Genomic DNA, 421,894 nt, shown 5'->3' with positions numbered 1-421,894 from the left:
TCGTCAGCAAAGAAAGCAAGCTTTCTTCCTGTTACCGCTCGACTTGCATGTGTTAGGCCTGCCGCCAGCGTTCAATCTGAGCCATGATCAAACTCTTCAATTAAAGTTTTGTTGAAGCCTAAGCTTCGGCTCAATGAATTCTGATTCATTTAAACGACTCGGAAGAATCATCTAAATGTTTGTACATATTGCTATGAACATTCATCGTTGCATTGAGATATAAATCGTTTTCGATTAACTCAACACCTGTGAATGTCCACACAGATTTCTTGTTTCATCTTGTTAAAGAACGTTCGCCTCATACTGGAGTCCAGCGGGCTAGGGCTGCGTATTCTACGCTTCTCCCTGTCGGCGTCAAGCGCTTTTTTCAAAAGTTTTTTCAGTGGTTAATTACTGTGCTTTCGCAGTGTAACTAACGGCTTAAAAACCCGAAGGCGCTTACCACCCTGACTCAACCTACATGCTTACTTACTTTGCTAAGCAGCGCCGTTTGCCGTGTCAGTGGGAGCGCATTATAGGGAGCATAAACTTTTACGCAAGGGCTTTTTTGTCGAAAAGATTTGAGCGGTTAAAATTCAACCAAAACCCAAGAGGTTTCGCGAAACCTCATACACAAAGCCAACCCGCAAGCAACAAGTGACCAACAAAAAGCCTGTTGTCATACCTTGTCACTTCAGAAGCGGAAAATAAGTTTGGCACATAATAGTTCACTCTGCCAAAAATCTTAATCCAAATATTGGGGGATTTTAATTAGGGTCTGCATTCATTGCGGTTCGGTCTTGTCTGAAGCCTTAACTTGCGGCTCTTTGCTCACCAATTCAGGGGCATTCTCAAATTCAGAGTCATTCTCATCCCCCACGACATGGCTAACTTTGAGTTTTTTCACCTTACGTATTGTATAGACGGGGCCAGAAAGCGCATAAAGACTAAAGGCGATAAAGAGAATGGTTGCAGGCTGCACTGACACCAAGACAAACAGGCCGACAAGCGCGAGTATAACGACAAAGTTCACCCGGCTACGCCAGTCATAGTCTTTAAATGAATAGTAGCGAAAATTACTCACCATCAATAAGCCGGCGCACATGGTCATCACAACCACAAGAAAACTCACTTTGTTGCCACTAATTTCATAATAGGTTCCCGTCCATATCGCCCCTGCGATAATTGCCGCAGCTGCCGGACTGGCTAAGCCCTGAAAGTAACGTTTATCGGCAACGCCTACCTGAGTATTAAAACGGGCGAGTCGCAATGCCGCGCCTGCGCAATAGATAAAAGCTGCCAACCAACCTATTTTACCGAGATCGGCCAAGGCCCAGTTGTAGGCAATTAATGCCGGCGCGACACCAAAGGAGACCATATCAGCCATGCTGTCGTATTCGGCACCAAATGCACTCTGGGTATTGGTCATCCTAGCCACACGACCATCAATGCCATCGAAAAGCATGGCAACAAAGATAGCAATCGCCGCCGATTCAAACTGGCCATTCATTGACGCTATCACTGCGTAAAACCCGGAAAACAATCCAGCCGTAGTAAACAGATTAGGTAAAAGGTAGATACCGCGGTTCTTAACCGTCTCTTTGTTTAAATTTTGCATATACTAAGGAGCGAGGTTATCTTAATAAAATTAAAAGATAACACAGATTTAAGCTCACTTTTTATACGGACCTCTAATTGTTGGCAGATAAAAGCAGCCAAGCTCGATGCCAACACTGATATGGATACTATGATGACCGGAAAATTTTATGTCAGCGCACTATTAGGCCTTCTACTTTGTGCCCCTGCATTTGCAACCACTATCTATAAGTGGGTCGATGAGAATGGTGTCACTCACTATAGCCAGGAAAAACCACCTGAAATTACGACAGAAAAGCTCTATAGCGAAGATATCGAACAACAAAAGGTAGGCTTTACTGCCCCTAAGGTTACAGAGAGACAGGAAGAACAAAAGAGTGAAGCCGCATTAGCCGCCGAAGCGATAACCGAAAAAGACAAAGCCCAGGCTAAGGCAATCTGTGAAAATGCCCAGCACCAATTGAAGGTGCTGGAGACTCATACGCGTCTGACACGTAAGAATGAGAAAGATGGTGAAATGGTGCGTATGACAGAAGAAGATAGACAATCAGAGATAGCTGCGCAGAAACAGCGCATTAAGCTTTTCTGCAACAAATAGCCAATCGATGCTATCAGCGACAGTCGGCCCAGGGCCGATTGTCGCCTTAACTTCAAAGGCATTAGCCAGTCACGAATTACCTTTTACCTTATACATAGAGCGACTGACCCCGTCTTGACATGCCTGGGTACCAGCATCCCAACCTTTATCAAATTCAGACAAGCCATCCAATACCTTATCTTTCATCTCATCAAGGGTGTCGGCTCCAGGGTTTCTCTTAAGATAGCCTGCGCTACGGCACCCCGTGTTATAGCCATAATGATAGAGGCTGTCATATTCCACGTTGCCCACCTCAATGTAGGATGGGTCGCTCCTCTGCTCTGGTGCTGAGCTGCACGCCGCCGTCAAAACGGCCATTGATGCCACTATTGCTAACCTTGTTTTCATCCATTACTCCTTCACGGCATAAAAACTCAAATGAGAAGATATCTACCCCTTGCAAATTAGTGCAAATAATGAACAAATGCAAAAGCTGGCTCAGATATAAAAAAGCCCAAACCTAAGTTTGGGCTTTTTTTCGAGACTCATTGCTTACTGATGGAAGGATAACTCACCACCAGCGGCGTCCACCTTAATAGGTGTGCCCGGGAGCAACTGACCACTGAGCAGTTTTTGCGCCAACGGATTTTCGACCTCTTGCTGCAGGGCACGTTTTAGCGGACGCGCACCATAAACAGGGTCAAATCCGGCCTGGGCGATTAAGGCTAAAGCAGCTTCACTCACCTCGAGCTCAAAATCTTTCTCTGCCAGTCTAGCTTTCAGGCTATCTATCTGTATCTGAGCGATATGAGCAATATGTTCTGACTCCAATGGATGGAACACAACACTCTCGTCGATACGGTTTAAGAACTCAGGCCTGAAGCTATGGGTGACCACATTCATCACCTCGGCTTTCATCTCGGCGTAAGTCGCGATACCAAAACGCTCTTGGATCACATCCGAACCTAAGTTAGAGGTCATAATCACTACGGTATTGCGAAAATCGACCGTACGTCCTTGACCATCGGTTAAACGACCATCATCCAGCACCTGCAGCAGAATGTTGAACACATCGGGATGTGCCTTTTCCACCTCATCGAGCAGGATCACCGAGTAAGGCTTACGTCTTACCGCTTCGGTCAGATAACCACCCTCTTCATAGCCAACATAGCCTGGAGGCGCACCGACCAGACGTGACACCGAATGCTTCTCCATAAATTCGGACATGTCGATACGTACCATGGCCGCTTCGGTATCAAACAGAAACTTCGCCAGCGATTTACATAGCTCAGTCTTACCCACCCCCGTAGGGCCGAGGAAGAGAAACGAACCAATTGGACGATTAGGGTCGGCAAGACCCGCTCGGCTACGTCGAATCGCATTAGCCACCGCATCTACAGCCTCATTTTGCCCTATCACCCGTGTATGCAACGCCTCTTCCATGTGTAAGAGCTTCTCTCTTTCCCCTTCGAGCATCTTAGACACAGGAATACCTGTGGCCTTAGATAACACCTCGGCGATCTCCACATCTGAGACCTTGTTACGCAGCAGCGTCATATCCTGCATCTCGGCCTGAGCGGCCAAGTCCAATTGCTTCTCAAGCTCTGGAATACGGCCATATTGCAGCTCAGACATGCGGGTCAGATCCCCTGCGCGCCTCGCCACCTCAAGATCCATACGCGCCTGCTCTAGATCTGCCTTAATATGCTGAGTGCCCGCCAATGCAGCCTTCTCAGTATGCCAAACTTCATTAAGTTCGGCGGCCTTGGCCTCGACCTCAGCCAGCTCGCTACGCAGAGTACTCAAACGGCGTTGACTGGCCTCGTCGCTCTCTTTGATCAGGGCTTGCTCCTCCAGCTTTAGTTGAATGGTGCGGCGCTCTAGTCTGTCCAGCGGCTCTGGCTTAGAATCTATCTGCATACGTATACTGGAGGCCGCCTCATCGATTAGATCAATAGCCTTATCGGGCAACTTCCGGTCTGAGACATAGCGATGAGACATACTGGCCGCCGCCACAATCGCGGGATCAGTGATCTCCACATGATGGTGCAGCTCGTAGCGCTCTTTCAGGCCGCGTAAGATGGCGATGGTGTCTTCGACACTCGGCTCATCCACCAGCACCTTCTGAAAACGTCGCTCGAGCGCGGCGTCTTTCTCAATATATTGGCGATACTCATCGAGTGTAGTCGCGCCAACACAGTGCAGATCGCCTCTGGCCAATGCAGGCTTAAGCATATTGCCCGCGTCCATGGCACCGTCACTCTTACCTGCGCCCACCATAGTATGCAACTCGTCGATAAAGAGGATCACCTGCCCTTCTTCCTGCGCTAATTCGTTGAGCACCGCCTTGAGGCGCTCCTCAAACTCACCGCGATACTTGGCACCTGCCACCAATGCACCTAAGTCAAGCGACAGTACCCGCTTGTTCTTAATACCCTCGGGCACCTCGCCATTGATGATACGCTGTGCCAAGCCTTCCACGATGGCTGTCTTACCAACACCGGGCTCACCTATAAGCACAGGGTTATTCTTGCTGCGGCGTTGCAGCACCTGAATGGTTCGGCGGATCTCATCGTCACGGCCAATCACAGGATCTAATTTGCCCTGCTCGGCGCGCTCGGTCAGATCTATGGTAAATTTTTTCAGCGCCTGACGCTGATCTTCGGCGTTAGGATCGTCAATGTTTTTACCCAAACGCACCTCTTCAATGGTCTTCTCAAGCAACTCCTTGGTGGCGCCAGATTTCTTCAAACACTGGGCCAGCGCGTCGCCGCCCTCTAGGGTCGCCAACACAAACAGCTCGCTGGAGATATATTTGTCTTTGCGCTTTTGCGCCAATTTGTCACACAGATTCAGCAGGCGAATGAGCGCCTGAGACAGCTGAACATCACCACCGGTTCCCTCAACCTGTGGCAGGCGTTCAAGCTCCTGACTCAGCGCCGAGCGCAAAGTGCTTACCGAGATCCCCGCCTGGGTCAGAAGTGGATGAATAGAGCCCCCATCCTGATTGAGCAGGGCCATCATCAAATGAATCGGCTCAATAAACTGATGGTCACGCCCCAACGCTAATGACTGAGCATCGGAGATTGCTATCTGGAATTTGTTCGTCATACGATCGAGTCGCATACAGCCTCCTAAAAAATTAACGAATGAAGGAAACCTTCAGTGCTTTGTTAACAGTATAGATGGGGGCTTTTTAGGAGGATTCAAGCAATAAGGGCAAAGTTGGTGAAAAAATACGCTACTTTTCCAACCAAATAAACGAGGCCATACGACCGGTTTTCCCGTCGCGGCGATAGGAGAAATAATCGGCGCTCAAACTATAGGTACAATGGGGTAATTGATAAACAGCAGCAACGCCGAGTCGCTCGGCGCGATAACGGGCGATCCCTTGCAGATCCGCTAAATACTTATCCTTATTTGCCTTAAAAAAGGCTGCCGTATCGACATGCTGGACCATAAACTGCGCCCTAACCTCACCACCCACTTCAAATGCATCCGGACCAATACAGGGCCCAAGATAAACTAGTAACTCATCGGCCGGTGCGTCAAACTGAGCGATAGCCGATTCGACTATCCCCTGACACAGGCCACGCCAACCCGCATGCACCGCCGCAACCTGAGTTGCACCTCGATCGCAAATCAACACAGGTAGGCAATCTGCCGTCATCACCACACAGACATGTTCGCCGCTGCGGCACAAGCTGCCATCGGCAACCCTATTGGCATCGACGTCGAGATCGATAACCTCTGTGCCATGTACCTGCTCAAGCCAGGCAGGAGCAGAGGACAAGCCAAGAGAGTGCGCGATACGCAGCCGGTTAAGCCGCACGCACTCAGGATCGTCGCCAACATGATCACCAAGATTCAGGCTATCGAAGGGGGGAAGACTCACTCCACCCGAGCGCTGGCTAAAGGCCAGTTTTACGCCGGGGGGAATGAACCAATCGTCAGGTATCATTAATACTCTGCCGGATGAGCCTTGCTGTCATCACGCAGGGCACGAGTTAGCGCCACCATATCCTCAGGGATAGGCGCCTGCCAGCTCATGATTTCACAGGTGAAGGGGTGAGCCAGTTCTAGGCGCACCGCATGCAATGCCTGACGTTTGAAGTTATTCAGAACTTCCGTCAACTCTGGCGTCGCCTTCTTAGGCGGACGCGGACGGCCACCATAGACAGGATCGCCCACCAAGATATGACCAATATGTGCCATATGCACCCTGATCTGGTGAGTACGGCCGGTTTCCAGACGCAGACGCAGTCGGGTATGGGCACGAAACTTTTCCGCCACGCGATAGTGAGTCACCGAAGGACGACCACTATGATGCACCGCCATATGCGTACGTTTAGTGGGGTGACGCGCGATAGGCTCATCCACTACACCGCCGGCAGTCATGGTGCCCGAAACGATGGCCTCATACTCACGGGTGATCTCTCTAGCCTGCAGTGCGGCAACCAGATGGGTTTGCGCTTCGACGGTCTTGGCTACCACCATTAGTCCTGTGGTGTCTTTATCGAGACGGTGCACAATACCCGCCCTTGGCACGAGGTCAATTTCGGGGCAATGATGCAATAGAGCATTCATCAAGGTACCGTCACTATTACCCGCACCAGGGTGCACCACCAAGCCAGCTTGCTTGTTGATCACCAAAATATGGTCATCTTCGTAGACAATATCTAAATCGATTGCCTGCGCCTCAGCCTTGGTTTCCTCCTGCAGGGTGGCTTCAATCTCAATTTCCTGCCCTTCAAGAACCTTTTCTCTAGGCTTAGTTTGCACCATACCATCGACGTAGACGGCACCAGCCTGTATCCACTCTTTAATACGTGTACGGGAATAATCAGGGAACAACTCCGCCAGGGTTTGGTCTAATCTTTGCCCGGTTTGTGTTGCTGTGATCTCGCTTTTTAGATTAATCTCTTGTGTCATAGGAACCGTACCCGCGTTTTGGGGTCCAAAATAAAGTGCTATCTGTTACAATCGGATTGTTTCTATTTTATCGTGAAATGGAAAAATTCTTAACTACAACTTAAAAAGAATCGAATTCAAGTATGCATAATTTTGCTAAAGGCGCCGCTGTCGCCTTGTTGTCACTGGCCTTAACGGCTTGCAGTAGTAAACCAGAAGATGATATTGAGCTCAGTAAATCTTCCCCTGAAGTCCTCTATTCTCAAGCAAGAACCTCTATGGAGTTGGGCAACTATAGTAAAGCGATTCGCTCTCTTGAGGCCTTAGATTCTCGCTACCCCTTCGGTCCACATAAGACACAGGTACAGTTAGACCTGATCTATGCATACTACAAACTGGACGATTCTGCTTCTGGTATTGCCAATATCGACCGCTTTATCCGTCTCAACCCCACTCATAAAGATATAGACTATGTCTATTACATGCGTGGACTGGTAAACATGCAGGCCGATAATTACATGTTCCACGACATGCTCAATATCGACCGAACCGATAGAGACCCTAAAGCGGCGCAAGAAGCCTTTAAAGACTTTGACCGTTTAATAAAGTCGTATCCTAACAGCAAATACGCTGCCGATGCGCAAAAACGTATGCAATTCTTAAAAAATCGTCTTGCTAAATATGCGATCACCGTGGCCGAGTACTATATCAAGATGAATGCTTGGAGCGCCGCGGCAGTGCGTGCCCAGACGGTATTGGAAACCTATCCAGGTACCCCATCCACCGAACGCGCCTTGGAGATCATGGCGACCGCCTATGAAGAACTTGGTCAGCAAAAACTTAAAGATCATGTGCTTATGGTGATGAAAACCAACTATCCCAATAACGATATGCTCAAGTAATCACATGCTATATTAAAGCCTCGCTCTGCGAGGCTTTTTTAATTCTAGGTGAATATAGAGTAGACAACCCAGGCCAAAATATCTCCCTCGAACGCAATTGACTTCAAACGGGTTCAAACTTGAGTTTCTCCCTGCCCACTTTTCGCACCAGCCGCATTTGATCTAAAAATCGACGTTTCGGGCAAAAGTTATCCAAACAGGTCAGTTCTACGAAGTTTTTGCAAAAATTAGTTGACTCAAATGCGCAAAAGCCTTTTAATGCACCCCGTCGCCCGAATAGCTCAGTCGGTAGAGCAGAGGATTGAAAATCCTCGTGTCCCTGGTTCGATTCCGGGTTCGGGCACCATATTCAGCGGGTGCCTAGCGCACCACACAAAAAAGCCTCGCAATGCGAGGCTTTTTTGTTTCTATTCATCTTACCCATTTCAATCTTTTGCTATACCTATAGATACGTCATAAGTTTTAGCTTTCTGCTATTTACCTCTTCATTTGGGTATCTATATGAACAATATTCAAATCAAGCACAAGATGGCTTTCGGTATCTTACTGCCCCTCTCGCTCCTCATCTGTATTTGTATCTTAGCAATCAACATGATGAATAATATTGAGAAAGGTGTCGTCACCATCTATAACGACAGAGTCGTCCCACTAGAAGATCTCAAGGTGATCGCCGACGACTACGCGGTATTTGTGATCGACGCAATCAACAAGGCCAATGCCGGCGAATTCAGCGCCGAACAGGCCAATCAAGCCCTGCAGGAAGCAAGCAACAACATTGACAGCAAATGGCGCCAATACGTTGCCACCGAACTCACCAGGGATGAGAAACGTCTGGTCGATGAGGCCGAACGTCTGTTTGTTCCGGCTAATCAGCGTATCACCCATCTGGAACAGCTGCTAAGTGGTAAGTCAGGTAATATTGCCGGACAGTTGCGGGAGGAGATTATCCCACTCTACCGGGTGATCGATCCCATCAGCGGCACCATCGCCGAGCTCATCAGCCTGCAGCTCAAGGTCGCCGGCGAGGAGAAAGACAGGGTTGCCCAGATCTACGAGTCCTCTATCTCCCTCTTCATGCTCATCACCCTAGTGGCCGCCATTGCCAGTATAGTGCTCGGCATCTGGATTAACCGCAGCGTAATGAAACCCATCAACCACATACGCACTCAGCTACATACCATACAGCAAGACTCGGACCTCACTGTCACCTTCGAGCAACTGAATAAGGACGAGCTGGGGCTTATATCCACAGGGCTTAATGATGTCTTTCGCCACCTGCGAGGCATCCTCAAAGGGGTAGCCGAGGCAGCCAACAGCGTCAGTGACTCGGCCTTAGACCTCAACGAATTCACTCAAATCTCCAATGCCCGCATTCAACAGCAGCAGGCGGAGACAGAGCAGACCGCCACGGCCATGAATGAAATGACGGCAACGGTCAACGAGGTAGCGCAAAGCACCACGGCCGCCGCCGACTCTGCCAGAAATGCCGACCGATTTGCCGCCAACGGCAATGATATCGTCCAACTGTCGATTAGCAGCATGCAGGCGTTGTCGATGCAGATCCAGAGTACCTCAGAGGTGATCACCCACCTGTCCCACGAGAGCCAACATATCGGCAACGTACTAAGCGTCATCAAGGGGATTGCCGAGCAGACCAATCTGCTGGCCCTCAACGCCGCCATCGAGGCTGCTAGGGCTGGTGAGCAGGGGCGCGGATTTGCTGTGGTCGCCGACGAGGTTCGTTCCCTCGCCCAGCGCACCCAGGAGGCGACCCAAGAGATCGAGACCATGATAGAGACGCTTCAGAACGGGGTGAACGAGGCTGTCACCGCCATGGATGTGGGCATTAAACAAGTGGATGATGCTAATCAACAGACCAATAAGGCGGGGGAAGCGTTGCAGGAGATAGTCGCCTCGGTCGACAACATCACAGAGATGAACACCCATATCGCCACGGCGGCAGAGGAGCAGAGCAGTGTCGCCGAGAGTATTAACCGCAGCATCATCGCCATCAGCGATATTGCCAGCCAATCCACCGAATCTGCCTTGGAGCTGGGTCACTCCATCGCCCAGCTCACCTCCCTGGCCGATTCGATGCGGCAACAGGTCACCACCTTCAGGCTCTGACTCAGCCAACCACAGAGAGCGGGCTTACCCGTCGGTGTAGTATTTTTAGTTGATTACGGCCACTCTCTTTGGCCTGATAAAGTTGTTCATCGGCCAGTTTTATCATCTGCTGCCAATCATCATCGGCAAAAGAGGGGTGATAACCGTCGTAAAGTACAGCGCCCATGCTTACTGTGACCTTCTCAAAGGGAGATGCCTGATGATAGATATTCAGCTCTCTGATCTTTTGCAGCATACGCCCCGCCAACAGCTCCATCTGGGCAATATTATCGCTATGGATCACCACGCAAAACTCCTCGCCGCCATAGCGGGTCACCAGCTCACCACGACGACGACACTCAAGCATCAAGGCCTGAGCAACCTTGATCAATGCCTGATCACCACTCTGATGACCCACTGAGTCGTTGTAGGCCTTAAAGTAATCGATATCCAGCATGATAAAGCCGATAGCGCCCTTTCCATCGCGCCACTGTTGATGAGCGCGCTCGGCAAAGACTTCCAAGCTTCGACGATTGGCGATACCTGTCAGAGGGTCGTTAAAAGAGAGGGACTCGAGATAATTTTGATGCCGCTGTAGCTTCTCCACCACCAAGTTAAACGATTCGGTCAACTTAGCCACCTCGGTAATCGACCAGGAGGTTGGCATGGTCAGCAGTACACCGCGGTGAGCCATCTTATCCAGCACGGCATTGGCAACCCTTAGCGGCCGAACCACCAGCGCGGAAAACGGAATGATAGCCACATAGGACATCACCAAGACGCTTAAGAACATCAAGATTGATTCAATGGTAAATATCGATGGAATGAGGTTTTTATCATGGTGCACTGTGATCTTAAGTGACGGTACCTTAAGCACATCGTGAACATACCAGGAGTGGTGCTCGCGAATATCACTGACACCAGGAGGCTCTCTAAACCCTAAGGTGGTTATATCAGCCAACTTAGCATCCTTTGCCAACACCTCTAGATCAAACTTGATTAAGCTAAACTGCTCTATCTCAGTGTGGATCTCCCGGCTAACGTTCCGCACCGTTAACAGGCTCCCAGCGACTCTCCCCTCACCATCGCTCGGTAGCACTGTCACATTGCTAAAATAAACCACCCTGTCACCCATGCGCAGCAGACCGCTACGTGAAGATGGTTTATTTGCATTCATCTGCTCAGGAGAAGGTAAGATCTGCCCGATAAATTCTGCCTCAGCCAATGGCAGTTGCTGGGCCAAGAAGGCCTCTTGACTGGTATATTGCCACACCACCTGATTTTGGCGATTAAACACGTAGAAGCCATCAATATTGGCAGCCTCGAAAGCATTGTCATCAAGATTTTTAAGGGCAAACTCAGGCGATACATTATCGACAAAAGTTACCATATCATCCCATATGGCATAGTCGTAACAGAGGGTGTCTAAATTTTTTTGTGCATAGGCGATCCCTTTTTGCACCGCCTCTAAATTCATGTCTTGGCGTGACTTTACTTGCTCTTGAATTCTGGGCAGATAAATAAGGTAATAGATGCCACTTGCGGTCAAAAATGACAGCAGCAACAGCCCTAACGCTAAAACATTTAAAAAGTGACTTAATCGCATCGACCACTCATATTCACCCTGCTCTCTCAACTAGCTTAGTCGACCGGGTCCAATAATTTGAGTATAAACCCCGCATTTCACGAATAAATTTCATAAAAAAAGGGGCCTAAGCCCCCTTTCTCCGTTAACCGCTTATATCTTAAACAGGCTCACCGCTTGATAGAGTACTTCGGTTCGCGCTTTTACCTCATCGGAAGACTTAGCATTGTCATCTGCGGCTTGGGCCGACTCGGCAGCGATATCGCGAATAACCACTACATTCTTGTTCACCTCCGAAGCCACCATGCTCTGCTCCTCAATCGCCGCAGCAATTTGAGTACTCATATCCATGATGTTAGTCACATCAGTATTGATCTGCTCAAGCAAGGCACCGGCACTTGCTGCTTGGTCGGCACTCTCTACGCCCTGCTTTTGTGTGGCTTCCATTAACTGCACAATAGAGCGAGTACGGCTCTGAAGTGTCTGGATAATACCGGCAATCTCTTCGGTTGACTCTTGGGTTCGCATCGCCAGGCTCCTCACTTCATCGGCCACCACGGCAAAACCGCGCCCCTGTTCACCTGCCCGAGCAGCCTCAATCGCCGCGTTCAATGCCAATAAATTGGTCTGTTCGGCAATGCCGCGAATCACATCCAGCACACTGCCTATAGTCTCGCTGTCTTTCTCTAACTCAGAAACCACCTGAGCCGAGTCCGTCAACTGTGCGGCTAATGCCTGGATCTTCTCTATCGTCTGCTCAACCCCCATCTGACCTTGCTGGGCATTATCATGGGTATTCCCAGCACGTTCGGCTGCCAGCTCAGTGTTGCTGGCGATCTCGTCTATGGTGGCACCCATTTCGGTTATCGCAGTCGCGACCATGTCGGTTTCATTGAGCTGACGCCCCACTCCTTCAGAGGCTCGCAGCGAATTTTGAGAAAGTTCCTGGCAAGAATGATTCACCACCTCAACCGAGGTTAATACCTCTTTAATTAAGGATTGAAATGACTCGACCATGCTGTTGAAATGGCGCGCGATTTGACCGATCTCATCATCCACCTTGGTGTCGCACCTCAGGGTCAAATCTTTGGTCTCTTCGATACGAGAGATAGCGTCGCTGATTCGCTGAACCGGATCCATGATGCTGCGAATAATCGCCAGGGTAAAACCAACCAAGACTAAGGTGATCAGCACAAAGATGATGATGCTGATGGTCACTGTAGCACTTTCGGCACGACTAATGGCTTCCATAGACTGCGCATTAAGCTGCACCAGGGACTTTTCGGCCGAAGCAATACTGTCTCGCAGACTCGCCATTTTACCGCTTTCCTTATCCAGCCCAAACTCCTGCTCCTTAGCCACCAACGCCTTAAAGTTCTGTTCATAATCATTAATCAGGGTATTAAGCTCGCTCTTCACGGCGCCACTGAGCATGGTACTCGCCACCTGTTGACGCAGCAGCGTCAGGTTGCCATTGAACCTATCGACATAGCTTAAGGTACGCCTGAGCATAAAGTCTTTCTCGTTGCGTCTTAGCTGCAACATGGTCACCATTAACTCTGGCTCATTTCTCTCTTTGACCAAAGTCTCGACATTGTGCACTGCACTGCGCAGCGCCCCATAAAGTCCATCTTTGGGATGCAGACCTATCTGCTTTTGCAGATTAGCAGTCTCGGTAAAGATAGATTCATAACGCACTAAATTCTGTTTAAAAGTGTGTAAATCCCCCTGTTCAATATCGTTGCGGGCGAAAATATCGCCAAGGGTCGCTATTTTCTCCTCTAATTCTTTTGCTTTCCGCTGATGTTTATCCACATAACTAAGTTCTAATCGAGCAAAAAAATCTTTTTCATCTTTACGTAAACTCAAAACATCCTTTTCAAGTTCAATTACTTGTTGTGCAGCATGGGACAAATCATCCAGCTTCGCCGCCGAAAAGCGCTGCAAACCAAACATCGCTATCACAGAGCAGATAGACACTGCCGCGCTAACGAGTAACTTGTGACGAATGAGCATATGGGAAGATCCTTTAATTTGAAGTGATTGCTTTACTTGTCTTCAACGACAATTAAGACCTTGGAAGACTATTTACTCTTCCAATATTGAGTATAGTAACTATCGACTTACATACACGACTCTTTAATTAATTTAATATCAATTAGCAACTTAGCACGCTAGGCGGCTTAAAAAAACGCCGAACCCATTCAAAGTCAACCCTGTAGGCTTTCAACCGCCAGACTTTTTGCATACAATATCCACAAAAAAGGAGGTAGTATGCAAGTTATCGATGCCGATTCGGTACATCAGGCGCTAGACTTTCCCAGTCTGATAGAAGCACTCAAACAAACATTCGCTAAGCCCGCCAGGATGCCACAGCGGCAGGTTTTTCCCTTGGATGAAAACAGTAGCCACAGCGATGCTTTTGCCGTACTGCCGGCCTGGAATCAAAAAACCATCGCCGTCAAAGCCTTTACCTACTTTCCTGAAAACCCCAAGAAATCAGCCGATCTCGAGAGTCTCTACTCCAAAATCTTAATCTTTAACCGTGAAACCGGAGTGCCCCAGGCCCTAGTGGATGGCACCAGCGTCACCTATTGGCGCACCGCTGCGGTGTCAGCGCTTGCCAGCCAATACCTGTCACGGCAAGACACCAAGCATTTACTCCTGTTTGGCACAGGTCGTCTGGCCACCTTTATGGCGCTTGCCCACGCCAGCGTCAGGCCAATTGAAAAAATTACCGTATGGGGACGTGATAGTGCCAAAGTCGACCGAACCATAACCGCCATTAAGGCCAGGGCTGAGCATATTAATGTCACCGCCTGCAGCGATCTTAGAAGCGCGGTTAGCACAGCCGATCTCATCAGCTGCGCCACTGGGGCACCAGCTCCGCTGTTCGATTCCAGCTGGGTCAAACCGGGCACCCACGTGGATCTGGTGGGCAACCACAATCAGGATAGGCGTGAATGTGACAGCAAGCTTGTGGTGAATTCTGATGTCTATGTGGATGCCAAGGTGAATGTATTTGCCGAAGCCGGCGAGCTGTTGATTCCGGTTGAAGAAGGCGTCTTTGAATTATCACAGGTTAAGGGCGAATTGGCCGACCTTTGCAGCGGCACGCTTGCCCCACGCCAGGATGAACAATCTATAACCCTATTTAAGTCCGTTGGCACAGCACTGGCCGACCTGGTTGGCGCTCAACTGGTATTTGAGAAACAATCCTGATCCCTAGGGCAGCTCTGCTGCCCTGCTTCTTCTCCTTCAACGGGTCATGAGTTGGCATTCGATGCTCGCTGATATACCTTAAACCAAACTTTTTTCATTTCGCTTTAAACCTTTTCAACTCCTGCCTATGTCTAATAGGTATTGTTTATTCACAGGGAAGACAGAATTGAGCGTACTTACGAGTCCCGATGATGCTCATCAGCTCCTCGACGCCGTATTGGTCGAACGTGCCAAACAGGGAGACAAGACGGCATTTCGGCAACTTTACGATCAGCACCACAGACGCGTCTACGCTCTCTGTTTTCGCCTGGCGGGCCAAGCGGAATTAGCCGAGGAAGCCACTCAAGAAACCTTTGTTCGCTTGTGGCAGAAGCTACCGCTTTTCGATGGTAAGAGTCAGTTTACGACCTGGCTGCACAGCCTAACGGTCAATCAGGCTTTAAGCTGCATCAAGAAACATAAGAGTTTCTGGGCCAGGCTGCTGCCCGCCGAGCAGGCACCCGATCTTAGCAGCGCACCACTTGAATACGATGGACTGGATAAGCTGATATTACGTCTGCCGGAACGTGCCCGTATCGTCTTTGTGCTCTATGCCTTAGAGGGCTATCAGCACGATGAGATAGCCAAACGGCTAAGCATCGCTCAGGGGACCAGCAAGGCGCAGTACCACAGGGCAAAACAACTTTTGCAGGAGATGATCTAATGGCCGACAAAGGAGACACATTAAGGCGCCTTATTCATGACGCGCCAACAGATATGACGCCTGAGCGCGATCTTTGGCCAAGCATAGCTAAAGGTCTCGATGCACCAACTGCCAGCTCGCCGAGCTATTGGCGACCGGTGGCCATCGCCAGCACTTTGCTGCTGGCCCTATTGGTCGGCAAGATAAGTTTTTCGCCAGAGGCGCCAGAGGGACAAAACGATGCCCTACTGCATACCCTGGCCGCCATAGAGGCACAGCACCAGACAAATATCGCCGCCCTCACCCTAACCAAGCAGGTCGACTGGAAAACCAGTCCCTATAGCCAACCGGTTGAGCAGGGAATAGAACAACTCAGGACGGCGGCCAAAGAGATCTATGAAGCGCTAAAGCTTAATCCCACAGACAAGCAGCTATGGCAGCTGTGGCTATGGACACAGCAAAGAGAGATAGAGTTAATCAAACAGGGGCAAAAACTCCCTGTCAATCGCGACACCACAGGAGAGATTATATGAAGATGCAAACTAAAACTGCCTATCTGGCTATGCCCCTATTACTACTGAGCCAATCCTTGTTAGCGGCTCAAAGCGTGGATAAGCGCATCGAGGTCGAGGGCGATCTGCGTCTGAACCTTGAGGTTCAGCGCGGCGACGTCGAGGTCCTCTCCTGGGATCAGAACGCCATATCCATCACAGGCACCTTAGATGAACTGAGCGAAGGCCTTGTTGTAGAGCAAAAAGCCGGCACTATCTCCATCGAAGATAAACTGCCTCGCCATTACTCGGGCAGCAATAAGGAGGGCTCACGCCTTACCATCAAGGTGCCAGCAAAGCTCAAGCTAAACAGCGAAGGGGTATCGGCCAACTACAGGGTCAGTCAGCTATCGGGCGATATCAATGTGCAGACCGTCAGCGGCGACATTAAGGTCGAAAGCCTTAAGGAGCAAGTGTTCATCAATACCGTCTCGGGCGATATCAGCAGCCAAGGGCTGCAGGGCAAGCTTAAACTGGAGACGGTATCGGGCAACATCAAAGACAAACAGAGCCTGGGCAAGGTTAGCTACACCCTGGTTAGCGGTGAACTTAACGCCGACAGCAGTGCCGACCAGGTCTCTATCGAGCTGGTCTCGGGTGATGCCAAGATGACCTTAGATAAAGTGGATCGCCTCAAGGCTCAAAGCGTCAGCGGGGATCTGAACCTCTCGGTATCCGCCCTAGCCACCAAGGCCAGCTTGGATAGTGTCAGTGGCGACATCAGCTTTAGCCTACCGGCAACCCTGGATGCCACCTTCGCCATCGACGGCGGGCCAAGCGGCGACATCGACAATCGCCTGACACAGGATAAGCCGAAAAGACCTAAGTATGGTCCCGGTAGCTCACTGCAGTTCCAGATGGGTAACGGTAGTGCCGATATTATCGTCAGTACCATAAGCGGTGAAATCAACCTCAAAGCACGTTAAGCTTTGAAATTGAAAAAGGGCTTTTAAAGCCCTTTTATCTTTTTAATCCATCATTCCAATCTAAAACCCCAATCTAAAACCCCACGGCCTCGACGGCTGAATCTCCTAAGAGCAGCTCGATAAACTGCGAAGCTGTCTGACTCAGTCGACGATTTCTCATCGAGACGACACTATAGCTAGCGTTAATACTGGGAATACCAACCACATCCAGCGCAATCAATTCACCGGACAGCAGCTCCTCCCGCACTGAAATATCGGGCGTGATCACCACCATATCGCACTCTTTTATGGCCGACTTGATGGGTTGAAATTGTGCGTATTTTACGAGTCCCGCAAAATCATGGCGCTCCTCATCAAAAAGATCCTCAAAGCGTTGCTTGAGCAGTTGTGGCATAGCACTGGGCATCCCGAGAGGATAATCTCGCAAACTGGGTAAATAGATCCTGCTTAATCGCGTTAACGGGTGATTGGGGCGGCAACAGAAAATCGCCTGAGATTGCGGCAAGCATTGAGTCACCAGATTATCATGCTGATCAAGCAAGGTGGCATTGGTCTCGGCGATAAACATATCCAAGTGCCCCTTGAGCAACTGTTGGTAGAGGCGGTTCCAGCTCTCCACTTTCAGCTCCAAAGAGATCTCTGGATTATCGCGAATAAAGCGACCTACTATAGGCCCAATAATACTGTTGGATGGAATGGGGCTAGCACCGATAACCAGTTTAGCTTTTTCTATTCCCTGCTTAGCCTTGATCTCTGACTCCAAGTATTCCATTTGACTGACAATCAACTCCCCCTGTGCCAGGACTAAACGGCCATACTCTGTCAGGGCGAATTGTTTTTCGTCACGCGCTAAAAGACTGGCTCCCAAGCGCTCTTCCATCTTCTGAATACTGCGAGATAACGATGGCTGTGCGAGGTGTAACTCTTCGGCAGCCTTACTAAAGCTCTTTAACCTCGCTAATACAATAAAATGCCTTAAATGTCGTAGTTCCATCAACTAAACCCTGTTTTTGTTTTTATTTTGGTTTTGAGTAAGCCCGGCACCTAACATGCTCGAACAACATTTCTATCACTTTGCATGACGAAGTTACATAGGCGCCAATACTCACAAACAGGGTCACACACCTATGCCGATTAACAGCCAATTGGTGTCGGCTCAAACATCGTAAAATCAACCACTATAAAATCAGAGAGTTAAAAAAGTTACCAACAGTGCTCACCATACAGATACATCCCAAACCATCCAAATAACACAAATTTAACAATTTGTATCAGTTTGCTACCAAATGCTACATCCACTGTGACGTTTGCCCCCATCACGACAACCACGACAGCAGGCCAAAGAAGCGCATTCGACCAGTAAAAATCAAAAATCTGGAATCAATAACCACTTAACGGACAATTAACAGGCATCCAAACCAACGGACAGATGGTTATCCTCTTGATTTGATGATCCAGCCCTACCCATTCATACACTTTGTGCATACCCCTATAGCTTTTACGCATTAGCTTGTCACTGCAATACCCAATAAAAACGATAGTTGTACGAGTACCTTACTTTTGCACCCAAGCCCAAGCTTTGAAAAAGAAGAAAAAGGGAACGATCAATGAAATTGAAGAAAATAACGCTCATGACAGTGGCAGCAATCTATGCTGGCGCTGTCGGAGCCAGTGCTATACAAAGCGCACAAACGACGCCAGCTGGCGCTCAAATTAAACCCATTAAAGTCACCGACGAGGTAATACGATCTAATGAAGATCGTTTTCGCGATCGCGCTTTTCCTGATGCATCTGCAGAGACTCAACCGACTGTAGGCCGAAATGTACACCGCGCCTTTAGTGATGAAAACCGCAAAGTGCCATTCCAATTTGAAGCCGATATTCAAGGTGAGCAAACCTACATTATCGAATTGTCAGACAAGCCGGTATCGCTATACCAGGGCGGTAAGGCAGGTCTTCAAGCTACTTCTGCAAGAAGCAATACGATCCCTGCAAGTTTAAGCCCAGATTTACATAACAAAATTGACCTAAACAGCTCAGCTGTAAAAGCTTATCGCTCTCATCTTAAAAGCCAACAAGATGCGATGATTTCACAAATATCGAGCACAGTCGGGGCAAACGAAACCCTGGCGCAATATCAGTTGGCCTTCAACGGTATGTCTATGCGCATGACGCAAGATCAGGCTGCCAAGGTGGCTAATCTACCTAATGTGGTCAGCGTGACCCGTGAAAGGATCTACGAGCTACACACTGATGTGGGTCCACAGCATATAGGTGCCGACAAATTCTGGACCGGTGAAGTGACTGGAACAGCCTATACAGGTAAAGGCATTGTAATAGGTGTTCTCGATACCGGTATCAACACCGACCACGTGTCGTTTTCAGCCCAAGGCGATGATGGTTATGTCCATACCTTGCCCGCGCGTTACGAGCACTATTTAGGCGACTGTGAAATAGAAGAGTTCGCCAATATGTGTAACGACAAACTTATTGGTGTTCGTTCATACCCTATCATTACCGACTCTTACACAGAAGCCAGCTTCCAGCCCGAAAAAAAATGGTGGGAGATCACTGGGCCTGTGCGTCCGCAAAATGGTGAGGACTATAATGGTCACGGCTCACACACCGCTTCGACAGCTGCCGGTAACGTACTGTTAAATAAGCCATATATGGTAACGGATGTTGGCGTCACCAGTGATGGTAAAGCGACCAACCTTGAACTTCCTCGCATGTCGGGGGTTGCGCCCAATGCCAACATCATCATGTATCAAGTTTGTCACCCAGGTGACGGCACCTTAAACGAGTTTCGCGGCTGCCCTGGCTCTGCGCTGCTCGCAGGTCTTGAAGATGCGATTGCAGATGGCGTGGATGTAATTAACTATTCAATTGGTCAAGCCTTTGGTAATTTCCCTTGGGAAGACCCAATGGAAATGGCGTTCTTGGCAGCTCGTGAAGCCGGTATCTCGGTTGCCGCATCTGCAGGTAACTCTTTCGACCCAACGGTTGCTAGCCAAAGACATGGCGCCATTGACCACCTTTCTCCTTGGGTGACCTCAGTTGCCGCCACCACTCACAGCCGTGAGTTTGGCGTTGAAGGCAAGATGCTCACCGGCGTAACCGGTGGCGATCAACCCCTTGCTGATATTGAAGGCGGCGGGATAACCGACAGCTATACAGGTCCGGTTGTAGACGCCAAGGCCTATGGTTGGCAATACGAAAAATGTAACGACCCCTTCCCAGCAGGCTTCTTTGACGTTGCACCAGATGGAACACCATTTGATGTGGCGCCTATCGTCGTCTGTAAGCGCGGTGATATAGCCCGAGTTGATAAAGCCGTAAACGTTGCCGCAGGTGGTGCTGGCGCAATCATCTTACGTAATGCCAGCAGCTCAGAAACTATCGCTAACGATCCTTTCGTAATCCCTGGCATTCATGTGCCTTATAGCGCCTATTATGGCGATGCATCTAACAACTGGTATGGCCTATCTAAATGGCTGGCTAACGGCAGCGATCACAGACTGACTATTACCGCCTCTACCGTAGTAACTAAGACTCGAGATGCCAATTATGTGGCCGACTTCTCCTCTCGTGGTCATAACTTTGCTAACCCAGAAGTAATGTCACCTAACCTGGCCGCACCAGGTGTTGACGTGTATGCCGCTTGGGCAGATGACATGCCAATGACAGCGGTAGGTACGCCAGGTGACTATAATGCGATCAGCGGCACCTCAATGGCTGCCCCACATGTTGCAGGTGCGATGGCGCTATTGAAACAAGCGCAACCAAGTTGGACCCCTGCGCAAATTCAATCGGCACTAATGACCACCGCAAGCTTAGAGGGGGTGACTCGCAGTATCGAAAGCTACCGTCCCGATGGCGTTGAAGCCGCTAGCTTCAACGATGCGGGTAGCGGTGTCATCAATGTGGCTAAGGCATACAAGGCCGGCCTCATCATGGATGAAACTGCCGATAACTACCGCGCCGCCAACCCTAAAAATGGTGGTACTGTCAGCAGCTTGAACTTGCCTTACTTCTTCAATGAAAGCTGTAACGGCACCTGTACCATGATGCGTACCTTTACCGCCACTCAAGACGGTACTTGGACGGTCGATGCCAAGGCATTAACCATGGAAGGGGCTGACATGTTGTCATTGGAGGTGTCTCCTGCAAGCTTCACCTTGGCCGCAGGCGAGTCGCAATCCATCATACTAACGGCAAAAGTGCTAGAAGTTCAGGCACCAGGTGCTGACTCATCTTCTCTGCGTTTACTCGGAGATGTGACTCTAACGCCAAGTGCCAGCGACATGCCAATGCAGCACCTGCCTGTAAGCATACGCTACAGCGGCACCAGCATGCCTGAGAATGTGATGGGCAAGATCCATCGCAAACAAGGTCATCTGCTGACACCTGAAATTCACACCGAAGAAATTCAGCAGTTTAACTATGAAAGCAATGGATTAGTGAAAGCTGAGCGCATTGATGCGCAGATGAAGCGCAGCGACGCCAGAGGTTATGCTAACCGTGCAGAGCGAGAAGCCGATGGCCAGGTAGTACGTTTCTTCGACGTACCCGAAGGTACTAAGCGTATCGTTTGGGAAGTCATTCATGCCGATTTAAATGCCTACGCGTCTATCTACTTAGGTAAAGACGTTAATGAAGATGCTGACATTCAGTGGTTAGATGAGGCGATCTGTTATTCAACGCTAGATAGCAATGATTTCTGCGCTATCAACAACCCTACGCCTGGAAAATACTGGGCCTACGCGGTTAACTACAAGTATGAATATGAAGACCCCGACAATCTTGCAGATAACTTCACCCTAGCGTTAGCCATTATTGGTGACCAAGACGAGGGTAATCTCGTCGCCTCAGGCCCAGAGATGACCAATGGTATGGATCCATACCGTGTGCAGCTCAACTATGATTTACCCGACGCAGAAGAAGGTGATATCTACTACGGCTATATGGGTATTGGTAGCGACAGCTATAACAATGCCAACCTAGGTTATATTCCGGTGCAGCTGATTCACAGCGGCAGCGACACCCAGGTAACCGCCGGCCAAAGCGCTGCCAAAGCAGGCGATATTGTCGAGTTCGAAGTATCACTTGCCCCTAACCTACTCGGTGGCGAGCGTGAATTCAGCTTGAGCACCGAACTAGACCCAGGCTTACAGCTTATCGAGGACTCAATTAGCGTTGCCGGCTACCCAGAGTATGCCGAGGCGATGACAGTTGACGGCAACACCATTAGCTTTAATGCTGTGCAACCCTCTTCGGTCGCGACTAAGCGTCACTATGTATTTACCACAAGTGTCGAAGATGCTACCTGCCGAGTCCCTAGCGAGCTGCAGTTCGATGATGAGCTTTATGTCGATCTCAGTTATAACCTACCGAGCTCAGCAATGGGTATTACAGGCTATTCTAACCGCTACTTGACGTTAAACATGTCATCTAATGGCTTACCTCATGTGCCGCTATACGGTGCAGAAAAAGATATGCTTCATGATATCTTGGGGATCTCACCATTTGGTTATGTGAAGTTCGATGAGCTGCCTGATTTCTATAACTATCATCGTGAATTCAACGATAGCTTCCAGGACTTCCCTGATACGATAGTTGCGCCGCTCTGGCGTGGTGACGTGATGATGTCAGACCCTCGCTTTGATATGGATCGTGGTGAACCAATAAACAACGTCTACGGCGCTGTCATGGGTGACTACTATGTCTTCCAATGGAAAGGCGGTAGCGAAGTACGCAACATGTTCACCGGTAACAATAACCCTGATCCTGATGCCTTCTTCGATATTGAGACCATTATCTCAACCAAGATCGATTTTGCTCCGGGTCAGCATGAGATGATGTTCGGCTATAAGTCCATGGAAACCTTTAATGCTCATTTCGGCTCTATCGGTCTGCATGGTTACTATGGTGAACGTATGACTTTTGCCCCTGTCGGTGGCTGGTTAAACGATGGGTTTGCATTCAATAATGTGGATGAGAAAGTGGCTGAAGGCATGCTGGTGTGTGCTAACTATCAGGGTCCTGAAAGCTCAGGTCTGACCGTCACCTTCTCTGCTCGTGTATCGGCGAACGCCGTTGGCCTTGATAATGCGGTTACCGTATCAAGCCAATACAGTGATTCAGAAATGATTACTGTATCGGAAGTGATCAGTGCACCAAGCAACCTGAAGCTTGTTGCTATTGGTGACCAAAGCATCGAGGAAAACAGCACGCTTACGCTAACTGTGGCCTACACAGATCTGAAAAACACTGTAAATGGTATTCAGGTCAGTGGTGACAATATCAGTGCGACCACCGAAGGTGACACTGTTGTTATCACACCAACTAAAGACTGGTATGGTGAAACCATGGTTACCGTTACTGTGCATGACATGGCCTATCCGTCTGATGCCGACTCAACCAGCTTTATGCTGACAGTGAACTCAGATGGTGTGGAACCCGCACCTGCGCCAGAAGTTCCAGAAGAGTCAAATGATAGTGACTCGGGTGGTAGCCTTGGCTTCCTGGCACTGGGTCTACTTGGCCTGTTGGCTGGACGCCGTAAACTGCACTAAACCGCAGTTGGCAAAAGAAAACCTGTCGTTAATTTCGACATAATCTAAGGGCCCTCATAGAGGGCCCTTTTTTATGCGCTCAAATCAGCTCGCGCAGTGCCTTATTCCATACCGTGGCAATCGGTACACTCTTTAATGGTCAACTCAGGCATATGAATCTCTGCATCCGGCGCATGGTTATCACCTAAGGCATGACAATCATTACAGGTCGCGAGTGTTGCCTCTGACTCGGTATGCATAGTGATATCGATTGACTCGTGGCAATCACTACAATCGACAGCAGCGGCAGCACCGGCAAAAAGCAGGCCGGCGGCTAAGGTAGCTAATTTTTTCATCTTGGGCTCCTGGTATCAGCAAGTTTAATAGCTAAATCTAACGTTTTCACCGCGCAAACAGGCGAGCAAGACAAGGCCTTACTCACCAAATACAGGGTGTTACTCACGCCAGCTTTACCAGCCAAGATTAAGCGAAACTTAAAAAACGATACCGAACAAAGGAAGTGCAAACAGGATCATGTTTTGTATTAACACTTTGTGAGCAATAGCAAAATTTCATCAAAGCCTAAAACCAAAAAAGCTGCCCTAGGGCAGCTTTTTATACAGACACTTAATGGTGCGTTTAGAAAGAGGTACGCTTATAACGGCGATATTCCGCCGTCCAGAAGTTATCTTCTATCGTCTGTACCAAGAGCTCATCACTACAAGGCAGCGCATGACCCTGTTCTATCGCCACTTTGCCTACCGCAAAGGCAATATGCTTACTGACCGCATGAATATCTTCCAGTGCTGGTAGCAAGGAGCCCTCACCCTCTTTGGCCAAAGGAGAACACTCTGCCAGCGCGCGGCTCGATGCCATTAACATCTCATTGCTGACACGCTTGGCGCCAGACGCCAGCACGCCCAGGCCGATACCTGGGAAAATATAGCTGTTATTACACTGGGCGATCTCATAGGTCTGCTCCTCGATCACCACAGGCTCAAACGGACTACCGGTTGCCACCAGCGCCTGGCCCTTAGTCCAGTGCAGGATATCTTTTGGCGTAGCCTCGACCCGACTGGTTGGGTTAGACAGTGGGAAGATGATAGGACGCTTACAGTGCGCGTGCATCGCCTTGATGATCTCTTCACTGAACAGACCCGGGGCTCCAGATACACCAATCAATACGGTTGGTTTACCGTTATTCATCACATCCAGCAGAGAGATGTTCTCGCTCTCGGTATTCCAGCCCTCAACCTTGGCCACCTTTTGCGCCAGGTTCTGCTGAAATGGCAGCAGGTTAGGCATATTGTCTTGCAATAATCCCCAACGATCGACCATAAAGACCTGCTGGCGAGCCTGCTCGTCGCTTATCCCCTCAGAGACCATCTGGGCGATGATCGCCTCGGCGATACCACAACCTGCGCTACCGGCACCGAGAAAAGCGATTCGCTGCTTACTGAGTTTAGTCTTCGCCGCCTTACAGGCCGCTAACAAGGAGCCCACTGTCACTGCAGCAGTACCCTGAATATCGTCGTTAAAACAACAATATCTGTCTTTGTAACGCTCCAGCAGCGGCATGGCGTTTTTCTGGGCAAAATCTTCAAACTGGATCAAAGCATCCGGCCAGCGTCTATTGACCGCCTCCATAAAGGCCTCAACAAACTCGGCGTACTCTTCACCGCCAATACGCTGATTACGCCAACCCATATACATAGGGTCTTCCAGCAGATGCGGGTTATCTGTGCCTACATCTAAGGTAATGGGCAGCGTATAAGCCGGACTGATACCACCGCAGCTGGTGTAGAGCGACAGCTTACCGATAGGGATACCCATGCCGCCGATCCCCTGATCCCCAAGACCTAGGATACGTTCGCCATCTGTGACCACGATGATCTTCACCTTCTGACGGGTCGAGTTATTCAAGATATCGTCGATACGATCTTTATTGGGATAAGAAATAAACAGGCCACGGTTACGACGATAGTTTTTTGAAAAACGCTCACAAGCCAGACCAACCGTCGGGGTATAGATGATCGGCATCATCTCGGTAATGTGGTTTTGCACCAAACGATAATAGAGGGTCTCGTTGGTGTCCTGAATGTTTCTCAGATAGATATGCCTGTCGAGATCATTGCTGAAGTTTTTGTACTGATCATAGGCACGCGAAGCCTGCTCTTCGATAGTCTCAATCACATGGGGCAGCAAGCCTTCGAGGTTAAAGAAGATACGCTCCTCTTCGGTAAAAGCACTCCCCTTGTTGATTAAGGGTGCTTCAAGAATGGCTGGGCCGGCAAAAGGAAGATATAGCGGGCGTTTATTATCGTCCATTGGTAACCTTTTCTCTATCTGTGGGTATGGTGGAATGGCTGTGCTATCAATTTTGGCAAGATTACCACAAAGTGTGATCTTTGTTGCCTTTCCGTCGATCATTTTTTTGATTATTTTCACACCCCTATTGTTTTAAACACCCATCGCTTTGACCAAACTGCAGGCATAAAAAAACGCGGCCTGAGCCGCGCCTTTAGCAAATGATAGGATTTACTTACCGCGATATTTGATCGACAAGCCAGTTAAGAAATTACGCAGCACCTGATCACCGCACTCCTTGAAATGCTTATGGCCGGGCTTTCTAAACAGGGCGCCCAGCTCAGACTTGCTCATATTGAAATCGGCCAGGGCCAAGGTCTCGATAACGTCCTCTTCACGCATCTCCAGTGCGATCCTTAACTTCTTAAAGATCAGGTTGTTGTTTAACTGAGAGACTGGAGATGGGATCTCGGCGCCTTCACGCAGGCCACGTTTCTCGATAATCAAACCATCCAGAAACAAACAAAGCGTCTTGTCATTGCAAGGCTTGTAACCCTCTTCGGCCTCTTTCTTCAACATGTTGAGCAAGACCTCTTGGTCCATCTCATGTTTGACCTTGGCGAAGATCTTGATCATCTTGGCATTTTTGTAATCAAATACAAAGCGTAAACGGCGTAAAATATCGTTATTAATCATGGCTTAAGTTCTTAAATAATCGGCTCGCGCGGGTGCGCCTGCCTCTGGGACGACATTATAGCCGACTTTGCCCCTGCGAAGCCGCTTTATTTTCACTGCCCTGCAACAAGGCATCTTGTAGCGCCAGGCGCAGTTTGTCATGCAGACCAAACACCTTATCCATGTCATCCAGAGGCCAGGAGGCGTTTTCCAGCACCACTAGGTAAGTGTCGTACTCGGGATAGCTTAGACTCAGAGACTGATAACCCGGCAGATAGCCTGAGTGACTGTACTCTTTGATGCCCTGGAGATTCACCTGCACCCCATAGCCGTAATAGAGTGACGACCAGCGATGGGGACGTAACACCCTCGGCGTTATCATCGCCTGATATTGAGCATCAGGTAGCAAGTTACCGCCATGCAAGGCCCGTAAATAATTTAACAGACCCGAGGCAGTGCCTGTCATGCCACCACCGGGTAGCAGGTTCATCTGTACCTCATACTCTATAGGTTCACCAGAGCCGATCTCTATACCCTGAATCAGCCCTTGCTGCGCTCCTAACTGGGCCCTGATGCCACTAACGCCATGAGAGGCTAAGAAGCGGTTTACTAAAGAGGCAAAAGACTGCTGATACTGTGCCTCAAGCAACTGAGCCAGCACCTGATAGCCTAAATTGGAGTATTGAAAGTCACTGCCCGGCGCGAAGCGATTGGCCTTACCCTGCGGCGCTATCCCCGAGCTGTGGCTGAGCAGCTGATCTATAGTTATTCGCTCGTCGTAGCTCGCCAAACCGGCCGCTTTCAGATAGGGATTAACCTTATCATCCAAAGTAAATTGTCCATCGGCAACCGCCTGCATCACCAGGGCGGCAGTGATCATCTTGCTCTGAGAGGCCAACATAAAGCGGCTATCGAGTGTGGGAGGGGTTCCCTCTTGATAGGTATCGCCCTTGAGGTAGACGATATTACCGCCCTGCATCAGGGCGACTAAGCCGTAAAAGGGTCGCTCATTATCGGCGATGATCGCATCCAAACTACGACCCAGTGCCACATTGCCTGTCTGGCTTAGGTCGGCTTTTACCTCACTCGGCGCCGCCAGAACTAACGGGCTAGTGCCCAATAGGCTGGCCAGCAGGCATAGGCTAGCCAATCTGATACGCTTTCTCATCTTGTTTTCATCCATGTGGTTTCGGCGGCCTTATCAGCCTCCATGACTCAGCCGAGCCATTTCCAATATATAAATAAAGCCGCAAACCCTAACAGATAAGCCATACCTATCCAAGAAAGCAGTCGCATGGCCAGCCCATAGCGAGCACTCGGCGCCAAATTGTCACTGGTCATCAAACAGTAATTGAGCCAGGCAAAGATGATGGTGGTCATAAAGGCCAGGGTCATCACAAACTGCAGCAGCGGCAATAGCGCTCCCTTGAAGAACAAGATGATCCCAAGTCCCAAGGCGCTCACCAACAGCATGATAATATTTAGGCCGCGTTCGCTAGCCTCTTCGCCTCTCAACAATTGAACACTCAAGGCCAAAGTCCGGCTATAACCATCGACCACAGTCACTGTGGTGCTGAAGATACAGAGGAGTGCTACCAGGGCGATCAGGTAACGACTTCCCTCACCCAGCACCTGACTGTAGAGCTGGATCAACTGCTCGGCAAACTTGGCACCAGAGGGCGAAAAGTGCACCCCAGAGCCGTGCATCACCATGGCGCCGAGCGAGAGAAACACCAGGGCCAAGACTGCCGTGGTGATAAAGCCTAAATTAAAATCGAACAGCGCCTGCTTGGGCGTCACCTGCTGCTGTTTCTGCTTCTCCAGCAGCCACAGAGAGTTCCAGCAACTGACCTCTATCGGCGCAGGCATCCAGCCCATCATGGCCACCAAGAACCCCACATGAGCCCACTGCCAAGGTGAAGGCGACACGAAACCCGGCGTCAAAATAGACTCGGCATTAAAGGCCAACGCCGCTGCGCTCAGGGTGGTGACCGTCAAACAGAGCATGATCACCTTAGTCACCTTGTCGAGCACCCGGTAGTGGCCAAGTACCAGCAATAGTAGGCTGGCCAGCAAGACGATCAGCGCAAGGAGATCGATAGGCAAGGGAATAAACTGAGTCAGCAGCGCCGCCGTTAACATGGCGACCCCGGCCGTACTGGCGACCGCCGCCAGGGCGTTGAGTATTGAGAAGAGGATCAGATACCCGCGCCCCTGCCGCTGATAACCGTGCAGCAGGCTCTCACCCGTGGCTGCCGTGTAACGTGCTCCGGCGGCAAAGAAGGGATATTTGAGCAGGTTAACCAGTAAGATCACCCAGGCGAGCTGCCAGCCAAACTCGGCACCGGCGCGGGTCGAGGCCACTAAATGGGAGGCGCCGATGGCCGCGGCCGCCATCAAGAGGCCTGGCCCGGTGGCTCTAAAAAGGCGCGTAGACTGCTGCCAAAGTGTCAAATTCGGGGCGGTTACAGATAATGGCTCCACTGGGTTTATTCTCCAGTGCTCAGGCTGCTTTGCTGAGCCTTATCTGCCTCAGATGGCGGTGTTAACCTGGCTTCGATGCGCACTAGCGTCTCACTAATACTCTGCAAGCAGGCTAAGGTCTGAGTCGCCAAGTCGGCTTTCGCCTCGGGCCTTATCTGGCTTTCACTCAAGGCACTTTTTTGCGCCATCACGGCCGCGCGAAACTCGGCAACCTCTTCCACACCTGTCAGGCTAATCAAGGCACCAGCACCAGACTGGCCTGCAGTTTCAATGGTCAGTTTATGAATGCCGAACAGGCGCATCAAAGGCCCCTGAATCATCGCCATATCGGTGATCTTATCCAGCGGCACGGTATTTTCGGTGCGGGTAAGTATCCCCTTGCGCACAATTAACTTCTTGGTCGTCAGCTCGGCACTCATATTGGCGATATAACGATTGGTCACTAATAGTCCCAGAGGAATCCAGAGCAGAAGCAGAGGAATACCGACAACAGTCACCCCTAAAAGCACAGCCCCCGAGGTCAACCAATAGAGCCCGAGCTTAGGGCTAAACCTGGCTTCGAGCAGTGTATTCTCTTCCATCATCACTCCTATCTCCTGACACACCTTAGGTTGAAATAACCTATGACAATGCCAAGAGAGAAGGCATTAATCAATCAAAATCATGCGTTTATTTATTTACATTTGTTAGCAGTTCGCCCTATTGACTTTGTTACATTAGCGATTAGTTTAGTAACGTTACCGTAACAAAAGGTGACGAATGGTGGCGGTAGTGAAGAGGTAGTCACTGAATATAAATATAAAGATAAATTAGGGATAATCATGAAAAGACCTCAATACTGGCCCAGCGCTTGCGCTATCGCCATTACCCTTGCGCTAACCCCTCACGTATATGCCAACGATGATGTTGAACGTATCGAAGTCACAGGCTCTCGTATTAAACGTACTGACATTGAAGGCCCATCGCCTATCCAGTCGATCAACAAAGACGATATTGCCAACATGGGTTTCGATAACCTACAACAGTTACTGGAACGTATGCCGGCCAACGGTGCAGGGGCCTTCTCTACCCGTGGAAACAGTCAAGACTCAACCGCCAATGGCGCCGCCTCTATCAGTCTGCGTGGCATGGGCCCAGATGCGACCTTGGTACTAATCAATGGTCGCCGCGTAGCCATCAGCTCATTTGCCGAAGGGATCACCAACTCCTTCGTCGACATTAACAATATTCCTATCTCTGCCATCGAACGCATCGATATCCTAAAAGATGGCGCCTCAGCGATTTATGGCTCTGATGCCATCGCCGGTGTGGTAAACATCGTTTTGCGTAAAAACTTCGAAGGGCTAGAAATTAACTTAGGCTATGGTGATGCCTCTGACTCTGGTTATGATGAACAAAGCGCTAGCATGCTGTGGGGCATGCAATCGGATAAGGGCAGCGCCTCTATCATTCTCGACTACTTTAAAAACAACACCCTAGCCGCCAGTGAGATGGGTCGCTTCGGTACAGCGAATCAAAGTCCATACGGCGGTGAAGATTTCCGTTCATCACGCGGTTTCCCGGGCTACTTCTATGTCGATGGCGTCAAGACGATAGATCCAGATTGCCCGCCTGACTCAGCCACTGCCAGCGGCAGCTGCCTGTTCGACTATGGCCCTTATAACCTCACCATTCCTGCCGCAGAACGTGTAGGCGCCATCGCCCAGTTCGACTATAACCTGACTGATGAGCTAACGGCATTCCTCGAAGTCGCGGCGCAGCACAACACCTCTGAAGCTGGCGGCGCACCGACGCCTCTGGATGAAGATGCCATGCTGACCGTACCCGGTACCCACCCCAACAATCCTTGGGGTACGGATATCGAGATCGGCCGTTACCGTACCGTCGATGCCGGCGCACGTCGCTGGGACATCGAATCTGACACCCTGCGTATGGTCGCTGGATTGCGTGGTTCAATGGATGAGTGGGACTGGGAAGTCTCATTCCAAAAAGGTCGCAGCGAATCGACCCAAAAAGGTGACAGAAGCCAGGGCTGGGTAAGAACCGACTTCTTGCAAGCTGAGATCGATGCCGGAAATTACAACCCCTTCGGTGGCACCATGAACCCTCAAGAGGTGATCGACCGTATCACCACCAGCCTGGTTCGCCAGGGGGTGTCACACCTGACCGCCTATGATGCTAGCATCACTGGACCTGCCTTTACCCTGGCCGATCGCGAAGTGATGATGGCTGCGGGTATTGAGTACCGTGAAGAGGATGTGAGTGATGTTCCAGATGATCAGTTCCAGCGCGGGCTTATCTTCGGTACCGAAGCCGTGTCAGCTCAAGCGGATCGCGATCAATACGCCGCCTATGTGGAATTTTCTATTCCAGTCACAGACAACTTTGAGCTACAACTGGCTGGCCGCTATGACCACTATAGCGATTTTGGTTCAACCACAAACCCTAAGGTCGCCTTCCAGTGGGGGATCACAGATGAGCTAACGGCACGCGCATCATGGGCAACGGGCTTTCGCGCACCATCGCTGGCACAAATCGGTCTTGGCCCATCGAGAGAAAGTAGTTTCTTTATCGATACCTACCGCTGCGATGCTGACAATGTCGACTGTACCGCTCTGGATTACAACACCGAGTTTGCCGGTAACTCAGACCTGGATGCCGAAGAATCAGAAACCTGGAATGCGGGCCTGATTTGGGCACCAACCCAAAAATTTGATGTTGGCTTCGATGTCTTTAGCATCACTCAGGACAATAAGATCGATAAGCAGCCGCTAGGTGAGATCTACCTGGCTAACTGTAACGATCAAAATAGCACTGTGTGTGAGCGTCTGGCGCCGCAGCCAGGACAATCTTTAGGCCCTATCAGCCTGATCCACTCGAGCTTTATTAACCTCAGCTCACAAGAGGTGCAAGGGGTGGATGTATCCAGCCATTATGGTTTAGAGTTTGATAGTTACGGCGAACTTAAATTTGGACTGGAATACAGCTACCTACACAATTTTGAGAAAGACAAGCTAGATTACACTGGTGAATATCGCTACCCACAACATCGTTGGTTGCTCACCACAAACTGGACCATGGATGACTTTGCCGCCAACATCAACTTCAGCTACATAGGTGAGTTTGAAGATACGCCAGACATCAACTTCGACGGCGTCCTCGATTTTGAAGAGAATGAGTCACGAATGGTTGATGCACAGCTACTGGTGGATATATCAGCCTCCTACCGCTTTAACGACATCATCAAATGGAGTGTTGGCATCAACAACGTGTTAGATGAAGAGCCACCATTTGCTATCGGTGATGGTGACACTGACCTCTACGGCTACGTGATTGCTACCCACAATCCTATGGGTCGCTATTTCTACACTAAGGTGAGTATGAGGTTCTAACCTACACTTTCACAAAAATGGCATCCACTTGGATGCCATTTTTTATTACACTCAACACTTCTCCAACACTGAGCGAGGAAAAGGATGATCACTCTATATGGAACCCCAAGAAGCCGCGCGTTGCGTGTCTCTTGGTTGCTGGAAGAGCTGGATGTCGATTGGCAATTTCATTTCATCAACTTTGCCAAGGGCGACAACCGCAGCGAGGCCTTTTTGGCCATGAACCCCAGTGGCAAAATCCCCGTCATTCAAGATGACGATTTGGTGCTGACCGAATCGGCGGCAATCTGCCAATACCTGGCTGAAAAATATGGGCAAGGTCAATTTCTGCCCATCCCTGGCACGCCAGAGGCCGGTCATTATCATCAATGGATGAGCTTTATCATCAGTGAGCTAGAGCAGCCGCTTTGGACCATGGGCAAACATAAATTTGCCCTGCCGGAGGCCCAGCGTCACCCAGAGATCTTACCGGTCGCGGTGTGGGAGTTCGACAAGGCCGCCGCCATTGCTGAACAACTCTTGCCCGATAGTGAGTTTCTGCTCGGCGATAAACCGACCGTGGCAGATATCATGTTAACCCATACCCTGATGTGGGCCACTGTGTTTGAGCAGCAGATCCCGCCCAAACTGGCCGCCTTTAGGGACAGAATGAAGAGCCGCCCGGCGCTAGCCCGCGCGCTAGAGAAAACCGAAGCCATAGCCGCAAAGGCCGTGGATTAGGGATATCACGACAGCATAGTGATCTGAGCATCACTATGCTGCTACAGCGTGAGTTTTTAGGCTGACTGACAACCCGGCACCTCGGAGAGATCCAGCTCGATATCACCTCCCCCTGAGCCGATAGTCAAGGTATGATCATCCAGACTCATCTTATAGTCGCCCACCCAATCCAAGGTTTTAATCGGCTTCAGCTGATAGCGCCACACAGGTAAATCACACTGCAACCACACCCTATGGTAAGCCTTGCCCATGGCCCCAGGATCTATGGTCTGCACCCAGATGGCGTAATCTTCAAAACGCTTAAACTGACTCTGTTCTTTCACTGGTGCATTAAACACTAGGCTCATAAACAAACCCAAGGCTAAGAAAATAAGCTGCGCGGCGCCCAACAAATAACTTAGCCCCATAACGAAAGTTACTGGCCAGTTGCCCTTGATAACTTGAGCAATTTGACGACGAAAGCGACCGAGTAGTGATAATCCAACAAGCACGGCAATTAACTTTATCAGCAGGGCCACAGGTTGCACCTCGAGCATAAAGCTTGGATTAACCCACAAGGCCCCAAACAGACCGGGTAACAAGCTCTCGACCAACGGCAGATAGATAAGCGCGGCGATAATAACTAGGCGTGAGGTTAGCTGGCGAGACGCCTCGACTTGGTACATATCCTTGTCCAAATAAAGTTAACTTTTAGGTAATATTTGCACAAGATAGCATTGGGCCCGTTGAAGCAACACGGTTTAAAGATGAAAGATAATTAAAAAAGCCCCAATATAACGATCGGGGCTTCTGTTGTTAAGTCATGCGGTGACTCATAGCTGAGTAGCGGCCCACTTGGCACGGCTCTCGCGGCTCTCTTTCAGGCCTTCCTTTTCACGGTAAGCCTTGTAAGCCTCAACATCCAGCGGCACTAGAGTCACATCCACTTCAAGCACCAGCTTACACTCTTTCTTGATACGCCAGGCGGCGGTGTTATAAAGCTCAGTCAGTGGTAATGAGCTTAAAAACTCAGGGTTATATTGGGTATAAACAGCCTGCGTTGGGTACACCACGAAACTCAGGCGACGCTTAGGCTCTTTACTAAACAGCTCTTCGATACCATCACAGGTGTTAAGCACCTGCATCTCAATGGTCTCATCAAGCTCCAGTAGCCTCTTAGCCGCCAGACCAGAGACTTCAGCCTCGCCCGCTTCCCAGGCCAAGACATCGGCTTCACTACACTTGCTCAGCTCGCCCACCTGGGCCGCGCTTAGACCTAATGAGTGACGCAAATATTTAATTTCTATCGCATTTAATTCAGCACTTTTTGCCATCATGATTTCCAAATGTAATTAATCGTTAACTCGCGCTAAGAGGGGATCCACACCTCTTCCACCCACTGCCAAAATGACTCCCAGCTATCCTCGTCCAGTTCGCCGTCTTGCCACAACATCACCTGACCTTCCTGATCGATACAGTAAAAGTCATCACCCTGCTGACAAATGGCAATATATTCCCTCGGCAAGCCGATAGACCAGGCATAAGAGGTCACCTCGGGAAGATAAGTATGGGAATAGGGATCACTCACAGTCACCGGCTCTAAAGTGCCGTGAATCACGTCACTGGCATATAACAGATATTCCTTTAACTCTGAAGGCAAAGGGATCAGTATCTGCTCTTCGACTTCCACCAGTTGATCGAAGCTGGGCAGTTCCAGTGGCACGGGAACCGTTTGGTTCAGTTCCCTTAGTTGCTCGATAAGATCGTGCATTATCGTCTGCTCTTAATGGGCTAATGGCCGCAAGTATAATCCCTTTAACCGCAGATTGTTAATGCAATTTCACTACACAGGCCAGCAGACTATGCCGCAGCGTTTAGCAGCTCGGCACTATCTAAGCGCTTATAGTAAAGCCAGGCTTTGTGATACTGCTTATGAGACTCTTGACGCAGCGCGGTGATCTGCGCCTGTTCCAGCTCACTCAGTTCACGAGACTGACTTTTAGCGCGCGCTTCGATGGCCTGTATCTGTTCATAGACCTTATGTTCATCACCGCTTTTAATCTCGGCGATCCCTTTAAGGTGCAGCTGCACCTCGGCAATCATGCCGGTCTCGGGCAGTTGCACCAAGAGGTTGAGGTCACGATAACCTGAGGCTTTAGGCGCGGCAAAACGGTTTTTCACCTGCAACACCTTAACCTGACTATTTAATGCCTCATAGGCTGTCATCAAGCCCTGAATATCATCTGCTACCAGACTGGCTCTGGCGAGATCGGTAATGCGGCTGGCATCTCCGTCAAACTTGGCCGCTATCTTAGCCTTGGCACGCTCATAGCTTTTCACTTCGGGGAGCATCAGTTGGTAACGCTGCGCAAAATTAAGCCCTTCGAGCAGCGCAGCCAGTTCCTGTTGCGCCTCGCCCGCTAAGGCATAAAGGCTATCTAAATCTTGGCTGGCCTGATGAATGCTGACAGCAGAGCTGCTGGCAATGGCATGCAGACCATGCTGGTCTTTGCTAAATGTTTGTTTCTGCGCATAGCTGCCTCGATCATCCTTAGTATCGTTTAGGGCATCGTAATTAACCGCTAAGGCACTGCGCGTGGAGACTAATAACAGGAAAATAAAAAAAGGTCGAAACAACTTATTCATAACCGTCCTCGGTAATAGCGTTAACCTCGAACCTTTAATCTAGCCAGCACTCACTTAATCCAAGCTGAATGGGTGATGAACAATTGTTTATCAAAAATGTCATAAAAAAGAGCGCCTAGGCGCTCTTTTTAACTATTGAAATAACAGGTTACCAGATCTTCACACGCTTGCTGGGCTCAATATACATAGCGTCACCTTCTTTAACGTCGAAGGTGCTGTAGAACTCAGGCATATTAGACAGGGCGCCCACGGCACGGAACTTAGCCGGTGAATGTGGATCGGTCGCCACACGGTTACGCATCGCTTCCTCTTTCATCTTGGCACGCCAGATCTGGCTAAAGCCGATGAAGAAGCGCTCATCGCCAGTCAGGCCATCGATAACCGGTGCTTCTTTGCCATTGAGTGACATTTTGTAGGCTTTGTATGCGATAGTCACGCCAGAAAGATCGCCAATGTTCTCGCCTAAGGTGAGCTCACCATTAACATTCAGGTCATCAAACACCGCATAGTTGTTGTACTGCTCAACCAGTGCCTTACCACGACTAGCAAACTCTTGCAGATCTTGCTCAGTCCACCAGTCGCGCATATTGCCTTCGCCGTCGAACTTAGCCCCTTGGTCGTCGAAACCATGACCCATCTCGTGACCAATCACGGCGCCAATACCGCCATAGTTCACCGCATCGTCTGCTTCCATGTTAAAGAAAGGCGGTTGCAAGATAGCAGCAGGGAACACGATCTCGTTCATGGTCGGGTTGTAGTAGGCATTAACCGTCTGTGGCGTCATGTGCCACTCCCACTTACGGATAGGTGAACCTAGTTTCTCAAGCTCCTTCTCGTGGCTTAGTTGGCTTGCGCGCATACTGTTACCCACCAGATCGTCAGCCTTAATGGTTAGCTTGTCATAGTTTTCCCAACGATCAGGGTAACCGATCTTGGGATCAAACTTAGCCAGCTTATCTTTGGCCGCAACCTTAGTATCTGGGCTCATCCACTCTAAACCATCGATGCTTTCACCATAGGCGCGGCGCAGGTTTTCAACCAACTCCTGCATACGATGCTTAGCTTCTGGCTTGAAGTGACGCTTCACATAAACCTTACCAACCACTTCACCCAGCAGGCTGTTAACCGTGCTCACACCGCGCTTCCAACGAGGCTGTTGCTCTGCCTGACCGTTAAGCGTTTTAGAGAAGAACTCAAAGTTTTCACGATCCAGATCTGAGCTCAAGTTACCGGCAAAGTGAGTTAGCGTCTGCCAAGTCATGTAGGTCTTCCACACAGACAGGTCGTTCGCCTTCAGTACTTCGTTGAAACCTTCGATATAGCTTGGCTGATTAATAATGATATCGGCCTGCTTGTCACCGCCCAGGGTCTTAAGATAACCGTTCCAGTTGATATCCGGTGCCAGCTTAGGCAGATCAGCCACTTGATACAGGTTGTAAGTCTTAGTGCTGTCACGCGACTCGACTACGTCCCAGTGACGGCTGGCGATAGCGGTTTCCAGTGCCAGGATCTGCTCGGCACTCTCTTTGGCGTTTGCTAAACCGGCTAAGGTAAACATCTTCTCGATATGCGCCACGAACGCCTTACGAATATTGACGAAACGCTCTGCTTCATTGAAGTAGTAATCTTTCTCCGGCAGGCTCAAACCATATTGCCAGATATGGGTTGCATAGCGGCTCGAATCTTTCGCATCTATGTTGATATAAAACGCCAGCGGAGTACCGCCACCAATCATCTGGCTATGGGCAAAATATTCCACCAGCTGATCTTTGTTCTCAAGCGCGGCGATCTTGTCTAGCTCGCTCTGGATTGGCTTGATGCCTAGCTTATCTAACTGCTCGGTATCCATGAAAGAGCGATAAAGATCGGCCACTTTCTGCTCGTCGGTACCAGGCTTTAGATTAGGTGTCGCCGCCACCTCTTCGATAATGGCTTTAACATCGTCACGAGACTTTTCACGCAGATCGTAGAAAGCACCTGTGCTGGTACGGTCCCCTGGGATCTCGGTATTCTTGATCCAAGTGCCGTTTACATAAGAATAAAAATCATCTTGTGGACGAACAGACTTATCGAAGTTGGCAAAATCGATCCCCGAGGTCAGTGCCTGTTCAACGGCAACGGCGGCTTCTGTCTTGGCCGTTTCTGGCGCCTTAACTTCAGCCTGGTCGCTGTTGCAAGCGCTAAGACCAAGTATTAAAGAGGCACACACCCCTCCAACGAAAACTTTTTTCATGTGAATTCCTTTTATGCTTAATTGTTTTTTGTTAGCAATGCGACTGTCATGGCGAAGCCAAAAAGATGCAAAATCTGCTTCAAGCTACACATGTTAATGGGATTGAGTCGATGTAAACAAGTTTATCTGTTTACCAAAGGCAAATTTCCGGTCACTCATGTGTAAGTAAAGATTTCCTTACCTGTAACATGAGACCCACTATAGGGCGCGGATCACCCGCGCAGGATTGCCACCGACAACTGTCTTAGGGGCCACGTCTTTGGTCACCACGGCACCCGCGGCCACCACGGCTTCATCGCCTATGGTCACGCCAGGCAAAATGATCGCCCCGCCGCCAATCCATACCCGCTCGCCGATCAGAATCGGCTTTGCCGTCTCCCAGCCCTCACAGCGCCGATCGGCCTGCAGTGGATGACTCGCGGTGTAACACTGCACATTAGGGCCTATCATGGTTTGCCGCCCTATGGTGATAGCGGCGTTGTCTTGCAGGGTGACATTGACATTAATAAACACCTGCGGCGCAATATGCAGGTTTTCACCATAACTGATATAGAGGGGGAGCATGATCGCCGCCTCTGGATCGACATGGCACAGCAGGTCGCGATCCAACGCGGCCCGGCGATTCATCTTTGCATTGGCCTGCTGGCGCTGTTGCCAAAGGCGCTGAAGATCGCCATCAAGGCAGTTGTACTCCAGTGAGCTAATCATCTTGTCAAATTCGGTTAACGGCTCCATCTGGCATTTGGCTCCTTGGCTGTCACTTGAGTTAAATGAAGGTTTTGCCATGCTAACACTTTTCCTTTACTGCCTGTGGCCTCATAATGTCGCCCCAAAGCAGAAACCTTAGAGTAATACAGTGCGTCTCGACAAATTTATCAGTGAATCCACCCCGCTCACCCGCTCCCTCGCCAAGAAGGCGCTACATCGCGGTGAGGTTAGCGTGGATGGCAAGATCATCAAAGATGGCAGCTTTAAGGTCAAGGAAACCGATAGCGTCTGTCTGGACGGCGAGCCTATCAGCCCAATCGGCCCGCGATTTATCATGCTGCACAAACCGCTTGATACCCTCTGCTCGACCATCGATGAGGTTTACCCCTCTGTGCTTAACCTCGTTGATCTGCCCCAAAAGGATGATCTGCATATCGCCGGACGCTTGGATGCCGATACCACAGGCCTAGTGTTGATCACCAGCGACGGCCAGTGGTCACACAGAGTCACCTCTCCAAAACGGGAATGTGGCAAAACCTATCTGGTGCAGCTTGCCGACCCACTAAAAGAGGAGTGGGTAGAGGAGTTTGCCAAAGGGATTGCGCTGCGTAGCGAAGATGGCCTCACTAAACCGGCACAGCTAACGCTGTTGGATAGCCATCAGGCCAGACTCACCATCACCGAAGGCAAGTACCATCAAGTCAAGCGCATGTTTGCTGCCGTGGGGAACAAGGTCGTTGGGTTACACCGCGAATCTATCGGCGAGATCCTATTGGATGACACCTTGGCACCGGGAGAGTGGCGTTATCTTACGCCAGCAGAAATCGCTTCGGTCAAATAACGCCAGCCCCGTCAGTCAAGTTTATTGACCGACAATCACAGCCTTAATGCTATTGAGTAAGGCCCTGTCTGTGCGGGCCTTCTTTAGCTTTTTCACACTCTCTTTGAGCGAGGCATCTGAAAGGCGGGTAAAGATGTCATTATATTCTTTCTCCTCTATCGCCTCATCACTGTCAGCCAGCTCGGCAATATCCTGAGCCACACGGCTCAACTGTAACCAGGCATTAGCGATATAGAAACCGTGAAACTCGGCCTGAGACAACAATCCCTTAGCGCTAGCTGGTAAAGCATCCCAGGCTTGCCCAAATTTTCCCTCTTCGTCGCTGAGCAGCTCATTAAACAGGTTAGCATAGGCCTCCATCAGGTTTGATGGGATCTTGTCCATAGGGATCACTGTATTGCACACATTCAGCGCGGCCTGCTCGGCAATGGCTTGGTACTCTTGACTCGGTTTACTCATAAAAAATGTCTCAATTAGATAGGGCCAACTGCGTAGTCCCTTCGCTCATCACCAGTGCTTAGGCACCGTCTGAAGCGCGGAAAAATAAAAGAAGACGTTATACCTTAGTCAGACCTAAAAGCAAAACGCTCACTTTGTTATATAAAAGTTAAAAATAAACGCATAAAAAATATACTTTTTACTGTCAATAAATTGCCAGCCGTATAATATAGTTACAAAAAAGGCATCTGTGCTAAGGTTAAATGGTCACATAGCAAGGTTGACAAGCTAAAGAAATGACAAGAAAAACAAAAACAAAATCCTGGTTAACCCTCTTGCTACTTTGGTTAGGTCTTTCACTCTACGGCTACAGTACTATTAGCCTGGCAGAGGAAGATATAGCCGAAGAGGTGGACGCTGTTTTCGCCAAATTTGAACAGGGCGATTTTGCAGATCAGCAGAAGATCAATGATGCGCTCGCCTTTCTCTCCGCCAACATCACCCCCGAAGACACCCAGCACTATCTAAAACTACAAACCGTGCTGTGCTGGAATAGTTTCGACGTCTCTAAGCCGGAAGGGATAAAGAAAGCCATTGCCTTTACCGATCTTAAATTACTGTCGGAAGGTATATCTGCCTCGACAGAAGCCGCAACAGATTTAAGGCTATGCCGTGCCTTTATGCATCAGCTACTTGGTGAAGTAGAAGAGGCCATGGATGGGTACAACAAGGTTGTCGCCGAGGCTTACCTGATAGAATCTCCCAAATTGATCGCCGACTCACGCTCTCTTCGCGGCTCGATCTACTCCTTTCAGGGCAATTTTGCCCAGGCTTTGGAAGATCTCATCACGGCCCAAAACCTGTATGAATCGCTCAACCTACAACACTGGGCTATCTACAATCTCACTGAACTGGCCACCAGCTACCGCCGCTTCGGCGACCCACAAACCGCCATCAAATACTATAACAAGCTAGAAAAACAGTACGAAAAGACAGGTGATAAAGACGGTGCTTACTCCATCAAGACTGAGATAGCTTATGCCCTGGAGGAGCTGGGTGAATATGAGGCCGCACTTTCCAACCATAAAGCAGCCTACCAACATTGGCGAGATACCTTAGGTGAAGAGATCAGCGCCCATACTGCCGTCAATGTCGCCGGCATGCTAATTCAGCTCCACCGTCAAGCGGAAGCCAAGCCCTATCTTGAATTGGCACAAAGGTTCATCACGCCTGAGATTGGTGCCAGCTACAGCTTTATGCGCCTCTATCAAGCGCAATCGGCCTTAAACGAAGGCCGTTATCAGGAGGCGCTAGACTATATCGATATGGCCAAGGAAAGCTTTCAGCAGATCAAAAATGCTCGCGGTCTGGAACAACTGCATATGGTGCACAGCCAGATCTTCGTCGCCGAGCAGAATTGGAAACAAGCCTATGAGGCACTGCTAAGTTATATTCAGACCCACAAGTCACTGGATGCCACCCTGCAGACTAATCGCACCACAGAGATGCGTACCCGCTTTAATACCGAGCAGATAGAACGTGAAAACCAACAGCTGATTGAACTGCAAAAGGTCAAAGAAAACGAGCTAATTATTCTCAAACAGAACAAATACTTGCAGCTGACTGTGATAGTGCTTGGCTGCATCATAATGATCATTCTTTCCATTGTCGCCTACAAGCAATCACAAAAGTCTAAGCTATTGTCGATTCTGGCCCTGACCGATCATCTGACCCAGCTCCCCAACCGACGATACACCTATTCCAAGGGGGAGAATTACTTCAAATCTAAAGATGAGGCCCATCAGCCGCTATCAATTATCCTGTTTGACGCCGACCACTTTAAGAAGGTCAATGATAAATATGGTCACGATATAGGTGACAAGGTACTGATCGCTCTGGCTAATATTAGTAACGGCTTGATGCGTAAGCAGGATCTGGTTGGCCGCGTCGGTGGCGAGGAGTTTTTGGTGCTCTTACCCGGCACGACAGCCGAGCAGGCCCTTAATATTGCTCAGCGCCTGGTGACCACGGTAGAGAGCAGCAACTTCGACGATATCTATATCAACTTCAAACTCACTATCAGTGCCGGTATTGCCAGTACAGATGGTGACAAGAGTTTTGAGCATCTACTCAAACGCGCCGATGATGCTCTCTACAAAGCCAAATCATCGGGTCGTAACTGCGCGATCTTAGACCAAGCCTAGCCCTTAATCCTGACGTGAGATAAGCTCGATCTGCTGGGGGGCTGTGAAGCTGGGAAACCATTCCTGATAGAGACGCGCTAACTCACCCGATGCTTGCAGGCTAGACAAGGCGTCCAGCCAACGGTTCACCACCTCTGGCGAAGTGCCTTTAGAAAAAGCCAAATACAGATCGATCTGCGCCAGTTCAAATACCGGATACACCTCTTCTATCCCCATATTCACTTCCGCCAACAAGCGAGTGACCGCTAAGTCAGCCTGACACCAGAAACGTATTCTATCGTACTTAAGTTGACGCGCCGATTGTTGTGGAAAGCTGGCCACAGTCAGATGGTTGACCCCTTGCTCACTCAGCATAGACTCACCTAATGAGCCCCTATACACGCCAATACTCCCAAGCGCATCGAGCTCAGCCACTGAACCTGGGCTGAGTTCATCTGCCGTTTTCGCGTAGATAGAGATACGAGTGGTGGCGATAGGGCCGACAAAATCAAACAGCCTGTTGCGTTGCTGATTTTGAGAGGTCGCAAATAACAAGATATTGGGCTCACTATCTGCAATGGCATAGGCCCTCGCCCAGGGCAAGACTTCGATATTGGCCGTCTCCCCAAGCTTCTCGGCAAGCCGCTGCACCAGAGTGACGCCGTAGCCTTTGGGAACGCCATCCTCCTGATAGCTCATCGGCGCCCACTCCTCGGTCAGCATGCGCAGCGACGCCGCCGTACAGGGCAGCGACAAAATCAACAACGAAAAAAACCACAAGCTATGCTTAATCAAACGATTCCCCGAGAAAATGAACGGCCCTAGAAAGATGCTAGCCCATGATGAGGTAAGCCACAGACCTTAGGTTCAACATAAATAGCCAAAGGTTAAAAAGCAATAGCGCGGCAAGAGAGCGGAGGTCTAGACGCTGTGGGATTTGTTCACTTGGCCAAAACTGTTATCATGGCGCCACCGCTCACCCTTAGTTACCACTAATGTCTCACCCCAGTTCGTTATCGCCCCAGGCATTGCAGCAACTCGCCCTTAAGATAAAACAGTGGGGTAAAGCGCTAGGTTTCGCCCAGATAGGCATCTGCGATACCGATCTCAGCGCAGAAGAAGCTAAGCTGCAGGCCTGGCTCGACAAGGGCTACCATGGTGAGATGAACTATATGGCCAGTCACGGCATGATGCGCGCCCGGCCCGCTGAGCTGCACCCTGGCACCACACGAGTGATCTCGGCTCGCATGGACTACCTGCCGCCAGAAGCGGGGTTTGCCACTCACCTGAAAGATCCTAATCTGGCCTACATCTCTCGCTATGCCGGTGGCCGTGATTACCACAAGATGATCCGCAACCGGCTAAAAAAGCTGGGCCAACAGATAGAGGCCGAGCTGACCAGCTTAGGTCTTGAGCGCCCCAACTATCGCCCTTTTGTCGATTCGGCCCCCATTTTGGAGCGACCTCTGGCCGACAAAGCCGGACTTGGCTGGACAGGTAAACATAGCCTGCTGCTTAATCATGAGGCAGGTAGCTGGTTTTTCCTGGGTGAGCTGCTAATCGATCTCCCCCTTCCGGTAGACATCCCAGTAAAAGCAAACTGCAACACCTGCGTGGCCTGCATCAAGTCTTGTCCAACTAACGCTATCGTCGAACCCTATGTGGTCGATGGCAGGCGCTGCATCTCCTACCTCACCATAGAACTTCAAGGAGCGATCCCTGAAAAGTTCAGGCCGCTGATGGGCAATCGTATCTACGGCTGTGACGACTGCCAGCTGGTCTGCCCGGTCAACAGTGAGGCGCCGCTTACCAATGAAAGCGACTTCCACACCCGGGATCCACTCAAATACCCAGAGCTATTAACCCTCTTCGCCTGGAGTGAGGCGGAATTTCTCAAGTTTACCGAGGGCAGCGCCATCCGCCGTATCGGCCACAAGCGCTGGCTGCGAAACATCGCCGTCGCCCTGGGTAATGCACCGACATCAAAGGAGATAGTCGCGGCGCTCGAGACACGCAGAGACAGTGAAGAGGTCGATGAGATGGTGCGCGAACATATCGACTGGGCACTGGCTCGCCAGGCAAACGGTGGCGACCAGCCCAATCGTAAGACCCAGCGAGTGATCCGCGCGGTAGAAAAGGGACTGGCCCGAGATGCCTAGTCCCCAACAGAGATTAGTCTAAGGTAAACCCCACCTTCACCGTCACCTGCCAATGGGCGATCAATCCAGCCTCAAGATGGCCGCGAGTCTCGACCACCTGAAACCAGCGCAGGTGGTGCAATGACTGGCTAGCGGTTTCGATGGCATTTTTAATCGCCTCATCCGAGCTTATGGGTGAGGAACCGACGAGTTCGATGATCTTATAGGTATGACTCATGGTGGATCTCCTGTAGCAAATCGGTATCCCCTTGAGTATAGGAAAGCTTTTCATCTCCTGTGGCGCCATGCGCAAAATCACTACAGCATTAGGTAGGCTTTAAGCGCTCAAGCAACCGATCGGCTACCCGAAAGGCATTGGCATAAATAGTAAACGTCGGTGTAACACTGCCACCATTGGGCATAAAAGCGCCATCGGTTACATACAGGTTGTCACAATCATGCACCCGGCAGTCTCTGTTGAGCACAGAGGTGCGTGGATCGTCACCGAAACGGCATCCGCCCGCCACTAAGTTTGAGGTCGGATCGCTAAACACATTCCCCCAGGCTTCATCGGCCCCCATCGCCTTCATCACCTCTACCCCCCTATCGACTAAATACTGCGCCACCTTAAGATCATGGGGATGAAAACCAGCGCGCACCTTGGCCACAGGCTGCCCCCACTTGTCTTGCTCTTCATCGTCCAGAGTGACGTAACAATCATCATTGGTCAGCCAATCACAGAAAACCTCAAATTTAAAATCCCGCGACTGGGTAAAATGCGCCTTGATCTTCTGCTTAAGCGGCGTGCCCCACAAGAGGTTGCCCTCCTGCCACTTGAGTCCATTAGCCTCACCGGTCGGCGAAGGAGGATCGAACACAAAATCTAAGGTACCGCCCTTCACCGGCTTATCAAACGCCGCTTTGTCATCAATCACATACCAATCCTGCAGGGCGCGGTTAAAGAAGGGGCCGCGCAGCTTAAACCCGGCCGCCGTCTCCGCTGCTAGCTTATCGAGCTTAAACACCCCGTGACCCGTACCACCTGCGCAGCAGTGCAAGTTTTTGCCCACCTGACCAAAACGATTGCCTATCCCCTTAGGGTGTTTCTCGCCAGGGCTGGCCAGCAGCAAACGGACGCTCTCGATGGCATAGCAGGCCACCACGAATATCTTGGCCTGGATACGCTGGCTCTTGCCACTGGTATCAAAATAGTCGACCGAGCTGACCTGTCCCTTGGCATCGCTATTAAGGCGATACACCTTGGCACGGGTGATGATACGACAATGGCCGCTGGCCACCGCGTCATTCAGCAGGGCTGCACGCGAACTCCCCTTAGCCCCCGAGTGACAGCCATAACTGCCACAATAACCTGAGTATTCGCAGCTCATGCGTTGCTTAAAGGGCTTTGACAGAATGGCCCTCGCCATAGGCAAGGGAGTCAGTTTGAGCTGCTGACAGGCATTATCGAAATGGGCAGCGATGGGGTGCTCTAAGGTCGGAGGAAAAGGAAACTCAGGCGTCGATCTCGGCTCTAGCTGTGGATGTTTTACTACCTTGCCGCTGACGCCAACAATCTGCTCCACCTTGGCGTAATAAGGCTCAAGCTCCTCATAACTGATGGGCCAGTCGACCGTGTTGGCACCAGAGATGGCTGGGAAGCTAGAAGCAAGACGAAAATCCGTTGGTTTGAGACGATGAAAATAGCCGCTCATAAAGTTAGAGGCGCCGCCTACAATATTACCGCCCCAAAACTGCGCCGTGGTCTCGCGGCGCCAGCCACCCTCGCCGTCGGGAAGCTCCAGCACATGACGCTCCTCATCGAACTGAGAACGAAACACCCGGTGACGTGGCAACTGCTCATCTTTGACAAAATCCTGCTCGGTATACCAATCGCCCTTCTCCAGCACGACCACATTAATCCCCGCCTTGGCTAGCTCATAAGCGATGGGCCCAGCGCCGGCGCCGCTGCCAACAATACATACCTCAAAGGGCTCTTGCTCTTGTGTTTCACCCGCGCGCGCTAAGCCCATAGCCAATCATCCTGTTCTGCAAGGTTAAAAATCGAGATAGGTCTTACCCGGTACCGGACGTGGAAAACCAGGTTGATGCTCAAGCCAGCACCAACCAATCTGATCGGGATTGCCGCCATAAACCGGGTCTAGGGTCAGTGCCTCAATCAGGTAGTAGAGCAGCAAGGAGAACCAGTTTTCACCGGCGCGGCTCTTGGCGATACGTGCTAGCATCGCCTCCTGCTCATCCCAGGTCAGCACCAAAAAACTGCGTTTCAGCTCAGTGTCGGCCAGGTCCTCTAACCAGGCAGCCCCCTGTAAAACAAACTGCCTATCGTCATCGGCGCGATTATCCGGATCTTCCATGGCCCACAAAAGATAGCTATAGGCATTGAGATCCTTGGCCGATGGACCATCACCATCATCGGGAAACAGATGCAATTGCACGCTCTCTATGATGGCGCGGTTGATCACGTCAAAATCTTGCGGCCGAGTGGCGAGTGAAAAGCTCTCATCATCCGCCCAGCTAAACTGGGGTTTCGCCGTTAACAAGAACGCCAGTGCGCCGCTACGGGCAAGAAACGCCCGCCGATCCAACCCGCTCTCATAGGCATACTCTGTTGCCATCTTCTTCCCTCGCCCTGTCACCTTGTTCTCCTTTAGCCTGCGCCCGGCTCTCGCTGCATCGCCAGTTATAAGACCTAAGTTGAAGCCAAATGGATTCAATTGAGTGTGAATTTTTCGGCGCGCCGGGTCAACACCCAGAGCGATCCCACAAAAACCGTCGCGGCGGCAATGAGTCACAAAAGCACCTAGACTAGAAGATAAACTTGCTCAACTGCGCTTTAAGGATCTCCCATGACAAAACCTGTCATCGCCGATAACAAACCTAAGAAAGTCGAGTTAACCAAAGGAAAGGAATACTATTTTTGCGTCTGTGGCCGCTCAAACAGTCAGCCCTTTTGCGATGGTTCCCATAAGGGTACGGGCCTGACCCCCAAAGCCTTTACCCCCGAAGACACTGGCGAAGCCTACCTGTGCGCCTGTAAACACACAGGCAACGCCCCATACTGCGATGGCACCCATAAGCAGTTTGATTCAGAGCAGGTGGGCAAAGAGGGTCCAGGCCGAGAGGCCATCGCCAAAGATGATGCTGATAAACCGCCCAAGGCCGCAGCGACAAAAGAGGAGCCCAGCGTCGAACTCATCCATCAACTGGCCAGGGAGGGACTGAAAAGTCTCGGGCACCACGGCCCTATGGTCGCTATGGGGGTGCCCAGATGTCAGCTCCCCAGCTGGGATGAGATTCAGATCATGACGGCCCAGATGGCCAGCAAACCACTGTTTGAAGAAGAAGCGGTAGACACCGAGCTGATTATTGGGCCCGAGGCCCGAAAACCCCTGCGACTCAAGATCCCCCTATTGGTGTCAGACATGAGCTTCGGCGCACTTTCGCAGGAGGCAAAAGTTGCCCTGGCCAAGGGCGCCGAGCTGGCGGGCACAGGGATCTGCTCTGGTGAAGGTGGCATGCTGCCCGAGGAGCAGGCGGCCAATTCGCGCTACTTCTATGAGCTGGCCAGCGCCCAATTTGGCTATCAGGAAGCCTTGATGAGTAAGATACAGGCGTTTCACTTCAAGGGAGGACAAGGAGCCAAGACAGGCACAGGCGGTCACCTACCGGGCAGCAAGAATCAAGGCAAGATCGCCGAAATCCGCGGTATTCCCGCGGGTCAGGACGCCATCTCTCCCCCCAGGTTCAAAGACCTCAACTCTGTGGCCGATTTTAAACGCTTCGCCGACAGGGTGCGGGAACTCAGCGGCGGCGTGCCTATCGGCTTTAAGCTGAGCGCCAATCATATCGAACGGGATATTCAGTTTGCCCTGGATGCCAGCGCCGACTACATCATACTCGATGGCCGAGGCGGTGGTACGGGCGCAGCGCCGCAGATTTTTCGCGATCACATCAGTGTACCCACCATCCCTGCATTGGCGCGGGCCCGGCGTTATCTCGACCAGCAGGGTGCCAGTGGCCGGGTGACGCTCATCATCACAGGCGGGCTCAGATTGCCCATGGACTTTGTTAAGGCGATGGCACTAGGTGCCGACGGCGTCGCCCTGGCCAATAGTGCCATGCAGGCGATCGGCTGCGTGGCTGCCCGAATCTGTAATACCAATAACTGTCCCGCCGGTATCGCCACCCAAAACGCCGATCTGCGTCAGCGGCTCAATATCGACAAATCGGCCCAGCAACTGGCTAACTTTATGGCTGCCTCTACCGAGCTGATGCAGGTGATGGCCAGAGCTTGTGGACACCATAAGCTAAACCAGTTCAACTTAGATGATCTGGCCACCTGGCACAGCGAGATGGCCAGGCTCTCCGGCATTCCCTACGCAGGCGTGACACAGATTTAAAGCCATAGGCAACACCTTCATAGCCCGCCTCCTCTACGAAGAGGCGGGCCAAGCCTCTTAAGCTCAAGACAAATCCATAACTAGTAAAGACTTGTTTAACAAGATAAAAAAGTGCACACTTGCCGCCGAAGCTCTTAGGGCAACCCATAGCCAAGTTCAACGCTCGTCTCATGTCAGCCATAGACAATGTGAAGGATCACAATGCAAACCGTTATTTTATTTATATTCTTAGCCCTGCTGTTCATTACCTTAGTTTCGCTCTACATCACCTGGCGTAATAAACAACCAATCGAAGTCACCGGCGGCCCCGAACAAGTGATTTTTCTCGCAAACCAGCTGCTGCACAGTGGTCGAGAAGCACAGGCTATCGATTACCTGGAACGAGCAGCGGCCATGGGTATGGCCCATGCGGCTCAGTTCCTCGGTGAACTCTACAACCTCGAAGATACCCATCTGTTTAACCAGGCCAAGGCCAACGACTGGTTTCAAAAAGCTGCCGAACTCGATGAGCAATTTGCTCAGCTTCAGCGCCAGATGCTGAAATTTAATGTTCACCCCACCCTGGAAGGCAACAGCTCACAGCTGGAAACCATGTTGAAACCCGGTGCCGACCAGGGCAATAGCCAGCATCAGGCAGAACTTGGTAAGCTCTATCAGGAGAGCCCGCTACTCGACCCTGAGGGTATTCAGGCACTGCATTACCTGACCCAGGCCGCTGAGGCGGGAGAGGTTCAAGCAAAGTACGATCTCGCCAACCTCTGGCTCTCACCGCGCCATGGCGAGCCTGATCCCGCCAAGGCCCGAGCACTGCTACAAGAGATTCTTGATAGCGATACCAACGCCAAGAGTCTGCTGGCGAGAATGTTACTTAGTGGTGAAGGCGGCCCTGCCGAGCCCCGTGAGGCCGAGCGTTTGATGCGCGAACTGGCCCAGGATAATGACTTTGCCCTCATCGAGCTGGCCCGCCTCTATCAGCAAGGCAAAGAGCTGCCCCAGGATATCTCCAAGGCGGAGGAGTGTCTGCGACAAGCCATCGCCATGGATAATGACAGCGCTACCTACCACCTGGGCGAGCTGCTACTCAATCATAAACTTGACCGCGACAGCCACATTGAGGCGATCGCCCTGCTGACGCCTCTGGCCGAGCAGTGGTGGACAGACGCCCTCTTCCTCCTGGGCAAGGCCCATGAAGAAGGACTGGGCACCCGCCGCCATCTAGCAACGGCCCTATCTTACTATCGCTTAGCGGCCATCGACCCAGCCCCCTACCACTTGACGCGGGTTGAGGATTTAAGTACCAAGATGGGTGAATATGAGAAGGAGCAGGCGGACAGCCTGTATCAGCAATTTCTGACCCAGCACCCGATAAGCCAATCTCAGCAGGCCAGCATAGACCTTACCCATGGGCAACGTCTGCTCCATGAAGATGATAGAGGGCGATGCCACCCGAGAGAAGCGATCCCTTATCTGGAGCGCGCTGCACTCACAGGTGAAAACCTGGCGCTGGAACCTCTACATCAGGCCTGCACTGAGCTGGGACAAAGGGTCGATGCCGCCATCTGGGCGCAGATAGCCTTAGAAGATAAGTTCTATTTTCTGCCCACCGGTGAGATGGAGATTAGCTTAGCCAGCCTCAAGCAAGGCTTTAGCGAGGCCGAGCAGGCACTGTTTGAGCAGCGACTCGATGAGCGACAAGCCGAGATCGTCGCGAACCTGAGTGCTGCTAGCAATAACACACCATAACCAAGACTCAAAAGACAAAGGGCGGCCAGAGATCTGGCCACCCACTTAATCTAAAGGCAAAGAGTCGCCAGAGTCATTAGCCCAGGCGTCTTCTCAGCTCCTTAGTGGCCTTCACCATGTTTTGCAGTGCGGGCTCCACCTCATCCCAGGTGCGCGTCTTAAGTCCACAGTCGGGATTCACCCAAAGCTGTCCCACGGGGATCTTAGTCGCCGCCTTCTCGATTAAGCCCACCATCTCCTCGACGCTAGGTATATTCGGGCTGTGGATGTCATATACGCCGGGCCCTATCTCATTGGGATACTCGAAGTCTTCGAAGGCATTGAGCAGTTCCATGTGAGAGCGCGAGGTTTCTATAGTGATCACATCGGCGTCCATGGCGGCGATGGCATCTATGGTGGCGTTGAACTCGCTATAGCACATATGGGTGTGGATCTGAGTCTCATCCTCCACGCCTGCCGCGCTGAGCTTAAAGGCGGCCACAGCCCAATCGAGATAGTGCTGCCACTCACTGGCCTTTAGTGGCAGGCCTTCACGAAAGGCAGGTTCATCTATCTGTATGATTCCTATACCTGCAGCCTGCAGATCGGTCACCTCATCACGAATTGCTAAGGCAAGCTGATTGGCGATCTCCTCGCGACCAATATCTTCCCGGGCAAAGGACCAGTGCAGTATGGTCACAGGGCCGGTCAACATGCCTTTCACCGGTCTGTCGGTCAGACTCTGGGCAAAGCTTGCCCACTGGAGCGTCATCGGCTGACGACGGGATACATCACCATAGATAAGCGGCGGCTTAACGCAGCGCGAGCCATAGCTCTGCACCCAGGCAAACTGGGTAAAGCCCACACCTTCGAGCTGCTCACCGAAATACTCCACCATGTCGTTACGCTCGGCCTCACCATGGACCAAGACATCGATCCCCAACTTGAGCTGACGGGCGATACTGTCACGAGTCACCGCCTCAAGCTGCGCAACATAGGCCTGTTCGGTCAACTCCCCCTTGCGCCAGCGGCTGCGCAGGCCGCGAATAGCTGGCGTCTGCGGGAAGGAGCCAATTGTGGTGGTGGGCAGCAGCGGCAGACGAAAGCGGGCCTGTTGCTTGAGACGTCGCTCGCCAAAATCGCTATGGCGCTCAAAATCCGCTGAGGTTAACGCCTTGAGTCTTGCCTGCACCTCAGTATTCGCCGCCTGTTCACGGGCCTGACGCCTCGCCTGACAACGCCCAGTTATCGCCTGCGCCTCATCGCTCTGTGGCGAGACCAGCAAGGTACCTAGCTGCGCCAATTCATCAAGCTTCTGCTTGGCAAAACTGAGTTGATTGGCAAGCTCGGGAGCCAACTCAGTTTCGCTCGTCAGATCCACAGGCACATGCAAAAGCGAACAGGAGGGCGCCAGCCAAACTCGCTCACCAAGATCCGCCACCACGCCACGCAGGCGCTCTGCCAAGATATCGAGATCCGCCGCCCACACGTTACGGCCATTGATCACCCCAAGGCTGAGTACCTGATCAGGCCTAAGCGTTGCCGCAAAGGGGGTAAGCTGCTCAGGAGCGCTCACCAGATCCAGATGAAGTCCATCAACCTTGAGATCGCGAATCACCTCATGATGATGGGCCACTGAGCCGTAGTAGCTCGCAAGCAGCAGCTTAACGCCCTGACCACTGAGCTCTTTGTAAGTCGGCTCGAACGCCGCCTGCCACTCACCGTCAAGCTCCAGCGCCAAGATAGGCTCGTCGAGCTGTACCCAGCTCACCCCTTGGTCTGCGAAGCGCGTTAAGATGGCTTGATACACCTTAATCAGCTCAGGCAACAGGCTCAGCTTATCGAAAAGCTCACCTTCACACTTGGCAAGATAAAGATAACTGACAGGCCCCAGCAACACAGGCTTTGGCTGATGACCCAGCGCTTTAGCCTCGTCCACCTCGTCGAACAGCTGCTCATAGGCGATCTCGAAGCTTTGGCCTGGCGTGAGCTCGGGCACTATGTAGTGATAGTTAGTGTTGAAATACTTTTTCATCTGGGCGGCGCGGCTTGCCTCTCCCGTTGGAGCACGGCCACGGGCCACGCGAAACAGGGTGTCGAGATCCACCTGCTCGCCACTGCGATGGCGGGTCGGGATAGCGTTAATGGTGGCGCTCAGGGTGAGTACCTGATCGTAGAAGGCAAAATCCCCAACAGGCACCTGGCTTACCCCAGACTCTTGCTGCCACTGCCAGTGGGTTTGGCGCAGCTCGCGGGCGACCGATTGCAGCTGAGCCTGATCTATCTCTTGGCGCCAATACTTTTCCAGGGCAAATTTAAGTTCCCGTTGACGGCCGATACGGGGAAAGCCTAATGAAGCAATATCTAGAGTTTGCATATTGTATACCTTTTACATTAAGATGAGCGAAATTCATGGTTAGCGCCCTTCGCTGTCATCGCAATCCAGGTGTGATAACTGAAATTGCACAACAAACATAAATAGGCGTCTGGACGTCTAGAAGTTTATTGTGCTAGTCTGTTGTCTCGCAATCGAATTGATTTCACGAGCAACATGAGCCAAATTCATGTGAGGTAAAAAATGATAGAGCTTAGGCATTTACGTACATTGGTCGCCCTGAAAGAGAGCGGCAGTCTCGCGGGCGCAGCCAAGAAGCGCTTTGTCACCCAGTCAGCCTTATCCCACCAGATCAAGGAATTGGAGACCCGCATCAACTCGGCAATATTCGTGCGTAAGAGCAAACCCCTCTCTTTTACTCAGGAGGGAGCTCGCCTACTCAATCTGGCCGAAGAGATCTTACCTAAGGTGATAGAAACTGAGATCGATCTGAAAAACGGTCTGGGTGGCGAGGTGAAAGATCTCTTTGTGGGCATAGAGTGTCACAGCTGCTTTCGCTGGCTGATGCCGGTGATCGAGCAGTTTAATGCCAGCTTTCCCCACACTAACCTTGAGTTGTCGAGCCGTCATCTATTCGATTCGCTGACCGCGCTCAAGCAGGGGCAACTGGATGTTGTGCTCACTTCAGATCCTATCCCTGATCATGATATCGCCTACCAGCACCTGTTCGATTTCGAGGTCAAACTCCTGGTCGCCAAAGACCATCCGCTGGCCGATGCGCCCTATGTCACGCCAGCACAGCTTAGCGAGCAGACACTGCTCACCTACCCAGTTCCATTAGACAGACTGGATATCTATCGCCACTTCATGGAGCCAGCAGGCGTACCGGTCGCCAAGCAGATCCGCTGCGATCTTACCGCCATGTTGCTGCAACGCATCGCCTGTAAGGATGGCGTCGCAGCCCTGCCGAGTTGGTCCATCAATGAGGCACATGGTCTGTCGCTCAAAGCAGTAAAACTGGGCCCTGAAGGGCTAAAACGCCCTCTGTTCGGCGCCTATCGCAGTAATGGCAGCAGCGCGCGCCTCGCCCAGCAGTGGCTGAATTTGGTGACCTCTGAGGGGCTGGAACGTCAGGGGCACTGAGCCGAGTATACAAGCAGTGAGCTAGAGGTAGACTGGTGTTATCGCTCGAGAAACACTAAAGGATTAGTATGAAACTTGTGGAACTTTTTTGTTCAAGCCTGTCTCTGGTTTGGTATCGTCTTATCCCCTTGCTTATTAGGCCTGCTTAGCGGCGGCCTATTTAGCATGCAACAGTCGCCGTCTAGCCTAACCGCGCCACTTTTAGGCTTAGCCATGGGCGCGCTTTTGGGCATCATCTGGGCCGAATATATTCGCAAAGTCCATGGTCTCAGCCAATTCTTTGGCCGTCTGGTGGCGACACCCGATATTGACGGCCGCTCAACCGACAAGCTGTAACCGGTAAGCAAGAAAGCCCGAACTCAAGCTTTCAAACTCTAGACACAAAAAAACCTGCACTTGGCAGGTTTTCTTTTAGCTGGGCAAAACGCCTATAGCGGGTTGAGCAGCTGATTACGCATAGAGAGCACCCGGCGTAGCACCAGACCTGGCGAATTAGGATTGCGGGTCTGACGCAGGTTATGGGCAATCATAAACTCTTCCCTTAACTCCTCGTCAAGGCCAAGAGACTCAAACGCCTCCAGAGTTAATGTCTGCTTCTGGTTATCAATCAATGATTTAATGATAGAGAGCGGGAATGACTGCTCCGACTCGGCGTTCAGATAGGCAAAGGCAGTCAGGGCGATTATCTCGCCAAACACGCTAAAGAGCGCCAGGGTCTGCACCTCATCCGGACTGATGTCGACTCCTTCCATATGATGCAGGCTATCGACGGCATCGGTAGCAATACTCTCAGTCAGCGCCCAGTAACCATAGACTAACTTCTTATAGGGCTGCGGCAACTCGTCCAAACGCTCCTTCAGATAGAAGGTAAAGGCGTAACGATAGATATTGACCTGACCTAAACGCACCAAGGCATCTTTTAACGAACGGTTTTTCGATGAGACGATACCACCAGCGTTAGCCGCCGAATTGCTGCGCCACAGCAGATGTGCCGCTAAGGCGGGGTCAGAGGAGACAATGTCAATCACATTTCGGATATCGCCATCGGCAATAATGGCTTTTTTCAACGGGATAAGAATGCCCCGTCGTCCGATGACCTGTTCTTCATTGGCAATAATTGCGCGTACTTGAGTGAATACCTGATGCTCAAGATCTGTCATGAGAAGTTATTAACCTGATTTATTATTGGCACGGCGCCATTTGTTATCCGAGAATTTACCCATAAAAAGCCCATCTGGGTCAAGTCGATTTGGGGTAAAAACGGACATTAACCTAAATAAATTTATCTTGCCACTCGCGCTTGCCCGTTGGGCCAGGCTAAACGACAAATTTCTGCCACTTAACAAGCAAGTGACACCCTGTATCTCTGGGCTGTTCGCACCGTTTTCGGTTATAGGGCACCGGCCTGTTGCAGACGCTGATATAGGTGCTCGGCGAGTCGGCGATAGCCTTCGTCGTTAAGGTGAATAGCATCAGATTTTACTTCTGGTAATTTTAGCAGCTCTGTCAAAAAATCCTCAATAAATAGCAGCTGATATTGCTCAGCCAACACTTTATAGAGGGGCGCCGTTTCCAGCCATAGGCTCTTCTTAGGTACACCAACTAGCACTACAGGGATATTGCGCTGACGCGCTAGGCTCAACATGGCGTCGAGATTGGCGGCCACCTGCTGCTCGCTGACGTTACGTAAAAAATCGTTGCCCCCTTCTAGGAGTATGACAAGATCCGGGGTTGTCTCATCCAGCACACGGGCAAAACGTAACCGACCTTGGGCTGTGGTCTCCCCCGAAATCCCGGCATTGATCACCTCGCGACCAGTCAGCTTACTGAACTGACTGGGATAATCCAGCTCGCGACTGGCACCAACCCCTTGGGTCAAACTATCGCCAAAAGCGAGTATCTTGGCATCGAGTGGCAGTGGCGATAATGACGGTCCACGCTCAGGCCACAGCCAGACAACCAACAACAGAACCACGGGCAACAACAACCATTTCAACTTCAATCTTTTAGCTCCCTTATTACTCATATGCCATCCATGATGAACAGCTGGTAATAAAAAAGCCAGTCAGATCTGACTGGCTCTCCTAAACAAGGCAGGCTTAGAAACGATAGCTGGCGCTCAGACGCAGCGAGCGGCCAGTGCCAGGGTAATAACCACTACCCCAAGTGCTGAAATAGCCGGAGCTGACATACTCCTCATCCAACAGGTTATCCACTCTCAGGCTAGCCAGCCAAGCATCGCGGGAATAATTCACCGAGATGTTCGCCAAGGTATAGGCATCGAGCTTATCCCCTTGATTGGCATTGTCACCCTCCATATAGCGCTCGCCCGTGTAGACCGCCTCGACGAATAGCTGTAGATGCGCATAAACATCAAAACTGACATAACCACGGCCGCTGTTTTTGGCCACCCAAGAGAGCGCCTTGCCCTCATTGGCGCCTTCGGTAAATTCGGCGTCTATGTAGTTATACTCAAGCCCAAGCTGCACCGCTTTGCTCACCTGCCAGTCCCAATCGACACTTGCCCCATAACGGCGCGAAGCATCGGCATTAACATTGGCACCCGGGAAGCTGCCACCAATCGGTGTCTCGGCGCTCGGGTCGAAGACGATCTCATCTTCCAGATCCAGGCGGTAAGCACTCAGACGCAGCGTGTTATGTTCGAGCAGCAGATCCCAGCCCGCTTCATAGGAACGACCCGTCTGTGGCTTGAGTCCCTGAATGCTGGCCGGGGTATAGGCCTGCTCATCCACCTTGGCAAAGCGGAAGTTATCATCGGCGCGCAGATACAAGCGCTGCTGCTGGTTAGGACGATAGTTGATGCCAAGCTCGAAGGCATGGGCATCCTGATCGAGATCGATCCCATTTGGATAGGCTTTGCCGTCAACCAGCTCATCGGTCACCTCGGCATAACGTCCACCCACCACATAGCTGAAGGTATCAGTTAGCGGCACTGTCGCCTGCAAGTAGGCGCTCGCCAGCTTCTGCACATTACTGCGGCCATTACTAAATACCGACTCTCCTCGGCTCAGATCTAAACCGGTCACCAGCTTGAGCTCGCCATTATCCGTCTTGATATTGGCCACAGCCTTAGGTTTAAACTCCAGCAAGGAGCGGGTATCGCGGCGGTTAGTCGCCCAGGTGCTGAGCCCGGTTATCAGGGTGTCACTATAGTTAAGATCCGCGCCCAGTGACCAAGCCTCGTTAAGCTGGCGCTGATAACCGCTGCGGGCCGCCGTAGTCATCTCATGCAGATAGGCATCGACAAACAGATCGCCCGCCTGCCTAGGGTCTTCTTTAATCTGCGCTTCGGTAAGCGCCGGAGCTAACTCGCGATGGTTGTCATAGTAGCTCGCCTCGGCGAAGAACTGCTGCGCCGCATCGTCATATTGCAAGCGTCCCAGCACAGAGCTGGTCTCGCTGGCATTGTGCTTGCGATAGTTATCACTCTTAAGGTAATTGGCCGCGCCATAGAGACGCCAGTTGTCGTTGATGGCTACCGAGCCATCGGCCTTAGCTTCGTAAGTATCGAAGCTACCGCCCGAGACCTGCACGCTACCACCGTTATCTTTAGGCGCCTTAGTGACAATATTTATCACCCCGCCAACCGCCTGATCGCCATAGAGCACACCGGCACTGCCTGAGAGGATCTCGACTCGCTCTACCTGATTGAGACCAATTGCATTGATGCTGGGGGCAGCGATATCGATATTATTGAGACGGCGGCCATCGATAAGAATCAAGGTGTTGTTGGCAGCCTGACCGGCACCGAAACCGCGCATGGCAAAGACCGCGCCCGAATTTGAGTCTGAAACTTGAATACCGCTCTGTCCGCGCAGCAAGTCGGTGAGATTGGTGGCGCCGCTGAGCTCAATGGCGGCAGCATCAATCACATTGACGTTGGCCGCAATATTAATAGGGGTGTTTTCACTGCGGCCGATAACTGTGATGGTCTCATCCACAGGCCCAGGGGTGCCTGAGTTTGCCGCCATGGCAGGCATACTGCCAGCCAAACATGCGCCAAGTAGTAACGCGATTTTACTAGGTTGTGTACCCATTTCCTTTAACTCCTAAAAGGGAAACAGGGCAAGGTGTCACGACTGGGCGCAGTCCATAAAACCGCCAGGGTCGCATTTTGAGATCTGCCCACCGAAATCTCAAAATCACCTTAAGGGCCGGTCTCCGGACTGAGGCTAAGTCTAAACAAGCTGTTTAAACGACGAGCAAGGATTGTTAACGCACTAGCGCATCCAGCTCTCACCTTTCACCGTTGCGGGGGCAGTGCCAGATTTTCACTGGCTTCCCGATTATCCCTTGCGCCATTTTGGCCAGGGCACCACATAAGGTTGACTAAATTTGGTTGCTCTGTGTCGACCTAAACGCGCAAGCTGACCGACTCACGACAACGCAGGTATGTCGCCAACAAGATAGATGACAAAGCGCGGGCATTATAGACGTCTACACGTATAAATGTCTAATATCACTGCATCTGACTCTCTAACCCGGATTTGACCACCTTACCCCCTTTCATCACAAAGCCCACATCCAGCAGGGCTGAGATATCTTCGAGGGGATTTCCCTGGGTCGCAATAATGTCAGCCTGCTTGCCTACCGCCAGGGTACCCAAGCTATCTGACATATTGATAAGCGCGGCGCCGTTTATGGTGGCCGAGATCAACACATCCTGATTACTCATGCCCGCCTGACTCATCAGCACCGCTTCGCGGGCATTAATACCGTGAGCCGACACACCGCTGTCTGTACCATAGGCAATCTTAACGCCCGCCTCATAGGCGCGGGTAAAGTTGGCTGTCATATCGGCGCCCACCCGGGTCGCTTTTTGCTTTATCGCTGACGACATAAAGTTGGACTCTTCGGCCATATGCACCACGGTATCGCCAGCCAACAAGGTAGGAACTAAGAAGGCACCATTTTTCTTCAGTAGCTTAATGCTTTCCTTATCGGCATAGCTACCATGTTCTATGCTATCGACCCCGGCGCGCAAAGCGGCATTGATCCCTTCAGTTGCATGGGCATGGCTAGCCACCTTGCGTCCTAGGGCATGGGCTGTCTCGACAATCTCTTTAATCTCATCGTCATTCATCTGCTGCCCTGTGCCTGTGTTGGTGTCAGACAAGACGCCGCCGGTGGAGGTGATTTTAATAACATCGGCGCCAAACTTGATGGCACGTCGAGTAGCACGGCGGCAATCATAAGGACCATCACAAATCGTCTTAGTGGTAAACTTATCCAAGAGATCCGGGCTCATACCATCCACATCACCATGTCCGCCTGTCACCGACACTCCACCCGAGGCGATAATACGCGGCCCATCGAGCCAGCCCTTATCGATCGCATCACGCAGGGCATAGATCTGCTCAGGCTTAGCACCAAGATCCCGCACCGTCGTAAAGCCCGCCATCAGCGTCTTCTTAGCAAAATAGGCACTCTGCATCGCCACATCGGCATCAGACATACGCAGTCGCTGACTGTCATTATTGGGCCCAAGTTCGCCTTGTAGATGCACATGCATATCCATCAGGCCAGGCATTACAAAAGCCTGCTTCAAATCGACATAGTGTGCGCCTGGGGCAATAGTCTCGACACTCTGATACCCGGCGGCCACTTGGCTTATCTTGCCGTCGGTGATCACTAAGGTTTGCTCAGAAGCAGGCTTGGCAGCGGGGTCGGCCAGTAAAATACCAGCATGGATCACTGTGACCTCCGCTGCGCTAAGGGAGTGAGATAGAAAGATCGCCGTCATGGCGGCAAGGGGAAGCAGCTTATTATTTTTCATTATGACCCGTTTATCATCTCTGGACTAAAATATGCTCACCGGCGGTTAACAGACACAGCGAATCACTGGCTAACCGCTCAGGCGAACGCTTAAATCTCAATAACATGACAACAAATTGTTGTAAAAACAACCAGAAAAGAAACCCTGGTAAACCAGGGTTATCGGGAATTCGCAAATCTAGAGACCTGCGGCAGCGTTAACGCAGACTCGCCATATTGGCAACGCGCTCTATTGGCGGCGCGATTATCGGCAAGGTAGAGAGAGATAATAATGCTTCTCCCCGCGCCGATTGATGCAGCAGAAACAGATCTTCCTCACCGGCGATAACTGTGTAGTGGCCAATCTCACCTATAGGCTTGTTCACCCCATCCTCACCGCGATGCGTCAGAGGCATTTTGTCACAGGTCAGCATGGCACTATAGCTTGCCTTGCCGCTAATATCGCTTGCCCCGAGCTTCTGATATTGCATCTCTCCCTCACAGATATGGCGATATTGCTCGGCAAAAGTATCAAGAAAATCTTCGGGACCGATACGGCCAGCCATCCCTTTAAATCCTTGCACACAATAGAGGGAAGACCAATGGGCTAATAGCTCTTCTGCTGGCACAAACTCGGCAGAAAACATATCCCCCTGCTGCTCACTGTAGGCCAGGCGCCAGCTTGATGGGAAATGCAGCCCGAGCTGCTGTTTGAAAATCGTTAATTGACTGGCTTGTGGAGCCGATGGACCACCATTGTTAGCCCCAACACTTAATGGCATAACAAGCAGTGCCAAACCTAACCGCCGCGCCAACATCTTAGATAAACCGGGTCGTAAAAAATCCATTTTTATATACCTCATCCTCAACCATGCGACACACGCTCACGTAAACGAATTGCTCGCTAATCAATGCCTGAATGCAGTTAAAATCACTAAAACAGAGTGATATCCAGCAGATATTACTACAAAGCGACGACAAAAAGCTGCGCCATTTACAAAAAATAGCGTTCAAAAAATGACTTGACGCATTAGATTACAAATGTAATCTAAATTAAAAATTACAACTGTAATCAAACTAACAGACAAATAGAACAGACATGATGAAAGAGATCAGCAACGCCGAACTATCGGTACTCAACATCTTATGGCGCAACTCCCCCTTAGGCGCCAGTGAAGTCGTCGAAGCGCTGGCCAGCAGCCAGGGCATGCACGAAAAAACCGTCAAAACCTTGCTCAACCGTCTGGTAAAAAAACAGGCCATAGGCTTTGAAAAACAGGGGCGCGCCTATCGTTATTACCCGTTAATCGATCAGAGCGAGTACCAACTCAAAGAGAGCCAATCTTTTGTCGAGCGAGTGTTCGCCGGTAAAGTCGCTCCTCTGGTGGCAGGCTTTGCCAAGCAGAAGCAACTCAGTCCAGAAGACATTGCCGAGCTGAAGGCCCTCATCGAGCACTGGGAAGAGGATCAATCGTCATGATGACCTTACTGCTTAACATCATGCTGCCACTGACGCTGTTATGCACTGCCCTAATACTGCTGCACAAACCGCTACTGGCACGACTTGGCGCCCATAACACCTATGCCTTGTGGAGCAGCGTCCCACTGCTGCTGATTGGCACTGTTTACGGACAGCTATCCCCTGGCAATATCAACAATGCCTCACTGCAACAACTTCAGCATTACCGCGTGCTAGCCAGCGAGCTGTTAGCTCAGAGCCAATTCAGCTGGCTCAAGCTGACATTAACCAGCACCTGGCTTGTGGGCAGCCTGATGCTGCTGGGCGCACTCATCTATTACGCCTACCGGCTCAGACAACTGATACAAGAGAGTCAGCCGATTCATCTAAACACTAACGCCGAGTCAAATCACCCCATACAAATTAGGCGTCACAACGGCATAGACTCACCCATGCTAGCCGGACTCTATAAATCGGTGATCTTAGTACCAGGCAGTTTTGAACATCTACCAATAAGCCAGCAGGCGGCGGTGATCAGCCATGAGCTGAATCATCAAAAGCGTCTGGATATTCTGGCCAACCTGTTTGGTTACCTGCTGGTGTCACTGTTTTGGTTTAACCCCGTCTTTTGGCTGGCCTATCGCCGCTTTCGTGACGATCAGGAGCTTTCCTGCGATGCCGAAGTCACTCAGAAGATGAATAAACAACAAAGAATTGCCTATAGCCAAACGCTACTGGCGTACTCCCAGCAGGCCCAATTGGGCATGCTACACACTCACTATGGAAACAAGACCATCCTCAAGGAGCGGATCATGCAAATGAAGAGAACACACACCAAGCGTCCAATTGCCATTCTAGGCCTGGCGCTGACACTGGGATTATCGGGAGCCTTAATCAACCAAAGCGCTAATGCGGGTGACAAACACCATGATGAAACCAAGGCGCCGAGCCCGGTCATGCGGATCGAGCCAAGCTATCCCGTCGAGGCAGCTGAGAACCATATCGAGGGGTATGTCCAACTACAGTTTGATATCGACAAGCAAGGCAATGTCAGTAATGTCTCAGTGATCAAGTCGTCTCCGGCAGGTATGTTTGACAGCGAAGCCGTTAAAGCCCTGACTCAATGGCGATACCAATCTTCAGCTAACGGCGTTAAGCAGGCCAAGGTACAACTGGACTTCATGATGTCGGCACCAAAAACTGAAATAGAAAGAGTTCGGGTGACCGCCAGCTAAGGCCGGCAGTCAAAACCTATATGTGAAAAGGGGCCGCGTTGCTCTTTTTCTGTTGCTGACATTAAACAATACTTCTCACCTAATGTGACACCCTCTCCTCCTCGCTATTTGCCACGGGTTTACCTTGGATTGATCCCCTTCTGCGGATCGGGTAAAACAATGGCTTATATAAAAACAAAACGAATTCCCTCAACCCAAAAGGTCATCGATGAGTTCACCTAAGGCCACGCCTCGCACCCTAAAAGTTCCCCTGGTCAATGTGTATGCCAAAGGCGGTTACAGTGCCCAACTGCGCATCGGCGCAGAGAAACATCCGCTGAACCTGATCTTAGATACCGGCAGCAGCACCTTAGTGGTATCCGGCAGCGATTATGCCGAAGAGCGTGACAACGCCTTAGTCCCCACCAGCTTGGCACAAGAGGTGCTTTACGGCATAGGCGGTTGGGACGGCCCTGTAGTCTATACCCGGGTGGGTATTCGCGAAGATGAGATAGATTTCGATATTCATGACGAGCATGTCCCCCAGGCCCATCAGCCCATAGTGCTGGAGCGATGCGCCGTCGCCGTAGTCTCCTCTTTAACTCAGGAAACTAGCTTCGCCGACGCCGATGGCATTCTGGGGCTGGCTTATGACAGCCTCAACAAGGTCTATGATTTAAAAGATTATTTCAATCACTATGGCATAGCGCCCGCGCTCACTTTTCCCTGGCCCTTTGATGAAGAGATCCATCTCTCCAGCCAGCATTATCGCCCGATCCTCAATCAAGCCAGCAGCGACTTCTCAATAGATCAAGCAGCGGACATCATTTGGCATCAGGCAACAGACCAGAGTTTCAACAGCGAAGATTTGCGCCAGTTTAAGCGCTTCTTGCGCACCCAGCCCACAGATAGTCTGCCGCCCTACTTCAACAATTTAACCACCCACGGCCTGACACCGAATAAGTTTGCCTTCTTTGCCCGCCGCTCCAGCATACATGTAAGGAGCCAAGAAGTGGTGGCCCCCAACAGCGCTAATGACTTCGCCTTCTTAGGCCAGGATCCTCTCAACCAAGGCTGGTTGATCTTAGGGGGCGGAGAGGAACATACCGAGCTCTATCAAGGCGAGTTTAAAACCATAGCTGTGATTGAAAACAAGTATTACAACGTCAATCTGCTGGGGCTGAGTGTCGGCGACAATGAGATGATCCCCAGCCTGCTAACTCAGGCGCAACAGCAAGCCCAGGCCGCAAACGAACAGCCCCAAGAGGCTCCGCCAAGTAGCGCCCTATGTCACAATGGCCAACATCTGCATACGCACGGGGTACATATCTGTGACACCCTGCGCGGTCAAAGCAACGCCATTATCGACACAGGCGCCTCCGCCATCGTGCTCACCCGTCATCTATTTGATGCCATGAAACAGGCGCTAGACGCGATCAACCCGCTATTTACTGAGCAGATTGCCCCCTTTAGCGAGATCGCCTTTCAGCAAACCGGCATCGACATGGAGACCCTGCAACTGGAGCTATGGCCGGACCTCACCTTCTACTTTATTGGCCCACGGAGCGAATTGCACGCGGCGCCCACTTGTAGTGACCCCAGCTGCCCACCGGGTTGTGAGCCAGTATCCATCCGCGTCACGCCCCAGCACTACTGGCAAATCAATACGCCAACCAAGGGAAAGGCCTGCTTTAAGCTGCTCTCACAGCTGCCCAACTGGCCAAATCAATCTATCTTGGGCCTACCACTGATGAGTGGCTACTATGTGATATTTGACCGTTCGGTGGATGACAAGGGAGTGATTCGCTTCGCCGAGCAAAGCCCACTGGCCATATCGGAGGCGCAACTTGCCAAGTAACTCGCAACTCCCATCACGGCTAACCCAACATCTGCCCAACCACAGTTTTTGTAGTGAGCGCCTGACCATGCGCCCTATATCGGCAACGGACAGGGAGCTATATCACCGCCTTTATTGTAATGGGCGGGTGATGCGTCATATAGCCCCACCGCTCACCCAACACCGAGCCGACAAGGCGTTTCAAATCGCGTTATCGCAGATGACGCAAGCTCTATCAGACACTGTGCCTACTACTCAATATATGAACTGGACCATAATGGAACAGAAAAGGCAGCGCGCCATAGGTATACAAGGGCTGACTTGGCAGGGAAACGATCGCAGCAGGGCTGAGATCGGCATCATGTTGTTGCCCGAGGCTAACGGCAAGCTCTATCCGGAGGAAGCCATGGGAGCCTTGATGGAATATGCTTACCTTAAGCTAAAGGTTGAGCGTATACAGGCTAATTTTGCTGCCAAAAATCTAGCGACTGAACGCTTCGTCAAAAAGCTCGGATTTGTATTTGAAACGGCTCCCTTTTCACTTCCTAAAGAAAATGAGAATTACCCACAAAAGATGAAATCCTGTTTCGCCGAAAGAGTCCATTACATAAGTATGAAATAGGTCTCCAATTCAAGGTAATTAGCAGTTTTAAAATACTAAGATTACTGTTAACTTTAACCCTCAATTAACAAGCGTAACATCAGGACTCTATTTCATGGCGGGAAGCCTAGCCTGCGTAGGCATAGGGATGACCTTAGGTGCCCACATCTGCCCCCTGGCACGCAGCTATATTGAACAAGCCGACGTGGTTTTTTCGGGTGTCTCCAACGGTATCGTGGAACTCTGGTTACAGGAGATGCACTCTGACGTGCGCTCGCTGCAGATCTTCTACGACGAGGGAAAGTCGCGCCATATCACCTATCGAGAGATGGTCGACGCCATAATGTCTGAAGTCAGGCAAGGCAAGAAAGTTGTCGGCGCCTTCTATGGTCATCCCGGAGTTTTCGCCCAGGCGCCCCACCGCTCTATTGAGGCGGCGCGCGCCGAAGGCTTTGAGGCGGTTATGGTGCCAGGTATCTCGGCCGAAGATTGCCTCATCGCCGATCTTGGCGTAGATCCCGGCCAATTTGGTTGCCAGCAGTTTGAAGCCAGCCAGTTTATGTTTTATCAGCGCCGCTTCGACCCCTCCAGTTACTTGGTCCTCTGGCAGATAGGCCTGGCCGGTGACAAGAGCATGACCAAATTCGCCACCAGCAAGGCCCATCGGCAGGTACTGATAGAGCTGCTGGCAGAGACTTATCCCCTAGATCACCAGGTGATCCTCTACGAGGCCGCCGTACTCCCTATTGATAAGGTACGTAAGCAATCTTTGACGCTAGGTAAACTGGCCGATGCCGAGATCTTCATGCACACCACCTTGGTGATCCCGCCGAGCGAGAAAATGCGACCGAATCCAATCATCTTGGAGAAGCTGGCTAAACTAGAGGCGGCCCTCCATGTTGATGACAGCCTAGTACCTGAAAACAACCACTAACAATAAGGACGAACAATGCCGAACATCATTCAACTACTGGAACGTATGGGTCAAGACGCCACGCTACAAAACGAAGCTAATTTCCAGCAGGCAATTACAGAATCAACGCTCAGCACTACGCTAAAAGCATCACTATTAAATCGAGACGATATTAGCCTTAAGAGAGAGCTAGATGTTTGTCCTGATATTGTGTGTATTATGCTGCCTGCTGAAGACGAGCCTGAACAGGAAGAAGAGCGTGAAGAAGAACAGGACATCACTGATCAACGGCTTTCAGCATAAGACGATATATGGTTACTTCGCTGCGTTTAAAAAATCTGGCTCGCTTGATTTGTGCGAGCCTTATTTTCATCATAGGTAACAGCTTCGCTTTAAATAATCTAGAGGCGGATAGATTACTGTCAAAGGCTGAGCAAATAAAAAGCTCATCCCCATATGAATTCAATGACTTAATAGAAAAAATAAAAACTTCACGTCAGAGCCTTTCCGAATCTCAACAATACCATCTTGCTTATTTAATTGGCTATCAATATTCCTTTAAAGGTGACTTTACCAACGCGATATCGACCTACAATAAAATTCTCGAGATGAAAGGCCAGAATGAAATAAAATATAAAACTATCATCTCATTAGTGAATATTTACGCCATATCGAAAAATTGGAATGAGGGAATTAGGCAACTATCCAATCTAACTCACCTTGCACCATCCATACGAGATGATGAACTAAGGCAATTAGGTATCGCCTCTGCAGCACTGATTTACAATCAATTGAGTCAGTATGAGCTGGGTCTTAGTTTTACTAATCAATTGTTTACAAGAAAGACAACGCAAAGAAATTACTGTGTTGCCCACAGTTTAAAACTAGAGTCACTATTTAGATTACATAGACTTCAGCCTAACTCCCCTGAAATTATTGAAGGGATAAATGCATGCCAGGAAGCCAACGAACCCATAATGGAAAGCGCGATAGATAGCTATCTAGCAACGCTTTATATACAAGAGGGCAGGCCAGATAAGGCCATCGAGATATTAAATAGTAACTTAGAAACTCTAGAAATATCGCAATACGCCCCCTATATCGCCATTTATCATTCACTCCTCGCCCAAGCCCATTTTGATAGACACGAATTAAGCCGTGCGAAAAACCATGCCTTACAGTCACTCGAGTACGCCAAAGGCATAGCTAACTCAGAGTCTGGAGTAAATGCATATAAAATTTTGTATCAAATCAACAAATCACAAAATGATAGTGTTGGCGCTCTTTATTACCATGAGTTATACGCCCAGGCCGACAAGGCATATCTGGACGATATCAAGACCAAGCATCTAGCCTTCCAGCTCGCCGAGCATCAAGCGGCGGAGCAGAAGAGTCGTATCGCCCTGCTCGACAGACAAAACAATCTGCTCCTGACAGAGCAGCAACTGGCAAAGACCCAGGCGGAAAATACCCGCCTATTTATTTCGCTGCTGATCGCCATCATCACACTACTGGGATTTTGGGCCTATAAGTCATGGACCATTCAGAAGCGCCTCAAGCAGCTGGCTGAATTTGATGCCCTGACTCATGTATTTAATCGCGGCCATTTCACTCAGGTAGCACAAAGCGCCTTGGCCTACTGTGAAAGCAGTGATGTGGATTTAAGTTACATCCTGTTCGATCTGGATAACTTCAAGCAGATCAATGATAAATATGGTCATGCCGTGGGTGACTGGGTACTGAAAAAGGTCGCCAAGGCTTGTCAGGCCCAAGGACGAAAAAACGATATCTTCGCCCGTATCGGCGGCGAGGAATTTTGTATCGCGTTGCCGGGATGCGATCTGCAAACCGCCATCAAACTAGCGGAGTGCTGCCGTAAGGCGATTGCCAACATAGATTGCAGCGAAACGGGTCATGATTTTGAGGTCACCGCCAGCTTTGGGATCACAGACACTCAGATGTCAGGATTTAAACTGGAGCGGCTGATCAACGACGCCGACAGCGCCATGTATCAGTCGAAGGAAACCGGACGGGATCGCATCTGTGTCTTCGACCCTGAAGCCGAACGCGCCATCCCCAAGGCCTCACATACTGTGCTTTCTCTCTAAGTCATAATAAGAGTCCACTAAACTGCGTCGGCTCAACCTGAGCCGACTGGCAGCAATCCCTTAAATCACACTAACATGGCCAAAAACTGTGCTTAACCGCAACAGATTGACAATCAAGCCTTTTACCTCGCTATCCCCCCTTCTATAATCTGATAACCAATCTATGATGCCCAGCCATCACAGGTATGTGTCACATAAGGGAACTATTGTCGTGCTAAAGCAACTTTTCTCCATGAGCAGTTCGACTCAGATGCTCGTCGCCATGTTTATCGGTTTTGCGGTGGGGCTGTTTTTTGGTGAGTCCGTCGGCTGGATGAGTAACATAGGGACCAGTGTGATCCTGCTGATGCAGATGACGGTACTGCCCTACATTCTGGTCTCTCTGGTAGGCGGCATAGGTAAACTCAAGCGTGCCACCGCCAGCCTGATCTTTAGCCGCGCAGGCGTGATCATGCTACTGCTCTGGGCAGTTGGCCTAGTGTTAGTGGCGCTGATGCCATTGTCCTTTCCCTTTGTCGAAACCGCCTCCTTTTTCAGTACCAGCTCCATAGAGCCAGCCGCGGCCATCGACTACTTTAAGCTCTATATCCCCTCCAATCCGTTCCAATCTATGGCCGAAGGCTATGTACCCGCCATGGTGATCTTCGCCATCGCCATGGGGCTGGCCCTGATTGGCATGGAGGGCGACAACAAGCTGCTGATCATCAACTTTATGCACACCTGCAGTGAGATCTTCTCCAAGATCACCCAGGCGCTGGTCAAAGTCTTACCCATAGGGATCTTCGCCATGTCGGCCTCTGCAGCGGGCACCATGGGAGTGGATGAGTTTGCCAGCATGCAGGTTTATCTCATCAGCTATTTTGTCCTCTGTCTGCTGCTCACCTTCTGGGTGCTCCCCTGGATCGTCGCCTCACTCACTCCGGTGACCTTCGCTCAGGCGCTGCGGATCAGTAAATCCAGCCTGGTCACCGCCTTTGCCACCGGCAACATTTTTATCGTGATCCCTGTGATTGTCGAAGAGTGTAAGCAGATCATGCGCGAGCATCAGAGCCTGAGTGATGATGCCGAAACCTTAGTTGAAATTTTGGTGCCTATCGCCTTCACCTTCCCCAACATAGGCAAGCTAACGGTTATCCTCTTCGTGCTGTTTGCTGGCTGGTTTAACGGTACGCCAGTAGAACTGAGTGCGCTCCCGTCGCTCTCCATCAGCGGTCTGTTGTCGCTATTTGGCAGCGTCTATGTGGCGATCCCCTTTATGCTGGATCTCGTGCACCTGCCTCAGGATCTGTTTCAGCTGTTTGTGATGTCGGGCTTTATCACAGGTAAGTTCAACTCCATCGCCGCCGTCATGAACCTATTTGCCCTGACGCTACTCACGGTGGCACTGTTTGAGAAACGCCTGAGACTCAGGCCGCACCATCTGCTGAAGATGGGCATAGGCATAGGCGCCAGTGTGGCGGTCACCTTACTGGTTTGCCGTATCGGCATGGGGCTATTTATCCATAGCCCTGAGGTGACCAGCGGTGTGATCGCCAATATGCAGGTCGCCGACAAGGTACCCACTAAGGTGAACAAGCAATTCCCGATTCTCGGCCAGACACCGAGTCGCCCCGTCGCCGACGTTAATGCCATCCGCAGCAGGGGCGTGCTGAGAGTCGGCTATATCCCCAGCAATGTCCCCTTTAGCTACTACAACAATGCCGGGCAACTGGTGGGCTTTGACAGCGCCATGGCGAATCGTCTGGCAGACGATCTCGGTGTGCAGGTGGAGTTTATCCCCTTTGAGAAGGAGAAGCTGGCCGCGTCATTAGATGCAGGTTTCTTCGATATCGCCATGTCGGGCTTGGCGATGGATATCGAGCAGATGGACAAGCTGAGCTATGTGGAGCCTGTGCTGCTGCTCAACCTGGCTATTGCCACCAAAGACCATAAGGTCAATGGATTTAAGAGCAACCAGTCAATCAAGGCGATGCAGGATGTGACCATCGCCTATGTGGAGCACAGCGATATCATAGAAGATGCCAAGGCGTTTTACCCCAACCTCAACTTCGTCAAGATAAAGGGCTATAAAAACTTCTTCCGTCAGAAGGGCGATAAATATGACGCCGTGGTGATCAGCGCCGAGGCAGGCTCCGCCTGGACCCTGTTCTTCCCCGGTTATGGCATCGCGCCGCTGGAATATAAGGTCAAATATCCTGTCGCTTACGCCGTGGCCCAGGATAACCAGTCGCTGCTTAACTATGTCAACAACTGGCAGAAACTGCGTAAGGTCGATGGTCACCAGCAGAAGCTCTACAACTACTGGATGCTGGGTCAGGGTGCCAGCGAAACCAAACCCAGATGGTCCATCATTCGCGATGTACTCCATTGGGTGGAGTAAGTTCGGTTTAGGCTTCGCGTCCCAGGGCATCACCCAGGGGGCCAAAATAAGCCAGCAGCTGCTGATAGATGCTTTGCCTGTGCGCCAAGCTAGGATAACCACCCGCCTTCGCCAGTGGCGAATCCAGAGTCTCGTTGACTAAGTAGGGATTTTGGATCTCCGGGTGGGATTCGATACAGGCCTCAAATGCCCTGGCCATAAGCTCTGTAGGTTTGGAGAAATATTGCCTGCCCTGCTGCCTATCCAGCGCCACGGCGCGGCTCACATAGTCATGACTGTCCTGCCCGTCTATGCTCAGCAAGGTGGTGGCAAACACCTGCATCAGACGATCGTTGAGTGGATGCACAATAGGTGTGTGATCGGCGAGCCAACAGTGGCTGGCAAAGGCAATGCCCGTCGACGGGATATCAAATGTCTTGGCGGCAATATAGTGATCGAAGGCATGCCAGAACTCGTGCGCCAGGGCCCCCGCCCCTGCATTTTTGGCCAATGCCAACTCCCGCTGCGCAGGCATGTAGTGCGCCTGTACGCCCATCTGCCCACCGGTACCAAAAGCCAAATTCAGCGTCTGTCTCAGCCCCATGGCCTTAGGCGGCAGCTTTAGCATAAAGGCAAGGTCGGCAAAGGCGTCGAAGATAAGATTGGCCGCCTTATGCTTTTCCTCCTCCTCGACCCAGCTGCCAAGACGAATATGATTTAGGCCAAAGACCTCTTTGATATCATGAAAGCTTACCTGCTCGCCGCAGCGATAGTCTGGCCCCTGACGCTGATAATGATGTCGTTTTAGCACTGATCTGCCTTTGCTCGATAACTTGGGCCATCATAACCTATTTTGTCTTAAGCAGCAGCGCCAGCTATTAGCAGGTTAACCTAAGCGCTGCGGCGGTTTCATTCCCTGTGGATTAATATCTAGCATAAAAAAAACCGCCCGAGGGCGGCTTTTAGCTAAGCATTCAGCGTAACGTTAGGCTATCTTCAACGCCGCTCTGTCATCGACCAACTGCATGTCAAAGTCAAACTCATCGACGCGAATGGCCCGCTCACGCTTGAGGTTATAGTCAAGCAGCTGCTTGTGCTCACCTTCTGTGATGATCTTAGCCGCACGAGCCCTGTCCAGGGTCTCGGAAAATCTGACACCCGATTTAAAGTAACCCTGCTTCAGACCCTTCTTCACCTTGGCCAGCAGCGGCAGACAGGCAATCTTAGCCAGGTAGGCCTGCTGATTGATATCATTACCATCGCCCGGCACAGGTTTCACCAGATGAGTCAGCTGACGCTTGATATGAGTGTTGAGCTGCGCCTGATGCGCCAGTTCACGCACTAAATCGTCGTTGATTTTCTTCATCTTAGGCGAATAGGTAACAGTGATCAGTTTCATCAACTGACGCGTCGGTGCTGAAGGGAAGTTATCCAGGAAGCTCAGCAGTGCTTTTTCGGCATTCACCAAAGCCCAACGTGTAGCATATTCAAAGTAAGGCTTGGCCTGGGCACGATGTTCGCTACTCACCTTCTGCTCGTAGTAGCGAATCGATGCCATAGCCGCGTAAAGGTAGCTCATGACATCCCCAAGACGCGCTGACAACATCTCGGCCTGCTTGAGCTTACCGCCAAGCACCAACAAGGAGAAATCCGCATAGACCGCCAGCTTAGCCGCCAGCTTGTGTACCGCCTTCTCATATTCCACCACTTCGCTAAGCTCAGACTTGGCAGCGGCAGTGAAAGGCAGCAGGCCTAAGCGGAAGGCGCGCAGGCTGTTGCCCACACTGTAACCCACTGTCTGTCTAAAGATGCGATTAAAGGTCTTGTCGGCATCTTTATCATCGCTGTGAATCGCCTCAACCATGCTCTGCAGATGTGGATGACAACGCATGACCCCTTGACCAAAGATCATCAGGTTGCGGGTCAGAATGTTGGCTCCTTCCACCGTGATGGCAATTGGCTGGGCCATATAACCAGAAGCCAAGGTATTTTGCGGACCACGCTGAATCGCCTTACCAGCCTGGATATCCATGGCGGAGTTCAGCACATCACGGCCGATCTCTGTCATATGGTATTTGGCAATCGCTGTTACGACTGAGGGCTTAAGTCCTAATCCCAAACCTTCTGTGGTCAGCACGCGCATCGCTTCTTGCAGGTAAGTTTTACCGGCGATATCCGCCAGCTTCTCCTGAATCCCCTCAAACTTACCAATCGCTAAACCAAACTGCTCACGTACTGCGGCGTATTCAGCCGACGACTTAAAAGACGCCTGGCTCACCGAGACCCCTAGGGCGGGTAACGAGATACCGCGACCGGCCCCTAGGCAGGCCACCAGCATCTGCCAGCCACGACCGATATTCTGCTGACCACCGATAATAAATTCCATCGGAATAAACACATTCTCGCCACGAGTAGTACCGTTGTAGAAACGACAGCCCATAGGATCATGGCGATTACCCAGCTCAACACCAGGATGCGACTTAGGGATCAGGGCGCAGGTTATACCAAGCTGCTCTTTGCCGCCCAGCAGACCTTGAGGATCTTCTACCTTAAAGGCCAAACCCAGCACGGTCGCGATAGGGGCTAAGGTGATATAACGTTTATCCCAGGTAACCGACAGACCAAGCACCTGCTCGCCTTGATATTCACCCATGGTGACAGTACCGACATCGGGAATGCCGCCGGCATCCGAGCCCGCCTCTGGGCTGGTTAGGGCAAAGCAAGGGATCTCCTGGCCGTTCGCCAGGCGAGGCAGCCAAAAATCTTGCTGCGCCTGCGTACCGTAATGCATCAGCAGCTCGCCAGGGCCTAAGGAGTTAGGCACCATGACAGTAACAGCCACAGCCGAACTCTTAGCGGCAATGGTGGCAACAATCGTTGAGTTGGCATAAGGGCTAAATTCCAAACCGCCGAAGGCTTTAGGAATGATCAGCGAGAAAAACTTATGCTCTTTTAGGAAATTCAGAATATTTTCTGGCAGATGCAGGCTGTTTTGAATGGCAAAATCATCCACCATCTCAATTAAGGTCTGTACTGGACCATCGAGAAAGGCCTGCTCTTCATCGGACAGGCTAGCTCCTGGGATCTGACGCAGGGCATCAAAATCAGGTAGTCCCTGATAAATAGATCCCTCTAACCAGACATCACCGGCATCGAGCGCCTCTTGTTCAGTGGTAGATATACTCGGCAGTACTTTTTTAAATGTTGTTCTAATACTCATCTCTCAGACTCATCCGACCAGGAAACCTAGTGTGCATTACGTCACAAAAAAGAAATTAGATCAAACATTCTAACTGTAAAAAAATGCTTTATTTTACAGTTACAAACACAACTAAAAATTAATATCTGGCTTTTCAAAAGGTTACAAGTGTACGCTCAAATAAAAAATTTAAACACCTGTTTCATATATTTGTTTGAATCAGACCTTTCTTGACCTAGATCAGAGACTTTTTTTGACAATAAGAGAGCAAAATCACTCTATTTCAAAAATGAAAAAATGAGCATATATATTTACTAAATTAGCACTACTTATTATGTGGATATAAGCTTAAATTATCATCACAAACAACCCTGCAATATGGGACAAATACCAAGCTTATGCCACCTGTAGCGGCACAATAAGCCAGCGCATTCGCCCACATGCAGCCTTCAAATAAGAGAGTGCTTCATGAAGATAGCCCTATTTATTCCGTGTCTGGTGAACCAGATGATGCCCCATGTTGGCATCGCCACCGTCGAACTCCTCGAAAAACTCGGCCATCAGGTCATACTGCCCAAGGGCCAGACCTGTTGTGGTCAGCCCATGACTAACTCGGGCTGTTTTGATGAAGCCAAGAAGACCACCCTAAAACTGCTAAACGCTTTCAAAGGCGTTGAGTGCGACGCTATCGTCTGCCCGGCAGCTTCTTGCCTGGTTGCTGCCAAAGAAAACTTCCATGAGTTCGACAACAGCCCAGAAGCCCAGGCGGTGATCGACAAACTCTATGAACTTACCGAGTTTCTGCACGACGTTGCCCCAGTTCCCGCTTTCAACAAGCCATTCAAGTTTAAGGTCAGCCTACAACTTAGCTGCCACGGCATCCGTATGTTGGATCTGGCGACGCCAAGCGAGCAGATGGGCCCACGTACCAATAAGGTCGAGGCCGTTCTGAGTCGTATTCCTGGCATCGAGATCGTCTACCCGGATCGCCGCGATGAGTGCTGTGGTTTCGGTGGTACCTTCGCCGTTGATGAAGGCGCCGTTTCGGCCAAGATGGGTAAAGACAAGGCACAAGCCCATGCTGCTACCGGTGCAACCTACGCCGTTGGCTTCGATCCCTCATGCTTGCTGCATCTGGACGGCATGATCCGCCGCCAGCTACTACCGATCTCGACCCGTCATATCGCCGAAGTCATCAACGCAGCCCTATAAGGAGCAGACCATGTCTAGTCAAACCACAGCCATCAACTCAGGTGTGCACGCTAAAAAGGCCGACATTTTTTGCAAAGATGAAGCTCGCGTCGATTGGCACTCTAAGGCGCTTTGGACCCTGCGTGAAAAACGCGACCGCGCCGCCGGTAGCCTACCAGAATGGGAACAGCTACGTGAGATCGGCTCAGAGATGAAGCTACACACTCTGACTCATCTGGGCGAATATCTGGAAACCTTCGAGAAAAACTGTCAAGCCAACGGTATCGTAGTGCACTGGGCCAAAGATGGCGCCGAGCACAACCAGATAGTACACAGCATCCTGGCCAAACATCAGGTGAAGAAGCTGGTGAAATCCAAGTCAATGCTGACCGAAGAGTGTCACCTTAACCCATACCTTGAAAGCAAAGGTATTGAGGTGATCGACACCGACTTGGGCGAGCGCATCATCCAGCTGGCCAAGCAGCCACCATCACATATCGTGGTACCGGCTATCCACCTAAAAAAAGAGGAAGTGGGCGACCTCTTCCATGACAAATTAGGTACTAAAGCAGGCGCTTCTGATCCACTCTATCTGACCCGAGCCGCCCGTGCTCACCTGCGCGAACAGTTCCTGACGGCCGATGCCGCCATGACAGGGGTGAACATGGCGATCGCCGACAAAGGCGCCGTGGTGGTCTGCACCAACGAAGGTAATGCTGACATGGGCGCCAACCTGCCCAAGTTACAACTGCACTCTATGGGCATAGATAAGATAGTGCCGGATCTCGACAGCGCCGCCGTGCTGCTGCGTACCCTGGCGCGTAACGCCACAGGACAGCCTGTCACGACCTACAGCAGCTTTTACCGCGGTCCACAGACTGGCGGCGAAATGCATGTGATCATCGTCGACAACGGCCGTACCGACATGTTGCAAGACAAGATTCTAGCCGAGTCGCTCAAGTGTATCCGCTGCGGTGGCTGCCTGAACACTTGTCCTGTTTATCGTCGCTCAGGTGGTTTCAGCTACAACTACACCATTCCAGGCCCTATCGGTATCGCCGTGGGTGCCCAGGCCGATGATACTCACTCAATCCCTTGGGCTTGTACCCTGTGCGGCAGCTGTACCTATGTCTGCCCAACTAAGGTGCCATTGGATAAGATCATCCACCATCACCGCCGCCTCAAGGCCAAGGCGGGCAAACTGCCTTACGGCAAGCGCAACTATATGCCACTTGTGGGCAACTTTATGGCCAGCGAAACCATGTTGAACTGCTCTATGAGCGTCGCTCGTACTGCGCTGCGTATTCTACCTGGCTCACTGCTGAAGCCATTCACGGGTGCCTGGGGTAAATACAGAGAACTGCCCGTAGCGCCTAAGTCCAGCTTCGAAGCTTGGTTTAACAAAAACAGAGGTCAATAAAATGTCGAGCAAGCAATCTATTCTCAATGCATTAAAAAGCGTCGCGGTTGAACCTCAGGCTATGCCGTCAATCAATGTCAGTCCACGTCTGGATGATGTAATTGGTCAGTTTGAAACCAACCTGGGCACAGTGGCGGGGACTCTGCACAAAGAAGGTGGCCTAGCCGCCTTGCAAGCCAAGGTCGATGAACTGGTCAAAGAAGGTAAGCAGGTGATCTCACAAGTTGAAGGCGTCACGGGTAACCGCAACGCGCCTGAGACGGCTCATGAGCTAAGAGATATCGACTTTGCGGTGATCCCTGGTGACTTAGCCGTTGCCGAAAACGGTGCCATCTGGGTCAACAACCAGCACTTAGGTCATAGGGTTACCCCTTTCATCTGTGAAAACCTATTTTTGGTGGTGAGCGCAGACAAGGTAGTTGCCAACATGCACCAGGCTATCAAGCAGATTGGTCTGGAAAGCGGTGAGTTCGGTGTCTTTATCGCCGGCCCCTCTAAGACGGCCGATATCGAGCAGGCTCTGGTGGTCGGTGCCCATGGCGCCTGTAGCTTGAATGTGTATCTGATCTAACAGTAACCACAACACCCTATTTCGCAGCCTCAAACTGCTCAGCCACCGCTTTTACAGGGTGGCTTTTTTTTGACTAAAAAAATGGAAAACCGCTAAATGAGACAGGTTACAGCGCTATTTTGCGCTGAGTTAATGACAGCTTAACCTTAAGAAAGTGGTCAGAGACCTTGATGATCCCCCAGTAAAAAGGCGATACAGTTCCTTGCGCCTTGCTCCTTAGTGGAACAGGCAACTGGCTCTGTCTTGCATAAATTCGATGAACAGCTTGACCTTGAGGGGTTGGTGGGTACGCTGATGATATAAGAGCGAGATGCGGCGCTGCTCGCCATGCCAATCGGGCAACACCCGGCGTAGTTCCCCTGTCGCCAGCTCTGACTTAACAAATAGCTCGGGGCCATAGAGAATACCGCCATCATCGACTGCCGCTCGCACGGCTCCATTTAAATCGCCAAGGGTCAACTTGGCCGGGCCTTCGTAGTAAAAATCTTCACCACTAACATGCTTCATCGACCAGTTAAACAGCGGCCATACCTTGATCAGCGAATGTTCTATCAAGTGATCCGGATGATGGGGGCTACCCGCGCAAGCAAGATACCCCGGCGAGGCAAACAGTCCATAGTCGAGGACACCCAGTGACTTAGATACCCAAGAAGAATCTGGCTGCGCACCGCCCACAATTGCCACATCGACCCCCTCATCAATCAGATCTATGCTGGAGTTATTTTGGGTAATATGCAGTTGAATATCCGGGTAGGCCTTAGAGAAGTCGTTGATCACCCCGATAAAAATCATTGAGATAATCGACACGGGCGCGGCAATACGCAGCGTCCCCTCGGGTTTTTCGATACGAGTATCACTGCAGCTATCAAACTGAGCGACCACATCTTGATAACGACTAAATAGCTCTGCGCCCTCTTCGGTCAATCTCAGCTTGCGGGTGCTTCGCATGATCAGCTGAGTATCAAGCAAGCTTTCCAGCTTAGTCAGCTTACGGCTCACTGTCGCCACCGGCATACCCAGCTCTTTAGCCACCTGGGAAAAACCACCCGCATTGACCAGGTGCACAAAAAGATGGATGAGCTCAAGTTCTGTGCCTAGACTACGCGCCATCAAAAGCCTCGAAAAAACCGATTACAAATAGATAGGAATTATAACAAAACCAACTGTGTCAGGTAGCTATCTTACCTCATTAAGCTTGCGCTCAATCAATAAATTCCTCACCAGCACCGATAAATGCTAGCCATTAGGCCCCGCCACCCCCGAGGCTTTAATTTATCTCCTATCCCTAACTTGTGCACTGAGCTTCATTGCCCCCATCAACAACCCTATAGCAATCACTAATTTAGCACCAAGCAAGGTACGGTTTTTTAGGACAAAAACTAGACAAACGATAATTTGCACAGCAATATAAATGTGACGCACATCACATTTATATAAGGAAGATAATAATGAAAAAGATGGCCCCTACCCTGCTCCTGTTGCTCTCATCGACACTTTCAGGCGCAACTTACGCTAACTTAAATGCCATTGAATGTAATGATTGCTCAGCAGCCGCTGCGCAGCAGCAAGCCACTAAGGAACTTGCCAAGCAAGAGAGTCAATCAGTCTATGTTGTTGACTTTGTTAACAATAAAATCAACAAGTTTCAACAAGATGGTGAGCTGGTGTCAACTGCCGCCATGACCCTATCTGAAAATCTGCAAATCAATAATCATTACGCGCATCGAAAAGTAAACCTGCGCTCCGTTGACTAAATCACCACCGCCTGAATATCTGTTCACTGAGCAGACTTAGGGCCTTCACCCCGAAGGCCCTTGGCCAACGACTGCAACCTGGCTTACCAGCTAAAATATGCTGCAACTTAATCCCCCTTGGGCGCACACGACCTAACACAGTATAATAACCAGCATGAGATCCAACCTACTGGCCAAGAGGCAACATTAGATGGCAAGAACCGCAGCGGCGCTTCATATACTCGTTAAACATAAAGAACTCGCCGAAGAGATCATCGACAAGCTGAATAAAGGCGCTAAGTTCGACCAACTCGCCAAAAAACACTCCACTTGTCCCTCGGGTAAGAAAGGCGGCAGCCTGGGGGAATTTAAGAAAGGTCAGATGGTGCCCGCCTTCGATAAGGTTTGCTTCACCGGCGAATTGATCACACCTCATCTGGTGAAGACCAAATTCGGCTGGCATGTGGTGAAAGTCTTGTATCGGACGTGATGCTAAGATCTGGCCTAAGTGTTCAAAGGGGGTGATTGTTAACCCTCTCCGCCAACCGGTTTAAACCTTGCTTCTTCGGTGTAAAACAAACGTCCTAATAGACTTATATACCGATTTGAAATTCTTACCTTCGATGTGACCTATCGCCTGCCCGGCGAGGGATGTGCAGATACGCCTATGACACGCTGTGAAGCCATCCTTGGCCGCTCTACGATTTCATCTGACCTCCTCGGAAGAAGGAAATGCCGATAAATGTCGGGAGCATTTACGACCCTATGTCACGTCTACGGCAGCGCCCCCGACAAGTATGTCGCCATCGTCAAAGAAGGGCTGCTAGGGGAAAAAAGAGCCGAGCTTTGCATCGAAGAATACTCAGCCATCTCACGCAGCTGGCTCAGGCTATTAGAGCCTTACATCAAACCATATACGGCAGATGAGCTTAGACAATAAAAACATCGCGCTTGCCCTTAACGCCTATATTTCGGGTGTACACCTCGACTGGAGAGAGGCAATATAGGTGCTCCACTCATCATGTTTCATCTCACCTTTAAATGTCCTTACTAAGGCCACCAACTAGCACCTATAGTTGAACCTTTAACTGAGACCTTAAAGAATGTAACTGTCACTAAGAATCTAAATTCGTTAGAGTAAACTAAGCTTGGATGGTCCAGGTTAACAATTGCTATGCCTGCTTGAGCCCCCAACCTGACAAGCCAAATAGCCCAGCCTATGTAGTTAAGGATATTGAATGACCGATAAATTTCAGCAGCTTGCAGACAGACTCGACAACGCCATCAGCCAAGGCGATCAGAGTGTCATTCAAGCAATATTGCTCCAGGCGAGCAGCGCTGAAACCGCGCGTCTGCTTGAGTCGCTGCCACCTAGAGAACGTCTGAGAGTCTGGCCTCAGGTCACTCCTAAACGCTGCGCCAAGGTACTGTTGGCGCTCCCCCAGCCACTGCGCCGCGCGCTGATCGAGCAAACCGATGAAGCTAAGCTGATTATCGGCCTCAGCCAGATGGAGATGGATGAACTGGCGGATATCGATGCCGATCTCCCCATCCCTGTGGTGTCGGCCATGGTGCAGGCGATGGACGCCCAACGCAGGCAGCGATACGAGCGGGTCAGAGACTATCCAGACCAAAGCGCTGGCGGCTTGATGGATGTTGACATCAGCGCTCTGCGTGCCGACGTATCGATAAAAGCCGCGCTGCGTTTTCTGCGCCGTCTTCGCCAACGCGAGGGCACATTGCCAGAGCACCTGGACAGCTTGATGGTAGTCGACCGAGACAATACACTACTGGGCATAGTACCGTTAAGCCTTTTGGTCTCCACCGAGATGGACACCAGCGTGCGGGAGATCATGTCAACTCAGGTCACTAGCTTTACCCCCGAAATGCCCGCCACCAGCGTCGCCCAAACCTTTAAAGACAAAGATCTGCTATCCGCGCCCGTAGTGGACCATGAACACAGATTAATAGGCCGCATCACGGTGGATGATGTGATCGACGTGATTCAGGATGAAGCCGACAAGGCGCTCTACTCTCAGGCAGGTCTGAACAATCATCCCGACATGTTTGCTCCCATAGTCCAAAGTGCCACCCGACGTGCACTTTGGTTGGGTATCAACCTACTGACGGCCTTTCTCGCGGCCTGGGTCATAGGTCTATTCGAGGCCGCCATCGAAAAAATTGTGGCCTTGGCGGTGCTCATGCCAGTGGTCGCCAGCATGGGCGGGGTCGCTGGCAGCCAAACCCTCACCCTGGTCACACGCGGACTGGCATTGAATCAGATTAATCGTAATAACATTATTAAGTTGATTGGTCATGAGTTCAGTATTGGCGCACTCAACGCCATCTTGTGGGCATCACTGGTCGCCGTTATCGCGCTTAAATGGTTTGGTGATTGGCAACTTGGGCTGGTGTTTGGACTCGCCATGATCATTGTCCTGATCACTGGCGTATTAGCGGGGGCCAGCATACCACCGCTACTTAAGCGCATAGGAATAGACCCTGCATTGGCGGGCGGTGTAGTGCTTACCACGGTCACAGATGTGGTGGGTTTCTTCTCCTTCTTAGGATTGGCAACCCTGCTGATTCTTTAAGCTCTACTCCTCAAGGGCCTGCTTTTCAGAGGTACTTGGCGGCGTGCTAGTGATCTTAAGCTCGCCGTCCAGATGCAGATCCCGCTGAGGAAAGGCGATCACTATACCCGCCTCAGTAAATAGCTTGTAGATACGAAAACGGATATCGCTGCGAATACGGCGAATATCCGCTTCTGTATTGGCGCACACCCAGAAGATGCCATCGAAGATCAGCGCGTTGTCACCAAAATCTTCAAAGATGGAAATGGGCGCGGGCGTATCTAAGATCTCATCATGATCATCCAGGGTCTGCTTGATGATCTGGGCAACGCGCTCCACATCCGAACCATAGGCAACTCCAACCCTGACGGTGGAACGGGCAGTATTGTCGATCAGGGTCCAGTTGGTGACGGTATTTTCCAGCAGGTGGCTGTTGGGTACCAACATATGCACACCATCATTACGGCGGATCAGGGTTGAGCGGGTATTGATACTCTCCACTACCCCTTTGGTGTCGCCAATCTCCAGAAAATCACCAATACGGATCGGCCGCTCCCACATCAAGATCCAGCCGCTGATGAAATTGTTGATAATGTTTTGTGCCCCAAAACCGACACCAATAGCCACTGCCCCCGACACAAAGGCAAAGGCTTTGATAGGAATATTAAGGATCTCAAGGCTGGTAACCAAGATGATGGCAATTGCGATTACCAGGTAGATACGGGAAAACAGATGCACGGCATCAGGGGCGACCTTACGCGCTAACAGGGTACGGCGGATAAGTTTGCCGATTCGGGTGACGATAAACCAGGCCAGCAAAAGAAGCAGCGGCACTTGCAACACCTGAGACACAGTGATCGACGAATCACCATAGGTGAAAAGAACGAAAGATAAGATCTCCTTAATATCCTGCCAGCTCATGCCATTCCCCTAATACTTGCCGTTCATTGAGTATAACAGCCGGAACGAAAAGCGTGATTTAGGCCTCAAAGTCAAACACTTCCCTAACACTGCAATAATTAGCATGTGCAGCGCAGCGACCACTTCAACATGCGTCTAGCGGTTTACTTAAATCCGCCACCTCCCTTACTACCCCTACTGAGCACCTGCGACCTGACTTAGGCATACCAACAACTGGCGAAAGCACAACAATAAGACACGCCAACAGATAGTTACAGGTATAACCAAAAACGGTTTTAACCTACTTCCTAATATGGGCGTATTTATGGCTGTCATTAGCGCCAAAACTGAGTGCACTCATGCAAAAGCTTCACATCAACTGGTGATTTATCATACAAAAAACTCGTTATAAACCTTAATTAAATTAGGCTTATTACCTTTTTTTAATTTTATTTTCTGCATACATCAAGTTACACCAAGCCCAGTAACAGCAATGGATACAAGCCTGCAAACTACAGGCAACACAGTCGCTGAAGCCTGATTTGGGCTGGAAAAATGGATCAAATCGATGCTAATATAGTTCGAGCACTAACTATCAGCTTTCTAATTAATTTTTTATAACTGCTCAGGAGGGCACAATGTCGTCAGACAATGCAACGGAAGAAAATCTCATCTCACTAATGTGGCGCAAGCTAAAGAGCAAGGCCACTTATGCGATGCAGTTAACCTGTCTCTTCGCCATCTTAAGTACCTATCTTTTTGTCATGTTGAAACCCGGCGGGATTCATAATAACAAAGCGTTAGGAGGCCACTAAACACATGCATTACCTAACCTACATCTCACTCGCTATCTACTTTATGGCGATGTTGGCCATTGGTCTGTTTGCCTATCGCCGCTCAACCAGCGATGTTTCTGGCTACATTTTAGGTGGCAGACAAGTAAGCCCTCAGGTCACGGCACTTTCCGCTGGTGCCTCCGACATGAGCGGCTGGATGCTTATGGGGTTACCCGGAGCAATGTTTTTAGTGGGATTTGAGACCATCTATATCGCGCTAGGCCTCTTGTTGGGTGCCTTGGTTAACTATCTGGTCGTGGCGCCAAAGCTTAGGGTCTATACCGAGGTGGCTAACAACGCCCTGACGATCCCTGAATTTTTTGCCAAGCGTTTTCACGATTCCAGCAGCAATGTCCGCATCATATCGGCGGCGATCATAGTGATCTTCTTTACCCTCTACACCTCGGCAGGTCTAGTGGCCGGTGGTAAGTTGTTTGAGTCAGCTTTTGAGGTTAATTACGAGCTGGGACTGGCGATCACCTTAGGTGTCGTGGTGTCTTACACCCTGTTGGGCGGTTTTTTGGCCGTAAGCCTGACCGACTTTGTGCAGGGTTGCATCATGTTTGTCGCGCTGATCTTGGTACCCGTGGTGGCCTATCAGGAGTTTACAAGTGCCGACAAGATGATGAACTTTGCCTATGAGTCTATCCCCCATTTTGGTGAGGCGATGCAAAATGTCACCCTATTGGGACTCATCTCGGCGCTCAGTTGGGGCTTGGGCTACTTTGGTCAGCCCCACATCATAGTGCGCTTCATGGCGATCCGCAGCGTGTCTGATATCAAGACCGCTAAGAATATCGGCATGAGCTGGATGACGGTCACCATCATAGGTGCCTTGGGTACAGGTCTTGTAGGTATAGCCTATGCAAACAAGTTTAATATGAAACTAACCGATCCTGAGACCATCTTTATCGTCTTCTCAGAGCTACTATTTCATCCTTTGATCAGTGGCTTCCTGTTAGCGGCGATTCTGGCAGCCATCATGAGTACTATCTCATCTCAGCTGTTGGTGTCATCTAGTTCACTGACCGAAGATATCTACCGCGTAGTCTCGAAAAAAGAGGCCAGCGAAGAGGAGATGGTGAAACTTGGACGCTTCGGTGTTGCCGGGGTAGCCATTGTCGCGAGTCTACTGGCACTGGATCGCTCTAACAGCATCTTATCTTTGGTAAGTAATGCCTGGGCAGGCTTTGGTGCCGCCTTCGGTCCGCTGGTGCTATTTAGTCTGTACAAGAAGAACCTGACCCACAAGGCAGCCGTTGCCGGTATTGTCTCGGGTGCAGCCACGGTACTGTTTTGGATTTACGCGCCAGTGCTACCTGAGGGTAAGGCGTTAAGTTCAGTCCTCTATGAGATGATCCCTGGCTTTATGACCAGCAGCCTGGTGATCTGGGTGGTGAGCGCCTTAGACGGCGACCCTTGCCAAGACACCATAGAAACCTTCGACGAAGCCGGACGACAACTAGCAGAACAAAGATAAAGCGAGGCAAACATGGCAAACATACACTGGAAACGCATCGTCGTTAAGGTGGGAAGTGCCTTGATTGCTCCCCACAAACAAGGATGCAGTAGTCATTACCTACTGGGTATCGCCCAATTTATTGCGAACTGTCGTGCCCAGGGAGTCCAGGTTGTCCTGGTCTCCTCAGGCTCTGTCGCTGCAGGTTGGCACAGGCTGGGCAATGTCGACCAGCCTAGCGTATCGCAAAAGAAAGCGATGGCGGCTGCCGGTCAGGCAGACATGATGGCCACTTGGGATAAGTTGTTTGACTTTCCCTCGGCCCAGCTACTGGTTACCCACGGGGATCTCAGGGACCGCGAGCGCTATATCAGCATTAAAAACACCCTATTCAGCCTGCTGGATCACGGCCTATTGCCCATAGTCAATGAAAACGACGCCGTGACCACAGACACCTTACGGGTGGGCGATAACGACAACCTATCGGCTATGGTTGCAGCAGCGTCCGATGCCGATGCCTTAATCATCTGTTCGGACGTTAAGGGGCTCTATACCAAGAACCCTCAGCTGCACGACGATGCCAAGCTGATCAAGCAGGTAACAGAGATCAACGCTGATATCTACGCCATGGCAGGCGGCGCCACCAGTCAGGTCGGTACCGGCGGCATGCGCACTAAGATTGAAGCGGCCGAAAAGGCGATCGCCCACGGCATTGAGACGGTGATCGTCAATGGCTTCGACCCAGATGCCTTTAACCAACTATTAAAAGGGCAAAACCCGGGCACGCTGTTCACCCCGTTTGAACAGCCAATGCAAGAGCATGTGCACTGGATGACCCATACCTCACAGGCCCAGGGGGAACTGATTGTCGAAAATAACTTCGATGGGCCCTTGGACGAACATGAAACACAACTGACCAGTGACGATGTAGTGGCCGTAAAAGGCAACTTTTCCGTCGGCGATACAGTATTAGTGCGCAAAGGCGATGGCACTAAACTGGCCAAGGCACAAGCCAACTACAGCAGTTGTTTACTGAATTTCATCGCAAAACAGGAGGACAGGGAGTTTGCCCACGATGTGGAACAGCAAACCGGCCCGATCCTCAGCGATAAGAACATCGCCATATTGGAGTAAATATGAGCATTATTAAAACGTTATCACAAGATGCCGCGAAGGCGGCACAAGCACTGGCCCTAGTCGACGCCCAGACCAAAAACACCATACTGCTGGATATGGCGCGATCCCTACGCGACAACAGTTTTGAGATCCGTAGTGCCAACCTTATCGATCTTGCCAATGCCGAAAAAGCTGGGCTTAGCGCAGCCATGATGGACAGGCTAACGCTTAATGTCGAGCGTATCGAGGCAATGGCCCAGGGGATTGAGAACATCGCTTCACTGCCCGATCCGATCGGCGAGCAGCGTCCGCTGAGTACCCGTCCTAACGGACTGAACATCAGCAAGATGCGTGTTCCTCTCGGGGTGGTCTGCATGATTTACGAGGCGCGACCTAACGTTACCGCCGATGCCGGAGCACTTTGTTTTAAATCCGGTAATGCCGTGGTGCTAAGAGGCGGTAAAGAGGCGCTGAACACCAGCAAGGTGATCGCTGCCATCTTACAAAAAGTCCTTAAGCAATATGGCCTGCCAGCGGCGCTAATCGCCGTGGTTCCCGATCCAGATAGAGATCTGATGATGGAGCTGATGCAGCAGCGCGATTTTATCGATGTCATTATCCCCCGAGGTGGAGAAGGCCTAATTAACTTTGTGACTGAGAACAGTAAAATCCCAGTTATTCAGCACTTTAAAGGTGTTTGCCACCTGTATGTCGACAAAGATGCCGATCTGGATAAGGCCCTAGCCCTGTTGCTTAACGGCAAGACCCAGCGCACCGGTGTGTGTAACGCCCTCGAAGGCTTGTTAGTCCACAGAGATGTTGCTCCTCAGTTTCTTGCCATGGCCTCGACGGCACTGGCTAAGCATAAGGTGAAGATCAACTGCTGTCATGAGACTCAGCAGTACTTCAGCGATGCCCAAGTGTTGCAAGAGGATGAGTTTGGTCAGGAGTATCTGGATCTAGAACTTGCCGTACGCCAGGTGAGCGATTTCGACCACGCCGTCGATCATATTCGCCGTTTCGGCAGTAACCATACCGAGGTGATCTGCACCGAAAATGAGCTGACGGCCAAACGCTTTCAGCGCACGGTTGATGCCTCTGTGGTCATGGTCAATGCCTCGTCACGCTTCTCAGATGGTGGCGAGTTAGGCTTAGGCGCCGAAATTGGCATTGCCACCACTAAGCTACACGCCTATGGCCCTATGGGACTGGAGTCGCTGACCACAGAAAAATATCTGGTCGAAGGCGACGGACAGATCCGCGCCTAAGATAAACCCAACGAGCAAACTCACCAAGAGGAGGCCTTCTATCTCTTATCAAGACACAGGCTTAAATCCCCAGTTGCGCATCGCCTTCATCGGCGGTGGCAACATGGCCCAAGCCATTATTCGCGGCCTGATCAAACATGGCCATCGTAGCGAGCAGATCCTCGTCTGTGCGCCGAGCCAGAAAACCCGCAGCGCCTTGGTAAAACGCTTTAACGTCAAGGTGCACTCAGATAACAGTGCTGCAGTGGCCTTTGCCGACATCATTATCTTGGCGGTAAAACCCTTTATCGTGCCCTTAGTGTGTGATGAACTGCGCCCGGCTCTGGCGCCGCTGTGTCAGCAAAAACTGCTCATCTCTATCGCGGCAGGGCTGACCCATGCCAGCATCACTGACAAGCTGCCTCAGGGCTCCAAGCTAGTCTGTGCCATGCCTAATCTACCGACGGCGATAGGTAAAGGGTTAACCGGCCTCTTTGTTCCTAACCAGGAAGATAGGATGGCGTTTAGCGACGCCGATAAACTGATGAACGCCGTTGGCGACACAGTTTGGCTCGATGATGAAAGCCAGATGTCCAGCATAGTGGCGACGGCCGGTAGTTCACCCGCCTACTTCTTCCTGTTTTTAGAAGCGATGGAAAAGGCCGCGATTGCACAGGGCTTACCGCCAAAAACCGCCAGCAAGGCGGTATTGCAGAGCGCTATGGGCGCCGTTTCTATGGCGATCGCCAGTCAGGAAAATCTGTCAACTCTGCGCCATCAGGTGACTTCACCTAAAGGGACCACTGAGCAGGCCGTACTGGCCTTTCAGCACGGCGAGCTAGATGAGTTAGTCGCCAGGGCAATGGATAGTGCAGCACGTAGGGCAAGGGAATTGTCGCTCGGCTAAAGGGCCCCTCCCCGATAAAGATCCCCACAGAAACAAAAGGCGCGCCCAATCAAGAGCGCGCCTTTTTGTTTATCTCGCCAGAGATATCCCTAGCTATTTCGCCATGCAGTTGGCGTAGTAGGTCACAGTCGCCGGCCAGTCACTGAATACGCCGATCACCCCAACCTCTTTTGCGAGCACATCCAACAACTCGAAAGCCTTGCCTTCATCCTTGATCGCCTCGGTGATGCTCTGATAGTACCAGCCACCCCTTGGGTCAGCAGACCAGAGCGCTCCAAGGTCCAGGTGATGATCTTTAGCCTGGCGGCGTTGGCGGCCTTGGCATATTCAGAAGGCACTATCTTGCCCTCATCGTCCAGCGTAACCAATACCCACAGTGGCGGTGCGATGATCTGCACGCCATCAGCCGCCAGGCTGTCCATGCTCGGCGACCAGGTGGCGCTGTCTTGCGGATCGAAATCGCTCAAATCGTATCTGTCATCGAGATAAACCGCCTGCTGACCAAACTCAGGCGCATTGGCAATCCAATACTTTACATCCGCCAGATTGAAAGACTGGGGATAGACGCTTGATGGCGAAACCCCAGCCGCCTGATATTCATCCAGCATCATCTGAGCATAATCTTCTTGTGTCATACCATCGAACGGCATAGCCACACTCGGCGCCTTGAGTTCGGGAGTCATCTTGACCCCGGCAGCCTTAAACATGGCGATACTCTCGGCATGGGTCATCAGGGTGCCGTCTCCGGCGTAGAGATCCGTGCGCCAGTTGGCGGTGCCCGCCATATAGGCTTCTACCGTGGTGGCATTGGGGTTAGCGCCATCCATCTTGCCTTTGAGGCGCCTGAAATCCGCCAGGGTAATATCGCTGGTACAACAGGTTGCGCTGGCACTCACGCCATTAACAGGATCTGCCGGGGTGAAGGGGACGCTGCACTTAGCCGCGATATCGTCGATGGCCAAGATATTAGTAGTGGTCGCCAGATCGCACTGAGAGTGGCGACACACCAACGCCTTGTCGGCAGTAAAGGTCACGTCACACTCCACTACTCCAGCGCCTGAATCGATGGCGGCCTGATAAGACTCTTTAGTATGCTCTGGAAACTGCATGGCGGCACCGCGATGCCCAATAGAAAAGTCGCTGCGATAGAAAGGCCCCTGACGACATTGTTCCAGCTGGTTCTTGAGTTCCCCATCGACCATCTGATCCACCAGAAACAGAGGTCTGAGTCCCACCTGAGCTGACACCTGTTTGTCGATCCCCATTACGGCGGCGAGCGGATTGCTCTCGACCTGATTGTCATCATCACTACTGTTACATGCTGTCAGGCTAAAGCTGCCCAATAGTATGCCCGCTAAGGCCATAAGATTAGCTGTTTGATTTGGCACTCGATTATCCCCTCAATTAATAATATTTGCGCAGGGATACTAGTCAGTACAGATGACAGTTAGACCAAATTAATATGACAATTTGCCGCAGGCCGACTTAGAGCAGTTTGGACTGTAAGCAGACCAGTAGCACCTCAGGTGCATCCAAACTCATATCATGGCCACAATCGGGCAACACCAATGCTTGGGTGCGATAAAAACTTGCCAGCGAGCGGGCGCAACTTGGGTCGGCGAGCTTATCCTCGGCGCCGCACAGCACCACCACCGGAATACTCTCAAACTTTGGCGCCTTGAAACGCGCGCAGGCAATAAGCTGGCGAATACCATTTCCCAGGCTGGTATGCCGCTCATTGCGCCAGCGGCTCCAGTTAGCGATCAATACCAAATTGTCGCCATGATAGCGGCTGGTGTATTGCAGCACACAGGTCTCCACCAGGCTGAGGCGGCGGCTCAACTGTGTCAGCTTGAGTCGTATGGCCCCCAGCAACGCCCCAAGCAGCGGCAACAAACGAAAGCGCCGATACCAAGGCGAGAGGTTAGCCGCGCTGCTATTGAGCAGCACCACCTGACGAATACTGTCCGGGTAACGCCTGGCCAGCGCGAGCGCCGTCATGCCGCCCATAGAAAGACCAATCAGCACCACAGACTTGCCCTTAAAGGGACTGATGTGAGGCGTGACCTGAGACCACACCCTGTCACAATAGCCGTCGATAGTCATTGGGCTAATCTCGTCGGCAAGACGGCCGTTCCCCGGGAGATCGACACAAACCACCTGCTCGCCAGCAGCCATTAATCGCTCGGCGAACCCTTGCCAGTGACGCTCGTCACGCATCAAGCCTCTAAGCAATACTAAGGTTCTCATCTTACTCCTCGATTAAACCAAAGCCTTAACCCTTCGTCGGTCAGTCGAATCAGCTCAGGCGGGGTGATCTGCTCAAGTACCTCGCCATAAGCGGCATTGAGCAGAAACTGCATTAACACCAGATGACGGCGCAAGATCCTGTGCTGCCTGTGGGATGCCTGAGGGTTAAAATAGCCGGCGAAATTCAGAAGCTGGCGAGGATTTTTTCGCACCCAGGCCCACGACCCCATCTCTAAGGTTAGCGGCACAAAAGGCACCTTGCAGTCAGAACTCACCACTAGATGATCCCAAATATCCCCATGGGTAGTATAAAAATGACTCTGGGGCGCCAATTGATAGTGCCCGTGATAGGGATAGCTGGTCTCGAACAACTTATGCAATTGATACACGTAACCGATACCGCCAAAGGGATCGCTGGTGTGGGCATGAGGGAACCAGAGATGATCCTTAAGGCCAAAACCCGAGTGCGCGTCTAAGGCCAGCAAACTGCTACTGCGACTATGCAGTGCCTTGACATAATCCACCAGCGCCCGAGTCTCACCTTCCATCCCCTCGCCACGATACCAAGGTAAATGTCTTGACATACGCTGGCCGCCCACCAAAAAGGTGACGCGCTGCTTCGCCTCAATAGGGGCGTTACGCATCAAATCCACGTTTTGACCATTACCGCGACTGCCACGTAAAAATCCCGCAGGGTTCACTATGGGGACAAAGGCCAAACGCACCTTGTTGAGCAGCGCCTGCAAATGGGTGTCCCATGGCAGACGATTGAGTAAACTGCCCAGAAAGGCCAGCACCACCTGGGCACCGATGCGCTCGACGCCATGTACACCGCCCACAAACAGCACACAAGGCGCGTGACTCTCTTGTGAACCCAGCTCGATTGCGGTCACCGACAGCGGTTCACCGCGATAATAGAAATCCAGTAAGGAGCGATGACGAAAATGCGCCTGATGTTGGGCGATTAACCGCTTAAGGGTATCGATTTCAAAAGCATGCTCGAAGGAAAACCGGCTCATATCCCCAGGTTAACACTGCTGTTCCGTGAGCCTAACTTACCCCGCCAATGCGACAGAGAGATGACACTCAATAGGTCTGAAAATCAATCTAAAAGTAGGTTCTATCCGAATAGTCATAAAGCCATTCGGGGCGATAAACCACCATCAAGGTCACCGCCATACCATTGAGCAAGGCTTCTGGAAAAGCCAATAAAGGGATCAGCAAAATATAGTTATCGACAAGGTAAGCCCAGTCATAGTCTGTACTGAGATAGAGCCAGGTCGACCAACAGAGAATATGAAAGATGATACATAAGAAGGCGTTAAGAAAGGCGCCGCAAAAGATATAGACAAACAGGTGGTGCGGCAGATACTTAAATACCTGGCTGTAGACCACATAACAGAGAAACAGGGGAAGAGCTATCGCCACCAGGCTATAGATGGCAAAGTCCAGCGGCAGTTTGAGCATAAAGGTGGCAAAAAAGGCCACGGGTAACAGCAGTGCTAAGGTGGCCAAACGCCAGCCAAACATCAGCATTAGGGTCACCAGACCAAGAAAATGTGCGTGAATTCCCGGCGTGATGCTGGCATCAATCAGCCACAGGGCGTTGATGAAGAAGATGGCCAACAGCAGTCGCGTTTGCAGAGCCTTGTCTTTAAGCAGGCTCTTCACATCTTCACTGGGCCAAATAGCCCACAACCAAAGCGCCAGCAATGCCATGGCAAGCACCTGAGCAACATCAAGCTGCCACTCAATCTCACTCCACCTCTGTAGTAAGAATGCTGTCATAGTTTCTTCATCCCCACCCCAAGACACTAGCTGCCAACGTTAATCCTCACTCCATCTCTGTAGTAAGAATGCTGTCATTCCTTTTCATCCCCCATAAAGCTAAAACTCCAACTGCCAGCGTTAATCCTCACTCCACCTCTGCAGTAAGAATGCTGTCATTGCTTTTCATCCGCTCTAAAACTAAAACGCCGACAGCCAGAAAATCAACGTCTTCTCCTGTGCGCTAACCCTAACATAGACTCAAACAAGGCGTCACACTCCCTAATTGCGGCGAAATTAAGCTTACCTAACTAAAAAGGTACTGGAAATCACCAGATAAGCCACTGTTAATCGCGGCAAATTTGGGTAATAATTCTCATACGCAAAGAAGAAAGGGACATCATGCTCAAGTATTGGTACAAAGACTTTGCCCAATATCCACCGGGACACAGAGACTATTGGCGAACTCGTTTAATAGGTCATACTCTGCTACTTAGCAGCTCCTTCTTCCTGGTGCTGACCCTGCTCAATATCTTCTATTTCGAAAGCTATGAGTACGCCGCCTTAGACGCCAGCGGCTTGCTGATCTCCCTATCGATCCTGCTGTTTTTCAACAGAACCGCCAACGTTAACCTCGCCTCCTGGGCGGTGACCCTGATGGTCACGGGATTAATCCTGCTATTTGTCGCCTCGGTGGGTGGCTATGCCCATTCTCTCTATTGGGCCACCCTGATCCCGCCGTTCGCTTTCTTCCTCCTTGGCCGTCAAAGAGGCAGCCTGATTTGCCTTATCGCCTTCGGTGTGTGCGCCTACATAGTCTATGGCCAGATCCAGGAGGCTAAGCCCGTCACCTTCGGCATGGGCGCGCTATTCAATGTTATCGAGGTATCGATTGCCCATATTATGTTGTTTCGTTTCTACGAGGGCACCCGCTCCTCGGCCTATCGTCAACTGGCCGAGCGCAACGCCAAGATCCAGAAGCTGGCTGAAACCGACAAGCTGACCGGTCTCTACAACAGGGAGAAGCTCGACTTAACGCTAGAGCAAGGCGTACAGCAAAGCCATCATCAACAAATGCCCCTTAGCCTACTGATTCTCGATGTAGATTATTTCAAGCAGATTAATGATGCCTACGGCCACCTGGCTGGAGATCAGGTACTGTGCCAGCTGGCCGACAGCCTAAAGAGCCTGATCCGTCAAGGTGACTTTCTTGCCCGCTGGGGTGGAGAGGAGTTTGTGATCATACTGCCAGACACCACACAGCCTCAGGCAATGAAACTGGCTGAACAATTACGCCAAGATGTGGCAAGCCAAAAGTTTGCCGCCCAATCACTAACCATCAGCATCGGCGTGTCTGCATTAAGGAGTGATGACACCACCAAGTCGCTGATCAACCGCGCCGACAATGCCCTCTATCAGGCCAAACACTGCGGCCGAAACCGAGTCGTGGCCGAAACCCAAAGCCCAACTCAGCCAGCTGAGCACAGAGCCGTCAACGATTAATACCAAGACCTATTGCTACCAAGCCATGGCACGATCAAAACATGGCACGACTAAACCACGGCACAACCAAGCCATGGCCAAGCTAAAGCAGACTAAAATTAAGTAGTAGCCCTAAGTTAGTTAGAGTTAGCCCTTCAGACAGAGGGGCTAACTATCCTAGTTAGCCGTTATCAAGTTGCTCGGTAAAAGTCAGGCCAAGAGACAATAGGTTATAATTTTAATGACACGAGATCTGATATACTGGATCACTCCTTTCAAGCTAGCATCTCCCAGGCTAAATCATACAGCCAAGGCTCCTTTAGAGGATTGAACTTAGCGCCAAATGCAACTCCAAATAAGGAATAACACAATGCTAGTCACCTTTAAAACCAAGCACTACGCCGATATCACACTGTTTGGCGATGTAGCACAAACCTTCTTAACAATACTCGGCCACAGTACATCTGTGCCGGGCGCGATACGTGCCGAAGATGTGCCAGCCGCCCTCACCCGGCTGCAACAGGCGGTAGCCAATGCGCCAACAGAGCCCCCACAGGCAGAAGACGATGAAGACCAAGGCCCCTTTGTCAGTCTCAGGCAGCGCGCATTGCCCCTTATCGAGCTATTCGAATCGGCAGCCAGCAACAACCAGAATGTGATGTGGGAATAATCCCAAAAAATGCCTTTAAGCAGTCCTTTATGACTTATCGAGTCAGCCGCTCGATGATCTGTCTGTGCTGGGGATAGGCATTTAGCAGAGTTTGCCTCTCGAACAACTCAAAGTCCTCGAAGGTAAACCCAGGTGATACCATACAACCTACCAAGGAAAACCCCGGGTTATTCATGGCCGAGCCGAAGATACAACCCTTAGGCACCAGAAATTGCGGCCGCTGCCCGGCGGCGATATCTAGCCCCAGCTGAGCCGTGGTTAAGTTGCCCTCCTCATCGATCATATAAATGGTCAAGGGCTCACCACCATGGAAATACCACATCTCATCGGCGGTCAAACGGTGAAAATGAGACACTTCGCCAGTACGCAGTAGAAAATAGATACTGGTCCACAGCTGACGTTTGTCGTCAAACTGCTCCAGCGCCCGGTAGGAAGAGCGGTAATACCCGCCTTCGACATGCTGCTCTAACTCAAGCTCTTTAATGAAGTAATCCGCGCCCTGCATAGCGACTCCTTATTCTCGATATCCTGATGCTCTAGGCTTAGCGCACCCTAACAGGGCGGGCATTGCTCTTAGACTAACTTATCTTGTCATCTAAGGCTGTGACCAACGCCAAGACCAACACCAAGACATCTCTGCGTAGACACTCAGCCTCAAACTGGGCGGTAACTTCCAATTTCGGCCAACCTGACATTAAGCTGTGTATTCTTTTATTACAATTGTCTGGCTGATAACCGTTTTAACTTTGTTGTTCACCTTGGTAAGCTTCTACCGCCGTACCTTTAAAACCAAAAAAATAACTCAGTAAGGAAGAGAGCACCAATGAAAAAATCCCTAATCGCTATAGCCTTAACCACCGCTGTTCTCGGTGGCTGCAGCAACCAAGATACCCGTTCTAACAATGCTGCTTCATCAGAAGTGGTCGCCCCATCTCAGGCCAAAGCCGAATTAGGCAGTTTTGGTGTCGATCTCACAGCCCGTAACCTTGATGTCAAACCGGGCGACGATTTCTTCATGTATGCCAGCGGTACTTGGTATGACAACTTCGTCATGCCGGCTGACAAAACCCGTTACGGCGCCTTTAATGCCTTGGCTGAGCGCAGTGAAGTTCAGGTAAAAGAGATTATTGATGATATCGCCAGCCGTCAGGAGCTTAATGCAGAAGAGCAACTAATCGCTAACTTCTACAAGGCTTACATGGATATCGATACCATTAACAAACTGGGTATCAGCCCGGTTCAGCCAACCTTAGATCAAATTGCCGCTATCAAATCGACCGATGATCTTACTAAAGTCTTTGGTAATGCCTGGTTAGAGGGAATTAGCGCGCCTATTGGTGGTGGTATGTGGTTTAACCGCCTCAACCCTGATCAATATGAGATGTCTATCGGTGCCGGTGGCTTGGGTCTCCCGGATCGCTCTTACTATTTGGAAGACAGTGAACGTTTCGTCAAGATTCGCGAAGCTTACTTAGCCCATATCACCAAAATGCTTGAATTTGCTGGTGTTAAAGATGCGGCTCCTCGTGCAGAGGCCATCTTAGCGTTAGAAACCAAAATCGCTGAAGGCCATTGGCCACGTGAGAAGCGCCGTAACCGCGACCTCACCTTAAACCAGATCAAGCGTGATCAACTCAGCACTGAGTATCCAGGTTTTAACTGGGATATCTATTTCGCCGAGACAGGTTATAAAGTCCCTCAGCTCAACATCTCTCAGCCAGAACCGATTAAGGCGATGATCGAACTGATCAATAATGAAGCGTTAACGGTTTGGCAGGATTACCTGACATTCCACGCCGTCAGTGATAACGCCGAACTCTTGTCAGATGAGATCTACACCACCTACTTCGACTTCTACGGCAAGACACTAAACGGACAGCAAGAGCCTCGTCCACGCTGGAAGCGCGCAGTAGAGCAGATGTCAGGTACCCAGTCATTAGGCTTTGCCATAGGTAAAGTTTACGTCAAACGTTACTTTCCTGAATCATCGAAGCAGCAGATGGCTGAGCTGGTGGAAAACCTGCGCACCGCCATGGGGCAGCGTATCGACGGTTTAGATTGGATGGGTGAAGAAACCAAAGTCAATGCTCACGCAAAACTGGCCTCTTTCAATCCTAAAATTGGTTATCCTGATGTTTGGCAAGAGTTTGATGGCCTGACCATCAGCAACAACGACTTAGTGGGTAACATTAAGAATCTAAGAACCTTCTTCCGTGAAGACAGTGTCGCCAAAGAGCTGCAAAAAACTGACCGTAACCGTTGGGGCATGACACCACAGCGTGTAAATGCTTACTACAATAGCTCGTTTAACGAAATTGTGTTCCCTGCGGCCATTCTGCAACCACCATTTTTCGATCCTAATGCCGATCCAGCCGTTAACTATGGCGGTATCGGCGCTGTGATAGGCCATGAAATGGGACACGGTTTCGATGACCAGGGTTCTAAGTCTGACGCTAACGGTATCCAACGTAACTGGTGGACAGATGCCGATCGCGCAGCATTTGAAACCAAAGCCGATCAACTTGCCGCCCAGTACAGCAAGTATGAACCAATCGAAGGCAACTTCGTTAATGGCCGTAACAGCTTAGGGGAAAACATAGGTGACGTGGGTGGTCTGGCAATGGCCTATCACGCTTACAAACTGAGCCTTAATGGTAAAGAAGCTCCCGTTATCGACGGTCTTACCGGCGATCAACGTTTCTTCTTAGCGTGGGCTCAGGTATGGAAAGAGAAGCGCACCGAACAGAGCATGCTTAACCAGCTTCGCGGCGGCACCCATGCGCCTGGACGTTACCGCGCTCTTGCACCGCGTAACCACGATGCCTGGTATAAGGCATTCGATGTTAAGCCAGGAGATGCCCTGTACCTGCCTGAAGATCAACGCGTGAAGATCTGGTAAACCAATAAAAATGCCTGTGATTTTGTTTAAGTAGCTAAATCGATACTAATAACTTAAATACTGGGCATGATGGTTTACCTCTGAGAGGCCCCTAAGACTCATATAGGGGCCATTTAATTAAGCCCGCGGTGTCATGCCGCGGGCTTAATTTTTTATACCAACATCTTAGTGACGTGAGACGCCTTTACGCACCATCTCTTTACCCTGCTCAAACACTTCATCTGTGATCCAGCGGGCATGCAAGAGTTTGTGGTTCTTATCGAATACCGCCACAAAATGACGGCCATCGGCATTATTGGTCGCCATGCCGACACCTTCTACGCCTTCCAGTCCCAGACCACCATTCTCCACCGCCAACAGAAAGCTGGCTAAATCGTCCAGGTTATCGATTACAGTCTTATAATCACTCATGACTTTGCTTCTCATCTTATCCGCCTACAAACAGGCTCTACTTAATGCCGCGTACTCTACCCCGACTCAGCCTGGATGTGAACCCAGGAGCCGCGAATGTCCCAGGGTTTATCCCTACGCAGCCGAGCCGAAAAAGCCTCTTACGCGCCCCCAGTTAGAGTAAAAGCAGACTCTGTCTGGGGCTGTATGAGTAAAAAATTCAAGGAAAAAATATGTTAGAGATATTTTTTAGCCACTGTTAGCCTAGGTAAGAAGAATGTCGATTCGAATCGATGAGCAGCGGCGAACTGTTCATCCCTATAGCGAAAACCGACCATTGTTCCCGGCTATCATTCTCGGCTAACATTCCCGACTATCATATACTGACTATCATAGTGGCACGCGAGTACTGCGCCCACATTAACAATAAGCTTAGCTCGCATATTCGCAGCAAAGCTGTTATCAATTCAATGGCTTTGAGTCTTGATAGTGTCCATCGTATTTCGGAAGAGAAATCACCTGATATGAATAAATTGTATTATGTTTACGATCCTATGTGCTCCTGGTGCTGGGGATTCAAACCAACCTGGGAGAAAATCGAGCAAGCGCTATCAGGTGACATCGAAATAGTGTATCTGCTTGGCGGACTTGCGCCAGATAGCGACCAGCCAATGCCCATTGCGATGCAAAAGCAAATTGCCGCTTATTGGCACAAAATAGAAACCCTGCTGGGCACTGAATTTAATCACGAATTTTGGACGCTCAACACACCAAGACGCGCAACCTATCCGGCCTGCCGAGCCATACTCGCCGCTCGGGCCCAACAGGCTGAAAGCTTGATGTTAAATGCCATACAAAAGGCCTATTACCTGCAGGCACGTAATCCTAGTGACAACCCTGTATTAATCGATTTAGCCGACACTCTTGGATTAGAGAAGACTAAATTCAGCGTAGACTTGCAGCATGACACGACACAAGAAGCCCTATTAGCTGAAATCCAATTTGCACGCTCAATCGGTGGCAATAGTTTTCCTTCCCTGTTTGTGCAAACCGCTACTGGCATCACGCCAATCCCCATTGACTACCAAAATGCCGGCACCTGTATTGAGCAGATAAAACAGGCCAATACAAATTAGAAAAGAACCGAGTATTTGCAAAGCCTCAATGACTGTCTATCAAAGCTCATTCAATGATGCTCTAAAAACAACATGCGAAATAATCAGAATATACGGGGAAGCCATGGGCATTAACGATTCGCTTTATCAGTCACACTCACTAATCACATCAATTCGATTATAATTTTTTATTTAATCACCCCGCTTTACTACAAACCATCTATAAATCTTGGCCGTCAAATAAATATCATTTCAACTAACCTAATCACTTGCTTTAAATCAATCACGCTAATTTTACCCTCCGAATTTCTCCTTTTTCAGATATAACAAATGTATCAAAGCTGATACAGATACAAAGTGTCACGAAAAATAGAACATCATTGTTTTGTCATACTGCTCCCCGCAATACCCCCGACACACAAGGGTTTGCAGCAAGTCATCAAATAAAACAACATCTCCCTCATCATTTTGAAAAGAAACACTCACACCAATAACCCGCCAGACCAAATAAATTGATTCAACCAAAGCTGCAACATTTTACAGTACCAATATTAAGTGAGATAAAAAAAACCGACATTAAACACTAAGAAGTCCTTAAAAATAGACATCACACATTAGCCTTGTATAAAAAAACAAGCATTATTGGTGACAGTTGAATCTTTACAAGGATGTTAATAGTTTGTATCTGACTGCGAGTTTAACACGCACATAAAGCACACATTGCAATCAATACTTTCTATAGGGATTAATTAAATTGAACATGGAAAAACAATTTAAACTTAAAAAAGCCTCATTGGCGGTTTTAGGGGCAATATCCATTGGATCAGCAGGATATGCCCTCGCCGATATTGGTATGGAAAAAACAAGCAAAGGCGGCTTCTATACTCCCACCTTCACGTCAGAGGAAGTCATAGAGTTTAACCAACAACGAAAGGCCCATGAAAATGGCGAAGTCTTTGCTGGCAAACCAGGACAAGTCAATCGACACAGTCAAACCAATAAAAATGTATTTACCTTTGATGACTCCATTAAAGGTGAGCATGTGTTCATTGTGCAATTACATGATGATCCTGTGGCAACATACAAAGGTGATATCAAAGGTTATGCCGCTACCGCGGTAACAGCATCAGCCTCAATCCAGGCTCGCTCAAGCATTGACATCAATAGTCGATCGGTAAAAAGCTACCAAAGCTTACTAAAACAAAAACAACAAAGTGTATTATCAAAAGCTCAAGGTAAAGGCGCTAACCTAAATCTACTCAGCCAATACACCCTGGCCAACAATGCGATGGCTGTTCGGATGACGCAACGTGATGCGGCCTTGCTTGCACAAACGGCAGGGGTGAAGAAGATCACCCCAAGCCGCATATTTGATTTAAAAACCGATCGCGGGCCTGAATTCATCGGTGCTAAAGAACTCTGGCAAGGCAATACCGATGCGGGTCTTAGTGTTAAGGGTGAAGGCATGGTGGTCGGTATTATCGATACCGGTATCAATACAGACCATCCTGCTTTTGCATCAGATGATGATTTTGCCGCGAATAACCCACTAGGCGCAGGTAATTTCCTAGGTGATTGTGTGCAAGACAGCACACTGTGTAACGATAAACTGATTGGGGTTTACTCATACAATACGATCACCAAGGTCTACGACGCCCCTGAGTTTCAAGAATACTCATGGCAAACTAAGCAAATTCGCCCAGAAAATGGGGAAGACTATAATGGCCATGGCTCGCATACCGCAAGCACAGCAGCGGGTAACAGCTTAACCAATATTCCACTGCAAGCCAGTAACGGCGAAGCCGTGAGTGACGGTGTCGATCTGCCTTTCACTTTTGAATCAACCTCAGGCGTTGCTCCCCGCGCTCACATCGTTTCATACCAGGTGTGTTATCCAGGTAGTGGTGGAGATGCTTATGCAGGCTGTCCTGAAGAAGCTATTTTAGCGGCTTTTGAAGATGCGATTAAAGACGGTGTTGATGTCATCAACTTCTCCATTGGTGGCGGTGAAAGCTTTCCTTGGGAAGATCCGATGGAGCTCGCCTTCTTAGCGGCTCGTGAGGCTGGGATCTCTGTAGCAGCTGCCGCAGGTAACTCTGGTCCAAGTTTCTACTCTGCCGACCACACCTCTCCTTGGGTCACCACAGTAGGTGCTTCAACCCATGATAGAACGCTAAACGCAGGCAACACGACAATTACGGGCTTTGAAGGTGATGCACCAAGCTATCGCATTCCATCGAGTGACATTTCAGGTAAAGGGTTTACCAGTGAACTCTCAGGTACTTTTGTGCTAGCTGAAAACTATCCGGATCCCGATCTGAATGATGGATACACAGCAGCTAGCTGTAACGTACCTTTCCCTGCGGGAACTTTCACCAGCGATCAAATTGTTGTGTGTGAGCGAGGCGATATTGCGCGTGTGGACAAAGCCGTCAATGTTCAAGCCGGCGGTGCGGGCGGTATCGTGTTACAGAACATGAGCTACGGCGACAGATTGGTAGCCGATAAGTTTGTGATTCCCGGTATCAATGTCGCTGCGAGTGACCGTTACAAAATCAAAAACTGGATTAAATACAGTAGTGAAGGAACGGCAAAAGCAACGATCACGACCCACAGTAATGATTACGATCTAACGCCTGAAAACGGTAACCTGCTGGCACTCTTCAGCTCTATGGGACCGAGTCGTTACATTGACAATCTTGTGCCTGACTTAACGGCGCCAGGCGTTAATATCTATGCCGCAAACGCGGATGATCAGCCATTTACTAACGCTCCTCGTTCTAGCGATTGGACCATGATGAGCGGTACCTCTATGGCATCACCACATGTTGCTGGTGCCATGACGCTATTGACACAGCTACATCCTGATTGGACCCCCGCTGAAATTCAATCTGCACTGATGTTGACTGCCAACGAAGTCAAATATCAGCCATACAGCGGTGCTGAGCCAGCATCTTTGCCATATCACTTTATGGCTGGTGCGGGCGCCATCGATGTCGCTAAAGCGGCAGAAACTGGCTTAATCATGGATGAAACCATAGATAACTATTTAGATGCCAATCCAAACAATGGCGGTATCGCGAATTGGTTAAACCTACCTTCGATGGTTGATAGTCAGTGTGAAAGTGAGTGCACCTGGATGCGCACTGTCACAGCAACCAAAGATGGTTCTTGGGTCGTATCAACCACAACAAAAGGTGATGGTGCTTCACTCACTGTCTCTCCGAGTGAGTTTACCTTGAAAAAAGGCGAGTCTCGTTCAATTTTAGTGACGATGAAGGTCCCAGGTCGTGTCTCTAATGCGATAGAGCCGAATGAACCAGAAAGCCCATGGGAAATGTCGAATGACTATATGCCATACAATGGCACAGTGATTTTAACTGAGGCGAGCAATAACTCACCTGAGCTACACATGCCTGTCGTTAGCTTCTCAAAGCCGACTGAACTCCCCCATGAGAAGAAGCTTACCATCAACCGTAATACGGGTTCAGAGACCTTCACGGTCAACACTGATAATTACAGCCAGTTTACTCCTAGAATGTATGGCTTAGTTCAGCCAACGACCTCGACCGTAGAGCTAGATGAAGTAAGACCTTTCTTCGATCAAGATTATATTGATAGAGGTTGGAGCATCCAGCAGATCACGGTTCCGGAAGGCACTAAGCGCTTAATCGTGGAAGTTCTCTCATCTGAAGAAATCAATCCAGAAGATGAGCTTAACCCACGTTATATCCATTCGCATCCAATGCTAACCTTAGGTCTTGATGCTAATAACAATGGCACTTTCATTCCGTCACAAGAAGAGCAAGATGAAAATCAGCAAGCGCTTCAAATGGAATACTTTAGTGAACTTGTGTGTCAGTCCTCTTCAGAGTCAATACACAACTACTGCAACATTATTGATCCAACGCCAGGCACCTATTGGCTAGCCGTCACCAATATTGGCGGTAACAATAAACGCCATGAAGTGACGACCGGTTATGCCATGCTTGCCGAGCAAAGCGATAACAATAACCTTACGCTAACGGGTCCTGCAGATCATGATGGTATTGGTAACTATGAAATTAGCCTAAATTGGGATATTCCTGATGCAATGGAAGGCGACGTCTACTATGGCGGTTTCGACATGGGCAATATGCCTGGCGAAGAAGGCACTCTTGGGTTTACCTCGGTTAAATTAACCCGTGGTAGCGACCTGGTTAGCTTTGATGTCAGTCAAACTAAAGCCCGTGTAATGGATGTTATCGACATCACTGTCGATGTGCTGCCAAATATGGAGTCAAATGATCGCACTTATGATTTCAATTTGAGTGTTCCTGAAGGCATGCGTCTGGTACCTAGTACCTTAATATCCAGTAACCAGGAAGTGATGGATGCCATTACCATCGATGAGCAAGGCCTAAGCTTAAAAGGAACTCAGGCCTCTACACGTAATATTCAAAGAGAATATGTCGTCACCAATAGCCTGAGCGATCAGCAGTGTAAAACACCACTGATCGATGAATACTCAACGGGTGGTTATATCGATCTGCGTGAGTTTGGTTTACAACCCGTGCATGATTGGTATGTGGGAAGCAATCGAGACTATTACGATATACCAATGTGGTGGTTATTCTGGGGCATGGAGAGTGAACAGCTAAAACTCTATAACCAAGATAACGCTGGGTTCTTAAGAATGCACCCTGTGGGCGCTATGCAGTTTAATACCGCCTATTGGGCAATGCGTATGCACCGAGGTCCTGGATTCTTATACGAGTCTATAGCACCTTTCTGGCGTGGCGATTTCGAAATGAATCACCGCAGAAACCCTGAAGATCCTTGGGGTCTAACCATCGCAGCTCAATACAACAGCGAGCGTCCAGATATTGGCGATATGCTATTCCTTGAGTTCGATAACGTCACAGACAAGACCACGGGCGATCAATATGACTATCAAGTCATCATGAGTCCAAGCATCAATTTCAATCCACAGCGATATGAAATCATGTTTGCCTACGACAACTTAGGTGCAAACTTGGCAAAAGGTGCTGTATTCATTGAAGGCTTTGACAGTACATTCTCGAAAAATGCTGGCCCTAAAGATGGCTATCTATACAGCATGATTGGTTTCGATGACTTAGATGAAAAACTGTCTGATGACCTAGTGATCTGTTTTGATTACATGGGACCTGAAGCCAGTGCCATTCAATTGAGTATGAAAGCCGTTGTTCAACCACAAGCTGTTGGTCAAACACTGGATGTTTCAATGGATTACACCATTGAAGGCGACTCAATGAAAACCACTGTGGGCGCCATCGAAGTACCAAGCAACATCAAGCTTGCCGAGATGCCTGATTTAACGGTTGAAGAAGACGGTATTATCGAAGGTATTGAAGTGGTATACGTCGACGCCAATAAAGTGAACAACACTATTATCGTCAGTGGCGACAATGTTGAAGCGACAGTGGAAGGTAACAGCTTCTCACTACAGCCTAAGCAAAACTTTAGTGGCGAAACCCTTGTCACAGTCACAGTTCAAGATAACGAATATGTGAGTGACAGTGTTTCAACCAGTTTCACTTTAACCGTGATGGGAACCAACGATACACCTGAAGCGAAAGTCACAACAGATTCGGTGCAGGCAAAAGAGGGTGATGTCATTACCTTAGATGCGTCACTTAGCACTGACTATGATGGCGATCAGCTCACTTATCGCTGGGAAGGTCCGGGTGAAATTAGCAATGCTGATCAAGCAATCGCTAGCGTAACTGGACTAAGTGTGGGTGAGCATAACTTTAACGTCACGGTAAGTGACGGTGAGTTAGAGTCTGTCGCCAGCATTACCGTTAGGGTTGATGCAGGTGATAGCAGCACATCGAGCTCTGGTGGTAGCCTAGGTTGGTTCACCTTGATGCTATTGGGTTTAGCAGGTCTAGGCCGTCGTCAAAAGTAATATTAAGTCTCTTTAGCAAGTTCAAGAGCACTTAGTATCAAACAAAATCGGAAACCCATTGGTTTCCGATTTTTTTATCTCTCTTTACTCACACAAGCCCATCAAACAGAAATTATAGTCCTGCTTTCGCCTTACGCGCCTGATGCAGCTTCTTGTAACTCTCGATAAGGCGCAGATGCGGCTCAATACCTTCGAGCGCCATACTGGTCTCGGTAAGCCCTGAGAAGCGCACTTCGCCGTTGACCGAACCCACTACCTGAGCCATCACCTCTTCACCAAACATACGGGTAAAGTTATGGATAAAGTGCTCAAGCTCCAGCTCTTCATCTAAGGTGACCTCGAGTACCGCGGCCATCGCCTGATAGAAGAGACCGCGCTCAACCGTGTTATCGTTAAACTGCAGGAAGTCTTCCACCAGCTCCAGGGCTTCCTCATGGGCGCCCAAGGCCAGATAGATAAGGATCTTCAGCTCGATAATGGTTAGCTGTCCCCAAACGGTGTTTTCATCGAAGACTATGCCTATCATGGTGCGGATATCGGTATAGTTATCCAGCTGGCTCTCTTCCAGGCGGTTAACCAGATCAGCCAGTTCATCATCGCTCAGCCTATGCAGGTTGAGGATATCTTCGCGGTAATCCAGCGCCTTATTGGTGTTGTCCCAAATGAGGTCATCGACCGGATAAACCTCTGAGTAGTCAGGCACCAGGATGCGACAAGCAGACGCGCCAAGCTCTTCAAACTCGGCCACATAGACCTCTTTGCCCAGGCTCTCTAAGATACCGAACAGCCCCTTGGCTTCCTCTTCGTTAGTGCCCGAGAAGTCCCACTCGCAGAACTCAAAGTCAGACTTGCTGCTGAAGAAGCGCCAGGAGATCACCCCGGTGGAGTCGATAAAGTGCTCGACAAAGTTTTCAGGTTCGCTCACCGCCATGCTATTAAAGGTCGGCTTAGGCACATCGTTGAGTCCCTCGAAGCTACGGCCTTGCAATAGCTCTGTCAGGCTGCGTTCCAGCGCCACTTCGAAAGTAGGGTGTGCGCCAAAAGAGGCGAATACGCCGCCGGTTTTAGGGTTCATCAGCGTCACACACATCACGGGGAACTGACCGCCAAGAGAAGCGTCTTTAACCACCACGGGGAAGCCTTGCTCCTCCAGTCCCTTGATACCGGCTAGTATGCTGGGATACTTCTCCAGCACAGCCATAGGTACGTCGGGCAGCACTATCTCCTCTTCGATGATCTGGCGCTTCACGGCGCGCTCGAAGATCTCAGACAGACACTGCACCTCGGCCTCTTGCAGGTTGTTACCCGCACTCATACCGTTACTGAGGAATAGGTTCTCAATCAGATTCGACGGGAAATAAACCGTCTCACCATCTGAGCGGCGCTTGTAAGGAATACTGCAGATACCGCGCTCGATATTGCCTGAGTTGGTATCGATAAGATGCGAGCCACATAGCTCACCATCTGGGTTATAGATGGCCAGACTGTAGTCATCCAGCATGCCTTCAGGCAGTGAATCATCGTCAGTCAGGGCGAACCACTTCTCGTTGGGATAATGGACAAACTCGCTGTTAGCCACATCCAGGCCGAAGAACTGGTCGTTATAGAAGAAGTTACAGTTCAGACGCTCGATAAACTCGCCCAGCGCCGAACACAGGGCGCTCTCTTTAGTTGCCCCCTTACCATTGGTGAAACACATGGGCGAAGCTGCATCACGAATATGCAGCGACCAGACGTTAGGCACTATGTTACGCCAAGAGGAGATCTCTATCTTCATCCCCAGATCGGCTAACAGGCCGGTCATATTGGCTATGGTCTGTTCCAGTGGCAGGTCTTTACCTAAGATATAGGTACTAGTGTCGCCATCGGGCTGGCCCATCAACATGGCATTGGCATCGGCGTCTAAGTTTTCGACCGCCTCTATCTTAAACTCTGGGCCAGTCTGCACCACCTTCTTCACCGTACAACGATCGATAGAGCGCAAGATCCCTTCGCGATCTTTGTCCGAGATATCGTCGGGCAGCTCTACCTGGATCTGGAAGATCTGGTTATAGCGATCCTCTGGGTCGACGATATTATTTTGAGACAGACGAATATTATCCGTGGGAATGTCACGGGCCTTACAGTAAACCTTGACGAAATAGGCCGCGCACAGGGCTGAAGATGCCAGGAAGTAATCGAAGGGACTCGGTGCGCTGCCATCACCCTTGTAACGAATGGGCTGATCGGCCGTGACGGTAAAATCGTCGAACTTAGCTTCGAGTCTGAGGTTATCGAGAAAATTAACTTTGATTTCCATTAGGTACTTCCACTGCGCCACCACGTCTTAACGCAGCAGGCTTTATTTCAACAAGAGACAATTGAGGTGAATTATCGGTGTTTTTGACCCATTAGTCTTGGGTTAATTACCTAAATAGGCCAATTAGCCGAATTAATGCCAAGGACGACGCGGCATAGTCCGCACCTTTGACCTTCTGTTAGCGCTAGAGCTGACCTTTTTGCCCCATCTTATGTTCATACATCAGCTTGTCTGCTCGCTCAATAATGCTGTCGACATCATCTGTCTCATGCAGCAATTGCGTGCAGCCAAAGCTCAAGTTCCACTCCCTGCCCGCCTGACTCTGTCCCTCAACACTGTAGGCCGCCTGGATCCGCTGCATGATCTCATTCGCTGCCGGGCCATCGCAGTCGATAAACACAATCAAAAACTCATCGCCGCCGATACGCGCGGCAAAGTCGCTCTCGCGGATCGACATGTTAATCACCTTAGCCACCCCCTTGAGCAGCATATCTCCCGCCTCATGCCCATAAAGATCATTGGTCTTCTTAAGGTCGTTGACGTCGATAAAGCTCACCGCCAAGGATGACTTTCGCCGGCGGGTGTTACTGATACTCTTACTTAAATACTCTAAAATGGCGCTACGGTTATACAGGCCAGTTAGAGCATCATGGCGCGCATCGAAGGTGAGCTGAGCAAATAAACGCTGCTGCTCCACCTGAGAACCGGCCAGCTTATAAGCCAGGAAAATAAACATGGGCGACACGAGTAGGAAGGCAAACAGCGCACTGTTGTTGAGGTTTTTCTGTGCGTCTTGAATCTTGCTATCGGGCACAAACATCAGCAAGTAAATACTTTCCTTATTCACCAGATTAAACATCTCATTGGGCGACAATTCAAAACGACTAAAATAATACTCGCCCTCCTCAGTCGTCACCTTGCCCAATTCTGCATTTTGCATCTGACGCCATACTTTGGGGTGTTCATCGCCAAAACGTAACTGCTCCATCTCGGGGTACATAAAACGCCACTCCTTGTTGGCCTGGTCGCCCTTCAGATAGAAACCCTCCCCATTAAGCAGATAGACGCTATCTCCCTTATGTATGTTCAGAGCTTCGAGAATTTGCAGGAGATCTTTGCCGTTGTAATTGATCACCCCTGCGCCCAAAAAGTTGCCCTCTTTGGAGTGCACGGGTGTAGCAAAGCGTATGGTGGGTTTTATCGGTTGCTCGATCTCTCCATGCTCAACATTAAGATCGAAGGGCGAGGTATAAATCCTCTGGGGATTCAGTTCGAGTACCTTCTTAAAATAATATCGATTCGCCTTATTTTGCAGCGCCGCCTCAGGGGTTAGCTGTAAACCGCCATTCCTGCGTTGCTCGATACGAATCACCTCGTCACCTATGCTATTTAGCAAACGAAGCTGGTCATAATGCTTATAAAGGTTGCCGATCTGAAACATCAAGGAGGTCAAATAAGCTTTGGCATTGGAGTCTTCCTGCTCCAGGGTAGAAATCGCTAGATCGCTGTGGGCAAAATAAGCCAGATCTGTACCGACAATGGTGAGTTCAGCGGTCAGGCTAGCCCGCATATTGCCAAGCTCGGCATACTGACGCTTGCCTCGCTCACGGGCGATATTACTGCTAGACATCAGATAAACGATAGCCAGCACTGCAACGAGAAACAGCAGGAGCAGCAGGGAATAGAGCAAGCTCTTTTTATATTTGGTGTAGGTCAGATTCATGCTCTGGGGATCATATTTATCCATAACAGCAACAGGTTTTTTACTCATCCAGATTTAACTCGGCATCCGCAGTAACGGAACCATTTTTCGGCTTTATCATACATGCTAATGGTCAAAGCTTTAGCCTGAAACCAGCAACTGACTCTTAGCCTCAAGTTTAGCTAAGGATAGATGCAAACCAATGAATTACCTTAGATGACTTCAGTTTCAGATCACAGTTTTATTTGGGCCTGTGCAGCATTGCATGGTTAATTTAACCTAATAAAAGCTCAGAAGCAGAACACTCTCGCTATTAAGCCTTTATTGCTGCTTCTCGGATTCACGTTTAACCAGCAAAAAGGTGAGATACATCTTGGTGGGTAAAGATAACACCATACCAAAGGCGACACAGACGGCACTGATAATAATGCCAGTCACCCCCATAGCTTCCATGGTGTCACTGAAGTTGTGCAGGTAGATCCCTAATGCGATTAGGCATAAGCCTAAAACAATAGAGGTTTTTAACAGCAAAATAAGCTTATCTTCTATCGTTGGAGTCTGTGCTTGCTTTTGCGTCATAATCCCTCTCATCGAGATAATTGAACCCACCTAAAATATAGCCAACAGTTCAGCCACTAGTGACCAAGCTCCCCACTCACATCATACAAAAGTATAACAGGCTGGCGTAGAGGTGTAGACACGGCTAGGATTAATAAAAAGCTCGTGACTTATGAGTTCACAGTATTAGGGTTAAACGTATCAACAGGCGATAGTTTGAACAAAAAAATACTCTTACTCATCACATTTTTGCTTATGCCCGCACTAGCTATCGGGCAACAAACAGACACACCCTGCCCAGAGACGATAAAAGTCGGCTTCAACGAATGGGCTCCCTACTCTTGGACCGACACCTCGGGTAAAGCCGTTGGTCTCGATGTCGATATGCTCACATTGGTCGCCAATCACTTAGGCTGCCAACTCACCTTTATCAAGATGCCAGCCAAACGGGCACACCAGATGCTGCAAGCAGGTACCTTAGACCTGATGATGGGGGCAAGTTTTACAGAAGACAGAACAGCTTATGCTTACTTTTCTGATAGTTATCGAACAGAAGAGGTCAGGCTATTCGTTAAAGCGGATAGAGCAGCACAGATTAACGTCGACAAATGGCAAGACATTTTTACTCAGCGATTAAAGTTGCTGGTGCCCACCTATGGTTGGTATGGCCTCGACTATTTGCGCTCTAAAGAGGAGCTTTCACGCCAAGGGCTATTGGTACTCAGCCCCAACAGCCACCAGTCGATTCAAATGCTGAGCTATGAACGCGGTGACATTCTTATCGGCGATGCCATCGCCCTGCCCTATATGGCCCAGCACGCTGAAGGAGTGGTACTTTCACCCCTCAACCTATTGGTCGACAGTAATCAAATTCATTTCATGTTTAGCAAAAAGGTCAATAACCGAACGCTGTTAAATGCGATTAATCAGAGCATCTCAGATCTATCACATCAGGGAGAATTAGCCAGGATCATCATGAAATGGCAGCAGGTGTCCCTAGCCCAGACCCATGAAATGCCCCCCAAGCCAAAAGGCGAACTACATCTCAGCAAACAACCTGATGGTGCGCTTAACTCAAGTGGCTCAAGCGACAGCAATTACAGTCGCTAGCAGGGCGTGACCTGAAGCGGGATCTCTGGCGAGTGCAGCAAAGCCTCGAGCATATCGCCACTTGTATCAAACCAATACCCCAGCGCCTGAGGCTCAACAAGTAACGGCATACGATGATGATATTGGGCGCAGCTGGCAATCGGCTTAGTGGTCAGGGTTACCAGTGCATGGCTACCATCAAACTGAGGATAGAGAATACCCGCCATCAATAGCGGCTGTTCATCACGACCTTTAAAAAGGTATTTCTGTTTGGTTCCGCCCGCCTGCTGCTACTCATACCAACCGCTACAGGGCACCAACACCCTATGGCTGGCAAACGCTTGGGCAAAGGTGCGCTTCTGCCTTACCGTCTCAGCCTGAGCGTTGATCAAGAGGCGTTTGGCCCAATCAGGTTTGATCCCCCAACTGGCATCAACCTGCTGTAACCCTTGATCTTGATATGCAATCGTCGCCACCTTCTGGCTTGGCCTTAGGTCACTGTTGCTCTCGCAATGGAACTTGATCCCCAGCTGACCCGACACCCAGTCACACAAGGGATCACTAATCACATTGAGTCGACCACACATTCATCTTGCCTCCTAACCATGGGTACTCGTCAATCTAACATATTCAGCTGCCGCGCAAACGCTAAAGCAAGCAGAGAGCGAGATAGCGATAAGTAAGATATACACCAGTGCCAGGCTAACCGTTTCACTCTACCCAATACGGACTGCCCCATCATCAGGGGAACAATCATTACAGATAGGTTAACTGTGATTAATCACACACTTACGCCAAACGTCAGGTTTATTTTAGTTACAGCTGCAGGTATAGTTTTAACAAATGTAACCCTAGCTCATGGCGCCGCCGAGTCCATCACTCAGTCCTACTCGCGCCGTAGCACCTCAGCTGGACACGGAAAAGATAATGATAAAACTGATCATTCTTGGCTGTTTTGTGGCATGGATGTTTATTCGCAAACTCAGCAAATCTAAACCTGACTCAATTTGGCGACTCAAGCTTAGACGATTAGCCCGCTACCTGATGCTCGGCGCCGTCGCCTGGTTTGTGGTGGTCGCCTTCGGCTCGGCGAAATATCAAATATACACAGACAAGATATTTACCTATAAAAACAAGGTGCAAACCGTCTTCGCCTGGGAAGAGAATCGCCTGCTGCCCATCAAGGTATTGGCCAAGCCTGTGCTACTGTCACTGGACTATCAAACCAGTTTTCCCATGAGCAAGACCACCGAGCGTTCCCTCACCCAGCAATATCCCTACGAGCCGCGTTTTCAGGGGTTCAGCCAGTTCTTAGGCACCTTACTGCTGCTTGTCTGGCTGACCGCCTACCTCTCTCGCCACCGCCATACCGATAAGCGCTGGCAGGAGGCTGTCAGCACTGACACTAAGGCGGGTTATCGCGACTTCTTAACCTGGGCGCGCAGCAACCCACTCAGGCGAGCCCACTGCACCAACTTTATCAAGAAGGCGGATATCGCCATGCAATCTATCGATCAGCGCGGACGCCTGAAGCTAGAGATGTACCGCAAGGGGTGGGCCGAGCGAGGGCTCAACGCCGAGTTCCTCGACATGCTGCATAAGGTGATTCAATCGGGTCACTCCCAGATCAGCATCAAGGCCGCACATATGCCCTGCCGTAAGTCTGCCGCCGAGATTGACGATATTAATATGCTCGTCTCCGGCTGGAGTGGCTTAGATCCTCAGCTCTTCATGCAGCGCTATTATGCTAATCGCAAGGCACGCGCCGAGCAGAAGGCAGAGCCCGATGCCTTTGAAGCTCAACTGCTCAAGACCCCAGAGCATCTGCGCTTCACCTACCCTGAGCCCCACGTCGCCAGCAGGCTGCTGGAGAAACAGCTCGCCAGCGTGCTCAACCAGGGCAAGAAGCGTTTCCTTGGCGATGAACTGGTACAGTTTACGCCCCACAGTGACATAGGCCTTAAACAACCCAATGCCCGCCTAGAGTTCAGTTACATGCAGTCGCTCAACGCCCAGCAGGGTAAGCGTGCATCCGGCGTCTGGACCGGAGAGCTCAAACACAAGACGATCACCATGGGCGATACCCAATATCCCGGTGGTAACATGCTCTGGCTGGTATTTGGACTGGTGTTCGAATGGCGACTCGTAATAGACGAGCAAGAGGTCGCCAAGGGAGAATATAAATGTTTCCCAGACTCCAACGTCTGTAACATTAGCCGCCCCACCCAACAAAAGATGCCGGAAAAGACGGAGATCGAGAAGCATATCTTCGATGTGGTCGCCCTCTCTAACATCAGTTCCCTGTTCGCCCAGATGATGGGAATGAGCGAGGCGCAGATTAACGGTCATATGATCGAACTGAACAACCAGACTGCGTTTGAGGTAAAACGCCAAACAGAGGCGTCGAACCAGCTAGCCGAGAAGCTTGAAGACGCCCTAAGAGGTGAGGCGCTGGACGAGCTGATTAAGAGCAGTGGCGAAGAACTTTACCGACAAAACAAGCAGATGGTCGATGCGGTCATTCGCGACTATATCGTCAACCACGGCGATACCGATACCGTATTGATGATTATCGATCTCTTGGGTGACGCAGCCCCAGAGCTGGCCGCAGGACTGCTACAGATCATCGGAGGTTCAGATGAATAAATGGATGTTACCTTGCTGTGCGGCATTGCTACTGCTCCTCGCTCCCAAGGTTGCCCACGCCGATCTAAAACAGAAGCTCAAAGACAAGATAGAAGACGGCATTTTCGAGGCCTTCGCCGGTGAACTGGCCCAGCTGCCAGGATTGTCACACCTGATCGCTCAGGTGGAGAGTAACCAATATCAACTGGTGAGCGCCGACAAGAATGCCGGCCTGCTGGATCTGGGCCGCAACTCAGATCTCGACAAGGCGACGCTGTCAAAAAGTGCCAATGGCGCAGGTATTGAGATCAGCCGCCAAGCTTATCTAGCACCCGGCACCTATTGGCTCAAGGCCAGTCCCAAGGACAAGAAGAAACAGGCCATCTCACGCAAGGTATACGTGCAGGCCAAGCGCCGCAACTTAGTCACCCTCACCTTCTGGGAGAAGGGACGCAAGACCTTCCCGCTGGAGGTTGTCACCCAGCCGGCAACCGCCAAAGTCAGGGTGATGAACATAGGGCCTAAATATGAATTTGGCATGCCCCTCTCACCCGGTAACTACGAGCTTGAGATCAGTGACAAAGGCTATAAGACCCGCAGCCTTAGGGTGAGGCTAGATCACAACCAGAACCAATTTGGGATCATCCTACAGCCAATCAATGGCAAGTCGGTCACAGCCGATACCGACAACGCCGCTACAAGCAAGCCGAGCGTGAAGCCGAGTGCAAAAGCCGCTGAGCCAGAACAAGACGCCACAAGCCAACAGGCCGTTAAATCTACTGGCGAACAAGGCACTGAATCTGGCAAGGCTAAGAAGGAACCTTCAACCACAGTAGAGGTGATCGTCTGGGTGCTGATGATCGGCGGCTTTATCTTTTTCTGCTGGCTCACCTACAAACTGTTTACCTTTATCTTCACCTTGATGGGCAGCGCCTGGCGCAGACTGAGCGCCTAGCGCCTTTTACTCTGACCAATAACCACAAGGGGGATAGCCAAATAGACTATCCCCCTTGTTTTTAAATTAAAAACTTGGTTTAACTGTCGGCATCGAACCTAGCCTGCCGCGCCTGAATGAGAGTACATTGAGTCTGCTCCACCAGCTCTCCCAGGGTGATACCCGGAGTCTCGCGGATCAGACGTACTAGCTTCACTTCCAACGGCTCCAACTTATCGGCGTGTAGTGCCAATCCAGCCTCAAGCTTAGTAATAAGATAACGCGCCGCCTCACCCTGGTGCTGCTTAAGGGCCAGAGTGAAAGATTGCACATCCACGGCCCCTCCCGTTAGCTGCCAGTTGCGGGAGCGCCTCACCCGCTTGAGGCTACATGCAAAATCGCCAGCCAGGGTTTGTGCCTGAGTCACCGCTTCTCGGCCAATCCGATGGATCAGCGAGGGTAATGCAATGGCGATCGCTTCATTCATTGCGGCGGTATCCTTAGGTAATGAGGCCGGACTGGTAAATAGGTAGGCCATTTTTCCAGCCCACAGATAAAAACTCAACCTTAAAGCTCAGTAGCTCTATACATCTTGAGCCCACAACCACTATTGCCTACAATAGCGCACGAATTATTCACTAAAGATAACTACTATGACTGACACTAAATCACTACCGGCACTGCCTGATCGTCTATCCGTCAATCCTCGCAGCCCTCACCACGTGGCCGAGATCTTCGAAAATGACATCGGCATTCTCGTAAACGGCAAAGAGCGTTTTAACGTTGAAGAATATTGCATCAGTGAAGGTTGGGTAAAAATCCCGAGTCCTAAGGCGCTAGACCGTCATGGTCAGCCGCTGCTGATGACAGTCAAAGGCACAGTCGAAGCCTTCTACAAGTAAATTGTCGAAGGCTCTACAGTGTTGCAAAAAGGAAGCTCAGGCTTCCTTTTTTATCCTTACAGCCCCTAAAAAAGCCCCCAGGTTTCTTTACCGCTTATTAAGATTGTTGGCGCACGCCAAATAACTAATTTATATCAGTATCTTAGATTATTCTTCTATACTATATAGCTCACCTATTCGCCATAATTGCTAGTCAACTCTCATTTGTAACCAACAAGCTGCACCCACATCACGCTTCTGTGATCGTCAGATTGCCTTTAGGTTAATTTTGCCGCCTAATATTCATTAGATTTTTCTTATGTCTAGGCAAATTAGTCTTAGGCTGGTGTCTATGAACATAACAATAAAAGCTAAACTAATCATATTAGTAGGTGCTTTACTTGTCGCGGTTTCGGGCCTGTTTATCATCAATACCTTTATCATCGCGCAAGAGGTGCTCAAGCAAGAAGAGCTCAACGTCAGCCATGAAGTTGAAGCCCTCGTCAAACAGAACCTCATAGGCCAAGTCGACACCCTCAGCCGATCCGTCAACGACTTTTATCAGCAGTCCCGAGAAGAAAACATCAAGCAAGCGCTGGGTGAAGAGATAAAGATATTTCGCGATGCCATCAATCGCATGTATGAGAATAATCTCACCGACGATGCCGCCATGCTGATATACACCTTTCTCAATGAATATCGCTGGGGCAATGGTCGCTACCTGTTTGCCTACGACGCCGATACCCTGGCAAATGAAGCTTCAGGCATGGGCGGTGTGTCTATGGGTAGCAGCCGAGATGCCCTGGATGAAAAGGGTAACTACTACGCACGTGACATAGTCGCGGCGGCAAAGGCCAACCCTATAGGCTTTACCAGCTACTTCTTCTCCAATCCTTCAACGGGTGAAGTGGAAGAGAAGCTGTCAGCTTCTTTCTACTTTGAGCCGCTTAATCTGGTGATCGCCACCGGCGAATACATCAGTACCTTGAGGCAAGATAAACTCAACAGCGCACTGCAAACCGTATTGGCGGCCAAGTTCGGTGAAGACGGCCACTTCTGGGTACAAGACCACAACGGCAAAATTTTGGCCCACTCCCAGCAAGCCCTGATAGGTCAAATCACACCAAACGCCACCAAGGCAAAGCAGGCTTTAGGCCATCAAGCCGACGCCTTCGTCACCCTCCCCGTATTAGACCCAGTCACTCAAACTCAGCAAGCTCAGATAGCCTACGTCAGACAGATCCTGCCAGAATGGGGCTGGGTAATAGGCACTGGCACCTATGAATCCAACATCAGCGCCATCGAGCAGGGACTCACCGACAGTACCAAGGCGATATTTAACAACAAGATCTACCGCAGCATCGCCATTGCCAGCGTGCTCATTATCGTCGCCCTGGCCTTCTGCGTATTTCTGCTCAATAAGATCATTGCCGATATGGTGATGCTGAAAAACCGTATCGATACCCTGTCAACAGGCGATGCCGATCTCACCTCTCGCCTCGCTATCACCAGCAAGGATGAGCTGGCGGCAATAGGCCATTCAATCAATAACTTTATCGGCTATCTACAAGCCATGATGCTGGAGATCTCAAGCGCCTCACAAAAGATCACCCAAGAGATCAGCCAGCTCGACAGCCACTCGGAAAACAATCGCCAGGCGCTGACCAATCATAGAAGCGAAACCGAACTGGTGGTCACTGCCATCAGTCAGATGAACGCCTCGGCAAATGCGGTGGCTCAGAGTGCCGTTAACATGGCGACCAGCACCCAGCAGGCCAATGAAGAAGCCAAGACCTCAAGGATCACAGTGACCGATGCCGCTGGCAGTGTGCAAGCCCTGGTAGAGGAGATGAACTCAGCCACCCAGAGTATTCATACCATGAGCGACAATACCAACCAGATCATCTCTGTGTTGGGCGTGATTAAGGAGATCGCCGACCAAACCAATCTGCTCGCGCTAAACGCCGCCATCGAAGCGGCACGGGCTGGCGAACAGGGACGGGGCTTTGCCGTGGTGGCTGACGAGGTGCGTTCGCTCGCCTCGCGCACTCAATCCTGCACCACACAGATAGAGCAGATACTCTCAACCTTAAGGCATGATGCCGACACCGCCGAGCAGGTGATGCTCGAAACCAAAAACAGCTGCCATAAGGTCACGCAAAATACCGCCCGGGTCACCTCAAACCTAGGCGCCGTCACCCGCTCTATCGCCGAAATAAACGACTTGGGTAGCCAGATAGCTAGCGCCTCTGAAGAGCAAAGTGTGGTAACCGCCGAAATAAGCCAAAACATGCATACCATAGAGGCGATGGCACAGGCTCTACTGCAAAATGGCCAATATACCCTCGAAAGCACTCAAAGCCTATCGAGCGCCAATCAACAACTCAGCGCCATGGTAAGCAAATTTAAGTTAGCCTAGCCCATTATTAGCCTAGTCAGTTAAGCGCCTTGTAAAAGGCGCCCTGCCTCACTGTCGCCACCAGGCGACTTGAAACCTTACTCGGTAAAATCATTGATGTGACGCATATCTTTACACCTAATGCTCTGCTAAATTAAGTTATCAAAGTGTAAAAAAACCTCTTTAACTCCTAGTTTCATTCATTTGAGGGGCTAACGTGACTCGGTTACTCATAGCATTCATCTCATTGACCTTATTGGTCATCTCACCTGTTAGCGCCAAAGACCTTAAATTTGCTGTGGTGCCCAAGTTTTATGGTGCTTTCTTCGATCAGAGTGGTCTGGGCTGTCAAGATGCCGCCAGCCAACTGACAGGCGTCGAGTGCATCTATCTGGGGCCTGAGATCTCCAGCGTGCGCCTGCAAGATAAAGTGATAGAAGATCTGATCGAACAAGGAATTGACGGTATCGCCGTTGCCATCACCCAGTCTAAATTTCTCGCCGAAAACAGCCTCAGAAAAGCCAAGGCCGCAGGCATTCCGGTGATCACCTACGACTCAGATTTCGACGGCCCAACCTTAGCCGAACACCAAGACTTGCGCCGCGCCTATATAGGGACAGATAACTTTGCCTTTGGCGTCGCACTGGGCGAGCAACTTAAAAAACTCAGACCCAATGGCGGTTCTCTAATTATCCAAACCGGCCGCCCTGACTCGCCGAATCTGAATCTCAGGATCATGGGCGTTCGCAGCGCACTATCAGGCAAGACCTATTTAAATCCACCTGGCGAGCGGCTGCATAACGACAACGGTTGGACCGAGATTAGAGAGCCCTTTTCCAACTTCGATCAGCTTAGTCAGGCGGTTAAACAGATGGAGTCTGTCATGAAAGGCAAACCCATCAAGGCCGACTCCTTTATCGCCGTGGGTGGCTGGCCACAAAATGATGAAGCCCTCTATCGAAAGATGATAACGCCCTATAAGGAGAAACTAGATAATAAAGAAGTCGTCGTGATTATCTCTGATGCGGCCCCGCCACAGATTTCGATGTTACAAGACCATCTAGCTCATACCAATATTGGCCAAAGCCCCTATGAGATGGGCAGGCAGGCCATCTTTACTCTGCATAAAATCGTCAGTGACCAAGCCTTTGAGCAGGTTGTCTACACCCCCATCAAGCTTTGCACGCCACAAAACGCCGAGACCTGCACCAAAGCCAGTAGCGAATGAGGCCGCAGCAATAAGCCGCCACTAACATCAATCAAGGGGAAGGTCATAAAGAGTCGTTACCTACTCCCCTGATTAGATGCTGACCGTCCACTGCCCCGCAAACTTGAACGATGAATAAGATCATCGAAAATACTCATTCCACCAGACTTTGCTTTGTGTTGCGCGCCGCTTGATTTATCATTGTTCACCACAGAAAATGGTTTCTGGTTAAGCCAATATATTCAGCCATATAGAATAGGGACGCTAAGTAGATGATGAGCAAATGGGCGATACGTTTTTTGCAAATGGCCGAACTGGTAGCCTCATGGAGTAAAGATCCCTCCACCCAAGTAGGCGCCGTGATCACTGAAAACAACCGCATTGTCTCACTGGGATTCAACGGCTACCCACACGGGATCTCAGACAGTGCCGAGACGGACAACCGCGAGATGAAACTGCTCAAGACCCTGCACGCCGAAGAGAACGCCATTCTCTACGCCAAGCGGGATCTCAGCAGCTGCGAGATCTGGGTAACCCACTTTCCTTGCCCCAACTGCGCCGCCAAGATCATTCAAACAGGGCTAAAGGTAGTACATAGCCCACAACCCAGCGATGACTTCCTCTCCCGCTGGGGCGATAAGATAAAGGTCAGCGAAGATATGTTCGAGCAGGCAGGCGTCGAAGTCGATTGGATGCAGGTGGGATAAGCTAGCCAAAGCAGCTTTGGGGCAGAGCTTGAGATTAATAAGCTAACTCTGCCCTTTCTCACTCTTTAACCTCTCCCAAAGTATTCCCTGAATACCTACCAGAATCCGCCACCGTTTCTCTCACTTTCAAAATGCTTCTGGCGCAGATACCCAACCGAAACCTCGTGCCACTTAATTCCTATCGAGCTTAGGCCGTCACAGATCTCCTCAATGCGCGTATCCAGATAGATATCCATGGTCAACTCATCCAGGTACTTAGGATTGCCAAGGTCTACCTCTTGCAGCGGGTGCACCACCATAAAAAACTCTGTGCCCGGATACCTCAGGTGGCCAAAGTAGTTATGGATAATGGTCTCGACTTTCTTCATGTCATCGACCTGCATGGCAAAATAGACATCGAGTTCTTGAGCGCGGCCAGTCGTATCCAAGTCACGAGCACGGCGAATAGGGTCTATGCTGAGTCCAATCTTAATCTGATTGAGGTTTTCAGGCTCACGCATCACATAGATAAACCCAGGCCCATGGGGATCATTAGTATTGGAAAATCGCATACCACCTCTACTTCCGGATTAATCAATATTATTCTTCACGAGTCTATCTCAGAGTCGCCAGCGATGAAGATAGCGCCCTCACAGAACGCGAGCCCAACTAATTCCTGTTACTCAATAATTGCGTTGCTGGATGATAAGATGATGAAGTTTGGGGCTTTCGCCGTGGAGTTGACTGCAGTCAAACTCCTTATTTCGAATAATGTGAAAATCTCGAACTGAGACAGTATTATCAAGCCTGAGCAGCAATTAGACTGATGAGGCCATGCTGCTGCCCAATTGCATTAGCAACCGCTACGAAGCGGCTTTTTATCTCTTGTTCTATGCCTGTACCACGCTCAAGCAAGTCATCAACGGCGATGAAGGCGATAGTCATCAGGCGACAGCTCTCATAGTGATAGGCGTAGCCCGGTTCGACTATCCAGTTATCTAAGGTTAACTGCTCAGCCTTGTCATCCAGGGTTCTGACCAGGGTAAAGTCGAAGGTTAAAACATGGTCCTCCTTACCATACCAGTCCGCCTTTAGCGCCTGAAAGTTGATCCACATCTCAAGCTTAGCCAGTAAGGGCTTAAGTGAACTCGAAAATCTGTCATCGGCCGTGATAGTTATGGGGAATCCTTGCTGCATGGCTCTCTTTACCTCTTGCGTAAGCTTTTCGCTTACTTACCAGTCTGCTTACTTTACCCGCCTGCTTACCCTAAACCTTGGTTGCGGGGATAAACTCATTTATCGATAAGCTTTGATTGTGCTGGTGAACCCGTGCTGATGCAATGGCCAAGCGCTAAACGGTTTTAATACATACACGAGCACCTACACGAGTACATACACCATTACATACACGAGTACATACATCAAAACATTCGCCAGAACAGACACTAGAACCTCAGCTCAAACGAACATTTGCTGGGTACCTGATAGCAAAGCACGCATCTGGCTCACCAAATCTAAGGCTCGTAGTTTCTGTAAATTTCTGGTTTAATCAATGGCCAAATAATTAAAATAACATCGACCCAATTGTCGTAGGAGCCCGCGCTGTTAAGCCCCCATTTTGCGCCGACTAAGCGTAGACACTCATCATCAATGCTATTGATCTGCTTGCTATTAGTGATCTTCTGTCAGTCTCTAGCAACCGGGGCCGCATTAAGCGTGCGCTACGCCAACGAACGCCATGCTTTCGGCGCCACAATCAGTCACTCACACTCCTTTGCCAACCGCCACCATCAAGCTCATCATCAGGCTCATCATCTAAGCCATGATCACACCGATCATCCTGGCGATGACCTTAGAGATGTTGAACAGTTATCCCCCTTTAACGCCGTTGAAAGCATCGCATCGTTGGTCGAGCAAACTGCCGCTCATATTAATAGCTCTGATATCGAAAAACCTGCCACGAAATATGAAGAGCATCAGCACGACCATCACAGCTACATGGCCTCTCATCCACCAACGGAATACAGGGTTGTCAGTGTGCAGCGCCAAGCGCAAACACTCACACCGCTGATACAAATCTGCCTGACGCGCTGTGATGCGCCGCCAATTCGCCCTCCGCTCTTGGCTGGGTAAAAACACAACAAAACAACTGTATTTTTATCCTAATCGAATTGGGAGTGTAATCATGAATCGTTCAATTGCTGGCGGGTTGACCCTGCTGGTAACCTTCTGTTGCTTGTTTATATCCACCTCGCTGTTTGCCCATGGCGTGGATGACGGAACACAAGCATTCTTGTCGACGAATCAAGGCGTATCGATACTGCCTTTTATCTATATCGGCGCAAAACACATGGTCACAGGCTATGACCACCTGCTGTTTCTCGTGGGGGTGATATTCTTCCTATTTAAGGGCAAGGATATCCTGATCTACGTAAGCCTGTTTACCCTAGGGCACAGTATTACCTTGCTGTATGGGGTACTCAACGACATACAGGTCAATGCCTACCTTATCGATGCGATTATCGGCTTTTCCATTGTTTATAAAGGCTTTGATAACCTTGGCGGCTTTCGTCGGCTATTTGGTAAGCAACCCAATACCAAGATTGCCGTCGCGATTTTTGGCTTGTTCCATGGCTTTGGCCTGGCGACCAAGATTCAAGAGTTTCAGCTACCACAGGAAGGATTGGTCAGTAATATTTTGGCCTTTAACCTGGGCGTAGAGATAGGCCAGTTCTTGGCCCTTGGCGTGGTGTTAATCCTGTTTAGCTTTTGGCGTCGCTACCGCAGCTACCTCACATTTTCAGTAGCGGCCAATACCCTGTTAATGAGCAGCGGTTTGATGTTAGTCGGATATCAATTAACCGGTTATTTCCAATCATAAATTGGGACAAGGAATTAAATATGAAGCAGTCAAATCATCAAGCACATGAACATATCCCAGTGCACAGCAACAAAACTCTTATCAAAGCCAGCCTGACGGCAACCCTTATCGCCGCCGTTATACTGGTGCTGTTTATCTTACCCGCGGAATATGATGTCGACCCAACAGGCTTTGGCCAGGCGGCAGGATTAACTGAGCTGGCTAAATCGAACCAGGCGCAAGCGGTACAAACAAGCGTCGCAGAACCCAGCCAGATGCAAAATGAAATGCCAACTCCGATGAAAGAGGCCGAATTGGGTTTCATGGCGTCTGAGGCGGTAAATAAGTCAATCGTCGAACAGATAAAGGCGGCGCGCCAAACCCCAGGGGTGAGAAGCGATACGATAGATATCCTTATCCCAGCGGGCAAAGGCTTGGAATACAAGCTACTCATGGATGCCAATATGCACTTGGAATATGAATGGCACACCGATGGTCAACCTCTCTACTTCGATTTTCATGGCGAACCCAAAGGCGATACCACGGGCTATTACGAAAGCTTTTCAATCACCACAGCCAATGAAATGAAAGGCTCGCTCACCACGCCATTCGCCGGATCTCACGGCTGGTATTGGAAGAACAAGAGCGATATGCCTGTCACCGTCACCCTGACAACCAAAGGCGATTATCACATTAAGGGCTAACTTTTCAGGCCCCCTCCTTTATCTAGGAGTGGGGCCTCTTTTCCTTAATACCGCCATGGCATAAGGTTGCAATCTCCCATCACCCTTGTTGAAATTTAATGGTTAAGTGACTCTTGCAACGCCACTAAACCATGGGAATGGATAGGGTTTGCAAGGTATTCTGAGCTACTACAAACAGTGCTTTGCGCACGACAGCGCCGAAATCAACCTCTACAAGCTACTGCATCGCGCTGGCGTCAGCCTGATGCCGCTAAGCTATGGCCTGTGGAGCCAGCAGCAAGCCCTGTGTATCGACCACATCTGTAAGCAGTTCGGTATAGTGCCAACCCAAGAGGTCGCTTGAAGAAAATTCAATTTCCCTCAATTATCTACCAGCGCAAAATGTATACTTTATGATAAATGGAAGATAATTATGCTTAAAGGAAAGAGGCTATTCACTATCATACTAATGCTGCTATGCAGTTCAGCATATGCCTACCCACCCTGTTTTGACGCACCTTGTGTGAGTTACGACAAAGCAACTATTTCGTATCAAATTGACAGTGCACTCCAAGGCGAGCAACAACTCAAAATCACCAGTGAAATAGAAGTAAGCTTTAAAATTGCTCGTTACCGAGGCGATATAACAAACCAGATCATTGCAGCTAAACCATTAGATACAACAATCACTTTAGAATGTGATGATGATAGCGATTGTGAAACAATGGACGGGCTTAATCGTCATGCAGGCGAACAACTTGTCGCATACAATGACTATTTATCTGAAAAGCCTTATTTAGATCTTATAGCGGCAAAACATTTCATCTATCAAGCAGGTAAAGAAGCGCTATTTACGACAACGAACTCACTTAGCACTAGTAAAAAAGAGATGATTAGTACTTTAGCGAAAAGCTTCATTCAAAATTTAATTTTACAAGGAGAGCACCCCATCGTTTACGTCAAGCTTATTGGCAAACATGGGTTAACCCTTCATCTTAAACTAGAACTTAAAAACGACTACTGGCAAATAAAAGATACTGTTGAAGAGGGTCTTAAGGATGAAAATAACCAGTTGACGGTTAACTTTAATCAGAATGAATACGAAGCTTACCACCAAAACAGACCTTGGGCTGAGCACTTTCTATTTGATCGAATACGCATGAAGCAATGCGGAACAAGGACAATTACATCAACGGTAGTGGCGCCTGATGGCTCAACCTCTAGAGTAGAAAGAAACGTCACAGTTTGTTGGTATGAGTACCGTTAACAGCCCCAACGCAGATCCCCAAATTAATCATTTCGATTATAAGTAGCATTAAAAAGCGAACCCAAAGGTTCGCTTTTTTCATATCTAGGCTTCATATGAAGCTAGTCACGCGATAATTGCGTCGCTGACGAAGTACTCTTTGCACAATCAGCTCTGCGGCTGCAAATTGAAAGCTCTAGCGCGCAGTCTACTTGAGTAAATGAGCACTGGAGCCGAGATTTAACAACGCAATAGAGAGTCTAAACAGCCAACAAAAAAGCGAACCACAAGGGTTCGCTTTGTTATATCTAAGCTTCAGATGAAGCTAGCTATTACATAATTGCGTCGCTGACGAAGCACTCTTTGCACAATCAGCTCCGCGGCGGCAAATCGAAGGCTTTCGCGCGCAGTTGACTTGTGTCAATGAGCACGAAAGCTGAGATTCAACGCCGCAGTAGCGAGTCCAAGTAGCTAACAAAAAAGCGAACCACAAAGGGTTCGCTTTTTATTATGGTCGGTGCCGTATAAATCCCAAATGACGTTACTGCCGAAGATAAGACAAGGAAACCTGCTGTTTTCGCCGCGCAGTTGACTCTAGTCAATGAGCAGTGAAAACAACAGGATGACGCCGTATTATCGAGGCCAAGTAGTCATTTACTTGTAATCGTCAATCGGTGCACACGAGCACATTAGATTACGGTCGCCGTACACGTCATCGATACGATTCACTGTCGGCCAGAACTTGTTTGCCTTCACTGCAGCCGTTGGGAACACGGCGATTTCACGACTGTATGGACGTGAGTCGAACTCAGGATCCATGATATCGGCCATGGTGTGCGGCGCGTTGTGCAGCGGGTTATTGTCCGCTGGCCACTCACCTGCTTCAACCTTGGCGATCTCGCCGCGAATCGCTACCATGGCTTCGATGAAGCGATCCAGTTCAGCCTTAGACTCAGACTCTGTCGGCTCGATCATCAGGGTACCGGCAACTGGGAAGCTCATGGTCGGTGCGTGGAAACCGTAGTCGTTCAAACGCTTAGCAATGTCCATTTCGGTAACGCCAGAGGCTTCTTTCAATGGACGCAGGTCGATAATACATTCGTGCGCTACGCGGTCATTACGGCCTGTGTACAGCACAGGGTAATGAGCAGACAGCTTCTTCATCACATAGTTAGCGTTAAGCAGTGCCATCTGAGTAGACTGTCTCAGGCCCTGGTACCCCAGTAGCTTGATGTACATCCAGGTGATAGGCAGGATGCTGGCGCTACCATATGGCGCTGCCGATACCGCACCGTTGTTGTCTGACTCACGACCATGCTTAACCACAGCGTGACCTGCAACGAATGGCGCAAGGTGTGCTTTCACGCCGATTGGGCCCATACCTGGTCCGCCGCCACCGTGTGGAATTGCGAAGGTCTTATGCAGGTTAAGGTGCGACACGTCTGCGCCGATTGAACCTGGTGTGGTAAGGCCTACCTGAGCGTTCATGTTGGCACCGTCCAGATATACCTGACCGCCATGCTGATGAATCACTTCACAGATCTCGCTGATGGTCTCTTCGTACACACCGTGAGTCGATGGGTAGGTGACCATGATGCAAGACAGGTTTTCGGCCACTTCGGCAGCCTTAGCCTTAAGATCTTCCATATCCACGTTACCCTGTTTGTCACAGGCGGTAACCACAATCTTCATGCCAGCAAGCTGGGCCGAAGCCGGGTTAGTACCGTGGGCAGACTGAGGGATAAGACAGACGTTTCTGTGGCCTTCACCGCGAGACTCGTGGTACTTCTTGATAGCCAGCAAGCCAGCGTATTCGCCCGATGCACCCGAGTTAGGCTGCATACACATAGCGTCGTAGCCAGTGATGTCAACCAACCAGTTTGACAGTTCTTCGATAAGCTCTGCGTAACCTTGGGCCTGATCTTGCGGGCAGAAAGGATGCATGTTGCCAAATTCTGGCCAGCTCACAGGCATCATCTCGGTTGCCGCGTTCAGCTTCATGGTGCAAGAACCCAGTGAGATCATCGAGTGGTTCAGTGCTAAATCTTTGTTTTCCAGACGCTTGATGTAACGCATCATCTCTGTTTCGCTGTGGTAGCGATTGAACGTTGGATGCTCAAGGATAGCGTCTTTACGAACTAGCTCGGCTGGAATTGAGTTGCTGCCATTAGCGATGATGTCGGCGTCAATTGCCGCCACATCCAGACCATGGCCTTCACCCAGAACGATATCAAACAGCTGCGCCACATCTTCACGAGTGGTGGTCTCAGCCATGGCAACACCTAAGATGCCATCACTGTCGATACGCAGGTTAACTTCACCCGCGATGGCGCGAGCCTGCACGGCGGCGCTATCTGCAACCTTGAAGGAAACGGTATCGAACCAAGTATTGTTTACCAGCTCAACGCCTTTAGCCTTCAAGCCAGCGGCAAAGATATCGGCCAGACGGTGGATACGGTCGGCGATAATCTTCAGGCCTTGTGGGCCATGGAATACGGCGTAGAAAGAGGCCATGTTGGCCAGCAGTACCTGTGCAGTACAGATGTTTGAGTTAGCTTTCTCGCGGCGGATATGCTGCTCACGAGTCTGCATCGCCATACGCAGGGCGCGGTTACCACGAGTATCTTGTGACACACCGATAATACGGCCTGGTAGTGAACGCTTGTGCTGATCACGGGTCACGAAGAAGGCAGCGTGTGGACCACCAAAGCCCATTGGCACGCCGAAACGCTGGGCGCTACCGAATACGACATCGGCGCCCATTGAACCCGGTGACTTAAGTGATACCAGTGACATGATGTCAGCGGCCACAGTCACGATAGCTTTCTTCTCTTGCAGCGCGGCAAACAGCTCGGTGAAGTCGGTGATTTGACCATAGTGGTTGGTGTATTGGAACAAGGCACCAAACAGCTCATAGTTAACCGCTTCGCTGGCTGGGCCAACTACGATTTCGAAACCAAAACACTCGGCGCGGGTCTTTACCACGTCGATAGTCTGTGGGAACACATCGTCGGCGATGAAGAAGATGTTAGCTTTCTTCGCCTTAGAGACACGCTTAGCCAACGCCATGGCTTCGGCAGCCGCAGTGGCTTCATCTAGCAAAGAGGCAGAGGCCAGATCAAGACCGGTAAGATCCATCGACAGCTGTTGGAAGTTCAGGATGGCTTCCAAACGGCCCTGGGCGATCTCAGGCTGGTATGGAGTATACGCTGTGTACCAACCTGGATTTTCGAATACGTTACGCTGAATCACGCTTGGCACGATAGTGCCGTAGTAACCCATGCCGATATAGCTCTTGAACACCTTGTTCTTATCCGCGTACTTACGAATTGCACCAAGGCCTTCGGCTTCGCCACAGGCGCTGCCAACGGCAAGGTCGCGTCCAAGACGAATCGACTCAGGGACTATCTGCTGCGTTAAATCTTCTAAAGATTCTGCACCAACGAAGTTCAGCATCTCTTGCTGTTCTGCGTTGTCCGAGCCGATATGACGACGGATAAATAGTTCGTGCTGCTCTAACTGAGTGAGGGTTTCAGTGGTCATGATTAACCTAGTTCCATTTTTGCCAGTATCCTAGCTGTAGGGGGCTGGTGTTACCGGTCTCGTTGTTTGATGTGGTTCTACTTTTCGTCATACGCCACTAGCATAATGCCCGGGCTTATAACGAACGAAGCCCCATCTCTTTGCGATATGGGGCTTCGTAGGCATCGACAATTACTCTTCGTCGATAACCGCTTGATAGCCTTCGGCATCAAGCAAATTGTCTAGTTCGCTCAGGTCGCTTGGCGTGATGCGGAAGAACCAGCCATCACCGTAAGCGTCGCTGTTAACCAGCTCAGGAGAATCTTCTAGGGCTTCGTTAACCGCAATAACTTCACCTGAAAGTGGCGCGTAGATGTCTGAAGCGGCTTTTACCGACTCGGCTACCGCACAGTCATCACCAGCGCTAACAGTGTCGCCAACTTCTGGTAGCTCAACGAATACCATGTCGCCTAGAAGTTCTTGGGCGTGCTCACTGATACCAACAGTGTATGAACCGTCTTCTTCTTTGCGGATCCATTCGTGTGAAGAAGCGTATTTCAATTCAGTCGGAATATTGCTCATTATTTTTGTTCCTTGTTCCGTAGTGCTAAATTTTTAAAAACTAAGACTGTATAACCACTCAAGCGCCTGTCATTCGACTGGGTCAGCCGATATTTTAGCAGCTTTGGCCTAAGTTGCTTAGGTTGCATAATGCACAGCAACTCAGGCCCGCCATTGCCCTTTCGACAGCCCGGCGGCTAAACAGAGATAACCCTTATCAAACAGTTAGAAGGCCTGCTTACCGTTACGCACGAAGCTAGGTGCGATCACTTTAACAGGGACGCGCTTCTTGCGCATCTCTACTTCTGCGACATCGCCAACAGAATTAGGCACACGCGCCATGGCGATTGAGTAACCTAGTGTTGGTGAGAAGGTGCCACTGGTGATAGTGCCTTGCTGTTCAACGCCGTTTGCGTCGGTGAAAAATACTGACATGCCGGTGCGCAGTACGCCCTTAGCTTCCATCACCAGACCAACTAGCTTCTCTGTGCCTGCCGCTTTAATAGCGGTCAGCGCTTCACGGCCGATAAAGTCACGGTCTTCAGGTTCCCAGGCTATGGTCCACCCCATGTTGGCCGCCAGCGGGTTAACGCTCTCGTCCATGTCCTGGCCATAAAGGTTCATACCAGCTTCTAAACGTAGGGTGTCACGGGCGCCCAGACCACATGGCTTAACGCCAGCGTCTAACAGAGCTTGCCACAGGGCTTCGGCTTCGGCTTCAGGTACGATGATTTCGTAACCGGCTTCGCCTGTGTAACCTGTGGTCGCAATAAAGAGAGAGCCAGACTGCACACCGAAGAAAGGCTTCATGCCTTCTACTGCGGCGTTTTGCTCGTCGGTAAATACCGCTGCGGCTTTCGCCTTAGCGTTAGGACCTTGAACGGCGATCATAGACAGTTCAGGACGCTCAGTGACGGTTACGTCATAGCCTTTAACTTGCTCGTTGATCCAGGCGAGGTCTTTTTCGCGAGTCGCCGAGTTCACTACGATACGGTAATGGGTGTCGCTGAGATAATAGGTGATCAGGTCGTCAATAACGCCTGCATTATGGTCTAACATGCCACCGTAGAGTGCCTTACCTGGCACCTTAAGTTTGGCGACGTCATTAGCCAGCAGTTTACGAAGAAAAGCACAGGCCTCAGCACCCGTAACATCAACTACTGTCATGTGAGACACGTCAAACATACCTGCGTCTTGACGCACTACATGGTGTTCTTCGATTTGAGAGCCGTAGTTTAGCGGCATGTCCCAACCGTGGAAGTCGACCATTTTGGCGTTAGCTTCTAGGTGCTTGTTAAAGAGTACAGTTTTATTAGCCATTATTATCTCTTCTTTTTTTGCCCTTTTCGGGTCTTACCTGGCGGTGCCTCAGTGCTAGGGCGTGATTGATGAAATGGGGCTAAGGCCGAAAGGGTCGGTCAAGCACTCTCTTGTCATCAATAGGCTTAAGCGATGCAGACGGTCATCGTAAACCGCCTCGAACTGACACACCTGAACCTAGGGTACATAGGGCCAGGATGTGATTGCAAAGATGAGTTTTTGCATCAATTGCGTCGAATAAGATGCATCAACAAATTTTGTTTTAAGATACGTGTTTGGTATCAAAATGCGGCGAAATTATACCTTGCGTCACAGTTTTGTATACAAGAGAATTTTCTAATCCGAACCATTTTTCCATTACTTTTTCTCATGTTTAAAATGTAGTTTTGTTACATGAAAATCCGTATATCAAATCAAATGATGTCAACCACTTGTATTTAAAAACAAAATGATAAGGCGCCGCATTCTAGCACGACCTACTTACACAACTCAGGCAAGCGGGTTTTGTTACCCATAGCCTGTTGCATAAACAGTGTTTTCACAGGAGAAAGGTTATCAACCAGGTTAAGGCCCAGATCGCGCAGGGCCTTCTTAACCGGATTGCTGCCTTCGAACAAGCGTTTAAAGCCTTCCATCGCCGCGATCATCTCCAGCGCATCGGCCTTACGCCAACGCTCAAGGGCACGTAAATTGGCATAATCGCCAATATCTTTGCCCTTGGCCTTTAGCTCACTCAGCGTCTCGATAATAGCCGCGGCGTCTAGAAAACCTAAGTTGACGCCCTGACCTGCCAGCGGGTGTATGGTGTGAGCCGCATCCCCGGCAAGCACCAGGCGATGACGGGCAAAGTGACGGGCATAACGCATCCGTAGCGGGAAGGCCTGCGGCTCACTCTCAAGCTTGCACATGCCCAGCTTACCGTCGAAGGCGGCCGTTAAACTGCGCTCAAACTGCACCTTGTCACCTTCCAAGAGGCTTTGCGCCTTGGCCGGCGGCACCGACCAGACGATAGAGCAGAGATCTTTTTCAAATAGTGGCAGAAACGCCAATGGGCCTTCGCTTAAGAACACCTGTCTGGCGGTGGCGTTGTGGGGCAGCTCGGTGCGAATCGAGGCAACAATGGCGTTATGGCCATAGTCCCAAAAAGTCATGGGGATCTTACATTGCTCGCGCACCCAGGAGTTGGCACCATCAGCGCCAATCACCAGCGCCGCCGACAGGTTGTCGCCATTATCCAGGGTCAACCAGGCCTCACGCTCACCAAAGGCGATCTTTTCCAAACGATGATTTTCCAGGTGAGTGATTTCAGTTAGCTCACTGGCTCGGGTCGCCAGCGCATGGCTGATGTTGTCGTTCTCTATGATGCTGCCCAGAGTCTGCTCGCTAATCGAATGGGCATCGAAGCCTATCTTGCCCAAGCTATCCTTATCCCACACCGCCATCTTCTGATAGGGGCCGATGCGGGACTCGTCGATATAAGCCCAGGCTCCCAGATGGGTAAGCAATCGTTGACTGGCCTTGTTGATGGCGCTGACACGCAGCCTGGCCTCGCCCGATACGGCATGGGTTTCACTGGCGTCGATCACCACGACCCGCAAGCCTTCTTGCCCAAGGCCGATGGCAGTTGCCAAGCCCACCATGCCTCCGCCGACAATAGCCACGTCATAGGTTTGTGTACTGAACATATAAAGATCCTTTATCGAAACTGGCTGGCAGATTGGGGCGATTTCCACCCCATGGCTTTACGAGCAATAGGCGTCTTAAGCGGCGGGCACCAGGAGAGTAGCCGCAGCCCTAGGTTACGTCCGGCTACCAGAGGCCAATACTGATTAGAGAAACCGCGCACTAAGAATTCGACATTAGCTATGGTGGCGTCGCGATCTTGCTGACGGCGACTCAGATATTCATGGGTTAGCTTGGCACCGCCAATATCCTCGCCCTGTTCGAGCGCCTCGCCGATCACCTCGAGCAAGCAGACCAGATCCCTTAGCCCCAGGTTAAAGCCCTGACCTGCGATGGGATGCAGTGTCTGCGCTGCGTTGCCGATAAATACGGTGCGCTGATAAATGGGGCGCGCCATGTAAGACAGCTTGAGTGGATAGGCATAGCGCTCGCCCACGTCGATAAATCGACCGGCTCGATAACCAAAGGCATCTTGCAGCGCATCTAAAAACGCGCTCTTTTCCGCTCCTAGCATTAGCTCGGCATGTTCGGGCGCCAAGGCCCACACCAAGGAGACACGGGACTGACCATCGACATTAGCCATAGGCAAGATAGCCAACGGACCACTGTCGGTAAAGCGCTCATAGGCCCATTCTTGATGTGGCTTATCGGTGAGCACATTGGCCACCACCGCGACCTGCTCGAAATCCACCTGTTCAAGCGGCTGCTTAAAATCTTGTCTGATCTTAGAATTCAAACCATCGGCGGCCACGACCAGCTTGGCGCTGATGGCAGTGCCATCGTCTAGTGTCAATTGCTGAGCATCTACTCCGGCGACGATACTGGCCACCTTAGCAGGACAGAACAGGCTGACATCCTGTTGCTCCAGCAGGCTAAACAGTTTGGCACCGACCCGCTCAAGCTCCACCACCTGGCCCAGATACGGCAGATGAAAATCACTGGCGTTAAGTGTGGTCATGCCAAAATGGCCACGATCTGAAACATGAATATTTTCTATCGCCGTGCCCAGGTGGGACAATTTAGGCCAGATACCTAGACGTTCGAGTTCGAATATGGAGCCCTGAGCGATAGCGATGGAGCGGGCATCGAAGCCGGGATGGCCATCACCTGGGCGATTGGCTTCAATAAGCGCAATACGCAGCGGTCGCTGCTGAACCTGTGCCAGGTTAGCCAGCCCAAGTGCCAAGGTGGCACCGGCCATGGCACCGCCAACGATGGCAATATCAAATGCGTTATTAGGGGTAGACGAAGTGGTCATTCACTTTCTCTTTCTGTGGCAAGCAGTTAACCCTGCTCGCCCCGATAAATGCAGACAATATTAATGAATCATGGGGTCTTGATCTTTGATCTCGCTCGGTTCTGGACCGAATTCGGCATAACAGAGCAGCGCCGCCATGCGGGCAAACTCCATCAGCTCAATATAAGCCGCTTCAGACTCTTCATCTTCGGCCACATCAAATTCAACCTGAGCGATCTCTGCCAAATCTTTAATCACCTCTTTCACATCACTCGAGGCGCGATTCAGTTTAGGCTGTGCCATGGCAATCCCCGTAAGAAAGCTCTGCACCCATAAAGAGAGCGCCTCGACACGCTTGCTTAAAGCTTCTTCCTCTTCAGGCGCCATAGGAGTAAAACCAAATTCCGCGTCTGTGATGCGCGCGATAGTATCTTGGTAGAGTTCCTCAAGCAGCTGCACCAAAGAAGGTGGCGGCAACTGACCGTCGTTGATCAGCTCCAGCAGCGGCTTGATCCACTCGCTCTTGGCCTGTCCCACACCACCACAGATAAGCCCAACAAGGGAACCATGAACTTCTACGGGATGTTGTGCGATCTCGGCTGCTGTAAGCTCGGCGAAAAGAATTTCGATACGTAAAGAGGGAGGGGTTGCCATAAGAGGTTCCAATCGTAAAATCACTTCTGACATGCTAGCAGATCTGGCCTGCACGACCAAGCCAAAAGCGGTAGGCTGAGCATAAGGTATTTTGACGCCATCGAGCCCTTTAAACTCCGCCAGCGTTCACTTAGCGCAGAATTCGAACACCTTTCACCACGGTGACCTAAACTATTGGTTATCTAAACAACATTTAATCTAACAAAGCGTTATTAAGCCCCCAGTGTTATTGCACTTTCCAGGGCAGCCCGATATAGTCCGCTCAACAACAGGATAAAAGGATCTACATCGCAAATGAGTAGCCATGCTATAGAAATTAGCTTATTGGGCCGTACCTACTCCATCGCTTGTCCGATTGGACAGGAAGATGCTTTGCGTCATGTGGCCAACAAGCTGGAAAAGCAGCTAAGTTCCCTGCGTGTTCGTACCAAAAACTTAAGTAGAGAAGAAATTGCCATTATGGCGGCACTTAATATTGGCTACGAGTTATTGGAAGAACAGAAGAAGAATCAAGATTATATTAAGCAGATGGATGAAAAAATCGGTCTGCTGCAGTCGACCTTAGAGAGTGCGCTAGTTGAGCGCGCAACGAAAGACGATTAAACTGTAATTACGCGTGAGGCGAGACGATTCATTACTTGAATCTCCGCTAGGCTAACAGGCCAAGCCTGAGTCGATACGCAACAATTTTGCTCCCTGTGGTGTGCGTGAGTCGGTTATGTCCCTGTGCCGATATTTACAAACTCAGGGTGAATGTTTTGATGACATTGCGCAAGCTCGGCGCGAACCGAGAAGCCTTAGGATTTAATCATTTACCCGCCTTGAACCTACGGTTCAAGGGCTACACCGGTAACGGCATCTTGGGGAGCAATTCAAATTAAAGAGGCTGGAAGGCATAGGTCTGAAAAGATAACCTTCCGGCCTTTTTTATATCCCAGGCAAGCATCCCGCCTCGACCCCCTTATGGGTTCAAGGGCCACACAGATAACGGCATCTTGGGGAGCAATTCAAATTAGAGAGGCTGGAAGGCATTGATCTGAAAAGGTCACTTTTCGGCCTTTTTTATATCCCAAGCAAGTTAGCCTTGGCCGCCATCAAATTCAAACCTCTATCTTTAGTGTGTTGAAAACTCAGATACAACAAAGCTAGACTGTGGCTCAATCACTAATGACTTCAGTGACCTCTTTAACGGGAGCAGGGATATTGAAACCAGCCTTTACACCGAGTGCGGCCAAGCAGATCGATCGTCAAGCCATACGAGATAAGGTCCGCAGCGCAAGACGGGCGATCCCCGCTGATGCGCAGAAACGATTTGCCCACGAGGCTGCAGCTCGCCTAATGGAGATCATCCGCCAACGTCAGGCCAAACACGTGGCGCTATACCTCACCAGCGATGGTGAGCTCGATACCCAGCCCCTGATTGAAACCCTATGGCAACAGGGCGTGACCGTCTATTTGCCGAGGCTACACCCATTTTCTAAAGGCAATTTATTGTTTTTTAGATACCTGCCCACCAGCCATCTGCTCCAAAACCGCCTTAAGATTTGGGAACCCAAGCTTGATATTACCGAGATGATTCTGCCCCAGGATCTCGACGTCATCATTACGCCTCTGGTGGCCTTCGATGAGCAGGGGAATCGTATGGGAATGGGTGGCGGCTATTATGACCGCTGCCTGAGCGACTGGCAGCTTACGGGTAAACCCTACCCCATCGGCTATGCCCATGACTGTCAGCGGGTCGAATCACTGCCCACCGAACACTGGGATATTCCACTGCCGCTTATCGTCACCCCATCAAATATACTGTTTGTTCCGGAGGAGTCATTAACGGCCAACACTAATGTTAGATAAAGCAGATCTAGTCTAATTTTTGTCATCGGAACGTTTTAATACCGGAGCAAGCAAAGCCATAGTGAAACCCACTTTGAAAGCCCCACCAAGACGGGCTAAAGTGTGCAAAGACAAGTATCGTATTTTTAAGTGTTACGCATCCCTGTTTCTACCTCAGTCATGCTCACGCCGCCAATAAGGAAAAGATAAATGAAGATTGCCGCGCGATTACTGCCCATGGCCCTGCTTGCCCTTAGCGCCTGTGCCCAGCAAACCAGTCAAGCACCTGAGCCACAAGCCGTGAAAACAGCCGAAATCCCCATAGGTGATACCAGCCGCAACGCGCTGGATTGGCCCGGCCTCTATACGGGCACCCTGCCCTGCGCCGACTGCCAAGGGATAGCTCTGCGTCTGCAGCTTAACGCCGACTACAGCTACCAACTCAGTCAGGTATACCTGGGGAAATCAGACAAGCAACAGGGGATTGAGCAACAAGGGCAATTTCGCTGGAATGGCCAGGGCAATAAGATCACCTTAGATGACAAAGCCAGAGGCATGCAGCTTCAGGTCGGTGAGAATATTCTGTTTATGTTAGATGATAAGGGCGAACGCATTAAAGGGGCACTGGCACAGCAATATCAACTGAGAAAATCTAACTGATCATCTAAGTGGCACCTAATCAGGTTTACACCAAAGCGTTTCACAGGGCATATCACCCACTTTGCTTTGAAACCCTGGGCAGTTTTGCACAAAGTATTTGGCCTCCTGGCAAGAGGTCATCTGCAGGCACTGCTGCCGGGCATCGCAACTAAAAACCACATCCGATAGATCTTGCTTGCCGACATAGTATTCAGAGCCGGGCGGAAAAAGTCCTTCAGGCGGTTTGATATCAACCTCGCCGGACACATCGTAATTAATCATAAACAGGTAAAGCAGATTACCAAAGGCGATAGCAAGTGCCACCAATGCGACCTTGACGCGCCAACTGATCGCATCGTCATTGGCAAATTTATCGTGAGATTCGAAGGGAGAGGTCAGTGTGATGGGGTTACCCAGATCTATCTCGGCCTTAGTCACCTTAGTGCCACGTAGCGTGTCTTTCCACTGTCGATACACGACAGGCTCACCCTCTTTGGGCATGTGTTCATAGGGGAGTAGATTGATGCCAAAGATCCTGAGTTCGTCAGAACCATCTTCCGGTGCGATAAAGCCTACGCGCTGCTCCTGATTCCAACGAACAAGCGTTCCTCGCTTTGCTCTAATATCCATATTCCCGTCCGCCTTGAAAGCCATGTTCGGATAAGTTTGCAACCTACCCAAGCGGTCATAACCCGTTGAAGCAATGAAACTGAGCCATCCAGATCAGTTTCATTAACAGTTACGTTACACTCATGTATCAATATAATTAGGTTTTCATGGTACGGCAAGTATGATTTTGTAGCATGTTTGTCTGCTTTTTATATCTGCCACTCGATCGGAGTTTGCCCTAAATCCTTTAACAAGGCATTGATTTTTGAGAAATGTTTGCAGCCAAAAAATCCTCGATACGCCGACAGGGGCGATGGGTGCGGTCCGGTCACCAGATGGTGCTGCGCCGCCTTAATTAACTTGCTCTTCTTCATGGCATGCCCGCCCCATAACACGAAAATAATGGGACGATTTTGGGCATTGAGTAACCTTAATGCATTGTCGGTAAAGGTCTCCCACCCCATCTTGGCATGGGAATGCGCCTTACCCTGCTCCACCGTGAGCACGGTATTGAGCATCAATATCCCCTGCTCGGCCCATTTGGCTAAATAACCATGGTCAGGCACAGTAAAACCATGGATATCACTGGCCAGCTCCTTATACATATTCATCAGCGATGGCGGCACCTTAACTCCGGGCTGCACGGAGAAACAGAGGCCATGGGCCTGCCCCTCACCGTGATAAGGGTCCTGGCCTATCAACACCACCCTCACCTTATCAAGTGGAGTCAGCTCAAAGGCGTTAAAGACCTGCTCTTTAGCCGGATAGATCGCCTTACCCGCGTCTCGCTCAGCCTGCACAAAGTCCTGTAACTGGCGAAAGTAATCTTGCTGCGCTTCCTCGGCGATAAAATCTTGCCATTGGCTGATCTCTGTCATATCTATCTCTTTCTATCTCTTCAAAAAAAAACTAAAATCCTGTTGTATTGTCGGCATGAAACTCTTATTGCCAGCCAAAACACCAAGCATTCACACCCAGTTAGAGTGCCTTCTGCGCACACCAAGAGGATTTGCTGATGTCCTTAGCCCATAAACATGGTTTTACCCTAATAGAACTGGTCGTTGTGATCATAGTGCTGGGGATCCTGGCGGTCACCGCCTTGCCGAAATTTATCAACCTGTCTCAGGACGCTCAAGTCTCCAGCGTCAAAGCCACTGGTGGCGCCTTTAAATCCGGCATCGATCTCGCCCACGCCGTCTGGGCCGTTCGCGTCGGTTCAGGCCCGGCAGAAAACCTTAAAACCTTTGGCGATGACGAAAGTGGTGAGATGGATTTTAATGTCAACGGCTGGCCAGCTCAGCACTATTTCACAGACAACGAAGCCTCACCACAACTAGATAATGTCGAAGATTGTATCTCTGTATGGGAAACCATTTTCCAGGGGGACGAACCCAGTGTCTCACGCAGCGATGACCAGAGTAACACAGATTATAAGGCCAACTATATCAGCGTAAATCAGTGCCGCTACCACCTTAGCGACAACCAGAAACTCAGTATCTACTATGACTCGCGTAGCGGCCAGGTTAGCGTAGATAGCGATCCGCTAAATTAAGGGTTGAAACACCCGGTAGGATTGGCGATACAGATCTCATTACGCCCAAATCTATGCTTCACTAACGGCTAATTTACGTTACTATGCAGACTTACAAATTGACTTACCTGTGAGCGAGCGCATGTCTGAACAGCAAAAAGAAACCACAATTTTTCAATTAGCCGATAAGTTTATTGCCTTAGCCAACGAGCTAAGTGCCCAGGAGCAAGATGTTGCCAAAGTCGGCACGGCACTGCGTTTTGCCGCAGCACGTTTCAATGCCTTCGAAGCCGCCCTTAAGTCGGCCGATCTTAAGGCAGAAAAAGCTAACGCTCTGGAGTGGTTTACCAAAGAATATCAAGAGATGCTCAGCGATAACCTGGATGATCATATCGACAATCCACCAAAGACTGAGCCTGAAGCCGCTAAAGACGATGCCGTACAGGTATTTAACGGTTAGAGCCGGCTGAAAAGCGAAATCAGGTTAGCGGCTAAGGAGACACCTTGGCCGCATAGCCTAAGACTAGAGGGTCACTAGCACCCTTACCGCCAGTAAAATCAACACTATCCCTGAGAGTTTGTCTATAAGTCCCGCCTTCTCCCTGAGCTTAGGCAACACGGATTTGTGCGACAGCAAAAGCGCGATTAGTGTGTACCAAAGACCATCGACCACCAGCGGCGTCAACACGATAAGCGACTTCCCCCAAAGCTCATCGGCCACCAACACAAACTGACTAAAGAGTGCCAGGAAAAATAGCATTATCTTGGGATTAAACAACGAGATAGCTATGCCATCACGGGCTGCTGTCACAAGATCGCTCGACTTCCCCGCCGCTAGCTTGTCTGACATCCCGCCTTTAGAGCGCAGCGCCTGTACACCGATATAGGCCAGGTAAAGCGCCCCAATAATGGCGATACCATTGAACACCAGCGGCGCCTGCTTGAGTAGCACAGCAAGCCCAAGCAGGGTGACCAGGGCATAGACGCCTATGCCAATGGAATGCGCCCAAGCACAGACAATGCCATTTGCCCGACCGCCACCTAAGGTATGGCGCACCACCATGGCCAGACTCGGCCCGGGAGACATGGCCCCCAAACAACAGATGGCTAACAACCCCAGCCACGCACTAAAACTCATTTCGTTTCCTCTGTCGCAAGATTAATTCGCCTGATAGAACTGGCGAATATCCTTAGCCAGAGCCGCCAGCGATGCTGGCTCCACATACATCATATGGCCCGCCTCATAGTAGTGCATCTCTACTCGGCTATTGTCTATACCATTGTCGGCCATCGTATTTTCGGTGGCAAAGAAGGGAGTCGCAAAGTCATAGTAACCATTGGCCACCAAGATCTTAAAGTCGCTGTTTTCCCGCTGCGCCTCGCCAAGGTATGGCGCCACATTGACATAGTGCATCTGCTTACCGCTAATATTCCAGTTCCAACCTCGGTTAACGTCGACAGAGAGTACGTTAAATGGACGAGTGATCTGCACCCCAAGGTCTTTATACAGGTATTCATGAATGGCCGCCGTATAGGCACCATCTATGCCATAACCAGAAGGATCACCATCGTTGCGCTCGCCACCACTGTCATAGTCTCTCCCCAGATAACGGCTGTCTAAACGACCGACTGTGAGGTCTTGGTCCCTGAGCAGCTGCTTGGTGTAGCGACTGGCACTAACCCTGAGATTCACTCTGTCTAAGTAGCTTTCACTCAAGCCGGTAAAACGAGCCAGCTGCTGACGCACCGCCTGATAATCCTGCTCAGGCAAACGACTGCCCTGCAACAGCGCCAAGGCATAATCCTTTATCGCAAACTGGCGCGCAGCCTCGACGAAGGCGGTTAACCCCATCGCCTTATCGGTGGCGGCCACCTTGTCATGGTAAAAAGCGGTCGCCGCCATGGTTGGCAGGAAGCCGATATAGGGCTGATTGTTTCCTGGCTGATAGCGGGCATGGCTAAAGTCCAGAATCGATGAGATCAACATAACGCCATTGACCGAAATATCTGTCCAGCCAGATTGCAGCTCATTCACCAATGCCGCCGCGCGGGTCGTGCCATAGCTCTCACCGGCAATATATTTAGGTGAATTCCAACGGCCATGTTCGATGAGCCAGCGGCGGACAAACTCGGCGATCGACTGGGCATCCTCTTTCACGCCCCAAAAATCTTGCCCCTTGTTCTCCCCCAGTGCTCGGCTAAAACCTGTGCCGACGGGATCGATAAACACCAGATCAGACTTATCCAGAATCGAAAACTCGTTATCCACTAAACGATAGGGAGCGGCGCCATCGTCTTTGGCATCACCCGGCACTACCACACGCTTAGGACCAAACAAGCCCATGTGCAGCCAGAGCGATGCCGAGCCAGGCCCACCGTTAAACACAAAAGTGACTGGTCTTGGTGTCTTAGTGTCTGTCTTGGTGCGCAGATAACTCACTGAAAAGATACTGGCTAGCGGCTTATCTTTGTCATCTTCCAAGATGGTTTCTGACGCTATGGTGCGATAATGTACCCGCTCTCCTGCAATTTTAACCTGACCTTCGCTGGTGTAGACCATAGGCTCGACCGCGACCTGTGGCTTATCGGTCTTTGCCTTGTCCTGCTCTGCGCTATGACCCGGCAAGCTCAACAACATGAGCGACAGCCCAGCCGCAGCGCATAGATATTTGGTCAATTTAATTTTGCTGTGAATTACCGAGAAGGGTCGCAAACATAAATCTGCCATTAAAAACATCCTATTATTGTTATTCTATTGTGGTGATGGGGCAGCTTACAAAGATTCTACAGTCGGCGCAAAGCATCAATTGCAAACAAATCTTTCACACCCCATTCGCCAACAAGCTTTAATTAAGCCAAGGGGTGTTACACTGGTCGACGCAAGACAGATCCGTAAAATAATGCAATGAAACAAATACTAAGGACAGCATGAATAGCATCTTATTGGTCAGCGCTCTCACCCTGAGCTTACTGCTTGGTCTCCTGGCCTGGCTCAGTTACAAGAAAGCAAAGGGCAGTCAAATTCCCACAGCCGTCTTGGCCTTGCTGCTAGTGTTTGCATCTATTAATGGCGCCATCAGCTATTTTATCTACCCTAAAGCCGACGCCAATGCCTATAAAGAGTTGGTGTGGCAGCCACTCGTCCCCGAAAAAATAGAGAGCATACTCGCTGAGGGCAAAACGGTATTTGTGGATGTCAGCGCCGATTGGTGCAACATCTGCAAAGCCAATAAAGACAGGGTACTGCATCAGGCTGTGGTGGTTGAGCGATTAAAGGATAAGGATATGGTGTTGATGCGCGGCGATCTCACCCACAGCGATGCCATGATTGAGGCCTATCTGGCAAAGTATCAAGCCTATGGCGTGCCTTTTAATATCGTTTATAGCCAGGCTCATCCTAATGGGCTGGTGCTGCCCAGGGTGCTATCTATCGATGATCTGCTCAGCGCCCTCCCCCTTCGCGGCTAAGTGTATTCAGCACAGAAAGAGTCGCTAAAAAAGAAGGCTGCAATGCAGCCTTCTTGTTTCATCATCTATCCGATAAACACCGAATCATATTAGAAACGGTAGTTCACGCGACCATAGTAGTAGCCACCGTTGTAATCGAACGGGCCACTCTCATAGTAGATCGCACCGAGCTCACCACGGGTACCGTCTTTCAGCTTCTGCGCTTCCTGATCAAACAGGTTATTGGCACCGATAGAGACTGTCAGGCTATCGAGGAACTGATAGCTCAGCTCAAGATCCAAGGTTACCGCCGCATCGGCCATTTCTGAGCCCCAATCCGAGGTGTCGTCGGCGTGGGTCGCATAATACTCGCCAAAGTAGTTACCGCGCAGCGACATGCTGAATCTGTCCCAAGACTGAGCCCAGGTCAGGGTTGCACGATGAGACGGGATCCCCTCCTCTAAACGACGCACCTTACCCTCATCTGTAGTATTTGGGTTGTACTTGTCGACACTGGTATCTGTCCAGCCATAGGCCAGGCTGAACTTGGTATCGCCAGACAACAGCTGAGCATCATAAGAGGCCACCAGATCGATACCCTGAGTCGTGGTATCGAAGTCATTGGTGTAGTAAGTCACCGCAGAGATCAGCTCTGGGAACTCGACACCAGCGGCGCGCAGCGCCTCATAGTCATCGGCTTCGACCTCTATCTGGCTCGACTGAGCGATACGTCCAGTCACTTCAATATTGTAGTAGTCGACCGTCACGAAGAGGTTTTCATGCTCAAATACGGCGCCGATGGCGTAGCTGACCGACTCTTCGGGCTTAAGCACCTTACCGCCATAGAAGGCCGATAGCGGATCCGTTGGCGGCGCGATGAAGGTCTGGATCAAATCGCCCTCAACGATAGAGGTCTGAGTGTTTACCACATTCTCCTGACCCACTGTCGGCGCACGGAAACCAGTGCTGTGAGAAGCGCGGAAAGAGAGCGCGTCGGTGGCCGAGAACTGCGCCGTCAGCTTATAGTTCAGGGTGTCACCGAAGGTTGAGAAATCCTCGTAACGCAGCGCGGCGCCAAGCAACCAACGCTCGCCCAGGTAGGCTTCCATATCTGCATACACACCTATGTTGTTACGTGAGTTTTTACCTGCCGCCTCGGGGCCAAAGCCCTTAAAGCCGTGAGAGCCAATGTTGAAGCCCTGGTCGGCATAGGGACCGGCGATCCAAGAAGCTTCCTCGCCCTGAGTGATCTCAAAGGACTCTTCTCGCCATTCGAATCCACTGGCAAAGCTGATATCTTCTACGCTGCCCACGGTAAACATACGTGAGAAGTCCAGGTTAACCGTGGTTTCGGCCTGCTCATAGGCGCCGGTTTCAAAGTCGGTGGGCGTATCTAAACCCAGCGAGGGGTTCAGCGAGTTCTTCAGGCTGAAGGTAGACTTGTTGTTACCCATCCCCGCGCTGAAATCATAGTTCCACTGGCCTATCTCACCTTTCACGCCAGCAAAAAATGAAGCATCTTCAACGGTACCGGCAAATTGTGGTGTGTAACCACCGGGACGCAGCTGGTTCATGGCAAAACAGTTAGGGTCGGCGACCATCGCCTTGTAGGCATCTGTCTCGAGCACGTTGCCATCGACATCGGGAATCCCATCACCGTCAAGATCTACCTTAGGGATAGGGACCACGGCACAGGTCGAAGGATCGCCATTGACCGCCCCCACCAGCAAGGTCTCGCCATCATCCACCGAGTAGACATTGCCACGATTGTGAGGGTTACGATAGTAGAATCCCCCCACCACATCGCGCGATGAAAGGTTACCGAAGGCATAGAAGCGCGCATTATCGTTGATATCGTAACCTGAGTTCAGGAAGAAGCTATAGTCGTCTTTGATCTCAGGGTTACCCCAAATCTGAGCCGGGTCTTCGACAAAGGTGTTGCCCTGCTCGATCAGGTTTGCCGCATCGGGACGCTGCATGCTGCGACTGGTAGGATCGGCATTCTTATATTGCAGGCTGAGGTTAACAAAACCTGCGTCAGACAGAGGTAGCCCCACGTTTGCATCTATGGTGGTGGCACCGTCACCCTCGTAGTACTCCCCTTGGCCTACGGTGATCGAGCCACCTTCGGCGTCATCTTTAAGAACAAAGTTCATCACACCGGCAATGGCATCTGAGCCATATTGCGCTGCGGCACCGTCACGCAGCACTTCAACTTGTTTTAGCGCCGCACTGGGGATCACAGAGATATCTGGTCCCTGGGCACCATCGTTAATGCCGCCCCCCTGGAAAGCGATCACCGAAGCTCTATGGCGACGCTTGCCATTGACCAATACCAGGGTACTGTCAGACGGCAGGCCACGTAGGTTGACCGGACGAATAAGAGTGGCCGCATCACTAATTGGCTGAGCACGGGAGTTGAAGGAAGGTACCGAGGTCACCAGCATGTCGATCATGTCGGTAGAACCATTTTTCTTAAGATCATCACTGCTAATAATATCGATAGGTACTGGCGAATCACCAATTGAGCGCGGGGCAGAACGTGTCCCCACCACGGCGATCTTTTCAATATTGTCAGACGCTGCAGCCTGCAGCTCATCGGCAAGCGCCTGTGTACTGGCTAACGACCCTGTTAACGCCAACGAGATGGCAAAGCTAAGCGCACTCACGCCAAAACCTTTATTCTTATTTGTTATCATCATATTTCCCGCATAATTTTTGTTATATTTCGCCATCATTCGCGCCTAAAACACACGAACCACCACAGGCGTTCCCCAGAGTGAAATAAAAACATTTCATTTACACCTCTATAACAAATGAGAAATAATTGCTAATATTAATTGGTCTAAATAAGTCAGATAGGCCATAAGCCACTAACTCGAAAATGTGAACAATAGCAATGATCTCACGACAAAAAACTAAAAATAATAGCCATTAAAGCTCAAACAGCCCCTCTAGAACAATTACTCAAAACATGATAAAAATTTAACTAAAATTTAACCTATACCTCTAAATGAATAATTGAGTTCATCCATGATGCAGTGTTAGGTATGCAGTGCCTGACCACTTAAAATCTTTTTTTAGCGAAATATCGTGACACAAGCTAAACTAGCGGAACAGGCACCAACACGGAGTGGGGAAAATGAGTTGTAAGCACCAAGGGGTAGCCGATGCCCATGTGGACTTTTTACCTGAGAATAAACTGCTACTGAACGCCGTAGGAGAAGGGATATACGGTTTCGATCTCGAAGGCAATGCGGTGTTTATCAACCCAGCAGCGGAGCGGATGACAGGCTGGAAAGCAGAGGAGCTACTGGGTAAAAATATCCACGACTGTCACCACCATAGTCATGCCGACGGCAGCCCCTATCCCCAGGAAGAGTGCCCCATCTACAACACGCTGCACGATGGCATCGCACGGGAGATCAGCCATGATCTCTTCTGGCGCAAGGATGGCAGCAGCTTTCCAGTACATTACACCTCTACCCCAGTGTACAAACAGGACCGTCTAATAGGCGTGGTCGCGATATTTCGTGACATTAGCATTCAGAAACAGACCGAAGCCTCGCTCAGAGAAGCGCTGAAACAGGTGCAGGCGCTATCGGAGAAGCTGGCTAACGAAAATGATTATCTGCTGACCGAGCTGGCCAGCCACAGGCAAGAGGTCAATATATCGGGTGAGAGTGAGGCAATACAGTCACTTATCGATCAGATCAAGTTAGTGGCCAACACCAATAGTACGGTACTGATCAACGGTGAAAACGGTACGGGTAAAGAACTGGTTGCCCGCAACATACACGCGCTGAGCGATCGCAGCCATCAGCCCTTGGTCAGTGTCAACTGCGCCGCATTCTCGCCAACACTGCTTGAGAGTGAGCTGTTTGGCCATGAAAAAGGTGCCTTTACCGGGGCCACCAGCCGCCGCAAAGGCCGCTTCGAACTGGCGCATCGAGGCACACTGTTTCTTGATGAAGTGGCCGAACTCTCCCTCGAGGCGCAGTCTAAGCTGCTTAGGGTGATCCAGGAGCAGGAGTTTGAACGCGTGGGCAGCAGCACTCCCATCAAGGTCGATATCCGCCTGGTGACAGCGACCCATCACGACTTGCTTAAACGCGTCGAACAGGGATTGTTTCGCATGGATCTCTACTATCGTCTCAATGTATTTCCGCTGCATGTACCGCCGCTTCGCGAGCGACTCGAAGATATCCCTTTATTAATCAAAGATATTGTATCCAATCTGAATCTTAAGTTAGGTAAGAAGATAAAGGGGGTCAGTAAGCAAGGGCTGCAACACCTAATGGCTTATCACTGGCCCGGCAACGTACGAGAGCTGCAAAATGTGATCGAACGTCAAAGCATACTCTGCCACGGACAGATTTTGCAGATCCCCGCACTGCAGGCCGAACCTGCGCCCGAGGATAAGGGAGAATTTCAAAGCCTTCAGCAGGTTGAGGCCGCCCACATTCGCCGCACCTTAAAACGCCTCAACTGGCGGATCTCCGGGCCCAATGGCGCCGCTAATGTTCTTGGCCTGCCCGCCAGCACCCTAAGATCCCGCATGCAAAAACTCGGAATAAAGCGCCCGGGATAATAGCGCCACACAATCTGTAAATTAGCGATATATCGCCAAAGCACGATATATCGCTAACACCTACTACCAACTAAAAAATTAAACCGATATTTTTCAATGCATTACATAGTATAAAAACTTGGTTTCCTCCTTGCATTAGCTCCGGGTAATCCCTTAAGCAAGAGTTTGGAAATTCAATGAGTCAAGATCTTAGCCGTAACGCCGCCCTCGCCTCGCCTCAGGCCAAACAGGGCACTGCAATCCCGGTCGTTAACCTACCCGCCAAGCCAGGAAAAATCCACATCAAAGAGCAAAAGGGTCGCTATCAACGCCTCCGCACCGGCCTTAACAGCCTGCTTATCCTCTTTTTCTTCCTACTCCCCTTTATCCCCTATCAAGGACGCCAGGCGATCCTTTTGGATGTCGAGCGCCAGGAGTTTCACTTCTTTAGCCTAACCCTATGGCCGCAGGATTTTACCCTGCTGGCCTGGATGTTTATCATCGCCGCCTTCGCCCTCTTCTTCGTCACCGTGTTCTGGGGGCGTGTCTGGTGCGGCTACCTCTGCCCACAGACCAGTTGGAGTTTTGCCTTCGTCTGGATAGAGCGGCAGATTGAAGGCAACAGCAACAAGCGTCACGCCCTGGACAAGGCGCCCTGGCACCTAGAGAAGCTCCTCAAACGCACCGCCAAGCACCTCGCCTGGGGACTGGCGGCGCTGATCACAGGTTGTGGTTTTATCGCCTACTTCATCCCGGCGAACGAACTCTATGTACAGATTTTTACCCTCAGCGGCAGCTTCTGGGTGAGCGCCTGGGTCTGGTTCTTTGCGCTATGCACCTACCTCAACGCAGGATGGATGCGCGAGCAGATGTGTCTGCACTGCTGCCCCTACGCCCGCTTTCAGTCTGCCATGTTCGACGCCAACACACTGACGGTCTCCTATGATGCTGCCCGAGGTGAGTCACGCGGCCCGAGAAAACGTAAACAGGCCACCGACCTTGGCGACTGCGTCGATTGCAATCTGTGTGTCGATGTCTGCCCCACAGGCATAGATATTCGAAACGGACTGCAATATGAGTGCATCAACTGCGGTGCCTGTGTCGATGCCTGCGATCAAACCATGGACAAATTTGGCTATGCCAAGGGATTGATCCGCTATGCCAGCGAAAATGAGTTACAGGGCAAGCAGGTGAAACGCTTCTCCTCCTTTAAATTTGTCGGCTATGGAGTGGCGGTGCTGATTATGCTGAGTGTGTTTGCGCTGGATCTCTATCGCCATCAAAGCATAGATCTCAATGTGATACGCGACCGTCAGAGCCTATATCGAGAGGTGGGCAATGGTCGCATAGAAAACAGCTATACGCTGAAGATCCGCAACAAGACCCAGGAGGATCACCATTATCTTATTGCCCTAACTGGCACTGACCACCACAGCATCGCCAAAGAAACTGCGCAAAAGGTGTTGATCAAGGCGGGTGAGCAACTGAGTTATCCGGTGACAGTGTACGAGCAAAAACAGCCTGATTTCATAGGCACTAAACTGCAAAAGCAGACTATCGACTTTACCGTCACCAACCTGAGTAGTCCCAAGGATAAGGTCTCTCAATCGAGTCCTTTCTTCAGTCTGAGTCCCTTCTAACAAGACCAAGTAGGTAACGGCCCAAACGCGCTTCCCCTCAGCCGGGGCCGTTACACTCCTAAGGCGATGAAAAGGTTAACACCTGGGTATGCAGCCCTAAGCGAGTATGCCTCTCCACTTATGTTTTAGCGCCTATACTTCCCCATCTGCCTTACCGTATGGTCAGACCAGACAAACACTCCGCAATAAGAAAATCACTTTTTATTCAGCAAGATATTAGTTAAACAAGCGTTTTATTTTCTTCCGGTTATGGTTGACCTAGGCGAATTTTTAGCACAGTCTAAACACTTGTTTGATTGAGACTCTACGATAACGCTGACAATAATAATCAAAGGAGAAGCGTCCATGGATTATGATTCGTATACCCATGTCGATCTGGACAAATATGTCTCACTGATCGATCTGATCGAAACCGCTGCTAAGCGCTTTGGCGATAAGACAGCCTATGTCAGTCTGGGTAAAGCCAGCAGCTTTGCCGATATAGAACGCGACTCCCGCTACTTCGCCGCCTACCTGCAACAACATACCCAGCTAAAGGCCGGCGACAAAATTGCCATTCAGCTGCCCAACATTACCCAATTTGTTATCGCCGCCTATGGGGCGCTAAGAGCCGGAATGGTATTGGTCAACACTAACCCCCTCTATACCCAAAGGGAGTTGATCCATCAATACAATGATTCTGGGGCAAAGGCCTTGGTGGTGCTTAGCGATCTGCTACCGACACTGGAACAGGTGATCCCAGCCACCCAAATTGAGACCCTTATCGCCACCCATGCCCTCGATCTAATCGCGCCTCAGCCCCTTGTCGACAGCCCGTTGGCCCCCGTGAGTTTTGAGCAGGTGTTAACCCTGGGCAGCCAATCTGATTATCGCCAAGTTAAGGTGGCGCAAGAGAGCCTGGCGGCGCTGCAATACACAGGTGGCACCACAGGCCTGTCGAAAGGCGCTATGCTGAGCCACAGCAACCTGCTGGCCAATATGCTGCAGGTACAATCACGCCTGTCCAGTAAGTTTGTCGAGGGCGAAGAGATCTTTATCGCACCATTGCCCATCTATCATATCTATGCCTTTATGGTGAATTTTGTCTACTTTGAACAGGGCGGCTGTAGCGTACTCATCCCAAATCCGAGAGACATCAGCGCTTTGATCCAGACCATGTCACAGCATGCGTTTACCGGATTCGCCGGACTCAACACCCTGTTTGTCGGCCTGTGCCATCAAAAGGCCTTTCAAGGACTGGATTTCAGCCACCTTAAGATCACTATCTCCGGCGGCACAGCACTGACCCAGGCAGCAGCATCCATATGGCAAACCACTACAGGCTGCGCCATCTCCGAAGGCTATGGTTTGTCAGAAACCTCCCCCGTGGTCTCGCTCAACGCCCCCGGCCTTGAGTGTCTTGGCACCATAGGCCGCCCCGTGATTGACACTCAGGTGAAGATCATTGACGCCAATGAACAAGAGGTCCCCCACGGAGAGGTCGGTGAGCTAGCAGTCAAAGGTCCGCAGGTGATGAGCGGCTACTGGCAGAAGCCGGACGAGACCGCCAAGGTGATGACTCAGGATGGCTTCTTCAAGACTGGAGATATTGCCCTGGCTACTGATAATGGGATGCATAAGATAGTGGATCGCATGAAAGATATGATCAATGTCTCCGGCTTTAACGTCTACCCTAACGAGGTGGAAGATGTGCTGTCAGCCCATGAGAGCGTACTGGAATGTGCTGTCATTGGCGTCGAAGATAGCCGCAGCGGCGAGGCCGTTAAGGCCGCCATCGTGCTGAGAGATCCTAAATCTGATCACCAGATGACCCAAGAGGCGCTGCTAGCGCATTGCCGCGAGCAATTGGCGGGTTACAAGGTGCCGAAGATTTTCGAATTTATGACCGCCTTACCTAAATCGACCGTGGGCAAAATACTACGCAGAGAGCTAAGACAATAGGCCACGCATCACGCCGGGGGGTCTCTCAACGCCCGGCGCTGACCTTACCTTTGCTCATCCCGGCCAGATAAGCGCTTGGGTATCAAAGCCCAGCGCCTTGGCCTGATTAATAAAATCCTGCTTTAAGCTCTCATCTATCTCTGGACTGCGCGCCAGCAACCAGAGGTAATCTCGGTTGTAGCTGGTCACAAAAGCGTATTGGTAATCGCTGTCTAACCGGTAGATCACATAGGCACCATAAAAGGGGCCGAAGAAGGAGACCTTAAGATGACCAATATCTGAACTCTCGACAAAGTAGGCCTTGCCTTCGGCAACTTTCCAGCTTTTATCCGCCGCCGAGTAGCCACGGTTGATCACACTGACACCACCATCATCACGCAGTCGGTATTCTGCACTCACCTGGCTGAGACCGCGCTCAAAACCATGATCTAAACGGGCAATCTCATGCCAGGTGCCCAGATATCTTGAGAGTTCAAATCCCTCAATCGGCGCTATGCCCTTGGGCGCGCTAGTACAGCCACTCAAAAAAGTTAACAGACAAACCAAGCTCAGGGTTAACGGCCATTTCATTTGGATACTCCAATTATTGAGGTGTGCTAGAAAAATCATATCTTTAAAGCAATACGCAGCGATTTTCCCTAAGGTTCACTAGGGGCTAAATTGCTTTCCTATCGCACTTTTATTGGGCCTTCAACTCTTGTTCTCCCTAAGCGTTAGCCCGCTCACAAAGTATAAATTTTAACCAACAAATCACTATTCTTTAACTAAGGCGCCCTTAGAATGAGTAATACCATTAGAAAAAACTCATTAAAAGGTGTACCCCAGATGCGATCCTTTACTCTACCCCTTACCCTCATACCCTTTGCTCTTTCTGGATTTATGTTAGCGGGCTGCGGCGGCTCAGACGATAACACCCCACCAGAACAAGTTGTTAGCACCGGCAGTGTAAGTATTGCCATTTCAGATGCCCCCATGAGTCAGGTCAGCCGGGTCGAGTTGGTGCTCGACAAATTGGTGATGACCGATGCTCATGGCCAAGTACATAGCCGGGATATGGCTCAACATAGGTTTAATCTGCTCGATTACCAAGGTAAAGAGAGCCACAAAGTGATCGATGGCCTCGAACTTCCTGCAGGCCAATATCATGATGTGCATTTCACCTTAGTCAACGGCGATCAGGCACAAGGCTGCGCCATTGAGAACGGTCAGGGCTTACACCCCTTGATGATAGAAAATGGCCGCCTTCCTATGGCGAACTTTACCCTAGGTGAACATCAGCACCTTAACCTGACGATGGAGATTGATCTCTACCAGTCGATGCACTTCTCCGACGGCCAATATCAGCTCAACCATCACGGCGTCTATTCTATAGACAATGAAACCATGGGCCATCTGTTCGGTGAGATGGACTCTCAATGGATTGCAGACTGCGAGACCCAAAACGCCGATAACGCACCCGAGGGCGGTCAGTTCTACCACATGGCATACCTCTACTCCAATGAAGTGACTAACATCTCGCAGATGGGTGACATAGTTCAGGACCGCAGCGATGGTCTCTTCTCGCCAGTAGCCATCTCACCCGTACGCCAAGACATCAATGGCAACTGGTTCTTTGCCATGGGATATCTGCCTTCGGGAAGCTACAGGGTGGGATATACCTGCCTGGGACACCTGGATGATCCAGCCCAAAACGATATGACTCAAGGCGCATTTAGCCTGTTTGAGGATGGCGGAGAGATCACCGTTGAAGATGGTGGCAGAGAAACCCGCCATCAGTGTGGTCGCGGCCACGGCGGCCACAGAGGCTAATTCATAGGCTAGCAGATAAGGGCAAACACCTGCTGTTTGCCCTTAAATCTATCAGCCCCTGTCCGCTAGGACTCTTCAGTCAGCAGCTGCAAGCTGGCGAACTCCCGATACAGGCTATTGCCCTGCATCAACTCACCATGGGTGCCACTGGCCACCAATTGCCCCTTCTCCATCACTAAGATGCGATCGGCATTGAGCACGGTCGATAACCTGTGGGCGATAATCAGGGTGGTACGCCCCTGCATCAGACGATCCAGCGCCTGCTTAACTTTCTGTTCGCTCACCGCATCCAGGGCACTGGTCGCCTCATCCAGCAGTAGTACGGGACGGTCTGCCAAAATCGCCCTGGCGATGGCGATACGTTGCTTCTGCCCACCAGATAAACGCACGCCGCGCTCACCTAGATAGGTCTGATAACCATCACGAAACTCGCGAATAAACTCATCGGCGCGGGCAGCGATACAGGCCTGAACCACCTCATCTAAGCTGGCATCGGGGCGACCATAACGCACATTTTCCAGCACGCTAGTGGCAAAGATCACCGACTCCTGCGGCACTAAGGCATATTGCTGGCGCAGCTCCTGGGGACGCAGGCTGGCAATATCGATGCCATCGAGTTCAATCACACCGCTGCTCAGCACATAGAAGCGCTGTAGCAGTTCAAACAGGGTGCTCTTACCGGCGCCGCTAGCCCCCACCAGGGCCACCCGCTCACCAGGGCGAATATGCAGGTCCAGACCGCGGATCACCTCATCATTATGTTCACTCTCTCCCTGACCCTCAGCGGCCTCCCGATAGGCAAAGCGTACCTGTTTTAACTTGAGCTCACCGCGCACCTTAGCGGGCAGCGACTTAGGATGAAGCGCTTGAGGAATGTCTATGGGTGTATCCACCAGCTCGATCAACCGCTCGGTAGCCCCGGCGGCGCGCTGGATCTCGCCAATCACTTCACTGATGGTCGCTACGGCGCCCGCCACCATCACGGCGTAGAACATAAAGGCCGACAATTCACCCGGGGTGATTGCCTGTGCCATCACATCTTTTGCCCCCACCCAAGTGATCAAGGCAATAGCCAAGATACTGAGAAACATCACCAAAGAGATCAAAATCGCGCGGTACTTGATGCGTCCTTTAGCAGCAGCCATCACCTCCTCGACCCGCTCAGCAAACAGTTGCCTGTCGCGATCCTCATGGCAATAGGCTTGTACCGTGTGGATCTCGTGCAATGACTCATCCACATAAGCGCCGAGATCCCCCACCTTATCCTGACTGCGGCGCGACAGTTCACGCACCTTGCGACCAAAGAAGAAGATAGGCCCAAGCACCAAGGGCACCGCCAGCAATACTAAGGCGGTAAGCTTAAGGCTAGTGATCGCCATCATCACCAGGCCACCGACCACAGTCACGCTGGCCCGCAGCGCCATAGAGAGACTGGAACCCACCACAGATTGCAGCAAGGTCGCATCGGCGGTAAAGCGCGAAATCACCTCGCCGGTGCGCAATTTGGCGTAAAAACCTGGGGAGAGCTCAAGCAGATGGTTATAAACCTTAAGCCGTATGTCGGCGCTGACCCGCTCCCCCAACCAAGTCATCAGATAGAAACGGCAGAAGATGGCAGAGCTGCTCAGCGCCGTAATCCCAATCACCAGCAAGATGATCTCGTTTAGGCGATCGCCATTATCCCTAAGAAACCCCTCATCCACCATGAGGCGCACACCTTGTCCCAGTGACAGCCAGGCCAAGGACCCGATAAACAGAAAGAGAATAGCGGCCACCACTCGGCGACGGTAAGGGCGTAAGAAGCCACCAATCCAGGGCAGCACGGCCCGCTTGGTATTTGAGGATCTGCTTTGAGTAACCTCAGCGGCAAGTGGTTGAGACAAGCAAGCCTTCCTTAGATTAAGCGATTTAGGGCAATTAGCTGACAGAATAACAAAACCCGCCATGAAAAGCGGGTTTTGTTTCTAGCCTAATGCTGACTGACAAGGACTCGCTAGAACCAGGTGAGGCCTATGCTAATCACCACGCCAGTGATCAGTAGTAACATCAAGCAGTACCCCATAATATCCCGCGCCTTCAAGCCCGCAATCGCCAGTACCGGCAGCGCCCAGAAAGGTTGGATCAGATTGGTCCAGGCATCGCCCCAGGCGACCGCCATGGCCACCCGCGCCACATCTGCGCCCAAGGCCTCAGCCGCTGGGATCATGATAGGCGCCTGCACCGCCCACTGACCGCCCCCTGAGGGCACGAAGATGTTAACAATCCCGGCGCTGATAAAGCTCCAAAACGGTAGGCTGTCGGCACTGGCGATAGCCACAAAACCGGCAGAAATACTCTGGGCCAGCTCGGACTGCACCATGAGGGCCATGATCCCCGCATAGAAGGGAAACTGGATCACTATGCCGGCGCCACCTTTAATCGCCTCATTCAGGCTCTGCAGTAAACTGCGGGGCGTCTGATGCAAAATAATGGCAAGGAACAGAAACAGATAGTTGACGATATTAAGATTCAGCTTACCACCGGCGACAAAGAAGTAATGCCCCAGGTAGGCCAGCCCCAATCCCCCCACAGCCCAGGCAAGCAAACGGCTATTTTCCAAATGATCGGCAGGCCGAACGATGGCCTCTTTCTCGGCTTCGGGCTCTGCTAACTTGTCCCTGTCGACATAGATACTCTCCTCGTCGCTTGGCAGCATGAAACGGTTAATCAGCGGGATAAGCACGAAGAGGATCGCCACCAAGGCCAGATTAAACCCGGCGAAGATAGTGTGCTCTGTGGCTATGATGCCTATCTTATCCTCGGCAAAGTGCCCCTTGGTCGCTATGGTCAGAGGAATAGAGCCCGCTAAGCCGGCGTGCCACACCACAAAGCCCGAGTAAGCACTGGCCACCAGCAAGCGGTAGTCCACCTTAACCTGACGCGCCAACGCCTTGGCAAACAAGGCGCCCACCACCAGGCCAAAACCCCAGTTAATCCAGCTGGCCATCAGGGACACTAAGGTCACCAAAATGATCGCCTGGGGAGCGCTCTTGGCCAGGCCGGCAATTTTATCGAGCAGGCGCTTGATAGGTGGCGAGCTGGCAAGCATGTAACCCGCCACCAGTACCAGCAGCATCTGCATGGAGAAGCTGAGCAGCGACCAAAAGCCTTGGCCCCAATAGGTCACCAGTTGCACAGGGCTCTGCTGCTCCACCAGCATGGCAGTGCCAAACACCAGCAGCGTCAGCAGCAACACAAAAATATAGGGGTCGGGTAGGTAACGATCGACCAGTTTTACCAGAGGTTGAGCGGCCTTATTGAGCATATTCTTATCCTTGATTGCTTAGTATTATTTATTGATTAGCCGCGTTCAGGTTAAGCGATATCTAAACAAAATCATATTCATACTATCGTATAGGGTCATCGGCAACTCCTGGATTCATTGCTATCTCCCCCCTCCTTCCTACACCTTCTCATGTTATAGTGAGGCCACAATTCACCACCTTAAGATGTTATGGCCCAGCAGTTTTCCACCGAGACCAAAGATGAAGCCTTAAAAATTGCCAAGGCGACCCAAAAGCCGGGACAAACCAAAGAGCAAACCAAGCTGATTGCCCAGGGGATAGAAAAGGGAATTGCCGAATACAAGAAACGTCAGAAGAGTAAGGCAAGAGACAGAGATAAGGCGCGTAAACAAGAACTTAAAGCCAAACAGCGTCAGCAGCACGACACAGACACCGAAGCGCCATCGCCAGAGGCCAGGCAGGTGAATATTCTGCCCTGGCTACTGCTTGCCCTCAGCTGGGTTGGTTTTATTTGTGCCTACCTGCTCAATCATTAAGGCGGCACTATGACTGCTAGGACGATATCACGCCTACGTTAAGGACTGGGCGATCTCCTCGATATGGGCCTTCACCCAGCGCTTATCGATAGGCCCCCAGTCACTCAGCCGATAGTAACCGGCGTTATGACGCTCGCCATCCTGCACGAAGGTGCAGCTAATGCCGATATCCCCAAGGGCGGCAATGGCATCTTGCAGGGTACGCCGAGGCATAGAGGTCGCCTTATTGAGCGACAACAGATTGTGCTGTTCAGCATCAATCAAGTGGGCCAGATAGAGCTTTCTCATGAAGGCAATTTTCTGCTTAGATAACTCGGGGCTCAAGGCTTCCTCTCTTCTCTAACTTATTACCACAATTAGTATTCTTACTCTTGTAACATAAAAGATTCATCACATACAGGCGCAAAGTGCTGACGCCGCTGATAAAAGTGATATAGTCATTCATCAACAGCACTCAATCGCCACTTGGCAGGATAACAAATGGAAGATGTGACTCCTCAACAAGCGACCTCTGCATCGATACGGCAACGCCTGGACAGCTCTGATTGGCTCAATATTGATGAGCTGCCACTGACCCAACTCAAACAGGCCTATATTCAGCAGGTACAGATAGAAAGCCTGCTGATCTTCACGCCGCTACTGATCATCGCCCCTATCGCCAGCATATTGCTCAACCTGCCCGGCAGCCTGATTATCGCCCTAAGTACGCTACTGCTTATCCTGGCAGCCACAGTCGGCTATTGCCGTTATCGCCACGCCCTCTCTATCGCCTACGGCGTATTTGAACATGAGTTTGTCATGCAAAAAGGGCTAATTTGGCACAAGAAGACCGCCCTTCCCTATACACGACTGCAACATGTCAGCCTCTCTCAAGGGCCGCTGGAACGCTACTTTTCGCTGCATACTCTCAAGTGCTTCAGTGCCGGCAGCGGCAGTGCCGAAATCAGCCTACCAGGGCTGGATACCCAGGAAGCCGAGCCGCTACGCAGACACCTGCTGGCCAAGGCTTCGCTAAGCCAGCAAGGCTCAGACGAGAAGGAAGCCTAGCTCATGAATACTAGGTTTGCCCAGTGGGCCAGCCTCTCTCCCTGGTCTATCATCAGCTTTAGTTTTGGCGGTCTCAAGCAACTGTTGACCAATGGCTACGCCCTGATCCCTCTGGTCTACACCGGGTGGCAGCAGGGTTTTAACTCCCCTTGGGTACTCTTGGTCGCGTTAGGCGTTTGTCTGCTTACTTTGAGCTATGCCAGCCTGCAATGGGCCTGGTATCGATATCGATTGCAAGACGCCAAATTGGGGATCCGTCAGGGATTGATCTTTAAACGGGCGCAGGAAATTCCCCTTAACAAGATTCAGAATGTCCGCCTGGAACAGCCGCTCTATTTTCGCCCCCTTGGCCTCTATAGCCTGGTGGTGGAAACCGCGGGTTCCAAACGAGACGAAGCAGTACTCGCCGCCGTCAACTATCGCCAGGCGATGCAGCTCAAAAGAGAGCTGTTTAGGGCGCATACACAAAAGCAGTCACCAATAGAGCAACAGGTTAAGACTCAACTCAACCATGAAATACCAAAAGAAGGCTTAGTGATCGCCAAAGATCTTAAAGCCTTAATGATCTTCGGTCTGTACCAAAACAACCTCATCTGGCTGTCACTGATCTCAGGCTCTATTTTGGGACAGATAGATTGGGAAAACCTGCAGCACAATGCGCTGGTGCAAGGGCTGCTGCACTGGTATCAGACCCATATCGCTACCGGGCTTGGCTATCAGGCGCTATTTATTCTTGTCACTTTGACGCTTGTCTACCTCTTGCTATCGCTGATCTCCATGGCATCTTCGGTGCTCAAGTATTACCCCTATCGTCTCAGCTTACGTCAAGGGACACTCCACAGAACCGGCGGAGTATTGGCCAAACAACAAGATGCACTGCGCCTGCACAGGGTCCAGACAGTGCGTTTCGAGCAACCCGCTATCGGCCGCCTGTTACAGCGCTGGACGGTGCATTTCGAGCAGGTGAAGGGCAATGAGGTAGAGCAGCTCGCCAAGCGTCACCTGCTGATCCCCAGCATGACCCGAGGCGACATAGCAGAGATGCTGCCCAGACTCGATGACCTGGCGACTAAGGCAAATCGCTTGCCTTCAGCTTTTCAGGGGATCCACATCGGCTGGTTTTGGCGCCGCGCCCTGCCGCTGGCACTCCTTCCTTTGCTGCTAACCCCCATCACAGGTTTTACGCCCTTTACCCAAATTGTGTATGGCTTAACCCTATTGTCGCTAATCGGCCTGTATCTGCACTATCGCCAGTGGGGCTATCACCTCGAGGGAGATGACTGCTGGATCCACAGCGGCATATTGGGTCAATCCTGGCAGTTGGTTCCCTTGATAAAAACTCAGGATGTCAGTATCTCACAGACACCGGGGCAAAAACGCCACGCGCTGGCAACCTTGCATTTAGGGCTTGCGTCAGGACCTTTGGTGATCCCCTATATTCCGCTGACAGAGGCTAGATTGATTGCCGAAACCGCGTTAAGTTTAACCAGGCAAGATCCCAAAAACTGGATTTAAGGAGCACAAATGAACCGGATAAGCCATACGCCTGACGAGATACTCAAGTTTTGGTTCGAGGAGATTGAGCCTAAAGCCTGGTTTGCAAAAGATCTGGCGTTTGACCAAGGGATCAAAACGCGCTTTGGCGAGCTGCTTACTCAGGCAATCAATGGCGAACTCTATCACTGGCGCACCACACCTCAGGGGCGTCTGGCTGAGATCATAGTGCTGGATCAATTTAGCCGTAACATCCACCGGGACACGCCCCTGGCATTCGCCGCCGATCCCATGGCATTAGCCCTGGCCCAGGAAGCGGTCGCCGCTGGTGTCGACAAACAGTTGCAACCTAAGCAAGTTCCCTTTCTCTATATGCCCTATATGCACAGCGAGTCCAGGGCAATTCATGAGGTAGCTCTGATCCTCTTTAACCGTGAGGGTGCCGAGAACAATCTGGCATTTGAACAGCGACATAAGGCGATCATCGACCGATTTGGCCGTTATCCCCATCGCAACGCCATTTTAGGACGACTATCGACCGAAGAGGAGCTGGCGTTTCTCGCCGAGCCCGGCTCAAGCTTTTAACCCATAGGGATTAAGGAGTACCCATGGAGATCACCCTGGCCCACGGCCTCTTGCTGTTAGTCACCGGCTTTATGGCCGGTATCATTAATACCTTGGCCGGTGGCGGCTCCAATCTGACCCTGCCCGCACTCATGGTAATTGGCATGCCCGCCGAGGTGGCCAATGCCACCAACCGCGTCGGCGTCACTGTGCAATCGATCACCGCCATGATAGGTTTTCATAAGCATGGCAAGCTGGATACCGACGACAAGGGCCCTATTTTACTGCCCACGATTGTCGGCGGATTCATTGGTGCGGGCGCCGCCGCCTACGCCCCCAGCGAGTTGATCAAACCCCTGCTGCTGGGCACCATGCTGCTAATGGCCTTTATCATACTGGTGCGCCCGGCCATCATCTCCCCCGAACTGGGCACCCCGGTTAACAAGATGAGCCAGACCCCCAAGGCCTGGTTTTGGCTGACGCTAGCCGGGATCTACGGCGGCTTCGTACAGGCTGGCGTTGGCTTTGTCCTCCTGGCCGCCTTGGCGGGTAGCCTGAGATATGATCTGGTCAGGGCCAATGCCTTAAAGGTGTTCTGCACCTTGTTTTTTACCTTGGCCTCACTGCTGGTGTTTATCTATGAAGATCTGATTCTCTGGTTACCCGGTTTAATTTTAGCGGCAGGGACTATGGTGGGAGCTCATCTGGCGGTGAAACTGGCCATTAAGGTCAGTCCAAATGTGTTGAAGTGGTTTCTGTTTTTAATGACGCTCTGCGGCAGTATCGCCGCCATGCTTCACTAACACTCAGATAGATTAGTTGTGCCAATCTATCATATAGCTGACAACCCCAGCTTGCTCACAGCGCCATACCCGCACCGCCACTGATGGCTTGAGTACACCGGGGGAAAGCTCCAGCGTCGTCCAGTCGGGGCGGGTAAACAGACCGCCGTTCAAGCGCATCTGCTCCAGCTGATAGGCAATATTCAACCTTTCTATGGTGCCATCGAGGGTACGAATGCCAAAATCTATCTGAGTTTCGCTCCTGTGATAATTAAACACCTCCCCCTGCCAGGAGGTAAGATAGTTGCGATCGCAAGGAACAAAATCGGGGGCGCGCAGCCGCTCGCCAAAACAGGGCGTTCCCCAAAAGCAAAGGCCTATGGCGAGAGTCCACAGGCCCTGTGTCAGCAAAGAACTGCGCATAACGCTAATTCACCGGCCAACGATAGGTACCGCTCAACATATCGGCACGTTCAGACTGGCCCTGGGTGAACTCGACCATGCAACTATCGTCGGTATAGTCCATGAAGTTATAGATGGGGTCGTCACCGGCGTCGCGCCTACAGGTGTCGCGCCCCGTAGGGCAGCCGTAAGCTGCTGAGCGCTCGGCTGGTGTATCCGCAACCTGATCCCCGCCACCATTACAGCCGCCCTGGAAGGTGTGGTACAAGCCCAGCCAATGACCCACCTCATGAGTGGCAGTATCCCCCTCGTTGTACGGCGCCGCAGTGCCGCCTGGCAGAGATTGATTCAGGATCACAATCCCATCATCGCTTGGGTTACTGGCATAATCGGTAGGAAAAGTTGCCCAGCCCAGCAAGCCGCCACCAGGGTTGGACACATAAATATTCAGGGTCTCAGCGTTACCCTCGCGTAGGGTTCGTTTCATATCACGCTCGGCACTGGTGCCCGGCCCTGCGGTGTACCAGGCATCGTTATAACTAGTGGTGACCCCCTTTAAGGTAAAACTGAACTTAGTATCGAAACCGCTCCCGCCGCCCGCACCTGAAAAAGCGTCGTTGAGCACATCGATCTGAGTATTTATCAAAGAGAAGACATTGCCATCTCCACTGCTGCTCAGAATCAGATGCACATAAACAGGAATATTGTAACCTACCGGGGTGTATGGGTCGCTCGAACCACCGCCACCGTTGCCACCACCGCCGCCATTGCCGTTACCTACGCCGCTAGGTTTCTTTAAGGCTTTCAGGTGCTCATTAAGTAAGCGCACCTCAATATCTGAGGGGGTACGGGTACCACAACGCAGGAAGGCGGCGTTAGCATTGGCATGGTCAAATGCCGGCGTCGTGCTCGTCCTAGCCTGTTCTTGATCGGCTTGAACCAAACTGCTTACTGATATCAACAGCAGAGTGGTTAGCAGTATTACGCTTCTTCTCATGACAGCCTCACCTTAAAATCAGATCCAGTTCACATAACTGAGTATAGGAAAAGCCGGCGAACTTGCGAACAAAGGCGCTTTTCTCCACGGCCTGGCGGTTTTCTTTAATTTCTCTTTACACTCCACACAAATGTAAATGATAACCATTACTATTTAAGCTGATGCTTTTTTTGGGTATCCTTTGTTGCGTTAATTTGGTCGGCATGCCGAGCCTCAACGGTTTGTACGACTCCTCACTATTCCTCTTTCGCTAAGATGACGACAGATCATGAAACTAAAGCCTATTTCGCTCGCAATCTTCTGTGCCCTAAGCATGACTTCCATGCCTGGCCATGCAAAAACCCAAACCGCTCAGACAAACCAAGAAAAGCAACAGGTCGATGAACAGATCGAGAAGATCGAGGTTCGCGGACGCTATGTGCAAGGCTACAACGCCCACTCAGTTGGCGGCGCCTCACGGCTGGATCTGGCCATTGTCGACATTCCTCAGTCTGTCTCGGTGATCACAGATGCACAGCTCGACGACTTCCAGCTCAATGACATCAACAGCGCCCTGGACAGTGCCACAGGTATCAATGTTGAGCGTATCGAGACCGACCGAACCTACTATACGGCGCGCGGATTCGACATCACCAACTTTCAGATAGACGGCGTCGGCCTGCCGCTCACCTCGGGTAACAACCATGCCGACGAAGACACCGCCATCTATGATCGCATCGAGGTGATCCGCGGCGCCAACGGCCTGATGACGGGCGTGGGTAATCCCTCGGCCACGGTCAACTTCATTCGTAAGCGCCCAACGGCTGACAATCAGCTTAATCTGCAGGCCAGCTACGGCAGCTTTAACAACCTCAGGGTGGAAGCCGATGCCAGTGGCCGCCTTAACGACACTTTTGCCGGGCGCGTGGTGGCAGTGAAACAGACAAAGGAGTCTTACCTCGATCGCTACGAGACAGATAAGAGCGTGCTCTATGCCTTCCTGGAGGCCAACCTAAGCGACGACACCAGCCTGTCGGTCAGCCACAGCTACATCAACAACGATGCTACGGGCAATAACTGGGGCGCGCTGCCGCTCTACTATACAGATGGCAGTCCAACCCACTACGACAGATCCACCAACACCTCGGCCGATTGGTCTAACTGGCAGGTGATCAAGCAAAATACCGTGGTGGAGTTGAGTCACTACTTCGGCAACGACTGGCGTCTACGCGCGACCTACTCTCACAAGAGTACCGATGAAGATACCGAACTTTTCTATGTTTACGGCACGCCCGACCGAGAAACCGGCCTGGGTCTCACCGGCTATGGCAGCGAATACGATCTCGACGAGAGTCATGATCTGGTAGATATCTATGTCGATGGCGAAGTCAGCCTGTTTGGCCGCGAGCATCAGTTGGTCGCCGGGGTGAACTATGCCAAGGTGGACTATATCGACACCTCTTTATATGACTACACCACGGGCAATGGTTTCCCGGCCATGCCGGATCTCAACGACTGGGATGGCAACACGCCCAAGCCCATCTTTGCCGACAGCCCCCGCGGCAGCGACGTCAGCGCTAAGCAGCAGGCCGCCTACTTTACCGGTCGCTTTAACCTGTTCGAGGGCTTCCATCTTATCGCCGGTGGTCGCTTCAATAAGTGGCAGGCCGAAGGGGTCTCCTACAGCAAGCTACAAGATGTAGAAGATAGCCAGTTCATTCCCTACCTGGGCGCCGTTTATCGTATCACTCCTGAACTCGTGGCCTATGCCAGCTATACCGAGACCTTCAAGTCGCAAACCGAGAAGGATATCGACGATAACTTGCTGGCGCCTGTTACAGGTGAAAGTAAGGAGATAGGTCTTAAGAGCGAGCTATTTAATGGTCGCCTGATCGCCAGCCTGGCCTATTTCGACATTCAGCAAGTCAATCTGGCCGTGCCAGATCCACGCACTGCGGATCTGCCGCCGCCCGACCAGCGCTACATAGGCGCCGATGGCATTAACAGTAAGGGCTATGAATTTGAAGTCGCCGGAGAGGTATTTGATGGCCTCAACCTGAGCCTGGGCTTTACCGACTTCGATATTGATGGTCATGACGAAAACGCCGAGATAGTCGCGGCCTATACCCCAAGCCGCCTGCTCAAGTTCGCCGCCACCTACGATGTCGCCGTCATCGAAGGCTTATCGATTGGGATGAACATGCGCTGGCAGGACGATATCTCGCGTCATCAGGGCGTGGTTGGCGATGGCTTTGATAATGCGGGCGAAGAGATCATTACCCGGCAGGACGCGTACGCCATCGTCGATCTTATGGCCCGCTATCAGTTTAACGAGAACATACAGCTGAGCATCAACGCCAACAATGTGACCGATGAGAAATATCTCAACAGTCTCTATTGGGCTCAGGCCTTCTATGGCGCTCCCGCAAACTACAGCGCCACCCTCAGCTGGAAAATCTAACCCGGCGTAAAAAAGGGCATATAGGAAAACCTATATGCCCTTTTTAATAGCAACTCTTTGAATAAATTATCGAATATCTAATTAAACCAGCTCGGCCAACATAGCATCAGAATATTCCACCAGCGGCTGCTTATCGCGCACCCTGGCGACATAGTCTGGGTTGGCGATAAAGGGACGACCAATAGCTAACAGATCGAAGCGTCCATCGGCGATGGCGCGCGCGCCAGTCTCTGCCGTGTAGCTTCCTACGCCCACTAAAGTTTGACCATAATGCGCACGCACATAGTCAGACACTCGGCCATCAAGATAATCAAACTCCATGGCGTCATCGAATATCCCCACATGCAGATAAGCGAGCTGACGAGACTCCAACTGCTTTAAGAAGTAGTCGAACACGGCGCGATCACGGCTATCACCCTGCATATTAACGTAGGCACCGGGCGATACGCGCAGTGCTGTGCGATCATTGCCGATACGCTTAACGATGGCATCGACCACAGCCAGCGGGAAGCGCGCCATATTCTCTGGCGAACCACCAAATTCATCATCGCGACGATTACTGTCGTGGTGCAAGAACTGATCGATAAGGTAAGCATTAGCGCCATGGATCTCGACGCCGTCAAAACCGGCATCAATCGCATTCGCCGCGGCCTGTGAATAGTCGGCCACCAACTGAGCTATCTCCTCAGTCGTCAGCGCCTTAGGCACCTCATAGGCCAGTTCACGCTGACGTGGCACTGTACCTTCAATCTTAACCGCCGATGGCGCCACTATCTGCCCACCGAAGAAATGTGAGTGTGCCACACGGCCGGTGTGCCACAACTGGGCAAAGATCTTACCGCCTTTAGCGTGAACGGCGGCAGTGACTTTCTGCCAGCCCTGGATCTGCTCTGGGGTAAACAGGCCAGGCGTGTTGGGGTAGCCTTGGCCATCGGGGCGAATAATCACCGCCTCCGAGATAATAAGTCCGGCATCGGCACGGCGAGCATAGTAGTCCGCCATCGCCTGAGTGGGTACCAAGTCATCGTCTGCCAGACAACGAGTGAGCGGCGCCATGAGAATCTTATTGTTAAGGGTAATACTGGCATTAAGCGCATAAGGCTCAAAAAGATTGGCAGTCATATTCGGGTCTCTATCTTGAATGAGCGTTCAAGATAACGCCTGCTTAGGATCAATTCAAGATCTTTTTTGAACGAACATTCAAAATTAAGTACAATGCCCTTTATCGCCCAAGAAACAACACGAAGAGCCAGATGCGCAACGCCGAATTTGATCGCCAGCAGGTACTGAGACAGGCCATGAATGCCTTTATCGACAAGGGCTATGCCAAAACCAGTATGCAAGATCTCACCAAGGCCACAGGGTTACATCCGGGCTCCATCTACTGCGCCTTCGACAATAAGCAGGGCCTACTGCTTGCGGTCATCGAACAATATGGTCAAGACCGTCACGCCGAGCTAACGGCCTGCTTCAGCTCGTCACTCCCCTTCGTCGAGCAGCTTAAACGCTATTTAACCGGCATAGTCGATGAGTGTTTGTGCGAGGACACACCTAAAGCCTGCCTGCTCACCAAGGCCCTAAATGAAGTGGCTGAACAAGATGAGTCGTTAAGAGACGCTATTAAGCTACATCTCGACGGCTGGCAACAGACGCTGGAAGCCCAGTTTGAACAGGCTATCGTCAAGGGCGAGATTAAAGGGGATGGCGGCCACCTGGCGCGCTATTTCATCATGGGGATCTATGGGCTCAGAACCTTTGCCCATACCAAACCCGCGCCAGAGGTATTGCACGCTCTGGCGCAGCAACTTCTTCAAGACACCTGCCGCAGTTAGGCTATTTCACTACCATCACTGGGCATTTAGCCTTATTGGCCAGCTCCTCGGCCACACTGGGATTAAGCAGATGTGCCAGACCGGTATGGCCGTGGCTGGCGATCACTATCATGCCCACATCATGCTCTTCGGCGTCGAGTAAGATTTGGCCCAGTACGCCACCGGAGCGAACCTCGCTATGGACCTTGAGGTTTGGCGGCATCTTAATCTTTGCTTCTCTCACCACCTCTCCCAACTTGCCGTTGGCATAGGCATGCAGATGCTGCTCTAGTTCCTCGTTACTCTCCACTACAATCCCATAGTTATGGGCGCCGTAAGGTTCGCTCACCACATGAACGATACGTAGATCGACGCCATAGAGGGTCGCCATCTCAATGGCATAACCCAAGGCGTGTGATGCCGTCTCGGAAAAATCCGTTGGGCACAGTATTTGACGTGTACGCATAGTACACCTCCTCAAATATAGCGTTCGCCGCGCCCCGGTTTGGCAGACCCGCTAAGCTAGTTCGGTGCTATCTGAGCACAATTCTACTTCACCACCAGCACGGGGCATTTGGCGCGGTTAGCCACCGATTCAGCCACATTGGTATGCAGAAAATGAGACAAGCCTGTGCGGCCGTGGCTGGCAATCACTATCATGCCTACATTGCTCTCTTCCGCCTCGGCCAGAATCTCGGTAACGGGATCGCCACGACGTATCATGGTCTCGATAGGCAGGTTACTATCGAGTTTAGCCAGCAAGGACTTCATTTTTTCGCCGGCTGCCTCTTCCATCGATTTGGCAAGCTCTTCGGGCGTGATAGCCAAGATCTGAAAATTCTCATCACCCATAGGCTGCTCTACCACATGGAGCAGGCGAAATCCCACCTGATAAAGATTTGCCATTTCGATAGCATAAGACAGGGCATGGGACGCCGTGTCAGAAAAATCTGTCGGGCATAAAATTTGACCTTTTCTCATCTGTTACTCCTTAGCACAATCGGCAATCACTTTACTTAAGCATAGCGGATAAAGGTGACACAGGCTTGACAGTTCCCTACCCTTGCAGCGCCCTTTATCACCCTTAACCTTAATACCCAAGTGCTGCGCAAGCCACTACTTAAACTAAGATTAATCGCTAAGCTCAAATCCATTCACCACTGACGAAGCTCAAGCACTAAACTGGCTAGAACAACCAGGCGAGCGCGCTCTTTTTATCCTCGAAAAACTTAAACTCACCCGAGGTAAACCAGTTTGCCACACGCGTCATCCACTGCTGCACATCACCCTCACCTACGATGGCAACCCGCTTAAACTCTTTGCCATGTTTTATCCCCAGCTTGAGATCGTCCCAGGCACCATGTAGCGAAATACCATCGAGCTCAGTAATATCGATAAGCGCCAGGATCTCAGGGCTCTCAACCCCGGCCAGGGCAGATTCGAGTAGCGGCGTCATCTGCAGATAATCTTGATGGGTCAGCTTGCCAACCGCCTTAAAGGTGAGATAAACATTCTCCTGATTTCGCTCTATACCGATAGCGATACCATGTAACTCAGTGCTCATGACAACCTCCTGCCAAGACAACAAAAGTGCCTAGGGTCTGCTGTAAAAACAAACAGCAAAGCTCAACAGACCCTAACTAAATTTTAGTTTTCATCCCATCACCACGCATTTGATCTAGATCACACTTTGCTCGGATATCGCTCAGGATTTGACCTAACTTCAAGCTTGACATAATATTAGACCGACTAATCAGTCGGTTTTTGAAAACACGCCTATGACGCCGTAAAAAATGGCGTCATCGCTTATCAAAGAGTTAACGCAGACAGGATGGATAGCCAGATGAATATGCCCGCAAATCTCAACATAAGCCAACGCCTCAATCAGCTGCTCGCCAGACAGAAGGCAAGCTTTCGTGAGCAAGGGGCGCCATCTAGGCAGCAACGCGAGACACAGCTTATCGCCCTTAAGCAGGCGCTGCTGAGCCATCAACAGGCAATCGTCGATGCCCTCAGTGCCGATTATGGCCACAGATCCAGTGATGACAGCCGCATCTCCGACATCATGCCCTGCGTCAACAACATCAACTACACACTGAAAAAGCTCAAAGGTTGGATGAAGCCCAGCCGTCGCCACGCGGGGATTTTATTAGCGCCCGCCAAGGTGCAGGTGCAGTATCAGCCCCTGGGCGTCGTGGGCATCATAGTGCCGTGGAACTTCCCTGTGATGCTCTCCATCGGCCCCTTGATCACGGCGCTTGGGGCTGGCAACCGCGCCATGATCAAGTTGTCTGAATTCACCCCAGAGACCAACAAGGTACTCAAACAGATGCTCGCCGACCTGTTTGATGAGAGTGTGGTTGCGGTTATCGAAGGGGAAGCCGACGTCGCCGCCGCCTTCTCGGCATTGGCCTTCGATCACCTGCTATTTACCGGCTCCACCACGGTTGGCCGCCATGTGATGCGCGCCGCCGCCGACAATCTCACGCCAGTCACCTTAGAGTTGGGAGGCAAGTCACCTGTGATCATCGCCCCGGACATGCCACTGGATACGGCCGTGGAGCGGATGATCTACGGTAAATGCCTTAACGCCGGACAGATCTGTGTCGCCCCCGACTATGTGCTGCTACCTAAAGGTAAGAGCGACGCCTTCGTACAGGCCTTTATCGCCAAATTTAAGCAGATGTACGGTGAGATAGGTGATAACCCAGATTACGGCGCCATCATCAATCCAAGACAATTCGAGCGCCTACAGGCGGTGCTGCAAGACGCCCGCGACAAAGGGGCGCAGATCATCCCAAGCTCTCAGGAAACCCTTTCCCCCGACAGCCGCAAGCTGCCGGTACAATTGATCACTGGGGTGAACGAGCAGATGCTCGTCATGCAGGAGGAGATCTTTGGCCCTCTGCTGCCCATCATCGAATATGACAACCTGGAGCGCGCGATCGATTATGTGAATGACCGCCCTCGTCCGCTGGCGCTCTATATCATGAGCTTCGATAGCGATACCCAACAGCGTCTACTCAACCAGACCCACTCGGGCGGTGTGTGCATCAACGAAACCGTATTCCATGTGGCGGCAGACGATGCCCCCTTTGGCGGTATAGGCCCCTCAGGCATGGGCCACTACCATGGCAAGGAAGGTTTCCTCACTATGAGCCACGCCAAGACCATACTGAGCCGTGGCAAGCTCAATACCGGCAAGCTGGTACACCCTCCCTATGGCACTACTATTCAGCGGCTGCTGATGAAGCTATTTTTACGCTAAAGGTTGAGATTGAGAGAGATTGCCATGGGCAAAAGTCAGAAGAAACAAGCCATCTTAGATACCGCCCTGCAGCTTTTTGTCAGTCAGGGCTTTCACGGCACCAGCACGGCTACCATCGCCCGCGAGGCAGGTGTGGCCACAGGCACACTGTTTCACCATTTTCCCTCTAAAGAGCAGCTGCTCGAGCAGCTGTTTCTCGGCGTCAAACAGGAGTTTGCCGACGCCATACAAGCAGGTGCAAGCAAGAGTGGCAAGCTTAAGCAAGATGCCAAGCAGCTGTGGTTTGCCGCGCTCACCTGGGCCATGGCCAATCCGCTCAAACAGGCTTTTTTTCAGCTCTATTCGATGTCGCCAACCGTCGAGCAGTCGGTGCGCGCTCAGGCGATGCACAGCATCCTAGGCTTTATTGCCGAATTGATCCGACAGGGGCAGGCAAGTGGCGAGCTGGCTAAATATCCCATTGAGCTGATGCAAGACAACTGCCACGGCCAATACCTGGCCGCCACCCGCTACTTTGTCGACCACCCAGAACGCTGGCAGGATGAAGAGCAGCGCGCCGCTAGCTTTGCCCTCTTCTGGAATGCCATGGCCGCGCGGTGATCACTCCTGCCAATCGGCAAAATGTGCAATCAGATGGTCGATAGCCATTCGCGCCCGCATGGGTAAGAAACGGCGGTTTTGGTAAACAATCCAGCTGGTGAGGCCGCGATTCCAATAGGGTGACAACACAGGAACCAGGCTGCCCTTAGCCAGCGGCACGATAAAGCTACTCTTAGGCAGATAGGCAATCCCCAAATGCTGCTCTGCTGCCGCGATCACCGCTGGCACATTGTTGCTGCGCCAGCGCCCTTCCACCTTGATGTTCAGCTCTATATCGTCTTGTTGAAACAGCCAGTGATCATTGTTAGAGATGATGCAGCTATGCAACCTGAGATCCTGAGGCGTCTTAGGAGTACCATGTTCGGCCAAATACTCAGGGCTTGCCACCGCCATCATGTCTCGATTCGCTAACTTACGCGCCACCAGGCCTGAGTCTTTTAACATTCCAAAGCGAATCGCGAAATCGATACCATCTTCGACAAAGTTAACCATACGACTGTTGAAGTCCATGTCTATGGTTAAGGCGGGATGTTGCCTGGCAAAATCGATCAATACCGGAGCGATATACTGCTCGGCAAACGCCCCGGCCGCACTAACCCTCAGGGTGCCACTAAGCTGCTGTTGCTGCTGACTCACTTCCTCATTGGCCTGCCTAAGTCCCACCATCAGGTTTTGGCACTGGCGATAATAACCCAGCCCAGCCTGTGTCAGGCTAACGCTGCGAGTGGTCCTTGCAAATAGGGCGCAGCCAAGCCGCGCCTCAAGCCTCGCCACCTGACGACTCACATGGCTGGTCGAACTTCCCAGTTGGCGTGCCGCCGCCGAAAAGCCATTAGACTCGGCAACCGCAATAAATTCGACAATCCCCTCAAAACTATCCATGCATCACCATTGTTGCTATATAACAATATTAATTTGCCAACCTGATGGATTATCACAACAAACAGCAACAATTACAATGAGACCACTTTGTAATAACAGGAACTCTGCACCATGAAAAAAGTACTTATCTTTTTGACAAACCACGCCACACTCGGCACCACTGACGAAGCCAATGGTACCTTTGCGCCAGAACTCACCCATGCGCTGCATGAGCTATTAGCCGCAGGCCTTGATTATGATCTTGTCTCAATCGACGGCGGCAAGGCCCCCCTATATGGCACAGATATCGAAGGTGATGAGGTCAACGCATCTATGTTGCAGGACGCCTCGTTTATCAGCCGGGTCAACAATACCATTCCCGCCTCACAGATAGATATTGAGCAATACAGCGCTATCTACTATCCGGGTGGATTTGGCCTGCTATCGGATCTGGCCACCAATGAAGCCGTTGCCCAGCTCAGTGCGGCGCACTACGAAAATGGTGGTGTCATTGGCGCCGTGTGTCACGGACCAGCCGGTTTACTGCCCATCACACTGAGCAATGGCGAAAAACTGATTGCCGGCAAATCGGTAACCGGCTTTACCCGTGAAGAGGAGATCGACTATGGCACCATAGATAAGATCCCCTTCCTGCTCGAAGAAGCACTGACCCGCAGCGCAAAGCGCTATAACAAGGTCCAGCCGTGGAATGCCTTTATCATAGAAGATCAACGAGTCATTACCGGGCAAAACCCTGCCAGTGCTGGCGCCGTTGGTAAGGCAATTGCCGCACACTTAGCTTAAGCTCAAACCGACACTCATGGTCATTTCCGTGGCTAATTCAATGGCTAATTCAATGGCCATGAGTGTCCCGCAAAGCTCCACTGCCAGATGGTTTGATGTTAGTATCAGCAGCTTAATCCCATTGATTTGCCGCGATAATAACAACTATTGAGGAGCGCTATATGCCTGTGCAAATGCAACGACGCCATCTACTTAAGGGCTTGGCCGCTGCCGGTCTGTTGACTCAGCTAGCCCCCCTCCCGGCATGGGCGAAAGCGACTCAAAAAGCCCTCTATATCGATGGCCTCTCCTTTTTGCCCGACGACTTAGCCGATCTCAGCGCCTCAAAGCTCGATGCTTACCTGTGTGATATCTCAGCCATCGAAGCCATAGAACAGGCCGACGGCACCACAAACTACAAACGCACCTACAAGGCTTGTGTCAAAAGCATCAGCGAGGCCTTAGAGCGGGTAAACGCCAACCCAGACAAACTATTGTTGGGGCGAAGCGCCAAGGATATCGAGCTTGCCCATGAAAGCGGACGAACCGCCGTCTTCTTTCAAATTCAGGGCGCCGACTGCGTCGAGCAGAGCATAAATCAAGATCTCAATCAGGTGGATGAGTTTTATGAGCGCGGCCTTAGGGTACTGCAGCTTACCCACCACTATGGCAACCTGTTTAGCGGCGGCGCACTGGACAACGACGGCAAGCAGGGGCTCAACCTACCGCTCACCCAGGCCGGCCATCAGCTAATCGACAAGCTCAACAGCAAGCGGATGCTGCTCGATGTCAGCCACTCCAGCCCTCAGTCGGCACTAGATAGCGCCAGGGCCAGCCGCGCGCCCATAGTGGCGAGCCACGGCGCCGTGCGTGCCATCGTCAATCACGCCCGCTGCTCACCCGATGAGGTGATCAAGGCGATCGCCGATACCGGCGGCCTATTCGGCGTCTTTATGATGACCTTCTGGCTCACCACAGAGCAAACGCCCACCACAGACCACTATCTGGCGCAGCTCAAGCATGTGGCCAATGTCGGCGGCATAGACGCCGTGGCGATTGCCAACGACTATCCACTACGCGGCCACGAAAACTTATTGGCACTGAGTAATGACAACGCCGAAGGGGTAAAACAATACATTGAATGGTGGCACAGCCTGCGCGCCCGCGGCGTACTCGGCTTCGACCACGAACCCGAACATGTGGTGATCCCAGAGCTTAACCATATCGAGCGCATGGAGCGCATCGACAGCGCCCTGTCCCGCGCCGGATTTAGCAGCGGCGATCGCATTAAGATCATGGGTGGGAATTGGCAGCGGGTGTTGGCCGAGGTACTAGGCTAGTCCCTCTGACCAAGGCTGGTTACTCTAACCTAGGCTGGTTACTCTAACCTAGGCTGGTTACTCTAACCTAGGCTGGTTAGCGGCCAGCCTAATGACGCTTTCTTAAAGTATCCTTTTAGAACATCTACCCGATTTCGTATTTGAAAGGCATCCTTTAACCAAGACAGCATGGTGTATCAATTGCCTGCAGCAGGCTAATGTGCAGATACGCCTGTGAGACGCCGTAAATAAGTCCCTTTAGGCTCTGCCGAAACATCCCTGTTTCGGAAGCTCACCGGCGTATCTACACCCGGTTATCCATCTCTTCGATTACACGACATGGGAAAGTTCCGGACATTTCCAATGTTAGATTTTTTGTTCTAACCCACTTAGCTCGAATTTATAGGGGTAGCACCTCGCTACCGAGCTTAAAATTGTTGGCTAAACTTAGCGAAGAATGAGCGCAAGCCAAGCGTTTTGCGTCCAATTGCCATGATGGCCTTGTTAGAGTTTTTTACTCGATGACTTTGAATTTACTAATTTCATAAAAGCATTCGTCATCTATTGTGTCTTTACTCCAATCAACTTCAATTACTTCTGGAAATCCAAATTTTGGGTGGTATTTAATTTCCATACTTGCAGCTTCAAATAACCCTTTATTTGCAGCTTTAAAAAGATCGTCAATAACTAATTCATGCTCGTGCTCACCAAGTTTCTCAAAAAGTGCTACACCATTTACGACTAAAACTTTTGATCCTGCTACATACATACAACCTTCTTGGGCAACATAGCTGTACCTTTCAGGTTCATTTTGTTTCCAAATTTCCAATTGTCTCGCTATTTTTTCGCGTGTTTGAGAGTTTACCGATTGATGCCCAATTCCCCAAAAACTAAATATTAGGACTATTATCGTTCCTAATACAAAGAAGATTGAATATGGATTGCGGGTATCGAATATTTGCATAAAACTCTAAAGCCCTGTTAAGGTGAGCAACGTAATGCCGATGTTCACGCATACCAAACATTTTATTAGTGCGCATGTGCGTTTACCTCGTTAGAACAGTGAACACGCGCATTGTTAACTGATTGTATTGTATAGAATTTATCACTTTTACTTCAAATACACCATCCGGAAAAACATGCATGCGCATTTTCCAGACCTCCTCCTTAGCCAACATAAAGTTAAGCACTGATTTTATTACCCTTTATTTTCATTCGGTTTGCCACCTATAGATAATAAAGTGGCAAAGATGCACTAAGTTTTCATATCTATCGGCAACAAATGCAGTCAAATCGAAGAAATTGGAAATTCTGGTGTAGATGCATCTGCGGACGTCGATGGCAGGGATGCCATCGTCGAGCCTCCAGGGAAGGATTCACGGCGTGTAGCAGATGTATCTGCACGAAAGCGAGCCGCAGGCTATTAACGTCAATGAAGGTACGACCTTTCCCCCAGATAAACTCAGATTGACCAATCACAGACTCCTCCATGAGAAGATGACAGTACCTTCATGGCAAACAACCAATCCCACGATACACTGAAATGAATAACGAATATGACTCGCTAAGCCCCCCAAGCATAAGGTTAACCATGCCCCAACTTTCAAGGATACGCCTGCTGTTACTCACCTCGGTCACTATGCTGGCATTCGCGGCCAACTCGCTGTTTTGCCGGGAGGCTCTGGCATCGGGCAGTATCGGCGCCACCAGTTTCACCTTGATACGTATCGCTTCCGGCGCCCTGATGCTGGGGATACTGGTTTCACCTCACATTCGCACTGGCGGCCTGGGCGGCAACTGGCTGTCGGCAGCGGCGCTATTTGGTTATGCGATCGCATTTTCTTTTGCCTACAACAGCCTAAGCGCTGGCACGGGTGCCTTATTGCTGTTTGGTGCGGTGCAGATAACCATGATCCTCTACGGTTTGTGGTCTGGCGAGCGGATAAATCGAAAACAGACAATAGGGGCGCTACTGGCCGGAGCGGGTTTGGTTTGGCTGGTACTGCCGGGGGTGAGCGCGCCATCCCTAGTCGGCGCCGTGCTGATGATAATCGCGGGTATTTCCTGGGGGGTCTACTCTTTACTAGGTCGCAGTACTGATCGACCAACCCTGGCCACGGCGGGCAATTTTATCCGCGCGGTGCCCATGGCCTTAGTGCCGTTTGCCTTGCTCGTCCATTCTGAGACTATCAGCGCCACAGGGATTGGCTACGCCGTGGCATCTGGTGCCCTCGCCTCGGGCCTGGGCTACGCCCTGTGGTACTTAGTGCTGCCCTCACTCACCTCGGTAACCGCCGCGACGGTTCAGCTTAGCGTACCTGTGATTGCCGCCTTTGGCGGCTTTATCTGGCTCGGCGAAGCCATGACCACGAGACTCCTCGTCGCCTCCATCGCCGTACTCGGCGGCATCGCACTGTTTGTCATGAGTAAACAAGGCAATAGCCAGCAATGAAGTCAAATCGAAGAAACATTAGGGCCTGATGACCTTTTGAGAACAAATTTTGTTCTAATTGAGCACGTTCAAATCACGGCTCGAGGCTTGAGATATAGTTATTCTATATAAAAGCCGAGTAACAAAGAGTTGAACGTGCTCAAGACGAACCCTACGGGCAGCGTCTGTATCATTTTTCTACTGCGTTATCGCTCATTGATGCAGTGCACTGCATTACAATCGCTCAGCCTTGTATAAAAGCGATACAGACTGCTGCAAAAGTGAACGCTAAAGATCAACAGGCCCTAGATAGGGGTATTATTACGCCTTTGACTCTCAGCGACAGGACGTAGCCGAAAGCCAAAAGCCAAAAGCGTATCAAAAATAAGGCCATCAGGTGCTATTTCAAAAAATACCGCCTGTCGGCAAAGTAAGCACCAGCCTTAATGACAAGGCTACTTAGGCTCGATCTGCTCCACCATGAGCTGCAGACTCTCGTTACCACGAAACTCATTGATATCCAGCTTATAGGCGACTTCGGCATATTGAATGGTAGCATCGGGCCAGGTGGTGAGATCCACGTTAAAGGCGATGGCATCGACCATGGTCTGGCCGCATTCACTCTCAAGCACGAGTTTGAGGTGACGCTCACCCACAATCCGCTGCTGCAGGATACGAAACACGCCATCAAATATCGGCTCGGGGAAATTTTGCCCCCAAGGACCAGCGCTGCGAAGCTCTCTGGCCAGCGCCATATTGAGCTGAGCAGGGCTTAGTTCGCCGTCGCTGACTATCTCGCCAGTCAACTGCTCCGGCGCTAACAGTTCACGCACCGCCTCATCATAGGCCTTAGCGAAACGCTCGAATTCACCGGCGCGCAGCGACAGACCCGCCGCCATGGCGTGGCCGCCGAACTTGATGATCATTCCAGGATGACGGGCATTGATCAGCTCTAACAGGTCGCGCATATGCAAGCCTTTAATAGAGCGAGCCGAGCCCTTGATCTCGCCTTCCCCCGCTTCGGCAAAGGCGATCACCGGCCTGTGGTATTTGTCTTTGATCCGCGACGCCAAGATACCTATCACCCCCTGATGCCAGTCTTGCTGGTAGAGGGCGATCCCCCAGGGTAGCTCAGCCTCATTAAGGGACAGGCTCTCCAGGCTCTTTAGTGCCTCCTGCTGCATGCCGGTTTCCAGCTCGCGCCGCTCGGCGTTAAGACCATCCAGCTCGCTCGCCATGCGCCGTGCACGCATCATGTCGTCACACAGCAAGGTCTCGACCCCCAAAGCCATCTCATCGAGACGACCGGCGGCGTTTAGCCTGGGGCCAACGGCGAAGCCAAAATCAGAAGCAACAATGCGCGAGGTGTTGCGCTTGGCCACCTCTAACAGCGCGGTAATTCCGGGTCGGCAGCGCCCGGCGCGCACCCGCTTGAGCCCGGCGTCCACTAAGATGCGGTTATTGGTATCCAGTGACACCACATCCGCCACTGTGCCCAAGGCCACGATATCCAGCAAGGTCGCCAGGTTAGGCTCATTAATGCCCTTAGCCTTATACCAGTTACGACTGCGCAGCTCGGCGCGCAGGGCTGACATTAAGTAGAAGGCCACGCCGACCCCAGCGATCGCCTTACTGGCAAAGCCACAACCCAGCTGGTTAGGATTCACTATCGCATCAGCCTGCGGTACAGCTTGACCCGGCAGGTGATGGTCGGTGATCACCACCTGCATTCCCAAGGCCTTAGCGGCGGCTACCCCCTCGATGGAGGAGATACCGTTATCAACGGTTATCAGCAGCTGCGCCCCCATTTGCTGGGCCACCTGCACTATCTCAGGACTGAGACCATAGCCATAATCGAATCGGTTAGGGATAAGGTAATCCACATTCGTCGCGCCCATCATTCTCAGAGCCAGCAGACAGACACTAGTGGAGGTGGCACCGTCTGCATCGAAGTCGCCCACGATCAAGATGGATTGCTGCTGGGCCATCGCATCGGCAATAATGGCCGCGGCCCTATCTACATCCTTTAACGTATCGGGGCGCAGTAGGTTAGCCAGCGCTAACTCGCAGTCGCTCGTGCTGCATCCTCGGCTGGCATAGACTTGCTTTAAGATGGGAGAAAGATGATTCGGCAGATGGCTATCATCTACCTTAGGGCGGCGTACTATCTTATGGATCACGACTTAAACAACCTCAAAAAATCTTGCCGCTAGCATAGCAAAGCCAGCTCGGAACACACAGCAAAAGATGGCCAAAAAAAAGGTGAGCCCAGGCTCACCTTATTTCGCGCGTTAGCGACTTATTGGATGCGATCTAGCACCTGAATAAGCTGCTCAGGCGGCTGATATCCTGGGATCATGGTACCGTCTTCCAGCACGATAGCTGGCGTGCCGTTTACCCCAAGACTCTGACCAAGCTGATACTGCTGAGCAATCTTAGCATCACACTTAGCACCGGAAACCTGCTTGCCCGCCTTGGCATCTGTCATAGCCTTGAGTGGATCGGCTGAGCACCATACGGCCTCCATATCCACGGCGTTTTTAGACGGCACGCCCTGACGTGGGAAGGCAAGATAACGAACGGTAATGCCTAAGTTGTTATACTCGTCCATCTGATTGTGTAGCTTACGACAATAACCACAGGTGATGTCGGTAAACACAGTGATCACATGCTTCTCATTTTTGGCCTTATAAACCAGCATATCTTGCTCAAACGGTTTGATTGCCTCTTTACGTGGGCCAGCCAGTGCAGCCTCGGTCAGATTTTTCATGCCGTTATCGAGATCATACAAACTACCGTGGAACAGCTTACTGCCATCCTGAGTGATATAGAGGACACCACGGTTAGTGATCGCCTCATACAGACCTGGAATCGGAGACTGGCTAAGGTTTTGCACCTCAACACCTAATGTATCTGACAATTTCTGCTTCAACTGGTCGCCATTTTCGACCACGTTATTTGATGCCGCCATCAGGGGGGTGGCCACCATGGCAACAACTAAGGTGAGCGCTCGGGTAAACTTCATTCGAATTCCTATAGGGTGTTAGGGCTCATAGCATTAAAGCAAATTAGGCTGTCGGTATTCCAACCTAAATTGTTACTAAAACTTGCTACGAGCAATATGTCATTTTTATAGACCGGCCTAAAGGCTGAAAAGTTACATGCTCATCAACATGAAAGCAAACGAATAATGGCAAAGTGACACATTAGTCACTGCCTACAGGTATCCAATGCGCTTGGCAACTAGCCTCTTGGGTGATGAGCTTGATGCAGCTGCGCCAACCTGGCTTTAGCCACATGGGTATATATTTGGGTGGTTGAGAGATCGCTATGGCCCAGCAATAGCTGCACCACGCGCAAGTCTGCTCCATGATTGAGCAGATGGGTAGCAAAGGCATGTCTTAGGGTATGGGGTGACAGGTGCACGGCAATACCAGCGCGCTGAGCATAGAGCTTGATCCTGTGCCAGAAGGTTTGCCGCGTCATCATGTTGCCCCGTTTTGAGGGAAACACCACATCGCTGGGCTTCCCTTTTAACAACTCAAATCTGGCAGACTTAAGATAGGCTTCGATCTCCGCCACAGCCTGTTCACCAAAGGGCACCAGGCGCTCTTTGCCCCCCTTACCGACGATGCGCACCACGCCTTGCCTTAGGCTCATCTGATCTAAGGTCAGCCCCACCAGCTCAGACACCCGCAGCCCACTGGCATAGAGCAGCTCTAGCATGGCGCGATCCCTGGCCTCGACGGGATCTTCTATATTGGGTTCATCCAGTAGTCGCTCCACATCGGCCTCACTTAGGGAGTCAGGCAGCTTTCTCGCCAACTTGGGCGGCTTGATCATCGCCATGGGATCGAGCTCAATCAGCTTCTTGGCTAACAGGTACTTATAGAAACGCCTTAAACTGCTGAGCAGTCTGGCGCTGCTGGTCTTAGCAAAGCCTTGCTCGACTCGCTGGACCAGATAGGCACGTACATCACCCTGAGCGGCGCTGCTGAGTGTCAGGCGCTGCTTCTGCAGATAACGGTCGAAATGGCACAGGTCACTACGATAGGCTTGAAGGGTATGATCGCTTAGCCCCTTGGCGGCCCAGAGATCATCCAAAAAGGGCTCGATAAGCGGGTCCATATGATGAACTGGGTCGGACATATATAAACTCCCTTATCAGATAAAAAAACGGTGCTAACTCTTAGAGCTAACACCGTTATCTTACGCTATTGGCGTAAACGACATCAATTCAGCACTGTCTCATTGCGTGGGCGTTTGACCACTAAACAGGCAAAGATGGTAATGGCTGTCGGAATGAGCCATGCCATTCCCTGACCGCTTAGTGGCATAGCATCGAACATGCTCATGTCGGCACCCGCCGCCTTAAGGCCATCAATGATACCAAACACCAGGGCTACACTCAGCACCATACGATGGGCAAAAGCCGGCTGGGCAAAGCGTTCTGTCAGGTAAGTCACAGCTACCAGCGCAATGGCAACCGGGTAGATAGTCACCAGTACAGGGATACTAATGCTAATCAACTGTGCAAGGCCGACGTTAGCCACAACGGCGGTGATAATACTAATCACAACAACCAGTAACTTATAAGACAGTTTAGGCATCAATTCGTTGAAGTACTCGGCGCAGGCAGAGACCAGACCGACCACTGTGGTCAAACAGGCCAGGGTGACCACGGCGGCAAGTAGCACCTGCCCAGTAGCACCAAACTGATGGTTCACATAGTTAGTCAGGATCACCCCGCCGTTGTCGGCACCCGCCGCAAGATCGCCAGCGCTAGCGCCCAGGTAGAAAAGCGAAACATACACAAATGCCAATCCACCAGCCGCAATAAAGGCTGCGCGTACCAGATATTTAGTCTGCTCCTTTGGAGCATTAATGCCCTTCTTACGCAGCAGATCGATAATCAACATACCGAAGATCAACGAGGCCAAGGTATCCATGGTGTTATAACCTTCGATGATGCCCTTAGTCAGCGGATTAGCTTGATAGTCACCCACCGCTTGTCCTACTTCAGAACCAGGCAAGATAACCACAGACAACGCCAGCCCGACCAGCAAAACGATCATGATAGGAGTCAGTACCTTGCCTACGCTATCGAGCAATTTGCCCGGAAAGAGTGACAGCAGCATGGCAAGGCCGAAAAAGATGATGGTATAGAGCAGTTGTGAACTGGTAAATACCACACCAGCCAGTTCGAAACTCGCCTCGGCATTTTCAATAAAAGGCTTATAGCCCATCTCATAGGCAACCAAGCCAGCACGGGGCGCCGCAAAGGCTGGGCCAATGATGATATAGATAGCAATCGCCAGTAGGGTCGCGGCAAGAGGCGGTAGCAAGCCCATCACCTTACCATTGGCCTTAGCCACGGCAATCAGAGTGATCAGTGGTAGGGTCACGGCCGTCAGCAAGAAGCCCAACATGGCCCAAGACATATTCTCACCGGCAAGAAATCCGGCCAAAGGCGGGAAGATAAGGTTACCCGCCCCTAGGAAGAAGGCAAAGGTCATAAAACCTAAGCCTAATGTATCTGTCATACTTAATTTATTGTTTTGCACACAACGCCCCGTTAATCTGCTTTATGTAATGATCTTAATCGCTTAGTGGAAATAATTAACCAATGACCGCGACCTTCATTGCGTGTAAACTTAAGATTACACGTCTCCGTGGTAAATCTAGCCCATTCTTGGCTACTTCTTGAACGACAGCAGGATTAACTAACGCTAAAAATGCATTCAAACTGGCTTACCTGGCTCAAATCAAGGCTTTCAGCCCCAACAAGAGCACCTACTATTAGCAAAAAGCTAATTAAGACACAAGAATCCCGCCTAACAAGGGCGCAAATAAGAGCCAAACTTTAACAATTAACCCACAAACTGATTTCACCCTTCACAAGAAACAACATTTACTCCTAGCGAAATTCACTGTTTTACGCCCTCGTAACAGCAAGCTTTCTGCCTTTGGCGCGATAACGTACAATGGCGCCCCAGCGTAATGAACACGGCAACAGGTTAATGCCCTTTTCCTTCAAACAATTTCATATCGATGACAGCCGCTGCGGCATGCCCGTCAGTACAGATGGCGTATTGCTTGGCGCTTGGGCACCGCTCACTCAGGCGCAAAACATTCTAGATATCGGCGCCGGTAGCGGCCTACTGAGCCTGATGGCAGCTCAGCGCAGTCATGCAGATATCACCGCCTTAGAGATAGAGCCCTTAGCGGCGCAAGATTGCCAGCACAATATCGACCAGAGCCCTTGGACTGATCGCATCAGATTGATCCAGGCGGACCTGCTCGATTGGTATGTTCAAGCCCACATACAGTTTGATCATATCCTCTGCAACCCACCCTACTTCGAAAACGGTCCTCAGTCGCAGTGTGACAAGCGCGCCCAGGCCAGACACACAGATAGCCTGAGCTTTGATGCTCTCCTTAAGGCGATTAAGCAGCTATTGAGCCCAACAGGCCAGGCGAGCCTCATTTTGCCAAGCGCTAGCATCGAACGCTTTCTTGGCCTGCTCCCCAGCCATGAATTAAGCCTGCAGGTCAGATTCGATGTCGCCAGCGTCAGCGGTAAAACAGCCCATAGACACCTGCTGACCCTTGGTCATCAGCGAGACAAAAACCAGGACCAGGATTGCCACCACCCAGTCGCAACCCAAACCCTTTGTGTCAGAGACTCTAAAGGCCACTATAGCGAGGCGATGATCGCCCTCACGCGAGCCTTCTACCTGAAACTTTAACTTTCCGCTTCTGCCCTTGCTGGCGGCCTCGCACTTTAGCCAGCTTTGGGTGTATAATGCCGCGCTATTATTTTGAGAGACGCAGCGCATGCAATTTGAAGATTTCCACCTTGACGACACCCTGCTTGAGTCGCTCAAGGCGATGGGGCATCTTACCCCCACGACCATCCAGCAACAGACGATTCCGTTAGCTCTGGAACATAAAGATATTATGGCCAGGGCACCAACCGGAACCGGTAAAACTGCCAGCTTCCTGCTGCCAGCGTTGCAACATCTGCTGGACTTCCCACGTCGATTCTCTGGGCATGCGCGCGTGTTGATTCTCACTCCTACCCGTGAGCTGGCCAGCCAGGTACACAGATACGCCTCTCACCTGGCAACAGGACTGAATCTGGATATCGCCATCATCACCGGCGGCGTGCCTTATGCCCCTCAAGAGAAGGCGCTCAAGGACAATATCGACATTCTGGTGGCAACACCGGGCCGTTTGATGGAATACCTGGATAAAGACCTTTTCGATGCGCAATCGGTTGAGATCTTAGTGATCGACGAAGCCGACCGCATGTTGGATATGGGCTTCTCCTCTGTGGTGCAGGCGATCGCCATCCAGGCTCAAGGGCGTAAACATAATATGTTGTTTTCTGCGACCCTCGAAGGCGGCGGCGTCAGTCGCTTTGCCGAGATGCTGCTGTCGAATCCCATCACCATTGAAACCAAGCCGCCGCGCAGCGAAAAGGCCAAGATCCATCAATGGTTGCACCTTGCCGATGACAAGGATCATAAGTTCGCCCTGCTGTGCGATATCCTCAAGCGCGAAGAGGTGAGTCGCGCCGTCGTTTTCGTCAAGACCCGTGACGTTGTCGCCAGCCTCGAAGGCCAGCTGCAACAGGCAGGGATCACCTGCGCCTTTATGCGCGGCGATATGGAACAGAAGGCACGTTTTCAGGCTCTGGGCCGATTCACCAAAGGGGAAGTCAATGTGCTGCTGGCCACTGACGTAGCGGCCCGCGGTATCGATATCGACGGCATCACTCATGTGATCAACTTCGACATGCCACGCTCGGCCGATACCTATGTACACCGCATCGGCCGTACCGGTCGCGCCGGCAACAAAGGCACGGCGATCTCTCTGGCTGAAGCCCATGATATGCGTGTAGTGGCTAAAATTGAACGCTATATTGAGCAGCCACTGAAACGTCGAGTCATCGATTCACTGCGGCCTAAACACAAAGAAGCCAAGATCCCCACCAAGAAAAAGGCCAAGAGCGCGGATAAGAAAACCGCCAAGAAGGGAAAGGCCAAGAAAAAGGGCTAAGGCATAAACAAACTGCGTATAAAAAAAGCGTCCCCAAGGGGCGCTTTTTTTATGTCAATTTAACAAACTGATATCAATTAACCGCTCTTCACTGGATTATCAATATGTTAAATTCATACTTTTCGTCAAATTTGACACAATTTATTTACAAAAAGACTTTTGTCACCGTAGCAGACTCTGGTAATTTATAAGGCATTACGCTCAGCATGGAATAGCATGAAGTCAATGATAAAAATTATCTTACGAAGAGTCCTTCCCCCCCTCTTTATTCTGGTCGTTTTCGGCCTACTGGCCCAGCTTATGATGAGCACACAAAAAACGCCTGAGCAGAAAGAGGAAGAGGTACCAGTACCTATTGTCGATGTGATGCCCGTTAAGAGTGAAACCGTTTCACTGAATCTCCCCTCCTACGGTGTGGTACAGCCTAAAAACAAAACGCAATTAGTCACAGAGGTGCAGGGGCGTATGCTGACCATCTCTGACAAATTTGTTGCTGGGGGCATAGTCAAACGCGGCGACATGTTGGCGCAGATAGAACCTTCTGATTATGAAGCCGATCTGATGCAGGCTCAGGCTACCCTGGCTCAGGCTAAGGCGGCCCTGGATGAAGAGATCGCCCGTGGTGAAGTCGCTAAGAACGACTGGAAAGGTTATGACGGCGGTGTCCCCCCTGAGCTGGGTCTGCGTCTACCTCAACTCAAGAAAGAGCAAGCCAATGTAAAATTTGCTGAGGCCGCGCTGGCGCGTGCCCAGCGTAATCTGGAGCGCACGACGATTCGCGCGCCGTTCGACGGCATCATCAAGGCTCGCAACGTGGATCTGGGTCAATATGTGACCTTGGGAACTAACCTGGGCGAGCTGTATGACACCCGTGTTGCCGAGATCCGCCTGCCACTGGCCAACCAAGAACTGGCCTATCTGGAGTCGATAGACAATCCCGACACCCAAGTCACCCTGAGCGCCGAGCTTGCCGGACGCACTGTGAGCTGGACAGGTAAGGTTGTACGCAGTGAAGGGGTGATCGACGCCGACAACCGCATGGTCTATCTGGTGGCTGAGGTGAAAGATCCCTACCTGAGAGAGCATAACGTTGAAGGACAACTGCCGCTCAAGTATGGCAGCTTCGTTAACGCTATCATCAAGGGGCGCACCGTCGAAGGCATAGTCAAATTACCACGCTACATCGTCAGAGAGCATCATGTTGCCGTGGTGCGCGACGACAACACGCTAGAGATGCGTGAGGTTAACGTCGTACGCAGCGATATCGAAAACGTCTATATCAAAGACAGCCTCAAAGACGGCGAACGCATCTCGCTCACCACGATCAACAACATGTCTACAGGCCAAGTGGTCAAGGTGATTGGCGAAGAAGAAAAACCACAAAGCCTAGATCAAGATGAAGAGTCCCAGCAAACCTTAGTGGCAGCAGGGGAGCAGTAATGGAGAGCAATACAAACAAGGGCATTATTGCCTGGTTTGCCCGCAACAGCGTGGCGGCGAACCTCTTGATGGTGGTGCTGCTAATCGGTGGTCTATTTAGCACAGTGTTGATTAACAAGGAGGTTTTCCCCTCCTTTGAGCTGAACTATCTGCAAATTTCCGTGGCCTATCCAGGCGCAGCCCCGCAAGAGATCGAAGAGGGGATCAACATCAAGATCGAAGAGGCGATCCAGGATATTAGCGGCATCAAAAAGGTGACCTCAGTGGCCAGTGAAGGCTCTGGCAATGTCACCATTGAGGTTGAAGATGGTTTCGATCCCCAGGATATTCTCGATGAAGCCAAGCTGAGAATCGACGCCATTGCCACCTTCCCCGACAATATCGAGAAGCCCAATATCTTCCGCCTCAAGCCAGAAAACAATGTCATCTGGGTCTCTGTCTATGGCGACATGAGTCTGCATGAGATGAAGGAGCTGGCCAAAAGCATTCGCGAAGAGATCACCGCCCTGCCGGCCGTGACCCGCGCTCAGGTCACTGGCGTGCGAGACTATGAGATCGGCATAGAGGTCTCTGAAGACAAGCTGCGAGAGTATGGCCTGAGTTTCGCCGATGTGGCGATAGCGGTACGTAACTCCTCCATCGATCTGCCCGGCGGCTCGATTCGTGCCGAAGATGGCGACATTCTGCTGCGTACCAAAGGCCAGGCCTACACAGGCGAGGACTTTGCCCAAATTGTGGTTAAGACCCGCCAGGACGGCAGCCGTATCATGTTGCCCGAGGTGGCCAATATACGCGACGACTTCGAGGAACGCCTGGAATACACCCGCTTTAACGGCAAGCCTGCCGCCATTATCGAGGTGCTGAGCGTCGACGATCAAAACGCGCTGGATATCTCCTCTCAAGTCAAAGACTTTGTCGAGGAGCGCCGCGGCACACTGCCTGAATATGCCAAGCTAGATACTTGGGGGGATCTCACCCACTACCTCAAGGGACGTCTGAACATGATGCTGTCGAACATGTTCTACGGTGCCCTACTGGTGTTTATCATTCTGGCACTCTTCCTGGACCTGCGTCTCGCCTTCTGGGTCATGATGGGCCTTCCCGTCTGTTTCCTCGGCGCCATGTTACTCATGCCGCTAGAGCCCTTCTCGCTATCGATAAACATGCTGACCCTGTTTGCCTTTATTCTGGTGCTGGGGATAGTGGTGGATGATGCCATCGTTATCGGCGAAAGCGCCTATACCGAGATAGAACGGCATGGGCACTCATTAGACAATGTGGTCAAAGGGGCGCAGCGCGTCGCCATGCCCGCGACCTTCGGGGTATTAACCACTATTGCCGCCTTCATCCCCATGCTGATGGTGTCAGGTCCGATGGCCATCATCTGGAAATCTATCGGTATGGTGGTGATCCTCTGTCTGGCGTTCTCGCTGGTCGAGTCCAAGTTGATTTTACCGGCTCACTTGGCGCACCTAAAACCGCGCCGCCCCAATGACAACCCCAATGCGTTTGTGCGCTTCAAGATGGCGCTCAACAACAAGGTGCAACACTTTATCCACCATAAGTACCGGGTATTTATCGGTCACTGTATTGAGCATAGATACAATGTGGTCGCCACCTTTATCGGTGTGCTTATCCTCTCAATTGCGCTGGTCACCAGTGGCAAGGTACGTTGGGTGTTCTTCCCCGATATTCCTTCCGACTTTATCCAAGTGCGCCTAGAGATGGATGTAGGCAGCTCTGAGGCCAACACCCTCAAGGTGGTCAAGGAGATCGAAAACGCCCTCTATGTGATGAACGATCAGATGGAAGAGGAGTACGGCAAGCCTGTAGTGCAGCACAGCTTTATCAATATGGGTTCACGTACATCAGCCTTTATCTTTGCCGAACTCACCAAAGGGGAAGACAGAGAGGTAGACGGCGTCACCATCGCCGATGCCTGGCGCAAGGCGCTACCAGAGCTGATCTCGGTGAAGAAACTCAATATCAACGCCAGCACTAATGATGCCGGCGGCGATATCTCCTTCAGGCTTACCTCGAGCGATCTTGAGCAGCTTTCCCAAGCGGCCGATGAGCTAAAGCAGAAGCTACGCACCTATGAGGGCGTGTACGATATCTCAGACAACTACTCGTCCGGTAGCCACGAGATCCGCCTGGCCATCAAGCCCGAAGCCGAAGCCCTGGGGCTGACCCTGTCGGATCTGGCCAGTCAGGTGCGTTATGGCTTCTACGGCTTTGAGGCCCAGCGCATTTTGCGTAACAAGGAAGAAGTGAAAGTGATGGTGCGTTACCCGCTCGAGCAGCGTCGCACCCTGGGACATCTGGAAAACATGATGATCCGCACGCCCCAAGGCACCTCGGTTCCCTTCTCGAGCGTCGCGGATATCGAGCTGGGTGATTCCTACTCCTCTATCACTCGCGTAGACGGACGCCGCGCCATTACGGTGATCGCCAACGCCAACAAAAATCAGGTCGAGCCCTCTAAGGTGGTCGGCGAGATCCAAAAGGATTTCCTGCCCTACTTAGAGAGCAAGTATCGCCACATATCTACCACGTTAGATGGTGGTAGCGCCGACGAGCAGAGCGCCATGTTAGGCCTGATCCAAGGCTTCTTCTTTGCCATGTTCACCATCTACGCTTTGATGGCGATCCCGCTCAAGTCATACAGCCAGCCGTTGATCATCATGTCGGTGATCCCCTTTGGCATCATCGGCGCCCTATTTGGCCACTTTATCTTGGGGCTCTCCATGAGCGTCTTGAGTCTGTGTGGTATCGTGGCGCTGGCAGGGGTAGTGGTGAACGACTCGCTGATCCTGGTGGACTTTGTTAACCGGGCCCGGACACAGGGCTTGCCGCTTAAAGATGCCACCATAGACGCAGGTTGCTATCGTTTTCGCGCGATCATCCTCACATCTATGACCACCTTCGTCGGCCTGGTGCCCATCATACTCGAGCGCAGCCTGCAGGCGCAGATCGTGATCCCCATGGCCACCTCGCTGGCCTTTGGTATCTTGTTCTCGACCCTGGTGACCCTGATCCTTGTGCCAGTGCTCTACATAATTCTTGATGATATCAGGAAGTTGCTGAGACGCATTTGGCAGGCACTGGGACGTCTTATCCGTTGGTGGTGGCAGCCAAGAAGCCAGCGTCAAGGCGAGTAATCAACTTAAAAAGGGAGGCTTGGCCTCCCTTTTTGATCCAGCAGAGGTTTTAGCCCGGTAAAAAACGCTAGACTCACGCCATCACCATTCACCTGCCTTTAGTCAGAAATTTAGCCCAACATCGCCATGAGTCAATCAACCTTAGTCTACGATATACGCGGCAGCCGCTACCTGAACATCACAGGGCGCTGCACCCTTAGATGCCAGTTCTGTCCTAAACATAACGGCAGCAAGCAGGTGCACGAGTATCAATTGGATCTCGACCATCAACCTAAGAGTGAAGAGATCATCCCCCTACTGGGCGATGTCAGTCAGTTCGATGAATATGTGTTCTGCGGCTATGGCGAGCCAACGCTTAACCTTAATACCCTGCTTAAGGTGGCCGGCGAGATCAAACGTCGAGGCGGCAGGGTAAGGGTGAACACTGATGGTCTGGGCAATCTATTTCACCGCCGTAATATTCTGCCAGAGCTGGCAGAGGTGGTTGACGCCCTCTCTATCTCCCTCAATACCGACACAGAAGCTGACTATCTCACTCATTGTCGACCTAAACTTAAGGGCTCCTATGAAGCCCTATGGGACTTTATTCGTCTGGCACCTGAGTATATTGACGAGGTTCAGGTCTCGGCCATCGAGGGATTAGAAGGGGTGGATATTGACCGCTGCCGCGAGCAGGTATTGGCGGCCAAGGCAGAGTTTAAACATAGAAAGCTGGGCGTAGTCGGTTAAGCGTTACCGGAATGTAAGCGGCTGTGTTATGCGGCGAAAATCATGCTAACATAGCCGCAAAATCACTGACAAAACACCGCGAGCAATGCTGACGCAAAAACATCCACAACTGATCGCCGGACAGGGCCTGCACTGGTCTGCACAACGCATCTTCTCTGTCGTCACACAGATCATTATTTTGCTGATCAGCGTATTGCTACTCACGAACATCATTATCACCCTGGGCGAGCGCCGCCTGCAGGAAGATTGGGCCACCCAAAGGTATAGCGAGCTGCAATCTGTGGGCACACTGATCGCCGATAAGGTCTCCTTTCAGCAGTTTCGTACCCAGATGTTTGCCAACGCTGAGCTGCTCAAGCGCTATCTGACGATTCCCAGTGAGGTGCGTCAGCGTAAGCTGCAGGAGAGCTGGGAGGTGATGATACGCAATATTCCGGAACTGCTGGATATCGCTCTGTTTGACCCTCAAGGCAAGTTTAAATTTTCCACCACTAACGACTTTAGCCGCGACCCCCTCCCCCCTTCACTACTGGGTGGTGCGCGCAGCATGGGGGGCAACGAGGTCTATACCTCGCCGCTGGAATTTACCCCCATCAACGGCAAGCTTGAACCTTACTTCTATCAGCTGGCCTGGCTGGAAAACCCAGACCAAAGCATTCGAGGCTACCTGCTGACGTATCAGTCAATGAGCCGCATGTTAAAGAGTATCAAACCAGCCTACTCCAGTGCCGAGTCGCCGCTCTTGATGGTCGACACCCAGGGGCTGTTGTACGCTGGTGCCGAAATTAAGCCCACTATCAACCGTATGCCTGAGACCATGGGCGGCAGCCTGCGCCAGACCTATCCGGCCCTATGGCGCAAGATGGCGATGAGCAACTTTGGCCAGTTCCACGGCGATGACGCCACCTTCGTCTACCTCAAGATTGAACTGACCACCCAATATGAGACCCGCAGGGAATACTACTTGGTCTCCTATGTGCGAAACGATGACATCGCCGACCTGTTCTCCGAATGGCGCAACATATTGATCGTCGGCGCAGTGATATTGACCCTACTGGCACTGGCACTGATTTTACTCAGCCACTTTTACCGTATCGGTCAGCGCTCGCGCGAATTCAGTATAGAGCTGGCAAACCGCCTGTTTCATCAAGATATCGGCTGCGTGATTATCAACGACAAGAGTCGCATCATGACGGCCAACGAAAAGGCGGCCGAGCTGCTCTGTCTGCCGCTGGATGAGCTATCAGATCGTAACTTGCAACGCATCTTGCAGTTTGAAAACGAGCAGTACGCCGAAATTGCCGCCGCACTGGAAAAAGATCATAAATGGCAAGGGGTGATCGATGTCGAGTCCTCCTCTAGCGGCCATCTGTCTATCACTGTGACCAGCTCTCCACCTCGCAAACGTCAGGAGAAATATTATCTGGTCACCTTCGAGGATGTGTCTCAGCTGAGAGAGGCCCAGCATCAAGCCAAGCTTAACGAACTGTTAAACGACAACGCCATCCCCTGTGCCTTAGTGCAGGCCAACGGCATGCTTGAGCTGGCCAACCAGGCCTTTATGGAACTGGTCTCTATCCATGATATCCATAACAAGAATCTGACCGAGCTGCTCAATAACGATCTCTGCTCACAATGGCCTAGAATCACCCAGCAGATCTCCCTGCAAGGTAGCTGGAAGGGGCAGATTTTGTGTGACCCTAACAACACGGAAAATACCTGCTTACAGGCAACGCTTAAGGGACACCTGGACGCCGCCGGAGAGATAGAACATATCGTCTGCACCCTGGAGCAAGCGCAAAAACGTGCCCTGCTGCAAGACAGGGGCGACTTTATTCCCCATCGCAGCACCATCTTGGTCAACCTCAGGGATCTCGATGATTACTTTAAATCCCTCAGCGAAAGTAGCCGCGAACAATCCAGTTTGCTGCTACTGGATATCACCGCCGAGAGCATGCTGAGCCACATGAGTGATATCGGCCAATTGGAAAGCCGTCAGCGTGAGGTAGAAATTCATATCCTCAAGTCGCTGCCGGTCAACTATCAGATGTCCCACTGGCAGCTAGGCAAACTCATCGTCATCCTGCCCGACACCAGCTCAGACGATGCGCATCATTTTGCGGTGAAAACCCTAAGCAGCCTCAACGAAATCGGCCTGGGTACGGGTATCTGCATGGGGATCGCCAGCTATCAAACCGGACAGAACCTAGAGCAATACCTGAGTAACGCCGAAGTAGCGCTTAAGCGTGCCAAGCAGATCGGTGAGCAGAATATCTGCCAGGCGTTTACCCGGCAGAATTAAGATCCCCCCCGCAGGTCACTCCCTGCGGGGAAATCAGCTCACTACTGATGCGCGGTAATAATATAGTCTTCCAGGCAACGCTGCAGCCAGAAAGGCGTGGTGACCTTGCCGCTGCTATCAAGCTTTAGCCATAGGTAAACCGTAGGGTGACTGAAGTTTTCTAAGATGATGTGGTCCTGCTCCGCATCTATCTTCTGCGCTCGCAGCCCCTTAATATTTCTGAAGAAGTTTACCGCTCCCTTCACCCCTATGATGATGATCGCATCTGAATTTAGCAGGCTATTGGCCGCACTACCAAGATCCGGCGCCGTCGCGTAGATCTGTAACTGCTTGCCCTGTCGTTTGGCATAATTGCCCAGTGGCGATCTGTTGGCGGGAAATGGCATGGTTCTGAGCTTAACCAGAGGATAATGAATCATGTTATCCACATTGGGGGCCTGCCAGATAGGATGATCTTCACGGGCGACAAGATAGCCACCACGATGTTGAATGACAGATTTAGACAAGATGGCACGATCGCTGGCCCGCTCGAAACAGATGGCAGCAGCCACCTCATCATTAAGCAGTTGCTGCTGAGTCGATTCTCCCCAGGGGGAGGTGCCCACCATCAACTCATCATTCATGACGCTAAGCGCTGCCTGTTTAACGCTTTGGGTCAGGTTGACCTCCAGCTGCGGTACCGTTGCTATTTCAACATGTTCGCGCCCCTCACCCGCGACGCCGCGCATCAAGAGCTCGACCTGCTGACGGCACTGCAACATCTCACTAAAGAGGGGATAAAGGTCATGGGCCCTATCGGTAGCCTGAAACTGACTCTCGCGGCGAATAAATAAGGGGTCATCAAATACGGCGCGCAGTGCCGCCAAGGCGCGACTCACCTTGGGCTGTGACAGATCCAGATGATTCGCCACTTCGATGGCATTTTTCTTCACATAGACCTGACAAAATATCTCTATGGTCGCCAGCGAAATGTCCAGCAGCTTATCCTTTGGCATGGCTGGCTCCCTCACAATTTAAAATAACATTCCCCTGAATATAAGAGGCGATCTCCTGCTCCAACCATGGTGGCCGGTTGCCCGCGTCTCTTAGCTTAGTTAGGTAATGGCTGTGACCATCGGCGCGTCGGTTAAGTAATCGGTTCTGATCTTCGGGCAGCGCCATGGCCGACAGGTTAGCCTTAGCACAGAGGAATGCCACGGCATCGCGATAACAGATAAGAGTGAGCGCATCGCTACGCTCCAGCTGGATCATCAGATCCGACAGCAGACAGACCTTAGCAACCAGGTTAATCGTCAGTCCGTGATCTAATGCATACAAGGCTAGCGGGTCATGTTCCAGCTCGAATTCGTGGCCATTAAAGCTGATATAGGGGTATTGCAAAATCGCCTCGACATCGGCTCTGGCGTCACCATGAAAAATTGGATGCTGCTGGTTACCCACCAGCACATAGGCATTTGCCCGAGCGACAAAGTCTGACGCCAGACGCTCGGAGTTAAATGCCCGCAAGGTAATGGCCAAGTCCACATCCTGTCGAATAAGCAACTTATCGATATCATTACTACAAGGCTTGATGTTGAAGGTATAACGCTGCTTAAGCTGAGAAGCTTTGTCCTGCAGGTAGCTCAAGAGATTGAGCGAGATGGGCGGTGGGCAGGCAATCGTCAGCTCGGTATGCGCCAGCTCTGTGTCCTTATCGGAACAGGTAAGGCTCGCTTCAGAGAGGGCTAACATCCGCTTCAAATGGGGATAGATGCGCTGGGCAAAGGGAGTATGCTCAAAGCCATGTTGCCTGCGAACAAACAAGGGTTCATCGAAGGCATGCCGTAACGCCTTGAGGCTGCGACTGACTTTAGAAGATGCCACCCCCAGCTGCTGAGCCACCTCGGTGGCGCTTAAGGTATCAAACAGTAAGACAAAAACTTTAATATTAAATAGTGTATTAGCATTGATCTTGCTCATGCCTCTCCTTGGGAAATCACGCTTAAGTGCACACACGCTAATTTACGCTATGTCATCTGCCATTACGTTTATCCAGTGCAAACTTTTATCCCCAAATAAAGATATTTGTTAAATATGTGACATCGAAAAATGCCATTCACACCAGAGTGTAGATAACCAGAATCAGCGGCTAACCAGAAGGGCGGCAAACAAAATATCCAAAAAGAAACATAAGGATAGCGAAACAATCATCTTGCCTGGCAAAATTCACTTTTACCATTTGCATAATATGAATATGAGAGTTCCACTTTCTAAAAAGCGAGACACCTCACTAGCAAAACAGGCCAAAACAAGATAACTCGCCAAACCAAAGCGTCGGCGCAATAACAAACCACCACCAGCAACACTCACAAGCAGAATATAACGCCACCCAAATCATTATTGTTAAAGTGATGTGCTTCATATCTGAAAAAAGCCCACTTCTTTAACATTTCTCCTGGCTATACCCCAGTGGTTTATCTTGGAGAAGAAATGATGATAACAACAAAAACAACCACACTGGCGGCACTTATCGCTTCGGCAATGATGCTGTCTGCTTGTGGAGATGGGAATGATGGAAAAGATGGTATCGATGGTGAAAATGGTCAGCCGGGCAATCCTGGTGCACCTGGCGCCGTCGGCTTACATATTGATATGGCTGAAGACGCTATCGCCAATATCACCAATGCCAGTTACGCCGACGGTATCATTAGCGTCGATTTTGAACTGGAAAACCGTCAGGGCGTCGGTCTGTTTGGGTTAAGTGGCGAAAATCCGTTTCACGATTTCCGCTTTTCACTGGCGCAGCTGCAGACGCATGAAGGCAGCGAGCTGAAACAGTGGATATCGCTACTCAACGACACCACCAACGATGACGGCACCACCTTTGAGCAAGGCTTCGAGAAGATTAAAGACTGCATTGAGTGCCTGGTCGATCATAATGATGGTAGCTACACCTACACCTTTAACACTAACCTCACCACTGCCGAAGATGCCGCAGGCATTGAGTTTAATCCCGACCTGACTCAACGCATTGCCATCGAAATGCAGTTCGAATATGACTCAGGCCATGAGCTGGCTGAGAATGCTCACTTCGACTGGATACCGTCAACCAATGGCACCGAAGGGATCGACACCCGTGAGTTAGTGACCATGCAAACCTGCTACACCTGTCACCAGGTCGATAGCCTCAAGGCACACGGCGGCCGCCGTCTAGACATGGAAAACTGCCAGGCCTGTCATAACGGTATCGTCACAGACCCTAATGCCATCTCGGTCGAGTTTGGCCATATGGTACACGCTATTCATATGGGGCCGCACCGTGAGGGTAAAGACGCTGACGGCAATGTCGTGCCTATGCCTTACACCATCGCAGGTTACGGTGGCGACCATGCCTTCGACTACCCCGCCTTCCCGACAAAGCCCTTCATGGACTGTGCGGCCTGCCACGTCGAAGATGAAAATCTGGCAGACAAAGATCTCTGGCTAGCCAACGCTAACGCCAATGCCTGTACTGGCTGTCACACCGACTCACCTGCCCAGCATAATTCAGACAAGAACCCGGCGCTGAGCTGCACCGATTGTCATAGCGCCGCCGTGCATGGTGATCACGCCAAGCCTTACCAGGCAGCGAAAGACTATGATGTCACCGTCAGCAAGGTCGCCATCTCAGCGGCAAACGAGATCAGCTTCGATATTGCGATAACCGACCCTGCTGGCAACCTGGTCAGCCAGGAAGAGGTGTATAAGCTGGGCTATAGCAAGCCCTACATGGTGGTGAGCTGGGACGTCGAAAAGGATTATCCCGACTTTGAACAGGCGCCCTACAGCCAGCGTCGTATCGACATCAAAGATCCCAACAAGGCGACCTGGAATGCCGACAACAGCGTCAGCGTCAAGGTGGCGATGAACTTCCCTGCCGACATCGCCTCACGCTCGTTAGAAGTCTTGCCAGTGCTAAAAGTTTGCTTTGCCGAAGGCAGCAGCAACCGCGTCAGCTGTGACGCGGACAATGCTTACCCAGCCTATGTGCAAACCGACGCCTATCGCACCGTGCTTAATGACAGCGAAGCCGTTGTTGCCGATCGCCGCGCCATCATCGACAGCCAAAGCTGTTACGGCTGTCACAGCTATGAGTTCTATCATGACTCTAACGGCGTTAACTGTATCGCCTGCCACACCAATGATAAGAAGCTCGGTTCAGTTGAAGATGCCAACGGCGATGCGGTTGCCTGGGGCGAGAAGAAGTCTACCAGCTTCATGTACAAAGCCCACAAGGCGAAAGGACATGACAACGGCCATGGCGGCAGCGGTACCTTGCTCAAGACTGACTGTATGACTTGTCACTCGGCCGAAGCTGGCTGGGGCGGTCTCTCCTACGGCTTCGAGCTAGGCCGTAACGCGGGACAAGCTCACACTGTGCCTAGCTTTATCCCTGGTAAGAGCAACGACCCAGCCGTTAATCCGGTAGAGACCTGGTATGCCTCTCCTGATGCCGCGGCCTGTATGAGTTGTCATCAGAAGTATCTCTCTGATGCCGCAGTCGCTCACATGCTTAACAACGGCGCCTATATTGGTGCTGACAAGGCCAGCGCCAAGGCCGCTCGTGAAGCCTGCGCCACTTGCCATACGCCTGAGAAGCTGATGCACGCTCACGGTCATCAACTGTAAGACCCAAAGGTGCTCGCCCTCACCGAGCACCGCGTTCCACCCTGCAATGTCAAAGGCACCCTCGGGTGCCTTTTTTTGTCGCTAAACTTTTGGTTTAGCGGGTGGGGGGATGGAGTGCCCGGCATGGCGAGTTAATGCCTTTCCTCAAGCGGGTTTTCTGTGTTGTAGCGTCTACCGGGGTTGTTGTTGGGATGCGAGATGAAGGTCGTACCTTCATGGCAATCTAACGCCTGTCCGGCGGCGATGTGCAAATTTCGCCGTTGTAGCGACTATCGTGTGTGTTGTTGGGACGCGAGTTGAAGGTCGTACCTTCATGGCAATCTAACGCCTGTCCGGCGGCGATGTGCAAATTTCGCCGTTGTAGCGACTATCGTGTGTGTTGCTGGGACGCGAATTGAAGGTCGTACCTTCATCGCAACCTAACGCCTGCCCGGCGGGGGATGTGCAAACACTATTTTGGCACGCTGTGAATATATCCCTATACGCTCCACGGCGGCTTCCCTGCCGCCGAGGGCCAAAATCGTGTTTGCACTAGGTATCCAACGTCTCTTCGATTTAGCGTCATTGTTTGCTGCAATGGCTTCTGGCTTCAGCTTATTTGAATCGACTAGGGGATTGAAGGTCTTACCTTCATGGCAACCTATCAGCTGCGGTAAGCGTATGTTCACATCTCGATGTTGTCGCATCTATCGTGTTTGTTGTTGGGACGCGAATTAAAGGTCGTGCCTTCATGGCAATCTAACGCCTGTCCGGCAGGGATCGTGCAAACACTATTTTGGCTCGCCACGAGCACTTCCTTGTGGGCTCTGCGAAATCATCCCTGATTTCGAAGGCCAAAATCGTGTTTGCACTGGGTATCCAACGTCTCTTCGATTTAGCGGTATTTGGCGCGAGTAGCGAATCTAAATGCTGGGTTATTTTTGCCCCAAAGTGAGTTGTTGGTCAGCCAGTAAATCGCAAACTAACTACTCAACAATTTCTTATCTAAGTCCTGTTTGTGCGATTCACCACATGAAGTAGAAACTGGACAGATACACAGTCATATTTAAATTATGTGACTTTTGAGTGATTTTAAGCCTAAATCCGTGCGCGTTTTTCCAGATGGTATATTTAGCAAAATGCTGATAAATTCATTGTATACAGATAGTTAACTGTGCGCGTTTTCACTGGTCCAACGAGGTAAACGCGCATCCGCACTAATAAAATGTTAAGTGTAATTATGGATAATCGAGCTTTTACAAAATTAGTAGAGTTTCTAGAAAAAGTACCAGCGATAAGTGGTGCAATAGGAACGGGCGCTGAAGATGATGGTCGTTGGTGGGTAAAGTTTGATATCGACATAAATCATAAATTTGCGTGGCATACAGTTCAAGAACTTGGTCATGTGTTAAATTACTTGTCCCTTGATGAGCGTTTACCTACTTCTTTTCATCCGGTATCACCACCTCCATATATGAACGGTGGTCCCGAAGAATTCTTATCGTGGGTAATAGAGTGCCACGACAAAGACTTCAAACCTGGCACTTGTGCCGAATGGCTTTCAGGCCGCTTGCCTAATCCAGTAGAGGATCTAGATCAGTGGCAAAACGAATAAAACACTTAACCAGCAGCTCCACCGGACTCCGTAATGTTTGCACCTTTACTGCAAAAACACGCAGTAAAGTCGCCAACATTACTACGCGCGGTGAGCTGGGCGTTATCCCATAGAAATTTTTATCCGAAACTGACAGGTTAGAATTAAGGCTTTAACTCGAAAATGTCCAAAATGGCTTAACTTGAACAATTGTAAAGATCAAATGCGGCTAAATCGAAGAGACAGATAACTCGGTGTAGGTGCGGCTGAGGCCTTCCGAGGCCGGGCCGCTCTATGACCTCCATGTCATCGCGGCATTTGTAAATCCATTCACTTCAGATGCTGTCGTAGAGCTCCGCGGGATGCCTCTTATACAAAAAGAATCAGCGTGTCTTCAGAAGTACCTAAATCAACCTATCCATCAACCTATCCATCAACCACAATGGTTAATCGAAGAGACAGAGAACTAGGTGTAAACACATTTGTGACCTTCCGAGGCATGGATGCCGAGGTAGAGCTCACAGGGATGTGCTCGTAGCGTGTCACAAATGTGTTTGCACATGAGCCTGCGGCAGGCAATTGATACACCATATGTCATGGTGAACGGTTTTCTATCAAACACCTATTCAGGTAGTGGCTAAACCTCGTAATCAGCCCCGACGAAGGGCAAGTTAGCCCTCAGTCTCATCGTGTTCCATCCCAATGGCCTCTACCCCATCTGGTAGCGCACTCTCACTGATATCCACTATGGTGGAGCGGTTCATGGTGATCTTGTAGCGGGCGAATTGTGGCGGGTTGCGGCCTTCTTGCAGCGACAGTACCAGGTTGATCTGGTAGCGGCGCTCTACCGAGTCGCTGCTGATCTTGCCGTCGGCCTCCTTATAGATCTTTGCCTTGCCCCGCTCAAGGTAACGTGCGAAGGGCGCCAGGCTAAAGTTCACCTGCTCCTGTATGGTGGAGTAGCCGGCAAGGAAGCCTTTGTTAGCGATGCGGGAGTTGATGCCATAATGCAATATGTCGGCATCGAGCTTATTCTGGCTGTGGCGGCGCCTTAGGATCTCGTCGATCTCCTCGGGCAGGTCCTTAGACTTGATAAAGTCTATCCACACGTGCTGTTTAGCGATCATCGCCTGACTGGTGGTGTCGCGCAGAATGCGGCTCCAACGAGGCCGTCCCTTCTGAATCACTCGCCACAGGGCATTACGAATATCTTCTTTGAAGATCTCGCGAAAACCGTAGATCACCGCCAGAGTAAACACCAAGGCCATGGTGAGGCCGCTAAAGACCCCCTGGGCCTTGATAATAAGCGTTGAAACCACCAGCATCACAAAGGCGGTGGCTATCCCTGTGGTCATTTTCTTCAGCCCTACGCCAAGACGCTTCTGCTCCTCTTTTAATACAACCCCTTGCTGGATCAAACGGCGCAGCAGCAACATCTTATTAGAGATACGGTTAGGATCATTCAGGGTCTGAGCCGAGTTGTAATTCTTGCTGTCGCGATAGCTACTCTCGCTGCGGCACAGGTTAATCACCTCTTCAACCACCTCGCTGTAATCACTGCTACGTGGCGCATGGGATAAGAGTTTCAATAACTGCTGCTCGCAGAACCAGGAGAGATAGTTATCTGAGTTTTCGAAATAGTGTTTCCACTTAGGATCGCTGGGCTCGTTACGGCGAAACTTCTTCAGTAGCTGAGTCACTATCTCGCTCAGCTCTTTGAGCGAGGTATAAAACTTCTCGATATCTTCTACCTGAGCCAGCTCCTTACTGTCGGTCTCAATCGCCACGGCAAACTGGTAGGCAAATAGGTTCAGGTAGAGCCTGAACTCCTCGACGGTACGTTTCTTCTGGCTGATAAAACGCCCCTGCACCAGAGGAAGATGCAAGCCCGAAGAGTAATAGGAGCGTCGACCGGCAATCGCGGCATGGTAATACTCTTCCTCATCAAGGCTTTGGGAATTGATCCCCATCTCCTTGGGCAGAAAGAAATAGAGGTCGAGCCGTCTATGGTCACCCACCTTCATCTGATGGGTAAACTTAATCGACAGTGACTCTTCCTGCTTGATATTAACCTTAGACACAAAACCTCAGAATTATGGAATTATTTCAGTAATTTAGAAACTAACATCCTGAGTATAGCCGAAGAGTGGCTATTGCACTATACGGCAACCACAGACGGTGTTGCTAGGCTGAAACAATACCACGGCATAGTCCCTGTGGGGATCTAATTCCAGCGGTTCAATAGATAAATTATGCATCCCCTTACTGTCTAAGTTAAAGGAGCTGATGTAAGAGAGATATTGCATATGTCTGGGCATGGCCTCGGTGGATTCGGCGCCACTCTCCTCCTTGGTCTCTACCGAAAAATGGTAGCGTCCACTGTGCTTATCGATCTCGAAATACTTCCCCTGCATGCGTATGGTGCCGGCCGACGTACCGTCGAGGTTAAAATAGCGATAGTTGATCTGCGCCTGCTGCTGCTTGGCCATGATATCGACCAATAGGTAGTGGCGCCCTTCAGCATTAGCATTATCGCGGCGATCGAATAACTCTGAGCTACAGCTCAGCATCAAACTCTCGCTAGGGTTAAGGTAGCGATAACTAATGGTGATGCTAACCGCCAACAGTGCCAGCACTAAGAAATTGATCGCCCACAGCACCTTTCTATTCACACAAAGATACCTCTTTAAACCAGACATCGGAGATAAACACCTTCTGCTGCCTGTAATCGGTTAACTTAAGGTTGCGCACCAAGGACTGCCCCATCCTCTCGCCGCGCATCGTGATATTAAAGACCTGTTTATCGTGAGAAAGCGACATGTAGACCTCTTTCCAAGACGATGACTCGCAGTGGCCAAACGCCTGAGACATCTTCTCAGACAGACGTAATAGCGAAGTGTTATTGGTCTTAGATTTTGCGTAACTGATAAACATCACCTTCTGCCCAGACTCCAAGGTGATGCTATGACGCAGATAAGGCTCTGTGTGCTCTATCTCAAAATTAACCGAGGAGAACAGCTGCAGTGACACCAGGACGCCAAGCAGCAAGACGATCAGTCCAACCCAGAGTTTGATCCAGCGATGACGCTTACCAAACAACCAGGCCAACACCGCTTCAATCCGCTCACCTAAACCATAGGGCTCACGACTCACACTCGCCTGCACCGATGAGGGCACCGCGTTTTCAAGGCGTAGGCGATAACCCTTACCCTTGACGGTTTCTATCATATGCTCATGAAGCGGGCCGAGAAATGAGCGCAACATAAAGACGGCACGCGCCACCGACGAGTCACTTAAAGGGGCATGCTCATCATCGCCCGCCCCTAAGACCCGCTTAGCCACCACTTTGTCATTATTGGCCAGTAAGAGTGATAAGACCTGCAATTCAGCGCGCGGCAGATGCCACTCTTCACCCGTCAATTCATTGGTGAGCACGCCTTTATATCTGTCAAATCGGCAATCGCCCAGTTGCATCTTGGTTACTCTGTCATTCAGATGCAAATAATCTTATGCAAGCTAGCAAAAAAAATCTGTGATCCCCTCTATCTCCTCGAAAGTCATGTAAAAAATATCCTTAACAAGAGTAAGGAAAATAAACCTCTGTGACTTCCGCCTCTTTCTTCACGCTCAACACGTCGATATTTATAAGCGCGCAAAACCCCACAAATTAACATGAATGTTACAAATAAGGTGACACAGATCGCATCACAACCGCCCACGCCGATAATCTGGCGGGGTATTGATTCGAATAGCCGATACAAAACATTAGAAAAACCTGTGATAACGAACTCTCTCCTATCCCAAGGCTTCATCTGACTCAAATCACACTATTTGCAATCTACCAGGGCCACACTGGCTCCAAGTTCAAAACGGCGCATCTTTTAGTTTGTGCCAACAACAAAAATAACATCTATCCAAGTGAGGACATTGTCATGACCATCAATAGACGCCAAGCACTTAGCCAAATCATCGGCATCAGCACAGCGGCGGCGGGCGCCACCCTTATGGGCACATCAGCCTTCGCCGCTACCGACGAACAAGGTAATTACAAACTGGAGTTAGGCGAAAAGCTTAAGTATGTTCCCCTCGATCCTATGGCAACCGCCAAGCTAGCTTATGAGACTGGCGGTGGATGTATGCACCAGGTCTTCCACGCCTTGGTGACTATGTTAGCTAACTCTAGCAGCGCCGATGCCGACAAGTTCAAGACGATTCCTACAGCGCTGGCTGGTTATGGCTGGGCGGGTATTGTTGGTCAGGGCACAGTGTGTGGTAACAACAACGCTACCGGTATGCTGGTCAACATCTTAGACGATATCAACGGTCAGAACTCAGCTGTGATTGGCGCCTCTTTCCGCTACTACGAAGTGACAGAGCTGCCTTTCTCAAGCGACGAATTTGTTGCTGGCATAGGTTCAACCGCCGAGAAAACCGCTCTGGTAGGTAAGTCATCGGTTGCCAACAGCATCCTGTGTCACTCTTCTATCAGTAACTGGTCTAAAGCTTCAGGCTTTACCTTCAGCCAGAAGGGTGAGCGCTGTAAGCGTCTATCGGCTTCTGTTGCTTATCACGTGGTCGAGTTGCTGAACCGCGCCTATAAGGGCGAAGATATCTCGGCGCTACCTGAATCAAAGCCTTCAAGCGAGGCACAAAACTGTCAAACCTGTCACGGTGTAGAGACTACCATGGGTAGTGCAGCCAGCGTGAAGTCAGATATGGAATGTACGACTTGCCATACCGGCCACTTTAACTAAAGGAGCAGGTCATGAATGAGAAGTTATTAACAGCTCTATTAGCAACACTGCTAATGTGCGGCGGTTGCGGCAGTGACGATAATGATGACGATGACGGCGGTGTGATCATTCCGCCTCCACCAGTCACCATAGATGCCGGTGAGGCCTTGGCCATCAACCTGACTCTGGCCGAATTTGACGGCGAGACAGGCACCCTGAGCTTTGCCTTAACAGATGATGACGGCTTGGCGATTACCAATGCCAAAGATTACAACATCGTCTACTTCGGTTTCCCCGATAGCACCACGGAGTCAAACAAGGCGAAGGCTTGGAAACATTGGCACGTGACGCAAAGCTATCAATGCGATAGCGCCGCTGGCGACTGCCAGGGCATGCTAGAAGAAACAGATAATGGCCAATACAGCTTTAGTGCAACCGATCTAGACTGGGATGCCAATACCGCTCCTGGTTCGGTTGAAGAATTTAAAGTTGCCATAGAGATCAAAGGTGCCAAGGCGACCAACGAACTGGTTCTGCTCCCCTCCACTTAACCCACTGCACCACTTTGGGGGCCATCACCTAGTGTGTGGCCCTTTTTTTATGTCCCATAGGCAAAGTTCGACACGCACACAAAATAGCGCTGAAGCGGCCAAAGCAAGGCTAGCAAAAACAAAGCGAGGTGAGGTTATTGCTCGCGGATAAACTCTCTTAAAGCAGGAAGGTAATTGAAAGGTTCAAATACAGAATAAACGAGCAAAATTAGCAGTAATAACTGAGAAATCAATAGGATATACTGCTGACTCGTCATGCGTTTTGTGGGGCCACTCCCCACTAAATCAAGATTAGGCGAAAGCTTATGATGCAGTATGTAGCCCTGATTATCGATGGACTCCAATAACTTGCCAGAGGGGGTTCCTAAAAAGAAGCGAATGCGATCAACCGCCTGAACGAGACGGGCCATATTTGCCTCCTCTTCGGGCAGCGCCGCCAGCAGCTCGGCATGGGACAGCACCTGACCTCTGTGATTGGTCAATAATTTGAGTACGGCAAACTCCGCACATGGCATACGCCAACTGGTGTCATTGTCCTGGTTTGATAGGGTCGATTGCGACGGATCAAACCAACAGCTACCTATCTGCATTAGAAATTCTCACACTAACGAGTACAACTATTTATCTCGGGGTGCCTAAGCAACCTAGGCCTACAGTGTGACATTTAAGCGGGGTGACTTTCGTGACTAAAAGCACATAACTCATTAAAATAACTGAATAATTATGATACATCCAGATACAGATTTAAGCCTAATTAGACTTGGGTTAAGCCTGTATTCAGCCTGAGTTTTGCTCAAAAAAAAGACGCCCTTTAGGGCGCCATTTTTTTATGCATAAGATCAGTATATTAGAATGAATACAACAAGGTCATATTGGTTTCTGTATCTGTACTCTTCTTGTCATCCAGCGGTTCGCTGTTATAACGCACGATCACAGCAAATTTCATCGCCAGAGCACCCACAATGTTAGCAGTGATAGATGTCTCTGAACGTCCTTCCAGGCTTTCACCATAGTCAGCGACAAATAGCTGCTTGAATTTAGAGTTGTCGGTGATCTCTGTTTCGAAGTTAATCACCCCGTGCGCCACCCAGCTCTCTTCGGTGTCATAACCCGCTTCAGCGGCGCTCACATCGTCCAGACGCTTGTACTGGAAACCCGGACCCACTTCGATGGCAAAGGTTGTCTTTTCGGTATCGACAAACTTATGACCATAACCCACTGATACTGTCGACTTTGAGTCAAAACCAGTGAAAGGATCTATCTCATGGTTAGCATTGGCAAACATATAATTGATATCGCTGAACTTATAGTTACCCTGCACCAGACCGTAGTAGCGCTTACCTGTCTCTTCACCACTATCTTCTTTATAGAGGGCTTCTAGCAGGTATTGGTTTTCCCAGTTACCCAGCTCATGCTTCATATCCAGACGCCCTTTAAGCGAAGTCGTCTCAGTATTACCTGTGGTCACTGTCGCACCCACTTCAGCATCTGCCGCAAAGGTTCTGTCACCCTTAACAAAATCGGCACCCGCGTGCGCTGCAAAGGGGGCTGCCATCAGGATAGCCGTAGCTGTCAGCAATTTTTTCATTATCGATTTACCTATAGTTCCAAGTCCCTTAAAAATTGGCGCAATATTAACATCCAGCACACAGAAATGACAATTGCACTTGCCTTTTCAGCAAATTGAACTACCGAAAGTACCAAAAAGAAGCGTAAATCCTACCTTCAGCGTGACTCTAGCTTGTCTTGTTCGGCTTACATTAAGCAAAAAAAAGCCCACCAAGAAGGTGGGCTCTTTCATGTGAAGCAGATTAGTTCACTTGTGGATCTAATTCACCAGACTGGTAAGCCTTATACATGGCTTGCAGCGACTTAGGCTTGATCTTAGAGGCCATGCCTGCCGCACCGAAGGCTTCGTAGCGTACGGTACAGATATCCGCCATCGCGTCCATAGAAGCTTTCAGGAACTTACGTGGATCGAATTCGCTTGGGTTCTCAGCCAGGAACTTACGTACTGCACCGGTAGAAGCCAGACGCAGGTCAGTATCGATGTTAACTTTACGCACACCGTGCTTGATACCTTCAACGATCTCTTCCAGTGGCACGCCATAAGTTTCAGGGATAGCGCCACCATATTGGTTGATCACTTCCAGCCACTCTTGTGGCACAGAAGATGAGCCGTGCATTACCAGGTGAGTGTTTGGAATACGGGCGTGGATCTCTTTGATACGGTCGATACGCAGCACATCACCGGTAGGCTTGCGGCTAAACTTGTAAGCACCGTGGCTGGTACCGATAGCAATGGCCAGTGCATCAACGTGAGTATCGGCAACGAAACGCGCCGCTTCTTCTGGCGTAGTGAGCAGTTGCTCTTCGCTCAGGATACCTTCGGCGCCAACACCATCTTCTTCACCGGCTTGTCCAGTTTCCAGGCTACCCAGACAACCGATCTCACCCTCAACCGACACACCACAGGCGTGAGCAAAGGCAACCGTCTTGCGGGTCACGTCAACGTTGTACTCGTAAGACGCAGGTGTCTTACCATCAGCCATCAGAGAGCCGTCCATCATCACAGATGACATACCCAGCTGAATTGAACGCTGACATACGTCAGGATGAGTACCGTGATCCTGGTGGATACACACAGGGATATCTGGGTACTGCTCAAGTGCTGCCGCCATCAGATACTTAAGGAACTGAGGACGGGCATACTTACGTGCACCGGCTGATGCCTGAACGATCACAGGGCTGTCAGTAGCTTCTGCCGCCTGCATGATGGCGCGCATCTGCTCCAGGTTGTTCACGTTGAATGCGGGAACGCCATATCCATGCTCTGCGGCATGATCTAGCAGTTGACGTAGGGAAATTAAGGCCATTTTTAACTCCAATAATAGGGTGGTGTTCGGGCAGTACCCGCTCAGCCACCGAGGTCACTATCGTTTGGACAGATTTTGATACCGACAGTCAGTGCATGCATCCTGTGCGCCCTAACCGTCGGCGGTTTCTTATAATAATATTAGGGTCTGTCAACCTTTCCTGTTTGTTTTTGCAGTAGTTTGCAGTAGTTTGCAGGCAATTTATGCAAGGCAGAACCCGTGTGGTGTAGCTATTCTACACGAGCGGGTGATAACGTCGTAGAAATCTCCTACAAACGCTGCCCGAAGGGTTCATCTAAACGCGCCCTACTCTTTGTTGTGCGCAATTCACATAGCTCGCTATGCAACATTGCTTACGCCGCGAGCAATACGCGTTTAGATTGAACAAAAATTAAACCTGAAAGATAAACAGACCCTAGTTATTTTTTACTTATTCGCCGCGGCTTTCCAGCATAGCCACAGCAGGCAGCTCCTTACCTTCCAGGAACTCCAGGAAGGCACCACCACCGGTAGAGATGTAAGAGACCTTGTCGGCAATACCATACTTGTCCACTGCCGCTAGGGTGTCACCACCGCCGGCAATAGAGAAGGCTGATGACTCGGCGATCGCCTGGGCGATACGCTTGGTGCCTTCACCGAATTGGTCGAACTCGAACACACCCACAGGGCCATTCCAGACGATGGTACCAGCGCTCTTGAGGATCTCAGCCAGAGCTTCTGCGCTATCTGGGCCGATGTCGAAGATCATATCTTCATCCGCGACCTGATCGACCGCCTTAAGGGTTGCGCTCGCCGTTGGGCTGAACTCGCCAGCAACGACAACGTCAGTTGGCACAGGGATGTCGCCGCCACGGCTCTGGGCATTGGCGACCAGACGCTTGGCTTCATCGATAAGGTCTGCTTCATAGAGCGACTTACCTACGTTGTGGCCAGCCGCCGCAATAAAGGTGTTAGCGATACCGCCACCAACCACTAGCTGATCGACAATACCTGAGAGACTCTCAAGTACAGTCAGCTTGGTTGATACCTTAGAACCACCCACGATAGCCACCAGCGGACGCGCCGGGTTATCCATCGCCTTACCCAAGGCTTCCAGCTCACCGGCCAGCAGCGGTCCCGCACAAGCCACAGGAGCATACAGACCAACGCCATGAGTCGAGGCCTGGGCGCGATGTGCGGTGCCGAAGGCATCCATTACATATACATCACACAGGGCCGCAAGCTTCTTAGCTAGCGCCTCGTCGTTCTTCTTCTCACCCACGTTGAAGCGTACGTTCTCAAATACCACGACTTCGCCGACATTAGCTTCTACGCCATCGAGATAGTCTTTAGCCAGACGTACCGGGCAATCCAGCGCTTTGTCCAGGTAATCCACAACAGGCTGCATAGAAAATTCGCTGTTGTATTCGCCTTCGGTCGGACGGCCTAAGTGAGACATCACCATCACGGCCGCGCCTTTTTCCAGCGCCAGCTTGATGGTCGGCAAAGAGGCACGCAGACGCGCATCGCTGGTCACCACACCATTGCTTACCGGAACATTGAGGTCTTCACGGATAAGCACACGCTTGCCCTGAAGATCTAACGCTGACATATTGATAATCGCCATTTCACGTTTCCTTAAGTGTAAAGTTAAAAGTAAAAGTTAAAGCAAAACTGAGTTACCCACCGCCAGGACGCTTCACCGGCCATGGGCTAAAAACTTTAAAATCAGGCTCTGACGGCCTTTATCATCTCTAAACTGGTGTCCAACATACGGTTGGCAAAGCCCCACTCGTTATCACACCACAAGAGCAATTTGACCAGATGGCCGTCGCTCACCCGCGTCTGGGTGCCATCGACGATACTGGATCTGGGATCATGATTAAAATCGCACGATACCAATGGCGCATTAGTATAGCCTACAACCCCTTGGTATGAGCCATTTGCCGCCTGAGATAATACCTGGTTCACTGTATCGATATCGACACGTTTATCTAAGGTGACCGATAAGTCAATTGCCGTCACATTAATTGTTGGCACGCGCACAGATATCGCCTCAAACTTATCCTTCATCTCAGGCAGGATGCGCTCAATTCCTCTGGCCAGCTTGGTATCTACCGGAATGATAGATTGTCCCGCCGCACGGGTACGTCTGAGGTCATCATGATAGGCGTCAATCACCTGCTGATCGTTCATCGCCGAGTGAATCGTGGTAATAGCACCACTATGTACCTTAAAGGCGCGATCAAGCACCTGAATGATAGGTACTAAACAATTGGTGGTGCAGGAGGCGTTAGAGACGATTTGGTGCTCGGCCTTGAGATCTTGATGATTCACACCATAGACTATGGTGGCATCCACATCGCTAGATGAAGGGTGGCTGATCAGTACCTGCTTAGCCCCCGCCTTGATATGAGCCTCACAGGCCTGGCGATCGATAAGGGCACCTGTGGCCTCGAACACGATATCGACATCCAGAGATTGCCAGGGCAGCTTTTCAGCATCGGGCTCATGGATTAATAAGATACGGTCGTCCCCGATAGTCATCACATTGTCGTCGAGTGACGCGGAAGATTGAAAGCGACCATGGGTGGTATCGTATTGGGTGAGGTGAAGCATGGCTTCGGGTTTGGCGAGTTCATTAATGGCGACAATCTGGATCTTATCCCGCTTGCCAGACTCATAGAGGGCACGAAGAATCGAGCGACCAATTCGGCCATAACCATTAATAGCAACTTTAATCATTTAAGTGCTTCTACTCCTAACACCGTCCTGAGATAGGCATTCCTGAATGCGACAACGGCCTATCGTTATCGATAAGCCGGGTCATCATGGCATAGAGCAACTGCTTGCCCTATGCCTTTTGGGTGGCACTAGGCCTTATAAAATGGCATTTGCCTTGGCTACAACATTGTCAACGGTGAAACCGAAGTGCTTCATCAGATCGCCGCCTGGTGCAGACTCACCGAAGGTGGTCATGCCCACAACCGCGCCGTCGAAACCGACATACTTGTGCCAGTAATCAACGTGAGCCGCTTCAATAGCCACACGCTTAGTGACAGACTTAGGCAGTACAGACTCTTTGTAAGCCGCATCTTGTGCGTCGAACACGTCGGTCGATGGCAGAGACACTACACGTACCGCCTTACCTTGCTCGGTCAGCGCCTTGGCTGAATCCAGTGCCAACTGCATCTCGCTACCTGTTGCGATCAGGATAAGATCTGGCGTACCGGCACAGTCTTGCATCACGTAACCACCCTTGGCGATGTTAGCCAGTTGCTCATCGGTGCGCGCCTGTGCAGGCAGACCTTGACGGCTAAAGATCAGAGAGGTCGGCGCCTTACGACGTTCGATAGCCATCTTCCAAGCCACAGCCGTTTCAGCCGCATCACATGGACGCCATACCATCATGTTTGGTGTCATGCGCAGGTTAGCCAGCTGCTCAACCGGTTGGTGAGTCGGGCCATCTTCACCCTGACCGATAGAGTCATGGGTATAAACGAAGATGTTTTGAATGCCCATCAGCGCTGACATACGTACCGCGTTACGTGCATACTCCATGAACATCATGAAGGTTGCGCCATAATTGATGAAACCACCGTGCAGCGAGATACCGTTCATGATGCCGCTCATGCCGAATTCACGTACACCGTAGTAGATGTAGTTACCCGCTGGATCTTCCTGAATGCCCTTAGAACCAGACCATAGGGTCAGGTTAGAACCTGCCAGGTCAGCCGAACCGCCGAGCAGTTCAGGTAGGATGGCACCGAAGGCACCGATAGCATTTTGTGACGCCTTACGGCTAGCAATGCTTTCGCCTTTCTCTTGACACTCTTTGATGAATGCCTGTGCTTTTTCTTCGAAATCGGCTGGCAGTTCACCAGTGATCACGCGGCGCTTATATTCTGCAGCCAGTTCTGGGTAGGCAGCCTCGTAAGCGGCCAACTTCTCATTCCAGGCAGACTCGTTAGCCGCGCCCACTTCTTTAGCATCCCAACCTGCATAAACGTTTTCTGGGATCTCGAACGGTGCGTGTTCCCAACCCAGGAACTCACGTGCCGCGGCAATTTCCGCATCACCCAGTGGCGCGCCGTGACAGTCGTGGCTACCAGACTTGTTTGGCGAACCGAAACCGATAACCGTTTTGCAGCAGATCATGCTTGGCTTGTCGGTAACTGACTTAGCCTCTTCGATAGCCGCGCGAATCGCGTCGCTGTCATGACCATCAACACCGGCGATCACATGCCAGCCGTAAGATTCGAAACGCTTAGCTGTGTCGTCGGTAAACCAGCCCTCAACATGACCATCGATAGAGATACCGTTGTCATCCCAAAACGCAATCAGCTTGCCAAGACCTAGGGTGCCCGCCAGTGAACACGCCTCGTGAGAGATACCTTCCATCAGACAGCCATCGCCCAGGAAGCAGTAGGTGAAGTGATCGACGATATCATGACCCGGACGGTTAAATTGCGCCGCCAGTGTCTTCTCTGCAATCGCCATACCCACGGCGTTGCTGATACCAGCGCCTAGAGGACCTGTGGTGGTTTCAACACCTGGGGTGTAACCATATTCTGGGTGACCCGGCGTCTTAGAATGCAGTTGACGGAAGCTCTTTAGCTCTTCGATTGGCAATGCATAACCTGTTAGGTGCAGCAGAGAGTAAATCAGCATTGAACCGTGACCGTTAGATAGGATGAAACGATCGCGATCGACCCACTCTGGGTTATTCGGGTTGTGCTTAAGGAAGTCATTCCAAAGCACTTCAGCGATATCAGCCATTCCCATTGGGGCACCAGGGTGACCAGAGTTGGCTTTTTGAACGGCATCCATACTTAACACACGGATAGCGTTTGCGAGTTCTTTACGAGATGACATGCTCTCTCCTGCTGATTTTATGTTGGGGATTTTGCGGGCAATAATTGGGGGCATATTTTCCCCTACTCGCGGATGGGACGCAAATAAAATTCACCGATTCCCTTAGATTAAATCCATATAGCCGCTAATTTCCCCCACCTAGGGTCCGCCGCTATTTGCCCTTTACTGGGGCTAACGGAATAAGATTGACCACACCAAGCCAGGCAGATTTGATCACCCGCTCAATCTCGCCCGTATCGAAACAAGATAGTTTTAAGTTAGACAAAGCAACTAAAGGCTATAAATAACATAACCTTAGATAACAAAAATAGATTAACTCATCCCAGGCATTAGAATATTTACCCGGTTTTACTCCACAATTTTTACTGAAAAGGGTGTTATCCGATCTGATTTCCACTAAAATGGCCGTCTAGATGTAGATACTTCTACACATTCAAATTGTTTAAAGACGAGATTTTTCCATTATGGCAAAGCACTTGTTTACCTCTGAGTCGGTCTCAGAAGGTCATCCAGATAAAATCGCCGATCAAATTTCTGATGCGGTACTCGACGCGATCTTAGAGCAAGATCCAAAGGCACGTGTTGCGTGCGAAACATACGTCAAAACCGGCATGGTGATGGTAGGTGGCGAGGTGACCACTTCTGCATGGGTTGATATCGAAGAGCTAACCCGCAAGACGGTTCGCGAGATCGGTTACACTCACTCAGACATGGGCTTCGATGCCGACTCTTGTGCGGTACTGAACGCCATTGGTAAGCAATCACCTGACATCAACCAAGGTGTCGATCGCGCCGATCCTAAAGAGCAAGGCGCCGGTGACCAAGGTTTGATGTTTGGTTATGCCAGCAACGAAACCGACGTACTCATGCCAGCCCCTATCACCTATGCTCATGCACTGGTGAAGCGTCAGTCTGAAGTACGTAAAGACAACACCCTGCCTTGGTTGCGTCCAGATGCCAAGAGCCAGGTGACGTTCGCCTACGAAGACAACAAGATCGTCGGCATCGACGCGGTGGTACTCTCGACTCAACATTGTGACAGCGTCAGCCAGTCTGATCTGATCGAAGGCGTGATGGAAACCATCATCAAGCCTGTACTACCTGCACAGTGGTTGAACAAAGAGACCAAGTTCTTCATCAACCCAACCGGTCGTTTCGTTATCGGTGGCCCTATGGGCGACTGTGGCCTGACAGGTCGTAAGATCATCGTTGATACCTACGGCGGCATGGCTCGTCACGGCGGCGGCGCTTTCTCGGGTAAAGACCCGTCAAAAGTTGACCGCAGCGCGGCCTATGCGGCTCGTTATGTAGCCAAGAACATAGTCGCTGCCGGTCTGGCAGATCGCTGTGAGATTCAAGTTTCTTACGCTATCGGTGTGGCAGAGCCAACCTCTATCAGCGTTGAAACCTTCGGTACCGGTAAGGTGTCAGAAGAGGTGTTAATCGGCTTAGTACGTCAGCACTTCGACCTGCGCCCATACGGCCTGACCGAGATGCTTGATCTGGCGCGTCCTATCTACAAGGCAACCGCCGCTTACGGTCACTTCGGTCGTAACGAGTTCCCTTGGGAGCGCACCGACAAAGCTGAAGCGCTGCGCGCAGACGCTAAGCTGTAATCCGCTTTAATAAAAAAACCGCCTACATGGCGGTTTTTTTATGTCGGTACTCGCGTAATTAACCCTTGCTGACCGCTCCTCACCCGTATCAGCGCAGCCGCTAATCGATAAGCGTTGATGGCTTACCTGGCTTTGCATAGCTGAGCCTGCCTAGCCGCTCGGTGCGGTGATAACAATCAAGCCCTGATACACAAACGCTATTGAGCTGCTCGATATCGATGCTGCCATCATTTTTGAGCGCCACATCATCAAGCAAGATATCAGTAATACTGCCAATGACCAGAAAGGTTTGATTCAGTTCGATCCTCTGATAGCTCTCGAGCTTAACGCCGTACTTTAATCGGCTTTGGGCCACAAAGGGCGCCTGCACCTCCTGATAATACTCTGGCGTTAACCCGACCTCGGCAAACTCACACTGCTGCGGCTGATAGCGAGCAGATGTTTGATGAGCCTGTTGCCAAATATCACTATTGACCTGATTAATGGTATAGCTGCCCGTGGCGATAATATTACTCAAGGTATCTCGCGCCACTGAGTTAGGCCGACTGATAAATCCGACTAAGGCTGGGTCTGCGCCTAAGTGAAACACAGAACTGACAATGGCTAAGTTGGTTTGTCCCGACTCACTGATAGTGCCTATGAGATTGGCACTCTTAAAGCCAGACAAACTATTGACCAGATGCGCTCGATAACGCTGCTCCATCTCAGCTAACTGGTTTTGGTCGATATGCACGGTTCGATTTACCATAAAATTGAATCACCATTCCAATCGATAAAGTAGGCCTCTGCAGAAGGCGTCACGGTTTGGGCCACCGCTAACAATCTCTCAGCAACAAATTCGGTTGAAAAGAGTTTTTCTTTGTCGACATTTTGCTGGAAGGGTTTAGACAGGGGTGTGTCGGTTGTACCAGGATGAAATGCCAAAATGACGACATTCTTGGCGCGGCGGGCATACTCAACGGCTGACGTTTGCAGCAACATATTCAGCGCAGCCTTAGATGCACGATAGCTATACCAACCACCAAGGCGATTATCACTAATGCTACCGATACGTGCGCTCATTACCGCGACCACACATTTTTTATCGCCTTTGACCAAGGGCATCAGATGTTTCAGCCACAGCATAGGCGTGACAGTATTAATCTGAAACAGGGTATTCATCGCTTCTACGCTTAAATCTTCGAGCCGTTTCTCGGGCTTAATGCTCGCTTGATGCAAGATGCCGTTAAAAATAAACACATTACTAATAACCAACTGCCTCGTTGCTAGCTCGTTAACTAAGGTGGATATAGCATCTTCACTGTAATCACACTGCAGGGATTCAAGCCCTTCGGCAATCACGCCTAGGGGTCGGCGGCTGATCGCAATAACAGGGCCTTGCAATAACAGCCGTTGAATTAACGCCTGGGCGATAGCGCTATTGGCGCCTATGATGACAGACACCCCTTCACCGTTTACTGCTTGGGTCACTACCGGTTTCATGACAAACCACACTGACCGCTTTCGCAGCGTTTTTTGCCTGTCAGCAGATAGGACACCTTATATCTGTGCTTCGCAAACTTTAAGTACAGGAAGTCTGCGACAGGTTTGATCACTGGCCAGGTTAGAGGCGCCACGTAATGTTTTTTCCCCACCAGCGCCCACGCAAGATAGGTGACGTCTAGACCTGTGAGCAATTCGCCATTTTCGGTTTCACCATGCAATATCTCATTAGCGTACTTGGCATCGATATGTGGGTACTTGGCCGAAAAGTCATCGCTTGCCAAATCTGCCAGTTCAATCGCATCTTCAGTGTCACAACGTTTGAGCTTAGCCATCTCTGCAGCGCACAAAGGACACTGACTGTCATAAAAAATACGTAGTTTCATGAGATAGCGGCCCCCAATATGATCAGATGACATAGCACTGCCACAGCCGTTAGCCGAGTGCGTAATTGAATATATTCATCGGATAAGGTTTTTTCCCGCCACTGCTGCCTGTCTTTCAAATAGACCACCAGATAGCCCACGCTCAATATCAGCAGCGAGACATAAAGATGATTGACGACGATAGCGACCCAAGTGGCGACACTGACCACATTGCTGATGATTAGGAGCTTATCCTCAGTGAGATAGTGAACTTTGCAGCTCTCTCGTCCCCACAAGGTGCCCGCTAAAAACGAGAGAATAATCGCGCTGTAGGTTATGAACAGCATAAAAGGGTCTAGGCTGAAGAAGGTCAACCCCGTCAGCATTAAGCAGGTAGACAAAATAAAGGGGAGTAACCCTGCATACCCCAACATAGAATAAGTTTTGGACATAGACGCACTCTGCTTAAGGGAATTTAAAGATATTACGCATTAAGCAGGCGTTGGGATCATCTTAGGTGACAGGGGCAACTAACGGATAAGGGATTTAGTTTTCATTTCAATCAGATAGCTAAGCCAGCTAAATAAGAATATCCCCAAGGCATCGGCAAATAAATCAAACAGGTCAAAGGTACGTTGCGGCAAGTACGCCTGGCTGCATTCTTCGATGAAGACGAAAACGGCAACAGCAATCGCACCTAAATAGGGCCTAAAGCCACCAAGATAAACACGCCTGAAATTGGTACCCAGGTTAACCAAGAGTGTCAGGGTGCCAAACAGCAACAAGTGGCCCCACTTATCGCCATAAGGCACTCGCTTCACGAGTTCAAAAAACAGATTAGACTGCCCTGTGCTGGCGCTGAAAATAATCCAGCCCAGAAACAGACTAAATAGCACACTTAAGCCGGCAAATAATTTCACCATAAGACAATCACAATCCGTTGAAAAAGCTTAAAGTTAATTAGATTAGCAGTGATCAAAATGACTATATTCCATACACATGAAGCTAAGTTGCTGCGCGTTTAGCACTGGCACCTCGACCTTCCTCGCCACTGCTAACATCTGCTCGCTTGGCGCACACATGGGAGTAATCTTGGCGGCGTAGTCATTGCTATAACCGCAATCAAGCCAGCACTCCTGCCAGTTCACCGCATAAAACGCCCGGCCATCACGATGCAACTCAATAGATTCGCACTTTAGATCAGCTTGCGTTGCCAACGCGATTAACAGCTTAAGGTTATCAAAGGCGCTCAGTTGCACCGCGGCGTAAGGTGCAAGTCGCTGAGCGAGTTCAGGGGCGATCTCAGGCACAGTCTCTGGGTTAGGCACTGTCTCTGAGTTAGACTTTGCCACTCTTGTTTCTCTTGTCACTTTTGCCCTCCTGCACAGCTCGCGCTATCTGCCTGAGTCGATGTGGCTAACAGATAATAGCCGCGGTCGTCGAAGTCAAAAAAATCCAGCACCTGCATCTCGGCCTTATGAGTATGGGCGGCAAAAGAGCGCTCATTATCCTCGGCGATAAAGGTTAACATAAAGGAATATTGAGGCTTTACCAATGCCTTAAGCTTGGCGACCATATCGGCAAAAAGCCCTGCGCCGCGATAGGATGGCGCGATCCAGATGGGGCCATATTGGCAGCTGTTATCGACACTCAGAGGCTGACCAGCCAGGCTATGGTCAGTTAAATTTTTCAGCAGACGACGATAGATGGGCCAAGCCGAAAAAAACGCCCAACTGCCGGCAATCACATAGCCGACAATCTTCCCCTTATGCTGGGCCACGACAATATAGTGGTCGCTGATAAGATCACTAAGCGACTGGGCACTAAATTGTTGTCCGCTCATCAGCTCGCCTCGCTGCTCGGGAGCCAACTCGGCTTGCCACTGACTGGCCTCTAAGGCGGTAATGGCAGCGAGATCGGTGGCGCTGGCCTGCCGAATCAAGAGTTCACTCTCTTGGTCCATGTGTCCCAATGATATCCCCTTTATTTGTTGGGTTATTTGCAAATTATCAGATCGACTACCAAACTTAACAAACCTGAAACACCAATAGCTTAGGGTCGATCATGCTGCCGGAAAACATTCATACGGGTGTGAGTATACTTGAAAACGATAATACACAAATCAACTTAGTCAGGTGGATGCATCAATGTGAGCTGATGAAGCGTTACTTCGAAGCCGACGTCGCCTTTGTCGCCCAGCAGACTGACCTGGGTTTTGAGGTCATCGTCAGCTCCATTAACGACACTCGTAAGTTCATCTCCGGCACCTTATACAATGAAAAGTTTGATATTTTCACCCGGATGTCCAACAGTCAGCCAGAAGGGGTGAGCATCAGCCTGAGCCAGGAATCCAATGCCGAACTGCCTAAGGATCTCGCCACCGCCAGCAATCTGCTATCACGCCCAATCCTTTGGCCAGACGGTACCATCTTTGGTTGCCTCGTTGTAGTCAACCCGGCTAATAGCGAAACGGCCAACGCCAATGCCTTTATGCTGGAACCCTTCCAGATCCTGCTGCAACAAGATCTGGCACTCCTGTGCCAAAGTCAGCGCATAGAGTCACTATCGATGCGCGATCGCGATACCGGCATGTTAAACCATTATGGATTTATCATGATGGCCCCCCGCCAGCTCAACTTAGGCCGACGTTTTGGCGCCCATGCCGGCATCTTATTTTTCGAGCTTTATCCCAACCCACCGCTGATCGACAAGATAGAAGACAAACACATTCGATTGCTGGGCAACATCATTCAAGACACCATACGGACTGCCGATATCGCCGCCCATTACAGCCATAGCCAATTTGTTGTGCTGGTATTTGTCGACGCAGAACGAGATCTGAACCATATCAGCCGCAGGGTCGAAAAGTTACTGCTACAGCAAAACGATAGGCTAAAGCTCGACGCTGGCCACTCCTTCTTCTCTCCCGACTCCTCGGCCAAGTTAGCGCCCATGTTGGAACAAGCTAAACAGCAGCTAAAATCACAGCAAACAACTCAAGATGAGGTGCAAGTAAAATAAGCCCTGTTATTTAGCTTTAGGGCTCTTTGTGTCGATTTGGGTATAGGTGTCGTTAGCAGTTTCACTGTCTGCACAAAGCCTGAGAAACCGAACAAATGACAGGTTAAATTGTACTTAAAGGAGATAAAAAGCAGATTTTGTTCGCAAATTTGAAAATTTACATTCTCACAACATATGATTTTTGAGTATGATGTAAACAGTTTGTGCTGTCAGACTTTCGTTTGACGCACCGCACCTAGCGAGTTATGCAATTTAATAATAACAATAAGAGAGCAATACTATGCTACTACAATGCGCCGAAACCAGCCTTTGGCTCAGAGAATCTGGGCATCCTGCCATTACACTACCACGTTGGCAGCAACAAGTTGATCTACTTAACGAATTTTATCAGTCTAAGGCCTGTATCGTCCTGCAACATATCGAAGGCGAATACCAGGTTGTCTGTAGTCGCCAAGATACCGATCTCAACCTCTACGCCGGCACTCTATTTCACGATGCCAGCCTGACCCAGGCGCTGAGCGCCCACACGGGTTATGGTCTGCTGCAGTTCACCAGCAGCCAAGACAGTAAAAGCCACTTAGCGCAATTTTCACAGCTACTTGCCTTGCCTCTATACTGGTCAGATGGTCAACCTTTCGGCGTCATATTGATCTGTGACAGCCAACGCACCAAACATTTTAGGCGCTTATTGCCGTTACTGGAAAACAGCAAGGCGCTGATCCAGTCTGAACTTAAGCATCTGTTTTTAATGCAGCAGATCCAGATGATGTCGGTACAGGACGATCTTACCTGCATGCTCAACCCCTATGGCTTTAACCTGATGGCACCAAGGCAGCTAAGCCTGAGTCGCCGCTTCGGTTCTCACGCGGGTATCGTATTGCTTCAGGATCTGACCCAGTACAAAGGGACATTAGAACAGAGTCAGGGACTAAGGCAGCTGGCGCGGGTGATTCATCATAATATGCGTGACGCCGACGTATCTGCCCGCATCGAGGATGGACTGTTTGCTATTTTGGCCTTTGTCGATAACCAGGCCAATCTGGATGCCTTGACGAAGAGATTACTCAAGCAGATTGCCAAAGAGGAGATAAAAGCTGAGATCGCGATCGGTGTCAGTTTCTTCACGCCTAACACCCATTTGGCGATAGAACCTATGGTAGAAGCCGCAAGGCAGAACCTACAGGCCAGTGTGATTCGCCAGCAAAAGAACTACACGGCTTAGGCCTGGTCAGACTCCTGCGCCTTTGCCCATTGAATAAACATTACGATGGGGAAAGGTGACATCATTACGAGTCCCAGCCCGATCAAGCTAGAAACGAGCAGAATCCCTTGGATCTGCTCAGTCCACTGAGTAAGACCATAGATCCCCAGCCCCGCCAGCACCATGATCAAGCCTAACCAGTGAGCAATTTTCAATCCGGTCATCATCACTTTATCTTTCCTCTTGTTCGACACAAAGATGTCGGCCTTATCTTAACGACAGCAGAAGCAGCTTACCATGAACAAAATATCATGGAAAAACCCTAAAAAGGGCTTTTTAATTGGCCTTAAGCTTGTCAAAATATTCTTCTCGCTGTTTTGGAATCTCTCCCATGTTTAAAAAGTGTATTTTTATCGCAACCGCACTACTCGGTTTATCAGCCTGTCAAAGTGTCTCCATTCTCGACAACGAAGATCTTGATATTCTAGGCACCTGGCACATCGAAGCCACCCAAGGCAAACCAGTGATCGACTATAGTCCGGCGCAGCTGGTCTTCGCCGCAGATGGTGCACTCAGCGGCAACAACAGCTGCAATCAGTTTTTCGGTCAATACCAACTCGATGGTCGCAGCTTAACCCTCTCCCCCGCTGGCAACACCATGAAAGCCTGTGTTGACGCCTTGATGCAGCAAGAGCAAAAGGTGATGCAGTCTATGTCTATGGTGACTCAAGGTACATTAACCAAAGGTAAGCTGCTGCTCAGCGACGCCGACGGCAACACAGTGCTGGTACTCAGCAAGCAATAATCCTTATCTGCCTGCAATAAAAAACCGCCATTTCGGCGGTTTTTTATTATTCCAATTTATTAACTCGCTTGTTTGTCCAGCTGATCGGCCATCACCTGACTAAGCTCGGCATCGGCGTTATAGTGTTCCAGATTCAGCTCGTCTTCCGATTTGGCGATCACTGTGGTGGCGACTAGGTCACCGGAGACGTTTACTACGGTACGTGCCATATCCAAGATACGGTCGATACCCGCGATAATAGCGACCCCTTCCAGCGGTAAACCAACCGTGGTTAACACCAGCGTCAACATCACCAGACCGGCACCAGGCACACCCGCGGTGCCAATAGAGGCCAGGGTCGCTGTCAATATAATGGTGATATAGTCGACCCAGGTCAGATCGATACCGAAGGCCTGAGCCACAAATAGCGCCGTGACCCCTTGATATAATGCGGTACCGTCCATGTTAATCGTAGTGCCTAGAGGCAACACGAAACTGGAGATCTTCTTATTGACCCCCAAGGACTCGCTGGCGCACTTCATACTGGCAGGCAGGGTACCTGCGCTGCTTGAGGTGGTGTAAGCCACCGCCAATGCGCTGCGAATGCCCTTGAAAAACTGCATAGGATTAAGCTTGGCAACAAAGGTCAGCACTAAGCTATAGAAGCCGATAATATGCAGGGCACAGCCGATGTAGACTGCCAGGATCACCTTAATCAGCGGCATCAACATATCCACGCCGTATTGGCCAGCCACCCAGGCCATGAGACCAAACACCCCATAAGGTGCCAGTTTCATGATCATATCGGTCAGCTTGTACATCGCCTCAGCCAGGCTCTCAAACACCTTGATTGCCGGCTTACCATGATCGCCAATCAATACCAGGGCGATCCCTAAGGCAACGGCAAAGACGATCACCTGCAAAATCTGACCACTGGCCAGGGCGGCAATCGGATTGGTGGGTACGATATTGATCAGTGTCTCCATGATAGAAGGCACCTCTTTTACTGCGCCACTGGCCACCTCCGAGGTCATTCCCAGACCAGCACCAGGCTGCATGATGTAGCCCACGGCCAGACCTAACGTGATGGCGATAGAGGTAGTACCCAGATAGAAGGCAAACGACTTAAAACCGATGCGGCCCATCTTGGCAGTATCCTGCATAGAGGTGACCCCCACTATGAGGGAGCAGAACACTAAGGGGACGATCAACATCTTGATGGTGTTGACAAAAAGCGTACCTATGGGCTTAAGCACTACGGCTTGTTCGCCCAGGCCCAGGCCAGTGCAGATACCCAGCAGCATACCGATAAGGATTTGTAGCCAAAGAGGCACAGACATCCAGCCAGACCAGGCACGGCCTAGCCAAGAAGGGGATTGTTGACGCATGTTAATAACCTTGAATCGCGAGAGTGATAGCCCTTGCCGCCGTCATGAAAGACGCGCGTGACGCAGACGCAAATTGGACGGCGATGATAGCAGATAAAAGCGTAATATGCTGTGATTCACATCAAGGGAGAGCCCATCAGGCCTCGAAATAGACAGATTCCTGTTTCGCATCGACCCTGAAGGTATGTAAGGCGGCGGGAGGCTGCTCACGCTCGATAAGATGGCTCCAATAGGCATCGTCAAAGCCATGAAACAGCTGCTCAGCTTTTCCCTGAGCTTTCAGAATTAAGTACCACCACACCAATCCCCACAGGCCAAAGGTCGCCAAGGTAAGCAGAAAATGTAGCAGGTGACTTACCGCTTCCTGTTCTCGACTAAGCTCCAACTTATCCCGCTGATTTGGATTGAGTTTATTAACATTTTGCTGTTCAGAATCACTCATTTCCCCACCCCATAGCCACTTAGCTGACCCATCTTAAAAGCATAGCAGAGTTAGACTTTAGTCTAAGAGCCAATCGAAAAAATTCTGCCTTGGCTTAGCCATGAAGCATGCTAGAGTATGGCCAAATTTGAAGGAGGCGATAATGCAAATAAGAAAAGGCCAACAATCTGATCTCAACGCACTGGTGCAATTTAATCAGGCCATGGCCAACGAAACCGAAGGCCTTGAGCTAGACCAAGCCACGCTGACCCAAGGGGTACAGACACTTCTGGAAAACCCTGCCCGGGGGTTTTACTTGGTGGCTGAAGAAGCAGGCGAGATCTTAGGCTCGCTCATGGTCACTTTTGAATGGAGCGACTGGCGCGCCAAAGATTACTACTGGATCCAGAGCGTCTATATCCGCCCGCAAAACCGTCGTCAGGGGATCTACGCCAAACTGTATCAATCCGTTAAGAAGATCGCCGAAGAAAACGGCGGCGCAGCCAGCTTCAGGCTCTATGTGGAGCAAGAGAACAGCAAGGCGCAGCAGACCTATGAGGCCCTAGGCATGAAACAGAGCTACTACCTGATGTATGAGGAAAAGTAGGTCCATTCATCCCAATAAAAAAACGCCCTGACGGGCGTTTTTTTATTCTGGTAAGTATTTGGCTTAGGCACAAATACTGGTCACCTTAATCGCCAGGCCGCCCTGACTGGTTTCCCGGTATTTCACATGCATATCTTTACCGGTTTCATACATAGTCGCGATCACCTTATCCAGGCTCACCTTAGGCTCACTGTTACGACGCATCGCCATACGGGCCGAGTTAATCGCCTTCACCGAGGCAATCGCGTTGCGCTCGATACAAGGTACCTGCACCTGCCCGGCAACCGGGTCACAGGTCAGCCCCAGGTTGTGCTCCATACCTATCTCGGCGGCGATACAGACCTGAGCCGGATTTCCGCCCATCAGCTCCGCCAACCCGGCAGCGGCCATAGAACAAGCCACTCCCACCTCGCCCTGGCACCCCACTTCGGCACCAGAAATAGAGGCGTTACGTTTATACAAACCACCAATCGCTGCGGCGGCGAGGAAGTAGCGAGTGTACTCCTTCGGCCCCACTGGCTGGATAAACTTATCGAAATAAGCCAGCACCGCAGGAATGATCCCCGCAGCGCCGTTGGTAGGAGAGGTCACCACCCGGCCACCAGCGGCATTTTCTTCGCTTACCGCCAGAGCAAACATATTGATCCAATCGACGATCATCATGGGATCAGACGACAGACGTTCATTGCTCACCAGCTGACGAAAGAGCGCGGGGGCGCGACGTGGTACTCTTAACGGACCGGCCAACACACCTTCGGTCTGACAACCTCGCTCTATGGCCTCCTTCATGGTTAGCCAAATCGCCTCGAAGCCTTCGGCAATATGAGCCTCACTATGCAGCACCTTCTCGTTCGCCATCATGATGGCACTGATGCTCATGCCTGTCTCTTGGCACAGCGCCAACAGCTCGCTCGCATCGGCGAAGGGGTAAGGCAAGATCACTTCGTTAGCCGCCGTCAGGCCAAAGTGCTCTTCATCGACAATAAAGCCACCGCCAATGGAATAGTAAGTCTTTTTATAGACACACAGCTGACCAACAAAAGCGCTTAACGTCATGCCGTTTTCATGCAGTGCCAGCGCCTCGGAGTGAAACACCACGGCCTCGGGTGGGAAATCCACCCCGTGACCTTCGCTGCCCAGCGGCAAACAAGAGGTCATTGCCACCTGGCGAATAAATTCAGGAGTCAGATCGATATCCACTGTCTCAGGGCTGTTACCCGCCAGCCCCATGATGATGGCGCTATCGGTATGGTGCCCTTTACCCGTCAGCGACAGGGAGCCATAAATGTCGACCTTGACGCTGGTAATATTCAGCAATTCTCCACGCTGACGCAGGTCGTCAACAAAACCTTTGGCGGCCTTCATCGGCCCGACAGTGTGTGAGCTGGAGGGACCCACACCTATCTTAAAAATATCAAATGCGCTAACCATAGTTGTTTCCACCATCAATCGCGCGGTGCCAAAACACCGCGCAGATGAGAGCTAATTAAGAGAGCATGCCAAACAGTATGGCGGTCATTGCCAGCAGACCTGCGAGGATCACCAAGATGTTGCTGATACGGCCACGATAAGCCTTCAGCGCAGGCACCTTATAAACCGCATACATAGGCATAAGGTAAAGAATGGCGGCAATAATAGGGCCACCCAGAGCTTCAATCATGCCCAAGATGCTGGGGTTGATCACCGCGACACCCCAGATAGTCAGGAACATAAAGCCCAAAATAAACTTGTCGATCTTGGCATCGGAGAGATCTTTCTTACTGCTACGCAGCTGCTTAGTGATGATCCCCTTAAGACCTTCTGTGGCACCCAGATAGTGGCCAAAGAAAGAGGAGACAATAGCGATCACGGCAATGATGGGGCCAAAATAGCTTACAAAACCACTGGCATGCACGTTGGCCAGATAAGAGAGGATCGGCAGATTTTGAGACTTGGCTTCGGCCAGCTGCGCCGGGCTTAATGACAGCACGCATGAGAAGACAAACAGCATCACGAAACCCACCAACATCATGCTGGTGTTACGCAAAATCACATCGGCCTTCTTAGCGGCTTGATTACCATACTGCTTCTTGAGTGATACCGAGAACTGAGAGATCGCCGGCGAGTGGTTAAAGGCAAACACCAACACTGGGATGGTCAACCACACTGTGCCCAGAAACTCGCCTGTCGCAGGCACTTCCATCAGGGCGTCCATCTTCCAACTTGGGATCAGATAGAGAGACATAAAGGCCAGGATCCCCACCAGCGGATAGACCAGCAGCTGGGTGACCTTAAGCATAAATTTCTCACCAGACACCATCACAGACATCATACCCAGTACCAGAATACCCGATAACAGGAAGCGTGGCGGTGAGGCCATTCCCAACTGGTTAACGATAAAACTGTCGACGGTATTAGTAATTCCCACACCGTAGATCAACACTATGGGATAGATGGCAAAGAAATAGAGTAAGGTGATCGCCTTACCGGCGCCGACACCAAAATACTCCTCTACGACATGGGTAATATCGCTGCCCTGTCGTTGAGAAGAACAGACGAAACGAGATAAACCTCTATGGGCCAGGTAGGTCATAGGGCCGATGATCAACGCCATCAATACCAAGGGCCAAAATCCCCCCATGCCGGCATTAATTGGCAGAAACAAAATACCTGCACCCACTGCGGTGCCAAATAGACTCAACATCCAGGTAGTGTCATTACGTGTCCAGCCAGGGCGCTGGGTAACATTAACGTCAGAGATTGTCGCTTCGTTTTGCATAAATTGACCTTATCGATGCTTTAGCATTCGAGTGTTTCGACGCCCCGCCGAGCAAGCTTTCAACCCGGCGAGTACGACTAAAATTCGCGCTCAGCATATAGCAGCGACCCCGAGATAAATTGATCTGGCGCCTCATTTTGTAATGAAATTTCAGAATAAACCGAGTTTGTGAACTAGGCCCAAATTATTCCGTTGTAAATTTTCACAAAAGCAATCTAGCGATAACCAAAGCGAACCAAAAGCTCACATCCGCGCTACCCTTTTTACAATTGTTCACCAGACGGTATTTAGAGCGACCTCTTACGCAACCCCATTAGAAACGGGTCATCAGCCCTATAGACCCGACTCAATAGGTTAAGCATCTCCCCTTGCCACCGACTCGCCACAGCCATGCATCAAATGTTACTTTGTGGCAAAATAGCACCCTGTCGTTTCATTCACTTTTGGAATACCCCATGCTCTGTGCGTTAACCCATCAATCCACCATCTGCATCACGGTTGGCTCAACCAACCCAGTCAAAATTGGTGCCGCACGTCAGGCGCTCTCGCTGCTGTTTCCCGATGCTGAGATCCGCTGCCAGGGAATACATGCGCCTTCCGGAGTTGCGCCGCAGCCGATGACAGATGAAGAGACCCGCGAAGGCGCCATCAACCGCGCCCGCTACTGTGCAGAGGTGGGGCAGGAGAATGAGCAGCTAAAGGCCGACCTCTATATTGCGATGGAGGGCGGCGTAGATCTGTTCGACCATGGCGCGGCAACCTATGCCTATATGGCTATCATTCACAACAATGAGCTGAGCATAGGACGTAGTGCCCAATTACCACTGCCGGGCAAGGTCTATCAGGCACTGGTGGCCGGTGAAGAGCTGGGCGATGTGATGGACAGGTTGTTCAACACGGTCAATATCAAACAAAAAGGCGGTGCCATCGGCCTGTTTACCCAAGGTAGGGCCAGCAGAGAGAGTGTCTACACCCAGGCGATCGTGCTGGCGATGGCCCCAATACTCAATCCAGAACTCTTCGCATAAGCCAAGTGAACAGCAGACGCCGACAGCTTGCGTCTGCTTAAATACTCTACATTAGCAAAAACTTGCATTTCTAAATTTAGGCGACTAAGTTAGATGTAAACCGCAACTAAATAGCACACTCGGATCGCCACAATGTCTCAACTTTGTCCTTCGACACTCGATGATTCAGCTCCCACACAGACTATAGAACTGCCGCAGACTTGCTCTTCATTGCGCAGCCTCTCCAGGCTGTTGGTAAGGCAGCTTGGCATGCTCAACTCAGCCTGCGGTGATCTACCACTATCACCGGTGCAGGCCCACGCCTTGATTGAACTCGACTCCCAGGAGCTTTCAATAAAGCAGTTGGCGCTGGCGCTGAATATCGACAAGTCCAACGCCAGCCGTGCCGTCAGCCAGCTATGCGAAAAGGGCTTTGCCAAGAGCCGTAACAACCCCAGAGACAGCCGTAGCTCTCTGTGCCAGCTGACCCCTCAGGGCAAACGTCAGCTCACCCGCTTAAATGAGCAACAAAACAAGATGTACCAGGAGATCCTGGCCCAGCTTTCACTTGAGCAGATCGCCCAGCTCGAAGCCAGCCTCAGCCAATATACCCGGGCCATAGAGCTGGCGAACGCCCAGCAAGGCTATGAGATCAGAAGCCTTGAAGAACAAGATAACCGCCATATTGCCCGGGTGATCCGTAACGTTTCTGCCGAATATGGTTTAACCCCAGACAAAGGCTATAGCGTCGCCGATCCCACCCTGGACGATCTCTACAGCGTCTACCAAGGCGACAAGGCGCACTACTGGGTAGTGGACTATAAGGGCTTGGTGATGGGCGGCGTCGGTATCGCTCCCCTACCCGGCCATAGTGAGATCTGCGAACTGCAGAAAATGTATTTCGACCCCAAGCTCAGAGGTAAGGGCTTCGCTAAGCGCATGGCGCTGCAGGCCTTTGAGTTTGCCAGACGCCAGGGATTTAGCCTCTGCTATCTTGAAACTACCGCCTGTTTGCATGAGGCGGTTAAGCTATATGAAAAACTGGGATTCGAACATCTGGATGCTCCCCTTGGTAACACGGGTCACGATGCCTGCGAAATGCCTATGCTGCTCAAACTTTAACCAGAGAAATTACAATTAAATCATCGAGATATTTTGTTACTTCACGATGAGTTAATTTATCTAGTGTTTCCTAAAAAAGCTTGCTAGCCTCAAAGGTAATCCTTGCGCATTCTGGAGATTTGAATGGACTATACTAGACTCCCCCATTCCAGCTTAGACGTCAGTAAAATTAGCCTGGGCACCATGACCTGGGGTGAACAGAATACCCAGGCTGAGGCCTTCGAACAGCTCGACTACGCCATCGGACAAGGCATCAACTTTATCGATACCGCCGAAATGTACCCTGTGCCTCCCAAGGCGGAAACCCAGGGCGAAACCGAGCGCATACTTGGCAACTACCTCAAGGCACGTGGCAATCGCGACAATTTAGTGATCGCCACTAAGGTGGCCGCGCCAGGCGGTAAGAGCGACTATATTCGTCAAAACATGGCGCTGGACTGGCGCAACATACATCAGGCGGTCAACGACTCCTTAGAGCGTCTGCAGATTGAAACCATAGATCTCTATCAACTGCACTGGCCCGATCGCAATACCAACTTCTTCGGCGAGCTCTTCTACCAGCAAGATGACCAGGAGAAGCTCACCCCCATAGTCGATACTCTCGAGGCCCTGGCCGATCTGATCAAGGCGGGTAAGATCCGCTACATAGGGGTGTCTAACGAGACCCCTTGGGGATTGATGAAGTATCTGCAATTGGCGGAAAAACATGGCCTGCCGCGCATCATCAGCGTGCAGAACCCCTACAACCTGCTCAATCGCAGCTTTGAAGTGGGTATGGCAGAGATCGCTCATCGCGAAGAGTTACCTCTGTTGGCCTACTCACCGCTGGCGTTTGGCGCCCTGAGTGGTAAATACCTAAACGGCCAATGGCCAGATGGAGCCAGACTCACCCTGTTCAAGCGCTTCGCCCGCTATACAGGCTCGCAGATGGCCTTAGATGCCACCCAGGCCTATGTCGAGCTGGCACGGGAATTTAACCTGAGTCCGGCGCAGATGGCCCTGGCCTTCGTTAACGGCCGCCGCTTCGTGGGCAGCAACATCATAGGGGCGACCAACCTCGAGCAGCTCAAAGAGAATATCGACAGCGCCTCGGTTAGCCTGAGCGATGAACTGCTAGGAAGAATCGACGAGCTGGCGAGCATCTACCGTATCCCCTGCCCTTAAAAGGGGTTTTGGACCTAGCCAGCCCTAAAAGGCGAAATGCAACTTGCAATAGGCGCTGAGATCTCCCAAGATCTGAGCGCCTTTTTTGTTTGAACCACGCAACGGACCCAATTGATGGAATTTAGCCAGCTGCGCAGTCAGTTTCCTGCCCTCAGCCAGACACTCGGCGACTATCCCCTGGTGTATCTGGACACGGCCGCGACCAGTCAGAAACCCCAAGGGGTGATCGACGCCATGACCCGCTATTACGCCCAAGATAATGCCAATGTGCATCGCGCCGCCCATCAGCTATCCGCCCGAGCCACCAGCCAATATGAGGCGGTGCGCAGCCAGGTTCAACACTTTATTCATGCCGCCAGAAGAGAAGAGATCATCTTCACCCATGGCACCACAGAAGGGATCAACCTGGTCGCCCAAGGGTTAGCATCCCAATTAAAACCGCAAGATCTGATTCTGATCGACAACGCCGCCCATCATGCCAATATCGTTCCCTGGCAGATGCTGGCCAAGCAAACCGGCGCCGAAATCGTCCCCATCCCACTGACCCATGACGCACGTCTGGATCAAACGGCCTACCGTGAGTTGCTCAAACGTCAGCCGCGTATCGTTGCCCTGAGCCATGTTTCCAACGTGCTGGGCACGGTTAACCCAGTAGCCGAGATGGTCAGCCAGGCCAAGGCGGTTGGCGCTCTGACCCTTATCGATGGCGCCCAGGCGATCGCCCATCTTGAGGTGGATGTACAGTCCATCGACTGCGACTTCTACCTCTTCTCGGGCCATAAGATGTATGGCCCGACCGGCGTTGGCATCTTATATGGCCGCTTTGATCAGCTAGACAAACTCGAGCCCCTGCTTACCGGCGGCGAGATGATCAAACAGGTCAGCTTCGAGGGCACCACATTTAATATACTGCCTAATCGTCTCGAGGCGGGTACGCCGCCCATCGCCGAGGTGATTGGCCTGGGCGCCGCTATCGACTTTCTTCAGTCGCTGCCAAGGGCTGAAATCAGGGCCCATGAACAGGTACTGCTCAAACGCCTGCAGGCCGAGCTAAACGCCCTCGGCGGGATCACCCTCTATGGCGCCCACGAAGACAATGTCGGCGCGGTAGCCTTTAACCTCACCGGCGAACATCACCAGGATGTAGGGATCTTGTTGGATCAACAAGGGATCGCCGTTCGCTGCGGTCATCACTGCGCCATGCCGCTGATGCAAACACTGGGCCTTTCAGGCTGCTGCCGTGCCTCGCTCGGCGTCTATTCCAGCGATGAAGATATAAATCGCTTTATCGAGGCGCTACAATCGGTAAAAGACCTTTTGCTTTAATTGACGCTAACTCGCGCCACAACTGACGAAGATGAGTCCTAGATGAGTGATACCCCCTTAAGCCCAGAACCAGAGGCCTTTACCCGCCTCGAACTGGATCCCCAGGAGATACTGCCAAACTTCACCCAGGCGGCAAACTGGCAGGAGCGCTACCGCGCCCTGATGTTGCTGGGCAAACGCCTACCGTCTCTGGACGAGGCTTTACGGCAACCCTCGGCCCAAGTCAGAGGCTGCGAGAGCAACGCCTGGCTCTATCACAGAGAGATTGACGGCAAACATTACTACCTGGCGGACAGCGACGCCCGTATCGTCAAGGGACTGATCGCCCTGCTGCTGACCGTTACGCATGGGCAAGATAAGGCCAGCATCGCAGCCCTGGATCTTGACGCCTATTTCGAGCAGTTGGGACTCAGTGGTCAGCTAAGCCCATCGCGAACCAATGGCGTACTGGCGCTGGCACAGGCGATCAAGGCGGCCGCCAACTAACTCCTCAGCCTTGCTCCTTAGGTAGCGCTTGTTGACATAATATTCACGCCCTTACCCATAGACTTGTCCCCAGCACTTTGTTTTGATTTAGCACCTCAACCGAGGTGCCAATGGGGCAATCTATATGTCAGCAGACACGCAAACCTCTACCGCCTTTTGGCGCCAACATCTTCTAGTACCCGGCATGCTGTTTATCCTGGCTGTCATGCTGATCGAACTGTTTCATATCGACCTCGCCCTCAGCCAATGGCTGTTTCACCTCGAAGGCGGTATCGATGGCTGGCCGCTACGCAGCGCCTGGCTGACAGAAAAACTGATCCATGTCGGAGGCCGCGATCTGGTGATCTTGCTAGGAGTCATAGTCATTAGTCTGCTCGCCCTGAGCAGCAAAAAAGCCACCCTGGCATACTATCGCCGAGGATTGATCTTTCTCTTGATGAGCGTGCTCAGCAGCGTGATATTGGTCAGACTCGGTAAGTCTTTTATTCACCTAGACTGCCCCTGGCATCTGAAGATATTCGGGGGAGCAGCCGATTACTTTTCGCTGTTTTCACCTAAGGTTGATGCCAACTCGCCTGGGCAATGCTTTCCGGCGGGTCACTCTAGCGGCGGCTATGCCTGGGTAGCACTCTACTTCTTTGCCCTTAGCTACGCGCCGCGCTATCGCTGGTTGGGGCTGGGCTTTGGGCTTGGGCTGGGGGTTATCTTTGGCGTGGCGCAGCAGCTCAGAGGCGCACATTTTCTATCACACGACGTGTGGAGTTTGGCGATCGCTTGGTGCTCGGCAATGAGCTGGTATTACGGCTTATTTTTGCGCCGCAAGCGCGACCAGAACCAGACATGTCAGGCGCTGGAGGCTCTTAGCCGCTGATGAGGAAGCGTTAGCGCGCCAGACGGTGGCCGAGATCGGCACGAAGATCCGGCCCCAGATGGTACTGGTCATCCCCACGCCCCTTGGCGACATACATCGCCTGATCGGCCACATGCAGCAGGGCGTCCATATTGCTGGCATGATCGGGATAAACGGCAAAACCTAAGCTGGCTTGAATCCCCTTTCCTGTCTGCAAGAGGGGTTCACCAAAGCCTTCAAACAGTCCTTTAGCAAGTGCTGAGATCTCCTGTTCAAGCATCGCCTCCAGAGGCAGATCTGGCACCATGATGACAAACTCATCACCACCAATACGCGCCACCAGATCCTCTGGCCGCTGCCAGGTTTTTAACCTTTCGGCTGCCGTCATCAAGACACGATCGCCTGCCTGATGGCCAAGGGTGTCGTTAATCTGTTTAAAGTTATTGAGGTCGATAAAGATAAGCACCACTCGCGACTTGATTTGACTCGCTCGCGCTATCGCCTGTGCCAGATGCTGTTCGAGCTGTAAACGATTGGGTAAGCCGGTCAAAGGATCCTGATGTGCCATCTGCTCAAGCTTGTTGTGCAGCGCCTTATCCTGTGTGATATCGCGCACCACACCCACCATCTTAAGCAATTCCCCTTCGCTGTCTTTCACCAGGTTACCCGTCTCGCGCACCCAGCGCACCGAGCCGTCAGGCCAGAGGATACGGTACTCCTCGTCGTGATTCTCACCGGTAGCAATACAGCGCTCTTCGCCCGCCCTAACCTTTTCGCGGTCCTCAGGGTGAACTCGAGAATAGAAGAACTCATAACTTGGGGTGACCTCCCCCAATTTGTAGCCGAAGATGCCATAGATAGCATCGGACCAATAGAGGGTATCTGTGCCAACGTCCCAGTCCCAGGTGCCTATTTGGGCAAAATACTGACTGTGATGATAACGGGTAATATCCTGACGAATATCCTGCTCTAGGGAGTGGTGACGCACTATGAGTAGCTGGCCGCGCGCCTCTTGGCTCAGGCGGGTAAAACTTAAGAACTCACGCCCCAGATTCAAACTGGTCCCCAACTGACGATCGTCAATCTGTCGCAGTTGTGCCCCATTAGAATCTTTAAGCCACAAGGCCAGCGACTTGCCCCTAAGATCGGTCGCCTCCTCCTGCATCAAGCTCACCGCCAGGGCATTATGGGCAAGAATACTGCCCTTAGCATCGATAAGGATAACACCGTCATCCAGTTGGGAGGCTAAGGTTTCAAAGCTTAATGGCTCCCAGCTGCGTCTTCGCAGCAAGAGAAACACCAGCACGCACAGCGCCAGGAGTATCAGTAAGCTCAGCCCCATCATAGCCATATTTAGCGTACCTGGCTTGCCTCAAGGGAGAGAATACAATGGGGAAATCGATATCGATGCATCAGCGCCTCCTAAACAGTTCGGCCTCAACACTCGTCAAGTGAAGGCCAGAATGAGACGCGAACATCGCTCCCCATCAATCACTATTAGCTAAGCATCAAAGCCAGGCGCTGCCAAGTACTTTCGCACTAAAATAAGTAAGTTAAGCCTCGACCTGTGTCTGCATTCTGCGCTGTTGTAGGCGTTGAAGCAGGCGACCTAAATAGGCGCCTAAGATCATCGCCGCCATGAAGGCCAACGCCAAGGGATCGAAACTGGAGAGATTCACCACAGCTGGGCCCGGACAGATACCTAACATGCCCCAGCCCAGGCCAAATAGCCCAGCACCCACCACCAGAGGACCATCGATACGTGTCTTGTTTGGCACCTGATAATGACTATCCAGCACAGGACCTAACTTTTGGGCCATTCTGGGTTTGACCCACAAGAGATAAACGGGCAGATAGACACTAAGGGAACCGCCCATCACCAACATTAAGCTGGGGTCCCACTGACCACTCGCGATCAAGCTGACATCCAAAAAGCCCAGCACCTTAGCAGGATCGGCAAGGCCCGAGAGCAGTAGACCGGCACCAAACAATAGGCCCGAGAGTAAAGCAATTAAATTACGCATATCGCCCCCTAGTTCAGCAACACGGCGGCAGCTATGCCCACCAACATGAACACCAGCGACGCGGCAATGGAGCGCGGCGACAAACGGCCGATGCCGCAGATGCAATGACCGCTGGTGCAGCCGTTGCCCAGAGAACTGCCTATGCCCACTAGCAAACCTGCCAGCAGTAGGGTCGGCAAGGCGATCCCCCCGGCACTCAAGACCACAGGTTCAATCGCCAGCCACTCCTTAAGTGGCGCGGCCAGCAACAGGCCGCTTAACACCAGCCCTGCGAGAAAATAAACTTGCCAGCCCAATATGGACTTAGACTCGCGGCGCCACAGGGCGCCATATATGATGCCGCTAATACCGGCGATTCGGCCGTTAACGACCAAAAGCAGGCTTGCCGCCAAGCCAATCAATAGACCACCGCACAAGGCGATAGCGAGTGATGAAAACATCGAGTACCTCTTTCATCTGTCGCGAAAAGAAAGCGAGAGGGCCATTCGACCCTCTGGTGAAAATTTAAAGAGTGGCAAACTTGTAGGTGCGATAACCGCCGATGAGGTTACGCGCCCGATAGCCATTGTTGACCAGCTGACGATAGGCCACATTACCCCGCAGCCCTACCTGACAGAAGATCACTATCTCCTTGTCTTTAGGCAGCTCATGCATGCGATCGCGCAGCTCGTCCACCGGAATATTAACCGCGCCCTCGAAGCCACCATTTTTAAGCTCGCCAGGGTTACGCACATCCAGCAGCAGTTGATCATCACTGAGATCATCTATCTGATCGAAATGAATCGGTGTGGCATCACCCTTGATGATGTTGCTGGCCACAAAAGCGGCCTGATTGAGGACATCCTTGGCACTGCCGTATGGCGGTGCATAGCTCAGCTCCAGGTGCTGAAGCTGCTCAACCGTCATGCCGGCGCGTTGGGCAACCGCCATCACATCGATGCGCTTATCGATACCATCTTTGCCCACGGCCTGAGCCCCTAAGATGGTACCCTTAACGGGATCGAACAGCAGTTTGAAAGAGACTACCTCGGCGCCAGGATAGTAACTGGCGTGGCTGGCTGTGTGCACATAGACCTTCTCATAGGCGATGTCAGCCTGTTTAAGCTGTTTCTCATTCTTGCCGGTGGCAGCAACGGCCAGATCGAACACCTTACAGATCGCCGTCCCCTGAGTGCCCTGATAATGCTCCTGGCGGCCAAACATGTTGTCGGCGGCCATGCGGCCCTGACGATTTGCCGGGCCCGCCAAGGGTACCAGGCAAGCCTGACCGGTAACGAAATCTTGCTCCTCGACGGCATCGCCCACCGCATAGATAGCGGGGTCGCTGGTCTGCATCATGGTGTTCACCGCGATACCACCAAGCTCACCAATCTCCAGTCCCGCATCGCGGGCTAGCTGCGTCTCGGGGCGCACACCAATGGCCATGATCAACAGATCTGTATCTAGCGTCTCGCCGTTGCTCAAGGTGAGGTTAAGGCGTCCCTTTAGATGCTGATGGGCGGTCTCTTCACCGGCGGCGTCGCTCGCCACGTGAGTTTGCGCCTGATAATTGACTTCTTTCAACGCCGTATCCAGGCGCAGATCAACACCTTGCTCGCGGATCGCCTGATGGACAAAGCCCGCCATCTCACGGTCAACAGGGGTCATCACCTGAGGTGCCAGCTCCAGCAGTGTGGTCTTAATACCTAGATAATGCAGGGACTCCATCATCTCCAGGCCAATAAAACCACCACCAACAACCGTAGCGTGTTCGACATTGTTCATCTGGATCGTTTGCAGAATGCGATCCATATCGGGAATATTGCGCAGCGAATGGGTTAACGGGTTGTCTATGCCAGGGATTGGCGGCACGATAGGCGCCGCACCAGGGCTGAGCAGCAAGGCATCATAACTTTCCTGATATTCGCTGCCATCACTCAGACGTCTGACGGTTACTAACTTAGCGGCGCGATCGATAGCAACCACCTCATGCATCACACGTACATCAACGTTAAATCTGGCTTTAAAGCTTTCCGGAGTCTGCAGCACAAGGGCGCTGCGCTTAGCGATTTCGCCACTGATATGATAGGGCAGACCACAGTTGGCAAATGACACATACTCACCGCGCTCAAACATGATGATTTCGGCGGTTTCGCTGAGTCTGCGCGCCCTTGCCGCCGCCGATGCGCCACCCGCGACGCCGCCTATGATCAGTATCTTCTTCATCTCAATGCTTCTCCTACTGCACAAATCAGACCTTGGCCGAGAGTGTATTACATTCGCCAATACATGCAAATTCCTTTTATTAGAAAAATCTAAGTGAATAATAAAAACAGTGATCTCGGTGGCATCACCGACAATCAATTGCAAAAATTTGTCACACTAAAAGCCAAGTCACACAGGTATATTTGGCGAAGATAGCCCTTTACAGGCTTACCTTAGCCACATAAGATCCAGCCACTCTACGCAAAAGAAAGATACCTCGATGACCAAAATAACCATTACCCGCCCCGATGACTGGCATGTACACCTACGCGATGGTGACGTGCTGGCCGATACCGTAAGAGACACTGGCCGTTACATGGGCCGCGCCATCATCATGCCAAACCTGGTGCCTCCGGCCACCAATGTCGACTCGGCGCTGGCCTACTATGAGCGCATCAAAGCGGTCTGCACCACCAATTTCGAACCTCTGATGGTGCTCTACCTGACCGACAACACTACGGCTGACGATATCCGAGCTGCCAAGGCCTCAGGGAAGGTGGTTGCCGCCAAGCTCTATCCTGCGGGCGCCACGACTAACTCCGACTCGGGTGTGACAGATGTGAAGAACATCTACCCAGTACTCGAGGCGATGCAGGAAGTGGGCATGCTGTTCTTGGTCCACGGTGAGGTAACAGATTCGAGCATCGACATCTTCGACCGCGAAGCCACCTTTATCAACAATACCCTCAAGCAGGTAGTTGCCGACTTCCCGTCACTTAAGATAGTGCTGGAACATATCACCACCAAAGATGCGGTGGATTTCGTCATGGGCGCGCCTGACAATGTGGCCGCGACTATCACGGCTCACCACCTGCTTTATAACCGCAACCATATGTTGGCCGGCGGTATTCGTCCTCACTTCTACTGTCTGCCTATTCTCAAGCGCAACACCCACCAGCAGGCACTGCTGGCGGCGGCAGCGAGCGGCAGCAAGAAGTTCTTCCTGGGCACCGATTCGGCGCCACACGCCAAAGATCGTAAAGAAGCCGCCTGTGGCTGTGCGGGTTCCTACACGGCTCATGCCGCCATTGAGCTTTATGCCGAGGCGTTCGAGTCAGTGAATGCTCTGGACAAATTAGAAGCCTTTGCCAGCTTCAACGGCCCGGACTTCTACGGCCTACCGCGCAACACAGACACCATCACTCTGGTCAAGCAAAGCTGGGAAGTGCCAGCCACTTATCCACTGGGTGACACAGGCGTCGTGCCGATCCGCGCTGGTGAAACCATAGAATGGCAGGTTGAAGCCTAATCATTGCTCATCTCGCCAATAAAAAACACCGCCCGATGGCGGTGTTTTTTTTATCTTAACTTTCTGTTTCAGTTAGTCTTATTTAAGCGCTTGGCTGAGTTCCAAGTTGAGGCTAAGCCTGAGACTGGGTTAAATCATAGGGTAGCCAGATGCGCACCACTAACCCCTTCTGCTCACGATTATGCAAACTGATGCGACCATCATGGGCCTCGATGATCTCCCTGCACAAGGCCAAGCCTAGTCCGGTGCCAGAGTGCTTGGTGGAGTAAAAAGGTAGCAGCGCCTGGGTTAATACCTCCGGCGACATACCACTGCCCTCATCGGCTATCTCGATATTCACCCCGTCACTGCCATCGGCCAGATGCTGCTCATTAACACTCAAGGTGATCGCCTCCTCCTTCGAGCCTGACTCGTGGGCATTTTTCAGCAAATTCAACAACACCTGTTCCAGCTGAATAAGGTCAAAGTAACCGCAGCGCCGGGGCAGTTCGCCCACTAAGGTAAAACCAAAATGCTCCGCCAACTGAGCCACCAGCTTGTGCCAATCCACCTCGCTACGCTTGGGCAGAGGCAGTTTAGCAAAACGGGCATAGTTGAAGATAAACTGACTCAGGTGGGTAGTTCTGTCCTCTATGGTATCGAAGATAAGCTTAAGCTTAGGGTCATCAAGCGGCGCGGTGAGCTTGCGCCCCGAATTCACCATAGAGGCGATAGGCGCCACCGAGTTGTTGAGCTCATGGCTGATGATGCGGATAACCTTCTTCCACACCGCCACCTCCTGACGGTTTAGCTCCCGGGTCATCTGCTTAAGCAGGATAAGATGATGATACTGACCATTGAGCAGAAAGCGCCCGCGAGAGAGATGCCAGGTCTCATCTTCGCCGCCCTCATCTAGGCTTGCGAGTGTAAACAAGCCACCCTTGGGATTATTAACTGCGCTCGCCAGCTCTTCACTGACGCCACTTAGCAGCTCATCTAGCATGCCCCCTTCGATCCTGGCTCCCTTGGCAAACAGATGACGGGCGGCGTCGTTGGCATAGATGATGCGCTGGCGATCATCGAGCAATACCATCACATTGGGAGAACTTTGGATCACCTTGTCCAGCAGCAGCTCACGCTGATAGATATACTGACGCTCGCGGCGAAGTACCGCCGCCGACTCGTTAAACAAACGCGACAACGCCTTAAGCTGACTGTCGCCGCTCTCGGGAATATTGACGCTGAAATCATTGTCTTTGATGTTAAGCAGTCCAACCTCCAGCGCCTTGAGACTGGTGGATAGCCCTTGGGTCAACCAGCGGGTCAAGAGCCAAACCAAGGCACCAGCCAGCAGCATAGCAGTCAGCACAGACCCTAGGGTCAGGCTCTGCGACAACTCAGGTACCAGTTTTACTAACAGCAAAGCAAACAGGCCTATCGCCAATTGACTGGCTATCACATTGCCCCAGATAAGCTTAGTGCGCAGCGTCAGGATCATTTCTCGATCCCAAATTTTTCCATGCGGCGATAGAGCGCCTGACGACTTAAGCCCAGCGACTTGGCCACACGGGCGATCACCCCGTTATGCTCTGCCAGAGCCTGCTCGATATCGGCTTCGGTAGGCTCGCTGCGGCTGGTCTCAGCCACATCAGGTGCACCTTCAGCAGTAGCGGTTTGCGCTTGGCTAACAGCAGAGGGATTCGCCTGCGGCGCCTTGTTGAATGCCGCCACAGGTTGCTCGCCGCTCACAGGCTTCAAACCAAAGTCGGCCATGGTCAGTGTGGGGCTGGCGGCCAGGATCACCGCTCGCTTACAGGCATTCTCCAGTTCGCGCACATTGCCCGGCCAAGGATAGCTGACTAACGCCTGTTGGGTGGGCTTACTCAGGCTAAAGTCCTGACCGATGAAGTGATTCACCAGGGGCAAAATATCATCCTGACGCTGATTAAGGGGCGGCAGGGTCAGTTCGATCACATTGAGGCGATAGAAGAGATCCTCACGGAAACGACCGCTGGCAATATCATCGGCGAGATCCGCATTGGTAGCGCTGATCACCCGCACCTTGACCTTGCGGGTCTGATGGCTGCCCAGACGCTCGAACTCGCCGGTCTGCAACACACGCAGCAATTTCACCTGTCCAGACAGTGGCAGATTGCCTATCTCATCGAGAAACAGGGTGCCACCGTCGGCGGCCTCGAAACGGCCAATACGCGTCTTATTGGCGCCGGTAAAGGCGCCCGCCTCAGCGCCAAACAGCTCTGCCTCCAGCAGCTCCATAGGTAGCGCGCCTATATTCACCTTGATGAAGGGCTTATGCTTAAGGGGCGAGTTAGCGTGCAGTATGTCCGCCAGCTTATCCTTACCGGCACCGTTGGGCCCTGTGATTAACACTGACACGTCGGATTTGGCGATCTGCAGCGCCAGATCGATGCAGCGCTGCATGGCGCCGCTACCGAAGACGATGCCGCAGAGATCGGCATCCTTTATCGCCGACATCCGCTGATGCTCGGAGCGCGCCAGCTGCGAGTTTTGCCGCGACAGGGCGTGAAGGGATATCAGGTTGTTGACGCTGTTAAGCAGCTTATCATCATCCCAAGGCTTGCCCATGTAGTCGGCGGCGCCCTCTTTTACCAGCTCCACCGCCAGCTCCAGTTGAGTCCAGGCGGTCAGGAGTATGATGGGCAGCTGGGGCTGACAGGCGCGAATGTCGTAGAACAGGCGCTTGCCCTCTTCGCCTGAGGTGGTGTCCTGGGTGAAGTTCATGTCCTGGATCACCAGGGCGATCTCCTGCTCGGCCACCAACGTCAGGGCTTCGTCCGGCGAGAAACAACTTAGGGTCTTAAATCCATTGAGTTCCAGCATCAAAGAAAGCGCGCTGCAAACTGCCTGGTTGTCATCGACGATGAGAATCGTATCCATATCTTCTAATAGGGTCTGTTGACCTTTCCTGTTTGTTTCTGCAGCCGTTTGTCTGTGATTGATACCAGACAAAACCTGTATCCTATAGTTGTTCTACTCTAACTGGCGAGAACGCCGTAGAAATGACCTACAAACGCTGCCCAAGGGGTTCATCTAAACGCCTCCTGCTCTGTGTTATACGCAATTAACATAGAGCTGCTATGCCGCATTGCGCATGCCTTGAGAAAAATGCGTTTAGATTGAACATAAATTAAACCTGAAAGATAAACAGACCCTAAGCCTTTTACACATAAAAACAACAAACTAACCGAAAGCGCCGCCGATGAAAAGGGCAAACGCGTCCGGTGAGTCTGTGGTTAACGACCTTGGGTTAACATTCTTGTGTTAGACGCTGCGGGTCGCCATGGCCGGCGAGATGTTCGCCGCCTTGCGTGCCGGCAATACTACGGCAACCGTGGTCACCAGCAACATACCCACTACCGTCAGTACCGGGTAGAGGAGGTTGAGCTGCGGCAGATCATAGTACTTCATCAACTGCTGCCCCAGCAGTACCGCCAGACTAGCGCCTAATATCCCACCCGAGAGACAGATGAGGTAGTTCTCCACTAGGAAGAGGCTCAAGATATCTCCCTTGGTCGCTCCCAGAGCGCGACGAGTGCCTATCTGCTTGGTTCGGCGCTGGATATTGAACATCACCATACCTGTCAGGCCCAGGCTGGTTATCAACAGCAACAGGACCACCATCATAGAGAGCACGGTAATCATCAGCTCGTGATCTCTGTAGGAGCGCTTCTTCACTTCGGCGACAGACTGAAAATCGTCGATCACTCGGTTAGGATTCTCCTTCATCAACGCCTTGGTGATGGCATCCTGCAACGCCTCATGCTGACTGGGCTCCGCACGCACCATATAGCTATAGCCCGCAAAGTCGACGTTGTGGATCACACTGTATTCAAGCTCGTCGCTGTCGACCCAGGCGCCCTGAAACTTCTCCACTACGCCAACCACCTCAAGCTGCTCATCATCGACATAGAGCAACTTACCGATGGCCGACTCACCCGGCCATACCGCCTCACCCAATGCCTTGGAGATGATCGCCAGCTTACCGGGATCGTTGACGCTCTTATTGATCTCATCGGCGTAGAAATTACGCCCCTCGACGAGCTTGAGCCCAAGCGTCTTAACGGTATGCTCTGTGCCCAGGTACATGGCAAACTGTGGCGTTGACTTGGCCGTCTCAGGATCTGGCCCCAGATTGAGGGTGCTCGACCAACCACTGCCGCTCAGGGGTAACATGTTGGTGGAGGTTGCCGCCTCTACGTTAGGCAAAGCGCGCAGAATCTGCTGATCGATCTTATTTTGCTGTTCGCCATCTATGCTGGGATCGAAGTTAAACACACTAAAGGTCAGTACCTGCTCTTCGTCTATGCCAGAGTCGCGCTGCATCAACTGCAGACGCTCATGAATGATGAAACTGGCATTAGCGACAATCGCCACCGATAGGACTATCTGTACAAACAGCAATACTGGGCCACTCTTACTGCGCAACAAGCTGCTAAAAATTGGTTTAATATTAAGCATTTTCAATCCCTTATTGGCTCTTCAAGTAGACGCTTGGTTTAGTGCGGCACACCACCCAGGCAGGATAGAGTCCGGCCAGCAGTGCGGTACCCACGGCGATAGCTGGAGTGATCAGCCACATACTCATAGAGAGATGGGTCAGTCCCTCGGCAACGCCAAAGCGCGCAGACAGGGCATAAAGAGCACCCCAGGCCCACAACAGCCCCACCAGGCCACCAAACAGGCCGATAACCCCTACTTCCACCATGTACTGAGAGAAGATTTGCGCACGGCTGGCACCGATGGCACGTCTGACTCCCACTTCGGGGGCACGCTTAAGAAACTTGGTCAACATCAGGCCGAGAATATTGACCAGGCAGACGCTGAGGAACAGGGCGCTTAACCCCACCAATATCTTATTATCTTCCGGCACCACATGGCTGCGCTCCAACCAGCCTGCGACGTCAGACATAAGCAGGGAATCTTCAGGCGACTTGTTATCAGTAAAACGACCCAACGCCTTCTGCTGCTCCACATAGTTGGCGAGATAGCTCTTATAAGCGGCGCGATCTTCACTCGTCGGCAGATAGGTCCAAAACTCCAGCCAAACCTTCTCCGAATTCAACCTGTCCTGATAGTTGTTCATCTGCTCATATTTCCAGCCAGATGAGTTACCCCAGATGCTGAACTCCTCGTTAGCCGCCAGGGAAAATGGAACAAAGATCTGCTCCGATTTAGCAAAGGCGCCACTGGTGGGGTCGTAATACTTAGGCTGAGGATTCCAGTCGCCAATCACCCCCACCACCTGATAGGGCTTACGGTTAAGGTAGATGGTTTTGCCCACGCTATTCTCACCGCCAAACAATTTTTGGTTGAGCTTCTCACCGATCACCGCCTGATAGGCGGGATTCAGATCCACCTCCTTGTCCCAAGGATTACCAAAGACAAAGGGCACTTCAAACATCTTGAAGAAATCACCATCTGTGACTCTAATACCTTGCAACCTTGGCAACACCTCTGGGTTATCTGTCTGCACCGCCATGCCGCTACGAAACATCGCCGCTTGAGCCGGAGCCTTATTATCTTTACGCAGGTTCATCGCATCCTGATAGGTGATCAGGCGATGAAAATCATCCCAGGAGTCCGGTCCCTGTGACCAGAATTGAATCGCGTTGAGCTGCTCGGAGCGCTCCCCCGCTGGGTTATAGGCCATCATGCTGTAAACGTTTAGCGTTGTGATGGTGATGCCTATTCCTACGGAGATGGCTAACACCATAAGCAGCGACATAATCGGTGTCTTGCGGATACTGCGCCAGGCCAGATCGACGTAATATAAAAACATATTTACTCTCCTTAGCTGGCGGCTTTTTCGGCCGAGTCCACCAGATGCGGTTGACCGCCCTGATAAAGGGTAAAGTCACACACCTGACCATCGACGATCTGAATATTGCGCTGGGCGCGGCGCGCCAGCTCGGGATCATGGGTCACCATGATGATGGTAGTACCCGCCTTATTGATCTCTTCTAAAAGCTCCATCACCTGACGAGCCATCAGGCTGTCCAAGTTACCTGTTGGCTCGTCGGCGAGGAGAAATCTTGGTTCGCCAGCCAGGGCGCGGGCAATCGCCACACGCTGCTGCTGACCACCGGAAAGTTGTGACGGCAGATGCTTCATACGCGCCCCCAGGCCCACCTGCTCCAGCGCGGCCTTCACCCGGCGCTGACGCTCCTTGGCGCTAAAGCCGCGGTAGCGCAATGGCACCTCGACATTCTCCGCCAGATTAAGATCCGGGATAAGGTTAAAGCCCTGAAAGATAAAGCCTATCTTCTCGTTGCGAATGGCTGCCGCCTTGTTGTCGCTCAGGTTAGAGATGTTGACATCGTCCAGATGATATTCACCGTGGGTAAAGCCCTCTAACAGGCCGGCAATATTGAGAAAGGTCGTTTTGCCTGATCCCGATGGCCCTGTGACGGCCACAAACTCGCCCTCTTTCACCTCGAGATTGAAATCCCGTAACGCATGGGTTTCCACCAAATCCGTTTTAAACACCTTGTTGATATTTTTCATCGTTAACATGGGTTGTTTCCTTCATTTTTTGTATCGCGTTATTCAGTTTGTTATTGCACCAATGTCAAAATGCTTTAGGACAATCGGGCCAATAACCATTGAGTGAGATCACCGCCAACCTTGGCGACGTCGGGAAGTTGGTTTGTATCGACGGCCTGACCATGCATGCCGGTCGCTTCTAAAATGTTGAGTCCAAGCAGGAACCAGTCTGAGGCATCCTGGGTATAGACCTGAGTCGCCACCAGCAGGAGCAATAAGGCCAGGCCTGAGACGACTTGCTGCGGATTAAGCTTTAATATCAGGGTCTTCATCGCTGCGCTCCTTAGCGGATCAATACTTGTTCCGCGTTCTTAAAGGCATCTGTGGAAGAGATAATCCACTGATCACCAGCCTCGCCACCCGAGATCACCTCGATATGACTCATGCTACGTGCCCCAAGCTGGATCTCGGTGCGCTCGGCCAGCTCCCCCTCGACCGCATAGACCAGGGTACCGCCGCCACTGTTGACGAAGGGGCCACGCTTGACCATGAGCACGTCGGGACGGTTTTCCAGTAGCACGCGGGCCGACAAGCGCTGGTTCTGACGCAGGTGTAACGCCTCTTGCTGCTTAAAGCGTACTCGGGTGGTGACCTCACGGTTGCGCACCTCAGGCGAGATGGCCGACAGTTTGCCCATCACCAGCTGACCGCCGAAATTAAGCTCGACATCCATGCCAATCCCCAGCTCGTCGGCGTAGGATTCAGGCACCGCCAGCTCGGCCTCGAAGGCGCTAAGATCCACCACGGTCAATATCGGCTGGCTCTGGCCGATGCGGGCCTTCTGCTCTGTCAACCAGTTACCTATGATGCCACCGACAGGGGCCGTGATATTTAGCGCCGCCACCTGACGTTCCAGCTCGCTAACCACTAAGGCCTGACGATCCACCTCGGAGGCCTTGTTTTTCAGCTCAAAGCTCAAGGTATCTTTCATCAGCTCGGCTTCCTGCTGAGCGTGTGCATAGAGCAACTTGGCCTTGTGCAGCTCATCCTTGCTCTTCTCATAATCTATCTTGGAGATCAGGCTAGACTCGATCAGCTGATCGCCACGACGGCTCTCGCGATCGGCGGCCTCAAGATCCACCTTAGCCATATCCAGGGTCTGTATCGCCTTAAGCTGGTCGCGGCGAGCGTCGAGACGGGCACGCTCCAGAGCGCTCTGCATCCCTTCCAGCAGCGCCTGTTGCTGCTTGAGGCTGTTGGTCAGGCTGTGGCTCTCAATGGTTGCCACCACTTGGCCCTGCTCCACCTTGTCACCTGGGTTGGCGATAAGGGTCACAGTGCCCTTCTCCGGGGCGTAGAGGATAGGGGCATTGGCGGCGACTATCTTGCCAGTCGAGGCAATATCGCGAACCAGAGTGCCGCGCTCCAGGGTGGCAAAACGCAGCTCGCTGCGGTCAATCGACTCGCTCACGCTACTGCCACTCACACTGGCCCACACCAGGCCAGAAACTAAAAGTACACCTGCGCCGATAGTGACAGGCCATTTAATGCGGCGTCCTAGACTGGGGGCAACTTGCTTATCTTGTCCGCTGGTATCTTTAATCATTGTTTATCCCTAACAGTGTCCGTTACTCGACTGAGTCGAATTCTGCCCATTAGGATTACAATTGCCGTGCCAACTTTTATATTTGCTATTTTTCAATACTTTAGATAAGAATGTCCGCTAGACGCCCCCCTAAAAGTGTCCGCGGACACCCGTAAAAGTGTCCGGTCATTTTCCCCAGGTGTCCGCATATGAGGAAAGCCTGACATATGAGAAAGCGCGGACGTATGAAAGCGTGCGGACAAATCATGAAAACGGTAGGAAGATTAGCGAGCTGGTGCGCAGCCCTTACCGCTGAAGAGCAAGGGACTGCGCCAATGAAGGGCTATCATGAAGGGCTATCAGGAAGAGCTATCAGGAAAGAATTAGAACGCCCGGGCAAAGATGGTGAAGGCGGCGATGATGGCCACAAACCAAGAAAGAGAGCGTAGCGTGCTCTTATCCATGAGATAGAAGAGGTGATAGGCACATCTGGCCGCCACATGCACTAGGGCCAACAAGCCGACGGTGTCGTCGACCTTATCTCGCGCCATTACGGTCAGCGCCGCCACCGCGAAGATCAGTAGGGACTCAAAGGCGTTCTGATGTGCCGCTAAGGCCCGGGCACCAAATCCCGTCAGCTGAGCCTGCTGGGTTCTGGGATAGGCATTATCATAGCCCCCCTGTTTGGCCATCGCCATGCCCACAGGCACCTTGGCCAGATAAGGTAGCAACATGGCAAAGAGTAAACAGCCCAAAAGCATAGTCATTAATATTCTCCTGAATTATCTCGCCCTGTCCAAGGCTTGGCACAGAGATTCAACCCCTAAGATGGCCCTTGGCGCGGCGCGATGCAAGAGGTCGGCATCTAATTGATAGATATGGCGCTGTTTCACCGCAGGGATCTCCTGCCAGGCCGACCAGTCGATCCCGCGTACATTACCCTCATCCTGGCTCTGCAGAATCACCTGAGGTTGCTTGAGCAGCACGGCCTCCAGGCTCACCTGAGGATACTCATTGCCAGAATCTCGAAATACATTCTCGCCATGACAGACCTCAATGATCTGCTCAATCCAGCTTCCCTTGGCCACCGTCATCAGGGGCACAGACCAGAGCTGATAAAAGACGCTCACCGGCGCCTTGGCCCTGTTCTCCTTTCTTAGCGCCTTGAGACCAATAAGATACTGCTCAGCCACCCGCTCTGCCTCCTGATCCTTGCCAGTCAGCTTGCCCAGCGCCAGCAGATCTTCAGCCACCGCCTCCAGCGTCTTAGGGTCACTGTTATAGATGGGATAACCCAATTGAGTCAGACGCTCGATATCCTCGCGCTTATTACCGCTACCCCAGATAACAATCAGATCAGGATCTAACTCGATCACCCTCTCTATCTGTATGCCGTAGTAGCCACCGATCCGCGGGATCGCCTTGGCCGCATCGGGAAAATCGGCGTGATCTGTAGTCGCAACCACCCTATCCCCCGCCCCTATACTAAACAGCATCTCCACCCCATGGGGCGACAAGGCGATGATCCGCTTCGCAGGCGCCGCCTTAAGCCCAGGCACGCACAGCAACAAGGCCAACATCAGCCACAGCCTAACCCTTATCTTCATCGATTCATTTTCCCTTTATTAATATCTGTCCAGCCGATCACCGCAGGAGAATTTCAATCTGTTTGCTTCTGTGGTTAAGCCCGCGCAGACAATACCGCCACAGAGGCAAACAGGCAGAAATCTAAATTGCGTCATGAAGCCCATATCCTTCATTTCAAACGGTTTGCTTCTGTGGCTAAGCCCGCGCAGACAATACCGCCACAGGAGCAAACAGGCAGAAATCTAAATTGCGTCATAAAGTGCTCTAGTGCAAGGCGCCCCGCAATGAACGGCGAAGACATACCTACTGGTAGGCGAGCCGTGAATGAGGACGCAACGCCGAAATTGAGCACTGCAATAGCAATTTTCAGTAGTCGAAGCCGAGCTGGGCTTTAACGCCGTCCTCAAACGCATGTTTTATGGGCTGCACCTCGCTCACCGTATCCGCCAGCTCCAAAATCGCCCTATGACAGGCACGCCCTGTAATGATGACATGCTGCATGGGCGGACGATTCTTAAGTGCCGTCAGTACCCGGTCCAGATCCAGGTAGTGATAGCTCACCATGTAGGTGAGCTCATCGAGCAGCACTATGTCTATGGTGTCATCGCTCAGCAGAGTCTCGGCTGCCTCCCAGGCGCTCAGCGCCGCCAGAGTATCTTTCTCTCTGTCCTGGGTCTCCCAGGTAAAGCCCGTGGCCATCACATGAAACTCGACGCCAACTTGCTCTAACACGGCGCGCTCGCCGCAGGGCCAGTTGCCCTTAATAAACTGCACCACGGCGGCCTTCTTGCCATGACCCACGGCGCGGGTGATATTGCCAAAGCCCGCCGTGGTCTTCCCCTTGCCGTTCCCCGTCATCACCAGCAAGACCCCTTTTTCGGTCTGGGCCTTGGCGATCTTGGCGTCGACCGCCTCTTTTACCTTCTGCTGGCGCGCCTTATGACGCTCGGCCTTGTCCGCTAACTGCTTGTCACTGTTCATCCTGTTCCCCTGTAAATAATTCATTTGCTCCAGTCGCCCTTTAGCGGTTTCTCTGCAGCAGTGCGCTTACGCGTGTCATATCCAGATGTTCGGCCAGCGTATCGGCCAGGCGATCTAACTGCGCCTGCTTAATTGCCTGAGTGTCGATAACCGCAGCTTGTGTCAATCCCGCCCAGCTCAGTAGCAGCTCACAGGCGGCGGGGGTATCGAACAGGCCATGCAGATAGCTGCCCAAGATCTGCCCATCCGCCGACACTGCGCCGTCGCTAAAGTGCTTGCCATCATCTCCCTCAAGCGACAAAGGATGCTTTGACGAGGACAGCACCTTGGAGCGGCCACAGTGGATCTCATAGCCAGTCACTGGCGCCGTCTCACCCTGCAAGTGCAGGCTACCGCTCACCTGAGCCAGACGCTTGCTGGCCGTCAACTCGGTCACTATGGGCAGCAGCCCCAGGCCATCGCTTTCACCCGCCTCACCCTCGACCCCTTGGGGATCTTCAATCGCCAGCCCCAACATCTGATAACCGCCGCAGATGCCGATCACCTTGCCACCATATCTTAGGTGCGCTTTAAGCATGCGATCCCAGCCCTGCTCCACCAGGGTGGCCAGATCCTGACGCACGCTCTTGCTGCCGGGCAGTATGATGAGATCCGCCTGTGGCAGTGTGCCATCGAAGGCCTCGGTCACTGTCTGATAGCGAAAGTCGATCTCAGGATGCAGCCTGAGGGGATCGAAATCCGTGTGGTTGCTGATGCGGGGAAAGACCAACACCAACACCCGAAAACGGGCGTTGCTAGCACTCACTTGACGGGCATCCAGGGCGTCTTCCGCCTCAAGATGCAGATCCTTAAGGTAGGGCAAGACACCAAGCACAGGCTTGTTTATCCTGGCCTCCAGCCAATCCAGCCCCGGCTGTAACAGCGCAATATCGCCGCGAAAGCGGTTGATCACCACGCCCTTAACCCTGGCCTGTTCCGATTCAGACAGTAATTCCAAGGTGCCGACGATATGGGCAAATACGCCTCCCTTGTCGATGTCGGCGATCAGGATCACCGGGCAGTCGACCTCCTCGGCAAAGCCCATGTTGGCGATATCCCCCTCGCGCAGGTTGATCTCCGCCGGGCTGCCCGCTCCTTCCACCAAGATCAGCGCATATTGCTCTCTTAGGCGCGACAATGAGTCGAGCACCGCCGCCATCGCCTTGGTGCGATAGCCCTGACTATCCTTGCCGAAATAGGCTTTACCGTCCATGTGCGACAGCGCCTTGCCCTGTACAATCACCTGCGAGCTGGTATCTGAGTTGGGTTTGAGCAGAATCGGGTTAAAGTCTGTATGGGGAGCCAGATAACAGGCCTCGGCCTGCAGCGCCTGGGCGCGGCCTATCTCGCCACCATCTATGGTGACGGCGCTGTTGAGCGCCATGTTTTGCGGCTTAAAGGGCGCCACCTTATCTCCCTGACGGGCGAAATAGCGGCATAGCCCCGCCACCAGGGTGCTCTTACCCGCATCCGAGGTGGTGCCCTGCACCATCAAGATAGCCGCCTGCTGAGAGCTCGGCTGAGCAGCATCAAACTGCTTATTTGGGTTATCCATTGTCATTGCTGTTAGTTCCTATCCCCTGGCGGCCTGACTCGCCGCATCCTCAAGCGTCAGCATTCTTGAGCGTCAGCGGCAGCCCGGCGCAAACCAGCACCACCTTGTCGGCCAACTCAGCAATCGCCTGGTGTAGCCAACCCGCCTCATCGACGAAGCGTCGGCTCAAGGGATCGCCAGGGACCACGCCAGAGCCCACCTCGTTACTGATCAGCACGATAGCTCCTGGGGCCGTCTTTAGGGCGCGCAGCAGCGCCGCCTTAGCGTCACACCAAGCATCCCCTTCGAGTAGCTGATTGGTCAGCCAAAGGGTGAGGCAATCGATTAAGATCACCCGATTCTCCTGGGCATTGGCCTCGATACACTCACTCAACGCCAGCGGACATTCCAGCACCTGCCAGGGAAGTTCATCCTGGGCTCGCTCCGTTTGATGGCGGGAAATACGCGCTGCCATCTCCTCATCCAGCGCCTGAGCCGTGGCCACAAACAGACACTCATAGCCCTTAGCCACATAGTCGGCCACCAAGGCCACTCCATATTGTGATTTGCCGCTGCGAGCGCCGCCTAACACCAGATGGATCATAGGCTGATCACCAGAATAAACAGATAGCAGACCAGCTCGCTCACCTGCTGGGTTGCCCCCAAGACATCCCCGGTATAGCCACCGATCTGACGCCGATAGCCGCGCACCAATAGCTGGCGCACTGCCAGTAGCACCAGGCAGAGAGAGAGCGCCGAGGCGATGCCACTCAGCCATAGAGTCACTATGCCGGTCAAAAGCAGGATCCCCAGCTCATTCAGCGTCTGTGACTGTGCCAGAGGTTTGCTCTTACTGCTGTCATCATCGCGTACATAGGTCTCGGTAAAGATCAGTGAAGCCGCCAGCAGGCGGCTCAAACAGTGTCCTACCACCAGCGCCGCCATCACAAGATCGCCATCAAACAGGGCAATTTCACTGAGCAGCACAAACTTAAACAGCAGGCTTATCACCAGCGCCAGCACGCCATAGGTACCGACGCGGGAATCTTTCATGATGGTGAGCTTATCCTGCACGCGCCAACCACCACCGAAACCGTCCGCGGTATCGGCCAAACCATCTTCGTGAAAGCCGCCGGTCAGCAGCAAACCCGTGAGCATGACCATTAAGATGGCAATATTATTGGGTAAGACTTTGGTGCTCAGGCCATAGACCAGGGCGCAGATCCCGCCTACCAATACGCCCACCAGGGCAAAATATCGGCTCGCCTGATTGAGCCGCTCACTATCCACTTGCACCCATGCCGGCATGGGGATCCGGGTAAAGAAGCCCATGGCGATAAAAAACAGGGTTAACTCTCTGGCAAACATCCCAACCTCATCCTTTTACTTGCCGTAACCGTTACATGGTTATTGCCGCTAAATCTCTATGCCCATCTCTTCGAGTGAGGCCATCTCGTTGTAAAACTTGGCCGCCGCCTGCACCAAAGGCACCGCCAGCGCGGCGCCGGTTCCCTCACCCAAACGTAGCCCCAAAGAGAGCAGAGGCCGCGCATTAAGGTGCTCGAGCATTAGCTTATGCCCCCGTTCATCCGACTCATGGGCGAAGATCATATAGTCCCGAGCGTGGGGCGCGATAGTCACCGCCGCCAGAGCCGCCGCGGTGGCGATGAAACCGTCGATCAACACCAGCATCTTAAGCTCTGCCGCCGCCAATATGGCGCCTGTCATCTGCACTATCTCAAAGCCGCCCAGGCAGGCCAATACGCCATAGGGATCGCCAAGCTGTTCGCGGTGCAGATGCAGCGCCTGTTCGACCAGCAACTGCTTACGCGCCAGGGTAGCGGCATCTATGCCTGTGCCACGACCGACACACTCGGCTGCCTCGCGCTTCAGCAACGCCGCCATAATGGCCGCCGCCGAGCTGGTATTACCTATGCCCATCTCACCAAAGGCAATTAGGTTACAGCCACGCTCATGGTGCAGCGCCACTCGCTCCCTGGCCATGGCAAAGCCTTGTTTCACCGCCCCAAGGGTCATGGCACTCTCTCTATGTATTGCGCCCGTGCCAGCCCCGAGCCTTTGGTTAATCAGCCTAGGCTGGTCGGCAATTTCATTGGCAATGCCACAATCGATCACCTCCATGGTCACCCCAGCCTGGGCACAAAAAAGATTAATCGCCGCGCCGCCAGAGAGAAAATTCATCACCATCTGAGTCGTCACCTCACTGGGCGCGATAGAGACGCCCGAGGCGGCGATGCCGTGATCGCCGGCAAACACCAACAAGGTAGGATGGACTATCTGCGGGTTATCTGGGCCCAATACCCGGGCGATAGTCATCGCCAAAGATTCCAGTTGGCCCAGTGCACCAAGGGGCTTGGTCTTGCTATCGATTCGCTGCTGGATCTTGGCATCAAATTCGCCACTGACTCCGACTATCTCAAACATACTGCTTAACCTCTATGATTGGCTGACAACACTTGCGCCCGATAGGGGACCTTTGCCTAACCACGGCGCTTACCGCCTAAAATAAACAAAAAGAACAGGCTACCGATCACCGCCGTGATAATGCCCACGGGTAGCTCCTGATAGCTGAGCAGGCACCTAGCCAGCACATCCACCCAGATCATAAACAGACCGCCCACCAAGGCCGTTAACATCAGGGCGAAGCGACCAGGCAAGAGGAGGCGCACCATATGGGGTACCATCAGGCCAACAAAACCTATGCCGCCGCAGTTGGCCACCAGCACGGCGGTGATTAACGAGCAGAGCAGCAGACTGATCAGTCGCAGGCGCCGCACCTGGATCCCTAAGGTATGGGCCGTCTCATCTCCTGCCTTGATCGCCAAAATCTGCCGCTTGAGCAACAGCAAGATAGCCGTTGCACCCAACACTATAACCCAGGGCAACCAGAGCATCTGCCAACTCGCCTTGGCAAAGCTGCCCAGGCTCCAAAACAGCACGGCGGCGGCCGACTGCGGCCCGGAGAAATAGAGCATCAGACTGGCCAGCGCCCCAAACAAAAAGGAGATCGCCACGCCGGAGAGCAGCATACGCTCTATCTGGGTGCTCAAGTTGGCGCCGCACAAGGCCAGCACCATAAGCACCGCCAGGCTGGCACCGATAAAGGCGCCGAGCGGCAAGCCGATACTGGCCAGGGCACCACCTGCCCCGCCCAACAGGGTGATCACGACCACGGCGCCAAAGGAGGCGCCCGAGGAGATACCAAATAGATAGGGGTCGGCCAAAGGGTTGCGGGTCACCGTCTGTAACACGGCGCCGGCGATGGCCAGACCGAAGCCAGCGATAAAGGCCAGCAAGATGCGCGGCAGACGTAGCTCCAGCACGATCCTGGCTGTGACGCCGCCAGGATCGGCGCCGCTCAATTTAGCCAGCAATAGCTCGAGCACCTCGATCACGCCTATCTCGGCGGCGCCGAAGCTCACCGCCAAAATAGGCGTCGCCAGCGTCAAGAGCGCCAGGCAGGCAAGCGCCAGTGAGCGCCTGGCGCTATGATCGCCACGGTTAAGGCTCAACATGATTTGCCTCCTGCTCACCGTGAGATTGGGCCTGCTCGCCGTAATAGCCATAGAAATAGTGGATCTGCGGATTACCATGCTGGGGATGAGGCGCCACCTGACAACAGACACCGAAGGTGTTGGCGATCTGGGCTTCACTCAGCACCTGCTTTGGCGTCCCCTGAGCCACGGCCCAGCCGCGATCGAGCAACAACAGCTTATCGCACATGGCACTGGCAAGATTCAGATCATGGATAGAGATCACCACTGTCACCCCAAGGGTCTTAAGCAACTCAAGGATCTGGATCTGATAACGGATATCCAGGTGATTAGTTGGCTCATCGAGGATCAATAGCTTAGGGCGCTGCACTATGGCGCGGGCGATCAGGGCGCGCTGCTTCTCACCGCCCGAGAGGGACTCGTAAGCCTGCCCGGCGCGATCGCTTAAGCCCACTGTCTCCAAGGCGCGGCGCACCGCCTGCTTGTCGGCGGGGGTCGTCATCGAAAAGGCGCTCTTGTGAGGCGTCAGCCCAAGTGCCACCAGCTGCGCCGTGGTCATGTCGAAATGCTGCGGCGTATCTTGCAGCACTACGGCGACCTCACGGGCAAAGGCCCGGGCACTCAGGCTGGCGATGGGTTGGCCAAACAGCTTGATCTCGCCGCGACTCGGGGTAAGAAAACGATATAGGCAACGCAGTAGGGTGGATTTACCGGCGCCGTTAGGGCCTATGATCCCCAGCATCTTGCCCTGGGGAAGATCTAAGCTGATATGAGATAAGATATCCCGCTCACCGCAGTGCCAGCCGAGTTCATTGACCGAGAGAACAGGCGCACAGTTGCTCGATTCATTCAGACTAGTGTGACTCGCTTGGCTGCTTAAACCTTGATTATTCTGGCCCTGGCTATTTAGAGCTAGGCTATTCGGGCCTTGCTCGCCACTCGCGCTCGCTTCTTGGCTCACCAAGGCATTCCTCGCAAGCAGCATGGCTGCGCACGCAGCCCTGGGACCAGAGTTGGCCCTTCGATTGTATTCATCTATTCGCTCCCTCAAGTCACCCGCTTGAGATAGTAGTTAGAGAGTAGGCAGGTATCCTGACTCGTGGCGACCCGGGCGATAATACGACCTGGCAGCACACTCACAGTTGCGGGCACAGTTTGGGCTAACGGCACTTGGCCTTCCCCAATTCCCTATTAAGTCCGAGTTATTCCCTGTGGGATCTCGACACCTTACTCCCGGCGCAGGCGGTCCCTGCGCCCGGTTATTATGCGGTATTTCCGCCAAGAGACAAGGCGAAACACAAGTTAGTCCATGGCTTATTCGGCGTCATGCCAGTGCAATCGCCAGTAGCCTTCCCCCCCCTTGTCGCGGTAATGACTTATCTTAACCACGCTGGCGTAATCCAGGCTTAGCTGGGTGAAGAAGCCTACCGCTCGCTCTACCCCAAGGGCCTTGGCCATCAAGTGACGGATCACCCCGCCATGGGTGATCAACAGCAAAATCTCACCGCTATGCTGATGCACCAACAGCTCGACCATCTCGTCGATACGCTGCTCAAAGGCCGCCATGGTTTCAGCCTCAGGCAAGGGATTTTTCCAGGGGTCTTGCCAATAGGCGCTCAACTCAGCCCCGTGCTCGGCGTGCAGCTCAGGAATGGGCTGACCATCCCAGCGGCCGAAATAGATCTCTTTTAAACCAGCATCTAACGCCACCTTGATCTGACTCTTACTGGTCAAATGCTCGGCAAACACGCGGCAACGCTTAAGCGGCGAGCTGATCACCCTGTCTACCGGCTCCGGCAGCTTGGCAAAGGCGAGTTGCATCTGAGCAAAACCTATCTCGGTCAGGGGCAGATCGCTGTGCCCCCTCAGCAGGTTACCGCCTTCGCATTCGCCGTGTCGCATCAAATAGAGTGTCGTTTGCGTCATATCCGCAGCATTAAACCTTTTCAAGTTAAGTCGCTAGCAGCATACCCTTATGGCAATAAGCTTGGCAACGCCAGACAATTAACACATTGAAAAACTTTCAAATTAAATATCTTTGCCGGCCTTTACATACAATGCAGTTTAAACAGGACGCAGCGGCGCAACTCTCGAATTTCATCCGGGTTTACGCTTATACTCATTTGACTTGCCCTGGGTATTATAAGTCGATTAGTATAGACGTCTATACGTTTATACATCCAAAATAAAAATAGTGCGTCGATGAGCTAGACGCAGTCAGTTTAGGCAATAGGTCAGTTGAAGTAGGTAAAAGTTATGGCGACCCCATCCCCTGTTCAAAACGTAAGACAGATTAACGACGCGATCCGCGAGCGACTCAATAACGAAATTTTGATCCTCGACGGCGCCATGGGCACCATGATCCAGAACCATAAACTGGAAGAAGCCGACTTTCGCGGCGCACGCTTTGCCGATTGGCCCTGCGATCTTAAGGGCAACAACGACCTGTTGGTGCTGACTCAAGCTGAGCTGATTAAACAGATCCACAAGGATTACCTTGAGGCTGGCGCCGACATCATAGAAACCAACACCTTTAACGCTACCCGTGTGGCCATGGCCGACTATGAGATGCAGGAGCTGTCAAGGGAGATCAACCTTGAGGGCGCTCGCCTCGCCCGCGCCGCCTGTGACGAGGTGAGCCGCGCAACTGGTCGCCAATGCTATGTTGCCGGGGTACTGGGGCCCACCAACCGCACCTGCTCTATCAGCCCGGATGTCAACGATCCCGGCTATCGCAATATCCATTTCGACGAGCTAGTCAGCGCCTATATCGAGTCCATCGAGGCACTGATAGAAGGCGGCGCCGACATCATCATGGTAGAAACCATCTTCGATACCCTCAACGCCAAGGCGGCGCTGTTTGCCATCGAAACGGTATTCGACCAGCTGGGCCAACGCCTGCCAATCATGATCTCAGGCACCATTACCGATGCCTCGGGCCGCACGCTGACGGGCCAGACCACAGAGGCCTTCTATAACTCGCTGCGCCATGTGAAGCCACTTTCTATCGGCCTCAACTGCGCCCTGGGCCCACAGGAACTGCGTCCCTATGTGGAGGAGCTGTCGAAGATCGCCGAGTGTTATGTCTCCGCCCACCCCAACGCCGGCCTGCCCAACGAGTTTGGCGGGTACGACGAGACGCCAGAGGAGATGGCCGAGGTCATAGGCCCTTGGGCAGAGGAAGGTTTGCTCAACATTATCGGCGGCTGCTGCGGTACCACACCTGAGCATATCAAGGTGATCCGCGCGGCTGTCACTAAACACAGCGCGCGCACATTGCCTAAACTGCCCGTAGCCTGCCGCCTATCGGGACTGGAGCCCCTAACCATAGACGCTGACTCCCTGTTTGTGAACGTGGGCGAGCGCACCAATGTCACCGGCTCGGCCAAGTTTCTGCGGCTGATCAAGACTGGCGAATACGAAGAGGCGCTGTCGGTCGCCCGGGATCAGGTAGAGAACGGTGCCCAGATCATCGATATCAACATGGATGAGGGGATGCTCGACGGCGTCGAGGTGATGCAGAAGTTTCTCAACCTTATCGCCTCAGAGCCAGATATCAGCCGGGTACCTATCATGATCGACTCCTCCAAGTGGGAGGTGATCGAAGCCGGACTCAAATGCATTCAAGGCAAAGGGGTGGTCAACTCCATCTCCCTCAAGGAGGGCGAAGAGAAGTTTATCGAGCAGGCCACCCTGGTAAAACGCTACGGCGCGGCGGCCATCATCATGGCCTTCGACGAGGTCGGTCAGGCCGACACCATGGCGCGCAAGATAGAGATCTGTACCCGCGCCTACCGGGTATTGGTCGATAAAGTGGGCTTCCCGCCAGAAGATATTATCTTCGACCCTAACATCTTCGCCATCGCCACCGGCATCGACGAACACGACAACTATGCGGTGGACTTCATCGAGGCAACGCGCGAGATCAAGTGCACCCTGCCCCATGCGATGATCTCCGGCGGGGTATCGAATGTCTCCTTCTCTTTCCGCGGCAACAACCCGGTGCGCGAAGCGATCCACGCCGTGTTCCTCTACCACGCCATCCAGGCGGGGATGGACATGGGGATAGTCAACGCCGGGCAGCTGGCGATCTATGATGATATCGATCCCGAACTGAAGGCCAGGGTTGAGGCTGTGGTGCTAAATCTGCCCTGCCCGGTTGAAGGTTCTAACAACACAGAGCAGCTGCTGGAGATCGCCGAGCAGTACCGTGGCGACGGCTCCGCTGGCCCCAAGAAAGAAGATCTTGAGTGGCGCAGCTGGCCGGTCAACAAGCGTCTAGAGCACGCCCTGGTTAAGGGGATCACCGACTTTATTGACCAAGACACCGAAGAGGCGCGCCAGCAGGCCACTCGTCCACTGGATGTGATCGAAGGCCCGCTGATGGACGGCATGAACGTGGTCGGCGACCTGTTTGGCTCGGGTAAGATGTTCCTGCCTCAGGTAGTGAAATCGGCGCGGGTAATGAAAAAGGCCGTGGCCTACCTCAACCCCTTTATCGAAGCCGAGAAGGTCGAGGGGCAGTCCAACGGCAAGATCCTCATGGTCACGGTAAAGGGCGACGTGCACGACATCGGCAAGAACATCGTTGGGGTGGTGCTGGCCTGTAACGGCTATGAGGTGATCGATCTGGGTGTCATGGTGCCGGTCGAGAAGATCATCGAGGTGGCCAAGGCGGAAAATGTCGACATTATCGGTATGTCGGGGCTGATCACCCCAAGCCTGGATGAGATGGTACACAACGTCAAAGCCTTCCATAAGGCGGGACTCACCATCCCCTCCATCATAGGCGGCGCCACCTGCTCTAAGATACACACAGCGGTCAAGATTGCCCCTCACGCCCCCGAAGGCGCTATCTATATCGCCGACGCCTCACGCGCCGTGCCCATGGTGGCTAAGCTGATCAGCAACGAAACCCGTCAGGCGACCATAGACACCACCTATGACGAGTATCAGATGATGCGCGACAAACGCAATTCACAGGCTAAGCGCAAGCAGATCATCTCCATCGAGGCGGCGCGGGAAAACCGCTGCCAGCAGGACTGGAACACGCATACGCCTTTCGTGCCCAATCAACTGGGCAGACAGGTATTTGACGACTATCCGCTGGAAGATCTTATCGAGCGTATCGACTGGACACCGTTTTTCCGCAGCTGGGAACTACATGGCCACTTCCCCAAGATCCTCGACGACGAGGTAGTGGGCGAAGAGGCGCGAAAGCTCTATCAAGATGCCAAGGCGATGCTCAAAACCATTATCGAAGAGAAATGGCTTACGGCAAAGGCGGTTATCGGCCTCTTCCCGGCCAACACGGTTAACCATGATGATATCGAGATCTACACCGACGAGACCCGCAGCCAGGTCGAGATGACCACCCACCATCTGCGGATGCAGATAGAGCGTGTCGGTAACGACAACTTCTGTCTCGCCGACTTTGTCGCGCCGAAAGACTCAGGCGTCGCCGACTACATGGGCGGCTTCGCCGTCACCGCCGGGCACGGCATCGACGAGCATGTGGCCCGCTTCGAAGCCAACCACGACGATTACAACGCCATCATGCTCAAGTGTCTGGCCGACCGACTGGCCGAGGCCTTCGCCGAGCGGATGCACGAGCGGGTACGTAAGGAGTTCTGGGGCTACGCCGCCGACGAGCAGCTAGACAACGAGGCACTGATCCGCGAGAAATACAAAGGCATACGTCCGGCTCCCGGCTACCCTGCCTGCCCGGATCACACCGAAAAAGGCCTGCTGTGGGAACTACTAAAGCCCGATGAGACCATAGATCTTAAGATCACCGAAAGCTACGCCATGTTCCCCACCGCCGCCGTCTCCGGCTGGTACTTCGCCCACCCGCAGTCGCGCTACTTCGGCGTAACCAATATCGGCCGGGATCAGGTGGAGGACTATGCCAAACGTAAAGGAATGAGTGTCGAGGAGACAGAGCGCTGGTTGGCACCAGTGCTTGATTATGATGTTTAACGGGAAGTGATCTGGAGTCATCACATAGACTCCTTTGATAACCCAAACTTCGTTTGAACATTAGTTGTGAGGGTTCCATTTCTCACCTATGGGCGTATACGGCCTTACGGCCGAGGTAAGTCGTGGGTCTTCAACCCACACCCGACCAAAAGGGGAAAAGCGCCTGTTCCCCTTTTGACTTCTTCATGAACATCAGCCCTGGCACTCCTGACGAAGCTGTTTATCATTCTGCTTCGCTCTATCTCCAGCTTCCATGCAGTCGTTAGTTACATTGGTAGAGGCGTAAAATACATTTACACTTCTTTTGAATATAAATAATAATACACGAAAAACATCATTCAAACTCATAGAATTGATCCGGATACATTAGCATTTCTAGCAACTCTAAGCTTCCTTGTTTTATATTTGATGACATTGGCGAAACATTAATCATAAGCTTTAACGTCGTGCAAAAACTTTCATCAAATGTATCCGACCTCAAGCATTCGTTAAGAATATTTTCAACAACCACATCCTCGGCTAACAATGAAAATGCACCACGCCAAAAAGTCAACCCCAAATAGTCTAAAAGTTCATGATATTGCTTTGAAGATAATAACTGTGCAACTAAACTCTCTTGATACCTGAAATGCCCAAATGATACCGAACCATCTATTTCATCAAAAAGCAATATATTACATGGGTTGATTAATTCCTTTATCGCTGTCAATATTGCCTGAGAAGAATAACGTTTACTTAGCAACTCTACTGCAATTCTTTCTAACGATTTAAGTTGCATTGTTCTAACTTGATACCGATGAAAAATAAAAGCGATTTCTTTAGCAAAATCTTGTAGAATTACAGGCGAGGTAACTTGCCTATTAACCTTTCTAAATTCATCATACTTTCCAGTTAACAAATACAACCTTTCCTTATAGAGAGCCCCTTCTGAATTGGGTAACTCTACCCCTTTTTCCACCAATGAAGATGCAATTGTTGCTAGTAATGGGTTAGAGACTAAATCTTTAATACACTTACTTTCAATTGTTCTCCACAGTTTCTTTGCTAAAAGTTCATTTTTACACCATCCAAAAATAAATCTCTTCAATTGTTCATCATTAAATGGCAACAAAGAAATACCCAAAAAGTCTATATCTGACAAATACTCAGCATTATCCCTACTAGTAATAATGACTTGGCACTTTGGGTTTTTCAACTTGAATCTTTTAATAGCCTTTATAAAATTTGGAACATAGCCATATATCTCATCCACTCCATCAAGCAATATCGGAGATGTTTGCAGCATCCTTCTTAATTCATCAATATTCTCTTTCGAAACATCACAACCATTAATCCTCAAAATACATTTAATCAACGCGTCAGTTTCTATAACCTCTCCCTTACCCACATTAAAATAATCACAAAAAACATTTTTATATCTTGATAACTCAATAAACACACATTTCTTATTTGGAATTTTATGACACTTTGCAGCATAAGATTGAAGCGTGGTTGTTTTACCAAAACCTGCACCACCAAATATCGCTATATCCTTACCTGAATCAAGAACCAAAGATGGCGGGAAAGATATTCTATTCTCTATAGAAACAAAATCATCATGCTCTACAATATTATATATAGGAGAGTCATTAGAAAACACTATATTCTGTATTTTTATTAACTCTTCTGCGTTATTTAAAAATTCATAAACAACTAATTGATCAGCTACTCCACTTTTAATTTTACTCAAACATTCCAAATGAAATGATGCTTTATCTTTAAGTAGATTATTAATAAAATTCTGAGACAATGAGATTTCTACTACAGGCCTTTCTATAACACACTCCAAATATGCTTCATACTTTTTGATAGAGTCGAATATATCAGACTGTAGGTTTTTACCACCAACTATATGAACAAGATACTTCTCATCAACTGAGGTCAATACATTTCTTGCCCTCCAGCCATCAACTGTTTTTAATATAAATTCACTTTCAGCCGGAGTAATATCACGTCGATACTTAGCATCCATAACCCTCTCTGAGAACATTGAAATCTTATTATCTAAATTTTCACCCTCAGATTTAAAATTAATCTTAACATTAATATTCTCTTGAGATGAGTATTGTTCAAATGCCTTAACGTATGACTCTTTAATATCACAAAAAGGTTTTTCTATAAATCTAATCCCACATAACTTAAATATATCAGAGTCAGCTTTACCAAACCATTCAAGTTCATCTTCACCACACTCAAAACTGTGCTCTAATTTCTCAAACCCGTTGGTTATCAATGAACGCTCAAGCTTCTGACCTATAAAAAACTCCAAATCACAATAGTAGTCAGATATGTTTTTCTCAGATTTACAAAATAACGCTTCTTGCAGAGGGATATTACCTTTTAAAAAATCTGTATTCTCAGTAATAAAGGACGGATGCCCAGCTAATCCCTCTAGAGCTTCTGGAGCATGCTTCTGTAAAAGGTCCAATATTTTTGGACCCTCTAATAATTTAACTTCATGGCCACAATATTTTAACTGCCCAAATATCTCATTTCTAAGTCTAGGGTTAATTGTTCCAGGAATTGCTAAATAAGCCTCATTTGCAACTTGTAAATTTCCATTTGGTAATCTTTGCGGATTCATCAAGCATTGCCTAAGCTGATGAATAATATCCGACAATTCGCCACGAGGCTTTGTTTTTTCTGATGACTTTATTTTTTTAGATTGTATACAGACAACATAAAACGAATCATCTAATTCATTTTTCTTTAAAGCTATATGATCGACCCCTTCTTCATAAGGCCCACCATTAAATTGAGACCAATGATACCCTAAAGATTGAAAAATAGGCTTAATAATATTTTTAGTGAAATCATTTTCATCCATACCTTCTAAAGCACCTAATAGAGAGCGCTTATTCATTTCATCTTTCACTAATTTTCTCCAATTCTATCGATGGTTAGAAGATAATAATTTACAATATGATTTCAAAATATATTTATTGTGCTCCGAATCAAAATACATACAGACAATCATCATGTCTAGAGCTTTCTATGCATACTTTCGTTGTATAATTCATATTACAACAAGTAGTTAATACTCTTCTAAAGTCAACATCAACGAAATGCCGGTTGTGGGATGGAATCCCACGACTTTATTCGGTCGCCAGACCGAAGCTCGCCAAAGAGGCGGAACAAAACCCCACGACTTAAATATCCAAACAAAGTTTGAACCAGCACTCCTCTCATCTAACAACCTAACCTCAAATAATTGCTGGTTGTGGCTACAACAAATCCCCATCGAAGTTGCCGAAATACGTAGATGAAAATGCCGTATAGCCATCATGGACGATGGCTAAGGCTCGGAGGGACAGGAGTCCCATCCGAGTCGTTAGGCGATTTTCATTGGAGTATGAGGGCAAACAACTTCGTCTGGGGCGTCTGGGTGGATGCAAGGAGGGCGAGGACGAGCAGTCCTCCTTGCCCGGGTGTGGGATGGAATCCCACGACTTACCTCGGCCATCAGGCCGCATTTTCCCAGGTGTGGGATGGAATCCCACGACTTATCTCGGCCGTAAGGCCGTACATTCCCTGGTGTGGAACGGAGTTCCACGACTTTTTCAGCCGTGAGGCTAATTAACCCTGAGTGAAACTTACCTCGGCCATCAAGCCGCATTTTCCTGGGTGTGGGATGGAATCCCACGACTTTATTCGGTCGCCAGACCGAAGCTCGCCAAAGGGGCGGAACAGAACCCAACGACTCTCCTCGGTCGCCAGACCAACACTCGTAACTGTCGAGTTAAACCTGATACACAGTGATTAATCCAAGATCTAACGGTTTAGGCTTCCTTAAAAAGAAACGAAATGATAACTTAAACCACTAAATTAAATAACAAAATAAAGTTCTATTAATTTAGACAAGGTTGAATTAAACACTAACTTTTTCAGGGAAGACATATGAAACTCTTAAAAGGGACTCCCCTCCTATTATCGGGAATATTGCTGACCGCCTGCGGTGGCAGCTCAGATGAAACAGATAACAATCAAAATTCAAACTTGCCAGTTAAGCAAATAGTCGGCGAGTTTAAGTCAAGCGCGACTCAATGCGATTATAGTGTTGCCAACACAGATGTAACCCTTATTGTTCATAAGGCTGACGGCTCTGTTCTCAGTCAATACCAGATGGATACTCAAGGAAAGTTTGATATTCCATGGCCCAAAGATGCCAAACATCTCACCACGATTTGGCAAGACAACGGATACTACAATATTGACACCTCACTCAACTTAAATGTGAGTGACATGGGCATTCAAAATTTCTATTCAGACGCGTTAAATGCTAACTGTATCTGCCAGGATATCAGCCTGGATTACAGTGACATTGCAGCGGCTTATCCAAATCATCAATTACAAATCGCAAGCACTATCATAGATACCTCGGCGCCCGGTGCTCAACGTGTATGCCGCGCGCCTCAAGAAGCATTCAAGCCTTTAGATCTACTCTTATTGCCGACGAACGAAGCCGACGAAGAAGCCTATGGTGCATTGCTCGACATCCCCAATGCGCAAAACACTATCGCTGTCTCTGCAGACATCTTCACCGAAGAGAAGAATCAGGCAAAAAAGGTCAATTACTATAGAGGCTATCTAGATGTTGACGTCATTTATGCATACGGCTCAAACGAAAGTGGACGGGTACACTTTCAGTACCGACCAATGGATTACTACAATCCTCAACCGAATGTTTTTGTGCTTCCACAACTCAATCCCAAAAATTTCATTCAGTTCTATAGACATGAACAACTTCGCAACGACCAAGAGTCTTTAGTTTTTTACTCTGCAGGAGGCAGGTATCCAATTAACGACCCAGATGAAAACCATGAAATCCTGCTGCCAGAAAACCAGTTCGAATTACTAGAAGCAATGACAGATATTGCGACCAATTCGAGCTCGCAAACAAACTACGACTTCACCAATTTTAATACCGGATATCAAGCCATGCAGCTCAGTGTAGTGAGTAGCAATTTGGACTGGACGATATTTGGTGAACTAAGCGGTGTCATTCCTGACCTGAAATTTCCATCAGCAATAGAAGATAGCTTGTCGACACAAATTGAAAAAGTCGACCTCACACTCTTTGGTTATTATCATGCGGCCGGCATGAACGGTATTCGTGAAGCCTGGGCCAAAGACTCTAGAAGTGGCAGTGAAATCCGCTCAGCTTATTTCGACAACTATGTTGTAGAGTCAATCACAACCGACATCAAATAACCGCCCTATTGGTCATCTTGCTGACAGTATGCTTATCCATACTGTCAGCCATCTCATATGAAGATTGCAACACTTGCTCCCACCAAGCATTAGACTTACCTCTTGCGACTAATGATGTCGCTCTACTCGATTAACACTGTGATTTACCTATCCTGTTTAGCGGCCAGCACTTCAAGTGCCATGGCACAATTTCCACGACTTTTATCGTTCCCAGATCCCCTTCCCCATCAGAGAATCAAAGACACAAAACACTATAAGGAAAGTCATCTTCAGATGCAGGCCATAACTCAATCGCCATGAGATAAAAATGCCAGTCAGTTTAACTGACCGGCATTTTGCTTAGAGACAAAGTGGTTTGGAGATGAAGTGACTACTTAGCGTAGTTCGACAGGCCACTCTTTCTTAACACGCTCATTAATGAACTCTTCTTTAGCCGCTTTCATAGCGTCTAAGTTAAGGCCAGCTTCTAGTTGTACCTCAGCTTTCGTATCGTACTTGGTGGCGTCATAGACATAATCAGGCGCATATTTAGCCAGTAGCAAGTCAGCTTCAGCAATCACAGTGTCCAGAATGGCATTAGACTTAACCAACAGACGTTTTGCTTCGGTAAAGTTATGCGCGTACATACCATGTGAGGCCGTTGCACTATCCCAGAACCACTGAGCATTTCTGAGTTTACCAAGCAGACTATTCATTTCGGTCGCTAACTCATTGCCTGCTTTCAGCGCAGCCTCATAGTTACCTTTAGCTTCGCCAATCGTCTTGCCAGCTTCGATACCTTCAACACCATTTGCAGCCCAGATAGCCTGTGCCTTAAAGTGTGCTTCGGTCAGACGAGGATCGGTACCCGTAGCTGCGAAACGCAGCTTCTCAATCTCTGTCTTTCTCTTTTCCAGAATAGACTCAAGCGCACTATCATTGTGACAAGTCGTACAGTCTGAAGGGAGCTTGGCGGGGTCAAATTTAACATTGTGGTTCGAGTATTCGATACCATCAGCATTTGTAGCTTTAGGCATATGACAGGTATTACAGCTGAACTCAAGGTGGTTAGGCATCACATGGGAAGCTCTATCCATTAAGTTTTCATATTCAGGATGTTGCGTTTTCAGTGATGGCGTACCAGAAATGGCGTTAGTCCAATCTTTAAAATTAATCTTGTCGTAGTAGGCTAACTGAGCCTCGGCAGCGAAGCCCTTATAGAGCTTATCATCACCCGTGTAACCTACGACACTTGCATAATCGGTTTCTACACCAGGAACCCAGTGATCCCATGGGAAGCGCACTTTTTTACTGTCGGTACCATCGAAGTAGTATTCGACGTGACACTGAGCACAAGTTTGGCTCGCTTGATCATTATGATTTTGCGCTTCGAATGTCAGACCCACTTTTGTCATAGCACGGTCGGCATATGGACGGCTCAAACGCAGTGTATTTTCACCCAGCTCATGACAATCGGCACAACCTATGGTGTTGCTCATCTCATGGCCCCACGTGGACCAGCTATTGTTGGCAAACTTACCTTCACCCACCAGATCGTACATGCGTGCAACGTCTGGAGACTTACAAGACCAGCAAGATGCCGCCATCGCTTCGCCGACAACATTACCATCATGACCGACAATCGGATTACCGGTTCGCAGCGTTTTGATCACATCGGTCAATGCATAATGGTGGCCGCGAGCGCGGTTGTAATCTTTGGCAAAACCATAACCAGCCCAAGCGCTAACCAAATTAGGGTTAGCTTCTAGCAGATCGGTTGGCGCACCAGACTCAGGGTTGTTTTCTTCAGTGCTTGCCCAAGTGGCATGTTGATCGGGGAAGTTTTCCTGCCAGTTATCGCTGTTATATAGGTCGACAGGCCCAGTTGATGGCGGAATAACACAGGTATTGGTCTCTGCATCTAACACAGTTCCTTCACCGCACACGACAGGATCAACGGGATCGACGGGGTCAACAGCAATCACTTCACAGATATTCGTCTCAGTATTGAGTATTGAACCCTCACCACAAGTCACTAATTGTGTGTCATCGTCATCACCACAGCCAACTAATACGGCAGAGACCGCAATAGCAACTGCAAGCTTTTGTAATTTCATCTTACTCTCCTGCAAGTGAACTTTATTCACTTTTTATGTAGTTATTTTATTGTAAGCACTGCGTCATCAAGACGATTAAAGCTATATCAAAAGGGATAGTTAAGAAGAAACATACGGATAACATTTGTGTGAAGATTGTCACTGGCGATCAGTCAAAATATCCCTAAAGAGGTATATTGATTACTGCTTCAAGATCAAACTTTTCACCATAAATGATATATTCAACAAAGATAATTAAGACTAAGTCACTATATAAAAAGAGAAAACAAACAAACGCTCATATATTGACCGCTAATATAGTGGTATATGCCGACCTATCTAGCCTGTGGCATTTTTAGCCAGCAAGGTTGGCTTGAATATTAAGTTTTAATTAAGGTTATGTTAACAACTCAAAAGCTCGACAAAGTATAATAAATACCAGGCGATCAGAATCAAAAAGCGATAAAAGTGAATTCTTATTCACAGAAAAAGGGGCCAAGCGAAGACAAAAAGAATATGAAATGAGTAGAGCTCTCACTAGATATGCCTATACCCATTTTGGCTAAATCCACTATGCCGCTACAACTCAAGATGATGATAGCCTTACCAATCGAGATTTGACTCGTCTTACTGATAAAACAAACGGCTCAGTTCTCAGCCAATATCAAATGATTAATAGGAGGAGGTTTGAACTCCCACAGAAAGGTGATGCCAAACACCCCCCCCCTTTTGAAAAGGCAGTGGATACAACAATTGAGACCTCTCTCAACGAAAGGAGTGACCTCCCTAAAAGTAATAACTTACCTATTACAATTAGATATTTAGCTCGCCAAAACTAGACCCAAGCTAATACCTTGATCTACTATGCCAGCTCACCAGGATGTCTGGTCTCTACCAGCTGGAAACAAGGATTTAAGAAAATGGAAGTTACACTCACCCCAAGCAACGCACTCGAAACCGCCCTGCAGGCCGCACTTGCCGATCACACCCAGGCCAAAGCCCTCTATGAACACCTAATTAAGGCCAGGCTCTACCTGCTGAGCGATGGCCAGGACACGCCTCAGGCCGATGGCACCACGGAGCTCTCCATCATGCAGTGGCACATCCCCGTCAGTGATGAGCAGGTACACTACTTCGTGCCGATTTTTACCTCGCAGGAGTCGGTCGATCAGGCTAAGGCGGTTATGGAAGCAGAGGGCAGCGAATTTCACGGTCAGATAGAGATAGATGCGCCTCAGGCATTTCAGCTGCTACTGACCAATCAGATGGATATGGCTCTCAACCCCAATAGCAACTTATCTAAGGTCGTCAGCAGCGATGAGATCCGCTATATGTTGCTGCCTGACATGGCGCTACTCACTCAGGGTAATCAACTCCTGCTGCTAGGCAAGGTACTGGCAAGCGATCTGCCCATGTTCGGCGCGGTTCGCGCCCTGCTGGCCAAGTATCCCAGCGTGAAGGCCGGCTAATTCATGGAATCTTGCGGGCTGGACATTCGCCGCGGCGGCCAGAACAGCGTCTTTATCTTAGCCCTTATCCTCGAAGGTGACAGGATAAGCGATGATTTCAGCCGCATTCGCAGCGATTGTCGCCACCTGCACAAAGAGGTGGAGCTTCATGGCTGGGAGGTTCGCCCTTATCTGCTCAAGACTGATAAACACGATGCGATAAGCGATTACTGCTTGGGTAAGATAACCCCATTTTATCGCCCCTCATTGCTGAGCCGGTTCAAGACTTTGATAAGCCGATAGGTAAACGACTTTTCATGGGACATTAGCAGAGTGAAAATCGGCGCGAGAGCCTCACTGAACTATACTTATCGTTAACGTTTCACAACGTTAACGAGGCAAGTATATGAGTATTTCAAACCGGTTAAATCACTATCTGGCCGAGCATGATGTGAACTATGAGATAGTGCTGCATCGCCATAGCCACAACTCCATCAGTTCGGCTATCGCCGCCCATCTGGCGCCTGCTCAAGTGGCCAAAGGCGTGATCTTAGAAGATCATCAGGGACGCAGGATCATGGCGGTGCTGCCTACCAATCATAAGATCAACCTCAAGGCATTGGGCGAGAAGCTCAACCGCGATCTGCATCTGGTGAAGGAGCAAACCGTCTACCAGATGTTTGACGATTGCGAACATGGCGCCATTCCCTCTCTCGGCGCGGCCTATAATATCGAGACCATCTATGATGATCTGCTGATCGAAGCTAAAGAACTCTACCTTGAGGCTGGCGATCACACCAGTCTGGTGCATCTCAGCCGTGAAGATTTCATCAAGCTGATCAAAGATGCTAAACACTTAAGGTTTAGTTACCAGAGCATTCATTAGCTCATACCATCAAGGGGAAGCTCAGGCTTCCCTTTTTTCTAGTGCCGCCTGGCTGGCATCCCTTAGCCGTTGCGGCATAATAGACAACCCAACCATGGCAAGTGATAAAGTGAGTCAATCATGATGTTAATAACCGGCGCCAGCAGCGGTCTGGGCGCAGCCCTGGCTCAGCGTTATGCCAACGCGGATCAGCAGGTGGTCATATCCGGCCGTAACCAGGCCAAACTGGCCGGTATCGCACAGACCTCAATGAATCTGCATCCTCTTGCCGCCGACCTTTGCGATGAACAAGGCGTCGCGGCGCTGCTCGATGCCGTAACGACAATGGGCGGCGCACTAGAGACGGTGATCCACTGCGCTGGCAGCGGCTACTTCGGCCCTATCGCCGAGCAACGGGCGGATGAGATCGCAAAGCTCATGCAAAACAACGTCACCACCAGCATCTTACTGGTACGAGAGCTAGTCAAACGTTATCAGGACACGCCGCTGAATCTGGTGGTGGTAATGTCAACCGCAGCCCAGCAAGCCAAAGCGAGAGAGTCCACCTACTGCGCCGCCAAATGGGCAGTACGCGGCTTTATCGAGTCGGTACGCCTGGAACTCAAAGGCAAACCGATGAAGATCATCGCCGTTTATCCCGGCGGCATGGATACTGGTTTTTGGCCCACCAGCGGCAAAACCCTCGACACCTCAAGCTTCATGAGCGCAGATGAAGCCGCCCAGATGCTGCAGGGCGCCCTAAAGGCCACCGCCCATGGGCATATTGCCGATATCACCATCGCCAGAGGGTAGGCCTTAATAAGGCCTTAATAAGGTCAGAGTTAGGCCAGAAGCACATTAAAAAGGCTCGGTCTGAATGCAACAGTACCGAGTCTTTTATCAATAAGGTTATGTGTGAATGACTCGCGCATGACTAGCGCTTGAAGAGGGCTTCCATCTCTGCGGCCATGGCTTCCGTCTCCTGCGCCTGCAGCCTGTCGCGCTGCTCGCTCAGCTCCATAAGCTTTCGCTCTAACCTCTCGAGCTGCGCCTCATCAGCCTCGGTTCGCTCAGGCTTATCCTGCAGGGCATAGATGGCTTCGCTGATCTTATCCATCTCATTAAAGAGGGCGTCCATAGCGTCGGGGTTTTCGGCGTCTTGTCGGTCAAGCTCATCTAACCAAGCATTAAACTGCTCAGGGGTAGCACCTACCCCCTTAGCGGTCTCGTCGATAAAGCAGTTAGACAAACGCTCAGCATTCTCTTCTGACATGAGGTCATGCTTATCGAAGCAGCTCTTCATGGCGCGTCGGTAACCGCGCTCGAGCTTGCCACTGTCGATACCTGAGACCTGCTCCATGGCAATAAAGTCACCGTCAGCCTTCATTTGAGAGACGTTATATTCGATAAGGTTGGCGACATCCACTTCCATGCCGGCCAACCCATAGGCATCAGGTGGTGGAAATTCGGCGCTCTGGGCGCTACTGAGAAGAAAAAATAGCGGCAATAGCAGGTTTGCTTTCATCATTAATCCCTTAATTTAACTTGCTGAATTGGTCAACCAAGCGGTGACATCCTTGTTGCCGCCATAAGATAGCCCAGGCCTGAACACCTGTCTAGAGAGAAGTCTATCGGTGAATGAGTGACTCACTAATTACAATGCAAGCCACTGAAAAAGATGATTTAAAATGAAAGCCTCGACACTCAATAGTGGGCGACGAGGCACTAAGGCGAGTTAAAGGTAATCCTCTATCACCTCTTGAATGGCATCAGGCATGATAGGTTTAGTGATATAGCCATCCACTCCAAGCTTGAGGGCAAAGGCTTTGTCCGATTGCTCCGTCAGCGAGCTGATCACGACCACCGGGATGCTAGCGGTTTGCTCGCCTCCCTTAAGGTGCTGGATCACCTGATAGCCATTCACATGGGGCATGGTGATATCCAACAAGATGAGATCTGGCGTCAAAGACTTCAACACTTCGATTCCACCAATACCAGAATTGGCCGAGGTCACGTCATAGTCGTCCCCCAGCATGGCGAGTAGTACTCCGGTGCAGACGGGATCATCATCTATGATCAAGATTTTGGCTCTGGACATTTATCTCTCGCTTTGACAGTTATGATGGTTACATTGTATCCAAGTTTACCCGAATTACCAGCTATCAAGATCTGAATATATTCAAGGGGTAGACGCCGTTTTTTCGCTTAAGTTTCAGCGGCAAAAATCGGCCAATAAAAAGCCCAGTCCGCAGACGGGGCTTTTTAGTAAGTCGTCACTCTAACGAACAATTTTGACCTCGGGTTCGCTGAGGAGTGCCAACATAGGATTATTGTGCATGACCTTTTCTTTTAGGGTGATACCCAATATCAACCCCATAACAAAGCCACCGATATGGGCCCAGTAAGCCACGCCTTCCCCCGCCATCAATAGACCGAAAATATTGAATCCCAGCCAGATCGCAAAAAATACCATAGGGCTAAGCTTTTTTTGGAATATCAATATCATGAAGGTCAGGCTGGCATGACGGAACCACATTAGATACATACCAAAAAGACCCGCAATTGCACCGCTCGCCCCAACCATGTAAACGCTTGAGGCAGGGTCGGCAATTATCTGCGCCGCAGCGGCCGCCAAACCACACAACAGATAGAGGCCGAGGAACTTAGCCCGCCCCAGTACATCTTCGAGGTTATCCCCCACCACATAGAGAAAATACATATTACCTGCCAGGTGCATAATATCGCCATGGAGAAACATATGGCTCAGCAGAGTCCAGGGATGATGCCCCGCCAAAACCTCATTGGATCGCATGGCAAATTGAGCAAACACTTGCTCGGTCGAGGCTTGATTGAAGCCATAGGCAGCAAAAATCACAATATTTAACGCCAGTAGCAGATAGGTGATCAGCGGGCGAGACTTAGGTTTAAGGTTAAACTCCACCGGCATCTTTAATAGAAATTGAAATACCCAACTAATGGCCCCAGGCTTAGCATTCAGCTCGCCTAACACCTGCTTTATTCTTGGTGATTGCACGACTTTGGTTCGCTCATGCTCATCGATCCAGACCCCACTGCAAGAGTGGCAGATATCCACCTCCACATGATAACTCTCCATCAAATGGTAACGATGCAGGCTACGGTCACATTGGTGGCAAGAACGGCTGGACCTCCCCAGTAATTGCCCTAAGCTCTCCTCAAAACTGACATTTTCATCACCGTTATCTGCTTTCGACAGCGCCGCATTAAGCTTGCCATTTTCAAACCAGATCCCCCCACATTGGCGGCAACAGTCGACCATTTCACCATGAAAGTTATAGGTTTTTAGTACGCCCTTATGGCAGCCAGGACAAATATTTGCCATTAAAAGATCCTTTTCTAATCAACTAGTAGCTGTTTGCTCCTCGGCAAACAGGGACGACCTCGATATCTGTACCTTGCACGACTCATTAACGTCGTGATTAGTCAGTGTCGCTGATATGCCGATTCATTTTGCCGTGAATACTAGCACAGCTCCGTTGCAATAATACTGACGAAATTAAAATATTTAATAGCAAAAACAATTAGTAACAGATCGCTAGTTCATTAAACAACATAAGGTAAGTTAATCGCCCCAGAATAAATTTACTATTTAATCGAATGATTTGAGCGTAATTTCGCGATATTTGTTCAATTAGACGAATGTTAATCTGACATCATTCCCGCCAGCTAGACTTAACTAACCAGCCGGCATTAGACAACTTTAGCGAGGAGATACCATGAAAGTGATCAGTCAATTTACTGCTCGCCCCGCAATGGATGGCGATGGCGTTAACATACGCCGCGTGGCCGACTTTATGAACACTAGATTCGACCCTTTTTTAATGCTGGACGAGATCAAGTCTGACGATGAAAAAGACTTTATCGGTGGCTTCCCACCTCATCCCCATAGGGGCATAGAAACCTTTACTTATATTCGTAAGGGGGGGTTCGAACACAGAGATCAGCTAGGCAATGTCAAGGCTATCAAGGCGGGTGATGTGCAGTGGATGAGCACTGGCAGCGGCGTAGTGCATTCAGAGATGCCACTGGCCGATGCCAAAGATGGTCTGCATGGCTTTCAGATCTGGCTTAACATGCCCGCCAAGGAGAAGATGCGCCCAGCTATTTATCGTGACAGCACAGACAAGCCGCTACCAGAAACTCGCAACAAAAGTGGCACCTGCCTGCGAGCCCTGGCTGGCAGCTGGCAATTGTCGGACGAAAAACCGATAGCGGCGCCAATTCAAACCTTAGCGGGTCAAGGCAAGATTGCCGATCTCATGTTCCCGCCCAAGGGCACCGCCCAGATCGATCTCAAGGAGCGAGAATTTGCCGGGCTCTATCTGTACCAAGGCGAGATCTACAGCCAATCTGTGCCAGATAAAGCCTACCAAGCTGGACAATACCTGATTGTCGACAGTCAGCAGCTACTGGATCTCGCCGCAGGTGAACAAGGCGCCGGAGCACTATTATTTGCCGGTGAACCTATCCGCGAAAAGATCGTACATATGGGTCCATTTGTGATGAATAGCCAGCAAGAGATCCAGCAAGCGATCGAGGACTATCAGGCTGGACGATTCGGCGCCATCTAACCAGCATATTAAAGAGAGCCCACCAGGCTCTCTTTTTTTACCCTGCACAAAGGCCATTTCTGGCTGTAAAAACGTGACTCAGAGCAAGATCTCCAACAAGGTAAAACAGGTAACTCTCACAAAACGAGAGATACATTTACTACCACTTTGTGAGTAAATGCTTATTTTTGAAGCATAATTTCGCAAACTTTATGTGACTTAGACGAAACTAATGCAAATAAATTTGAGGCGCATCAAGATTTTCAACAGAAAAGCTGTGGTAATTTTTAAGCGATTCCTAACACAGAGAATACTTAATGAGAAACCTTAAGCCCCACTTTGGCAACCTTGCCATTACATTTACAAGCTTACTCTTATGTCTGGCCACCCTGTTTAGCCCAGCTGTCTTTGCCAGTAGTGGCGAGGCCAGTGGCCAGCTATTAGATCTCACCGCCACTGGTGCAGGTTATGTGGCCATCGTCATCTTCGTGCTGGCTTATATCATGGTGATGGGCGAAGAGGTGTTACACCTGAGAAAATCCAAACCCGTCCTAGTGGCGGCAGGATTAATCTGGGGCATCATAGGCTATATCTATGTGCAGCATGGCATGTCTGAACTGTCAGAAGCGGCCTTTAAACACAACCTGCTAGAGTATGCCGAGCTACTACTCTTCCTACTGGTTGCCATGACCTATATCAACGCCATGGAAGAGCGGAATCTGTTTGATGCCCTGCGCGCCTGGATGGTGGGCAAGGGCTTTAGCCAGCGCACCGTATTCTGGCTAACAGGCTTTTTGGCCTTCTTTATCTCACCTATCGCCGATAACCTTACCACGGCATTATTGATGTGTGCGGTAGTGATGAAAGTCGGCGGTGATAACAAGAAGTTTATTGCCCTGGCCTGTATCAACATAGTGGTGGCGGCTAACGCCGGCGGCGCCTTTAGCCCCTTCGGCGATATCACCACCCTGATGGTTTGGCAAAAAGGGGTGGTGCACTTCGAGCAGTTTATCGCCCTCTTTATCCCTTCTCTGGTCAACTATTTGGTACCGGCGGCGATCATGAGCATCTTCATCGTCAATACGGAGCAGAAAGCTGAAGAGGAAAAGGTGATCATGAAACGAGGCGCCAGACGCATAGTCGCCCTGTTTCTGCTGACCATTGCCACCGCTGTCTGCACTCATAGCTTGCTAGGCCTACCACCGGTACTGGGCATGATGACGGGCCTTGGCTTCCTGCAATTCTTTGGCTTCTTCCTACGTAAGAGCTTCCCTAAGGCCGTACTCAAGGCAAAAGAGCAAGCCGAGCGAGATAACAACATCAAACGTCTGGAGCAGCTGGGCAACGTAGTGCCATTCGATGTCTTTAGCCGCATCGCCCGCGCCGAGTGGGATACCCTACTCTTCTTCTATGGTGTGGTGCTCTGTGTTGGCGGCCTGGGCTTTATGGGCTATCTCAGCTTGGTCTCCGAGGCCATGTATACCCACTGGGACGTGACCTATGCCAATGTGGCGGTTGGGGTGCTCTCGGCTATCGTCGATAACATTCCTGTGATGTTTGCCGTACTCACCATGAATCCCGATATGGGGCTAGGTCAATGGCTACTGGTGACCCTCACCGCTGGTGTAGGCGGTAGCATGCTCTCTATCGGCAGTGCGGCGGGTGTCGCCCTGATGGGACAGGCGCGCGGTATCTATACCTTCGCCAGCCACCTCAAGTGGACGCCCGTGATAGCCCTTGGCTACGCAGCCAGTATTCTGGTGCATCTGTGGCTGAACGCCTCACTGTTTTAGGTTGCGGTATATTTAGAGCAGCGTTTTAAAAGATTAGATTACCTATAGTCACCCTATGGGTTAAACAAAAGGGGCGTTGAATCGACTATTCAACGCCCCTTTCTCTATTTATCTATAACGACCGCTTAGGCCAAAAATAGGAAACCGATAAAGGTAAATCCAGCGGCAATCAAGGCATAGGGTAACTGGGTCACCGCATGACTTACCAGGTTACAGTCTGATCCTTGCGCCGCCAGCACGGTAGAGTCTGAATAGAAGCAGGCCTGGCTACCGAAAGATGACGCCGACAACAAGGCACCGATCACCAAAGGAATATTTGCATCCACCGCCTGTGCCAATGGCATCACGATAGGGATAGAAACGGCAAAGATCCCCCAGCTCGATCCCGTAGCAAAGGCCAGAATCGACATGGTTAAAAACACCACGGCGGGCAACCACTGGGACGTCATAAAGGGACTCAAATTACCAATGACATATTGCGGCAACATCAGCTTGTCGCAGACATCCTTAAATACGAAGGCGGCAATCACAGTGCCTATGGCCGGCAACATAGATTTAAAACCATCGAGCATCTGCTCCATCATCTCTGACAATGGCATCAGGCGTTGAACCCCGTAGTAAGGCAGAGTCACGGCTAAGGTAGCGATAAGCCCCTTTAACACGTCGATATCGAAGTAGACGGTAAAACCAACCAATAGCAGGATAGGCACCATAAAGTTATGCAGCTTGCCCAGGTTATCGGCATGCTTAAACTCCTCTTCGATCGCCTTAAGGCCATAGTCGTCAGAAGTCTGCACCTCATCACTGGCATCTACCGCCTTGGCGGGTTTGCCCGCCATGGCCGCCAGCTGAGCCTTCTTCATCGGGCCAAATGCAGGCACGATACCCAGGACCACCAGCAGCACCATAGCCACCGCCAACCAGGCATAAAGCATGTAAGGGATGGCCGACATATAGACGCTGATCCCCTGGCCTTCACCTGCCACACCATTATCCACCAACAATCCACCGAAGAAGACCGCCCAGGTAGAAAGAGGCACTAACACACAGATGGGCGCGGCGGTTGAGTCCACCACATAGGCCAGCATCTCGCGTGACACCTTAAACTTATCGGTCACCGACTTCATGGTCGAACCCACTGTCAGGGCGTTAAGATAATCATCGATGAAGATCACTACACCCAGAATAAAGGTCATAAATAACGATGATTTAGGCCCTTTAGCGTATTTGATCGCATGGCGACCAAAGGCCATAGAGCCTCCGGTTTTTACCAGCAAAGCGATCAGGGCGCCAAAACCACCACAGACCAAAATCAACCAACCTATGGTCTCATCGGCCATGACAGAAAGCGAAATATCGGAGAAATTATTCAGTACCTGATCAGGTTGATACAGGACTAACCCCACTAAGGCACCGATAACTAACGAAAGGATTGGACGGCGCAGCCAAATGGCTAACACCAATACCACCACAGGTGGAATAAGACTTAAGGCTGTCGCGTCAGACATGGCTTAAGGTCCTTCTAAAATTGAGCCGATACGGCAAACTCATTTTATTCGGCGTAGAACCCAAAAAGTTATACGCTTAGTTGCTGCTTTATTATGGACATAACGACGTTCGCCCTTAGCGAACCATGCCTTTATTTTTGACCCCAGCTAAAACATCGGGCGCAAAATAATCTGCAATGACGACTGAGTCAATCAGAAATAGTTATCCGACGACAAAAAAATTTTACCTCTGGCAGAAAAACCAATAAATCACTGATAAATATCAATATAAGTAAAATATAATGCGCTAATCTCTCACCTCATCTAAACAGGGCTTATGCAACCAAAACGCTTAATTAATGGTGCCGTGTGCTTCCTACATGCGTTTCAGCTCCCGACCAAACGACTCCGACTGACGCCGCTTTGTCTGTTTAATCACAAATTTTCATTTCAGAGATGACACGACTCTAAAGCGTGTTACTCTGCCTCAGGTGTCAATCAAAGGAGCATGACCATGACTCAAACAACCGCTGCCACAGATTCTTTTGCAGCTACAGCTTCTCCCAAAATCATCCACCCGCTTGCCTCGGCCACTCCCATTATTCTCGATTGCGATCCCGGCCATGACGATGCTATCTCGCTTATTTTGGCTCTCAGCAGTGAGCAACTTAAGCCGCTAGCGGTGACCACCAGCGCCGGTAACCAGACGCCGGACAAGACACTGAACAACGCCCTGCGCATCCTGACCCTGCTCAACCGCAGCGATATTCCCGTGGCAGGCGGCGCAGTGAAGCCCCTCGCCAGAGAGTTGATCATTGCCGACAACGTCCATGGCGAGAGCGGTCTTGATGGTCCTAAACTGCCCGATCCCGGCTTTGAACCCGTGACCCAAAATGCCATCGAACTGATGGCTGAAAAGGTACGCCAAAGCGACGTGCCTGTGACCTTAGTGCCCTCTGGGCCACTGACCAATATCGCCCTGTTTATCGCTAACTATCCTGAGTTACACAGCAAGGTCGCCCGCATCGTGCTGATGGGTGGCGCCGCAGGGGTTGGCAACTGGACCCCGGCAGCCGAATTTAATATCTTCGTCGATCCAGAGGCGGCCGATATGGTGTTTAAATCTGGCATACCTATTACCATGTGTGGTTTGGACGTGACCCATGAGGCGCAGATCATGGATGAGGATATTGAGCGGATCCGCGCCATCCCCAACCCTGTGGCCAAGTGCGTTGCCGAGCTACTGGATTTCTTCATGATCTACCATAGAGATCCCAAATGGGGCTTTACCGGCGCGCCGCTGCACGACCCCTGTACCATCGCCTGGTTACTCAAGCCTGAGCTGTTTAACGCGCAGGACTGCTGGGTCGGTGTCGAAACCAAAGGGGAGCATACCCAGGGGATGACAGTGGTGGATCGCTATCAACTCACCGGCCGTCCCGCCAATGCCAGCGTACTCTTTGGCCTGGATCGCCAGGGCTTCGTCGACCTGCTCGTCGATTGCCTTAGCGCCTATAATCACTAAATCACCTATGGAGGGCATCGCCCTCCAACAAGGCAAGAGGACATCATGAGTAGACTGTTAATTTTAGGCAGCGCCAACGCCGATCACGTGATGAATCTGGAATACCTGCCCAGCGCAGGACAGACCCTGATGAGCCGTGGCTATCGCCTCGAACATGGCGGCAAGGGCGCCAATCAGGCGGTGGCAGCGGCCCGCCTGAGCCAAGAAGGTACCCAGGTGGACTTCATCTGCCACCTGGGCCAAGACGCTATAGGCCAAGCCATGGCTCAAGCCTGGCAGCAAGATGGCATCGCCCCAGAGGGGATCACCTACACAGACACACAGCCAACGGGTACGGCAATGATTTTTGTCGGCGACAATGGTGAAAATATGATTGGGGTCTCCGCCGGCGCCAATGCCACCCTGACACCGGAGGCGCTAAAGGCTCACTACCCGCTGATCGATCAGGCTGACTACCTGCTGATGCAACTGGAAACCCCTGCAGTGACGGTACTCGACGCCTTACAACGCGCCAAGGCCAAGGGCGTAACCACCATACTCAATCCGGCGCCCGCCATGGTGATCGGCAAAGATCTGTTTCGTTTGGTCGATGTGATCACCCCTAACGAAACCGAGGCTGAAACCATCACAGGCATAGAGGTCATCGATGAACAAAGCGCCAAACTGGCGGCGCAGATGCTACATCAACTGGGGCCCAAAACGGTGATCATCACCCTAGGTAAACAGGGCGCCCTGCTCAGCAGCGATAAGGCTTGTATGTTGGTGCCAGGTGTAGAGGTAGACGCCATAGACACTGTGGCGGCCGGAGACACCTTTAACGGCGCCTTAATGGTGGCGCTGGGTGAAGGCCTGAGTATGCAGAAGGCGGTGGAGTTTGCCCATCGCGCCGCCGCCCTCTCGGTAACCCGCCAAGGGGCGCAGCGCTCCATCCCCTACCGTCATGAGCTGGCAGAGATCTAATCCCCTCAGGGTTGACCCATCTCTGGTGGGTCAACCCTGTTTATCTGAGCTAAATACTAACTAAGGCATTGAATTATAATGTCTAATGTTATTTGCTTATTTATGGTAAAATATTGTTTGCTTTTTGAGCAACCTAGGCGTAATCTTGCGCCGCCTGACAGGTCAAGGCCTACACAGGCAATGGCATTGGCGCAGCGATTCGCTGTGGTCAACCCAGGATAAGTGATAGATCAATAGAGGAAATAGCATGAGCAAAAAACAGCGGCGCACTGCGCAGCCTCCCCATGAGAGCGGCCGCGGTGTTATTAAAGACAACGCCCTAAAGGCGATAGTCACCAGCGAGTTATTTAAGATGCGCGTTGAGAAACCTAAGAAGGGTAAAGGTTCATACAAACGCCAACAACAGAAGGGGCATATGCTAAAGGGCATTGCCCCTTTTGACTTTTTAAGCCCAGCCAACTTAGCCACCCAGGCATAAATTTTTCTCAAGGCCTCATTTGGCCATAGCTTTCATCCACAATCTCGGTCAAAATCGCCTCTATCAATCATCCCTTAATTTTGTAGCAGGGCGTGTTCTCCCATGTCATCCAACCTTCAGTCAGGCCAAATGCCTCAGCCACTCCCCCGGCTGGTCCCCGTCTCTTTTATGGCCGTGGTGCTCATCTGGTCGACCACACCACTGGGGATCGTCTGGAGTAGCGAGACTGTACATCCCACCATGGCAGTCTTGCTGCGCATGGTAATTGCGTTACTCATAGGTGGATTAATCATCCTCTTTAGTAACATACGCCTGCCCTGGAATCGCACCGCCTTTAAGCTTTACGCATTTTCGGCCATCGGCATCGTCGGCGGCATGTTGCTAAGCTATTTTGCCGCTCGCTATCTGGCCTCGGGCACCATGTCGCTGTTGTTTGGATTATCGCCTCTGATCTCTGGACTCCTAGCCCAGCGACTGCTGGGCGAACCCAAGTTTGGCGTGATGCGAATCATCGCCCTAGTGCTGGCATTTTCCGGTCTGGGAATTGTCTGTTCGGCAAAACTCGCGCTAGGGAGCGAGGCTTGGGTAGGTCTGGTGCTTGTGCTGTGCGCCGTGTTTCTCTTTAGCCTTAGCGGCGTGCTGATCAAGACGGTCGAACTTGCCATTCACCCTATCGCCAGCACTGTAGGCGCCTTGATCTTCTCTACCCCCCTGTTTGCACTGGCCTGGCTACTGTTTGATGCCAGCCTGCCAATCGACACCTGGTCGGTGCGCTCGATTGCCGCCATCTTCTATCTGGGGATCTTTGGCTCGCTTATCGGTTTTATCGGTTACTTCTATATCTTGCAGCACCTCAATGCCAGCACGGTCGCCCTGGTCACCCTGATCACGCCAGTCTTTGCCATGACCCTGGGCGCCCTAGTGAATCAGGAGCATATCTCTCAAACCTTGATGATAGGCGCAGGTTTTGTGCTTGCGGGGCTTGGCTTATATCAATGGGGAGACAAGCTCCTGGCGCGACGCCGGGATAAGAGCGCCTCGCAGCTCAACTAAACTAAACCGAAAACTCAGCCAGTCAACTTAACTGGCTCAGGGCCTGACGCTCTCGACGAGTCAAGCAGCAGCCAGGCGCATCGCTCACAGTCTGTCTCATCAGCTTACGAATGTAATCGATACGCTGGCGGTAGGCTGGGTTGCTGGCATAAAGGCTCTGGTTGACCTCAAATCCCAGCTGGGGTGATTGAATACTGACTATCATCGCCGACTCCTTATCCTCAATCGAGGTATCTGGTTCGATAACCAGATGGAGCATAAGCCGTACCAAGTGAGCAAAAGTGACGCTAAGCCATTCACATACTGAGTATTATCTCTGTAGGTATTGATACGTGGCGAAGCGCTCCTTGCCAATAGACGTCAAAAAAATGCGTATGGCAATGCAGTTTGCATCACTAATCATCGGCCTTAGCCAGATGCATGCGGGTCACATCCTTGTTCCACAACTGGATAATTTTTCGCGTCTTGTCTTTGTTCCAGAAACATTTGCCAAACAGCATAATACCTGCGCCTTCCAGTGCATGACGATCGGAGATATCGAAGCGCTTGCATAGCTCACTCTTGAAGGCCTCTATAGGGATGCCCACATCGTTACAATCGGCGGGATTGAGCCAGAGCATCGCCTTGTCGGCATGAGAGATGGTGCCCCAATACATACGAGGCGCGCTTCGCTCTGTAGGCTCGGCATCGGCGAAATTAACAAACAGGTTCTTGGCTCGCCAGCGATACTTATCACCGGTATAGACCCAAAGATCTGAACTGGCCAGATCGCTACCTCTCAGCAGGCTGTGCAATAATTTTTCCAGCCCCTGGGTGGCGACTTTCGGCTGTTCTGGCGCTTCATCTGCCTTATTTGCTTCATTAGGCTCAGCAGAACTGGGTCGATAGTGAGCCCTTGGGCTCTCAACGCCAGCTACCGAATCTGTAGCCGAACTGTCATCAGCGTCAGGCTTGACGGTATGGCGCAATGCTTTGCTGGACGTGCGTTTAGGGGGAAGGGTGAAATCAATCATCAGGGCGTCATTGTCCAGCAGCTGCTGGTTGACCTCGAGGGCGTCTTGCTCCTCCTGACGCCGGCTGGCTGATGGATTAAATTCGCTGCAATCTGCTTTATGGTAGCGCGAGCCGAAGCAGGCTGCCTTGCCATCACGCGAAGCCTTACGAAAATAAGCCCTGCCGCCACACACAGGGCAGTAGAGCTGCTGACGCAGACTCTCTATCTCCGACTCGCTCAGACGCTGAAAACTAAATACCGAATAGGTTTTCGGCGCCTGGTCTGCGATTTTGCAGATGGCATCTAACATGGCCGACCTCGATTAGATACCGTCACCGGCATCTACAGAGGAGTCGCCCTGACTCTCAACCAACACCTCCTCAGGATGACCGCCATTTAACCAGGCAACAAACAACTCATACCAAATCGCCAGCACCACAGCGCCGAGGAATAAACCTATGATGCCGGCAAACAGCATGCCACCAATAGCACCGATTAAAATCACAGGCATAGGCACATCAACGCCCCGCCCCATCAACATCGGCTTAAGAATATTGTCAGAAATACCGCCGAGGAAGACCCAGATACTAAAGATGGTGGCCGAGGTGGCCTCCATCGATGAGTAGGCAAAGCCAATAAGCGGCAGCACTATGATGATCAGGGCCGGTAGCTGAGCGATCCCCAGAAACAGGGTGACCAGAGTGAGCAGGCCAGCGGCAGGGACACCGAAGACGAATAGCGCCGATCCAATTAACATAGCTTGAATCAAGGCCACACCAACAACCCCGAGTAACACGCTGCGAATGGTCGCCGCCATCAGGCTGGTCCATGCATGAGCATTAGGCCCTACCGCTCGAACGGCCATCTTGCTCAGGCCAGCGGCGCAGCTTTCTGAGTTTGCCATGAAACCTGCGGCGATCAGCAGCGAAATAATAAACATCACCAGAGTGGCTAAGCTACTACCTATAATCCCCGCCAAGGCAGAAAAAGCCGCCTTGATCTCAGGTAAGAAGTGGATGATGGCTTTTTCCAAATTACTGCTAAAGTCTTTCCAGGCATCAAACAGGCTCTGACCTATGATGGGAATGTCTGCTACCCGCTGCGTCGGCTCCGGCAGGTTGATCTCACCACTTTGCAACACTTTTAGCGTAGTGGACACGCCATCGAAGATGGAACCCGACACCACCACAAAGGGGGTCACCAACAATGCGATTCCAACCAGTGCGACCACAGTCGCAGCCAAGCCTCGTCGCCCCTTAAACAGTCGCTCCAGCCTATGGGTGAGGGGCATCAAGGCCACAGCGATAATGCCGCCCCACAAGGCTGGCACCAGGAAAGGCCGCACGATATCATAGGTCCAGATCACCAAGATGGCGAGCAGGCCGATACGTATCGCCGACTCCGTCATATTGCTGATAAATTGTTTGCTCTGTATCGTCTTGGTTTCATTGTCCATAACTTATCCTTTGTCACCCACTACTGTGATTACTGACACTCGCCTAACGGCCTTTTTTATTGAGCAAAATATAGCCGATAGAACTAATTAATTCCACAATTAAAACAATAATATAGCCATTAGCTTTAACGCTGTTAGACGTTAACCCCCTGACTGTTAAAGTCTATTATTCTCTGATTTTCAGGCTAACCATCACTGGCGCATGATCTGTGCTGTGACTGTCGCGCTCATATTGTGGATTGATCAGATGACGATCATAGGTGTGATATCCGGCAACTTCGGCCAGACATTGATCGTTGTGAGGGTCAAATTCATTGGAGAGGAGAATATAGTCGATCACCTCGCCACGATTGAGGTGATAATGCGTTGGTGCGCGGGCAATAAAGGCCGGACTATACTGAGAGGCTTGGTATAATTGATATGCATCCTGAAGGCGATAGCCATGGAAAGTTCGCTCATCAAACTGCCCCAGTAGGCGGGTATCTTCACTGACGAGCACTGATAAGACGCCGCTTGACAGGCTGTCATTAAAATCTCCAAACAGCGCCACAGGATACCCCTTCTCGGCGCGGCGCTTGGCAATCTCCACCCTGAGTAGACTCGCCTCACTCCCCCGCACCATAGACGCCGCCCACTTAGCCGCGGCCTCGGCGGCAAATAACCATGCCCCCTGCTGACTTTTACCCGCCAGTTCGGGTTCGAACAGCGCACGTTTCGACTTGAAATGCACCACATAACAGTCACAAGGGCCAAGATGGGGCAGCACTATAGTGGCCCTCAGCGGAAGGCGACTGTATTGAAAACTAGGGGCTATTCCCATCAGGCTGGCAACATCTCGATCTATGCCACAAGCGATGCTGTCGATAATAGGGTACTTACTGGCAAGCGCCAACACAGGGTGGCGATAGATAAAATCATCACTCACCTCAGGGCTATCGATAACCGCGAAATGGGGATAGCCAGCCTCGGCCACCAGAGCGCGCAACGCCTCGGGCGAAAACACCTCCTGGAAGCCGATCACGCAGGGCTGGTGCGTGGTCAGATAGTGACTTATCCAATCACACTTCTGCTGCCACTGAGCCTGAGTGTAGATATTGTTAAACTCATAATAGGCATCTGGTGGGGCGATAAAGTTAAACAGATTAAAGCTGGCCAGCCTTAGCTGTTCATCCACGGTTGTCGGATAGGTCACTTGTACTCCTTAGTCTGAAGCTCGCCCTAAGCTCGATCCCCTCTGAGCGTATCAGTTGAGTATAACATTGGCTGGTAACTCAGAATGTTAAGCCTAAATTATCTTTTTGGTCGCTTACAATCCACATGCCGAGTTGTGGCGGCCAGAAGAAAACCCAATTATCAAAATTTTTTTGAAAGTATATGTGACTTTTATCTGTTTTTATCACCTGTTGAGTCACGTAAAATCGGTCTCAACATCGACTCACACAGGAAGCTCATCATGCAACCACTCAGTTTCTACACTAACAAGCGTTATACGACTAAGGCATTTGACCCTAACCGTAAGATAGACCAAGAAAAGATAGAAGAGATTAAACAGCTGCTGCGCATGAGCCCTTCATCGACCAACTCTCAACCTTGGCACTTTGTCTTGGCGTCGACCGAAGAGGGAAAGGCTAAAATTGCTGAGGCCACCAGTGACTTCGCCTTTAACACCCCCAAGATCCACAATGCTTCCCATGTCTTGGTGTTGTGCGCTAAGACCAGTATGGATGATGCGCACCTGCAAAAACTCCTCGAGCAAGAGGCTGCCGATGGCCGCTTTGCTGACGAGCAGGCGAAACAGGGCCAGCACAACGGCCGCTCTTTCTTCGTCAACATGCACAGGGTAGAGCTGAAAGACGCTCAACATTGGATGGAAAAACAAGTCTACCTGGCCATGGGTACGCTACTACTGGGCGCTAGCCTATTGGATATCGATGCCTGCCCAATTGAGGGGTTCAACGCCACTAAGCTCAACCAGGTGCTGGATCTCCCTGCACAGGGCTATGCTGCCACGGTTGTTGTCTCCTTGGGCTATCGCAGCGAAGAAGACTTCAACGCTAAGTTACCTAAGTCACGCCTGCCAATCGAGACACTCTTTACCGAGATCTGATCAGCCTACTGATACCCACTAACTCGTTGGGTATCCCAGCCTAAGTTTAGCCTCACTGCTTGCGGTGGGGCTTTGTGGCCCGACAAGCTAATAGGCCGACGAATAAGACTTGCGTTCCATTTTGGTGATTGTCATAGTAGAAATTATCACCAGTCACGGATGAGACTCTCAGGATGCTAGTTGCTAAATCAACCACGACAGCCCCCCTGTTGCAAGACAAGGCGTCAAGCACCCAGTGCTTCGCTTTCAAGGGTGACAACCCGCTAATCTGGCCACTCCTCTCTTTGCTACAACGCAGCAACCATAGCTGGAAGGTTCATCACCTCGCCGCCGCACTGCAAGAACAAGGACTCCTGAAAGATCTCGACGAACAACCACAAAAGGCCCTCTTTAAACAGAATTTTCTATTGATGAATGCCCTGTTTGAACTGCAAGCCATGCTGCTGCCCGGCTGCTGGTTACAGGTTAAAGCGATGGAGATACAGATCTTCAGAATTATTCCCACTAATCTGGAGACCCAACTCAGTCAGGACGACGCCTTAAGAGACTATTATCTGGACTGGCAACACTATGATACCTGCCCGGATATCATTCAGGAGATGTTGGAATCCTTCTGGAATCGCTACGAAGCCTATATTGGCACCAGCCCCAACGCTATGCCGAAACGTCAGGCTCTGAAGGTATTTGAGCTGGAACAAGATGCAACGGATAAAGAGATTCGCAAGCAGTGGCGTAAATTGGCCTTACAGTGGCATCCAGATCGCGATGGCGGCGACGCAAACCAATTTAAACGGATCTGCGAGGCCTGGCAGACCTTACGCGAGCAGCGCTGAACCTGACGATCTGCCAAGATCCCATCTATCACCCCAAAGAATCACAGTTCTTTAGCCGAGGTCACACTCTAGCGACTGTTTCTTCGGCCCGCTTCAGTCATAATTAAGCTTTGCCATTTAGGCTAAACCTAATAACGAATGACATTAGCCATTGATCGCACCACGACGCTATCATTTAAGGATAATCATGATTAAACATATCGCTCTCGCCCTGACCCTAGCAGTGGCTCCACTGAGTAGTTTTGCCGCCAAGTTTGTCGAAGGCCAACATTTTATGACTGTGTCTGACAAGGCGCCAAGTGCCAGTCCTAAATTGACCGAATTCTTCTCTTTCTACTGCCACAACTGCTTCAATATGGAGACACAGTTCCTGGGCGACATTAAAGCCAACCTCAACAAGGAGGTCAGCTTCGATACCAAGCACGTGGATTTCATGAACTCTGACATTGGCACAGAAGTGATGCGCTCACTTGGTGTGATTCATGAGATGGGCGTCGAAGACAAGATGATCCATGCCATGTTTACGGCCATCCAAGGCGAACCAGGTGGCCATGGACACAGCCATGACCACGACCATAGCGCCCATGAGAAGCCAGCTATCAATACCCGAGATGACATCAAGAAAGTCTTTGCCGACCACGGCATAGATATCAGCAAGTATGATGAAATCGCCGACAGCAAAGCAGTAAGTGACAAGCTAGATCTCTGGCGTACTCAGCAAAGAGAGTTTCGCGTTCAGAGTGTGCCGACCTTTATCGTTAACGATAAGTATGCAGTCAACCTAAGCCAGATCCGCACCTTGGGTGAGCTGATCGACCTGATCAACTACCTGGCCGTAGAACACAAATAGGTCGTAGATAGATTGTAAAAAAGGCGCCTGATGGCGCCTTTTTCTTTGTCATAATTTAGCTTACGACGACCTGCTGCGCCCCCTGAAAGGTCTCCTGTTCGACCCGTACTTGGCTTTTGGTCTGCGCCCGGTAGATATGATTAATCAGCCTCAAGGTCACCAGCGCCAAAAGGATGCTTGCCACCTCAGCGGCCTGAGACACCATGTTAGCGTTAATAAAGTCTTGCAGCTCCTCGGCCTTATTCGTAAAACGATACACGGCCTGCCCCAGCACATTGCTGACGATCCACATCAGCCACCAGAGGTTGACGGCAGAATTTGCGTTATTCAGGCTCCAGTTTTCTGGATCATGACTCGCATGCCAGATCTCATTCATCGCCTGATAGGGCTTCCAGAGGCAAAGAAGAGGAACGAAGTAAAAACCGATAGACCATCCCGGGGTGAAGTTCATGTCAGTGGCACCTAACTGACGCGCATTAAAGTTGGCCCTGTATATCCACTTAAGGATCATGATCCCCGAGACGATAAACACCGCAAGATGCAGCAGGCCGACCAGAAACTGACGTTGATCGTTCGCCTCACCATCGGCAATGGCTGCCGCTTCTGACTGATACACTCCAGTCTGATAGTCTAATAGCAGCTGGTATTCTAAGTAATTTGACCCCATTGAAATCAACGCCACTAAGATCTGGACGTAGAGCAGATAACGCACCCATGTCGTCAAGCGGGTAGCGTCTTTATATTTAAAAATATTCCCTGACATTATTTATTCCCTAAGTGTTTACTGTTTATTGAATTATGGCGCCCACTGCAAGCGCGCAATGATTCAGCAAGCTACCAGACTCCTTAATAGACTTCTATCTGATTTACAGCAAGAGCAAAATAGCTTTTTCATTATTTTTAGATACCTATGTCATATAAAAACGCTTAATTTAACCTATCTCACTTGCTGATAACACCATCGCCGATTAACATAAAATAACTTAAATTTGTTGAGGCCATGGGATGTCTGCTGCGGAAAAATCATCACGGAAAATGAGTTTCTATATCATTGGGCTAATCTTTGCTGTCTGGCTATATAGCCTTTGGGCCGACCGGGTCACGCCGATGACCAGCGAGGCCAGAGTGCATACCTATATCGTAAGAGTCGCTGCCGAAGTCGCCGGTAACATCACTGAAGTCAATGTCAAAGACAACCAGGTTGTCGAAGCGGGGGATCCCCTATTTCAAGTCGATCCACGCAACTACCAACTGGCGCTGCAGGCTGCCCAAGCCAACTTAGAGCTAGCGGGGCAAAATATCGGTGCCAGCACTGCCGCGGTCGAAGTCGCTCAAGCCAAGGTTGTCGATGCCATCGCCGCCCGCAACAATGCCAAAGAGCAGGCTGCCAGGATCAGCGAACTGGCAGGGCAAGGGGTGTTAAGCCAGTCAGAGCTGGATAACGCCATCGAAGCCAGAGACAGAACTCAGGCGAATCTTGAAGCCGCCGAGGCGTCACTGGCCCAGGCCACGCAAGCATTAGGCCCTAAGGGTCAAGACAATCCACAGATCCTGTCGGCCATGGCCAAGCTGGAACAAGCGCAGCTGGACCTTCAAAAGACCCAAGTGCTCGCGCCCAGCAAAGGCGTGGTAACCAACCTACAACTGACCCCGGGACAAAGGGCCAATGTGGGTAGCCCACTGTTAACCTTTATCGATCCCCGCAGTGTCTGGATCTCGGCGCTGGTGAGAGAAAACTCGCTGGAAAACATTCGTGTTGGTCAAAAGGTCGAAGTCGTACTCGATGCGCTACCTGGTCGCATACTTGAAGGTCGCGTGGAGAGCATTGGCTGGGGTACGGGCGGTAGTAACAACATAGATCAGAATACCGGTTTTCTCACCGCAGATAACAGTGCAATCAAGGCACAAAGGTATCCGGTTAATATCGTCTTCAGCGAGGGTAGACCACCCAGCAATATTCGTTACGGCTCTCAAGCTACTGTGGCCTTCTATACTGAGCAGAGCAGCATAGGCGAGTTTCTCGTCGGTATCTGGATCAAGATAGTGAGTCTCTGGACCTATGTTTCGTAGCGCCGCGAACCCTATCATCCGTCTGGTATTCGGCCCCATTTTACTGCTGTTTTACCTATGGGATCAGGCTGCGCCACTGCCAGTGCTGGCGCCGGTTTTCATGGTGCTCTTTCTCACCTTGATGCCATCGCGCCCGCCACTGAATCTCATGGTCAAACTGTTGCTTGTGGTCATGTTTGTCAGTTTCGGATTGGTATTTGTCGGCGGCATGTTGCTCGACACCCCGGCAGGTTATCTACTCTTTTGCTGGTCCCTGCTGTTTTGGAGCTTCTATCGCAGCCATAACGATCCTAAGGATCTGCTCTCTACCCTCATGTTGATCGTGGTGATCATCATGACAGTTATGAGCAAACAGCTACAGGTATCGATTGAGGTACTTCCCTGGTTACTCATGGTATCAGCGCTGAAGGCTCTGGTTCTCACCTACCTGATTTTCTTCATCTTTCCAGGAAATGATGAAGATATTCATCCTGATGAAATCCAAGAAAACAGCAGCAGTACTCACATGGGGGTTATCCTGCTAAAGGCCACCGCCATGACAATCGTCTTGATAGCCTTAATTGGCTTGGGTAGCTCACAAAGCATGCTGATCGCCATTACCATAGGCAGCATGATAAGGCTGGCGGATCCTGAAGACCATCAAAGCTTTAAGCAAAACCGCCTCGTCACCACAGCAGTCGGTATCCTGTTCACCTTTCCGGTTATGTTGGCCTTTGCCTTCGGCCTGCCAACCTGGGTAGTGATAGGTTTAGCCCTATTCAGCGGTATACAGCTAGCCTGTTTTGCGATACGCCGCCAGTGCCCCCAGTCTATCTATCAACTACTGTTTACCAACTTTGTAGTATTGGTATATCAGATCATTAGCCACCTGGAGTCCGATGCCCTCTCTGCGCAATTGGTCAGATTAGTGTCTATCAGTATCGCAGTGCTCATTGGTACCTTGCTGCTCAATCTGTTACACCAAGACCCTCAGCCCAGCGCAGAAAAAACCGACGAGGCTAACTGATTGGGCTATAAAAAAGCGCGGCTTCTGCCGCGCTTTTTATCTCTGATGAGGCTTCGCAAAATTAAAGATCCTATTCGCTAACGACTCAGATTGCCGACTCAACCTCATCTATCGCAAAGCATCATACTAGCGACGAATAAAATCCAGCAGATGCGACAGGGCAAACAGGGCGTGGATCACCATGAAGACGATAAAACCGTGGGCCGCGCTGTGATGATAGCTACGCCAATTGAGCGCCTCGCTACTGCCCTGGGTCAAAAACCACATAAGGCCCGTGGCCGCAACCGCCACAAACAGCAACATACAAACTCCCTCTATCACACTAAACAGGCCGCGCCCACCAGCCAGGGGCAACTTGCCACGCTTCAGACCACATACATCGTTACTCAACTGAGTAAAGTCGCCCACCAGATAGGGGAAATATTGGCGCCACTGACCGCGCACTACATTGGTCACCAGCATAGTGACAGAGAATACCCCGGCCAATAACCCCAGATAGACATGAAGCCAGTCCCACACTGAGGCATTGGCTCGCAGGGCGCGCCCCATCATGATCCAGCCACTGGTGCCGATCAGAAACAGCGACAAGAGAATGGCAAACAGGTGCTGATAGGTTTCCAGTACCTCTCTAAACTTGGCCAGCATCTTCATCATGTTTCTCCTATTAGGCACATTAAGGTGCTATATACGCGCTTTTACGACTCTTTCTAAGCACCACACTCATATTGGTTACAGCGCAGCCACCTCATGGGCGTAGTGCTTTACCTTATCCCAGTCGGTGTACTCCACCTTGGTATCCGGCGCGGTTGGGCCTTTAGTGATCCACATGATGAAACGTATGATGTTACGATCTAAGGCGTTATAACCTTGGTAATCCAGATTACCACCAAATACTGCCAGCAACTTAGGTTGCCAGGGAGACTTGGCCAAAAACGCCTGCATGTAAGGGTTGGTCTCTGGAGTATTCTTGGCGGGCTTACGCGCCACCAGACTCACGGCAAAAAAGCTACTGGCTTTTTCCTGCAACACCTTAATATTCTCGCTGATAAACTGGTACACCTTAGGGTTGTGTTTGCCGTGACGAATACTTGCGCCCAGGACTATCTTATCGAACTCATCCAGAGAAGGCGGGTTATCTATGCTGGCGCAGGTCACACTATGTTCCAGCGCCTCGAGCTCACGCTGCATGAAATCGCACAGCTTACGGGTTTGCCCATGCACACTTGAATAGATGATTAATATTTTGCTCACAAAGGCCCCTAAGTCAATTTAGCTTTTTCTATAGCATCATGATAGGGGAATCCGAGCAATATTTAATTGAAACAGATCACGAGCCCTAAGGGCAAAATCCGGCTTAAGTTTACCTAGTTCACAAATTACATTATGGATACATTTTGTGATAAAAAATCGCAACCTAGGTAAGGCGACTCCCCCTGGGCGAGCCTAACGACAACCAGCAACGATAGCTTCAGACTTCGCTCATTGCATAGAGCAAGATAGCGGAAAAAAACATTAGTTAGGCAGCCTGGTTAGCGGCTCAATCATAGACAGGCCGCATTGGGTTTTAATCACCAAACAGAAAAGATCAACAAGCCCTAAAGGATGAGGTAGACTGAGCTTTCTGTGCGATACAGGAATCAAAGGAATGTTAAAAAGGACCCCACAAACCCTATTACTGCTAATGACCTTTGTAATGTCCTTGGTGTTTTCTGTGTGGCAGGTGCTACTCAACAACTTCGTCATCGAGCGGGCAAACTTTACTGGCGCCGAGATAGGGATCTTGCAGAGCCTGAGAGAGGTCCCCGGATTCCTGGCCTTTACTGCCATCTTCATCTTGCTGCTGCTCAGAGAACAGACCTTCGCCTTGATCTCCCTTGCCTTACTCACCATAGGTGTTGGTATTACAGGCTTCTTTCCCCAAGTATTGGGGCTCTATCTGACAACCATCTTAATGTCGGTGGGCTTTCACTATTACGAGACCATTAATCAGTCCCTTACCCTGCAATGGGTCGATAAGGCAGATACCGCAGGTTTCATGGGTAAGGCGCTGGCCTGGCGCTCGGCCGCCGCCTTAACCGGCTATGGCAGCATCTGGATAGTGATGACCTATCTGCAGCTGGATTATCAATGGATGTACGCCATCATAGGGGGCCTAGGGCTGCTAATGGTGATCGCCCTGACGCTCTACTTTCCGCAGTTTCCCCAAGGAGAGGTACAGCATAAAAAGGTGATCCTCAGGCAAAGATATTGGCTCTACTACCTGCTGACCTTCTTCTCCGGCGCGCGACGTCAGATCTTCATGGTATTTGCCGGCTTTATGATGGTGGAAAAATTTGGCTATAGCGTCAGTCAGATCACCGCACTGTTTCTGATCAACTATGTGGTCAACCTGCTGTTCGCCCCAGCCATAGGCCGCTTCATCGGCCGCATCGGCGAGCGCAATGCCTTGACCATAGAATATGTGGGTCTGTTCATGATCTTCACCAGCTACGCCTTCGTCGAGCAAGCCGAGATGGCGGCCGTACTCTATGTGCTGGATCATCTGCTGTTTGCCATGGCTATCGCCATCAAGACCTATTTTCAGAAGATCGCCGAACCTAAGGATATCGCCGCTACCATGTCGGTCAGCTTTACCATCAACCATATCGCGGCCGTGGTGATCCCGGCACTACTGGGGATGCTCTGGCTCTATTCCAACCAGTGGGTCTTCTTTATCGGTGCGGGTTTCGCCATCTGCTCTCTGATTTTGGCACTCAATATTCCCCGCCACCCGGCCCAGGATAAGCACGTCAATTGGCCTGCCGGTGCCTGAGGCTAGGGTGAGCGCCGATTTTCAGATAGAATCGATTTATTCAATATAAGAAAGACAAGACTATGGCCGAGATTGTTAACCTATCCGACTCAGGGTCGAACCAGCCCGATGTATCTGCCCGCAGAAAAGCGCTGCTACTGGGGCGCCTTATCGGTCTGGGTAGTGATGAAGACTACCGCCCCTCCCAAGCCTCAATTGCCGAGCGCTCGGATCATCGCCTGCGTAAGCTGGCTAGCCGATATCAGGCTAATCTGGAAAATATCTACGCCATCGCCCTCTCTCATACCCCGTCGGATGTTACAGGCACAGATCTCGACCCCGACTGGATCCATCAATTCTTTCAGCAGGCGGAACAGATCCACAACCGTAATATGCAGGCGCTTTGGGGGCGCATCCTAGCCAATGAGATCACCAGTCCTGGGAGTTTTAGCCTACGAAGCCTAGCCACTCTGAGACAGTTAACTCACAAAGAGGCACAGATATTTGAAAAGGCACTGGGAATGGCGGTCACAGTCAACAACGAAACTAAGCTCAAGCTGGTGATCGGCTTTCGTCATGATGGTGGCTTTGGTCAGCTGTTTCGCAAATCCGACGCCACACAGATCGCCCTGTCGCAATTTGGCCTGCCCTACTCCTCTATACTGACACTGGTCGATGCGGGGCTGTTACACAGGAGTGAGTTTGAAACGGGACAGCTCAACGCTAAAAACCCCATCAGCTTCACCCTCTCGGGCAAACGTATGACACTGACGCCCAAGCATGGTCATCTGGTATTTAGCTATTATCGTTTGACGCCAACCGGCGATGAGTTGGCGCAGCTGGTGCGCCCCAAGGCAGATGAAGAGTATGCCCGCGCGCTGCAGGCACTGTTCAAAAAAGACTTTAAGATAGATTACTGACCCAGAGACTGCTTTATCGACGTATCCAAGACTCTAGGGCTGGTCTCAGGCTCAAACCAGTGTAGGCTGTCTGCCAAGCCAACCACCTCACCTATGATCATCAAGGCTGGCATCTCCAGTTCAGGATGAGCCGCCAGTTCGGTGAGTTCACCTAAGGTACCAAAGAAACGTTGCTGCGCCGCCGTGGTCGCCTTAGAGACAATCGCCACTGGCGTCTGCGGTGAGCGGCCCGCACAGATCAAACCTTGTTGTATTGTATTGGCATTGAGTATGCCCATGTAAACGACCAAGGTATTAGCGCTGTTAGCATAGGCCTGCCAATCCATGGGACGACTTTCCAGCTTGCAATGACCGGTAATAAAGGTCACGCCCTGGGCATGATCTCTGTGAGTCAGAGGGATCCCTGCATAGGCAGAAGTACCACTGGCGGCGGTGATACCAGGCACTACCTCAAAGGCCACACCTGATGCGACTAAGGTTTCCAGCTCCTCGCCACCTCGGCCGAAGATAAAGGGATCCCCGCCTTTAAGGCGCACCACATTCTTACGGGTATAGGCCTTGGTTACCAGTAACTGATTGATCTCATCCTGGGCAGCACTGTGTTTACCCGCGCGCTTACCCACGGCAATTAGCTCAGCCTGTTTGGGGATCAGCGAGAGTATCTCATCACTCACCAGGGCATCGTACAGCACTACGTCGGCCTTCTTGAGGATACGGTAAGCCTTGAGCGTCAACAGCTCAAGATCGCCAGGGCCAGCGCCCACAAGCCAGACTTTGCCCTGTGCCTGCTGCCCGGTAAGAGTAAATAGTTCCATAACCGCATCTCATACAATAGTGATGAGGTTAATATAGCGTCATTCTTATATCTTAAAAAATAGATAATAATTAGAATTTATTCCATTTGGTTATTAAAGAGCATTACATGACATTTAGTGAGTAAAATCAGACGGCCAGATTGAAAATAGGTGCACGAGTAAGTTGCAAATGTTACAACATAGGCAAGATTTACTGCGACATATGTTGATCTCAGACAGCGCAAGCAAAGGAACCACGGATGAAAATCACCCAATCTTTTATATGGATCGCCTTAATCGGACTCTTCTCCCTACCTGTGACCAGCCTAGGCGCCGAGCCAACCCAAGAAGCGCAGAGCCAAACAGCTCAAAGCGAAGACGATACCTCATTACTCGACAAACGCGTCAAGGATGAGTTGGCGACCTCTGAGAGTCCCTTCGTGATCACCCCGCACAAGGTCAACTACTTTTTCCCTGTTACCTATAACAGCTCACCCAATATGGACCCTTTTGCTGAAGAGCTGGCCGAGAACAACTCCGAGATAGATAACCTGGAAGCTAAGTTCCAGATAAGTTTTAAGTTCCCCTTGATGTACAACGTCTTTGGGGACAATGGTCATCTGTTTGTCGCCTACACCAATCAGTCTTATTGGCAGGTGTACAACAAGGAGATCTCCTCGCCATTTCGTGAGACCAACCACGAGCCGGAGATCTTTATGCTGTTCAACAACGATTGGAAAATCGGCCCCTTAACCAACTCTTTCTGGGGCGTTGGTGCCGTGCATCAATCTAACGGTAAATCAGGTGATCTCTCCCGCAGTTGGAACCGTATCTATGGCACCATGCTTTTCGATAATGGCCCTTTCGCCCTCGGCTTGAAAGTGTGGTGGCGTATTCCAGAAGATGAGAAAGAAACACCTACGTCGGCCAAGGGAGATGACAACCCTGATATTCTGGATTATATGGGTAACTTCGAGCTGACCAGCGTCTATGGTATCGACCAACACAGGTTTACGCTTATGCTGCGCAATAACCTTGAGAGTCCCAACCGCGGCGCCGTAGAGTTCACTTGGAGTTACCCCATCATTGGTAACTTACGCGTGTATACGCAGTATTTTAATGGCTATGGCGAAAGCTTAATCGACTATAACGCCCATACCCAACGGATCGGCATCGGCTTCTCGATCAACGACATTCTCTAACCGAGTATCGTTTCATTCGCCAAGCGCCGATGGCAATAGGGAAAAGAGATGACATTCGGACACCAGAGCATTATCAATGGTTTCGGCCTCATCATGCTGATCAGCTGCATTCAGCTGACGGCCATAGCCCTGCGTGAAGAACCACCCAAACCCCAATTGTCTCAGCAGGAGATGCGCGCAGATCTCGACTATCTGCAGCAACACCTGCTGCAATACTCGGCCAATGCCGCCGAGTCGCCTCTACGTCAAAGCCAATTAGAAAACCAGATCAATAAGGCCCTCAGCCAATTACCGCTAGAAGGCGAACGAATGCTGTTCGCCCAGCAGCTAGTAAAAGTCTTAACTGCCCTTGATGATCCACTCGCAGAGGCCGATTCCTTTCAGGCTCAGGCTTATCTGCCTATCACCTTAAGAAAAAGCGAGGATAACTGGCTGGCGCTGGATCTAGACCATCGGCCCCTGAATAACGAGACCCCATTTATTAGCCACATAGATGGGCTGCCCATCGACCTCTGGCTATCGGCGACTAAGGCTTTTCTGCCCCCTAGTCTGGCCGAAAGCAACATAGAGCAGGCTAAACTCCTGCAGATGCTCTCTATGCTCAGACGTGAGATTGGACTTGCCGCTAGGGATGACTGTCGTTTGACCCTGACTGACAACCAAGGCACCCAGCATCAGATAAGTCTCGCCCTAACACACAAGCCGCCCACAGTATTGAGTTCACCACAACATCAAGAGAGCTTTGACAATCTCCCCCAAGGCGTCTTCAACTTCTACGATCTCTCACGCTTTACGCCTGACAGCCCATTGGGACAACGCCTTAAACGTGCGCTATTTTCGCCTGTTACCATACTGGACCTACAGCAGGGATATGGCACTGGCGATGAGCTGCTAAAATTCTTGAGTCACTACTTCAGCCCAGATGTCACGCCGCCACTATTGAGTGAATGGCCTGACTCACTCTTTGCTGTCGCTCGCTATAAGAAGGGCGCGAATCTGCGCAGCGACTATCTAAAACCCTTAGGCTTTATGCCGGCAACTAGCCTCAACCAATCTCAGCGTCTGCAATTTGAGCTGGTGAGTTCGCTGCTGCCAGAGGATAATCCTCACTTTAGCCCTTGGCAGATAAAGTTTTGGCAACATTCCAGCCAGCCATGGGCCGGTCTGCCGCAACCTAAGACGGGTAAGCTGATGCTCATTATCGGCCCTGCTTGTCGTCAGCAATGCCAGTGGATCGCCCACTTTGCCAGATCCTGGCCAAACACCCTCTTGGTTGGAGAGCCAACCCGAGGTGATTTTGGCAAACTACAGCAAATCTCTCTGCCCAACAGCGCCATCAAGATAAGCTTCAACGCCACCCAAGTGTATGATGCCATTGGCAGACGCTTATCGGGCATTGCTACCCAACCCGATATCATTCGCCCCATGGATGACCCCGTCTATTGGGAAAACTTAATCGAGCTATTTGCTCCCGCTTCCCCCAACTAACAGAAGAAAGGAAAAACTATGAATAAGCTAATCAGCAAACTCCTCTTTGGCCTGAGCCTGGGACTCTTAATGTCGCTACAAGCCAGTGCCACAGATCTGAAGGTGGGCGACAAGGCACCGAATTTCAAACTGCAGGCCACAGACGGTCATTATTATCAGCTCAGCGACTACCTGGGTAAACAGACCTTAGTACTTGCCTGGTATCCCATGGCTAACACGCGAGGCTGCACCTTAGAGTGCAAGTCTTTAGTGCAAAAAGGTCATCTTATTCGCGAGTACAAGGCCGTCTACATGATGGCCAGTGTCGATGATCTCGAAGATAACCAAAAATTTGCCGAGGAGCAGAAGGCCGATTTTCCTATGCTGAGCGATCCCACTAAGGAAACCGCCAAGGCCTACGATGTACTCAATCTGGTCAGAGTGGCAAGCCGGGTCACCTTCTACATAGGTGAAGATGGCACTATATTGAAAATCGACGAAGACATTAATCCCGAGACGGCCGCCGAAGATATTGCCGCCAACTTGAATGCCTTAGGCATCGCCAAGGCTGAGTAACTCAAGGATATTTTCCTCCCAATAAAAAAGCCCCGAGAGCCACATAGGTCTCGGGGCTTTTTAATACCAGGCTAGATATTAATCGTTACGTGTTTGCATCAGGGTATCGAAAACGATCCCCTTATCATTAATGTCCATACCTAGCTGTAACTTGGTGCGATAATCCTTTAGTGCCTCAAGCTCTTCGGGGATAGGTTCACCGCTCATGGCCATCAGGTTCATGGCTGGCGTAAACAGCTTGGCATAGTCTGCCGACAGCGACATCAAACCGTTGGCGACAGGCTTCTCACCAGCAAGTTTATCGGCAATCGCCTCACTCTTGTCACCCGTGTAGATCACCAGATGCTGACCCTTGAGCGCCATCTTAGCGCTAACCCCTAATGAAGGCGGTAGGTGCAATGCGGCCGCAAGATCAATTGCACTGCCATCACTTGGCAGACTGACATTCGCCAATTCAGGCGCAAAGGGTTTAACCATGTTAAACAGGGTCGCCGGATCATCCGCCGACAGGGTTGCGACAGCATCCAGACTCTTTAAAGCGATCTGCTGAGTATCATTTTCCAAGGCGTAATCGAGCAGGGAGACTGACACCCCTTTCACACCGTTGGCCATACCTGTAAACATGCCGAGCATTGCCGGGCTTTGACCTTCCATCTCACTTTGCAGTTGTGCCAGCGGTTCACACTGATAACTAGGGGTAAGTAGATCGTCCCAGATCTTAGAAACGCTCGGCACGAACTGATTGACATCTATGCCAAGCGCCATGGAAAACACGCCACTGTCAATCTTCTGGGTATGGGCCGGGATAAAGCCACGCATCTGCTGCAAGGCACCTAGGATCACCTGGTTATTGCTCTCGATAACCGTGCTAAAGCCTAGCTTGGCCTGCTTGTTCTTCACCTCAAAATCCGTGTAGCCAATGACGGTTTTCGGCCAGTTGGCCGCAATGCCACTCAGCTCGCGATGACAGGCTTGAGAGCGCAATTCGCCAAAGGGGTCATCTTTGATCAGCGCGAAGATCTTCGTCAGCTGGCGCGCCATCTGGTTGCCATCAGAGGTGGTGATCGCCTTAACGATCTCCTCGTGATTGAAGTAGCTGATACCGGCTTTGCTAAAGCCGTGCTTGTTAATGATCGCATCCACAGTGCCCGCCTTAGCAAGCGACTGCTCAACCGGCTTGATCCCAAGGGCAATTTCAAGCAGTTCAGGCTCAAGGAAGCTGGTATCCAGTGTCAGAGTAAGCATGCCCTTGTCGATGGCAACGATCAGATCGACACGCTCGCTTTCCCCTTCGTCGGTAAGACGATAGCTACGGTATTTAACCTCACCAATCTGTTTCGCATCATGGGTCATGCCGCTATCGGCCTCGGCCCTATCCAACACAGCCCATACACGATCTGGGCTGGCGACATCTAACTTGACCACAGGCATCACACCTAAGGTATAGAAGTAGCTAGTGAGCTTCTCCGGCAGACCGAAGGTATCGATCAGCTGCTGACCACTCTGAGAGGCATCAAAATAGCGCTCTAACACCCTAAAGAAAAACTGTGCTCTGGGATCGTCTTCCTCAGATAGCAGGGTCTTGATCTCTTTGGGGTATTGCTTCTGCGCCTCAGGAAGGGCATCGATATAATCCTTTATCGGAAAAGGCTCAAACTGTGCGGAAAATAGCGGTGTATCGGCAGGCACATAGGCCAATACCTGATTGTCCACGGACTTAGGCGCCTGTTGCATCGCCCAGTAGCCACCCGCGCCTATGGCGACGATGGCCGCCGCCACTAATGCCTTCTTCATTCAGTAAACTCCCTGTTAATTCGTGCGGACAGTCAGGCCAATCCCAAGCTGGCAAGCACGTAATACCAAATCGTATTAAATAGCTGATCATTTTAGCTGGTTAAAACGCTATTTCAGATCACTGACTTAATTTGATTGCTATAAAAAAAGAATGGCGTCGATATTACTATATAGATGAATAAAAAGGGAAATAAGATTAGCAGGGATATCCCTGGATAGCCGCAGCGGACTATCCAGGGCCTATGGCTATTAATTAGCATGCGCCAGCAGACCAATCAAACATCTAGCTCTCGCTAAGCGAGTTGGGTTTCGAGCTGTCGGCGGCTCTGTCTGTCGCTTCAAAGAGGAAGATAAAGCGACTGGATCCAAATCAGATCCGATACAGACAACAATTCAAAACCATCTACGGGAACTTACAACTATAGATCAAAATAAAAATCTGTGCATAAGCCTGTGCAAAAAAAGTGCACAAATCAAAATAAAGTATTAATAAATCATACGACTATCAGTCATTAAATTTACCATCTGCGTCAAATTTCGTAGTGCAGACCACACTCACGCTTGAGACCGTTGAAGCGAGTCTCCTCCTCCGTCATGCCCAATTCCAGCGGGCGGCTGGAATGGGTATCGCCCACCGACACATAGCCTTGCTCCCACAGGGGATGATAGGGCAAATCGTGCTTGGTGAGATACTCATGCACATCCTTGTTGCTCCACTCCAGAATCGGCAGCAGCTTGTATCGATCGCCATGGATCGCCAGTATCGGCAGTTCCTCACGCGTACTAGACTGCGCGCGGCGAAGGCCGGCAAACCAGGTCCCGACGCCCAACTCCTTGAGCGCAGTTTGCATTGGATTTACCTTGTTAAGGCGATTGTACTGCTCCAGGCCATCGAGCCCCTGCTCCCACAGGCGACCGAAACGGGCTTCCTGCCAGGCGCTGGTCATAGGCGCGCGATACACCTTAAGATTGAGCTTGAGTCGCTCGGTCAGCTCATCGATAAACTGATAGGTCTCCGGAAACAGATAGCCAGTGTCCGTCAGGATCACCGGGATATCCTGCTGCACCTGAGTGACCAGATGCAGCATCACGGCGCCCTGAATACCAAAGCTCGACGACAGCGCATGGGTGCCCGGCAAATAAGCCAAGCCCCAGATCACCCGCTCGGCAGGCGTGAGTCCCGCCAGGAAGGCGTTGACTCGAGCCAGCTCTGCATCCTGCTCTGCCTTAGGCGCGCTCAGTAATGCTTGTAGCGCCTGGGCAGAGATCACTGAATTATCCATGGAAATCCTTAGCGGCATCGATTACCGCCTTCACCACGCCGACACGCACGGTGAAGTTACCAAAGGTTTCGCCAGCTTCACGCTCTTTGACGTAGCGGGCAAACAGTTCATCCAGCGCCGCCAGAATCTCGGCTTCCTGAATGTTCTCGCGATAGAGTTTGTTCAGGCGTGTCCCCTCGAAACTCGCGCCCAGATAGAGGTTGTAGCGACCCGGCGCCTTACCCACCAGGCCTATCTCGGCGGCAAATGGACGCGCACAGCCATTAGGGCAACCTGTCATACGGATCACTATCGGCTGCTCCAGGAAACCATGCTTCTCCTGCAGCGCCTCGACCTTAGTCATGAAGTCCGGGAAGTAACGCTCAGCCTCAGCCATCGCCAAAGCACAGGTCGGCAGCGCAACACAGGCAATAGAGTGACCGCGGGTTGGGCTGATCAACGTCCCCATCAGGCCATGACTGCGAGCAATCGCCTCTATCTGCGCCTTATCTTCTTCCGCCACACCGGCGATGATGATGTTCTGGTTAGCTGTCATGCGGAAATCACCTTTATGTACCAAAGCGATTTCACGCAGGCCGGTTTGCAGTGGCTGTCCAGGCAGATCTTTAATACGGCCACCCTCGATAAACAGAGTCAGATGCCACTGATTATCCACGCCCTTGATCCAGCCGTAACGATCGCCGCGATCGCCGATCACCACCTCACGCTTAGGCTCAAATTTTACCCCGGCGCGCAGCTCTACTTCTGCCTTAAAGGCCTCAAAACCGTGTTTCACTATGGTGTACTTAAGACGCGACTGTTTACGATCCGAGCGGTTACCCCAATCACGCTGCACCTTAAGCACGGCCTCGGCAAATTTAAGGCAGTCTTCGGCCTTGATGAAACCAAAGTCATCACCCAGACGCGGGAAGGTAGCGACTTCGCCATGGGTCGAGCCCATGCCGCCGCCAGCCACCATATTAAAACCGACCAACTCACCGTCTTCGGCCACGGCGATGAAGCCTAGGTCGTTGGTGTAGACATCTACATCGTTATCCGGCGGCACAGCCACAGCCATCTTGAACTTACGCGGCAGATAGGTCTTGCCATAGACAGGCTCTACCTCTTCGCTCTCGCTCACTGCCACCTTGTCGTCACCCAGCCAGATCTCGGCGTAGGCCTTGGTGCGCGGCAGGTAGTTGTCCGACAGCTTCTTGGCCCAGTAGTAGGCCTGCTGATGCAGCTTAGACTCTACCGGGTTAGGGTTACACATCACGTTACGGTTCACGTCGCCACAGGCGGCGATAGAGTCCAGCGCTTCTCTGTCCAGATCTTGGATCAGCGTCTTAAGGTTACGCTTAGGAATACCGTGATACTGAAAGGTCTGACGGGTTGTCAGACGAATACTGTTTGAGCTGGTCAGGGTCGAGGCAATCTTGTCCACCCCTAACCACTGCTTAGGCGTACAGACACCACCGGCCACTCGGGCACGCAGCATAAAGCTATAGAGAGGCTCCAGCTTCTGCTCTTTACGCTCGTTACGCAGATCGCGATCGTCCTGCTGATAGAAACCGTGGAACTTGATCAGCTGCTGATCTGCGTCGTTGAAGGCACCGGTCAGCGAGGTATCTAACCCCTCTTCGATAGTGCCACGCAGGTAGTTACTGTCGGTCTTAAGATACTCGTTTACTGATAATTTCTGATCGCTCATGGCTACTGCCTTATCCTATTGATTGCACCGGCATGGCCCATGCAAATGAATCTGTTGGCGCCATAGGCGCCTGTCTCAATTAATAAACGTCTTTCTGGTAACGTTTCTCGCTGCGCAGCGTCTCGAGCAAGGCCTCGGCCTCCTCGGCGCTCTTACCACCATGCTCGCCTATCACTTCTACCAGCGCCTGGTGAACATCTTTGGCCATACGCTCGGCGTCACCACAGATATAGAGATGCGCGCCGCGCTCTATCCACTGCCACAGCTCTGCACCGCGCTCTTTGATGCGGTGTTGCACATAGATCTTGTGCTCCTGATCCCGTGAGAAGGCCGAATCTAGACGGGTCAGCACACCCTCTTTAAGGTACTGCTGCCACTCAGTCTGATAGAGGAAATCCTGTTCGAAGTGCGGATTACCAAAGAAGAGCCAGCTATCCCCCTGGGCACCTTGGGCAGCGCGCTCCTGCATGAAGGCACGAAACGGCGCGACACCTGTACCTGGGCCTATCATGACCACTGGCGTATCTGTGTTTTCCGGCAGACGGAAGTGGTTGTTTGGCTCAACATAAACCTTCACCTCGCAACCCTCTTCGGCACTTGCTAAAAAGTGGGATGCGCCGCCAAAACGAGTGCCTGAGTCGCGCTCATCTGCCACCAAGGCAACCGTTAGGTGCACCTCGCTCTCCACCTCAGACTGGCTAGAGGCGATCGAGTAGAGTCTTGGGGTGATAGGACGCAGCAGCTCAACCAGTTGGAAGGCGGTGATATCCACAGGATACTTGGCCACCAAGTCTGCCAGCTGATGATTCAGCACAAACTGGCGGGTCTGCTCTCTGTCTTCGCTGATCGCCTGCAGATCGCTGTTACCGCTTAACTGGGCCCAGTTTTGTACCAAACCAGGATAAAGCTGGGTCAGCTCGCGCTTCTCTTTCAGCGCCTGAGCCAAACTTAACGTCTCTTCACCCAGAGTGACCTCAGTCTCGCCATCCAGTGACAAGCCCTGGATTATCTCAGTCACTAGTGCGTCGCTGTTGCTAAACCAGACCCCAAGGGCATCGCCCACCTGATAGTTAAGGCCAGACTCACCCAGATCTATCTCCACATGGCGCACATCACGATCCGAGTCGCGTCCCGTTAGCTTCTGGCTCGCCAGTAGCTCGGCACTGTAGGGTTTCTGCTTGCTGTAACTTGAGCTGGCCACGCTAGTGACATTGCCAATAGAGACCACACTGGCACCAGTTGAAACAAATGGTTTAACCTCAGTTAACACTTGTTCCTGCCACTTTTCTGCCGCCGACTCATAGTCAACATCACACTCGGTGAGCGGCACGATCGCCTTGGCACCCAAGGCACTGAGGCGCTGATCGAAATCTTTACCCGTTTGGCAGAAAAACTCGTAGCTGGAATCGCCAAGAGCCAATACTGAGTAGTGCAGGTTATCTAACTTAGGTGCGCGCTTAGAGGCCAAAAACTTATGCAGCTCGATAGCATCATCCGGCGCCTCACCTTCACCATGGGTACTGACCACGGCGAGTAATAGGGTTTCCTGTTTAAGCTGACGCACCTTGTAATCGGCCATCGAAGCCAGGTTGACCGCATAACCTTGAGCCTGAGCCTTCTCGGCCAGCGCAGTGGCAACACCTCGACCGTTCCCCGTCTGACTGCCGTATAAAATGGTAATGGTCTGCTCACTTTCTTGCTGTGCAGCAGGGGCATTACCGCTTAACTCTGCGGTTGCCGCAAGATAGCCACCCACCCAGGCGAGTTGTACGGCATTTAGTTCAGCGGTGAGTTGCTTAAGCTTATCCACCTGCGTCGCAGATAGAGGAGAAGCCAATGATTGAAGCTCTTTTAACAGCATGGAAGACGGCCCTATAACAGTGTAATGAACCTAGCTTAGTGGCTTAATAGAAAAGCAAAAAAGAATAAAATCTAATTTTTAATTCGTTTTTGGAATATGCAAAGGTTATAATTTGAGCTACAAAAGTGAGAGTGGTGAGCGATATTTGCTTAAGGTGTGCCCTTAACCACAGAATTTGAAATGAAATTTTGTGGACTAGCGCAAACTTTTTGCTCCGACCAGTGCATGAGCGCTGATTATGAATAATTCGCGCTTGTGTCTAAATTCAGACTCGCCACAATAGCGAGCCAATAATTCATAACGACGTCTGTCCCCAACTATAGAGGTTTCTCAGTGAAACTAGGTCTACCTAAAGAGAGCCATGCCGACGAAAAACGCGTTGCGTTGATCCCGGCAAATGTGACTCGGTTAATCAAAAAAAACCTCCAAATTCTCGTGGAAAGCGGAGCCGGACTCGCTGCAGGATTCAGCGATCAGGAATATCAAGAAGCGGGTGCTAGCATCACCGATAGAGCGGAGGCCCTCGGTGCCGATATCATCACCCTGGTCAACCTAAAGGGCGAGCAATTCGATGAGATCAAGGCAAAGGCAAAGCCTGAGCAGCTGTTTATCGGCATGATGGATCCCCTGACGCACCCCGAAAATGCCGCTACGCTGGCCGAAACAGGCACCAGCGCTCTGGCATTGGAACTGGTTCCCAGAATCACTCGCGCCCAAAGCATGGATATCCTCTCCTCCATGGCCACCATCGCCGGTTATAAGGCGGTGTTGCTTGCGGCCCATCAGGCGCCGCGCATGTTCCCCATGATGATGACAGCCGCAGGCACACTTAAGCCCGCACGCGCCTTTATCATGGGTGTCGGGGTTGCCGGCTTGCAGGCCTGTGCCACCGCCAAACGTCTTGGCGCCGTGGTGGAAGCCTATGACATTCGCCCGGCGGCGCGTGAACAGATCCTCTCGGTCGGTGCTAAGCCAGTAGAGCTGGACCTGGAAACCGAAAATACCGAAACCAAAGGGGGTTACGCGGCCGAGCAGAGCGACGACTTTATCAAGCGCCAGCAACAGGCGATGGCCAATGTGCTCGCCCAGCAAGATATCGTTATCACTACCGCCGCTATTCCTGGTCGTAAGGCACCTGTGTTGATCACCGAGGCCATGGTTGATGCCATGAAGCCAGGCACAGTCATCGTCGATCTAGCGGCCGAAACCGGTGGTAACTGCGAACTGACCCAACTGGACGAAACTGTTATTCATAACGGCGTCACCATTCTTGGCCCGTCAAATGTGCCGGGAAGCGCAGCGACCCACGCCAGCCAGATGTATGGCACCAACATAGAAAATCTGCTCAAACTCATTGTCGATGATGAGGGGCAGTTACAGCTCGATTTCGAAGATGAGATTGTGCGCGACACAGTGGTTGCCCATCAGGGTGAAGTGGTTAACGCCAGATTGCGTGACCTGTTAGCACTGCCGCCACTGGCGGCAACAGAGGAGGCTCAATAATGGAGATCTTATTACTACTCACCCTGTTTGTGGTGGCGGTCTTTCTTGGGGTTGAGCTGATCACTAAGGTCCCCCCTACGCTGCACACCCCGCTCATGTCAGGCTCTAACGCCATCTCGGGTATCTCCCTGGTGGGTGCGCTCCTGTCAGCCGGTTCTGGCGCGGGAGTTTGGGTCAATGTGCTGGGCTTTATCGCTGTGGTCTTGGCCACTATTAACGTCGTCGGTGGCTACATGGTCACCAACCGTATGCTAGCCATGTTTAAAAGGAAATAAGCCAACATGAGTATGACGATTATCTATCTTGCCTACCTTGTGGCTGCGAGTCTGTTTATTTTAGGGATCAAGGGGCTGACCAAGCCTCGTACCGCCGTGCGCGGCAACCAGCTGTCGGCCCTCGGCATGTTTATCGCCGTTGTCGTTACTCTGCTGGACAAGAATATCTTAAGTTATGAGTGGATCATTGCCGGTATCTTACTGGGTGGCTCTATAGGCGCCGTGATGGCGACCAAGATCCAGGTCACTGCCATGCCGCAGATGGTGGCGCTACTCAACGGCTTCGGCGGCGGTGCTTCGCTATTTATCGCCCTGGCGAGCTTCCTCGATCCTGGCTCGGCGACCCATGTTGTAGCGCTGATCTCTATCGGCCTGACGGTACTGATTGGTTCTGTGACCCTGTCGGGCTCTTTCGTGGCTTTCGCTAAGTTACAGGAGCTTATTTCGGGTAACCCTATTCGGGTTCCAGGCAACAAGTTCATCAACGCCACTTTGCTGCTCGCAGCGCTGGCACTCGCCGTTGGCCTAGTGCTAGAGCCAACGAATACCGGACTGATCTATGGTCTGGTAGCCGTCTCACTGCTATTAGGACTCTTCCTAGTGGTGCCTATCGGCGGCGCCGATATGCCAGTGGTTATCGCACTGCTTAACTCCTACTCGGGGATTGCGGCGGCCACCACAGGTTTCATCACAGGCAACACTGTGCTGATCGTCTCAGGCTCTTTAGTTGGCGCCTCGGGGATCATCCTGACGCAGATCATGTGTAAGGCGATGAACCGTTCACTGTTTAACGTACTCTTTGGCGTCATGGCCGAAGGCGGCGAAACCGTAGATGCCGATGAGGTGTATGCGGGTAAGGTTACTTCCTCTTCGCCTGAAGAGGTAGCCATGCTACTTGAAACCGCCGAGCGTGTGGTGATCGTTCCTGGCTATGGCCTGGCGATGGCACAAGCCCAGCATGCGGTGCGTGAACTGGCCTCTGTACTGGAAGCGCGCGGTGCCCAGGTGCTGTATGCCATACATCCAGTGGCTGGTCGTATGCCCGGCCATATGAACGTGCTACTAGCCGAAGCCGAAGTACCTTACGAGCAACTTATCGAGATGGATGAGATCAATCCTCAGTTTGAGCAGACAGATGTCGCCATCGTCATCGGAGCCAACGACGTCACCAACCCTATGGCTCGTGAAGACAAGGGGAGCCCTATCTATGGCATGCCAATCCTCAATGTCGATAAGGCGCGCACTGTGGTCGTAGTTAAGCGCTCACTGAGCCCAGGCTTTGCCGGTCTACCTAACCCACTCTTTGCCAAAGATAACACCCTCATGCTGTTTGGTGATGGTAAGAAGGCGATTGTGGATCTGACTCAATCGCTTAAAGAAGCCGATTAAGGTATCAAGGAGTCAAAAAGGCCGCATGACGGCCTTTTTTATTGGGTAAAGAAAATAAAATTAGATAAATCTTATTGATTCGATAGCAGTTTACTTTTCCAGCTAAAAATCCTGCACCGTGAGATGGAAAGTTATCTAAACATTTCGACTATACTTAAGCTGTGGGGCCGCGTTTTGGCTAAGTGAATCACTTGCATAATGAGTTCACATCTGATTATATAATCACCATATGCTCATGTTAGCGTTTCCTAAAGAGGCTTTGAAAATGCAAACTCAAGTGCTAAATAATGGACTGCTATCTTTCGATGATAGACGCGTTTCTCAGGCTCACGCTAACGAACATTGGGATAGGTTGACGACGGCACAGCGATTCGCCTTCTACACCTTAGCGAAACTTGGCTACCAGCTACTCTTTGTCAGACAGACACCCACAATGAGTACTGCCATCGCCAAGCAGGAAGATCAACTCGCGACCATAGACGATGATGGAGATATCGACTTTAATCCCGATATCGTTTTGCGTGAACGACGTCCACCTCGAAAGCAATAATGAAAAAGGAGCCCTAGGCTCCTTTTTTACTGCTCAACGTTTTACTAACCAACTTGTTGCTGACCAACTTGTGACAGCTTAAGCTTGCCGTTTATCTGATCGCCTCAGGTATAAGTTACTCACCTTGCATCGACTGCTGAATCAACCACTGCTCCGCCGCAGGCTCGCCCATCATATGACGTATGGTTGGGCGAATAAACTCCCCCATCTTAGGCCGACGCCAAAACATATATTGCGGTAAATTGTGCATTGTGCCCGCACCAAAGACACGTTGAATCAGACTGGCAAACTCGTCGAGCTCCGGCTGTTCATATTGGACCAACTCAGGGTAAATGGCATCGATGAGGCTATCGAAATCGTCAAACTGCCCCAGCGCCTGCCAAGTGTAGCGCGCCAGTAGTTGCGACAACATAGGTGGCGACCAATGAGAAATGGCCGTCACACTCTCAAATACCTCTAAGTTACGTCTATGGTATTGCTGCCAGGCAAGCGTCTCACTCTGCCCAGCCCGGGCCAGAGACCAAAGCAGATAAAAGTCAGCCAACCATTCGTGTTGATAGGGGCTCAGCTTATCAGTTTGCAAGTAAACCGAGCTTGAACGACTCACCGCCAAATGTCCTAGCTCGTGGGCCAAGGTCATCTGATAGCCCTGAGCAATCGGCAAAACATAGACCTGACCATTCCAGAGCGCCGAATAAGCGCTAGGTATCCGCTCCTTGGCCAACAATACCAAACCTGTCACTTGAGGATGCGACAAGGGTTTGACCATGGCACCGCGCCGCCCCATCTGCGTTAGCAAGAGTTGAGGATCGCCTGGCAGTTGGGCTCTGGCCTTAGGCGGAAGCTCGGCCAGACAGTCGGTTATCTGAGACGTTTGACACACCAATGCCTGGCCAGAGGGCATTGGCGCCCAAAACCAAGCACTGGCAATCAGAAACGTCTCGAGGATCACTGCTTAGCCATGATGTTTTCTATGATGGCCGTGGTAGAGACACCGTCTTCGAAGCCTAGAACTTCAACGCTGCCTCCGGCTGCAATCACCTCTTTTCCACCAGCGATATCTTCGACATTATAGTCGCCGCCCTTCACCAGCTTGCTTGGCAATAGCCGTGAGATGATGCGCTGCGGTGTATCTTCACTAAAGGGCACAACCCAATCCACCGAAGCGAGTCCTGCCAGCACCGCCATGCGGCGCTCCAACTTATTAACCGGGCGACCATCGCCCTTAAGACGCTTCACCGATTCATCGCTGTTAACGGCCACGATAAGCCTGTCCCCTAGCGCTTTCGCCTGCTGCAAGTAACTCACATGCCCGGCATGCAGAATGTCGAAACAGCCATTGGTCATCACCACCCGTTCGCCCTTAAGCTTTGCCTCTTCGAGGGCATAGGCCAATTGATCTTCACTGACGACGCCATAACCACTCTCACCATGACTGAGATTCAGCGCGGCAATAAGTTCGATGCGGCTCACGGTAGAGGTACCTAGTTTACCCACCACAATGCCTGCGGCTGTGTTGGCCAGTGCACAGGCGACTGGTAGCTCACAGTCTACCGCTAACGAGGTGGCCAGGGTCGAGATCACCGTGTCACCGGCGCCGGTGACGTCATAAACTTCTCGGGCAACGGTGGGAATATGCAGCTCGGGGGCATCTCTAGTGATCAGTGTCATCCCTTTCTCCGAGCGCGTCACCAGTAGCGCCTCAAAATCGAAATCGGCTAACAATTGCTTGGCCTTTGCCACCAGGTCCGCTTCATCCTGAACTTTACCGACCACCTGCTCAAACTCACTCATGTTAGGAGTTAGCAGGCTGGCGCCGCGATAGCGTGAAAAATCACTCCCCTTAGGGTCAACCAACACCTTAACCCCTTTCGCCTTCGCCTTGGCAATAAAGGCTTCAGGCTTATCGATAGCACCCTTGGCGTAGTCGGACAACACCACCACGGCTACGCTGTCGAGTTCAGCTTCGACACCAGCCAGCAGCGCCTGACTCTGCTCGGCCGGATAGGCCTCTTCAAAATCGAGACGGATCAGCTGCTGATTACGGGACATCACTCTGAGCTTAGTGATGGTTGGTAGGTGAGCCACTCTGTGCCACTTAGGCACAACGCCTAGCGCCTCAACCCCCTGCGTCAGTGCAGTAGCTGTTTCATCCTCGCCCACTATGCCTGCAAGGCGCACCTGACCACCTAAGGTGGCGATATTCAAAGCAACGTTTGCCGCACCACCGGGTCTGTCTTCAATTTGATTCACTCTTACCACGGGCACTGGCGCCTCAGGCGAAATACGCCCCGTCGGGCCGCTCCAGTATCTGTCTAACATCACATCACCGACGACCAGAACTTTAGCTTTTTCAAAAGCAGGCAGAGAAATCTTCATATGGCACTTATCTTTTTGCGAAAATTAATCCCTGATTATACCTAATTTTCTACACAAATTGAGTTAGAATAAGCAGTAATTTTTGTTAACCCCGTAGAGTCAGCCGTGGTCGAAAACGCACAATTCTCCTCACAATTTTTTCATCCAAAATACTGGTTAATCTGGTTCGGGGTTGCCCTGATGCGACTGACACAGCTGCTTCCCTTGCGGGCACAGATGACACTGGGAAAAGGCATAGGTCGACTGGCGATGAAACTTGCAGGCAGCCGCGTCAATACTGCCAAACGCAATATCGAGCTTTGCTTTCCCAAGATGAGTCCGGCGGAACAAGAACAGCTGCTGACGCAAAATTTTGAAGAAACAGGCAAAGCTATTTTCGATATCGCCAATGCCTGGTGGTGGAATGATGAGAAAGTTCAACGCCACATGACGATAAAAGGGCGAGAACATGTCGAAAACACACTGGCAGCCGGTCAGGGGGTGATCCTGTTTGCGGTGCACTGTCTACCACTTGAGATGGGGGCACGCATCCTGGGTCAATTTCAGCCAGGCGTTGGGGTCTACCGTCCCCACAATAATCCACTGATGGAATACCTTCAGGTCAAGGGACGCCTGCGCTCTAACAAGGGGTTAGTACACAAGCGAGATATCAGACAGATGGTGCGCAGCCTGAGAAACCCAAATGTGGTCTGGTATACCGCCGATCAGGATTTTGGTCGCTCCAGCGCCGTCTTTATCCCCTTCTTCGCTGTACCAGATGCGGCAACCATCACGGGCGCCACCACCCTAGCTAAACTGGGTAAGGCCAAGGTGATGCCTTTTATCGTAGTACGCAACCCAGATGACAAGGGCTACACCATAGAGATCCAACCGCCACTTGAGGATTTCCCCGGCGAAAATGAGGTCGAGGATGCCAAGCGCGGTAACCGCATCATAGAGTCCATCATCTCGTGCAGTCCGGCGCAATATATGTGGCTACACAGACGCTTTAAAACACGTCCCAATAAAGACGATCCCTCGCTTTATCGCTAAGCCTGCCGTGTTTATCTCCCAAAGGCCAGCCCTCGGGCTGGCTTGATAACGTACACTAAACTGCTCAAAATGTATCAAATCGACACCCACATACAACAATTGTCAATATGACAAGTAGTGTCATTTTTACACTTGATAACGATTGTCATAATGACAAATTAATAAGACACCAATAGATAGTAAATCATTTAAAATCATAAGTTTAAAATAGTGGCACGTTAGCTGCTATAGCAGAGTACTCCACACCAACAATTATATTGCGCTGAGAGGCTCTATGAATAAACAACGGCTAACGGCGATAGCACTCTTAATAGTACTTATCGCTTCCTTCTCTGTCCTGCTGAGCATAGGCAGTGACATCTATCGCGAAAAACCTCCTATTCCCACTGCCTTTACCGATGTTCAGGGACAGCCCCTGTTCACCCAAAACGATATTGAGCGTGGTCAACTGGTTTGGCGCTCTATGGGCGGACACCAACTGGGTTCCATCTGGGGTCATGGCTCCTATGTCGCCCCAGACTGGACCGCCGACTGGCTGCACCGAGAGGCGCAGGCCTGGCTGGATATCACCGCCAAGGCGCAGTATAACCGCCCCTTTAATGAGTTGGATTCAATCAAACAAGCAGGCCTAGAGCAGTCACTTCGTGAAGATATGCGTCGTAATACCCTGACAACCCAAGCGAATGGCGACATTAGCATCAGCCTGTCAGACACGCGTATTCTGGCCATAGAGCAAGTCTCAGAGCACTATCTGTCACTCTTTGGTGACGACCCTGAACTGTCTATTTTGCGTGAACAGTACGCCATGAAAGAAGGCACAGTGCCTGACCTTGAGCGTCGTCAGCAGCTTAATGCCTTCCTCTTCTGGGGCGCCTGGGCGGCAATTACCGAACGTGACGGTCAAAACTACACCTATACCAACAACTGGCCATTCGATCCTCAGCTGGGTAACACTCCGACCTCAGACAACATCGTCTGGTCAATCTTAAGTATTGTCACCCTGATCGCCGGTATCGGTGCCCTGGTTTGGCATCACGCATCGGGTAAGCATGAGCCACTGCCAACACCAGCGGACCAAGATCCACTCTTCCTTAAGAAGCCTACCGCTTCACAAAAGGCCGTTGGTAAATACTTCGTCACTGCCGTGGGACTCTTCCTGTTGCAGATAGTCTTAGGTGGTATCACGGCCCACTATGCGGTCGAAGGCCAAAACTTCTACGGTATCCCACTGTCGGAAATACTGCCTTACTCTGTCACCCGTACTTGGCACACTCAGCTCGCGGTATTCTGGATTGCCACCGCATGGCTTGGCACCGGCCTCTACATAGCACCTGCGCTGTCGGGTTACGAGCCTAAGTTCCAACGCCTGGGCGTCAACGTTCTCTGGGTGGCGCTGGTTGTTGTGGTGCTAGGCTCTATGGCTGGTGAATGGATCGGCGTACAGCAGTACTTCGACTTAGACACTAACTTCCTCTTCGGTCATCAAGGTTACGAATATATCGATCTCGGTCGTGTATGGCAGGTACTGTTACTGGCGGGTCTGTTGATCTGGCTTGCACTGGTCACCGCCTCTATTCGTCCAGCCCTTAAACAACAAGGCGAAATGCGCCCCGTGATCTGGGTGCTGTACGCCTCTTGTGTTGCCATCGGTCTATTCTACGGTGCCGGTCTCTTCATGGGTAAACACACTAACTTAGCCATAGCCGAATACTGGCGTTGGTGGGTTGTTCACCTATGGGTTGAAGGCTTCTTCGAGACCTTTGCTACCTCGGTAATCGCCCTGATGCTAGTGCGTCTTGGACTTATCCGTGCCCGCAGCGCCAACGGCGCCGTACTTTTCGCCACGGTTATCTTCCTCACTGGTGGTCTTATCGGTACCCTGCACCACCTGTACTTCACTGGTACACCAACAGGTGTTATCGCCTGGGGCGCTATCTTCTCGGCACTGGAAGTCGTTCCACTAGCCCTGATCGGTTTCGAAGCCATCGAAAGCTACCGTATGCGTAACGCCAGCCCTTGGATGATACGTTATAAGTGGGCCATCATGTTCTTCGTCGCGACCGCCTTCTGGAACTTAGTCGGTGCCGGTGTACTGGGCTTCCTGATTAACCCACCTATCGCGCTCTACTTTATCCAAGGCTTGAACACCACGGCAACTCACGGCCACGCTGCCTTCATGGGCGTGTACGGTATGCTGGGTGTTGGTCTGATGCTCTTCTGTCTGCGCGGTCTGACGGGCAATATCCAGTGGAATGAGAAGCTGCTTAAAGGTGCCTTCTGGAGCCTAAATATTGGTCTCGCAGCCATGGTCTTCATGTCACTGCTACCTGTCGGTCTGACTCAGTTCTTCGCCGTCATCGAAAACGGCTACTGGTTCGCCCGCTCACCAGAGGTGATCCACAGCCCATTGGTAGAAACCTTGGTCTGGATGCGTGTCCCAGGTGACGTCGTCTTCGGTGCAGGCGGTCTGTTCCTCGGTGCCTTCCTGTTCGACATCATCAAGAAGGCCATTAGTGCTAAAGGCACTGAGCCTGTGGCCGATGCAGCGCTATCGGCTAAAGCATAAGGCCTAACATCACTCGACAAAGGGGTCATATCGACCCCTTTTTACCCTCAAAGTAAGTGTAAAAATGACAATAAACATTACTGTTAAATTGACATATACTTCATCCTAATACAGCCGCTGCATGCCAACGAAGAAGGATATGCCTTGGCATAGGCGCTACATTTCGGAGACCCCATGGCATTAAGTCAAACCCAACTGACGCGTATGGCGTTAGATATCACCTCGGGATTGTCCAATCATGACAGGTTCTCGCGCTTGCTCGATACCATCAGGGAAAGCATGCAGTGCGACGCCGCCGCGTTACTGGAGTTCAAAGGACAGCAGTTTACTCCCCTGGCCATCAATGGCCTGAGCCCAGATGTACTGGGACGTCGCTTTGTACTGCATGAGCACCCCAGGCTCGAGGCGATCGCCCGCGCTGGTGATGTGGTGCGCTTTCCCGCCGACAGCGATCTGCCCGATCCCTACGATGGCCTGATCCCCAACCAAGGCGACAACCTCACCGTCCACGCCTGTATCGGCCTGCCGCTGCTGGCCGATGGCAACCTGATAGGTGCAGTAACCATAGACGGTTTCGACCCGGATCAGTTTAAATCTTTCACCAACGAACAGCTCAGAGGGATAAGCGCCATCGCCTCAGCCTCCCTCAACAATGCCCTGTTGATCGACAAGTTGGAGAAACAAGCACTGCAATCCCAGTGGGACAAAGGCGATAGCGCAGGCCAGAGCAAGGAGGGCAACAAGGAGATCATTGGCCATTCACAGGTAATGAACAGCCTCAAGCAGGAGATCGCCGTAGTGGCGCCAACAGATCTCAATGTGTTGATCATGGGGGAAACTGGCACGGGTAAAGAGCTGATTGCCCACGAGATCCATCAAGGCTCCATGCGCGCCGCTCAGCCTTTGGTTTACCTCAACTGCGCCGCCTTACCCGAGTCTGTGGCCGAGAGTGAACTGTTTGGCCACGTAAAAGGTGCCTTTACCGGCGCGGTCAGCAATCGCAGCGGTAAATTTGAGATGGCCGACAAGGGCTCACTGTTTCTCGATGAGATAGGCGAGCTGCCTCTGACGCTGCAAGCTAAGCTGCTCAGGGTTTTGCAATATGGCGATCTGCAGCGGGTAGGTGACGATCGCAGCCTCAAGGTAGATGTCAGGATCATCGCCGCCACCAATAAAAACTTGAAAAATGAGGTACTGGCGGGACGTTTTCGTGCCGACCTTTATCACAGACTGAGTGTCTTTCCTCTAGTGGCGCCGCCACTGCGAGAGCGGGAGCAAGATATCACCCTGCTAAGCGGCTTTTTTGTCGAGCGCTGCCGCCAGCAACTTGGGCTACAGACACTGAGACTAAGCCCTGCCAGTCTGACGATGTTAGAGGGCTATCAATGGCCCGGCAACGTCCGGGAGCTGGAACATAGCATCTACCGCGCCGCCATTTTGGCCAGAGCCCAGTCATCAGGCAGCAATGGCCTGATCAATCCTGAACATTTTGAATTTGCCAACACAACGCCGCGCATCGTCCCTACCCAAAACCGAACCATCAGCCACAAGTATAGCGGCAGCCTCAAACAGGCTACCGAAGCCTTTCAGGCAGACTTTATTCGACAGTCGCTGGCACAACATGACGACAACTGGGCCGCCACCGCCAGGGCGCTGGAAGTGGACTCGGGGAATTTACACCGCCTGGCAAAACGGATAGGGTTAAAATAACTCGAATATCATTGATAACAATAAGATGCCCAATTCTAGACACGCTCAACCACTGCTCATCGCCCTGCTTAGTCTACTAGGCTTAAGTGCTATGGCTGACGAGGCAAGCCTGGAGCCGTTAGCCGCTCCGCTTTATCAGCTAGAGCAGCAACTGAGCTACCATGAGTTGGACAACGGCCTGAAACTCCATCTGCTACCACTGCCAAATAAGCAGAGTGTAGCCATCTCCAGCCAGTTTGCCGTCGGCTCGCGCAACGAGGCCGAGGGAGAGTCGGGATACGCTCATCTGTTCGAGCATATGCTGTTTAAGGGCAGCGAAAATGCCCCGGGTGATAGTTACAGCCAGACCATGAGTGCCTACAGTGGCCGCTTCAATGCCAGTACCTTCTTCGATGCCACCAACTATTATGTCAACCTGCCCAGCCAGGCCTTAGAGTTAGCCCTCTGGCTCGAGTCAGATCGCTTTATCCGGCCCAGACTCAGCGACGAGACAGTGCGCAATCAACAGCAAACCGTGCTCGAAGAGATGGCCACCACGATAGATAACCAACCCTATATCCGCCCAGCCATGGAGTTCCTGCTTAATCAGATAAAAGACAGCCCCTATGGCCATGCCGTGATCGGCTCGGTTGACGATGTTTCCGCGGCCACGCCTGCCAGCCTGAGCCGCTTTCATCATGACTTTTATCGCCCCGATGCCATGCAGATGGCTATCGTCGGCAACCTGCCTACACAGACACGCACCTGGGTCGAGCAATATTTCGGCGCCTGGCAGAAGCCCACGACTCCGCTCGCCAATTTCACACCACTTAAGGTCGACAGACACACAGTTCAAGGGGAGATAGTCGATGGCCGCGGCCCCTGGCCGGGATTATTGTTAGCCTGGCACACGGTAGGCGCCTTGGACAAAGACGCGGCGGCGATCACCTTAGTCGAAGATTATCTGCTACAAAATCGCACTAGCATGTTGGAGCAGTACCAGCTTAAGACGCCTGACACCCTGCTGCATTACTCCATCCCGCTAACCATGGAACATCTGGGCGTGATGAATCTTATTTTGGTGCCCAGGGCTAAGGTTTCACTCGACGATCTTAGCCAGCGCATTAGCCAAATGGTCGACCAACTGGCTGACAAAGGGATCACCGACAAAGAGCTAACCCAACTCAAGCGTCGCTGGCTATTAGGCCATCTGAGCAAACTCGACAACGACGTGGGACTGGCTAATCTGCTCAGCAGTAGCCAGCAAAGGGATCTCAAGCAGCCACTCTCGGGCCCCTGGGAGCGCATTGCAGCCGTGACTTCGGAGGATATCCAAAGAGTCACCCAACAGTACCTGAGCCCGGGTTATGTCCGTCTGGATCTACTGCCCCCCTGGTACATTCGTTGGGGCAAGGCGATATTAGAGTGGTTACCCGAAGGCGTATCTGACTCGCTGGAGGAGAAAGTGCTATGAGACTAACCTCGCTAATATTACTCGGCTGCTGCCTCTGGAGCAGTGGCTGTCAGCAAACCCAGCTGACCTTTACACCAGTAGAAGCTCCCAAGATCCCAAGTTTTACCGCACCGACCAATGCGCCAGCAGTAATACAAACCAACTTTGAGGCGATAACATTACCTGAGGTTGTGCCACTGTCGCCCAATTTAAGCTTGCACCGACTCCCAGGCCCCCCGTCGCAACTGCTCGGAATACATCTGGTAGCGGTGAGTCCAAATGCCCCTTATGAAAACCTGGATGTTTTGCATGGGGCGCTCGATCAACTCCGCCTGAGATTTGCCAATCGTCACGACTTGCCCTGTATCGAAAGACTGGCGATCCACCCCAGCATTCACAGCCTGCGCCTTAGCCTCAAATGTCCGCCATCTGAACTGCAGCAAGCGGTCGATATTCTGGCAGAAAGCTGGTCACCAGATGCCTATCGCGAGCTGGATCTGGCCAAGCTCAGGCGCCAGCTGGCTCTGGACAAGCATATCAAGGCCTTTACCGGCAGCGAGATTGAACAGGTCTGGGCCGAGAAGATCCTCGGCAACGCTCACCCCTACAATAAGGCATTAAATAACAAGGCACTACAGCAAGATCTGGACTTGCCTCAGCTACTCGCTTTGGTCGAGCAAACCAAGGCTCAGAGCCAGTGGCATCTGGTGTTAGAGGGGATACACGAAGTTGATAGCCCCTCAAAGGAACAAATTACCGCCAGTCTGAGCGAGCTGGGCAAGACAGCAGAACGCGAGGAAAACTTCGTCGATATCTTTAATCCCTACGGCAAACAGCTGTTTATTATCGATGCGCCCGGCACTGTGCAGACTCAGGTGCGGATCGGCTATCACCTGCCACTCAAGGCTGGCAGCCAAGAGGCATTTGCCTGTGAGGCCCTCAGTCACTGGCTCGGACGTAGCTTTTCGGGACGTCTTTATTACGATCTCAGGGAGCAGCGCGGCCTCACCTATGGTATCTACGGCCGCTGCTTCAACAATCCTATGGCCCGAATTCTCAAATACTACGGCGCCACTCAACAACAGCACACGGGCGCCTTCATTCGTGGCATCTTAGATCACCTAACGCTGGCGGCCGATGCACCACCATCACAGGCCGAATTTGAAGCGCTGCAGACCTCTCAGTTTAGCCAGATCGCATTGCGACAGGATGATTCGAGCCAGCGCATGGAAGACTATAGCCAAGCGCTCGCCCGGCAAACACAAAGGGACTCTAGGGTAGACCGACTCCTACTCTGGCAGCAATTGACACCCGAGGCGCTACAAGCCTTAGCGCAGCAAACCTTTAATCATGTGCCAGTGATTGTCATTCGCGGCGACCTTGCGCGCATCAAGCCAGATCTTGAAGAAAAACTTCCCGACTGGCAGCTCAAGCTCATCTCGATAGACTAGCCTCATGTCAAAGGTGAGGCCGCAAGGTGTTGTCTCACCACCTTCCTTAAGGCACAGACGCATACCACTTTTTTACAGATGCTTGATTATCGATGCCTACCAAGTTTACACAGATGATCAATCGTCCCCCTTGATATTAATTCCTCCTTATATAGAATACGGAAAAATAAACGAGCGTTTAATAATTTATTCATAATAAAGTATTACGCTCTGCAAAATAAATACACCCTATTAGTAACAAAGTAGTACATTATAAATCTCATAAGGATGTGAAATGTATAATGGTGAATTATTTACCCTGAGTAAATCGACTAAAAATATTCAGCTATTAAAGAATATTTCTGGGTTACTCAATCTAAAGGTCAATACCAGTATTACCCCCTTGACCACTTGGAATAACACCCAGAAAACCCCAAAAATTCTGTTTCATTTCCTCAAAGACGTACAAAGCGAACTTGGTCTGATAGACCCAGACCTTTTATCAGCGGGTAAACATATCGCTATCTGCGAAAACCTCTCGATGGATGACGAGCTAACACTTATAAAACATGGCTTTAGTGGAGCAACCAAGGCTTGCAGCCCGGCACATGCCATCATGCAGATGTTAGATAATGTCCTCGAGGGCAACCTGTTTTTCAGCTTGAGCGCCCTGTCACACTATATTCAGACACAGCAAAAACCTTCTAAATCCTCCGAGCAACATGCACTGTTTCAAGGCATCACCAAGAAGGAGAAAGAGGTGCTCTCTTTTATCTGTATGGGCCTGAGCAATTCAGAAGCAGCAAATAAAATGAATGTTTCAATAAATACCATCAAAATGCATTTACAAAACATTTACAAAAAAACCGACTGTAAGAGCCGTGGACAACTCCTGGTTAAATATAACCAATTATAGGTAATAAAATAATAACAACGGGTAGGTTATCCAGGGCAATATTATTCCTAGGGATAATTGAGACACTAGGTTATGACGATAAAATAACCGAGTCTTAAAAATATATTCTCAAGGAGAAAAGAGATGTTAAAGAAAAAGCAACGTGGTCAAGGTATGACCGAATATATCATCATTGTCGCACTGATTGCCGTGTCTGCCATCGGGGTATATAGCTTCTTCGGTAAGACGATCCGTAATCAGGTCGCCGGTCTGTCTGCCGAGATGTCAGGTAAAAGTGCCAGTGGCCAAATCACTAACGCTGGTACATCGGCAGACGCAGCCAACTCAGTTGCCAACCAGGATTACAACCTAGGTAGCTACGATAAGGCAGCCAACAGCAGCGCTGGTGGCACTAAGTAAGCCGACAAGCGTTAAACCTGTTTTGTGGTCAAGATTGTTTTGTGGTCAAGACTAAGGCAAGTGCCAAGGCACTTGCCTTTCTATCTATCATAAAAGGAACTTATGGTGAAAAAGATAAAGATAAAAGGTCAGGGCATGACCGAATATATCATCATAGTCGCCTTAATCGCCGTCTCGGCAATTGGCGTCTACAGCTTCTTCGGCAAGACGGTGCGCAATCAAGTGGCCGGCCTATCTGCCGAAGTCTCTGGTCAGAGTGCTAACTCTCAGATCACCGCCGCGCAAGGTGCAGCGAGCAGTGCCGATGGCGTCGCCAACAAAGACTACAACCTTGGCAGCTATGACCAAGGAGCCAATAGTGCCAGCGGTGGGACCGGCTCAGATAGTGGGTCAGGTAGCGGCGTAGATTAACCCCAGCATTTCGACTAGCCAAGAGACTCCTATGAAACCGAATACCATGCGCTCCAAACAGCGAGGGCAGGCCATGGCATTGTCTTTAATGCTGATGTCGCTCGCACTCATGTCTGTGCTCTACAGTTTTAACACGGCCAAGGTCAACCTCAACGCGACCAAACTACAGAATACCGCCGATAACACGGCTTACAGCGTCGCCACCTTTGCCGCCCGTGACTTTAATTTCAAGGCATATACCAACCGTGCCTCGGTCGCCAATCAGGTTGCCATCGCACAGATGGTCGGCCTCTCCTCCTGGTTTAACATGACAGACCAATTCGCGCAGAATGCCTGTACCACCCTCTGCTGGGTGCCTTATCTTGGGCAAGTGCTCGCTGGCATCCAAAAGGCGGTCGGTACCATCAACCAGGTGGCGCAACCCGTGTTTGAAGGCTTGATCTATGCTGAAGACGCTATCTTATGGACCCTGAGTAACTCACAGCAGGTGATCCACTACGCGGGCATGGTCTCCAGTGTCGAGTCGGCTGGCAAGGTGGTCAAGGCCAATGACAACGATGCCAATTTGGATCTGATGCAAAACCCACAGCTACTGGTCGATGTGAAGAATGTCTGGATGTCGTTTCAGAAGCGTCACAGTCGCAACCCCAAGAGCAAAGAGACCCAGTTTAAAGATTTTATCGGCGTGACCCTGGCCTCCCGTGATCCCTTCAGTAAAAAGAGAACTTACAAATTGGGCGGCATCTGGTCGATGACCGTCTTCCCCCTACGTTGGAAGACTCAGAAAACCGGCGGCAGCGATCTGATTGCTTACGATAATGGTCAGGCCGAATCCTGGACCTCGATGGACACCATCAGTTTCCACCTCTCCAAATTTCGCTGTAGTTGGTCCGGTTGCCGTTGGCGCGGATACAGAGAGATCCCACTTGGCTGGGGCTCAACCAGTTCGGATGATCGCGCCGAAATTCGCCGCGTAGGCAATCGCCAAACCTGGGGCAGCAGTCGAAGAATTAACCGCTGGGGAGCTCGATTGGCCGCCAATACCCAGGAAACCCGTGGCGACTATAATGGCGTACGTCCTTTCTTTGGCCTTTCAAGCAGCGCTAACAAGAAGAGTCAGACGGATAATATCGCCGTAGTGGTCTCTAAAAGCCGCAACAATGTCGGCACCTCAAGCAGTGTGAAACTGGTGGGCGATGGCCTCGACCCTGCAAACGATGAGCGGATGCTTGGCGATCGCATGACGGCCCTGGCGACGGCGCAGGCCTATTACTCACGCCCCAGAGACCTGATGCAAATCACCTCTTCCTGGGCCAGGCGAGATGGTCGCCACGAGTATGGCAACCTCTATAACCCCTTCTGGCAGCCCCGTCTGACCGACTCGACCAACGGTGAGCGCAGCACTGTGCTGGCCTTGACGAGGATGCTCTAATGACCAAGAAACAAAAGGGCCAAGCCCTGGTCGAGAGCGTGGTGGGCCTCAGCTTTGTGATTATCCCTGTGCTTATCATCTTCCCCTTGCTCGCTAAGGTCTCAGGTGCCCAGCACAGGGCAGATCAGGCCGCGCACTATAACGCCTGGGAGCGCACCGTGTGGAAAGAGGGACGGCCAGATAGAATGCCTAGCCGTAGCGGTCTCTATGTAGCCATCCGCTCAGAGACGGAGCAAATGAAATACCTGCCCTGGCGCTTCTACCAACAAGATGGCCGCAAGATAGCGACCCGCGAGCGGGAGCAGTGGAGCTGGGACAACAATACCCACCCACTACTCAAGTACCCCCTAAAGCGCGACGGCAGCGAATCCCCGCTGCTAAAGAACCTGCAGGAGTCGGCCAAGGATGAGCAGGAACTCGCCAGAATTAGCGGTAGCCAGCAAGGTTCTGGAACACCTGGGACCTATGGCAAGAGCGTCGAGCAAGCCGTTGGCATGCTCTCTTTTACCGGCTTTAAACTGCCCAGAGATCAGTTCTATCGCACCCAGGTCAAGACAGATCTGGAAAACCTCGAAATGAGCCCATTTGACGAGCTAAACCTGAGCGTCGAGGGCCAAAGCGCCCTGCTCGCCTCAGGTTGGAACGCCGCCGGCCCCTACCATGTGAGGAACAGGGTAAGACGATTAGTGCTGACCAACTATATGGATGTCGGTGTGATCCGCACCGCCCAGAACCTCATCGGCATTATCCCCTTCGGCAAAGAGATCAAGTCCAACTCGCTGAAGCTAGGTTTCGTCGAGCCCGATGTGCTGCCCGCCAACCGCCTATGTACCTATGGCACCAAGAACTGTGGAGGCTGATCCCATGAAATCATTTTTCCCGCTTATCCTCGCGCTATTCTCAAGCCTCGCACAGGCAAGCGACTGGCCTGAGATAGATTTTCCTGACACCGCCAAGGTAGAGATAGTCGCCGATGAGATGCGCTATAACGGCTACCCCATGAAGACCTGGGTGGTGAAAGACACTCAAACCCAATCCCAGCTGGCGGCCTTCTTTACTAAGGCCTGGCAGAAGGATAGCGAACGCTTCGATTCCCGTCCCTTTAACGGCGACTTGGTGATCAATAGCCTGCAGCCCCCCTACCTGTTGACCGCTCGCATCAGCCAACAGTTTGATGGCGTCACCGCCTTTGTCGGTATCACCAAAAACATGGAAGAGAATGAGCTGGCTAAGGTTAGACGCAACACTTTTCCTCAGCCAAGCGGCGCCACGGTACTGTCGGATATCGCCTCTAGCGACCTCTACAAACAGGGACGCACTATCGTGCTCAGCAGCACTCGCAGCCTGGCCAGTAACTATCACTACTACCGCCGTCACTACCAACAGCGGGGCTGGGTAGAAGAGACGGCCATACTCGATACCCAATCGGGTAAGGCCGCCCTACAGATGAGCCAGGGAACCAATAGTGTCGACATCAGTTTCGACACCCGCAATTCACAAGTTTACATAGTTACCAATCAAGTCAAACAAGGATGATGAACCCATGCAGTTAAGCAACACCCGCTGTCGAGGCCAGGCCAGCGTCGAATACCTGGTGGTATGCGGCGCCTTAGTGGCCGCGCTACTGACCCCCGTCAGCAACGATGACAATGTGCTAGCTCTCTGCGCCGATGCCCTCACCGAGTGGTATACGGCGTTTGCCTACACAAAATCGCTCTCGATACTCCCCAACTAACTTCAGGTTTGACGATGAATTTAAAATCAATTGACTTCAATTGGGTGCTGCTAGTTATTGCCTTGATATTAGGTGGTATTTCGGCATGGGCGACCAAAAACTACTTTATTGCCAAAGAGCAGGAACTCAGAGATGAGTTAACCAAGGACAACATAGAGATGGCCGACGTGATCGTCGCCACCCAGCCACTGCAAAAGGGCGACATCATCTCTCAGGCTAACATGTCTGTACGCCAAGTCCGCGCAGATACCCTGCCGCTAGATGCCATACACCCCAGCCGCTTCGGCGAGGTCGCCGGTCAGATGTTGCTGCAACCCATGGCACCGGGTCGCCCGCTGATCGAGACCTATCTGCCTGGCATGCGGGTGGCGCAGTTCTCCGACATTCTTAAAGAAGGCCAACGTGCCGTCACCATAGATATCGATGAGATTAACTCGAGTGCCGGCATGCTGGTGCCCTCGGATCATATCGACCTACTGCTGGCCTTCAAAGAAGAGGGCCGCGATGGTGAGCGAAAAAGACTTCAGCTACTGCTGGAGGATGTCACCGTACTGGCCACCGGCAGACGCAGCATAGATGTCAATCCGGAGTTGGTCGACACCCTATACGACAACCCCAACGCCTATAACACAGTGACCCTAGCGCTGTCGGTTAACGACGCCGCGCGCGTCTCGCTGGCCAAAGAGAAAGGTGATTTCGTCACCCTGCTAAGAAACCAGAAGGAGTCTAGCGCACTAGAGTTTATCTCTATGCATGAAGGCCAGCTGTTTAATCGCGAAGAAGAAAACCACGAGCTTACCGTCGAGGTGATCACCGGCGGCAACGGCATCAAGACCAGTACCCAAACCTACCCGCTTCCCAAAGAGATGCTAGAGCAACTCAGCCAACAAAAAGATAAAGCCGTACTATGAAAACATTGAAAATTGTCGCATTTTTTTGGATCTGCCTTCTGTTGCCGGCTACTAGCATGGCGCACAACAACCGCCCTATGAAGCTCTATGTCGGCGCAGTCGAACTCTATAAGGCCGCCAACGTTGAGCGCATCGTGGTGGGTAACGGCAAGGTGCTCAGCGCCAAGGTCGTCGATAATAAGGGCGTCTTGCTAATTGGCGAGGCTCCGGGCAACACAGACCTACAGCTTTGGCAAAAAGATGGCAAACTGATCAAACTCAGCCTCACTGTCACCCCAGACAACAGCCTGCGCACCACCACCATGGTCAAAAAGATGCTTGCCGCCTTCCCTTCGCTCACCGTTTCGGAGAGCGATGGCCTGATCATCGTTCAGGGCGAAGCCGACCTGGCCCAGAAGGAGCAGCTAGAGAAGATCCTCGAAGCCGGTCCGAACGTGGTCTCCTTGGTGAAATACCTCAAGTTTGCCAAGACGATGTCACCCATGGTGAAGATGCAGGTCAAGATCGTCGAATTCAATAAATCGACCCTCAACAACGTCGGCATCAAATGGGAAACCTCCATGGCCGGTCCGGCCTATGGCGTGGCTAAAGGCTTTACTGCCAACCCCATCTTCAACGTCGCCTCACCCGGACAATACACCGAGGCGCTCACTGAGGCCATAACCAAAAACATAGGCGTGCTGGATACCCGCGGCTGGAGCTCTCTGGGTATTGTTTCCGGCATCGGCAGCCAGATCCAACTGCTGTCTGAAAAGGGCGATGCCCGTCTGCTGGCGCAGCCTAACCTGACCACCCGCAGCGGCGAGTCGGCCAGCTTCCTGGCCGGTGGCGAATTCCCTATCCGCAGCGTCAGCGGCTTAGGCGCTGTAGATGTCGAATATAAAGAATACGGCATCAAGTTGGATATCGAGCCCGTAGTCGACGAGCAGCAAAACATCGTCAGCCGGGTCATGGCCGAAGTTAGCTCTATCGACCCTTCGGTGGCCGTCGATGGTGTGCCAGGCATGCTGACCCGCCGCACCGAGTCTGTGATCAACGTGAGAAACAACGAGACCATAGTGATCTCAGGCCTGGTCAACAGTGAAATGTCTAAGATAGTCAACAAGTTCCCTCTGCTTGGCGATATTCCCATCCTAGGTGAACTCTTTAAATCTCGCGACTTTAAAGATGACAAGACTGAGTTGGTTATCTTCGTCACTCCTGTAGTGGTTTATCCGGGAGAGGAGGAGCATGACACTCAGCTCAATCGCGGCCTAGAGATGGCGGAAGAAGCCACCAAGCTCGACGCTTTCTACATCTTGGATTAGGAGCCGCTCATGTTTAACATCATAGTCAGCACCACCAAGGGCACTAAGGTCGGCGAGTTTCAGTGTATCCACCGCGAATGCCGTGTGGGGAAAGATCCCGATCAGCTGATCGTCCTTCGGGGCTTTAAGATCTCCAAGCATCACGCCACCCTGCGACAAAATGAGCAGGGGATCTTTATCGTCGATAACAAGAGTCGTACCGGCATACGGGTGAACGACGAAAAACATCAGGAGTTCGGCCCCCTCACCCTCAATGACAAGATTCAGGTAGGCGATTACCAGCTCAGAGTGCAGAGCAGCGATCCGCAGTTTCAAGCTAGCGTCCCCACAGAGACACCACCGCCACCAGCCCAGGTAACGGCGCCGATGGCCCCCGTAGCACCAGCATCCTTAACAGTAAACCAGGCCAAGCCTGAGATGGTGACTGAGTTGAGCGCCCAGATTCAGAGGCGCAACGAGTGGCGCCGTAAGGTGCATACCGAACTACTCAAACAGATGGATCTGCGCCGGGTTAACGTTAACGAGATGAGCGATACCGAACTGCGGGCCCAGAGTGAGGTGCTGCTCAAGCAGATCATCGACAACTTTAAGTTGCCCGAAGATATCGAAATCTCCGCGCTAACCAAAGAGGTGCTGGACGAGACCATAGGCCTTGGTCCACTTGAAGGGTTGATCGCCGACCCGGATGTCACTGAGATCATGGTCAATAGCCATGATCAGATCTTCTATGAGAAGGCGGGTAACCTCTACCTGTCGGATATTGCCTTCTCCGACGATCAGGCGGTACTCGGTGCCATCGAACGAATCGTGACCCCAATAGGCCGACGTATCGACGAGAGTTCGCCCATGGTGGATGCCCGCCTGAAGGATGGTTCCCGCGTAAATGCAGTCATCCCCCCATTGGCGCTCAAGGGCCCCTGCATCACCATACGTAAATTTATGCAGCGACGCTTGGGGTGTGACGATCTGGTGGCCTTTGGCTCCATGAGTCCCGCCATGGCGGAGTTTCTCGAGATCGCCGTAAAGCAAAAGCGCAACGTTGTTATCTCAGGGGGGACAGGCTCGGGTAAGACGACCCTGCTGAACGTGCTGTCAAACTTCATCCCAGATAACGAACGTATCGTCACTGTGGAAGATGCCGCCGAACTGCAGCTCTACCAGCCCAACCTGGTCTCCCTCGAGGCCCGCCCCCCTAACCAAGAGGGTAAGGGCGCCATAGAGATCCGCGACCTGGTCAAGAACTGCCTGCGGATGCGTCCCGATCGCGTGGTGATCGGTGAGTGTCGTGGCGGCGAGGCCCTCGACATGCTGCAAGCGATGAACACAGGGCACGACGGTTCGCTCACCACAGCACACTCTAATTCTCCCAGGGACTGTATCTCACGTCTTGAGGTAATGGTGATGATGGCGGGTATGGATCTACCTGTGATGGCTATTCGCGAGCAGATCACCTCGGCGGTCAACATCATAGTGCAACAATCACGCTTTAGTGACGGCTCACGACGGGTCACCAGTATCTGTGAGGTCACTGGCATCGAGGGCTCAGTGGTGCAGCTCTCAGAGATCTTCAAGTTTCAGCAGACGGGGTTCAACGAGCTGGGCAAGGTACAGGGCTATTACACGGCGACCGGCACCCTGCCCGAGTTCTATGAACAGTTAAGAAAGCAAGGAGTCACAGTGCGTCTGGATATCTTCGACAAGGATAGCCGCTATGAGTAGTCCATTAATCGCCGCCATACTGGTGTTTGGCTCGGTGACCATGCTGGTGTGGGCGCTTAAGCATCTGTCGACCCGATTCGCCAAGCGCTACCAGGAGACCTTCACCAGCTCGGCACGTACCAACCTGTTCGATATGTTTCTGTTTATCGAGCCAAGACAGCTATTTGTCATCAACATGCTGACCCTGTTGGCGGTGCCTTTTCTGGTTCGACTCTTTTTCGGCTCCTGGGTGCTGGGGATCTTGCTGAGTATTGTGCTGGCCCTGCTGCCGCGCTTCGCCTATCAGTTCCTGCATAAGCGCCGTCGCCGCAAGTTTGTCCACCAGCTACCCGATGCGCTCAATATGATCGCCTCCTCGATGCAATCAGGGGCTAACGTCAGTAACGCCATCGAGTTTATGGCCGAAGAGATGGAGGCACCGATCAAACAGGAGTTTCAGCTCTTCCTGCGCGAGCAGCGTCTGGGCGTGGAGTTCAACACAGCGCTGGACAACATGTTTAAACGCATCCCGGAAGAGGAGTTTCAGCTGGTGACCGCCGGCATGCAGATCTCCCGCGAGGTCGGGGGCAACCTAGCCGAAGTGCTTCAACGCCTCTCCGCCACCTTGCGACGCAAGATAGAGATGGAGGGCAAAATCGATGCACTGACCTCTCAGGGCAAGATGCAGGGCATAGTGATGACTCTGCTGCCCGTCTTTATCGGCGTTGTGCTGTATCACATGGAGCCCTCCGCCATGGGCCGTATTCTCACCGAACCTATGGGCTGGGCTCTGATAGCTCTGGTCATCATTATGCTCACCAGTGGTTACCTGTCGATCCGTAAGATCGTCGCGATAGACGTATAGGAAAAATCATGGTCAATCTTATTGTCGCTTGTTTCGTGATCTCCCTGGTTTTCCTGGCCGTAAGCTGCGCCCGTATCTACCACAGGGTACCGAAGGAAAACCGTGAATTTATGGACCCGCTATCGCCGGGTCTTAAGCTTATCTGGCCTCTGGTACGCCTGCTGGCCTTCTATGTCAGTGAGAACCTCAGTGTCGATTATCTGGAGCGGGTTACCAAAAAGCTTCAGGTCTCAGGCTTATCCTACATAATGACCGCCGAGCAATACTTTGCCATCCGCATTCTGAGCACCCTGTTTAGCCTGGGGCTGACAATCGTGTGTAGCGCCATGCTTGACGCCTATGTGCCTCAATATCTACTGCTGGCCGCCGTGCTGGGTTACTTTCTGCCAGTGATGACCCTCAACGATCTGCGTAAGAAACGCCAGGGGATGATAGTCAAGAGCCTGCCCGTGTATCTTGACTACCTCACCATGTCCATCGAGGCGGGCCTCAACATGACGGGTGCCCTGAGTCAGGCGGTCGAGCGCGGCCCAGCTGGCCCACTGCGAATCGAATTTGAGAAGGTGATCCGCGACATGCGCGCTGGTATGTCACGTGCCCAGGCGTTTCGTAACATGGCCGATCGAGTACAGGTGACCGAGGTCAACAGCCTGGTCAGCGCCCTGGCACAGGCGGAGAGAACCGGTGCCAGCCTGGGTCATACGCTGAGGATCCAGTCGGATCAACGCCGAATAGAGCGGTTTCAGCGCGCCGAAAAGAAGGCTCTGGAAGCGCCGGTTAAACTGGTCTTCCCGCTGATCGTCTTCATCTTTCCCGTAACTTTTATGATCTTGGCCTTCCCGATTGCCATGAAGTTTATCTATGAGCTCTAACATGAAGAAAACCACACTGAAAACCCCAGACGGACAGGCGATCACCGAAGTCTTCGTGGCCGATACCCCCTGGCTCAGACTCAGGGGCCTACTGGGTCGCCGCCGCCTCTCTAACGAGCAAGGGATGCTTATCGCACCTTGCAGCTCGGTGCATACCCTGGGGATGCGCTATGCGCTCGATATCGTCTACCTCAATAAAAACAATAAGGTGCTCAAGATCACCCGAAATCTTAAGCCCTGGCGTAGCAGTGCCTGCCGAGGTGCCACTCAGGTCTTGGAGCTTGCGGCAGGCAACTCTACCCACAAACAGATAAAACCCGGAGATATTTTGAAATGGGCAAACTAATACGCCTCTCGCTATTCGTCGCCGTTACCGCACTACTCAGCGCCTGTGCATCGACGCCTCAGAAGCCGGAGCACAAGGGCAATGAGCAGATCATGGCGATTCAGTCTCAGGCGGAGCACGCCTACAAGCTGGCCATGCTGGATCAGGCCGAGAGCCTCTACCTCGAGGTGCTAAAGAGTGTGCCTAACTATGCCCCCGCTTGGTTTCGCCTGGGTAACATCTATACCCGAACCAATCGTCATGAAGCCGCCATCGCCGCCTATCGACGCTGTATCGAACTAGAGCCGAATAATCAGAAGGCCTGGTACAACATGGGGCTGGTGCGCATCAAGCAGTCCACCAATGTGCTCAATACCGCCAGCAACCAGGGCGATGCCGACTCCGCCGTGGGTCGTCAGATCAAGGCGCTGCTGGACGCCCTCAATCAGCTGCAGAGTCAGCCACAAACCACGGCGCAGGCAGGGCTATGATTGCGGCTCGCTCGAAACAGCGAGGGCAGAGCATGTTCGAGTTCAGCCTGGCCCTGCCCTTTCTGATCCCCATCATTCTGGTTGCCATGATGTTGATCGTGCAGTGGGCCTTTATCTATACCAGCAAGAGCACATTGGATGCGGCCACGGTTGCCGCCGTCCGCGCTGGCACTCTGCACCATGGCAATATTGATGAGATGCGCAAAGGTCTGGCTCAGGGGATGATGCCGCTATTTGCCCACGGCACAGGCACGAGCGACACGATACAGGCCTACGCCAAAGCAAGACTCGCAACCCTGGTACAGAGCCAGATCACCATACTCAGCCCAGACAGGGAAACCTTCGACCAATTCAAGGTGCGAAGTCGATATGACACGGGCTCTCGTTATGAGATCCCCAACAACAACCTGATGTTTCGTGACCCGGCCCCCAAGAACGTTGGCAATAACCGACAACTGAATGTGCAAGACGCCAACCTACTACAGATAGAGGTGCGCTGGTGCCAAAAGCTGATCGTCCCCTTTGCCAACTACATCATTAAGGAGATAGTCACCTCCCCCCTGTATAACCAAAGCAGGGAGCAGCTGGCCTGCAACGTCTTAGGGGTTACAACGGGAGATACCTACCTGGCAATCACGGCTCAGGGACTGATGCGTATGCAGACCCCATTTCGAATGTAAAGTGCTTAACAACACTGAACAACTTTGGACCTAGTAAAACTATAGGGATATAAAAAATGAAACACACGTCTCGCCTGACCAAGCAACATTGGCTGGCACTCATGCTGACCTCGACCCTGGCAATAACCGGGTGTAACGGCGAACTCAAAGAGGGAGAAGGCCCAAACTCTCAGGTACCGACAGATCCTGTGGACCCCGTTGATCCCACCAACCCCACTGAGCCGACCGACCCTACGGATCCTACCGATCCAACAGATCCCCCTCTGGTGGGCACCTGGGAAAACAGGGATGAAGACGGCGACGGCGTGGTAGATGAATTGGATGACTATCCGTTTGATGCCAGCAAGCGTACTTATCCTCTATTTGTAGAACAGGAACCGAATGATAATCCGGCGGTTGCCACCCCTATTGAGATCGATCTCGGCGTCAGAGTACAAGGTGTCATCGACTCAGAGTTTGATAAAGGCGATCTCTTCAAATTCCACGTCGATAAGCCACAATCTTACACAGCCTATTTCACCTCACCTTCGGCAAGATTCAAGCCTCAGGTTTATGTTTCAGACGCTGATGGACTAGTCATCAATGACATTCAGCTATATCGATATACTCAGGCCAATACCTATGTAGTGAACTTCCCTATCTATTCACCAGGTACTTATCAGCTCAGTATCATAGATGAGAACTATGCCGGCGGCAGTGACCTCACCTATCAGGTGACTATGTTTAACGATCAAGATATCGACGGATTCGACGATACGAAAGAGCCCGCATTAGGGGCAGATATCAACGAAAATGATCAAGATAAAGATGGCATTATCGACGGGATAGAGTTCACTATGGCGTTGGCTAGTCTTGGTCTAGATACTGACAGAGATGGCATTCCTAACTGGTTAGATACCGACTCAGACGGCGATAGCTTCAACGATGCTATCGAAGGCATGGAAGATTTGGACAATGACGGAGCCCCCAACTTCCTCGAGCGTGATGCCGACGGTAACGGTATCGATGACCAGTTAGAAAGCGGCAATAACAATGCGCCAACTAACACTGACAATGATAAATTTATCGATCACTTGGATATCGATGACGATAACGACAATATATTCGACAAAAATGACGTTCAGCGCTTAGTCCCAGCCAACATTGTCTCTTGGACCCAGCCTGGGGATCTCTTTATCGAATCACTACACACACTCTTCGCCCAGAATAAGATCAAAAATTATCTCAGAGCCGGAGACGAATTCGAACTCACGATAGAAGGGCTCTCTCAAGCGTCTGAAAATACCCTCTTAGTAGTGAATATAAACGGCAGAATTTACAACCTATTTCCAAAGCAGATCGAACACTTATCACTACGTAGCCACCTAACCTTTGTACTTCCTCAGGACATGGGTAAGGGCCAACTCTCAATTGTTGCAGGTACAAACAAATCAGACCCATTTCCGATTGAGATAGGAGACGGGGCGTTGCCACTACTCATGAGTTCTAATCCAAGAAGCCTCAAACCCGGCCAACAGATAACGCTAAGTGGCGACAACTTTGATGAAGACACCAGTGTTTTCTTCAACAACCAAGTTGTCAACGCACAGTTTATCGACGAAAACACTATTAGTACCATAGTGCCTGAATCGTTAAGCGGTGGCAGCTATTCGGTCAGCAACGCACATGGTCAAAGTAATCCCATCACCTTCATCATCACCCAAGAGATAGCCGTTCGTGTCCTCGAAGCGTCAGCCAAACCTTTGGTTGCCATAGGGGGGATCTATCCCGAGATGGCCCAAGCCTTTGATGGCAATAGCTTCGAACTTGAGAAGATGGGAAGCGAAGCTGAAATCATTTTCACTTATACCCATGATGCCAACGGGCAACTCGAAGCCTACCTGAGTACCGTCTATTCCATGAACCAAGACAGTATTTCATTGAACTTCGAATCGACGGCCTTGGCAAGCCTGGTGCTTCATATGAACTATTACTATGAAGCAAGAGGAGTCAGCACAGAAAAGTTTATGCAAACAGTGCAGACGACACAGGCATATCAAGATTATTTGGTTGAGGCAAAGGCTGCGCTGACCAGAGATACCAGCTTCTTCGGCTATAAGGCGAGAAAAGCAGAAGCATACGATTTACTTAACCAATTTGAGTCAAAGATAAAAACAGAATTAGCCACGAAAGGTTTACTGAAATCTTCAAAAGCACCTGCTGCGGCGATGTTCAATTCACTGAATCATAGTGCGGCAAACTCGAGTACCAACCAATCGCTATCAGCTATTGAGCCCAGCATTGTCTCCTACCCTGAAACCAATGGCACTTGGCAAGCCTTCGACATGTCGATGGCGGCCACGACCTTCGCCGAAAACAGTACAGAGATACTTAACAACTGTGGCGAAGGCGTTGATCCCAAATGGTATGAGGTATTGAATGCCGATGGCTGCGTTGAAATCAGGAATCGCAGCCAACTCTACTTGAGCGCCAGAGTCTATCCTATCGATAGCAAGACAGGAGAGATTAACACCGATCTAGAGTCTCTCAACAAACCGATTGCGGACCATATCACTACGCCTTGGGATTCGGGCATGATGGGGCCTCAATCTGGTACTTGGTTAGGTATTTCGCTCTGGTCTAGCGATTCTCTTATCGATAAGTGTGTCTACACAGACTGTTTATATCAGATCATCACACCAGGTGTTGACGGCATTTTTGGGCCCAGTCCATTTAGCTTTAGAGGACAAGAGGCCTACGATAAACGCGCCCAAGATGCCCGCAAGATGTTGGCGATAAGAACCATTATTGATAATGTCGTCATTCGTTTTTATTCCATCCTATTCGATGCAGCAGGAATTGACCTCAACGACAGCAAATACAAGAAACAAGCAACGGCTCTGGCAATCGTCAAGGCCGTCTATCAGTACCTACCGACAATCAGCACTGAGATCGATAAACTGATGGCCAAAGACAAGCCAAGTTTCGACGACTGGCAGAGCTTGGCCGCAAATCTAGGGAAAGAGTTGTACAGCAAAGAGATCAAGGCGGTGATCTCCGATCCAACCAATCGCGCCTCCTATGGTCCAGTCACCATGGCGCTACTAACCGCGCTTGAGGTTGACGAAAAATACTTCATCAACAAGATGCTGCAAAAGGTCGCCCAAAAATTCATACCTGGCTGGGGAACCATCACTTCGGTATATGAAGCCAGTAAGCTCGCCGACTCTATGGTCGATATGGCCAAAACCATAGACGATCTGGTCGATGTACCGACAAAGCTCGACTATATCGTGACCTGGGGTCTAAAAGCCTCAGATATCACACCAAGATCCATTGAGAAGACCCAAGAAACTAAGCGTTTCACCATAGTAGGAAGCGGCATGGCCGTAGTTAAAGGTGTGTTTAGCGATACAAAACCTGAAGTGAAGGTGTTCGATCTGGGCAAGGGTGAAGAGGAGCTAAAAACCACCTACATTAGCGTCAATAAACTGGGAACAGAGTTAACCTTCGACCTGACTGATATAGACCAAATCGAGAACGCCGTCGGCCCGCTTAAAGTCGAAGTTCATCACAGAGATGAGGTCGCCGAAGTGCCTTATGAAATACTTATTGGCACAGATCTCACCATCACCAATATAACGCCAGATAAGGCCTCGCCCGGTACAGAGATAGAAATCAGCGGTATCGGCTTTAGTAAGCAACCAATGGATAATCGGGTTACCTTTAGCGGTGCTAACGGTGAACGTATTAGAGCCGCGGTGAAATCGGCCACTACCGATACCCTAGTGATCATAGTGCCCAATGGTGCAGTGACAGGTTATATCACAGTGGAAGTAGCCGATGTATTGAGTAATCAATACCCCTTTATTGGGCCCAGCCAGCTTCTGATCACCTTTGGTGACAATGGTAACTTTAACGACGATGTGTTTAAATTGTCGGTCAATAACAAGGTGATGTATGACAACAACCAACCTCAACGTAAGGTGGGTCCACTGAATGTCTCACTGGAGGAAGGTGAACATACAGTGCAATTAACGGGTATTCGTGCCGACGATGGTATTGCTACCTACTACATTGAATTTGCTGGTGATATTGCCAATGTCAGTGGCGACACCTTAACGGGTAGAGACTTATGTCCAAATACTCACAAGACCTATAAAGTCACCATCGCCAGCGGCGCAGGCAATTCCGGGCAATCGGCTTCATTAAAAGCACAGATACACCCCATGATAATGCAAGCTGAATATGCCGATATGGCAGCCGAGACACCAACTGAGTGTCCACAGGCCAATAAATAAAGGACAAAATGGCCCCTAGGGGCCATTTTTTATTAGGGAGAAATCATGTTAAAACCGCTCACCACACTAATCATGCTAGCGAGCACTCCGTTTGCCTACGGTCAAATTGACGTCACTATTCCCAAGGCAAATTGTCTTAAAGCCGCAGACATTGTCACAAATAAAGATCTGGCACTATTCAAGCAAATCTATATGCCGATTAAGGCTAACGATGAGCAATACTTAGCCTTTATCCAGAAGATCCATGATTGGGCATTTGTGAAAAACTATAGCGGCATCAATGACTTTACCATAGAAGGCGTAAGAGTCTTCGAGCACGCCAAAACCTCCGAGAATGATACCGTAAAGCAATCGGCTCAGCACTGGGGACACGATACGGAAGTCTGGGTCGACTACGCCTTTAATTCTACCAACCGCACCACCAACGCCCCCGCCACCAAGGCAGGCTTCTGCCGCTTTGCCCTGCAAGGCGACTCCTGGTACATGATTAATTTACTCAAATAACCACAATCACAAGCCCAACCGACTTGAAAGGACTCGAAAGGCATGGAAAAGCTAACCCTTGACGACACTCCCTGGTTTGGTACCACAGATTTCAAGGGAAAGAATCAACTAACTGGCGACAGCAACATTCGCCTTAAGTCATCTAGGCTGCTCTATCCGCTGCCCTTACCGTTAGAAATACTCTTTTTCATTGGCCCACTGACATTGGCCATTCTGCCCTTTATCAATCCTAGCCTGATGCTTCCCCAGGACTGGCTTACGCTAAACATCGCCACCCTATTAAGCTATCTGATCCTCAAAAAACTGTTTATTACCAGCATCTATGGCCGAGGGGGAAAACAAGTTTGCCAAATTAACGCTGAAAGGCTCAGCATTCCCGGCAGTCGCCTTATCGATACCAAAGCGGGCCCTGTGGAAATTCAGCGACGAGACATAAAGGAGATAGGCGTGCGTTATTGGCCAAGCACACGCGACCTGCGCACCAGCTACGATGTCAGTGAACTCATCATCACACTCGAATCGGGCCAATCAATCTGTTTAAAGAGCCTCTACTTCCCGATTAAGCCACTACTTTACCTGCTGGTCTATTTCGACTACCCAATCACGCTGCAAAAACGCCGGCACTCTTTGGCCATAGTTGCTCGTAGCCTGTTTGTCGCCTTTCCCTTAGTCGCCCTTGTGGCGGTAACTGGCTTGCTGTTTAAAGAGTATTTTCTATAAGGCCGTCAACTTAACAAGGAGCTAACCAAATGCACAAACCATGGATGGCAATAGCATTAAAGGGAAGAAAACGGGACTTTTCATCGCAATGAACTCACTCAATCACCTGCTGGAAAATCTGAAATGGGTCGATACCGTCTTCTTGAGCCAATACCTTGGTCTCGACAAGCAGAGCGAGGAAATATTTTTCGCCGATTTAACCGCCGAAATACACCCGAAAGAATAATGTTTCCGGCCGATATTTTGCGATAGGATCGCAAACAAATAAACCTAAAGGCTTATTTTAAGTGGTTGTGAATAAAGCATATTGATGTACATTTCGTCTTCAAAGCCCTCCCTCCACTCAGGACAATTTATTCCCATATAAAGGACTATATCAATGAAAATTGCTTCACTCTCTGCCCTGAGCTTAGCCCTGTTATTGACCGCCTGCGCTTCAGATCCCGGCCCGCGCATGGCACTGGAAAAGACGGTTGAAGTCGATGGCAAAGTGCTCAAATTTAACGGCAGCTACCACGACAAGAAAAACATCTTGATCCTCAGCGTCAACGGCGACCCTATCATGCAGGGCCGATTCGCCCCTTACACCCCAACCCAAAACCTTAAGGCGAACTACAAAGACTTTGCTGTTAGAAGCCACTGCTACTTCGGCTCTGTTTTGGGTAATCAAGGCGGTGCCTTCGGCGCCATCGCGAGCATAGTGCAATCTTCTAAGAGCAGCACCGCCGATAAGTGCGAGCTCTATGTCAACGAGAAGCTAGTAGACAACCTCTACTTCTAACCTAATCGACTTGGTATGGGCACGAGCGTCGATGCCAAGTCGCCTCAATCCTCGGATTGGATCCCTCAGCGCTCGCCCTCTGATAAGGCTAAGTCGTGTTATTTACTCAAGACCTTAGGAACTCCAAAAGCACATCCAATTTCGGCAGCAAGGCACTTCGCCAACTGGCGCTAACCTCGGCTCTGAGCTTAGTTTCAATTAGCGGCCTGGCCTCTGCCGATACCGGCGCAGATAAAGATGCCATCAAACAGTTTCAACGGCAAACGACGCCGCTGACCGAGCGCGCCCATCAGCTCAGTCGCAAACACAATCAGCAGATGGAGAGCTTCTCTAACAAGCTTGACGAATACCAGGATGCCAGGCAGCTACTGCAAGATGCCTTAATCGGTGAGATGGCGCTCACAGCAGGCAAGATGTTAACCCTGACCAACGACTATCTGCAGCGCTATCGCGCCTTCCTCGCGCGAATCGACAAAAACTCCAGCTGTTATCAGCCCAAACGACTCGCACAATTTCAGCAGACCAGAGACGAGGTACAAGACTATCTCAACCAGCTGCAAGACCTGACTCAATCCCAAGCCCAGACCCAAGACCAAGGGGAAGCCTACGCGGCTCTGATGGCGATAAATATCGGTCAGAGCAAAGCGGCGATACTGATCAACCTGCTGGAGACTAGCAAACTTTGCTATGTTACCCAGGCCATGCCGGAAGTCGCCCAGGATATCCTCCTGCTCGAAGGGCTTATGGCCGAGCGGCTACCCGAAATGGTCGAGGCGGCCAACCTATCGACATCCGAGCCTGAAGGGCTAGAGCATTCAGAATCTCGCCTTAACGAAATTAGCTCGGCCGAATCAAGCATTAACGCACCAGATCTTAACGGGACTGATATTGAAAGCGCGGATGCTAGCCGCCCCGATGATAATGCAGCAGTTCCAAGCACTTCTGACTCAAAATCTGCCGACAGTGACAAGCTTAGCCAGCAAGACAAGGCGCTCGATGCCTGTATCAAGCAGCAGGTCTCACAACTGGGGCTGACATCGGCCCAGGCGCTTACTGTGTTGAGCTGCCGCCTATCCAGCGCCTCGGTCAGCCTAAACCGGCTAAGTAAGCTATCTAACCTGGAGATACTGAGCCTGCAGGGCGGCGTGCTGACCGACCTGTCGGCGCTGGCAAGCCTTAATCATCTCAGTCTGCTGAGCATAGAGCAGAGTCAAATCATCACCTTTGGTGATCTCAAGGCACTTAAGGGCAACCTTAGCTTCAGCGAGGTCGATAGCCAAGACTGGCAGGCTCTGGCAGACGCCCAAGCCGAGTCGATTGCCATCATGTCGCCGACCCGCTGCGACGCCTTGAAACCGCTCGCAGAACAGCCAAATGTTGCCTTGCTTTACCAAGGCCTATCGCCACAGGCTATGGCCGACCTCATGCAACGCCAGGCTTCGATGCAAGGGCTCACCATAATGACCGATTGCCCCGCGCCTTAAGTGGGGCGTGCAATATGCACAAAACAGATATTGATAAAGCAAACCTTTCAGAAACTTAAAGGGAATTAAGATGAAACCCCAAACTCTCGCCTTCACACTCGCCTTATGCAGCGGCTTAGGCCTTAGCGGACTGGCTCAGGCCAATGACCTCCCTTTTCAGCCACTACCAGAGGGTAAGCTCTACAAACAACATGAGCGCCATTACACCCCCTTTGACCTAGTGATTGGCGTGGACAAAAACACTTACCAGACGCAGACGGTTGCCGGTCAGCTGAAACGAATCAATTACAAGCTGCCAAGCAGCTACCTGGCCTCCCACGCCGTCTACAACTATAAGGCTCAGATCGAAAAACTCGGCGGCACAATACTGTTCGAGTGCCAGGAGAAAGCCTGCGGCGATGACCACAAACTCTCAAAACAGATAGCGCCGCTCAGCGACATTCCCAAGAAGACACCCGCGCTGCTAACCGCCAAGCTGACGCTTACCAAGAAACAGCTCTACCTCTCTGTCTATGGCGCTAATTGGCACAACGGCGCCGGCCTACAGCTAGATATCGTCGAGGTAATTGACGAGCCACTGGATCTGCTTGCCACCAACCAGGCCTACCTGACAAGCGAGGTCAGCCAGACCGAGTTTAAAGACAGAGGCAATAAGGATACCCAAGGCTCGAAGGATCACCCGATGATCGCCAGGCTCCCCGGTGCCTTCATCCAAAAATATCAGCAACAGGGCTATGCCCAGACCTTGGTATTTGACGGTGTTGAACAAGGCCAACACAAGATTAAGACCCTAGAGGGTAAGGTCACCGACATTGGCTATAAACTCCCAAGGGGCTACTCGGAGTATGAGGTCGATGCTAACTATAAGGCGGCGCTGGAAAAACTAGGCTTTGTGCGCGGCTTTCACTGCCAGGGCTTAGAGTGTGGTGAGACAGATCTCATCGAACGTCGCATCAAAACCCTGATCCATATAGGTTTCGATGAAAACCAATATTACAGCCTATATAAGTTAGAGCGACCCGAGGGCGCTGTGCACGCCATGGTCTTTATCACAGGTTATCATGGCGGCCTGTGGAGCGAGATAAAGGTGGTAGAAGAGACCAAACTCGTCGACGACAGAGTGGTCATAGATCTCGAGGGACTCAAGGATAAGATCGCCGAGCAGGGCCACGTGGCGCTGGATGGCCTGTTGTTCAAGTTCGACAGCGATCAGATGCTGCCCGAGGCAGATGAAGTGATCACCATCCTGGCCACCTACCTTAAGAGCCACCCTAAGCAGCGCTTCTATGTGGTGGGTCACACGGATGATAAGGGCAAGCAAGGCTACAACAAGGGGCTGTCGGAGCAGCGGGCCAAGGCGGTAGTCGCCACCCTCACCCAATCTCACGGCATAGACAAGGACCAGCTCAGCCCCATAGGCGTAGGGGAATATGTACCTGTGGCCAACAACCTGGACGAGGCGGGCAGACAGCGTAATCGCCGTGTCGAACTGGTACTGCGCTCAGACATGCAATAGCCGCATCATCAAACGGCGCCCCTGTGGGCGCTGTTTAATTGATAACATCTTGATATAATGGCCGCCCGCTCACTACCTGGGTCATTTCATGTCGCGCTCTCCCCTACAAGGTTTTCAACATCAACTCACCCAGGAGAACTTTGTCGACGACCCGGCTCAGCATCAGGCCATACTATGCCTAGAGGCCCTCTATCAGGCTTTACAAAAACATAAACCAGAAGATCTGCCCGCCAAGGGACTCTATCTCTGGGGCGATGTAGGGCGTGGCAAGACCATGCTGATGGATCTCTTCTGTCAGAGCCTGCCCGAAGGGATGGCGCTAAGGCTGCATTTTCATCGCTTTATGGAGAGGGTTCATAATGAGCTCAAGGCCGAGAGCGGCAAACGCGATCCTTTAAGGCGCATCGCCAGTAAACTCAGCCAAAGCTGCCGAGTCATCTGCTTCGATGAGTTCTTCGTCAGCGACATAGGTGATGCCATGATACTGTCCGGCCTGTTTGAGGCCCTGTTTGCCGAGGGGATCACCCTGGTCGCCACCTCCAATACCCCCATAGCCCGCCTCTATGAGAATGGACTGGCAAGAGACAGATTTCTGCCCTGTATCGCCCTGTTAGAAACACATACAGATGCCCTGCACCTTGATGGCGGCGTGGATCATCGCCTGCGTCATCTCGACAAGGTGCAGACCTATTTTCAGCATGGTGAGGGAGAGTTTGCCAAGCGCTTCGACGAGCTGGAGCCAGGCGGCAGCGACTCGCCGCTGACCATCTTAGGCCGAGAGATTAGCGTTATCCGCCGGGGTAGCTCCACCCTCTGGCTCGACTTCGACGCCCTGTGCGGCGGTCCGCGCTCTCAGCTCGACTATATTGCCATCGCCAGCCAATTCGACACCCTGTTACTAAGCGATGTGCCGCCCCTTGGGGGCACGCCCCGCAGCTGGATCCGCGCCAGAGGCACTGAAGATGGCGCCGCGGCGGTGGCCGCAGGTGACCGCCAGCTTAACTACGCACCCAAGGATGATCCGGCGAGACGCTTTATCGCCCTGGTGGATGAACTCTACGATCAAGGGGTTAAACTCTATCTCGAAGCCAGTTTGCCGTTGGAGCAACTCTATACGCCGGGCGCCCTGGCCTTCGAGTTTAGACGCACCATCAGTCGCCTGGTCGAGATGCAATCGCGGCAATACCTGAGCACAGCTCGGCCAAAGCAGAGGGCATAAACCATGGAGATGCAGACGAGTCTGGATATAGGTTGGTTATCACTCGGGCTGTTTATGCTGATTCTGCTGGTGCCACTGGGGATCAATTGGGGATTTAGACTGGACCAGGGCCGAGCCATGCTACTGGCCGCCACCCGCATGACGGCGCAGTTACTGCTGGTGGGTATCTACCTTAAGTTTCTGTTTAACCTTGAAAGCCTCTGGGTCAATCTGCTCTGGTTAGCACTCATGTTGATAGTGGGTGCCAGCGCTATCTTAGGCGGGGCTAAGCTGCCTAAACGCAGATTAATGCCGGCGCTCCTCTTTAGCCTCAGCATTAGCCTCTTGCCACTACTGGGGCTACTGCTGCTGGCGCTGCTGCAACCCACACCTGTCTATCAAGCGCAATATTTGATCCCCCTAGCGGGCATGTTACTGGGCAATAGCTTGTCTGGAAATATACTGGCGCTGCAACGTCTTTTTAGCGCCTTGGAAGAGAAACAAGAAGAGTATCAGGGACGTCTCGCACTAGGCGCGAGGCCATGGCAGGCGGCCTTTCCTTTTCTGCAAAACGCGCTGCAGCAGGCTCTTGCCCCCAGCATAGCCGCCATGAGCACCATGGGGCTGGTCACCCTTCCCGGTATGATGACAGGACAGATCCTCGGCGGCAGTGACCCCTTAGTCGCCGTGAAATATCAACTGGTGATCATGTTGGCGATATTGGTGATGTTAAGCCTGAGCGTCGCCTGCGCCCTAAGCCTGGCGCTGCGTCACAGTCTGGATTACAGTGGCAAGTTGCTCATCAAACGAATCCGCTAACCTCTGTGGTGCAGGCTTAAGCTGCGACACATGCTTGTCCTTGATAGCGCCTTCGAAGCAGGCAAAAAGCCGCTCCGATATATTGCCACGCAACCTATTCGCAGCAACTGAATCTGAGCGCGCAACAAGGGCTAGTGGCCGCTATTGAGCAGCTGTTGATAGATGGCAAGCACCCGCTGAACAGGTAAAACCACATTCTTCCGTTACAGATAAGGGAGCATTGAGGCGTTTGCCACCAGCAACTCCAGGCCCCCTAAACCAGCCTGGCGACCACGGCAAGCCGAGCTACAACAACTCGCCCGTGGAATAGGCCGTTATTGCGATGCGCTGGTGACGACCTAGCGCTTATCGGCTAGATTGCGGCACACCTTAACGCTATGCATCGGCGCGCGAGTGTTACTCGCTGCTTGCATCCGGTGCATCGCCGCCTAGGACGGTGCTGTAAATCGCACACACACGATCGGCATGCTCCTCGACCTGCTCCACCAAAAGCTGGCCCACTTCGCCTGCCAGCGTCAACCTGTGGCTTTCATCGCGCAGATAGCAGTAGGCCTGAGTCAGGTGTTGCGCGCTAAGGTGAGGCAAGAGCTCAAGCTCAGACAACACCTCGAAAATACGTACATTATCGGACCAGATAGCCAACTCCGGATGCTCATGAGTATTGGCCAGCACCAGATACTGGGCGATAAACTCGATATCCGCAATCCCGCCTGGGCTATGCTTGAGATCGAAACGGCCCTCATCGACTTTTAACAGGTGGGTGCGCATCTTCTGACGCATCTCACGCACCTCTTTGGCCAGCAGTTCCTTATCCCGAACAATGGCCAACACATCGGCCCTCAATTCACTGAAACGCCCTGCCAGGCGATTATCACCAAACAGAAAACGCGCCCTGACTAATGCCTGATGCTCCCAGGTCCAGGCCTCTTCACGCTGATAGCTACCGAAATATTCAATTTCACTCACTAAGAGCCCAGAGGCGCCAGAGGGGCGCAGTCGCATATCCACCTCGTAGAGTTCCCCCGACGTGGTACGGGTCGAGAAGAGGTGTAAAATACGCTGAGCCAGCTTGAGGTAGAAGTGGCCGATATCTATCGGGCGATCGCCGTTAGTCTGTAGAGCCTCTGGGTACTTGTCACGGGTGTAGTCGTGTAGAAACACTAAGTCCAGATCTGAGCCATAACCCAGCTCCAAACCACCCGCCTTGCCGTAGCCGATCACGGCAAAGCCCATCTCCTCAGGAGCCAAATAGGGCGGCACGCCATGACGCTTGCTCACCTGCTGCCAGGCGTGGAGAACCACCTGCTCGATAATCGCCTCGGCAAGGAAGGTCAGATGATCGCTCACCTGCATCACGGGCAATACGCCGGTTACATCGGCGGCGGCAATCTTAAGCTGCTGTGACAACTTAAACTGACGCAATGCCTCCATCTGCTGTTCCATATCCTCTTCGGGCACCCGCAGCAGGTATTGACGCAGCTCGCTGGGATAATCATCAAGTGACGTAGTGTCATAAAGCTGGGCCGGATCGATCAACTCATCCAGCAGCATAGGGAACTTAGCCAGCTGCTCGCCAATCCAGGGGCTAGCCATACAGAGACTCACCAGCTGTTGGCGGGCACCGGGATTTTCAAACAAGAGTTCAAGGTAGGTGGTGCGGGTCAAAATCTGATCCAACACCTTAGTCACTGGGATAAAGGCCTTAGTCGGTGTCGGCAGCAGAATAAGTTCCTGCAACAACCAGGGCATTAATTTATCTAAGGTTTCTCGGCCGCGGGGGCCTATAGTGCGTTTGGCGACTGTGGCGTGCCAAGACTTGAGCGCGGGCCAAAGCGCCTCTTCTTCCACACCATGTTCCTTGAGCAAGGCTTCGGCGTCTTCATCATCAAACAAGCTCCATAGCTGAGCCGTCCACAACTCGGCCACCTCATCGCTCTCCTGGCCTCCCACTGTCTCCTTGAAGTAGCGATGGATCTTCGCCATCGCCGCCTCAATATGGGTGCGCAGCTCGGCCTCACTCGCCATACCTAGGGCATAGCAGAGGCGCTGCCAATCCAGCAAGTTTTGCGGCAGGGTCTGGGTCTGTTGATCCCCTATGGCTTGCAGCAGGTTTTCTACCCGTCGCAGCATGAGATAGCTTTGTTTCAGCTCATCCACCGCCAGATATTCCAGTTGCCCCAGCTTATAAAGCGTATCGATGGCGCCAAACAGACTCTGTTGGCGCAGCGCCGGTTCACGACCACCACGGATCAACTGAAAACTCTGCACCACGAATTCGACCTCGCGTATGCCACCCGCCCCGAGTTTAATATTGTCGGTTAGACGACGGCGTCTGACCTCCTGAGTGATCAGCTGTTTCATCTTACGCAGGGATTCGATAGCAGAAAAATCGATATAGCGGCGGTACACAAAGGGACGCAGCATGTCATGCAGCTCATCACTAAAAGCGCTCCAGGGGCCCAATGCGCGGGCCTTGACCATGGCGTAACGCTCCCAGTCCCGGCCCTGCTCCTGATAATAATCTTCCAGGCCACTAAAACTCACCACCAAGGGACCACTTTCGCCGTAGGGACGAAGACGCATGTCGACCCGGTAAACAAAGCCATCGACTGTGACCTGATTGAGCAGGTTGACCAGACGTTGCCCCATACGAATAAAGAACTGCTGATTGTCTTGGCTGCGACGCCCACCTTGGGTCTCGCCGTGTTCGGGAAAAGTAAAGATAAGGTCAATATCTGAAGAAAAATTAAGCTCACGGCCACCCAGCTTACCCATGCCTAAGATCATCAGCGGCTGAGGGTTCCCCTCACTATCACAGGGAGTGCCATACTGCTTGCACATCTGGCCATAGAGCCAGTCGCGAGCGGCGATGATAAGGGCCTCAGCCAGCGCAGAGAGATCCAATAAAGAATCGTTGAGTTCGGCATAGCCCAAAAAGTCCCGCCAGGCGAGACGCACCATCTGGCGATTGCGGTATCGCCTGAGTATCGCCTTAACCTGCTCCTCATCTTCGGCGCCAGCCAAGATAGAATGCAGCTCTGTGCTGAAGCAATCGCGGGCGACATCGGCTAATTGTCCCTCGAACAGGCTAACAATCCAGTTGGGATGACGGCATAGCTGCTCGGCGACAAAATCGCTAAGACCAAAAATGGTTCTCAGCTCACGGGTCTGCTCCGGGGTCAGCTGTTCGGAAATATCCGGCCAGGACTCGACGAGGCGCTGCCAATGCTGCTCGGCAACCTGATTGACTTCATGGGGTAACGCTTGCTCACTCATGTTTTCCATCGCCAGAAAAATCCTTCAGCCTTAAACGGTCGACATATTATGTCATCGATGATATAGATAAGGTGTCAATGCAACTAAGCGGTAATCATCTTGGCATAAAATTGTCATCAATATTACTTGGGGGTATTAAAGATGGCTTTTTATCTTGCCCTACAGGTTACTATAACTCAGGTTACCGCTATATTATGCAAGGAAGTCGCAGACTGATCACTCATTTATCAGTCTCAATCTTAACTAATTTTATGGAGAAAACATGGCAGTGATGCTAATGCGTGTTCTCGCGCTGACCCTGGTCTTTGCCTTGACCGGATGTGGCGACGACAGGCCAGAGAAGATCGCCAAGTTTCAGCAGCTCGCCCAAGCAAGGGTCGACAACTTAGGCCAGATGCTCGACGGCGGTGAGCTGCGCAACGCCAACCTGCTCAAGCAGTACGCCGATATTCTTGCCTCGCAAAAGCCCGATGTAGCACCTCTGTTGCAGGAGCTCTCCAAAGACGCCAGCAGCCAAGGGCCTATGTACAGCTCGCTCAAACGGCGTCTGCAGGAGCTAGGTAATGAGAGCAACTTTGTCGATCTGGATCAGCAGCTAGCCGAGGCGGAAAACCTCTATCAGGCCGCCGACCCTAGCCTGTTTAACGATATGCTGTCTGATCCGGTCAATGTAGTGGCCGACATGTCAGGTGGCGCCTTAGCCAGGGTAAATGCCATCAGCCGAGAGGCTGATATTCTCGCCAACGGCGGCGAAGACTTTGGCGCAGGCAGTCAACTGGTGGGAAACCCAGCCTATGGTAGCTGGCAAACCGGTAGCAACGGCATGTCATTCTGGGCCTGGTACGGCATGTACTCCATGTTTTCCAACTTGATGCGCGGCCCCGTCTACTACGACAGATGGTCGAGCCGCCGTAACTACAGCTACTACAATGACGTCGGTCGCTATCGTTACACCTCACCCAAACAGGCCAGTGCACAGAACCAGACTTATGAGCGCACTAAGAAGCAGTTCAACCGTCAGGGAAAGCAATTCGACAGCCCCTATGCCAAGTCTCGCTCAGGTTCCACCAGCTTGTCGCGTCAGAGTACCTCTACGCCTAAGGCAAGCACGGCAGGACGGGCAAGTGGCGGCAGTAAGTTCCGCTCAAACTACTCTAAGAACAGTAACTTCAGAAACTCCAGCAGTCGTACGACGCGCGGTGTTCGTCGGGGCAAATAAAGGATATTAAGATGACATTTTTTCAACACTACGGCCTGACCCAGGAACTGGCGATCATCTTGGCCATCGATCTGACCATCGCCATCATCTTGCTCACCGCCATGCGTTATATGCAAGGCTGGACCATTAAAGTCAACAGCACCCATGAACTGTCCGAGCGCGACAATTTTGCCTTCGGTATCAGTACCGCTGGCGCAGTGGCTGGCCTGGGGATTGTGCTCACGGGGGCAATCACAGGTGAAGCGGCTCAGTCCTACATGATGGAAGCCATCGGCATGAGTGCCTATGGCATCTTCGGCCTTATGCTTATTAAGCTAGGCCGTTTCCTGCATGACAAGGTGGCGCTGAACGAAATTGATAAAAACGCTATGATCTTAAAGGGCAATATCTCGGTCGCCATCGTCGATGCCACCGCCGCCATTGCCACCGCCATCATTATTCGCTCTGTGCTGCTATGGGCCGAAGATCTCACCCTGGACACCTTTATCGCCATCTTCAGCGCTTTTGCTATCTCGCAGCTGATGTTAGTGCTACTCACTCGCCTGCGCGAGCGCAGCTTTGCCAAGCGCCATGGTGACACCTCTATGCAGACAGCTTTGGCCAAGGGGCATACGGCACTGGCCATTCGCCACAGCGGCTATATGCTCGCCATGGCACTAAGTTTCAATGCAGCCAGTCACTTTATCGTCTTTATGCCGACGGCCTATGTCACCAACATCATCGGCTGGCTAACCTTCTCGGTGATCATGCTGGTCGCCCTTTCGCTACTGCTGGCCTTAGTGAAAAAACTCGTGCTGGCCAATATTAATCTTGAAGATGAGGTCGAGCAGCAGCACAACGTGGGGATCGCCACCGTCGAGCTTGCAATCTGTATCGCCATCGCCCTGATCCTCACCAGCCTAATGGCCTAAGAGCCAAACGCTTAATGCAATCGACAAACACTACAACGCCTGCACCTGCAGGCGTTAAATCATTAAGCTGGTTCGATGATCTCCTGCTGTTGGGGATCATGGCGGTGCTGGCTGGCTGCGGCCTTATCTACGAATATCTGCTCTCCCATTATGCCGGGCGCATATTAGGGGCATTAGAAGCCGCCATCTACACCATGATTGGCCTGATGATCGTCTCCATGGGCATAGGGGCCTTCGCGGCGCGCAAGATCCGCTGCGCCTTCACTGGCTTTGCGATGCTTGAACTCAGCGTAGCCCTGTGTGGCGCCCTGGCGATTCTCATTACCGCCGCCGTCATAGGTTTCGGCCAGCAACTACCTATCATCATCGCAAACACCATAGGTTTGCCGCCTGATCAGCTGCCTCAAGGGGGCTTCATCGGCACCTTGCAGAAACTGAGTGAGTACCTGCCCTACGTCTGGGGGGTACTGCTGGGCCTGATGATAGGCATGGAGATCCCACTTATCGCTAGAGTGCGACAGTCCTTGTGTGACGAACACCTGCTGCACAACGCGGGCACCATCTACGGCGCAGACTATATCGGCGCCGGTGTGGGCGCGGCGATTTGGGTACTCTTCATGCTAGCACTGGATATCCAGCTGGCTGCGGCGCTCACCGCCAGCTTTAATTTGCTGGCCGGTTTTCTGTTTATCTGGCGCTTCTGGTCTAAGATCCGCTTTGCCAAACTTTTACTCGTCGGGCATCTGATGGCCACTGGCATCTTGTTAGTGCTAGCCATTCATGGCCCCAAATGGGATCAGGCGTTCAACAACCTGCTCTACAAGGATAAGGTGGTCTACGCTAAGGCGACCCGTTTTCAGCAGCTAACCTTTACCGAGCGTTTGCGGGGTAATCACCTGCCGCCCGTCTACTCCCTCTATATCAATGGCCGCCTGCAGTTTTCCAGCCAGGATGAACATATCTACCACGCCTTCCTGGTTCATCCGACGCTGGCCGCAAGCGCGCGTCATGACAAGGTGTTGATCATAGGCGGTGGCGATGGTTTGGGCCTAAGACAGGTGCTCGAGTGGCAGCCCAAACAGGTGACCCTGATGGATCTTGACGCCGATCTGGTAAAGCTCTTTAAAGAGGGCGACCCAGAGATGCCTGAGCGGCTTTCAAACGCCCTGCTGCAACTGAACGGTAACGCCTTCGAGGATCAGCGCGTCGAAGTACTGATAGACGATGCCTTTAACGGTGCGGACAGGCTGATCGGGCGCGGCGAAAAGTATGACGCCATTATCGTGGATCTGCCCGATCCCAGCCATCCCGATCTCAATAAGCTCTATTCGGATCTCTTCTATCGCAAACTCAAAGAGCTGCTAAGCGCCGACGGGGCGATCTCAGTGCAATCGACCTCCCCCTACCATGCGCCGCGGGCCTTTATTTCAGTGGGTAAGACACTGGAGGCAGCAGGCTTCAAGGTGCAGCAGTATCATCATAATGTGCCAAGCTTTGGCGAATGGGGATGGAGCCTGGGCACAATAAAGGGCCAAGATGCCAGGCAGAGGCTGTCGCGCATGACGCAACTGCCCGTAGACGATCCCTGGCTTACACCTGGGCTTATCAAGGCAGCCTTTGAGTTTCCTAAGAATTATTATGACGATGCAGATAAGGTGAAAGTCAACGATATCGGCTCCATGCACCTGTATCGTTACCATCAGCGTGCCTGGTCTGAGAGTGAAAACCTAACCCTAAACTGATGGAAAAATGGAACGGGAAAATAGCGCTTGACATATTATGTCGCAGTGCTATCTTTAATCGCAGACATAATATGTCAAAGAGGATAAATATGAACATTCACAACATTGCCAACCATCTCAATGAACTTGGCGACAATAGCCACACAGGCTTTCAGTTCGATTGCTACCCCATAGATGGTGACGTCGAAGTACTGCAAGTCAACATTGTGGGGCGCGAAGAGATCCCTGTGTTTGTATCGGTAACGGACAACCAAATCCTATGCATCAGCTACCTATGGGGCGAAGACGAAGTTAAGCAAGAACGTCGCAGCGAGATGTTTGAAACCATGCTCGAACTTAACATCCCTATGCCACTGTCCTCCTTTGCTAAGGTCGACGATAAATATGTGGTCTATGGCGCCTTGTCTGTGCAATCGAGCATGTTAGAGATAGAGCAGGAACTGTCAGTTTTATCCGACAACTGCCTGGAAGTGATCGACGAACTCGCCGATTTCTTAAAGTAACCGCGAACCAATTTAGTCATGTAATGGCCCTCATCAAGAGCCGTGCCGTTACCCCAAGAGGAGTCATATTATGGGCATACTGAACAAGATCCTCACCGCATTTCGCGGTGGTGCCACCGAAGTTGGCCAGAGCATTGTCGACGCCAACTCAACACGCATCTTCGAACAGGAGATCCGTGACGCCGAGAAACACCTGACTAAGGCCAAGCGCGAGCTGACCGACGTCATGGCCAAAGAGATGCAAGCCAGCCGTGAGGTGGATCGCCTTAAGCGCGCCATCGCCGAACATGAAGGCTATGCCACTCAAGCGCTCGAGAAAGAAAACGAAGCCTTGGCACTGGAAGTTGCCGAGAAGATCGCCCAGTTAGATCAAGAACTGGCCGAACAGCAAAGCGCCAATGACAGCTTTAGCGCCCACGCGGCTCGTTTGAAAGATCTGGTGCGTAAGACAGAGCGTCAGTTGGCCGATTACCAACGCCAGCTCAGCATGGTCAAGACCACTGAAAGCGTGCAGAAAGCCACGGCGACGATCACAGACTCTTTTGCCAGCAGCAACTCTAAGTTGCTCAACGCCAAAGACTCTTTAGAGCGTATCAAGGCTCGCCAGCAGCAGTTCGATGACCGTCTCAAGGCCGCCGAAACCCTGGCCGACGAGAACAGCGACAAGTCGCTACAGGCCAAACTCGCCGAGGCTGGCATCGGCGAGCAGAAGTCCAACGCCAATGCGGTATTGGATCGCCTCAAAGCACGTAAATAACACCTGCTAAATCAACCAATAGCACCTTGCGGCTTTGCCCAAGGTGCTTTTATACCTATAACAGTATGTAAGTGATCAGAAATAAAACGCTTGAGAACAAGGCAGGACTTATTGATAACGCGTTATTTTACAATCAAAAAAGCAACCCAGTTATCGAACGTTTTAACAAGCTAGAAAGATCAATTATTGATTACGATTGGTACTCACCATTATTCATCGCACGAGGTCGCAAATGGGGTTTTTAAAAGGGCTTTTTGGTAAGAAAGAGGCGCCAAAACGCCAGCTCGATCACCCGAATCATTTACAAAAAGGCGATATTATCAGCCTGGATGACAGCTTCGCCCTGCCCGAGCAACTGCGCGGTCAACAGCTGAGGGTCGAAGGCGTCAACACCTACGAATATCAGCGCAAACAGATCTGCGAATGGGTACTCAAGGGACACGGCAGCGACACTCTCTGTCTCTCATTAGATGAAGACGACGAAACCTATCTGGCCTTCTCGATCAAACTGCCCCGCAGCCAGGTGGAGCAGATCTTCGATCTAGACGCCTTTAGCGAGATCTTCGAAGAGGATTGTCACGCCGAACTCGAGGTTAAAGAGACTCCATCTAGCCTCACGGGCTGGCTTAGCGAGCGCTATCATCAGATTAATTTTGCCCAGTTTGGCTACTTCCACCGAGCCGATTATCGCGGTATGCGTCCACCTCAAGATGAGGGACACACATCGGGCGAACCCTTCGAGAGCTATCTACTACTGGACGAAGATGAAACCCGCGCCGTCGAAGTCGAGGTCTATGAGGGTGGCGACACAGACGTTAGCCTGACCCTCTATCGCCCCTTGAGCGATATTCGCCAATATTGGCCAGCGCAGCTATAAACAACACAGGGCGGCGCCTACGCCGCCTTATCAGAGAGAGCCATAGCACTCTAAGGTAAGCCAATGACCAAGAATAAAAAATTGCTTCCCGAACAGTGGCAGCAGAATCAAAAAGCCGCCAAGGCTACTCAGGTTGCTTTCGATCTGGATGAGAAGTTTCAGTACTCTATTCGCAAAGCCGCACTGGATGCCGGTGTCAGCCCCTCGGATCAGATCCGCAGCATCTTAGGGCTCGCCACCACTAAACGCCCTAAGCGCCCGCGGCTCACTGTCTCCCTCAGCCCAGAAGATTACCAGTTACTCGCAGACAAATATGGCTTATCTGCCGATGAGCAGCTAGAAATAAAACGTCGTGTATTGGATGACCTGGTTCATTTTGTCGACGAAAACGAATAAGATCATGAATTGACGTTATTCATAGGCGACTCCCCGTGAGGCTAACCTTGGATGCCACAGCCTAAAAGGAATCGATTTCATGGCCGATAAAAAGCGCTGGTTACTGCCAATAGACCGCACCCCCACGCCCTTCGAATTGGCGATGATGTTACTGTCATTGCTATCGGTCATCGTAGTGTTAATGCTGACCTTCGCCAAGCTGGAAGATGAGACGCGCCGTCTACTCTTTTTTATCGATACCAGCATCTGCCTTATCTTCATCACTTATTTTTTCGTCAATCTGTTTCGTGCCGACAATAAACGCGACTACTTCAAGCATCACTGGATCGATCTGATCGCCAGCATTCCCGCCATCGAAGCCTTGAGGCTAGCCAGATTCTTCCAGATCCTGCGGGTGATCCGCCTGATCCGCATGACGCGCTCCATCTTAATTCCTCTGATGCGCCAGCGTCAGGAGGCGACACTCGCCAGCCTACTGGTGGCCATGGTCACGATCCTCACCCTCTCCTCTGTCATGATCTTACTGGTCGAGAGCGGTGCACCCAATGCCAATATTCGCACGGCAGAAGATGCCATCTGGTGGGCCATGGTCACCATCTCCACCGTAGGTTATGGCGACTTTTACCCCGTGACCACCATAGGCCATTTCATCGGCGGTTTGGTAATAATCTGTGGCGTAAGCTTCTTTGGGGTGATTTCAGGTTATATGGCCTCTATCTTCATCGCCCCCGACAGCAAACAGCAACAAGAAACCCATAGCCAGCAGATGCGCGACGAGTTGGAAGTTGTGCTTCACAGGATGGAAAAGAATCAAGAGACACTGCTCGAAGAGATAGCGATCCTCAAGCAACAACTGGATGAAAAAGGTAAACCTTAACCGGCGACTCCCATACGAAAGTCGCCCATCTCTAAGGCATCAGGCCATTAGCGCCAGTAGGGCTGAACCTTCAGCGCCGAGCGGCGCGAATGCTCCATGGCAAACAGCAGGCTCTGCTCCTTGTTGTCCAACCAATCACCTATGTCACGCCCTAACTGTGTGGCAATCTCTCGCAAACGGCGGTAAGCGGCCAGGGTACGAATACCCAATACTAAGTCCTGCCATGGCGCCCGAAACTGATCCCGCGGCTTCTGCCGATAAAGCTCGCCATAGGCCACGCCCACAAAGATGCTCTCATCCAATGCCTTGGCAAAAGATTGATAATCTTCGCTGCTTAGCTCCGCATTAGATGGCATCAGCTCGACAATTCGCTGCCAGGAGGCTTCTTGCAGGGTATCGGCAAAGATCTGCAGACTCTGCAACTCATCGATCCGCACCTGTCCGGCATTGATTGCCATCAAGAGGCTCACCAGACGCACCTGCAGATGACCATAGGCCACATCCATCAACATGGCATCTATCTGCTGCGGGATCGCCATCTCACTCAGCTGCAAGTTCACCGCATCGAGCAGCCCCTCAGGCTCGCTCAGATTACCCAGCAAGGCGCCATCGTTATCTAACAGCTCACACAGGCTCAATCCCGGCTCGACGAAATCTAAGTGCGCCTCAACGGCAGCAAAGGCCTGTTGAAGGGCATCATCTAACAGGGAAAATTGCTCTAGAGTGCAGCGCAGCAGACGGATACAAGCCCGCAATCGATAACCCAATAGCGGCAATTGCGCCCTGGCCTCGCGAGACTCGAGTAACATAGCTTCCAGCTGTTGCCAACGATCCAGGCCGGTTTCCAGTAACGTCACCAGCGCCTGTTTCAGCGAGCCGCCCTGCGGCAGCGCGATAAACTCTAGGGTCTCAAGCTGCAAAGGACTGGCCATGGCCGCCAGACGATAGCCGCGCTGCGCCTTACTGGCACGACCTAAACGCGCAGGGATCTGCTCGGTGACACGAGAGGCGAGACTCAGTAGCGCCTGGGCATCACCAGCCAGAAGTTCAAATTCCAACTCACAGAGAGGTTCGCTGATGCCCTGCGCCGTAATGCTGCCGATATCCAGCGCCACTTCCACCAGACTCTCATCGATATAGATATGCCAACTCATACGGGTAAAATCGGTATCGAACAGAGACACCAGGCTTGCCTGCACCGCATCGATGTCGGCGCCTTGTGGCCAAATCGCTTGCGGAAAAAGCGATAAATTCACCTTTGCTTGATCGATATCAATATTGTACTCGGGGCGAGAATGCACCCCGCCCACCACAGTACCTGCGGTCTTAATGGTCTGCTCATAGGTGCCGTTGCGGCCACGAACACGCAGCCCCATGTCCCACTGCCTGAGCTGCAGTTCGGGGGTATCGTAGTAGCTATTCGTTAGATGAGTTGCGCCTTTTGCATCACTATGAGGTAGACTGTTTAGCAGTGATACCAAGGCTTCGCGTTTGTTTTCGGGGAAAAATAGTTTTAACTCTATTTCGGCTTCCATTCGCCAGCTGCTCACTTTTTTTGATCTAAAATTCGGAACTGTAATGAATGTGTCATTATACTTTCATGAAAATTTCACAGTGTCATATTAGTGTCACAATAGGGCACTAGTATCTCGCATTGCAGTTTATATATAACTCGTTAGAATAAAAACTGTCTGTTTTTATATAAAAACGCAGTTTCAATACGCGGACGCTTGGGTTAACATGCGCCCGCATTTTCCAACAGTGGAATAACCTAAATAGGTACACGGCAATGCCAGTAAACTCTATTTTGGGCGTGTTTGCAAAATCGCCAATTAAACCATTACAAGATCATATCGACAAAGTGCACGACTGCGCCTCGATCCTTGTACCATTTTTTGAAGCTACTGTCGCAGGTGACTGGGACAAAGCTGTTCAACTTCGTAAACAAATCAGCCAAGCAGAACGTGAAGCAGATGAACTCAAGCGTGAGATCCGCTTAACCTTGCCCGGTGGCCTGTTTATGCCAGTTGAAAGAACTGACTTACTGGAGCTACTTACCCAGCAAGATAAGATCGCCAACAAGGCGAAAGACATTTCCGGTCGTATTATTGGCCGACAACTACTTGTCCCAGAAGCAATTCAAGAACCTTTTAATGCTTACCTAGCACGTTGCATCGATGCTGTCGCACAGGCTAAGCAAGCGATTAACGAACTCGACGACCTACTAGAAACAGGTTTTAGAGGCCGTGAAGTCGATCTCGTCGCAAAAATGATCGGTGAACTCGACAAAATTGAAGAGGACACAGACGATTTACAAGTCAAGATCCGTCGTCAGCTGTTTAGCATTGAAAATGAGCTAAACCCTGTGGATGTGATGTTCCTGTACAAGATAATTGAGTGGGTTGGAGACTTGGCAGATCTTGCCGAGCGTGTCGGTTCCCGCCTAGAGCTAATGTTGGCTCGCGTCTAAAAACAAGTTATCAAGGTATCAACATGGTTGATGTATTAATCACCAATGGCCCATGGCTGATCGCCATTGCGGCTGCATTTGGATTTTTAATGGCGTGGGGTATTGGCGCGAACGATGTCGCTAATGCAATGGGAACCTCAGTAGGTTCTAACGCGATCACCATTAAACAAGCGATCATCATCGCAATGATCTTCGAATTTGCCGGTGCTTACCTAGCAGGCGGTGAAGTAACCAGCACGATCCGTAAAGGGATCATCGACTCGGCTTACTTTGTCGACTCACCAGAGCTATTGGTCTACGGTATGATCTCTGCGCTTCTTGCTGCAGGTATCTGGCTGGTTGTAGCCTCAGCACTGGGCTGGCCAGTATCTACCACTCACTCTATCGTTGGCGCTATCGTTGGTTTCGCCGCCGTTGGTGTAAGTGCTGACTCTGTTGCTTGGAGCAAGGTATTTGGGATCGTCGGTTCTTGGGTGGTCACCCCGGCTATCTCAGGCTTTATCGCCTTTACCATCTTCCAAAGCGTACAAAAGCTGATCTTCAACACTGACAATCCGCTGGAAAACGCTAAGCGTTATGTGCCTTTCTATATGGCACTGGCTGGTTTTGTGATGTCACTGGTGACCATCAAGAAGGGTCTTAAGCACGTTGGTCTGCACTTTACCAATGTGGAAGCCTACTCACTGGCTGTCTTTATTGCCATCCTGGTTGGTCTTGGCGGCATGGTAGCCATCAAGCGTCTGAAGATGAGCAAGAGCGCCGATCGTCAAACCCAGTTTGGCAACGTGGAGAAGGTGTTCGCTATCCTGATGGTTGTGACCGCATGTTGTATGGCATTCGCCCACGGTTCTAACGATGTCGCCAACGCAATTGGCCCGCTGGCTGCAGTGGTATCCGTTGTAAATAGCGGTGGTGAGATCGCCAGCAAAGCTGAATTGGTATGGTGGATCTTACCTTTGGGTGCCTTTGGTATCGTCCTGGGTCTGGCTATCTTTGGTAAGCGCGTGATGCAAACCATAGGTAAAAACATTACCCACCTGACCCCAAGCCGCGGCTTTGCCGCCGAGCTGGCTGCCGCATCAACCGTGGTTATCGCCTCGGGTACTGGTCTGCCTATCTCAACCACACAGACACTAGTCGGTGCAGTACTGGGTGTAGGTATGGCTCGTGGTATCGCTGCGATCAATATCGGCGTAGTGCGTAACATCGTGGTCTCTTGGGTCGTCACCCTACCTGCGGGCGCGGGTCTGTCGATCATCTTCTTCTTCATGATTAAAGGGATCTTTAGCTAAGCTAAGCCCTATCATTGAGAAAAGAAAAAGGAAGCCTCAGGGCTTCCTTTTTTGTATCACATTGCAACGGATCTGTTTTGGGCAAGGTATCTATCCAGATGGCACTGATACTAAGATTAATTCCTGGTAACACTTCCCATGTTGGACTTGCAAATAGCTAGCTAAATCCCTAGCATGTGCCAATATTTCGCTGAAGAGAACTCAAAGTGTTAAGACTCCTATCTATCCTTGCAATGATGTTGCTGTCATCGTCGCTAATGGCGGCAGAGCAAACCCGTTATATCTCAGATAACGTCTACACCTTCCTCCACGGTGGTCCAGGCACCCAATACCGCATTTTAGGCAGTGTTGAAGCCGGTCAGCCCGTCACCTACCTGGGTGAGATGCAAAATGACTACGCCAAAGTGGTTGACCACAAGGGCCGCGAAGGCTGGGTCGATAGCAAGATGCTCGAATCAAGCAAGAGCTTCCGTGTGCAGCTGCCTGAAGTACAGGCCGAACTGGACAAGGTCAAGGCCGAGCTTGAGAGCGTCACTAACGAGAGCGACAGCAGCGCGCAGCTGATACGCCAGCTACGTACACAACTGGCCAGCGCCGAAGAAGCCCTAGCCAAAGCCTCGAGCGAGCGTGACAGCGCGACTCGTGAGCTGACCAAGTTAAAAAATGATGAGCGTTTCGAGCTGATGAAGCAAGGCGGCATGATCGCCGGTATTGGTGTGTTAATCGGCGTCATCCTGGTCTATCTGCCGCGTCCCCGTCGTCGCCAGAAAAACCGCTGGTAATTCTTGCCAGAAACAAACAAGCCAGGACCCAGTTCCTGGCTTTTTACTATCCAATCCAGCTCAAATCTGGGCGCCAATTAGCTGCGCTTTTATTCGCCACAGGCCCCATAAACAGTGGCCTCACGCGCCTTCTGGCCGGATGAGATCAAACAAAGGTCACATTCGCCCACACAAGAGTGTCCCTCGTCACATTTTGGATGTATAATCGGCGCGCGAAAGGCGCCAGATTGTATACAAAAATAATACTAAACGCCTGAAAACTTACCTTTTGTTCAAGCCAAAACTGTCCCTATTTAGGTCCAGGTGGAAGTGATTACTATGTTCAAAGCAAGTGAAGTTCTGACTGGTCGTTACGACTCAGCTACCCTAGATGAGCTATTTCAAGCGATCACCAACAACTATATTGTCGACGAAGAGCAATACCTCTCTGAACTGATTAAGCTTGTTCCCTCGAGCGACGACGAGATTCAGCGCATTACCAAGCGTGCTCACGACCTGGTGCACAAGGTGCGTCAATACGACAAGAAAGGACTCATGGTCGGTATCGACGCCTTCTTGCAACAGTACAGCCTGGAGACCCAAGAAGGGATCATCCTGATGTGTCTGGCTGAGGCCCTGCTGCGTATTCCCGACGCCGCAACCGCCGACGCCCTGATCGAAGATAAACTTTCTGGCGCCAAGTGGGATGAGCACCTGAGCAAGAGTGACTCGACCCTGGTCAACGCATCGACCTGGGGCCTGATGCTCACAGGTAAGATTATCACCCTGGACAAGAGCATAGACGGCAAGCCAAGCAGCCTACTAAACCGTCTGGTCAACCGCTTGGGCGAGCCAGTGATCCGTCAAGCCATGCTGGCGGCGATGAAGATCATGGGCAAGCAGTTCGTGCTTGGCCGCACTGTGCAAGAGGCGCTGAAAAACAGCACCGACAAGCGCAAGCTGGGTTACACCCACAGCTACGACATGCTGGGCGAAGCCGCCCTGACCATGAAAGACGCGCAGAAATACTTTGAAGATTACTCCAGTGCCATCGCGGCCCTGGGCGCGCAGCAATACGATGAGAGTGAGGCGCCACGTCCGACTATCTCTATCAAGCTATCTGCGCTGCACCCTCGCTACGAGGTGGCTAACGAAGACAGAACCATGACCGAGCTGTACGACACGCTCGTCAAGCTGGTCTCACAGGCGCGTAGCCTCAATGTGGGCGTCTCTATCGATGCCGAAGAGGTTGACCGTCTCGAACTATCACTGAAACTCTTCCAGAAGCTTTATAACTCAGAAACAGCCAAGGGCTGGGGTCTGCTTGGCATAGTGGTGCAGGCTTACTCTAAGCGTGCCCTGCCTGTGCTGTGCTGGCTCACCCGCTTGGCTAAAGATCAGGGCGATGAGATCCCTGTACGCCTGGTGAAAGGTGCCTACTGGGATAGCGAGCTGAAATGGGCTCAGGTAGCTGGTGAAGGCGGCTACCCGCTGTTTACCCGCAAAGCAGGCACTGACGTGTCCTACCTGGCCTGTGCGCGCTACCTGCTGTCTGACGCCACCCGCGGCGCCATCTATCCGCAGTTTGCCAGCCACAACGCCCAGACTGTGGCCGCCATTACCGACATGGCCGGCGATCGTCTGTATGAGTTCCAGCGCCTACACGGCATGGGCGAAGAGTTATATGACACCCTGCTGGCCGAGAGCGGCGTGAGCACGGTACGTATTTACGCCCCTGTGGGTGCCCATAAAGATCTGCTGCCCTACCTGGTACGTCGCCTGCTAGAAAACGGCGCCAACACCTCGTTCGTGCACAAGCTGGTCGACCCTAAGACACCGATCGAATCTTTGGTTGTCCATCCATTGACGACCCTACAAAGCTATAAAACCCTAGCCAACAATAAAATCGTTCAGCCCATCGACATCTTCGGCGCCGAGCGTAAAAACTCCAAGGGAATCAACATGAACATCATCTCAGAATCTGAGCCTTTCTTCGCCGCACTGGATAAGTTTAAAGATCAACAGTGGTCTGCCGGCCCAATCGTCAATGGCGAAACCCTCAGCGGTGACACCATTGAGGTGAAGAGCCCTTACGACACCACACAGATCGTCGGCAAGGTTGCCTTCGCCAACAATCAGGCGGTAGAGCAGGCCCTGGCCAGCGCTCACAACGCCTTCGGCAGCTGGTGCTCAACTCCGGTTGAAGTGCGCGCCAATGCCCTGCAAAAGCTGGCAGATCTATTAGAAGAGAACCGCGAAGAGCTGATCGCCCTCTGTACCCGTGAAGCGGGTAAGAGCATTCAAGACGGCATCGATGAGGTGCGCGAAGCGGTGGACTTCTGTCGCTACTACGCGGTACAAGCCAAGAAGATGATGGGCAAGCCTGAACTACTGCCTGGCCCAACGGGTGAGCTGAACGAGCTGTTCTTGCAAGGTCGCGGCGTATTCGTCTGTATCAGCCCGTGGAACTTCCCACTGGCGATCTTCCTAGGTCAAGTCGCAGCGGCGCTAGCGGCAGGTAACACTGTGGTTGCTAAGCCTGCCGAGCAAACCTCTATCGTGGGTTACCGTGCGGTGCAGCTGGCCCATGAAGCCGGTATTCCGAAAGAAGCCCTGCAGTTCCTGCCAGGAACTGGTGCTACCGTCGGCGCGGCCATCACCGCCGATGAGCGTATAGGCGGCGTCTGCTTTACCGGCTCGACCGTGACCGCTAAGCGCATCAACCTGACACTGGCTCAGCGCGACGGTGCCATCATCCCACTGATCGCCGAAACGGGTGGTCAAAATGCCATGGTAGTGGACTCAACGTCACAGCCTGAGCAGGTGGTTAACGATGTGATCTCCTCTTCGTTCACTAGCGCCGGTCAACGTTGTTCAGCCCTGCGTGTGCTCTATCTACAGGAAGATATCGCCGAGCGCGTGATCGACGTGATGAAGGGCGCCATGGACGAACTGACCATAGGCAATCCAAACTCAGTGAAGACAGATGTAGGCCCAGTGATCGATGCGACAGCCAAGGCGAACCTGAACGCGCACATCGACCATATCAAGCAGGTGGGTCGTCTGATCAACCAGCTGGAGCTGCCAGCGGGTACCGAAAATGGTCATTTCGTGGCACCGACTGCGGTCGAGATCGACTCTATCAAGGTGCTTGAAAAAGAACACTTCGGGCCTATCCTACACGTGATCCGCTACAAGGCGGCCGACTTGCCTAAGGTGATCGACGAGATCAACTCTACCGGTTTCGGTCTGACCCTGGGCATTCACAGCCGTAACGAGGGTCACGCCCTGGAAGTGGCCGACAAGGTGAATGTGGGTAACGTCTACATCAACCGTAACCAGATCGGCGCTGTGGTTGGCGTACAGCCATTCGGCGGCCAAGGCCTGTCGGGCACAGGTCCTAAGGCGGGTGGTCCACACTACCTGAGCCGTTTCGTGACCGAGAAGACGCGCACCAACAACATCACCGCCATCGGCGGTAACGCGACCCTGCTTTCTCTGGGTGACAGCGAGGATTAATCTCGCTCGCTAAGCGCTCTCGTTAAGCGACAAACAAAAAAGCCAGTGGACAACCACTGGCTTTTTTATTACCCATCACAAGGGCTAAAAGAACTAAGGATAAGGACTAAGCAGACGCCTAACTCAATACCCGATTCAGGCTGGCATAATGGGCATCCTGGGCCAGCAGCGTTTGATGATTGCCGCTAATGCGGATCTTGCCCGCTTCCATCAGGTGGATACAGTCCATCTTCTCCATGGCCGTCAGACGATGGCTAATCATCACCATGGTCTTATCCTTGGCAAAATCGAGTAGCAGCGCCATGATCTCCCGCTCGGTGCGTTGATCCAGCCCTTCGGTCGGCTCGTCGAGCAGCAACAGCGGCGCATCGCGTAGCAGTGCCCTGGCGACCCCGATACGGCGACGTTCGCCGCCTGAGAGCTGCCTACCGCCCTCGCCTATCCAGTTATCCAGCGGCTTGTCGCCTTGGGTTAATGTTCCCAGACCGACACGCTCTAACACCTCAATTAACTTGGCATCGTTAGCCTCACGCCAGGCCTTACGCTCGGCGCGGCTGCCCTCGCTCGCCTGCTCAAACTGCGCCAGGGTGAGGTTATCGCGCAAGGTACCCGCAAACAGATAGATACGCTGACTCACGACCGTCATGGCGCGGCGCAGCGCCTGCTCGCTGTAGGCCTCAATGGGTCGGCCATCGAGTAAGAGAGTGCCCGACTCGGGCGTCCACTCCCGGGTGATAAGCGATAGCAGGCTCGACTTACCGCAGCCGGTTTGCCCTAGCAGGGCTACCTTCTCGCCCGGTTTCACCTCAAGGCTCAGTGCATCAAGCACCTTCTGGCCCGGCTGATAACCAAAACGCACATCCGCAATCGACAGTGCGCCGCGACTCGCCGACAGGCTGACCACGTCACCATAGCCAATGCTGGGGCGACGCTCGGTAATATCGCTTACCCGCTCGGCTGCCTGCACGCAGGCCGACAGGTGTTGAAACGCGCCCGCTAGCGGCATCAACATCTCGATACAGGCCAGGGTCATAAACACCACCATAGCCAACAGCGGCCCGGGCGGTACTTTATCCCCCACGCCATCGGCGGCGAGATAACAGATCAATACCAACGCCAGGCCATGGCTTAGGATCAATAACGCCTGACTCAGGGCTGTCACCGCCGTCATGGTGGACTGGCTGGCAAACAGCTTGACCTGGGCGTCATCCAGCTCGGCCCTAAAGCGCTTTTCGGCGCCAAACAGGGTCAGCTCCGCCTGACCTTGCAAGTATTCCAGCAGCAGCACCCGATACTGACGTCGGTTCTCCAATTGGGCAATTCCCGGTCTGTGACCCAGGCGATAGAAGACCAGCGGCAACAAAAACCACAGGGTCAGCAGCACGCTACACAGGGTCAGCGCCAGCTCACTATCGAACCAGGAAAGAAAACCATACAGGGCGGCAATCATCAGTAGCGAGGCCAGCAGCGGCGTTATCAGCCGCAGGTAGAGATGATCTAGGGTGTCGATATCCGCCACCAGACGATTGAGCAGATCGCCACCGCGCAGATGGCTAAGATCTTTGGCGCTCAATGGCATCAGCTTGCCCCAGGCCCAGGTTCGCAGCTCAGTCAGCAGACGGAAGGTGGCCTCATGGGTCGCCAAACGCTCACCATAGCGGCTGGCGGTGCGGGCAATAGAGAGAAAACGCACCCCACCGGCCGGCGTGAAATAGTTAAAGGCCTGAGCGGTCGCCACACTCAGTCCCGCAACAGCGGTAGCCGACAGGAACCAGCCCGACAGAGACAAGAGGCCAATACCCGCCATCAGGGTCGTCACGCTTAGCAGTAGTCCCACCAGCATCATCAGCCACTGGCGCTTAAACAGCTTGATAAAAGGCACCAGATGTTTCATTACGCCTCCTCCTGTCGATGACACAGGTCGCTAAACAGCCCGGGCTCGGCCATCAGGGTGTGATAATCCCCCTGTTGCACCAGCTTGCCGCCATCGAGCACCCAGATCTTATCCATCTCAACCAAGGCATCCAGACGATGGGTCACCAGCAGGCTAGTGGCACCGAGACGCGCATCAGTCAGTGCCTGCATTACCGCCGCCTCGCTATGGCTATCTAAGCTAGCGGTCGGCTCGTCGAGCACAAACAGCTTGGCCGACTGCCCAAGCGCCCTTGCCAGACACAGACGCTGCGCCTGACCCACTGAAACCCCGGCGCTCTGCTCCCCTATGGGGTGAGATAGCCCCTCTGGCTGCGCCCTTACAAAATCGCCGATACGGGCACTGTCCAGCAACTTATAGATGGCTTCATCCGTCATCGTCTTGCCCATGGCGACGTTGTCGCCAATGGTGCCGTGAAACAGCTGCGGCTCCTGTCCCAGCCAGGCAAGGTAACGACGATAGCTCGCCCTGCCTAAGCTGCTCAGCTCTTCGCCATTGACCAGGACACTGCCGCGATAAGATAAGAAGCCCAATAGCATGTTGAGCAGGCTGGTCTTACCCGCCCCGCTCGGCCCGACGATGGCAACCTGCTCGCCGCTGGAGATCTCAGCCGTTATCGGCCCCAGCAACACCTGGCCGTCCGGGCTTAACACCTCGGCCCCTTGCAGCTTAATGCTCAGAGGAGTTTCACTGGCAAAGGTCGTTCGCTGCGCATCAACAGCCTCATCCCCTTGGTGATTAAGCAGCTCCATCAATGCCTCGGCGGCGCCTATGGCTTGGGCCTTGGCATGATAGTGAGTGCCCATGTCACGCAGTGGCTGATAAAACTCAGGGGCCAAAATCAGTACGAACAGACCGATAAACAGGGTTAGGCCAGCACCATAATGACCAAAATCGAGATGGTCTAAAAAGCTAAAACCGAAATAGACGGCCAGCACGGCGATAGAAACGGCGGCGAAAAACTCCAGTACCGCCGAGCTGAGAAACGCCATGCGCAGCACCGCCATGGTGCGGCTACGAAACTCCTCCGAGGCATTCTCGATCGCCTGCTGCTCCCTTGCCCCTGCATGGAACAGACGAAGCGTGCCTAGCCCCCTCAGCCTATCCATGAAGTGGCCGCTGAGGCGCGACAAAGCGCCGAAGTTTTTACGGTTAGCATCGGCGGCGCCCATGCCCACCAAGATCATAAACAGAGGGATCAACGGTGCGGTCGCCAGCAGGATGATCCCAGCCGCCCAGTTGATGGGAAATACCACGGCCAATATGGTCAGGGGAATGAAGCCCGCCAGCATCATCTGCGGCAGATATTTAGCATAGAAATCATGGAGATCTTCCACCTGCTCCAGCACGATACTGGCCCAGCTCCCCGCCGGACGCCCCTTGATAAACACAGGTCCCAGCTCCACCAGCTTATCCAGTACAGTCTGACGAATACGGCTGCGCAGCAACATGCCCGCCTTGAAGCTGATGCGCTCACGCCCGTAGGCCAGCGCCGCTCGCAGCACTATCACCGCAATCAGGGCGATAAACTCGCTAGTAAAGGCTTCCCGCGGCAGGTTTTCGATGATCAAACCGTGAAGCATGGTTGCCAGCAGATAGGCCTGGGCCACCAGAGCAAAGCCGGTGAGCACGCCAAACAGGACAGTTAAATTAAGATAGGCGCCACAGGCCGATTTTTGCTGTTTAAGCCAGCGGCCGAGGACTTTTTCGAGGGTTTTATCCATTGAGCTCCGCGCGTTATCAGGCAGGATACTAAGTTCGATAGAAGAGTATCGCAGGCAATCGCACAGGAATAAACCAGTGGGTGGGGAATTGTTAGTAGGCTCACAAAAATTGAGCTAGATCAAAAAAACTGGGAACTCAGTTTTTATCGAGTTTGGTTTTTAAGGTGTCAGGTTTGTTGGGTTTTGATGGATTTCATACAGTCTTCTGGTGACTAGGTTAATGAGTGTAACCACTACCGAAATCAATCTTTGGGAGTATGCTTGAAGGTCGCACCTTCAATTTTATCTAACGCCTGCCCGGCGGGGGTTGTGCAGATACGCCTGTGAGACGCCGTGAATAAATCCCTTTAGGCTCTGCCGAAACATCCCTGTTTCGGAAGCTCACCGGCGTATCTACACCAGGTATCCAACGCCTCTTCGATTTGACTCAATATAATGTTGCTCGTCCTAGTCATCATCTCACTAACTCCAAATACCCAAAATTCAAAAAGAAACCTACAAAAATATTGTTATAAAATATAAACTTATATAATATAACCATAATTTCGCATGCTAGTTGTATTAGTTATTAATCAACATTAAGCATTCGTTCTTTCATCATTAGTGCTGTAATAGGGAAAGCCTATGAAATACAGAAATACTGAAAAATGGGATGATGTTGAAAACAGCAAAAACCTATTATTTTTCGCTCAATTATTTGATGAGCTTTTCTTTGACTTTTCTCTCGATACATACAAGCCATCATCAATGAATTCAAGCTTATTATGCGAGGAAGCACTTGATGTTCTGGACGAAATAAATAAGGGAACTATTAAAGTACCAAATTTAAAGCATGTAATAGATGAGCTTTGTGACAACCTATCTAAAGATGAAGTAGCTCAATCACTTTTATCGATAAAACTAAAACAAGTTAATTCAATTTTGCGCGACCCAAAGAGCGCACCTGAAGACAAAAAGACAGTAATAGAACTAATACTGCGTCAGATAAACTTGAAAAATTACAAAAGAAAGAATGAAGAATTATTAACTCAAGCTATTGAAGGCAAGGAAGACTTTTCTAGAATACGGTCTCTAGCAAGAACATACTCAACAACACTATTAAATTTAGGATACAGCACAGAGTACATATCAGAAACCACAAAGAAATTCTTTCATTACGAAAAAAACAGGATTCATGGAAACAATGCAATATCTGACTTCATTCAGATATTTTGCAAGAAAGCAAAGTCATATAGACTAATTTTCAAATCAAGTAATGATATTGAATTATACAGAGACTCACTCAAGAAATTTGATATAATTTTAGCAAATGACATTGATGAGTTAAAAATAAACACAACCAACCATAGATTTCATAAAAGCGATAGCGAAATGTATGTCTGCATTTCAGATGTTAAAGCTAGAGACAATTTTTCAGCCAAAAGTACAGCAGAAGTAACTCTTGAAATGTTAAGCACCATATTTGGAATTTTTCATCACAAGAAGCAATTAAACTGGACGACTGATTGCCTTATCATAAACGATACTGATTCAGAAATTAGTCGTTCACGATTGCGAACTAACGCAATGCATAAATGTATAGACCAAAAACCATCTAGAGCGGCAATGCAAGCAAATCGTTTTCTTGCAGACTTTGGTTTAGAAAAAAATTCATTTAAAATTTTTACTCGTGCCGCAGAGTTACACTCTTTAGCTCTAAAAAGCGATTCTACCGAAAATCAAATGCTAAACTTATGGATTGCATTAGAGTCAATAATTCCAGCGAGCCATAATGACGACATATCAAATATCGAGCATATAATAAAAAGCACAATACCATTTTTAAATCTTGGTTATTACCAACGACTTGTAGCAAGGTTGACAAGAGATCTTTTTCACTGGGATAGAGCAAAAGTAAAAAAGGTATTATCACAAATCGATGGAGACAACCAAACGATAAAACTTGCTAAACTTTTATCCTTACCTGAACATGAAGAAAAACGTGAAGAACTCAAAAGCTCATTCAAAGACTTTCATTTACTTACAGATAGGTTTAATTATCTTGAACACGTACATTCATCTCCCCAAAACATGTCTAATGGGTTAAAATCTCATTCTACTAGAATTGGTTGGCAAGTAAGAAGGATTTATCGTGCAAGAAATATGATTGTACATAGCGGAACAACACCAACTTATATAGAATCGCTAATAGAAAACATTCACGACTACCTAGATCATATAATTCAAAAAATAATAAACCTAGTTTGCGACTCACATAAAGTTTTAAATATAGACCAAGCATTTAAACTAACAGACATGACTTATAAGTCACTTGAAGAGACTTTATCTCAGAAGGGGCAAGTTTTTAACAGTGCCATGATAGAACAGTTATATAATCCATAAAATGTAAAATTCCCTACAAATAGGCGCTCTTAGTAAAAAATACCGCCAAATCGAAGAGACCTTAGATACGAGTGTAAGCACGCTTTTGGCTCTCGGCGGCATGGACGCCGCCGTGAAGCCCACATGGAAGTGCTCGTGGCGTGCCAAAAGAGTGCTTGCACATCCCCCGCCGGGCAGGCGTTAGGTCACAACTCAGGCTAACGCTACAACAAAGTAGCTAAATCCCGATGCAGCCAGCAACAAGGCTAATTTGCCGATTAGCCCCAACCGGCTAACTTCCCTTCTCACAAGCCCCCAACTTTCTTGGTAAAGTTAAACTCACCACGCATCCCTCCTTCCAGGGAAGATCGGCGTGATCGGCGCAATTATCTATGGTGAACTTGCCCTTGTGCTGACGCATCACGTCGCAGCAGATGGCAAGCCCCAGCCCCAGACCGTCATCCTTGGTGGAGTAGAAGGAAGCCATAAGATCCTGCGCCTTACCCTTGAGGCCGGGGCCATTATCCACCAGCTTGAGGATGACCTGTTGCTCACCATAATCAAGGCTGAGTAGCAGCCGCTTCTCCCGCTCTGAATGCATCTCGGCCATGGCATCGAGACTGTTTTTAATCAGATTCACCAGCACCTGATTCAGGCCGACGCTGTCGCCGCACAGGCGATAGGGCTCGCCCTGAACCTCCTGAGTGAGGACAACGCCCTGCTGCTGAAACTCGCGGCGAAACAGCGCCAAGGTGTTGGTGACCAGCTCATCGAGAGACAGCTCTTCATACTGGGATTTACGCCGCTGAAGCAGACCTCGAATGCGGTGCACCACGGCGCCTGCCCTAGTAGACTGGGCGTTGATCTTGGCCAGCAGCTCGTAGAGCTCTGAGTCGGCATCACCATGACGGTTAAGCTGCATCATGCCGCCTTCGCTGTATTGGGTAATGGCGGCGATAGGCTGGTTCAGCTCATGGGCCAGACCCGAGCCTATCTCGCCGAGGATCGCCGCGCTCTTCATCCGCTCTACCTGCAGCGCCTTGTCCTTAAGTTGGCGCTCGGTGTCGATCAAAAAGTCACTCTTCTGCCTGAACTTATATTCCAGCCAGAGGTGATAGACGGTCGACACCAGAAACAGCATTAGAAACGTCAGGCCCCACTCCTTGTTCTTCTCCATCCACTTCAATACCGTATGATGCAGGGGTGGCGGTGGCGCCTTGAGTTGTAACTCTTTGAACAGCTTAATCACCCTAAGCTGACTGATGGGGGCTGTCCAGCCCAGTGTCTTGGCCTGAATGGCGGCGGGATGATCCGAAGGCAAGGCAAACAGTGCCTGGGTGATCTTCTGAGTAATGGCCGAGGGCACGGTATCGGCAGCGGCAAATGACCAGTTAGGATAAAGCTGGGTACTCACCAAACACTCATAGCCCGCGGGCTTGGTGGGGTGGATCACCCGAAAATCCTCCTTGTTTACCAGCCCCTCCTCAATCATCTCCTCCAGAGTACAGAAGGGGGTGATAGCGGCATCGACGGTCGCGTCGCGCACCTGATAGACGATGGGCTCTAAGGGAAAACCCAGAAAGCGCAGCGAGGCGAAGTAGTTCTCAGGGTTGTAACCCATCTTATGCAGCAGACCTATGGCGGCCTGATAGCCCCCCAACGCCTGAGGGTCACTGGCCACCAGATGTTTGCCTTCGAGATCTTGCAGGGTATAGATCTGACTGTCGGCGCGCACGATAATGGTGGAGCCGATGGCAAAGGTGGCACCGCCATGCATGTGGCTCTTCATGGTCGCCAGCCAGGAAAGCGGAAAGTTACTACTGAGGTTTAAGTATTGGCCTGGGTTGGTGACGATAAACTGCAGCTCATGGGCCAGCAGTTGGCGGCTCATCTCATCGAAATCCACCGGCACCACCTCAAAATGGGTGCCAGGCACCTCTTGAGAAAGGTAATCCATCATGGGCTGCCAGCGCTCAATTCCCTTCTGCACCCCGTGATTAGCCAATACCCCGACTCTGAGATGGATAAGATCCGCGCGCTCTTGCTTGCCCCCTTCGGCGCTGGCACTGGAGCTCAGTAACAGGCAGGGCACAAACAGGCTCAGCCAGCCAGTGCACAGACAAGATACTAACCATTTACCTAATTGCCTTTTCATCGCGCACCCAATCACTTAATCCAAGCCCTACTCTAAGCAAGAAGTCCACGCTTTGATGTGAAGCGGTGCAAACTCCCTCTAGGGCCTCCATCAGAAAATTATCATTTAGTGATCTGTCTCAAAGGCCCAAACGCCGTTTTTGCCGCTTGCCCATCAAGGCGCTAGGCTAGATGCAACTGACTCAGGAGATCCCATGTCACAAACCCTGCCCCTCTACTTGGTCGACGATGATGAAGCGGTGCTCGATTCGCTCAGCTATATGCTGCGCCAGTTTGGCTACCAACTCACCACCTTTGTCTCTGGCCTGCACTTCTTAGAAGAGGTGGATCTGAGCCAGCCAGGCTGCGTCATCCTCGACAGCCGCATGCCAGCCATTAGCGGTCAGGCACTGCAACAGGAACTCCTGGACCAGCAAAGCCCACTTGGGATCATCTTTCTCACCGGCCATGGTGACCTGCCCATGGCGGTCAACGCCTTTCGCCAGGGCGCCTGCGACTTCTTCCAAAAACCTGTCTCGGGTCAGGCCTTGGCGGCCGCCATCGACAAGAGCATGCTCCACAGCCAGAAGGCCTTCGAGGCGCTGCAGCTGAGTCAAAACCTGGCCACCCTCAGCGAGCGTGAACATCAAGTTCTGGAACTGTTGATTCAAGGTAAAACCAACAAGCAACTTTCCGAGGCACTCTATTTATCGCTGCGCACCATAGAAGTGCACAGATCTAACGTGATGAAAAAGCTCAAGGTACACAACCTGGCCGAACTGGCAAAATACAGCCAAATCTGACACTTAAGATACACTTTCTGACTTTTCACTCGGCTCAGCCTGGCTGTTAGCCCTGGCCTTTATCACCCAGCGGTTCCCCCACCTCCTTGCCTCTAAGCGAGAGCGAAGATCACACTTTTTTTACATTCGCGCTAAAAATCGTTGCGCCAGATCACGCCACCTCAGCCTATGTGGTTTACCACAATACCCCTGTATTTCATATGGGATAACAATGGCCTCAGACCTCCTGCGGGAGGGAACAAAAACCAATAACAGTGTGTGATTTCATCTGCTCAGGCAGATGAAGGAGGAAACCATGATAGAGCTTGATAGACGAACGTTTATTAAGGGCGCCGGCGCAGGGGGTGCAAGCTGTGCGCTAGCGACATTATTACCCGGTTCTTTAGCTGCGCTGGAGCAGAAACCCTTAAAAGGGGTGGGCAAGGAAGTCGCCAGTATCTGTGAAATGTGTTCGACGCGTTGTCCCATCTCGGCACGGGTCGTCGATGACAAGAATGTATTTATTAGCGGTAATAAGGCAGCCAAATCTTTTGGCGGTAAAGTCTGCGCCCGAGGCGGCGCCGGACACAGCCTGCTGTATGATCCGCAGCGTATCGTCAAACCGCTTCGCCGGGTCGGCGAGCGCGGTGAAGGCAAATGGGAAGAGATCAGCTGGCAAGAGGCCTATAAGACGATCGCCCAGAAGCTCAATCAAATTAAGCAAGATCATGGCCCAGAGGCCGTGGCCTTCTCCTCTAAATCTGGCTCACTCTCAGGCCACCTGTTCCATTTAGCCAAGGCCTTCGGCTCACCCAATACCTTTACCCATGCCACTACCTGCCCGGGTGGTTATGTGATTGCCGCCAAGGCAATGTTTGGCACTAAGGTGAAGCGTGACTTAGGCAACTCCAAGTACATCATCAACTTCGGTCACAATCTCTATGAAGGGATCAACATGTCCGAGACTCGCGGCATGATGAAGGCCCAGATGGATAAAGGCGCCAAGTTAGTGGTATTCGAACCACGCTTCTCTGTGGTCGCCGACAAGGCCGACGAATGGTTTGCCATACGTCCGGGTACGGATGTCACAGTCGCGCTGGCCCTGTGCCATGTGCTGATTTATGACAACCTCTACGACAAAGCTTTTATCGAGCGCCACGTGGAAGGATTTGATGCCTTCGCCAAGGAAGTCAAAGCCTACACCCCAGAATGGGCCGAAGGGATCAGCGACGTGCCCGCCAAGGACATTCGCCGTATCGCCCATGAGTTTGCCGCCAAGGCGCCCCATGCCGTAGTGGACTTTGGTCACCGCGCCACCTTCACGCCAGAAGAGTTTGAGATGCGCCGCGCCCTGTTTGCCGCCAACATCTTAATCGGCAACATTGAGCGCAAGGGCGGCCTCTACCTGGGTAAGAAGGCTAAAACTTACAACAAGTTTGCCGGTGACAAGGTCGCTCCTGGTCTAGGTAAACCCGGTGTCGAAGGCATGCCTAAGCCGCAGGCCAAGCGTATCGATCAGGTAGATGAGCAGTACGCCATGATGTGGTCATCTGGCGGTATCTATCAAACCATTCTCGATGCCACATTAGAAGCCAAACCCTATCAGCTTAGAGCCTGGGTGATGAGCCGCACCAATCCGATGCAGACCATGACAGACAGAGCCTTGGTGGTTGAGACCCTGAAGAAACTCGAATTTGTGGTCAGCTGCGATGTCTATATCAGCGAAACGGCGGCCTACGCCGACATCATTCTCCCCGAATCTACCTATCTGGAACGGGACGAAGAGATTGCCGACAAGTCAGGTAAGAGTCCGGCCTACTACGTGCGCCAACGTGTGGTTGAGACCATAGGCAACACTAAGCCAAGCTGGCAGATCTTCAAAGAGCTAGGCCACGAGTTGGGGCTAGAGCAATACTTCCCATGGGAAAACATGGAAAGCCTGCAACTGCTGCAAGTCGATCGCGACGTAGCACGCTTTAATGAGATCAAGCAAAAGGGCTATGTCAGCTACGGCAAGCCATTAATGCTGCGTGAACCCGCTATGGTAGCAGCGTTCGTGAAGCAGTATCCCAACGCTAAGCCCACCGATGACGACGGCACCTATGCCAGCGCCATGAGCTTTAAGACCCCAAGCGGCAAGATAGAACTCAGCTCAGATAAGGTCGAGCAGATGGCCGCCGGACGCGGGGTGATCAAATACCGCGAGGTCAAACTCAAACAGGACAACGAACTCTACTTTATTCAGGGCAAGGTAGCGGTGCACACCAATGGCGCCACCCACAACATTCCCATGCTGGCCAACCTGATGTCTGACAACGGCGTGTGGATCCACCCTATCACAGCAGGACGCTTAGGGATCGCCAGCGGCGATAAGATCCGCCTCACCAGCAGTGTCGGCAGCGAAGAAGGTACCGCCCTGGTCACCCCGGGTATTCGTCAGGATACCGTGTTCGCCTACATGGGCTTCGGCTCTAAAAACAAAGAGCTATCCAGAGCGACCGGCAAAGGGGTTCACTGCGGTAACCTACTGCCAAACAAAACGGCGCCTATCTGCGGCATGAATATTCACACTACTGGCATCACGCTAGCGAAGATCTAATAGGAGTCCAGTATGAGTAAACGATATGTAATGGTGCACGACGAGAATCGCTGCATCGGCTGTCAGGCCTGTAGCGTCGCCTGTCGCAGCGAAAACGGCACCCCAGAAGGGGTCACCCGTCTGCAAGTGCGAGTCGAAGGCCCCTTTGGCGATGCCCCGCACCTGCACTTTAAATACAACCGCGTCTCCTGTCAGCAGTGTGAAAACGCGCCCTGTGTCACCGTCTGTCCGACAGGCGCGGCCTATGTGGGCGAAGATGGACTGGTCTCTATCAAAGAAGATAAGTGCGTCGGCTGTATGTACTGTGTGGCGGCCTGTCCCTACAAGGTACGTTTCATGAACCCTGAAACCAAGGCGGCCGACAAGTGTAACTTCTGTAAGGATACCTGCCTGGCCCGTGGCGAACTGCCAGCCTGCGTGACCGTGTGTCCCACCGATGCACTCACCTTTGGCGATGCCAACGATCCAAGCAGCGAGGTGGCCAAACTGATCAACACTAAAGCGACCTATCAGGAGAAGACCCATCTGGGTACCAAGCCCAGGGTTTATCGCATTCCAACTAAACGTGGGGGGATACAGTCATGAACAATACCTGGGGCGATATGGCGCAATATGATCCAGTCACCTGGAACTGGATTATCGCGGTCTACCTGTTTATGGCAGGCCTCTCGGCAGGCTCCATTCTGATCGGCATAGGTCTGCGTTGGTACAGCAAAGATAAGTCGGTAGAGAGTGCAATATTAAAAGCGGCGGCGATTATCAGCCCAGTTGCTATCTCTGTCGGTCTTGCCTGCTTAATATTTGATTTAACTAAGCCATTTGATTTCTGGCTTATTCTAATCAACTACAACTTGAGCTCGGTAATGTCCATAGGGGTGCTGGCTTTGTTAGCTTACTCACCCATAGGGATCGCCTACTCCTTAATTGTGTTGCGAGATGAGCTGCCTAAGTGGAAACTGGGCTTCCTAGTGCCAGTGGCACACGCCTTAATGCCATTTAGAAAGGCGATGGAAGTGGTGTTATTTGTGCTCGCCATTGGTGTCGGTGCCTATACAGGCTTCCTCATCTCGGCGATGAACGCCTACCCTATGTTAAACACGGCTGTGCTACCGGCACTCTTTTTGGTATCGGGTCTGTCTGCAGGCGCCGCAGCCAACGCCGTTGGCGCGCTGCTGATGTTTAACACTCACCCCCATGATGCGAATCTGGGCAAGATGCACGGCCTGGAACTGCCCGTGATGCTAAGCGAGATCATGTTCCTGTTCATGCTGTTCTGTGCCCTCTACTTCAAGGGCGGTGCAGCTGCAGCGGCGCTGGCGTCACTCACTACAGGTGTGTGGGCAAGTGTCTTCTGGGTCGGTGTGGTCGGTATCGGTTTTGCCATCCCACTGCTCACCATGCTGATGCCATCACAGACGCGCCACAGCAAGGGCGTGATGATCGCAGTAGCTTGCTGTAGCCTCACCGGGGTGCTGGCGCTGAGACACTTTGTGCTCTACGCGGGTCAGAGCTATATCAGCTAAGGAAGTTGCGAAATTCATCTCCACTAACGCAAAAAGCCCAGCAGATGCTGGGCTTTTTTATGGTTCTTCGCATATGTTGTGCGAGCGATTACTCGTCGTCTTCGTCGAACAAGTCGTCATCGCTTTCGCCAGCCGCATCACGCTCGGCGCGCCATTTCTCGGCGGCAGCTTCTTTATCGGCAAGCGCCTGATCACGCTCGGCGCGTTGCTTGGCGCGGCGCTCGTTGCGCACCATCAGGTTTTCAACGATACCTTTTAGGGTCTCATCGCCCCAGGCGGTCGCCTCGGCTTCAGTGGCAAAGCCAGTTTTTGATTTAGTCACCACTGTCTTGCGCGCCGTCATACGACGAGTCACTTCAGCGGTCCAGCTACCTTCGGCTTCGATCACGCGAAGACCGTATTTCTTTTGTTGTGTCATGTTAATTTCCTAATTCGATCTTCGAGTGCAAACTTGCCGCTCATTGAGGGAAACAGTCGATGAATTTATCCACTGTCGTCAGAAAGGCGGCTATTGTAGTCTCCTCTGGATAAAACTCAATCATTAGCGCGCACAATTCGCTAAAAAAGATCCCTCTAACCAGGCGCTAATAAGCATAAAACCTAGCACCAATCCCCGCCCTGGCCCTACGGCGATCAGGCGAATTAAATAGCACTTTAGCCTGTCTTACTGTAAGCTGCACGCCCGCCAGTGCACTTGGCCCCGTATTTTGCTGCCCTTTGTAGCCCAAGAGACCCATCTATGAGTTTTACCTCCCTAGGTTTATCCGCCCCCATTTTAAACGCCGTAACCGAAAAAGGTTATCTGACGCCGTCCCCCATTCAGGCCCAGGCAATACCCGCCGTCTTGTCAGGCAAGGACGTGATGGCCGCCGCGCAAACCGGGACAGGCAAGACCGCAGGCTTTACCCTGCCGTTACTCGAGCTACTAAGCAAGGGACCACGTGCCCGCAGCAAACAGGTACGCGCCCTGGTGCTCACCCCTACTCGCGAATTAGCGGCGCAGATCGCCGAAAGCGTTACCACCTATGGAAAGCATCTGCCTCTTCGCAGCGCCGTAGTGTTTGGCGGTGTCGGCATTGGGCCGCAGATCAGTCAACTTAAGCGCGGCGTCGATATCTTGGTAGCCACGCCAGGTCGTCTGTTGGATCTCTACCAGCAAGATGCCCTTAGCTTTAGCCAGCTGGAGGTCTTAGTCCTGGACGAGGCCGATCGCATGTTGGATATGGGCTTTATTCACGACATTAAGAAGATCCTGGCCATCTTACCGACCAAACGTCAGAACCTGATGTTTTCGGCCACCTTCTCCGATGAGATCCGCACCCTGGCTAAAGGGCTGGTTAATAATCCGGTGGAGATCTCGGTTACGCCACGTAACACCACGGCTAATACGGTACAGCAGCTTATCTGCCCCGTGGATAAGAGTAAGAAGTCGGCGGCCCTTATCGCCCTCATCAAACAGAATAACTGGCAGCAGGTGTTGGTATTTAGCCGCACCAAACATGGCGCCAACCGTCTGGCCAAGACCCTGGACGGCAAAGGGATCACCGCAGCGGCGATCCACGGCAACAAGAGCCAGGGCGCCCGCACTAAGGCGCTGGCCAACTTTAAGAGCGGCGATGTACGCGTACTGGTCGCCACAGATATCGCCGCCCGCGGCCTGGATATCGATCAACTGCCTCAAGTGGTCAACTTCGATCTGCCCAATGTGCCCGAGGATTATGTGCATCGTATCGGCCGTACCGGTCGCGCCGGCGCCGACGGCAAGGCGATCTCTCTGGTCAGCAGCGAAGAAGCTAAGCTACTGGTGGATATCGAGCGTCTGATCGGCAAGCAACTGCCCCGCACCGAGGTAGAGGGCTTTGAGCCGACCCACGAGCTGCCTGAGACCACGCTGACACCTAAGCGCCATGGACAGCACAAGGGACCTCGTAATCCCAAATCAGAGGGCAACCGCAACTCGCGCAGCGGCCAGCCCCAGAAGGCCAACAGGCCCAAGGCAGATAATGAAGGCCAAAGCAAAGGTCGCTCGGGCAGTGGCAAGCCTGCTAGCCAAGGTCAGGCATCTGCAGGTAAGCAACAAAGTGCGGGCCAAGGCAAGAGCGAGCACAGAGACGGTAACGCCCCAGCGCGTCGCAGACGTCGCCGCCCGAGCCAAGCGACTCCTAAAGTCTAAGCTCACAGATAGCGGACATACGACCGCAATTAGCAAAATAAGCCTGTCATTTGACGGGCTTTTTTATTGGTCAGGCACTAGCGTTGACTTAGCTTGGGAATTTACCGACAGTATGGCTTTGGGCATGGAGAGGCGTATGACATGACAACAGGCGAAATAGACCAAGTAGACAAAACAAACACCTTGAGTGGCGGCTGCCTGTGCGGTGCCCTGCGCTACCGGGTATCGGCCGAACCCTTTGACAGCGATTACTGTCACTGCAGCCAATGCCGCAAGAGCACAGGCGCGATGGCCGCCTGCTGGATGGATTTTAAGACCGAGCAGGTCAACTGGCTCAAGGGCACGCCCAAGGAATTCGCCTCATCTGACACCATTCGCCGCGGCTTTTGCGCCCAGTGTGGTACCAGCATCAGCTATCGCAGCCTGGATTACCCAGATTACTACACCCTGAGCATCGCCTCGCTGGATAACCCAAACGCTGTGGCGCCCAGATATCATATTCACACTGATCAGCAGCCAGACTGGCTCACAATAAGCGATGACCTGCCCAGATATCGCCAGAGCCGCACCCAGGGGTAACTCAAGACGGTTATCTTTGAGAGCCTTGTCGGCAGCTTGGCTCATCTATTTCTTTAGTGAACTAGTGCAAATAAAGGTCGGAGTGTCATATATATCAGGACGCATCTCGTAGGGCCGCTCGCCCTGCTCTTGCGCCTCTTCCTTCTCCTTGAGAAAGTCGGTGATGTTAACCAGTTCGGCATTATCGAAACGCTCCCCAAGGGTGAGGCGCTCCTCCTTTGCCGGTATACCTGTGGCGATCACCATGTTATGTCACATATTTGCCTGTTTCTTATAGAAAAATAATAGCTTGTCTTAGGGAGAATTCAGTGCGGTTAAATCGAAGAGACGTTGGATACCGAGTGTAGATACGCCGGTGACCTTCGGTTTCAGGGATGAAACCGCAGAGCGGCCAAGGATGGCGCACAGCGTGTCACAGGCGTATCTGCACAACCCCCGCCGGGCAGGCGTTAGATCGCAATGAAGGTACGACCTTCAACTCATTTATTAAATGAGGATGTCGCCAAATGCTAATTAAGCAAACTATAGAAATGCCAAACCTTCATTCTAAGGCCAACACACTTTAGGGCAAAACCAAATCAGCTTTTTGCCCCCTCTTCACACCGAACACGGCCAAATCGGAGAGACGTTAGATACCGAGTGTAGATACGCCGGTGAGCTTCCGAAACAGGGATGTTTCGGTAGAGCCTATAGGGATATATTCAAACAACATCCTTGTTTAACAGCCAGTTCGGCATCCATGCCTCTCGTTCGTGAACACAAAGCTGCGCTTCACTCACCGTCTCACAGGCGTAGCTTCACATTAAGCCTGCGGCAGGCAATAAGCTTCAATGAGGGTCGACCTTCAAACTCTCTCAACAACTAAACATGCTGCCAAACGGCGCTCAAACAAAGAGATAGGATATCTCGATGAGCAGCCCCGCCAAACACCAGGCAACAAAAAAGGAGCAAACCTCAGTCAGCTCCTTTTCAATCACCGCGCTATATTACGCGATTAATTAATTCAACTCCCACGCCCGGTAACTCTTACCCTTGAGCTTACCTTTGACGATCTTATTGAGCGCCTTGCGCAGCACCTTACGATCCACCGCCACATAGGAGCGAAACTCGGTGATCTTAATCTTACCCACTTCACTGCCCTCGATGCCGTTGTCACCGGTGAGGCAGCCTAAGATATCGCCTGGACGTACCTTCTGCTTCTTACCACCATCGATCTGAATAGTGACCATTCTAGGCTGAGGCGGCAGGGTATTTAACAGACTTTCGTCGGGTAGCTCTTCGCCGTCTATCTCGCGGCCGATAAGGTCCGCCAGTAGTGTTATCTTGTAACCATCTTCGTGATTAAAGAAGGTGTAGGCCGCGCCCTTGCTGCCGGCACGTCCGGTGCGGCCGATGCGGTGAATGTGCACCTCTGTGTCATAGGCCACATGGTAGTTGACCACCATGTCTAAGGCGTCGATATCCAGGCCGCGAGCGGCTACGTCGGTCGCCACCATGATGTTGGCACTCTTGTTGGCAAACTTGAGCAGCATCTGGTCGCGATCCCGCTGCTCCAGATCGCCGTGCAGTGACACCACACTAAAACCGGCGTTAATTAATTTCGCCGCCACATCTTTGGTTTCACGCTTGGTATTACAGAAGACCACGGCGCTCTCGGGGCGATGAGCCAACAGCAGAAGCTGCAGCGCCTTCATGCGCTCATTGTTGTTGCCACACTCGTAGAAGTGCTGCTTTATGCTCTCGCTGTCATGCTGGGCCTCGACCTTCACCATGAGGGGGTCGATCATGATCTGCTCGCTAAGCCCTTGGATTTGCTCGGGGAAGGTGGCGCTAAACAGCAGGGTTTGTCGCTCGCGCGGCACCGACTGCATGATGGCATCCAGCTCGCGCTGAAAACCCATCTCCAGCATACGATCCGCCTCGTCGAGCACCAACATGTTGACGTTGTCGAGATCTAAACGACCTCTGTCTAAGTGATCGATAATGCGTCCCGGTGTACCGACAATGATGTGGGCCCCATGTTCCAGCGAGCCAATCTGCGGCCCCATAGGCACACCACCACACAGGGTGAGGATTTTAATGTTATGAATACCGCGCGCCAGGGTGCGCAGCTCTGCCGCTACCTGATCTGCCAGCTCACGGGTAGGACACATCACCAGAGACTGAATACGAAAACGCTTCACATCCAGACGGTTAAGCAGCCCTAAACCAAAGGCGGCCGTCTTACCCGAACCCGTCTTACCCTGACCTATGACATCCTGTCCATTGAGAATGGCAGGCAGACTCTGGGCCTGAATAGGCGTCATCTGATGAAAGCCTATGGATTGCAGGGTCTCAAGCAAAGCGGGTTTTAGCGGCAGGCTATCAAAAGCCCCGCTTGGCGTAGTAGCGTCAGATTGACTCACGGTAATGTCCTAATGATGTGTCTCGATGAGACTCGGCGGTCTCAAACACAAGTAATGCAAATAATAGATGGCCGCAGCCGTTGAGTCGGATCAAGGGCATGCGTGAATATGGCGGCGATTATAGCAGCAAATACTCACCAATGCTGCCTATTGGAAGGGAATTTAATCAAAGCCGCCGCGAACCGTCGCGGCGGCTATCCTGCTTACGCGGTGGCCAGTTCTGCGTCTGTGTCAGTCTTGGCATCGATACGCTTGATCACGGCGCCATAAACGATCAGAGAAACCGCCGAGATACTGGCGATAGCGGCAAACACATACCAGATGTAGTGGGCGTGAGACGAAGCCTCAACCCAGGCGGCATGGTCGCTAAAGTTGCGTGGATCTGGGCAGTAGGCTTCCAGCAGGTATCCCGACAGACCAAAGCCCAGCAGCGAGCTAATGAAGGAGTGCAGGTGCGAGAAGCCCAAATAGAGCCCCTCTTCGCCTTTAGGCGCCTGCAACGAGAAGTACTCCAGGAAGCGCGGCGAGATAAAACACTCGGCCAAACCCTGAAACACGATGCCGACAATCATCATAGCCGCGATAGGGTGCATGCCTAAGATGGTCTCAGTACCGGCAAACATATTGCCCGATGCCATCAATAGTGCAGACACAGGCATGATAAACATCCCCACTGTCATAGAGGTCAGCGCGCTGCGCTTAGCCATCATACCCGTGACTAGGCTGACGCAGAGGAACACCACCAGCGGGTTAACGTTGGCGTACCAAGAAGGTGATGAGCCCTCACCGGCCATACGCAGCACATATTTTGGCATGGTGGCGTAGAGCTGATGCTGCACCATCCAGAAACCTGTGATGATCAGAATCAGCGCAATTAGACGCCCATTGGCGAGTACCTTAAGCAGCGCCTGCCAGATCTCACCCAGGCTCTTGCCCGAGCGATTCTCCTCAGTGCTCTTGAAGAACAAGAAGATACTGAAGAAGGCGATCAGCGTCATAGAGGCAGCGAAATAGTTAAGGTTAATCAGACCCAGATCGCCCATGGATTCACGCAGTGGCTTCACCACTGTCTTACCCGAGAAGGCGCCGATATTAACCATCATGTAGAAGATCGAGAAACCTTTGGCGCGGGTCTCTGTTGTGGTAGACAGCGCCACGGTACCTGTAATCACCGCCTTGATAAAGGAGCCACCTATCATGATGACGATAAGGATAGGCACAATTGCCCAGCGGATATCTGCCTCTCTCAAGCCGTGATAAACCGTCTCCTTGCCATACTCCACCAGCCCCTGAGATTCGATCAGCGCTGGGAATATCGCCAGCGACGCATAGCCTATGGTTAACAGGCCAAACGCCAACAGCAGGGCGCCGCGAAAGCCAATCTTATCGGCTAATGCACCACTAAAGGTAGGTAAAAAGTAGAGACCCGCGGAGAATGAACCCGCTAGCCAGGCGGCTTCGACATCGCTAAAGCCAAGGATGCGTGACAGATAGAGGGTGATAACGATAAACACCCCATAATATGCCGCTCGTTCGAGCAGCTCGACACCGTTGGCGATCCAGAAAATTCTAGGAAAGCGCGGCGCCGCAGTGGACGTAGCTTTATTATTCATTTTTAGTCTTCCAGGCGAAAAAACACCTCAAACTACCCTGAGGCGAGCAAGGACGCAACCTTAGCGTCATGATAGGGATCAATTTTTACAAAAAGAAGCCAACAAACTGACCAAAAGACCATAACAAACGCCACCCAATGGGGACTGAGGGTACGGAGGCAACCCTCAATGGCTGGTGCCAGGCTGTCATTCTTGTTGCCTGAGATGATGAGGCGCTAGCTCGGCACCATCGCATCAATAGCGCTTTATCGCTATCATGTATCCAACGAAATGCCCACTTACAGCAGACATTTGAGAAAAATGAGCACAACGAACATCAGCAAACAGCAACTTATCGATCAACTCACGGCATGGCAGCAGGCCAAGATAGACAATGAACAGTTACAAGACTGGATGGTGACCCATTATGATCCCGACGAGGTCAGCATAGGCCAGGGGGAGTGCGAATGGACGGTAGAGGCGATGAATATCGTGATGAACGAATATGAGATAGCCAAAACAGAGAAGTTCAGACAGGAAAACGCCCAGCTGGCGATCGACTTCGTTCTTGCCGATGAGGCGCGCTTTAACCAGACGCGCCACCTGTTTCTACAACAGGGCTTTCACGACTAGGGTTTAAACACGCCTATTACATCTCCGGTGGCCTGCTTGGCCACCTCGGCCTCGGCCTGCTGCTCACGGTAATCGCACTCGACGCACTCAACCGTCTCGACACCCTGCTCCTTAAACAGCACTATGCTGTCCTGAGCCTGACACTTGGGGCACTTGGCACCGGCAACGAAACGTTTCTTGACTCTCACTTTACTCACGCTTGACTCAACCTGTGGTGATGATAACTCTGACGATAGGGACATTTTGCCATAAGCAAGCGTAAAACACCCTATCGGATTCAAAATCTCCCCGCTAAAGAGTGGTAAGCAACACCCCAACTGGGCTATCATCCCAAGCTTATTAATCCTTAGCTATGCATCAAGTCGACCTCAATGATCACCATTTCCCAAGCGCAACTTATTCGCGGCTCCAAGACCCTATTGGATGAAGCCTCTCTGACCGTCTACCCCGGCCACAAAGTGGGCTTGGTGGGTGCCAATGGCACGGGCAAATCATCTCTGCTTGCGTTGTTCATGGGGCAGCTTAGTCTGGATAAGGGCGAGATCAGCGTGCCATCGGGCTGGCAAATAGCCACTGTTGCGCAGGAGACCCCGGCATTAGATGTCAGCGCCCTGGAATATGTGATTGACGGCGACAGAGAATATCGCGAGCTGGAACAAGCCCTGAACAAGGCCCAGCTTGAGGATAACGGCCACCAAATCGCCCTGCTCCACGGCAAGATAGACGCCATTGGCGGCTACAGCATACAGTCACGCGCCGCCAGCCTGCTGGCCGGTCTGGGCTTTAGTGAAGCCGAGCAGGGTAATCCGGTGAAGAGCTTCTCAGGGGGCTGGCGCATGCGCCTCAACCTGGCTCAGGCACTGCTATGCCGCTCTGACCTCTTGCTACTGGACGAACCGACCAACCACCTCGACTTAGATACCATGTACTGGCTGGAAAGCTGGATCAAGGCCTACCAGGGCACGCTGGTCCTCATTAGCCACGACAGAGACTTTATCGACGCCATCGTCGACGAGATAGTCCATGTTGAGCACCATAAGCTCAACTTCTACAAGGGCAACTACACTTCCTTCGAGCGGATCCGCGCCGAGCGCATGGCTCAGCAACAGGTCGCCTTTGAGCGCCAACAGAAAGAGCGTGCCCATATACAATCTTTCGTCGACCGTTTCCGTTACAAGGCCAGCAAGGCCAAACAGGCCCAGAGCCGCCTTAAGGCGCTGGAGCGGATGACAGAGCTGCTGCCGTCTAAGGCCGACAGCCCTTTCTATATGTCATTTCGCGCCCCCGATGCCCTGCCGAATCCTTTGGTGAAGATGGAGCAAGTCTCGGTCGGCTATGGCGACACGCCAATCCTAAACCATGTGCACCTCAACCTGGTGCCCGGCGCCCGTATCGGCCTGCTGGGACGCAATGGCGCAGGTAAGTCGACGCTGATTAAGCTACTGGCGGAGCAGCTCAAGCCCATGAGCGGCATTTACGAAACCAACCCAGGCCTCAATATCGGCTACTTCGCCCAGCATCAGCTGGAATTTCTGCGCCTGGATGAGTCGCCACTGCAGCACCTGACGCGACTCGCCCCCACACACAGAGAACAGGAGCTGAGAGACTTCCTCGGCGGTTATGGCTTTAACGGCGATATGGCGCTCTCGCCGGTTCGTCCCTTCTCCGGCGGCGAAAAGGCCCGTCTGGTGCTGGCGCTGCTGGTGTGGCAACGTCCTAACCTGCTGCTACTCGATGAGCCCACCAACCACTTGGATCTCGAGATGCGTCACGCCCTGACCATGGCCCTGCAATCCTTCGAAGGTGCCATGATCATCGTATCCCACGATAGACACTTGCTGCGCCTGAGCTGCAGTGACTACTACCTGGTGGATGGCGGCGAGGTGAAGAGCTTCGATGGCGATCTCGATGACTACCATCAATGGTTGCTGGACGCCGCCAAAGAGGCCAATAAACCGGCCGCCTCACTTGAGGCCACGCCGGCTCAGGACAAGAAGCTGCAGAAACGCCTGGAAGCCGAGCTGAGACAGAAGCTGTCACCGCTGAAAAAATCTCAAGCCAAGCTGGAGAAGGTACAGCAAGAGTGCAGCGACAAGCTGGCCGAGCTGGAAAACCTGCTGGCCGATACCAGCCTTTATGAGGCCGACAACAAGGCCAAACTGACCCAGATACTGGCCGAGCGTACCGAGCACACTCAGACACTGGAGGCCAGTGAGATGGAGTGGCTCGAACTGCAAGAGACCATCGAAGCCATAGAACAAGAAGCCAAGGCGCTGGGCTAACCCCCAACGCTAAGGTCAACACTCAGGCCGACACAACAAGGATGAACCATGAGCCATGTTAATCATTTCGACGCCTCCCTTTGGCAGACCTGTGACCGCCTCTATGAGAAGGGGCAACTGCTCTATCTCAAGTTGCAGGATGATTATGGCCTCAACGTCAACCTATTGCTGCTGGCTCAGTGGCTCGACGAGCAACACTATTACCTGAGCGATCAAGACTGGCAAGAGTTAGCCGACCAGGTGGCAGCTTGGGAAGAGAAGGTACTCAAGCCCTACCGCAGGCTGAGAAAGCTAAGCAAACACAATCTGGCTAAGGCAGAGTATCAACAGATGCTAGAGGTTGAGTTGATGCTGGAGCGCAAGTCACAGGCGATGATACTCCTCCAGCTCAGACAGCTGGCAAACGAGCAGCGCAGCGCCAACCTACCCCGCTATCTCGCCCTCTATCAGATAGATTTGAAGCAGTATCAGCAATTGGCACAGACCCTAACGCCAATTAACTAAAAATTCATTGGACCAAGAATTCACTGGACTAAGGATTCACTAGACTAAGAATTAACTGGCGGTCGCTCCCGTCAGCTCACTGGCCAACAGGCTGGCATTACGGGCGGTGATCCCATAGATAGAAAGCTGTGGGTTGGCCCCCAGGCTAGTGGGAAACAGCGAACCGTCCATCACAGATAGATTCTCCAGATAGTGACTACGCCCTCGGCTATCGACCATCGCGAGCATCTTATCTTCGCCCATAGGGCAGCCCCCCATCACATGAGCAGAGGCCACCACAGTCTTAAGTGGAGCCAGTGCCATCTCGGCAATCGCCTCCTTGGCCGCCTGCCAGTTCGGCAGATAAGGCATACCTTCACTCATGGGCAATACCTTCTGCGCCCCAGCGGCAAACTGTAGCTCAGCCATACTGGCAAAGGCGCGCCGCGCAGCACGCCAGAAGGCGTCAGTCAGCGGGTAGTCCAAGGTATAGCCCTTGTCGGTCAGCATCACCTGACCGCCTGGGCTGTCGGCGTGGTAACCATCGCGGATCAAGGCGATGGTTATCTGTAACTGATTAAACTGCGCCATCAGCTCCGCATGACTCAGGCCATAGCCCAGGGACTTAGAGGCGATCAACACGGGATGAATCGGCGGCACTTCCAGCTTATAGCCCAGCTCACCGTCGGCGCCATCTTGCCAGACAAACTGATCCGAATAGATGGACTGAGGCGCGCCGCTATGACCATTGATGGCATCGTTAAATAGGGCGCCGCTGAGCACGGTCGGGTGAAGGAAAGTCCGCTTGCCCAAGATCTGCTGTGGATCGGCGAGGCCAGAGCGCATCATCAGCGCAGGCGTGTGGATGGCGCCGCCGCTCAAGATATAGTGCTTAGCCTTAAACATCAGTTGTACGCCGCTAGGGCGCAGTGACTCGTTCAGCGCCTGGGCCTTGAGGGCATACACCTTGTCGTTGTGATGCTCTATCTTATGCACCTTGGCACGACTGACTAAGGTGGCACCACGGTCCAGTGCCGCGGGAATGGTGGTGATCAACATCGACTGCTTGGCATTAACCGGACAGCCCATGCCGCAATAGCCGGTATTCCAGCAGCCAGCCACATTACGCTTAATGACAGTGTATTCCCAACCGAGTGCCTCACAACCTTGCTTGAGCGCCATGTTGTTGCGATTAGGCTCAAAAGGCCACTCAGTGATATTGAGCCGCTGCTCCATCTTATCGAACCAGGGCGCCAACTCCTCTTTGGAGAAACCTGTCACCGACTTGTGCTCAGCCCAAAACGCCAAGGCATTCTCTGGGGTGCGGATCGAGGTGGTCCAGTTAATGGTGGTAGAGCCCCCTACCGCCCGGCCCTGAAAGATGCCGATCGCCTTGTCTTTGGTCTTCATCGACGCGGCCTGCTGGTAGAGATTGGGGTAAGCGCGGCGCTCCTCCATATTGAAGCTTTGCGACGATTTCAGTGGCCCGCCTTCGACAATAATCACAGTAAGGCCCGCCTCGGTCAGTATCTCGGCCGCCACGCCGCCACCGGCGCCGCTACCGACGATGACAACATCGGCCTCCAAGGTGCTGTTTTCGGTGAGCTGGCTGGCATCAATATGCTGCCAACCTCTGGCTAAGCCGCTTACTATGGGATCTTCAATGGCCAATGTTGCTCCTTTGCCCTGAGATTAAGGGCTTATTCTTTTGCGCTAACTATATGAAATTGTTCGTTACCCAAACAAACTGGGCTTCTCGTAATTTAAGCGTTTCCAATGTTCGGGGCAGCTATAATAGCTGGCCATCACTAACTCCCTCAGCCCCTGATAGGCGGTAACCATAAGGTCGAGAAAACTGGTTCGCCAGGCCTCTAACATGGCCACCAATTCTTGAGGCTGCCTCATCAGCAGTGGGGTCATATTCCCCGTAAGCAGCAAAAGCCCCAGGCGCGATTCCAGCAGCTCTAAAAGTTGTTCAAGTTCATCGCGGGAGTCATCGGGCAAGAGATCCATGGTTGCCACTATGGCATCTAGGGTGCGATTTTGCGCCGCTACCCGTAGCGACTGGGTATCGGGTAAGGCGCCATCGAGAAACACGGGCACCAGAAGGCTGAAGAGCAGTCGGTGGGATTGATCCAAGGAGGCACTCACTCTCACCTGCGGAGGATGATATAGGTTCACCCCCAGGGCTAAGGCGCCTGTGCCCACCAGGGCCGTGGTCAGAAAGGTGCGTCGGTTCATCTTATTCCCTGTGCTCTGTCATTGACGATATCCTATGAGCCGTCCTTAGGGAGCAAGGGCGCGCTCTAAACTATGTTACACTAGCCACACATCTAGTAATTAAACATACGTTTTAATTTTCGGCAATAGCGATTTATGACCCAGCGTACCTTTACGCCCCCCTGGTGGGCAAGAAATCCTCATGTGCAAACCATCTTGCCCGTTCTGAGAAAAGTGGATAAACCCAGCTTAACCCGTCAACGGCTGGAGCTGGATGATGGCGACTTTATCGATCTCGACTGGTTAGCCAAACCCGCCCCTAGTGAGCCCATAGTGGTGATAGTTCACGGACTCGAAGGCAGCGCCGATTCACACTACGCCAGACGCCTGTTAAGCCGACTAAGTCAGGATGGTGTCAGCGCCTTGGTGCATCATCACCGCAGCTGCTCCGGGGTCACTAATCGCCTCGCCCGCAGCTATCACAGCGGCGATACGCAAGATCTACACACCACACTGAGCATGCTAAAACGAGACTATCCCAACTCACCACTACTGGCGGTGGGTTACAGCCTGGGCGGTAACGTGCTGGCCAAGTATCAGGGCGAACAAGGTGCCGACAGTCTGGTAGAGCGCGCCGTGGTGATCTCGGCGCCGCTGCAGCTGGGCGCCTGTGCCACCCGGCTTAAACGTGGTTTTTCTAAGGTATATCAAAGCTATCTCATCAAACAGCTACAGCAGAAGGTTCGCGACAAGTTGGCCTTAGAGACACTGAGCGCTCAGATGCCGGTCACCCCTGCCGAAGTCGACAGCCTGGCCACCTTTCATCTTTTCGACGACAGGATCACGGCGCCGCTGCACGGCTTTACCGGCGTAGAAGACTATTACCACAGAGCCAGCGGCCTGCCCTACCTAAGCCAGGTGGCTAAGCCGACTTTAGTGATCCACGCCAAGGACGATCCCTTCATGACAGATGAAGTGATCCCTAGCCAAGAGGCCTTGTCGCCTCAGGTTACCTATGAGCTACATCAGCAAGGGGGTCATGTGGGCTTTATCGACGGTGGTCATCCGCTCAAACCCAGGTTTTATCTGGAACAACGTATAGTTAACTTTCTCTTGGAGGCAGCATGTTAGTCCCCTATGAGGCGCTTTTGCAGCTCCCCGGCGACACCCTGGATAATCTGATCAAGGAGTTCCTCTTCGCGCAGACCGAAGATGGCAGTTTCGCCAGCCTGGATGACGCGGCGTTGACCCATGCCATCAAGCAGTGTCGTCAGGCACTGGCCCGCAATGAACTCGTTGTGGAGTACAGTGAAGAGGATGAATCTATCGCCATTCGTCACAGACAAAATACCCTGGCGTCATCGGGGCGAAATGATGACCCTTATTGACCTTTAGGTTCTCCGTGCCGTATAACTATTGATTCACAAATGCTTTTGAAAAGGCGTGTCTTTAGCGCTTTTAGGTAGGAACATGTCAGCCAAACACCCAATTATTGCCGTCACCGGCTCCTCTGGAGCAGGTACCACTACGACCACGACGGCATTCAGTCATATCTTTCGTCAGCTGGGGATCAACGCCGCGATGATAGAGGGCGACAGCTTTCACCACTACACGCGTCCCGAGATGGAGCTAAAGATCCGCCAGGCGCAAAATGAAAACCGCAATATCAGTTATTTCGGCCCAGAGGCCAACGACTTTGCCAGGCTCGCACAGTGCTTTAGCGATTACAGTGCCACCGGCCAGGGCGAAACCCGCTCCTATCTTCACACCTTCGATGAGGCGGTGCCCTTTAACCAGATGCCTGGCACCTTTACTCAATGGCGCCCACTGCCGGAAAATACCGACATGCTCTATTACGAAGGGTTACATGGGGGCGTAGTGACCGAAGATTGCGATGTGGCTCAGCATGTGGATCTCCTCATTGGCATGGTGCCAATTGTTAACCTGGAGTGGATTCAGAAGATCATTCGTGACACTTCAGACAGAGGACACAGCCGCGAAAAGGTGATGGGATCTATCGTGCGCAGCATGGAAGATTACATCAATCATATGACGCCGCAGTTCTCTCGTACCCATATCAACTTCCAGCGGGTGCCCACGGTCGATACCTCTAACCCCTTTAGTGCCAAGACTATCCCCAGCCTGGATGAAAGCTTCGTGGTGATCCGTTTTCGCGGCATCAAGAATGTCGATTTCCCTTACTACCTGAAGATGATCGACGGCTCCTTTATGTCGCGCATCAACACTCTTGTGGTGCCTGGTGGCAAGATGTCGCTGGCGATGGAACTGATCCTGACGCCCTTGATCCGCGATCTCATGGAGAAGCGTCAGCACCTTTTGGATCTCGATAACGAGTAATATTTCGGCAAATAGGTGAAGTTCAGCGAGAGTGAGTTTCACTTAAGCTTTATTTAAGTCAGCTCACATAGAATGTTTGCTATCGGGATTTCAGGCGAAAGACTGATAGTTAGTATACTCTTGGGAGTGAATTCCCCCATCTTGATCTGTTTGCTTCCTTGAGTATGCTAGCGTCCCGACACTCTTCCAGCGATACCACTCCCAAGCTAAATTATCTGACTCTTCTCCCTTGATATTCAGCGTTTCCGCTAAATGAGCAATGATTTCCCTAGCCGTTGCCCAGCGACAGGCATAAAAAAACGCCAACTTGCGTCGGCGTTTACGGCGAGATCTTTACAGCGAGAACACACTCATTACTGCGACAGTGGCACCACTTCACGGTAAGGTTTTTGCTGACGATAGTTTTCCAGTCTTAACTCAAACTCATCTGACTTATCATACTCTGCCGTCTGCTTGAGCGCCTTTATCGCTTGCTTTTGCAAGTCGACCGCCGAGCTGTAGTCACCAATTTCGGCATAGGCAGCGGCTAGGTTATCCAGATTGGTGGGGTCTTGACTGTTCGCCGCGACCAAGCCCTTACCGATTGCCAGCGCTTTTCCACCATCACGGTACTTGGCCTCGGGACAGGTAGAGAGAATCCACACCACATTGCCCAATGAGATCTCATCGCCCACCGCCAGGAAGTGGTCCACTGCCTTACCGCAATTGCGTGTCACGCCGTGACCACCGGCGGCATAGATGAACCCCAAACGAAACTGAGCCCACTTGTCATTCTCACTGGCAAGGCTTAGATACCATCGCTCGGCCAAGGCAAGATCCCGCGGGATGATCTTACCGTCAAAGGCCAGATCCGCTATGGTCTGAGCCGCCTTCTTGTGACCAATTTCGGCAGCGCGTTCAACCCAAGTGGCACCTAACTGCGGATTGGGATCGACGAAACGACCAGAGAGATACATAAGGCCGAGCAGAAACTGGGCCTCAGACTCTCCTTGAGTCGCCTTAAGTTGAATATGGGCTAACTTACTGGCGGGCTCTGCCGCGGCGGTTGCGGGAATTGAAAACGCCATGGCTTGCTGATGCAAGGCAAACAGGGCGAACAGACCGGTAGCCAGTTTCCAAACATGCTTTGTCACGATTCAAGACTCTCCTTCACCAGTTCGTGTTATCAGCTAACAGACACGAAATAGCCACAACGTTAAGGTTCCTCTGTCCAAGGATTTACAGGGACGCAGAGGCTAACACTACCAATAATCTCCCGGTTAAGTCGAGTAAAAACCGCATTTTAATGCATGAAAATCACTAGCTTTATCTCCTGAAAGCACAGCAAGATCTTAGACAGATGTGATATGGGCAGCATTGTCAGCCAAATAAACAGGGCACCGTACGGTATTAGTTGACATATATTACTAATGTATCAAAATAAACTCCCACTATTGAGAGCAAGTTAAATTACGTTACCCGCTGCATACTTATTGCAATAATTTGATCTCTGACGAGGTTTTTGGGGTCTAATTGACGTAGTCTGCTTATTTAGCATATTCTTGTATTTACATTAATCAGTCGAGGAACACAGGCATGGCTCTGATTGGTAAGCCTAAACCGGATCCAACATTGGAATGGTTTTTATCACACTGTCACATTCATAAATACCCAGCCAAAAGCACTCTGATCCATGCAGGTGAAGACTCCGATACTCTGTATTACATAGTAAAAGGTTCTGTCGCCGTCTTGATTAAAGATGAAGAAGGCAAAGAGATGATCCTCTCTTACCTAAACCAAGGTGACTTCATCGGTGAATTAGGTCTGTTCGAAGAGCAAGCTGAGCGTACCGCTTGGGTTCGCGCTAAACAAGCCTGTGAAATTGCCGAGATCTCTTACAAGAAATTTAAGCAGCTGATCCAGGTAAACCCTGAGATCCTGATGAAGCTCTCTTCTCAGATGGCTTACCGTCTGCAAAGCACCAGCCAGAAAGTAGGTGACCTTGCATTCCTAGACGTTGCTGGTCGCATCGCGCAGACACTACTGCACCTAGCGAAGCAACCCGATGCCATGACTCACCCTGATGGTATGCAGATCAAGATCACTCGCCAAGAAATTGGTCAGATCGTTGGCTGTTCACGCGAAACTGTGGGTCGTATCCTCAAGATGCTTGAAGAGCAGAACTTGATCCAAGCCCACGGCAAAACTATCGTGGTTTATGGCACCCGCTAAGCTAACGTTAAGTTAGATTTAATAGATCTTAGTTAAAGTGGTCTGACTCCTTGTCAGGCCATTTTTTTTAGGACAGCATCAGTGAAACCGACAGCCGTAGCCAGCACACTCATGCTTATCGTCAGCTCACTGTTAAGCCCTGCCGTACACGCTGCCATCGAACTGGAACACAACCAGGCCAAACAACTGGTCAGCGAAGGTAAAATTCTCTCTCTCGATCTCACCCTCAGCCAGGTACAGGCCTACTGTGATGGCAAACTGGTCGACGCCCACCTGTTCCATGCCCAGGGCAGATGGCAATATGATCTGCAGATCAAATCCGCAAACGGTGAACTCATCTCCCTCGATATTGACGCTACCACGGGCCAACATCAGACGGGTAAGCCCCTGCCAGACGCCTGCGTACCGCACAAAAACTAGCGCTGAAATATCCGCTTAAGACGAAAAAGTGTATTATCAATCGAGGCGTCCGATTTAAAGCGCCTCAAGAACTAGATTCAGTGCGACAACGCTAAGGTAGAAAGAAACGATGAAATTGCTGCTGGTTGAAGACAACACCCTACTGGTCGAAGAGCTTGCCAAACAGCTGAAACAGGCTGGTTATGTTACCGATGTCACCGATAGAGCCGCCGAAGCCGACTACCTCATCAAAGAGACCCACTACGACTGCGTCATCCTGGATATCGGCCTGCCCGATGGCAATGGTTTGCAGCTATTGGAAACCTGGCGCAACCAAGGCATTAACACGCCAGTGATCATGCTCACCGCCCGCAGCCAATGGCATGAGAAGGTCGAAGGCTTTAACGCTGGGGCCGACGATTATCTGGGTAAACCCTTCCACAGCCAGGAGCTGCTGGCGCGTATTCATGCGCTGATCAACCGCGCCCATGGCAAGACCAACACCGCCACCAAGGAGCTGAGCTTCGAAGGCGTGACCTTAGATGAAGGGCAGCAGAGTGTCACCGTAGGCGAGCAACATTTTGAACTCACCGCCATGGAGTTTCGCCTGCTGAAGATCTTCCTGATGTCACCCAAGAAACTGCTCTCCAAGGCCCAGCTGACCGACAAGCTGTACCAATTTGACGACGAGAAAGAGAGTAACGTGGTCGAGGTCTATGTGACCCACCTACGTAAGAAGCTAGGCAAAACGGCCATCGAGACTCGCCGTGGACAGGGTTATATTTTCCATGGCCTGAAACCATGATATCAATCCGCACTAAGCTCAGCCTCTGGCTGTCAGCCTTAGTCATCATCTCCACCTTCGTGGCGATCGTTATCTTCGAGTCCATGTTACGCCAGGCGTTTCATGACTCGATTATCGATCGTCTTGAAGAAGACTTAGAACAAGTATTACTGGCGATACAGCTCGATAACGGCGATATCAGCATTGACCCCAGCCAGGTCTCTAACTTCTATAAGCCCGTCTATTCCGGGCGTTATTACCAGCTCAATCTAAAAGATATCGAACTCAGGTCCCGCTCCTTATGGGATCAGCGTCTAGAGATACAACCGCTGCCCAAGGGACAGACACGTGTCTGGCAAACTAAGGGGCCGCAAAACCATGATATCCAGCTACTGTCGCTAGGACTTAGCAGTGCCGACGCCAAGGTACAGGCAACGCTCACGGTCGCCCAGGATCTCAGTATCGGTCGTCAGGTATTTTCCCAGGTGTATGGCACTAAGCTGTCGGTCAACCTCGCCATGTTACTGGCCATGGTGGCGGGGATCTTTATTCTGCTAAGACAATCCTTCAAACCGATCAACGACATGCAGCAGGCTCTGATGAAACTCAGAGAGGGCGAGATCACGGCGCTTGAGGTCAATAAGATCCCACCTGAACTGGCTCCCCTGGCGCAGACCTACAACGAATTGTTGCAGTATTCGAGCAAGCAGATGGAGCGCAGCCGCAATAATCTGGGCAACCTCAGTCATGGCCTTAAGACGCCGCTGGCGGTGATGCAGCAACAGGTGGAAGTCTTGGGGCTGAAAGATCCCGAGACCGCCAGCGCCATGCAGAATCAACTGGATCAGATCCACAAGATGATAGAGCGTAAGCTGGCGGCGGCGAGGATCACCGGCGACATGCTACCCGCGGCGCAGATGCAACTGCCTAAAGATCTGCAGGATCTTACGCAGACCCTCACCAAGGTCCACGGTCACAAGAGCATTGAGTGCCACTTCAATCTGCCCGACCAACTCTGTCGCCTGCCCATTCACCGTGAAGACGGTATGGAGCTTATCGGTAACCTGCTGGATAACGCCTTCAAGTGGGCCAATCAAGAGGTTACAGTCTCGGCGAAATTAACCAAGGAGCAGATACTGCTCACCATAGAAGATGATGGCCCGGGTGTGGCTGACGATGCGCTTTGCCAGCTAACCCAACGAGGCAAGCGCCTGGATGAGGGCATTATGGGCCATGGGCTCGGCCTCTCCATCGTCAAAGACATTGCCGAGCAGTACGAGATAAGCCTGAACTTCGAGCATAGCCAACAACTCGGCGGCTTGAAGATCACCTTAGGCTTCAATGCCTAACATTCAGACATAAAAAAGCCGATGCAGTGCATCGGCTTTTTTTATCTGCCTAATATTAACCGGCGTTATTAGTGCTCTCGAAGATCTTATCCGCAGAGGCCGCCACAAAGCCTGTGTAAAGCTCGCCATCAGCCTTAGGGTAGCGCAAGGCAAACTCATAGAAACAGCTTGGAATCGTCTTCTGGGCATCTTTAAAGCTGACTTCAACCTTGTCCGCCATGGTGGATGACTGCTCCAGCAATACTTCAGCCGACCCTTTCACCTCGCCGCCGACACTGTTCAGCACGAAGTCGCCCTGCTTAAGGGTCTCGTTCACCTCGAGGATAGTGTTGTATCCAGGCAGATGGTTGATTGATACCGTAAAGTGGTTGGCACGGTAGCCGAAAGCCGCTACCCAAGCCGCATACTCGCTCTCTGCCAGTAACTGCTCATAGGTTGCATAATCCAGCTCCCAGTGACGGCCAGAATAGAGGAAGTTATCCGCAGTGGTTGCGGTTTCGTCCACCTGCTCCACCAGGCCATGGACAATGGCTTGTAGCTCGGGGCTAAATGCCTCAACCATCAGCTCAGAGATAAACACCTTTGGCTGAGTTGGATCCGGATGCTCAAAGTGCTTGGCCTTTAGCTTCTTGGCTTCGAAGTCGTAATCGCCACAGGCCACATAGCCCAGTGACTCGAAATGCTTCGCCAGAACACTCAGGTTAACCTTGGCAATGTTGAAGGTACGTAGGGCGATATGATCGTTGATGATGGTCTCACCCTTGGCCAGTAACTGGTGAACCTTGGCGGCTGAGGGGGTCATTTCAACATAGTCGTCCCATAGGGCGGCAAATAGCTGGTTTACATCGGTATGCATCAATTTCTTCCTTAACATCATCGTGTTACCGGTCGTTATCGCGCCGGTTTGTTTGTTTTCACGATATAAGTACAACGAGAGTTTTCGTGTACGCCTATAAAAATGGGAGCAGGCAAAATACCCACTCCCATGCTTGTTTTACTAAATAGTCAAACCTGGACTCAGGCTCGCTGGCATCGCCAGCGCATCGGCCTCGACCGAAGCCACTGGGTAGGCACAGTAGTCGGCGGCGTAAAAGGCGCTCGCCCTATGGTTACCCGAGGCACCGACACCACCAAAGGGAGCCGAACCTGATGCGCCAGTGATCTGCTTGTTCCAATTGACGATACCCGCACGGATACGCGCCAGAAAATAATCGTAATCTTCACGGCTATCGGCCAAAATACCGGCTGAAAGACCATAGCGGGTGTTGTTTGCCAACCTGATCGCTTCGTCGAAATCAGTGTAACGCACCACCTGTAGCAGTGGACCGAAATACTCTTCGTCAGGCAGTTCGATCACCTGAGTCACATCGATAAGACCCGGAGAAACCAGACCCGTTCCGGCTTCTAGGTGCTGCAGCTCAACCAGAGGCGTACCGCCTAAGTTAACCAAGTTACGCTGAGCTTCCACCATGCCTTTAGCCGCCGTCTCTGAGATCATAGAGCCCATGAAAGGCTGTGGCTGGGCATCCCAAGGGCCAACCTTGATCTGCTTAACCGCCTCGACAAGTTGCGCCAACAAGGCATCGCCCTCGGCGCCCTTCTGTACGTAAAGACGACGAGCACAGGTGCAGCGTTGCCCCGACGAGATATAGGCCGACTGAATAATGTCATGCACGGCAGCCTTGGTATCCTTAACACCTTTGATGATAAGCGGGTTATTACCACCCATCTCAAGGGCCAGGATCTTACCCGGATGACCCGCATATTGCTGGTGCAGGATATGACCTGTGCGAGAGCTACCGGTAAAGAAGAGGCCGTCGATTTGAGAGTGTGACGCCAGCGCCTTACCGGTTTCCACTTCGCCTTGAACCAGGTTGATCACTCCAGCCGGCAGACCCGCCTTTTCCCACAGTTTAAGCATTAGCTCGGCCGTTTTAGGGGTTAGCTCAGAGGGCTTGAATACGACAGTATTACCCGCCAGTAGTGCAGGCACTATGTGGCCGTTAGGCAGATGACCCGGGAAGTTATAGGGACCAAAAACAGCCACTACACCATGAGGCTTATGACGCAGCACAGCGCGACCCGCTGGTGTATCACTCTCGGTGGTACCGGTACGCTTATGGTAGGCCGCAACCGACAGACCAATCTTACCAATCATGGCCCCCGCTTCGGTGGCGGTTTCCCACTGTGGCTTACCGGTTTCTTGAGCGATCACCTCGGCGATATCGGCTTTGTGGGCCTCTAGCTGATCGCGGTAGGCTTCAATAATCGCCAGACGTGCATCGAAACCCGACATAAACCAGTCGAACTGTGCGGCGCGAGCCGCCTCAACCGCTGCGTTAACCTGTTCAGGTGTCGCCGTCTTGCTTTCCCATATTACTTCTTGATTTGCAGGGTTCTTCGAGACCACATCATGGCCCAGACCGGCAACCCACTGGCCGTTAATAAATTGACTCATCATAAATTCCTACATTGCCAAAACACGGATCTGTTCACCTTCGGCCACCAAGAGCGCACCGGCGAGTTCGGGAGAGAGGATCACCTCATCCGTTTCATCGCTGACCATCAATTTGGCCGAGGTTGCACGGTAACCCGCTAACAAAGTATTTGAGATAATAAAGCTACAGCTAGAGGCGGGCATTTCACCCAACTTAACCGTCAGCAGACGGCTCTCTCTGACCGAGCGAATGTCGTGAAGATTACACTCCACCGTCGGGCCACCATCGAAAATATCCACATAACCACGACACCTAAAGCCTTCTGCCTGCAACAGGTTAAGCGCTGGACGAGTGTTAGTATGCACCTCGCCAATCACCTTTTGCGCCTCTTCTGGTAAAAGACAAACATAGACGCTGTTTTTCGGCATCATCTCCGCCATAAAAGCCTTCTGCCCCAGGCCAGACAGGTAATCTGCCTGCACAAAATCTATGCCCAGGAAATGCTTCTGCAACCAACCATAGAAAGGCGAGTTGCCCTCTGCGTCGCTCTCGCCACGCATCTCGGCAATCACAGTTTCACCGAAACGCTCGGCGTGCTGCGCCAGAAACAGAAAGCGGCTGCGAGACAGCATGCGACCATTGTTGTTTTTACGATAGGAGTCACGCAAAAACAGAGTACATAGTTCGGCGGCGCCGGTGTAATCGTGACACAGGGTCAGGGTCTCCACTTCGTTGCGCACATCGATCTGCTCAGAGTAGTAGACCTCGGTACCCAGACGATAGTGATAGAAAGCATCGACCATGCCTACGGCGGCCTCGAGACCACAGGTACCGACCACTTCGCCAGTCTCTGTATCTTCCAGCACCATAAGATAACCTTCATCGAAGGGCTTCTCGATCTCCTTGACGAACGAGGCTTCAACGCGGGCAATCTTTTTTCTTAATAGTTCTTCATTGACAGGTAAAGACGTGAATCCATGTCCAGACTCGATAGCGATCTGATACAAGGCATCAAAATCGCTTGAGCGGATGGGGCGGATAATTAACATCTCTGAGTCTCCTCACTTGTCCTTGTCGTTCAAACGCAGACAGTCTTAACACTAAGACCAATATGACACGTTTGAGGTTCAAGTATTTCCACAGACAAAAAAGCGCGGCTGTTACCCCGCGCTTATACTGTCGCTTAGCCAGCTACTACTTTGGCTACTGCACGTTCGAAACGAGCAAGACCCTCGGCGATATCGGCCTCAGGGATAACAAGAGAAGGAGTAAAACGAATAACGTTTGCACCGGCAACCAGGCTCATCAAGCCTTCACCGATACCGGCAACCAAGAAATCTTTTGAACGACCCTGGTATTGCTCATTCAGTACCGCGCCCAGTAGCAAGCCTTGACCGCGCACTTGGCTAAATACATTGTACTTTTCGTTGATCTGGTTCAGGCCATCACGTAGCAGCTGCTCGCGACGTTTAACACCCTCAAGCACCTCAGGAGTGTTCACTACGTCAAGTACCGCATTGCCTATGGCGCACGCTAACGGGTTACCGCCGTAAGTCGAACCATGGGTACCAATCTTAAGGTGAGAGGCAATCTCAGTCGTTGTCAGCATCGCCGCGATAGGGAAACCACCACCTAGCGCCTTAGCGGTAGTGAGGATATCCGGTACCACGTCGGTACGCATGTAGGCGTAAAGTTCACCCAGACGACCCACACCCGTTTGTACTTCATCGAAGATCACTAGGGCGTTGTGCTTGTCGGCCAGGGCGCGAACAGCCTGCAGGAACTCAGGATCGGCATCAATGATACCGCCTTCGCCTTGGAGCGGCTCAAGCATGATGGCACATGTCTTATCAGACACTTCGGCTTCAAGCGCCGCGATGTCGTTAAATGGTAAGTGAGTAATAGACTGTGGCTTAGGACCAAAACCGTCAGAGTAAGCCGCCTGACCACCAACACTTACGGTGAAGAAGGTTCGGCCGTGGAAAGCCTTGTCGAAGGCGATGATCTGATCTTTTTCAGCGCCAAAATTTTCCATGGCATAACGGCGTGCCAGCTTAAGGGCTGCCTCGTTGGCTTCTGCGCCAGAGTTGGCAAAATAAACCTTTTCGGCGAAAGTGGCCTCAACCAGTTTAGTCGCCAGCGCCAAAGCTGGCTCATTAGTCATAACGTTTGAAAGATGCCAAAGCTTCTCGCCTTGCTCTTTTAATGCGCTCACAAGCGCCGGATGACAATGACCTAAACAGTTCACCGCGATACCACCGGCAAAATCTATAAACTCGTTGCCATCCTGATCCCAAACTCGGCTCCCCTCACCACGGACAGGGATCACAGCCGATGGTGCATAGTTAGGCACCATTACTTCATCAAACTGGGCTCGGGTTAGCTTATGGTTTACGCTCATTCTACTCATCCTTTCAATGTTGCCGAAGGCTTCAACAGCCTGTCGTACCCGTCTTTTTTCGAAAAGCGGCGCCCTTCGATGACGGTTATTTTGTTTTCTAGGGGGTCATTAATAGCGAAAACGTGATCAAAATACCAGTTCCTCTAGTCAAGCCTTCTTTGTATGTGCATAACAAATGCATAAAGATTTGAGCTTAAAGGTTATACAAGCGTTTATAACCCCGGGTTGAGCATAAATAGTCAGAAAAAAATTTATCGACCCAAGCTTTCACTAATAATGTAAATATTTTGAATATATAGTCACATTCGGCGTGACGTGGATAGTAAAACATTTCCACAGCAAATAACACTAAAAACAGGCAGTAACCCAGTTCATTTCGACTGTCATAATGAATCCGCCTTTTCCACCGGCTCTGTTACCTTAGGCCACTGCTGCCGGGGATTAGCGCTCCATAAAACAAAAGCCACAGCCCTCACTAGAGGCGCCGTGGCTTTACCCAAATAACAAGGATCCAACAAGCAAAATCAATAGAGATCTAACTTGCGGTAGTTTTGCCCCTTAAGACGTATCTGTTCCTGCTCTGACAACTGATAATAGTCGAACATCAGCTGCTTCTCTTTCGGCGAGATCATCCGCATCTCTTCGAGCATCAATACCTTAGCAAAACAGCTGGCGCGAGCCACTAAGGCGGCATACTCGGAAAGCTCACTATAACTAAGCGAGGTGTCGAGTTCCTTTTGCGTCTGGGTCAGGAGGCTGGTGTTAAAGTCGAGCAGCTCCGGCAGGCGCCAATTCAACTTGTGGGCATGTTGTAGCACCTGCTGATAGATCTCCTCGGCGGGGAACTCGGTAGCCAGCACGGCGTCATGCAGCTCCTTATCGCGACTGGCACTAGCCTCGCGCAGCCAGGTACCCCAGATATTCTCATAAACCTTAGCGCTGTTTTTCAGCACCACAGAGATCCCGAGTTGGTGCAGCAGACTGCTGGTATAGGCTTGGGCGATATCCAGCTCATTAAGCTGTGCCAACGCCTTGGCGGCAATGCCAGTTAACATGGCGTATCGCCACAGCTTACGTGTTGTCCACAGTAGATTGGCATGGCCTGTAGGCAACCAATTACGCAAGCAAAAATAGGGGATCACCAGCTTAAGGTTTTCCACCCCAATAAAGTTAAGCACCAGCTTTATCTCAGTCACCTTAACGTCAGAACGATGTTGCCGCTTGTGTCTGAAGGATGGACTATTGACCATATTGGTGAGATCCCGCGCCAGCCAAGGCAGATCGGCGATCAGCAGGCGTAAGCGATTGAGATCGAGGTTTTTCTCATACAGAAGCTCCAGCATCAACATCTGGTTCTCGTTGATCCCCGACTGCTTTATCAAGAGATCAGGCGACGCCAGTTGATTATCCAAGGTGGTGGTGATCGTGGTGATCAGCTGGGCCGACACCGCCTCATACACCTGCCTAGCTTGGATCTGCTTTGAGAGGCGCTCAAACACGGCGTCGCGCTCGATATCGAGCTTATTGGCATCATTTTCCAGTTCACGGTCTAGGTCATCAAACATAGACGCCGCGGCTTTTTGCTTGCCGACGATGATCTGTTTCAAAAGCCTGTGTTCTATATCTATGATGATCCCCGGACGGACACCACCGGCAATGGACTTTGCCACCTAAGCTGTTCTCCTCAGCAAACTAAGCTCACTGGCCTTATATTACACCAATTCAGTGACTTCACAGCGAGAAGTTGGCAACAAAAAAAGGGTCTCCATTGGAGACCCTCTTGATTATCACTTTAACTCTTGCTCGAATAACTTAAAGATGCGGCGATATTCATCTAACCAACTCGATGGCTGACGGAAACCGTGAGGTTCAACCGGATAGATTGCCGTTTCAAACATTGGTTTCTCCAGCTCTATCAATCGCTGTACCAGACGCACGCTATCTTGGAAGAAAACGTTATCATCCAGTACGCCACTCATGATAAGCAGAGGCTTCTGCAGGCCCTCGGCATGTTCAATCGGTGAGCTGCGCTCGTAGGCGATAGCATCCACATCCGGGGTGTTGAGTATGTTAGAGGTATAAGGCGCATTATAGTGAGCCCAATCGCTTACCGGACGCAGTGCCGCCCCGGCCTGGAACAACTCTGGTTCGTTAAACAGCGCCATAAAGGTGAGGAAACCACCGTAGGAGCCACCATAGGTGCCGACGCGATTGGCATCGACATTGACATTGCTTGCCATCCAGCTGACGCCATCTTTGAGATCTTCGACTTCTGGGTGGCCCATGTTACGGTACACCGCTGTGCGCCAGTCACGGCCATAGCCTTTAGAGCCTCGATAGTCCATATCCATCACCACATAACCCTGCTGGGTTAACAGGTTGTGGAACATAAACTCACGGAAGTAGCCCGAGAAACCATAATGGGCGTTTTGCAGATAACCCGCACCATGATTAAAGATCACCGCTGGGTACTTATCAGCGCTCGCCTTATCATAACCTTGTGGCAGATAAACCCTTGCATAGACATCGCCTGCGCCATGGCTCGATGGCACCTTAACCACTTCTGGTGCCTGCCAAGGATACTGCTTGAAGGCATCTGACGTGTAATGAGTCAACTGCTTAAGCTCTCCGCCAATGGCCTGTACAAACAGCTCGCTAGGCTGGGTGCGGCGCGATGCATTAAGCAGTAGCTTGCTACCGTCTGGGCTCAGGCTGTAATCCAACTGACCATCCCATTGGGTAAGCTGCTCACTCTGCCCCGTGGCCAGCTTAACGCGGTACACATTGTCGATACCCGGATGGTCTTTGTTGGCCTTGTAGTAGATATACTCGGCATTGGGGCCCAGGGTAATGTCGCTAACCACATACTGACCCTGGGTCAGTGCCTGGGGTTTGGCTCCATTTGGCTTAAGGTAAAGGTGAGAATAACCGGTTTCTTCCGAGAGATAATAAAGGGTATCGCTCTCTGGTAGCCAGCCAAACTGATTGAAATTGTAGTTAACCCAGGCATCGTCGTGCAGTCTATGCTCGGTATTAAGCTTGCCTGCAGCCAGGTTAAGGGTGGCAATCCATCTATCTTTGTTGTCCACGGCTTCGAGCATGATAGCGACTTTGTTGTCCTTGGCCTGCCACTGTATAGCGCTCTGAGTCCAGCCCCAGTCTTGCATCAGCTGGACTTTACGCGGACTCTTCTCGCTCTTATAGGTCTCGCCTTTCGCCTTGGCATTTTCGGCCTTTACCGAGGCCAGCACATCTTCATCGAAACCTGTGAGTCCTTCGATAGTGATATCGCGCTTCTCATGCTGCACCAGATCAAGCAGCACCAGACGCTCCCCGGGAAACTTATCTTCGGCGACACGGGCCCTGGCAGGCACGGCATCTACATAACCCTGACTGCCTAAGTAGTTGGGCATAATGTCATGCTCTGAGCGCCAGCTATAGTTTTTATCGACCAGAGAGAGCAGCAGGTAGCGACCGTCGGGCGACAGACTCATCTGGGAAACGGTTTCCTCTTCGCCCAGATACCAGGTTTTAGCTGTCATTGTGGGATCTTGCTTGGCAAGTTCAGCCTGATATTGCTCTTTCTGTTCAGCTTGGGTCTGCTGCAAGGCGACATACTCAATCAGCCTGTGCTGCTGCTTGGCGATATAGCTGCTCGGCGCCTCAACACCTTTAGGTGCCTTAGCCATCTTAATATTGGCAATCTGTTCATACAGGCCAGTATCGCCATGGATACGGAACACCTGCTGCCCTTGCCAATAGGCGATATCGCCATTGGTCAGGAAACGCACGCCATCGACCTTAGTGTTTTGACGTGTCAGCTGTGACACCTTGCCACTGAGCAGATCTTTAACGAACAGATTGCCCTGATAGATATAGGCCTTACGAGTACGGTCACTATCTAGTACGCCATATTGCTGATCCGCTTGATGTAGGGCATCAAGGGCCAACTTTGAGGCTTCACCGGCTGTTATTGACTGTTGATAATAGTCTCGCAGAGGAGACTGATGCGCCTGACGGGCAAAGTAAACTGACTGGCTGTCATCGCTCCAGTATTCGCCCTTGGCGAGGATACCCATCCAATCTGGATTAGCCATGATCTGATTCAGTGTCAGCTGACTGTCAACACTCGGCGGCGTTGCCAGCACGACAGGCGATGGCGCCTTGGTTTGAACCTTGTCAGTTGAAGGGGTTGCAGCACAGCCCCCTAAGATGGTGAGGGTCAATATGCTCAGACCCAATCCACGAAACACACCCGTCATCGTCCTTCCTTATTATTGATATTACCCAGACAGCAAGAGGCTGAGCCTTGCTATTTTGCTGCCTTTTATATCATAAAATGAGGAAAGGACGGTGAGATTAGCAGGATAAAACTTGTAACATTTTGAAAAAAAGCCGCGCGATTCATTAACTTTTGCGACATCAGTTTTGAAGAGATAAAAGCTGGTATTTCTGGAAGTAAAAACTAGCTTAATGGCCTTTGGACTAACTTAACCATATTGGCCAGAAGCTCTAACCCTTGTTCGGTCAGTATCGATTCTGGATGAAACTGCACGCCGTAGAGACCAAGCCCGGGATGACTCATGGCCATGATCTCACGCCCATGTACAGGGTCATCAAACCAGGCATCCAGCTCAAATCCTTCTGGCACTTCATCGACTAGCAAGGAGTGATAGCGAGTAACGGTCAGTGGCTGATTTAAATCCTGAAACAGGCGACAATTGCTGTGCGTGATGGCGCTGGTCTTGCCGTGCATCACCCGCTTCGCTCGAACCACCTTAACACCAAAGGCCTGAGCGATCGCCTGATGACCCAGACACACACCCAATATGGGAAGTTTGCCGGCAAAGTGGCTGATGGCGGCTAAGGAGATCCCCGCCTCATTGGGGCTGCAGGGGCCAGGTGAAATCACTAACAAACTCGGAGCCAAGGCCTCTATCTCCTCAAGCGTCACCTCATCGTTGCGCCTGACGACTATCTCCTCACCTAACTGCTGAAAATACTGCACTAGGTTAAAGGTAAAGGAGTCGTAATTGTCGATCATCAGGATCATGGATAAATTGCTCGTGTGAGTTGTGTCGCGTTTTTCTGGCGCAGATGCTAACACAGAGTCCTGATGGGGTCATCCACTCTGCCTATTCGAGCTTAAGCCTCTGCCGATAAAGCAACATGCTAATGGAAGATTTGTGATACAAAAAAACCAGCCTAGGCTGGTTTTTTTATCGGGTGTTGGTGTTTCACTTCACTATAGTGAGGTGACCACGACGCTTTGGCTTTTCCTTGTCTTGCGACGCCGTTGAAGACGGCTTGTCTTCAGTCTTAGTCTCATCGACAACGGAGAGCCCTAAATCTTGGGCATCCGCCTCCAGTTGATAAGCCTCTTCCTGATCGAATACGGTACCTGCGCCATTTTCTCTGGCATAGATAGCGACGATCGAGGCCATAGGCAATACCACCTGCTGGGGTACGCCACCAAAACGGGCGTTAAACTCGATGAAGTCATGACCTATCTGCAAATTACCCACGGCACTGGCGGTAATATTAAGCACTATCTGTCCATCTTTAACATACTGCTGCGGCACTTGCGTACCAGGTACATAGGCATCGACCACTACATGTGGTGTCAGCTCATTGTCCATCAGCCAATCATAGTAGGCCTGCAACAAATAAGGACGGTTAGGGGTCATCGGCTTCATTTAGATACCCATGCGCATTTCGCGCTCAGCCTCGGTCAAAGACGCCTTAAATGAATCACGATCAAACAGACGTGTCATATAGGCTTTAACCTCTTTTGCTGTGCGGCTATCTAGCTCGATACCCAATACAGGCAGACGCCATAACAGCGGGCCTAAGTAGCAGTCGGCCAGACCGAACTCTTCAGCCATGAAGTAAGGCATTTCGTTAAAGATAGGTGCGATAGCCGTCAGGCTTTCCTGCAACTCTTTACGCGCCTCATCGGCACGATCGCCATTACGGATACGATCGACCAGGCTGTACCAGTCGTTTTCGATGCGGTGCATCATCAGACGCGTCTGACCACGTGATACCGGGTAAACAGGCATAAGAGGTGGATGCGGGAAACGCTCATCCAGATATTCCATGATGATGCGTGAGTTATAGAGCACAAGTTCACGATCAACCAGAGTCGGTACTGTGTTGTATGGATTTAGCTCAATAAGATCTTCAGGCATTTCACTAGGATCTACCTGCAGAACATCGACAGTCACTCCCTTCTCCGCCAAGACGATACGGACTTGATGGCTATAGAGATCGTCGGCGCCTGAAAACAGGGTCATGATTGAGCGTTTATTGGCAGCAACAGCCATTGATACCCTCCAAGATTTAAATTCAAAAAGCTAAAAAAGCAAAAACAAACGAGGGGCAAAGCCCCCCGTTTATAATATGCGGATAATATATTCTAACCTTTATTGGGGGTTAGTGTACATCTTTCCAGTACTCTTTCTTCAAGAGGTAGGCCACAATAAAGAAAATAAACAGGAAGCCCAATACCCACCAACCTAAGCGTTCACGCTCAAGTTTGACTGGCTCACCCGAATAAACCAGGAAGCCAGTGATATCACGAACCACTTGATCATATTCTTCTGCGGTTAGCTTGCCACCCATAGTGACAAAGCTGCCATCTTCTTGTTTAACCGGCAAACCTTGCAGCTCTTCCAGTACGTGTGGCATGGCCACTGACGGAAATACTGTATTGTTTACACCAAATGGACGAGAGTCATCTTTGTAGAAGCTCTTCAAATAAGTGTAAACCCAGTCCTCACCACGTACACGAGCTACCAAGGTCAAATCTGGCGGCGCCGCACCAAACCATTTAGCCGCTTCGGCATCAGGAATAGCGTTCTCCATCAGATCGCCCACTTTAGCGTCACTGTTAAACATATACTTGTTACGCATATCGTCTACAGAGATACCTAAGTCTTCGGCAACGCGGTTATAACGCTGGTACTGAGTGCTGTGACAACCTGAACAGTAGTGTTGGAAAGCATCCAAACCACGTTCGAGCGACTCTTTGTCATTCAGGTCGACGTTAGCACTTTCTAGATGAACATTGGCACCACCTGCAGCAAACGCAAGAGATGGTACTAATGTAACTAATGCAATCAGTAATTTTTTCATTAGTGGGTCAACCTCTCTGGTACAGGCTTAGTTTTCTCATTCTTACTGTATAGCCACAGCGCTAAGAAGAAACCGAAGTATGTCAGAGTAAAGATACGCGCAGCAATTGTCAGCGTCGGCGTCGCAGGTACGGCACCCAAGTAGCCTAAGACAATGAAAGATACGGCAAACTGACCAATATTCAGCTTATGAATCATGCTACGGTAGCGAATTGACTTCACCTTACAACGATCTAACCAAGGTAGAACGAAGAGGACAGCAATCGCTAGGCCCATGCCGACAACCCCTAATAACTTATCAGGAATCGCACGCAGAATGGCGTAGAAAGGCGTGAAGTACCAAACAGGAGCGATATGCTCAGGGGTCTTCATTGGGTTAGCCGCTTCAAAGTTTGGCTTCTCCAGGAAGTATCCACCACCTTCAGGCATAAAGAACAACACGTAGCAGAAGACAATCAGGAAGCCAGCGACGCCCATGATATCTTTCACTGTGTAGTATGGGTGGAATGGGATACCGTCTTTCGGCCAGCCATTCTCATCCTTGTTCTTCTTAATCTCGATACCATCAGGGTTGTTCGAACCCACTTCGTGCAGAGCGATAAGGTGTAAGAACACTAATACCACTAGGACTAAAGGTAGCGCGATAACGTGTAGGGCGAAGAAACGGTTCAGTGTCGCGCCAGAAACAACGAAATCACCACGGATCCAAAGTGTTAGATCGTCACCGATAACAGGAATCGCACCGAACAGCGAGATAATAACCTGTGCTCCCCAGTAAGACATCTGTCCCCATGGCAGCAGATAACCCATAAAGGCTTCAGCCATCAGTACTAGGAAGATCAACATACCAAACAACCAGAGCAGTTCTCTTGGCTTTTGGTATGAACCATAGAGCAGTCCACGGAACATGTGCAGGTAGATCACCACGAAGAAGGCAGAAGCCCCCGTTGAGTGCATGTAACGTAGTAGCCAGCCATACTCCACATCACGCATGATGTATTCGATAGAGGCAAACGCACCTTCTGCAGTCGGCACATAGTTCATTGTTAGCCAGATACCGGTCAGCAACTGGTTAACCAGCACCAACATGGCCAAAGAACCAAAGAAATACCAGAAGTTGAAGTTGGTCGGCGTCGCATATTGACCAACGTGACGATTATAAGTCGCCGTCATTGGGATGCGAGCATCAATCCAATCGATAATATTCTTAACCATTATGCAGCCCCCTGATCGACACCGATAATCACGTTGCCGTCATCAATATATTGATGAGGTGGAACAACTAGGTTCAACGGCGCTGGTACACCTTGGAATACACGGCCTGCCATATCAAACTTAGAACCATGACATGGGCAGAAGAAACCAGACGCAACGCCTTCTACTTGCTCACCAAAAGTATCAGGTAGATACGTTGGCGAACAACCTAGATGCGTACATAGACCAACAGCAATAAAATACTCAGGCTTAATAGAACGAACCGCATTCTGCGCGTAGGCAGGTTGTTGCTCTTCGTTTGAGGCTGGATCACGTAGTTGATCATCGAGAGTAGCAAGACCGTTTAAGATCTCTTCAGTGCGGCGGACAACCCATACAGGCTTACCACGCCATTCAACACGGATCAGCTGACCCGGTTCTAACTTACTAATATTTACTTCAACCGGCGCACCTGCAGCTTTCGCTTTGGCACTCGGATTCCACGACTTTATAAAAGGAACCGCTACAGCGACGGCACCAACACCACCCACTACGGCGGTTGCTGCGGTCAGGAATCTGCGACGTCCGGTATCGACTGGCGCATTGCTCATCCACTTATCTCCAGAGAGTGTTGGAATTTTTGTTTTAAAAATTTTTGATTTTGGGGTTTTACCCCAAAGCGCAAAAATCAAATTTGAGGCGGGGCTCATTATAGCCAAAAATTAGAACCAGATCATAGTAAAACAAAGCACAAAGTTAACTATGATAGAAAAATGGCGATTCTAGAAGATAAAGAGCAGCAATACAAAAGATAATCGACCAGGATTTTACGACAAAAAATAATAAACAAGAATAACAACCAAAGCTAAATTAGTAACTTGCGCCGATAAGAGTAAAAAAAGCCCGAACTTGTCGGGCTTTAATACAAATCAGACTCAATGAGAACTATTTAGCGTTAGCGTCCTTCATATACTTGAAGAAGTCACCTTCCGGCTCAATGACCATAACGTTAGACCCCTTCTCGAAACTTGCCTGATAAGCCTCTAGGCTACGCAAGAAAGAGTAAAACTCAGGATCTTTCTTATAAGCATCTGCATAGATCTTCGCGGCAATGGCATCACCTTCACCACGTACCTGCAGAGCCTTACGCTCAGCCTCGGCGATCTGAATAGTCACACTCGCATCTGTCTTAGCGCGAATGATCTCAGACTGCTCCTTACCCTGAGCACGATGCTCTTTCGCCACCGCGGTACGCTCGGCGCGCATACGCTGGTAAATGCTCGAACTCACGTTAGCAGGCAGGTTGATCTGCTTAACACGCACATCGACCACCTCGATACCTAGATCTTGAGCACTATCAGAGGCATTACGCAAAGCGTCTTGCTGAAGCTCATCACGGCTACCAGAAACGATATCTTTAATGGTACGACGACCAAACTCGGTACGCAGATCGTTGTTGATCTTGCGCTGGAGTAGAGACTCAGCCTGAACCTTGTTACCGCCGTTAGTGGCCAGATAGTACTTCTCGTGATCTTTAATGCGCCATTTCACATAAGAATCGACCATCAAGTCTTTCTTCTCTGAGGTCACGAAGCGATCCGCAGCGCCATCCATCGTCTGGATACGAGAATCTAAAATCTTGATCTTATCGATCACTGGTAACTTTATGTGCAGACCCGGCTTGTAGATACGAGTCACACCATCATCTTTAAGGATCTTACCAAAGCGAGACACGATAGCGCGTTCACCTTCGTTGACCACCATCAAAGATGACAGGCCTACGGCAACTAAGATAGCTGCAATAATGACAGATAATCTACCCATGTTTAGTTCCTCCCCTGACGAGTTCGGTCGCTACGAGAAGGTCTTCCATCCAGCGGCATGCTCACACTATCTACTATGCTATTAACTGAATCATTGACCGCATCCAACTCAACAGACTTAGTCGGTTTAGTTTGAGTGCGCTGTTCCATTAACTTATCTAACGGCAGATACATCATGTTATTGCCCGACTTAGAGTCGACCAATACCTTATTGGTGCCAGAAAGCACTTTTGACATGGCATCTATGTAGAGACGGTTACGAGTCACTTCTGGTGCCGCCTGGTACTCAGGCAACAACTTCTCGAAACGAGCCACTTTACCGCGAGCCTCTAAGATCTCACGTTCTTTATATGCATTTGCCTGCTGCTCCATACGCTGCACAGTACCGCGTGCCTTAGGCTCGATCTCACGAGAATAAGCCTCAGCTTCACGAATAAAGCGCTGCTCATCTTCCTGAGCGGCGATGGCGTCATCGAAGGCATCTTTTACCTCTTCAGGCGGACGTGCTGGCAAGAAGTTCACGTCACGGATCTCAATACCTAGATTGTAAGGCTTGATGATACGCTCAACTTCTTCCCAAGTATCACGACGGATCTGATCACGACCAGTCGTCAAAATGTCATCCATCCTGTTGTGACCTACGACATAACGCAGCGCACTGTCAGTCGCTTCACGCAAGCTCGAATTGGCATCAACCGCGCTAAACAAATAGCGATAAGGATCGACAACAATATATTGCACATCCAGCTCAACCAGCACGACGTTTTCGTCCGCGGTAAGCATGCTGCCAGAGGCAGGTATAGAGCGAACATTACTCACGTTCACTGGGAAGACCTCATCGATAAAGGTTGCCTTCCACTGCAGGCCCGGCTCTACTTGGCCAATATATTCACCAAAACGTAGCGCCACACCCTTTTCGGCTTCTTTCACCGTATAGAAACCTGAGAGTCCCCACACGACAACGGCGATGCCTAATACAATGATAAAACCTAATGCACTGAAACCACCGCCAGCGCCATTACCTTTACCACCAAAACGCTTAGAAATATTCTTAAATACTTCATCGAGATCTGGTGGCCCTTTGTCATTGCCGTTCTTGTTTCCCCAAGGGTCTTGACCCTTGTTACCGGGCTCGTTCCAAGCCATTTAGCACTCCATAGGTGTATGAAATAAACGAGATTACTAAAAACTACTCTATTGATGCTGTTTCAACAATAAAGGTTTCCAACTCCCCTTGGCTCTGCTTAGCTAATCGGTGCCAATCGGCCTCCAATAAGCGTACAGACACGATACAGTTCCCCAGATCGTCATACTCTTTCTGCTGTATCACATCCAGTCGATAAAACTGGCCAAGATAATGTCCGGCCGTCGCCGGAATAAACAAGGTCAACTCTACTATGGCACGACCAATCAATTGATTGATTGCCTTTTCAAGTAATTCCAAGCCTAAACGCTGTTGAGCCGAAACCCAAACACGCGTTGGGACCCCATCGCCATCATAGTCGATCTTAGGTCCCACTTCTTCCAACAGATCTATCTTGTTACAGACAATGAGCTGTGGAATCTCTTCGGCGCCAATTTCTTTCAGTACTAATTGTACCTGTTCAAAATTGTCGCCCATGTTTTCATCAGCACTATCAACCACATGTAACAGAAGATCCGCTTCGCGAGTTTCCTGTAACGTGGCTTTAAACGCAGCCACCAAGTCATGGGGAAGATGTCTGATAAATCCAACGGTATCAGCCAAAATGACCGAACCGTCTTCTAAGTCCAGCTTACGTAAGGTCGGATCGAGTGTCGCAAACAGCTGATCGGCAGCATAGACCTCGGAAACGGTTAACGCGTTAAACAAGGTTGACTTGCCCGCGTTGGTATAACCCACCAGTGATACTGTGGCTAACTCGCTTCTTTGTCTTGCGCGTCGACTCTGCTCACGCTGTTTATCGACTTTCTCGAGCCGCTTGTTGATGGTCTTAATACGACCACGAAGCAAACGTCTATCGGTTTCCAGCTGAGTTTCACCCGGTCCCCGCAGGCCGATACCCCCTTTTTGACGTTCAAGGTGGGTCCAACCACGGACCAGGCGCGTTGACATGTGGCGCAATTGCGCTAGCTCCACCTGCAACTTGCCTTCATAAGTCCTGGCGCGCTGAGCAAAAATATCAAGAATCAGTGTCGTACGGTCTAAGACCCGGCACTGACAGATCAACTCAAGATTACGCTCTTGTGCAGGACTCAAGGCGTGGTTAAAAATCACCACATTGGCGTCAGTAGCGGCAACCATAGCTGCCAACTCTTCCGCTTTACCTGTACCAACAAAATACTTTCTATCTGGAGAACGACGACTTCCCGTGATCACGCCTACGGTTTCAGCGCCTGCCGATTCGACTAATAAACGAAGTTCGGTAATATCTTCCCTACTGTCTTCATCTGAAAAGTCGACATGGACAAGTACTGCAGCTTCTCCCGCCTCATAGCGTTCAAACAAAAATCGAACTCCTTAGGAAATTACTCAGCACTATCATCATGCGGTGCGTTATAACCGGCAGACTGATTTGGCGTATTATGGTGGCTGCTCACGTTAAATGGACGTGCAGGCACCACAGTTGAGATAGCGTGCTTGTATACCATCTGGCTGACGGTGTTCTTCAATAAAATAACAAACTGATCGAATGACTCAACCTGTCCTTGAAGCTTGATACCATTAACTAGGTAGATAGATACCGGAACGCGTTCACGTCGTAATGCGTTCAAAAATGGGTCTTGTAAAGATTGCCCCTTAGCCATTTGTAATTTCCTTTTTATTAAAATTAATTAAAACCTAATACAGCATCAATTTCTGGTTTGGTTTTAGTATTATATAGAGTGAATGAATTAGCTAGCGACAATGCTCTAATAGTCGCGCCAGATTTGATTCATCACCACTCTCCAGCCAATTTAGATCAGCCCATCCTCGCAACCATGTTAATTGACGCTTAGCCAATTGCCTAGTCGCAACTATGGATTTTTCGACCATAGTATCATAGTCATATTCCCCATCGAGATACTGCCACACTTGGCGATATCCCACACATCTCATCGAAGGCAGGTCTAGATGCAGATCCTCTCGCGCCTTGAGCGCTTGCACCTCTTCGACGAAACCTTGATTTAACATCAATTTAAATCTTTCTGCTATAGCAAGGTGTAGCACTTTACGATCTTTAGGTGCTATACCAAATTGCACCACCTTATAAGGCAAAGCATCAGCCTTAACCTCAGTTAAGGTCGTCAGGCTCTTACCACTAATGCGGTATACCTCTAATGCCCGTGACAGTCGCTGCGGATCATTAGGGTGAATACGCTCAGCAGACACAGGATCTATCTGGCGTAACTGATCATGCAAGGCTTGCCACCCTTTGGTCTCAGCCTCTTTCGCTATCTCAGCCCGAATCGTTTCATCGGCTGGCGGCAATGGAGATAACCCCTCTAATAGCGCCTTGAAATAGAGCATAGTGCCTCCCACCAAGAGTGGTGTTTTACCCGCACTTAAAATCTGCTCTATCTCTGCTATCGCATCGCTGCGAAAATCCGCCGCCGAATAACTTTCGCTCGGGTCACGAATATCGATCAAACGATGAGGTGCACGACTGAGCTCTTCCTGGGTCGGTTTAGCACTGCCGATATCCATACCACGGTAGATAAGCGCCGAGTCCACCGAGATGATCTCGCAATTATGCTCTTCGGCCAAAGCCATCGCAAGCGCAGTCTTACCCGACGCGGTCGGTCCCATCAGGGTGATAATTGTCGGCTGACTCTCGCTATTCACTCGTTTGCTCACCTAACCATTCTTGCCAAGGCAAAGCCTTAGCCATAGATAAAATGTCTTGCTGCTGCGACTCGGGTAATCCCATAAGTTCAGCCCACAGCGCACTGGCAGAACTAAACTGGCCGCTCGACTGTTCAACCAACCAATTAATCAGCGCATCGGTCGTGGGCTCTTCGAAGCGTATCCACTGTAAAAACTCAGGAACCACGCTCGCCAGCTGACTCTGCCTTAGATATGGGGGCACTTTTTTAATTATCAACTGGCCAAGACGAATAGTTAGCTCTAGGCCTAATTTTCTAATTAGCGGCTCACGCTCAAGCAGGGTTTGTTGCCAATCTTCATCGACTTTCACCGACACAGGCATTAAGAGCGGCTGACCTATCAGCCCCGATGCCAGCTTGGCCGATATCTGTTGCCGAGCAACTTCGCGCGCCACGCTAGATAAACCAAGCAAAGCCAATTCGGCTCCTCGCACCAGCAGCCAATAGCGGCCGTCTAGCACCTGTGGCATCTGCGGCTGATTAGCTGTAGCCTGATGGTTTACTTGACCAGGAGTGGTCATCAACTGAGCATAACTATCGACTGCCGCCTGGCTTGGGAGCTCGGTACTGGCATAACTTCGGCCGCGACTGCTCGTCTGGCGCTGACTGCTGTAACCCTGGCCGTGAGACTCGCTGATTCGAGCGTCGCCATACTCCCTCCCGCTCTCTCCCCGTTGAGACTCAGACGTCAACGGCCTGATATAAGCGGTTTGCGTCTCTGCAGCGGGAACATTGGCAGGCCTAGCGAATGCAGGTTCAAAACTCAGTTCGCTACTTTGGCGCAGCGCCGACTCTAGGGCTTGCAAGATAAAATCATGCACATAGCGGCTCTCATGAAAGCGCACCTCATGCTTGGCCGGGTGCACATTCACATCAACCTGATGGGGATCCAAGCTCAACATCAACACAAAGGCTATCTGCTCGCCCTGTAGTTGCTGTGCAAACGCCTGACGCACAGCGTGATTCACCAAACGGTCACGCACCAAGCGGCCATTAACATAAAAATATTGAGTATCGCCGACAGGCATCTCACTGTTGGGAGACTGAATGTAACCACTCAAGCTCAAGCCGTTATGCTCACAGTCGACCTTTAGGGCATTCTCGGCAAAAGCCTTACCGCTAACTTGACCCAGACGTTGCAGATACTGGGCTTCGGTCTTCGCTGGACGATAGTTACGCACCTGTTTGCCGTTGTGCTTAAGCGTAAAGTGAATCTCGCTACGCACTAAGGCAATACGCTTAAGCCATTCATCGATATGGGTAAATTCGGTTTTGTCACTCTTTAGAAATCGGCGCCTGGCTGGTGTGTTGAAAAACAGGTCCGCCGCTTCGACCGTGGAACCCACAGGATGGGCAGCTGGTATCACCTTAACCGCCATCTCTGAGCCTTCGGCGTAGGCTTGCCAGGCTTCTGCTTGCTTTTGGGTACGAGAGGTAAAGGTTAATCTGGATACCGAACTGATACTGGCAAGGGCCTCACCGCGAAAACCAAAACTCAAAATAGCGTCAAGATCGTCTAATGAGGTCAACTTAGAGGTGGCATGGCGCGACAACGCGAGACTGAGCTCCTCTTTGGGAATACCCGAGCCATTATCTGTGATCTTAATAAGCTTACTGCCGCCCTTATCAATCTCGATATCGACACGTGTGGCACCCGCATCCAGGCTGTTTTCAACTAACTCCTTGATAACAGATGCCGGACGTTCCACCACCTCCCCGGCGGCTATCTGGTTAGCCAATTGAGGAGGCAAAACTCTAATCGTCATCTTGGATCCTTAAGCCCTTGGAATAATCAGCTTTTGGCCAATAAACAAGGTATTCGACTTGAGCTTATTGGCTTTTTTAATGCTGGCAATTGAAACCTGATAACGATGGGCAATCACAGATAAAGACTCACCGGCGGCCACTTTATGCTTGAAACCGCTCTTGCTCGCCAGCAGGGTATGTGCGGGCGGATTATTCTCGAAATAACGCACCACACCTTTATGAACGGCATTGGCGATATTGTTTTGATGATCGCGCTGGGTCAACAGACGCTCTTCTCTATGATTCGAAATAAAGCCTGTTTCGACCAGAATGGAAGGAATATCTGGCGACTTGAGCACCGCGAAACTCGCCGCCTCAGGCTTATGCTTGTGCAGACGCGTCACCTTGCCCAAGTTGTCTAGTACGTCGCCGGCAATGTTGTGGCTGATCGCCATCGATCTATCCATGGACATATCCAGCAGCGTCATAGCCAAATACTGCTCATTGTCGGTGTTTTGAATAATTTCACCGGCTCCACCAAGCAGTTCAGAATGTTTCTCTTTTTGCTCTAACCAACGACCAATTTCACTGTTGGCCCGGCGCATCGACAGCACCCATACCGAGGCGCCGTGAGGCTGAGGAGAAGTAAAGGCATCTGCATGGATAGAGATCAGCAGATCCGCCTTGCTGTTGCGGGCAATCTCCGAGCGCCTATTCAGGTTGACGAAGTAATCGCCGGTGCGGGTCATGACGGCGCGCATACCTGGGGTGGCATTAATTTTGGCCTCCACCTTTTTAGCGATCTGCAGCACCACCTTTTTCTCATAAGTGCCTTTGGGCCCAATGGAACCTGGGTCATCGCCACCATGTCCCGCATCAATGGCCACGATAACATCCCTAAGCTCTTGCTGTGGCTCCGCTTTTACCGTTTTCTTATTAACACTATCCCCTTCAAGATCCACGACCAGGCGGTTACCATAGGGGGCTGTGGGTGCCAATGAAAATAAGTTAGCTTTAGCAGGCTTCACCAGATCAATCACCAACCTCAGCGTTCCCTTCTTCGGCGGTTTACTAACACGTACCCGTTTTACCAGCTTACTGTTATTTTCAATCTTACTTAGATCTAGGCCCGTGGCCGTGGTCGCAAGATCCACGACCAAACGATAGGGACTGGTCAGGGTGAAGTGGGTGTATTTTGGCGGCTCACGCAGATCAAACACCACACGTGTCGATTCAGGAGCCGCCCAGATGCGTACACCTTCCAGCTTATTTGCACTATAGGCAATGGAAGGAATACAAAGTAGGACAATCAATAATATACGTTTTATTAGTGATTCAGTTCTTATCATTATTATGTATAACTATCTAACAAAATCTCGCCGGCACGCGATTGCGCCGTCAGTGTGACCTCGCGGCCCTGTTGATGATATTGAATATCGATCGCCAGATCAGCCTCAGGCAAGAGCCCTACGCCCTTGTCAGGCCACTCAACGATACACAGGCTCGACTCAGTGAAATAATCTCTAATCCCCATGAATTCAAGTTCTTCAGGATCACTTAACCGATACAGATCAAAATGATACACATCTATATCACCCAACTCATATGGCTCAACCAGTGTATAGGTAGGGCTCTTTACCGCGCCCTTATGCCCTAGGCTTTGGATCAAACCACGGCTAAATGTGGTTTTACCTGCGCCCAATTCACCGCTCAAATAGAGAGTTAATGGCGGCTTAATCGCACTGGCTAACCTTTGACCTAAACTAACGGTTTCTGCTTCATTTTCAAGATAAACTTTCACTGTTCTCATCGTATCTATCACTAATTCAGGACAAACCTTTTTTGAGCCAGATACTTTAACCTAAACCGGCGTTTATCTAAACAAACATTAGCGCATTTTAATCTGGTTAGAGCCTGTTAATCTTTCCTGATTGTTTTTGCAGCAGCTTGTTGGCCAATTGTACAAGGCTGAGCCAGTAAAGTTTTTATCTACACCGGCTGGCGATAATGCCGTACAAAGGGGTCATCCAAATGCCCCCTGAAAGACCAACGGGCCCTGAGCTAAATCTTATCAACCAGGGCGCGAATATGTTCAAACAGGTCACAGGCCAACATCCCCCGTTCCCCCTTTTCAGCAGCAAAATCAGCCGCCACACCATGAACCACCACTCCTGCACTGGCGGCGTCCATCATAGGCATCCCTTGCGCCATTAAGGCTGCAATAATCCCGCCCAATACGTCACCACTGCCGCCGCTCGCAAGCCCCGGATTACCCACAGGCGCCACATGGCAATTTTTGCCATCATAAATCAAGGTACCAGCACCTTTTAGCACGACAACGCCACCATACTTGGCCTGTAACTTGTAGACGGCAGCGAACCTATCCGCCTCCACCTCTGCAATACTTATCTCCAAAAGACGGGCGGCCTCGCCACTGTGGGGCGTCAACACCCAATTGCTTTGCTTAGTCGGCTCTAATGCCAACAAATTCAGCGCATCGGCATCCATCACGCAGGGTTTATCGCTCAACCCCGTTGCCTTGAGCAAGTTGTAACCCCAGTCGCGTTTACCCAGCCCTGGACCAATCAGCAAAATATCCGCCCAGCCCAGACGCTGATACACCTCCATATCCACCAGCTCGCAGCCCCAGAACATGATTTCCGGACGACCCGCATTCACTACGGTCAAATGTTCAGGCCTTGAGATCACTGCCACTAAGCCCGCGCCAGCCCTTAGACAGCTCTCAGCCGCCAATCGAGGCGCCCCGGCCATCCCAAAGTCACCGCCGATCACTGTGACTTTGCCGCAGGCGCCTTTATGACTGTTCTTTGCCCTAGCGGGCAAACCGAGATCAGTAAGACGGTAAGCGATATTAGTCACCTTAGATTCGGGTAAGAAGGGCTGTAAGCCAATATCGGCAAACCAGAGTCGCCCTACACAATCTCTTGCCTTACCTGTGATTAGGCCCTGTTTGGGCGCGCCAAAAGTCAAGGTGACATCAGCTCTAACGGCCAACAAACCTGCGCCAGTATCGACATCGATTCCTGAGGGAACATCGAGTGACAAGATCCAAGGCGAGTAACTTTGCATTAAGGTGATGATATCAACAAAGGGCGCACGAACCTCGCCTTTAACCCCTGTGCCCAACAGGCCATCAACCACGACCTCAGCCTCTTTTAAGGCGTCTTTGTAATCGGTTAATTGATGCCCACCGGCAGCCAAAAAAGCCGCCTTGGCATAATTGACCCCCTCACCTAACTCGGTACGCTCGACGGCATACAAGGAGACATCACAGCCAGATTCGAGCAGCAAGGTCGCGCAAATGTAAGCATCAGCCCCGTTGTTGCCATAGCCGGCCAATACCAGAATTTTGTTATTGAGCTTCCCTTCGCGCTGTAATAGCTCGAAAGCCGATTGACCTGCCTTGCCGATCAATTCGCATAAACTTGCCTCACCGGACGCGATCATGCGCGCTTCGGCTTCCCTTATTGCTTGCGCCGTATATAACGCAGATGGAAGCTGCCCGTCACTAAACAACATCTGGAATCTCCTTTACAAATCTCATCTTTTCGGGCTCCCTAGCCAATCTCTTAAGCATATTCGATATTTGAGCTTTTAATCGCCAATAGATTCATGTCAAACAGCACTGAATGATAGAAGTTTGATCTGGCACAAGAAATCGCGGCCTAAAACAACAGGGAGACTCAAAAGACTTGAGAGGCAGTTATCGCCACCCAGACAACAAATAGCCCCCTAATAGCCATAATCAGTTAGATTACTATCACAACAACTGGCTTTAACAGGGATGATTACGCAAATAAAAAAGAAAGGTAAGAACAAAAAAGCGATTTAAAATAGGGGGGTGCACGATAAAACACTCAATATTTAGCATCACAAACAAAAAAGGCGCACAAGGCACCTTTTTTAACAAGCGTTACAACATATTGCCGGGTTAAATATCTTCCATTCTCAGGCTGCTATGCACCAGACGTTGTTGCTGGATCTTTTCGACACGCACCAGATCATTTAAAGCATTTTTCACATCACCCGGCACAGAGGATTCGGCCGTCTTCTCAAACAGACCGATCAAACGATTATCCAGATCCAGGTGCAACTCTAACAGATCATCTTCATTCATATTGGCCGCAGGAATCACCTCCTGGCAGCGTTTGATAAAGTCTTCGAACACGATATCGTTGTACCACAGCTCTAACAGACGAGATGGTGCCTCTTCGATGTAATCATCTATCTTCTGAGACACTTCTTTTTCATGTTGCTGCAAATACTCCAGCATCAACTTCACACGAGAAGAATCTACAGCACTATGCAAACGCGCATACAGACGGGCCATTTCCAAGCGACACTTAGAGACATATGCCAACTGTTCATTAAGTTGTTGAAATCTCATCTTACCTTCTCCAATCGATGCCAATTCTAGGCGTTAGTACTGACTTGATTTCATTATGGAAGTATTTATCCCAGTTTTTTTTGAACAATGTCATAGTTTGGGCACTTCTGGAGTCGCTACATTAGACAAGCTTAAAGAATTTTATCTCACATCACGCAAATGCAAATTTTGTGATCTTCTCACCGCAGTCTTGCCAATAGTCGCTAATTTAGGGGCTTTGGCAACCTACTTGCCCGGCAACAACTGGTTTAGATTGAATCCGGTATATTGCATAAAAATTCATCCTCCGCGTCGGACAGCCACTTGTTAAGGCGCGAGAAACCTAGACACTTTCTAGCGACTGCAATGAACGCCTATAACACTATGCCCCCCGGCTTTAAGTGAAAACGTATCTACGCCAGCAATACAAAAGCGGCACCCATTGGGTGCCGCCTTACGAGTATTCAACTTGCGATTAAGCGCGGTTTATTTGTCGAATAAGCCTGACGTGGCAATTTTACGCGCATAGCGGTGGCCAGAGTGGTCTTCGTTATTGACGTTGAAATATACAATCACTAGGTCTCGGCTAGGTGATACATATAAACCTTGAGTCATCAAACCACCTTTCCACATATCGCCATCAGCCCAAAGTACATCCCACTGGCGGCTGTTAGCAACGATATCGGTAGAACCTAAATAGTCTTCCATAACAGCGCCATCGAAGCCTTTCATAAAGAATTCGTGAGAACGTTTTTCAGTTTGAATGCGTTTTAGAATGTCATCTGAAACTACTTGTTCGGTAGCGATTTTGTTCCAGCTTGGCGTGTAAAGCATACCAAAGCGTGCGAAGTCTCTCAGGTTGCTAGAGATTAAACCATGAGCCGCCACAATACCGTCTGTAGTCATGTGTAACTGTAGCGAACCTTCAGCGCCCACTTTTGACCATACTCGGCGGTCAAATATTTGATGCCAACGTTCATGCTCTACTTCTTCAGCAATAAGCACTAACATTTGAGTGAGGCCTGAAGCGTACTGAAAAGACAAACCTGGTTCTTCTTTAGCTTTAGTGCTTTTAAGTACTTCTGCCAAAGTTTCTAAACCGTGTTTTTCATTAGGGAAACCAAATTCAGCTTCATAAACACGGCGTGCCACGTTATTGGGATCAAAGCGAGACTCGCTGGTATCTTCCAAATCCATACCGGTCGCCATATCCAAGATATCGCGTGTGGTAATGCCGTCCCAATCGGTGCCTTTAAAATAAGTTAAGTAGTTAGTTACTGGGGCATTTTCGTCAATTTTGCCTTCACTGATAAGCATGTCGATCAATAAACTAGCGGTAGGTTTCGCTGAAGACATCCAAACATGAACATCCTCTTGGCGCATCCGTGGGTATTTTTCGTATACGATATTGCCTTTGTGCACCACGAGGAAACCCTGGGCACCATCAGATTGCTCTAAAAACTGATCCAGCGTCAGCGGCCCTTTTAACTTACTCTCTGACGTCATGTCAGATTTTATTAAGCCCACTTCAGGCATTGGCTTTTGACCCAATGGCATCACCGCTTGGCGAGCGGGTAACACTGCCGTAGGTAAAAACTCAGAAGCGCGCATGTTGAAATAAGCAGAAATATCACCGCCTAAAAACAGCTCGCCATAGTTTGCCTCACGGGTGGCCTTCTCGAGCTCTATTGGAAAACCATTTTTAAACTCAATAAGAGGTGTTTTATCTTGAGCCATCGCTTGCGGCAAAACGCAAGCAAACGCAGAGGCTAAAAGCACAGATTTGGAGACTTGACTAAACTTTTTCATGATGAATCCTATAAACAATATCTTGTTTCATAAAGTCTATAAGCCATAGCGGCCTTATAAGCTTAAAGCTAAATACCTAGCCACCAGCCGTTATTTTGCTTGCCAGTTAGGTGCACGTTTTTCAGCAAAGGCGGTAGCACCCTCATTGGCATCTTCAGTAGCCATTAGCCATTCAAACGCTGCTTTCTCAAGTTTCACTGCTTCAGGCAGTGGTAGATCTAAGCCGTTCATTACGGTAGATTTCATTTTCTGTACGGCAAGTGGTGCCGAACTGACGATATCTTTGGCGATCTGCTCACATTTCGCCATTAACTCTTCAGCGGGAACCATGTGATTAACTAAGCCAAGACGTAGCGCTTCTGGGGCATCGATGCGGTTACCTGTGTAAAGCAATTCCAGCGCGTTGCCCAGAGGGATCACGCGTGGTAAACGTTGGGTACCGTGACCACCAGGGATCCAGCCAAGACGAATCTCACCAAAACCAAAGTGTGCATTATCGGCACACACGCGGATATCCGCTCCTAAAGCTTGCTCCAAACCACCACCGTTACAGTGGCCGTGAATAGCCGCAATAACAGGTTTTGTCATGGTCATAAGACGTGGGTATAGGCGGTCAACAAAACCATCGGCCGCAGGAGAGTTCACCCATTTGATATCAGTGCCCACACAGAATGCGCGACCTTCACCGCTGATGATACCAACACGCAGCGTTGGGTCGTTTTCCAGCTCATCCCAGGCATCGGCGATCGCATTATAGGTTTCACCATCACAGGCATTCATCACCTCAGGACGGTTGATTTTTACATGCACAATACCCTTGTTCTTTTCGACGATTACTTTACTCATAATATTTTCCTCAATACTTACCTGTGAAAATTAATATTTTTTGTAATTAGGTTTACGTTTTTCGGCAAATGCAGTCATGCCTTCGCGCTGATCTTCTGTACCAAACAGGCCATGGAATAAGCGACGCTCAAGGTTAAGCCCAGGTGCCAGTGGCACTTCGGCTTGTTGGTTAACGGCTTCTTTACCCGCTAACACGGCTAAACGGGGGTTGCTGGCAATGGCACTTGCTACAGCCATGGCTTCATCGAATAATTGACCGTCTTCAACGACTTTAGTGATCAAGCCGATGCGCTCTGCTTCTTCGGCGCTGAAAGATTTGCCAGTCAGGATGTAATACATGGCCTTGGCTTTGCCTACCGCACGCGTTAATCGAGCCGGACCACCGCCGCCAGGAATCACGCCTAGCGTCACTTCAGGTAAGGCAAATTTAGCGGTGCTATCGGCAATGATGATGTCGCACATCAAAGCGATTTCGGTGCCGCCACCAAAGGCAAAACCACGCACAGCTGCCACTACTGGTTTACGCAGCTTAGCCACTTGGTCCATATAGGCCGCAAGGTTGCCACGATAAGCCGAATCAAAGTCTTGTGAGGCAATCCACTTTAGGTCTGCGCCAGCACAAAAGGCTTTGTCGCCACCCGCCAGTACCATGCAGCCTATCGCGTCATCTGCATCGAAGGCTTTCAGTGCATCGGTCACATCCATTTCTACTTGTTCGTTCAAGGCATTTAATGCTTCAGGGCGATTAAAAGTCACCACTCCCACATTGCCAATCTGTTCTGTAGTTACATATTTGTAGGTCGCCATCTTTAGCTCCTGATTAATTACTAATTCTTTACAAGTTTTTGATATTGAGTTGAAAATCGCGTCAACAATGAGCTTATGACTCGATTGGAGGCAGTCGTTCTCTCAATACTTTTTTCGAAATTCTGTCTAGGGTTGAGCGTGGAAAGCTCGCTACAATCATCACGCTTCTGGGGACTTTGAAATCCGCCAGTTTTTCACGACAGTGGGCTATCACTCTCTCACTCACTTGCTCATGTTTGAGTTTTTTGCCTTCATCACTCAGTGAAACAAATGCAACTGGGACTTCACCTAACATGTAGTGCTGCTGACCAACCACGGCACACTCCATCACCAAACCGGTTTCATCTATGGCAGTTTCGATCTCTAGTGCAGCAACGTTTTCACCGCCAACTCGCAACATATCTTTGTAACGCGCGACATAATGCAGCCAGCCTTGCTCATCGATGCGGATGATGTCGCCGGTATCGAGAGCGCCACTCTTATCGAACGCTTCCGCGGTATGGTCTGCTTGTTGGTAATATTCTTTAAACAGCGTCACGCCGCGCTCGCCACGCACGAACAAGAGACCTTGCTCGCCTGGCCCGGCTAAACGCCCATCTTCTTCCTTACGAATTTCGATATCGTAGAAGGGTGAAGGACGGCCAATGCTCCCCGCAGGACCTGGGTGAAACGGGTCGGTCACTATGCAAGCAGAGAGGGTTTCCGTCATGCCCCACATCGCCATAATTTGTACACCAAACTCTTTTTCAAGCTCGGGCATCAGCTCAAGCCCCATCATCACTCGGACTTTATGGTCTGAAGGCACTGGCTTACCTTTAAGCGCTTTAAAAGCGAAAGGAATCATAGATATCCAAGTGATATCATGAGCAACACAAGCATCCCAAAAACGCGATACTGAGAATTTAGGCTGCACAACGACAGTACCGCCGACCCACAAGGTGCTTAATAAACTGATCTGCGCGTTGGCATGAAACAGGGGGAGAAAGAGTAAAGTTCTGTCGTCGTTATTTAAACGCAGGTTGGTTGACATCGACTTACCCGCCCACAATGCATTGGCATTGCTCCACATGGTGGGTTTAGGGCGTGAGGTGGTGCCTGATGTAAACTGAACCGCAAAATTACGCTCAGGATCGCTCGTCAGCTCAGGAGTGGGCTCATTGCACGCGAGATCGGCAAAAGATTCTGTATGTAAAGTGGCAACAGCTTTTGGTGTCATCTCCCCAGAGACAATCACGGGCGTTAAGTCGCCGCATGCTTCACGCACCACATTTGCATAGTCTGCTGACGTGATCGCACACACAGGGTTCATGACCTGCGCGAAATAGTGAACATTTTCCGCCACTGAGCGCGTATTGGTCGTCACCGGCACAGCACCAAGATAGGCACAGGCAAACCAAGCGATAAGAAAATCAGGAGAATTGTCAAAATGCATTAAGACAAATTTTCCTTCACTTACCCCGCGCTTTTTCAGTCCGGCTGCAACCTGCTTGGCTGCAAGTGATAACTCCGCATAAGTCCAAGATTGACTTGGGCTGTCATCGAAAGGAGACCAAACAACAAACGGCTTGTCTGGTTGGCGCTCAACCCATTGGTTCAGCAGCCAAGCAACGTCCATACAACGAAACTGTTCCAATTTAGAGGCTTTATGTTCGTTTACTTTCATCGACTTATTCTCCTTTCAACGATAATTGGCGAAATGAACCTTAAAGACTAAGGATTACGTTTCTCTACATAGATAACGTGGTGAGCGACGCATACAACTTGACCATGTTGGTTAGTGGTCACTTTCTCTTCAGTGATCAAACCGTGAGTCGGGCGTTTAGGATGATCTTTTTTCTCAATCACAGTCATGGTGACTTGAATGGTGTCACCTTCAAACACAGGGTTTGGATAACGGATTTTGTCGTAGCCGTAAGACATGCCATGTGGATTTAATGGCTCACCTTGAATGCATAAACCCGTGCTGATACTAAATGTCGCGTTGCCATGGATAATCGGCTTTTTAAACGGTTGTGTCTTACACCACTCAGCATCTGTGTGGTGTGGCATCCAGTCACCCGAATGCATTGCGTGCATAACAAAATCAGTTTCTGTAATGGTTCTGCCTGCAGTCGTACGTGTTTCGCCGATTTCAAAATCTTCAAAGAATTTGGCTACTTCTTTATACTTCGCTACTTCACTCATATCTGTTCTCTCTTTTTGAATTCTGCATGTCGCAGAATTTAAGGAAATTTAGCTTGGCATCGAACATCTGCACCATGCCATCTGGCTGAGCCTATCCTCGCTGAATATCAATAGCGGGGTAGGCTCAATCACTTGGGGTTATGCCGTAGGAGTTCGCTTGGTCACAAACAACTCATGCTCAACATAAGCCACGGTGTCGCCGCGTTGGTTAGTGGTCACTTCGGTCTGTGTTATCAGGCCGTGTGTTTTCTGCTTAGGATGGTCTTTCTTCTCAATGATGGTGACTTCTACCTTGATAGTGTCCCCAGGAAAGACAGGCGCTGGATAACGCACTTTGTTGAAGCCGTAAGCCATGATGTTTGGATTTTCTGAAGAAGACTGGAAAATCAAACCAGTACTGACACAGAAAGTCAGATTGCCGTGGGCAATACGCGTTCTAAATGGTTGCTCTTTAGCAAATTCTTCGTTGGTGTGATGCGGTTGCCAGTCACCACTGTGCATGGCATGCATGACAATGTCGGTTTCCGTAATGGTGCGTGCGTTAGTGACAAAGCTTTCGCCAATTTCGAAATCTTCAAAAAACTTATGATCTGACATGATATTTACCCTCTATTTGAATTTGAAAACCCAACCTGGCCATAGCCTTATAGATACACCCAGGTTGGTATTACATCTTTTCGCTTGATGTGATTAACGTGGAAGTCCAACGGCTTTCGCTGCAACCAGTGCTTGCACTTCTTCTTCGCTATAGCCAAGGCCAGTTAGCGCAGACATAGTGTGCTCGCCAACTTTAGGTGGGTTTTGCGGCTTAACCTTGTTAATGCCGTTACCTTCAACCTGGATTGGGCTATCAATGGTGCGGATACCGTCAGTACCCTCTACTTCAGGGAAGCAGCCATTGGCGATCATGTGCTCGTCACGAGTACACTCTTCAGTGGTTTGCACCACGCTGAAGTTGACTCCGAACTCTTTTAGGCGTGCTTTTACCTTAGCGAGATCATGCTGGCCAACAATCGCTTGCATCTCATCAAACAGCGCTTGATGGTTTACCGCGCGCTGCTCAGGCGTTGCGAAGCGCTCATCACCTTTTAAGTGATCCGCGCCGAAGGCATCGCGCAAGTTATCAACGTTGTTTGGGTTCAGCTCAACGATAATGACATAACGGTTATCTTGGGTTTTGAACACACCACCAGTGACTGGGTTTGGCCACTCTTCACGGTGATACTTCTTCATCGCTGGTGCGCCAACTAATGCGGCCTGCATCATGCTTGAGTTAGCCCACAAGCCGTTATTCATCAGAGAGGTAGAGACTTTAGAGCCTTTACCGGTACGCTCTTTATGGAAAAGGCCTGTCATTACTGCACTGAATAGCGCCGTGGCGGTATTCAAGTCGCCGGTGCCAACTGGGAGCGGAACTGGGCCAGCTTCTTTCGGACGCAGCTCTTCCATAATGCCTGTACGTGCATACCAAGCTGTCATATCAAAGCCTGGGGCATCTTTGTCTGGACCTTCCAAACCGAAACCGTTAATCCAGGCGTATACGATTTCTGGATTGACCGCTTTGATATCTTCGTAGGTGTGCTTAAGGTGTTTTTGCACATTACGTGGAGAGTTAGTTAAGAACACATCCGCCGTCGCGACTAACTTAAGTAACGCCGCCTGTGCTTCTGGCTGTTTCAAATCCAGAGCCACTGACTTCTTAGTGCGATTCTGTGTATAGGTGGTGTAGGCTATTTTGCTTTTTGGCATGCCAGCAACCATGTGACCATAGCGCCATGGGTCGCCTGCTAGCGGTTCAATCTTAATCACTTCAGCACCGTGGTCGGCAAGCATTACGGTTGCAGATGGTGCAGCTGCCATTGATGCAACTTCAATTACTCGGATACCTTCTAGAATTCCAGCCATTGTGGAGTCTCCTAATTTGAACTAAATCTACAAAACCTACGCATTAATAAATCTATTGATTGCAATGTGTTGGCTTAACTAAAAATCCAGTACAACTTGATTGTTCAACGCACCTTGGTTGCAAAATGAACTCAAGTGACTGATTACGTGAACCGGCCAAAACAGCAGGGACCATAGTTGGGGTGATAAAATCGCAATGTTAATTTGCATTGTGATTCTGCCTCCCCTTCTCGATTCACCAGAAAGTAGTCAATGTATGATTAGGTCCTCCTCAAGCTAGCGGGGGGAACTCATCTTTGTTGCCATCTCTCCGTCTTGTGATTAATTTATGCCAGTTTTTAATATACGAACAATACAATTTGAAGGACCCAATCCTTCAAGCAACTTTTGGTAACTGAGCATGCTTTAGCCGATAAGCCAGGATTCAAAGGAGCTAGATTCAATCGAGCAAGTGCCGCTGACGGCAAACTCAGAGATAAATCGAAGTAAGATGCTTTGCTGTAAAAAACAAAGGGTGTGAGAAAAAGCTTGCTGGGGCATATTGGCTGGCCCCATACCTCTGCAAGATACGCCCAGCGCAGCATACAGAGAGTCAACTGAGCTAATGTTGCCGATAGTGGCAAAAACACATAAGTGAAATAACGTGCTTCTATGGGATTAAAAACTTTAGATGGGAAATTTGCAGCAACATATAGAGTTAGACGCATAAGCCCTACAAACTGGACCTAAGCCTTGGCAAGGTATCGCCCTTACTCTGCACAAAGCAGCAACTGAGCTAATGTCGTGATTAATTTTAAAGGGGAAGTTAAAACCGAAAAGAAGATTGGAGCGACATATCGGCTTAGAATCAAACAACCGATGACCTATACCTTGGCAAGGTATCGCACTTACTCTGCACAAAGCAGCAACTGAGCTAATGTGGTGACTAATTTCAAAGTGGGAGTTAAAACTGAAAAGAATATTGGAGCAACATATCGGCTTAGAAACAAACAAC

At 51.2% G+C, this 421,894-nt stretch carries 360 protein-coding genes, 1 tRNA gene, 1 rRNA gene, 1 other RNA gene, 3 pseudogenes and 2 riboswitches; of the genes and pseudogenes, 184 read left to right on the top strand and 182 right to left on the bottom strand.

Going from position 1 to position 421,894, the window contains the following annotated elements; translation table 11 throughout:
• A 16S ribosomal RNA gene (locus L2712_RS09690) occupies positions 1 to 103 on the bottom strand; the annotation flags it as partial.
• A 660-nt stretch (positions 104 to 763) separates the two neighbouring features.
• Positions 764 to 1,597, bottom strand: coding sequence for a CDP-diacylglycerol--serine O-phosphatidyltransferase (pssA, locus tag L2712_RS09685; RefSeq protein ID WP_248977660.1), 834 nt, complete (start codon positions 1,595 to 1,597; stop codon positions 764 to 766).
• 132 nt (positions 1,598 to 1,729) lie between these two features.
• Here pssA and L2712_RS09680 point away from each other — a divergent pair, with 132 nt between their 5' ends.
• Positions 1,730 to 2,173 carry a DUF4124 domain-containing protein gene (locus L2712_RS09680; protein ID WP_248977659.1) on the top strand — a complete coding sequence of 148 codons (444 nt, stop codon included), beginning with the start codon at positions 1,730 to 1,732 and terminating at the stop codon, positions 2,171 to 2,173.
• Between the two features lie 69 nt (positions 2,174 to 2,242).
• Here L2712_RS09680 and L2712_RS09675 read toward each other — a convergent pair whose 3' ends face one another.
• The 4 genes from L2712_RS09675 to rluD form a co-directional block, all read right to left on the bottom strand.
• A complete protein-coding gene (locus L2712_RS09675; protein WP_248977658.1) occupies positions 2,243 to 2,560 on the bottom strand; it encodes a hypothetical protein in 318 nt (105 codons plus the stop codon).
• Between the two features lie 144 nt (positions 2,561 to 2,704).
• On the bottom strand, positions 2,705 to 5,278 hold the full coding sequence (clpB, locus tag L2712_RS09670) for an ATP-dependent chaperone ClpB (protein ID WP_248977657.1): 2,574 nt from the start codon (positions 5,276 to 5,278) through the stop codon (positions 2,705 to 2,707).
• A 115-nt stretch (positions 5,279 to 5,393) separates the two neighbouring features.
• On the bottom strand, positions 5,394 to 6,113 hold the full coding sequence (gene pgeF / locus L2712_RS09665) for a peptidoglycan editing factor PgeF (protein WP_248977656.1): 720 nt from the start codon (positions 6,111 to 6,113) through the stop codon (positions 5,394 to 5,396).
• On the bottom strand, positions 6,113 to 7,084 hold the full coding sequence (rluD, locus tag L2712_RS09660; RefSeq protein WP_248977655.1) for a 23S rRNA pseudouridine(1911/1915/1917) synthase RluD: 972 nt from the start codon (positions 7,082 to 7,084) through the stop codon (positions 6,113 to 6,115). Before rluD ends, pgeF begins: the two co-directional genes overlap by 1 nt.
• A gap of 122 nt (positions 7,085 to 7,206) precedes the next feature.
• Here rluD and L2712_RS09655 point away from each other — a divergent pair, with 122 nt between their 5' ends.
• From L2712_RS09655 to L2712_RS09645, 3 genes are all read left to right on the top strand, one after another.
• Positions 7,207 to 7,965 carry an outer membrane protein assembly factor BamD gene (locus L2712_RS09655; RefSeq protein ID WP_033540655.1) on the top strand — a complete coding sequence of 253 codons (759 nt, stop codon included), beginning with the start codon at positions 7,207 to 7,209 and terminating at the stop codon, positions 7,963 to 7,965.
• A gap of 270 nt (positions 7,966 to 8,235) precedes the next feature.
• A tRNA-Phe gene (locus L2712_RS09650) sits at positions 8,236 to 8,311 on the top strand.
• Between the two features lie 155 nt (positions 8,312 to 8,466).
• Entirely contained in the window at positions 8,467 to 10,092 is a 1,626-nt protein-coding gene (locus tag L2712_RS09645; RefSeq protein ID WP_088904019.1) for a methyl-accepting chemotaxis protein, read from the top strand.
• A gap of 1 nt (position 10,093) precedes the next feature.
• Here L2712_RS09645 and L2712_RS09640 read toward each other — a convergent pair whose 3' ends face one another.
• Both L2712_RS09640 and L2712_RS09635 read right to left on the bottom strand, forming a co-directional pair.
• Complete coding sequence (locus L2712_RS09640) at positions 10,094 to 11,677, bottom strand: sensor domain-containing diguanylate cyclase (RefSeq protein ID WP_248977654.1); 1,584 nt, start codon at positions 11,675 to 11,677, stop codon at positions 10,094 to 10,096.
• A gap of 132 nt (positions 11,678 to 11,809) precedes the next feature.
• Positions 11,810 to 13,672: a methyl-accepting chemotaxis protein gene (locus L2712_RS09635; RefSeq protein WP_248977653.1), complete on the bottom strand. Its 1,863-nt coding sequence runs from the start codon at positions 13,670 to 13,672 to the stop codon at positions 11,810 to 11,812.
• 258 nt (positions 13,673 to 13,930) lie between these two features.
• Here L2712_RS09635 and lhpI point away from each other — a divergent pair, with 258 nt between their 5' ends.
• The 4 genes from lhpI to L2712_RS09615 all read left to right on the top strand — a co-directional run bounded on the left by lhpI (position 13,931) and on the right by L2712_RS09615 (position 17,037).
• Positions 13,931 to 14,878: a bifunctional Delta(1)-pyrroline-2-carboxylate/Delta(1)-piperideine-2-carboxylate reductase gene (gene lhpI, locus L2712_RS09630; protein WP_248977652.1), complete on the top strand. Its 948-nt coding sequence runs from the start codon at positions 13,931 to 13,933 to the stop codon at positions 14,876 to 14,878.
• Positions 14,879 to 15,005: 127 nt separating this feature from the next.
• Complete coding sequence (locus tag L2712_RS09625) at positions 15,006 to 15,581, top strand: RNA polymerase sigma factor (RefSeq protein ID WP_248977651.1); 576 nt, start codon at positions 15,006 to 15,008, stop codon at positions 15,579 to 15,581.
• Positions 15,581 to 16,093, top strand: coding sequence for a hypothetical protein (locus tag L2712_RS09620; RefSeq protein ID WP_248977650.1), 513 nt, complete (start codon positions 15,581 to 15,583; stop codon positions 16,091 to 16,093). The genes L2712_RS09625 and L2712_RS09620 overlap by 1 nt, the downstream gene beginning before the upstream one ends.
• Entirely contained in the window at positions 16,090 to 17,037 is a 948-nt protein-coding gene (locus L2712_RS09615; RefSeq protein WP_248977649.1) for a DUF4097 family beta strand repeat-containing protein, read from the top strand. Before L2712_RS09620 ends, L2712_RS09615 begins: the two co-directional genes overlap by 4 nt.
• 73 nt (positions 17,038 to 17,110) lie before the next feature.
• Here L2712_RS09615 and L2712_RS09610 read toward each other — a convergent pair whose 3' ends face one another.
• Positions 17,111 to 18,031: a LysR family transcriptional regulator gene (locus L2712_RS09610; RefSeq protein WP_248977648.1), complete on the bottom strand. Its 921-nt coding sequence runs from the start codon at positions 18,029 to 18,031 to the stop codon at positions 17,111 to 17,113.
• Between the two features lie 613 nt (positions 18,032 to 18,644).
• On the opposite strand from L2712_RS09610, the gene L2712_RS19125 reads away from it, so the two are divergent.
• Positions 18,645 to 23,612 carry a S8 family peptidase gene (locus L2712_RS19125; protein WP_283104797.1) on the top strand — a complete coding sequence of 1,656 codons (4,968 nt, stop codon included), beginning with the start codon at positions 18,645 to 18,647 and terminating at the stop codon, positions 23,610 to 23,612.
• A 101-nt stretch (positions 23,613 to 23,713) separates the two neighbouring features.
• Here L2712_RS19125 and L2712_RS09595 read toward each other — a convergent pair whose 3' ends face one another.
• The 6 genes from L2712_RS09595 to L2712_RS09570 form a co-directional block, all read right to left on the bottom strand.
• Positions 23,714 to 23,947, bottom strand: coding sequence for a hypothetical protein (locus L2712_RS09595; protein ID WP_088904011.1), 234 nt, complete (start codon positions 23,945 to 23,947; stop codon positions 23,714 to 23,716).
• A gap of 283 nt (positions 23,948 to 24,230) precedes the next feature.
• A complete protein-coding gene (locus tag L2712_RS09590; protein WP_248977647.1) occupies positions 24,231 to 25,919 on the bottom strand; it encodes an NAD-dependent malic enzyme in 1,689 nt (562 codons plus the stop codon).
• A 210-nt stretch (positions 25,920 to 26,129) separates the two neighbouring features.
• Positions 26,130 to 26,594 carry a YehS family protein gene (locus tag L2712_RS09585; protein ID WP_248977646.1) on the bottom strand — a complete coding sequence of 155 codons (465 nt, stop codon included), beginning with the start codon at positions 26,592 to 26,594 and terminating at the stop codon, positions 26,130 to 26,132.
• A gap of 55 nt (positions 26,595 to 26,649) precedes the next feature.
• Complete coding sequence (locus tag L2712_RS09580) at positions 26,650 to 27,741, bottom strand: serine hydrolase domain-containing protein (protein WP_248977645.1); 1,092 nt, start codon at positions 27,739 to 27,741, stop codon at positions 26,650 to 26,652.
• 47 nt (positions 27,742 to 27,788) lie between these two features.
• Entirely contained in the window at positions 27,789 to 29,027 is a 1,239-nt protein-coding gene (locus L2712_RS09575) for an Nramp family divalent metal transporter (RefSeq protein ID WP_283104807.1), read from the bottom strand.
• A gap of 35 nt (positions 29,028 to 29,062) precedes the next feature.
• Complete coding sequence (locus tag L2712_RS09570) at positions 29,063 to 29,638, bottom strand: PH domain-containing protein (RefSeq protein ID WP_248977643.1); 576 nt, start codon at positions 29,636 to 29,638, stop codon at positions 29,063 to 29,065.
• Between the two features lie 240 nt (positions 29,639 to 29,878).
• On the opposite strand from L2712_RS09570, the gene L2712_RS09565 reads away from it, so the two are divergent.
• Together L2712_RS09565 and L2712_RS09560 are read left to right on the top strand one after the other, a co-directional pair.
• The gene (locus L2712_RS09565) at positions 29,879 to 32,449 is read left to right on the top strand and encodes a TonB-dependent receptor (RefSeq protein ID WP_033540641.1); all 2,571 of its coding nucleotides are present in this window, start codon (positions 29,879 to 29,881) and stop codon (positions 32,447 to 32,449) included.
• A gap of 84 nt (positions 32,450 to 32,533) precedes the next feature.
• A complete protein-coding gene (locus L2712_RS09560) occupies positions 32,534 to 33,169 on the top strand; it encodes a glutathione S-transferase family protein (RefSeq protein WP_033540640.1) in 636 nt (211 codons plus the stop codon).
• Positions 33,170 to 33,225: 56 nt separating this feature from the next.
• Here L2712_RS09560 and L2712_RS09555 read toward each other — a convergent pair whose 3' ends face one another.
• From L2712_RS09555 to L2712_RS09530, 6 genes are all read right to left on the bottom strand, one after another.
• A complete protein-coding gene (locus L2712_RS09555; RefSeq protein ID WP_248977642.1) occupies positions 33,226 to 33,834 on the bottom strand; it encodes a hypothetical protein in 609 nt (202 codons plus the stop codon).
• Positions 33,835 to 33,981: 147 nt separating this feature from the next.
• The gene (locus tag L2712_RS09550) at positions 33,982 to 34,482 is read right to left on the bottom strand and encodes a DUF4447 family protein (protein ID WP_248977641.1); all 501 of its coding nucleotides are present in this window, start codon (positions 34,480 to 34,482) and stop codon (positions 33,982 to 33,984) included.
• A gap of 35 nt (positions 34,483 to 34,517) precedes the next feature.
• On the bottom strand, positions 34,518 to 34,919 hold the full coding sequence (locus tag L2712_RS09545) for an SMI1/KNR4 family protein (RefSeq protein WP_088904005.1): 402 nt from the start codon (positions 34,917 to 34,919) through the stop codon (positions 34,518 to 34,520).
• 89 nt (positions 34,920 to 35,008) lie between these two features.
• On the bottom strand, positions 35,009 to 35,794 hold the full coding sequence (locus L2712_RS09540; RefSeq protein ID WP_248977640.1) for a RelA/SpoT domain-containing protein: 786 nt from the start codon (positions 35,792 to 35,794) through the stop codon (positions 35,009 to 35,011).
• A gap of 148 nt (positions 35,795 to 35,942) precedes the next feature.
• Positions 35,943 to 38,027 (bottom strand): M13 family metallopeptidase, encoded by a 2,085-nt coding sequence (locus L2712_RS09535; protein ID WP_033540635.1) that lies wholly within the window; start codon positions 38,025 to 38,027, stop codon positions 35,943 to 35,945.
• Positions 38,028 to 38,225: 198 nt separating this feature from the next.
• A complete protein-coding gene (locus tag L2712_RS09530; RefSeq protein ID WP_235363963.1) occupies positions 38,226 to 38,813 on the bottom strand; it encodes a sugar O-acetyltransferase in 588 nt (195 codons plus the stop codon).
• A 70-nt stretch (positions 38,814 to 38,883) separates the two neighbouring features.
• Here L2712_RS09530 and rsuA point away from each other — a divergent pair, with 70 nt between their 5' ends.
• Positions 38,884 to 39,576, top strand: coding sequence for a 16S rRNA pseudouridine(516) synthase RsuA (gene rsuA / locus L2712_RS09525; RefSeq protein ID WP_248977639.1), 693 nt, complete (start codon positions 38,884 to 38,886; stop codon positions 39,574 to 39,576).
• 21 nt (positions 39,577 to 39,597) lie between these two features.
• Here the strand turns inward: rsuA and L2712_RS09520 are convergent, their stop codons facing one another.
• Positions 39,598 to 40,035, bottom strand: a complete 438-nt coding sequence (locus L2712_RS09520) for a DUF3069 domain-containing protein (RefSeq protein ID WP_248977638.1) — start codon at positions 40,033 to 40,035, stop codon at positions 39,598 to 39,600.
• Between the two features lie 275 nt (positions 40,036 to 40,310).
• Here L2712_RS09520 and L2712_RS09515 point away from each other — a divergent pair, with 275 nt between their 5' ends.
• Complete coding sequence (locus L2712_RS09515) at positions 40,311 to 42,218, top strand: sensor domain-containing diguanylate cyclase (protein WP_248977637.1); 1,908 nt, start codon at positions 40,311 to 40,313, stop codon at positions 42,216 to 42,218.
• A 3-nt stretch (positions 42,219 to 42,221) separates the two neighbouring features.
• Here the strand turns inward: L2712_RS09515 and L2712_RS09510 are convergent, their stop codons facing one another.
• Positions 42,222 to 42,992: a substrate-binding periplasmic protein gene (locus L2712_RS09510; protein ID WP_248977636.1), complete on the bottom strand. Its 771-nt coding sequence runs from the start codon at positions 42,990 to 42,992 to the stop codon at positions 42,222 to 42,224.
• 200 nt (positions 42,993 to 43,192) lie between these two features.
• Here L2712_RS09510 and queG point away from each other — a divergent pair, with 200 nt between their 5' ends.
• Positions 43,193 to 44,356 (top strand): tRNA epoxyqueuosine(34) reductase QueG, encoded by a 1,164-nt coding sequence (gene queG / locus L2712_RS09505; RefSeq protein WP_248977635.1) that lies wholly within the window; start codon positions 43,193 to 43,195, stop codon positions 44,354 to 44,356.
• A gap of 13 nt (positions 44,357 to 44,369) precedes the next feature.
• On the opposite strand, the gene L2712_RS09500 is transcribed toward queG, so the two are convergent.
• From L2712_RS09500 to L2712_RS09490, 3 genes are all read right to left on the bottom strand, one after another.
• Positions 44,370 to 44,573: a dodecin gene (locus tag L2712_RS09500; RefSeq protein WP_033539648.1), complete on the bottom strand. Its 204-nt coding sequence runs from the start codon at positions 44,571 to 44,573 to the stop codon at positions 44,370 to 44,372.
• Positions 44,574 to 44,661: 88 nt separating this feature from the next.
• Positions 44,662 to 46,365: a GMC family oxidoreductase gene (locus tag L2712_RS09495; protein WP_248977634.1), complete on the bottom strand. Its 1,704-nt coding sequence runs from the start codon at positions 46,363 to 46,365 to the stop codon at positions 44,662 to 44,664.
• 24 nt (positions 46,366 to 46,389) lie between these two features.
• The gene (locus tag L2712_RS09490; RefSeq protein WP_248977633.1) at positions 46,390 to 46,971 is read right to left on the bottom strand and encodes a gluconate 2-dehydrogenase subunit 3 family protein; all 582 of its coding nucleotides are present in this window, start codon (positions 46,969 to 46,971) and stop codon (positions 46,390 to 46,392) included.
• A 231-nt stretch (positions 46,972 to 47,202) separates the two neighbouring features.
• Here L2712_RS09490 and L2712_RS09485 point away from each other — a divergent pair, with 231 nt between their 5' ends.
• Entirely contained in the window at positions 47,203 to 48,756 is a 1,554-nt protein-coding gene (locus L2712_RS09485; RefSeq protein ID WP_248977632.1) for a glutamate synthase-related protein, read from the top strand.
• Positions 48,757 to 48,957: 201 nt separating this feature from the next.
• Positions 48,958 to 50,499, top strand: a complete 1,542-nt coding sequence (locus L2712_RS09480) for a tetratricopeptide repeat protein (RefSeq protein WP_248977631.1) — start codon at positions 48,958 to 48,960, stop codon at positions 50,497 to 50,499.
• Between the two features lie 76 nt (positions 50,500 to 50,575).
• On the opposite strand, the gene metE is transcribed toward L2712_RS09480, so the two are convergent.
• Complete coding sequence (gene metE / locus L2712_RS09475; protein WP_248977630.1) at positions 50,576 to 52,855, bottom strand: 5-methyltetrahydropteroyltriglutamate--homocysteine S-methyltransferase; 2,280 nt, start codon at positions 52,853 to 52,855, stop codon at positions 50,576 to 50,578.
• Between the two features lie 201 nt (positions 52,856 to 53,056).
• On the opposite strand from metE, the gene L2712_RS09470 reads away from it, so the two are divergent.
• Both L2712_RS09470 and L2712_RS09465 read left to right on the top strand, forming a co-directional pair.
• Positions 53,057 to 53,956: a LysR family transcriptional regulator gene (locus L2712_RS09470; protein WP_248977629.1), complete on the top strand. Its 900-nt coding sequence runs from the start codon at positions 53,057 to 53,059 to the stop codon at positions 53,954 to 53,956.
• Between the two features lie 75 nt (positions 53,957 to 54,031).
• Positions 54,032 to 54,292 carry a hypothetical protein gene (locus L2712_RS09465; protein WP_033539652.1) on the top strand — a complete coding sequence of 87 codons (261 nt, stop codon included), beginning with the start codon at positions 54,032 to 54,034 and terminating at the stop codon, positions 54,290 to 54,292.
• Positions 54,293 to 54,384: 92 nt separating this feature from the next.
• On the opposite strand, the gene L2712_RS09460 is transcribed toward L2712_RS09465, so the two are convergent.
• From L2712_RS09460 to L2712_RS09440, 5 genes are all read right to left on the bottom strand, one after another.
• Positions 54,385 to 55,116 carry an HDOD domain-containing protein gene (locus L2712_RS09460; protein ID WP_033539653.1) on the bottom strand — a complete coding sequence of 244 codons (732 nt, stop codon included), beginning with the start codon at positions 55,114 to 55,116 and terminating at the stop codon, positions 54,385 to 54,387.
• A 230-nt stretch (positions 55,117 to 55,346) separates the two neighbouring features.
• Positions 55,347 to 55,958: an arylesterase gene (locus L2712_RS09455; protein ID WP_248977628.1), complete on the bottom strand. Its 612-nt coding sequence runs from the start codon at positions 55,956 to 55,958 to the stop codon at positions 55,347 to 55,349.
• Between the two features lie 97 nt (positions 55,959 to 56,055).
• A complete protein-coding gene (locus L2712_RS09450) occupies positions 56,056 to 58,014 on the bottom strand; it encodes a TonB-dependent receptor (protein ID WP_248977627.1) in 1,959 nt (652 codons plus the stop codon).
• A 98-nt stretch (positions 58,015 to 58,112) separates the two neighbouring features.
• Positions 58,113 to 58,313, bottom strand: a riboswitch (cobalamin riboswitch).
• A 123-nt stretch (positions 58,314 to 58,436) separates the two neighbouring features.
• Positions 58,437 to 59,753 carry a metal-dependent hydrolase family protein gene (locus L2712_RS09445; RefSeq protein WP_248977626.1) on the bottom strand — a complete coding sequence of 439 codons (1,317 nt, stop codon included), beginning with the start codon at positions 59,751 to 59,753 and terminating at the stop codon, positions 58,437 to 58,439.
• A 196-nt stretch (positions 59,754 to 59,949) separates the two neighbouring features.
• The gene (locus L2712_RS09440) at positions 59,950 to 60,579 is read right to left on the bottom strand and encodes a hypothetical protein (protein WP_248977625.1); all 630 of its coding nucleotides are present in this window, start codon (positions 60,577 to 60,579) and stop codon (positions 59,950 to 59,952) included.
• Between the two features lie 254 nt (positions 60,580 to 60,833).
• Between L2712_RS09440 and L2712_RS09435 the strand changes: the two genes are divergently transcribed.
• The 9 genes and pseudogenes from L2712_RS09435 (at position 60,834) to L2712_RS09400 (ending at position 70,243) form a co-directional block, all read left to right on the top strand.
• Complete coding sequence (locus L2712_RS09435; protein WP_248977676.1) at positions 60,834 to 61,211, top strand: BlaI/MecI/CopY family transcriptional regulator; 378 nt, start codon at positions 60,834 to 60,836, stop codon at positions 61,209 to 61,211.
• A complete protein-coding gene (locus tag L2712_RS09430; RefSeq protein WP_248977624.1) occupies positions 61,208 to 62,425 on the top strand; it encodes a M56 family metallopeptidase in 1,218 nt (405 codons plus the stop codon). The genes L2712_RS09435 and L2712_RS09430 overlap by 4 nt, the downstream gene beginning before the upstream one ends.
• A 208-nt stretch (positions 62,426 to 62,633) precedes the next feature.
• The gene (locus tag L2712_RS09425) at positions 62,634 to 64,262 is read left to right on the top strand and encodes a pepsin-like aspartic protease (protein WP_248977623.1); all 1,629 of its coding nucleotides are present in this window, start codon (positions 62,634 to 62,636) and stop codon (positions 64,260 to 64,262) included.
• A 67-nt stretch (positions 64,263 to 64,329) separates the two neighbouring features.
• Positions 64,330 to 64,863 carry a GNAT family N-acetyltransferase gene (locus L2712_RS09420; RefSeq protein WP_248977675.1) on the top strand — a complete coding sequence of 178 codons (534 nt, stop codon included), beginning with the start codon at positions 64,330 to 64,332 and terminating at the stop codon, positions 64,861 to 64,863.
• A gap of 94 nt (positions 64,864 to 64,957) precedes the next feature.
• Positions 64,958 to 65,776, top strand: coding sequence for an SAM-dependent methyltransferase (locus tag L2712_RS09415; protein ID WP_248977622.1), 819 nt, complete (start codon positions 64,958 to 64,960; stop codon positions 65,774 to 65,776).
• 15 nt (positions 65,777 to 65,791) lie between these two features.
• A complete protein-coding gene (locus L2712_RS09410) occupies positions 65,792 to 66,058 on the top strand; it encodes a hypothetical protein (protein ID WP_248977621.1) in 267 nt (88 codons plus the stop codon).
• An 8-nt stretch (positions 66,059 to 66,066) separates the two neighbouring features.
• Positions 66,067 to 66,363: pseudogene (locus L2712_RS19160) on the top strand (GGDEF domain-containing protein); the annotation flags it as partial.
• Between the two features lie 369 nt (positions 66,364 to 66,732).
• Positions 66,733 to 67,863: a tetratricopeptide repeat-containing diguanylate cyclase gene (locus tag L2712_RS09405; RefSeq protein WP_248977620.1), complete on the top strand. Its 1,131-nt coding sequence runs from the start codon at positions 66,733 to 66,735 to the stop codon at positions 67,861 to 67,863.
• 211 nt (positions 67,864 to 68,074) lie between these two features.
• The gene (locus L2712_RS09400; RefSeq protein WP_248977619.1) at positions 68,075 to 70,243 is read left to right on the top strand and encodes a cation:dicarboxylate symporter family transporter; all 2,169 of its coding nucleotides are present in this window, start codon (positions 68,075 to 68,077) and stop codon (positions 70,241 to 70,243) included.
• A gap of 7 nt (positions 70,244 to 70,250) precedes the next feature.
• Here L2712_RS09400 and L2712_RS09395 read toward each other — a convergent pair whose 3' ends face one another.
• Both L2712_RS09395 and L2712_RS09390 read right to left on the bottom strand, forming a co-directional pair.
• Positions 70,251 to 71,033, bottom strand: coding sequence for a CLCA_X family protein (locus tag L2712_RS09395; RefSeq protein WP_248977618.1), 783 nt, complete (start codon positions 71,031 to 71,033; stop codon positions 70,251 to 70,253).
• Between the two features lie 174 nt (positions 71,034 to 71,207).
• A complete protein-coding gene (locus L2712_RS09390; protein WP_248977617.1) occupies positions 71,208 to 73,442 on the bottom strand; it encodes an acyl-CoA dehydrogenase in 2,235 nt (744 codons plus the stop codon).
• Positions 73,443 to 73,889: 447 nt separating this feature from the next.
• Here L2712_RS09390 and L2712_RS09385 point away from each other — a divergent pair, with 447 nt between their 5' ends.
• From L2712_RS09385 to L2712_RS09375, 3 genes are read left to right on the top strand one after another with little or no spacing between them, the layout of a single operon-like run.
• A complete protein-coding gene (locus L2712_RS09385; protein ID WP_033539664.1) occupies positions 73,890 to 74,633 on the top strand; it encodes a (Fe-S)-binding protein in 744 nt (247 codons plus the stop codon).
• Positions 74,634 to 74,643: 10 nt separating this feature from the next.
• Positions 74,644 to 76,032, top strand: a complete 1,389-nt coding sequence (locus tag L2712_RS09380; RefSeq protein WP_088903980.1) for a lactate utilization protein B — start codon at positions 74,644 to 74,646, stop codon at positions 76,030 to 76,032.
• 1 nt (position 76,033) lies between these two features.
• A complete protein-coding gene (locus L2712_RS09375; RefSeq protein WP_033539666.1) occupies positions 76,034 to 76,603 on the top strand; it encodes a LutC/YkgG family protein in 570 nt (189 codons plus the stop codon).
• Between the two features lie 216 nt (positions 76,604 to 76,819).
• Here L2712_RS09375 and L2712_RS09370 read toward each other — a convergent pair whose 3' ends face one another.
• The gene (locus tag L2712_RS09370) at positions 76,820 to 77,713 is read right to left on the bottom strand and encodes a LysR family transcriptional regulator (protein WP_248977616.1); all 894 of its coding nucleotides are present in this window, start codon (positions 77,711 to 77,713) and stop codon (positions 76,820 to 76,822) included.
• A gap of 338 nt (positions 77,714 to 78,051) precedes the next feature.
• On the opposite strand from L2712_RS09370, the gene L2712_RS09365 reads away from it, so the two are divergent.
• From L2712_RS09365 to mgtE, 4 genes are all read left to right on the top strand, one after another.
• On the top strand, positions 78,052 to 78,357 hold the full coding sequence (locus tag L2712_RS09365) for a hypothetical protein (RefSeq protein WP_248977615.1): 306 nt from the start codon (positions 78,052 to 78,054) through the stop codon (positions 78,355 to 78,357).
• A gap of 190 nt (positions 78,358 to 78,547) precedes the next feature.
• Complete coding sequence (gene ppiC / locus L2712_RS09360) at positions 78,548 to 78,826, top strand: peptidylprolyl isomerase PpiC (protein ID WP_248977614.1); 279 nt, start codon at positions 78,548 to 78,550, stop codon at positions 78,824 to 78,826.
• A gap of 252 nt (positions 78,827 to 79,078) precedes the next feature.
• Positions 79,079 to 79,276 carry a DUF4344 domain-containing metallopeptidase gene (locus tag L2712_RS09355; protein WP_248977613.1) on the top strand — a complete coding sequence of 66 codons (198 nt, stop codon included), beginning with the start codon at positions 79,079 to 79,081 and terminating at the stop codon, positions 79,274 to 79,276.
• Between the two features lie 298 nt (positions 79,277 to 79,574).
• Complete coding sequence (gene mgtE / locus L2712_RS09350; protein ID WP_033539670.1) at positions 79,575 to 80,930, top strand: magnesium transporter; 1,356 nt, start codon at positions 79,575 to 79,577, stop codon at positions 80,928 to 80,930.
• Positions 80,931 to 80,933: 3 nt separating this feature from the next.
• On the opposite strand, the gene L2712_RS09345 is transcribed toward mgtE, so the two are convergent.
• Positions 80,934 to 81,830: a mechanosensitive ion channel family protein gene (locus L2712_RS09345; RefSeq protein ID WP_088903979.1), complete on the bottom strand. Its 897-nt coding sequence runs from the start codon at positions 81,828 to 81,830 to the stop codon at positions 80,934 to 80,936.
• Positions 81,831 to 82,628: 798 nt separating this feature from the next.
• Here L2712_RS09345 and putP point away from each other — a divergent pair.
• The 4 genes from putP to proC all read left to right on the top strand — a co-directional run bounded on the left by putP (position 82,629) and on the right by proC (position 87,374).
• On the top strand, positions 82,629 to 84,125 hold the full coding sequence (gene putP / locus L2712_RS09340; RefSeq protein WP_088903977.1) for a sodium/proline symporter PutP: 1,497 nt from the start codon (positions 82,629 to 82,631) through the stop codon (positions 84,123 to 84,125).
• 12 nt (positions 84,126 to 84,137) lie between these two features.
• The gene (gene proB / locus L2712_RS09335; protein ID WP_033539673.1) at positions 84,138 to 85,238 is read left to right on the top strand and encodes a glutamate 5-kinase; all 1,101 of its coding nucleotides are present in this window, start codon (positions 84,138 to 84,140) and stop codon (positions 85,236 to 85,238) included.
• 2 nt (positions 85,239 to 85,240) lie between these two features.
• Positions 85,241 to 86,488: a glutamate-5-semialdehyde dehydrogenase gene (locus L2712_RS09330; protein ID WP_248977612.1), complete on the top strand. Its 1,248-nt coding sequence runs from the start codon at positions 85,241 to 85,243 to the stop codon at positions 86,486 to 86,488.
• 73 nt (positions 86,489 to 86,561) lie between these two features.
• The gene (gene proC / locus L2712_RS09325) at positions 86,562 to 87,374 is read left to right on the top strand and encodes a pyrroline-5-carboxylate reductase (RefSeq protein WP_033539675.1); all 813 of its coding nucleotides are present in this window, start codon (positions 86,562 to 86,564) and stop codon (positions 87,372 to 87,374) included.
• Positions 87,375 to 87,467: 93 nt separating this feature from the next.
• Here proC and L2712_RS09320 read toward each other — a convergent pair.
• From L2712_RS09320 to L2712_RS09305, 4 genes and pseudogenes are all read right to left on the bottom strand, one after another.
• Positions 87,468 to 88,738: pseudogene (locus L2712_RS09320) on the bottom strand (glycerophosphodiester phosphodiesterase family protein).
• A 121-nt stretch (positions 88,739 to 88,859) separates the two neighbouring features.
• On the bottom strand, positions 88,860 to 89,624 hold the full coding sequence (locus L2712_RS09315; protein ID WP_248977611.1) for an alpha/beta fold hydrolase: 765 nt from the start codon (positions 89,622 to 89,624) through the stop codon (positions 88,860 to 88,862).
• Positions 89,621 to 90,643 (bottom strand): DUF2817 domain-containing protein, encoded by a 1,023-nt coding sequence (locus L2712_RS09310; RefSeq protein ID WP_248977610.1) that lies wholly within the window; start codon positions 90,641 to 90,643, stop codon positions 89,621 to 89,623. Before L2712_RS09310 ends, L2712_RS09315 begins: the two co-directional genes overlap by 4 nt.
• Before the next feature lie 88 nt (positions 90,644 to 90,731).
• Positions 90,732 to 91,412, bottom strand: coding sequence for an energy-coupling factor ABC transporter permease (locus L2712_RS09305; RefSeq protein WP_248977609.1), 681 nt, complete (start codon positions 91,410 to 91,412; stop codon positions 90,732 to 90,734).
• Positions 91,413 to 91,793: 381 nt separating this feature from the next.
• Here L2712_RS09305 and L2712_RS09300 point away from each other — a divergent pair, with 381 nt between their 5' ends.
• Positions 91,794 to 92,894, top strand: a complete 1,101-nt coding sequence (locus tag L2712_RS09300; RefSeq protein ID WP_248977608.1) for a GGDEF domain-containing protein — start codon at positions 91,794 to 91,796, stop codon at positions 92,892 to 92,894.
• Between the two features lie 349 nt (positions 92,895 to 93,243).
• Positions 93,244 to 93,543: a DUF1840 domain-containing protein gene (locus L2712_RS09295; RefSeq protein ID WP_033539681.1), complete on the top strand. Its 300-nt coding sequence runs from the start codon at positions 93,244 to 93,246 to the stop codon at positions 93,541 to 93,543.
• Positions 93,544 to 93,577: 34 nt separating this feature from the next.
• On the opposite strand, the gene L2712_RS09290 is transcribed toward L2712_RS09295, so the two are convergent.
• Positions 93,578 to 94,048 (bottom strand): cupin domain-containing protein, encoded by a 471-nt coding sequence (locus L2712_RS09290; RefSeq protein WP_248977607.1) that lies wholly within the window; start codon positions 94,046 to 94,048, stop codon positions 93,578 to 93,580.
• A 318-nt stretch (positions 94,049 to 94,366) separates the two neighbouring features.
• On the opposite strand from L2712_RS09290, the gene L2712_RS09285 reads away from it, so the two are divergent.
• Positions 94,367 to 96,442: a M13 family metallopeptidase gene (locus tag L2712_RS09285; RefSeq protein ID WP_248977606.1), complete on the top strand. Its 2,076-nt coding sequence runs from the start codon at positions 94,367 to 94,369 to the stop codon at positions 96,440 to 96,442.
• Between the two features lie 165 nt (positions 96,443 to 96,607).
• On the opposite strand, the gene L2712_RS09280 is transcribed toward L2712_RS09285, so the two are convergent.
• On the bottom strand, positions 96,608 to 96,853 hold the full coding sequence (locus tag L2712_RS09280) for a hypothetical protein (RefSeq protein WP_248977674.1): 246 nt from the start codon (positions 96,851 to 96,853) through the stop codon (positions 96,608 to 96,610).
• A gap of 272 nt (positions 96,854 to 97,125) precedes the next feature.
• Between L2712_RS09280 and L2712_RS09275 the strand changes: the two genes are divergently transcribed.
• Together L2712_RS09275 and L2712_RS09270 are read left to right on the top strand one after the other, a co-directional pair.
• On the top strand, positions 97,126 to 97,968 hold the full coding sequence (locus L2712_RS09275) for a DsbA family protein (RefSeq protein WP_248977605.1): 843 nt from the start codon (positions 97,126 to 97,128) through the stop codon (positions 97,966 to 97,968).
• A gap of 832 nt (positions 97,969 to 98,800) precedes the next feature.
• Positions 98,801 to 103,879 (top strand): S8 family serine peptidase, encoded by a 5,079-nt coding sequence (locus tag L2712_RS09270; protein ID WP_248977604.1) that lies wholly within the window; start codon positions 98,801 to 98,803, stop codon positions 103,877 to 103,879.
• 112 nt (positions 103,880 to 103,991) lie between these two features.
• Here the strand turns inward: L2712_RS09270 and L2712_RS09265 are convergent, their stop codons facing one another.
• The 3 genes from L2712_RS09265 to L2712_RS09255 form a co-directional block, all read right to left on the bottom strand.
• Positions 103,992 to 106,178 carry an OsmC domain/YcaO domain-containing protein gene (locus L2712_RS09265; RefSeq protein ID WP_248977603.1) on the bottom strand — a complete coding sequence of 729 codons (2,187 nt, stop codon included), beginning with the start codon at positions 106,176 to 106,178 and terminating at the stop codon, positions 103,992 to 103,994.
• Between the two features lie 184 nt (positions 106,179 to 106,362).
• The gene (locus L2712_RS09260) at positions 106,363 to 107,949 is read right to left on the bottom strand and encodes a sensor domain-containing diguanylate cyclase (RefSeq protein WP_248977602.1); all 1,587 of its coding nucleotides are present in this window, start codon (positions 107,947 to 107,949) and stop codon (positions 106,363 to 106,365) included.
• Between the two features lie 252 nt (positions 107,950 to 108,201).
• A complete protein-coding gene (locus L2712_RS09255) occupies positions 108,202 to 108,459 on the bottom strand; it encodes a hypothetical protein (RefSeq protein ID WP_033539686.1) in 258 nt (85 codons plus the stop codon).
• A gap of 195 nt (positions 108,460 to 108,654) precedes the next feature.
• Here L2712_RS09255 and L2712_RS09250 point away from each other — a divergent pair, with 195 nt between their 5' ends.
• Complete coding sequence (locus L2712_RS09250) at positions 108,655 to 109,548, top strand: substrate-binding periplasmic protein (RefSeq protein ID WP_248977601.1); 894 nt, start codon at positions 108,655 to 108,657, stop codon at positions 109,546 to 109,548.
• On the opposite strand, the pseudogene L2712_RS09245 reads toward L2712_RS09250, so the two are convergent.
• A pseudogene (locus tag L2712_RS09245) lies at positions 109,545 to 110,114 on the bottom strand (SOS response-associated peptidase). The gene L2712_RS09250 and the pseudogene L2712_RS09245 sit on opposite strands and share 4 nt — an antisense overlap.
• 340 nt (positions 110,115 to 110,454) lie before the next feature.
• Between L2712_RS09245 and L2712_RS09240 the strand changes: the two are divergent.
• Positions 110,455 to 112,173, top strand: coding sequence for a hypothetical protein (locus L2712_RS09240; RefSeq protein WP_248977600.1), 1,719 nt, complete (start codon positions 110,455 to 110,457; stop codon positions 112,171 to 112,173).
• The gene (locus L2712_RS09235; RefSeq protein ID WP_248977599.1) at positions 112,166 to 113,107 is read left to right on the top strand and encodes a hypothetical protein; all 942 of its coding nucleotides are present in this window, start codon (positions 112,166 to 112,168) and stop codon (positions 113,105 to 113,107) included. Before L2712_RS09240 ends, L2712_RS09235 begins: the two co-directional genes overlap by 8 nt.
• 79 nt (positions 113,108 to 113,186) lie before the next feature.
• Here L2712_RS09235 and L2712_RS09230 read toward each other — a convergent pair whose 3' ends face one another.
• Positions 113,187 to 113,573: a ribosome recycling factor family protein gene (locus L2712_RS09230; RefSeq protein WP_248977673.1), complete on the bottom strand. Its 387-nt coding sequence runs from the start codon at positions 113,571 to 113,573 to the stop codon at positions 113,187 to 113,189.
• Between the two features lie 166 nt (positions 113,574 to 113,739).
• Between L2712_RS09230 and L2712_RS09225 the strand changes: the two genes are divergently transcribed.
• From L2712_RS09225 to L2712_RS09210, 4 genes are all read left to right on the top strand, one after another.
• Positions 113,740 to 113,988, top strand: a complete 249-nt coding sequence (locus L2712_RS09225) for a DUF3297 family protein (protein WP_033539691.1) — start codon at positions 113,740 to 113,742, stop codon at positions 113,986 to 113,988.
• Positions 113,989 to 114,319: 331 nt separating this feature from the next.
• Positions 114,320 to 116,386, top strand: a complete 2,067-nt coding sequence (locus L2712_RS09220; RefSeq protein ID WP_248977598.1) for a methyl-accepting chemotaxis protein — start codon at positions 114,320 to 114,322, stop codon at positions 116,384 to 116,386.
• A 196-nt stretch (positions 116,387 to 116,582) separates the two neighbouring features.
• Complete coding sequence (locus L2712_RS09215) at positions 116,583 to 117,593, top strand: substrate-binding domain-containing protein (protein WP_248977597.1); 1,011 nt, start codon at positions 116,583 to 116,585, stop codon at positions 117,591 to 117,593.
• 251 nt (positions 117,594 to 117,844) lie between these two features.
• Positions 117,845 to 118,279 (top strand): dCMP deaminase family protein, encoded by a 435-nt coding sequence (locus L2712_RS09210; RefSeq protein WP_033539694.1) that lies wholly within the window; start codon positions 117,845 to 117,847, stop codon positions 118,277 to 118,279.
• Positions 118,280 to 118,374: 95 nt separating this feature from the next.
• On the opposite strand, the gene L2712_RS09205 is transcribed toward L2712_RS09210, so the two are convergent.
• Both L2712_RS09205 and L2712_RS09200 read right to left on the bottom strand, forming a co-directional pair.
• Positions 118,375 to 118,830, bottom strand: a complete 456-nt coding sequence (locus tag L2712_RS09205) for a GIY-YIG nuclease family protein (protein ID WP_248977596.1) — start codon at positions 118,828 to 118,830, stop codon at positions 118,375 to 118,377.
• A 229-nt stretch (positions 118,831 to 119,059) separates the two neighbouring features.
• On the bottom strand, positions 119,060 to 119,455 hold the full coding sequence (locus tag L2712_RS09200; protein ID WP_248977595.1) for a hypothetical protein: 396 nt from the start codon (positions 119,453 to 119,455) through the stop codon (positions 119,060 to 119,062).
• Positions 119,456 to 119,908: 453 nt separating this feature from the next.
• On the opposite strand from L2712_RS09200, the gene L2712_RS09195 reads away from it, so the two are divergent.
• From L2712_RS09195 to L2712_RS09175, 5 genes are all read left to right on the top strand, one after another.
• Positions 119,909 to 120,391, top strand: a complete 483-nt coding sequence (locus tag L2712_RS09195; RefSeq protein ID WP_248977594.1) for a hypothetical protein — start codon at positions 119,909 to 119,911, stop codon at positions 120,389 to 120,391.
• Positions 120,392 to 120,443: 52 nt separating this feature from the next.
• The gene (locus tag L2712_RS09190) at positions 120,444 to 121,139 is read left to right on the top strand and encodes a HupE/UreJ family protein (RefSeq protein ID WP_248977593.1); all 696 of its coding nucleotides are present in this window, start codon (positions 120,444 to 120,446) and stop codon (positions 121,137 to 121,139) included.
• Positions 121,140 to 121,159: 20 nt separating this feature from the next.
• Positions 121,160 to 121,822, top strand: coding sequence for a hypothetical protein (locus L2712_RS09185; protein WP_248977592.1), 663 nt, complete (start codon positions 121,160 to 121,162; stop codon positions 121,820 to 121,822).
• Between the two features lie 148 nt (positions 121,823 to 121,970).
• On the top strand, positions 121,971 to 122,165 hold the full coding sequence (locus L2712_RS09180) for a hypothetical protein (protein WP_248977591.1): 195 nt from the start codon (positions 121,971 to 121,973) through the stop codon (positions 122,163 to 122,165).
• Positions 122,166 to 122,234: 69 nt separating this feature from the next.
• Positions 122,235 to 123,068 carry a hypothetical protein gene (locus tag L2712_RS09175; protein ID WP_248977590.1) on the top strand — a complete coding sequence of 278 codons (834 nt, stop codon included), beginning with the start codon at positions 122,235 to 122,237 and terminating at the stop codon, positions 123,066 to 123,068.
• Positions 123,069 to 123,701: 633 nt separating this feature from the next.
• On the opposite strand, the gene gcvP is transcribed toward L2712_RS09175, so the two are convergent.
• The 6 genes from gcvP to L2712_RS09145 form a co-directional block, all read right to left on the bottom strand.
• Positions 123,702 to 126,590: an aminomethyl-transferring glycine dehydrogenase gene (gcvP, locus tag L2712_RS09170; RefSeq protein ID WP_248977589.1), complete on the bottom strand. Its 2,889-nt coding sequence runs from the start codon at positions 126,588 to 126,590 to the stop codon at positions 123,702 to 123,704.
• Positions 126,591 to 126,761: 171 nt separating this feature from the next.
• Entirely contained in the window at positions 126,762 to 127,151 is a 390-nt protein-coding gene (gcvH, locus tag L2712_RS09165; RefSeq protein WP_033539705.1) for a glycine cleavage system protein GcvH, read from the bottom strand.
• A gap of 204 nt (positions 127,152 to 127,355) precedes the next feature.
• Positions 127,356 to 128,450, bottom strand: a complete 1,095-nt coding sequence (gene gcvT / locus L2712_RS09160; RefSeq protein WP_088903949.1) for a glycine cleavage system aminomethyltransferase GcvT — start codon at positions 128,448 to 128,450, stop codon at positions 127,356 to 127,358.
• 476 nt (positions 128,451 to 128,926) lie between these two features.
• Entirely contained in the window at positions 128,927 to 130,135 is a 1,209-nt protein-coding gene (locus tag L2712_RS09155; protein WP_248977588.1) for an FAD-dependent oxidoreductase, read from the bottom strand.
• Between the two features lie 11 nt (positions 130,136 to 130,146).
• Positions 130,147 to 131,391 (bottom strand): 2-octaprenyl-6-methoxyphenyl hydroxylase, encoded by a 1,245-nt coding sequence (gene ubiH / locus L2712_RS09150; protein WP_248977587.1) that lies wholly within the window; start codon positions 131,389 to 131,391, stop codon positions 130,147 to 130,149.
• A gap of 60 nt (positions 131,392 to 131,451) precedes the next feature.
• Positions 131,452 to 132,024 carry a UPF0149 family protein gene (locus tag L2712_RS09145; protein WP_033539710.1) on the bottom strand — a complete coding sequence of 191 codons (573 nt, stop codon included), beginning with the start codon at positions 132,022 to 132,024 and terminating at the stop codon, positions 131,452 to 131,454.
• Positions 132,025 to 132,318: 294 nt separating this feature from the next.
• Between L2712_RS09145 and L2712_RS09140 the strand changes: the two genes are divergently transcribed.
• The 4 genes from L2712_RS09140 (at position 132,319) to L2712_RS09125 (ending at position 134,514) form a co-directional block, all read left to right on the top strand.
• Complete coding sequence (locus L2712_RS09140; protein WP_033539711.1) at positions 132,319 to 132,627, top strand: cell division protein ZapA; 309 nt, start codon at positions 132,319 to 132,321, stop codon at positions 132,625 to 132,627.
• A gap of 87 nt (positions 132,628 to 132,714) precedes the next feature.
• A non-coding RNA gene (gene ssrS / locus L2712_RS09135) (6S RNA) lies at positions 132,715 to 132,895 on the top strand.
• Between the two features lie 332 nt (positions 132,896 to 133,227).
• Positions 133,228 to 133,875, top strand: coding sequence for a 5-formyltetrahydrofolate cyclo-ligase (locus L2712_RS09130; protein ID WP_248977586.1), 648 nt, complete (start codon positions 133,228 to 133,230; stop codon positions 133,873 to 133,875).
• A gap of 189 nt (positions 133,876 to 134,064) precedes the next feature.
• Positions 134,065 to 134,514 (top strand): copper resistance protein NlpE, encoded by a 450-nt coding sequence (locus tag L2712_RS09125; protein ID WP_248977585.1) that lies wholly within the window; start codon positions 134,065 to 134,067, stop codon positions 134,512 to 134,514.
• A gap of 15 nt (positions 134,515 to 134,529) precedes the next feature.
• On the opposite strand, the gene L2712_RS09120 is transcribed toward L2712_RS09125, so the two are convergent.
• A complete protein-coding gene (locus L2712_RS09120) occupies positions 134,530 to 135,123 on the bottom strand; it encodes a hypothetical protein (protein ID WP_248977584.1) in 594 nt (197 codons plus the stop codon).
• A 188-nt stretch (positions 135,124 to 135,311) separates the two neighbouring features.
• Entirely contained in the window at positions 135,312 to 135,980 is a 669-nt protein-coding gene (gene ung, locus L2712_RS09115; RefSeq protein ID WP_248977583.1) for a uracil-DNA glycosylase, read from the bottom strand.
• A 137-nt stretch (positions 135,981 to 136,117) separates the two neighbouring features.
• Between ung and L2712_RS09110 the strand changes: the two genes are divergently transcribed.
• Both L2712_RS09110 and L2712_RS09105 read left to right on the top strand, forming a co-directional pair.
• Entirely contained in the window at positions 136,118 to 136,654 is a 537-nt protein-coding gene (locus L2712_RS09110; protein ID WP_248977582.1) for a type II secretion system protein, read from the top strand.
• A gap of 121 nt (positions 136,655 to 136,775) precedes the next feature.
• A complete protein-coding gene (locus tag L2712_RS09105; protein ID WP_248977581.1) occupies positions 136,776 to 137,093 on the top strand; it encodes a DUF3144 domain-containing protein in 318 nt (105 codons plus the stop codon).
• A 63-nt stretch (positions 137,094 to 137,156) separates the two neighbouring features.
• Here L2712_RS09105 and L2712_RS09100 read toward each other — a convergent pair whose 3' ends face one another.
• Together L2712_RS09100 and L2712_RS09095 are read right to left on the bottom strand one after the other, a co-directional pair.
• Positions 137,157 to 137,771 carry a LysE family translocator gene (locus L2712_RS09100; RefSeq protein ID WP_248977580.1) on the bottom strand — a complete coding sequence of 205 codons (615 nt, stop codon included), beginning with the start codon at positions 137,769 to 137,771 and terminating at the stop codon, positions 137,157 to 137,159.
• A gap of 21 nt (positions 137,772 to 137,792) precedes the next feature.
• Positions 137,793 to 139,271 (bottom strand): S10 family peptidase, encoded by a 1,479-nt coding sequence (locus L2712_RS09095; protein ID WP_346347562.1) that lies wholly within the window; start codon positions 139,269 to 139,271, stop codon positions 137,793 to 137,795.
• Between the two features lie 290 nt (positions 139,272 to 139,561).
• Here L2712_RS09095 and L2712_RS09090 point away from each other — a divergent pair, with 290 nt between their 5' ends.
• Complete coding sequence (locus tag L2712_RS09090; RefSeq protein ID WP_248977578.1) at positions 139,562 to 140,101, top strand: thioredoxin family protein; 540 nt, start codon at positions 139,562 to 139,564, stop codon at positions 140,099 to 140,101.
• An 89-nt stretch (positions 140,102 to 140,190) separates the two neighbouring features.
• On the opposite strand, the gene L2712_RS09085 is transcribed toward L2712_RS09090, so the two are convergent.
• Positions 140,191 to 142,779: a TonB-dependent receptor plug domain-containing protein gene (locus L2712_RS09085; RefSeq protein WP_248977672.1), complete on the bottom strand. Its 2,589-nt coding sequence runs from the start codon at positions 142,777 to 142,779 to the stop codon at positions 140,191 to 140,193.
• Between the two features lie 443 nt (positions 142,780 to 143,222).
• Here L2712_RS09085 and L2712_RS09080 point away from each other — a divergent pair, with 443 nt between their 5' ends.
• From L2712_RS09080 to L2712_RS09070, 3 genes are all read left to right on the top strand, one after another.
• Positions 143,223 to 144,671 carry a sigma-54 interaction domain-containing protein gene (locus L2712_RS09080; protein WP_248977577.1) on the top strand — a complete coding sequence of 483 codons (1,449 nt, stop codon included), beginning with the start codon at positions 143,223 to 143,225 and terminating at the stop codon, positions 144,669 to 144,671.
• A gap of 176 nt (positions 144,672 to 144,847) precedes the next feature.
• Complete coding sequence (gene ccoG / locus L2712_RS09075) at positions 144,848 to 146,290, top strand: cytochrome c oxidase accessory protein CcoG (protein ID WP_248977576.1); 1,443 nt, start codon at positions 144,848 to 144,850, stop codon at positions 146,288 to 146,290.
• Between the two features lie 345 nt (positions 146,291 to 146,635).
• Positions 146,636 to 148,231, top strand: a complete 1,596-nt coding sequence (locus L2712_RS09070) for an AMP-binding protein (protein WP_248977575.1) — start codon at positions 146,636 to 146,638, stop codon at positions 148,229 to 148,231.
• 54 nt (positions 148,232 to 148,285) lie between these two features.
• Here L2712_RS09070 and L2712_RS09065 read toward each other — a convergent pair whose 3' ends face one another.
• Positions 148,286 to 148,801: a lipocalin family protein gene (locus L2712_RS09065; protein ID WP_248977574.1), complete on the bottom strand. Its 516-nt coding sequence runs from the start codon at positions 148,799 to 148,801 to the stop codon at positions 148,286 to 148,288.
• 255 nt (positions 148,802 to 149,056) lie between these two features.
• Here L2712_RS09065 and L2712_RS09060 point away from each other — a divergent pair, with 255 nt between their 5' ends.
• The gene (locus tag L2712_RS09060) at positions 149,057 to 150,040 is read left to right on the top strand and encodes a DUF4382 domain-containing protein (protein WP_248977573.1); all 984 of its coding nucleotides are present in this window, start codon (positions 149,057 to 149,059) and stop codon (positions 150,038 to 150,040) included.
• A 65-nt stretch (positions 150,041 to 150,105) separates the two neighbouring features.
• On the opposite strand, the gene L2712_RS09055 is transcribed toward L2712_RS09060, so the two are convergent.
• Positions 150,106 to 151,923: an ABC transporter transmembrane domain-containing protein gene (locus tag L2712_RS09055; protein WP_248977572.1), complete on the bottom strand. Its 1,818-nt coding sequence runs from the start codon at positions 151,921 to 151,923 to the stop codon at positions 150,106 to 150,108.
• 110 nt (positions 151,924 to 152,033) lie between these two features.
• Positions 152,034 to 153,344 carry a short-chain fatty acid transporter gene (locus L2712_RS09050; protein WP_248977571.1) on the bottom strand — a complete coding sequence of 437 codons (1,311 nt, stop codon included), beginning with the start codon at positions 153,342 to 153,344 and terminating at the stop codon, positions 152,034 to 152,036.
• Between the two features lie 189 nt (positions 153,345 to 153,533).
• On the opposite strand from L2712_RS09050, the gene L2712_RS09045 reads away from it, so the two are divergent.
• Entirely contained in the window at positions 153,534 to 153,860 is a 327-nt protein-coding gene (locus L2712_RS09045) for a DUF2956 domain-containing protein (RefSeq protein WP_088903935.1), read from the top strand.
• 33 nt (positions 153,861 to 153,893) lie between these two features.
• On the opposite strand, the gene L2712_RS09040 is transcribed toward L2712_RS09045, so the two are convergent.
• On the bottom strand, positions 153,894 to 154,184 hold the full coding sequence (locus tag L2712_RS09040; protein WP_283104795.1) for a winged helix-turn-helix domain-containing protein: 291 nt from the start codon (positions 154,182 to 154,184) through the stop codon (positions 153,894 to 153,896).
• Between the two features lie 156 nt (positions 154,185 to 154,340).
• Here L2712_RS09040 and L2712_RS09035 point away from each other — a divergent pair, with 156 nt between their 5' ends.
• The 4 genes from L2712_RS09035 to L2712_RS09020 are packed head-to-tail and all read left to right on the top strand — an operon-like array spanning position 154,341 to position 157,768.
• The gene (locus L2712_RS09035; RefSeq protein WP_248977570.1) at positions 154,341 to 154,907 is read left to right on the top strand and encodes a PH domain-containing protein; all 567 of its coding nucleotides are present in this window, start codon (positions 154,341 to 154,343) and stop codon (positions 154,905 to 154,907) included.
• A gap of 3 nt (positions 154,908 to 154,910) precedes the next feature.
• Positions 154,911 to 156,422, top strand: a complete 1,512-nt coding sequence (locus L2712_RS09030; RefSeq protein ID WP_248977569.1) for a PH domain-containing protein — start codon at positions 154,911 to 154,913, stop codon at positions 156,420 to 156,422.
• A 9-nt stretch (positions 156,423 to 156,431) separates the two neighbouring features.
• Entirely contained in the window at positions 156,432 to 156,986 is a 555-nt protein-coding gene (locus tag L2712_RS09025; protein ID WP_248977568.1) for a DUF924 family protein, read from the top strand.
• A gap of 23 nt (positions 156,987 to 157,009) precedes the next feature.
• Positions 157,010 to 157,768, top strand: coding sequence for a sulfite exporter TauE/SafE family protein (locus L2712_RS09020; protein WP_248977567.1), 759 nt, complete (start codon positions 157,010 to 157,012; stop codon positions 157,766 to 157,768).
• Positions 157,769 to 157,780: 12 nt separating this feature from the next.
• Here the strand turns inward: L2712_RS09020 and L2712_RS09015 are convergent, their stop codons facing one another.
• On the bottom strand, positions 157,781 to 158,170 hold the full coding sequence (locus tag L2712_RS09015; RefSeq protein ID WP_248977566.1) for a hypothetical protein: 390 nt from the start codon (positions 158,168 to 158,170) through the stop codon (positions 157,781 to 157,783).
• A 4-nt stretch (positions 158,171 to 158,174) separates the two neighbouring features.
• A complete protein-coding gene (locus L2712_RS09010; protein WP_248977565.1) occupies positions 158,175 to 159,146 on the bottom strand; it encodes a zinc metalloprotease in 972 nt (323 codons plus the stop codon).
• Positions 159,147 to 159,414: 268 nt separating this feature from the next.
• Between L2712_RS09010 and L2712_RS09005 the strand changes: the two genes are divergently transcribed.
• Positions 159,415 to 161,586, top strand: a complete 2,172-nt coding sequence (locus tag L2712_RS09005) for a TonB-dependent siderophore receptor (protein WP_248977564.1) — start codon at positions 159,415 to 159,417, stop codon at positions 161,584 to 161,586.
• Between the two features lie 81 nt (positions 161,587 to 161,667).
• Here L2712_RS09005 and L2712_RS09000 read toward each other — a convergent pair whose 3' ends face one another.
• Positions 161,668 to 162,708: an alkene reductase gene (locus tag L2712_RS09000; RefSeq protein ID WP_248977563.1), complete on the bottom strand. Its 1,041-nt coding sequence runs from the start codon at positions 162,706 to 162,708 to the stop codon at positions 161,668 to 161,670.
• A 131-nt stretch (positions 162,709 to 162,839) separates the two neighbouring features.
• On the opposite strand from L2712_RS09000, the gene L2712_RS08995 reads away from it, so the two are divergent.
• Positions 162,840 to 163,418 (top strand): TetR/AcrR family transcriptional regulator, encoded by a 579-nt coding sequence (locus L2712_RS08995; RefSeq protein WP_248977562.1) that lies wholly within the window; start codon positions 162,840 to 162,842, stop codon positions 163,416 to 163,418.
• 1 nt (position 163,419) lies between these two features.
• Here L2712_RS08995 and L2712_RS08990 read toward each other — a convergent pair whose 3' ends face one another.
• From L2712_RS08990 to L2712_RS08980, 3 genes are all read right to left on the bottom strand, one after another.
• Positions 163,420 to 163,863, bottom strand: coding sequence for a universal stress protein (locus tag L2712_RS08990; protein ID WP_088903925.1), 444 nt, complete (start codon positions 163,861 to 163,863; stop codon positions 163,420 to 163,422).
• A gap of 83 nt (positions 163,864 to 163,946) precedes the next feature.
• The gene (locus L2712_RS08985; RefSeq protein ID WP_088903924.1) at positions 163,947 to 164,378 is read right to left on the bottom strand and encodes a universal stress protein; all 432 of its coding nucleotides are present in this window, start codon (positions 164,376 to 164,378) and stop codon (positions 163,947 to 163,949) included.
• A gap of 205 nt (positions 164,379 to 164,583) precedes the next feature.
• The gene (locus L2712_RS08980) at positions 164,584 to 164,961 is read right to left on the bottom strand and encodes a SpoIIAA family protein (RefSeq protein ID WP_088903923.1); all 378 of its coding nucleotides are present in this window, start codon (positions 164,959 to 164,961) and stop codon (positions 164,584 to 164,586) included.
• A gap of 279 nt (positions 164,962 to 165,240) precedes the next feature.
• On the opposite strand from L2712_RS08980, the gene L2712_RS08975 reads away from it, so the two are divergent.
• Both L2712_RS08975 and L2712_RS08970 read left to right on the top strand, forming a co-directional pair.
• The gene (locus L2712_RS08975) at positions 165,241 to 166,665 is read left to right on the top strand and encodes a coniferyl aldehyde dehydrogenase (RefSeq protein WP_248977561.1); all 1,425 of its coding nucleotides are present in this window, start codon (positions 165,241 to 165,243) and stop codon (positions 166,663 to 166,665) included.
• Positions 166,666 to 166,689: 24 nt separating this feature from the next.
• Positions 166,690 to 167,265 (top strand): TetR/AcrR family transcriptional regulator, encoded by a 576-nt coding sequence (locus tag L2712_RS08970; RefSeq protein WP_248977560.1) that lies wholly within the window; start codon positions 166,690 to 166,692, stop codon positions 167,263 to 167,265.
• On the opposite strand, the gene L2712_RS08965 is transcribed toward L2712_RS08970, so the two are convergent.
• A complete protein-coding gene (locus tag L2712_RS08965) occupies positions 167,266 to 168,147 on the bottom strand; it encodes a LysR family transcriptional regulator (protein WP_088903920.1) in 882 nt (293 codons plus the stop codon).
• Between the two features lie 111 nt (positions 168,148 to 168,258).
• On the opposite strand from L2712_RS08965, the gene L2712_RS08960 reads away from it, so the two are divergent.
• Both L2712_RS08960 and L2712_RS08955 read left to right on the top strand, forming a co-directional pair.
• On the top strand, positions 168,259 to 168,930 hold the full coding sequence (locus L2712_RS08960; RefSeq protein ID WP_248977559.1) for a type 1 glutamine amidotransferase domain-containing protein: 672 nt from the start codon (positions 168,259 to 168,261) through the stop codon (positions 168,928 to 168,930).
• A 161-nt stretch (positions 168,931 to 169,091) separates the two neighbouring features.
• Entirely contained in the window at positions 169,092 to 170,249 is a 1,158-nt protein-coding gene (locus tag L2712_RS08955) for a membrane dipeptidase (RefSeq protein ID WP_248977558.1), read from the top strand.
• Positions 170,250 to 170,742: 493 nt separating this feature from the next.
• Here the strand turns inward: L2712_RS08955 and L2712_RS08950 are convergent, their stop codons facing one another.
• Positions 170,743 to 171,192, bottom strand: a complete 450-nt coding sequence (locus L2712_RS08950; protein ID WP_088903917.1) for a DUF6174 domain-containing protein — start codon at positions 171,190 to 171,192, stop codon at positions 170,743 to 170,745.
• Positions 171,193 to 171,819: 627 nt separating this feature from the next.
• Here L2712_RS08950 and L2712_RS08945 point away from each other — a divergent pair.
• The gene (locus L2712_RS08945) at positions 171,820 to 172,680 is read left to right on the top strand and encodes a DMT family transporter (protein ID WP_248977557.1); all 861 of its coding nucleotides are present in this window, start codon (positions 171,820 to 171,822) and stop codon (positions 172,678 to 172,680) included.
• Positions 172,681 to 173,114: 434 nt separating this feature from the next.
• Here L2712_RS08945 and recJ read toward each other — a convergent pair whose 3' ends face one another.
• The 4 genes from recJ to brnQ form a co-directional block, all read right to left on the bottom strand.
• Positions 173,115 to 174,839 (bottom strand): single-stranded-DNA-specific exonuclease RecJ, encoded by a 1,725-nt coding sequence (recJ, locus tag L2712_RS08940; protein WP_248977556.1) that lies wholly within the window; start codon positions 174,837 to 174,839, stop codon positions 173,115 to 173,117.
• Between the two features lie 119 nt (positions 174,840 to 174,958).
• On the bottom strand, positions 174,959 to 175,684 hold the full coding sequence (dsbC, locus tag L2712_RS08935) for a bifunctional protein-disulfide isomerase/oxidoreductase DsbC (protein ID WP_248977555.1): 726 nt from the start codon (positions 175,682 to 175,684) through the stop codon (positions 174,959 to 174,961).
• 218 nt (positions 175,685 to 175,902) lie between these two features.
• A complete protein-coding gene (gene xerD / locus L2712_RS08930) occupies positions 175,903 to 176,808 on the bottom strand; it encodes a site-specific tyrosine recombinase XerD (RefSeq protein WP_248977554.1) in 906 nt (301 codons plus the stop codon).
• A gap of 83 nt (positions 176,809 to 176,891) precedes the next feature.
• Positions 176,892 to 178,202, bottom strand: a complete 1,311-nt coding sequence (gene brnQ, locus L2712_RS08925; protein ID WP_248977553.1) for a branched-chain amino acid transport system II carrier protein — start codon at positions 178,200 to 178,202, stop codon at positions 176,892 to 176,894.
• A 477-nt stretch (positions 178,203 to 178,679) separates the two neighbouring features.
• Between brnQ and L2712_RS08920 the strand changes: the two genes are divergently transcribed.
• The 6 genes from L2712_RS08920 (at position 178,680) to L2712_RS08895 (ending at position 188,355) form a co-directional block, all read left to right on the top strand.
• On the top strand, positions 178,680 to 179,408 hold the full coding sequence (locus L2712_RS08920; protein ID WP_248977552.1) for a tRNA1(Val) (adenine(37)-N6)-methyltransferase: 729 nt from the start codon (positions 178,680 to 178,682) through the stop codon (positions 179,406 to 179,408).
• Between the two features lie 88 nt (positions 179,409 to 179,496).
• Positions 179,497 to 180,723 carry an ATP-dependent RNA helicase SrmB gene (srmB, locus tag L2712_RS08915; protein ID WP_248977551.1) on the top strand — a complete coding sequence of 409 codons (1,227 nt, stop codon included), beginning with the start codon at positions 179,497 to 179,499 and terminating at the stop codon, positions 180,721 to 180,723.
• Between the two features lie 225 nt (positions 180,724 to 180,948).
• A complete protein-coding gene (locus tag L2712_RS08910) occupies positions 180,949 to 182,163 on the top strand; it encodes an efflux RND transporter periplasmic adaptor subunit (RefSeq protein WP_248977670.1) in 1,215 nt (404 codons plus the stop codon).
• The gene (locus tag L2712_RS08905; protein WP_088903911.1) at positions 182,163 to 185,324 is read left to right on the top strand and encodes an efflux RND transporter permease subunit; all 3,162 of its coding nucleotides are present in this window, start codon (positions 182,163 to 182,165) and stop codon (positions 185,322 to 185,324) included. The genes L2712_RS08910 and L2712_RS08905 overlap by 1 nt, the downstream gene beginning before the upstream one ends.
• Before the next feature lie 126 nt (positions 185,325 to 185,450).
• Positions 185,451 to 186,053: a TatD family nuclease-associated radical SAM protein gene (locus L2712_RS08900; protein WP_248977550.1), complete on the top strand. Its 603-nt coding sequence runs from the start codon at positions 185,451 to 185,453 to the stop codon at positions 186,051 to 186,053.
• 85 nt (positions 186,054 to 186,138) lie between these two features.
• Positions 186,139 to 188,355: a PAS domain-containing protein gene (locus L2712_RS08895; RefSeq protein WP_248977549.1), complete on the top strand. Its 2,217-nt coding sequence runs from the start codon at positions 186,139 to 186,141 to the stop codon at positions 188,353 to 188,355.
• Positions 188,356 to 188,396: 41 nt separating this feature from the next.
• Here L2712_RS08895 and L2712_RS08890 read toward each other — a convergent pair whose 3' ends face one another.
• Positions 188,397 to 189,350, bottom strand: coding sequence for a LysR family transcriptional regulator (locus L2712_RS08890; protein WP_033539951.1), 954 nt, complete (start codon positions 189,348 to 189,350; stop codon positions 188,397 to 188,399).
• Positions 189,337 to 190,314 carry a LysR family transcriptional regulator gene (locus L2712_RS08885; protein WP_248977548.1) on the bottom strand — a complete coding sequence of 326 codons (978 nt, stop codon included), beginning with the start codon at positions 190,312 to 190,314 and terminating at the stop codon, positions 189,337 to 189,339. Before L2712_RS08885 ends, L2712_RS08890 begins: the two co-directional genes overlap by 14 nt.
• Before the next feature lie 510 nt (positions 190,315 to 190,824).
• Between L2712_RS08885 and L2712_RS08880 the strand changes: the two genes are divergently transcribed.
• Positions 190,825 to 193,002, top strand: a complete 2,178-nt coding sequence (locus tag L2712_RS08880; RefSeq protein WP_248977547.1) for an OmcA/MtrC family decaheme c-type cytochrome — start codon at positions 190,825 to 190,827, stop codon at positions 193,000 to 193,002.
• Between the two features lie 1,219 nt (positions 193,003 to 194,221).
• Positions 194,222 to 194,596 carry a hypothetical protein gene (locus L2712_RS08875; RefSeq protein WP_248977546.1) on the top strand — a complete coding sequence of 125 codons (375 nt, stop codon included), beginning with the start codon at positions 194,222 to 194,224 and terminating at the stop codon, positions 194,594 to 194,596.
• 650 nt (positions 194,597 to 195,246) lie between these two features.
• On the opposite strand, the gene L2712_RS08870 is transcribed toward L2712_RS08875, so the two are convergent.
• The 3 genes from L2712_RS08870 to L2712_RS08860 form a co-directional block, all read right to left on the bottom strand.
• Positions 195,247 to 196,656, bottom strand: a complete 1,410-nt coding sequence (locus L2712_RS08870) for a hypothetical protein (RefSeq protein ID WP_248977545.1) — start codon at positions 196,654 to 196,656, stop codon at positions 195,247 to 195,249.
• Positions 196,657 to 196,725: 69 nt separating this feature from the next.
• The gene (locus L2712_RS08865; protein WP_033539946.1) at positions 196,726 to 197,247 is read right to left on the bottom strand and encodes a hypothetical protein; all 522 of its coding nucleotides are present in this window, start codon (positions 197,245 to 197,247) and stop codon (positions 196,726 to 196,728) included.
• Positions 197,240 to 198,049 carry a winged helix-turn-helix domain-containing protein gene (locus L2712_RS08860; RefSeq protein WP_248977544.1) on the bottom strand — a complete coding sequence of 270 codons (810 nt, stop codon included), beginning with the start codon at positions 198,047 to 198,049 and terminating at the stop codon, positions 197,240 to 197,242. Before L2712_RS08860 ends, L2712_RS08865 begins: the two co-directional genes overlap by 8 nt.
• A gap of 458 nt (positions 198,050 to 198,507) precedes the next feature.
• Between L2712_RS08860 and L2712_RS08855 the strand changes: the two genes are divergently transcribed.
• Both L2712_RS08855 and L2712_RS08850 read left to right on the top strand, forming a co-directional pair.
• Entirely contained in the window at positions 198,508 to 199,329 is an 822-nt protein-coding gene (locus L2712_RS08855; protein WP_248977543.1) for a cytochrome c3 family protein, read from the top strand.
• Between the two features lie 11 nt (positions 199,330 to 199,340).
• A complete protein-coding gene (locus tag L2712_RS08850; protein WP_248977542.1) occupies positions 199,341 to 199,859 on the top strand; it encodes a hypothetical protein in 519 nt (172 codons plus the stop codon).
• A 134-nt stretch (positions 199,860 to 199,993) separates the two neighbouring features.
• On the opposite strand, the gene L2712_RS08845 is transcribed toward L2712_RS08850, so the two are convergent.
• The 6 genes from L2712_RS08845 to tkt all read right to left on the bottom strand — a co-directional run bounded on the left by L2712_RS08845 (position 199,994) and on the right by tkt (position 207,589).
• Positions 199,994 to 200,449: a winged helix-turn-helix domain-containing protein gene (locus L2712_RS08845; protein ID WP_248977541.1), complete on the bottom strand. Its 456-nt coding sequence runs from the start codon at positions 200,447 to 200,449 to the stop codon at positions 199,994 to 199,996.
• Positions 200,450 to 200,706: 257 nt separating this feature from the next.
• Positions 200,707 to 201,447 (bottom strand): DUF481 domain-containing protein, encoded by a 741-nt coding sequence (locus L2712_RS08840; RefSeq protein ID WP_033539942.1) that lies wholly within the window; start codon positions 201,445 to 201,447, stop codon positions 200,707 to 200,709.
• Between the two features lie 223 nt (positions 201,448 to 201,670).
• Entirely contained in the window at positions 201,671 to 202,735 is a 1,065-nt protein-coding gene (fba, locus tag L2712_RS08835) for a class II fructose-bisphosphate aldolase (protein ID WP_033539941.1), read from the bottom strand.
• A 430-nt stretch (positions 202,736 to 203,165) separates the two neighbouring features.
• Positions 203,166 to 204,341, bottom strand: a complete 1,176-nt coding sequence (locus L2712_RS08830) for a phosphoglycerate kinase (RefSeq protein ID WP_033539940.1) — start codon at positions 204,339 to 204,341, stop codon at positions 203,166 to 203,168.
• A 101-nt stretch (positions 204,342 to 204,442) separates the two neighbouring features.
• Positions 204,443 to 205,459: an erythrose-4-phosphate dehydrogenase gene (epd, locus tag L2712_RS08825; RefSeq protein WP_033539939.1), complete on the bottom strand. Its 1,017-nt coding sequence runs from the start codon at positions 205,457 to 205,459 to the stop codon at positions 204,443 to 204,445.
• Positions 205,460 to 205,594: 135 nt separating this feature from the next.
• A complete protein-coding gene (gene tkt / locus L2712_RS08820; RefSeq protein WP_033539938.1) occupies positions 205,595 to 207,589 on the bottom strand; it encodes a transketolase in 1,995 nt (664 codons plus the stop codon).
• 464 nt (positions 207,590 to 208,053) lie between these two features.
• Here tkt and metK point away from each other — a divergent pair, with 464 nt between their 5' ends.
• Entirely contained in the window at positions 208,054 to 209,205 is a 1,152-nt protein-coding gene (gene metK, locus L2712_RS08815) for a methionine adenosyltransferase (RefSeq protein WP_011864557.1), read from the top strand.
• Between the two features lie 100 nt (positions 209,206 to 209,305).
• On the opposite strand, the gene L2712_RS08810 is transcribed toward metK, so the two are convergent.
• From L2712_RS08810 to L2712_RS08780, 7 genes are all read right to left on the bottom strand, one after another.
• On the bottom strand, positions 209,306 to 209,953 hold the full coding sequence (locus tag L2712_RS08810; RefSeq protein ID WP_248977540.1) for a flavin reductase family protein: 648 nt from the start codon (positions 209,951 to 209,953) through the stop codon (positions 209,306 to 209,308).
• Complete coding sequence (locus L2712_RS08805) at positions 209,947 to 210,687, bottom strand: SDR family NAD(P)-dependent oxidoreductase (protein ID WP_248977539.1); 741 nt, start codon at positions 210,685 to 210,687, stop codon at positions 209,947 to 209,949. The genes L2712_RS08810 and L2712_RS08805 overlap by 7 nt, the downstream gene beginning before the upstream one ends.
• Positions 210,684 to 211,073 carry a thiol-disulfide oxidoreductase DCC family protein gene (locus L2712_RS08800; protein WP_033539937.1) on the bottom strand — a complete coding sequence of 130 codons (390 nt, stop codon included), beginning with the start codon at positions 211,071 to 211,073 and terminating at the stop codon, positions 210,684 to 210,686. Before L2712_RS08800 ends, L2712_RS08805 begins: the two co-directional genes overlap by 4 nt.
• Positions 211,070 to 211,504: a DUF3429 domain-containing protein gene (locus L2712_RS08795; protein WP_248977538.1), complete on the bottom strand. Its 435-nt coding sequence runs from the start codon at positions 211,502 to 211,504 to the stop codon at positions 211,070 to 211,072. The genes L2712_RS08800 and L2712_RS08795 overlap by 4 nt, the downstream gene beginning before the upstream one ends.
• A 78-nt stretch (positions 211,505 to 211,582) precedes the next feature.
• Positions 211,583 to 211,975, bottom strand: coding sequence for a VanZ family protein (locus L2712_RS08790; protein WP_248977537.1), 393 nt, complete (start codon positions 211,973 to 211,975; stop codon positions 211,583 to 211,585).
• Positions 211,976 to 212,017: 42 nt separating this feature from the next.
• Positions 212,018 to 212,422 carry a hypothetical protein gene (locus L2712_RS08785; RefSeq protein ID WP_248977536.1) on the bottom strand — a complete coding sequence of 135 codons (405 nt, stop codon included), beginning with the start codon at positions 212,420 to 212,422 and terminating at the stop codon, positions 212,018 to 212,020.
• On the bottom strand, positions 212,419 to 213,015 hold the full coding sequence (locus L2712_RS08780) for a GNAT family N-acetyltransferase (RefSeq protein WP_248977669.1): 597 nt from the start codon (positions 213,013 to 213,015) through the stop codon (positions 212,419 to 212,421). The genes L2712_RS08785 and L2712_RS08780 overlap by 4 nt, the downstream gene beginning before the upstream one ends.
• Before the next feature lie 101 nt (positions 213,016 to 213,116).
• Between L2712_RS08780 and L2712_RS08775 the strand changes: the two genes are divergently transcribed.
• Together L2712_RS08775 and L2712_RS08770 are read left to right on the top strand one after the other, a co-directional pair.
• On the top strand, positions 213,117 to 214,073 hold the full coding sequence (locus L2712_RS08775) for a GGDEF domain-containing protein (protein WP_248977535.1): 957 nt from the start codon (positions 213,117 to 213,119) through the stop codon (positions 214,071 to 214,073).
• Positions 214,074 to 214,353: 280 nt separating this feature from the next.
• A complete protein-coding gene (locus L2712_RS08770) occupies positions 214,354 to 215,295 on the top strand; it encodes a GGDEF domain-containing protein (RefSeq protein ID WP_033539931.1) in 942 nt (313 codons plus the stop codon).
• Here the strand turns inward: L2712_RS08770 and L2712_RS08765 are convergent.
• Positions 215,292 to 215,501: a hypothetical protein gene (locus L2712_RS08765; RefSeq protein ID WP_248977534.1), complete on the bottom strand. Its 210-nt coding sequence runs from the start codon at positions 215,499 to 215,501 to the stop codon at positions 215,292 to 215,294. The two genes, L2712_RS08770 and L2712_RS08765, sit on opposite strands and share 4 nt — an antisense overlap.
• Before the next feature lie 164 nt (positions 215,502 to 215,665).
• Between L2712_RS08765 and L2712_RS08760 the strand changes: the two genes are divergently transcribed.
• Complete coding sequence (locus L2712_RS08760) at positions 215,666 to 216,079, top strand: META domain-containing protein (RefSeq protein WP_033539929.1); 414 nt, start codon at positions 215,666 to 215,668, stop codon at positions 216,077 to 216,079.
• A gap of 59 nt (positions 216,080 to 216,138) precedes the next feature.
• Here L2712_RS08760 and L2712_RS08755 read toward each other — a convergent pair whose 3' ends face one another.
• Positions 216,139 to 217,446 (bottom strand): dicarboxylate/amino acid:cation symporter, encoded by a 1,308-nt coding sequence (locus L2712_RS08755; RefSeq protein WP_248977533.1) that lies wholly within the window; start codon positions 217,444 to 217,446, stop codon positions 216,139 to 216,141.
• Between the two features lie 136 nt (positions 217,447 to 217,582).
• Positions 217,583 to 217,888, bottom strand: a complete 306-nt coding sequence (locus L2712_RS08750; RefSeq protein ID WP_088903888.1) for a DUF4234 domain-containing protein — start codon at positions 217,886 to 217,888, stop codon at positions 217,583 to 217,585.
• Between the two features lie 142 nt (positions 217,889 to 218,030).
• Here L2712_RS08750 and L2712_RS08745 point away from each other — a divergent pair, with 142 nt between their 5' ends.
• The gene (locus L2712_RS08745; RefSeq protein WP_033539926.1) at positions 218,031 to 218,474 is read left to right on the top strand and encodes a GNAT family N-acetyltransferase; all 444 of its coding nucleotides are present in this window, start codon (positions 218,031 to 218,033) and stop codon (positions 218,472 to 218,474) included.
• A 63-nt stretch (positions 218,475 to 218,537) separates the two neighbouring features.
• Here the strand turns inward: L2712_RS08745 and L2712_RS08740 are convergent, their stop codons facing one another.
• Together L2712_RS08740 and L2712_RS08735 are read right to left on the bottom strand one after the other, a co-directional pair.
• Entirely contained in the window at positions 218,538 to 219,905 is a 1,368-nt protein-coding gene (locus tag L2712_RS08740; RefSeq protein WP_248977532.1) for an L-serine ammonia-lyase, read from the bottom strand.
• A 55-nt stretch (positions 219,906 to 219,960) separates the two neighbouring features.
• Entirely contained in the window at positions 219,961 to 221,232 is a 1,272-nt protein-coding gene (locus tag L2712_RS08735) for a serine/threonine transporter (RefSeq protein ID WP_033539924.1), read from the bottom strand.
• A 455-nt stretch (positions 221,233 to 221,687) separates the two neighbouring features.
• On the opposite strand from L2712_RS08735, the gene yjjX reads away from it, so the two are divergent.
• The 6 genes from yjjX (at position 221,688) to L2712_RS08705 (ending at position 227,208) form a co-directional block, all read left to right on the top strand.
• On the top strand, positions 221,688 to 222,260 hold the full coding sequence (gene yjjX, locus L2712_RS08730) for an inosine/xanthosine triphosphatase (RefSeq protein ID WP_248977531.1): 573 nt from the start codon (positions 221,688 to 221,690) through the stop codon (positions 222,258 to 222,260).
• A gap of 132 nt (positions 222,261 to 222,392) precedes the next feature.
• Positions 222,393 to 223,361, top strand: a complete 969-nt coding sequence (locus L2712_RS08725) for a bifunctional helix-turn-helix transcriptional regulator/GNAT family N-acetyltransferase (RefSeq protein WP_081953840.1) — start codon at positions 222,393 to 222,395, stop codon at positions 223,359 to 223,361.
• 123 nt (positions 223,362 to 223,484) lie between these two features.
• The gene (locus L2712_RS08720) at positions 223,485 to 224,525 is read left to right on the top strand and encodes an NADP(H)-dependent aldo-keto reductase (RefSeq protein ID WP_033539922.1); all 1,041 of its coding nucleotides are present in this window, start codon (positions 223,485 to 223,487) and stop codon (positions 224,523 to 224,525) included.
• 114 nt (positions 224,526 to 224,639) lie between these two features.
• Complete coding sequence (locus tag L2712_RS08715) at positions 224,640 to 225,851, top strand: aminotransferase class V-fold PLP-dependent enzyme (RefSeq protein ID WP_248977530.1); 1,212 nt, start codon at positions 224,640 to 224,642, stop codon at positions 225,849 to 225,851.
• A 42-nt stretch (positions 225,852 to 225,893) separates the two neighbouring features.
• Positions 225,894 to 226,337, top strand: a complete 444-nt coding sequence (locus L2712_RS08710) for a SufE family protein (RefSeq protein ID WP_088903882.1) — start codon at positions 225,894 to 225,896, stop codon at positions 226,335 to 226,337.
• Between the two features lie 124 nt (positions 226,338 to 226,461).
• On the top strand, positions 226,462 to 227,208 hold the full coding sequence (locus L2712_RS08705; protein WP_248977529.1) for a phosphatase PAP2 family protein: 747 nt from the start codon (positions 226,462 to 226,464) through the stop codon (positions 227,206 to 227,208).
• A gap of 10 nt (positions 227,209 to 227,218) precedes the next feature.
• Here L2712_RS08705 and L2712_RS08700 read toward each other — a convergent pair whose 3' ends face one another.
• The 4 genes from L2712_RS08700 to L2712_RS08685 all read right to left on the bottom strand — a co-directional run bounded on the left by L2712_RS08700 (position 227,219) and on the right by L2712_RS08685 (position 231,416).
• Positions 227,219 to 228,538: a diguanylate cyclase domain-containing protein gene (locus L2712_RS08700; RefSeq protein ID WP_248977528.1), complete on the bottom strand. Its 1,320-nt coding sequence runs from the start codon at positions 228,536 to 228,538 to the stop codon at positions 227,219 to 227,221.
• 202 nt (positions 228,539 to 228,740) lie between these two features.
• Positions 228,741 to 229,211: a DUF6691 family protein gene (locus L2712_RS08695; RefSeq protein ID WP_248977527.1), complete on the bottom strand. Its 471-nt coding sequence runs from the start codon at positions 229,209 to 229,211 to the stop codon at positions 228,741 to 228,743.
• Positions 229,212 to 229,219: 8 nt separating this feature from the next.
• On the bottom strand, positions 229,220 to 229,651 hold the full coding sequence (locus tag L2712_RS08690) for a YeeE/YedE family protein (protein ID WP_033539918.1): 432 nt from the start codon (positions 229,649 to 229,651) through the stop codon (positions 229,220 to 229,222).
• A 64-nt stretch (positions 229,652 to 229,715) separates the two neighbouring features.
• Positions 229,716 to 231,416: an FAD-dependent oxidoreductase gene (locus tag L2712_RS08685; RefSeq protein ID WP_248977526.1), complete on the bottom strand. Its 1,701-nt coding sequence runs from the start codon at positions 231,414 to 231,416 to the stop codon at positions 229,716 to 229,718.
• Between the two features lie 259 nt (positions 231,417 to 231,675).
• Here L2712_RS08685 and pyrC point away from each other — a divergent pair, with 259 nt between their 5' ends.
• Positions 231,676 to 232,704 (top strand): dihydroorotase, encoded by a 1,029-nt coding sequence (gene pyrC, locus L2712_RS08680; protein ID WP_088903877.1) that lies wholly within the window; start codon positions 231,676 to 231,678, stop codon positions 232,702 to 232,704.
• A gap of 112 nt (positions 232,705 to 232,816) precedes the next feature.
• Here the strand turns inward: pyrC and L2712_RS08675 are convergent, their stop codons facing one another.
• From L2712_RS08675 to L2712_RS08595, 17 genes are all read right to left on the bottom strand, one after another.
• Complete coding sequence (locus L2712_RS08675; protein WP_248977525.1) at positions 232,817 to 234,181, bottom strand: sensor histidine kinase; 1,365 nt, start codon at positions 234,179 to 234,181, stop codon at positions 232,817 to 232,819.
• A complete protein-coding gene (locus L2712_RS08670; protein ID WP_248977668.1) occupies positions 234,178 to 235,602 on the bottom strand; it encodes a sigma-54-dependent transcriptional regulator in 1,425 nt (474 codons plus the stop codon). The genes L2712_RS08675 and L2712_RS08670 overlap by 4 nt, the downstream gene beginning before the upstream one ends.
• Positions 235,603 to 235,986: 384 nt before the next feature.
• A complete protein-coding gene (locus L2712_RS08665; RefSeq protein ID WP_033539913.1) occupies positions 235,987 to 237,183 on the bottom strand; it encodes an FtsX-like permease family protein in 1,197 nt (398 codons plus the stop codon).
• A gap of 10 nt (positions 237,184 to 237,193) precedes the next feature.
• Positions 237,194 to 238,504 (bottom strand): ABC transporter permease, encoded by a 1,311-nt coding sequence (locus tag L2712_RS08660; RefSeq protein ID WP_248977524.1) that lies wholly within the window; start codon positions 238,502 to 238,504, stop codon positions 237,194 to 237,196.
• An 11-nt stretch (positions 238,505 to 238,515) separates the two neighbouring features.
• Positions 238,516 to 239,238: an ABC transporter ATP-binding protein gene (locus L2712_RS08655; protein ID WP_033539911.1), complete on the bottom strand. Its 723-nt coding sequence runs from the start codon at positions 239,236 to 239,238 to the stop codon at positions 238,516 to 238,518.
• 65 nt (positions 239,239 to 239,303) lie between these two features.
• A complete protein-coding gene (locus L2712_RS08650; protein ID WP_033539910.1) occupies positions 239,304 to 239,540 on the bottom strand; it encodes a hypothetical protein in 237 nt (78 codons plus the stop codon).
• An 11-nt stretch (positions 239,541 to 239,551) separates the two neighbouring features.
• Complete coding sequence (locus tag L2712_RS08645) at positions 239,552 to 240,814, bottom strand: efflux RND transporter periplasmic adaptor subunit (protein ID WP_248977523.1); 1,263 nt, start codon at positions 240,812 to 240,814, stop codon at positions 239,552 to 239,554.
• Positions 240,815 to 241,176: 362 nt separating this feature from the next.
• Positions 241,177 to 241,560 carry an MAPEG family protein gene (locus tag L2712_RS08640; RefSeq protein ID WP_248977522.1) on the bottom strand — a complete coding sequence of 128 codons (384 nt, stop codon included), beginning with the start codon at positions 241,558 to 241,560 and terminating at the stop codon, positions 241,177 to 241,179.
• 15 nt (positions 241,561 to 241,575) lie between these two features.
• Positions 241,576 to 242,400, bottom strand: coding sequence for a cobalamin-binding protein (locus L2712_RS08635; RefSeq protein WP_428848616.1), 825 nt, complete (start codon positions 242,398 to 242,400; stop codon positions 241,576 to 241,578).
• Positions 242,401 to 242,746: 346 nt separating this feature from the next.
• Positions 242,747 to 243,361, bottom strand: a complete 615-nt coding sequence (cobO, locus tag L2712_RS08630; protein ID WP_248977521.1) for a cob(I)yrinic acid a,c-diamide adenosyltransferase — start codon at positions 243,359 to 243,361, stop codon at positions 242,747 to 242,749.
• Positions 243,362 to 243,401: 40 nt separating this feature from the next.
• The gene (locus tag L2712_RS08625) at positions 243,402 to 244,961 is read right to left on the bottom strand and encodes a cobyric acid synthase (RefSeq protein ID WP_428848615.1); all 1,560 of its coding nucleotides are present in this window, start codon (positions 244,959 to 244,961) and stop codon (positions 243,402 to 243,404) included.
• Positions 244,962 to 245,004: 43 nt separating this feature from the next.
• Entirely contained in the window at positions 245,005 to 245,538 is a 534-nt protein-coding gene (gene cobU / locus L2712_RS08620; RefSeq protein WP_248977520.1) for a bifunctional adenosylcobinamide kinase/adenosylcobinamide-phosphate guanylyltransferase, read from the bottom strand.
• Positions 245,535 to 246,302, bottom strand: coding sequence for an adenosylcobinamide-GDP ribazoletransferase (locus L2712_RS08615; RefSeq protein WP_248977519.1), 768 nt, complete (start codon positions 246,300 to 246,302; stop codon positions 245,535 to 245,537). The genes cobU and L2712_RS08615 overlap by 4 nt, the downstream gene beginning before the upstream one ends.
• Positions 246,303 to 246,350: 48 nt before the next feature.
• Entirely contained in the window at positions 246,351 to 247,379 is a 1,029-nt protein-coding gene (gene cobT, locus L2712_RS08610; protein WP_248977518.1) for a nicotinate-nucleotide--dimethylbenzimidazole phosphoribosyltransferase, read from the bottom strand.
• A gap of 56 nt (positions 247,380 to 247,435) precedes the next feature.
• Positions 247,436 to 248,470 carry a FecCD family ABC transporter permease gene (locus L2712_RS08605; protein WP_248977517.1) on the bottom strand — a complete coding sequence of 345 codons (1,035 nt, stop codon included), beginning with the start codon at positions 248,468 to 248,470 and terminating at the stop codon, positions 247,436 to 247,438.
• Positions 248,457 to 249,302, bottom strand: a complete 846-nt coding sequence (locus L2712_RS08600; protein WP_248977665.1) for an ABC transporter ATP-binding protein — start codon at positions 249,300 to 249,302, stop codon at positions 248,457 to 248,459. Before L2712_RS08600 ends, L2712_RS08605 begins: the two co-directional genes overlap by 14 nt.
• A gap of 212 nt (positions 249,303 to 249,514) precedes the next feature.
• A riboswitch (cobalamin riboswitch) is annotated at positions 249,515 to 249,695 on the bottom strand.
• Positions 249,696 to 249,763: 68 nt separating this feature from the next.
• On the bottom strand, positions 249,764 to 250,375 hold the full coding sequence (locus tag L2712_RS08595) for a histidine phosphatase family protein (RefSeq protein WP_248977516.1): 612 nt from the start codon (positions 250,373 to 250,375) through the stop codon (positions 249,764 to 249,766).
• A gap of 330 nt (positions 250,376 to 250,705) precedes the next feature.
• On the opposite strand from L2712_RS08595, the gene metH reads away from it, so the two are divergent.
• Complete coding sequence (gene metH / locus L2712_RS08590) at positions 250,706 to 254,428, top strand: methionine synthase (protein WP_248977515.1); 3,723 nt, start codon at positions 250,706 to 250,708, stop codon at positions 254,426 to 254,428.
• A 334-nt stretch (positions 254,429 to 254,762) separates the two neighbouring features.
• Here the strand turns inward: metH and L2712_RS08585 are convergent, their stop codons facing one another.
• Complete coding sequence (locus tag L2712_RS08585; protein ID WP_248977514.1) at positions 254,763 to 257,342, bottom strand: NACHT domain-containing protein; 2,580 nt, start codon at positions 257,340 to 257,342, stop codon at positions 254,763 to 254,765.
• 1,022 nt (positions 257,343 to 258,364) lie between these two features.
• Here L2712_RS08585 and L2712_RS08580 point away from each other — a divergent pair.
• A complete protein-coding gene (locus L2712_RS08580) occupies positions 258,365 to 259,678 on the top strand; it encodes a hypothetical protein (RefSeq protein WP_248977513.1) in 1,314 nt (437 codons plus the stop codon).
• A gap of 374 nt (positions 259,679 to 260,052) precedes the next feature.
• Here the strand turns inward: L2712_RS08580 and L2712_RS08575 are convergent, their stop codons facing one another.
• Positions 260,053 to 261,774 (bottom strand): ammonia-forming cytochrome c nitrite reductase subunit c552, encoded by a 1,722-nt coding sequence (locus L2712_RS08575; RefSeq protein WP_248977512.1) that lies wholly within the window; start codon positions 261,772 to 261,774, stop codon positions 260,053 to 260,055.
• An 899-nt stretch (positions 261,775 to 262,673) separates the two neighbouring features.
• Between L2712_RS08575 and L2712_RS08570 the strand changes: the two genes are divergently transcribed.
• The 4 genes from L2712_RS08570 (at position 262,674) to L2712_RS08555 (ending at position 264,879) form a co-directional block, all read left to right on the top strand.
• Positions 262,674 to 263,222 (top strand): SseB family protein, encoded by a 549-nt coding sequence (locus tag L2712_RS08570; protein WP_248977511.1) that lies wholly within the window; start codon positions 262,674 to 262,676, stop codon positions 263,220 to 263,222.
• A 3-nt stretch (positions 263,223 to 263,225) separates the two neighbouring features.
• Positions 263,226 to 263,504: an enhanced serine sensitivity protein SseB C-terminal domain-containing protein gene (locus L2712_RS08565; RefSeq protein WP_248977510.1), complete on the top strand. Its 279-nt coding sequence runs from the start codon at positions 263,226 to 263,228 to the stop codon at positions 263,502 to 263,504.
• A gap of 103 nt (positions 263,505 to 263,607) precedes the next feature.
• Complete coding sequence (locus L2712_RS08560) at positions 263,608 to 264,087, top strand: YbaK/EbsC family protein (RefSeq protein ID WP_033539893.1); 480 nt, start codon at positions 263,608 to 263,610, stop codon at positions 264,085 to 264,087.
• Positions 264,088 to 264,207: 120 nt separating this feature from the next.
• The gene (locus L2712_RS08555; RefSeq protein WP_248977509.1) at positions 264,208 to 264,879 is read left to right on the top strand and encodes an SDR family NAD(P)-dependent oxidoreductase; all 672 of its coding nucleotides are present in this window, start codon (positions 264,208 to 264,210) and stop codon (positions 264,877 to 264,879) included.
• A gap of 121 nt (positions 264,880 to 265,000) precedes the next feature.
• Here L2712_RS08555 and L2712_RS08550 read toward each other — a convergent pair whose 3' ends face one another.
• From L2712_RS08550 to L2712_RS08540, 3 genes are all read right to left on the bottom strand, one after another.
• Positions 265,001 to 265,591, bottom strand: a complete 591-nt coding sequence (locus L2712_RS08550) for a hypothetical protein (protein ID WP_248977508.1) — start codon at positions 265,589 to 265,591, stop codon at positions 265,001 to 265,003.
• A gap of 210 nt (positions 265,592 to 265,801) precedes the next feature.
• Positions 265,802 to 266,164 carry a response regulator gene (locus tag L2712_RS08545; protein ID WP_248977507.1) on the bottom strand — a complete coding sequence of 121 codons (363 nt, stop codon included), beginning with the start codon at positions 266,162 to 266,164 and terminating at the stop codon, positions 265,802 to 265,804.
• Positions 266,165 to 266,344: 180 nt separating this feature from the next.
• Positions 266,345 to 267,427: a rhomboid family intramembrane serine protease gene (locus L2712_RS08540; RefSeq protein WP_248977506.1), complete on the bottom strand. Its 1,083-nt coding sequence runs from the start codon at positions 267,425 to 267,427 to the stop codon at positions 266,345 to 266,347.
• Positions 267,428 to 267,821: 394 nt separating this feature from the next.
• Between L2712_RS08540 and L2712_RS08535 the strand changes: the two genes are divergently transcribed.
• Together L2712_RS08535 and nhaD are read left to right on the top strand one after the other, a co-directional pair.
• Complete coding sequence (locus tag L2712_RS08535) at positions 267,822 to 268,676, top strand: pirin family protein (RefSeq protein ID WP_248977505.1); 855 nt, start codon at positions 267,822 to 267,824, stop codon at positions 268,674 to 268,676.
• A gap of 296 nt (positions 268,677 to 268,972) precedes the next feature.
• Complete coding sequence (nhaD, locus tag L2712_RS08530) at positions 268,973 to 270,448, top strand: sodium:proton antiporter NhaD (RefSeq protein ID WP_248977504.1); 1,476 nt, start codon at positions 268,973 to 268,975, stop codon at positions 270,446 to 270,448.
• A gap of 125 nt (positions 270,449 to 270,573) precedes the next feature.
• On the opposite strand, the gene L2712_RS08525 is transcribed toward nhaD, so the two are convergent.
• On the bottom strand, positions 270,574 to 271,956 hold the full coding sequence (locus L2712_RS08525) for a Na+/H+ antiporter NhaC family protein (RefSeq protein WP_088903849.1): 1,383 nt from the start codon (positions 271,954 to 271,956) through the stop codon (positions 270,574 to 270,576).
• 493 nt (positions 271,957 to 272,449) lie between these two features.
• Between L2712_RS08525 and rihA the strand changes: the two genes are divergently transcribed.
• The 4 genes from rihA (at position 272,450) to L2712_RS08505 (ending at position 275,951) form a co-directional block, all read left to right on the top strand.
• On the top strand, positions 272,450 to 273,460 hold the full coding sequence (gene rihA, locus L2712_RS08520) for a pyrimidine-specific ribonucleoside hydrolase RihA (RefSeq protein ID WP_232479496.1): 1,011 nt from the start codon (positions 272,450 to 272,452) through the stop codon (positions 273,458 to 273,460).
• Positions 273,461 to 273,505: 45 nt separating this feature from the next.
• Positions 273,506 to 274,420, top strand: a complete 915-nt coding sequence (gene rbsK, locus L2712_RS08515) for a ribokinase (RefSeq protein WP_248977503.1) — start codon at positions 273,506 to 273,508, stop codon at positions 274,418 to 274,420.
• A gap of 247 nt (positions 274,421 to 274,667) precedes the next feature.
• A complete protein-coding gene (locus L2712_RS08510) occupies positions 274,668 to 274,898 on the top strand; it encodes a ribosome alternative rescue factor ArfA (RefSeq protein WP_248977502.1) in 231 nt (76 codons plus the stop codon).
• Between the two features lie 102 nt (positions 274,899 to 275,000).
• Positions 275,001 to 275,951 carry a DMT family transporter gene (locus L2712_RS08505; RefSeq protein ID WP_248977501.1) on the top strand — a complete coding sequence of 317 codons (951 nt, stop codon included), beginning with the start codon at positions 275,001 to 275,003 and terminating at the stop codon, positions 275,949 to 275,951.
• Between the two features lie 22 nt (positions 275,952 to 275,973).
• On the opposite strand, the gene L2712_RS08500 is transcribed toward L2712_RS08505, so the two are convergent.
• From L2712_RS08500 to L2712_RS08485, 4 genes are all read right to left on the bottom strand, one after another.
• Positions 275,974 to 276,210: a hypothetical protein gene (locus tag L2712_RS08500; RefSeq protein WP_248977500.1), complete on the bottom strand. Its 237-nt coding sequence runs from the start codon at positions 276,208 to 276,210 to the stop codon at positions 275,974 to 275,976.
• Positions 276,211 to 276,346: 136 nt separating this feature from the next.
• On the bottom strand, positions 276,347 to 277,255 hold the full coding sequence (locus L2712_RS08495; protein ID WP_248977499.1) for a hypothetical protein: 909 nt from the start codon (positions 277,253 to 277,255) through the stop codon (positions 276,347 to 276,349).
• A gap of 12 nt (positions 277,256 to 277,267) precedes the next feature.
• Entirely contained in the window at positions 277,268 to 278,401 is a 1,134-nt protein-coding gene (locus L2712_RS08490) for an AI-2E family transporter (protein ID WP_248977498.1), read from the bottom strand.
• A 166-nt stretch (positions 278,402 to 278,567) separates the two neighbouring features.
• Positions 278,568 to 279,593 carry an endonuclease/exonuclease/phosphatase family protein gene (locus L2712_RS08485; protein ID WP_248977497.1) on the bottom strand — a complete coding sequence of 342 codons (1,026 nt, stop codon included), beginning with the start codon at positions 279,591 to 279,593 and terminating at the stop codon, positions 278,568 to 278,570.
• Positions 279,594 to 279,854: 261 nt separating this feature from the next.
• On the opposite strand from L2712_RS08485, the gene nfsB reads away from it, so the two are divergent.
• The 3 genes from nfsB to L2712_RS08470 all read left to right on the top strand — a co-directional run bounded on the left by nfsB (position 279,855) and on the right by L2712_RS08470 (position 282,191).
• The gene (gene nfsB, locus L2712_RS08480) at positions 279,855 to 280,508 is read left to right on the top strand and encodes an oxygen-insensitive NAD(P)H nitroreductase (RefSeq protein ID WP_248977496.1); all 654 of its coding nucleotides are present in this window, start codon (positions 279,855 to 279,857) and stop codon (positions 280,506 to 280,508) included.
• Positions 280,509 to 280,681: 173 nt separating this feature from the next.
• Positions 280,682 to 281,341: a DNA-J related domain-containing protein gene (locus L2712_RS08475; RefSeq protein WP_248977495.1), complete on the top strand. Its 660-nt coding sequence runs from the start codon at positions 280,682 to 280,684 to the stop codon at positions 281,339 to 281,341.
• A gap of 187 nt (positions 281,342 to 281,528) precedes the next feature.
• A complete protein-coding gene (locus tag L2712_RS08470) occupies positions 281,529 to 282,191 on the top strand; it encodes a thiol:disulfide interchange protein DsbA/DsbL (protein ID WP_248977494.1) in 663 nt (220 codons plus the stop codon).
• Between the two features lie 55 nt (positions 282,192 to 282,246).
• Here the strand turns inward: L2712_RS08470 and L2712_RS08465 are convergent, their stop codons facing one another.
• Complete coding sequence (locus tag L2712_RS08465) at positions 282,247 to 282,954, bottom strand: DUF4328 domain-containing protein (RefSeq protein WP_248977493.1); 708 nt, start codon at positions 282,952 to 282,954, stop codon at positions 282,247 to 282,249.
• A gap of 272 nt (positions 282,955 to 283,226) precedes the next feature.
• Here L2712_RS08465 and L2712_RS08460 point away from each other — a divergent pair, with 272 nt between their 5' ends.
• Positions 283,227 to 284,261, top strand: a complete 1,035-nt coding sequence (locus L2712_RS08460; protein ID WP_248977492.1) for an HlyD family secretion protein — start codon at positions 283,227 to 283,229, stop codon at positions 284,259 to 284,261.
• Positions 284,251 to 285,267: a DUF2955 domain-containing protein gene (locus L2712_RS08455; RefSeq protein WP_033539875.1), complete on the top strand. Its 1,017-nt coding sequence runs from the start codon at positions 284,251 to 284,253 to the stop codon at positions 285,265 to 285,267. The genes L2712_RS08460 and L2712_RS08455 overlap by 11 nt, the downstream gene beginning before the upstream one ends.
• Positions 285,268 to 285,393: 126 nt before the next feature.
• On the opposite strand, the gene L2712_RS08450 is transcribed toward L2712_RS08455, so the two are convergent.
• Both L2712_RS08450 and hemG read right to left on the bottom strand, forming a co-directional pair.
• Entirely contained in the window at positions 285,394 to 285,921 is a 528-nt protein-coding gene (locus L2712_RS08450) for a cytochrome b/b6 domain-containing protein (protein WP_418076802.1), read from the bottom strand.
• Between the two features lie 75 nt (positions 285,922 to 285,996).
• On the bottom strand, positions 285,997 to 286,518 hold the full coding sequence (hemG, locus tag L2712_RS08445) for a menaquinone-dependent protoporphyrinogen IX dehydrogenase (protein WP_033539873.1): 522 nt from the start codon (positions 286,516 to 286,518) through the stop codon (positions 285,997 to 285,999).
• 394 nt (positions 286,519 to 286,912) lie between these two features.
• On the opposite strand from hemG, the gene L2712_RS08440 reads away from it, so the two are divergent.
• Positions 286,913 to 288,079: an MFS transporter gene (locus L2712_RS08440; protein WP_181404202.1), complete on the top strand. Its 1,167-nt coding sequence runs from the start codon at positions 286,913 to 286,915 to the stop codon at positions 288,077 to 288,079.
• A 62-nt stretch (positions 288,080 to 288,141) separates the two neighbouring features.
• Positions 288,142 to 288,978 (top strand): TIGR03899 family protein, encoded by an 837-nt coding sequence (locus L2712_RS08435; RefSeq protein ID WP_033539871.1) that lies wholly within the window; start codon positions 288,142 to 288,144, stop codon positions 288,976 to 288,978.
• Here the strand turns inward: L2712_RS08435 and cobA are convergent.
• Positions 288,972 to 289,793, bottom strand: coding sequence for a uroporphyrinogen-III C-methyltransferase (cobA, locus tag L2712_RS08430; RefSeq protein ID WP_248977491.1), 822 nt, complete (start codon positions 289,791 to 289,793; stop codon positions 288,972 to 288,974). The two genes, L2712_RS08435 and cobA, sit on opposite strands and share 7 nt — an antisense overlap.
• 239 nt (positions 289,794 to 290,032) lie before the next feature.
• Here cobA and L2712_RS08425 point away from each other — a divergent pair, with 239 nt between their 5' ends.
• From L2712_RS08425 to L2712_RS08415, 3 genes are read left to right on the top strand one after another with little or no spacing between them, the layout of a single operon-like run.
• Complete coding sequence (locus L2712_RS08425; RefSeq protein WP_088903838.1) at positions 290,033 to 290,974, top strand: phospholipase A; 942 nt, start codon at positions 290,033 to 290,035, stop codon at positions 290,972 to 290,974.
• A gap of 48 nt (positions 290,975 to 291,022) precedes the next feature.
• Positions 291,023 to 292,462 carry a S41 family peptidase gene (locus L2712_RS08420; RefSeq protein WP_248977490.1) on the top strand — a complete coding sequence of 480 codons (1,440 nt, stop codon included), beginning with the start codon at positions 291,023 to 291,025 and terminating at the stop codon, positions 292,460 to 292,462.
• Positions 292,463 to 292,480: 18 nt separating this feature from the next.
• On the top strand, positions 292,481 to 293,017 hold the full coding sequence (locus L2712_RS08415; RefSeq protein WP_033539868.1) for a peroxiredoxin family protein: 537 nt from the start codon (positions 292,481 to 292,483) through the stop codon (positions 293,015 to 293,017).
• A gap of 78 nt (positions 293,018 to 293,095) precedes the next feature.
• Here the strand turns inward: L2712_RS08415 and L2712_RS08410 are convergent, their stop codons facing one another.
• The 4 genes from L2712_RS08410 to L2712_RS08395 form a co-directional block, all read right to left on the bottom strand.
• Positions 293,096 to 294,811, bottom strand: a complete 1,716-nt coding sequence (locus L2712_RS08410; RefSeq protein ID WP_248977489.1) for a hypothetical protein — start codon at positions 294,809 to 294,811, stop codon at positions 293,096 to 293,098.
• Between the two features lie 530 nt (positions 294,812 to 295,341).
• Positions 295,342 to 296,094 (bottom strand): phosphoadenylyl-sulfate reductase, encoded by a 753-nt coding sequence (locus tag L2712_RS08405; protein ID WP_232479494.1) that lies wholly within the window; start codon positions 296,092 to 296,094, stop codon positions 295,342 to 295,344.
• On the bottom strand, positions 296,087 to 297,784 hold the full coding sequence (gene cysI, locus L2712_RS08400) for an assimilatory sulfite reductase (NADPH) hemoprotein subunit (RefSeq protein ID WP_248977488.1): 1,698 nt from the start codon (positions 297,782 to 297,784) through the stop codon (positions 296,087 to 296,089). The genes L2712_RS08405 and cysI overlap by 8 nt, the downstream gene beginning before the upstream one ends.
• 79 nt (positions 297,785 to 297,863) lie before the next feature.
• Entirely contained in the window at positions 297,864 to 299,645 is a 1,782-nt protein-coding gene (locus tag L2712_RS08395; RefSeq protein WP_248977487.1) for an assimilatory sulfite reductase (NADPH) flavoprotein subunit, read from the bottom strand.
• Positions 299,646 to 299,978: 333 nt separating this feature from the next.
• Here L2712_RS08395 and L2712_RS08390 point away from each other — a divergent pair, with 333 nt between their 5' ends.
• The 4 genes from L2712_RS08390 (at position 299,979) to L2712_RS08375 (ending at position 303,362) form a co-directional block, all read left to right on the top strand.
• The gene (locus L2712_RS08390) at positions 299,979 to 301,148 is read left to right on the top strand and encodes a Re/Si-specific NAD(P)(+) transhydrogenase subunit alpha (protein WP_088903833.1); all 1,170 of its coding nucleotides are present in this window, start codon (positions 299,979 to 299,981) and stop codon (positions 301,146 to 301,148) included.
• Positions 301,148 to 301,423, top strand: a complete 276-nt coding sequence (locus L2712_RS08385) for an NAD(P) transhydrogenase subunit alpha part 2 (RefSeq protein WP_248977486.1) — start codon at positions 301,148 to 301,150, stop codon at positions 301,421 to 301,423. The genes L2712_RS08390 and L2712_RS08385 overlap by 1 nt, the downstream gene beginning before the upstream one ends.
• Before the next feature lie 6 nt (positions 301,424 to 301,429).
• Positions 301,430 to 302,812 carry an NAD(P)(+) transhydrogenase (Re/Si-specific) subunit beta gene (locus L2712_RS08380; protein WP_033538661.1) on the top strand — a complete coding sequence of 461 codons (1,383 nt, stop codon included), beginning with the start codon at positions 301,430 to 301,432 and terminating at the stop codon, positions 302,810 to 302,812.
• A gap of 265 nt (positions 302,813 to 303,077) precedes the next feature.
• Positions 303,078 to 303,362, top strand: coding sequence for a hypothetical protein (locus L2712_RS08375; RefSeq protein WP_052125547.1), 285 nt, complete (start codon positions 303,078 to 303,080; stop codon positions 303,360 to 303,362).
• Between the two features lie 115 nt (positions 303,363 to 303,477).
• Here L2712_RS08375 and L2712_RS08370 read toward each other — a convergent pair whose 3' ends face one another.
• Both L2712_RS08370 and hldE read right to left on the bottom strand, forming a co-directional pair.
• Entirely contained in the window at positions 303,478 to 304,314 is an 837-nt protein-coding gene (locus L2712_RS08370) for a hypothetical protein (RefSeq protein WP_248977485.1), read from the bottom strand.
• The gene (gene hldE / locus L2712_RS08365) at positions 304,311 to 305,741 is read right to left on the bottom strand and encodes a bifunctional D-glycero-beta-D-manno-heptose-7-phosphate kinase/D-glycero-beta-D-manno-heptose 1-phosphate adenylyltransferase HldE (protein WP_248977484.1); all 1,431 of its coding nucleotides are present in this window, start codon (positions 305,739 to 305,741) and stop codon (positions 304,311 to 304,313) included. Before hldE ends, L2712_RS08370 begins: the two co-directional genes overlap by 4 nt.
• 105 nt (positions 305,742 to 305,846) lie before the next feature.
• On the opposite strand from hldE, the gene L2712_RS08360 reads away from it, so the two are divergent.
• From L2712_RS08360 to L2712_RS08220, 29 genes are all read left to right on the top strand, one after another.
• Positions 305,847 to 306,773, top strand: coding sequence for an LpxL/LpxP family Kdo(2)-lipid IV(A) lauroyl/palmitoleoyl acyltransferase (locus tag L2712_RS08360; RefSeq protein ID WP_248977483.1), 927 nt, complete (start codon positions 305,847 to 305,849; stop codon positions 306,771 to 306,773).
• A gap of 274 nt (positions 306,774 to 307,047) precedes the next feature.
• Positions 307,048 to 309,339 carry a nitric-oxide reductase large subunit gene (locus L2712_RS08355; RefSeq protein WP_248977482.1) on the top strand — a complete coding sequence of 764 codons (2,292 nt, stop codon included), beginning with the start codon at positions 307,048 to 307,050 and terminating at the stop codon, positions 309,337 to 309,339.
• 174 nt (positions 309,340 to 309,513) lie between these two features.
• Positions 309,514 to 311,049 (top strand): nitric oxide reductase transcriptional regulator NorR, encoded by a 1,536-nt coding sequence (gene norR, locus L2712_RS08350; RefSeq protein WP_033538666.1) that lies wholly within the window; start codon positions 309,514 to 309,516, stop codon positions 311,047 to 311,049.
• A 25-nt stretch (positions 311,050 to 311,074) separates the two neighbouring features.
• Positions 311,075 to 312,502, top strand: a complete 1,428-nt coding sequence (locus L2712_RS08345; protein WP_248977481.1) for a M16 family metallopeptidase — start codon at positions 311,075 to 311,077, stop codon at positions 312,500 to 312,502.
• Positions 312,499 to 313,932 carry a M16 family metallopeptidase gene (locus L2712_RS08340; RefSeq protein WP_248977480.1) on the top strand — a complete coding sequence of 478 codons (1,434 nt, stop codon included), beginning with the start codon at positions 312,499 to 312,501 and terminating at the stop codon, positions 313,930 to 313,932. The genes L2712_RS08345 and L2712_RS08340 overlap by 4 nt, the downstream gene beginning before the upstream one ends.
• 274 nt (positions 313,933 to 314,206) lie before the next feature.
• The gene (locus L2712_RS08335) at positions 314,207 to 314,827 is read left to right on the top strand and encodes a helix-turn-helix transcriptional regulator (RefSeq protein WP_248977479.1); all 621 of its coding nucleotides are present in this window, start codon (positions 314,207 to 314,209) and stop codon (positions 314,825 to 314,827) included.
• 123 nt (positions 314,828 to 314,950) lie between these two features.
• Positions 314,951 to 315,226, top strand: coding sequence for a Flp family type IVb pilin (locus L2712_RS08330; RefSeq protein ID WP_033538670.1), 276 nt, complete (start codon positions 314,951 to 314,953; stop codon positions 315,224 to 315,226).
• A 102-nt stretch (positions 315,227 to 315,328) separates the two neighbouring features.
• Positions 315,329 to 315,637: a Flp family type IVb pilin gene (locus tag L2712_RS08325; protein ID WP_248977478.1), complete on the top strand. Its 309-nt coding sequence runs from the start codon at positions 315,329 to 315,331 to the stop codon at positions 315,635 to 315,637.
• Between the two features lie 31 nt (positions 315,638 to 315,668).
• Positions 315,669 to 317,069, top strand: coding sequence for a hypothetical protein (locus L2712_RS08320; protein WP_248977477.1), 1,401 nt, complete (start codon positions 315,669 to 315,671; stop codon positions 317,067 to 317,069).
• Positions 317,069 to 317,929, top strand: coding sequence for a hypothetical protein (locus L2712_RS08315; protein ID WP_248977476.1), 861 nt, complete (start codon positions 317,069 to 317,071; stop codon positions 317,927 to 317,929). Before L2712_RS08320 ends, L2712_RS08315 begins: the two co-directional genes overlap by 1 nt.
• 4 nt (positions 317,930 to 317,933) lie before the next feature.
• Positions 317,934 to 318,605 carry a hypothetical protein gene (locus tag L2712_RS08310; protein ID WP_248977475.1) on the top strand — a complete coding sequence of 224 codons (672 nt, stop codon included), beginning with the start codon at positions 317,934 to 317,936 and terminating at the stop codon, positions 318,603 to 318,605.
• Between the two features lie 7 nt (positions 318,606 to 318,612).
• Positions 318,613 to 318,804 carry a hypothetical protein gene (locus tag L2712_RS08305; RefSeq protein ID WP_248977474.1) on the top strand — a complete coding sequence of 64 codons (192 nt, stop codon included), beginning with the start codon at positions 318,613 to 318,615 and terminating at the stop codon, positions 318,802 to 318,804.
• A gap of 14 nt (positions 318,805 to 318,818) precedes the next feature.
• Positions 318,819 to 319,715 carry a Flp pilus assembly protein CpaB gene (gene cpaB, locus L2712_RS08300; RefSeq protein ID WP_248977473.1) on the top strand — a complete coding sequence of 299 codons (897 nt, stop codon included), beginning with the start codon at positions 318,819 to 318,821 and terminating at the stop codon, positions 319,713 to 319,715.
• 56 nt (positions 319,716 to 319,771) lie between these two features.
• Positions 319,772 to 321,022 (top strand): type II and III secretion system protein family protein, encoded by a 1,251-nt coding sequence (locus L2712_RS08295; RefSeq protein WP_248977472.1) that lies wholly within the window; start codon positions 319,772 to 319,774, stop codon positions 321,020 to 321,022.
• A 9-nt stretch (positions 321,023 to 321,031) separates the two neighbouring features.
• A complete protein-coding gene (locus L2712_RS08290) occupies positions 321,032 to 322,741 on the top strand; it encodes a TadA family conjugal transfer-associated ATPase (RefSeq protein WP_248977471.1) in 1,710 nt (569 codons plus the stop codon).
• Positions 322,734 to 323,585, top strand: a complete 852-nt coding sequence (locus L2712_RS08285; RefSeq protein WP_248977470.1) for a type II secretion system F family protein — start codon at positions 322,734 to 322,736, stop codon at positions 323,583 to 323,585. Before L2712_RS08290 ends, L2712_RS08285 begins: the two co-directional genes overlap by 8 nt.
• Positions 323,586 to 323,593: 8 nt before the next feature.
• On the top strand, positions 323,594 to 324,457 hold the full coding sequence (locus tag L2712_RS08280) for a type II secretion system F family protein (RefSeq protein ID WP_248977469.1): 864 nt from the start codon (positions 323,594 to 323,596) through the stop codon (positions 324,455 to 324,457).
• Between the two features lies 1 nt (position 324,458).
• Positions 324,459 to 324,803: a DUF192 domain-containing protein gene (locus L2712_RS08275; protein WP_248977468.1), complete on the top strand. Its 345-nt coding sequence runs from the start codon at positions 324,459 to 324,461 to the stop codon at positions 324,801 to 324,803.
• A complete protein-coding gene (locus L2712_RS08270) occupies positions 324,791 to 325,273 on the top strand; it encodes a tetratricopeptide repeat protein (protein WP_248977467.1) in 483 nt (160 codons plus the stop codon). Before L2712_RS08275 ends, L2712_RS08270 begins: the two co-directional genes overlap by 13 nt.
• On the top strand, positions 325,270 to 325,953 hold the full coding sequence (locus L2712_RS08265; RefSeq protein ID WP_248977466.1) for a TadE/TadG family type IV pilus assembly protein: 684 nt from the start codon (positions 325,270 to 325,272) through the stop codon (positions 325,951 to 325,953). Before L2712_RS08270 ends, L2712_RS08265 begins: the two co-directional genes overlap by 4 nt.
• A 56-nt stretch (positions 325,954 to 326,009) precedes the next feature.
• Complete coding sequence (locus tag L2712_RS08260; RefSeq protein ID WP_248977465.1) at positions 326,010 to 330,233, top strand: IPT/TIG domain-containing protein; 4,224 nt, start codon at positions 326,010 to 326,012, stop codon at positions 330,231 to 330,233.
• A 45-nt stretch (positions 330,234 to 330,278) separates the two neighbouring features.
• Complete coding sequence (locus tag L2712_RS08255; protein WP_248977464.1) at positions 330,279 to 330,737, top strand: hypothetical protein; 459 nt, start codon at positions 330,279 to 330,281, stop codon at positions 330,735 to 330,737.
• Positions 330,738 to 330,779: 42 nt separating this feature from the next.
• Positions 330,780 to 331,457: a hypothetical protein gene (locus tag L2712_RS08250; RefSeq protein ID WP_248977463.1), complete on the top strand. Its 678-nt coding sequence runs from the start codon at positions 330,780 to 330,782 to the stop codon at positions 331,455 to 331,457.
• A gap of 88 nt (positions 331,458 to 331,545) precedes the next feature.
• Positions 331,546 to 331,683 (top strand): hypothetical protein, encoded by a 138-nt coding sequence (locus L2712_RS08245; protein WP_248977462.1) that lies wholly within the window; start codon positions 331,546 to 331,548, stop codon positions 331,681 to 331,683.
• A 153-nt stretch (positions 331,684 to 331,836) separates the two neighbouring features.
• On the top strand, positions 331,837 to 332,238 hold the full coding sequence (locus L2712_RS08240) for a hypothetical protein (protein ID WP_033538685.1): 402 nt from the start codon (positions 331,837 to 331,839) through the stop codon (positions 332,236 to 332,238).
• A gap of 95 nt (positions 332,239 to 332,333) precedes the next feature.
• Positions 332,334 to 333,722: a hypothetical protein gene (locus L2712_RS08235; protein WP_248977461.1), complete on the top strand. Its 1,389-nt coding sequence runs from the start codon at positions 332,334 to 332,336 to the stop codon at positions 333,720 to 333,722.
• Between the two features lie 70 nt (positions 333,723 to 333,792).
• The gene (locus tag L2712_RS08230; protein ID WP_248977460.1) at positions 333,793 to 335,238 is read left to right on the top strand and encodes an OmpA family protein; all 1,446 of its coding nucleotides are present in this window, start codon (positions 333,793 to 333,795) and stop codon (positions 335,236 to 335,238) included.
• Positions 335,239 to 335,326: 88 nt separating this feature from the next.
• Positions 335,327 to 336,457 carry a cell division protein ZapE gene (gene zapE / locus L2712_RS08225; RefSeq protein WP_248977459.1) on the top strand — a complete coding sequence of 377 codons (1,131 nt, stop codon included), beginning with the start codon at positions 335,327 to 335,329 and terminating at the stop codon, positions 336,455 to 336,457.
• Positions 336,458 to 336,466: 9 nt separating this feature from the next.
• Entirely contained in the window at positions 336,467 to 337,255 is a 789-nt protein-coding gene (locus tag L2712_RS08220; protein ID WP_248977663.1) for an ABC transporter permease, read from the top strand.
• 396 nt (positions 337,256 to 337,651) lie between these two features.
• Here the strand turns inward: L2712_RS08220 and glnE are convergent, their stop codons facing one another.
• Positions 337,652 to 340,540 (bottom strand): bifunctional [glutamate--ammonia ligase]-adenylyl-L-tyrosine phosphorylase/[glutamate--ammonia-ligase] adenylyltransferase, encoded by a 2,889-nt coding sequence (gene glnE / locus L2712_RS08215; protein ID WP_428614301.1) that lies wholly within the window; start codon positions 340,538 to 340,540, stop codon positions 337,652 to 337,654.
• A 253-nt stretch (positions 340,541 to 340,793) separates the two neighbouring features.
• On the opposite strand from glnE, the gene L2712_RS08210 reads away from it, so the two are divergent.
• From L2712_RS08210 to L2712_RS08175, 8 genes are all read left to right on the top strand, one after another.
• Positions 340,794 to 341,750: a hypothetical protein gene (locus L2712_RS08210; protein WP_248977458.1), complete on the top strand. Its 957-nt coding sequence runs from the start codon at positions 340,794 to 340,796 to the stop codon at positions 341,748 to 341,750.
• Positions 341,751 to 341,761: 11 nt separating this feature from the next.
• Positions 341,762 to 342,661, top strand: a complete 900-nt coding sequence (locus L2712_RS08205) for a DUF350 domain-containing protein (RefSeq protein ID WP_033538691.1) — start codon at positions 341,762 to 341,764, stop codon at positions 342,659 to 342,661.
• Positions 342,662 to 342,675: 14 nt separating this feature from the next.
• Positions 342,676 to 344,403 carry a polyamine aminopropyltransferase gene (locus tag L2712_RS08200; RefSeq protein ID WP_248977457.1) on the top strand — a complete coding sequence of 576 codons (1,728 nt, stop codon included), beginning with the start codon at positions 342,676 to 342,678 and terminating at the stop codon, positions 344,401 to 344,403.
• 89 nt (positions 344,404 to 344,492) lie between these two features.
• Positions 344,493 to 344,906, top strand: coding sequence for a YjfI family protein (locus L2712_RS08195; RefSeq protein ID WP_033538693.1), 414 nt, complete (start codon positions 344,493 to 344,495; stop codon positions 344,904 to 344,906).
• A gap of 70 nt (positions 344,907 to 344,976) precedes the next feature.
• Positions 344,977 to 345,663: a PspA/IM30 family protein gene (locus L2712_RS08190; protein ID WP_033538694.1), complete on the top strand. Its 687-nt coding sequence runs from the start codon at positions 344,977 to 344,979 to the stop codon at positions 345,661 to 345,663.
• A gap of 232 nt (positions 345,664 to 345,895) precedes the next feature.
• Entirely contained in the window at positions 345,896 to 346,540 is a 645-nt protein-coding gene (locus L2712_RS08185; protein WP_088903815.1) for a DUF4178 domain-containing protein, read from the top strand.
• Positions 346,541 to 346,603: 63 nt separating this feature from the next.
• Positions 346,604 to 346,936, top strand: coding sequence for a hypothetical protein (locus tag L2712_RS08180; protein WP_033538696.1), 333 nt, complete (start codon positions 346,604 to 346,606; stop codon positions 346,934 to 346,936).
• Between the two features lie 79 nt (positions 346,937 to 347,015).
• Entirely contained in the window at positions 347,016 to 347,813 is a 798-nt protein-coding gene (locus L2712_RS08175; RefSeq protein ID WP_088903814.1) for a potassium channel family protein, read from the top strand.
• A 47-nt stretch (positions 347,814 to 347,860) separates the two neighbouring features.
• Here L2712_RS08175 and L2712_RS08170 read toward each other — a convergent pair whose 3' ends face one another.
• Positions 347,861 to 349,348, bottom strand: coding sequence for a CYTH domain-containing protein (locus L2712_RS08170; RefSeq protein WP_088903813.1), 1,488 nt, complete (start codon positions 349,346 to 349,348; stop codon positions 347,861 to 347,863).
• Positions 349,349 to 349,602: 254 nt separating this feature from the next.
• On the opposite strand from L2712_RS08170, the gene L2712_RS08165 reads away from it, so the two are divergent.
• The 4 genes from L2712_RS08165 to putA all read left to right on the top strand — a co-directional run bounded on the left by L2712_RS08165 (position 349,603) and on the right by putA (position 355,855).
• The gene (locus tag L2712_RS08165; protein WP_033538699.1) at positions 349,603 to 350,283 is read left to right on the top strand and encodes a TIGR00153 family protein; all 681 of its coding nucleotides are present in this window, start codon (positions 349,603 to 349,605) and stop codon (positions 350,281 to 350,283) included.
• A 23-nt stretch (positions 350,284 to 350,306) separates the two neighbouring features.
• On the top strand, positions 350,307 to 351,575 hold the full coding sequence (locus L2712_RS08160; protein ID WP_088903812.1) for an inorganic phosphate transporter: 1,269 nt from the start codon (positions 350,307 to 350,309) through the stop codon (positions 351,573 to 351,575).
• Between the two features lie 233 nt (positions 351,576 to 351,808).
• Positions 351,809 to 352,357 (top strand): TIGR04211 family SH3 domain-containing protein, encoded by a 549-nt coding sequence (locus L2712_RS08155; protein WP_081953789.1) that lies wholly within the window; start codon positions 351,809 to 351,811, stop codon positions 352,355 to 352,357.
• 318 nt (positions 352,358 to 352,675) lie between these two features.
• Positions 352,676 to 355,855 carry a bifunctional proline dehydrogenase/L-glutamate gamma-semialdehyde dehydrogenase PutA gene (gene putA, locus L2712_RS08150; RefSeq protein WP_248977456.1) on the top strand — a complete coding sequence of 1,060 codons (3,180 nt, stop codon included), beginning with the start codon at positions 352,676 to 352,678 and terminating at the stop codon, positions 355,853 to 355,855.
• Positions 355,856 to 355,973: 118 nt separating this feature from the next.
• Here the strand turns inward: putA and cydC are convergent, their stop codons facing one another.
• Complete coding sequence (gene cydC, locus L2712_RS08145; RefSeq protein ID WP_248977455.1) at positions 355,974 to 357,749, bottom strand: heme ABC transporter ATP-binding protein/permease CydC; 1,776 nt, start codon at positions 357,747 to 357,749, stop codon at positions 355,974 to 355,976.
• Positions 357,749 to 359,512 (bottom strand): heme ABC transporter permease/ATP-binding protein CydD, encoded by a 1,764-nt coding sequence (gene cydD / locus L2712_RS08140; RefSeq protein ID WP_248977454.1) that lies wholly within the window; start codon positions 359,510 to 359,512, stop codon positions 357,749 to 357,751. Before cydD ends, cydC begins: the two co-directional genes overlap by 1 nt.
• Before the next feature lie 624 nt (positions 359,513 to 360,136).
• Between cydD and L2712_RS08135 the strand changes: the two genes are divergently transcribed.
• Positions 360,137 to 361,894, top strand: a complete 1,758-nt coding sequence (locus L2712_RS08135; protein ID WP_248977453.1) for a HEPN domain-containing protein — start codon at positions 360,137 to 360,139, stop codon at positions 361,892 to 361,894.
• Positions 361,895 to 362,165: 271 nt separating this feature from the next.
• On the opposite strand, the gene L2712_RS08130 is transcribed toward L2712_RS08135, so the two are convergent.
• The gene (locus L2712_RS08130) at positions 362,166 to 364,028 is read right to left on the bottom strand and encodes a sensor histidine kinase (RefSeq protein ID WP_248977452.1); all 1,863 of its coding nucleotides are present in this window, start codon (positions 364,026 to 364,028) and stop codon (positions 362,166 to 362,168) included.
• Between the two features lie 193 nt (positions 364,029 to 364,221).
• Here L2712_RS08130 and L2712_RS08125 point away from each other — a divergent pair, with 193 nt between their 5' ends.
• From L2712_RS08125 to nrfD, 4 genes are all read left to right on the top strand, one after another.
• Positions 364,222 to 364,809, top strand: a complete 588-nt coding sequence (locus tag L2712_RS08125) for a response regulator transcription factor (RefSeq protein ID WP_033538706.1) — start codon at positions 364,222 to 364,224, stop codon at positions 364,807 to 364,809.
• Between the two features lie 295 nt (positions 364,810 to 365,104).
• Complete coding sequence (phsA, locus tag L2712_RS08120; protein WP_248977451.1) at positions 365,105 to 367,387, top strand: thiosulfate reductase PhsA; 2,283 nt, start codon at positions 365,105 to 365,107, stop codon at positions 367,385 to 367,387.
• A 12-nt stretch (positions 367,388 to 367,399) separates the two neighbouring features.
• Entirely contained in the window at positions 367,400 to 367,972 is a 573-nt protein-coding gene (locus L2712_RS08115; protein WP_248977450.1) for a 4Fe-4S dicluster domain-containing protein, read from the top strand.
• Positions 367,969 to 368,910 (top strand): NrfD/PsrC family molybdoenzyme membrane anchor subunit, encoded by a 942-nt coding sequence (gene nrfD, locus L2712_RS08110; RefSeq protein WP_033538709.1) that lies wholly within the window; start codon positions 367,969 to 367,971, stop codon positions 368,908 to 368,910. The genes L2712_RS08115 and nrfD overlap by 4 nt, the downstream gene beginning before the upstream one ends.
• 88 nt (positions 368,911 to 368,998) lie before the next feature.
• Here nrfD and L2712_RS08105 read toward each other — a convergent pair whose 3' ends face one another.
• Positions 368,999 to 369,328, bottom strand: a complete 330-nt coding sequence (locus tag L2712_RS08105) for a DUF3622 domain-containing protein (RefSeq protein WP_033538710.1) — start codon at positions 369,326 to 369,328, stop codon at positions 368,999 to 369,001.
• Positions 369,329 to 369,649: 321 nt separating this feature from the next.
• Between L2712_RS08105 and L2712_RS08100 the strand changes: the two genes are divergently transcribed.
• Together L2712_RS08100 and L2712_RS08095 are read left to right on the top strand one after the other, a co-directional pair.
• Entirely contained in the window at positions 369,650 to 371,083 is a 1,434-nt protein-coding gene (locus L2712_RS08100; RefSeq protein WP_248977449.1) for a DEAD/DEAH box helicase, read from the top strand.
• A 141-nt stretch (positions 371,084 to 371,224) separates the two neighbouring features.
• Positions 371,225 to 371,662: a GFA family protein gene (locus L2712_RS08095; protein WP_248977448.1), complete on the top strand. Its 438-nt coding sequence runs from the start codon at positions 371,225 to 371,227 to the stop codon at positions 371,660 to 371,662.
• Between the two features lie 45 nt (positions 371,663 to 371,707).
• Here the strand turns inward: L2712_RS08095 and L2712_RS08090 are convergent, their stop codons facing one another.
• The 3 genes from L2712_RS08090 to L2712_RS08080 form a co-directional block, all read right to left on the bottom strand.
• A complete protein-coding gene (locus L2712_RS08090; protein WP_248977447.1) occupies positions 371,708 to 371,908 on the bottom strand; it encodes a hypothetical protein in 201 nt (66 codons plus the stop codon).
• A 752-nt stretch (positions 371,909 to 372,660) separates the two neighbouring features.
• Positions 372,661 to 374,067 (bottom strand): ATP-dependent RNA helicase DbpA, encoded by a 1,407-nt coding sequence (gene dbpA / locus L2712_RS08085; RefSeq protein WP_248977446.1) that lies wholly within the window; start codon positions 374,065 to 374,067, stop codon positions 372,661 to 372,663.
• A gap of 203 nt (positions 374,068 to 374,270) precedes the next feature.
• Positions 374,271 to 375,680 carry an MFS transporter gene (locus L2712_RS08080; RefSeq protein WP_248977445.1) on the bottom strand — a complete coding sequence of 470 codons (1,410 nt, stop codon included), beginning with the start codon at positions 375,678 to 375,680 and terminating at the stop codon, positions 374,271 to 374,273.
• 300 nt (positions 375,681 to 375,980) lie between these two features.
• Here L2712_RS08080 and L2712_RS08075 point away from each other — a divergent pair, with 300 nt between their 5' ends.
• Entirely contained in the window at positions 375,981 to 376,292 is a 312-nt protein-coding gene (locus tag L2712_RS08075; RefSeq protein WP_033538715.1) for a hypothetical protein, read from the top strand.
• On the opposite strand, the gene L2712_RS08070 is transcribed toward L2712_RS08075, so the two are convergent.
• A complete protein-coding gene (locus L2712_RS08070) occupies positions 376,289 to 376,489 on the bottom strand; it encodes a YheV family putative zinc ribbon protein (RefSeq protein WP_033538774.1) in 201 nt (66 codons plus the stop codon). The two genes, L2712_RS08075 and L2712_RS08070, sit on opposite strands and share 4 nt — an antisense overlap.
• A gap of 174 nt (positions 376,490 to 376,663) precedes the next feature.
• Here L2712_RS08070 and L2712_RS08065 point away from each other — a divergent pair, with 174 nt between their 5' ends.
• Both L2712_RS08065 and L2712_RS08060 read left to right on the top strand, forming a co-directional pair.
• The gene (locus tag L2712_RS08065; protein ID WP_248977444.1) at positions 376,664 to 378,574 is read left to right on the top strand and encodes an ABC transporter ATP-binding protein; all 1,911 of its coding nucleotides are present in this window, start codon (positions 376,664 to 376,666) and stop codon (positions 378,572 to 378,574) included.
• A 48-nt stretch (positions 378,575 to 378,622) separates the two neighbouring features.
• Entirely contained in the window at positions 378,623 to 379,078 is a 456-nt protein-coding gene (locus L2712_RS08060) for a TIGR02444 family protein (protein ID WP_033538717.1), read from the top strand.
• A gap of 51 nt (positions 379,079 to 379,129) precedes the next feature.
• Here L2712_RS08060 and L2712_RS08055 read toward each other — a convergent pair whose 3' ends face one another.
• Both L2712_RS08055 and L2712_RS08050 read right to left on the bottom strand, forming a co-directional pair.
• Positions 379,130 to 380,728, bottom strand: coding sequence for a GMC family oxidoreductase (locus tag L2712_RS08055; protein ID WP_248977443.1), 1,599 nt, complete (start codon positions 380,726 to 380,728; stop codon positions 379,130 to 379,132).
• Positions 380,729 to 380,791: 63 nt separating this feature from the next.
• Entirely contained in the window at positions 380,792 to 381,298 is a 507-nt protein-coding gene (locus L2712_RS08050) for a twin-arginine translocation signal domain-containing protein (protein ID WP_088903791.1), read from the bottom strand.
• Between the two features lie 135 nt (positions 381,299 to 381,433).
• Between L2712_RS08050 and L2712_RS08045 the strand changes: the two genes are divergently transcribed.
• The 3 genes from L2712_RS08045 to L2712_RS08035 all read left to right on the top strand — a co-directional run bounded on the left by L2712_RS08045 (position 381,434) and on the right by L2712_RS08035 (position 383,635).
• Positions 381,434 to 382,408, top strand: coding sequence for a hydrolase (locus L2712_RS08045; protein ID WP_248977442.1), 975 nt, complete (start codon positions 381,434 to 381,436; stop codon positions 382,406 to 382,408).
• Complete coding sequence (locus L2712_RS08040) at positions 382,402 to 382,665, top strand: YheU family protein (RefSeq protein WP_248977441.1); 264 nt, start codon at positions 382,402 to 382,404, stop codon at positions 382,663 to 382,665. Before L2712_RS08045 ends, L2712_RS08040 begins: the two co-directional genes overlap by 7 nt.
• Before the next feature lie 82 nt (positions 382,666 to 382,747).
• The gene (locus L2712_RS08035) at positions 382,748 to 383,635 is read left to right on the top strand and encodes a phosphoribulokinase (protein ID WP_033538722.1); all 888 of its coding nucleotides are present in this window, start codon (positions 382,748 to 382,750) and stop codon (positions 383,633 to 383,635) included.
• Positions 383,636 to 383,988: 353 nt separating this feature from the next.
• On the opposite strand, the gene L2712_RS08030 is transcribed toward L2712_RS08035, so the two are convergent.
• Positions 383,989 to 384,702, bottom strand: a complete 714-nt coding sequence (locus tag L2712_RS08030) for a tetratricopeptide repeat protein (protein WP_283104802.1) — start codon at positions 384,700 to 384,702, stop codon at positions 383,989 to 383,991.
• Between the two features lie 508 nt (positions 384,703 to 385,210).
• Between L2712_RS08030 and crp the strand changes: the two genes are divergently transcribed.
• The 4 genes from crp (at position 385,211) to L2712_RS08010 (ending at position 388,378) form a co-directional block, all read left to right on the top strand.
• The gene (gene crp / locus L2712_RS08025) at positions 385,211 to 385,846 is read left to right on the top strand and encodes a cAMP-activated global transcriptional regulator CRP (RefSeq protein WP_011864391.1); all 636 of its coding nucleotides are present in this window, start codon (positions 385,211 to 385,213) and stop codon (positions 385,844 to 385,846) included.
• 81 nt (positions 385,847 to 385,927) lie between these two features.
• Positions 385,928 to 386,266, top strand: a complete 339-nt coding sequence (locus L2712_RS08020) for a PepSY domain-containing protein (protein WP_081953791.1) — start codon at positions 385,928 to 385,930, stop codon at positions 386,264 to 386,266.
• A 109-nt stretch (positions 386,267 to 386,375) separates the two neighbouring features.
• A complete protein-coding gene (locus L2712_RS08015; protein WP_033538723.1) occupies positions 386,376 to 387,050 on the top strand; it encodes a response regulator in 675 nt (224 codons plus the stop codon).
• Positions 387,047 to 388,378: an ATP-binding protein gene (locus L2712_RS08010; protein ID WP_248977440.1), complete on the top strand. Its 1,332-nt coding sequence runs from the start codon at positions 387,047 to 387,049 to the stop codon at positions 388,376 to 388,378. Before L2712_RS08015 ends, L2712_RS08010 begins: the two co-directional genes overlap by 4 nt.
• A 55-nt stretch (positions 388,379 to 388,433) precedes the next feature.
• Here L2712_RS08010 and L2712_RS08005 read toward each other — a convergent pair whose 3' ends face one another.
• From L2712_RS08005 to L2712_RS07865, 29 genes are all read right to left on the bottom strand, one after another.
• A complete protein-coding gene (locus L2712_RS08005; RefSeq protein ID WP_248977439.1) occupies positions 388,434 to 389,234 on the bottom strand; it encodes a DUF1338 domain-containing protein in 801 nt (266 codons plus the stop codon).
• Positions 389,235 to 389,375: 141 nt separating this feature from the next.
• The gene (gene astD / locus L2712_RS08000; RefSeq protein ID WP_033538726.1) at positions 389,376 to 390,836 is read right to left on the bottom strand and encodes a succinylglutamate-semialdehyde dehydrogenase; all 1,461 of its coding nucleotides are present in this window, start codon (positions 390,834 to 390,836) and stop codon (positions 389,376 to 389,378) included.
• Between the two features lie 9 nt (positions 390,837 to 390,845).
• A complete protein-coding gene (gene astA / locus L2712_RS07995; RefSeq protein WP_033538727.1) occupies positions 390,846 to 391,865 on the bottom strand; it encodes an arginine N-succinyltransferase in 1,020 nt (339 codons plus the stop codon).
• 134 nt (positions 391,866 to 391,999) lie between these two features.
• A complete protein-coding gene (locus L2712_RS07990) occupies positions 392,000 to 393,217 on the bottom strand; it encodes an aspartate aminotransferase family protein (protein ID WP_248977438.1) in 1,218 nt (405 codons plus the stop codon).
• A 524-nt stretch (positions 393,218 to 393,741) separates the two neighbouring features.
• Positions 393,742 to 394,887: an HDOD domain-containing protein gene (locus tag L2712_RS07985; RefSeq protein WP_033538729.1), complete on the bottom strand. Its 1,146-nt coding sequence runs from the start codon at positions 394,885 to 394,887 to the stop codon at positions 393,742 to 393,744.
• A gap of 117 nt (positions 394,888 to 395,004) precedes the next feature.
• Positions 395,005 to 397,479 (bottom strand): S9 family peptidase, encoded by a 2,475-nt coding sequence (locus tag L2712_RS07980; protein WP_248977437.1) that lies wholly within the window; start codon positions 397,477 to 397,479, stop codon positions 395,005 to 395,007.
• A 203-nt stretch (positions 397,480 to 397,682) separates the two neighbouring features.
• Positions 397,683 to 398,270, bottom strand: a complete 588-nt coding sequence (locus L2712_RS07975; protein WP_248977436.1) for an anthranilate synthase component II — start codon at positions 398,268 to 398,270, stop codon at positions 397,683 to 397,685.
• Positions 398,271 to 398,454: 184 nt separating this feature from the next.
• The gene (locus L2712_RS07970) at positions 398,455 to 398,913 is read right to left on the bottom strand and encodes a ClpXP protease specificity-enhancing factor (protein ID WP_033538732.1); all 459 of its coding nucleotides are present in this window, start codon (positions 398,911 to 398,913) and stop codon (positions 398,455 to 398,457) included.
• Positions 398,914 to 399,543 carry a stringent starvation protein SspA gene (sspA, locus tag L2712_RS07965; protein WP_033538733.1) on the bottom strand — a complete coding sequence of 210 codons (630 nt, stop codon included), beginning with the start codon at positions 399,541 to 399,543 and terminating at the stop codon, positions 398,914 to 398,916.
• Positions 399,544 to 399,652: 109 nt separating this feature from the next.
• Complete coding sequence (locus L2712_RS07960) at positions 399,653 to 400,354, bottom strand: cytochrome c1 (protein ID WP_248977435.1); 702 nt, start codon at positions 400,352 to 400,354, stop codon at positions 399,653 to 399,655.
• On the bottom strand, positions 400,354 to 401,568 hold the full coding sequence (locus L2712_RS07955; protein ID WP_033538735.1) for a cytochrome b: 1,215 nt from the start codon (positions 401,566 to 401,568) through the stop codon (positions 400,354 to 400,356). Before L2712_RS07955 ends, L2712_RS07960 begins: the two co-directional genes overlap by 1 nt.
• Positions 401,568 to 402,158: a ubiquinol-cytochrome c reductase iron-sulfur subunit gene (gene petA / locus L2712_RS07950; protein WP_033538736.1), complete on the bottom strand. Its 591-nt coding sequence runs from the start codon at positions 402,156 to 402,158 to the stop codon at positions 401,568 to 401,570. Before petA ends, L2712_RS07955 begins: the two co-directional genes overlap by 1 nt.
• A 334-nt stretch (positions 402,159 to 402,492) precedes the next feature.
• A complete protein-coding gene (gene hflC, locus L2712_RS07945; protein ID WP_033538737.1) occupies positions 402,493 to 403,371 on the bottom strand; it encodes a protease modulator HflC in 879 nt (292 codons plus the stop codon).
• A 2-nt stretch (positions 403,372 to 403,373) separates the two neighbouring features.
• Positions 403,374 to 404,516 carry an FtsH protease activity modulator HflK gene (gene hflK, locus L2712_RS07940; protein ID WP_033538738.1) on the bottom strand — a complete coding sequence of 381 codons (1,143 nt, stop codon included), beginning with the start codon at positions 404,514 to 404,516 and terminating at the stop codon, positions 403,374 to 403,376.
• A gap of 43 nt (positions 404,517 to 404,559) precedes the next feature.
• Positions 404,560 to 405,858: a ribosome rescue GTPase HflX gene (gene hflX, locus L2712_RS07935; protein ID WP_248977434.1), complete on the bottom strand. Its 1,299-nt coding sequence runs from the start codon at positions 405,856 to 405,858 to the stop codon at positions 404,560 to 404,562.
• A 20-nt stretch (positions 405,859 to 405,878) separates the two neighbouring features.
• On the bottom strand, positions 405,879 to 406,157 hold the full coding sequence (hfq, locus tag L2712_RS07930; RefSeq protein WP_033538740.1) for an RNA chaperone Hfq: 279 nt from the start codon (positions 406,155 to 406,157) through the stop codon (positions 405,879 to 405,881).
• Positions 406,158 to 406,248: 91 nt separating this feature from the next.
• The gene (gene miaA / locus L2712_RS07925; RefSeq protein WP_033538741.1) at positions 406,249 to 407,175 is read right to left on the bottom strand and encodes a tRNA (adenosine(37)-N6)-dimethylallyltransferase MiaA; all 927 of its coding nucleotides are present in this window, start codon (positions 407,173 to 407,175) and stop codon (positions 406,249 to 406,251) included.
• A complete protein-coding gene (mutL, locus tag L2712_RS07920) occupies positions 407,168 to 408,982 on the bottom strand; it encodes a DNA mismatch repair endonuclease MutL (protein WP_248977433.1) in 1,815 nt (604 codons plus the stop codon). The genes miaA and mutL overlap by 8 nt, the downstream gene beginning before the upstream one ends.
• Before the next feature lie 9 nt (positions 408,983 to 408,991).
• Positions 408,992 to 410,311, bottom strand: coding sequence for an N-acetylmuramoyl-L-alanine amidase (locus L2712_RS07915; protein WP_248977432.1), 1,320 nt, complete (start codon positions 410,309 to 410,311; stop codon positions 408,992 to 408,994).
• 2 nt (positions 410,312 to 410,313) lie between these two features.
• Positions 410,314 to 410,772 carry a tRNA (adenosine(37)-N6)-threonylcarbamoyltransferase complex ATPase subunit type 1 TsaE gene (gene tsaE, locus L2712_RS07910; RefSeq protein WP_033538744.1) on the bottom strand — a complete coding sequence of 153 codons (459 nt, stop codon included), beginning with the start codon at positions 410,770 to 410,772 and terminating at the stop codon, positions 410,314 to 410,316.
• A 251-nt stretch (positions 410,773 to 411,023) separates the two neighbouring features.
• On the bottom strand, positions 411,024 to 412,502 hold the full coding sequence (locus L2712_RS07905) for an NAD(P)H-hydrate dehydratase (protein WP_248977431.1): 1,479 nt from the start codon (positions 412,500 to 412,502) through the stop codon (positions 411,024 to 411,026).
• Between the two features lie 412 nt (positions 412,503 to 412,914).
• A complete protein-coding gene (locus L2712_RS07900; protein WP_033538746.1) occupies positions 412,915 to 413,370 on the bottom strand; it encodes a hypothetical protein in 456 nt (151 codons plus the stop codon).
• A 465-nt stretch (positions 413,371 to 413,835) separates the two neighbouring features.
• Positions 413,836 to 415,158, bottom strand: coding sequence for a serine hydrolase domain-containing protein (locus tag L2712_RS07895; RefSeq protein WP_248977430.1), 1,323 nt, complete (start codon positions 415,156 to 415,158; stop codon positions 413,836 to 413,838).
• 90 nt (positions 415,159 to 415,248) lie between these two features.
• The gene (locus tag L2712_RS07890; RefSeq protein WP_033538747.1) at positions 415,249 to 416,004 is read right to left on the bottom strand and encodes an enoyl-CoA hydratase/isomerase family protein; all 756 of its coding nucleotides are present in this window, start codon (positions 416,002 to 416,004) and stop codon (positions 415,249 to 415,251) included.
• Positions 416,005 to 416,034: 30 nt separating this feature from the next.
• Positions 416,035 to 416,811 carry an enoyl-CoA hydratase-related protein gene (locus tag L2712_RS07885; protein ID WP_248977429.1) on the bottom strand — a complete coding sequence of 259 codons (777 nt, stop codon included), beginning with the start codon at positions 416,809 to 416,811 and terminating at the stop codon, positions 416,035 to 416,037.
• 73 nt (positions 416,812 to 416,884) lie between these two features.
• Positions 416,885 to 418,474: an AMP-binding protein gene (locus L2712_RS07880; RefSeq protein WP_248977428.1), complete on the bottom strand. Its 1,590-nt coding sequence runs from the start codon at positions 418,472 to 418,474 to the stop codon at positions 416,885 to 416,887.
• Between the two features lie 47 nt (positions 418,475 to 418,521).
• The gene (locus tag L2712_RS07875) at positions 418,522 to 418,995 is read right to left on the bottom strand and encodes a MaoC family dehydratase (protein WP_033538749.1); all 474 of its coding nucleotides are present in this window, start codon (positions 418,993 to 418,995) and stop codon (positions 418,522 to 418,524) included.
• Between the two features lie 138 nt (positions 418,996 to 419,133).
• Positions 419,134 to 419,592 (bottom strand): MaoC/PaaZ C-terminal domain-containing protein, encoded by a 459-nt coding sequence (locus tag L2712_RS07870; protein WP_088903774.1) that lies wholly within the window; start codon positions 419,590 to 419,592, stop codon positions 419,134 to 419,136.
• Positions 419,593 to 419,685: 93 nt separating this feature from the next.
• Positions 419,686 to 420,900, bottom strand: a complete 1,215-nt coding sequence (locus tag L2712_RS07865) for a CaiB/BaiF CoA transferase family protein (RefSeq protein ID WP_248977427.1) — start codon at positions 420,898 to 420,900, stop codon at positions 419,686 to 419,688.
• Positions 420,901 to 421,894 lie beyond the last annotated feature (994 nt).

Origin of the sequence: Shewanella marisflavi, from assembly GCF_023283925.1 — a bacterium.
Lineage (GTDB): Bacteria > Pseudomonadota > Gammaproteobacteria > Enterobacterales > Shewanellaceae > Shewanella > Shewanella marisflavi.
This window is presented reverse-complemented; position numbering and strand designations above follow the sequence as displayed.

What these genes read in the sequence shown, in the direction of transcription:
- pssA (WP_248977660.1), bottom strand. Translation starts at nt 1,597, where the DNA reads ATGCAAAATTTAAACAAAGAGACGGTTAAGAACCGCGGTATCTACCTT.
- L2712_RS09680 (WP_248977659.1), top strand. Translation starts at nt 1,730, where the DNA reads ATGACCGGAAAATTTTATGTCAGCGCACTATTAGGCCTTCTACTTTGT.
- L2712_RS09675 (WP_248977658.1), bottom strand. Translation starts at nt 2,560, where the DNA reads ATGAAAACAAGGTTAGCAATAGTGGCATCAATGGCCGTTTTGACGGCG.
- clpB (WP_248977657.1), bottom strand. Translation starts at nt 5,278, where the DNA reads ATGCGACTCGATCGTATGACGAACAAATTCCAGATAGCAATCTCCGAT.
- pgeF (WP_248977656.1), bottom strand. Translation starts at nt 6,113, where the DNA reads ATGATACCTGACGATTGGTTCATTCCCCCCGGCGTAAAACTGGCCTTT.
- rluD (WP_248977655.1), bottom strand. Translation starts at nt 7,084, where the DNA reads ATGACACAAGAGATTAATCTAAAAAGCGAGATCACAGCAACACAAACC.
- L2712_RS09655 (WP_033540655.1), top strand. Translation starts at nt 7,207, where the DNA reads ATGCATAATTTTGCTAAAGGCGCCGCTGTCGCCTTGTTGTCACTGGCC.
- L2712_RS09645 (WP_088904019.1), top strand. Translation starts at nt 8,467, where the DNA reads ATGAACAATATTCAAATCAAGCACAAGATGGCTTTCGGTATCTTACTG.
- L2712_RS09640 (WP_248977654.1), bottom strand. Translation starts at nt 11,677, where the DNA reads ATGCGATTAAGTCACTTTTTAAATGTTTTAGCGTTAGGGCTGTTGCTG.
- L2712_RS09635 (WP_248977653.1), bottom strand. Translation starts at nt 13,672, where the DNA reads ATGCTCATTCGTCACAAGTTACTCGTTAGCGCGGCAGTGTCTATCTGC.
- lhpI (WP_248977652.1), top strand. Translation starts at nt 13,931, where the DNA reads ATGCAAGTTATCGATGCCGATTCGGTACATCAGGCGCTAGACTTTCCC.
- L2712_RS09625 (WP_248977651.1), top strand. Translation starts at nt 15,006, where the DNA reads ATGTCTAATAGGTATTGTTTATTCACAGGGAAGACAGAATTGAGCGTA.
- L2712_RS09620 (WP_248977650.1), top strand. Translation starts at nt 15,581, where the DNA reads ATGGCCGACAAAGGAGACACATTAAGGCGCCTTATTCATGACGCGCCA.
- L2712_RS09615 (WP_248977649.1), top strand. Translation starts at nt 16,090, where the DNA reads ATGAAGATGCAAACTAAAACTGCCTATCTGGCTATGCCCCTATTACTA.
- L2712_RS09610 (WP_248977648.1), bottom strand. Translation starts at nt 18,031, where the DNA reads ATGGAACTACGACATTTAAGGCATTTTATTGTATTAGCGAGGTTAAAG.
- L2712_RS19125 (WP_283104797.1), top strand. Translation starts at nt 18,645, where the DNA reads ATGAAATTGAAGAAAATAACGCTCATGACAGTGGCAGCAATCTATGCT.
- L2712_RS09595 (WP_088904011.1), bottom strand. Translation starts at nt 23,947, where the DNA reads ATGAAAAAATTAGCTACCTTAGCCGCCGGCCTGCTTTTTGCCGGTGCT.
- L2712_RS09590 (WP_248977647.1), bottom strand. Translation starts at nt 25,919, where the DNA reads ATGGACGATAATAAACGCCCGCTATATCTTCCTTTTGCCGGCCCAGCC.
- L2712_RS09585 (WP_248977646.1), bottom strand. Translation starts at nt 26,594, where the DNA reads ATGATTAATAACGATATTTTACGCCGTTTACGCTTTGTATTTGATTAC.
- L2712_RS09580 (WP_248977645.1), bottom strand. Translation starts at nt 27,741, where the DNA reads ATGAGAAAGCGTATCAGATTGGCTAGCCTATGCCTGCTGGCCAGCCTA.
- L2712_RS09570 (WP_248977643.1), bottom strand. Translation starts at nt 29,638, where the DNA reads ATGGAAGAGAATACACTGCTCGAAGCCAGGTTTAGCCCTAAGCTCGGG.
- L2712_RS09565 (WP_033540641.1), top strand. Translation starts at nt 29,879, where the DNA reads ATGAAAAGACCTCAATACTGGCCCAGCGCTTGCGCTATCGCCATTACC.
- L2712_RS09560 (WP_033540640.1), top strand. Translation starts at nt 32,534, where the DNA reads ATGATCACTCTATATGGAACCCCAAGAAGCCGCGCGTTGCGTGTCTCT.
- L2712_RS09555 (WP_248977642.1), bottom strand. Translation starts at nt 33,834, where the DNA reads ATGTACCAAGTCGAGGCGTCTCGCCAGCTAACCTCACGCCTAGTTATT.
- L2712_RS09550 (WP_248977641.1), bottom strand. Translation starts at nt 34,482, where the DNA reads ATGGCAAAAAGTGCTGAATTAAATGCGATAGAAATTAAATATTTGCGT.
- L2712_RS09545 (WP_088904005.1), bottom strand. Translation starts at nt 34,919, where the DNA reads ATGCACGATCTTATCGAGCAACTAAGGGAACTGAACCAAACGGTTCCC.
- L2712_RS09540 (WP_248977640.1), bottom strand. Translation starts at nt 35,794, where the DNA reads ATGAATAAGTTGTTTCGACCTTTTTTTATTTTCCTGTTATTAGTCTCC.
- L2712_RS09535 (WP_033540635.1), bottom strand. Translation starts at nt 38,027, where the DNA reads ATGAAAAAAGTTTTCGTTGGAGGGGTGTGTGCCTCTTTAATACTTGGT.
- L2712_RS09530 (WP_235363963.1), bottom strand. Translation starts at nt 38,813, where the DNA reads ATGGCAAAACCTTCATTTAACTCAAGTGACAGCCAAGGAGCCAAATGC.
- L2712_RS09520 (WP_248977638.1), bottom strand. Translation starts at nt 40,035, where the DNA reads ATGAGTAAACCGAGTCAAGAGTACCAAGCCATTGCCGAGCAGGCCGCG.
- L2712_RS09515 (WP_248977637.1), top strand. Translation starts at nt 40,311, where the DNA reads ATGACAAGAAAAACAAAAACAAAATCCTGGTTAACCCTCTTGCTACTT.
- queG (WP_248977635.1), top strand. Translation starts at nt 43,193, where the DNA reads ATGTCTCACCCCAGTTCGTTATCGCCCCAGGCATTGCAGCAACTCGCC.
- L2712_RS09500 (WP_033539648.1), bottom strand. Translation starts at nt 44,573, where the DNA reads ATGAGTCATACCTATAAGATCATCGAACTCGTCGGTTCCTCACCCATA.
- L2712_RS09495 (WP_248977634.1), bottom strand. Translation starts at nt 46,365, where the DNA reads ATGGGCTTAGCGCGCGCGGGTGAAACACAAGAGCAAGAGCCCTTTGAG.
- L2712_RS09490 (WP_248977633.1), bottom strand. Translation starts at nt 46,971, where the DNA reads ATGGCAACAGAGTATGCCTATGAGAGCGGGTTGGATCGGCGGGCGTTT.
- L2712_RS09485 (WP_248977632.1), top strand. Translation starts at nt 47,203, where the DNA reads ATGACAAAACCTGTCATCGCCGATAACAAACCTAAGAAAGTCGAGTTA.
- L2712_RS09480 (WP_248977631.1), top strand. Translation starts at nt 48,958, where the DNA reads ATGCAAACCGTTATTTTATTTATATTCTTAGCCCTGCTGTTCATTACC.
- metE (WP_248977630.1), bottom strand. Translation starts at nt 52,855, where the DNA reads ATGCAAACTCTAGATATTGCTTCATTAGGCTTTCCCCGTATCGGCCGT.
- L2712_RS09470 (WP_248977629.1), top strand. Translation starts at nt 53,057, where the DNA reads ATGATAGAGCTTAGGCATTTACGTACATTGGTCGCCCTGAAAGAGAGC.
- L2712_RS09460 (WP_033539653.1), bottom strand. Translation starts at nt 55,116, where the DNA reads ATGACAGATCTTGAGCATCAGGTATTCACTCAAGTACGCGCAATTATT.
- L2712_RS09450 (WP_248977627.1), bottom strand. Translation starts at nt 58,014, where the DNA reads ATGGGTACACAACCTAGTAAAATCGCGTTACTACTTGGCGCATGTTTG.
- L2712_RS09445 (WP_248977626.1), bottom strand. Translation starts at nt 59,753, where the DNA reads ATGAAAAATAATAAGCTGCTTCCCCTTGCCGCCATGACGGCGATCTTT.
- L2712_RS09440 (WP_248977625.1), bottom strand. Translation starts at nt 60,579, where the DNA reads ATGGATTTTTTACGACCCGGTTTATCTAAGATGTTGGCGCGGCGGTTA.
- L2712_RS09435 (WP_248977676.1), top strand. Translation starts at nt 60,834, where the DNA reads ATGAAAGAGATCAGCAACGCCGAACTATCGGTACTCAACATCTTATGG.
- L2712_RS09430 (WP_248977624.1), top strand. Translation starts at nt 61,208, where the DNA reads ATGATGACCTTACTGCTTAACATCATGCTGCCACTGACGCTGTTATGC.
- L2712_RS09425 (WP_248977623.1), top strand. Translation starts at nt 62,634, where the DNA reads ATGAGTTCACCTAAGGCCACGCCTCGCACCCTAAAAGTTCCCCTGGTC.
- L2712_RS09420 (WP_248977675.1), top strand. Translation starts at nt 64,330, where the DNA reads ATGCGCCCTATATCGGCAACGGACAGGGAGCTATATCACCGCCTTTAT.
- L2712_RS09415 (WP_248977622.1), top strand. Translation starts at nt 64,958, where the DNA reads ATGGCGGGAAGCCTAGCCTGCGTAGGCATAGGGATGACCTTAGGTGCC.
- L2712_RS09410 (WP_248977621.1), top strand. Translation starts at nt 65,792, where the DNA reads ATGCCGAACATCATTCAACTACTGGAACGTATGGGTCAAGACGCCACG.
- L2712_RS09405 (WP_248977620.1), top strand. Translation starts at nt 66,733, where the DNA reads ATGGAAAGCGCGATAGATAGCTATCTAGCAACGCTTTATATACAAGAG.
- L2712_RS09390 (WP_248977617.1), bottom strand. Translation starts at nt 73,442, where the DNA reads ATGAGTATTAGAACAACATTTAAAAAAGTACTGCCGAGTATATCTACC.
- L2712_RS09385 (WP_033539664.1), top strand. Translation starts at nt 73,890, where the DNA reads ATGAAGATAGCCCTATTTATTCCGTGTCTGGTGAACCAGATGATGCCC.
- L2712_RS09380 (WP_088903980.1), top strand. Translation starts at nt 74,644, where the DNA reads ATGTCTAGTCAAACCACAGCCATCAACTCAGGTGTGCACGCTAAAAAG.
- L2712_RS09375 (WP_033539666.1), top strand. Translation starts at nt 76,034, where the DNA reads ATGTCGAGCAAGCAATCTATTCTCAATGCATTAAAAAGCGTCGCGGTT.
- L2712_RS09370 (WP_248977616.1), bottom strand. Translation starts at nt 77,713, where the DNA reads ATGGCGCGTAGTCTAGGCACAGAACTTGAGCTCATCCATCTTTTTGTG.
- L2712_RS09365 (WP_248977615.1), top strand. Translation starts at nt 78,052, where the DNA reads ATGAAAAAGATGGCCCCTACCCTGCTCCTGTTGCTCTCATCGACACTT.
- ppiC (WP_248977614.1), top strand. Translation starts at nt 78,548, where the DNA reads ATGGCAAGAACCGCAGCGGCGCTTCATATACTCGTTAAACATAAAGAA.
- L2712_RS09355 (WP_248977613.1), top strand. Translation starts at nt 79,079, where the DNA reads ATGTCGGGAGCATTTACGACCCTATGTCACGTCTACGGCAGCGCCCCC.
- mgtE (WP_033539670.1), top strand. Translation starts at nt 79,575, where the DNA reads ATGACCGATAAATTTCAGCAGCTTGCAGACAGACTCGACAACGCCATC.
- L2712_RS09345 (WP_088903979.1), bottom strand. Translation starts at nt 81,830, where the DNA reads ATGAGCTGGCAGGATATTAAGGAGATCTTATCTTTCGTTCTTTTCACC.
- putP (WP_088903977.1), top strand. Translation starts at nt 82,629, where the DNA reads ATGCATTACCTAACCTACATCTCACTCGCTATCTACTTTATGGCGATG.
- proB (WP_033539673.1), top strand. Translation starts at nt 84,138, where the DNA reads ATGGCAAACATACACTGGAAACGCATCGTCGTTAAGGTGGGAAGTGCC.
- L2712_RS09330 (WP_248977612.1), top strand. Translation starts at nt 85,241, where the DNA reads ATGAGCATTATTAAAACGTTATCACAAGATGCCGCGAAGGCGGCACAA.
- L2712_RS09315 (WP_248977611.1), bottom strand. Translation starts at nt 89,624, where the DNA reads ATGAGAACCTTAGTATTGCTTAGAGGCTTGATGCGTGACGAGCGTCAC.
- L2712_RS09310 (WP_248977610.1), bottom strand. Translation starts at nt 90,643, where the DNA reads ATGAGCCGGTTTTCCTTCGAGCATGCTTTTGAAATCGATACCCTTAAG.
- L2712_RS09305 (WP_248977609.1), bottom strand. Translation starts at nt 91,412, where the DNA reads ATGACAGCATTCTTACTACAGAGGTGGAGTGAGATTGAGTGGCAGCTT.
- L2712_RS09300 (WP_248977608.1), top strand. Translation starts at nt 91,794, where the DNA reads ATGCTCAAGTATTGGTACAAAGACTTTGCCCAATATCCACCGGGACAC.
- L2712_RS09295 (WP_033539681.1), top strand. Translation starts at nt 93,244, where the DNA reads ATGCTAGTCACCTTTAAAACCAAGCACTACGCCGATATCACACTGTTT.
- L2712_RS09290 (WP_248977607.1), bottom strand. Translation starts at nt 94,048, where the DNA reads ATGCAGGGCGCGGATTACTTCATTAAAGAGCTTGAGTTAGAGCAGCAT.
- L2712_RS09285 (WP_248977606.1), top strand. Translation starts at nt 94,367, where the DNA reads ATGAAAAAATCCCTAATCGCTATAGCCTTAACCACCGCTGTTCTCGGT.
- L2712_RS09280 (WP_248977674.1), bottom strand. Translation starts at nt 96,853, where the DNA reads ATGAGTGATTATAAGACTGTAATCGATAACCTGGACGATTTAGCCAGC.
- L2712_RS09275 (WP_248977605.1), top strand. Translation starts at nt 97,126, where the DNA reads ATGAGCAGCGGCGAACTGTTCATCCCTATAGCGAAAACCGACCATTGT.
- L2712_RS09270 (WP_248977604.1), top strand. Translation starts at nt 98,801, where the DNA reads ATGGAAAAAACAAGCAAAGGCGGCTTCTATACTCCCACCTTCACGTCA.
- L2712_RS09265 (WP_248977603.1), bottom strand. Translation starts at nt 106,178, where the DNA reads ATGGAAATCAAAGTTAATTTTCTCGATAACCTCAGACTCGAAGCTAAG.
- L2712_RS09260 (WP_248977602.1), bottom strand. Translation starts at nt 107,949, where the DNA reads ATGAGTAAAAAACCTGTTGCTGTTATGGATAAATATGATCCCCAGAGC.
- L2712_RS09255 (WP_033539686.1), bottom strand. Translation starts at nt 108,459, where the DNA reads ATGACGCAAAAGCAAGCACAGACTCCAACGATAGAAGATAAGCTTATT.
- L2712_RS09240 (WP_248977600.1), top strand. Translation starts at nt 110,455, where the DNA reads ATGATAAAACTGATCATTCTTGGCTGTTTTGTGGCATGGATGTTTATT.
- L2712_RS09235 (WP_248977599.1), top strand. Translation starts at nt 112,166, where the DNA reads ATGAATAAATGGATGTTACCTTGCTGTGCGGCATTGCTACTGCTCCTC.
- L2712_RS09230 (WP_248977673.1), bottom strand. Translation starts at nt 113,573, where the DNA reads ATGAATGAAGCGATCGCCATTGCATTACCCTCGCTGATCCATCGGATT.
- L2712_RS09225 (WP_033539691.1), top strand. Translation starts at nt 113,740, where the DNA reads ATGACTGACACTAAATCACTACCGGCACTGCCTGATCGTCTATCCGTC.
- L2712_RS09220 (WP_248977598.1), top strand. Translation starts at nt 114,320, where the DNA reads ATGAACATAACAATAAAAGCTAAACTAATCATATTAGTAGGTGCTTTA.
- L2712_RS09210 (WP_033539694.1), top strand. Translation starts at nt 117,845, where the DNA reads ATGATGAGCAAATGGGCGATACGTTTTTTGCAAATGGCCGAACTGGTA.
- L2712_RS09205 (WP_248977596.1), bottom strand. Translation starts at nt 118,830, where the DNA reads ATGCGATTTTCCAATACTAATGATCCCCATGGGCCTGGGTTTATCTAT.
- L2712_RS09200 (WP_248977595.1), bottom strand. Translation starts at nt 119,455, where the DNA reads ATGCAGCAAGGATTCCCCATAACTATCACGGCCGATGACAGATTTTCG.
- L2712_RS09195 (WP_248977594.1), top strand. Translation starts at nt 119,909, where the DNA reads ATGCTATTGATCTGCTTGCTATTAGTGATCTTCTGTCAGTCTCTAGCA.
- L2712_RS09190 (WP_248977593.1), top strand. Translation starts at nt 120,444, where the DNA reads ATGAATCGTTCAATTGCTGGCGGGTTGACCCTGCTGGTAACCTTCTGT.
- L2712_RS09185 (WP_248977592.1), top strand. Translation starts at nt 121,160, where the DNA reads ATGAAGCAGTCAAATCATCAAGCACATGAACATATCCCAGTGCACAGC.
- L2712_RS09175 (WP_248977590.1), top strand. Translation starts at nt 122,235, where the DNA reads ATGCTTAAAGGAAAGAGGCTATTCACTATCATACTAATGCTGCTATGC.
- gcvP (WP_248977589.1), bottom strand. Translation starts at nt 126,590, where the DNA reads ATGACCACTGAAACCCTCACTCAGTTAGAGCAGCACGAACTATTTATC.
- gcvH (WP_033539705.1), bottom strand. Translation starts at nt 127,151, where the DNA reads ATGAGCAATATTCCGACTGAATTGAAATACGCTTCTTCACACGAATGG.
- gcvT (WP_088903949.1), bottom strand. Translation starts at nt 128,450, where the DNA reads ATGGCTAATAAAACTGTACTCTTTAACAAGCACCTAGAAGCTAACGCC.
- L2712_RS09155 (WP_248977588.1), bottom strand. Translation starts at nt 130,135, where the DNA reads ATGTTCAGTACACAAACCTATGACGTGGCTATTGTCGGCGGAGGCATG.
- ubiH (WP_248977587.1), bottom strand. Translation starts at nt 131,391, where the DNA reads ATGACCACTTCGTCTACCCCTAATAACGCATTTGATATTGCCATCGTT.
- L2712_RS09145 (WP_033539710.1), bottom strand. Translation starts at nt 132,024, where the DNA reads ATGGCAACCCCTCCCTCTTTACGTATCGAAATTCTTTTCGCCGAGCTT.
- L2712_RS09140 (WP_033539711.1), top strand. Translation starts at nt 132,319, where the DNA reads ATGAGTAGCCATGCTATAGAAATTAGCTTATTGGGCCGTACCTACTCC.
- L2712_RS09125 (WP_248977585.1), top strand. Translation starts at nt 134,065, where the DNA reads ATGAAGATTGCCGCGCGATTACTGCCCATGGCCCTGCTTGCCCTTAGC.
- L2712_RS09120 (WP_248977584.1), bottom strand. Translation starts at nt 135,123, where the DNA reads ATGGATATTAGAGCAAAGCGAGGAACGCTTGTTCGTTGGAATCAGGAG.
- ung (WP_248977583.1), bottom strand. Translation starts at nt 135,980, where the DNA reads ATGACAGAGATCAGCCAATGGCAAGATTTTATCGCCGAGGAAGCGCAG.
- L2712_RS09110 (WP_248977582.1), top strand. Translation starts at nt 136,118, where the DNA reads ATGTCCTTAGCCCATAAACATGGTTTTACCCTAATAGAACTGGTCGTT.
- L2712_RS09105 (WP_248977581.1), top strand. Translation starts at nt 136,776, where the DNA reads ATGTCTGAACAGCAAAAAGAAACCACAATTTTTCAATTAGCCGATAAG.
- L2712_RS09100 (WP_248977580.1), bottom strand. Translation starts at nt 137,771, where the DNA reads ATGAGTTTTAGTGCGTGGCTGGGGTTGTTAGCCATCTGTTGTTTGGGG.
- L2712_RS09095 (WP_346347562.1), bottom strand. Translation starts at nt 139,271, where the DNA reads ATGTTGTTGAGCTTGCCGGGTCATAGCGCAGAGCAGGACAAGGCAAAG.
- L2712_RS09090 (WP_248977578.1), top strand. Translation starts at nt 139,562, where the DNA reads ATGAATAGCATCTTATTGGTCAGCGCTCTCACCCTGAGCTTACTGCTT.
- L2712_RS09085 (WP_248977672.1), bottom strand. Translation starts at nt 142,779, where the DNA reads ATGATAACAAATAAGAATAAAGGTTTTGGCGTGAGTGCGCTTAGCTTT.
- L2712_RS09080 (WP_248977577.1), top strand. Translation starts at nt 143,223, where the DNA reads ATGAGTTGTAAGCACCAAGGGGTAGCCGATGCCCATGTGGACTTTTTA.
- ccoG (WP_248977576.1), top strand. Translation starts at nt 144,848, where the DNA reads ATGAGTCAAGATCTTAGCCGTAACGCCGCCCTCGCCTCGCCTCAGGCC.
- L2712_RS09070 (WP_248977575.1), top strand. Translation starts at nt 146,636, where the DNA reads ATGGATTATGATTCGTATACCCATGTCGATCTGGACAAATATGTCTCA.
- L2712_RS09065 (WP_248977574.1), bottom strand. Translation starts at nt 148,801, where the DNA reads ATGAAATGGCCGTTAACCCTGAGCTTGGTTTGTCTGTTAACTTTTTTG.
- L2712_RS09060 (WP_248977573.1), top strand. Translation starts at nt 149,057, where the DNA reads ATGCGATCCTTTACTCTACCCCTTACCCTCATACCCTTTGCTCTTTCT.
- L2712_RS09050 (WP_248977571.1), bottom strand. Translation starts at nt 153,344, where the DNA reads ATGCTCAATAAGGCCGCTCAACCTCTGGTAAAACTGGTCGATCGTTAC.
- L2712_RS09045 (WP_088903935.1), top strand. Translation starts at nt 153,534, where the DNA reads ATGGCCCAGCAGTTTTCCACCGAGACCAAAGATGAAGCCTTAAAAATT.
- L2712_RS09035 (WP_248977570.1), top strand. Translation starts at nt 154,341, where the DNA reads ATGGAAGATGTGACTCCTCAACAAGCGACCTCTGCATCGATACGGCAA.
- L2712_RS09030 (WP_248977569.1), top strand. Translation starts at nt 154,911, where the DNA reads ATGAATACTAGGTTTGCCCAGTGGGCCAGCCTCTCTCCCTGGTCTATC.
- L2712_RS09025 (WP_248977568.1), top strand. Translation starts at nt 156,432, where the DNA reads ATGAACCGGATAAGCCATACGCCTGACGAGATACTCAAGTTTTGGTTC.
- L2712_RS09020 (WP_248977567.1), top strand. Translation starts at nt 157,010, where the DNA reads ATGGAGATCACCCTGGCCCACGGCCTCTTGCTGTTAGTCACCGGCTTT.
- L2712_RS09015 (WP_248977566.1), bottom strand. Translation starts at nt 158,170, where the DNA reads ATGCGCAGTTCTTTGCTGACACAGGGCCTGTGGACTCTCGCCATAGGC.
- L2712_RS09010 (WP_248977565.1), bottom strand. Translation starts at nt 159,146, where the DNA reads ATGAGAAGAAGCGTAATACTGCTAACCACTCTGCTGTTGATATCAGTA.
- L2712_RS09005 (WP_248977564.1), top strand. Translation starts at nt 159,415, where the DNA reads ATGAAACTAAAGCCTATTTCGCTCGCAATCTTCTGTGCCCTAAGCATG.
- L2712_RS09000 (WP_248977563.1), bottom strand. Translation starts at nt 162,708, where the DNA reads ATGACTGCCAATCTTTTTGAGCCTTATGCGCTTAATGCCAGTATTACC.
- L2712_RS08995 (WP_248977562.1), top strand. Translation starts at nt 162,840, where the DNA reads ATGCGCAACGCCGAATTTGATCGCCAGCAGGTACTGAGACAGGCCATG.
- L2712_RS08990 (WP_088903925.1), bottom strand. Translation starts at nt 163,863, where the DNA reads ATGCGTACACGTCAAATACTGTGCCCAACGGATTTTTCCGAGACGGCA.
- L2712_RS08985 (WP_088903924.1), bottom strand. Translation starts at nt 164,378, where the DNA reads ATGAGAAAAGGTCAAATTTTATGCCCGACAGATTTTTCTGACACGGCG.
- L2712_RS08980 (WP_088903923.1), bottom strand. Translation starts at nt 164,961, where the DNA reads ATGAGCACTGAGTTACATGGTATCGCTATCGGTATAGAGCGAAATCAG.
- L2712_RS08975 (WP_248977561.1), top strand. Translation starts at nt 165,241, where the DNA reads ATGAATATGCCCGCAAATCTCAACATAAGCCAACGCCTCAATCAGCTG.
- L2712_RS08970 (WP_248977560.1), top strand. Translation starts at nt 166,690, where the DNA reads ATGGGCAAAAGTCAGAAGAAACAAGCCATCTTAGATACCGCCCTGCAG.
- L2712_RS08965 (WP_088903920.1), bottom strand. Translation starts at nt 168,147, where the DNA reads ATGGATAGTTTTGAGGGGATTGTCGAATTTATTGCGGTTGCCGAGTCT.
- L2712_RS08960 (WP_248977559.1), top strand. Translation starts at nt 168,259, where the DNA reads ATGAAAAAAGTACTTATCTTTTTGACAAACCACGCCACACTCGGCACC.
- L2712_RS08955 (WP_248977558.1), top strand. Translation starts at nt 169,092, where the DNA reads ATGCCTGTGCAAATGCAACGACGCCATCTACTTAAGGGCTTGGCCGCT.
- L2712_RS08950 (WP_088903917.1), bottom strand. Translation starts at nt 171,192, where the DNA reads ATGCAAATATTCGATACCCGCAATCCATATTCAATCTTCTTTGTATTA.
- L2712_RS08945 (WP_248977557.1), top strand. Translation starts at nt 171,820, where the DNA reads ATGCCCCAACTTTCAAGGATACGCCTGCTGTTACTCACCTCGGTCACT.
- dsbC (WP_248977555.1), bottom strand. Translation starts at nt 175,684, where the DNA reads ATGAAGTTTACCCGAGCGCTCACCTTAGTTGTTGCCATGGTGGCCACC.
- xerD (WP_248977554.1), bottom strand. Translation starts at nt 176,808, where the DNA reads ATGTCCGACCCAGTTCATCATATGGACCCGCTTATCGAGCCCTTTTTG.
- brnQ (WP_248977553.1), bottom strand. Translation starts at nt 178,202, where the DNA reads ATGACAGATACATTAGGCTTAGGTTTTATGACCTTTGCCTTCTTCCTA.
- L2712_RS08920 (WP_248977552.1), top strand. Translation starts at nt 178,680, where the DNA reads ATGCCCTTTTCCTTCAAACAATTTCATATCGATGACAGCCGCTGCGGC.
- srmB (WP_248977551.1), top strand. Translation starts at nt 179,497, where the DNA reads ATGCAATTTGAAGATTTCCACCTTGACGACACCCTGCTTGAGTCGCTC.
- L2712_RS08910 (WP_248977670.1), top strand. Translation starts at nt 180,949, where the DNA reads ATGATAAAAATTATCTTACGAAGAGTCCTTCCCCCCCTCTTTATTCTG.
- L2712_RS08905 (WP_088903911.1), top strand. Translation starts at nt 182,163, where the DNA reads ATGGAGAGCAATACAAACAAGGGCATTATTGCCTGGTTTGCCCGCAAC.
- L2712_RS08900 (WP_248977550.1), top strand. Translation starts at nt 185,451, where the DNA reads ATGAGTCAATCAACCTTAGTCTACGATATACGCGGCAGCCGCTACCTG.
- L2712_RS08895 (WP_248977549.1), top strand. Translation starts at nt 186,139, where the DNA reads ATGCTGACGCAAAAACATCCACAACTGATCGCCGGACAGGGCCTGCAC.
- L2712_RS08890 (WP_033539951.1), bottom strand. Translation starts at nt 189,350, where the DNA reads ATGCCAAAGGATAAGCTGCTGGACATTTCGCTGGCGACCATAGAGATA.
- L2712_RS08885 (WP_248977548.1), bottom strand. Translation starts at nt 190,314, where the DNA reads ATGAGCAAGATCAATGCTAATACACTATTTAATATTAAAGTTTTTGTC.
- L2712_RS08880 (WP_248977547.1), top strand. Translation starts at nt 190,825, where the DNA reads ATGATGATAACAACAAAAACAACCACACTGGCGGCACTTATCGCTTCG.
- L2712_RS08875 (WP_248977546.1), top strand. Translation starts at nt 194,222, where the DNA reads ATGGATAATCGAGCTTTTACAAAATTAGTAGAGTTTCTAGAAAAAGTA.
- L2712_RS08860 (WP_248977544.1), bottom strand. Translation starts at nt 198,049, where the DNA reads ATGCAACTGGGCGATTGCCGATTTGACAGATATAAAGGCGTGCTCACC.
- L2712_RS08855 (WP_248977543.1), top strand. Translation starts at nt 198,508, where the DNA reads ATGACCATCAATAGACGCCAAGCACTTAGCCAAATCATCGGCATCAGC.
- L2712_RS08850 (WP_248977542.1), top strand. Translation starts at nt 199,341, where the DNA reads ATGAATGAGAAGTTATTAACAGCTCTATTAGCAACACTGCTAATGTGC.
- L2712_RS08845 (WP_248977541.1), bottom strand. Translation starts at nt 200,449, where the DNA reads ATGCAGATAGGTAGCTGTTGGTTTGATCCGTCGCAATCGACCCTATCA.
- L2712_RS08840 (WP_033539942.1), bottom strand. Translation starts at nt 201,447, where the DNA reads ATGAAAAAATTGCTGACAGCTACGGCTATCCTGATGGCAGCCCCCTTT.
- fba (WP_033539941.1), bottom strand. Translation starts at nt 202,735, where the DNA reads ATGGCCTTAATTTCCCTACGTCAACTGCTAGATCATGCCGCAGAGCAT.
- L2712_RS08830 (WP_033539940.1), bottom strand. Translation starts at nt 204,341, where the DNA reads ATGGCGATTATCAATATGTCAGCGTTAGATCTTCAGGGCAAGCGTGTG.
- epd (WP_033539939.1), bottom strand. Translation starts at nt 205,459, where the DNA reads ATGATTAAAGTTGCTATTAATGGTTATGGCCGAATTGGTCGCTCGATT.
- tkt (WP_033539938.1), bottom strand. Translation starts at nt 207,589, where the DNA reads ATGTCATCTCGTAAAGAACTCGCAAACGCTATCCGTGTGTTAAGTATG.
- metK (WP_011864557.1), top strand. Translation starts at nt 208,054, where the DNA reads ATGGCAAAGCACTTGTTTACCTCTGAGTCGGTCTCAGAAGGTCATCCA.
- L2712_RS08810 (WP_248977540.1), bottom strand. Translation starts at nt 209,953, where the DNA reads ATGGTAAATCGAACCGTGCATATCGACCAAAACCAGTTAGCTGAGATG.
- L2712_RS08805 (WP_248977539.1), bottom strand. Translation starts at nt 210,687, where the DNA reads ATGAAACCGGTAGTGACCCAAGCAGTAAACGGTGAAGGGGTGTCTGTC.
- L2712_RS08800 (WP_033539937.1), bottom strand. Translation starts at nt 211,073, where the DNA reads ATGAAACTACGTATTTTTTATGACAGTCAGTGTCCTTTGTGCGCTGCA.
- L2712_RS08795 (WP_248977538.1), bottom strand. Translation starts at nt 211,504, where the DNA reads ATGTCCAAAACTTATTCTATGTTGGGGTATGCAGGGTTACTCCCCTTT.
- L2712_RS08790 (WP_248977537.1), bottom strand. Translation starts at nt 211,975, where the DNA reads ATGGTGAAATTATTTGCCGGCTTAAGTGTGCTATTTAGTCTGTTTCTG.
- L2712_RS08780 (WP_248977669.1), bottom strand. Translation starts at nt 213,015, where the DNA reads ATGGACCAAGAGAGTGAACTCTTGATTCGGCAGGCCAGCGCCACCGAT.
- L2712_RS08775 (WP_248977535.1), top strand. Translation starts at nt 213,117, where the DNA reads ATGCTGCCGGAAAACATTCATACGGGTGTGAGTATACTTGAAAACGAT.
- L2712_RS08770 (WP_033539931.1), top strand. Translation starts at nt 214,354, where the DNA reads ATGCTACTACAATGCGCCGAAACCAGCCTTTGGCTCAGAGAATCTGGG.
- L2712_RS08765 (WP_248977534.1), bottom strand. Translation starts at nt 215,501, where the DNA reads ATGATGACCGGATTGAAAATTGCTCACTGGTTAGGCTTGATCATGGTG.
- L2712_RS08760 (WP_033539929.1), top strand. Translation starts at nt 215,666, where the DNA reads ATGTTTAAAAAGTGTATTTTTATCGCAACCGCACTACTCGGTTTATCA.
- L2712_RS08755 (WP_248977533.1), bottom strand. Translation starts at nt 217,446, where the DNA reads ATGCGTCAACAATCCCCTTCTTGGCTAGGCCGTGCCTGGTCTGGCTGG.
- L2712_RS08750 (WP_088903888.1), bottom strand. Translation starts at nt 217,888, where the DNA reads ATGAGTGATTCTGAACAGCAAAATGTTAATAAACTCAATCCAAATCAG.
- L2712_RS08745 (WP_033539926.1), top strand. Translation starts at nt 218,031, where the DNA reads ATGCAAATAAGAAAAGGCCAACAATCTGATCTCAACGCACTGGTGCAA.
- L2712_RS08740 (WP_248977532.1), bottom strand. Translation starts at nt 219,905, where the DNA reads ATGGTTAGCGCATTTGATATTTTTAAGATAGGTGTGGGTCCCTCCAGC.
- L2712_RS08735 (WP_033539924.1), bottom strand. Translation starts at nt 221,232, where the DNA reads ATGCAAAACGAAGCGACAATCTCTGACGTTAATGTTACCCAGCGCCCT.
- yjjX (WP_248977531.1), top strand. Translation starts at nt 221,688, where the DNA reads ATGCTCTGTGCGTTAACCCATCAATCCACCATCTGCATCACGGTTGGC.
- L2712_RS08725 (WP_081953840.1), top strand. Translation starts at nt 222,393, where the DNA reads ATGTCTCAACTTTGTCCTTCGACACTCGATGATTCAGCTCCCACACAG.
- L2712_RS08720 (WP_033539922.1), top strand. Translation starts at nt 223,485, where the DNA reads ATGGACTATACTAGACTCCCCCATTCCAGCTTAGACGTCAGTAAAATT.
- L2712_RS08715 (WP_248977530.1), top strand. Translation starts at nt 224,640, where the DNA reads ATGGAATTTAGCCAGCTGCGCAGTCAGTTTCCTGCCCTCAGCCAGACA.
- L2712_RS08710 (WP_088903882.1), top strand. Translation starts at nt 225,894, where the DNA reads ATGAGTGATACCCCCTTAAGCCCAGAACCAGAGGCCTTTACCCGCCTC.
- L2712_RS08705 (WP_248977529.1), top strand. Translation starts at nt 226,462, where the DNA reads ATGTCAGCAGACACGCAAACCTCTACCGCCTTTTGGCGCCAACATCTT.
- L2712_RS08700 (WP_248977528.1), bottom strand. Translation starts at nt 228,538, where the DNA reads ATGGCTATGATGGGGCTGAGCTTACTGATACTCCTGGCGCTGTGCGTG.
- L2712_RS08695 (WP_248977527.1), bottom strand. Translation starts at nt 229,211, where the DNA reads ATGCGTAATTTAATTGCTTTACTCTCGGGCCTATTGTTTGGTGCCGGT.
- L2712_RS08690 (WP_033539918.1), bottom strand. Translation starts at nt 229,651, where the DNA reads ATGTTTTCATCACTCGCTATCGCCTTGTGCGGTGGTCTATTGATTGGC.
- L2712_RS08685 (WP_248977526.1), bottom strand. Translation starts at nt 231,416, where the DNA reads ATGAAGAAGATACTGATCATAGGCGGCGTCGCGGGTGGCGCATCGGCG.
- pyrC (WP_088903877.1), top strand. Translation starts at nt 231,676, where the DNA reads ATGACCAAAATAACCATTACCCGCCCCGATGACTGGCATGTACACCTA.
- L2712_RS08675 (WP_248977525.1), bottom strand. Translation starts at nt 234,181, where the DNA reads ATGATCCTGACGCTGCGCACTAAGCTTATCTGGGGCAATGTGATAGCC.
- L2712_RS08670 (WP_248977668.1), bottom strand. Translation starts at nt 235,602, where the DNA reads ATGGATACGATTCTCATCGTCGATGACAACCAGGCAGTTTGCAGCGCG.
- L2712_RS08665 (WP_033539913.1), bottom strand. Translation starts at nt 237,183, where the DNA reads ATGCTTAATATTAAACCAATTTTTAGCAGCTTGTTGCGCAGTAAGAGT.
- L2712_RS08660 (WP_248977524.1), bottom strand. Translation starts at nt 238,504, where the DNA reads ATGTTTTTATATTACGTCGATCTGGCCTGGCGCAGTATCCGCAAGACA.
- L2712_RS08655 (WP_033539911.1), bottom strand. Translation starts at nt 239,238, where the DNA reads ATGTTAACGATGAAAAATATCAACAAGGTGTTTAAAACGGATTTGGTG.
- L2712_RS08650 (WP_033539910.1), bottom strand. Translation starts at nt 239,540, where the DNA reads ATGAAGACCCTGATATTAAAGCTTAATCCGCAGCAAGTCGTCTCAGGC.
- L2712_RS08645 (WP_248977523.1), bottom strand. Translation starts at nt 240,814, where the DNA reads ATGATTAAAGATACCAGCGGACAAGATAAGCAAGTTGCCCCCAGTCTA.
- L2712_RS08640 (WP_248977522.1), bottom strand. Translation starts at nt 241,560, where the DNA reads ATGACTATGCTTTTGGGCTGTTTACTCTTTGCCATGTTGCTACCTTAT.
- L2712_RS08635 (WP_428848616.1), bottom strand. Translation starts at nt 242,400, where the DNA reads ATGAAGATAAGGGTTAGGCTGTGGCTGATGTTGGCCTTGTTGCTGTGC.
- cobO (WP_248977521.1), bottom strand. Translation starts at nt 243,361, where the DNA reads ATGAACAGTGACAAGCAGTTAGCGGACAAGGCCGAGCGTCATAAGGCG.
- L2712_RS08625 (WP_428848615.1), bottom strand. Translation starts at nt 244,961, where the DNA reads ATGACAATGGATAACCCAAATAAGCAGTTTGATGCTGCTCAGCCGAGC.
- cobU (WP_248977520.1), bottom strand. Translation starts at nt 245,538, where the DNA reads ATGATCCATCTGGTGTTAGGCGGCGCTCGCAGCGGCAAATCACAATAT.
- L2712_RS08615 (WP_248977519.1), bottom strand. Translation starts at nt 246,302, where the DNA reads ATGTTTGCCAGAGAGTTAACCCTGTTTTTTATCGCCATGGGCTTCTTT.
- cobT (WP_248977518.1), bottom strand. Translation starts at nt 247,379, where the DNA reads ATGTTTGAGATAGTCGGAGTCAGTGGCGAATTTGATGCCAAGATCCAG.
- L2712_RS08605 (WP_248977517.1), bottom strand. Translation starts at nt 248,470, where the DNA reads ATGTTGAGCCTTAACCGTGGCGATCATAGCGCCAGGCGCTCACTGGCG.
- L2712_RS08595 (WP_248977516.1), bottom strand. Translation starts at nt 250,375, where the DNA reads ATGACGCAAACGACACTCTATTTGATGCGACACGGCGAATGCGAAGGC.
- metH (WP_248977515.1), top strand. Translation starts at nt 250,706, where the DNA reads ATGGCGACCCCATCCCCTGTTCAAAACGTAAGACAGATTAACGACGCG.
- L2712_RS08580 (WP_248977513.1), top strand. Translation starts at nt 258,365, where the DNA reads ATGAAACTCTTAAAAGGGACTCCCCTCCTATTATCGGGAATATTGCTG.
- L2712_RS08575 (WP_248977512.1), bottom strand. Translation starts at nt 261,774, where the DNA reads ATGAAATTACAAAAGCTTGCAGTTGCTATTGCGGTCTCTGCCGTATTA.
- L2712_RS08570 (WP_248977511.1), top strand. Translation starts at nt 262,674, where the DNA reads ATGGAAGTTACACTCACCCCAAGCAACGCACTCGAAACCGCCCTGCAG.
- L2712_RS08565 (WP_248977510.1), top strand. Translation starts at nt 263,226, where the DNA reads ATGGAATCTTGCGGGCTGGACATTCGCCGCGGCGGCCAGAACAGCGTC.
- L2712_RS08560 (WP_033539893.1), top strand. Translation starts at nt 263,608, where the DNA reads ATGAGTATTTCAAACCGGTTAAATCACTATCTGGCCGAGCATGATGTG.
- L2712_RS08555 (WP_248977509.1), top strand. Translation starts at nt 264,208, where the DNA reads ATGATGTTAATAACCGGCGCCAGCAGCGGTCTGGGCGCAGCCCTGGCT.
- L2712_RS08550 (WP_248977508.1), bottom strand. Translation starts at nt 265,591, where the DNA reads ATGAAAGCAAACCTGCTATTGCCGCTATTTTTTCTTCTCAGTAGCGCC.
- L2712_RS08545 (WP_248977507.1), bottom strand. Translation starts at nt 266,164, where the DNA reads ATGTCCAGAGCCAAAATCTTGATCATAGATGATGATCCCGTCTGCACC.
- L2712_RS08540 (WP_248977506.1), bottom strand. Translation starts at nt 267,427, where the DNA reads ATGGCAAATATTTGTCCTGGCTGCCATAAGGGCGTACTAAAAACCTAT.
- L2712_RS08535 (WP_248977505.1), top strand. Translation starts at nt 267,822, where the DNA reads ATGAAAGTGATCAGTCAATTTACTGCTCGCCCCGCAATGGATGGCGAT.
- nhaD (WP_248977504.1), top strand. Translation starts at nt 268,973, where the DNA reads ATGAGAAACCTTAAGCCCCACTTTGGCAACCTTGCCATTACATTTACA.
- L2712_RS08525 (WP_088903849.1), bottom strand. Translation starts at nt 271,956, where the DNA reads ATGTCTGACGCGACAGCCTTAAGTCTTATTCCACCTGTGGTGGTATTG.
- rihA (WP_232479496.1), top strand. Translation starts at nt 272,450, where the DNA reads ATGACTCAAACAACCGCTGCCACAGATTCTTTTGCAGCTACAGCTTCT.
- rbsK (WP_248977503.1), top strand. Translation starts at nt 273,506, where the DNA reads ATGAGTAGACTGTTAATTTTAGGCAGCGCCAACGCCGATCACGTGATG.
- L2712_RS08510 (WP_248977502.1), top strand. Translation starts at nt 274,668, where the DNA reads ATGAGCAAAAAACAGCGGCGCACTGCGCAGCCTCCCCATGAGAGCGGC.
- L2712_RS08505 (WP_248977501.1), top strand. Translation starts at nt 275,001, where the DNA reads ATGTCATCCAACCTTCAGTCAGGCCAAATGCCTCAGCCACTCCCCCGG.
- L2712_RS08500 (WP_248977500.1), bottom strand. Translation starts at nt 276,210, where the DNA reads ATGCTCCATCTGGTTATCGAACCAGATACCTCGATTGAGGATAAGGAG.
- L2712_RS08495 (WP_248977499.1), bottom strand. Translation starts at nt 277,255, where the DNA reads ATGTTAGATGCCATCTGCAAAATCGCAGACCAGGCGCCGAAAACCTAT.
- L2712_RS08490 (WP_248977498.1), bottom strand. Translation starts at nt 278,401, where the DNA reads ATGGACAATGAAACCAAGACGATACAGAGCAAACAATTTATCAGCAAT.
- nfsB (WP_248977496.1), top strand. Translation starts at nt 279,855, where the DNA reads ATGCAACCACTCAGTTTCTACACTAACAAGCGTTATACGACTAAGGCA.
- L2712_RS08475 (WP_248977495.1), top strand. Translation starts at nt 280,682, where the DNA reads ATGCTAGTTGCTAAATCAACCACGACAGCCCCCCTGTTGCAAGACAAG.
- L2712_RS08470 (WP_248977494.1), top strand. Translation starts at nt 281,529, where the DNA reads ATGATTAAACATATCGCTCTCGCCCTGACCCTAGCAGTGGCTCCACTG.
- L2712_RS08465 (WP_248977493.1), bottom strand. Translation starts at nt 282,954, where the DNA reads ATGTCAGGGAATATTTTTAAATATAAAGACGCTACCCGCTTGACGACA.
- L2712_RS08460 (WP_248977492.1), top strand. Translation starts at nt 283,227, where the DNA reads ATGAGTTTCTATATCATTGGGCTAATCTTTGCTGTCTGGCTATATAGC.
- L2712_RS08455 (WP_033539875.1), top strand. Translation starts at nt 284,251, where the DNA reads ATGTTTCGTAGCGCCGCGAACCCTATCATCCGTCTGGTATTCGGCCCC.
- L2712_RS08450 (WP_418076802.1), bottom strand. Translation starts at nt 285,921, where the DNA reads ATGATGAAGATGCTGGCCAAGTTTAGAGAGGTACTGGAAACCTATCAG.
- L2712_RS08440 (WP_181404202.1), top strand. Translation starts at nt 286,913, where the DNA reads ATGTTAAAAAGGACCCCACAAACCCTATTACTGCTAATGACCTTTGTA.
- L2712_RS08435 (WP_033539871.1), top strand. Translation starts at nt 288,142, where the DNA reads ATGGCCGAGATTGTTAACCTATCCGACTCAGGGTCGAACCAGCCCGAT.
- cobA (WP_248977491.1), bottom strand. Translation starts at nt 289,793, where the DNA reads ATGGAACTATTTACTCTTACCGGGCAGCAGGCACAGGGCAAAGTCTGG.
- L2712_RS08425 (WP_088903838.1), top strand. Translation starts at nt 290,033, where the DNA reads ATGAAAATCACCCAATCTTTTATATGGATCGCCTTAATCGGACTCTTC.
- L2712_RS08420 (WP_248977490.1), top strand. Translation starts at nt 291,023, where the DNA reads ATGACATTCGGACACCAGAGCATTATCAATGGTTTCGGCCTCATCATG.
- L2712_RS08415 (WP_033539868.1), top strand. Translation starts at nt 292,481, where the DNA reads ATGAATAAGCTAATCAGCAAACTCCTCTTTGGCCTGAGCCTGGGACTC.
- L2712_RS08410 (WP_248977489.1), bottom strand. Translation starts at nt 294,811, where the DNA reads ATGAAGAAGGCATTAGTGGCGGCGGCCATCGTCGCCATAGGCGCGGGT.
- L2712_RS08405 (WP_232479494.1), bottom strand. Translation starts at nt 296,094, where the DNA reads ATGGATAATTCAGTGATCTCTGCCCAGGCGCTACAAGCATTACTGAGC.
- cysI (WP_248977488.1), bottom strand. Translation starts at nt 297,784, where the DNA reads ATGAGCGATCAGAAATTATCAGTAAACGAGTATCTTAAGACCGACAGT.
- L2712_RS08395 (WP_248977487.1), bottom strand. Translation starts at nt 299,645, where the DNA reads ATGCTGTTAAAAGAGCTTCAATCATTGGCTTCTCCTCTATCTGCGACG.
- L2712_RS08385 (WP_248977486.1), top strand. Translation starts at nt 301,148, where the DNA reads ATGGAGATCTTATTACTACTCACCCTGTTTGTGGTGGCGGTCTTTCTT.
- L2712_RS08380 (WP_033538661.1), top strand. Translation starts at nt 301,430, where the DNA reads ATGAGTATGACGATTATCTATCTTGCCTACCTTGTGGCTGCGAGTCTG.
- L2712_RS08375 (WP_052125547.1), top strand. Translation starts at nt 303,078, where the DNA reads ATGCAAACTCAAGTGCTAAATAATGGACTGCTATCTTTCGATGATAGA.
- hldE (WP_248977484.1), bottom strand. Translation starts at nt 305,741, where the DNA reads ATGAAGATTTCTCTGCCTGCTTTTGAAAAAGCTAAAGTTCTGGTCGTC.
- L2712_RS08355 (WP_248977482.1), top strand. Translation starts at nt 307,048, where the DNA reads ATGAATAAACAACGGCTAACGGCGATAGCACTCTTAATAGTACTTATC.
- norR (WP_033538666.1), top strand. Translation starts at nt 309,514, where the DNA reads ATGGCATTAAGTCAAACCCAACTGACGCGTATGGCGTTAGATATCACC.
- L2712_RS08345 (WP_248977481.1), top strand. Translation starts at nt 311,075, where the DNA reads ATGCCCAATTCTAGACACGCTCAACCACTGCTCATCGCCCTGCTTAGT.
- L2712_RS08340 (WP_248977480.1), top strand. Translation starts at nt 312,499, where the DNA reads ATGAGACTAACCTCGCTAATATTACTCGGCTGCTGCCTCTGGAGCAGT.
- L2712_RS08335 (WP_248977479.1), top strand. Translation starts at nt 314,207, where the DNA reads ATGTATAATGGTGAATTATTTACCCTGAGTAAATCGACTAAAAATATT.
- L2712_RS08330 (WP_033538670.1), top strand. Translation starts at nt 314,951, where the DNA reads ATGTTAAAGAAAAAGCAACGTGGTCAAGGTATGACCGAATATATCATC.
- L2712_RS08325 (WP_248977478.1), top strand. Translation starts at nt 315,329, where the DNA reads ATGGTGAAAAAGATAAAGATAAAAGGTCAGGGCATGACCGAATATATC.
- L2712_RS08320 (WP_248977477.1), top strand. Translation starts at nt 315,669, where the DNA reads ATGAAACCGAATACCATGCGCTCCAAACAGCGAGGGCAGGCCATGGCA.
- L2712_RS08315 (WP_248977476.1), top strand. Translation starts at nt 317,069, where the DNA reads ATGACCAAGAAACAAAAGGGCCAAGCCCTGGTCGAGAGCGTGGTGGGC.
- L2712_RS08310 (WP_248977475.1), top strand. Translation starts at nt 317,934, where the DNA reads ATGAAATCATTTTTCCCGCTTATCCTCGCGCTATTCTCAAGCCTCGCA.
- L2712_RS08305 (WP_248977474.1), top strand. Translation starts at nt 318,613, where the DNA reads ATGCAGTTAAGCAACACCCGCTGTCGAGGCCAGGCCAGCGTCGAATAC.
- cpaB (WP_248977473.1), top strand. Translation starts at nt 318,819, where the DNA reads ATGAATTTAAAATCAATTGACTTCAATTGGGTGCTGCTAGTTATTGCC.
- L2712_RS08295 (WP_248977472.1), top strand. Translation starts at nt 319,772, where the DNA reads ATGGCGCACAACAACCGCCCTATGAAGCTCTATGTCGGCGCAGTCGAA.
- L2712_RS08290 (WP_248977471.1), top strand. Translation starts at nt 321,032, where the DNA reads ATGTTTAACATCATAGTCAGCACCACCAAGGGCACTAAGGTCGGCGAG.
- L2712_RS08285 (WP_248977470.1), top strand. Translation starts at nt 322,734, where the DNA reads ATGAGTAGTCCATTAATCGCCGCCATACTGGTGTTTGGCTCGGTGACC.
- L2712_RS08280 (WP_248977469.1), top strand. Translation starts at nt 323,594, where the DNA reads ATGGTCAATCTTATTGTCGCTTGTTTCGTGATCTCCCTGGTTTTCCTG.
- L2712_RS08275 (WP_248977468.1), top strand. Translation starts at nt 324,459, where the DNA reads ATGAAGAAAACCACACTGAAAACCCCAGACGGACAGGCGATCACCGAA.
- L2712_RS08270 (WP_248977467.1), top strand. Translation starts at nt 324,791, where the DNA reads ATGGGCAAACTAATACGCCTCTCGCTATTCGTCGCCGTTACCGCACTA.
- L2712_RS08265 (WP_248977466.1), top strand. Translation starts at nt 325,270, where the DNA reads ATGATTGCGGCTCGCTCGAAACAGCGAGGGCAGAGCATGTTCGAGTTC.
- L2712_RS08260 (WP_248977465.1), top strand. Translation starts at nt 326,010, where the DNA reads ATGAAACACACGTCTCGCCTGACCAAGCAACATTGGCTGGCACTCATG.
- L2712_RS08255 (WP_248977464.1), top strand. Translation starts at nt 330,279, where the DNA reads ATGTTAAAACCGCTCACCACACTAATCATGCTAGCGAGCACTCCGTTT.
- L2712_RS08250 (WP_248977463.1), top strand. Translation starts at nt 330,780, where the DNA reads ATGGAAAAGCTAACCCTTGACGACACTCCCTGGTTTGGTACCACAGAT.
- L2712_RS08245 (WP_248977462.1), top strand. Translation starts at nt 331,546, where the DNA reads ATGAACTCACTCAATCACCTGCTGGAAAATCTGAAATGGGTCGATACC.
- L2712_RS08240 (WP_033538685.1), top strand. Translation starts at nt 331,837, where the DNA reads ATGAAAATTGCTTCACTCTCTGCCCTGAGCTTAGCCCTGTTATTGACC.
- L2712_RS08230 (WP_248977460.1), top strand. Translation starts at nt 333,793, where the DNA reads ATGAAACCCCAAACTCTCGCCTTCACACTCGCCTTATGCAGCGGCTTA.
- zapE (WP_248977459.1), top strand. Translation starts at nt 335,327, where the DNA reads ATGTCGCGCTCTCCCCTACAAGGTTTTCAACATCAACTCACCCAGGAG.
- L2712_RS08220 (WP_248977663.1), top strand. Translation starts at nt 336,467, where the DNA reads ATGCAGACGAGTCTGGATATAGGTTGGTTATCACTCGGGCTGTTTATG.
- glnE (WP_428614301.1), bottom strand. Translation starts at nt 340,540, where the DNA reads ATGGAAAACATGAGTGAGCAAGCGTTACCCCATGAAGTCAATCAGGTT.
- L2712_RS08210 (WP_248977458.1), top strand. Translation starts at nt 340,794, where the DNA reads ATGGCAGTGATGCTAATGCGTGTTCTCGCGCTGACCCTGGTCTTTGCC.
- L2712_RS08205 (WP_033538691.1), top strand. Translation starts at nt 341,762, where the DNA reads ATGACATTTTTTCAACACTACGGCCTGACCCAGGAACTGGCGATCATC.
- L2712_RS08200 (WP_248977457.1), top strand. Translation starts at nt 342,676, where the DNA reads ATGCAATCGACAAACACTACAACGCCTGCACCTGCAGGCGTTAAATCA.
- L2712_RS08195 (WP_033538693.1), top strand. Translation starts at nt 344,493, where the DNA reads ATGAACATTCACAACATTGCCAACCATCTCAATGAACTTGGCGACAAT.
- L2712_RS08190 (WP_033538694.1), top strand. Translation starts at nt 344,977, where the DNA reads ATGGGCATACTGAACAAGATCCTCACCGCATTTCGCGGTGGTGCCACC.
- L2712_RS08185 (WP_088903815.1), top strand. Translation starts at nt 345,896, where the DNA reads ATGGGGTTTTTAAAAGGGCTTTTTGGTAAGAAAGAGGCGCCAAAACGC.
- L2712_RS08180 (WP_033538696.1), top strand. Translation starts at nt 346,604, where the DNA reads ATGACCAAGAATAAAAAATTGCTTCCCGAACAGTGGCAGCAGAATCAA.
- L2712_RS08175 (WP_088903814.1), top strand. Translation starts at nt 347,016, where the DNA reads ATGGCCGATAAAAAGCGCTGGTTACTGCCAATAGACCGCACCCCCACG.
- L2712_RS08170 (WP_088903813.1), bottom strand. Translation starts at nt 349,348, where the DNA reads ATGGAAGCCGAAATAGAGTTAAAACTATTTTTCCCCGAAAACAAACGC.
- L2712_RS08165 (WP_033538699.1), top strand. Translation starts at nt 349,603, where the DNA reads ATGCCAGTAAACTCTATTTTGGGCGTGTTTGCAAAATCGCCAATTAAA.
- L2712_RS08160 (WP_088903812.1), top strand. Translation starts at nt 350,307, where the DNA reads ATGGTTGATGTATTAATCACCAATGGCCCATGGCTGATCGCCATTGCG.
- L2712_RS08155 (WP_081953789.1), top strand. Translation starts at nt 351,809, where the DNA reads ATGATGTTGCTGTCATCGTCGCTAATGGCGGCAGAGCAAACCCGTTAT.
- putA (WP_248977456.1), top strand. Translation starts at nt 352,676, where the DNA reads ATGTTCAAAGCAAGTGAAGTTCTGACTGGTCGTTACGACTCAGCTACC.
- cydC (WP_248977455.1), bottom strand. Translation starts at nt 357,749, where the DNA reads ATGAAACATCTGGTGCCTTTTATCAAGCTGTTTAAGCGCCAGTGGCTG.
- cydD (WP_248977454.1), bottom strand. Translation starts at nt 359,512, where the DNA reads ATGGATAAAACCCTCGAAAAAGTCCTCGGCCGCTGGCTTAAACAGCAA.
- L2712_RS08135 (WP_248977453.1), top strand. Translation starts at nt 360,137, where the DNA reads ATGAAATACAGAAATACTGAAAAATGGGATGATGTTGAAAACAGCAAA.
- L2712_RS08130 (WP_248977452.1), bottom strand. Translation starts at nt 364,028, where the DNA reads ATGAAAAGGCAATTAGGTAAATGGTTAGTATCTTGTCTGTGCACTGGC.
- L2712_RS08125 (WP_033538706.1), top strand. Translation starts at nt 364,222, where the DNA reads ATGTCACAAACCCTGCCCCTCTACTTGGTCGACGATGATGAAGCGGTG.
- phsA (WP_248977451.1), top strand. Translation starts at nt 365,105, where the DNA reads ATGATAGAGCTTGATAGACGAACGTTTATTAAGGGCGCCGGCGCAGGG.
- L2712_RS08115 (WP_248977450.1), top strand. Translation starts at nt 367,400, where the DNA reads ATGAGTAAACGATATGTAATGGTGCACGACGAGAATCGCTGCATCGGC.
- nrfD (WP_033538709.1), top strand. Translation starts at nt 367,969, where the DNA reads ATGAACAATACCTGGGGCGATATGGCGCAATATGATCCAGTCACCTGG.
- L2712_RS08105 (WP_033538710.1), bottom strand. Translation starts at nt 369,328, where the DNA reads ATGACACAACAAAAGAAATACGGTCTTCGCGTGATCGAAGCCGAAGGT.
- L2712_RS08100 (WP_248977449.1), top strand. Translation starts at nt 369,650, where the DNA reads ATGAGTTTTACCTCCCTAGGTTTATCCGCCCCCATTTTAAACGCCGTA.
- L2712_RS08095 (WP_248977448.1), top strand. Translation starts at nt 371,225, where the DNA reads ATGACAACAGGCGAAATAGACCAAGTAGACAAAACAAACACCTTGAGT.
- L2712_RS08090 (WP_248977447.1), bottom strand. Translation starts at nt 371,908, where the DNA reads ATGGTGATCGCCACAGGTATACCGGCAAAGGAGGAGCGCCTCACCCTT.
- L2712_RS08080 (WP_248977445.1), bottom strand. Translation starts at nt 375,680, where the DNA reads ATGAATAATAAAGCTACGTCCACTGCGGCGCCGCGCTTTCCTAGAATT.
- L2712_RS08075 (WP_033538715.1), top strand. Translation starts at nt 375,981, where the DNA reads ATGAGCACAACGAACATCAGCAAACAGCAACTTATCGATCAACTCACG.
- L2712_RS08065 (WP_248977444.1), top strand. Translation starts at nt 376,664, where the DNA reads ATGATCACCATTTCCCAAGCGCAACTTATTCGCGGCTCCAAGACCCTA.
- L2712_RS08060 (WP_033538717.1), top strand. Translation starts at nt 378,623, where the DNA reads ATGAGCCATGTTAATCATTTCGACGCCTCCCTTTGGCAGACCTGTGAC.
- L2712_RS08050 (WP_088903791.1), bottom strand. Translation starts at nt 381,298, where the DNA reads ATGAACCGACGCACCTTTCTGACCACGGCCCTGGTGGGCACAGGCGCC.
- L2712_RS08045 (WP_248977442.1), top strand. Translation starts at nt 381,434, where the DNA reads ATGACCCAGCGTACCTTTACGCCCCCCTGGTGGGCAAGAAATCCTCAT.
- L2712_RS08040 (WP_248977441.1), top strand. Translation starts at nt 382,402, where the DNA reads ATGTTAGTCCCCTATGAGGCGCTTTTGCAGCTCCCCGGCGACACCCTG.
- L2712_RS08035 (WP_033538722.1), top strand. Translation starts at nt 382,748, where the DNA reads ATGTCAGCCAAACACCCAATTATTGCCGTCACCGGCTCCTCTGGAGCA.
- L2712_RS08030 (WP_283104802.1), bottom strand. Translation starts at nt 384,702, where the DNA reads ATGGCGTTTTCAATTCCCGCAACCGCCGCGGCAGAGCCCGCCAGTAAG.
- crp (WP_011864391.1), top strand. Translation starts at nt 385,211, where the DNA reads ATGGCTCTGATTGGTAAGCCTAAACCGGATCCAACATTGGAATGGTTT.
- L2712_RS08015 (WP_033538723.1), top strand. Translation starts at nt 386,376, where the DNA reads ATGAAATTGCTGCTGGTTGAAGACAACACCCTACTGGTCGAAGAGCTT.
- L2712_RS08010 (WP_248977440.1), top strand. Translation starts at nt 387,047, where the DNA reads ATGATATCAATCCGCACTAAGCTCAGCCTCTGGCTGTCAGCCTTAGTC.
- L2712_RS08005 (WP_248977439.1), bottom strand. Translation starts at nt 389,234, where the DNA reads ATGCATACCGATGTAAACCAGCTATTTGCCGCCCTATGGGACGACTAT.
- astD (WP_033538726.1), bottom strand. Translation starts at nt 390,836, where the DNA reads ATGAGTCAATTTATTAACGGCCAGTGGGTTGCCGGTCTGGGCCATGAT.
- astA (WP_033538727.1), bottom strand. Translation starts at nt 391,865, where the DNA reads ATGTTAATTATCCGCCCCATCCGCTCAAGCGATTTTGATGCCTTGTAT.
- L2712_RS07990 (WP_248977438.1), bottom strand. Translation starts at nt 393,217, where the DNA reads ATGAGCGTAAACCATAAGCTAACCCGAGCCCAGTTTGATGAAGTAATG.
- L2712_RS07980 (WP_248977437.1), bottom strand. Translation starts at nt 397,479, where the DNA reads ATGACGGGTGTGTTTCGTGGATTGGGTCTGAGCATATTGACCCTCACC.
- L2712_RS07975 (WP_248977436.1), bottom strand. Translation starts at nt 398,270, where the DNA reads ATGATCCTGATGATCGACAATTACGACTCCTTTACCTTTAACCTAGTG.
- L2712_RS07970 (WP_033538732.1), bottom strand. Translation starts at nt 398,913, where the DNA reads ATGAAGCCGATGACCCCTAACCGTCCTTATTTGTTGCAGGCCTACTAT.
- sspA (WP_033538733.1), bottom strand. Translation starts at nt 399,543, where the DNA reads ATGGCTGTTGCTGCCAATAAACGCTCAATCATGACCCTGTTTTCAGGC.
- L2712_RS07960 (WP_248977435.1), bottom strand. Translation starts at nt 400,354, where the DNA reads ATGAAAAAATTACTGATTGCATTAGTTACATTAGTACCATCTCTTGCG.
- L2712_RS07955 (WP_033538735.1), bottom strand. Translation starts at nt 401,568, where the DNA reads ATGGTTAAGAATATTATCGATTGGATTGATGCTCGCATCCCAATGACG.
- petA (WP_033538736.1), bottom strand. Translation starts at nt 402,158, where the DNA reads ATGAGCAATGCGCCAGTCGATACCGGACGTCGCAGATTCCTGACCGCA.
- hflC (WP_033538737.1), bottom strand. Translation starts at nt 403,371, where the DNA reads ATGGGTAGATTATCTGTCATTATTGCAGCTATCTTAGTTGCCGTAGGC.
- hflK (WP_033538738.1), bottom strand. Translation starts at nt 404,516, where the DNA reads ATGGCTTGGAACGAGCCCGGTAACAAGGGTCAAGACCCTTGGGGAAAC.
- hfq (WP_033538740.1), bottom strand. Translation starts at nt 406,157, where the DNA reads ATGGCTAAGGGGCAATCTTTACAAGACCCATTTTTGAACGCATTACGA.
- mutL (WP_248977433.1), bottom strand. Translation starts at nt 408,982, where the DNA reads ATGACGATTAGAGTTTTGCCTCCTCAATTGGCTAACCAGATAGCCGCC.
- L2712_RS07915 (WP_248977432.1), bottom strand. Translation starts at nt 410,311, where the DNA reads ATGATAAGAACTGAATCACTAATAAAACGTATATTATTGATTGTCCTA.
- tsaE (WP_033538744.1), bottom strand. Translation starts at nt 410,772, where the DNA reads ATGAGAACAGTGAAAGTTTATCTTGAAAATGAAGCAGAAACCGTTAGT.
- L2712_RS07905 (WP_248977431.1), bottom strand. Translation starts at nt 412,502, where the DNA reads ATGTTGTTTAGTGACGGGCAGCTTCCATCTGCGTTATATACGGCGCAA.
- L2712_RS07900 (WP_033538746.1), bottom strand. Translation starts at nt 413,370, where the DNA reads ATGAGATTTCAACAACTTAATGAACAGTTGGCATATGTCTCTAAGTGT.
- L2712_RS07895 (WP_248977430.1), bottom strand. Translation starts at nt 415,158, where the DNA reads ATGAAAAAGTTTAGTCAAGTCTCCAAATCTGTGCTTTTAGCCTCTGCG.
- L2712_RS07890 (WP_033538747.1), bottom strand. Translation starts at nt 416,004, where the DNA reads ATGAGTAAAGTAATCGTCGAAAAGAACAAGGGTATTGTGCATGTAAAA.
- L2712_RS07885 (WP_248977429.1), bottom strand. Translation starts at nt 416,811, where the DNA reads ATGGCGACCTACAAATATGTAACTACAGAACAGATTGGCAATGTGGGA.
- L2712_RS07880 (WP_248977428.1), bottom strand. Translation starts at nt 418,474, where the DNA reads ATGAAAGTAAACGAACATAAAGCCTCTAAATTGGAACAGTTTCGTTGT.
- L2712_RS07875 (WP_033538749.1), bottom strand. Translation starts at nt 418,995, where the DNA reads ATGAGTGAAGTAGCGAAGTATAAAGAAGTAGCCAAATTCTTTGAAGAT.
- L2712_RS07870 (WP_088903774.1), bottom strand. Translation starts at nt 419,592, where the DNA reads ATGTCAGATCATAAGTTTTTTGAAGATTTCGAAATTGGCGAAAGCTTT.
- L2712_RS07865 (WP_248977427.1), bottom strand. Translation starts at nt 420,900, where the DNA reads ATGGCTGGAATTCTAGAAGGTATCCGAGTAATTGAAGTTGCATCAATG.